Annotated in this window: 424 protein-coding genes, 12 tRNA genes, 1 other RNA gene, 6 pseudogenes and 2 riboswitches (2 of these 445 only partly in view); of the genes and pseudogenes, 159 read left to right on the forward strand and 284 right to left on the reverse strand. The window is 70.3% G+C overall.

What is annotated here, in order from left to right; all coding sequences use genetic code 11:
* The 5 genes from holA to AC3ENQ_RS00800 form a co-directional block, all read right to left on the reverse strand.
* A protein-coding gene (gene holA / locus AC3ENQ_RS00780) for a DNA polymerase III subunit delta (protein ID WP_431800765.1) crosses the window boundary here: on the reverse strand, positions 1-127 show its 5' end (the start). 929 nt of this gene lie to the left of the window's left edge; 127 of the gene's 1,056 nt are visible here — the first part of the coding sequence; it begins with the start codon at positions 125-127; its stop codon lies beyond the left edge, outside the window.
* Positions 128-137: 10 nt separating this feature from the next.
* Positions 138-2,522 (reverse strand): ComEC/Rec2 family competence protein, encoded by a 2,385-nt coding sequence (locus AC3ENQ_RS00785; RefSeq protein ID WP_431800767.1) that lies wholly within the window; start codon positions 2,520-2,522, stop codon positions 138-140.
* A gap of 1 nt (position 2,523) precedes the next feature.
* Positions 2,524-3,111 (reverse strand): ComEA family DNA-binding protein, encoded by a 588-nt coding sequence (locus tag AC3ENQ_RS00790; protein ID WP_431801712.1) that lies wholly within the window; start codon positions 3,109-3,111, stop codon positions 2,524-2,526.
* Positions 3,112-3,323: 212 nt separating this feature from the next.
* On the reverse strand, positions 3,324-5,909 hold the full coding sequence (gene leuS, locus AC3ENQ_RS00795; protein WP_431800769.1) for a leucine--tRNA ligase: 2,586 nt from the start codon (positions 5,907-5,909) through the stop codon (positions 3,324-3,326).
* A gap of 74 nt (positions 5,910-5,983) precedes the next feature.
* Entirely contained in the window at positions 5,984-7,330 is a 1,347-nt protein-coding gene (locus tag AC3ENQ_RS00800) for an anthranilate synthase component I family protein (protein ID WP_431800771.1), read from the reverse strand.
* 35 nt (positions 7,331-7,365) lie between these two features.
* On the opposite strand from AC3ENQ_RS00800, the gene AC3ENQ_RS00805 reads away from it, so the two are divergent.
* Genes AC3ENQ_RS00805 through AC3ENQ_RS00815 form a run of 3 tightly spaced genes read left to right on the forward strand, consistent with a single transcriptional unit; the run spans position 7,366 to position 9,849 of the window.
* Positions 7,366-8,040, forward strand: coding sequence for a DedA family protein (locus tag AC3ENQ_RS00805; protein ID WP_431800773.1), 675 nt, complete (start codon positions 7,366-7,368; stop codon positions 8,038-8,040).
* A gap of 4 nt (positions 8,041-8,044) precedes the next feature.
* The gene (locus AC3ENQ_RS00810) at positions 8,045-9,079 is read left to right on the forward strand and encodes an App1 family protein phosphatidate phosphatase (RefSeq protein WP_431800775.1); all 1,035 of its coding nucleotides are present in this window, start codon (positions 8,045-8,047) and stop codon (positions 9,077-9,079) included.
* A gap of 41 nt (positions 9,080-9,120) precedes the next feature.
* Positions 9,121-9,849: an SOS response-associated peptidase gene (locus AC3ENQ_RS00815; RefSeq protein WP_431800777.1), complete on the forward strand. Its 729-nt coding sequence runs from the start codon at positions 9,121-9,123 to the stop codon at positions 9,847-9,849.
* A gap of 119 nt (positions 9,850-9,968) precedes the next feature.
* Here AC3ENQ_RS00815 and nagE read toward each other — a convergent pair whose 3' ends face one another.
* Both nagE and AC3ENQ_RS00825 read right to left on the reverse strand, forming a co-directional pair.
* The gene (nagE, locus tag AC3ENQ_RS00820) at positions 9,969-12,005 is read right to left on the reverse strand and encodes an N-acetylglucosamine-specific PTS transporter subunit IIBC (RefSeq protein WP_431800779.1); all 2,037 of its coding nucleotides are present in this window, start codon (positions 12,003-12,005) and stop codon (positions 9,969-9,971) included.
* A 141-nt stretch (positions 12,006-12,146) separates the two neighbouring features.
* The gene (locus AC3ENQ_RS00825) at positions 12,147-12,956 is read right to left on the reverse strand and encodes an ABC transporter permease (protein ID WP_431800781.1); all 810 of its coding nucleotides are present in this window, start codon (positions 12,954-12,956) and stop codon (positions 12,147-12,149) included.
* Between the two features lie 150 nt (positions 12,957-13,106).
* Between AC3ENQ_RS00825 and AC3ENQ_RS00830 the strand changes: the two genes are divergently transcribed.
* Together AC3ENQ_RS00830 and AC3ENQ_RS00835 are read left to right on the forward strand one after the other, a co-directional pair.
* The gene (locus tag AC3ENQ_RS00830) at positions 13,107-13,418 is read left to right on the forward strand and encodes a hypothetical protein (RefSeq protein WP_431801714.1); all 312 of its coding nucleotides are present in this window, start codon (positions 13,107-13,109) and stop codon (positions 13,416-13,418) included.
* Complete coding sequence (locus AC3ENQ_RS00835; RefSeq protein WP_431800783.1) at positions 13,366-13,734, forward strand: ATP-binding protein; 369 nt, start codon at positions 13,366-13,368, stop codon at positions 13,732-13,734. Before AC3ENQ_RS00830 ends, AC3ENQ_RS00835 begins: the two co-directional genes overlap by 53 nt.
* Positions 13,735-14,076: 342 nt before the next feature.
* Here the strand turns inward: AC3ENQ_RS00835 and AC3ENQ_RS00840 are convergent, their stop codons facing one another.
* The 13 genes and pseudogenes from AC3ENQ_RS00840 to rplU all read right to left on the reverse strand — a co-directional run bounded on the left by AC3ENQ_RS00840 (position 14,077) and on the right by rplU (position 23,038).
* Positions 14,077-14,511: an arsenate reductase ArsC gene (locus AC3ENQ_RS00840; RefSeq protein WP_431800785.1), complete on the reverse strand. Its 435-nt coding sequence runs from the start codon at positions 14,509-14,511 to the stop codon at positions 14,077-14,079.
* Between the two features lie 16 nt (positions 14,512-14,527).
* Positions 14,528-14,722 (reverse strand): hypothetical protein, encoded by a 195-nt coding sequence (locus AC3ENQ_RS00845; RefSeq protein ID WP_431800787.1) that lies wholly within the window; start codon positions 14,720-14,722, stop codon positions 14,528-14,530.
* A gap of 70 nt (positions 14,723-14,792) precedes the next feature.
* Positions 14,793-15,755 (reverse strand): annotated as a pseudogene (gene chrA / locus AC3ENQ_RS00850) (chromate efflux transporter); the annotation flags it as partial.
* Positions 15,756-16,070: 315 nt separating this feature from the next.
* A tRNA-Ala gene (locus AC3ENQ_RS00855) sits at positions 16,071-16,143 on the reverse strand.
* A gap of 75 nt (positions 16,144-16,218) precedes the next feature.
* On the reverse strand, positions 16,219-16,593 hold the full coding sequence (gene rsfS, locus AC3ENQ_RS00860) for a ribosome silencing factor (protein ID WP_431800789.1): 375 nt from the start codon (positions 16,591-16,593) through the stop codon (positions 16,219-16,221).
* A complete protein-coding gene (locus AC3ENQ_RS00865; RefSeq protein ID WP_431800791.1) occupies positions 16,590-17,756 on the reverse strand; it encodes a hypothetical protein in 1,167 nt (388 codons plus the stop codon). Before AC3ENQ_RS00865 ends, rsfS begins: the two co-directional genes overlap by 4 nt.
* Positions 17,753-18,349: a nicotinate-nucleotide adenylyltransferase gene (gene nadD / locus AC3ENQ_RS00870; protein ID WP_431800793.1), complete on the reverse strand. Its 597-nt coding sequence runs from the start codon at positions 18,347-18,349 to the stop codon at positions 17,753-17,755. The genes AC3ENQ_RS00865 and nadD overlap by 4 nt, the downstream gene beginning before the upstream one ends.
* Positions 18,350-18,359: 10 nt before the next feature.
* Positions 18,360-18,587: a hypothetical protein gene (locus AC3ENQ_RS00875; RefSeq protein WP_431800795.1), complete on the reverse strand. Its 228-nt coding sequence runs from the start codon at positions 18,585-18,587 to the stop codon at positions 18,360-18,362.
* Positions 18,588-18,627: 40 nt separating this feature from the next.
* Positions 18,628-19,887, reverse strand: coding sequence for a glutamate-5-semialdehyde dehydrogenase (locus AC3ENQ_RS00880; protein WP_431800797.1), 1,260 nt, complete (start codon positions 19,885-19,887; stop codon positions 18,628-18,630).
* A gap of 46 nt (positions 19,888-19,933) precedes the next feature.
* Positions 19,934-20,770 carry a glutamate 5-kinase gene (gene proB / locus AC3ENQ_RS00885; RefSeq protein ID WP_431800799.1) on the reverse strand — a complete coding sequence of 279 codons (837 nt, stop codon included), beginning with the start codon at positions 20,768-20,770 and terminating at the stop codon, positions 19,934-19,936.
* Entirely contained in the window at positions 20,767-22,290 is a 1,524-nt protein-coding gene (obgE, locus tag AC3ENQ_RS00890) for a GTPase ObgE (RefSeq protein ID WP_431800801.1), read from the reverse strand. The genes proB and obgE overlap by 4 nt, the downstream gene beginning before the upstream one ends.
* Positions 22,291-22,456: 166 nt before the next feature.
* The gene (rpmA, locus tag AC3ENQ_RS00895; RefSeq protein ID WP_431800803.1) at positions 22,457-22,711 is read right to left on the reverse strand and encodes a 50S ribosomal protein L27; all 255 of its coding nucleotides are present in this window, start codon (positions 22,709-22,711) and stop codon (positions 22,457-22,459) included.
* An 18-nt stretch (positions 22,712-22,729) separates the two neighbouring features.
* Positions 22,730-23,038, reverse strand: coding sequence for a 50S ribosomal protein L21 (gene rplU, locus AC3ENQ_RS00900; protein WP_431800805.1), 309 nt, complete (start codon positions 23,036-23,038; stop codon positions 22,730-22,732).
* Positions 23,039-23,217: 179 nt separating this feature from the next.
* Between rplU and AC3ENQ_RS00905 the strand changes: the two genes are divergently transcribed.
* Complete coding sequence (locus AC3ENQ_RS00905) at positions 23,218-23,496, forward strand: DUF4031 domain-containing protein (protein ID WP_431800807.1); 279 nt, start codon at positions 23,218-23,220, stop codon at positions 23,494-23,496.
* 57 nt (positions 23,497-23,553) lie between these two features.
* Here AC3ENQ_RS00905 and AC3ENQ_RS00910 read toward each other — a convergent pair whose 3' ends face one another.
* Positions 23,554-25,995: an Rne/Rng family ribonuclease gene (locus tag AC3ENQ_RS00910; RefSeq protein ID WP_431800809.1), complete on the reverse strand. Its 2,442-nt coding sequence runs from the start codon at positions 25,993-25,995 to the stop codon at positions 23,554-23,556.
* 283 nt (positions 25,996-26,278) lie between these two features.
* Here AC3ENQ_RS00910 and AC3ENQ_RS00915 point away from each other — a divergent pair, with 283 nt between their 5' ends.
* The gene (locus AC3ENQ_RS00915) at positions 26,279-26,896 is read left to right on the forward strand and encodes a vitamin K epoxide reductase family protein (RefSeq protein WP_431800811.1); all 618 of its coding nucleotides are present in this window, start codon (positions 26,279-26,281) and stop codon (positions 26,894-26,896) included.
* A gap of 141 nt (positions 26,897-27,037) precedes the next feature.
* On the opposite strand, the gene ndk is transcribed toward AC3ENQ_RS00915, so the two are convergent.
* Genes ndk through ileS form a run of 4 tightly spaced genes read right to left on the reverse strand, consistent with a single transcriptional unit; the run spans position 27,038 to position 32,642 of the window.
* The gene (ndk, locus tag AC3ENQ_RS00920; RefSeq protein WP_431800813.1) at positions 27,038-27,451 is read right to left on the reverse strand and encodes a nucleoside-diphosphate kinase; all 414 of its coding nucleotides are present in this window, start codon (positions 27,449-27,451) and stop codon (positions 27,038-27,040) included.
* Between the two features lie 3 nt (positions 27,452-27,454).
* A complete protein-coding gene (locus tag AC3ENQ_RS00925; protein WP_431800814.1) occupies positions 27,455-27,895 on the reverse strand; it encodes a DUF4233 domain-containing protein in 441 nt (146 codons plus the stop codon).
* A complete protein-coding gene (locus AC3ENQ_RS00930) occupies positions 27,892-29,250 on the reverse strand; it encodes a bifunctional folylpolyglutamate synthase/dihydrofolate synthase (protein ID WP_431800816.1) in 1,359 nt (452 codons plus the stop codon). The genes AC3ENQ_RS00925 and AC3ENQ_RS00930 overlap by 4 nt, the downstream gene beginning before the upstream one ends.
* The gene (gene ileS / locus AC3ENQ_RS00935) at positions 29,247-32,642 is read right to left on the reverse strand and encodes an isoleucine--tRNA ligase (RefSeq protein ID WP_431800818.1); all 3,396 of its coding nucleotides are present in this window, start codon (positions 32,640-32,642) and stop codon (positions 29,247-29,249) included. Before ileS ends, AC3ENQ_RS00930 begins: the two co-directional genes overlap by 4 nt.
* A gap of 252 nt (positions 32,643-32,894) precedes the next feature.
* On the opposite strand from ileS, the gene AC3ENQ_RS00940 reads away from it, so the two are divergent.
* Together AC3ENQ_RS00940 and AC3ENQ_RS00945 are read left to right on the forward strand one after the other, a co-directional pair.
* Positions 32,895-33,575, forward strand: a complete 681-nt coding sequence (locus AC3ENQ_RS00940; protein ID WP_431800820.1) for a pentapeptide repeat-containing protein — start codon at positions 32,895-32,897, stop codon at positions 33,573-33,575.
* Positions 33,572-34,108, forward strand: coding sequence for a GNAT family N-acetyltransferase (locus tag AC3ENQ_RS00945; protein ID WP_431800822.1), 537 nt, complete (start codon positions 33,572-33,574; stop codon positions 34,106-34,108). Before AC3ENQ_RS00940 ends, AC3ENQ_RS00945 begins: the two co-directional genes overlap by 4 nt.
* Here AC3ENQ_RS00945 and AC3ENQ_RS00950 read toward each other — a convergent pair.
* Both AC3ENQ_RS00950 and AC3ENQ_RS00955 read right to left on the reverse strand, forming a co-directional pair.
* Positions 34,095-34,802, reverse strand: coding sequence for a hypothetical protein (locus tag AC3ENQ_RS00950; RefSeq protein ID WP_431800824.1), 708 nt, complete (start codon positions 34,800-34,802; stop codon positions 34,095-34,097). The two genes, AC3ENQ_RS00945 and AC3ENQ_RS00950, sit on opposite strands and share 14 nt — an antisense overlap.
* Positions 34,799-34,960, reverse strand: a complete 162-nt coding sequence (locus AC3ENQ_RS00955; protein WP_431800826.1) for a ribbon-helix-helix domain-containing protein — start codon at positions 34,958-34,960, stop codon at positions 34,799-34,801. The genes AC3ENQ_RS00950 and AC3ENQ_RS00955 overlap by 4 nt, the downstream gene beginning before the upstream one ends.
* 393 nt (positions 34,961-35,353) lie before the next feature.
* On the opposite strand from AC3ENQ_RS00955, the gene valS reads away from it, so the two are divergent.
* Positions 35,354-37,945, forward strand: a complete 2,592-nt coding sequence (gene valS / locus AC3ENQ_RS00960; RefSeq protein WP_431801715.1) for a valine--tRNA ligase — start codon at positions 35,354-35,356, stop codon at positions 37,943-37,945.
* A gap of 1 nt (position 37,946) precedes the next feature.
* Complete coding sequence (locus AC3ENQ_RS00965) at positions 37,947-38,195, forward strand: hypothetical protein (protein ID WP_431800828.1); 249 nt, start codon at positions 37,947-37,949, stop codon at positions 38,193-38,195.
* A gap of 25 nt (positions 38,196-38,220) precedes the next feature.
* On the opposite strand, the gene AC3ENQ_RS00970 is transcribed toward AC3ENQ_RS00965, so the two are convergent.
* Both AC3ENQ_RS00970 and AC3ENQ_RS00975 read right to left on the reverse strand, forming a co-directional pair.
* Positions 38,221-39,519: an MFS transporter gene (locus tag AC3ENQ_RS00970; protein ID WP_431800830.1), complete on the reverse strand. Its 1,299-nt coding sequence runs from the start codon at positions 39,517-39,519 to the stop codon at positions 38,221-38,223.
* A gap of 136 nt (positions 39,520-39,655) precedes the next feature.
* A complete protein-coding gene (locus tag AC3ENQ_RS00975; protein ID WP_431800832.1) occupies positions 39,656-40,288 on the reverse strand; it encodes a helix-turn-helix domain-containing protein in 633 nt (210 codons plus the stop codon).
* 111 nt (positions 40,289-40,399) lie between these two features.
* Here AC3ENQ_RS00975 and AC3ENQ_RS00980 point away from each other — a divergent pair, with 111 nt between their 5' ends.
* Positions 40,400-42,472, forward strand: coding sequence for a M3 family metallopeptidase (locus AC3ENQ_RS00980; protein WP_431800834.1), 2,073 nt, complete (start codon positions 40,400-40,402; stop codon positions 42,470-42,472).
* On the opposite strand, the gene AC3ENQ_RS00985 is transcribed toward AC3ENQ_RS00980, so the two are convergent.
* From AC3ENQ_RS00985 to AC3ENQ_RS01025, 9 genes and pseudogenes are all read right to left on the reverse strand, one after another.
* On the reverse strand, positions 42,447-43,328 hold the full coding sequence (locus AC3ENQ_RS00985) for an alpha/beta hydrolase (RefSeq protein WP_431801717.1): 882 nt from the start codon (positions 43,326-43,328) through the stop codon (positions 42,447-42,449). The genes AC3ENQ_RS00980 and AC3ENQ_RS00985 overlap by 26 nt on opposite strands.
* A 36-nt stretch (positions 43,329-43,364) precedes the next feature.
* Positions 43,365-43,611: pseudogene (locus AC3ENQ_RS00990) on the reverse strand (epoxide hydrolase N-terminal domain-containing protein); the annotation flags it as partial.
* 9 nt (positions 43,612-43,620) lie between these two features.
* Positions 43,621-44,217 carry a dihydrofolate reductase family protein gene (locus AC3ENQ_RS00995; protein ID WP_431800836.1) on the reverse strand — a complete coding sequence of 199 codons (597 nt, stop codon included), beginning with the start codon at positions 44,215-44,217 and terminating at the stop codon, positions 43,621-43,623.
* Between the two features lie 145 nt (positions 44,218-44,362).
* The gene (locus AC3ENQ_RS01000; RefSeq protein WP_431800837.1) at positions 44,363-44,878 is read right to left on the reverse strand and encodes a GrpB family protein; all 516 of its coding nucleotides are present in this window, start codon (positions 44,876-44,878) and stop codon (positions 44,363-44,365) included.
* Between the two features lie 3 nt (positions 44,879-44,881).
* Entirely contained in the window at positions 44,882-46,150 is a 1,269-nt protein-coding gene (gene clpX, locus AC3ENQ_RS01005; RefSeq protein ID WP_431800839.1) for an ATP-dependent Clp protease ATP-binding subunit ClpX, read from the reverse strand.
* Between the two features lie 150 nt (positions 46,151-46,300).
* On the reverse strand, positions 46,301-46,990 hold the full coding sequence (locus AC3ENQ_RS01010) for an ATP-dependent Clp protease proteolytic subunit (protein ID WP_431800841.1): 690 nt from the start codon (positions 46,988-46,990) through the stop codon (positions 46,301-46,303).
* Positions 46,991-47,015: 25 nt separating this feature from the next.
* Positions 47,016-47,609, reverse strand: a complete 594-nt coding sequence (locus AC3ENQ_RS01015) for an ATP-dependent Clp protease proteolytic subunit (RefSeq protein WP_431800843.1) — start codon at positions 47,607-47,609, stop codon at positions 47,016-47,018.
* Between the two features lie 198 nt (positions 47,610-47,807).
* Positions 47,808-49,304, reverse strand: coding sequence for a trigger factor (gene tig, locus AC3ENQ_RS01020; RefSeq protein ID WP_431800845.1), 1,497 nt, complete (start codon positions 49,302-49,304; stop codon positions 47,808-47,810).
* Positions 49,305-49,377: 73 nt separating this feature from the next.
* A tRNA-Pro gene (locus AC3ENQ_RS01025) sits at positions 49,378-49,454 on the reverse strand.
* 94 nt (positions 49,455-49,548) lie between these two features.
* Between AC3ENQ_RS01025 and AC3ENQ_RS01030 the strand changes: the two genes are divergently transcribed.
* A tRNA-Gly gene (locus AC3ENQ_RS01030) sits at positions 49,549-49,619 on the forward strand.
* A gap of 204 nt (positions 49,620-49,823) precedes the next feature.
* Here the strand turns inward: AC3ENQ_RS01030 and AC3ENQ_RS01035 are convergent.
* A complete protein-coding gene (locus AC3ENQ_RS01035) occupies positions 49,824-50,363 on the reverse strand; it encodes a gamma carbonic anhydrase family protein (protein ID WP_431800846.1) in 540 nt (179 codons plus the stop codon).
* 145 nt (positions 50,364-50,508) lie between these two features.
* Between AC3ENQ_RS01035 and AC3ENQ_RS01040 the strand changes: the two genes are divergently transcribed.
* Complete coding sequence (locus AC3ENQ_RS01040; protein WP_431800848.1) at positions 50,509-50,994, forward strand: Dps family protein; 486 nt, start codon at positions 50,509-50,511, stop codon at positions 50,992-50,994.
* 92 nt (positions 50,995-51,086) lie between these two features.
* Here AC3ENQ_RS01040 and AC3ENQ_RS01045 read toward each other — a convergent pair whose 3' ends face one another.
* From AC3ENQ_RS01045 to AC3ENQ_RS01060, 4 genes and pseudogenes are all read right to left on the reverse strand, one after another.
* Positions 51,087-52,595 carry an amidohydrolase gene (locus tag AC3ENQ_RS01045; protein WP_431800850.1) on the reverse strand — a complete coding sequence of 503 codons (1,509 nt, stop codon included), beginning with the start codon at positions 52,593-52,595 and terminating at the stop codon, positions 51,087-51,089.
* 140 nt (positions 52,596-52,735) lie between these two features.
* A pseudogene (locus AC3ENQ_RS01050) lies at positions 52,736-53,374 on the reverse strand (FMN-binding negative transcriptional regulator); the annotation flags it as partial.
* Between the two features lie 37 nt (positions 53,375-53,411).
* The gene (locus tag AC3ENQ_RS01055; RefSeq protein ID WP_431800852.1) at positions 53,412-54,449 is read right to left on the reverse strand and encodes an Fpg/Nei family DNA glycosylase; all 1,038 of its coding nucleotides are present in this window, start codon (positions 54,447-54,449) and stop codon (positions 53,412-53,414) included.
* A gap of 30 nt (positions 54,450-54,479) precedes the next feature.
* The gene (locus AC3ENQ_RS01060; protein WP_431800854.1) at positions 54,480-55,025 is read right to left on the reverse strand and encodes a ribose-5-phosphate isomerase; all 546 of its coding nucleotides are present in this window, start codon (positions 55,023-55,025) and stop codon (positions 54,480-54,482) included.
* Between the two features lie 77 nt (positions 55,026-55,102).
* Between AC3ENQ_RS01060 and AC3ENQ_RS01065 the strand changes: the two genes are divergently transcribed.
* The 6 genes and pseudogenes from AC3ENQ_RS01065 to AC3ENQ_RS01090 all read left to right on the forward strand — a co-directional run bounded on the left by AC3ENQ_RS01065 (position 55,103) and on the right by AC3ENQ_RS01090 (position 63,202).
* Entirely contained in the window at positions 55,103-55,477 is a 375-nt protein-coding gene (locus AC3ENQ_RS01065; RefSeq protein WP_431800856.1) for an ArsR/SmtB family transcription factor, read from the forward strand.
* Positions 55,474-57,123, forward strand: a complete 1,650-nt coding sequence (locus AC3ENQ_RS01070; RefSeq protein ID WP_431800858.1) for a SulP family inorganic anion transporter — start codon at positions 55,474-55,476, stop codon at positions 57,121-57,123. The genes AC3ENQ_RS01065 and AC3ENQ_RS01070 overlap by 4 nt, the downstream gene beginning before the upstream one ends.
* 83 nt (positions 57,124-57,206) lie before the next feature.
* Positions 57,207-59,801, forward strand: coding sequence for an aminopeptidase N (gene pepN, locus AC3ENQ_RS01075; protein WP_431800860.1), 2,595 nt, complete (start codon positions 57,207-57,209; stop codon positions 59,799-59,801).
* Between the two features lie 57 nt (positions 59,802-59,858).
* Positions 59,859-61,073 (forward strand): mechanosensitive ion channel family protein, encoded by a 1,215-nt coding sequence (locus AC3ENQ_RS01080; RefSeq protein WP_431800862.1) that lies wholly within the window; start codon positions 59,859-59,861, stop codon positions 61,071-61,073.
* Positions 61,070-61,474 carry a globin gene (locus AC3ENQ_RS01085; protein WP_431800864.1) on the forward strand — a complete coding sequence of 135 codons (405 nt, stop codon included), beginning with the start codon at positions 61,070-61,072 and terminating at the stop codon, positions 61,472-61,474. The genes AC3ENQ_RS01080 and AC3ENQ_RS01085 overlap by 4 nt, the downstream gene beginning before the upstream one ends.
* A gap of 48 nt (positions 61,475-61,522) precedes the next feature.
* Positions 61,523-63,202 (forward strand): annotated as a pseudogene (locus AC3ENQ_RS01090) (FAD-binding dehydrogenase).
* A gap of 19 nt (positions 63,203-63,221) precedes the next feature.
* Here AC3ENQ_RS01090 and AC3ENQ_RS01095 read toward each other — a convergent pair.
* Entirely contained in the window at positions 63,222-63,890 is a 669-nt protein-coding gene (locus tag AC3ENQ_RS01095; RefSeq protein ID WP_431800866.1) for a DUF8185 domain-containing protein, read from the reverse strand.
* A 124-nt stretch (positions 63,891-64,014) separates the two neighbouring features.
* Between AC3ENQ_RS01095 and AC3ENQ_RS01100 the strand changes: the two genes are divergently transcribed.
* Positions 64,015-64,860, forward strand: coding sequence for an acyl-CoA thioesterase (locus tag AC3ENQ_RS01100; RefSeq protein WP_431801719.1), 846 nt, complete (start codon positions 64,015-64,017; stop codon positions 64,858-64,860).
* 51 nt (positions 64,861-64,911) lie between these two features.
* Here the strand turns inward: AC3ENQ_RS01100 and AC3ENQ_RS01105 are convergent, their stop codons facing one another.
* The 4 genes from AC3ENQ_RS01105 to ssb all read right to left on the reverse strand — a co-directional run bounded on the left by AC3ENQ_RS01105 (position 64,912) and on the right by ssb (position 68,276).
* Positions 64,912-65,373 carry an acyl-CoA thioesterase gene (locus tag AC3ENQ_RS01105; RefSeq protein WP_431801720.1) on the reverse strand — a complete coding sequence of 154 codons (462 nt, stop codon included), beginning with the start codon at positions 65,371-65,373 and terminating at the stop codon, positions 64,912-64,914.
* Positions 65,374-65,422: 49 nt separating this feature from the next.
* The gene (ettA, locus tag AC3ENQ_RS01110; RefSeq protein WP_431800868.1) at positions 65,423-67,102 is read right to left on the reverse strand and encodes an energy-dependent translational throttle protein EttA; all 1,680 of its coding nucleotides are present in this window, start codon (positions 67,100-67,102) and stop codon (positions 65,423-65,425) included.
* Between the two features lie 30 nt (positions 67,103-67,132).
* Positions 67,133-67,627 carry a DUF6993 domain-containing protein gene (locus AC3ENQ_RS01115; RefSeq protein ID WP_431800870.1) on the reverse strand — a complete coding sequence of 165 codons (495 nt, stop codon included), beginning with the start codon at positions 67,625-67,627 and terminating at the stop codon, positions 67,133-67,135.
* 73 nt (positions 67,628-67,700) lie between these two features.
* Entirely contained in the window at positions 67,701-68,276 is a 576-nt protein-coding gene (gene ssb / locus AC3ENQ_RS01120; RefSeq protein WP_431800872.1) for a single-stranded DNA-binding protein, read from the reverse strand.
* A 258-nt stretch (positions 68,277-68,534) separates the two neighbouring features.
* Here ssb and AC3ENQ_RS01125 point away from each other — a divergent pair, with 258 nt between their 5' ends.
* A complete protein-coding gene (locus AC3ENQ_RS01125) occupies positions 68,535-68,777 on the forward strand; it encodes a DNA mismatch repair protein (protein ID WP_431800874.1) in 243 nt (80 codons plus the stop codon).
* Between the two features lie 42 nt (positions 68,778-68,819).
* On the opposite strand, the gene yczR is transcribed toward AC3ENQ_RS01125, so the two are convergent.
* Entirely contained in the window at positions 68,820-70,250 is a 1,431-nt protein-coding gene (gene yczR, locus AC3ENQ_RS01130) for a MocR-like transcription factor YczR (protein WP_431800875.1), read from the reverse strand.
* 62 nt (positions 70,251-70,312) lie between these two features.
* Here yczR and yczE point away from each other — a divergent pair, with 62 nt between their 5' ends.
* Positions 70,313-70,933, forward strand: coding sequence for a membrane protein YczE (yczE, locus tag AC3ENQ_RS01135; RefSeq protein ID WP_431800877.1), 621 nt, complete (start codon positions 70,313-70,315; stop codon positions 70,931-70,933).
* Here the strand turns inward: yczE and AC3ENQ_RS01140 are convergent.
* Together AC3ENQ_RS01140 and AC3ENQ_RS01145 are read right to left on the reverse strand one after the other, a co-directional pair.
* Positions 70,920-71,129, reverse strand: a complete 210-nt coding sequence (locus AC3ENQ_RS01140) for a methyltransferase (protein WP_431800879.1) — start codon at positions 71,127-71,129, stop codon at positions 70,920-70,922. The two genes, yczE and AC3ENQ_RS01140, sit on opposite strands and share 14 nt — an antisense overlap.
* 107 nt (positions 71,130-71,236) lie before the next feature.
* Positions 71,237-71,308 (reverse strand) — tRNA-Arg (locus AC3ENQ_RS01145).
* Between the two features lie 59 nt (positions 71,309-71,367).
* Here AC3ENQ_RS01145 and orn point away from each other — a divergent pair.
* The 5 genes from orn to AC3ENQ_RS01170 all read left to right on the forward strand — a co-directional run bounded on the left by orn (position 71,368) and on the right by AC3ENQ_RS01170 (position 73,264).
* A complete protein-coding gene (orn, locus tag AC3ENQ_RS01150; RefSeq protein WP_431800881.1) occupies positions 71,368-71,991 on the forward strand; it encodes an oligoribonuclease in 624 nt (207 codons plus the stop codon).
* Between the two features lie 34 nt (positions 71,992-72,025).
* Positions 72,026-72,101, forward strand: a tRNA-His gene (locus AC3ENQ_RS01155).
* A gap of 25 nt (positions 72,102-72,126) precedes the next feature.
* Entirely contained in the window at positions 72,127-72,477 is a 351-nt protein-coding gene (locus AC3ENQ_RS01160; RefSeq protein WP_431800882.1) for a metallopeptidase family protein, read from the forward strand.
* Positions 72,477-72,776, forward strand: a complete 300-nt coding sequence (gene clpS, locus AC3ENQ_RS01165) for an ATP-dependent Clp protease adapter ClpS (protein WP_488185845.1) — start codon at positions 72,477-72,479, stop codon at positions 72,774-72,776. Before AC3ENQ_RS01160 ends, clpS begins: the two co-directional genes overlap by 1 nt.
* Positions 72,773-73,264 carry a DUF2017 family protein gene (locus tag AC3ENQ_RS01170; RefSeq protein ID WP_431800886.1) on the forward strand — a complete coding sequence of 164 codons (492 nt, stop codon included), beginning with the start codon at positions 72,773-72,775 and terminating at the stop codon, positions 73,262-73,264. Before clpS ends, AC3ENQ_RS01170 begins: the two co-directional genes overlap by 4 nt.
* A 38-nt stretch (positions 73,265-73,302) precedes the next feature.
* Here the strand turns inward: AC3ENQ_RS01170 and AC3ENQ_RS01175 are convergent, their stop codons facing one another.
* The 6 genes from AC3ENQ_RS01175 to gatC all read right to left on the reverse strand — a co-directional run bounded on the left by AC3ENQ_RS01175 (position 73,303) and on the right by gatC (position 79,016).
* On the reverse strand, positions 73,303-73,881 hold the full coding sequence (locus AC3ENQ_RS01175) for a zeta toxin family protein (RefSeq protein WP_431800888.1): 579 nt from the start codon (positions 73,879-73,881) through the stop codon (positions 73,303-73,305).
* Complete coding sequence (locus tag AC3ENQ_RS01180) at positions 73,865-74,182, reverse strand: hypothetical protein (protein ID WP_431800890.1); 318 nt, start codon at positions 74,180-74,182, stop codon at positions 73,865-73,867. The genes AC3ENQ_RS01175 and AC3ENQ_RS01180 overlap by 17 nt, the downstream gene beginning before the upstream one ends.
* A gap of 22 nt (positions 74,183-74,204) precedes the next feature.
* Positions 74,205-75,464: a DNA polymerase IV gene (locus AC3ENQ_RS01185; RefSeq protein ID WP_431800892.1), complete on the reverse strand. Its 1,260-nt coding sequence runs from the start codon at positions 75,462-75,464 to the stop codon at positions 74,205-74,207.
* A gap of 185 nt (positions 75,465-75,649) precedes the next feature.
* Positions 75,650-77,164 carry an Asp-tRNA(Asn)/Glu-tRNA(Gln) amidotransferase subunit GatB gene (gene gatB / locus AC3ENQ_RS01190; protein WP_431800894.1) on the reverse strand — a complete coding sequence of 505 codons (1,515 nt, stop codon included), beginning with the start codon at positions 77,162-77,164 and terminating at the stop codon, positions 75,650-75,652.
* The gene (gene gatA, locus AC3ENQ_RS01195) at positions 77,164-78,720 is read right to left on the reverse strand and encodes an Asp-tRNA(Asn)/Glu-tRNA(Gln) amidotransferase subunit GatA (RefSeq protein ID WP_431800896.1); all 1,557 of its coding nucleotides are present in this window, start codon (positions 78,718-78,720) and stop codon (positions 77,164-77,166) included. Before gatA ends, gatB begins: the two co-directional genes overlap by 1 nt.
* Positions 78,717-79,016 carry an Asp-tRNA(Asn)/Glu-tRNA(Gln) amidotransferase subunit GatC gene (gatC, locus tag AC3ENQ_RS01200; protein WP_431800898.1) on the reverse strand — a complete coding sequence of 100 codons (300 nt, stop codon included), beginning with the start codon at positions 79,014-79,016 and terminating at the stop codon, positions 78,717-78,719. Before gatC ends, gatA begins: the two co-directional genes overlap by 4 nt.
* A 91-nt stretch (positions 79,017-79,107) precedes the next feature.
* Between gatC and AC3ENQ_RS01205 the strand changes: the two genes are divergently transcribed.
* Entirely contained in the window at positions 79,108-80,811 is a 1,704-nt protein-coding gene (locus AC3ENQ_RS01205) for a long-chain-fatty-acid--CoA ligase (protein ID WP_431800900.1), read from the forward strand.
* 15 nt (positions 80,812-80,826) lie between these two features.
* On the opposite strand, the gene ligA is transcribed toward AC3ENQ_RS01205, so the two are convergent.
* From ligA to AC3ENQ_RS01220, 3 genes are read right to left on the reverse strand one after another with little or no spacing between them, the layout of a single operon-like run.
* On the reverse strand, positions 80,827-83,151 hold the full coding sequence (gene ligA, locus AC3ENQ_RS01210) for an NAD-dependent DNA ligase LigA (protein ID WP_431800901.1): 2,325 nt from the start codon (positions 83,149-83,151) through the stop codon (positions 80,827-80,829).
* Between the two features lie 51 nt (positions 83,152-83,202).
* The gene (gene mnmA, locus AC3ENQ_RS01215) at positions 83,203-84,300 is read right to left on the reverse strand and encodes a tRNA 2-thiouridine(34) synthase MnmA (protein ID WP_431800903.1); all 1,098 of its coding nucleotides are present in this window, start codon (positions 84,298-84,300) and stop codon (positions 83,203-83,205) included.
* A gap of 9 nt (positions 84,301-84,309) precedes the next feature.
* Complete coding sequence (locus tag AC3ENQ_RS01220; protein WP_431800905.1) at positions 84,310-85,509, reverse strand: cysteine desulfurase family protein; 1,200 nt, start codon at positions 85,507-85,509, stop codon at positions 84,310-84,312.
* Between the two features lie 76 nt (positions 85,510-85,585).
* Between AC3ENQ_RS01220 and glgX the strand changes: the two genes are divergently transcribed.
* The 3 genes from glgX to glgB are packed head-to-tail and all read left to right on the forward strand — an operon-like array spanning position 85,586 to position 91,926.
* A complete protein-coding gene (gene glgX, locus AC3ENQ_RS01225) occupies positions 85,586-87,676 on the forward strand; it encodes a glycogen debranching protein GlgX (RefSeq protein ID WP_431800907.1) in 2,091 nt (696 codons plus the stop codon).
* Between the two features lie 9 nt (positions 87,677-87,685).
* The gene (locus AC3ENQ_RS01230; RefSeq protein WP_431800908.1) at positions 87,686-89,791 is read left to right on the forward strand and encodes a maltotransferase domain-containing protein; all 2,106 of its coding nucleotides are present in this window, start codon (positions 87,686-87,688) and stop codon (positions 89,789-89,791) included.
* The gene (gene glgB, locus AC3ENQ_RS01235) at positions 89,788-91,926 is read left to right on the forward strand and encodes a 1,4-alpha-glucan branching protein GlgB (RefSeq protein ID WP_431800910.1); all 2,139 of its coding nucleotides are present in this window, start codon (positions 89,788-89,790) and stop codon (positions 91,924-91,926) included. Before AC3ENQ_RS01230 ends, glgB begins: the two co-directional genes overlap by 4 nt.
* Before the next feature lie 67 nt (positions 91,927-91,993).
* Here the strand turns inward: glgB and AC3ENQ_RS01240 are convergent, their stop codons facing one another.
* Together AC3ENQ_RS01240 and AC3ENQ_RS01245 are read right to left on the reverse strand one after the other, a co-directional pair.
* Positions 91,994-92,938 carry a tetratricopeptide repeat protein gene (locus tag AC3ENQ_RS01240; RefSeq protein ID WP_431800911.1) on the reverse strand — a complete coding sequence of 315 codons (945 nt, stop codon included), beginning with the start codon at positions 92,936-92,938 and terminating at the stop codon, positions 91,994-91,996.
* Positions 92,938-94,713 carry a DUF8094 domain-containing protein gene (locus AC3ENQ_RS01245; RefSeq protein WP_431800913.1) on the reverse strand — a complete coding sequence of 592 codons (1,776 nt, stop codon included), beginning with the start codon at positions 94,711-94,713 and terminating at the stop codon, positions 92,938-92,940. The genes AC3ENQ_RS01240 and AC3ENQ_RS01245 overlap by 1 nt, the downstream gene beginning before the upstream one ends.
* A 190-nt stretch (positions 94,714-94,903) precedes the next feature.
* Here AC3ENQ_RS01245 and AC3ENQ_RS01250 point away from each other — a divergent pair, with 190 nt between their 5' ends.
* Positions 94,904-95,983, forward strand: coding sequence for an AI-2E family transporter (locus tag AC3ENQ_RS01250; RefSeq protein ID WP_431800915.1), 1,080 nt, complete (start codon positions 94,904-94,906; stop codon positions 95,981-95,983).
* Here AC3ENQ_RS01250 and AC3ENQ_RS01255 read toward each other — a convergent pair.
* The 9 genes from AC3ENQ_RS01255 to rpsB all read right to left on the reverse strand — a co-directional run bounded on the left by AC3ENQ_RS01255 (position 95,968) and on the right by rpsB (position 102,673).
* Positions 95,968-96,732, reverse strand: a complete 765-nt coding sequence (locus tag AC3ENQ_RS01255) for an alpha/beta hydrolase (protein ID WP_431800917.1) — start codon at positions 96,730-96,732, stop codon at positions 95,968-95,970. The genes AC3ENQ_RS01250 and AC3ENQ_RS01255 overlap by 16 nt on opposite strands.
* Position 96,733: 1 nt before the next feature.
* A complete protein-coding gene (locus AC3ENQ_RS01260; protein ID WP_431800918.1) occupies positions 96,734-97,015 on the reverse strand; it encodes a hypothetical protein in 282 nt (93 codons plus the stop codon).
* A gap of 4 nt (positions 97,016-97,019) precedes the next feature.
* Entirely contained in the window at positions 97,020-97,748 is a 729-nt protein-coding gene (locus AC3ENQ_RS01265; RefSeq protein ID WP_431800920.1) for an aggregation-promoting factor C-terminal-like domain-containing protein, read from the reverse strand.
* 30 nt (positions 97,749-97,778) lie between these two features.
* The gene (locus AC3ENQ_RS01270) at positions 97,779-98,348 is read right to left on the reverse strand and encodes a DivIVA domain-containing protein (RefSeq protein WP_431800922.1); all 570 of its coding nucleotides are present in this window, start codon (positions 98,346-98,348) and stop codon (positions 97,779-97,781) included.
* A gap of 12 nt (positions 98,349-98,360) precedes the next feature.
* The gene (locus tag AC3ENQ_RS01275; protein WP_431800924.1) at positions 98,361-99,377 is read right to left on the reverse strand and encodes a phosphatidate cytidylyltransferase; all 1,017 of its coding nucleotides are present in this window, start codon (positions 99,375-99,377) and stop codon (positions 98,361-98,363) included.
* Between the two features lie 3 nt (positions 99,378-99,380).
* The gene (gene frr, locus AC3ENQ_RS01280) at positions 99,381-99,935 is read right to left on the reverse strand and encodes a ribosome recycling factor (protein WP_431800926.1); all 555 of its coding nucleotides are present in this window, start codon (positions 99,933-99,935) and stop codon (positions 99,381-99,383) included.
* A gap of 94 nt (positions 99,936-100,029) precedes the next feature.
* Complete coding sequence (gene pyrH, locus AC3ENQ_RS01285; RefSeq protein WP_431800928.1) at positions 100,030-100,749, reverse strand: UMP kinase; 720 nt, start codon at positions 100,747-100,749, stop codon at positions 100,030-100,032.
* 90 nt (positions 100,750-100,839) lie between these two features.
* Positions 100,840-101,667: a translation elongation factor Ts gene (gene tsf / locus AC3ENQ_RS01290; protein WP_431800930.1), complete on the reverse strand. Its 828-nt coding sequence runs from the start codon at positions 101,665-101,667 to the stop codon at positions 100,840-100,842.
* A gap of 124 nt (positions 101,668-101,791) precedes the next feature.
* On the reverse strand, positions 101,792-102,673 hold the full coding sequence (gene rpsB / locus AC3ENQ_RS01295; protein WP_431800932.1) for a 30S ribosomal protein S2: 882 nt from the start codon (positions 102,671-102,673) through the stop codon (positions 101,792-101,794).
* 318 nt (positions 102,674-102,991) lie between these two features.
* Here rpsB and AC3ENQ_RS01300 point away from each other — a divergent pair, with 318 nt between their 5' ends.
* Positions 102,992-103,552, forward strand: coding sequence for a murein hydrolase activator EnvC family protein (locus AC3ENQ_RS01300; protein WP_431800934.1), 561 nt, complete (start codon positions 102,992-102,994; stop codon positions 103,550-103,552).
* Positions 103,553-103,572: 20 nt separating this feature from the next.
* On the opposite strand, the gene AC3ENQ_RS01305 is transcribed toward AC3ENQ_RS01300, so the two are convergent.
* The 10 genes from AC3ENQ_RS01305 to AC3ENQ_RS01350 all read right to left on the reverse strand — a co-directional run bounded on the left by AC3ENQ_RS01305 (position 103,573) and on the right by AC3ENQ_RS01350 (position 111,351).
* Positions 103,573-103,989, reverse strand: a complete 417-nt coding sequence (locus AC3ENQ_RS01305) for a DUF3060 domain-containing protein (RefSeq protein WP_431800936.1) — start codon at positions 103,987-103,989, stop codon at positions 103,573-103,575.
* 173 nt (positions 103,990-104,162) lie between these two features.
* The gene (locus tag AC3ENQ_RS01310) at positions 104,163-105,062 is read right to left on the reverse strand and encodes a tyrosine-type recombinase/integrase (protein WP_431800938.1); all 900 of its coding nucleotides are present in this window, start codon (positions 105,060-105,062) and stop codon (positions 104,163-104,165) included.
* Between the two features lie 40 nt (positions 105,063-105,102).
* On the reverse strand, positions 105,103-106,359 hold the full coding sequence (gene dprA / locus AC3ENQ_RS01315; protein WP_431800940.1) for a DNA-processing protein DprA: 1,257 nt from the start codon (positions 106,357-106,359) through the stop codon (positions 105,103-105,105).
* Positions 106,356-107,900: a YifB family Mg chelatase-like AAA ATPase gene (locus AC3ENQ_RS01320; RefSeq protein WP_431800942.1), complete on the reverse strand. Its 1,545-nt coding sequence runs from the start codon at positions 107,898-107,900 to the stop codon at positions 106,356-106,358. Before AC3ENQ_RS01320 ends, dprA begins: the two co-directional genes overlap by 4 nt.
* Positions 107,897-108,259, reverse strand: coding sequence for a YraN family protein (locus AC3ENQ_RS01325; RefSeq protein WP_431800944.1), 363 nt, complete (start codon positions 108,257-108,259; stop codon positions 107,897-107,899). Before AC3ENQ_RS01325 ends, AC3ENQ_RS01320 begins: the two co-directional genes overlap by 4 nt.
* Positions 108,260-108,374: 115 nt before the next feature.
* Positions 108,375-108,698, reverse strand: coding sequence for a DUF2469 family protein (locus AC3ENQ_RS01330; RefSeq protein ID WP_431800946.1), 324 nt, complete (start codon positions 108,696-108,698; stop codon positions 108,375-108,377).
* A gap of 42 nt (positions 108,699-108,740) precedes the next feature.
* Complete coding sequence (gene rnhB / locus AC3ENQ_RS01335) at positions 108,741-109,400, reverse strand: ribonuclease HII (RefSeq protein WP_431800948.1); 660 nt, start codon at positions 109,398-109,400, stop codon at positions 108,741-108,743.
* Positions 109,397-110,161 carry a signal peptidase I gene (gene lepB, locus AC3ENQ_RS01340; RefSeq protein WP_431800950.1) on the reverse strand — a complete coding sequence of 255 codons (765 nt, stop codon included), beginning with the start codon at positions 110,159-110,161 and terminating at the stop codon, positions 109,397-109,399. Before lepB ends, rnhB begins: the two co-directional genes overlap by 4 nt.
* A gap of 159 nt (positions 110,162-110,320) precedes the next feature.
* Positions 110,321-110,668, reverse strand: coding sequence for a 50S ribosomal protein L19 (rplS, locus tag AC3ENQ_RS01345; protein WP_431800952.1), 348 nt, complete (start codon positions 110,666-110,668; stop codon positions 110,321-110,323).
* A 185-nt stretch (positions 110,669-110,853) separates the two neighbouring features.
* The gene (locus AC3ENQ_RS01350) at positions 110,854-111,351 is read right to left on the reverse strand and encodes an MFS transporter permease (protein WP_431800954.1); all 498 of its coding nucleotides are present in this window, start codon (positions 111,349-111,351) and stop codon (positions 110,854-110,856) included.
* Positions 111,352-111,403: 52 nt separating this feature from the next.
* Between AC3ENQ_RS01350 and map the strand changes: the two genes are divergently transcribed.
* Positions 111,404-112,186: a type I methionyl aminopeptidase gene (map, locus tag AC3ENQ_RS01355; protein ID WP_431800956.1), complete on the forward strand. Its 783-nt coding sequence runs from the start codon at positions 111,404-111,406 to the stop codon at positions 112,184-112,186.
* A 32-nt stretch (positions 112,187-112,218) separates the two neighbouring features.
* Here map and trmD read toward each other — a convergent pair whose 3' ends face one another.
* From trmD to rpsP, 4 genes are read right to left on the reverse strand one after another with little or no spacing between them, the layout of a single operon-like run.
* Positions 112,219-112,914 carry a tRNA (guanosine(37)-N1)-methyltransferase TrmD gene (gene trmD, locus AC3ENQ_RS01360; protein WP_431800958.1) on the reverse strand — a complete coding sequence of 232 codons (696 nt, stop codon included), beginning with the start codon at positions 112,912-112,914 and terminating at the stop codon, positions 112,219-112,221.
* A gap of 1 nt (position 112,915) precedes the next feature.
* Positions 112,916-113,557: a ribosome maturation factor RimM gene (rimM, locus tag AC3ENQ_RS01365; protein ID WP_431800960.1), complete on the reverse strand. Its 642-nt coding sequence runs from the start codon at positions 113,555-113,557 to the stop codon at positions 112,916-112,918.
* Position 113,558: 1 nt separating this feature from the next.
* Positions 113,559-113,789 carry an RNA-binding protein gene (locus AC3ENQ_RS01370; RefSeq protein ID WP_431800962.1) on the reverse strand — a complete coding sequence of 77 codons (231 nt, stop codon included), beginning with the start codon at positions 113,787-113,789 and terminating at the stop codon, positions 113,559-113,561.
* A 5-nt stretch (positions 113,790-113,794) separates the two neighbouring features.
* Positions 113,795-114,226, reverse strand: coding sequence for a 30S ribosomal protein S16 (gene rpsP, locus AC3ENQ_RS01375; protein WP_431800963.1), 432 nt, complete (start codon positions 114,224-114,226; stop codon positions 113,795-113,797).
* 208 nt (positions 114,227-114,434) lie between these two features.
* Here rpsP and AC3ENQ_RS01380 point away from each other — a divergent pair, with 208 nt between their 5' ends.
* Positions 114,435-115,595: a glutamate--cysteine ligase gene (locus tag AC3ENQ_RS01380; RefSeq protein ID WP_431800965.1), complete on the forward strand. Its 1,161-nt coding sequence runs from the start codon at positions 114,435-114,437 to the stop codon at positions 115,593-115,595.
* 80 nt (positions 115,596-115,675) lie between these two features.
* Here AC3ENQ_RS01380 and ffh read toward each other — a convergent pair whose 3' ends face one another.
* Together ffh and AC3ENQ_RS01390 are read right to left on the reverse strand one after the other, a co-directional pair.
* A complete protein-coding gene (ffh, locus tag AC3ENQ_RS01385; protein ID WP_431800967.1) occupies positions 115,676-117,241 on the reverse strand; it encodes a signal recognition particle protein in 1,566 nt (521 codons plus the stop codon).
* Between the two features lie 130 nt (positions 117,242-117,371).
* Positions 117,372-117,923, reverse strand: a complete 552-nt coding sequence (locus AC3ENQ_RS01390; protein WP_431800969.1) for a TetR/AcrR family transcriptional regulator — start codon at positions 117,921-117,923, stop codon at positions 117,372-117,374.
* A gap of 76 nt (positions 117,924-117,999) precedes the next feature.
* Between AC3ENQ_RS01390 and lipB the strand changes: the two genes are divergently transcribed.
* Together lipB and lipA are read left to right on the forward strand one after the other, a co-directional pair.
* Positions 118,000-118,665 (forward strand): lipoyl(octanoyl) transferase LipB, encoded by a 666-nt coding sequence (gene lipB / locus AC3ENQ_RS01395; protein WP_431800971.1) that lies wholly within the window; start codon positions 118,000-118,002, stop codon positions 118,663-118,665.
* A complete protein-coding gene (lipA, locus tag AC3ENQ_RS01400; RefSeq protein ID WP_431800972.1) occupies positions 118,662-119,684 on the forward strand; it encodes a lipoyl synthase in 1,023 nt (340 codons plus the stop codon). Before lipB ends, lipA begins: the two co-directional genes overlap by 4 nt.
* Before the next feature lie 38 nt (positions 119,685-119,722).
* Here lipA and AC3ENQ_RS01405 read toward each other — a convergent pair whose 3' ends face one another.
* The 3 genes from AC3ENQ_RS01405 to smc are packed head-to-tail and all read right to left on the reverse strand — an operon-like array spanning position 119,723 to position 124,715.
* Positions 119,723-120,223 (reverse strand): DUF2004 domain-containing protein, encoded by a 501-nt coding sequence (locus tag AC3ENQ_RS01405; RefSeq protein WP_431800974.1) that lies wholly within the window; start codon positions 120,221-120,223, stop codon positions 119,723-119,725.
* Positions 120,224-120,273: 50 nt separating this feature from the next.
* Positions 120,274-121,146 (reverse strand): signal recognition particle-docking protein FtsY, encoded by an 873-nt coding sequence (ftsY, locus tag AC3ENQ_RS01410; RefSeq protein WP_431800976.1) that lies wholly within the window; start codon positions 121,144-121,146, stop codon positions 120,274-120,276.
* A gap of 56 nt (positions 121,147-121,202) precedes the next feature.
* On the reverse strand, positions 121,203-124,715 hold the full coding sequence (smc, locus tag AC3ENQ_RS01415) for a chromosome segregation protein SMC (RefSeq protein ID WP_431800978.1): 3,513 nt from the start codon (positions 124,713-124,715) through the stop codon (positions 121,203-121,205).
* Between the two features lie 484 nt (positions 124,716-125,199).
* Between smc and AC3ENQ_RS01420 the strand changes: the two genes are divergently transcribed.
* The 3 genes from AC3ENQ_RS01420 (at position 125,200) to AC3ENQ_RS01430 (ending at position 127,664) form a co-directional block, all read left to right on the forward strand.
* Positions 125,200-125,334, forward strand: coding sequence for a hypothetical protein (locus AC3ENQ_RS01420; RefSeq protein WP_431800980.1), 135 nt, complete (start codon positions 125,200-125,202; stop codon positions 125,332-125,334).
* 99 nt (positions 125,335-125,433) lie between these two features.
* A complete protein-coding gene (locus tag AC3ENQ_RS01425) occupies positions 125,434-126,537 on the forward strand; it encodes a GNAT family N-acetyltransferase (RefSeq protein WP_431800982.1) in 1,104 nt (367 codons plus the stop codon).
* Entirely contained in the window at positions 126,534-127,664 is a 1,131-nt protein-coding gene (locus tag AC3ENQ_RS01430; RefSeq protein ID WP_431800984.1) for a GNAT family N-acetyltransferase, read from the forward strand. The genes AC3ENQ_RS01425 and AC3ENQ_RS01430 overlap by 4 nt, the downstream gene beginning before the upstream one ends.
* On the opposite strand, the gene AC3ENQ_RS01435 is transcribed toward AC3ENQ_RS01430, so the two are convergent.
* From AC3ENQ_RS01435 to AC3ENQ_RS01470, 8 genes are all read right to left on the reverse strand, one after another.
* Positions 127,611-127,952: a hypothetical protein gene (locus AC3ENQ_RS01435; RefSeq protein ID WP_431800986.1), complete on the reverse strand. Its 342-nt coding sequence runs from the start codon at positions 127,950-127,952 to the stop codon at positions 127,611-127,613. The two genes, AC3ENQ_RS01430 and AC3ENQ_RS01435, sit on opposite strands and share 54 nt — an antisense overlap.
* A 9-nt stretch (positions 127,953-127,961) precedes the next feature.
* On the reverse strand, positions 127,962-128,573 hold the full coding sequence (locus AC3ENQ_RS01440) for a hypothetical protein (protein WP_431800988.1): 612 nt from the start codon (positions 128,571-128,573) through the stop codon (positions 127,962-127,964).
* A gap of 36 nt (positions 128,574-128,609) precedes the next feature.
* Positions 128,610-129,572, reverse strand: a complete 963-nt coding sequence (mutM, locus tag AC3ENQ_RS01445; RefSeq protein WP_431800990.1) for a bifunctional DNA-formamidopyrimidine glycosylase/DNA-(apurinic or apyrimidinic site) lyase — start codon at positions 129,570-129,572, stop codon at positions 128,610-128,612.
* A gap of 6 nt (positions 129,573-129,578) precedes the next feature.
* On the reverse strand, positions 129,579-130,292 hold the full coding sequence (gene rnc / locus AC3ENQ_RS01450; protein ID WP_431801721.1) for a ribonuclease III: 714 nt from the start codon (positions 130,290-130,292) through the stop codon (positions 129,579-129,581).
* Between the two features lie 49 nt (positions 130,293-130,341).
* Positions 130,342-130,551, reverse strand: coding sequence for a 50S ribosomal protein L32 (gene rpmF / locus AC3ENQ_RS01455; RefSeq protein WP_040165203.1), 210 nt, complete (start codon positions 130,549-130,551; stop codon positions 130,342-130,344).
* A 2-nt stretch (positions 130,552-130,553) separates the two neighbouring features.
* Positions 130,554-131,114, reverse strand: coding sequence for a YceD family protein (locus tag AC3ENQ_RS01460; RefSeq protein WP_431801723.1), 561 nt, complete (start codon positions 131,112-131,114; stop codon positions 130,554-130,556).
* Between the two features lie 83 nt (positions 131,115-131,197).
* Complete coding sequence (gene coaD / locus AC3ENQ_RS01465) at positions 131,198-131,704, reverse strand: pantetheine-phosphate adenylyltransferase (protein WP_431800993.1); 507 nt, start codon at positions 131,702-131,704, stop codon at positions 131,198-131,200.
* Between the two features lie 28 nt (positions 131,705-131,732).
* Entirely contained in the window at positions 131,733-133,895 is a 2,163-nt protein-coding gene (locus AC3ENQ_RS01470; RefSeq protein ID WP_431800995.1) for an ATP-dependent DNA helicase RecG, read from the reverse strand.
* Positions 133,896-133,996: 101 nt separating this feature from the next.
* Between AC3ENQ_RS01470 and AC3ENQ_RS01475 the strand changes: the two genes are divergently transcribed.
* Together AC3ENQ_RS01475 and rsmD are read left to right on the forward strand one after the other, a co-directional pair.
* The gene (locus AC3ENQ_RS01475; protein ID WP_431800997.1) at positions 133,997-134,575 is read left to right on the forward strand and encodes a 1-acyl-sn-glycerol-3-phosphate acyltransferase; all 579 of its coding nucleotides are present in this window, start codon (positions 133,997-133,999) and stop codon (positions 134,573-134,575) included.
* A gap of 74 nt (positions 134,576-134,649) precedes the next feature.
* Entirely contained in the window at positions 134,650-135,213 is a 564-nt protein-coding gene (rsmD, locus tag AC3ENQ_RS01480) for a 16S rRNA (guanine(966)-N(2))-methyltransferase RsmD (protein WP_431800999.1), read from the forward strand.
* Between the two features lie 12 nt (positions 135,214-135,225).
* On the opposite strand, the gene thiL is transcribed toward rsmD, so the two are convergent.
* Entirely contained in the window at positions 135,226-136,209 is a 984-nt protein-coding gene (gene thiL, locus AC3ENQ_RS01485; protein ID WP_431801001.1) for a thiamine-phosphate kinase, read from the reverse strand.
* A gap of 22 nt (positions 136,210-136,231) precedes the next feature.
* Here thiL and AC3ENQ_RS01490 point away from each other — a divergent pair, with 22 nt between their 5' ends.
* Complete coding sequence (locus AC3ENQ_RS01490) at positions 136,232-136,714, forward strand: DUF3515 family protein (RefSeq protein ID WP_431801003.1); 483 nt, start codon at positions 136,232-136,234, stop codon at positions 136,712-136,714.
* A 25-nt stretch (positions 136,715-136,739) separates the two neighbouring features.
* On the opposite strand, the gene AC3ENQ_RS01495 is transcribed toward AC3ENQ_RS01490, so the two are convergent.
* The 7 genes from AC3ENQ_RS01495 to AC3ENQ_RS01525 all read right to left on the reverse strand — a co-directional run bounded on the left by AC3ENQ_RS01495 (position 136,740) and on the right by AC3ENQ_RS01525 (position 144,495).
* The gene (locus tag AC3ENQ_RS01495) at positions 136,740-137,828 is read right to left on the reverse strand and encodes a D-alanine--D-alanine ligase family protein (RefSeq protein WP_431801005.1); all 1,089 of its coding nucleotides are present in this window, start codon (positions 137,826-137,828) and stop codon (positions 136,740-136,742) included.
* Positions 137,734-138,840, reverse strand: coding sequence for an NAD(P)H-dependent glycerol-3-phosphate dehydrogenase (locus AC3ENQ_RS01500; protein ID WP_431801007.1), 1,107 nt, complete (start codon positions 138,838-138,840; stop codon positions 137,734-137,736). Before AC3ENQ_RS01500 ends, AC3ENQ_RS01495 begins: the two co-directional genes overlap by 95 nt.
* A gap of 13 nt (positions 138,841-138,853) precedes the next feature.
* Positions 138,854-139,657 (reverse strand): lysophospholipid acyltransferase family protein, encoded by an 804-nt coding sequence (locus tag AC3ENQ_RS01505; protein WP_431801009.1) that lies wholly within the window; start codon positions 139,655-139,657, stop codon positions 138,854-138,856.
* Entirely contained in the window at positions 139,644-141,014 is a 1,371-nt protein-coding gene (gene murA / locus AC3ENQ_RS01510) for a UDP-N-acetylglucosamine 1-carboxyvinyltransferase (RefSeq protein WP_431801011.1), read from the reverse strand. Before murA ends, AC3ENQ_RS01505 begins: the two co-directional genes overlap by 14 nt.
* Before the next feature lie 71 nt (positions 141,015-141,085).
* Positions 141,086-141,682 carry a 3-isopropylmalate dehydratase small subunit gene (gene leuD, locus AC3ENQ_RS01515; protein ID WP_431801013.1) on the reverse strand — a complete coding sequence of 199 codons (597 nt, stop codon included), beginning with the start codon at positions 141,680-141,682 and terminating at the stop codon, positions 141,086-141,088.
* A gap of 1 nt (position 141,683) precedes the next feature.
* Positions 141,684-143,147, reverse strand: coding sequence for a 3-isopropylmalate dehydratase large subunit (gene leuC, locus AC3ENQ_RS01520; RefSeq protein ID WP_431801015.1), 1,464 nt, complete (start codon positions 143,145-143,147; stop codon positions 141,684-141,686).
* Between the two features lie 277 nt (positions 143,148-143,424).
* Entirely contained in the window at positions 143,425-144,495 is a 1,071-nt protein-coding gene (locus AC3ENQ_RS01525; protein WP_431801017.1) for a TerC family protein, read from the reverse strand.
* Between the two features lie 264 nt (positions 144,496-144,759).
* Between AC3ENQ_RS01525 and AC3ENQ_RS01530 the strand changes: the two genes are divergently transcribed.
* Complete coding sequence (locus AC3ENQ_RS01530; RefSeq protein ID WP_431801019.1) at positions 144,760-145,320, forward strand: RNA polymerase sigma factor; 561 nt, start codon at positions 144,760-144,762, stop codon at positions 145,318-145,320.
* Complete coding sequence (locus AC3ENQ_RS01535; RefSeq protein ID WP_431801021.1) at positions 145,317-146,447, forward strand: DUF4349 domain-containing protein; 1,131 nt, start codon at positions 145,317-145,319, stop codon at positions 146,445-146,447. Before AC3ENQ_RS01530 ends, AC3ENQ_RS01535 begins: the two co-directional genes overlap by 4 nt.
* A 41-nt stretch (positions 146,448-146,488) precedes the next feature.
* Here the strand turns inward: AC3ENQ_RS01535 and AC3ENQ_RS01540 are convergent.
* Positions 146,489-146,564 (reverse strand) — tRNA-Glu (locus AC3ENQ_RS01540).
* A 123-nt stretch (positions 146,565-146,687) separates the two neighbouring features.
* Between AC3ENQ_RS01540 and AC3ENQ_RS01545 the strand changes: the two genes are divergently transcribed.
* Positions 146,688-147,320, forward strand: coding sequence for an MBL fold metallo-hydrolase (locus AC3ENQ_RS01545; RefSeq protein ID WP_431801023.1), 633 nt, complete (start codon positions 146,688-146,690; stop codon positions 147,318-147,320).
* A gap of 86 nt (positions 147,321-147,406) precedes the next feature.
* On the opposite strand, the gene AC3ENQ_RS01550 is transcribed toward AC3ENQ_RS01545, so the two are convergent.
* The 4 genes from AC3ENQ_RS01550 to AC3ENQ_RS01565 all read right to left on the reverse strand — a co-directional run bounded on the left by AC3ENQ_RS01550 (position 147,407) and on the right by AC3ENQ_RS01565 (position 151,583).
* Positions 147,407-147,679: an HPr family phosphocarrier protein gene (locus tag AC3ENQ_RS01550; protein WP_431801025.1), complete on the reverse strand. Its 273-nt coding sequence runs from the start codon at positions 147,677-147,679 to the stop codon at positions 147,407-147,409.
* A gap of 61 nt (positions 147,680-147,740) precedes the next feature.
* Positions 147,741-149,807, reverse strand: a complete 2,067-nt coding sequence (locus AC3ENQ_RS01555; RefSeq protein ID WP_431801027.1) for a PTS fructose transporter subunit IIABC — start codon at positions 149,805-149,807, stop codon at positions 147,741-147,743.
* 34 nt (positions 149,808-149,841) lie between these two features.
* A complete protein-coding gene (locus AC3ENQ_RS01560) occupies positions 149,842-150,804 on the reverse strand; it encodes a 1-phosphofructokinase family hexose kinase (protein ID WP_431801725.1) in 963 nt (320 codons plus the stop codon).
* Positions 150,801-151,583 carry a DeoR/GlpR family DNA-binding transcription regulator gene (locus tag AC3ENQ_RS01565; RefSeq protein ID WP_431801029.1) on the reverse strand — a complete coding sequence of 261 codons (783 nt, stop codon included), beginning with the start codon at positions 151,581-151,583 and terminating at the stop codon, positions 150,801-150,803. The genes AC3ENQ_RS01560 and AC3ENQ_RS01565 overlap by 4 nt, the downstream gene beginning before the upstream one ends.
* Positions 151,584-151,940: 357 nt before the next feature.
* On the opposite strand from AC3ENQ_RS01565, the gene AC3ENQ_RS01570 reads away from it, so the two are divergent.
* Complete coding sequence (locus AC3ENQ_RS01570) at positions 151,941-153,491, forward strand: hypothetical protein (protein ID WP_431801031.1); 1,551 nt, start codon at positions 151,941-151,943, stop codon at positions 153,489-153,491.
* A gap of 95 nt (positions 153,492-153,586) precedes the next feature.
* Here AC3ENQ_RS01570 and AC3ENQ_RS01575 read toward each other — a convergent pair whose 3' ends face one another.
* Positions 153,587-154,360 carry a hypothetical protein gene (locus tag AC3ENQ_RS01575; protein WP_431801033.1) on the reverse strand — a complete coding sequence of 258 codons (774 nt, stop codon included), beginning with the start codon at positions 154,358-154,360 and terminating at the stop codon, positions 153,587-153,589.
* A 123-nt stretch (positions 154,361-154,483) separates the two neighbouring features.
* Between AC3ENQ_RS01575 and AC3ENQ_RS01580 the strand changes: the two genes are divergently transcribed.
* Together AC3ENQ_RS01580 and AC3ENQ_RS01585 are read left to right on the forward strand one after the other, a co-directional pair.
* A complete protein-coding gene (locus AC3ENQ_RS01580) occupies positions 154,484-156,517 on the forward strand; it encodes a DUF262 domain-containing protein (RefSeq protein ID WP_431801035.1) in 2,034 nt (677 codons plus the stop codon).
* 50 nt (positions 156,518-156,567) lie between these two features.
* Positions 156,568-158,115, forward strand: coding sequence for a bifunctional phosphatase PAP2/diacylglycerol kinase family protein (locus AC3ENQ_RS01585; RefSeq protein WP_431801037.1), 1,548 nt, complete (start codon positions 156,568-156,570; stop codon positions 158,113-158,115).
* On the opposite strand, the gene AC3ENQ_RS01590 is transcribed toward AC3ENQ_RS01585, so the two are convergent.
* A complete protein-coding gene (locus tag AC3ENQ_RS01590; RefSeq protein WP_431801039.1) occupies positions 158,087-158,785 on the reverse strand; it encodes a phosphatase PAP2 family protein in 699 nt (232 codons plus the stop codon). The two genes, AC3ENQ_RS01585 and AC3ENQ_RS01590, sit on opposite strands and share 29 nt — an antisense overlap.
* A 210-nt stretch (positions 158,786-158,995) precedes the next feature.
* On the opposite strand from AC3ENQ_RS01590, the pseudogene AC3ENQ_RS01595 reads away from it, so the two are divergent.
* Positions 158,996-160,180: pseudogene (locus tag AC3ENQ_RS01595) on the forward strand (acyl-CoA dehydrogenase family protein); the annotation flags it as partial.
* Positions 160,181-160,298: 118 nt separating this feature from the next.
* The gene (locus tag AC3ENQ_RS01600) at positions 160,299-160,652 is read left to right on the forward strand and encodes an acyl-CoA dehydrogenase C-terminal domain-containing protein (protein ID WP_431801727.1); all 354 of its coding nucleotides are present in this window, start codon (positions 160,299-160,301) and stop codon (positions 160,650-160,652) included.
* 49 nt (positions 160,653-160,701) lie between these two features.
* Here the strand turns inward: AC3ENQ_RS01600 and AC3ENQ_RS01605 are convergent.
* A tRNA-Gln gene (locus tag AC3ENQ_RS01605) sits at positions 160,702-160,773 on the reverse strand.
* A 160-nt stretch (positions 160,774-160,933) separates the two neighbouring features.
* Between AC3ENQ_RS01605 and AC3ENQ_RS01610 the strand changes: the two genes are divergently transcribed.
* Entirely contained in the window at positions 160,934-161,473 is a 540-nt protein-coding gene (locus AC3ENQ_RS01610; protein ID WP_431801041.1) for a hypothetical protein, read from the forward strand.
* 49 nt (positions 161,474-161,522) lie between these two features.
* Here AC3ENQ_RS01610 and gltX read toward each other — a convergent pair whose 3' ends face one another.
* The 4 genes from gltX to AC3ENQ_RS01630 form a co-directional block, all read right to left on the reverse strand.
* Positions 161,523-163,037, reverse strand: a complete 1,515-nt coding sequence (gene gltX / locus AC3ENQ_RS01615) for a glutamate--tRNA ligase (protein ID WP_431801043.1) — start codon at positions 163,035-163,037, stop codon at positions 161,523-161,525.
* 63 nt (positions 163,038-163,100) lie between these two features.
* Positions 163,101-163,739: a class I SAM-dependent methyltransferase gene (locus AC3ENQ_RS01620; RefSeq protein WP_431801045.1), complete on the reverse strand. Its 639-nt coding sequence runs from the start codon at positions 163,737-163,739 to the stop codon at positions 163,101-163,103.
* Positions 163,733-163,879: a hypothetical protein gene (locus AC3ENQ_RS01625; protein ID WP_431801047.1), complete on the reverse strand. Its 147-nt coding sequence runs from the start codon at positions 163,877-163,879 to the stop codon at positions 163,733-163,735. Before AC3ENQ_RS01625 ends, AC3ENQ_RS01620 begins: the two co-directional genes overlap by 7 nt.
* A gap of 35 nt (positions 163,880-163,914) precedes the next feature.
* Positions 163,915-164,847, reverse strand: coding sequence for a LysR family transcriptional regulator (locus tag AC3ENQ_RS01630; protein WP_431801049.1), 933 nt, complete (start codon positions 164,845-164,847; stop codon positions 163,915-163,917).
* A 79-nt stretch (positions 164,848-164,926) separates the two neighbouring features.
* Between AC3ENQ_RS01630 and AC3ENQ_RS01635 the strand changes: the two genes are divergently transcribed.
* From AC3ENQ_RS01635 to AC3ENQ_RS01660, 6 genes and pseudogenes are all read left to right on the forward strand, one after another.
* Positions 164,927-165,982 (forward strand): aminotransferase class V-fold PLP-dependent enzyme, encoded by a 1,056-nt coding sequence (locus AC3ENQ_RS01635; RefSeq protein ID WP_431801050.1) that lies wholly within the window; start codon positions 164,927-164,929, stop codon positions 165,980-165,982.
* Positions 165,983-166,033: 51 nt separating this feature from the next.
* Entirely contained in the window at positions 166,034-167,311 is a 1,278-nt protein-coding gene (locus tag AC3ENQ_RS01640) for an HNH endonuclease signature motif containing protein (RefSeq protein ID WP_431801052.1), read from the forward strand.
* Positions 167,312-167,326: 15 nt separating this feature from the next.
* A pseudogene (locus AC3ENQ_RS01645) lies at positions 167,327-167,476 on the forward strand (SDR family oxidoreductase); the annotation flags it as partial.
* Positions 167,477-167,611: 135 nt separating this feature from the next.
* A complete protein-coding gene (locus AC3ENQ_RS01650) occupies positions 167,612-169,186 on the forward strand; it encodes an N-acyl-D-amino-acid deacylase family protein (RefSeq protein WP_431801054.1) in 1,575 nt (524 codons plus the stop codon).
* 23 nt (positions 169,187-169,209) lie between these two features.
* Positions 169,210-169,620, forward strand: coding sequence for a RidA family protein (locus tag AC3ENQ_RS01655; protein ID WP_431801056.1), 411 nt, complete (start codon positions 169,210-169,212; stop codon positions 169,618-169,620).
* A gap of 2 nt (positions 169,621-169,622) precedes the next feature.
* Positions 169,623-170,897, forward strand: a complete 1,275-nt coding sequence (locus AC3ENQ_RS01660; protein ID WP_431801058.1) for a type III PLP-dependent enzyme domain-containing protein — start codon at positions 169,623-169,625, stop codon at positions 170,895-170,897.
* 23 nt (positions 170,898-170,920) lie between these two features.
* Here the strand turns inward: AC3ENQ_RS01660 and AC3ENQ_RS01665 are convergent, their stop codons facing one another.
* Genes AC3ENQ_RS01665 through AC3ENQ_RS01685 form a run of 5 tightly spaced genes read right to left on the reverse strand, consistent with a single transcriptional unit; the run spans position 170,921 to position 176,675 of the window.
* Positions 170,921-172,159 (reverse strand): MFS transporter, encoded by a 1,239-nt coding sequence (locus AC3ENQ_RS01665; RefSeq protein WP_431801060.1) that lies wholly within the window; start codon positions 172,157-172,159, stop codon positions 170,921-170,923.
* A complete protein-coding gene (locus AC3ENQ_RS01670; protein WP_431801062.1) occupies positions 172,156-172,923 on the reverse strand; it encodes a fumarylacetoacetate hydrolase family protein in 768 nt (255 codons plus the stop codon). Before AC3ENQ_RS01670 ends, AC3ENQ_RS01665 begins: the two co-directional genes overlap by 4 nt.
* Before the next feature lies 1 nt (position 172,924).
* On the reverse strand, positions 172,925-174,028 hold the full coding sequence (locus AC3ENQ_RS01675) for a branched-chain amino acid aminotransferase (protein ID WP_431801064.1): 1,104 nt from the start codon (positions 174,026-174,028) through the stop codon (positions 172,925-172,927).
* A 33-nt stretch (positions 174,029-174,061) separates the two neighbouring features.
* On the reverse strand, positions 174,062-175,114 hold the full coding sequence (locus tag AC3ENQ_RS01680; RefSeq protein WP_431801065.1) for a 3-isopropylmalate dehydrogenase: 1,053 nt from the start codon (positions 175,112-175,114) through the stop codon (positions 174,062-174,064).
* On the reverse strand, positions 175,077-176,675 hold the full coding sequence (locus AC3ENQ_RS01685; protein WP_431801067.1) for an MFS transporter: 1,599 nt from the start codon (positions 176,673-176,675) through the stop codon (positions 175,077-175,079). Before AC3ENQ_RS01685 ends, AC3ENQ_RS01680 begins: the two co-directional genes overlap by 38 nt.
* Positions 176,676-176,770: 95 nt before the next feature.
* Between AC3ENQ_RS01685 and AC3ENQ_RS01690 the strand changes: the two genes are divergently transcribed.
* Positions 176,771-177,322, forward strand: a complete 552-nt coding sequence (locus tag AC3ENQ_RS01690) for a TetR/AcrR family transcriptional regulator (RefSeq protein WP_431801069.1) — start codon at positions 176,771-176,773, stop codon at positions 177,320-177,322.
* On the opposite strand, the gene serA is transcribed toward AC3ENQ_RS01690, so the two are convergent.
* The 10 genes from serA to AC3ENQ_RS01740 form a co-directional block, all read right to left on the reverse strand.
* Entirely contained in the window at positions 177,309-178,937 is a 1,629-nt protein-coding gene (serA, locus tag AC3ENQ_RS01695; protein ID WP_431801071.1) for a phosphoglycerate dehydrogenase, read from the reverse strand. The two genes, AC3ENQ_RS01690 and serA, sit on opposite strands and share 14 nt — an antisense overlap.
* Before the next feature lie 124 nt (positions 178,938-179,061).
* Positions 179,062-179,412, reverse strand: coding sequence for a bacitracin resistance protein (locus tag AC3ENQ_RS01700; protein ID WP_431801073.1), 351 nt, complete (start codon positions 179,410-179,412; stop codon positions 179,062-179,064).
* 41 nt (positions 179,413-179,453) lie between these two features.
* Complete coding sequence (locus AC3ENQ_RS01705) at positions 179,454-179,969, reverse strand: DNA polymerase III subunit gamma/tau (RefSeq protein ID WP_431801075.1); 516 nt, start codon at positions 179,967-179,969, stop codon at positions 179,454-179,456.
* On the reverse strand, positions 179,966-180,703 hold the full coding sequence (locus AC3ENQ_RS01710) for a copper homeostasis protein CutC (protein ID WP_431801077.1): 738 nt from the start codon (positions 180,701-180,703) through the stop codon (positions 179,966-179,968). Before AC3ENQ_RS01710 ends, AC3ENQ_RS01705 begins: the two co-directional genes overlap by 4 nt.
* Before the next feature lie 107 nt (positions 180,704-180,810).
* Positions 180,811-181,836, reverse strand: coding sequence for a ketol-acid reductoisomerase (gene ilvC, locus AC3ENQ_RS01715; protein ID WP_431801079.1), 1,026 nt, complete (start codon positions 181,834-181,836; stop codon positions 180,811-180,813).
* A gap of 30 nt (positions 181,837-181,866) precedes the next feature.
* A complete protein-coding gene (ilvN, locus tag AC3ENQ_RS01720) occupies positions 181,867-182,376 on the reverse strand; it encodes an acetolactate synthase small subunit (protein WP_431801081.1) in 510 nt (169 codons plus the stop codon).
* Position 182,377: 1 nt separating this feature from the next.
* Complete coding sequence (locus AC3ENQ_RS01725; RefSeq protein ID WP_431801083.1) at positions 182,378-184,180, reverse strand: acetolactate synthase large subunit; 1,803 nt, start codon at positions 184,178-184,180, stop codon at positions 182,378-182,380.
* 46 nt (positions 184,181-184,226) lie between these two features.
* Positions 184,227-185,945 carry a dihydroxy-acid dehydratase gene (gene ilvD, locus AC3ENQ_RS01730; RefSeq protein ID WP_431801085.1) on the reverse strand — a complete coding sequence of 573 codons (1,719 nt, stop codon included), beginning with the start codon at positions 185,943-185,945 and terminating at the stop codon, positions 184,227-184,229.
* 9 nt (positions 185,946-185,954) lie between these two features.
* Positions 185,955-186,743 (reverse strand): trehalose-phosphatase, encoded by a 789-nt coding sequence (gene otsB, locus AC3ENQ_RS01735; protein ID WP_431801087.1) that lies wholly within the window; start codon positions 186,741-186,743, stop codon positions 185,955-185,957.
* Positions 186,740-188,155: an alpha,alpha-trehalose-phosphate synthase (UDP-forming) gene (locus AC3ENQ_RS01740; RefSeq protein ID WP_431801089.1), complete on the reverse strand. Its 1,416-nt coding sequence runs from the start codon at positions 188,153-188,155 to the stop codon at positions 186,740-186,742. Before AC3ENQ_RS01740 ends, otsB begins: the two co-directional genes overlap by 4 nt.
* A gap of 24 nt (positions 188,156-188,179) precedes the next feature.
* Here AC3ENQ_RS01740 and AC3ENQ_RS01745 point away from each other — a divergent pair, with 24 nt between their 5' ends.
* Positions 188,180-188,431, forward strand: a complete 252-nt coding sequence (locus AC3ENQ_RS01745) for a hypothetical protein (protein WP_431801091.1) — start codon at positions 188,180-188,182, stop codon at positions 188,429-188,431.
* A gap of 36 nt (positions 188,432-188,467) precedes the next feature.
* Here AC3ENQ_RS01745 and AC3ENQ_RS01750 read toward each other — a convergent pair whose 3' ends face one another.
* The 4 genes from AC3ENQ_RS01750 to AC3ENQ_RS01765 are packed head-to-tail and all read right to left on the reverse strand — an operon-like array spanning position 188,468 to position 191,595.
* The gene (locus tag AC3ENQ_RS01750) at positions 188,468-188,908 is read right to left on the reverse strand and encodes a GNAT family N-acetyltransferase (RefSeq protein ID WP_431801093.1); all 441 of its coding nucleotides are present in this window, start codon (positions 188,906-188,908) and stop codon (positions 188,468-188,470) included.
* Between the two features lie 49 nt (positions 188,909-188,957).
* Positions 188,958-190,142 (reverse strand): acetyl-CoA C-acetyltransferase, encoded by a 1,185-nt coding sequence (locus AC3ENQ_RS01755; RefSeq protein WP_431801095.1) that lies wholly within the window; start codon positions 190,140-190,142, stop codon positions 188,958-188,960.
* Positions 190,139-190,792 (reverse strand): 3-oxoacid CoA-transferase subunit B, encoded by a 654-nt coding sequence (locus tag AC3ENQ_RS01760; protein WP_431801097.1) that lies wholly within the window; start codon positions 190,790-190,792, stop codon positions 190,139-190,141. Before AC3ENQ_RS01760 ends, AC3ENQ_RS01755 begins: the two co-directional genes overlap by 4 nt.
* 2 nt (positions 190,793-190,794) lie before the next feature.
* On the reverse strand, positions 190,795-191,595 hold the full coding sequence (locus AC3ENQ_RS01765) for a CoA transferase subunit A (RefSeq protein ID WP_431801099.1): 801 nt from the start codon (positions 191,593-191,595) through the stop codon (positions 190,795-190,797).
* Positions 191,596-191,699: 104 nt separating this feature from the next.
* On the opposite strand from AC3ENQ_RS01765, the gene AC3ENQ_RS01770 reads away from it, so the two are divergent.
* The gene (locus AC3ENQ_RS01770; RefSeq protein ID WP_431801101.1) at positions 191,700-192,491 is read left to right on the forward strand and encodes an IclR family transcriptional regulator; all 792 of its coding nucleotides are present in this window, start codon (positions 191,700-191,702) and stop codon (positions 192,489-192,491) included.
* A 37-nt stretch (positions 192,492-192,528) separates the two neighbouring features.
* Here the strand turns inward: AC3ENQ_RS01770 and AC3ENQ_RS01775 are convergent, their stop codons facing one another.
* From AC3ENQ_RS01775 to AC3ENQ_RS01815, 9 genes are read right to left on the reverse strand one after another with little or no spacing between them, the layout of a single operon-like run.
* Positions 192,529-193,452, reverse strand: a complete 924-nt coding sequence (locus AC3ENQ_RS01775) for an alpha/beta hydrolase (RefSeq protein ID WP_431801103.1) — start codon at positions 193,450-193,452, stop codon at positions 192,529-192,531.
* Entirely contained in the window at positions 193,449-194,201 is a 753-nt protein-coding gene (locus AC3ENQ_RS01780) for a 3-hydroxybutyrate dehydrogenase (protein WP_431801105.1), read from the reverse strand. The genes AC3ENQ_RS01775 and AC3ENQ_RS01780 overlap by 4 nt, the downstream gene beginning before the upstream one ends.
* Complete coding sequence (locus AC3ENQ_RS01785; protein WP_431801107.1) at positions 194,194-194,886, reverse strand: TetR/AcrR family transcriptional regulator; 693 nt, start codon at positions 194,884-194,886, stop codon at positions 194,194-194,196. The genes AC3ENQ_RS01780 and AC3ENQ_RS01785 overlap by 8 nt, the downstream gene beginning before the upstream one ends.
* Entirely contained in the window at positions 194,873-196,462 is a 1,590-nt protein-coding gene (locus AC3ENQ_RS01790) for a class I adenylate-forming enzyme family protein (RefSeq protein WP_431801109.1), read from the reverse strand. The genes AC3ENQ_RS01785 and AC3ENQ_RS01790 overlap by 14 nt, the downstream gene beginning before the upstream one ends.
* The gene (locus AC3ENQ_RS01795; protein ID WP_431801111.1) at positions 196,459-197,601 is read right to left on the reverse strand and encodes a branched-chain amino acid ABC transporter permease; all 1,143 of its coding nucleotides are present in this window, start codon (positions 197,599-197,601) and stop codon (positions 196,459-196,461) included. The genes AC3ENQ_RS01790 and AC3ENQ_RS01795 overlap by 4 nt, the downstream gene beginning before the upstream one ends.
* Positions 197,598-198,476, reverse strand: a complete 879-nt coding sequence (locus AC3ENQ_RS01800) for a branched-chain amino acid ABC transporter permease (protein ID WP_431801113.1) — start codon at positions 198,474-198,476, stop codon at positions 197,598-197,600. Before AC3ENQ_RS01800 ends, AC3ENQ_RS01795 begins: the two co-directional genes overlap by 4 nt.
* On the reverse strand, positions 198,473-199,201 hold the full coding sequence (locus tag AC3ENQ_RS01805; protein WP_431801115.1) for an ABC transporter ATP-binding protein: 729 nt from the start codon (positions 199,199-199,201) through the stop codon (positions 198,473-198,475). Before AC3ENQ_RS01805 ends, AC3ENQ_RS01800 begins: the two co-directional genes overlap by 4 nt.
* Complete coding sequence (locus AC3ENQ_RS01810; protein WP_431801117.1) at positions 199,198-199,962, reverse strand: ABC transporter ATP-binding protein; 765 nt, start codon at positions 199,960-199,962, stop codon at positions 199,198-199,200. The genes AC3ENQ_RS01805 and AC3ENQ_RS01810 overlap by 4 nt, the downstream gene beginning before the upstream one ends.
* 26 nt (positions 199,963-199,988) lie before the next feature.
* On the reverse strand, positions 199,989-201,191 hold the full coding sequence (locus tag AC3ENQ_RS01815; protein WP_431801119.1) for a substrate-binding domain-containing protein: 1,203 nt from the start codon (positions 201,189-201,191) through the stop codon (positions 199,989-199,991).
* A gap of 155 nt (positions 201,192-201,346) precedes the next feature.
* On the opposite strand from AC3ENQ_RS01815, the gene AC3ENQ_RS01820 reads away from it, so the two are divergent.
* Entirely contained in the window at positions 201,347-201,778 is a 432-nt protein-coding gene (locus AC3ENQ_RS01820) for a MarR family winged helix-turn-helix transcriptional regulator (protein WP_431801121.1), read from the forward strand.
* Positions 201,775-203,010, forward strand: coding sequence for an MFS transporter (locus AC3ENQ_RS01825; protein ID WP_431801123.1), 1,236 nt, complete (start codon positions 201,775-201,777; stop codon positions 203,008-203,010). The genes AC3ENQ_RS01820 and AC3ENQ_RS01825 overlap by 4 nt, the downstream gene beginning before the upstream one ends.
* A gap of 272 nt (positions 203,011-203,282) precedes the next feature.
* On the opposite strand, the gene AC3ENQ_RS01830 is transcribed toward AC3ENQ_RS01825, so the two are convergent.
* Positions 203,283-203,358: transfer RNA gene (locus AC3ENQ_RS01830), tRNA-Lys, on the reverse strand.
* 116 nt (positions 203,359-203,474) lie between these two features.
* Here AC3ENQ_RS01830 and AC3ENQ_RS01835 point away from each other — a divergent pair.
* Positions 203,475-204,305 carry an inositol monophosphatase family protein gene (locus AC3ENQ_RS01835; protein WP_431801125.1) on the forward strand — a complete coding sequence of 277 codons (831 nt, stop codon included), beginning with the start codon at positions 203,475-203,477 and terminating at the stop codon, positions 204,303-204,305.
* A gap of 13 nt (positions 204,306-204,318) precedes the next feature.
* The gene (locus tag AC3ENQ_RS01840; protein WP_431801127.1) at positions 204,319-204,900 is read left to right on the forward strand and encodes a nitrate ABC transporter substrate-binding protein; all 582 of its coding nucleotides are present in this window, start codon (positions 204,319-204,321) and stop codon (positions 204,898-204,900) included.
* A gap of 131 nt (positions 204,901-205,031) precedes the next feature.
* On the opposite strand, the gene ssrA is transcribed toward AC3ENQ_RS01840, so the two are convergent.
* Positions 205,032-205,400, reverse strand: a transfer-messenger RNA (tmRNA) gene (ssrA, locus tag AC3ENQ_RS01845).
* Between the two features lie 95 nt (positions 205,401-205,495).
* On the opposite strand from ssrA, the gene AC3ENQ_RS01850 reads away from it, so the two are divergent.
* A complete protein-coding gene (locus AC3ENQ_RS01850) occupies positions 205,496-206,158 on the forward strand; it encodes an SIMPL domain-containing protein (protein WP_431801129.1) in 663 nt (220 codons plus the stop codon).
* A gap of 26 nt (positions 206,159-206,184) precedes the next feature.
* On the opposite strand, the gene smpB is transcribed toward AC3ENQ_RS01850, so the two are convergent.
* The 4 genes from smpB to prfB form a co-directional block, all read right to left on the reverse strand.
* Complete coding sequence (gene smpB, locus AC3ENQ_RS01855) at positions 206,185-206,661, reverse strand: SsrA-binding protein SmpB (protein WP_431801131.1); 477 nt, start codon at positions 206,659-206,661, stop codon at positions 206,185-206,187.
* Positions 206,662-206,739: 78 nt separating this feature from the next.
* Positions 206,740-207,654 (reverse strand): permease-like cell division protein FtsX, encoded by a 915-nt coding sequence (ftsX, locus tag AC3ENQ_RS01860; protein ID WP_431801133.1) that lies wholly within the window; start codon positions 207,652-207,654, stop codon positions 206,740-206,742.
* A complete protein-coding gene (gene ftsE / locus AC3ENQ_RS01865) occupies positions 207,651-208,736 on the reverse strand; it encodes a cell division ATP-binding protein FtsE (RefSeq protein WP_431801135.1) in 1,086 nt (361 codons plus the stop codon). Before ftsE ends, ftsX begins: the two co-directional genes overlap by 4 nt.
* A gap of 59 nt (positions 208,737-208,795) precedes the next feature.
* Positions 208,796-209,908 (reverse strand): peptide chain release factor 2, encoded by a 1,113-nt coding sequence (gene prfB / locus AC3ENQ_RS01870; protein ID WP_431801137.1) that lies wholly within the window; start codon positions 209,906-209,908, stop codon positions 208,796-208,798.
* Positions 209,909-209,933: 25 nt separating this feature from the next.
* Here prfB and AC3ENQ_RS01875 point away from each other — a divergent pair, with 25 nt between their 5' ends.
* Positions 209,934-211,247, forward strand: a complete 1,314-nt coding sequence (locus AC3ENQ_RS01875) for an MFS transporter (RefSeq protein WP_431801729.1) — start codon at positions 209,934-209,936, stop codon at positions 211,245-211,247.
* A 35-nt stretch (positions 211,248-211,282) separates the two neighbouring features.
* On the opposite strand, the gene AC3ENQ_RS01880 is transcribed toward AC3ENQ_RS01875, so the two are convergent.
* The 8 genes from AC3ENQ_RS01880 to AC3ENQ_RS01915 form a co-directional block, all read right to left on the reverse strand.
* A complete protein-coding gene (locus AC3ENQ_RS01880; protein ID WP_431801139.1) occupies positions 211,283-211,708 on the reverse strand; it encodes a pilus assembly protein TadG-related protein in 426 nt (141 codons plus the stop codon).
* Positions 211,708-212,181, reverse strand: coding sequence for a TadE family protein (locus tag AC3ENQ_RS01885; protein ID WP_431801141.1), 474 nt, complete (start codon positions 212,179-212,181; stop codon positions 211,708-211,710). Before AC3ENQ_RS01885 ends, AC3ENQ_RS01880 begins: the two co-directional genes overlap by 1 nt.
* Positions 212,156-212,545, reverse strand: coding sequence for a TadE/TadG family type IV pilus assembly protein (locus tag AC3ENQ_RS01890; protein ID WP_431801143.1), 390 nt, complete (start codon positions 212,543-212,545; stop codon positions 212,156-212,158). The genes AC3ENQ_RS01885 and AC3ENQ_RS01890 overlap by 26 nt, the downstream gene beginning before the upstream one ends.
* Before the next feature lie 4 nt (positions 212,546-212,549).
* On the reverse strand, positions 212,550-212,777 hold the full coding sequence (locus tag AC3ENQ_RS01895) for a hypothetical protein (RefSeq protein ID WP_431801145.1): 228 nt from the start codon (positions 212,775-212,777) through the stop codon (positions 212,550-212,552).
* 26 nt (positions 212,778-212,803) lie between these two features.
* Positions 212,804-213,721, reverse strand: coding sequence for a type II secretion system F family protein (locus AC3ENQ_RS01900; RefSeq protein ID WP_431801147.1), 918 nt, complete (start codon positions 213,719-213,721; stop codon positions 212,804-212,806).
* Positions 213,718-214,830, reverse strand: coding sequence for a type II secretion system F family protein (locus AC3ENQ_RS01905; protein ID WP_431801149.1), 1,113 nt, complete (start codon positions 214,828-214,830; stop codon positions 213,718-213,720). Before AC3ENQ_RS01905 ends, AC3ENQ_RS01900 begins: the two co-directional genes overlap by 4 nt.
* A gap of 155 nt (positions 214,831-214,985) precedes the next feature.
* Positions 214,986-215,786 (reverse strand): nucleotidyltransferase domain-containing protein, encoded by an 801-nt coding sequence (locus AC3ENQ_RS01910; RefSeq protein ID WP_431801151.1) that lies wholly within the window; start codon positions 215,784-215,786, stop codon positions 214,986-214,988.
* Between the two features lie 101 nt (positions 215,787-215,887).
* The gene (locus tag AC3ENQ_RS01915) at positions 215,888-216,790 is read right to left on the reverse strand and encodes a ketopantoate reductase family protein (RefSeq protein WP_286958785.1); all 903 of its coding nucleotides are present in this window, start codon (positions 216,788-216,790) and stop codon (positions 215,888-215,890) included.
* Between the two features lie 115 nt (positions 216,791-216,905).
* Here AC3ENQ_RS01915 and AC3ENQ_RS01920 point away from each other — a divergent pair, with 115 nt between their 5' ends.
* Positions 216,906-217,376: a GNAT family N-acetyltransferase gene (locus tag AC3ENQ_RS01920; RefSeq protein ID WP_431801153.1), complete on the forward strand. Its 471-nt coding sequence runs from the start codon at positions 216,906-216,908 to the stop codon at positions 217,374-217,376.
* Here the strand turns inward: AC3ENQ_RS01920 and AC3ENQ_RS01925 are convergent.
* Positions 217,373-217,873: a LysE family translocator gene (locus AC3ENQ_RS01925; RefSeq protein WP_431801155.1), complete on the reverse strand. Its 501-nt coding sequence runs from the start codon at positions 217,871-217,873 to the stop codon at positions 217,373-217,375. The genes AC3ENQ_RS01920 and AC3ENQ_RS01925 overlap by 4 nt on opposite strands.
* 342 nt (positions 217,874-218,215) lie before the next feature.
* On the opposite strand from AC3ENQ_RS01925, the gene AC3ENQ_RS01930 reads away from it, so the two are divergent.
* Positions 218,216-218,740 (forward strand): PadR family transcriptional regulator, encoded by a 525-nt coding sequence (locus tag AC3ENQ_RS01930; protein ID WP_431801157.1) that lies wholly within the window; start codon positions 218,216-218,218, stop codon positions 218,738-218,740.
* Positions 218,733-219,806 (forward strand): BtrH N-terminal domain-containing protein, encoded by a 1,074-nt coding sequence (locus AC3ENQ_RS01935; RefSeq protein WP_431801159.1) that lies wholly within the window; start codon positions 218,733-218,735, stop codon positions 219,804-219,806. Before AC3ENQ_RS01930 ends, AC3ENQ_RS01935 begins: the two co-directional genes overlap by 8 nt.
* Before the next feature lie 368 nt (positions 219,807-220,174).
* Here AC3ENQ_RS01935 and AC3ENQ_RS01940 read toward each other — a convergent pair whose 3' ends face one another.
* Entirely contained in the window at positions 220,175-220,417 is a 243-nt protein-coding gene (locus tag AC3ENQ_RS01940; RefSeq protein ID WP_431801161.1) for a hypothetical protein, read from the reverse strand.
* Positions 220,414-220,914 (reverse strand): recombinase family protein, encoded by a 501-nt coding sequence (locus AC3ENQ_RS01945; protein WP_431801163.1) that lies wholly within the window; start codon positions 220,912-220,914, stop codon positions 220,414-220,416. The genes AC3ENQ_RS01940 and AC3ENQ_RS01945 overlap by 4 nt, the downstream gene beginning before the upstream one ends.
* Before the next feature lie 211 nt (positions 220,915-221,125).
* Between AC3ENQ_RS01945 and AC3ENQ_RS01950 the strand changes: the two genes are divergently transcribed.
* Genes AC3ENQ_RS01950 through AC3ENQ_RS01960 form a run of 3 tightly spaced genes read left to right on the forward strand, consistent with a single transcriptional unit; the run spans position 221,126 to position 224,453 of the window.
* Positions 221,126-222,154: a tyrosine-type recombinase/integrase gene (locus AC3ENQ_RS01950; protein WP_431801165.1), complete on the forward strand. Its 1,029-nt coding sequence runs from the start codon at positions 221,126-221,128 to the stop codon at positions 222,152-222,154.
* A 5-nt stretch (positions 222,155-222,159) separates the two neighbouring features.
* Positions 222,160-222,489, forward strand: a complete 330-nt coding sequence (locus AC3ENQ_RS01955; RefSeq protein WP_431801167.1) for a helix-turn-helix domain-containing protein — start codon at positions 222,160-222,162, stop codon at positions 222,487-222,489.
* Entirely contained in the window at positions 222,486-224,453 is a 1,968-nt protein-coding gene (locus tag AC3ENQ_RS01960) for a hypothetical protein (protein ID WP_431801169.1), read from the forward strand. The genes AC3ENQ_RS01955 and AC3ENQ_RS01960 overlap by 4 nt, the downstream gene beginning before the upstream one ends.
* 67 nt (positions 224,454-224,520) lie before the next feature.
* Here the strand turns inward: AC3ENQ_RS01960 and AC3ENQ_RS01965 are convergent, their stop codons facing one another.
* From AC3ENQ_RS01965 to AC3ENQ_RS01975, 3 genes are all read right to left on the reverse strand, one after another.
* Positions 224,521-225,438 carry a hypothetical protein gene (locus AC3ENQ_RS01965; protein WP_431801171.1) on the reverse strand — a complete coding sequence of 306 codons (918 nt, stop codon included), beginning with the start codon at positions 225,436-225,438 and terminating at the stop codon, positions 224,521-224,523.
* A complete protein-coding gene (locus AC3ENQ_RS01970; protein WP_431801173.1) occupies positions 225,435-227,006 on the reverse strand; it encodes an HsdM family class I SAM-dependent methyltransferase in 1,572 nt (523 codons plus the stop codon). The genes AC3ENQ_RS01965 and AC3ENQ_RS01970 overlap by 4 nt, the downstream gene beginning before the upstream one ends.
* 452 nt (positions 227,007-227,458) lie before the next feature.
* Positions 227,459-228,130, reverse strand: coding sequence for a winged helix-turn-helix transcriptional regulator (locus tag AC3ENQ_RS01975; protein ID WP_431801175.1), 672 nt, complete (start codon positions 228,128-228,130; stop codon positions 227,459-227,461).
* A gap of 69 nt (positions 228,131-228,199) precedes the next feature.
* Here AC3ENQ_RS01975 and AC3ENQ_RS01980 point away from each other — a divergent pair, with 69 nt between their 5' ends.
* Positions 228,200-228,586: a hypothetical protein gene (locus AC3ENQ_RS01980; protein WP_048544915.1), complete on the forward strand. Its 387-nt coding sequence runs from the start codon at positions 228,200-228,202 to the stop codon at positions 228,584-228,586.
* A complete protein-coding gene (locus AC3ENQ_RS01985) occupies positions 228,583-228,915 on the forward strand; it encodes a TfoX/Sxy family protein (RefSeq protein WP_147051082.1) in 333 nt (110 codons plus the stop codon). Before AC3ENQ_RS01980 ends, AC3ENQ_RS01985 begins: the two co-directional genes overlap by 4 nt.
* Positions 228,916-229,147: 232 nt before the next feature.
* Here the strand turns inward: AC3ENQ_RS01985 and AC3ENQ_RS01990 are convergent, their stop codons facing one another.
* Positions 229,148-229,807, reverse strand: coding sequence for a hypothetical protein (locus AC3ENQ_RS01990; RefSeq protein ID WP_431801177.1), 660 nt, complete (start codon positions 229,805-229,807; stop codon positions 229,148-229,150).
* A 962-nt stretch (positions 229,808-230,769) separates the two neighbouring features.
* Here AC3ENQ_RS01990 and AC3ENQ_RS01995 point away from each other — a divergent pair.
* Positions 230,770-231,045 (forward strand): helix-turn-helix domain-containing protein, encoded by a 276-nt coding sequence (locus AC3ENQ_RS01995; RefSeq protein ID WP_431801179.1) that lies wholly within the window; start codon positions 230,770-230,772, stop codon positions 231,043-231,045.
* On the opposite strand, the gene AC3ENQ_RS02000 is transcribed toward AC3ENQ_RS01995, so the two are convergent.
* Together AC3ENQ_RS02000 and AC3ENQ_RS02005 are read right to left on the reverse strand one after the other, a co-directional pair.
* Positions 231,011-231,628, reverse strand: coding sequence for a recombinase family protein (locus AC3ENQ_RS02000; RefSeq protein WP_431801181.1), 618 nt, complete (start codon positions 231,626-231,628; stop codon positions 231,011-231,013). The two genes, AC3ENQ_RS01995 and AC3ENQ_RS02000, sit on opposite strands and share 35 nt — an antisense overlap.
* On the reverse strand, positions 231,585-232,181 hold the full coding sequence (locus AC3ENQ_RS02005) for an ATPase, T2SS/T4P/T4SS family (RefSeq protein WP_431801183.1): 597 nt from the start codon (positions 232,179-232,181) through the stop codon (positions 231,585-231,587). The genes AC3ENQ_RS02000 and AC3ENQ_RS02005 overlap by 44 nt, the downstream gene beginning before the upstream one ends.
* 106 nt (positions 232,182-232,287) lie before the next feature.
* Here AC3ENQ_RS02005 and AC3ENQ_RS02010 point away from each other — a divergent pair, with 106 nt between their 5' ends.
* From AC3ENQ_RS02010 to AC3ENQ_RS02020, 3 genes are all read left to right on the forward strand, one after another.
* Positions 232,288-233,142, forward strand: coding sequence for a formate/nitrite transporter family protein (locus AC3ENQ_RS02010; protein ID WP_431801185.1), 855 nt, complete (start codon positions 232,288-232,290; stop codon positions 233,140-233,142).
* Positions 233,143-233,151: 9 nt separating this feature from the next.
* Positions 233,152-233,233: transfer RNA gene (locus AC3ENQ_RS02015), tRNA-Leu, on the forward strand.
* A 125-nt stretch (positions 233,234-233,358) separates the two neighbouring features.
* Positions 233,359-234,189 carry a DedA family protein gene (locus tag AC3ENQ_RS02020; RefSeq protein WP_431801187.1) on the forward strand — a complete coding sequence of 277 codons (831 nt, stop codon included), beginning with the start codon at positions 233,359-233,361 and terminating at the stop codon, positions 234,187-234,189.
* Here the strand turns inward: AC3ENQ_RS02020 and ku are convergent, their stop codons facing one another.
* Complete coding sequence (ku, locus tag AC3ENQ_RS02025) at positions 234,190-235,002, reverse strand: non-homologous end joining protein Ku (protein ID WP_431801189.1); 813 nt, start codon at positions 235,000-235,002, stop codon at positions 234,190-234,192.
* A gap of 59 nt (positions 235,003-235,061) precedes the next feature.
* On the opposite strand from ku, the gene AC3ENQ_RS02030 reads away from it, so the two are divergent.
* Positions 235,062-237,554, forward strand: coding sequence for an ATP-dependent DNA ligase (locus tag AC3ENQ_RS02030; RefSeq protein WP_431801191.1), 2,493 nt, complete (start codon positions 235,062-235,064; stop codon positions 237,552-237,554).
* Here the strand turns inward: AC3ENQ_RS02030 and AC3ENQ_RS02035 are convergent.
* The 5 genes from AC3ENQ_RS02035 to murI form a co-directional block, all read right to left on the reverse strand.
* The gene (locus tag AC3ENQ_RS02035) at positions 237,517-238,350 is read right to left on the reverse strand and encodes a spermidine/putrescine ABC transporter permease (RefSeq protein WP_431801193.1); all 834 of its coding nucleotides are present in this window, start codon (positions 238,348-238,350) and stop codon (positions 237,517-237,519) included. The genes AC3ENQ_RS02030 and AC3ENQ_RS02035 overlap by 38 nt on opposite strands.
* Before the next feature lie 36 nt (positions 238,351-238,386).
* Complete coding sequence (locus AC3ENQ_RS02040; RefSeq protein WP_431801195.1) at positions 238,387-239,310, reverse strand: cation diffusion facilitator family transporter; 924 nt, start codon at positions 239,308-239,310, stop codon at positions 238,387-238,389.
* Positions 239,311-239,426: 116 nt separating this feature from the next.
* A complete protein-coding gene (gene rdgB / locus AC3ENQ_RS02045; RefSeq protein ID WP_431801197.1) occupies positions 239,427-240,041 on the reverse strand; it encodes an RdgB/HAM1 family non-canonical purine NTP pyrophosphatase in 615 nt (204 codons plus the stop codon).
* 24 nt (positions 240,042-240,065) lie between these two features.
* On the reverse strand, positions 240,066-240,848 hold the full coding sequence (gene rph / locus AC3ENQ_RS02050; protein WP_431801199.1) for a ribonuclease PH: 783 nt from the start codon (positions 240,846-240,848) through the stop codon (positions 240,066-240,068).
* Positions 240,845-241,672, reverse strand: coding sequence for a glutamate racemase (murI, locus tag AC3ENQ_RS02055; protein ID WP_431801201.1), 828 nt, complete (start codon positions 241,670-241,672; stop codon positions 240,845-240,847). The genes rph and murI overlap by 4 nt, the downstream gene beginning before the upstream one ends.
* 38 nt (positions 241,673-241,710) lie before the next feature.
* Between murI and AC3ENQ_RS02060 the strand changes: the two genes are divergently transcribed.
* Positions 241,711-243,033: a nicotinate phosphoribosyltransferase gene (locus AC3ENQ_RS02060; protein WP_431801202.1), complete on the forward strand. Its 1,323-nt coding sequence runs from the start codon at positions 241,711-241,713 to the stop codon at positions 243,031-243,033.
* Positions 243,034-243,040: 7 nt separating this feature from the next.
* On the opposite strand, the gene AC3ENQ_RS02065 is transcribed toward AC3ENQ_RS02060, so the two are convergent.
* From AC3ENQ_RS02065 to AC3ENQ_RS02075, 3 genes are read right to left on the reverse strand one after another with little or no spacing between them, the layout of a single operon-like run.
* Complete coding sequence (locus tag AC3ENQ_RS02065; protein WP_431801204.1) at positions 243,041-243,307, reverse strand: DUF3039 domain-containing protein; 267 nt, start codon at positions 243,305-243,307, stop codon at positions 243,041-243,043.
* 40 nt (positions 243,308-243,347) lie between these two features.
* The gene (locus tag AC3ENQ_RS02070) at positions 243,348-244,871 is read right to left on the reverse strand and encodes a hypothetical protein (RefSeq protein ID WP_431801206.1); all 1,524 of its coding nucleotides are present in this window, start codon (positions 244,869-244,871) and stop codon (positions 243,348-243,350) included.
* An 11-nt stretch (positions 244,872-244,882) separates the two neighbouring features.
* Positions 244,883-246,076, reverse strand: a complete 1,194-nt coding sequence (locus tag AC3ENQ_RS02075) for an ABC transporter ATP-binding protein (protein ID WP_431801208.1) — start codon at positions 246,074-246,076, stop codon at positions 244,883-244,885.
* Between the two features lie 197 nt (positions 246,077-246,273).
* Between AC3ENQ_RS02075 and AC3ENQ_RS02080 the strand changes: the two genes are divergently transcribed.
* The 5 genes from AC3ENQ_RS02080 (at position 246,274) to AC3ENQ_RS02100 (ending at position 249,870) form a co-directional block, all read left to right on the forward strand.
* A complete protein-coding gene (locus AC3ENQ_RS02080; RefSeq protein ID WP_431801209.1) occupies positions 246,274-246,981 on the forward strand; it encodes a phosphocholine cytidylyltransferase family protein in 708 nt (235 codons plus the stop codon).
* A gap of 68 nt (positions 246,982-247,049) precedes the next feature.
* Positions 247,050-248,033, forward strand: coding sequence for a hypothetical protein (locus AC3ENQ_RS02085; RefSeq protein ID WP_431801211.1), 984 nt, complete (start codon positions 247,050-247,052; stop codon positions 248,031-248,033).
* A 4-nt stretch (positions 248,034-248,037) separates the two neighbouring features.
* Positions 248,038-248,283, forward strand: coding sequence for a hypothetical protein (locus AC3ENQ_RS02090; RefSeq protein WP_431801213.1), 246 nt, complete (start codon positions 248,038-248,040; stop codon positions 248,281-248,283).
* 25 nt (positions 248,284-248,308) lie between these two features.
* Complete coding sequence (locus tag AC3ENQ_RS02095; protein WP_431801215.1) at positions 248,309-248,530, forward strand: SCO4848 family membrane protein; 222 nt, start codon at positions 248,309-248,311, stop codon at positions 248,528-248,530.
* Between the two features lie 50 nt (positions 248,531-248,580).
* On the forward strand, positions 248,581-249,870 hold the full coding sequence (locus tag AC3ENQ_RS02100; protein WP_431801217.1) for a maltokinase N-terminal cap-like domain-containing protein: 1,290 nt from the start codon (positions 248,581-248,583) through the stop codon (positions 249,868-249,870).
* 37 nt (positions 249,871-249,907) lie between these two features.
* Here the strand turns inward: AC3ENQ_RS02100 and AC3ENQ_RS02105 are convergent, their stop codons facing one another.
* Positions 249,908-251,185 (reverse strand): CDP-glycerol glycerophosphotransferase family protein, encoded by a 1,278-nt coding sequence (locus tag AC3ENQ_RS02105; RefSeq protein ID WP_431801219.1) that lies wholly within the window; start codon positions 251,183-251,185, stop codon positions 249,908-249,910.
* Positions 251,186-251,254: 69 nt separating this feature from the next.
* Here AC3ENQ_RS02105 and AC3ENQ_RS02110 point away from each other — a divergent pair, with 69 nt between their 5' ends.
* Positions 251,255-252,346 (forward strand): glycosyltransferase family 2 protein, encoded by a 1,092-nt coding sequence (locus AC3ENQ_RS02110; RefSeq protein WP_431801221.1) that lies wholly within the window; start codon positions 251,255-251,257, stop codon positions 252,344-252,346.
* Positions 252,347-252,364: 18 nt separating this feature from the next.
* Here the strand turns inward: AC3ENQ_RS02110 and AC3ENQ_RS02115 are convergent, their stop codons facing one another.
* The 3 genes from AC3ENQ_RS02115 to AC3ENQ_RS02125 all read right to left on the reverse strand — a co-directional run bounded on the left by AC3ENQ_RS02115 (position 252,365) and on the right by AC3ENQ_RS02125 (position 256,760).
* Positions 252,365-253,864: a CDP-glycerol glycerophosphotransferase family protein gene (locus AC3ENQ_RS02115; protein WP_431801223.1), complete on the reverse strand. Its 1,500-nt coding sequence runs from the start codon at positions 253,862-253,864 to the stop codon at positions 252,365-252,367.
* Positions 253,861-255,126, reverse strand: a complete 1,266-nt coding sequence (locus tag AC3ENQ_RS02120) for a CDP-glycerol glycerophosphotransferase family protein (RefSeq protein ID WP_431801225.1) — start codon at positions 255,124-255,126, stop codon at positions 253,861-253,863. Before AC3ENQ_RS02120 ends, AC3ENQ_RS02115 begins: the two co-directional genes overlap by 4 nt.
* A gap of 98 nt (positions 255,127-255,224) precedes the next feature.
* On the reverse strand, positions 255,225-256,760 hold the full coding sequence (locus AC3ENQ_RS02125; RefSeq protein ID WP_431801227.1) for a S1C family serine protease: 1,536 nt from the start codon (positions 256,758-256,760) through the stop codon (positions 255,225-255,227).
* Between the two features lie 124 nt (positions 256,761-256,884).
* On the opposite strand from AC3ENQ_RS02125, the gene AC3ENQ_RS02130 reads away from it, so the two are divergent.
* On the forward strand, positions 256,885-258,090 hold the full coding sequence (locus AC3ENQ_RS02130) for an aminotransferase class I/II-fold pyridoxal phosphate-dependent enzyme (protein WP_431801229.1): 1,206 nt from the start codon (positions 256,885-256,887) through the stop codon (positions 258,088-258,090).
* 139 nt (positions 258,091-258,229) lie between these two features.
* On the opposite strand, the gene AC3ENQ_RS02135 is transcribed toward AC3ENQ_RS02130, so the two are convergent.
* Both AC3ENQ_RS02135 and AC3ENQ_RS02140 read right to left on the reverse strand, forming a co-directional pair.
* Positions 258,230-259,060 carry a carbon-nitrogen hydrolase family protein gene (locus tag AC3ENQ_RS02135; RefSeq protein ID WP_431801231.1) on the reverse strand — a complete coding sequence of 277 codons (831 nt, stop codon included), beginning with the start codon at positions 259,058-259,060 and terminating at the stop codon, positions 258,230-258,232.
* Positions 259,057-259,590, reverse strand: a complete 534-nt coding sequence (locus AC3ENQ_RS02140; protein ID WP_431801233.1) for a DUF6328 family protein — start codon at positions 259,588-259,590, stop codon at positions 259,057-259,059. The genes AC3ENQ_RS02135 and AC3ENQ_RS02140 overlap by 4 nt, the downstream gene beginning before the upstream one ends.
* A 109-nt stretch (positions 259,591-259,699) precedes the next feature.
* Between AC3ENQ_RS02140 and AC3ENQ_RS02145 the strand changes: the two genes are divergently transcribed.
* A tRNA-Met gene (locus AC3ENQ_RS02145) sits at positions 259,700-259,773 on the forward strand.
* A gap of 76 nt (positions 259,774-259,849) precedes the next feature.
* On the opposite strand, the gene AC3ENQ_RS02150 is transcribed toward AC3ENQ_RS02145, so the two are convergent.
* On the reverse strand, positions 259,850-260,269 hold the full coding sequence (locus AC3ENQ_RS02150) for a MarR family winged helix-turn-helix transcriptional regulator (RefSeq protein WP_431801235.1): 420 nt from the start codon (positions 260,267-260,269) through the stop codon (positions 259,850-259,852).
* A 118-nt stretch (positions 260,270-260,387) separates the two neighbouring features.
* Here AC3ENQ_RS02150 and idi point away from each other — a divergent pair, with 118 nt between their 5' ends.
* The 7 genes from idi (at position 260,388) to AC3ENQ_RS02185 (ending at position 266,194) form a co-directional block, all read left to right on the forward strand.
* Entirely contained in the window at positions 260,388-260,951 is a 564-nt protein-coding gene (gene idi, locus AC3ENQ_RS02155) for an isopentenyl-diphosphate Delta-isomerase (protein WP_431801237.1), read from the forward strand.
* Positions 260,951-262,042, forward strand: a complete 1,092-nt coding sequence (locus AC3ENQ_RS02160) for a polyprenyl synthetase family protein (protein ID WP_431801239.1) — start codon at positions 260,951-260,953, stop codon at positions 262,040-262,042. Before idi ends, AC3ENQ_RS02160 begins: the two co-directional genes overlap by 1 nt.
* Positions 262,039-262,890 carry a phytoene/squalene synthase family protein gene (locus tag AC3ENQ_RS02165; RefSeq protein WP_431801241.1) on the forward strand — a complete coding sequence of 284 codons (852 nt, stop codon included), beginning with the start codon at positions 262,039-262,041 and terminating at the stop codon, positions 262,888-262,890. The genes AC3ENQ_RS02160 and AC3ENQ_RS02165 overlap by 4 nt, the downstream gene beginning before the upstream one ends.
* A complete protein-coding gene (crtI, locus tag AC3ENQ_RS02170) occupies positions 262,887-264,545 on the forward strand; it encodes a phytoene desaturase family protein (RefSeq protein WP_431801243.1) in 1,659 nt (552 codons plus the stop codon). Before AC3ENQ_RS02165 ends, crtI begins: the two co-directional genes overlap by 4 nt.
* A gap of 1 nt (position 264,546) precedes the next feature.
* The gene (locus tag AC3ENQ_RS02175; protein WP_431801245.1) at positions 264,547-264,921 is read left to right on the forward strand and encodes a lycopene cyclase domain-containing protein; all 375 of its coding nucleotides are present in this window, start codon (positions 264,547-264,549) and stop codon (positions 264,919-264,921) included.
* Positions 264,918-265,247 carry a lycopene cyclase domain-containing protein gene (locus AC3ENQ_RS02180; protein WP_431801730.1) on the forward strand — a complete coding sequence of 110 codons (330 nt, stop codon included), beginning with the start codon at positions 264,918-264,920 and terminating at the stop codon, positions 265,245-265,247. Before AC3ENQ_RS02175 ends, AC3ENQ_RS02180 begins: the two co-directional genes overlap by 4 nt.
* 98 nt (positions 265,248-265,345) lie before the next feature.
* Positions 265,346-266,194 (forward strand): prenyltransferase, encoded by an 849-nt coding sequence (locus tag AC3ENQ_RS02185; RefSeq protein WP_431801734.1) that lies wholly within the window; start codon positions 265,346-265,348, stop codon positions 266,192-266,194.
* 113 nt (positions 266,195-266,307) lie between these two features.
* Here the strand turns inward: AC3ENQ_RS02185 and AC3ENQ_RS02190 are convergent, their stop codons facing one another.
* Complete coding sequence (locus tag AC3ENQ_RS02190) at positions 266,308-269,211, reverse strand: UPF0182 family membrane protein (RefSeq protein WP_431801247.1); 2,904 nt, start codon at positions 269,209-269,211, stop codon at positions 266,308-266,310.
* A 52-nt stretch (positions 269,212-269,263) separates the two neighbouring features.
* Entirely contained in the window at positions 269,264-270,382 is a 1,119-nt protein-coding gene (locus tag AC3ENQ_RS02195; RefSeq protein WP_431801249.1) for a YlbL family protein, read from the reverse strand.
* 135 nt (positions 270,383-270,517) lie between these two features.
* Between AC3ENQ_RS02195 and AC3ENQ_RS02200 the strand changes: the two genes are divergently transcribed.
* On the forward strand, positions 270,518-271,990 hold the full coding sequence (locus AC3ENQ_RS02200) for a zinc-dependent metalloprotease (RefSeq protein ID WP_431801251.1): 1,473 nt from the start codon (positions 270,518-270,520) through the stop codon (positions 271,988-271,990).
* Between the two features lie 769 nt (positions 271,991-272,759).
* On the opposite strand, the gene AC3ENQ_RS02205 is transcribed toward AC3ENQ_RS02200, so the two are convergent.
* Together AC3ENQ_RS02205 and nudC are read right to left on the reverse strand one after the other, a co-directional pair.
* The gene (locus AC3ENQ_RS02205) at positions 272,760-274,499 is read right to left on the reverse strand and encodes an ATP-dependent helicase (RefSeq protein ID WP_431801253.1); all 1,740 of its coding nucleotides are present in this window, start codon (positions 274,497-274,499) and stop codon (positions 272,760-272,762) included.
* Positions 274,496-275,419, reverse strand: a complete 924-nt coding sequence (gene nudC, locus AC3ENQ_RS02210) for an NAD(+) diphosphatase (RefSeq protein ID WP_431801255.1) — start codon at positions 275,417-275,419, stop codon at positions 274,496-274,498. Before nudC ends, AC3ENQ_RS02205 begins: the two co-directional genes overlap by 4 nt.
* Before the next feature lie 65 nt (positions 275,420-275,484).
* On the opposite strand from nudC, the gene AC3ENQ_RS02215 reads away from it, so the two are divergent.
* The gene (locus AC3ENQ_RS02215) at positions 275,485-276,783 is read left to right on the forward strand and encodes a protein kinase family protein (RefSeq protein WP_431801257.1); all 1,299 of its coding nucleotides are present in this window, start codon (positions 275,485-275,487) and stop codon (positions 276,781-276,783) included.
* Positions 276,784-276,841: 58 nt separating this feature from the next.
* Here the strand turns inward: AC3ENQ_RS02215 and AC3ENQ_RS02220 are convergent, their stop codons facing one another.
* Both AC3ENQ_RS02220 and AC3ENQ_RS02225 read right to left on the reverse strand, forming a co-directional pair.
* On the reverse strand, positions 276,842-280,231 hold the full coding sequence (locus AC3ENQ_RS02220; RefSeq protein WP_431801259.1) for an ATP-dependent helicase: 3,390 nt from the start codon (positions 280,229-280,231) through the stop codon (positions 276,842-276,844).
* Entirely contained in the window at positions 280,228-283,389 is a 3,162-nt protein-coding gene (locus AC3ENQ_RS02225) for an ATP-dependent helicase (RefSeq protein ID WP_431801261.1), read from the reverse strand. The genes AC3ENQ_RS02220 and AC3ENQ_RS02225 overlap by 4 nt, the downstream gene beginning before the upstream one ends.
* A 172-nt stretch (positions 283,390-283,561) precedes the next feature.
* On the opposite strand from AC3ENQ_RS02225, the gene AC3ENQ_RS02230 reads away from it, so the two are divergent.
* Together AC3ENQ_RS02230 and AC3ENQ_RS02235 are read left to right on the forward strand one after the other, a co-directional pair.
* The gene (locus AC3ENQ_RS02230; RefSeq protein WP_431801263.1) at positions 283,562-283,786 is read left to right on the forward strand and encodes a DUF3107 domain-containing protein; all 225 of its coding nucleotides are present in this window, start codon (positions 283,562-283,564) and stop codon (positions 283,784-283,786) included.
* A 22-nt stretch (positions 283,787-283,808) separates the two neighbouring features.
* Entirely contained in the window at positions 283,809-284,099 is a 291-nt protein-coding gene (locus AC3ENQ_RS02235; RefSeq protein WP_431801265.1) for a GlsB/YeaQ/YmgE family stress response membrane protein, read from the forward strand.
* A 52-nt stretch (positions 284,100-284,151) separates the two neighbouring features.
* Here the strand turns inward: AC3ENQ_RS02235 and AC3ENQ_RS02240 are convergent, their stop codons facing one another.
* On the reverse strand, positions 284,152-284,865 hold the full coding sequence (locus AC3ENQ_RS02240) for a ferritin-like fold-containing protein (protein WP_431801267.1): 714 nt from the start codon (positions 284,863-284,865) through the stop codon (positions 284,152-284,154).
* 210 nt (positions 284,866-285,075) lie between these two features.
* Here AC3ENQ_RS02240 and AC3ENQ_RS02245 point away from each other — a divergent pair, with 210 nt between their 5' ends.
* Positions 285,076-286,590, forward strand: a complete 1,515-nt coding sequence (locus tag AC3ENQ_RS02245) for a DEAD/DEAH box helicase (RefSeq protein ID WP_431801268.1) — start codon at positions 285,076-285,078, stop codon at positions 286,588-286,590.
* 103 nt (positions 286,591-286,693) lie between these two features.
* Entirely contained in the window at positions 286,694-287,110 is a 417-nt protein-coding gene (locus AC3ENQ_RS02250; RefSeq protein WP_431801735.1) for an SHOCT domain-containing protein, read from the forward strand.
* 23 nt (positions 287,111-287,133) lie between these two features.
* Here AC3ENQ_RS02250 and AC3ENQ_RS02255 read toward each other — a convergent pair whose 3' ends face one another.
* Positions 287,134-288,000: a PHP domain-containing protein gene (locus AC3ENQ_RS02255; RefSeq protein ID WP_431801270.1), complete on the reverse strand. Its 867-nt coding sequence runs from the start codon at positions 287,998-288,000 to the stop codon at positions 287,134-287,136.
* 74 nt (positions 288,001-288,074) lie between these two features.
* Between AC3ENQ_RS02255 and AC3ENQ_RS02260 the strand changes: the two genes are divergently transcribed.
* Positions 288,075-289,109, forward strand: a complete 1,035-nt coding sequence (locus AC3ENQ_RS02260; protein ID WP_431801272.1) for an endonuclease/exonuclease/phosphatase family protein — start codon at positions 288,075-288,077, stop codon at positions 289,107-289,109.
* Positions 289,110-289,319: 210 nt separating this feature from the next.
* Positions 289,320-290,768 (forward strand): aminopeptidase P family protein, encoded by a 1,449-nt coding sequence (locus AC3ENQ_RS02265; RefSeq protein ID WP_431801274.1) that lies wholly within the window; start codon positions 289,320-289,322, stop codon positions 290,766-290,768.
* Between the two features lie 25 nt (positions 290,769-290,793).
* On the opposite strand, the gene AC3ENQ_RS02270 is transcribed toward AC3ENQ_RS02265, so the two are convergent.
* Entirely contained in the window at positions 290,794-291,456 is a 663-nt protein-coding gene (locus AC3ENQ_RS02270) for an alpha/beta hydrolase family protein (protein ID WP_431801737.1), read from the reverse strand.
* Between the two features lie 5 nt (positions 291,457-291,461).
* Positions 291,462-292,103: a YflT domain-containing protein gene (locus tag AC3ENQ_RS02275; RefSeq protein WP_431801276.1), complete on the reverse strand. Its 642-nt coding sequence runs from the start codon at positions 292,101-292,103 to the stop codon at positions 291,462-291,464.
* A 36-nt stretch (positions 292,104-292,139) separates the two neighbouring features.
* Here AC3ENQ_RS02275 and AC3ENQ_RS02280 point away from each other — a divergent pair, with 36 nt between their 5' ends.
* Genes AC3ENQ_RS02280 through AC3ENQ_RS02290 form a run of 3 tightly spaced genes read left to right on the forward strand, consistent with a single transcriptional unit; the run spans position 292,140 to position 295,149 of the window.
* Positions 292,140-293,420 carry a magnesium transporter MgtE N-terminal domain-containing protein gene (locus AC3ENQ_RS02280; protein ID WP_431801278.1) on the forward strand — a complete coding sequence of 427 codons (1,281 nt, stop codon included), beginning with the start codon at positions 292,140-292,142 and terminating at the stop codon, positions 293,418-293,420.
* On the forward strand, positions 293,420-293,971 hold the full coding sequence (locus AC3ENQ_RS02285) for a DUF1003 domain-containing protein (RefSeq protein ID WP_431801280.1): 552 nt from the start codon (positions 293,420-293,422) through the stop codon (positions 293,969-293,971). The genes AC3ENQ_RS02280 and AC3ENQ_RS02285 overlap by 1 nt, the downstream gene beginning before the upstream one ends.
* Entirely contained in the window at positions 293,968-295,149 is a 1,182-nt protein-coding gene (locus tag AC3ENQ_RS02290; protein ID WP_431801282.1) for an Mrp/NBP35 family ATP-binding protein, read from the forward strand. The genes AC3ENQ_RS02285 and AC3ENQ_RS02290 overlap by 4 nt, the downstream gene beginning before the upstream one ends.
* Before the next feature lie 125 nt (positions 295,150-295,274).
* Here AC3ENQ_RS02290 and AC3ENQ_RS02295 read toward each other — a convergent pair whose 3' ends face one another.
* The gene (locus AC3ENQ_RS02295) at positions 295,275-295,667 is read right to left on the reverse strand and encodes a twin-arginine translocase TatA/TatE family subunit (protein WP_431801284.1); all 393 of its coding nucleotides are present in this window, start codon (positions 295,665-295,667) and stop codon (positions 295,275-295,277) included.
* A gap of 72 nt (positions 295,668-295,739) precedes the next feature.
* Between AC3ENQ_RS02295 and AC3ENQ_RS02300 the strand changes: the two genes are divergently transcribed.
* Positions 295,740-296,378 carry an O-methyltransferase gene (locus AC3ENQ_RS02300; RefSeq protein ID WP_431801286.1) on the forward strand — a complete coding sequence of 213 codons (639 nt, stop codon included), beginning with the start codon at positions 295,740-295,742 and terminating at the stop codon, positions 296,376-296,378.
* 81 nt (positions 296,379-296,459) lie between these two features.
* Here the strand turns inward: AC3ENQ_RS02300 and AC3ENQ_RS02305 are convergent, their stop codons facing one another.
* The 3 genes from AC3ENQ_RS02305 to dapE form a co-directional block, all read right to left on the reverse strand.
* Positions 296,460-296,633 (reverse strand): DUF3117 domain-containing protein, encoded by a 174-nt coding sequence (locus AC3ENQ_RS02305; protein ID WP_431801288.1) that lies wholly within the window; start codon positions 296,631-296,633, stop codon positions 296,460-296,462.
* A 103-nt stretch (positions 296,634-296,736) separates the two neighbouring features.
* Positions 296,737-297,996: a hypothetical protein gene (locus tag AC3ENQ_RS02310; protein ID WP_431801290.1), complete on the reverse strand. Its 1,260-nt coding sequence runs from the start codon at positions 297,994-297,996 to the stop codon at positions 296,737-296,739.
* The gene (gene dapE, locus AC3ENQ_RS02315) at positions 297,978-299,054 is read right to left on the reverse strand and encodes a succinyl-diaminopimelate desuccinylase (protein ID WP_431801292.1); all 1,077 of its coding nucleotides are present in this window, start codon (positions 299,052-299,054) and stop codon (positions 297,978-297,980) included. Before dapE ends, AC3ENQ_RS02310 begins: the two co-directional genes overlap by 19 nt.
* Positions 299,055-299,113: 59 nt before the next feature.
* Between dapE and dapD the strand changes: the two genes are divergently transcribed.
* Entirely contained in the window at positions 299,114-300,058 is a 945-nt protein-coding gene (gene dapD / locus AC3ENQ_RS02320) for a 2,3,4,5-tetrahydropyridine-2,6-dicarboxylate N-succinyltransferase (protein WP_431801294.1), read from the forward strand.
* A 29-nt stretch (positions 300,059-300,087) separates the two neighbouring features.
* On the opposite strand, the gene AC3ENQ_RS02325 is transcribed toward dapD, so the two are convergent.
* Entirely contained in the window at positions 300,088-301,182 is a 1,095-nt protein-coding gene (locus AC3ENQ_RS02325; protein WP_431801295.1) for a hypothetical protein, read from the reverse strand.
* A 52-nt stretch (positions 301,183-301,234) separates the two neighbouring features.
* On the opposite strand from AC3ENQ_RS02325, the gene ppk2 reads away from it, so the two are divergent.
* Positions 301,235-302,020, forward strand: coding sequence for a polyphosphate kinase 2 (gene ppk2, locus AC3ENQ_RS02330; protein WP_431801739.1), 786 nt, complete (start codon positions 301,235-301,237; stop codon positions 302,018-302,020).
* Positions 302,021-302,026: 6 nt separating this feature from the next.
* Here ppk2 and AC3ENQ_RS02335 read toward each other — a convergent pair whose 3' ends face one another.
* From AC3ENQ_RS02335 to AC3ENQ_RS02355, 5 genes are all read right to left on the reverse strand, one after another.
* Positions 302,027-303,631 (reverse strand): L-lactate permease, encoded by a 1,605-nt coding sequence (locus AC3ENQ_RS02335; RefSeq protein ID WP_431801297.1) that lies wholly within the window; start codon positions 303,629-303,631, stop codon positions 302,027-302,029.
* Positions 303,632-303,737: 106 nt separating this feature from the next.
* On the reverse strand, positions 303,738-305,030 hold the full coding sequence (locus AC3ENQ_RS02340; RefSeq protein WP_431801299.1) for a citrate synthase: 1,293 nt from the start codon (positions 305,028-305,030) through the stop codon (positions 303,738-303,740).
* Positions 305,031-305,130: 100 nt separating this feature from the next.
* Positions 305,131-306,243: a succinyldiaminopimelate transaminase gene (gene dapC, locus AC3ENQ_RS02345; protein WP_431801301.1), complete on the reverse strand. Its 1,113-nt coding sequence runs from the start codon at positions 306,241-306,243 to the stop codon at positions 305,131-305,133.
* On the reverse strand, positions 306,243-306,563 hold the full coding sequence (fdxA, locus tag AC3ENQ_RS02350) for a ferredoxin (RefSeq protein WP_431801303.1): 321 nt from the start codon (positions 306,561-306,563) through the stop codon (positions 306,243-306,245). The genes dapC and fdxA overlap by 1 nt, the downstream gene beginning before the upstream one ends.
* 9 nt (positions 306,564-306,572) lie before the next feature.
* Entirely contained in the window at positions 306,573-306,989 is a 417-nt protein-coding gene (locus AC3ENQ_RS02355) for a histidinol dehydrogenase (RefSeq protein ID WP_431801305.1), read from the reverse strand.
* A gap of 165 nt (positions 306,990-307,154) precedes the next feature.
* Here AC3ENQ_RS02355 and AC3ENQ_RS02360 point away from each other — a divergent pair, with 165 nt between their 5' ends.
* The 6 genes from AC3ENQ_RS02360 to AC3ENQ_RS02385 all read left to right on the forward strand — a co-directional run bounded on the left by AC3ENQ_RS02360 (position 307,155) and on the right by AC3ENQ_RS02385 (position 314,285).
* Complete coding sequence (locus tag AC3ENQ_RS02360; RefSeq protein WP_431801307.1) at positions 307,155-307,940, forward strand: ABC transporter ATP-binding protein; 786 nt, start codon at positions 307,155-307,157, stop codon at positions 307,938-307,940.
* Entirely contained in the window at positions 307,937-308,857 is a 921-nt protein-coding gene (locus tag AC3ENQ_RS02365) for an ABC transporter ATP-binding protein (RefSeq protein WP_431801309.1), read from the forward strand. The genes AC3ENQ_RS02360 and AC3ENQ_RS02365 overlap by 4 nt, the downstream gene beginning before the upstream one ends.
* Positions 308,850-310,721, forward strand: a complete 1,872-nt coding sequence (locus AC3ENQ_RS02370) for an AMP-dependent synthetase/ligase (protein ID WP_431801311.1) — start codon at positions 308,850-308,852, stop codon at positions 310,719-310,721. Before AC3ENQ_RS02365 ends, AC3ENQ_RS02370 begins: the two co-directional genes overlap by 8 nt.
* Positions 310,718-311,656: a branched-chain amino acid ABC transporter permease gene (locus tag AC3ENQ_RS02375; RefSeq protein WP_431801313.1), complete on the forward strand. Its 939-nt coding sequence runs from the start codon at positions 310,718-310,720 to the stop codon at positions 311,654-311,656. Before AC3ENQ_RS02370 ends, AC3ENQ_RS02375 begins: the two co-directional genes overlap by 4 nt.
* Complete coding sequence (locus tag AC3ENQ_RS02380) at positions 311,653-312,873, forward strand: branched-chain amino acid ABC transporter permease (protein ID WP_431801315.1); 1,221 nt, start codon at positions 311,653-311,655, stop codon at positions 312,871-312,873. The genes AC3ENQ_RS02375 and AC3ENQ_RS02380 overlap by 4 nt, the downstream gene beginning before the upstream one ends.
* Positions 312,874-312,947: 74 nt before the next feature.
* Entirely contained in the window at positions 312,948-314,285 is a 1,338-nt protein-coding gene (locus tag AC3ENQ_RS02385; RefSeq protein WP_431801317.1) for an ABC transporter substrate-binding protein, read from the forward strand.
* 94 nt (positions 314,286-314,379) lie between these two features.
* Here the strand turns inward: AC3ENQ_RS02385 and AC3ENQ_RS02390 are convergent, their stop codons facing one another.
* Together AC3ENQ_RS02390 and AC3ENQ_RS02395 are read right to left on the reverse strand one after the other, a co-directional pair.
* Positions 314,380-314,694: an AzlD domain-containing protein gene (locus AC3ENQ_RS02390; protein ID WP_431801318.1), complete on the reverse strand. Its 315-nt coding sequence runs from the start codon at positions 314,692-314,694 to the stop codon at positions 314,380-314,382.
* Entirely contained in the window at positions 314,691-315,515 is an 825-nt protein-coding gene (locus AC3ENQ_RS02395; protein ID WP_431801320.1) for an AzlC family ABC transporter permease, read from the reverse strand. The genes AC3ENQ_RS02390 and AC3ENQ_RS02395 overlap by 4 nt, the downstream gene beginning before the upstream one ends.
* On the opposite strand from AC3ENQ_RS02395, the gene AC3ENQ_RS02400 reads away from it, so the two are divergent.
* Positions 315,514-315,855 (forward strand): DUF2200 domain-containing protein, encoded by a 342-nt coding sequence (locus AC3ENQ_RS02400; protein WP_431801322.1) that lies wholly within the window; start codon positions 315,514-315,516, stop codon positions 315,853-315,855. The genes AC3ENQ_RS02395 and AC3ENQ_RS02400 overlap by 2 nt on opposite strands.
* Positions 315,856-315,879: 24 nt before the next feature.
* Here the strand turns inward: AC3ENQ_RS02400 and typA are convergent, their stop codons facing one another.
* Together typA and AC3ENQ_RS02410 are read right to left on the reverse strand one after the other, a co-directional pair.
* Positions 315,880-317,793, reverse strand: a complete 1,914-nt coding sequence (gene typA / locus AC3ENQ_RS02405) for a translational GTPase TypA (protein ID WP_431801324.1) — start codon at positions 317,791-317,793, stop codon at positions 315,880-315,882.
* A 91-nt stretch (positions 317,794-317,884) separates the two neighbouring features.
* A complete protein-coding gene (locus AC3ENQ_RS02410) occupies positions 317,885-319,660 on the reverse strand; it encodes an ABC transporter ATP-binding protein (protein ID WP_431801326.1) in 1,776 nt (591 codons plus the stop codon).
* 38 nt (positions 319,661-319,698) lie between these two features.
* On the opposite strand from AC3ENQ_RS02410, the gene AC3ENQ_RS02415 reads away from it, so the two are divergent.
* Positions 319,699-320,298, forward strand: coding sequence for a PH domain-containing protein (locus tag AC3ENQ_RS02415; RefSeq protein WP_431801328.1), 600 nt, complete (start codon positions 319,699-319,701; stop codon positions 320,296-320,298).
* 38 nt (positions 320,299-320,336) lie between these two features.
* Here AC3ENQ_RS02415 and AC3ENQ_RS02420 read toward each other — a convergent pair whose 3' ends face one another.
* From AC3ENQ_RS02420 to AC3ENQ_RS02430, 3 genes are all read right to left on the reverse strand, one after another.
* The gene (locus AC3ENQ_RS02420) at positions 320,337-321,380 is read right to left on the reverse strand and encodes an ABC transporter permease (protein ID WP_431801741.1); all 1,044 of its coding nucleotides are present in this window, start codon (positions 321,378-321,380) and stop codon (positions 320,337-320,339) included.
* A 65-nt stretch (positions 321,381-321,445) separates the two neighbouring features.
* Positions 321,446-322,951, reverse strand: a complete 1,506-nt coding sequence (locus AC3ENQ_RS02425) for an ABC transporter permease (protein WP_431801330.1) — start codon at positions 322,949-322,951, stop codon at positions 321,446-321,448.
* Positions 322,952-323,141: 190 nt separating this feature from the next.
* Positions 323,142-324,908: an ABC transporter family substrate-binding protein gene (locus AC3ENQ_RS02430; RefSeq protein ID WP_431801743.1), complete on the reverse strand. Its 1,767-nt coding sequence runs from the start codon at positions 324,906-324,908 to the stop codon at positions 323,142-323,144.
* Positions 324,909-325,071: 163 nt separating this feature from the next.
* Here AC3ENQ_RS02430 and AC3ENQ_RS02435 point away from each other — a divergent pair, with 163 nt between their 5' ends.
* Both AC3ENQ_RS02435 and AC3ENQ_RS02440 read left to right on the forward strand, forming a co-directional pair.
* The gene (locus AC3ENQ_RS02435) at positions 325,072-325,878 is read left to right on the forward strand and encodes a CPBP family intramembrane glutamic endopeptidase (protein WP_431801332.1); all 807 of its coding nucleotides are present in this window, start codon (positions 325,072-325,074) and stop codon (positions 325,876-325,878) included.
* 214 nt (positions 325,879-326,092) lie between these two features.
* Positions 326,093-327,118: a type IV toxin-antitoxin system AbiEi family antitoxin gene (locus AC3ENQ_RS02440; protein WP_431801334.1), complete on the forward strand. Its 1,026-nt coding sequence runs from the start codon at positions 326,093-326,095 to the stop codon at positions 327,116-327,118.
* A 62-nt stretch (positions 327,119-327,180) separates the two neighbouring features.
* On the opposite strand, the gene gcvP is transcribed toward AC3ENQ_RS02440, so the two are convergent.
* The 9 genes from gcvP to AC3ENQ_RS02485 form a co-directional block, all read right to left on the reverse strand.
* Positions 327,181-329,991 (reverse strand): aminomethyl-transferring glycine dehydrogenase, encoded by a 2,811-nt coding sequence (gcvP, locus tag AC3ENQ_RS02445; protein WP_431801745.1) that lies wholly within the window; start codon positions 329,989-329,991, stop codon positions 327,181-327,183.
* A gap of 56 nt (positions 329,992-330,047) precedes the next feature.
* Entirely contained in the window at positions 330,048-330,428 is a 381-nt protein-coding gene (gene gcvH / locus AC3ENQ_RS02450; RefSeq protein ID WP_431801336.1) for a glycine cleavage system protein GcvH, read from the reverse strand.
* The gene (locus AC3ENQ_RS02455; RefSeq protein ID WP_431801338.1) at positions 330,425-331,612 is read right to left on the reverse strand and encodes a glycine cleavage system aminomethyltransferase GcvT; all 1,188 of its coding nucleotides are present in this window, start codon (positions 331,610-331,612) and stop codon (positions 330,425-330,427) included. The genes gcvH and AC3ENQ_RS02455 overlap by 4 nt, the downstream gene beginning before the upstream one ends.
* 50 nt (positions 331,613-331,662) lie before the next feature.
* A riboswitch (glycine riboswitch) is annotated at positions 331,663-331,778 on the reverse strand.
* Position 331,779: 1 nt separating this feature from the next.
* Positions 331,780-331,898: riboswitch (glycine riboswitch) on the reverse strand.
* A 113-nt stretch (positions 331,899-332,011) separates the two neighbouring features.
* Entirely contained in the window at positions 332,012-332,848 is an 837-nt protein-coding gene (locus tag AC3ENQ_RS02460) for an ABC transporter ATP-binding protein (RefSeq protein WP_431801340.1), read from the reverse strand.
* Positions 332,845-333,696 (reverse strand): ABC transporter ATP-binding protein, encoded by an 852-nt coding sequence (locus AC3ENQ_RS02465; RefSeq protein WP_431801342.1) that lies wholly within the window; start codon positions 333,694-333,696, stop codon positions 332,845-332,847. The genes AC3ENQ_RS02460 and AC3ENQ_RS02465 overlap by 4 nt, the downstream gene beginning before the upstream one ends.
* A complete protein-coding gene (locus AC3ENQ_RS02470; protein ID WP_431801344.1) occupies positions 333,693-334,820 on the reverse strand; it encodes an ABC transporter permease in 1,128 nt (375 codons plus the stop codon). Before AC3ENQ_RS02470 ends, AC3ENQ_RS02465 begins: the two co-directional genes overlap by 4 nt.
* Positions 334,813-335,808, reverse strand: coding sequence for an ABC transporter permease (locus AC3ENQ_RS02475; protein ID WP_431801346.1), 996 nt, complete (start codon positions 335,806-335,808; stop codon positions 334,813-334,815). The genes AC3ENQ_RS02470 and AC3ENQ_RS02475 overlap by 8 nt, the downstream gene beginning before the upstream one ends.
* Positions 335,809-335,856: 48 nt before the next feature.
* Positions 335,857-336,651, reverse strand: a complete 795-nt coding sequence (locus AC3ENQ_RS02480; RefSeq protein ID WP_431801348.1) for an ABC transporter substrate-binding protein — start codon at positions 336,649-336,651, stop codon at positions 335,857-335,859.
* Positions 336,585-337,532, reverse strand: coding sequence for an ABC transporter substrate-binding protein (locus tag AC3ENQ_RS02485; protein WP_431801350.1), 948 nt, complete (start codon positions 337,530-337,532; stop codon positions 336,585-336,587). Before AC3ENQ_RS02485 ends, AC3ENQ_RS02480 begins: the two co-directional genes overlap by 67 nt.
* 198 nt (positions 337,533-337,730) lie before the next feature.
* Here AC3ENQ_RS02485 and AC3ENQ_RS02490 point away from each other — a divergent pair, with 198 nt between their 5' ends.
* The 7 genes from AC3ENQ_RS02490 to AC3ENQ_RS02520 are packed head-to-tail and all read left to right on the forward strand — an operon-like array spanning position 337,731 to position 344,865.
* Positions 337,731-338,477 carry an NUDIX hydrolase gene (locus tag AC3ENQ_RS02490; RefSeq protein WP_431801352.1) on the forward strand — a complete coding sequence of 249 codons (747 nt, stop codon included), beginning with the start codon at positions 337,731-337,733 and terminating at the stop codon, positions 338,475-338,477.
* Positions 338,478-338,505: 28 nt separating this feature from the next.
* Positions 338,506-339,813, forward strand: coding sequence for a quinolinate synthase NadA (gene nadA / locus AC3ENQ_RS02495; RefSeq protein WP_431801354.1), 1,308 nt, complete (start codon positions 338,506-338,508; stop codon positions 339,811-339,813).
* Complete coding sequence (nadB, locus tag AC3ENQ_RS02500) at positions 339,810-341,552, forward strand: L-aspartate oxidase (RefSeq protein WP_431801356.1); 1,743 nt, start codon at positions 339,810-339,812, stop codon at positions 341,550-341,552. The genes nadA and nadB overlap by 4 nt, the downstream gene beginning before the upstream one ends.
* Entirely contained in the window at positions 341,552-342,430 is an 879-nt protein-coding gene (gene nadC, locus AC3ENQ_RS02505) for a carboxylating nicotinate-nucleotide diphosphorylase (protein ID WP_431801357.1), read from the forward strand. The genes nadB and nadC overlap by 1 nt, the downstream gene beginning before the upstream one ends.
* 7 nt (positions 342,431-342,437) lie before the next feature.
* A complete protein-coding gene (locus AC3ENQ_RS02510; protein WP_431801358.1) occupies positions 342,438-343,610 on the forward strand; it encodes a cysteine desulfurase family protein in 1,173 nt (390 codons plus the stop codon).
* On the forward strand, positions 343,607-344,587 hold the full coding sequence (locus AC3ENQ_RS02515; RefSeq protein WP_431801360.1) for a glycosyltransferase family 2 protein: 981 nt from the start codon (positions 343,607-343,609) through the stop codon (positions 344,585-344,587). The genes AC3ENQ_RS02510 and AC3ENQ_RS02515 overlap by 4 nt, the downstream gene beginning before the upstream one ends.
* Positions 344,588-344,628: 41 nt before the next feature.
* Positions 344,629-344,865, forward strand: a complete 237-nt coding sequence (locus tag AC3ENQ_RS02520; RefSeq protein ID WP_431801362.1) for a hypothetical protein — start codon at positions 344,629-344,631, stop codon at positions 344,863-344,865.
* 107 nt (positions 344,866-344,972) lie between these two features.
* On the opposite strand, the gene AC3ENQ_RS02525 is transcribed toward AC3ENQ_RS02520, so the two are convergent.
* Both AC3ENQ_RS02525 and AC3ENQ_RS02530 read right to left on the reverse strand, forming a co-directional pair.
* On the reverse strand, positions 344,973-347,033 hold the full coding sequence (locus AC3ENQ_RS02525; RefSeq protein ID WP_431801747.1) for an ABC transporter ATP-binding protein: 2,061 nt from the start codon (positions 347,031-347,033) through the stop codon (positions 344,973-344,975).
* 63 nt (positions 347,034-347,096) lie between these two features.
* A complete protein-coding gene (locus AC3ENQ_RS02530) occupies positions 347,097-347,744 on the reverse strand; it encodes a DUF1345 domain-containing protein (protein WP_431801364.1) in 648 nt (215 codons plus the stop codon).
* An 87-nt stretch (positions 347,745-347,831) separates the two neighbouring features.
* On the opposite strand from AC3ENQ_RS02530, the gene AC3ENQ_RS02535 reads away from it, so the two are divergent.
* Positions 347,832-349,403 carry a DHA2 family efflux MFS transporter permease subunit gene (locus AC3ENQ_RS02535; RefSeq protein WP_431801366.1) on the forward strand — a complete coding sequence of 524 codons (1,572 nt, stop codon included), beginning with the start codon at positions 347,832-347,834 and terminating at the stop codon, positions 349,401-349,403.
* A gap of 36 nt (positions 349,404-349,439) precedes the next feature.
* Here AC3ENQ_RS02535 and AC3ENQ_RS02540 read toward each other — a convergent pair whose 3' ends face one another.
* The 4 genes from AC3ENQ_RS02540 to AC3ENQ_RS02555 form a co-directional block, all read right to left on the reverse strand.
* The gene (locus AC3ENQ_RS02540; protein ID WP_431801368.1) at positions 349,440-349,901 is read right to left on the reverse strand and encodes a hypothetical protein; all 462 of its coding nucleotides are present in this window, start codon (positions 349,899-349,901) and stop codon (positions 349,440-349,442) included.
* Between the two features lie 107 nt (positions 349,902-350,008).
* The gene (locus tag AC3ENQ_RS02545) at positions 350,009-350,140 is read right to left on the reverse strand and encodes a hypothetical protein (protein ID WP_431801370.1); all 132 of its coding nucleotides are present in this window, start codon (positions 350,138-350,140) and stop codon (positions 350,009-350,011) included.
* 143 nt (positions 350,141-350,283) lie between these two features.
* Complete coding sequence (locus tag AC3ENQ_RS02550; protein WP_431801372.1) at positions 350,284-350,493, reverse strand: hypothetical protein; 210 nt, start codon at positions 350,491-350,493, stop codon at positions 350,284-350,286.
* A gap of 138 nt (positions 350,494-350,631) precedes the next feature.
* Entirely contained in the window at positions 350,632-351,642 is a 1,011-nt protein-coding gene (locus AC3ENQ_RS02555; RefSeq protein ID WP_431801374.1) for a GNAT family N-acetyltransferase, read from the reverse strand.
* A 49-nt stretch (positions 351,643-351,691) separates the two neighbouring features.
* On the opposite strand from AC3ENQ_RS02555, the gene AC3ENQ_RS02560 reads away from it, so the two are divergent.
* On the forward strand, positions 351,692-353,788 hold the full coding sequence (locus AC3ENQ_RS02560; RefSeq protein ID WP_431801376.1) for a prolyl oligopeptidase family serine peptidase: 2,097 nt from the start codon (positions 351,692-351,694) through the stop codon (positions 353,786-353,788).
* Between the two features lie 34 nt (positions 353,789-353,822).
* On the opposite strand, the gene AC3ENQ_RS02565 is transcribed toward AC3ENQ_RS02560, so the two are convergent.
* Together AC3ENQ_RS02565 and AC3ENQ_RS02570 are read right to left on the reverse strand one after the other, a co-directional pair.
* Positions 353,823-354,701 carry a hypothetical protein gene (locus AC3ENQ_RS02565; protein WP_431801378.1) on the reverse strand — a complete coding sequence of 293 codons (879 nt, stop codon included), beginning with the start codon at positions 354,699-354,701 and terminating at the stop codon, positions 353,823-353,825.
* A gap of 82 nt (positions 354,702-354,783) precedes the next feature.
* On the reverse strand, positions 354,784-355,056 hold the full coding sequence (locus AC3ENQ_RS02570; RefSeq protein ID WP_431801380.1) for a hypothetical protein: 273 nt from the start codon (positions 355,054-355,056) through the stop codon (positions 354,784-354,786).
* Positions 355,057-355,421: 365 nt separating this feature from the next.
* Here AC3ENQ_RS02570 and AC3ENQ_RS02575 point away from each other — a divergent pair, with 365 nt between their 5' ends.
* Together AC3ENQ_RS02575 and AC3ENQ_RS02580 are read left to right on the forward strand one after the other, a co-directional pair.
* Positions 355,422-355,817, forward strand: coding sequence for a hypothetical protein (locus tag AC3ENQ_RS02575; protein ID WP_431801382.1), 396 nt, complete (start codon positions 355,422-355,424; stop codon positions 355,815-355,817).
* Positions 355,818-356,068: 251 nt separating this feature from the next.
* The gene (locus tag AC3ENQ_RS02580) at positions 356,069-356,488 is read left to right on the forward strand and encodes a GNAT family N-acetyltransferase (protein WP_431801384.1); all 420 of its coding nucleotides are present in this window, start codon (positions 356,069-356,071) and stop codon (positions 356,486-356,488) included.
* Positions 356,489-356,509: 21 nt separating this feature from the next.
* Here AC3ENQ_RS02580 and ychF read toward each other — a convergent pair whose 3' ends face one another.
* Together ychF and AC3ENQ_RS02590 are read right to left on the reverse strand one after the other, a co-directional pair.
* Complete coding sequence (gene ychF / locus AC3ENQ_RS02585) at positions 356,510-357,583, reverse strand: redox-regulated ATPase YchF (RefSeq protein ID WP_431801386.1); 1,074 nt, start codon at positions 357,581-357,583, stop codon at positions 356,510-356,512.
* Between the two features lie 32 nt (positions 357,584-357,615).
* The gene (locus tag AC3ENQ_RS02590) at positions 357,616-358,359 is read right to left on the reverse strand and encodes a class I SAM-dependent methyltransferase (RefSeq protein WP_431801388.1); all 744 of its coding nucleotides are present in this window, start codon (positions 358,357-358,359) and stop codon (positions 357,616-357,618) included.
* A gap of 137 nt (positions 358,360-358,496) precedes the next feature.
* Between AC3ENQ_RS02590 and adhP the strand changes: the two genes are divergently transcribed.
* The 3 genes from adhP (at position 358,497) to AC3ENQ_RS02605 (ending at position 361,648) form a co-directional block, all read left to right on the forward strand.
* Positions 358,497-359,570 carry an alcohol dehydrogenase AdhP gene (gene adhP / locus AC3ENQ_RS02595; protein WP_431801390.1) on the forward strand — a complete coding sequence of 358 codons (1,074 nt, stop codon included), beginning with the start codon at positions 358,497-358,499 and terminating at the stop codon, positions 359,568-359,570.
* A 179-nt stretch (positions 359,571-359,749) separates the two neighbouring features.
* On the forward strand, positions 359,750-360,343 hold the full coding sequence (locus tag AC3ENQ_RS02600) for an exonuclease domain-containing protein (protein WP_431801392.1): 594 nt from the start codon (positions 359,750-359,752) through the stop codon (positions 360,341-360,343).
* Positions 360,344-360,388: 45 nt separating this feature from the next.
* A complete protein-coding gene (locus tag AC3ENQ_RS02605; protein ID WP_431801394.1) occupies positions 360,389-361,648 on the forward strand; it encodes a DNA recombination protein RmuC in 1,260 nt (419 codons plus the stop codon).
* 39 nt (positions 361,649-361,687) lie between these two features.
* Here the strand turns inward: AC3ENQ_RS02605 and AC3ENQ_RS02610 are convergent, their stop codons facing one another.
* Both AC3ENQ_RS02610 and glpX read right to left on the reverse strand, forming a co-directional pair.
* On the reverse strand, positions 361,688-361,909 hold the full coding sequence (locus AC3ENQ_RS02610; protein WP_431801396.1) for a UDP-N-acetylmuramyl pentapeptide phosphotransferase: 222 nt from the start codon (positions 361,907-361,909) through the stop codon (positions 361,688-361,690).
* A gap of 174 nt (positions 361,910-362,083) precedes the next feature.
* The gene (glpX, locus tag AC3ENQ_RS02615; RefSeq protein WP_431801398.1) at positions 362,084-363,076 is read right to left on the reverse strand and encodes a class II fructose-bisphosphatase; all 993 of its coding nucleotides are present in this window, start codon (positions 363,074-363,076) and stop codon (positions 362,084-362,086) included.
* A 188-nt stretch (positions 363,077-363,264) separates the two neighbouring features.
* Between glpX and fbaA the strand changes: the two genes are divergently transcribed.
* Positions 363,265-364,296, forward strand: a complete 1,032-nt coding sequence (gene fbaA, locus AC3ENQ_RS02620) for a class II fructose-bisphosphate aldolase (RefSeq protein ID WP_431801400.1) — start codon at positions 363,265-363,267, stop codon at positions 364,294-364,296.
* Between the two features lie 76 nt (positions 364,297-364,372).
* Here the strand turns inward: fbaA and AC3ENQ_RS02625 are convergent, their stop codons facing one another.
* The 3 genes from AC3ENQ_RS02625 to AC3ENQ_RS02635 form a co-directional block, all read right to left on the reverse strand.
* Positions 364,373-364,891, reverse strand: coding sequence for an MOSC domain-containing protein (locus tag AC3ENQ_RS02625; RefSeq protein WP_431801402.1), 519 nt, complete (start codon positions 364,889-364,891; stop codon positions 364,373-364,375).
* Between the two features lie 81 nt (positions 364,892-364,972).
* Complete coding sequence (locus tag AC3ENQ_RS02630) at positions 364,973-365,575, reverse strand: DUF6264 family protein (RefSeq protein WP_431801404.1); 603 nt, start codon at positions 365,573-365,575, stop codon at positions 364,973-364,975.
* The gene (locus tag AC3ENQ_RS02635; RefSeq protein WP_431801406.1) at positions 365,572-366,561 is read right to left on the reverse strand and encodes a 4-hydroxy-3-methylbut-2-enyl diphosphate reductase; all 990 of its coding nucleotides are present in this window, start codon (positions 366,559-366,561) and stop codon (positions 365,572-365,574) included. The genes AC3ENQ_RS02630 and AC3ENQ_RS02635 overlap by 4 nt, the downstream gene beginning before the upstream one ends.
* Before the next feature lie 155 nt (positions 366,562-366,716).
* Between AC3ENQ_RS02635 and xseA the strand changes: the two genes are divergently transcribed.
* The 7 genes from xseA (at position 366,717) to AC3ENQ_RS02670 (ending at position 372,755) form a co-directional block, all read left to right on the forward strand.
* On the forward strand, positions 366,717-367,991 hold the full coding sequence (gene xseA / locus AC3ENQ_RS02640) for an exodeoxyribonuclease VII large subunit (RefSeq protein WP_431801408.1): 1,275 nt from the start codon (positions 366,717-366,719) through the stop codon (positions 367,989-367,991).
* A 23-nt stretch (positions 367,992-368,014) separates the two neighbouring features.
* Entirely contained in the window at positions 368,015-368,245 is a 231-nt protein-coding gene (locus AC3ENQ_RS02645) for an exodeoxyribonuclease VII small subunit (RefSeq protein ID WP_431801410.1), read from the forward strand.
* Entirely contained in the window at positions 368,242-368,868 is a 627-nt protein-coding gene (locus tag AC3ENQ_RS02650; RefSeq protein WP_431801412.1) for a DUF4245 family protein, read from the forward strand. Before AC3ENQ_RS02645 ends, AC3ENQ_RS02650 begins: the two co-directional genes overlap by 4 nt.
* Positions 368,865-369,533: a carbonic anhydrase gene (locus AC3ENQ_RS02655; protein ID WP_431801414.1), complete on the forward strand. Its 669-nt coding sequence runs from the start codon at positions 368,865-368,867 to the stop codon at positions 369,531-369,533. Before AC3ENQ_RS02650 ends, AC3ENQ_RS02655 begins: the two co-directional genes overlap by 4 nt.
* Positions 369,534-369,652: 119 nt before the next feature.
* Positions 369,653-371,050 (forward strand): class II fumarate hydratase, encoded by a 1,398-nt coding sequence (locus tag AC3ENQ_RS02660; protein WP_431801749.1) that lies wholly within the window; start codon positions 369,653-369,655, stop codon positions 371,048-371,050.
* Positions 371,051-371,100: 50 nt separating this feature from the next.
* Complete coding sequence (locus tag AC3ENQ_RS02665) at positions 371,101-372,102, forward strand: sensor histidine kinase (RefSeq protein WP_431801416.1); 1,002 nt, start codon at positions 371,101-371,103, stop codon at positions 372,100-372,102.
* Complete coding sequence (locus tag AC3ENQ_RS02670) at positions 372,099-372,755, forward strand: response regulator transcription factor (protein ID WP_431801418.1); 657 nt, start codon at positions 372,099-372,101, stop codon at positions 372,753-372,755. Before AC3ENQ_RS02665 ends, AC3ENQ_RS02670 begins: the two co-directional genes overlap by 4 nt.
* Before the next feature lie 98 nt (positions 372,756-372,853).
* On the opposite strand, the gene phoH2 is transcribed toward AC3ENQ_RS02670, so the two are convergent.
* From phoH2 to AC3ENQ_RS02685, 3 genes are all read right to left on the reverse strand, one after another.
* Entirely contained in the window at positions 372,854-374,203 is a 1,350-nt protein-coding gene (phoH2, locus tag AC3ENQ_RS02675; RefSeq protein ID WP_431801420.1) for an RNA 5'-3' helicase PhoH2, read from the reverse strand.
* A 165-nt stretch (positions 374,204-374,368) separates the two neighbouring features.
* Positions 374,369-375,724, reverse strand: a complete 1,356-nt coding sequence (locus tag AC3ENQ_RS02680) for an aminotransferase class V-fold PLP-dependent enzyme (protein ID WP_431801422.1) — start codon at positions 375,722-375,724, stop codon at positions 374,369-374,371.
* Positions 375,725-375,765: 41 nt separating this feature from the next.
* The gene (locus tag AC3ENQ_RS02685) at positions 375,766-376,551 is read right to left on the reverse strand and encodes an isoprenyl transferase (protein WP_431801424.1); all 786 of its coding nucleotides are present in this window, start codon (positions 376,549-376,551) and stop codon (positions 375,766-375,768) included.
* Between the two features lie 132 nt (positions 376,552-376,683).
* Between AC3ENQ_RS02685 and trhA the strand changes: the two genes are divergently transcribed.
* Positions 376,684-377,385: a PAQR family membrane homeostasis protein TrhA gene (trhA, locus tag AC3ENQ_RS02690; RefSeq protein WP_431801751.1), complete on the forward strand. Its 702-nt coding sequence runs from the start codon at positions 376,684-376,686 to the stop codon at positions 377,383-377,385.
* 46 nt (positions 377,386-377,431) lie between these two features.
* On the opposite strand, the gene AC3ENQ_RS02695 is transcribed toward trhA, so the two are convergent.
* On the reverse strand, positions 377,432-377,770 hold the full coding sequence (locus tag AC3ENQ_RS02695; protein WP_431801426.1) for a hypothetical protein: 339 nt from the start codon (positions 377,768-377,770) through the stop codon (positions 377,432-377,434).
* 132 nt (positions 377,771-377,902) lie between these two features.
* Here AC3ENQ_RS02695 and AC3ENQ_RS02700 point away from each other — a divergent pair, with 132 nt between their 5' ends.
* Together AC3ENQ_RS02700 and greA are read left to right on the forward strand one after the other, a co-directional pair.
* A complete protein-coding gene (locus AC3ENQ_RS02700; RefSeq protein ID WP_431801428.1) occupies positions 377,903-378,340 on the forward strand; it encodes a DUF4307 domain-containing protein in 438 nt (145 codons plus the stop codon).
* A 100-nt stretch (positions 378,341-378,440) separates the two neighbouring features.
* A complete protein-coding gene (gene greA, locus AC3ENQ_RS02705) occupies positions 378,441-378,929 on the forward strand; it encodes a transcription elongation factor GreA (RefSeq protein ID WP_431801429.1) in 489 nt (162 codons plus the stop codon).
* Positions 378,930-379,073: 144 nt separating this feature from the next.
* Here greA and AC3ENQ_RS02710 read toward each other — a convergent pair whose 3' ends face one another.
* The 16 genes from AC3ENQ_RS02710 to AC3ENQ_RS02785 all read right to left on the reverse strand — a co-directional run bounded on the left by AC3ENQ_RS02710 (position 379,074) and on the right by AC3ENQ_RS02785 (position 395,503).
* Positions 379,074-381,098 carry a TPM domain-containing protein gene (locus AC3ENQ_RS02710; RefSeq protein WP_431801431.1) on the reverse strand — a complete coding sequence of 675 codons (2,025 nt, stop codon included), beginning with the start codon at positions 381,096-381,098 and terminating at the stop codon, positions 379,074-379,076.
* Between the two features lie 5 nt (positions 381,099-381,103).
* Positions 381,104-382,339: a threonine ammonia-lyase gene (gene ilvA / locus AC3ENQ_RS02715; protein ID WP_431801753.1), complete on the reverse strand. Its 1,236-nt coding sequence runs from the start codon at positions 382,337-382,339 to the stop codon at positions 381,104-381,106.
* A 2-nt stretch (positions 382,340-382,341) separates the two neighbouring features.
* Entirely contained in the window at positions 382,342-383,541 is a 1,200-nt protein-coding gene (locus tag AC3ENQ_RS02720; RefSeq protein ID WP_431801432.1) for an AI-2E family transporter, read from the reverse strand.
* Positions 383,542-383,597: 56 nt separating this feature from the next.
* On the reverse strand, positions 383,598-384,164 hold the full coding sequence (locus tag AC3ENQ_RS02725; RefSeq protein WP_431801434.1) for a LemA family protein: 567 nt from the start codon (positions 384,162-384,164) through the stop codon (positions 383,598-383,600).
* Positions 384,165-384,284: 120 nt separating this feature from the next.
* Positions 384,285-385,601 (reverse strand): D-arabinono-1,4-lactone oxidase, encoded by a 1,317-nt coding sequence (locus AC3ENQ_RS02730; protein WP_431801436.1) that lies wholly within the window; start codon positions 385,599-385,601, stop codon positions 384,285-384,287.
* Entirely contained in the window at positions 385,601-386,836 is a 1,236-nt protein-coding gene (locus AC3ENQ_RS02735; RefSeq protein ID WP_431801438.1) for an alanine racemase, read from the reverse strand. The genes AC3ENQ_RS02730 and AC3ENQ_RS02735 overlap by 1 nt, the downstream gene beginning before the upstream one ends.
* Before the next feature lie 445 nt (positions 386,837-387,281).
* Positions 387,282-387,689 (reverse strand): GNAT family N-acetyltransferase, encoded by a 408-nt coding sequence (locus AC3ENQ_RS02740; protein ID WP_431801440.1) that lies wholly within the window; start codon positions 387,687-387,689, stop codon positions 387,282-387,284.
* 92 nt (positions 387,690-387,781) lie between these two features.
* Positions 387,782-387,854: transfer RNA gene (locus AC3ENQ_RS02745), tRNA-Leu, on the reverse strand.
* An 84-nt stretch (positions 387,855-387,938) separates the two neighbouring features.
* Positions 387,939-389,426 (reverse strand): NAD(P)/FAD-dependent oxidoreductase, encoded by a 1,488-nt coding sequence (locus tag AC3ENQ_RS02750; protein WP_431801755.1) that lies wholly within the window; start codon positions 389,424-389,426, stop codon positions 387,939-387,941.
* A gap of 92 nt (positions 389,427-389,518) precedes the next feature.
* Positions 389,519-390,850: a S8 family serine peptidase gene (locus AC3ENQ_RS02755; protein ID WP_431801441.1), complete on the reverse strand. Its 1,332-nt coding sequence runs from the start codon at positions 390,848-390,850 to the stop codon at positions 389,519-389,521.
* Entirely contained in the window at positions 390,847-391,317 is a 471-nt protein-coding gene (locus AC3ENQ_RS02760) for a DUF501 domain-containing protein (RefSeq protein WP_431801757.1), read from the reverse strand. Before AC3ENQ_RS02760 ends, AC3ENQ_RS02755 begins: the two co-directional genes overlap by 4 nt.
* 136 nt (positions 391,318-391,453) lie before the next feature.
* On the reverse strand, positions 391,454-391,885 hold the full coding sequence (locus AC3ENQ_RS02765; protein WP_431801443.1) for an FtsB family cell division protein: 432 nt from the start codon (positions 391,883-391,885) through the stop codon (positions 391,454-391,456).
* Between the two features lie 108 nt (positions 391,886-391,993).
* Complete coding sequence (eno, locus tag AC3ENQ_RS02770; protein WP_431801445.1) at positions 391,994-393,274, reverse strand: phosphopyruvate hydratase; 1,281 nt, start codon at positions 393,272-393,274, stop codon at positions 391,994-391,996.
* A 98-nt stretch (positions 393,275-393,372) separates the two neighbouring features.
* On the reverse strand, positions 393,373-394,068 hold the full coding sequence (locus tag AC3ENQ_RS02775) for an O-methyltransferase (protein WP_431801447.1): 696 nt from the start codon (positions 394,066-394,068) through the stop codon (positions 393,373-393,375).
* Positions 394,069-394,107: 39 nt separating this feature from the next.
* Positions 394,108-395,106, reverse strand: coding sequence for a DUF1648 domain-containing protein (locus tag AC3ENQ_RS02780; protein ID WP_431801449.1), 999 nt, complete (start codon positions 395,104-395,106; stop codon positions 394,108-394,110).
* The gene (locus AC3ENQ_RS02785; protein WP_431801451.1) at positions 395,099-395,503 is read right to left on the reverse strand and encodes a GntR family transcriptional regulator; all 405 of its coding nucleotides are present in this window, start codon (positions 395,501-395,503) and stop codon (positions 395,099-395,101) included. Before AC3ENQ_RS02785 ends, AC3ENQ_RS02780 begins: the two co-directional genes overlap by 8 nt.
* An 85-nt stretch (positions 395,504-395,588) precedes the next feature.
* Between AC3ENQ_RS02785 and AC3ENQ_RS02790 the strand changes: the two genes are divergently transcribed.
* The 4 genes from AC3ENQ_RS02790 to AC3ENQ_RS02805 all read left to right on the forward strand — a co-directional run bounded on the left by AC3ENQ_RS02790 (position 395,589) and on the right by AC3ENQ_RS02805 (position 399,972).
* A complete protein-coding gene (locus AC3ENQ_RS02790; protein WP_431801453.1) occupies positions 395,589-396,071 on the forward strand; it encodes a DUF4442 domain-containing protein in 483 nt (160 codons plus the stop codon).
* A 52-nt stretch (positions 396,072-396,123) separates the two neighbouring features.
* Positions 396,124-397,266, forward strand: coding sequence for a sugar diacid recognition domain-containing protein (locus AC3ENQ_RS02795; RefSeq protein ID WP_431801455.1), 1,143 nt, complete (start codon positions 396,124-396,126; stop codon positions 397,264-397,266).
* A gap of 107 nt (positions 397,267-397,373) precedes the next feature.
* Complete coding sequence (locus tag AC3ENQ_RS02800) at positions 397,374-398,567, forward strand: glycerate kinase (protein WP_431801457.1); 1,194 nt, start codon at positions 397,374-397,376, stop codon at positions 398,565-398,567.
* A 43-nt stretch (positions 398,568-398,610) separates the two neighbouring features.
* A complete protein-coding gene (locus AC3ENQ_RS02805) occupies positions 398,611-399,972 on the forward strand; it encodes a GntP family permease (RefSeq protein ID WP_431801459.1) in 1,362 nt (453 codons plus the stop codon).
* A gap of 15 nt (positions 399,973-399,987) precedes the next feature.
* Here the strand turns inward: AC3ENQ_RS02805 and AC3ENQ_RS02810 are convergent, their stop codons facing one another.
* The 4 genes from AC3ENQ_RS02810 to nhaA form a co-directional block, all read right to left on the reverse strand.
* Entirely contained in the window at positions 399,988-400,422 is a 435-nt protein-coding gene (locus tag AC3ENQ_RS02810) for a YdeI/OmpD-associated family protein (protein ID WP_431801461.1), read from the reverse strand.
* Between the two features lie 63 nt (positions 400,423-400,485).
* Positions 400,486-401,784: a histidine--tRNA ligase gene (hisS, locus tag AC3ENQ_RS02815; RefSeq protein WP_431801759.1), complete on the reverse strand. Its 1,299-nt coding sequence runs from the start codon at positions 401,782-401,784 to the stop codon at positions 400,486-400,488.
* Positions 401,785-401,815: 31 nt separating this feature from the next.
* Positions 401,816-402,463, reverse strand: a complete 648-nt coding sequence (locus AC3ENQ_RS02820; RefSeq protein WP_431801761.1) for a nucleoside triphosphate pyrophosphohydrolase — start codon at positions 402,461-402,463, stop codon at positions 401,816-401,818.
* Between the two features lie 103 nt (positions 402,464-402,566).
* A complete protein-coding gene (nhaA, locus tag AC3ENQ_RS02825; RefSeq protein ID WP_431801463.1) occupies positions 402,567-403,742 on the reverse strand; it encodes a Na+/H+ antiporter NhaA in 1,176 nt (391 codons plus the stop codon).
* 116 nt (positions 403,743-403,858) lie between these two features.
* On the opposite strand from nhaA, the gene AC3ENQ_RS02830 reads away from it, so the two are divergent.
* Positions 403,859-406,549, forward strand: a complete 2,691-nt coding sequence (locus tag AC3ENQ_RS02830; RefSeq protein WP_431801465.1) for a phosphoenolpyruvate carboxylase — start codon at positions 403,859-403,861, stop codon at positions 406,547-406,549.
* Between the two features lie 153 nt (positions 406,550-406,702).
* On the opposite strand, the gene AC3ENQ_RS02835 is transcribed toward AC3ENQ_RS02830, so the two are convergent.
* Positions 406,703-407,299, reverse strand: coding sequence for a gamma carbonic anhydrase family protein (locus AC3ENQ_RS02835; RefSeq protein ID WP_431801467.1), 597 nt, complete (start codon positions 407,297-407,299; stop codon positions 406,703-406,705).
* A gap of 77 nt (positions 407,300-407,376) precedes the next feature.
* Between AC3ENQ_RS02835 and AC3ENQ_RS02840 the strand changes: the two genes are divergently transcribed.
* Positions 407,377-407,844: an amino acid permease gene (locus tag AC3ENQ_RS02840; protein ID WP_431801469.1), complete on the forward strand. Its 468-nt coding sequence runs from the start codon at positions 407,377-407,379 to the stop codon at positions 407,842-407,844.
* Between the two features lie 191 nt (positions 407,845-408,035).
* Positions 408,036-408,752: an amino acid permease gene (locus AC3ENQ_RS02845; RefSeq protein ID WP_431801471.1), complete on the forward strand. Its 717-nt coding sequence runs from the start codon at positions 408,036-408,038 to the stop codon at positions 408,750-408,752.
* A 302-nt stretch (positions 408,753-409,054) separates the two neighbouring features.
* Here AC3ENQ_RS02845 and mfd read toward each other — a convergent pair whose 3' ends face one another.
* Positions 409,055-412,681, reverse strand: a complete 3,627-nt coding sequence (mfd, locus tag AC3ENQ_RS02850) for a transcription-repair coupling factor (RefSeq protein ID WP_431801473.1) — start codon at positions 412,679-412,681, stop codon at positions 409,055-409,057.
* A gap of 101 nt (positions 412,682-412,782) precedes the next feature.
* On the opposite strand from mfd, the gene AC3ENQ_RS02855 reads away from it, so the two are divergent.
* Complete coding sequence (locus tag AC3ENQ_RS02855) at positions 412,783-413,469, forward strand: hypothetical protein (protein ID WP_431801474.1); 687 nt, start codon at positions 412,783-412,785, stop codon at positions 413,467-413,469.
* A gap of 148 nt (positions 413,470-413,617) precedes the next feature.
* Here the strand turns inward: AC3ENQ_RS02855 and pth are convergent, their stop codons facing one another.
* The 3 genes from pth to AC3ENQ_RS02870 all read right to left on the reverse strand — a co-directional run bounded on the left by pth (position 413,618) and on the right by AC3ENQ_RS02870 (position 415,848).
* Positions 413,618-414,202, reverse strand: a complete 585-nt coding sequence (gene pth / locus AC3ENQ_RS02860; protein WP_431801476.1) for an aminoacyl-tRNA hydrolase — start codon at positions 414,200-414,202, stop codon at positions 413,618-413,620.
* Between the two features lie 108 nt (positions 414,203-414,310).
* A complete protein-coding gene (locus AC3ENQ_RS02865) occupies positions 414,311-414,946 on the reverse strand; it encodes a 50S ribosomal protein L25/general stress protein Ctc (protein WP_431801478.1) in 636 nt (211 codons plus the stop codon).
* A 395-nt stretch (positions 414,947-415,341) separates the two neighbouring features.
* The gene (locus tag AC3ENQ_RS02870; protein WP_431801480.1) at positions 415,342-415,848 is read right to left on the reverse strand and encodes a gluconokinase; all 507 of its coding nucleotides are present in this window, start codon (positions 415,846-415,848) and stop codon (positions 415,342-415,344) included.
* 157 nt (positions 415,849-416,005) lie between these two features.
* Here AC3ENQ_RS02870 and gndA point away from each other — a divergent pair, with 157 nt between their 5' ends.
* The gene (gene gndA / locus AC3ENQ_RS02875; RefSeq protein WP_431801763.1) at positions 416,006-417,430 is read left to right on the forward strand and encodes an NADP-dependent phosphogluconate dehydrogenase; all 1,425 of its coding nucleotides are present in this window, start codon (positions 416,006-416,008) and stop codon (positions 417,428-417,430) included.
* A gap of 7 nt (positions 417,431-417,437) precedes the next feature.
* Here gndA and AC3ENQ_RS02880 read toward each other — a convergent pair whose 3' ends face one another.
* The 3 genes from AC3ENQ_RS02880 to AC3ENQ_RS02890 form a co-directional block, all read right to left on the reverse strand.
* A complete protein-coding gene (locus AC3ENQ_RS02880) occupies positions 417,438-418,481 on the reverse strand; it encodes a magnesium and cobalt transport protein CorA (RefSeq protein WP_431801482.1) in 1,044 nt (347 codons plus the stop codon).
* Positions 418,482-418,576: 95 nt separating this feature from the next.
* Positions 418,577-419,302, reverse strand: a complete 726-nt coding sequence (locus tag AC3ENQ_RS02885; protein WP_431801764.1) for an ABC transporter ATP-binding protein — start codon at positions 419,300-419,302, stop codon at positions 418,577-418,579.
* A 58-nt stretch (positions 419,303-419,360) separates the two neighbouring features.
* Complete coding sequence (locus AC3ENQ_RS02890; RefSeq protein ID WP_431801484.1) at positions 419,361-420,914, reverse strand: ABC transporter permease; 1,554 nt, start codon at positions 420,912-420,914, stop codon at positions 419,361-419,363.
* Between the two features lie 273 nt (positions 420,915-421,187).
* Here AC3ENQ_RS02890 and AC3ENQ_RS02895 point away from each other — a divergent pair, with 273 nt between their 5' ends.
* Positions 421,188-421,922, forward strand: a complete 735-nt coding sequence (locus AC3ENQ_RS02895) for a response regulator transcription factor (RefSeq protein WP_431801486.1) — start codon at positions 421,188-421,190, stop codon at positions 421,920-421,922.
* The gene (locus AC3ENQ_RS02900) at positions 421,919-423,433 is read left to right on the forward strand and encodes a sensor histidine kinase (protein ID WP_431801488.1); all 1,515 of its coding nucleotides are present in this window, start codon (positions 421,919-421,921) and stop codon (positions 423,431-423,433) included. The genes AC3ENQ_RS02895 and AC3ENQ_RS02900 overlap by 4 nt, the downstream gene beginning before the upstream one ends.
* Before the next feature lie 125 nt (positions 423,434-423,558).
* Here AC3ENQ_RS02900 and AC3ENQ_RS02905 read toward each other — a convergent pair whose 3' ends face one another.
* The 8 genes from AC3ENQ_RS02905 to AC3ENQ_RS02940 form a co-directional block, all read right to left on the reverse strand.
* Positions 423,559-425,112, reverse strand: a complete 1,554-nt coding sequence (locus AC3ENQ_RS02905; RefSeq protein ID WP_431801489.1) for an FAD-dependent oxidoreductase — start codon at positions 425,110-425,112, stop codon at positions 423,559-423,561.
* The gene (locus AC3ENQ_RS02910; protein WP_431801491.1) at positions 425,109-426,053 is read right to left on the reverse strand and encodes an FAD:protein FMN transferase; all 945 of its coding nucleotides are present in this window, start codon (positions 426,051-426,053) and stop codon (positions 425,109-425,111) included. The genes AC3ENQ_RS02905 and AC3ENQ_RS02910 overlap by 4 nt, the downstream gene beginning before the upstream one ends.
* Positions 426,053-426,568: a hypothetical protein gene (locus AC3ENQ_RS02915; RefSeq protein ID WP_431801493.1), complete on the reverse strand. Its 516-nt coding sequence runs from the start codon at positions 426,566-426,568 to the stop codon at positions 426,053-426,055. The genes AC3ENQ_RS02910 and AC3ENQ_RS02915 overlap by 1 nt, the downstream gene beginning before the upstream one ends.
* An 87-nt stretch (positions 426,569-426,655) precedes the next feature.
* On the reverse strand, positions 426,656-429,376 hold the full coding sequence (locus tag AC3ENQ_RS02920; protein ID WP_431801495.1) for a cation-translocating P-type ATPase: 2,721 nt from the start codon (positions 429,374-429,376) through the stop codon (positions 426,656-426,658).
* A 136-nt stretch (positions 429,377-429,512) separates the two neighbouring features.
* Positions 429,513-430,538: a ribose-phosphate diphosphokinase gene (locus tag AC3ENQ_RS02925; RefSeq protein ID WP_431801497.1), complete on the reverse strand. Its 1,026-nt coding sequence runs from the start codon at positions 430,536-430,538 to the stop codon at positions 429,513-429,515.
* On the reverse strand, positions 430,519-432,024 hold the full coding sequence (gene glmU, locus AC3ENQ_RS02930) for a bifunctional UDP-N-acetylglucosamine diphosphorylase/glucosamine-1-phosphate N-acetyltransferase GlmU (protein ID WP_431801499.1): 1,506 nt from the start codon (positions 432,022-432,024) through the stop codon (positions 430,519-430,521). The genes AC3ENQ_RS02925 and glmU overlap by 20 nt, the downstream gene beginning before the upstream one ends.
* A gap of 1 nt (position 432,025) precedes the next feature.
* Positions 432,026-432,097, reverse strand: a tRNA-Gln gene (locus AC3ENQ_RS02935).
* 86 nt (positions 432,098-432,183) lie between these two features.
* Positions 432,184-433,959 (reverse strand): oleate hydratase, encoded by a 1,776-nt coding sequence (locus AC3ENQ_RS02940; RefSeq protein ID WP_431801501.1) that lies wholly within the window; start codon positions 433,957-433,959, stop codon positions 432,184-432,186.
* Between the two features lie 192 nt (positions 433,960-434,151).
* Here AC3ENQ_RS02940 and AC3ENQ_RS02945 point away from each other — a divergent pair, with 192 nt between their 5' ends.
* Positions 434,152-434,649, forward strand: a complete 498-nt coding sequence (locus tag AC3ENQ_RS02945; RefSeq protein ID WP_431801503.1) for a MarR family winged helix-turn-helix transcriptional regulator — start codon at positions 434,152-434,154, stop codon at positions 434,647-434,649.
* A gap of 27 nt (positions 434,650-434,676) precedes the next feature.
* Here AC3ENQ_RS02945 and AC3ENQ_RS02950 read toward each other — a convergent pair whose 3' ends face one another.
* From AC3ENQ_RS02950 to AC3ENQ_RS02965, 4 genes are all read right to left on the reverse strand, one after another.
* The gene (locus tag AC3ENQ_RS02950) at positions 434,677-436,509 is read right to left on the reverse strand and encodes an ABC-F family ATP-binding cassette domain-containing protein (protein WP_431801505.1); all 1,833 of its coding nucleotides are present in this window, start codon (positions 436,507-436,509) and stop codon (positions 434,677-434,679) included.
* 181 nt (positions 436,510-436,690) lie between these two features.
* Complete coding sequence (locus AC3ENQ_RS02955; protein ID WP_431801507.1) at positions 436,691-438,040, reverse strand: GNAT family N-acetyltransferase; 1,350 nt, start codon at positions 438,038-438,040, stop codon at positions 436,691-436,693.
* Between the two features lie 41 nt (positions 438,041-438,081).
* Positions 438,082-439,026 (reverse strand): 4-(cytidine 5'-diphospho)-2-C-methyl-D-erythritol kinase, encoded by a 945-nt coding sequence (locus AC3ENQ_RS02960; RefSeq protein WP_431801509.1) that lies wholly within the window; start codon positions 439,024-439,026, stop codon positions 438,082-438,084.
* A complete protein-coding gene (locus AC3ENQ_RS02965) occupies positions 439,023-440,096 on the reverse strand; it encodes an aldo/keto reductase (RefSeq protein WP_431801511.1) in 1,074 nt (357 codons plus the stop codon). Before AC3ENQ_RS02965 ends, AC3ENQ_RS02960 begins: the two co-directional genes overlap by 4 nt.
* A gap of 141 nt (positions 440,097-440,237) precedes the next feature.
* Here AC3ENQ_RS02965 and AC3ENQ_RS02970 point away from each other — a divergent pair, with 141 nt between their 5' ends.
* Positions 440,238-441,881 carry a stealth family protein gene (locus AC3ENQ_RS02970; protein ID WP_431801513.1) on the forward strand — a complete coding sequence of 548 codons (1,644 nt, stop codon included), beginning with the start codon at positions 440,238-440,240 and terminating at the stop codon, positions 441,879-441,881.
* Here AC3ENQ_RS02970 and AC3ENQ_RS02975 read toward each other — a convergent pair.
* From AC3ENQ_RS02975 to hemB, 4 genes are all read right to left on the reverse strand, one after another.
* Entirely contained in the window at positions 441,838-442,746 is a 909-nt protein-coding gene (locus AC3ENQ_RS02975) for a phosphodiesterase (protein WP_431801515.1), read from the reverse strand. The genes AC3ENQ_RS02970 and AC3ENQ_RS02975 overlap by 44 nt on opposite strands.
* An 84-nt stretch (positions 442,747-442,830) precedes the next feature.
* Positions 442,831-443,688, reverse strand: a complete 858-nt coding sequence (gene rsmA / locus AC3ENQ_RS02980; protein WP_431801517.1) for a 16S rRNA (adenine(1518)-N(6)/adenine(1519)-N(6))-dimethyltransferase RsmA — start codon at positions 443,686-443,688, stop codon at positions 442,831-442,833.
* A 28-nt stretch (positions 443,689-443,716) separates the two neighbouring features.
* Positions 443,717-445,018 carry a glutamate-1-semialdehyde 2,1-aminomutase gene (hemL, locus tag AC3ENQ_RS02985; protein WP_431801519.1) on the reverse strand — a complete coding sequence of 434 codons (1,302 nt, stop codon included), beginning with the start codon at positions 445,016-445,018 and terminating at the stop codon, positions 443,717-443,719.
* A protein-coding gene (hemB, locus tag AC3ENQ_RS02990) for a porphobilinogen synthase (RefSeq protein ID WP_431801521.1) crosses the window boundary here: on the reverse strand, positions 445,015-445,367 show its end. It continues 643 nt past the right edge of the window; 353 of the gene's 996 nt are visible here — the last part of the coding sequence; its start codon lies beyond the right edge, outside the window; it ends in the stop codon at positions 445,015-445,017. Before hemB ends, hemL begins: the two co-directional genes overlap by 4 nt.

Here is a 445,367-nt window from a genome sequence, read left to right on the forward strand (position 1 = left end):
CCGGACCCGACACGAGCACGATCGGGGCGGGCTGCGGCGCCCGCCAGGAGATCTGCGGGATGACCGACGCGGTCCGCGACGACCCTGAAGACCCTCTGGAGGCTCCTCGGCGCGGCGCGGGTGTCATGGCATCCAGCCTATCCGTCGGGACCGACATCGCCCCCGGTCGGCGGGCCTTCGGGAACACCGCCGGCGGCCGGCGCGCGCTGCCGCCAGAGGCGCAGTCCGTCGTCGTCCCGCCAGACGAGGATCGCGCCGTCCTGGTCGGTGCGCTCGACACGGGCGCCGACCGCGACCAGCGTCGCGATGATCTCCGCCCGCGGGTGGCCGTAGTCGTTCTCGCCCACGGTGATGAGCCCGACCGCGGGTCGGAGTCGCTGGTACAGGGCGGAGTCCTGGTCGGCGCTGCCATGATGGGCCACCTTCACGACGTCGTAGCCGCTGCGCAGCACGCTCGAGGCACGGAGCGACTGCTGGGCGGTGGCCGACAGGTCGCCGAGGTAGAGCGAGGTCGGCACTCCCCCGCCGGTGACCTCGACCACGACGCTCGCGTCGTTGCCGGGCGGTGCGCCCGCCCGAGGCCACAGTGCGCGCCACCGCGCATCGCCGAGGTCGCCGCTCACTCCACTCGTCACCTCCTGGAGCTGCGCGCCCTCCGTCGCGAGCCGGTCAAGCAGAGCGACGTCGTCCGCCGTGCCGGCCGGGCCGTGCAGCACGGTTCCGACGCGCCCGACGACCGCGTCGACACCCCCGCGGTGATCGAGGTCGAAGTGGGTCAGGACGAGCAGGTCGATCTGCGGGATGCCGAGGAGGTCGAGACACCTCGTCAGCAGTGCAGGGTCGGGCCCCGTGTCGATGAGCGCCACCCCTCCGGCCGACTGGACGAGCACCGCATCTCCCTGACCCACGTCGCACGCCGCGATCGCCCAGCCGGTCGGCATCCTCGACCGATCCGTCACGTCGGCGACGGGGCCGAGGGCGAGGGCGACACCGAGCGCTCCCGCAAGGACCCAGGCTCCCGCGACCCGCACGCTCGCGCGGGCGGGGACGAGCCACGCCGCGAGGGCAGCGCCGACCACCGCGAGGGCGACGAACCCGCCGAGACCCTCCGGCCACGGCACGACGCTGCCCGGGAGGTCGGCGAAGGTCGACGCGGTGCCCGCGATCCACGCGGCGGGGAGCCAGGCGAGGGCGGCGAGTCCCGCGCCGAGGTACGGAATGCCGGCGCCCAGGCACGCGGCGAGCCCGATGATCGTCCCGAGCGGCGCCGCGGGAGCCGCCAGCATGTTCGCCACGACCCCGTAGACCGACAGTTGCGGCGAGATGAGGACGATGAGCGGCCCGCACGCGAGCTGTGCGGCGAGCGGCACGGAGACGGCGAGGGCGAGCGGCTGCGGCATCCATCTCGCCAGCCCGTCCGCGAGCGGCCCCGCGCCGACGAGCAACGCGCCCGTCGCGGCGACCGACAGCGCGAAGCCGAGCGAGAGCGCGAGCCACGGGTCGGCGACGAGGAGGACGACCACCGCCGTCGTGAGGAGCGACAGCCCCGCTCCCGGCCGGCCGAGGAGGATGCCGAGCATTGCGATCGCGGCCATGGTCGCCGCCCGCACGACGCTCGGCTCGGGTGAGACGAGCAGGACGAACGCCGCGAGGGCGCCGATCCCGCACGCGACCCGCACGCCGCGTCGCGCGCGGCACAGCGCGGCGAGGCCGAACGCGCCCGCCACCACGAGCGCGCAGTTCGCCCCCGACACCGCCGTGAGGTGCGAGAGCGACGAGGCCTTCATCGCGGCATCCAACTCGGGTGAGACGCCCGCCGTGTCGCCGACCGCGAGTCCCGCCACCAGGCCCGCACCGGGCGCCGGAAGCCCCGCGGTGACGTCGTGCAGACCGTGCCGGAGCGCGGATGCCGCCGCGAGTGGCCCCGCTGCCGGCGCGAGGACCTGGGCGTCGCCCACCGCGTCGACGACGAGCACGGCGCGCTGACCGGACTCCGTCCGCCACGCGGTGCCCGTCACGCGCACCCGCGCACCGAGATCGAGGCCCGCGGGCACGTCGGCCAGGCGCAGGACTACCGGCACGCCGCCTCCGGGGAACGCGGTGGCGCCGGCGCGGTCGTGGCCGCGCTGCACCCGCTCCACGAGCGCGTCGACGCGCCACCCCGTCGCGCTCGGCTCGATCTTGCCGACGGCTGTCGCCTCGACCGTCAGCGAGCGACCTCCGTCGATCTCGAGGGCGGCCGCGGCGGCGCGCGCCGGGTGCGCGAGCGCGACGTGCGTGACCGCGCCCGCGGCGACGGCGAGGGCCACGGCGAGGAGCGCGACGACGGTGCGGCCTGGGTCGCGCACGCGCACCGCTACGACGAGCGCGACGACGGTAGACGCCCAGAGCGCCGTGGCGGCGACACCGGCGCCCTCGGGGTGGAGGATCGCGAGGCTCGCGGCGACCCATGCCGCTGCGGCGACCGGCACGAGCCGTGCGTCGCGGCGGCGGAGACGTCGCAGGCTGGGCCGGGCCGGCACGTCACACCGTCACGAGATCGCGGAGGGAGGCGAGCATCTTCTCGCCGATCCCCGGGACCGACAGGAGGTCGTCGACGCTCGTGAACCGACCGTTCTCCTCGCGCCACTGGATGATGCGTTCGGCGATCGCCGGTCCCACGCGCGGCAGGGTGTCGAGGTCCGCGACGTCGGCGGTGTTGAGGTTCACACGCCCGTCCGACGCGATCGCGCCTCCCGCTCCCGCAGAGCCATCCGCGGGCGCCGCGCCGACGACCGGCACCTGCAGCTGCTCGCCGTCGGTCACCCGCCGTGCGAGGTTGATCGCGGTCTCGTCGGCATCGTCGGTCAGGCCGCCGGCCGCCGCGACGACGTCGATGACGCGGGCGCCGTCCTCGAGTCGGTAGAGACCGGGTTCGGCGACGGCCCCGAACACGTGGACGTAGATCGCCGGAAGCTCGGCGGAGCCGGTCGCCACGACGACGCTGCCGCCGTCGGCATCCGGCGCCTCGCCCGCCCGCACGATGCCGATGACCACCGAGACCACCGCCGCCGCGAGGACGAGGACGATCGCGGCTCCCACACCAAGGCGCCGTCGCGCGGGCCGATCCAGCGCGGCGGCGTCCTGAACGGTTCTGTCCGGCGCAGCCGTGTGCTGAGCAGCGGAGTCGGAGGGTGCGGATGCCACCCGCCCACCCTCACAGCACACCGCTTCCCGCGGTCGACGATTGGTCCGATCGGTGGACGGATGCCGAAATCAGCCGCCTGTGGAGGAGCCGATGACGCCCTCCGCGCCGGACCCGGTCGGGCCCGGCGCCGCGCGTCTCACGCGGTGGTGAAGCTCACGACCTTCGGTGCCCGGACGACCGCGCGCGCGATCTCGCGCCCGGCGAGCGAGCGGACGACCTTCTCGTCGGTGCGGGCGAGCGCTTCGAGCTCCTCCGGCGAGATCCGCGCGGGCACGGTGAGCGTGCCGCGCACCTTGCCGTCGATCTGGACGACCGCGGTCACCGAATCCTCCACGAGGAGGGTCGGGTCGGGCTGACGCCACGTCACCAGGCCGACGAACGGCTCGTAGCCGAGGCGTTCCCACATCTCCTCGGCGGTGTGCGGCGCGAACAGATCGAGGATCATCGCGAGCGCCTCGGCCGCCTCGCGGACGGCGGGGTCGCCCGCTCCGGGGCCGGAGTCGATGGTCTTCCGGATCGCGTTCACGAGCTCCATGAGGCGGGCGATGACGACGTTGAACTTCGTCTGCTCGATGAGGCCGGGAACGTCCGCCCACAGGCGGTGCGTGACACGGCGCAGCGCCGTGTCGCCCTCGGCCCAGACCACGTCGGGCGACGAGGAGACCTCGCTCGCGATGCGGAGGGCACGCGCGAGGAACTTCTGGGCGCCGGTCGTCGAGACGTCCTCCCAGTTGATGTCGTCTTCCACGGGGCCGGCGAAGACGATCGCGACGCGGCTCGCGTCGGCGCCGGGGTCGACCATGCTCGAGGCGAACTCGACGAGGTTGCCCTTGCTCTTGGACATCTTCGATCCGCCGAGCAGGACCATGCCCTGGTTGATGAGCGACGAGAACGGCTCGGTGAAGTCGATCATCCCGATGTCGAAGAGGAACTTCGTGATGAACCGCGCGTAGAGCAGGTGCAGGATCGCGTGCTCGACGCCCCCGATGTACGAATCGACGGGCGCCCACCGCGCCGCCTCGCGCTGCGAGAACGGCTCGCTCGCGTCGTTCGGCGAGAGGAAGCGCAGGAAGTACCACGAGCTGTCGACGAACGTGTCCATCGTGTCGGGGTCGCGGAGCGCGGGCTCGCCCGTCTCGGGGTCGACCGTCTGCATCCACTCGGTCGCCCCGCCGAGCGGCGAGGTGCCCTTGGGCTTCAGGTCGAGGCCGCGCGCGTCGGGCAGAACGAGCGGGAGCTGGTCGTCGGGCACCGGGACGATTCGTCCGTCCTCGGTGTGGATCATCGGGATCGGCGTACCCCAGAACCGCTGGCGCGAGATCAGCCAGTCGCGCAGGCGGTAGGTCTTCGCGGCGCGGCCGTTTCCGGATGCCTCGAGCTCCTCGACGGCCCGGGTGATGGCGTTGCGCTTGCTCAGGCCGTCGAGCGAACCCGAGTTGATCATGCGGCCGTCGCCCGTGAGCGCGATGCCCGTGCGCGCGGGGTCGACGTCGTCGAGCTGCGGACCCGGATCGATCGGCACGCCCTCGTCGTCGAGCTCGATGACGGGGATCGCGCCGGTGACGGGCGCCGTCGTGTCGACGACGATCCTGACGGGCAGGTCGAACGCGCGCGCGAAGTCGAGGTCGCGCTGGTCGTGGGCGGGGACGGCCATGACGGCGCCGTGGCCGTAGTCGGCGAGGACGTAGTCGGCGGCCCAGATCGGCAGGCGCTCCCCATTGATCGGATTGATCGCGAACCGGTCGAGGAAGACGCCGGTCTTGGGACGGTCGGTGGTCTGCCGTTCGATCTCGCTCGTCTTCTGCACGGTGTCGAGGTAGTCCTGGAAGCGCATCCGCACGTCGGCCGATGCTCCGGCCGCGAGCTCCGCCGCGAGGTCGGAGTCGGGCGCGACGACCATGAAGGTCGCGCCGTGCAGGGTGTCGGGGCGCGTCGAGAAGACGGTGACCTTCTCGCCGCGGCCCTCGATCTCGAAATCGATGTCGGCGCCGACCGAACGCCCGATCCAGTTGCGCTGCATCTGCAGCACCTTGTGCGGCCAGAAGCCCTCGAGCTGGTTCAGATCGTCGAGCAGGCGGTCCGCGTAGTCGGTGATCTTGAAGTACCACTGGGTGAGCTTCTTCTTCACGACGACCGCGCCACTGCGCTCCGACGTGCCGTCGGGCAGGACCTGCTCGTTGGCGAGGACGGTCTGGTCGACCGGATCCCAGTTCACGACGCCGTCCTTGCGGTACGCGAGGCCCTTCTCGTAGAGCTTCTGGAACAGCCACTGGTTCCACCGGTAGTACTCCGGGTCGCTCGTGTGGAGCACGCGGCTCCAGTCGTACGACGAGCCGAACTCGCGGAAGCTCTTCTTGTGCCGGTCGATGTTCGCGTACGTCCACTCGCGCGGGTCCGACCCGGCCCCACTCTTGATGGCGGCGTTCTCGGCGGGAAGGCCGAAGCTGTCCCACCCGATGGGGTTCAGCACGTTGTACCCGCGGTGCCGCCAGAAGCGCGCCACGACGTCGACGTAGGCGTAGTTCTCGGCGTGGCCCATGTGGAGGTCGCCGGACGGGTACGGGAACATCCCGAGCACGTACTTGCGGGGGCGGGTGTCGTCGTCGCCGCCCGCGCGGAACGGGTCCTGTTCGGCCCAGAGGCGCTGCCACTTCTCCTGAATGGCGTGCGTGTCCGGCGCGCCGCTGTCAGCGGCGGGGGCGGTGTCGACGGTGCTGCTCATGCGAAGGGAAAGCCAATCGTGCGGGTTCGGGAAGACGCGAGAACGCGTCTATCAATGCTACCGGAACGGCCGTTTCACCCGCCGTCGACGCCGAGCCAGGCGGCGGGGAGCCGTGCGCCGAGGGAGGCGAGCGGGCCGCGCGCCTTGAGCGCGACCTCGGCGACCTCGTCGTCGGCATCCGAGAGCCACGTGATGCCACCGCCGGCGCCGACATACGCGCCGGCGGGGTGCACGACGATCGAGCGGATCGTCATCGCGAGATCGAGCGCGCCGTGTGCGCCCACCCAGCCGAAGCACCCGGCGTACACGCCGCGGGGCCCGCCCTCGAGGCGGTGGAGGATCGTCATCGCGGAGAGCTTGGGCGCCCCCGTCATGCTGCCGGCGGGAAAGGCGGCGTCGAAGAGGTCGGCGAGACGGATGCCCGGCAGCAGCCGCCCCGCGACGGTGCTGACGAGCTGGTGCACGGCGGGATACGACTCGACCTCGAGCAGCCGCTCCGCCGCGACGGAGCCCGGCGCGCAGACCCGTTGCAGATCGTTGCGCATGAGGTCGACGATCATGACGTTCTCGGCGCGCTCCTTCTCGGATGCGGCGAGGTCGCGCGCCAGCGCGGCATCCGTCTCCGGGTCCGCGCCGCGCGGCCGGGTGCCCTTGATCGGGCGGGTGCGGACGATCCCACCCGTGACCTGCAGGAACTGCTCCGGGCTCGCGCTGAGCAGGGAGTGTGAGCCGATGCGGAGGATGCCGCCGTGGTGGGCGGGCAGCGCCGCCCGCAGGCGCAGGTAGGTGTCGACGGCGTCGAACGGCTCGTCGGATGCCGCGACGTCGAACCGCGTCGTGAGACACAGCTGGTAGGCATCCCCCGCACGGATCGCCGCCCGGCACTGCGCGATGAGAGCCGCGTACTGCCCCGGGTCGTGTCGGGCGTGCGCGTCACGCCGCCGGGCGGCCGGCGCCGGGTGCGGGCCGGCGGCCCGTGACGCGTGCGAGGCGGCGGCCTCGCTCCAGCGCCGGAGGTCCGCCGCGGCATCCGTCATCTCCGACTCCGGGGCGATCAGCCACGCCTCGCGCGCGCCGTGATCGAAAGCGATGAGCCGCGAGACGGCGAGAGCGGCGCTGTCCGGTGCCGTCGGGTCGTCATCTGCGGGTGCACCCGCCCGCCGCGCGCCGCCGTCGTAGCCCGCCCAGCCCACCCATCCGCCGCCGAACCCGCCGGGGACGCGGGTGTGCGGGTCGTCGTCGAGGAGGACGTCTCCCGGCCACCCGGCGACGCGATCACCGACACCCATCCAGCTCCACCCCGTCGTGGCGGCGGGCCCGGCGTCGAGCCAGAAAGCGTGCTCTTCGCGCGCCGGCCCGGCGAGGAACAGCGCCTCGGGATCGACCCACGCGACGCGCTCGAAGATGGGCGGGACAGTCACAGGTTCAGGCTAGGGGGTGGCAATAGTCTGGACGCGTGAACGACGTTCTGACATGGCTGTTGGATGCCGTGCAGTCGGTCGATCCCGTGCTTCGCACGATCCTCGCAGGCGTCGCGATCATGTTGGAGACGAGCGTGCTGGTGGGGCTCATCGTGCCCGGCGACACGGTCGTGATCGTCGCGGCCACCGCCGTCGACACGTTCGCCGAGGGTGCGTGGCTCGTCCTGGCCGTGATCGTGGGCGCCCTCATCGGCGAGAGCATCGGCTTCTGGCTGGGACGGTGGCTAGGCCCCCGGATCCGGTTCTCGAAGCTCGGCGCGAAGATCGGCGAACACAACTGGGCGCGCTCGGAGATGTACCTGCGCCGACGCGGCGGCCCGGCGATCTTCCTCTCGCGTTTCCTGCCTGTTCTTCACTCCCTCGTGCCGTTGACCGTCGGGATGAGTGGCTTCGCCTACCGCCGGTTCCTCGCGTGGACGGCGCCCGCCTGCGTCCTCTGGGCGGCCGCCTACGTGGGTGTGGGAGCCGCGGCCGCGGGAACCTACCGCGAACTTTCCGACCGGCTGCACTCCGCCGGATACATCTTCGTCGCGATCATCGCGGTCTTCCTCGGTCTCGCGCTGCTTGCGAAGAAGCTCATCGGCCGCAGCGAGGCCCGTCACATGCACGGCGCCGACGACGCCGCCGCGGCTGACGACGTGAAAGACTGAGGCGATGTCTGCTGAGCCCGAGCCGCGCACGAATGTGCTCTGGCTCGCCCGACTGGAATACCGCTTCCACGCGTGGCGCGAGCGTCGCGCCCGCGCGCGGGGCAACCGCCCCACCGTCGCCGCGTACCCCGGCTACGGGAGCGAGGAATGGGTGCGCGTCCTCGGCCGCGCCCTCATCGTCCCGCCGGTGCCCACGCGCAATCGCGGCGAATACGCGAGCGTCCGCGGGTGGCGGGCCTTCGCGTCGGTCCCGGTCGGCTACGCACAGGTCACCGTCACGATCGACGGCGTCAGCCACGAGGTCGTCGCCGATCGCGGCGGCGTCATCGACACGGTGCTGCCGGCGCGGCTCGCCCCCGGCTGGCAGCCGGTCACGATGTCGGTCGAGGGATCGGAGCCGACGGAGACGCGGGTGTTCGTCGTCGGCAAGGAGGTCCGGTTCGGCATCGTCTCCGACGTCGACGACACCGTGATGGTGACGGCCCTCCCGCGGCCGCTCGTCGCCGCCTGGAACTCGTTCGTCCTCGACGAGCACGCCCGCCAGCCGGTTCCGGGCATGGCCGTGCTCCTCGAGCGCCTCGTCCGCGACCACCCCGGATCCCCCGTGATCTACCTGTCGACGGGGGCGTGGAACGTCGCGCCGACGCTGCAGCGGTTCCTGCGCCGGCACCTCTTCCCGCCCGGGGCGCTGCTCCTCACCGATTGGGGGCCCACGCACGATCGCTGGTTCCGCAGCGGCAAGGAGCACAAGGAGCTGAACCTGCGGCGCCTGCAGCGGGAGTTCCCCGACATCCAGTGGATGCTGCTCGGCGACGACGGCCAGCACGACGACGACCTGTACACGGCGTTCACCAGCGAGTTCCCGGGCAGCGTGCGCGCCGTAGCCATCCGCCGGCTCTCCCCCGCCGAGGCCGTGCTCGCGGGGGGCCGCACCGCGGTCAACGACCACTCGGCGGCGGGTGTGCCGTGGGTGTCGGATGAGAACGGCGCCGGCATCCTCGAGCAGCTCGCCGACGCCGGGGTCATCGAGTCCGACTGAGGCGCGGGCTTCGTGTCGGAGGCCCCGCGTAGGCTGGCGCCATGTGCGGAAGATTCGTCGTGGCAGCCAGCGGCTCGGAGCTCGTCGGCGTCCTGAGGGTGGACGTCGAAGGCGATGACCTCCCCGCGCCGTCGTACAACATCGCGCCGACCGCGCGGGTGGCGATCGTCCTCGATTCCGCGAAGACCGAGCCTCCGACGCGGCGGCTCGAGGCGGCGCGCTGGGGGCTCGTCCCGGCGTGGGCGAAAGACCCGTCGATCGGGGCGAAGGCCTTCAACGCGCGTGCGGAGGAGGTCGAGGACAAGCCGATGTTCCGCCAGGCGCTCATCAAGCGCCGAGCGGTGGTCCCGGCATCCGGCTACTACGAATGGCACACCGAGGGCGGGGTGAAGACGCCGTACTACATTCACCCGGCGGACGACGCTCCGCTCTACTTCGCGGGGCTCTACGAGTGGTGGAAAGATGCCGACAAGCCCGACGACGACCCCAGTCGCTGGCTCCTGAGCTTCACGATCATGACCCGTGAGGCGACCGGAGCGCTCGGCTCGATCCACCACCGGATGCCGCTGTTCATCGACGCCGACTACGCCGACGTGTGGCTCGATCCCACGACCGACAACGTCGGCGACCTCCTCGACGCGACGATCGACGCCGCGCCCGACATCGTCGACTCGCTCTCGATGCGCGAGGTCGGGCGCGACGTCGGCAACGTACGGAACGACTCCCCCGCGCTCATCGAGCCGGTGGGCGGAGACTCATCGAGGGACTGAGACTCATCGAGGGACTGAGACTCATCGAGGGACTGAGGCTCATCGAGGAACTGAGGCTCATCGAGGAACTGATCGAGCCGGTGGGCCGGCGCCGAGCGCCCACCCACCGGCTCGACAGCTCATTCGAAGGTGACCGTCGCGTCTTCGTTGTTGAGGACGATCACCGGCGTCACAGCCGACAGACCTGCGGCACGGATCTTCTCCGGATCGAACCGGATCAGCGGCGTGCCCGCCGTGACCTTCTGACCGGCCTCGACCAGGGTCTCGAAACCGTCTCCCTTGAGGCCCACCGTGTCGATGCCGACGTGGATGAGCAGTTCCGTCCCGTCATCGAGCACGAGCCCGATGGCGTGGCCGGTCGGGAACACCGACGCGACGGTCGCATCCGCCGGCGCGACGATCGTGTCGCCGGTCGGGTCGACCGCGATGCCGGGGCCCATCGTTCCCGCCGCGAACATCGGGTCGGGAACGTCGGCGAGGGGCACGACCGCCCCCTCCACGGGTTGGCGAAGCGTGACAGTCGACGAGGGGGCCGCCGCCGCGCGTGCTTCGCGACGTGTCGTCGCCCGCTCCTTCTCCTCGGCGGCGGCACCGGCGGCGATCCCCGCTGAGGCCACGCTCGGAACGCCGATCATGGTCGCCGCGCCGGCGAGAGCGCCGGTCTGCGACGCCGTCGCGCCTTCGAGGGCCTCGATGCGGTCCGTACGTCCCGACATCAGGTCCTCCATGGCATCCTTCACGAACTGCACGTTGAGCCCGTAGACCACCTGCACCGAGTGACCGCCCGGCTTGATCGTCCCGGCAGCGCCCGCGCGCTTGAGCGCTTGCTCGTCGACCTTCGAGGTGTCGGCGATCTCCATGCGCAAACGCGTCGCGCAGTTGTCGAGGTCGGTGATGTTCTCCTTGCCGCCGAGGGCCGCGATGAACTGATCGGCCGTCAGGTGATAGCCCGTGAGGTCCGACGCGCGCTCGGCGGCGACCTCGAGATCGTTGTCGTCCTCGCGACCCGGTGTCTTCAGGTTGAAGCGCTTGATCACGAAGTAGAACGTGAAGAAGTAGATGAAGAACCACGCGACGCCCATGAGGAGGAGGATCCACGGGTTTTGTGCGAGCGGGTTCGTCCATTGCAGCACCATGTCGATGAAGCCGCCCGAGAAGCCGAAGCCCAATCGCGTCGGCAGCCATGCCGCGAGTCCGACCGAGATCCCGGTGAAGACGGCGTGGATCAGGTAGAGCCACGGCGCGAGGAACATGAACGAGAACTCGAGCGGCTCGGTGACGCCGACGAAGAACGACGCGACGGCAGCGGAGAGCATGATGCCGTAAGTGACCTTCTTGCGGGTCGTCTTCGCGGTCATGTACATCGCGAGTGCCGCGCCGGGCAGACCGAACATCATCACCGGGAAGAACCCGGCCATGTACTGGCCGGTGACGCCGTACACGCCGTCGCCCTTATCGCCGGCGAGGAAGTTCACGAGGTCGTTGATGCCGGCCACGTCGAACCAGAACACCGAGTTCAGCGCGTGGTGGAGGCCGGTCGGGATGAGCAGGCGGTTGAAGAAGCCGTACAGGCCGGCACCGAACGGGCCGAGGGTCGAGATCCACTCACCGAACGTGACGAGACCCGTGTAGACGAGCGGCCAGATGAACATCAGCACAACGGCGACGACGAGCGAGAGACCGGCGGTCACGATCGCGACCGAACGCTTGCCGGAGAAGAACGACAGCGCGTCGGGGAGCTTGGTGTGTTTGAACTTGTTGTAGCACCACGCCCCGATCAGACCCGCGATGATGCCGACGAAGACGTTCTGGACCTTACTGAACGCCGCATTCACGTCCTCGATGTTCTCGATGCCCATGAGCTTCTGGATGGTCGTCGGCGACAGCAGGGTCGTGATCGTCAGCCACGAGACGAGGCCCGCGAGCGCGGATGTGCCGTCGGTCTTGTTCGCCATGCCGATCGCGACGCCGACGGCGAACAGCAGCGGCATGTTGTCGAGCAGCGCGCCGCCGGCGGCGCCGAGGAAGGCCGAGACGACGTTGTCTCCGCCCGTCGCGCTCGAGATCCAGTACGAGATGCCCGAGAGGATCGCCGCGACCGGCAGCACCGCCACCGGGAGCATGAGCGATCGGCCCAGGCGTTGGAAGAACTTCATACCGACTCCACTCGTCGAACGGACGGGTGCGGTCCACCCGTCATCGATATGACGGTAGCGATGCGCGGGCAAAACGTACAGCAATCACTCAGGAAAGCCTGCGAGTCGGGGCGGTTCTCGAGACGCCGGCCCCAGGAGGGCTCAGCTGCTCAGCGCCGCCGTCGGCGGCGTACGGGCGGCGCGGACGGCGGGGTAGAGCCCCGCGATCGCGCCGATCACGAGAGTGGCGAGCACCCCGACACCCACGACGACGGGCGAGACCGCGAGCGGCCAGCCGTTGATCGCGGCGAACGTCGCCGTCACGCCGATTCCGATCGCCGCTCCGAGCACGCCACCGAGGCCCGACAGCAACAGAGCTTCCGCGAGGAACTGCCGTCGGATGTGCGCTCGGGTTGCCCCGAGCGAGCGTCGCAGACCGATTTCACGGCGCCTCTCCAGCACCGAGATGATCATCGTGTTCGCAACGCCGATGCCGCCCACGAGGAGCGCGACGGAACCGAGGCCGACGAGAAGTCCCGTGAATGCCTGATCGGCGGCATACTTCGCCGCCAGCGCGTCCGACGGCCGTGACACCTTCACATTCTGCGGGGCCTCGGGGCTGACGGTGCCGGGGAGGAGTTCGCGCACCTGTGCGATCGTCTGCTCCGTCGATCGTTCGTACACGGTCGTCGGGCTGCCGTCGAAGCCGAACAGATCCTTCGCGGCGGGGATGCCGACGAACGCGCCCATGTCGAGTTCCGGCGCGAGCGCCGACGGCTCCATGATGCCGATCACCGTGACGTACTGTCCGCCCAGCCACACCTGGGTGCCGGTCGTGACGACACCGAGGATCTTCGCGGCATCCGCCCCGAGCACCACCGTGGGGTACGTGTCGGTCGCGTCGTTGAACCACGTGCCGACGGCGAGATCGGTCGCGGTGACCTTCAGCAGGTCGAGGTCGGCGGCGCTCACCGTGCGCCGGTCGCGGCGGGGTCGGTGAGGGCCGAGCGGTAGACGTTGACGCCCTTGAGCAGGCCGGTGGATCGGTCCTTCTCAGCCTCGCAGCGTTTCGCCGCGAATGCGTCCCACGAACTGCAGACGCCGCTGGCGGCGACGCAGACGATGCTCGAGGTCGCTCTCGCCGACCCCGACGCGGATGCCGTGCAGCTGCGCGCCGTGGCGTCGCGCGTTCTCGAGACGAATCGGCGTAGCATCGAGACGGTTGCGGCCCTCCTCGATCTCGCAGAGCTCGACGAACGCGCTATCGGGCATCATCCGGTCGACGCCGTTCCGCTCGTCCGGTCCGCCCTGAGCGAGGAGCAGTCGGGGATCGAGGCGAGGAGCCTCACGGTCCTCGACGACCTGCCCCCCCTCGCTGCAGATGTCGGCGGACGCGGTCCTTCTGCGCCAGGCGGTGTCGAACTTGGTCCGTAACGCCGTGCGTCACAATCTCGACGGCGGCGAGCTACGGCTGCGGGCAATCGAGGCCGGAGATGTTCGCGTCCTGATCATCGAGAACACCGGCGTCGTCCTCACACGGGACCTGGTCGATTCGCTCGCCGAGCCGTTCGTCCGCGGTGTGGGCCGGATCGCCGGCGATCGAGGTCACGGCCTCGGTCTCGCAATCGTCAAGAGCGTTGCACGCGCCCTCGGCGGCGAGCTGCGTCTGACACCGCGCGAGGGCGGCGGCCTTGTGGTCGAGCTGGAGATGCCATCCGCACCTGAGAGCGCGACGCGCCTTCACCCATGATCCGCGCGATGTGACAGAAGGCCAGCGGCAGGAAGGCATCTCGCTGAGGCCGGCCTTGTGACGACTCGCCGAATGACCGCAGGAGACATCGTCGCGCAAACGGCCTACGAGCACGGCGAATGAGCAACCAGTATCGGCCGACGTCTTGGCTTCTCGACCCACACTGGTCTGAAGGCGATCAAGCACATGGCGAGCGAGACGTGAGTCGCGAACGCGGAGCCGCATCCACGCCCTCTGTTCGCCGGAAGTGGACAAGCTTCTCCTCCGACTCAGGAGCGATCGCGTTCAACCATCGCAGCCCGACTGGTCGCCAGCCAGATGAGGGACAGGAGCGTCGAGCAGTCAGTAGACGTCGCCGGATGCGTTCGGCTCGTCCGACGCCGGGGAGAGCTCTCGGATGAGGCGTTCCACGTGTTCCCGGATGTCGTTGCGGATGCGTCGCACGATGTCGAGCGGTTGTCCGGCGGGGTCGTCCAGGGCCCAGTCCTCGTAGCGTTTGCCGGGCACGATCGGACAGGCATCGCCGCATCCCATGGTGATGACAACGTCGGCTTGTCGCACGTCGTCGACGGTGAGTAGCGCGGGCGCGCCGGTGGTGATGTCGATGCCCTCTTCGCGCATCGCCTCGATGGCGACCGGATTGAGCTGGTCGGCGGGATCGGATCCCGCGGATCGAACATCGATGCGATCGCCGGCGAGCCCCGCGAGGTAACCGGCAGCCATCTGGGATCGACCGGCGTTGTGGATGCAGACGAACAGGACGGTGGGGCGTGACATGGTGACTCCGGAGCGTTCAGGCGGGCGAAGCGGCCGGGAGGAGCGCGACGACCGGCCCTCCGAGCGCCCCGACGAGCACGACGGCCCAGGGCGGCAGATGCCAAGCCGTCAGGAGGACGAAGCATATCAGCGCGAGGCAGAACGGGCCCGGGCCGGTGATCGCGGTCGTAAACACCGGCGTGTAGAGCGCGGCCGCCAGGATGCCGACCACCGCGGCACCTGCCCCCCCGCATCGCCGCCTGCATCCCGCGGCGTGCACGCAAGGCGTTCCAGAACGGGAGAATGCCGACGAGCAGGAGGAATCCGGGCAGGAAGCTGGCGACCAGCGCGATGACCGCTCCCCACGCGCCGCCCGGGCCGATGTCGGAGACAGCGCCGAGATAGGCGGCGAAAGTGAAGAGCGGTCCGGGCACCGCTTGCGCGGCACCATACCCCGCCAGGAACCCCTGCGGCGTCACCCATCCGGGGTCGACCACTCCGGCCTGCAGCAGCGGCAGCACGACGTGGCCTCCGCCGAACACCAGGGCGCCGGCCCGGTAGAAGGCGTCGAAGAGGCGGACGCCGCCGACCTCGGTCGCACCGGCGGCGAGCGGAGTGGTGACAAGTAGGGCGCTCCACAGCACGAGACACGCGATCGCGACCCCGCGCCGGACGGGGAATCGAAGCGATCCGAGAGGCGTGACGTCCGCGCGGCACAGGATCAGCCCCGCGATTGTGCCGAGGGCAATCGAGGCGACCTGGCCGATGGCGCCGGGGGCGGCCAGCGCGATCACCGCAGCGACGGCGGCGAGGGAGGCCCGGGTGCGGTCGGGAGTCAGGGTCCGCGACATCCCCCACACGGCTTGCGCGACGATCGCTACCGCGACGATCTGCAACCCCGCCAAAACGCCTCGCAGGGTCGGATCATCGAAGAACGATGCTCCGTAGGCGAAGGCGAACATGAGCAGCGCCGAGGGTGCGGTGAAGCCCAAGAATGCCGCGAGGGCGCCTCGGCCGCCGGCGCGATGCAGCCCGATCCCGAAGCCGACCTGGCTGGATGCGGGACCCGGCAGGAACTGGCACAAGGCGACCAGATCGCCGTAGTCGGCATCCTCCAGCCACCCTCGTCGTTCGACGAGCTCGGATCGGAAGTAGCCCAAGTGGGCGATCGGGCCGCCAAAGCACGTCAGCCCGAGCTTCAGGAACACGAGGAACACCTCGAGCGCAGAGCCGCGGGGCGCAGCGGGCGCGGGCGTCTCCGTCATCCGCGCCTCTCCCGCTCGACTGTCGTCACGGCCGGGGAGACTATCAGGTGCCGGAGAACACCGGGCGAGGGAAGCCTTTCCAGCGGGTGGGCAGCAGACATCTCACGGACTCGTTCCGAGACGATCATCGCCTCAACTCCGGTGTCCGAAAAAGCGGGTCAGGCTCCCATTGCCTGGTCAGCAGGTGAGAAGGCGCGGTCCGCAGTTCTCGCGGCGCGCCCACGGAAGCGGACGGGTGCGATCGAACCTGGTGCCGACAACCAAAGCAAACGCCCGAGCAGACACTCTCGCGTGTCTGATCGGGCGTTCGATCGGTGGACCTGAGGGGACTCGAACCCCTGACCCCCTGCATGCCATGCAGGTGCGCTACCAGCTGCGCCACAGGCCCATTCTCTGGGCGTTCACCGCTCTCGCGGCAACCCTTCGATGCTACTACATCTCGTGAGCGGCGACGAACCGGCGCTCACCCGGGCGCGTCGGCGACGACGCCCGTCTCGATGAGCGGCGTGTCTTTCCAGAGCCTCTCCAGCCCGTAGAACACGCGCTCCTGCTCGTGGAAGACGTGGACGACGAGATCGCCGAAGTCGATGAGGATCCACCGCGCTTCGCTCTTCCCCTCCCGCCGCAGTCGCTTGACGCCTTCCTCGAGCATCGCCTCTTCGACCGCGTCGGCGATCGCGGCGACGTTCCGCTCGCTGTTTCCGGTCGCGAGGAGGAAGGCATCCACCAGCGGCAGCGGATCGGAGACGTCGAAGGCGACGAGATCCTCCGCACCCTTGTCGTCGGCGGCCTTCGCCGCGATGCGGACCAGTTCGCGCGTACGTTCGTTCGCCGTCATCCGAGGGCTCCTGTCACGAGGCCGACGATCAGCACGCCGATCAGCGCGATGGCGAGGGCGCCCGCGGTGATGCCGAGGACGACCATCAGCCGACTGCCCTTCTCGGGCGCGGGCGGTTTGATGATGTCTTCGGCGCTCTTGATCGTGCTGATCGCCGAGCTCGCCGCGATCGGTGTGGGCGAGGATGCCGGGGGCAGCTCGCCGTCGACGAGGATCGCGTCGATCTCTTTGCCGTCGGAGGACCCGCGCGATGTTCCTGTCGAGCCGAACGAATCCGGCAGCTTGTACGTCCCGGTGATGAGGACCTCGCCGGTCGCAGCGATCGGCGAGGTGAACGCGCCGGTGTCGGGCGTCTGCGACAGGATGAGCGCGTTCGAGGCGCCTACCGAACCCGTCGTCGCACTTCCACGCGTCAGGAGCTGGTCGAAGGATGCCGGCAGTTCGATCTCGACGCCCTCACCCTTGAGCACTCCCGCGCCGAACGTCGGCGCGACGACGGGGCGCTCGGCGGACTCCTCGTCAGCGGACGCCTCCTCGGCAGGCGCTTCTTCAGCGGGCACGTCCTCGGCGGAGATCTCCTCCGGTTCTGCCTCGTCGGAGGCGTCGGAGGTGCCGTTGGTGACCTCGTCGAGTGTGGTCTCGACGTCGGGCGCCTCGCTTTGCGCGTCTGCGAGCTCCTTCGCGGCCTGCTCGGCCTCGACCTGGGCCTCGGCCTCGGCCTCGGCGTCTGCCTCAGCCTCGACTTCCGTCTCGGTCTCGGTCTCGGCCTCCGACCCCGGAAGCCCGGCGACGAGAGCTGGCGCACCGGCATCCTCACCCTGCGCCGCCTCGTCGGCGTCCGCACTCGCGGGGACGTCGCCCTCCGCGCCGTCCCCTGACGGAACGGCCTCGATCACCGGAACGGATGCCGTGCGCAGCCGCTCCTGCTGGCGCGCTTCACGACGCGTCAGGGCCGGCGCATCGAGGTCGACGGCGGCGGCAGCGGGAGCCTCTTCGACGACGACGGGCTCGGCGGCACGCGGAAGCGGCGCGACGACGGGCGCCGCCGTAGCTGCGGCCTCGGCTTCCTCAGGGGTGATGATGGGATTCGACGCGGTGTTGCGCAGTTCGCGCAGCTGACGCCGGGTCAGCTGCGGAGTCTCGGGCTGATCGGGTGTGCTCATGCCTCGCTCCGGTAGAGGTGGTGCTTCGCAATGTATTGGACGACACCGTCGGGGACGAGGTACCACACCGGGTTTCCCGCACGAACGCGCGCGCGGCAGTCGGTCGACGAGATCGCGAGGGCCGGGATCTCGAGGAGGCTCACGTCCTCGGTCGGCAACCCCTCGGTGCTGAGAACGTGCCCGGGGCGTGAGACAGCGACGAAGTGCGCGAGGTCCCAGAGCTCGTCATGGTTGCGCCAACTGAGGATCTGCGCGATCGCGTCGGCGCCGGTGATGAAGAAGAGCTCCGCGTCGGGACGTGCCGTTCTGAGATCGCGCAGGGTGTCGATGGTGTAGGTCGGTCCCTCGCGGTCGATGTCGACGCGGCTGACGGTGAACTGCGGATTGGATGCCGTGGCGATCACCGTCATGAGGTAGCGGTGCTCCCCCTCGGTGACCTTCTCCTTCTGCCACGGGCGACCGGTAGGCACGAAGACGACCTCATCGAGATCGAACGACTGCGCGACTTCGCTCGCGGCCACGAGGTGACCGTGATGGATCGGGTCGAACGTACCGCCCATGACCCCGATACGCGGGGCGCGAGTGGACTCCATGGGGCAGGCCTCAGTGGTGGCCGTGGCCCACCTGCGCCTGGTCGACGGGGTGCGCCTTGGCGTACGCCTCGGCCTTGGGAGAGTGACGGTTGGCGACGTTGCGGTACGAGAAGGTTACGGCACCGAGCACGAGGAAGACGACGAACGCGATGACGCCGAAGATGAACGTCTCCGCCTGGACGTTGCCGTGGTGCTCGGTCGTCTCTGCGGCGAGGGCGACGATCGTGGCGAGGGTCATGCGGGCTCCGTTCGGTTCGGGTGAGTCAAGTTTATGCGGTTCAGCCGCGGATCTGCCCGGTGCCGCGCGCAAGCCACTTGGTACTCGTCAGTTCCGGCAGTCCCATCGGACCGCGCGCGTGCAGTTTCTGCGTGGAGATGCCGACCTCGGCGCCGAAGCCGAACTCGCCGCCGTCGGTGAACCGCGTCGAGGCGTTCGCCATGACGACGGCGGAGTCGACCTCGGCGAGGAATCGCTCGGCGTTCGCATCATCGGCGGTGATGATCGATTCGGTGTGGTGCGTCGAGAAGCGACGGATGTGGGCGAGCGCCTCGTCGAGATCGTCGACGACCTTCATCGAGAGGTCGAGGCTCATGTGTTCGGTGGCCCAGTCGTCATCGTTCGCCGGGACGGCGGCGGCGACGAGGGCACGGACGGCGTCGTCGCCGTGGATCGTGACCCCGGCATCCGTCAGGGCGGCCGCCACGGGAGGGATCAGTCGCTCGGCGGCGTCCCGCACCACGAGCACGGTCTCGACGGCGTTGCAGACACTGGGACGCTGCGTCTTGGCGTTCACGACGATGTCTTCTGCCCACTCGAGGGGGGCGGACGCGTCGAGCACGATGTGGACGACGCCGGCCCCCGTCTCGATCACGGGGACGGACGACTGCGTGACCACCGTCTCGATCAGCTCGGCGCTCCCCCGCGGCACGAGCACGTCGACCAGCCCGCGCGCCTGCATGAGCGCGTTCGCACCCTCACGGCCGAAGTCGTCGACCGTCTGGATGGCCTCGGGGTCGATCCCCTCATCGGAGAGCGCTCCGCGCATCGCGTCGACGAGCGCGCGATTGCTCGACTGTGCGGCGGTGCCGCCGCGGAGGACCACCGCATTCCCGGACCGCAGCGCCAGCGCGGCGATGTCGACCGTCACGTTCGGGCGGGCTTCGTAGATCGATCCGACGACGCCGAACGGGACGGAGACCTTCTGCAGGTGGACGCCGCTCGGCAGCGTGCGCTCGTCGAGGACGCGACCGACGGGGTCGGGGAGCTCGGCGACGTCCCGCACCGCGCGCGCGAGTGCCGCGACGCGCGTCTCGTCGAGACGGAGGCGGTCGAGCAGACCCGCGGAGAGACCGTTCTCCGTACCGCGGGCGAGGTCGTCGGCATTGGCGGCGATGATGTCGGCGGAGGATGCCTCTAGTGCGGCGGCGATCGCGCGCAGAGCCCGAGCCTTGTCGGCGTCGCTCAGCAGGGCGACCGAACGGGCGGCATCCTTCGCGCGCTCCATGCGTTCGCGCGCGGTGGTCGCGGTGACAGTCATCCCGTCAGTGTATCGAGGGCCTGGAGCGTCTCGGGGCCCGGGTCGCTCAGCCGCGCGCCGGCGCCACGGGGATGGAGCCGGTACCGGAGGCGGGCACCGCGTGCGGGTCGGGGGCGAACCAGGTGCCGATCGGTGCACCTTCGAGCGCTTCGACGACGAGGTCGGCGCTCGTCACGAGCACGCCGACGCCCTCCGCCGCGGCGAGCTTCGCTGCCGACACCTTCGTCGCCGCTCCCCCGGTGCCGACGCTGTTGACGACGACGGAGCCGAACTCGAACCCGGCGAGGTCGTCGCCGAAGGCGACCGTGTCGATGGGGCGGGCGCCCGGCTCGCTCGGCGGCCTCGTGTACAGGCATTCGATGTCGCTGAGGAGCACGAGCGCATCGGCACCGATGAGCGCCGCGACCAGCGCGGCGAGACGGTCGTTGTCGCCGAACCGGATCTCGTGGGTTGCGACGGTGTCGTTCTCGTTGACGATCGGGAGGATGCGCAGGCCGAGGAGCCGCTCCATGGCGCGACGCGCGTTGGAGCGGTGCGTCGGGTTCTCGAGGTCCCCGGCGGTGAGGAGTACCTGGCCCGCGACGATCGCGAAGGGGCGGAGGGCGTCCTGGTAGCGGTAGATGAGGACGTTCTGCCCGACGGCGGCCGCCGCCTGCTGGGTGGCGAGGTCGACGGGTCGCTCATCGAGTGCGAGGTACGGCATACCGGTCGCGATGGCGCCGGACGAGACGAGGACGACCTCGGTGCCGCGCGCGTGCGCGGCCGCGAGCGCTTCGACGATCGGCTGGATCTTGCCGGCGTTCTCGCCGCTGATCGACGATGAGCCGACCTTCACCACGACGCGGCGCGCCCCGGCGATGCCCGCACGATCCGAGATGCTCACGACTCGTCGCTCTCCACCCACTCGTCGTCCCAGTCCGCCGTCGTGGCGAGTCGTTCGCTCTCGAGCTCGGCCCGGGCCTCCGCCTTGGCATCCATGCGCTCGTGATAGCGCTCACGGCGCTGCGAGGTCGTGCGGCGGGGGTTGAGGTCGAGGCGCGGATCGGTACCGCGCGGGGCCGTCATGAGCTCGGCGGCGGACGACAGCGAGGGATGCCAGTCGAACACGACCGCGTCGCCTTCGCCGATGACGACCGTCGACCCGGCGACGGCGCCGACGCGATAGAGCTCGTCTTCGACGCCGAGCTTCTCGAGCCGGTCGGCGAGGAAGCCGACGGCTTCTTCGTTCTGGAAGTCGGTCTGCTGCACCCAGCGCACGGGCTTCGCGCCGAGGATGCGGTAGACGTTGCCGTACGTTCCGCCCTCGACGCGGATCTCGAACTCGCGCTCGGAGCCCTGCGGGCGGATGATGACGCGCTCGGGGGCGGGCGCGGACTCCTGCTCGATGCGGTGCCGCGCGACGATGTCGGCGAGGGCGAAGGTCAGCGGGCGCAGGCCCTCGTGACTCACGGTCGAGATCTCGAAGACGCGGTAGCCGCGCTCTTCGAGCTCGGGACGGACCAGATCGGCGAGATCCTTCGCCTCCGGAACGTCGACCTTGTTCAGCGCAACGAGCTGGGGGCGCTCGAGCAGCGGGATCTGCCCTTCCGGCACGGGGTAGTTGCCGAGCTCTTCGAGGATGACGTCGAGGTCGCTCAGCGGGTCGCGACCCGGCTCGAGGGTCGCGCAGTCGAGGACGTGGACGAGCGCGGTGCAACGCTCGACGTGGCGGAGGAACTCAAGGCCCAGACCCTTGCCCTCGCTCGCGCCCTCGATGAGGCCGGGCACATCGGCGACGGTGTAGCGCACGTCGCCGGCCTGCACCACGCCGAGGTTCGGGTGCAGCGTCGTGAAGGGGTAGTCGGCGATCTTGGGCCGCGCGGCGGAGATCGCGGCGATGAGGCTGGACTTGCCCGCCGACGGGTAGCCGACGAGCGCAACATCGGCGACCGTCTTCAGCTCGAGGACGACATCGCCCTCCCAGCCGGGCGTGCCGAGCAGCGCGAAGCCCGGGGCCTTGCGCTTCGGGTTCGCGAGGGCCGCGTTGCCGAGGCCGCCCTGCCCGCCGGGCGCCGCGACGAACCGCATGCCGGGGACGATCAGATCGGCGAAGGTCTCGCCGTCGGCATCCTTCACCACGGTGCCGACGGGAACGGCGAGCTCGAGGCTCTCTCCCATCGCACCGGAGCGGTTGTCGCCCATGCCGAAGCCACCGTTGCCGGCGGAGCGGTGCGGCGAGTGGTGGTACGAGAGAAGGGTCGTCACCTGCGGGTCGGCGACCAGCACGACGTCACCGCCGTGTCCCCCGTTTCCGCCGTCGGGGCCGGCGAGGGGCTTGAACTTCTCGCGGCGCACCGAGACGCAGCCGTTGCCGCCCTTGCCGGCACGCAGGTGCAGCGTCACTCGATCGACGAACGTGACCATGAGCTCTCCTTCGCGGTCGGGGCGGTTCTGGCCGTCGGGTCTCCCCCACGGTCCGCCTATGAAAAAGTGACGGGACGGGTCATCGGAGGATCTCCGATGGGGCCCGCCCCGTCACGAATGCTGTGTGTGCGTGAGCGCAGTGACTACCGTGTGCGCGTACGCGGGGTCACTCGGCGGTGACGATGTTGACGATCTTGCGGCCGCCCTTCGCGCCGAACTCGACCGCACCGGCGGCGAGGGCGAACAGCGTGTCGTCGCCACCGCGGCCGACGTTCGCGCCGGGGTGGAAGTGCGTGCCGCGCTGACGGACGAGGATCTCGCCGGCGAGGACCTGCTGGCCGCCGAAGCGCTTCACGCCCAGTCGCTGGGCGTTGGAGTCACGACCGTTACGGGTGGAGCTTGCGCCCTTTTTGTGTGCCATCTCTGCGCCTTTCGAGACTTACTTGATGCCGGTGATCTTGACGCGCGTGAGGTCCTGACGGTGGCCCTGGCGCTTCTTGTAACCGGTCTTGTTCTTGAACTTCTGGATCACGATCTTCGGGCCGCGCTCCTCGCCGAGGACCTCGGCGGTGACGGTCATCTTCGCGAGCTTGTCCGCGTCGGTCGTGACGGTGTCGCCGTCGACGAACAGCACGGCGGGCAGCTCGAGCTTCTCGCCGACCTTGGCCTTCTGACGATCGAGAACGACGATCGTGCCGACCTCGACCTTCTCCTGCCGGCCGCCGGCGCGCACAACTGCGTAAACCACTTCACACCTGTTTCTTCTGTGGAGCGCACGGCTCCGGTTGTCCTGCGGAACGGAAAGTCCCTGACGAGTCTGCGAGCGCGGAGGCAGAACCTCGACGCACCAAGCGACTACTCTACCGGATGCCGGGGCAAGGGGCAAAAGCGCGCCCCGGGCGTGTCGCGGGTTCGTACGATGGAGGGATGGCGATCCTTGTCGATGACGCGCGCTGGCCCGCGCACGGCCGGCTGTGGGCACACCTGGTCACCGACACCGATCTGGATGAGTTGCACGCCTTCGCTGCGGCGAACGGCATTCCTCGACGCGCGTTCGACCTCGATCACTACGACGTGCCGGGCGATGCTCTCCCCCGCCTCGTCGCCGCCGGCGCTGAGCATGTCAGCGGTCACGAGCTCGTCCGCCGCCTCATCGCGTCGGGGCTGCGGGTGACGGCCCGCGAGCGTCGCGCACCCCGCCGCTGATCGAGTGCGCCGGCGGGGTCGCGCATCCCCTGGCTGATCGAGATCGCCGCGGCGGGACTACGCCTCCGACGGGCCCGACTCGCCGGGCGTCGCGGCGACCGGCGTGCCGCTGAGCGCCGCCGTCGTCACGCGGCGACGGCCGCGACCCTGACCGGGCGCCTTGGGCTCGGGCAGCGCGCTGAGGACGGAGTCGAGCAGCAGGTCCTTCTCCGTCTTCGGAGCGGATGCCGAGGCATCCGCCTTCTCTCCGCGTGCGCCGCCTTGGCGGCCCTCGCCGCGCTTGCGACGCGGCTTCTTGACGGGCTCGGCGGGCGTCTCGGCCACCTCGACGACGCCGGCGTTCACGGCGTCGACCTCATCGGCGGGGGTGTGGATCGTGGAGGCCGCGATCGCCGCGAGGGCCGACTTCGCGCCCTCGGTGATGACGTGCGTGCCGCCGTTACCCGAGCCGTTCGACCCGGAGGGCGACGAACCCTGCCGGGAGCGGCGACCGTTACCCGAGCCGTTCGACTGCGCGGGGCCGCGGTGCTTCACGACCGGGTCGTGGTGGACGATGACACCGCGACCGGCGCACACTTCGCACGGCTCGCTGAAGGTCTCGAGGAGCCCGAGACCCAGCTTCTTGCGGGTCATCTGGACGAGCCCGAGCGAGGTGACCTCGGCGACCTGGTGCTTCGTCCGGTCGCGGCTCAGGCACTCGATGAGGCGGCGTAGCACGAGATCGCGGTTCGACTCGAGGACCATGTCGATGAAGTCGACGACGATGATACCGCCGATGTCGCGCAGCCGCAGCTGGCGGACGATCTCCTCGGCCGCCTCGAGGTTGTTCTTCGTGACGGTCTCTTCGAGGTTGCCGCCCGAGCCGACGAACTTGCCCGTGTTGACGTCGACGACCGTCATCGCCTCGGTGCGGTCGATGACGAGCGAGCCGCCGGAGGGCAGCCAGACCTTGCGGTCGAGCGCCTTCTCGATCTGCTCCGTCACGCGGAAGCGGTCGAAGGGATCCTGCTCGTCCTCGTACTTCTCCACGCGCTCGAGGAGGTCGGGGGCGACGGCGGCGAGGTAGGACGTGATGGTCTGGTAGGCATCCTCGCCCTGGATGAGCATCTTCGAGAAGTCCTCGTTGAAGACGTCGCGGACGATCTTGACGAGCAGATCCGGCTCGGAGTGGAGGAGCGCCGGCGCCTGGATCGACTCGACCTGGCTGGAGATGTTCTCCCACTGCGCGGTGAGGCGCTGCACGTCACGCGTCAGCTGCTCTTCGGTCGCGCCCTCGGCCGCGGTGCGGACGATCACGCCGCTCGACTCGGGGAGCACCTCCTTGAGGATGCGCTTGAGGCGCGCGCGCTCGGTGTCGGGAAGCTTCCGCGAGATGCCGTTCATCGCTCCGCCGGGCACGTACACGAGGTAGCGGCCCGGAAGCGAGATCTGGCTCGTGAGGCGGGCGCCCTTATGCCCGACCGGGTCTTTGGTGACCTGGACGAGGACGCGGTCGCCGGACTTCAGCGCGAGCTCGATGCGACGGGGTTGGTTGCCGGTCTCGACGGCATCCCAATCGACCTCGCCGGAGTAAAGGACGGCGTTGCGCCCCCGGCCGATGTCGACGAACGCGGCCTCCATCGAGGGGAGCACGTTCTGAACGCGGCCGAGGTACACGTTGCCGATGAGCGAGGACTCCTGGCTGCGCGCAACGTAGTGCTCGACGAGCACGTTGTCCTCGAGCACGGCGATCTGGATGCGCCCGTTCTTCGAGCGCACGATCATGTCGCGGTCGACCGCCTCGCGGCGCGCGAGGAACTCCGCCTCGGTGACGACCGTGCGGCGCCGGCCCGCCTCACGGCCGTCGCGGCGACGCTGCTTCTTCGCCTCGAGACGGGTCGAGCCCTTGATGCGCTGCGGCTCGGTGATGAGCTCCACCGCGCGCTGACGCGGCTGACGACCCCCGCGGGCCTCGCCGGACTCATCACCGTCGGATGCCTGTCCCCCGCCGCCACGGCGACGGTTGCGGCGACGGGCGCTCGACCCGGACTCACCGCCCTGCTCGTCGCGTGCGTCGTCGCCCTGACCCGGGCGGGCGGGGAGGGCCACGACTTCGGGCGCGTAGAACATGAGCTGGGTCGACACCTGCGAGACGAACTCGGCAGGGAGCAGGCCGAGCGAGACCGCCGTGAGCGGTTCCGGCTCGGCGGGAGACTCGGGCTCGGCGGGACGCTCGGGCTCGGCGGCCTCCGCATCCCGAGTCTCGGGCTCGGCGGCCTCCGCAGTCGCGTCGGCGACGCCCGCGGGAACCTCGGTCAGGGCGTCGAGCGCCTCGTCGACGAGGGCGTCGGGCGCGATCTCCACGTCGACCACGGACTCGTCGATGATCTCCTCGCCGGCGACCAGCGCGTCGGCATCCGCCTGCGCGTCGTCCGCACCGGAGGCGGGCACGCCGTCGGTCAGCTCAGCGGAGCCGTCGAGGTGTGCGGGATCCGTGTGTTCATTGTGCTCATCGGCCATCTCTGGCTTACTCCTAGCGGGCGGCTCCGCGGGCCTGCCCGGGCAAATCTGGCGGTGACGCTCCGGTCCGGAGGTACCGCGAACTCATACGGTCTGCAGCCTCACCCGCACCGTGGCGGGGGTCGTGCTGCCAAGGGCGTTCATCGCCCGAAGTCTTCTGTGATGCCGGCTCTGCGGAGCGGCCGCGAGGAGCATCGGCCCTCATTATTCCACTATCGCGCCTGAAATGCGCAGATCACGACCGCTCGGCGGCGGCATAGGGAGCGGATGCCATAATCGCGGCATGCCTCCCCGCACCATCGACGCGCGCCCCCGCGGCCTCGCCGTCTGGCTCGTCATCGCCGGCGTCATCGGCTGGATCGCGGCCTTCGCGCTGACCGTCGAGAAGTTCCACGCCCTCGCCGACCCGAACGCGGGGCCGGCATCCTGCGATTTCAGCATCATCGTGCAGTGCACCGCGAACCTCGACTCGTGGCAGGGCAGCGTCTTCGGATTCCCGAACCCGATTCTCGGTCTCACCGGGTGGGTCGCGCCGATCGTCGTCGGAATGGCGGTGCTCGCCGGTGCGCGCTTCGCGCGCTGGTTCTGGTGGCTGTTCGCGGCCGGCATCACGTTCGCGTTCGGGTTCGTGCTGTGGCTCATCAGCCAGTCGATCTACGTGCTCGGGACCCTTTGCCCCTGGTGCATGGTGACGTGGCTCGTGACGATTCCGACGTTCTACGCCGTGTGGGTCTTCATGTTCCGCGCCGGCGTCGTGTCCGACGCGCCCAAGACGAGGGCCGCCGGGCGCGCGATGACGCCGTGGGTGCCGCTCATGGCGCTCGTGTCCTACGCGATCGTGCTGCTCCTCGCGCAGTTCCGCCTGGACGCCATTCCCCAGCTCATCGACGTCATCTTCTGACCCGTCGACGTCTGAGTCGGCGGCGCAGATCGCGCTGTGCGCGGGAAGGGTCGGCGCACATCGTCGGCATCCACCGTGGTGACGACGATCTGCGCCGACGAGACCCTGTCGGCGCCTCTCGGCACAAGGCGCCGACGGGTGTCAGAACCAGATGGCCAGCTCGCGCGCCGCCGACTCCGGGCTGTCGCTGCCGTGCACGAGGTTCTGCTGGACCTTCAGGCCCCAGTCGCGGCCGAAGTCGCCGCGGATCGTCCCGGGGGCGGCGGTCGTCGGGTCGGTCGTGCCCGCGAGGGAGCGGAAGCCCTCGATGACGCGGTTCCCCGCGAGGCGGATGGCGACCGACGGACCGGACATCATGAATTCGACGAGCGGCTCGTAGAACGGCTTGCCGGCGTGCTCCTCGTAGTGCTGCTCGAGGAGTTCCCGGTCGGGCTCGACGAGCTTGATGTCGACGAGCGCGTAGCCCTTCGCCTCGATGCGGGCGAGGATCGCGCCGGTGAGGCCGCGTGCGACGCCGTCAGGCTTGACGAGGACGAGAGTCTCTTCGGTGGGCATGTGTCAGTCTCCGTTCGTTGCGGCGCGCGCCGCGTTGCGGCGGTCGAGCGCTCCGCCTTTGATCGTCGCATACGCGTACATGGCGCCGAAAATGAGGCCCACGAGCCCGAGCGCGGGCACCCAGATGGCGCCGAGCACGACGACGAGCTGCCAGAACCACCCGAGCGCGATGCCCCACCGATACCGGAGGACGCCCGTCGTGGCGATCATGAGGACGGCCAGGACGCTCCCCAGCACGATTCCCCACCAGGCGGGGATGCCGGCGGGCAGCGCGTCGAGCCCGTAGAGCGCGAGGCCGCCGAGAAAGACGACGATCGCCTCGAAACCGAGGACGACCGAAGCGAGAGACTCCGCGGCGCCGCGGGCGCGACGCGAGCGCCGGACGGGTCGCCCGGCGGCTGCGGCAGGCCCGGATGCCTGGGGCGCGTCGGATGCGTCGCTCACGCCTGCCACCCGTCCTTCCAGTCCTCGTCCGCCGCAAGCTGCATCGCTTGACCGGCAAGAACGACGCTGCCCGCGATCACGACGGCCCGACGATCGGACGACGCTGCCCACTCGCGCGCGGCGTCGGCGGCGTCGGCGAGGTCGCGGTGGACCGTGACTTGCGCGCCCGCTGCCTCGGCGAGGTCGGCGATCGCATCGGGCTCGGCGGCGCGCTCGGACTCCGGCGCGGTGGCGAAGAGGTGCGTCGCGACGGGCGCGACGGTCTGCACGATGCCCGCGAGGTCCTTGTCGGTGAACGCGCCGAGGACGATGCCCCACTCGTCGAAGTCGAACGAGTCGGCGAGGGCCGCGACCAGTGATCGTGCGCCGTGCGGGTTGTGGGCGCTGTCGACGAGCACGGTGGGTGCGACGCCGACGAGCTGGAGGCGGCCGGGCGAGGTGACCTCGGCGAGGCCTTCGGCCACGGCATCCGGAGCCAGTCCCTGCTCCGCCCCGCCGATGAGCGACTCGACCGCGACGATCGCGAGCGCCGCGTTGTGCCCCTGGTGAGCGCCGTAGAGCGGCAGGTACAGGTCGTCGTACCGACCGGCGAGCCCGCGCACGGAGATCTGCTGACCGCCGACCGCGAGGCGCTGATCGGTGAGCTCGAACCCCTGCCGCGGGCCCTCGAACGCGACGGAGGCGTCGACCTCCTGCGCGCGGGCGAGGATCGCGCGGGCGGCATCCGGGTGCTGCACGGCGGAGACGACGGCGGCACCGGGCTTGATGATCCCCGCCTTGACCGACGCGATCTCGCCGATCGTGTCGCCGAGCCGGTCGGCGTGGTCCAGGTCGATCGGAGCGAACACGGCGACGTCGCCGTCGGCGGTGTTCGTCGAGTCCCACGACCCGCCCATCCCCACTTCGATCACCGCGACGTCGATGGGTGCGTCCGCGAACGCGACGAAGGCGAGCACGGTCAGCAGCTCGAAGAACGTCAGGGGCGCGTCGCCGGATGCCTCGAGCTCCGCATCGACCAGGCCGACGAACGGCTCGATCTCCTCCCACGCCGCGGCGACGAGCGCGTCGTCGATGGGCTCGCCATCGATCACGATCCGCTCTGTGAAGCGCTCGAGGTGCGGGCTCGTGAACAGGCCCGTCCGCAGGCCGTGCGCGCGCACGATCGATTCGATCATGCGCGCCGTCGAGGTCTTGCCGTTGGTGCCCGTGATGTGGACGACGCGGTAGGTCTTCTGCGGGTCGTCGAGCAGTTCGAGGACGCGCTGCGTGCGCTCGACGCGGGGCTGCACCCACTGCTCCCCCTGCCGCAGGAGGAGCGCCTCGTAGACGGCGTCGGCGCGGGAGCGATCGCTCATGCGGTGTCTCCGATCCGGGTGACGGCGACGGAGAATCCGCCGGCATTGGCGTAGGTTCGTGCGGCGACGGATGCCGTGTACTCCGCATCGACGGTCTCGGCCGCGGCGAGGAGCGAGCCCTCGCCGACGAGCGCCTCGCCGCCGGGGGCGACGACCGCGTAGTCGAGGGCGAGCGTCTCACCCGCGACGTCGGCCGCGTCGAACGCCGAGGCGACGGCGCGGGCGTCGTCGTCGTCGTCGAAGAGCAGCTGCAGGCGGATACGGTCGCTGACGTCGAAGTCGGCGGCGCGGCGCGTCTCTTGCACGGCGCGGATCACGTCGCGCGCGAGACCCTCGGCCTCGAGCTCGGGCGTCGTCGTCGTGTCGAGGAGCACGAAGCCGCCGTCCGCGAGAAGTGCGATGGCTGTTCCCTCGGCGATGTCGCCGGCCTCGAGGGTCAGATCGTACTCGCCTTCCTCCAGCGCGACGCCGTCGACGACGACCACGCCGTCCTCGACGCTCCAGACACCCGAGCGGGCACCCGCGATGACGTGCTGGACCTGCTTGCCGAGGCGCGGGCCGGCCGCCCGCGCGTTGACCGAGAGGCGCTGGCTGATGCCGTACTGCTCGGCGAGACCGTCGGTGAGCTCAACGAGGCGCACTTCCTTGACGTTGAGCTCGTCGCGCACGATGTCCTCGAACGGCGCGAGGGCATCGGCGTCGTGCACGGCGACCGTGAGCTGCGGCAGCGGCAGCCGCACGCGCTTGCCCTCCTTCTTGCGGAGGGCGTTCGCGACGCTCGACACCTCACGGACGGCATCCATCGCGGTACGGATCTCGGGCGAGGCGGGGAACGCTGAGGCATCCGGCCAGTCGGTCAGGTGGACGCTGCGGCCGCCTGTCAGTCCCTGCCAGATGCGCTCGGAGACGAGCGGAATGAGGGGGGCTGCGACGCGGGTCAGCGTCTCGAGCACCGTGTAGAGCGTGTCGAAGGCCTCGGCGCTCGCGGGGTCGTCGGTCACCCCCACCCAGAACCGGTCGCGGGAGCGGCGGATGTACCAGTTCGTCAGCGCTTCGGCGAAGTCGCGCAGGCGCGCGGCCGCCGTCGTCGAGTCGAGCGCGTCGAGGTCGGCGGCGACATCGCGGACGAGGTCGCCGAGGAGCGCCAGGATGTATCGGTCGAGGACGTCCGTCGAGTCGGTGCGCCACTGCGCTTCGTAGCCCGAACCGTCCGAACCGCCGGCGGCGTTGGCGTACGTAGCGAAGAAGTACCACGCGTTCCACACCGGCAGGAGGAACTCCCGTACGCCCGCGCGGATGCCCTCCTCCGTCACGATCAGGTTGCCGCCGCGGAGGACCGACGAGGCCATCAGGAACCAGCGCATCGCGTCGGAGCCGTCGCGGTCGAAGACCTCGCTCACATCGGGGTAGTTCCGGAGCGACTTCGACATCTTGAGCCCGTCGCTGCCGAGCACGATGCCGTGGCAGGCGACGCCCGAGAACGCGGGGCGCCCGAACAGCGCGCCGGAGAGCACGTGCATGACGTAGAACCAGCCCCGCGTCTGCCCGATGTACTCGACGATGAAGTCGGCGGGCGAATGCGTGTCGAACCACTCGCGGTTCTCGAACGGGTAGTGCACCTGCGCGTACGGCATGGAGCCCGAGTCGAACCACACGTCGAAGACGTCCTCGATGCGGCGCATCGTGGACTGGCCGGTCGGATCGTCGGGGTTCGGCCGGGTCAGCTCGTCGATGAACGGACGGTGCAGGTCGACCTCGCCCGCCTCGTTCGTCGGCAGGCGGCCGAAGTCGCGCTCGAGGTCGGCAAGGGAGCCGTACACGTCGACGCGCGGGTGCTCGGGGTCGTCGCTCTTCCACACCGGGATGGGCGAGCCCCAGAAGCGGTTGCGGCTGATCGACCAGTCGCGCGCGCCCTCGAGCCACTTGCCGAACTGCCCGTGCTTGACGTTCTCGGGCGCCCAGGTGATCTGCTCGTTGTAGGCGAGCAGGTCGTCCTTGATCTCCGTGACGCGCACGAACCAACTCGACACGGCCTTGTAGATAAGGGGGTTCCGGCAGCGCCAGCAGTGCGGGTAGGAGTGCTCGTAGGATGCCTCGCGGAGCAGGCGCCCTTCGGCCTTCAGCAGTCGGATGAGCGGGCGGTTGGCATCCATCCACAGCTCGCCGGCGACGTCGGTGACCTGCGGCAGGAAGCGTCCGCCGTCGTCGAGACTCATGATGAGCGGGATGCCGGCGGCGCCCGTCACCCGCTGGTCGTCCTCACCGTAGGCGGGAGCCTGGTGGACGATGCCCGTGCCGTCGGTCGTCGTGACGTAGTCATCGACGAGAATGCGCCACGCGGTGCCGGTGCCCCAGACGTCCTCGTCCGCGTAGTAGTCGAAGAGCCGGTCGTAGTGGACGTCGGCGAGCTCGGTTCCGAGGAGCGTGCGCTCGACGGCATCCGCCGCCTCGGCCGCGCTCTCGTAGCCGAGCTCCTTCGCGTGGCCCGCGAGGAGCTCGGCGGCGAGCAGGTAGCGGTGCGCGGCGGCGGACTCGGTGTCGTCGCCCGCGGGGACGTCTGCCGCGCCGAGCGGGCCGGCGGGCACGACGACGTACGAGATGTCGGGGCCGACGGCGAGGGCGAGGTTCGTCGGGAGGGTCCAGGGCGTCGTGGTCCACGCGAGCGCGCGGACGCCGGTGAGGCCGAGCGCCTCGGCCTTCTGCCCGACGAGGGGGAAGGTGACGGTGACGGACGGGTCCTGACGCATCTTGTAGACGTCGTCGTCCATGCGCAGTTCGTGGTTCGACAGCGGGGTCTCGTCACGCCAGCAGTAGGGCAGCACGCGGTAGCCCTCGTAGGCCAGGTTCTTGTCCCACAGGGTCTTGAACGCCCAGAGCACCGACTCCATGTAGGTCACATCGAGCGTCTTGTAGCCGCGCTCGAAGTCGACCCAGCGCGCCTGGCGGGTGACGTAGTCCTCCCACTGCTCGGTGTACTCGAGCACCGACTCCTTCGCCTTCTCGTTGAACGCGGCGATGCCCATCTCGACGATCTCGTCCTTCTCGGTGAGCCCGAGCTGCTTCATCGCCTCGAGCTCGGCGGGAAGCCCGTGCGTGTCCCACCCGAAGACGCGATCGACCTTCTTGCCGCGCATCGTCTGGAACCGCGGGAAGAGATCCTTGGCATACCCGGTGAGCAGGTGTCCGTAGTGCGGCAGGCCGTTCGCGAACGGCGGGCCGTCGTAGAAGACCCACTCCTCGGCGCCCTCGCGCTGCGAGATCGACGCGCGGAACGTGTCGTCCGCCGCCCAGAAGGCGAGCACCTCGCGCTCGATCTCGGGAAAGCGCGGGCTCGGCGAGACGCTGTCGGCGGCGGGACCGAAAGCGGAAGTCGAAGGGCGAGGGTAGGTCATGTCACTCCAGCAGGTGCATTGCGTGCGTTCCTGCGAGGACGATCCGTGCTTTCGCGCCGACCGCGGTACCACCCCGCTTGGCGGATGTCGAGGCATCCACCCGCTCTCCTGCGGCTGTCACGGGCCTGCCCCGCGCGGTTCTAGTGACCCGGTCGTCGTGACCCGGACGTTCTTCCGCGAGCTCCCCGGTGATGGCCGGATCGCAGCTGATCCGCCCATCATACCGGTGGCGCATGCGCGTAGGGTCGGAGGATGCCTCGACGCAGTGACTCTCCCGCGGGCTCCCCCGCACCGCCGCGCGCCGTGACCCCGGACCTCCCGGACGACCTCGACGATCTCGACGATCTCGAGGGACTCGCGGCCCGTGCGGATCTCATCGGCGTCCGCGTCACCGCACTCGCGGGCGGCGTGTCGGCCGCCCACTCCCGCATCGCCGAATCGCGCATCGATTCCCCCGCCGTCGACCGTCTGGACCTCACGGGCTCCACCTTCTCCGACGTCGTCCTCGCCGAGGCGCGCGCTGCGGAGCTCATCGTGCGGGACGCGACGTGGCGGAATGTCGAGCTGACCGGCGGGCGGATCGGCACGTTCGACGCCCTGCGCGCCGCATGGGACGGTGTCGTGCTCCGCGGCATCCGCATCGACTATCTGACGCTTCCCTCGGCCGATCTCGTCGACGTGCTCTTCGCGGACTGCACGATCGGCGCGCTCGATCTGCCCGAAGCGACGCTCACGCGCGTGCGCTTCGTCGACTGTCGCGCCGATGAGGTCGACACGCGCGGGCTGCGCGCCGCCGACCTCGATCTTCGCGGCCTCGAGGCGCTCTCCTACACCGACCCGCGCGGACTCTCCGGGGCGACGCTCGAGGCGCGGCAGGCCGAGGTGCACGCCGTCTCGTTGGCGCACGCGCTCGGCATCCGGGTCGCGCCGTGATCGTTCAGACTGCGCGCCTCGAGCTGCGCGAGATGACGGATGCCGACCTGCCCGCTCTGCGCAAGGTCCTTCACGACCCCGTCGCGATGACCGCATACGAGGGCGCCTTCACCGACGCCGAGTCGGCGGACTGGCTGCGCCGCCAGCAGGAGCGCTACCGCGACGACGGATTCGGCCTGTGGGCGGTCGTGCTCAGGGAGAGCGGCGAGATGATCGGGCAGTGCGGCATCACGCGGCAGCGCATTGACGATGACGAGGTGATCGAGGTCGGCTACCTGTTCCAGCGTGCGCACTGGCATCGCGGGTATGCGGTGGAGGCGGCATCCGCCTGCCGCGACTGGGCGTTCGAGACTCTCCCGATCGACGAGCTCTACGCGAAGGTACGCTCGACGAACGTCGCATCGATGAACGTCGCGATCCGCCTCGGGATGACGGTGCGCCGCACCTTCACGACCCACTACCGCGGTGTCGACATGCCCCGCCTCGCGTTCGCGGTGGCGCGCCGCGAGTGGGAGGCGCTCACGCGTCGGTGACGCGGCGGTAGCCGTACATGTCCTCGTAGGCGCCGTTGATCCAGAGCCGCCAGCCCTCGGGTGTCGTCACGAGCGCGGTGCGGTTGTAGGCCTCATCGTGGACGTCGGCGTCAAACCCCACCGTCGCCAGCCGCTCCGTGAGTGCATCGAGGTCGCCGGTCGACGACATGCCCAGGACGACGCCCGCCGTGTCGCCCCGATGGAACGCAATCGATCCGCCGCCCGGGGCGCGGAACTCGATCCACGCGCCCGAATCGGCCGCGATCGTCTCCACGAGACCGAACGCCGTGAGCACGGGGCGCACGGTCGCGACGTCGGTGTCGTACCAGATCGGCTGGACCACGGTGCCGTCTGCTGCCCGCCGCAAAGGCTGCGTCGCCGACACGCGTACTCCCGAGGCGGAGGTCGCCGTGAGGAGCGGACCGATGTCGTCGAGCACGGTCCGCTCGTTCGGTATGCCGGCTGCGCCGAGAGCCCGCTCGACGGCGTCGAGGTCATCGACGAGGAGATGGAGCTCCGTGGTGTCGGCCGCGGCATCCCCCGTCTCCACAGCATGGACAGCGAGGATGCCGTCGCCGTCGAACTCGCTCCACATGTGCTGCGGCACGCCGTGCGGCGCGAGTCCGATCGCCTCTGCGAGAGCGTGCCAGCGCTCGGGCTGGGTCGTGTAGTGGATGGCTTGGACGGTGTTCACGATGCCTCCTCCAGGTAGCTCGTCAGGGCTCGCTCGACCAGCGCCGACAGTGATACGCCGTCGTCGATCGCGCGATGTTTGACCTCTCGGATGAGAGTCGGCGGCAGGTACACGTTGAATTGCGCCTTCGCCGCGGCGCCGCCTGACTCTGCTTGCATGCTAGCAAGATAGCATACAGAAGCCTGTTGTGGGGAAGAGCCGGTGTACACGACTCCGGAGATGCGAGGTGCGCCGAGGCGCGGGCCGCGCCATCGCGCGAGGTCCTGCCGCCGCGAGCACCGAATCTCCGGAGTTGTGAGCCGGGGGCGACGGAGCTTACGACGACCGGCGGCGGCGGCGACGACGGCCGTCCGAACACAACTCAGGCAGATCTGCACGCCACGCGCCCCCGAACGGCCGGAGCGCGGATTCTGCCTGAGTTGTGAACCGGGATCGCGCGCACCGGGCAGCGCCCGCCGCCACCGCGTGCGGGGCGGCCCGGTAGACTGGGCGCACAACCCACACTCAGGCACGCTCACACAGTGCCGCACATATCGCTCGAGGAGACCCATATGTCGAACGCGCAGATTCCCGACAAGCCCGCCCTGGAAGGCCTCGAGCAGAAGTGGGATGCCGCGTGGACCGCGGACGGCACCTATCTCTTCGACCGCGATGCGGCCAAGGGCACCGGGCGCGGTGGCGTCTACTCGGTCGACACTCCGCCGCCGACTGCGTCGGGATCGCTCCACATCGGCCACGTGTTCAGCTACACGCACACCGATGTGAAGGTGCGGTATGAGCGCATGCGCGGCAAGACCGTGTTCTACCCGATGGGCTGGGACGACAACGGCCTGCCGACCGAGCGTCGCGTGCAGAACTACTACGGCGTGCGCTGCGACACCTCGCTCCCCTACGACGCCGACTTCGAGCCGCCGTTCCACGGCGACGCGAAGAGCCTGAAGCCGGCCGATCAGGTGCCGATCAGCCGCCGCAACTTCATCGAGCTGTGCGAAGAGCTCACGCTCGAGGACGAGAAGCAGTTCGAGGCGCTGTTCCGCCAGCTCGGCCTCTCGGTCGACTGGACGCAGACCTACCGGACGATCTCGAACGACACGATCCGCACGAGCCAGCTGGCGTTCCTCCGGAACCTCGAGCGCGGTGAGGCCTACCAGTCGCTCGCGCCGACCCTGTGGGACATCGACTTCCGCTCGGCGATCGCGCAGGCCGAGCTCGAAGACCGCGAGCAGCAGGCGAACTACCACCGCATCGCGTTCCACAAGAGCGACGGCTCGGGCGACATCCACATCGAGACGACGCGACCCGAGCTCCTCGCCGCGTGCGTCGCTCTCGTCGCGAACCCCGGCGACGAGCGCTACCAGCCGTACTTCGGTACGACCGTCCGTACGCCGATCTTCGATGTCGAGGTGCCGGTGCTCCCCCACCCGCTCGCCCAGCAGGACAAGGGCTCGGGCATCGCGATGGTCTGCACGTTCGGCGACGTGACCGACATCGTGTGGTGGCGTGAGCTCGACCTGCCGAACCGCACGATCCTCGGCAAGGACGGGCGCGTTCTCCCCGACGCGCCCGATGCGTTGACGACGGATGCCGCGAAGGCCGCGTACGCGGAGATCGCGGGTCTCACGGTGTTCAGCGCGAAGAAGAAGATGGTCGAGCTGCTGGAGGCATCCGGCGAACTGCTCGAGATCTCGAAGCCGTTCAGCCACCCGGTGAAGTTCTATGAGAAGGGAGACCGGGCGCTCGAGATCGTCTCGACGCGCCAGTGGTACCTCCGCAACGGGGCGCGCGACGAGGCGTTCCGCGAGAAGCTCATCGCCCTCGGTCGCGAGATGTCCTGGCATCCCGACTTCATGCGCGTGCGCTACGAGAACTGGACGAACGGGCTCACCGGCGACTGGCTGGTGTCGCGCCAGCGCTTCTTCGGCGTCCCGATCCCCGTGTGGTACCCGCTCGATGAGAACGGCGACCGCGTGGAGGCCGGCGTGATCGTGCCCGACGCCGCCGATCTGCCCATCGACCCCACGATCGACGTTCCGGACGGCTTCGACGAGTCGCAGCGCGGTGTGCCGGGCGGATTCGAGGGAGAGCGCGACATCTTCGACACGTGGGCGACGTCGTCGCTCACCCCGCAGCTCGCCGGCGGCTGGAAGCGCGACGAGGAGCTCTGGAACCTCGTCGCGCCCTTCGACCTGCGCCCGCAAGGCCAGGAGATCATTCGCACGTGGCTGTTCTCCACGATGGTGCGCTCCGCTCTCGAGGACGACCGCGCTCCGTGGACGGATGCCGCGATCTCGGGCTACATCCTCGACCCCGACCGCAAGAAGATGTCGAAGTCGAAGGGCAACGTCGTCACGCCCGCCGACATCCTCGACCGGCACGGCACCGACGCGGTGCGCTACTGGTCGGCTTCCAGCCGGTTCGGCTCGGACGCGGCCTTCGACATCCAGAACCCGACCCAGGTGAAGATCGGTCGACGCCTCGCGATCAAGGTGCTGAACGCGGCGAAGTTCGTGCTGTCGTTCCCCGTCCCCGAGGGTGCGGAGGTGACCCACGCGCTGGATGCCGCGATGCTCGCGACCCTCGACCAGGTGGTCCGCGACGCGACCGCCGCGTTCGAGGCGTACGACCACGCGCGGGCGCTGGAGATCACCGAGGCGTTCTTCTGGACGTTCTGCGACGACTATCTCGAGCTCGTCAAGGAGCGCGCGTACAACCAGAACGACGTCGGGCAGGCATCCGCCGCGCTCGCGCTCCGTCTCGCCCTTTCGACGCTTCTGCGCCTCCTCGCCCCCGTGCTCGCGTTCGCGACCGAGGAGGCGTGGTCGTGGTTCGAGGACGGCTCGATCCACACCGCTCCCTGGCCCGAGCCGCGGGGCATCGAGGGCGACCCGGCGGTCCTCACGGCCGCGAGCACCGCGCTCGTCGGCATCCGCCGCGCGAAGACCGAGGCCAAGGCGTCGCAGAAGACGCCCGTCGCGCGAATCGTGCTGCGGGCGCCGGATGCCGTGGTCGCGGCACTCTCCCTCGCAGAGGGCGACCTCAAGGCCGTCGGTCGCATCGAGACGCTCGAGCTCCTCACCGGAGGCGACGGCCTGACCGTCGAGAGCGTCGAACTGGCCCCTCAGCCCGAACAGAGCGGAGTCTGACATGCAGCTCGGAACGCGTTGGACGAGCGGCGACGAACCGCCCGCGGCCGTACCCGCCTCTCTCCGTCCGCAGATCGCCGCGGTCGACCGGGCGCTCCCCGACGATGACCTGGGTCAACCCCGGCACCGCTGGACGCTGACCTTCCTGGAGGGTCGCCCCATCGCCGAACTCGATGACGGGACGATCGTCGAAATGACGGCGTCGGGCGGTGTCGTCGTGCGTCACGACCAGGACGACGAGTTCGCCTGAGCGCTCTGGTGGCGTCACCAGCGCGTCACCTCGCGGTCTCGCCGCCGGCCTCCGCGTGCTCCGTCTCGCTCGCCGCCACCGCTTCGCGCGTGCCGCGCACGATGAGGCGCGCAGCGACGAGCGTCGTGACCACGATGATCGCGCCCCCGATGAGGAAGGGGACGCGCAGGTCGATGCGGGCGACCCACCCGCCGAGGAGCGCCGCGACCGGGAAGAGACCCCAGGTCAGGGTGCGACTGACACCGAGCACCCGTCCGAAGATCGGCGCCGGCACGATCTGCTGTCGCAGACTCCCCCACGGCACGTTCCAGATCGAGACGGCTCCCGCCGAGACGGCGAACGCCGCGACCGCGGTCCAGACGTTCGGGGCGAGACCCGTCAGGGCGATCATGACGCCGCTGACGAGGATCGCGACGAACATGACCTCGCCGCGTCCGAAGCGGTCGACGAGGCGCGACGCGACGAGCGATCCCGCGAGGGCCATTGCACCGATACCGGCCGTGACGAAGCCGATCGCCGCGACCGGAACACCGAGCGGTCCGAGGAGATAGAGCACCGTCGCCGCCTGGGCGAACGACAGTGAGCAGCCGATCAGCGCGGTGAACAGGACCATCGACCGCAGGTATCGGTGCCCTACCAGGTAGCGGAGAGCCTCTCGCGTGCTCACCGGGCGCGGACGTGATCCGGCATCCGTCGCCTTCGCCATGCCGCGCGCGGCGCTGAGCGGCAGGAGAAGCGCGAGGATGACGGGAACGAGGTAGCCGGCGGATCCGGTCCACAGCGGAAGGGCCAGCGAGACGGCGAACAGGACGCCGCCGATCGGGGTCGCGATGAAGTTGTCGATGGTGACCTGCGCCGCCTGCAGCCACCCGTTCGCGCGATCGAGCTGATCGCGGCGGACGACGCTCGGGATGATCGCGTTCGTGGCGTTGTCGAAGAGCGTCTCGCCGAATCCGAAGAGGAGCGTCGCGACGAACAGCGCCCACAGCGTCAGCGATCCGGTCGTCCCGAGCACCGCGAGCCACACGGCGGCGCCGCCGCGGAGGATGTTCGCGGTCGCCATGATGTAGCGCCGGTCGACGCGATCCACGATCATGCCGGCGGGGAGGCCGAAGACGAGCCACGGCACGAACGCGAGCGCGCCGATCACGGAGATCGCCAGCGGGTCCTGCGTCAGGGTGACGGCCACGAGCGGCACCGCCGTGCGTCCGATGCCGTCGGCGAGATTGCTGAACGCGGCGGCCGTCCAGAGCTTGCCGAAGTCGCGCCCCAGCGGCCGCCGCGGAGCGGAAGCCGTCGCCGCGCTCGTCTTCACGGTGCTCACGGTCGTCACGGTGCTCACGGTCAGCGCGGCAGGAGGGGCAGCGCGTGCACGGCGGAGTGATCGCGACGAGCGTCGTCGAACTGCGCCCATGCGGCCGCGTGCGCAGGAATCACTCGGGTGGAGGGGGTGGTGCGCTTCATGATGATGCTCCTTGCTCGGGGAGGGGGAAGATGTCGGCGCGGATGCTGATCGGCCGCAGTCCCTCGGTATCCGGATCCTGGTCGCGGTACGCGCGGGCGAACTCGTCGATCACGTGCTGCATGCGCGAGATGAGGTCGATCGTCTGCGGGAGGGTGAGCCGGAGGTTCGCCGTTGTGATCATCGCCTCTTGGGGGTCGACGACGCCCGAGGGGACGAGGGACGAGTTGACGTATTGCATGAGCTGCTGGTGGCGCCGCGTGAGGAACTCGCTCATCACGACTTGGGTGGCGGCGCGGCCGGACGGCGTCTTCATCGCGTCCGGGTTCGTGAAGCTGATTCCGCCGCGCGGACGCTCCCACCAACGCTCCCGGCCCGTTCCGCGGTCGGCGACCTCACGGATCAGATCGTGTTTGGCGAGCGCGCGCAGGTGGTAGCTGGTCGAGCCGGAGGACTCCCCCGTCATCGCGGCGAGGGTGCTCGCGGTCTGCGGACCGTACTGGCTCAGGATGTCGTAGATCTCGACGCGCAGCGGGTGTGCGAGAGCGCGCAACGCTCCGGCATCCAGCATCCGCTCCGCGTGCGGCATCTGCGCTGCGGACATCTCGTCGGGTCCCTCGATCTCGGTCATGCTGCAAAGATACCTTTGCAGATAGTAGGTTGCAAGCTCTTGTTTGCAACCTGCTCTTTGCAGGACGGCGGGTGCTCCAGAGGATGCGTTCGGGGGACGTACGCTGAAGACATGACGGATGCCTCGGCCAACCCCCTCCTCGCTCCTTCGACGCTCCCGTACGGGCTCCCCGACTACCGAGAGATCGCTCCGCAGCACTACCTCCCCGCGTTCGAGGAAGCGTTCGCACAGCACCGCGCCGAGATCGCCGCCATCACGGCGCAGACGGAACCTGCGTCCTTCGAGAACACGATGATTCCGCTCGAGCGCAGCGGCGACCTGCTCGGCTCTGTCGCCCGGACGTTCTACACGGTGAGCTCCGCCGACGCGACACCGGAGATCCAAGAGATCGACGAGACGCTCGCTCCGCTCATGTCCGCACACCGCGACGCGATCACGCTCGACGCAGCGCTCTACGCCCGCATCGCCGACCTGCACGCGCAGCTCGACGATCTCGACCTCGATGCGGAATCGCGCTACCTCGTCGAACGCCACTACCGCGAGATGACGCACGCCGGTGCGGCCCTCGACGACGACGCGAAGTCTCGTCTCACCGATCTCAACGGGCGCCTCGCGACGCTCAGCAACACCTTCGAGAAGCACCTGCTCGCCGACACGAACGACCTCGCCGTCGTCTTCGACACCGCGGAGGAGCTCGACGGCCTCGATGAGGGCGCGCTCTCCGCCGCCACGCAGGCCGCGGCTGACCGGGGACTCGAAGGGAAGTACGCCGTCACGCTGACGCTGTTCACCGGGCATCCCTACCTCGCGCGTCTCACCGACCGGGCGAGCCGCGCGCGCCTGTTGGAGGCGTCGCGCTCGCGGGGCGTCCGGGGTGGCGCGAACGACAATCGCGTGATCGTGCGCGAGATCGTGCGGTTGCGGGCCGAGCGTGCCGCGCTTCTCGGATACGATTCGCACGCGGCTTACATCACCTCAGACGAGACCACCGGTACGCCCGAGGCCGTCCACGCCATGCTGCGTCAGCTCGCCGCGCCGGCGGCCGCCAACGCGCGGCGGGAGCAGGCCGCGCTGCAGCAGATCATCGACGAGACCGCGGCCGACACCGGGACGGAGCCGTTCACGCTCGAAGCGCGCGACTGGGCGTACTACACCGAAAAGGTCCGCACTGCGACCTACGACATCGACACGGCGGCGCTCCGCCCGTGGTTCGAGGCCGAGCGCGTGCTCCAGGACGGTGTGTTCTGGGCTGCGACCCAGCTCTACGGCGTCACCTTCACCGAGCGGCCCGATCTTCCCGCCTACCACCCCGACGCCCGCGTGTTCGAGGTGAAGGATGCCGACGGCTCGCCCCTCGGCCTCTTCATCCTCGACCTCTACACCCGCGACACGAAGCGGGGTGGCGCGTGGATGAACTCGATCGTGCTGCAGTCGCGCCTGCGCGGCACCTCGCCCGTCGTCGTCAACAACCTGAACGTGCCGAAGCCTGCCGCCGGCAAGCCGACACTCCTGACACTCGACGAGGTCACGACGCTCTTCCACGAGTTCGGACATGCGCTGCACGGGCTGTTCGCCGTCACGACCTACCCGCACTTCTCCGGGACCGCCGTCTTCCGCGACTTCGTGGAGTTCCCGAGCCAGGTCAACGAGATGTGGATCATGTGGCCCGAGGTCCTCGCGCACTACGCGCGGCATGTCGAGACCGGTGAGCCGCTCCCCCAGGACGTCGTCGACCGCCTGCACGCCTCGGAGACTTTCAACCAGGGCTTCGCAACGAGCGAGTACCTCGCCGCGGCCTGGCTCGACCAGGCCTGGCATTCGTTGGATGCCTCAGCTGCGGCGGCGGTCGATGATGTCGCCGCCTTCGAGGCGTCCGCCCTCGCCGACATCGGCCTCGACAACCCGGTCGTCCCGACGCGGTACTCGTCGACGTACTTCGCGCACGTGTTCTCGGGCGGCTACAGCGCGGGCTATTACTCGTACATCTGGAGCGAGGTGCTCGACGCCGACACCGTCGAGTGGTTCACCGAGAACGGCGGCCTGACGCGTGCGAACGGCGACCGCTTCCGCGAGCGACTTCTCGGCGTCGGAGGCTCGAAGGATCCGCTCGAGGCCTACCGCGACTTCCGCGGGCGCGACGCCGAGATCGCCCCGCTTCTCAAGCGCCGCGGCCTCGAGGGATAGGCGCACCTCCGCGTTCAGGCGAGCGCACGGATCTCGCGTGCAGAGGGATCTCGCGTGCGAAGGCGCGCGTCCGCTCTGCGATCGCCGCGGGGACCTCAGCCACCGCGAAATGCCCGCCTTCTTCGAGCCGCTCGAACACGCGGAGATCACGATAGAAGCTGCGCGCGACCGATTCGGGGTTGTCGTGTTCGTGCCGCTGAATGAAGACCGCAGCAGGAACCTCGACCGGAGGCACGTCCCCGCCGCCGCCGTCGAAGTAGGGCCGGAACGACGTCCCGATCGACTGTGTCACCCAGTAGAGCGTCGCCTCCGTGAGGATCCGGTCGCGCGAGATGCGTCGTCCGACAGCGCTCGGGTCGCCGACCGGAGTGTCGCTCCATTCGACGAGTTTCTCGGCGATCCAGGCGAGGATCCGGGCGGGCGAGTCGTGGAGCGCTGCGGCGAGCGTGTCGGGTCGGGTGTGCTGCAGGTGCGCGTATCCGCTCATCGCGTATGCCTCGGCGTCCACGCGGTCGTAGAACGCGCGCGCATCGGCATCGGTCGTCGCTTCGCGCTCGGCCGCGCCCAGGAAGTGGGCGTGTGTCACGACGATCCCCGCGACGGTGTCGGGATGGGAGGCCGCGATGAGGTCGCTGACGTTCGCCGTCAGGTCCTCGCCGTAGGTGAGGAAGCGCTCGTAGCCGAGGACCTCGGTCATCAGGCGGTGCATGAGGTCGGCGAACCGCGCCTCGGTGATCGGCTCGTCGAGCGGCGGTGAGAAGGCGAACCCCGGGAGGCTCACCACCACGACGTCGAAGTCGGGGAGCAGGTCTGCGAAGTCGAGCTGCAGTGCGAACGTGTGGGGCCATCCGTGCATCACGAGGAGGGCGGGCGCGCCAGTTCGCTCCGAACGCAGATGGGCGAAGTGCAGAGTTGCGCCGTCCACGTCCGCAAAGAACTGCGGATGCCTGTTCAGCCAGGCTTCCCGCGCGCCAGTCGAACGCCCGCCAGGAATCGACCAGTGTGCGCAGGTAGTCCGCCGTCATCCCCGAGTGCATGCGGCGCGGGGAGTCGTCGAGGAAGCGCGTCCGCGCGAGCCGGCCGCTGAGGTCGTCGACCACGACGTCCGGAATGTCGATGGTGAAGGGTTGGATGGACATTTCGGCACGCTACTGCGGGCCTCGGACATCTCGTCCGGCCGCGTCCGCTGGCGCGGCTTCGATCGCGAAGATCAACCGCGCGAACGCGCCGACGGCCTTCGCCGACACCAGCCGCAGCCGATCGGACTCGAGCCGTCGCGGCAGAAGCGGCGCCCCGCCGGTCAGCAGCACGGGGGCGATGGAGACGGCGATCTCATCGAGAAGACCGGCGTCGAGGAACTGGCCGGCGAGGTCGCCTCCTCCGACGATCCAGATGTCCTTCTCCCCCGCTGCCGCACGGAGCGCGGGCACCGCATCGGACACGTCGCCGGAGACGAAGGTGATGTCGGCGCCTTCCGGGGCCGGAAGATCGCGCGTGGTGAAGACGAAGGTCGGGGTGTCGCCGTGGAACTCCCGCCACTTCTCCGGGTGGGCGAGAATGTCCGACTCCTGCAGCACCCACTCATACGTGGTCGACCCCTCCACCATCGCGCCGACGTTCTGGGGTAGTACTTCGTCGTCGGGGGTCGTCTCGCCGTCGACAGCGAAGAGCCAGGCGAGCGAGTTGTCCTCATCCGCGATCCAGCCGTTGAGCGAGGTCGCCGTGTCGAAGATGATCCGTGTCATGCCTGGCAGGCTACGCGGAGCCTCGGACACGGTCGGGTCGGCAGTCTTGTCGGCGCGAAACGTCCCCATTCCGACAGATGAGCGCGGAGTGCGCCGACAATCGCGTTCGAGGCCGCGTGCTGCGCCGAAGATGACGCGCCGGCGCCTACCCCGAGCGTCGGGAGCCGAGTAGCCGCACCACCGTGGCATGCTTCGCCCGGGTGTACGCTCGCCAGTCGGCGTTGTCCGACGCCGCGGCGCGCTTGGCGGCGAGGTAGTCGGCTCGCGCGCGTGCGTCGCGGCGCAGGATATCTCGGAAGGCGAGCCGTGCGACCCACATCTCTCCGCCGTGCGGGACGACGTGCACGACCGCGCCGCCCGAGGCATCCTCGCTGCGCAGATCGACCTCGGCCCACATCCATGCATGACCGGGACGGATGCCGTCGAGCTGCAACCCCGCGCGTTGCAGAGCGCTCACGGCCTCCTCAACCGCACCCGCGACGCCGACGAGCACGTCGACGGCATCCTTCGCCGGGAAGTCCGGCACCGCAGTGGATCCGATGTGCTCCACATGAGCGTCGCGGAGTGTTGCGCCCACCAGCGCCGACACCGCCGCGAATCGCTCTGCCCACGCGGCGCCACGCGGTTCGACGAGCCGCACGGGCCCGAGATCGCGGGGCACCGGTCAAGCGCTCTTGCGCTTGCGCTCCAGAACCAGGGTCGGCTCGGCCCCCTCGGTGACGGCGGCGCGGGTCACGATGACCTTCGCGACGTCGTCGATCGAGGGGATCTCGAACATGATCGGGCCGAGGACGTCCTCGAGGATCGCTCGCAGGCCCCGCGCGCCCGTCTTCCGGGCGACGGCGAGGTCGGCGATCGCCCGCAGCGCGTCGTCTTCGAACTCGAGCTCGGCGCCGTCGAGTTCGAACATGCGCTGGTACTGCTTGACGAACGCGTTCTTCGGGCCGGTCAGGATCTCGATGAGCGCCTTCTGGTCGAGCGGCGCGACCGACGTGACGACCGGGAGCCGCCCGATGAACTCGGGGATCAGACCGAACTTGTGCAGGTCTTCGGGCTCGACCTCGCTGAACAGGTCGAGCTCCTTGCCCTTCTCCTGCAGCGGGGCACCGAAGCCGACGCCGTGCTTGCCGACGCGTGAGGAGATGATGTCCTCGAGGCCTGCGAAGGCGCCCGCGACGATGAACAGGACGTTCGTCGTGTCGATCTGGATGAACTCCTGGTGCGGATGCTTGCGCCCGCCCTGGGGCGGCACGGAGGCGACGGTACCCTCGAGGATCTTCAGCAGCGCCTGCTGGACGCCCTCCCCCGACACATCGCGGGTGATCGAGGGGTTCTCGGCCTTGCGGGCGATCTTGTCGACCTCGTCGATGTAGATGATGCCGGTCTCGGCGCGCTTGACGTCGAAGTCGGCGGCCTGCAGGAGCTTCAGCAGGATGTTCTCGACGTCCTCGCCGACGTATCCCGCCTCGGTGAGGGCCGTCGCGTCGGCGACGGCGAACGGGACGTTGAGACGCTTGGCGAGCGTCTGCGCCAGGTACGTCTTGCCGCAGCCGGTGGGGCCGAGGAGCAGAATGTTGCTCTTTGCGATCTCCACCTCTTCGGCGCGCTGCTCGGCGGGCTGGATGGTGCCGTGTGCACGCACGCGCTTGTAGTGGTTGTAGACGGCGACCGAGAGCGCCTTCTTCGCGGCATCCTGCCCCACCACGTACTCCTCGAGGAACGAGAAGATCTCCCGTGGCTTGGGAAGGTCGAAGTCGGCGACGACCCCGTCGCCGGACTCGGCCATACGCTCTTCGATGATCTCGTTGCAGAGTTCGACGCACTCGTCGCAGATGTATACGCCGGGGCCCGCGATGAGCTGCTGGACCTGCTTCTGGCTCTTGCCGCAGAAGGAACACTTGAACAGGTCGGCGCTCTCACCGATGCGAGCCATGGTGCCCCTCCTCAGGAGAACTCTCGAGAATCCGCTTCGAGCCTAACCTCTGATCCCGACATCGCGGCGGATTGCGACGCGCGGGGAACACAGAAACGCCCCGCCGACCGCGGAGATCCGGGTGGGCGGGGCGTTTCAGGGCCTCGTATGTCAGGACGTGATCGCAGCGGGCGTGCGCTTGCGCGAGGTCAGCACCTGGTCGACGATCCCGTATTCCATCGCCTCGTGCGCGGAGAGGATCTTGTCACGGTCGATGTCCTTGTTGACCTCTTCCTGCGTCTTCTTTGTGTGGCGCGCCATCGTCTCTTCGAGCCAGGTGCGCATGCGGAGAATCTCCGCCGCCTGGATCTCGATGTCGGAGGCTTGTCCGTGCCCGGCCTCGCCGACGGCGGGCTGGTGGATGAGGATCCGCGCGTTCGGGAGCGCAAGGCGTTTGCCCGGTGCGCCGGCGGCGAGCAGAACGGATGCCGCGGATGCCGCCTGACCGAGGACGACCGTCTGGATCTCGGGCGAGACGTACTGCATCGTGTCGTAGATCGCCGTCATGGCCGTGAACGAACCGCCGGGCGAGTTGATGTACATGATGATGTCGCGGTCGGGGTCCTGCGACTCGAGCACGAGCAGCTGGGCCATGACGTCGTCGGCGGACGCGTCGTCGACCTGCACGCCGAGGAAGATCACGCGGTCTTCGAACAGCTTGTTGTAGGGGTCCTGGCGCTTGTAGCCGTAGGCGGTGCGCTCCTCGAACTGCGGCAGGATGTAGCGGCTCGAGGGCATCTGGAGGCCGCCGGCCGAGTGCATGGGCGTCTGCATCGGGGCGCCGAAGGCGGGGGTGTTCATTCTGTGTGCTCCTTCAGTTCCCGGGTCAGTTCGAGGTGGTGTCGGTGCCGCCGCCGCCGACGACGTCCGTCGCCGACTCGCGGATGTGGTCGACGAAGCCGTACTCGAGGGCCTCTTCGGCGGTGAACCAGCGGTCGCGGTCGCCGTCGGCGTTGACTTGCTCGACCGACTTGCCGGTCTGGGCGGCCGTGATCTCGGCGAGGCGACGCTTCATGTCGAGGATGAGCTGCGCCTGCGTCTGGATGTCGCTCGAGGTTCCGCCGAACCCGCCGTGGGGCTGGTGCAGCAGGACGCGCGCGTTCGGGGTGATGTAGCGCTTGCCCTTGGTGCCGGCGGTCAGCAGCAGCTGGCCCATGGATGCCGCCATGCCGATGCCGACGGTGACGATGTCGTTCGGCACGAACTGCATCGTGTCGTAGATCGCCATGCCGGCCGTGATCGAGCCGCCGGGCGAGTTGATGTAGAGGTAGATGTCCTTCTCGGAATCTTCGGCGGCGAGGAGGAGGATCTTGGCGCAGATCTCGTTCGCGTTCTCATCGCGCACCTCCGACCCGAGCCAGATGATGCGGTCCTTCAACAGCCTGTCGAAGACGCTCGTCGCCATCAGTGGTTCAGCCATGGATACTCCTGCTTCCGGGTTTCGGTATGCCTCGAATCTACCGATGCCCCGAGGCACCCCCGCCCGTGTTCGCCGTCGGCGGAGCGCGTGTCACCGCGGGGCGCCCGAAGATGCGGCAAGGGCCGGATGCCGAGGCATCCGACCCTTGCCGATCTCGATGGTCGAGCGCCCGCACCGGAGGTGCGGGGTGATCGCGGCTTACTCCGCGGCATCCTTCTTCGCGGCCGGCTTCTTGGCCGCCGGCTTCTTGGCCGCCGGCTTCTTGGCCGCCGGCTTCTTGGCGGGCGCCTTCTTCTCAGTGGCCTTCTTCTCAGTGGCCTTCTTCGCGGGCTTGTCGGCCTCGGCCTCTGCGTCGGCGGCCTCGTCGGCGATCTCCTGAGCCTCCTCGACGACCTCCTCCTCGAGGGCGGCCTCGTCCTCGGGGGCGATGAAGCCGGTGAGGTCGACGGGCTTGCCGTTCGCATCGACCACGGTGACCTTGCCGAGGGCGATCGCGAGCGCCTTGTTGCGGGCGACCTCACCGACCATGAGCGGCAGCTGGTTGCCCTGCTGCAGCGCGTCGACGAACTCCTGCGGCGCCATGCCGTACTGCGCGGCGGACTGGATGAGGTACTGGGTGAGCTCGTCCTGCGAGACCTGCACATCGAACGCCTCGGCCAGCTTGTCGAGGATCATCTGCGTGCGGAACTGCTTCTCGCTCGCCTCGGTGACTTCGGCGCGGTGCTCGTCGTCCTCGAGACGACCCTCGCCCTCGAGGTGCGCGTGCACCTCGTCCTCGACGAGCTGGGCGGGAACGGGGATCTCGGCCTTCTCGATGAGTGCCTCGACGAGCTTGTCGCGGGCGGCGGCACCCTGGACGAACACCGACTGCTCCGAGACGCGCTCAGCAAGGCTGTCGCGGAGCTCGGCGAGGGTGTCGAACTCGGAAGCCATCTGCGCGAAGTCGTCGTCGGCGTCGGGGAGCTCGCGCTCCTTGACGGCCATCACGGAGACAGAGACCTCGGCCTCTTCGCCGGCACGGTCGCCGCCGACGAGGGTCGAGCGGAACGTGGTGTCCTCGCCCGCGGTGAGGGAGTCGATGGCCTCATCGATGCCCTCGAGCAGCTCGCCGGAGCCGACCTCGTACGAGACGCCCTCGGCGCGGTCGATCTCGACGCCGTCGATCGTGGCGACGAGGTTCAGTTCGACGAAGTCTCCGGTCGCCGCGGGGCGGTCGACCGTCACGAGCGTGCCGAAGCGGCCGCGGAGGCGGTCGAGTTCGGCGTCGACGGCGGCATCATCGGTCTCGACCGTGTCGATCTCGACGGTCACGTCGGAGAGCTCGGGAAGGTCGAACTCGGGGCGGACGTCCACCTCGACCTCGACCTTGAGGTCGCCGGAGTAGTCCTTCTCGTTCGGCCACTCGATGACCTCGGCCGCGGGCCGGCCGACGGTGCGCAGCTCGTTGGCGAGGACCGCTTCGCGGTAGAAGCCGTCGAGCCCTTCGCTGACCGCGTGCTCGATGACGGCGGCACGGCCGACGCGCTGATCGATGATCGGCGCGGGGACCTTGCCCTTGCGGAAGCCCGGGATCTGGATGTCCTGCGCGATGTGCTCGTACGCGTGCGTGATCGACGGCTTGAGCTCGTCGGGAGTGACCGAGATGTGGAGCTTCACCCGGGTAGGGCTGAGCGTCTCGACGGTGCTGGTGACCATGCCTGTTCGTTCTCCTCGTGTTCGGCCGCGCGGGAGCGAGGCCGGGGTCTGGGTCGGATGTCGGTGGGGCCGGTGGTCGGGGCGACAGGATTTGAACCTGCGGCCTCCCGCTCCCAAAGCGGGCGCTCTACCAAGCTGAGCTACGCCCCGGGCGCGCACGCGAGCGAGCGCCGATTCACGGCCGTGGGCAAGTCTAGCCGACGAGACCTTGTAGACTCTTCCGAGTGCCGTGATGAGCGGCCTCGGGGATGTAGCTCAATGGTAGAGCTTCAGTCTTCCAAACTGACGGCGCGGGTTCGATTCCCGTCATCCCCTCCGAGAACGAGAAACCCCCGACCCGGCCGGGGGTTTCTTCGCGTTCGACGCGCGTGCCCCCGGTGTCCGAGGGTGCGCTGGTTCTTCGGAGATCGCGCGTTCTGCGGACGCATCGGGGAGGATCTCTCCGAAGAACGGCGGATCTCCGAAGAGCGGCGGATGCCGGGCCCGCACCAACCCCAGGACAGCCCCGAGGAGGGCGCGTCAGCGCGCGTCGCGCGCGTCCTCGTGGTTCGCGGTGTGTGCGCGGTAGATCTGCGCATTGTGCAGGATGCCGGCGCGCTCCTCGTCGGTGAGCTCGCGCCGAACCTTCGCCGGAACGCCCGCGACGAGCGACCCGTCGGGCACGACCGTGTCGGAGAGGACCAACGCTCCCCCGGCCACGAGGCATCCGCTGCCGATGACCGCGCCGGAGAGCACCACGCTCCCCATGCCGATGAGCGAGCCGTCGCCGATCGTGCAGCCGTGGACGACGGCGTTGTGCCCGACGGACACGTTCTCGCCGATGATGACGGGCGACCCGGCATCCACGTGCACCGACACGTTGTCCTGCAGATTGCTGCCGGGTCCGAGGGTGATCGACGCGCTGTCGCCGCGGACGACGGCGTTGTACCAGACGCTCGCGCCCTCGGCCAGCGTGACGTCGCCGACGATGCGCGCGCCGGAGGCGACGAACGCGCTCTCGTGGAGCTGCGGCGTGAGGCCGGAGACGGACAGGATCGAGGCATCGTCGGCGATGGTCATGCCCCGACGATATCGCGCCCGCCGGCACGCCTTCAGGCACGTGTAAGCCGAGCCTTGTCTTGCTTGCGGAATGCCGGGGCGTGAGTAGCGTTTAACCAGATGTGAGGCCACGGCGCCTCCACGCTCACCAGGAGGAGAAGAGACCATGGGCAAGACGCAGACGATCTCGATGACGGCGACCGGCCCCGAGGCATCCGCCAGCACGGCTCAGTTCCTGACTCCCGTCGTGCTGGGGCTGCAGGCGTTGGCGACCAACGGCAAGCAGGCGCACTGGAACGTGCGCGGAGCGAACTTCATCTCGGTGCACGAGCTGCTCGACTCGGTCGTCGCGAACGCCCAGGCCTTGGCCGACCTCGCCGCCGAGCGCATCGTGGCCCTCGGCCTGCCGATCGACGCCCGCACGACGGCTATCGCCGAGAAGATCGCCCCGACCGTCGTGCCGGCAGGCTTCGCCCAGTGGCAGGACGAGATCGTCGCGATCGTCACCGACATGGATGCGATCATCGCCGACGTGCAGGCCGCGATCGACGGCCTCGACGAGACAGATCTCAGCAGCCAGGATGTCGCAATCGAGATCAAGCGGGGGCTCGAGAAGGACCGTTGGTTCCTCTCGGCCCACCTCGCCGAGTAAGGCGCACGCGACAGACGCCGGATGCCCCGGGCCAGCACTGACTGGCTCGGGGCATCCGTCGTTCGCCCGGCGTCGCCGCGCCGGTCGCGCCCTCACGCGACGTGCGTGAGTCGCCCCTCCAGGAGCGTCGCAAGCGCGCGCGTCGCCCGCAGCGAGGGCTCGTCCGCGGTCAGCGGATCGCGGTCCACCACCGCGAGATCGGCGACATCTCCCGGGGCGAGGGTCGCGCGGGCGAGCGAGCCCTCCCCCGTCGATGCCGCGAGCGCCGTCGCGGCATCCAGCGCCTGCTCGGGTCGCCAGGCGGGACGTCCGTCGCGCGTGCGGTGGACGGCGGCGGCCATGGCGGCCCACGGGTCGAGCGGGGAGACGGGGGCGTCCGACCCGAAGAGGAGGTTCGCCGCGGCGTCCGCCAACGCGCGCAGCGGATAGGCGATCGCGGTCTGACCCGCCCAGATCGTGTCGGTCATGTCGCGATCGTCGACGGCATGCTCGGGCTGCACGCTCGCACCGACCCCCAGGCGCGCGAACCGTGGGACGTCGGCTGCGGCCACGAGCTGGGCGTGCTCGATCGTGCCGGTCGCCCCCGTGACTGTGAAGGCGTCGAGCGCGAACGAGTTCGCGACGTCTCCGATCGCGTGCACGGCGCACGAGAGCCCCGCACCCGTCGCGCGTGTCATGAGCGCGACCAGATCCTGCGGCGGCACGGTGAGGACGCCGTGGTTGTGCGGGTCGCCGGGGTAGCTGTGCGAACACGCCGCCGTACGCGTTCCGAGGGATCCGTCGCTGATCACCTTGAGCGAGCCGACGCGCGCGAGCCCCGCGGGGTCCACGGCGTCGCCGGTCTCGAGTCCCTCGGCGATCGCGCGCTCGAGCTGTGCCGGGTAGATGCCGAACCGCACCCGCACGGCGTCGAAACCCGCCGCGGTGCGGCGCGCCCAGGCATCCGCGTTCCAGGCCATGTCGAGATCGACGATGCCGACGATCCCGCGCGCGGCGGCCTTTTCGAGCGCTCGGGCGACGAGAACGTCGCCCACGACCGGGTCGGCGGCGTTGAGTCGGCGCGAGATCTCGAACGCCGGCTCCTCGCGGAGCATGCCGTCGAGGCTCGGCGCGAACTGCTCGCGCCGGAAGGCGGCGGAGTTCAGCCAGACGCTGTGCACGTCGGCGTTGATGAGGTACGTCGGGACGTTGCCGGTCGCCGCGTCGAGGAGCGCGAGCGACGGCGCGTCGGCCCACAGCGCGTCGCGAAATCCGGTGCCGATCCGTCGCCCGTCGTCGAGAACGGGCGCGCGGCCCATGTGTGCGGCGGCCTCGGCGGCGGATGCCGCGCCGCCGAGCGCCTCGCGCTGCGCGACGAGCGCCCACTGCACGGTGTGGACGTGGTGGTCCCAGAGGCCCGGGATCACCCAGCCGCCGTCGGCGTCGATGACGGGGCCGCGGTGCGCGAGGGTCCCGGCGGGCGCGATGTCCGCGATCACGCCGCCGTGGAGATGCAGGTCGACGAGGTCGTCGCCGAAGGGGTCGAGGCGGCCGGCGCCGGTCAGGCGGGCGTTCGCGATGACACGAGGCCGCTCGCCGCGCTGCGCAGAACTCCGGATCATCGGTCGCCCTCCCCCGCACGCAGGGCCGATTCAGGCCCAGCGGCCGGGGCTGATTGAGGCCCTGTGGCCAAGGCCGATTCAGGCCCTGCGGCCGGGGCTGATTCAGGCCCTGCGGCGCCGGATCTCGGGAGAACCGTACCCCGCGCAACGCGCAGCGCCTCGTGCGCCCGGCGCATCTCGCCCGGCAGGCGCGGGTCGGCGTAGGGGCTCGCGCCCTCCTCGAGCTCCGCGATGATCGTGTCGACGACCTCGTCGCTGCGGTTCTGGCTCAGCTTGCGCTTGGCGACCACCGTCGTCGGCGTGAGCCGGAAACCCACGGTCCCCCGCTCGAGGCGTCGCACGTACTCCTCGTCGTTCGGCGCCTGCCACATCATCCGCGGGGCGGGAAGGGATGCCTCGAACCGCGCGACGAGACGGTCGAGCACCCTTAGGTTCTCGTCGGGGCTCAGGATCTCGGGCACGCCGCTCAGGTGCACGGAGACGAAGTTCCAGGTCGGCACCGCCGGCACGTCGCCGTACCATCCGGGTGAGATGTAACCGTGCGGCCCCTGCACGATGACGAGGAGCTCCCGGTCACCGAGCCCGAGGATCGCGTCGTCGGGTTTTCCGACGTGGCCGACGATCGTGAGGTCGTCGCGATCCTCATCGAGCAGGACGGCGTAGTGCGACGCGACGAGCCCGTTCTCGCCCTCGGCGACGAGCGTCACCCAGGGGTTCTGGTCGATCACGCGCCGCAGCTCCGCGGCATCCGTCATCGTGAAACTCGGGTTCTGCCTCACGCGCGATTCCCTTTCGACGCCCTCACGACTGCCGCCCTCACTTCTGACAGGACGGGCACCAGTACAGCTTCCGGCTCGCCATCTCCTCGAGGACGATCTCGGTGCCGCATACGCGGCACGGCAGTCCCGCGCGGTGATAGACCCAGTGGCGGTCGTCGCGGCTCGCCATCGCCCGGCGGTACGCCTCGGGGTCGAGGTCGTCCATCGTCATCATCTGTCCCGTCTCGACGCCGATCACGAGCAGCCGCGACCAGTCGCGCCAGATATCGCGGACGACCTCCTCCGGAACGAGCTTGCCGGGCGTGTGCGGATCGAGGAGAGCCCGGTAGAGGAGTTCCGCACGGTAGACGTTTCCGATGCCGCTGACGACCGACTGGTCCATGAGGAGGAGCCCGATCGCGGTGGGCTTGCGGCGGACGACCTCGGTGAAGCGCTCCTCACCCTCCTCGGGGTCGTCGACGAGGGGGTCGGGGCCGAGCTTCGCGATCGTCGCGGCGACCTCGTCGGGCGTCTGCAGCTCGCACGCGGTGGGCCCCCGGAGGTCAGCGCACGTGACATCGGTGAGGAGGCGCAGCCGCACCTGCCCGACGACGGGCGGCGGCCATTCCTCGTCGCCCTCGTCGTCGAGACCGCGCGTCTGCTCGCTCATCCGCACCCGGCCGCGGGCGCGCCGCGGCGCCCCGATGGAACTGAGCGAGTTCTCCCCCGCGGCGTCGAAGATCGCCGCGGCGCCGGTGGCCGCAGCGTCGGTCTCCGTGACGTCGTGGAGATCGGTACCGCGCTGGTTCGTCTGTCCCATGCGCCCGTTCGCCGAGGCGATCGTCGGGTCGACGAGGATCTCGCCGGCGAAGTCCCACGCGCCGTACATGCCGAGGTGCACGCGCAACCAGAGGTCGCCCTCGAACTCGAGGAACATCTGCTTCCCGACGGCCCGAACGCTCACGACCTCGCGCCCGTCGAGCACGGCCGCGCCCTCTGCGAAGCGGCCTTGTGGGCTGGATGCCGCGACGCGCTTGCCGACGACGTTGCGATCGAACTGCCGGGCGATCCGGTGGACGGAGTGACCCTCAGGCATGAGCGGAGAGGGCCTGCGTGGAGAGCGGCATCAGCCGGCTTCGGGGTCGAACGCGTCGGAGGACTCGCCGCCGTGCGGCTGCGGTGCCACGCCGGCGCGGGGGTCGGGAAGGAGCGTCCCGTCGCGCTCGAAGTCGGCGATCTGGGCGATCCGCCGCACGTGCCGCTCCTCACCGCTGAACGGCGTCGCGATGAAGCGGTCGATGAAGGCCGCCGCTTCGTCGAACGTGTGCTGGCGCGCGCCGATGGCGATGACGTTCGCGTCGTTGTGCTCGCGGGCGAGCTCCGCGGTCGCGAGGCTCCAGACGAGGGCGGCGCGGATGCCGCGGACCTTGTTCGCCGCGATCTGCTCGCCGTTGCCCGAACCGCCGAACACGACGCCGAGCGTGTCGATGCCCGCCTCCTGGTCGCGGACGACCGCCTGCGCGGCGCGGATGCAGAACGCCGGGTAGTCGTCGAGCGCGTCGTACTCGATCGGCCCGTGGTCGACGACGTCGTGGCCCTGGGCGGCGAGGTGGTGCTGCAATTGGGTGGAGAACTCGAGGCCGGCGTGGTCGGTCGCGATGTGGATGCGCATGCGTCCATCCTAGGGATGCCGCACCGCTCCGGATCCCGAGCAGCGCTGCGCACGACGCGCGGTATGATGATTCCATCATGTCACTAGATGATCGTCAGCGACCCCTCTATGAGGTCAAGGCGGGGCTCTTCAAGGGCCTCGCGCATCCGTTGCGGATCCGCATCCTCGAGCTCCTCGTCCAACACCCCGATCGGAGCGTCGCAGACCTCCAGACGGAGACCGGACTCGAGGCATCCCACCTGTCGCAGCATCTCGCGGTGCTCCGCCGCCACCGCCTCGTCGTCTCCGACCGCCGCGGCAGCCACGTCTTCTACGCGCTCGCCGATCCGGCTGTCGCGCGCTTGCTCACCGCGGCGCGCGAGCTGCTCCTCGGCATCCTGGAGGGCGACGGCGAGCTGCTGCAGGATGCGCGCGAGCTCCCGGCCCTCGCGGCGGTGCCGGCCGGGTCATGAACGTCCGCGCGCTCCTCCCCTCGCGTCGGGACTACCGGCAGCTCCCACGCACCTGGCGTGGGGACCTGCTCGCCGGCGTCACGGTCGGCATCGTCGCGCTGCCCCTCGCGCTCGGCTTCGGCGTCAGCTCGGGGTTGAGCGCCGAGGCGGGGCTCGTCACCGCCGTCGTCGCCGGTCTGGTCGCGGCGGTCTTCGGCGGATCGAACGTGCAGGTGTCGGGTCCGACGGGCGCGATGGTCGTCGTGCTCGTCCCGATCGTCGCGGCGCACGGGGCGGGCGGAGTGGCCGTCGTCACGATCCTCGCGGGTGCGATCCTCGTCGTCGCCGGCGCCCTGCGTCTCGGACGCGCCGTGTCCTTCATCCCCTGGCCCGTGATCGAGGGGTTCACGGTCGGCATCGCCGTCATCATCTTCGCGCAGCAGATCCCGGCACTGGTCTCGGCGCACACCGCCCCGGCATCCGAGCACTCCTCCAACGCGATCGCCGCGGCGGTGCAGTCGTTCGCGGACTTCGACGGCGCCTACTTCGTCTGGGCGCTCGGGGCGGTCGCGGTCGTCGCCGCCTGCATGCTGGGCGCGCCGCGCCTGCACCGCGCGATCCCCGGCTCGCTCGTCGGGATCGTGGTCGTCACGGTGGCGACCCTCCTCCTGTCGACGCCGCTCGCCCGGATCGGCGCCCTCCCGTCGTCGCTCCCCGCGCCCGCCGTTCCGGCGATCGACCCCGCGGTGCTCGGATCGCTCATCCTTCCCGCGGCCACCGTCGCGGCGCTCGCGGCGATCGAGTCGCTGCTGTCCGCGCGCGTCGCCGCGTCCCTCGCGCCCACGGGCCCGGTCGATGCCGACCGCGAGCTCGTCGGCCAGGGCCTCGCCTCGCTCGCCTCGTCGCTGTTCGGCGGCATGCCCGCGACCGGCGCGATCGCGCGCACCGCGGTGAACGTGCGCTCGGGTGGTCGCAGTCGCCTCGCCGCGATCATCCACGCGCTCGTGCTGCTGCTCGTCGTCGTGGCGGTCGCCGGCCCCGTCGGGGAGATCCCGCTGGCGGCGCTTGCGGGCGTGCTCATGGTGACGGCCGTCCGCATGGTCGATGTGCGCACAGTGCGCTCGGTGCTCCGCTCCACGCGGGCCGATGCCGTGGCCTTCGTCACGACGGCGATCGTCACCGTCTCGGTGGACCTCATCGTCGCCGTCCTGATCGGCGTCGTCCTCGCGGGCGTGTTCGCGCTGCGCGCACTCTCCCGCGCGTCGGCCGTGCGACGCGAGGACATCGCCGGCGAACCGGAGCCGGGCGACGACCACATCGCGGTGCTCCGCTTCGACGGGCCGCTGATCTTCGCCGGCGGCGACCGGATCCTTGACGAGATCGCCGCGATGGAGGACGTCTCGGTCGTCGTCCTGCGCCTCAGCAAGATCGATCACGTCGACGCGACCGGAGCGCGCCTACTCGGCGACATCGTCCAGTCGCTCGAACGGCGCGGGGTGACCGTGCTGGTCAAGGGGATGCAGACCCAGCACGAAGACCTCTTCCGGGCGGTCGGCGTGCTCGATGCGCTCGGAGGCGGCGACGAGGAGGCACGGGTCTTCGACGCGCTGCCCGACGCGATCGCCCAAGCGCGCCGGCTCGTGCGCGGCGAAACGGCGACGGCGTAGGCTGGTGAGGTTGCCGCCGCCGCCAGCAGCGCCGCGCGTCATCCACCCCACGCCTTCACACCCTCACCCTCGGGAGTACGCCAGTGCCTGGACAGAACCTCACCCGCATCGAGGCGCAGGAGCGCCGCGCGATCGTCTCCACCGAGAGCTACGACGTCGCCCTCGACCTGACGCACGCGACCGACGAGGGTGCGGAGGTGTTCGGCTCGCGCACCGTCGTCCGCTTCCGGGCGACCGAGGGCGCATCGACGTTCATCGACCTGATCGCGCGCGACGTCCGCGAGATCACCCTGAACGGCATCTCGATCGACCCCGCATCCGCCTTCGCCGACTCGCGCATCGCCCTCGAGAACCTCGCCGCCGAGAACGAGCTGATCGTCGACGCCGACTGCCTCTACACGAACACCGGGGAGGGGCTGCACCGCTTCGTCGACCCCGTCGACGGCGAGGTGTACCTGTACTCGCAGTTCGAGGTGCCCGACTCGCGCCGCGTGTTCGCGGTCTTCGAGCAGCCCGACCTGAAGGCGACGTTCCGCTTCACCGTGACGGCGCCGGATGCCTGGAAGGTCGTCTCCAACTCCCCCACGCCCGACCCGGTTCCCGCGGCCCCCGGCACCGCCACCTGGGCGTTCGAGCCGACGCCGGTGATCTCCTCGTACATCACCGCGATCGTCGCCGGCCCCTACGAATCGGTGTTCTCCGAGCTGACGAGCGCGTCCGGTCGGGTCATCCCGCTCGGCGTCTACGGCCGCAAGAGCCTCTGGCAGCACCTCGACGCCGACTACATCTTCGACAAGACGCGTCAGGGCTTCGCGTACTACGAGGAGAAGTTCGGCTACCCCTACCCCTTCGCGAAGTACGACCAGCTCTTCGTCCCCGAGTTCAACGCGGGCGCGATGGAGAACGCGGGCGCGGTCACCTTCACCGAGACGTACGTGTTCCGCTCGAAGGTCACCGACGCCGTCAAGGAGCGTCGCGTCGTCACGATCCTGCACGAGCTCGCTCACATGTGGTTCGGCGACCTCGTCACGATGAAGTGGTGGAACGACCTGTGGCTCAACGAGTCGTTCGCGGAGTGGGCGTCGACGATCGCCACCGCCGAGGCCACCGAGTGGACCGAGGCGTGGACGACCTTCAACGCGATGGAGAAGACCTGGGCGTACCGCCAGGACCAGCTCCCCTCGACCCACCCCGTCGTCGCCGAGATCAACGATCTGCACGACGTCGAGGTCAACTTCGACGGCATCACCTACGCCAAGGGCGGCTCGGTCCTCAAGCAACTCACGTCGTGGGTCGGAATCGACGCCTTCTTCGCCGGCGTCGCGGCGTATTTCCAGAAGCACGCGTTCTCCAACACCGAGCTCGCCGACCTCCTCATCGAGCTCGAGGCCACGAGCGGCCGCGAACTCACCTCGTGGTCCAAGAAGTGGCTCGAGACGGCGGGCGTGAACACGCTGGCGCCCGAGCTGAAGACGGATGCCGACGGCACCATCACCCGATTCGCGATCGTCCAGACCGCCCCCGCCGACTACCCGACGATCCGCCCGCACCGCCTTGGCGTCGGCTTCTACTCGCTGGAGAACGAGGGCCACGGCGCCGCACTCGTGCGCACGCACGACATCGAGCTCGACGTCGACGGCGACCTCACCGAGGTGCCGGAGCTGGTCGGCCTCGCCCAGCCCGATCTCGTCCTGCTGAACGATCAGGACCTCGCGTACGCTAAGATCCGGCTCGACGAGCGCTCCCTGCGGACCGCGATCGCCCACCTCGGCGACATCAGGGACCCGCTCGCCCGCTCGCTCGTCTGGGGAGCGTCATGGGACCAGACGCGCGACGCGGAGGCCGCGGCATCCGACTACGTCGATCTCGTGCTCCGCAACATCGGTGCCGAGACCGAGTCGACGACCGTGCGCACGACCCTCGGGCAGCTGCAGCTCGCCGCGAACAGCTATGTCGTACCGGGCAAGCGCGCCGCGACCCGCGAGAAGGTCGCCGACGGGCTCTGGGCGCTCGCCCAGGCCGCGGAGGCCGGCAGCGACAGCCAGCTGCAGTTCGTCACCGGGTTCGCGAGTGCGGCGGCGACGCCCGCTCAGTGGGCGCAGGTGCGGGCGCTCCGCGACGGTGAGACGGTGCTCGACGGGCTCGAGATCGACGCCGACCTGTCGTGGGCGCTGCTCGTCTCTCTCGCGGCCGGCGGCCTCGTCACGGCATCCGACATCGATGCGGCCCTCGCCGCCGACAACACGGCGAAGGGCGGAGAGTTCGCCGCGCAGGCGAAGGCAGCCCTTCCGGGCGTCGAGGCGAAGAGGACCGCGTGGGCGTCGCTCGTCGAGTCGTCAGACCTGCCGAACACCGTGGTGCGCTCCTCGACGCTGGGCTTCACACATCCGGCGACCGTCGACGACCTTGGAGCGTTCGTCGGGCCCTACTTCGACATGCTCCTGCCCGTGTGGAGCAGCCGCACCTACCACATCGCGGAATACCTCATCACCGGCCTCTACCCGGCACCGCTGGCGAACGTCGATCTGCGCGACGCGACGCGCGCCTGGCTGGACTCGCACCACGACGCCCCGGCGGCACTGCGACGCCTCGTGCGCGAGAACCTCGCGGGCGTCGAGCGGGCGCTCACCGTCCAGGAACGGGACGCGCAGACGGACGCGGAGCACGACGAGCGGTAGCGCGACCGGCACCGGCGCACAGACACGACCGAGGAGAGGGCGCATAAGATCGGCTCGATGTCGAACGTTCCTGTCGTGACCGAGACCCCCGCCGCCGACGCAGATCCGACGATCTGGTCGCAGATCATGGCGGGGCTCTTGGCGCTGGGGTGGAATCTGCTGGCGATCGTGGCGATCCTCGTCGGCGCCATCCTCGTCTCCTGGATCCTGCGCCGAGTCATCGATCGCGTCGTCAAGCGCATCGTCGAGGGCGCCAAGATCAAGGCGAACGTCGATGACACGCAGGCGCTCGAACGGTCGCCGCTGGCGAGCGTCCGCGTGGTGCAACGGACGCGGACGCTCGGATCGATCCTGCAGAACATCGTCAACGTGACGATCGTCATCATCGCGCTCATGCTGATCGTCTCCGTCATCAACCCCGACGCGCTCGGCTCGCTGACGCTCCTGACCGCCGCGATCGGCGCGGGTCTAGGTTTCGGCGCCCAGAACATCGTCAAAGACGTCCTCAACGGCATCTTCATCGTCGCCGAGGACCAGATCGGCATCGGGGACGTCGTCGACCTCGGACTCGCGACCGGGATCGTCGAGTACGTCGCGATCCGAGTGACGCACGTCCGCGATGTCAACGGCACGCTGTGGTACGTCCGCAACGGCGAGATCACCCGTATCGGCAACATGTCGCAGGGCTGGTCGCGCGTCATCATCGACCTCGCCGTGGCCACGGATGCCGACATCGACGACGTCGAGCAGGCGATGCTCGACGCGGCGAAGTCGCTCGCGAAAGACCCCAAGTGGCGTTCGCGCATCATCGAGCAGCCCGAGGTGTGGGGTCTCGAATCGATCAGCGGCGATTCCCTCGTCATCCGCCTCGTGATGAAGACGCGCGCGAACGCGAAGGACGATGTCGCACGCGAGCTGCGCATGCGGTTGAAGCGCACGATCGACGAGCTCGGCGTCACGCTCCCGCACCTCAACACGGTCATGCTGACGGGATTGGAAGGCGCCCAGCGTGTGCGCGGCGCTAACCCGCCGCGCACCAAGCCGACACCGGTGACTGCGCAGGGCGCTCCGCAGACGAAGACGAAGAAGGGCGCGACGAAAGCCCCCGCGAGAGGCGCGAGGCCAGACGCGCGTCCCCTGTGGCGCCCCAAACGAACGGATGCGGCGCCCCCGTCCGCGCCGAGCACTTCGCCCCCGAGCACTCCGCCGCCGACGACTCCTCCGCCGGTCGCGCCGCCCGAGTCCGAGACCCCGCCGGAGGAGACCTCATGACGGATGCCCAGCCGCTGAGCTTCTACGACGAAGTGGGCGGTCACGACACGTTCGTCCGCCTCGTCGACGCGTTCTACCGCGGGGTCGCCACCGACCCCGTGCTGAAGCCGATGTACCCCGAAGAGGATCTCGCGGCCGCCGCCGAGCGGCTGACGCTGTTCCTCGAGCAGTACTGGGGCGGACCGACGACGTACAGCGAGACCCGCGGCCACCCGCGCCTGCGCATGCGGCACCTCCCGTTCCACGTGAATCCCGACGCCCGCGACAGGTGGCTCCTGCACATGCGCGCCGCCGTCGACGAGCTCGAACTGCCACCCCTCCACGAGGCGACGCTGTGGGACTACCTGCAGCGGGCCGCGTACGCGATGGTGAACACGTTCGAACCCACCCCGAAAACCTGACCCGCCCCGATCGCCCGCACTGATCACCGTATCGACGAAGGAGTCGCCGTGACCGCCATACCTCCGCACCCGAACATCCACCATGCCGATGTGCTCGTCATCGGATGGGGGCTCGCGGGGCTCGTCGCGGCCGCGGAGGCATCCGCCGCCGGCCGGAGCGTCGTGATCGTCGACCAGGAGCCGCGCACGAACCTCGGCGGGCAGGCGTTCTGGTCGTTCGGCGGCCTCTTCTTCATCGACTCCCCCGAGCAGCGACGGATGGGCATCTCCGACTCGCTCGAGCTCGCCCGGCAGGACTGGTTCTCGACGGCCGGCTTCGACCGCGACGATGACCACTGGCCGCGCCGGTGGGCGGAGGCGTACCTCGACTTCGCCCACGGCGAGAAGCGCGCGTGGCTGCGCGAGAAGGGCGTGGGGTTCTTCCCCGTCGTCGGCTGGGCCGAACGGGGCGGCTACACGGCCCTCGGGCCGGGCAACTCCGTCCCCCGGTTCCACATCACCTGAGGCACGGGCCCCGGGCTCGTCGCGCCCTTCCAGGCTGCCGTGGAGCAGGGTGAAGCGGAAGGACGCGTCACGATCCTTCCGCGCCACCGCGTGACGACGCTCACGACGGCGGACGGCACCGTGACGGGCGCGACGGGCGACATCCTCGCGCCGTCGGGGGCGGATCGCGGCGTCGCGACCTCCCGTGAGGTGGTCGGCGGGTTCGAGGTCGTCGCCGGGGCGACGATCGTCTCGTCCGGCGGGATCGGCGGCAACCACGACCTCGTCCGTGCGCAATGGCCCGAGCGACTCGGCGCCCCGCCCCAGAGCATGATCACCGGGGTCCCCGCGTACGTGGACGGCTCGATGCAGCCGGTGTTGGCCGCAGCGGGGGCGCGCCTCATCAACGGCGACCGGATGTGGCACTACGTCGAAGGCATCCAGAACTGGGACCCGATCTGGCCGCAGCACGGCATCCGCATCCTGCCGGGCCCGTCCTCGCTGTGGCTCGACGCCACGGGCGAGCGCCTCCCCGTGCCGCTCTTTCCGGGGTTCGACACGCTCGGCACGCTCGCTCACCTGCGGAAGACCGGCCACGACCACTCGTGGTTCGTGCTGTCGCAGAAGATCGTCGAGAAGGAGTTCACCCTCTCCGGCAGCGAGCAGAACCCCGATCTGACGGGCAAGGACGTTCCGCTCCTCGTGAAGTCGCGCCTCGGCAAGGGCGCGGCGAGCCCGGTACAGGCCTTCCTCGACCACGGCGCCGACTTCGTCGTCCGGCGTACGCTCGACGAGCTCATCGCGGGCATGCAGGCGCTTCCCGGCGGCGAGGCGCTGGATGCCGACCGCGTGCGACGCGAAGTGGAGGCGCGCGACCGCGAGCTGGACAACGACTTCACGAAGGACGCGCAGGTCGCGATGCTCCGCTCCGCGCGGGCGTATCGGGGCGACAAACTCATCCGTACCGCCGCACCGCACAAGATCCTGGACCCGGCGAACGGTCCGCTCATCGCGGTGAAGCTCCACATCCTCACCCGGAAGTCGCTCGGCGGCATCGAGACGGATCTGTCCTCGCGTGCGCTGGGCGCCGATGGAGCGCCGATCCCCGGGCTCTACGCGGCGGGCGAGGCGGCCGGGTTCGGAGGGGGTGGCGTGCACGGATACCGCGCGCTCGAGGGGACGTTCGTGGGCGGATGCCTGTTCTCCGGCCGTATCGCCGGCCGCGCGGCCGCCGCGGGCGTCTGAGGCGGGTTCCCCGCCGCGATCAGACCGCGCCGGTCGTGCGAACGGCGGTGAGACCCGACCGCACGGTCTGACGCACGAGCACGTGCCCGCGTGCGAGGCTGAGCCGCGTCCACGGCCCGGCCCGGCGGATCACGGCATCCTCCTCGCCGGCGATGAAACCGAGCGCGAACGCGGCGAATGCGGCTCCACGCGGCAGCCCCGTGAGCTCGTCGTCCGCCTCACCCCAGACCGCCGACCGCACGGCGTGGACGGCGTCGTCACCGGCATCCTTCGGCACCGCCTCGGCGACGGCCGCGATGCCCCACTGCGCACGCGCAGCGAGGGTGGCGGCGGGGAGCGCACCCACCTCGCTCCAGCCCGCACGCGGCGGTGAGACGCCCGCCCACGGCGCCGTGACGGCGACATCTGGAAGCGTGATCGCGAGCGGATCGTCGGATGCCTGCAACGTCGACGCGTCGACGACGAGATCGCACACGAGCTCCGGATCGGTCCGGACGACGCGCATGCCGACGACCGTCGGGGTCGACTCGAGGAGCGTCCGCGGCGCGAGAGGCGCCGAGGTGAGCGCCATCGCCCCGTCGCGGGCCTGCAGGCGCACGGATCCGTCGCCGAGTGAGACGGCCCGCCCCGCGAAGACGAGAACGTCGGAGACGGTGGCGGGATCGGGGAAGAGGAGGCGCTGCGACATCCGCCCTAAACTACCAAGCGAGCCCGCGCACGCGGAGCGCGCCGCAGACAGGAGCACCGTGACCGACGCCGACCCGCACCGCGACGAGACCGATGTCGCGGCTCCGCTGGACACCGTCGGTCTCATGCTCGACGTCCTCGACCTCGACGCGAGCGCGGCACGGACCACCGAGGACATCTTCACCGGCGCGTCCTACCCCATGCCGACGGGGCGCGTGTTCGGCGGCCAGGTGCTCGCCCAGGCGATCGCCGCCGCCGATCGCACGACGGGTGACGACCGCGTGCCCCACTCGATGCACGGATACTTCCTGCGCCCCGGCGACGCCACCCAGGGGGTGACGCTGTCGGTCGACCGCATCCACGACGGCCGATCGTTCTCCACGCGACGCACGCAGGCCTACCAGAACGGCGTGCCCATCTTCTCGATGATCGCCTCCTTCGAGCGCGAGGACCCGGGCCTCGAGCACCAGTCGACGCCACCCGAGGGCGTCGCATCTCCCGAAGAGGCGCTGCGCCGCTCCAGCGGAAGGATGCTCCACCCGCTGTCGCAGCGCCTGCTCGACGACAGCGCGATCGAGGTCGTCCACGCCGAGGGGCCGATCTACGAACGGGTCGAGGGACCGCACGTCGCGTCGCAGAACGTGTGGATGCGTACGCGCCGCCCGATCGGCGACGATCCGGTCGTGCACCGCACGGTCCTCGCGTACATGAGCGACCTGACCATCCAAGAGCCCGTGCTCCGGGCGCACGGCATCGCGTGGGCGCACCCGGGGCTCAAGGTCGCGAGCCTCGACCACGCGATGTGGTGGCACCGCTCCGCGCGGGTGGACGAGTGGCTGCTCTACGCGCAGGAGTCCCCCAGCGCACTCGGCGGACGCGGGCTCGCGAGCGGCCGCATCTTCACGCGCGAGGGCGAGCTGGTCGCGACCGTCGCGCAGGAGATCATGATCCGGGTGCCCGAGACGGCCTGAGCGGTCCGCGGGATCTGTGCGTGAGTCCGTGCCCCTGCGTGTAGGTCCGGGTCAGCGGCGTCGGAACGTGACGGGCTCGCCGACGTAGGGGGCCCAGGCCTCCCGCATCGCGTCGCTGAGGCGCGACGGACGGAACGTCTGAGCGTCGACGAGCACCACGGTGGAGGATGCCTTCGCGTACAGCGTCTGCGGGTCATCACCCGCCGGGCTGTAGACCTCGTAGTACACCTCGACGCTCGATCCGCCGAACCTGCCGAACCACAGCTGGACGTCGAGGGGCTCGCGACGGTAGGGCACCGGCGCGAGGTACTCGATCTCCTGGTGTGCGATGAGGGTGAGAACCGCGGCATCCGTGCCGACGTCGATCACCGCGGTCTCGGGGGCCTCGTCGCCGACGACGGGCGTCCAGAAGACGCGCACGCGTGCCTCCTCGAGGAGTTTCAGCATCGTCGCGTTGTTGACGTGGTTGAACGCGTCGAGGTCGCCCCATCGGAGGTGGATGGGGACGTGCATGCGGCGCCCGGCGGGTTCGTTGCCGCCGGGCGCCTCGTGCTGCGTTCGGTCAGTCACGCGTCAGCTTGCGGTGCGTCGAGCGATGCGGGTTCGCCGCGTCGGGACCGAGGCGCTCGATCTTGTTCGCCTCGTACGCCTCGAAGTTGCCCTCGAACCAATACCACTTGTCGGGGTCTTCGTCGGTGCCCTCGTACGCGAGGATGTGCGTCGCGATGCGGTCGAGGAACCACCGGTCGTGGGTGATGACGACGGCGCAGCCGGGGAATTCCAGCAGCGCGTTCTCGAGCGAGCTCAGCGTCTCGACGTCGAGGTCGTTCGTGGGCTCGTCGAGAAGCAGCAGGTTGCCGCCCTCTTTGAGCGTGAGCGCGAGGTTCAGACGGTTGCGCTCACCGCCGGAGAGGACGCCGGCCTTCTTCTGCTGGTCGGGTCCCTTGAACCCGAACTTCGACACGTACGCGCGCGAGGGGATCTCGGTCTTGCCGACCGTGATGATGTCGAGACCGTCCGACACGACTTCCCACAGGGTCTTCTGCGGGTCGATGTTGGCGCGGCTCTGGTCGACGTAGCTGATCTTCACCGTCTCGCCGACCTTGAGGTCGCCGCCGTCGAGCGGCTCGAGGCCGACGATCGTCTTGAAGAGGGTCGTCTTGCCGACGCCGTTCGGACCGATGACGCCCACGATGCCGTTCGGCGGAAGGCTGAAGCTCAGTCCGTCGATGAGCGAGCGGTCGCCGAAGCCCTTCTGCAGCTTCTTGGCCTCGATGACGACGTTGCCCAGGCGCGGACCGGCGGGGATCTGGATCTCCTCGAAGTCGAGCTTGCGCGTGCGCTCGGCCTCGGCGGCCATCTCCTCGTACCGCTGCAGGCGCGCCTTCGACTTCGTCTGGCGACCCTTCGCGCTCGAGCGCACCCACTCGAGCTCGTCCTTCAGGCGCTTGGCGAGCTTGGCATCCTTCTTGCCCTGGATGTCGAGACGCTCGGCCTTCTTCTCGAGATACGTCGAGTAGTTGCCCTCATAGCCGATGAGCCGGCCGCGGTCGACCTCGGCGATCCATTCGGCGACATTGTCGAGGAAGTACCGGTCGTGGGTGATCGCGATGACCGCGCCCTTGTACGACTGGAGGTGCTGCTCGAGCCACAGGACGCTCTCGGCGTCGAGGTGGTTGGTCGGCTCGTCGAGGAGCAGGAGGTCGGGCTTCTGCAGCAGCAGCTTCGCGAGTGCGACGCGGCGACGCTCACCACCTGAGAGCTTCGTGACAGGCTCGTCGCCCGGCGGCGTGCGCAGGGCGTCCATCGCCTGCTCGAGCTGCGAGTCGAGGTCCCACCCGTCGGCGGCGTCGATCTCCTCCTGGAGGACGCCCATCTCGGCGAGGAGGGCATCGAAGTCGGCGTCGGGGTCGGCCATGAGCGCAGAGATCTCGTTGAACCGGTCGAGCTTCGCCTTGATGGCGACCCCGTCCTGGATGTTCTCGAGGACGGTCTTGGTCTCGTCGAGCTCGGGCTCCTGCATGAGGATGCCGACGGTGTAGCCCGGCGTCAGCTTGGCCTCGCCGTTCGACGGCGTGTCGAGCCCGGCCATGATCTTGAGGATCGTGGACTTACCGGCGCCGTTCGGACCGACCATGCCGATCTTCGCGCCCGGCAGGAACGACATCGTGACGTCGTCGAGGATCAGCTTCTCGCCCACTGCCTTGCGGGCGCGGACCATGGAGTAGATGTATTCGGCCATAACGAGCCAAGTCTACGCGGGCGGCCGGGCTCACCAGTCGATCGGGCGCGTCTGTCCCACCAGGCACGTGCCGCTCGGCGTCAGCGGCAGCACGAGCGCCGTCGGCACCGGCGTCGAGGGGCCCACCTGACCGACCAGGCACTCCTCCCCCCACTTCACGGAGAACTGGATGGAGTCGGCGGGGTTCCCGACCGTCGTCTGATCGTTCGTGACCTCCATGGCGGCTTTGTCGAAGCCGGCGGCGACGAGTGCGTCGACGTACGCGCGGCCCTGCGCACGGGCGTCGGTGGCAGCAACCTGGTCCATGACCGCGGTGAACAGCGGGAGGTTGTCGGCCGCCGACCCGTCGGGTACGAGCACCGGTCCGGTCGGGGTCGGGGTGGCGGAGGGGGCCGGCGCGGCCGTCGACGCCGATGTCGACGGCGACGGCTCGGGCGTCGGGGTGCAGCCCGCGAAGAGGAGGATGCCGGCGACGACCGCGACTGCCGTCATGCTGCGGAGCGGGCGGGAGGCGGAAGGACGCACCCGTCGAGTCTAGGTCAGCACCCGAGCGCGTCCGGCCGCCCCGCGCGGCCGCCGGGGCAACGCTCATCCTCGCTCAGAACGGCGTCGTGTCGCTGCCATCCGGAGCGTCCCAGCCTCCCTCTCCGACACCCGCCGCGGCTCCGACGAGCGCGCCGGCGCCGTCCCGAACGCCGGTGCCGTCGCCCGCGGGGTCGCCGCTGGTGCCTGCGGTCGGGGCCGGCGACGATCCGGGCGCGGCCCACCCGGTGCTCTCGGAGTGCGACGGGTGGACGCCACCGCTCTGCGCCGCGCCGCTCATCTCGGCATCCTTCTCGAACGTGGTCGTGCCGAACAGCAGGTCGGGACCGACGGCGGTGGCATCGAGGTCGGCGCTCACTCCCGAGCGGCCGTTGGCCTCCCATTCCTTGAGGCGAAGCCGCCCGGCGACGATCACGCGCTGACCCTTCGTGAGCGAGGCGAGCGCATGCTCGGCGAGCTTGCGGTGCGTCGAGACGCGGTAGAAGTTCGTGTGCACGTCGATCCATCTGCCGCCGTCGAGTCGCCGTTCGGTGCTCGCGACGGTGAACGTGGTCATCGCGGCGCCACTCGAGGTGGTTCGCGGTTCGGGGGCGGCCGTCAGGTTTCCGGTGACGACGATGACGTCTTGCATGGTGGTGATCCTTTCGATGGCGGGCCGCGGAATGGCGGTGACGCGGTGGGCGTCTGCTCCGGCGCCCGCGTGCCCGTTCGGACGCCGGAGCACTGCTCATCCTGTCGTCGCGTGGACCGGACATGGCCGGAGAGGGGCCGATCTGTGGATGGATCCCGAAATCGGTCACCTGGGGAGGAGGCGATGAGATCGTCCGCCGCACGCGATGTCGGAGGTCGCACCTATGTTCGAGGCCGGAACGATTCAGGAGGTGATCGGATGACCATCGGAACGGTGCCCGCGCCGACGGTACGCGGCGTGGTGCTGCGGGCCGTCTCGGCGCATCGGTGGCGTGTCCTCGACCGGATGGGACGCGTCATCGGCCATCTGCGCGCGGAATCGGAGCGACGCGGCGTGCGCTTCTACGCGGAGCGGTTCGATCTCGCCGGTGCGCGCATGCGCGAGCTCGGCGCGTTCTGGAGCGCCGACGAAGCCGTCGACTGTCTGCGGTACCTGCGGTGAGGCGTGGGGAACCGGCGCGCGACCCGGCGATCGGACGGGGGCTCAGACGAGCGCGTCGAACACCTCGCCCCCGATCGTCGGCGCGGCCGCGAGGACGTCGGGCCACAGCTCCGCGAGCACCGCGACGCCGCGGGCGAGGTCGGCGGTCGGGGCGGTGAAGGGAATGCGGAGATGACGGTCGTGCGCGCCGTCGACGGCGAATCGAGAGCCGGCGGACAGGTACACGCCACGGGAGCGGGCCGCGATCACGAGACCGGAGCCGAGCGGCGCATCGAGTTCGACCCACATCGCGACGCCGCCGGCCACGTCGGGTACCCGCCATGACGGCAGCGACGCCTGGAGCGCTGCCATCAGCGCGTCACGCCCCGCGCGCAGGACCGACGCGCGCTGCTCCAGGACGTCGGGCATGCGCTCCATCACCCGCACCGCCACCGCCTGCTCGAACTCGGGCGTTCCGAGGTCCCTCGGCGGTCGGGCCGCGATGAGGCGTGCGATCAGCTCGGCATCCGCTCTCACCCACCCGATCCGGAGGCCTCCCCACGCCGTCTTGCCGAGAGACCCGACGCGCACGACCCCCGCCCCGGCACCCATTCCCGGCGCGGCCACGCGCGCGGTGTCGATGTCGTCGATGGCGAGGTCGGCGGTCGTCTCGTCGAGCACGAGGATCGTGCCGGCGCGCGCTGCCGCGTCCGCGATGACGCGCTCGTCGTCGGGCGTCATCGTGCGTCCGGTCGGGTTCTGGAAGCGCGGCATCAGGTACGCGAGCCGCGGACGGGTGTGGGCGAACGCCTGCACCGCGCGATCGAGGTCCCACCCGCCCGACGTCGAGACGGGCACGCCCACGAGGCGTGCACCCGCTGCGCGCAGCGCCTCGGCGGCGTGCGGATAGGTGGGCGTCTCGATGAGCGCGCGATCGCCGCGACCGAGCAGGGTCTCGGCGAGCAGGTGGAGTGCGGACTGCGCACCCGTGGTCACCAGGATCTCGTCGGCCTCGGTCGGCAGTCCGGTGGCGCTGTAGCGCGCCGCGATCGCCGTGCGGAGTGCGAGGGAGCCCCGCCCGTCGTACCCCGACCGCGCGACGAGGGTCGCGGCATCCGCGGCGACCTCGCTCATCACGCCCGCGAGTCCCGGCCAGGCCGCGGGGCTCGCCTGCTGCAGGTCGATCGCTCCCTCGACGGCATCCACACGCCCGGGTTCACGCACCGGGCGGGGCAGCGTCACACTCCCCGAGCCGCGGAGACTCTCGATGTGCCCGGTGTCGCGGAGGCTGCGATAGGCCGCCGCCACCGTCGTGCGGCTGAGCTGGAGTACCGCGGCGAGCTCCCGCTCGGCGGGAAGCGCCGTGCGCGCGGCGATGCGGTTGTCGAGGCACAGCAGGCGGATGCCGTCGGCCAGCGCCTCGTAGGCCGGTTCGCGCGTGCGCCAGCCGCCGAGCGCATGGGCGAGCGAGCGCGCGGAGATACGGGAGTCCATCGGGCCACGATAGCCGAATTGGACTGTTCAGCAAGGTCCAATTCCTCACAAGTGTTCCGGACATGACCCTCCGCATCCTCCGGCTCCTCGTCGGCCTCATCGCGTTCGGCGCCGGGTGCGCCGTGATGGTCCGCGCGGGCATCGGCCTCGACCCGTGGACGGTGTTCGCGCAGGGCATCGCGCTGCAGACGGGCATCGGAATCGGATGGGTGACGAACATCCTCGGATTTCTCGTGCTGCTCGTTTGGATTCCACTGCGTCAGCGCCCCGGCGTCGGCACCGTCGCGAACATCCTGCTCGTCGGCACGAGCATGCAGGCGACACTCGCGGTGGTGCCCGCTGTCGAGGGCTTCGCGCTGCAGCTCCTGACCTTCATCGGCGGCATGCTCGTCGTCGCGGTCGCCTCCGGGCTGTACATCGGCGCGGACTTCGGTCCCGGCCCTCGCGACGGCCTCATGACCGGCATCCACGCGCGCTTCGGCACGCCCATCTGGGCGGCGCGGTTCGGGGTCGAGGCGACGGTCCTCCTCGCCGGATGGCTGTTGGGCGGCACCGTGGGGATCGGCACGGTCCTGTTCGCGGTCGGCATCGGACCGCTCGTCGACCGCACGCTGCCGCTGCTGGATCACCGTCGCGGTCTGCGTGGACGCGCGGCCATCGCCGCCGTCGTCAATGCTCGGTGAAGCGCGGCCAGTCGGACCCCGCCGGCAGATGCCCGTGCAGCGCGCTCTTCGCGATCTCCATCGTCGGATACGTGCCGAGGCTGCTGTCGGCGTCGGCGATGGTGGCCGTGTAGCCGTCGTCGCCGCGGCGGATCGTTCCGACGACGCTTCCCTCCGAGCCGTAGGCGACCCACAGACCCGATGTCGATGTGCTCATGGTGACTCCTTCGTCGATTCGACGGTACGCCGCCGAGCGCACTCGCGCCAGGGACGCACCGGCGCGGCGAGATGTGGCGACGCACGGCGTCGAGAACGAAGAGAGTGTGCCCCCGGCAGGATTCGAACCTGCGACCAACGGATTAGAAGGCCGTCGCTCTTCCACTGAGCTACGGAGGCGCCCCTCCAGCGTACTGTCACCACCCGCCGTGTCGGAGCCGCTCGTTAGGATGATGATCATGGTGAACGCCGCGGAGAACGACCGACTCGTCTGGATCGACTGCGAGATGACGGGCCTCGACCTCGAGGTGGACGAACTCGTCGAGATCGCGATCATCGTGACCGACTTCGAGCTCAACCCGCTCGATGAGGGGTACCAGATCGTCATCAAGCCCGACGACTCCGCGCTCGAGCACATGAACGACTTCGTCACCGAGATGCACCGATCGTCGGGTCTTCTCGACGAGATCCCGGGCGGCGTCAGCGTCGCCGAGGCGGAGTTCGAGGCGCTCGAGTACATCCAGCGCTTCGTCGTCGAGGGCAAGGCCCCGCTCGCCGGCAACACGATCGGCACCGACCGCATGTTCCTCGCGAAGTACATGCCACGCCTCGACCGCTGGCTGCACTACCGCAACGTCGACGTCTCGAGCGTCAAGGAGCTCGCCCGCCGCTGGTACCCGCGCGCCTACTTCAACGCGCCCACCAAAGACGGCGGACACCGCGCTCTCGCCGACATCCGCGAATCGATCCGCGAACTCGCCTACTACCGCCAGGCGGTCTTCGTGCCCGAGCCCGGCCCCACGAGCGACCAGGCGCGCGCGGCAGCCGAAGCGGCCGTGTCGTCATACGCCTCCGGCGTGTAATAGAATCGTCTGGTTGCCCGGAAACGGGAGCATGGTGGCTATAGCTCAGTTGGTAGAGCACCGCGTTGTGGTCGCGGGGGTCGCGGGTTCAAGCCCCGTTAGCCACCCCACTCACTTCCCCGTCGGGAGGTTCGCATGATCGAGATGGATGCCGAGGCGTTCGACGCCCTCGTCACGGACGAACTTGATCTGCTCCCCGACGAGATGATCGACGGACTCGACAACGTCGTGTTCGTCGTCGAAGATCGCCCCGAAGACGGGTCGCTCGACCTGCTCGGACTCTACGACGGGCTGGCGCTCACCGAACGCGACCGCTACGGCATCGGCGAGCTCCCCGATCGCATCATCGTCTACCGCGAACCGCACCTGCACGTCTGCGACGACGTCGCAGAGCTCCGCGACGAGGTGCACACCACCCTCGTCCACGAGATCGCGCACTTCTACGGCATCGACGATGCGCGTCTGCACGAGCTCGGGTGGGCATGATGGATGCCGTGGCCGCGACCCTCCCCCTCGAAGACCTCGACCTGGACTCGGCATCCGCCACGTCCGGCCCCTGGCAGACCGTCGTCTGGAACGACCCGGTCAATCTCATGAGCTACGTCGCGCACGTCTTCCGTACGTACTTCGGCTTCTCCCGGGAGCGGGCGCAGGCGCTCATGCTCGCCGTGCACAACGATGGTCACGCCGTGGTCGCGGAGGGCGCGCGAGAGCAGATGGAGCTGCACGTCCAGGCGATGCACGACTACGGGCTGTGGGCGACGGTCCGCGAGGCCGGCGCATGAGCGCAGTGGTGCTGGAGCTGTCGGTCATCGAGGCGGCGCACCTCTCCGACCTCGTCGCGCAGTTCCAGACGCTCCTCGACGAACCGATCGACGACGAGCGGATGGATGACTCCGCTCTGGCTCGCCTGGTGCCCGATGCCTATCGCGACGATGTCGATGCCGCGAGCGAGTTCCGCCGCCTCACCCAAGACGATCTCCTGGACCGCCGCCGGGACGATGCCGCCACGGTCGCCGCGACGCTCCTGTGCGACGGCGAGATCCTCCGGCCCGACGCCGTCACCGAAGAGAACGCGACGGACGAGTTCGAGATCACCCTCGATGATGCCGCGGTCTCCGCGTGGCTGCGCACCCTCACCGCCCTCCGCCTGGTCCTCGCGACGCTCCTCGGCATCGCAGACGACACCGACCGCCTCGATCATCCCCGGTTCGGCATCTACAACTGGCTCGCCTACCGCCTCGAGGGGCTGCTCGAGGCGATCGACGACTGAGCGTCCGCGCGGGCAGGCGTCATCGTGGCGCGCTCAGTTCACGGCACGTCGACGACGATGTGGGCATGTGCGAGCGGGTCGTCGTCGGCGAGGTGGCGCGTCTCCTGCGCCGCCCAGCGGTCCCAATGCGGGCGATACGCGTCGCCGTCGCGTCCCAGCGCTCTCGCCCGGCGCTGCGGCTCGGGCGATTCGAGCCACACCGTCACGGAGGCGAGGGGCGCCGATTCGGCCGTCAGCACACCCGCTCCCTCGACGATCAGCGTCCGGTCGGCGGGCGTGACGACCTCGTCGCCGGGAGCAGAACGCGCCCAGTCCCACCGACGCCACCGCGCCGCGCGGCCCGCACGGATCGGGGCGATCACCTCGGATCGTGCACGGCCGGCACCGTCGGCCAGACCGTCCCACCCGGGATAGATGTCGTCGAGCGCGACGACTTCCGCCCCGCCCGGGAGCCGCTCGGCGAGCATCGCCGCGAGGGTCGTCTTGCCCGACCCGGAGCGACCATCGATCAGGATGATCGCGGGGCGCGCGGAAGCATCGAGCGCGGCCACGGCATCCTGCACCCCCGCGGCCGCCCGCTCTAACGCGGCACCGACCTCGTCAGCGCTTGAGTGCACGGATGACGCGACTGAGAGCGCGTCCGGCGACCCAGATGAACGGGATCCCGACGGCGAGAAGCGAGATGATGTTCGGCTCGAAGCGCAGATCGTCGCCCTTCCGGATGTACGCGCCGATCGGGGCGGCGTAGCCGCCGCCCCCGCCGCCACTCCCCTCGGGGCTCTCACCGGCCCCGAAGCCGCTCCACGAGATCGCGACGGGCACGAGGCGCACCCCGTCGACGTCCTGCTGTTCGCCGTAGACGCTGTTCACGCCGAGCGATGCGGTCTGCTTGCCGAGTTCCAGTGCGAGGTTGGGCATGCCCCCACCGTAGCCGCTGCGGTCAGCTCTCGCGAGGGAGTCGGGGGTTCGTCGGCAGCGCCCCGACGTCGCGGCGCGGTCCGAGCACGCTCGCCCGGGTGACCGCGCCGCCGCCGAAGCGCTCGCGGGCGTCGTCGAGCGCCGCGTCGACGCGGCGCCAGTCCTCATCGTCGTCCCACAGGGCGAGCGCCGCGCCCCCGCCGGGACGCAGCTTCTCGGCCCGCACGCCGATGAGCCGCACCGGCTGCGAGAGCTCCACGGCGTCGAAGAGCCCGATCGCGACGTCGCCGATGCGCTGGCCGACGTCCGTCGGCTCCGGGAGCGTGCTCGCGCGCGAGATGGTCGTGAAATCGGCGTACCGGAGCTTCAGCGAGATCGTGCCGGCTTCCCACCCGCCGCGGCGCAGGCGCCCGGCGACCCGGTCGGCGAGCCGGCGCAGCTCGCTGCGCAGCATCGCGGCATCCGCCACGTCTTCGAGGAACGTCTCCTCGTGACCGATGCTCTTCTCGGTGCGCTCGGTCTCGACCTCACGGGGATCGTTCCCCTGCGCGAGCTGCCAGACACGCGCTCCGCCGGCGCGTCCGAGCGCGCGCTCGATCACGGGGCGGGGCGCGGCGAGGATGTCGGACACGTACCGGATGCCGCGGCCCTCGAGCGACTCGGCGGCCTTCGGTCCCACGCCCCACAGGGCGCGCACGGGGAGACCCGCGAGGAAGGTCTGCGTCTCGGGGGCGCTGACGATGAGCAGTCCGTCGGGCTTCGACAGCGTCGACGCGATCTTCGCGACGTGTTTGGTCGCGGCGACGCCGACGCTCGCGACGAGCCCCGTCTCCTCGCGGATGCGTGTGCGGAGCCCCCGCGCGATCTCGCCGGGACTCCCCCATAGTCGCCGAGCTCCGGACACGTCGAGGAACGCTTCGTCGATCGAGAGCGGCTCGACGAGCGGTGTGATGTCGTGGAAGATCCCCATCACCTGGCGCGAGAGCGCGGCGTAGCGCTCGAAGTGCGGCGGAACGACGATCGCCGTCGGGCACAGGCGCAGCGCCTGGGCGACGTTCATCGCGGAGCGGACCCCGTACCGGCGGGCCTCGTACGTCGCACTCGAGACGACGCCGCGGCCCTCCATGCCGCCCACGATGACCGGCTTTCCGGCGAGCGTCGGGTCGTCGAGCACCTCGACCGACGCGTAGAACGCGTCCATGTCGACGTGGAGGATGCGGGTGCCGGTGTCGTCGGCATCCGGCGCCGACACGCGCCTGCCCGATCCGTCGCCACGACCCACACCCCCATTGTCCCCCACCCCACCGACACCGCTCCCTTCCCGCGCGCACACTCCCGCGAGACCGCCTGTTCTCGACGAGACCCGCGCTTCTTGCGGCGGGTCTCGTCGAGAACAGCGGGTCTCGGGGAGTGGAGGAGCGAACTCGGTGTCCGGGCGCTGCGCGAGCGCGGCAGCGCAAGGCTGCGTCAGCCGGCGGCGCGCTCCAGGATCAGTTCGCGGACGCGCGCGGCATCCGCCTGACCCTTCATGGCCTTCATGACCGCGCCGATGACCGCACCGGCGGCCTGCACCTTGCCGTCGCGGATTTTCGCGAGGACGTCCGGCTGCGCCGCGAGGGCCTCGTCGATCGCCGCGATGAGCGCACCGTCGTCGGAGACCACGGCGAGTCCACGGGCGTCGACGACCTCCTGCGGCGTGCCCTCGCCGGCGATGACGCCCTCGAGCACCTGGCGGGCGAGCTTGTCGGTGAGGGTCCCCGCGTCGACGAGCTGCTGCAGGGCGGCGACGGATGCCGGCGAGACGAGCGACGAGGCCTCGACGCCCTGCGCGTTCGCGACGCGCGAGATCTCGCTCATCCACCACTTGCGCGCGGCCGCCGGTGAGGCTCCCGCCGCGACCGTCGCCTCGACCTCGTTCAGCAGACCCGCGTTGACGACGCCCTGGAAATCGATGTCCGCGAAGTCCCAGTCGTTCTTCAGCCGCTTGCGGCGCACCGCCGGAGGCTCGGGGAGCGCAGCGCGGAGGCTCTCGATGAGCTCCACGGGAGGCGCGACCGGAAGAAGGTCGGGCTCGGGGAAGTACCGGTAGTCGTCGGCATCCGACTTCGGGCGCCCGGGCGAGGTCGTACCGGTGTCCTCGTGCCAGTGCCGGGTTTCCTGCGTGATCGCACCGCCGGCGGCGAGGATCGCCGCCTGACGCTGGATCTCGTAGCGGACGGCCCGCTCGACCGAGCGCATCGAGTTGACGTTCTTCGTCTCGGTGCGCGTGCCGAGCTTCTCCTGCCCGCGGGGACGGAGCGACACGTTCGCGTCGCAGCGGAGGTTCCCGCGTTCCATGCGCGCCTCGGAGATGCCGAGCCCGATCACGATGTCGCGGATCGCCCGGACGTAGGCGGCGGCGAGCTCGGGGGCGCGGTGCTCGGCGCCGAAGATCGGCTTCGTGACGATCTCGACGAGCGGGACGCCGGCACGGTTGTAGTCGACGAGCGAGTACTCCGCGCCCTGGATGCGGCCCGTGGAGCCTCCGACGTGCGTGAGCTTGCCGGCGTCCTCTTCCATGTGCGCACGCTCGATCGGGATGTCGAACGTGGTGCCGTCGGAAAGCTCCACCTCGATGCGTCCTTCGAACGCGATCGGCTCGTCGTACTGCGAGATCTGGTAGTTCTTGCCGAGGTCGGGGTAGAAGTAGTTCTTCCGCGCGAACCGGCTCGAGGGCGCGATCTCGCACCCGAGCGCGAGACCGAGGCTGATCGAGTAGCGGACCGCCGTCTCGTTGACCACGGGGAGCGCACCGGGAAGACCCATGTCGACCGGGGCGACGAGGGTGTTCGGGCCCGCGCCGTGGTTCTTCTCGTTCGCAGGATTCGGGGCGGCCGAGAACATCTTGGTCTCGGTGTTGAGCTCGACGTGCACCTCGAAGCCGAGGACGGGCTCGAAACGTTCGAGCGCCTCGTCGAAGTCCATCAGGGCATCCTTCGCCATCAGCGGTCCCCTCCCTGCGTGTTCCCCTGCGATCTCCCCGAGCTCGACGCGGCACCCAGCTCGGGCGCCCGGTCGAGGAGCGGTCCCCCCCACTGGTCGACGAGGAGCGCCTCCAGCGCCGCCCCGACGCGGTAGAGCCGGGCATCCTCGCGCGCGGGCGCGACGAACTGGATGCCGACGGGCAGCCCGTCCTCCTCCGCGAGCCCGGACGGAATCGAGATGCCGGGGACGCCCGCGAGGTTCACCGGGATCGTGGTCACGTCGTTGAGGTACATCTGGATCGGGTCGTCGACCTTCTCGCCCAGACGGAACGCGGTCGTCGGGGCGGACGGCGTCGCGATGACGTCGACCTGGGCGAACGCGTCGGCGAAGTCGCGCTGGATGAGGGTGCGCACCTTCTGGGCGCTGCCGTAGTAGGCGTCGTAGTAGCCAGCCGACAGCGCGTACGTGCCGAGGATGATGCGGCGCTTGACCTCGTCGCCGAAGCCGACGTCGCGCGAGCGCGCCATCACGTCTTCGACGGTGCCACCCGGAACGTCGACGCGGAGCCCGAAGCGGACCGAGTCGTACTTCGCGAGGTTGCTGGATGCCTCGGCGGGGAGGATCAGGTAGTACGCCGCGACCCCGTACTCGAAGTGCGGGGCGCTGATCTCGACGATCTCCGCGCCGTGCGCTTCGAGGAGCGCGAGCGACGCGCGGAAGGACTCCGCGACGCCCGGCTGGAAGCCCGTGTCGGGGAGTTCGCGGATGACGCCCACCTTGAGCCCGGCGAGGACCCCGCCCGTCGCGCCCTCGCGCGCGGCGGCGGCGAAGGAGGGCCAGGCATCCTCGAGGGAGGTCGCATCGTGCCGATCCCACCCACCGATGACGTCGTGGAGGAGAGCCGCGTCGAGGACCGTGCGCGCGACGGGCCCGACCTGATCGAGGGAGGATGCCAGGGCGATCGCGCCGTAGCGGCTCACCCCGCCGTACGTGGGCTTGATGCCGACGGTGCCGGTCACGTGGGCGGGCTGGCGGATCGAGCCGCCGGTGTCCGAGCCGAGGGCGATCGGCGCCTCGAACGCGGCGACGGCGGCGGCCGATCCACCGCCCGAGCCTCCCGGGATGCGGTCGAGATCCCACGGGTTGCGTGTCGGCCCGTACGCCGAGTACTCGGTCGAGGAGCCCATCGCGAACTCGTCCATGTTCGTCTTGCCGAGAGGCACGAGACCGGCCGCACGCGAGCGGGCGACGACCGTGGCGTCGTACGGCGACATGAAGCCCTCGAGGATCTTCGATCCGCTCGTGGAGGGCATGTCGGTCGTGACGAGGACGTCCTTGATCGCGAGGGGCACGCCGGCGAGTTCGCCGAGGTCTTCTCCGTCGGCGCGACGACGGTCGATCGACGCCGCGACGTCGAGGGCGTGGTCGCTGACGTGGAGGAAGGCGTGCACGTCGCCGTCGACGGCGGCGATCCGGTCGAGGTGCGCCCGGATCGCCTCGACGCTCGACACCTCACCGGAGGACAGCTTCGCGGCGAGGTCGGCCGCGGACAGGCGGGTCAGGTCGTCGCTCACTGCTCTTCTCCGAGGATCGCGGTGACCTTGAAGCGGTCGTCGGTCGCGTCAGGGGCGTTCTGCAGCACCTGTGCGACGGTGAGGGTCTCTCCCACCACGTCGGGACGGAAGACGTTCTCGAGGGCGATCGGGTGGCTCGTCGCGGGGACGTCGGGGGTGGCGACCTCGGACACCTTTGCGATGTTGTCGACGATCACGGAGAGCTGGCCGGTGAGCCGCTCCACCTCGTGGTCGTCGAGCTCGATCCGGGCCAGCACGCCGAGATGGCGGACGAGATCAGGGGTGATTTCAGACACCCCGATACTCTACCGGCGCACCCGCGGACCCCTCGAACGCCCCTGCCCGGGGCGCACGGTGGCGCGTGATCACGGGGTTAGGCTGACCTCCGTGACTTCGTACGACCCACCCCGCCCTTGGACCCGCAGCTACGCCGCTGGAGTCCCCGAAGACCTGACACCGGTGACAGGCTCCCTTCTCGACATCGTCGAGGCATCGGCCCGCGACTACCCGGATGCCCCGGCGCTGCAGTTCTTCGGACGCACCACCTCGTATCGCGAGCTCCTCGCGGCGATCGAGCGCGCGGCATCCGCCCTGAAGGACCTGGGTGTCGGGAAGGGCGACACCGTCGCGATCGTCCTCCCCAACTGCCCGCAGCACATCATCGCGTTCTACGCGATCCTGCGCCTGGGCGCCGTCGCGATCGAGCACAACCCGCTCTACACGCCGAGGGAGCTGCGCAAGCAGTTCGAGGACCACGGCGCGAAGACCGCGATCGTGTGGAGCAAGGTCGTCTCGACCGTGCAGGAGTTCCCCGCCGACCTCGCCGTCACCAACGTCGTCAGCGTCGACATCACGAAGGCCATGCCCGCATCGCTGCGGTTCGCCCTGCACCTTCCGGTCGCGAAGGCGCGTGACTCGCGCGCGCAGTTGACCGAGCGCACGACGGGCGCGATCGCGTGGGAGAAGCTCGTTCAGGCGAGACCGTTGCCGTCGTCCTACCCGAAGCCGACGACCGACGACCTCGCGATCATCCAGTACACGAGCGGAACGACCGGGTCGCCCAAGGGTGCGATGCTCACGCACCGGAACCTCCTCGCCAACGCCCGCCAGGCGCTGGCCTGGACCCCGTCGATCACGCGCGGCAAGGGGTGCGTCGTGTACGCCGTGCTGCCGATGTTCCACGCGTACGGCCTGACGCTCTGCCTCACGTTCGCGATGTCGATGGGCGCCCGGCTCGTCCTCTTCCCGCGCTTCGAGCCGGCGATGGTGCTCGAAGTGACCAAGAAGCACCCGGCGACCTTCCTCCCCCTGGTCCCGCCGATCGCCGATCGGCTGCTGCGCGCGGCGCAGGCCGAGGGCGTCTCGCTCGCCGGCACGGAGATCGCGATCTCCGGCGCGATGCCGCTGCCGCACGAGCTCGTCGTGCCGTGGGAGAAGGCGACCGGCGGTTACCTGGTCGAAGGCTACGGCCTGTCGGAGTGCTCCCCGGTGCTCATGGCCAACCCTGTCGCCGACAACCGCAAGCCCGGCACCGTCGGACTGCCGCTCCCCGGTACGGAGTGCCGCGTCGTCGATCCCGATGAGCCCACGCAGGACGTGCCGGCGGGCGAGCGCGGCGAACTCGTCGTGCGCGGGCCCCAGGTCTTCCAGGGCTACTACGGCAAGCCCGAGGAGACCGAGCGCGTGTTCGTGAACGGCTGGTTCCGCACCGGCGACGTCGTGCAGATCGACGACGACGGCTTCGTCAAGATCGTCGATCGCATCAAGGAGCTCATCATCACGGGCGGCTTCAACGTCGCACCCACGGAGGTCGAGAACGCGCTGCGTCAGCACCCGCGGGTCGTCGACGCCGCCGTTGTGGGGCTTCCGAGCGACCACTCGGGCGAAGAGGTCGTGGCGGCGGTCGTCGTGGACGGCGACGGCGCGGTGGATGTCGAGGAGATGCGCGACTTCACCCGCGGCATCCTCACCCCCTACAAGGTGCCCCGCCGGATTTTCGTCGTCGACGAGCTGCCGACCTCGCTCATCGGCAAGGTCCTGCGCCGTCAGGTGCGCGACTCTCTCATGAGCGTGACCCAGCCCGAGAGCTGACCCCCGCGCACGATCTCAGCCCGCGTCGGGGTCGAGGGCGTCGAGCGCCGCGGGGCCCTGCTCGACGAGGATGCGGAACTGATCGGCGTCGATGATGCGGATGCCGAGCTCCTCCGCCTTGGTGAGCTTCGATCCCGCCCCCGGGCCGGCCGCGACGAAGTCGGTCTTCTTGGAGACGCTCGAGGCCGCCTTGCCGCCCGCGGCCATGATCGCCTCCTGCGCTCCCTCGCGCGTGTATCCCTCGAGCGAGCCCGTGGCGACGACCGTCACGCCGTCGAGCACCCCGCCCGCGGCCACCGCGGCGCCCGGGCCGGGGTGGCCGGGGATCTCGAGGCGCGCACCGGCGGCCTGCCAGCGCGCGACGATCTCCTGATGCCAGTCCACCTCGAACCACTCGATGAGAGAGTCGGCGATGATGCCGCCGACGCCCTCGACCGCGGCGAGCTCGTCTCTCGTCGCGGCACGGATCGCGTCGATCGAGCCGAACCACTGCGCGAGCGCACGCGCAGCCACGGGGCCCACGTGGCGGATGCTGAGAGCGACCAGGAACCGCCAGAGATCCTTCGTCTTCGCCTTCTCCAACTCCTCGAGGAGCGTACGCGCCTGCGCCGAGGGCTGCGGGCCGGTGAGGCCGTCCTTCTTCTCGGCGGCGGTCGGGTTCCGGCGGAACGGGGCACGCCGCACCGGCTCCCCGGTCTTCTCGTCGATCTTCTCCTCGCCGGTCTCGGCGTCACGGACGATCACTTCGATCGGGACGAGCTCGTCGAGCGTCAGCTCGAACAGCCCGGCCTCGGTCTCGAGCGGCGGTTCGGCAGGCACCGAGGGCTGCGTGAGGGCGGCGGCCGTCACCTCGCCGAGGGCCTCGATGTCGAGCGCGCCGCGTGACCCGATGTGCTCGACGCGTCCGCGCACCTGCGCGGGGCACGACCGCGTGTTCGGGCAGCGCAGGTCGATGTCGCCCTCCTTCGCGGGTGCGAGGGTCGCGCCGCACGAGGGGCATGCCGTCGGCATGACGAAGGCGCGCTCTGTACCGTCGCGGAGCTCGACGACCGGACCGAGGACCTCGGGGATCACGTCGCCCGCCTTGCGGAGCACGACGGTGTCGCCGATGAGGACGCCCTTCGCCTTCACGACCTGCTGGTTGTGCAGCGTCGCCTGACGGACGACCGAACCTGCGACCCGCGCGGGCTCCATGACGGCGAACGGTGTCGCCCGGCCGGTGCGCCCGACCGAGACGACGATGTCGAGGAGCTTCGTGTTGACCTGCTCGGGCGGGTACTTGTAGGCGATCGCCCAGCGCGGGGCGCGACTGGTCGCGCCCAACTCGTCGTGCAGCGCGAGCTCGTCGACCTTCACGACGACGCCGTCGATCTCGTGTTCGACGTCGTGGCGGTGCTCGCCGTAGTAGGCGACGAAATCCTGCACGCCCGCCGCGTCGTCGGAGGTCCGGAAGTACGGGCTGGTCGGCAGACCCCACTGGGAGAGGAGGCCGTACACCTCGCTCTGCGACGACACGGGAGGGTCGGGCCACGCGCCGATGCCGTGCACGAGCAGCCGCAGCGCGTCGAGCCGCGCCTGGCCGGCATCCCGCTCCAGACCGGACTTCTTGTCGAGCTGCTGGCGCAGTCCGCCGCTCGCCGCGTTGCGGGGATTGGCGAACGCGGGAAACCGCCGCGCGGCGCTGCGTTCGGCGCGCTCCTCATCGACCCCGCGCCCCCGCATCTCGGAGACGACGGTGTCGCGCATCTCGGCCTGCAGCTCATTGAGCCGGTCGAATGCCGCAACCGGAATATACACTTCGCCCCGGACCTCGACGAGCGCCGGGTGACCGGAACCCGCGAGGCGCGTCGGGATGCCGGCGACCCGCACCGCGTTCATGGTCACGTCCTCGCCGACGCGCCCGTCTCCGCGCGTGGCGGCAGAGGTCAGCACGCCGTTCTCGTAGCGGAGGCTGAGCGCGAGCCCGTCGATCTTGAGCTCGAGGAGCCAGCGCACCGCGCGCCCCGCCGCGGCCTGCGTCTTCGCACACCACTCGTCGAGCTCCTCGGGCGAGAAGACGTTGTCGAGACTGAGCATGCGCTCGGCGTGCTCGACCGGCGCGAACATCGAGGACTCGGCAGCCCCGACGCTGAGCGTCGGCGAATCCTGACCCTGCACTTCGGGGAACGCCCGCTCGAGCGCCTCGAGGCCGCGCATCCAGCCGTCGTACGTCGCGTCGTCGACGAGCTCGGCGTCACGACCGTAGTAGGCGTCGCGGGCGTCGAGGATGAGGCCGGTGAGCCGGTCGGCCTCCGCACGCGCCTGGGCGAGAGTGAGGTCCGTCGGGAGTGTCTCTGTCACCGGTTCAGTCTACGAACCGCCTCCGACATCCGCCGAGGTCTGCGCGGCGCTTCAGGCCGGGACGGGCACGGCCGATACCGTCCGCGCGATCGTGAACTGCCCGATGACGCGGGTGCCGTCGTACAGGACGGCGGTCTGCCCGGGCGCAACGCCGTCGAACGGCACCTCGGGGGTGACGGTGACCTCCCCGTCCGCGAACACGGCGGTCGCCGGAACAGGCTCCGCGTGCGCCCGGATCTGCACGTGGCAGTCGAAGGACCCGTGCGCGGGAGCGCGTCCCGCCCAGCTGTACCGGGACCCGGCGATCTCGGCGGTGGCGAGCGCCTCCTTCGGCCCCACGACGACCGTGTTCGAGACCGGTCGCACCTCGAGGACGAAGCGCGGCTTGCCGTCCGGTGCGGGCACGCCGAGCGACAGTCCACGGCGCTGTCCCACGGTGTACGCGTGCGCGCCCTCGTGCTGCCCGACGACCGCGCCGGAACGGTCGATGATCTCGCCCGGTTGGGTGCCGACCTTCTCGGCGAGCCAGCCGCGCGTGTCGCCGTCGGGGATGAAGCAGATGTCGTGACTGTCGGGCTTCTGCGCGACCGTCAGCCCGCGCGCCGCGGCCTCGGCGCGGACGAGCGCCTTCGACGGCGTGTCGCCGAGGGGAAAGTACGTGTGCGCGAGCTGCTCCGCGGTGAGGACGCCGAGCACGTACGACTGGTCCTTCGCCTCGTCGCTCGCACGGTGGAGCTCTCGCCCCTCCGGGCCCTCCACGAGGGTCGCGTAATGGCCGGTGCAGACGGCGTCGAAGCCGAGCTCGAGCGCACGCTCGAGGAGAGCGGCGAACTTGATCTTCTCGTTGCAGCGCATGCACGGGTTCGGCGTCCGGCCCGCCTGGTACTCCGAGACGAAGTCGGCGATGACGTCCTCACGGAAGCGCTCGGAGAAGTCCCACACGTAGAACGGGATGCCGAGGAGGTCGGCAGCGCGCCGGGCATCCATCGCGTCCTCGATCGTGCAGCACCCGCGGCTGCCCGTGCGGAGAGTCCCGCCCGCGCGGGAGAGCGCCAAGTGCACACCGACGACGTCGTGCCCCGCCTCGACGGCACGAGCGGCCGCCACGGCGGAGTCGACGCCGCCGCTCATCGCCGCCAGGATCCGCATCGGTCCAGTCTACGAGCGTGCGGCTGTGCGAGCCCCGGATGCCCGCGCGTAGGCGTCGGGGAGCGCGCGGAGCACGGCATCCACGTCGTCGCCCGTCGAGCTGCGACCGAGGGTGAAGCGCAGCACCGAGCGGGCGTCGCGCTCGGACCGCCCGAGCGCCATGACGACGTGCGACGGCTCGGCGACCCCCGCCTGGCACGCGGACCCCGTCGACGCGGAGATACCCGCGCGGTCCAGGAGGAAGAGGAGCGACTCCCCCGCGGCGCCGGGAAAGAGCGCGTGCACGTTGCCGGGAACCCGATCGACCGGGTCGCCGAGGATCTCCGCGGCCGGCACGGCGGCACGGATGCCGTCGGCAAGACGTGCGCCGAGGGAACGCAGGCGCTCCTGCTCCCCCGCGAGTTCGTCGGATGCCTCGCCGAGCGCGGCCGCGAGGGCGGCGGCGCCCGCAACATCAGGGGTGCCGGAGCGGAGACCCCGCTGCTGCCCGCCGCCGTGGAGGACCGGAGTGAGCGTCGCGTGCCGCGACACGACGAGGGCGCCGGTGCCCACGGGCGCCCCGAACTTGTGCCCCGACAGGCTCAGCACCACAAGTCCCACCGGGCCCGAGGCGGCACCACGCCACCCCGCGAACGAGACGGGGAGGTGTCCGACGGCGCCCACGGCGTCGAGATGGAGGGGCACCTCGGCATCCGCCGCCGCGGCGGCGAGCCCCGCGGCATCCTGGACCGTGCCGACCTCGTTGTTGACGACGAGCGCCGTCGCGAGCGCCGCGCCCGCCGCATCCACTGCGGCATCCGCGCCGCGGAGCGCGTCGCCGAATGCCGGCACCGGAATCCGGCCGAGGGGATCGAGGGCGACGGGACGCACCTCGGCGCCCTGCGTCCGCAGCCACTCGACCGTGTCGAGCGTCGCGTGGTGCTCGCCGTCGGGCAGGACGATGGCTGCACGGCCCGCCGGACGCGACCACCAGAGTCCCTTCAGAGCGAGGTTGATCGACTCCGTACCGCCGCCCGTGAAGACGACCTCGATGGGCTCGCAGTCGAGCAGCGCGGCGACGCGCTCACGGGATTCTTCGAGCACGCGACGCGCGGCCTGGCCCGCGCCGTGCACCGACGAAGCGTTTCCTGCGGGCGCGGACGCGGCGAGCCATGCGTCGCGGGCCACGGTGCGCAGCGGCGTCGACGCGGCGTGGTCGAGGTAGATCATGGCGTCCGATCCCCTCCACAGCTCGCGGCACGCAGGCGTGCGCCGATCACTTCGCCGCATTACTACTGTAGATCGCATGGCACGCCCGAAGCCGTCCTCACCCGCCGCTCCCTTTCTCGGCGCCGCCTACGACCGGATGGGAGTGACCCTCGGCCCCGGCGGCGGCACGCTTCGCGTCTGGAGCGAAGCGGCGACGAGCGTCGAACTCGTCCTGGTCGATCCGACCGACCTCGACTGGATCATCGCCGCGCACCCGCTCACACCTGTCGGCGCAGACGTGTGGGAGGTCACGACGCCCGACCTCGAGGCGGGCTCGTGCTACGCCCTGCGGATCGACGGCCCTCCGGGTCCGCAGAACACCTTCAACGCCGAGACGCTCCTCATCGACCCCTACGCGCGCGGTCTCGTGCCGGTGCGGCTCGGCGAGTGGCGCTCGGTCGTCGTCGACGACGCGTACGACTGGGGCGAGGCGGAGAAGCCCGCGACGCCACTCGATCACACGGTGATCTACGAGGCGCACCTGAAGGGACTGAGCAAACGGCATCCCGACGTGCCGCCGGCCCTCCACGGCACGTATGCCGGGCTCGGCCACCCCGCGATGATCGAGTACCTGGCCGATCTCGGCATCACCGCCGTCGAACTCCTCCCGATCCACGCGTTCGAGACCGAACCCCGGCTTCTGAACCACGGCCTGACGAACTACTGGGGCTACAACACGCTGAACTTCTTCACGCCGCACGGCGCCTACGCGACCGCCGAATCTCTCGCCGCAGGCCCCGACGCGGTGCTCCGCGAGGTCAAGGACATGGTGAAGGCGCTCCACGCCGCGGGTATCGAAGTGCTGCTCGACGTCGTCTACAACCACACCTCCGAGCTGGAGATCGGCGGACCCCGGTCGAGTTTTCGCGGCATCGACAACGCCGCCTACTACCGGCAGACGAAGGACGGCGTCTACATCGATGTCACCGGCTGCGGCAACTCCGTGAACACGGCGACGGATGCCGCGTCCCGCCTCATCCTCGATTCCCTCCGCTATTGGGCGAACGAGGTCCGCGTCGACGGGTTCCGCTTCGACCTCGCCCCTACCCTCGGGCGGAACGCTCGCCACGAGTTCGACCCCGACCACCCGCTGCTGCGCGCGATCGCCGAAGACCCCGCGCTCGCGGGCGTCAAGATGATCGCCGAGCCGTGGGACGTCGGGATGGGCGGGTGGCAGACGGGCAGCTTCGGGGCCGGGTGGAGCGAGTGGAACGACCGCTACCGCGACCGCGTGCGGAACTTCTGGCTCAGCGACGTCGACTACGCCCGCCGCGCATCGACGCCACCCGCCGGCGTCGGCGGGTTCGCGACGCGCCTCGCGGGCTCGTCCAACACGTTCACCCCCGAGCGCGGACCGCTCGCCTCGATCAACTTCGTCACGGCTCACGACGGCTTCACGCTGCGCGATCTCGTGTCGTACGACGTGAAGCACAACCTGGGCAACGGCGAGCAGAACCGCGACGGTGCGGACACGAACCGCTCGTTCAACCACGGCGCGGAGGGCCCGACCGACGACCTGCGGATCCTCGCGACCCGGCGGAAGGCCATGCGGAACCTCCTCGGCACGCTCCTGTTGTCGGCGGGCGTTCCCATGATCACCGCGGGCGACGAGTTCGGCCGCACCCAGCGCGGCAACAACAACCCCTACTGTCATGACTCGCCGCTCACGTGGCTCGACTGGCAGCACGCGGAGTGGCAGGAGGATCTCCTCGCCCACGTGCGCCGCCTCATCCGGCTGCGTCACGAGAACCCTGCCCTGCGGCCGATCCGCTTCGCCCACGCCGAGATGTCGGTGCCGAGCGCATCGGTGATCGACTGGTACGACGCCGGCGGACACACGATGGCGCACGACCGGTGGAACGACCCGTCCCACCGCACGCTGCAGTACGACGCGCAGTCCACGCCCGAGCACGAAGCACCGAACCGGATCCTCCTGGTCGTACACGGCAATGAGGCGCCTGCGGACGTGACCCTCCCGCAGATCGAGGGCATCGAGCGGTACGTCTCCCTGTGGTCGAGCGTCCCCGAGCGCCCGGACGAGGACGAACCCGTCTTCGCTCCCGGAGCGACGGTCACCCTCCCCGGCACGGCACTGCATCTGTTCCGCATGGAGGGAGCGCGGCGGTAGGTTCGAGACGTGGCTTCGACAACGCGCCCCGCATCCCCGCCGGACTCCGCCCCGCACGCGCCGACGCTCCGCAGCACGTCGGAGATCCCGGTTCGGGCCGCGTCGCCGTGGCAGACCGCGCCCGACACACGCACGGGCCGGATCCCGCTGTCGCAGCCCCACCCGCGGGCCACCGATCCGGGTTTCCGCCCGTCGGCGTTCTCCGGCGAGGCCGTGCCGTTCTCGGTCACCGCGTTCCGCGAAGGTCACGATCTCATCGGGGTGCACGTGCGGCTCACCTCCCCGTCGGGCGCCGTGTCGCTCCACCGCCTGACCGCCGTGAACGACGGCTACGACCACTGGCGCACGCTCGTCGCCCCGCTCGAGGAAGGTGTCTGGACGTTCCGCTTCGAGGCCTTCGCCGACGACTACGCGACGTGGGAGCACGCGGCCGAGCTGAAGATCGCCGCCGGGGTCGACGCGCCACTGATGCGCGAGGAGGGTGCGCTGCTGTTCGAGTGCGCCGCCGCGGAAGGCGATCGGGATGCCGCGGAGGTGCGCGCTCTGACCGTTGCCGCCGCAGGCCTGCGCGATGGCGCCACGACCGACGAGGCGGCGCTCGTCATCGTCCGCGACCCCGAGCTCGCCCGGTACCTCGCCGATCGCCCGGTGCGTTCGCTCGTCACCCTCGGCCCCGATCTCGAGCTGCTCGTCGAGCGGGAACGCGCGGGCGTCGGCGCCTGGTACGAGTTCTTCCCGCGCTCCGAAGGCGCCCGCCGGCTGAAGGACGGGACGGTCAAGAGCGGAACCTTCCGCACCGCGATGAAGCGCCTGCCCGCCGTCGCCGCGATGGGCTTCAACGTCCTCTACGTGCCCCCGATCCACCCGATCGGCGAGGTGAACCGCAAGGGCCCGAACAACACCCTCGTCGCCGGTCCCGGCGATCCTGGATCGCCCTGGGCGATCGGGTCGTCCGCGGGCGGTCACGACGCCGTGCACCCCGACCTCGGCACCCTCGCCGACTTCCGGGCGTTCGTCCGCGCGGTGCGCGCCGAGGGGCTCGAGCTCGCGCTCGATCTCGCCCTCCAGGCGGCCCCCGACCACCCGTGGGTGACCGAGCACCCGGAGTGGTTCACGACCCTCGCCGACGGATCGATCGCGTACGCCGAGAACCCGCCGAAGAAGTACCAGGACATCTACCCGATCAACTTCGACAACGACCCCGACGGCATCCGCGCCGAGGTCCTCCGGATCGTCCGGCACTGGATCGCCCAGGGCGTGAAGATCTTCCGCGTCGACAATCCGCACACGAAGCCCTTGCAATTCTGGGAGTGGCTGATCGCGACAGTGAACGCCGAGCATCCCGACGTCGTCTTCCTGGCCGAGGCCTTCACCCGCCCGTCGCCGCTGCTCGCGCTCGCACAAGCGGGATTCCAGCAGAGTTATTCCTACTTCACCTGGCGCAACACCAAAGCCGAGCTCGAAGAGTTCTTCACCTGGATCTCGGGCGAGACCGCCGACATCATGCGTCCGAACCTCTTCGTCAACACGCCCGACATCCTCACCGAGTATCTGCAGTACGGCGGCCGCCCGGCGTACAAGATCCGGGCCGCCCTGGCCGCGACCGCCGGCGCCTCCTACGGCGTGTACGCCGGGTACGAGCTCATCGAGAACGTCGCCCGTCCGGGGTCGGAAGAGAACATCGACAACGAGAAGTACGAGTACAAGTTCCGCGATTGGGCGAAGGCGGATGCCGACGGCACCACGATCGCCCCGTACCTCACGCGCCTGAACGAGATCCGCCGCGCGCACCCGGCGCTGCGCCAGCTGCGCGGGCTCGACGTGCACTGGAGCGACGACGACGCGATCCTCGTCTACACGAAGCACATCGACGGTGCTCTCACCGCCGACGGCCGCCCCGACACGATCATCGTCGTCGCGAACCTCGACCCGCATTCGGCGCGGCAGACGACCGTGCACGTCGACACGACGGTGTGGGGCCTTGCGCGCGGCACGGAGTACGAGGTCGAGGACCTCATCACGGGGGCGCACTGGACCTGGAACCAGGACGCTTTCGTCCGCCTGGACGCGTTCGTCGAACCCGTCCACATCCTGCATGTCAAGGAGAACCGATGAGCACCGTGTCCGACGACATCCTCGACGCGGTCGCCGCCGGTGCCTACCACGCGCCGCACGACGTCCTCGGGGTGCATGAGCAGCCGGACGGAACTTGGGTCATCCGCACCCGCAGGCCCCTCGCGAAGACCGTGACCGCCGTCACCGACATCGGCGACGAGATTCCGCTCGCGCACGTTCGCGGCGGCATCTGGGAGGGCGCGACCGCGTCACCGCCGCTCGCATACGAGATCGTCGCGACGTATGACGACGGGTCCGCCTACCGCAGCGACGACCCGTACCGGCACCTGCCGACGCTGGGCGAGGTCGATCAGTACCTCATCGGCGAAGGGCGTCACGAGCAGCTGTGGCGTGTGCTCGGCGCCCACGTGCACCACTACAACGGCGTCACCGGCGTGTCCTTCGCGGTGTGGGCGCCCGACGCGCGCGCGGTGCGCGCCGTCGGCGACTTCAACGGCTGGGACGGCGCGTCTCACGCGATGCGCACGCTCGGCTCGAGCGGCGTGTGGGAGATCTTCGTCCCCGGCCTCGGAGCCGGCACCGTCTACAAGTACGAGATCCTCACGCCCGACGGGGAGTGGATCCTCAAGGCCGACCCGATGGCGAACTACGCCGAGGTGCCGCCGGCGACGGCATCCATCGTCACCGAGTCGTCGTATACCTGGGGCGACAGCGCCTGGATGGACGCGCGCGCACGCCGCTCCCCCACCGACCAGCCGATGTCGACGTACGAGCTGCACTTCGGGTCGTGGCGCGAGGGGCTCTCGTACCGTGACGCCGTCGACCCGCTCATCGCCTACCTCACCGAGGTCGGCTACACGCACGTGGAGTTCCTGCCGCTCGCCGAGCACCCCTTCGGCGGGTCGTGGGGGTACCAGGTCACGGGGTACTACGCCCCGACGAGCCGGTACGGCACGCCCGACGACCTCCGCTATCTCATCGATCGGCTCCACCAGGCCGGCTTCGGCGTGATCATGGACTGGGTGCCGGGGCACTTCCCGAAGGATGCCTTCGCCCTCGCCCGCTTCGACGGGCGCCCCCTTTACGAGCACCCTGACCCGCGCCGCGGCGAGCACAAGGACTGGGGCACGCTGATCTTCGACTACGGGCGCAACGAGGTGCGGAACTTCCTCGTCGCGAACGCGCTGTACTGGTTCGAGGAGTTCCACGTCGATGGTCTGCGCGTCGACGCCGTCGCCTCGATGCTCTACCTGGACTACTCGCGCAAGGACGGCGAGTGGGAGCCGAACATCTACGGCGGCCGCGAGAACCTCGAGGCGATCCGCTTCCTGCAGGAGGTCAACGGCACCGCCTACAAGCGCTACCCGGGCATCGCGATGATCGCCGAGGAGTCGACGAGCTACCCCGGCGTCACGGCGCCGACCTCCGCGGGCGGACTCGGATTCGGCTTCAAGTGGAACATGGGCTGGATGAACGACACGCTCGTCTACTTCCAGCGCGATCCGATGTACCGCGCGCACCACGAGGGCGAGCTGTCGTTCTCGTTCGTGTACGCGTTCAGCGAGCGGTTCGTCCTGCCGATCAGCCACGATGAGGTCGTGCACGGCAAGGGCACCCTCTTCTCCCGCATGCCGGGCGACCACTGGCAGAAGCTCGCCAACATGCGCGCGTTCCTCGCGTACATGTGGGGACACCCCGGCAAGCAGCTGCTGTTCATGGGACAGGACTTCGGGCAGATCGGCGAATGGTCCGAGAGCCGCAGCCTCGACTGGTGGATCCTCGACCAGCCGCCCCACCGTCAGCTCCTCGATTTCGTCGGGGCGCTCAACCGCGTGTATCGCGAGCACGCCCCGCTGTGGTCACGGGATGCCGACGAGAGCGCGTTTCGGCGCCTCGGGGCTCCGAACTGGAACCCCAACGTCATCGCGTTCTCACGCGACGACCACCACGGCAACACGGTCGCGGTCGTCTGCAACTTCTCCGGCGAGCCGATCCACGACTATCCCCTGGATCTGCCCGCCGGCGGCGAGTGGACGGAGCTGCTGAACTCGGATGCCGAGGCCTACGGCGGCTCCGGCGTCGGGAATCTCGGGTCGGTCCACGCCGATGCGAACGGCCGTGCGACGATGGTGCTGCCGCCCCTCGGTGTCCTCTGGCTCAGCCGCTCCTCCTGACCCTCGCTGATCGAGTGCCGCGGCGCAGCCGCGGTGTAGCACCGCAACCAGCTTTTCACCTCACGGGTCAGAACAGGAGGCTCGCGAGGCGTCCGCGCGCGCGGATCACGCGTGCGTCGGTGTCACCGACGAGGCCGAACAGCTCGAGAAGGCGCTCGCGCACGACCTGACGCTCGTCATCGGGCAGCGCGGCGAAGAGGTCGAGCAACCGGCCGAACGCGTCGTCGACGTGCCCGCCGGCGAGGTCCAGGTCGGCGACCGCGAACTGGGCCTCCGGGTCGAGCGGAGCCGCCGCCGCGGCATCCCGCGCCTGCTGCAGGTCGAGGTGCCGCACGCGGTCGAGGAGTTTCACCTGGCCGAGTCCGGCGCGTGCCTCATCATCCCGCGGGTTCTCGGCGAGGGCCGCCTCGTACGCGGTGACGGCGCGAGCGTAGTCACCCGCCTCGATCGCGTCGTACGCCTCCTGGTGCAGCGGCGGAAGGGCGGGCTCCTCGGGCTCGGGAGCCTCGCCGTCGGCACCGCCGGTGGGCACGGTCCCCGTGACCCCCTGCTGGGCGGCGAGCTGCAGAAGCTGCCCGAACACCTCGCGCACCTGCTGCTCGGGCACCGCACCGGTGAACAGCGGCACCGGCTGGCCGGCGACGAGCGCGACGACCATCGGGATCGACTGGGCACGGAAGCCCTGCGCCAGCTGCGGATTGGCGTCGACGTCGACCTTCGCGAGCACGAGGCGCCCCTGCAGCTCGACGATGACCTTCTCGAGGACGGGGCTCAGCGTCTTGCACGGTCCGCACCAATCGGCCCACAGGTCGACGACGACCGGGACCGTCTTCGACAGCTCCAAGACCTGGCCGAAGTTGGCGTCGGTGGCATCGAAGACGAGCGAGGGCGCAGCTCCCGAGCCTTCGGCCGCGGCAGTCGACCCAGAGGCGACGGGCGCGGACGCGCGCTGACGGAGGGCGGACAGGTCGACGGCGCCGCGGAGGACAGCACCCGGACGGGGATCGCTCATCAGCCGACCACCTTTGCGTTGAGAATGTCGGACGAGAACCCGAGCAGGCGGATGCGCTCCTTGGAGCTCTTGCTCGGCACGAAGAAGTACAGCTGGTTGTCGTAGGTCGTCTCGAAGCCGGATGCCGACTGCGTGACCCCCGCCAGCGTCTGGACGACCGGGTTGCCGTCGACCTTGATCACCGCATCGGTGTTGGTGGGCGTGACCGTGTCGAGGTCCTCGACCGCGACCGCGACGATCGCGCCGGAGTCCAGCGTCGCGAGCGCGATGGGCTCGGGGGAACCCGGTCGAGCGGAGAAGGCGAGCGAGCCCGTCTGGGCTCCCGTCTCGTTGAAGGATGCCAGACGGCTCGCCCGGTTGTCGGCGAGAGAGGTCTGGAACGCGTCGTCGTCGGCGTCGAACAGGCTCGCGAACTCGCTGTCCGCACCCTTGTCCAGGACGTCGGCGTACGCCGCTGCCAGGTTCTCCGGGGCGATCGCGAGGAAGGGCGAGTCGGTCGGGATCGAGATCGCACCGACGTAGGTCGGAGCGAGCTTCAGGTCGATGTCCGACGTCACGGCGGCATAGTAGGTCAGCTTGTAGGGCGCCCAGGCATCCTGCTGCGTCATGCTCATGACGACCGACCCGCCCCCGTCGCCTTCCGCCGGCGCGACGGCGAAGAAGGTGCGCGGCCACTCGTCGTTCGCTTCGGGCAGCGTCACCTCGAGGGATCCGGTCGGCACGGCGGGCAGCGCCTTCTGCTCCGGGATCGCGGCGCGCAGGCGGTAGTTCGTCTCCCGCACGGCGAGGGCGGCACCGTCCAGCCGGTTGGCCGCCGCCGCGGCATCCTTCGCTTCGTCCGCCGCTGCGACGTCGTCGGCGATGCGCGAGACGATCCGCGCCGCCTGCGTCTCGGTGACGACCGGGGTCTCCTGATCGTCGGGGGCGACGACCGTGGTCGAGGCGGTCGGACTCGGAGTCCCGGCGAGATCGGGCCACGCGTCGGCGGTGCATCCCGTGAACAGCAGTGCAGACACCCCGAGGGCCGGCACGGCGAGCAGCGCCTTCTTGCCGCCGCCGAGGCGTCGACGGGGCGGTGAGGCCGTGATCACGCCCTTCTCATCGTCCCGCTCGGAGATGTCGATCGGCTCGGTGACCGGAACCGGGACGCCTTTGCGACGCGGTCCTCGCGAGCGCCGCGCGTGCCGCACGCCGAGGGCGTAGAGCACGATACCGACGAGGAGCAGAAGCGCACCCGCCACGATGAGCGGCCCCGCCCACGGCGTCGTGCTGTGCACGGGCCAGGTGATCGTGAGCGCGCCCGGTGCCGGCTGGATTCCGTCGGACGCGATCAGCACGCTCATGTCCGCGGGGAGCTGGAGCGGCCGGATCAGGACGTCCTCGCTCGTGAACTGATCGAGCCACAAGTCGGACGTCTGCGGTGTGATCGCGCTCTCGCCGTCGGCGAGGGGCACGGATGCCGCGATCGACTGCGACGAGACGGCGTCACCGTCCATGCTCACCGCCGTGTAGTCGGCCTTCGTCAACCAGGCCTTCAGATCGGCCGTCCGCCCGTAGGCGGCGAAGATGTCGCCGTCGCTCTGCACACGGAGCGTCTGCGCGCCGTCGTGGCTCGCGAGGACGCCGCCGTCGAGGAGGACGTACGGCGCATCGCCAGCCACATCGATGGCCTGGCTCTGCGACGTCGGCCCCTCGAAGACCGTCCGCTGCGCGATTCCGGCGCCGATCAGGAGTGCGGCCAACACGAACGCGGCCACGGCCCAGACGAAACGCACGATTCCCCTCCCTGCGCGCCGGGGCGATCTCCCGTACGCATACGACGTTCCAGACTAGCGACAACGACCTGTGCGTGGCGTGGGAGGCGCCACTTCCCGCGCGTCCCCCCGCAGGATGCCTGCACATGCGTATCCTGACAACCACGGTCCCGTCGCTGCTCGACAGCGCTCGTCACTTCCGGAGGCAGGCGTGAAGCTGCAGCATCCTTTCCGCACGGCGCTCATCGCGACGCTCGGCGTCGGCGTCGGCATCCTCATCATCTCGAGTGTTCAGTCGCTGTCGACGATCCTCCTGTACGTCGGGACGGCGCTCTTCCTGGCGCTCGGCCTCGACCCGGCGGTGTCGTGGCTCGAGCGGCGCGGGCTGCCGCGTTGGGCCGCCCTCCTGATCACGTTCGCGGTCGTCCTCGCCGTCTTCGCCGCCATCATCCTCATCGTGATCCCCGTGCTCGTGCAGCAGATCGCGCAGCTGGTCACCGAGATCCAGAAGCTCGTCCAGTCCGCCGTCGCCGGCGACTGGAATCCCGTCCAAGCCGCCGGCGATTGGCTCCACGGTCTGTTCCCGGCCCTCGACGTCGACGCGGTGTTCACCTACATCGAGAACTGGTACAAGTCGCTCGACCTCGGCGAGATCGGCGGCGCGGCGACGGCTGCGATCATCAACCTCGGCGCCGGGATCGTGGCAGGCTTCACCGGCGCGATCATCGTGCTGATCCTCACGATCTACTTCACGGCGTCGACCCCGAACCTGAAGCTCGCCGTCGCGCAGCTCGTACCGGCATCCAAGCGGGCCCGCTTCGTCGACCTCGCCGACCAGATCACCGCGTCCGTCGGCTACTACGTCATGGGGCAGGTGACGCTCGGCGTCATCAACGGTGTGCTGAGCGCGATCTTCCTGACGATCATCAAAGCCCCGTTCCCCGCCGTCCTCGCCGTGATCGCGTTCTTCTTCTCGCTGATCCCGCTGGTCGGTACCCTGACGGGTTCGACGATCATCGTGCTCGTCTGTCTCATCCCGGGACTCGGCTCGTCGGCGACGGCGCTTGCGGCGCTCATCTACTACGCGATCTACATGCAGGTCGAGGCGTACATCGTCTCGCCGCGCATCATGAACCGCGCCGTGTCGGTGCCCGGCGCTGTCGTCGTGATCGCCGCCCTCGCCGGCGGCTCGCTGCTCGGTCTTCTCGGCGCGCTCGTCGCGATCCCCGTCGCGGCGAGCATCCTGATCATCTACCGCCAGGTGATCGTGCCCCGTCAGAACGAACGCTGACCGGGCCCGCCACGGTTGGGCGGCAGGTCACTCGCGGGCTCCTCGTCCCAGTCGGTCGGAAGCGGCAGCGCGTCGGGGTTCACCACCGCGACGATCTCGGTCAGCACCCGCCGGGTCTGGGTCTCCCCCACCCATAGGTGCTTGCCTCCGTCGACGGCGATGATCGTGGCATCGGGCACCGCCGCGAACCGTGCGCGGGCCTCGTCGGGGCGCAGGTAGTCGTCGAACTCGGGTACGACGACGACCATGCGCCGAGGGTCACCGGCCCAGGCGGCCAGCTCGCCGGGCGTCGTCCGGTGAAGCGGCGGCGAGAGCAGGATCACGCCCTCGAAGTCGTGGTCGCGGCCGTACTTGAGGGCGAGCTCGGTGCCGAAGGACCAGCCCACGAGCCAGGGCCTCGGAAGCCCGCGCTCCCGCACGAGGTCCATCGCCGCGGCGACGTCGAACGCCTCGGCGGCGCCGCCGTCGAACGCGCCCTCACTGGTTCCACGCGGCGACGAGGTGCCGCGCGTGTTGAAGCGGAGCACCGCGAGATCGGCGAGGGCGGGAAGTCGGCCGGCGGCCTTGCGGAGGATGTGGGAGTCCATGAACCCACCGGCCGTCGGCAACGGGTGAAGCGTCACGAGGGTGGCGACGGGGTCGACGGATTCGGGAAGCGCGAGCTCGCCCACGAGGGTGAGTCCGTCCAGGGTGTGCAGCTCGATGTCCTCGCGCCGTGCGGGGAGCAGAACCGCTCCGCGGATCTCCATGTCAGCTGATCCTCCAGCAGCTCGTGTGCCAATGCCGGCGCGCGGCCAGATCGGCCTCGTCACCCAGAACGCCGTCTGCGCGCCAGGCCACCAGATGCGCGACGCCGGGGTCGACTGCGCGCCCGCACCCGGGACAGGTGTAGGTCTTCTGCGCCTGCGCGCCGCTGACCGGCTGCACGGTCCAGGTCACACCGCGCCGCACCTCGGTGCGCTTCCACCCGGCGAGGAGGCGATCGAACGAGGTGTCGTCGGGGTCCGGACGACGCCTCCCACGGCGTGGCATGCGGTCAGTACCAGCCCTTGGCCTGCGAGTGCCCCCACGCGCCGCACGGGGTGCCGTAGCGGCCGCTGATGTACCCCAGGCCCCACGCGATCTGAGTAGCCGGGTTCGTCTCCCAGTCGGCGCCCGCAGAGGCCATCTTGTTACCGGGAAGCGCCTGAGGGATGCCGTAGGCACCGCTGCCGGCGTTGTACGCGTTCACGCGCCAGCCGGACTCCTTGCTCCACAGCGCCACGAGGCACGCGAACTCATCGTCGCCCCAGCCGTTGGCCTGCACCATCGAGTAGGCGACCGACTGCGCCGACCCGGGATCGGGATTCACGAACGGCGGCGCCCAGGAGACGCGTTCGCTCGAAGCGCTCTCCCCCGCGACGGTCTCGGTGGGCGTCGGGGTCGGCGTGGGCTTCGGCGCGACGTACACGGTGTAGACCATGCCACCCCGGTCGAGCGCGGCGTCGCCGCCCGTCTCGGCCGAGAAAGCCTGGGCATCGGGCCGCGTGTGCGCGTACAGCGACACGGAGATGGGCTGCGCGGCCTCGGCCTGGGGAGTGACGGCGCTGAGCGGCCCGACATAGGCGGCGCCGAATCCGGCGACCGCGAAGATGGCGAACACGCTCATCACGCCACGGCGCCGCGACCACCGTGCGGGCGGCGCGGCCGCCGGGCGCGCGACGGCGACGGAACGCGGCGAGATCTCGCGTTCGGCCGTCGGATGCAGCTCAGCGTCTGATGTCACAGTTCTGCGAGTCTATCGGGCCGCGGCGGCTCAGACCACCGCGAGCATGACCTTCACGACGGCGTCGAGTACGGCATCCACCTGCGTCTCGCTGTAGCCGCGCCGCTGCATGCGGAAGGCGACGCTGCGCACCTGCTCGACGGTGACGGGCTCCCCCTCCTCGAGGAACCGGGCGATCTTGTCCGCGACGAGGTCGACCTCGTCGATCCGGTAGCCGAAGCGGAGCATCCCCACTCTCCGGAATCGCTTGCCCTCGGGCCGGGTGAGGCGGTCCAGCACCTCCTGCGCGAGCTTGCGCGACTGACCCACCCACGAGCGCGCCCCCGCGCGAGAGAGCGCGTACTCGCGCTCGCGCGCGGCGAACGCGTCCTCGATGCGCCCGAGGGCAGCATCGACCGCCGCGATCTGGTAGCCGCGGCGGACGAGCGGGAACGCCACGGTGCGGACGGCCTCGGCGTCGAGCTCTTCGTCACCCGGCGACGCCTCGAACGCTGCGCGCGCCCGTGCGAGGAAGTCGTCGACGTCCTCCGGGCGGTACCCCTTGCGGCGGCCCGAGGTCCGGGGGAACGGCGTCGCCTCGGTCGTGGTCTCGTCAGTCATGCATCATCCGGATCAGGAGACGGTCAGGGGGAAGAACAGCAGGTACAGCGCGAGCGCGCCCGCGGCGGAGGGCAGCAGCGAATCGAGCCGATCGAGCACGCCGCCGTGCCCGGGGAGCCACGAACTCATGTCCTTGATGCCCAGGTCGCGCTTGATCATCGACTCGCCGAGGTCGCCGACGGTGGCGCACCCCAGGAAGACGAGGCCGCTGATCGCCCCCGCCCACCACGGCAGGTGCAGCACGAACATGCCGTAGAGGATGCCGACGAGAAGCGCGGCGAGGGCGCCTCCGGCAAACCCCTCCCACGTCTTCTTCGGGCTGATGCGCGGGGCCATCGGGTGCGAGCCGAACGCGAGTCCGCTCGCGTAGGCGCCCGTGTCGACCGCCACGACGGCGATGATCATGCCGAGCACCCACAGCTGGCCCTGCTCGCGGCTCAGCACGACGAGAGCGAGCGACGCGAGGAAGGGCACGTAGATCGGCACGAAGCCCGACACGAGCACGTCGGAGAGCACGTCGTCGGCGCGCCGACCGTCGGAAGCGACCATCTGCGCCAGAAGACGCCAGATCAGGATGAACGCGACACCCGCGAACACCAGCACCCAGAGGGTCCACCCGTCGAGGAAGGATGCGGCGAGCATGATGACCGCACCGGCGCCCAGCTGCGGGGCGATGTCGATGCGCCGACCGGACGTCTGCAGGGCGCGCGCGAACTCGAACACGCCGAGCAGACACACCGCGATCGCGAAGATCATGAAGCCCCACGGCAGGAACAGGAGCATCGCCAGGACGCCGCCGCCGACCACGAGACCGATCGCGATCGCCATCAGCAGGTTGCGACCGGTGCGCTCGTTGATCCGGTCGTTCACCTGCTCGAAGTCGGCGCGCGCGCGATCGATCTGGTGCTCGAACTCGCTGCGCGCGGCCCGCACGTGGTCGTGGAAGGCCGACGCGTTCTCCGCCGCCCGCCGCGCTGCCGCGCGCGAGTGCGGCGCATCCGTGGGTGGTTCGCCGGAGGGGTCGGTCATCGCTCAGACCTCGAGGAGCTCTGCCTCTTTGCGTTTGAGCGCCTCGTCGATCTCGTCGACGTGCGAGCGCGTGATCGCGTCGAGCTCCTTCTCCGCACGCACGAGCTCGTCTTCGCCGACCTCGCTCTTGAGCGCATCGAGCTCGTCCTTCGCCTTGCGACGGATGCCGCGCAGGTGCACCTTCGCGTCTTCGCCCTTGCTGCGCACGAGCTTGACGTACTCCTTGCGGCGCTCCGCCGTGAGCTCGGGCATGGTCACGCGCACGATGTTGCCGTCGTTCGTGGGGTTCACGCCGAGGTTCGGGATGTCGCGGATCGCCTGCTCGATCGCCTTCAGCGCCGACTTGTCGTACGGCGTGACGACGAGGCTGCGCGCTTCGGGAGTGTTGAGCGAGGCGAGCTGCGCGAGCGGCGTCGGGGTGCCGTAGTAGTCCACCAGGACCTTCTGGAAGAGCGCGGGGTTCGCGCGCCCCGTGCGCACGGTGGCGAAGTCGTCCTTCGCGGCTTCGACGGCGCGGTCCATGCGCCCGGACGTGTCTGCCAGAGTCTCGGCGATCACGGTCACTCCATTCGTTGTTGCGTCAGTTCACGATTCTAGTGCGGGCCGCTCGCCGCGCCGGGGAGGCGGGGGGCAGCGGCACCGCGGCGGCCTCTCAGACGGAGACCAGCGTCCCGATCGGCTCGCCCAGCAGTGCGCGCGTGACGTTCCCCTCGGGTTCCATGCCGAACACGCGCATGTCGATGCCGTTGTCCATGCAGAGGCTGAACGCCGTCGAGTCGACGACCTTGAGGCCGCGCTGCAAGGCATCCTGATAAGTGATGGTGTCGATCTTGGTGGCCGAGGCATCCTTCTTCGGGTCGGCCGTGTAGACCCCGTCGACGCCGTTCTTCGCGACGAGCACCTCGTCGGCGCCGATCTCGAGCGCGCGCTGCGCGGCGACAGTGTCGGTCGAGAAGTACGGGAGCCCGGCACCGGCGCCGAAGATCACGACGCGGCCCTTCTCCATGTGCCGCTCCGCACGGCGTGGGATGTAAGGTTCGGCCACCTGGGTCATCGAGATCGCCGACTGCACGCGGGTCGCCGCCCCCGCCTGCTCGAGGAAGTCCTGCAGGGCGAGCGCGTTCATGACGGTTCCGAGCATGCCCATGTAGTCGGCTCGTCCCCGGTCCATACCGCGCTGGCTGAGCTCCGCTCCGCGGAAGAAGTTGCCGCCGCCGACGACGATCGCCACTTCCACGCGGTCGACCGCGGCCGCGATCTCGCGGGCGATCTGGCCGACCACATCCGGGTTCACGCCGAGTTGACCACCCCCGAACGCTTCGCCGGACAGCTTCAGCAGGACGCGGCGGCGTCCGGTGTTCTCATCGATCACGGAGGGTCCTCTCGTCGGGATGCAGACTATCGAAAAGCAGGCACGGAAAAGGGGTCCGCATCCGGTGAGAATGCGGACCCCCTCGCGCTGTTACGCGCCGACCTTGAAACGGGCGAAGTCCTCGAGCGTGATGCCCGCGTCGCTCGCGACCTTGGCGACGGACACCTTGTTGTCCTTCGCGTAGTCCTGGTCGAGCAGGGCGACCTGCTTGAAGAACGCGTTGACACGGCCCTCGACGATCTTCGGCAGGGCGGCCTCGGGCTTGCCCTCGTTGCGCGAGATCTCGGTGACGATCTGACGCTCCTTCTCGACCTCGTCCTCAGGGACCTCTTCGCGGGCGAGGTAGGTCGGGTTCGCGAACGAGATGTGCTGCGCGATCGAGCGCGCGGTCTCGGCGTCGTCACCGACGTAGGCGAGCACCACGCCGACCTGCGGGGGCAGGTCCTTGCTGGTCTTGTGCAGGTACACCTCGAACTTGTCGCCCGAGAGCGTGCGCACACGACGGAGCTCGACCTTCTCGCCGATGATCGCGGCCTCGTCAGAGATGAGCTCGGCGACCGTCTGCGAGCCGGCGGGGGCCGCGAGGGCCTCCTCGACCGAGTTCGCGTCGACGGCCGAGGCGGCCTCGAGGACCTTGTCGGCCAGCGCGATGAAACGCTCGTTCTTCGCGACGAAGTCGGTCTCGGTGTTGAGCTCGATGATGGTGACCTTGTCACCGTGCTCGGCGGCGGCGACGAGGCCCTCGCTGGTCGAGCGGTCGGCGCGCTTGGCGTTGCCCTTGGCGCCCTTCAGGCGCAGGATCTCGACGGCCTTCTCGAGGTCGCCGTCGGCCTCCTCGAGGGCCTTCTTGGTGTCGACCATGCCCGTGCCGAGCTGCTCGCGCAGCGCCTTGATGTCGGCGATCGTGAAGTTTGCCATGAGTGGCGACTCCTCCTGTTGTGGACCCTCGGTCGGATCCGGATGTCGTACGGGGGGTGTGCCGCGGCGGAGCCGGTGCGCGGACGCACGGCTCCGCCGCGGCGACAGGGTGTTGCTCGGTGCCTTACTCGGCGGTGGCGTCCGCCGCGACGGCGGCGGCGTCGCCCTCGGCCTTCGCCTCGGCGCCGGCCTCATCGGCGGCCGACTCGGTCGCGATGGTCTCGACCTCGGCGACGTCGGTGACGACGGGCGCCTCGAGGAGCTCGCGCTCCCAGTCGGCGAGGGGCTCGGCGTCGGCCGACTCGTCGGTCGGCTGGTGGCGCTGGATGAGGCCCTCGGCGGCGGCGTCGGCGATGATGCGGGTGAGCAGGCCCACCGAGCGGATCGCGTCGTCGTTGCCGGGGATCGGGTACTGGAACTCGTCGGGGTCGGCGTTCGTGTCGAGGATGCCGATCACGGGGATGCCCAGCTTCTTGGCCTCGTCGATCGCGAGGTGCTCGCGCTTGGCGTCGACGACCCACAGCGCCGACGGCGTCTTCTGGAGGTTGCGGATGCCGCCGAGCGACTTGTGCAGCTTGTCGAGCTCGCGCTTCTTGAGGAGGAGCTCCTTCTTGGTGAAGCCCGAGTCGGCGGGGTTGTCGAAGTCGAGCTCCTCGAGCTCCTTCATGCGCGCGAGGCGCTTGGAGACGGTCGAGAAGTTCGTGAGGAGACCGCCGAGCCAGCGCTGGTTGACGTAGGGCTGGCCGACGCGGGTGGCCTGCTCGGCGATGACTTCCTGCGCCTGCTTCTTGGTGCCGACGAAGAGGATCGTGCCGCCATGGGCGACCGTCTCGCGGACGTACTCGTACGCCTTGTCGATGTACCCGAGCGACTGCTGCAGGTCGATGATGTGGATGCCGGAGCGCTCCGTGAGGATGAAGCGCTTCACCTTCGGGTTCCACCGGCGGGTCTGGTGCCCGAAGTGGACGCCGCTGTCGAGCAGCTGGCGGATCGTGACGACGGCCATGGCCGTTCTCCTTTGTTCTGGGTTGTTCGCTCGGCCGGTCGGCCGATGCTCCTGGCGCCCGGCGCACACCCGCCCGCCGCCGGAGCGGGGAGACCTCTGGGTGTGGATGCCACGCGGTCGAGTGGAACTCGACCTGCGCTCTGGGCACGCGTAGTCACCTCGACGTGCGAGGTGCTCATCCAGTGTATCAGCACGCGTCCGCCCGAGCGGTCCGGCGGCGGGCTCATCGACTCCTCCCCCGCGTGCTGTTTTCCGGCATCATCCACAGATCGCACGGTGGGCGCCCCGCGGGCGGATCCTGGCCGCGAGAGTGGACGGATGCCCCACACTCACGCCCTCTCCCGCGGCCGGCTCGCAGCCGCCTCTGCGGCGCTTCTCCTCGCGGCATCCCTCGTCGGCGCGCCGAGCGCCGCAGCGACGGCCGCCACCGCCGGCGCGCCTGCCGCCGATCCCCCGGCGCCGCACGTGACACTCGACGACTGGGTGTGGCCGGTCTCGCCGGCGGAGGTGACGGCGGGATTCGCCGCGCCCGCCCACGAGTACAGTCCCGGACACCGTGGCATCGACCTGCGGGCGGCACTCGGGACGGAGATCGCGAGCCCGGCCGCGGGCGTCGTGGCCTTCGCGGGGTCGGTCGCCGGGCGCCCGCTCGTGACGATCGACCACGGCGCGGGTCTGGTCACGACGCTCGAGCCGGTCCGTGCGCTCGTGCCGGTCGGGGCGGCCGTGACGGCGGCTCAGACCGTCGGGACGGTGGATGCCGGCGGGCACACGCCGCCGGGCTCGGCGCACTTCGGCGTGCGCGAGCACGGCGCGTACATCAACCCCATGCTCCTGTTCGGCGAGGTCCCGCGCGCCGTGCTCCTCCCCTGCTGCTGAGGCGCCGCGCGCGCACCGGGTCAGCGCGTCTCGAACCGGTTCCGGTCGCCCGCGTCGTCGATCGCGCCGAGCACCGCGGCCTCGACCTCGTTGTCGTTCCCGGCGACGGCGATGGCGCCGACGGTGCCGTCGAAGTCGAGCTCGTTGCGGTCGCCGCTGATCGCGAGCGATCCGGCACCCTGACCGTCCCACTCGTTCTCGGTGCCCTCGATCGACAGGGCCGAGACCGACACGGCTTCGACGTCGTTCCGGTCGCCCCGGACGACCACCTCGTCGTACGTGGCGGCGCGGAGGGTAACGTCGAGGTCGGTGCCGCTGATCTCGACGCGCGGGCAGGTTCCGGCGAGGGTGAGGTCGAGGTCCGACCCGGTGAGGCGCGCGACACCGCCGACGCACGCGGGGTCGACGTCGGCGGCGTCGCCCGTGACGGTCGGCACGGGGACGGGCGTCGCCGGAGCGGTCGCGGGCGGCTGCGCCGTGAACGCCGGTTCCGCCGCGCCCGTGCAGCCCGCGAGAAGGACCGCGAGAGCACAGGTCCCGATGAAGACATGGGCGATGCGGGGACGGGTGTGACGGGTCGTCCGCCCAGGCTACCGGTGACCGTCGCAGCTCACGCCCGAGGGTGCGCGAGCCGGTAGGCGGCGGTGAGCTTCTCCGCGGAGACGTGGGTGTAGATCTGGGTGGTACCGAGGCTCGCGTGTCCCAGGAGCTCTTGGACACTCCGCAGGTCGGCGCCGCCGTCGAGGAGGTGGGTGGCCGCGGAATGGCGGAGGGCGTGGGGACCCACGGTCTCCGCGCCGATCGCGGGCGCGACCGCGCGCGAGACGATGTCGTAGGCGGCGCGCGTGCCGAGCCTGCCGCCGCGGACGCCGAGGAAGAGGGCGGCGCTCCCCTCCCCACGCGCGACGAGTGCGGGGCGCCCGCGCACGAGGTACGCGTCGAGCGCCGCCGCCGCGGGTGCTCCGTAGGGCACCACGCGCTCTTTCGAACCCTTGCCCACGACGCGGATGGTGTGTCGATTCCGATCGAGGTCGTCGACGTCGGCGCCGCAGAGCTCCGCGACGCGGAGCGCCGCGGCGTAGAGCAGTTCGAGCACGGCGGCGTCGCGGAGCGCGACGGGGTCGCCTTCGCCGGCACGATCGGCAGCGGCCGCGAGCACGCCGTCGAGTGCGGCAGGGGTCGCGACAGCGGGCAGGGAGCGTCCGCGCTTGGGGGCGACAAGGCGCAGGCTCGGGTCGACGGCGAGCACGCCCTCGTCGACGAGCCACGCGAAGAAGCCCCGCGTCGAGGCCGCGCGCCGCGCGATCGTCGCCCGCGCGTCGCCTCGCTCGGTCGCGCGCCACAGCCAGTCACGGAGCATGTCGAGGTCGATGTCGACAACGGGCGGGTCGGCCGTCGCCGCCGCGAGATCGCGCAGATCCGCCCCGTAGGCGCGGACGGTCGCCGGCGACAGGCGCCGCACCCGGGTGAGGTGCTCGCCGTACGCCTCGGCGGCAGCGGCCAGTCTCATCCGTCCAGCATGGCGCGCTCCGAACCGAGGTGGGGCGAGGTCACCAGAGTGTCGCCGCGCCCGGCTTCGCCTGCACCCACCCGGTCGGGCGCCGCTGCGCGCTCCCCTCGAGCGCAAGGAGTCCGAGAATCCCCGCCGCCTCATCGACCGCGAGGCCGGCGCGTCGTGCGATGTCGTCGACGACACGCGCCGAGCGGCTGCTGAGCGCATCGAGCACGCGTGTGCGATCGTCGGTGCGCTCGGATGCCGCAGCCCCGGCGCCGGCGGCGGCGTTCGTTCCCGCGCCGCCGACCCCTCCCGCACCGCCGACACCGCCGACACCGCCGACACCGAGGTAGTCGCGCACATCCGCGATGCCGGTGATGCAGATCGCATCACCTTCTTGAAGGAGCCTGTGGCACCCCATCGAGGCGGCGCTCGTCACGGGGCCTGGAACCACCCCGACGGGGCGACCGATCGCCTGAGCGTGGTGGGCGGTGTTCTGCGAACCGCTGCGCCACCCCGCCTCGACGACCACCGTCGCGTCCCCGAGGGCTGCGATGACGCGGTTGCGCGAGAGGAATCGGTGCTTGGTGGGTGCCGTCCCGCATGGAGTCTCGGAGATGATCGCCCCGCGGTCGACGATCGCGTCCAGAAGCTCGATGTGCCCGACGGGGTACGCCCGGTCGACGCCGCCCGCCATGATCGCGACCGTCGCTCCGTCCGCGGACAGGGCGGCGCGATGGGCCGCGCCGTCGATCCCGTACGCCGCGCCGGAGACCACCGTGATGCCTGCAACGGCGCACTCGGCACCGAGTTCCGCGGCGACGGTCTCGCCGTACGCGGTCGATGCGCGCGCCCCGACGATCGAGAGGGACGGGGCGCCCGCGAGGTGCCGTGGCTCCCCACGAACCCACAGGCAGAGCGGCGCATACGGACCCAGATCGTTCACCGGCGTCGGCCAGTCCGCGTCTTCCGGCGTGATGAGGCGCGACCCGGCGCGTCGGCCGCGCGCGAGCGCATCGTCGATGTCGCCCCGACGCGGCCGCCACCGTGCGCATCCCTTCGCGAGTTCCCCGGGGGCGAGGCCGGCGACGGATTCGTCGCCGCTTCTTCCGTCGCCGGACAGCGCGATCTCCAGCGCGCGCACGGGTCCGAATGCCTCGACGAGCGCTCCCGCCACGCGGTCGCCCGGTTCGACGAGCGCGCTCCATGCGGCGCGGGCGTACGCGATCACGAGATCGTCGTCGTCCGCGGCATCCACGAGCGCCGCGAGCTCGCCACGGGCCCGCTCGGGGCGCAGGTCCAGTCCGCTCATGCGCGGGTCCCCCTCTTCAGGTAGAGCGCACGGCCGATGTCCTCGACCGTGAGGCGATCGCGTCCGGCGAGGTCGGCGGTCGTCCACGCGACTCGCAGCACCCTGTCATAGCCGCGCAACGTCAGCGCGCCCCGCTGCAGAGCGTCGTCGAGCGGTCGTCGGATCTCGGGCGCGGGAGCGAGCGGGCCGTCGCGCAGCCACGTGCCCGCGACTTCGGCGTTCGTACGCCAGGGAGTGTCTGCGAGGCGGTGCACGGCGCGCGCACGGGCAGCGACCACCAACCCGCGCGCCTCGGCGCTCGAGACCCGCGACTCGTCCCCCGCCCGCATCCGCGCGACGGCCACGCGCTGCAGCGACAGTTCGATGTCGATGCGATCCAGCAGCGGTCCGGAGAGCTTGCCCAGGTAGCGCCGGATCGCAAGCGACGGACACCGGCACTCCGCCCGCGGCACACCGTAGTTTCCGCACGGGCACGGGTTCGTCGCCAGCACCAGCTGGAACCGCGCGGGGAACACCGCGCGGAACCCGGCGCGATGGATCTCGATGCTGCCGGACTCGAGCGGCTGCCGGAGGGCGTCGAGCGCGGAGCCGGCGAATTCACCGGCTTCATCGAGGAAGAGGACGCCGCCGCTCGCGCGCGCGATCGCCCCCGGCCGCACGGTGCGGCTTCCACCCCCGATCAGAGACGCCACGGACGCCGAATGATGCGGCGCTTCGAACGGCGGCGTGCGCTCCAGCGTGTGCACCGGCAGTCCCGCCAGTGAGCGAAGCGACGCCGTCTGCACCGCGTCGTCGTCACCGAGATCCGGGAGGATGCCGGGAAGGCGCCGCGCCAGCATCGTCTTGCCGGCCCCCGGCGGCCCGCTCATGAGCACATGGTGTCCGCCCGCCGCCGCGAGGACGAGCGCGTCGACGGCATCCCGCTGTCCGATCACGTCGTGCAGGTCGGGGATCGACGCGTCCGCGACGGGCTCGGCGGCAGCCAGCGGAACCGGCGCGACGTCGATGGCGTCGAGGTCGATCCCGTGGCGGCGCACCGCGTCGCGCAACGTGACGGCGCCGACGACCTCGACGCCGGGGACGAGGGCTGCCTCGTCGGCGTTCGCGTGCGGGACGATGACGCGACGGATGCCGGCGCGCACGGCTGCCGCGACGGCCGGAAGGACGCCCGGCACCGGTCGCACGCGGCCGTCGAGCCCGAGTTCGCCCAGATGCGCCGTCGCCAGCAGAGAGGCGGGATCCATCGGCGCCTCGGTCGCGAGGGCTGCGACCGCGATCGCGAGATCGAGCCCCGAACCGTGCTTGGGGAGGCTGGCCGGCGAGAGGTTCACCGTGAGCTTCCGTCGCGACAGTGGGAGCTCGCTGTTGGCGCACGCATTGAACACGCGCTGATGGGCCTCGCCGATCGCCTTGTCGGCGAGACCGATGATCGAGAACCCCGGAGTCTGATGAGAGAGATCGGCCTCCACCTCGACGAGATCGCCCTGGAGGCCGGTGAGGACGACGCCCCACGTGCGGGCCACGGTTCCCGTCGCGCTCATCGGAGGTCCTCGAGGTGCTCGAGAACGGCCGTCCGAGGGTCCTCACCGATGATGCCGATCACGTCGATGCGCAGACGTCGATGCCGGGCGGCCTCCGGGTGCGCCGCCGCCCACGCGCACGTCAAGCGCCACAGCCGGTCGCGTTTGCGGGCGTCGATCGCCTCGAAGGGATGCCCGAAACCGTCGCTGCGCCGGGTTTTCACCTCGACGACGACGAGGTCTCGCCCGCGAGCCGCCACGATGTCGAGTTCCCCCTGGCGGCACCGCCAGTTGCGGTCGAGCACCTCGTAGCCCGCGTCGCGCAGGTGCCGCGCCGCCCGTTCTTCGCCCGCGCGCCCGCGGATGTCCTTTTCAGCCATGCGCGCAAGCGTGCCCGGCCGCGCGCGAGCGTGGAGGACAGATCAGCGCATCGGTGGAGAGATCCGGAAAGAGGCCGGTTGTGGAGAGGTCGATGAACTCACCGCGCGGCGCGCGTCAGGAGTCGAGCGAGAGCTCTTCGGGAAGCTGGAAGTCGCGGCGCGGTAGCTCTTCGACGTTGACGTCCTTGAACGTGAGGACGCGGACCGACTTCACGAAGCGGTCGGCGCGGTAGATGTCCCACACCCAGACGTCCGTCATCGAGATCTCGAAGTAGAAGTCGTGCTCGGTGTCGCGCCGCACGACGTTGACGTCGTTGGCGAGGTAGAACCGCCGCTCGGTCTCGATGACATAGGCGAACTGCGACACGACGTCGCGGTACTCCTTGTACAGAGCCAGCTCGAGCTCGCGATCGTAATCCTCGAAGACTTCGTCATCCATGGTGCGTCCAGTCTAGGCGCGTCCTCGTGGGCGGGATGCCCGTCAGAAGAGCGTCGGGGCGTCGGCGATCGCCCACGACGCACGATGGTGTGTACTGAGCCCGACCGAGCGGATCGCGGCGCGGTGCTCGGCGCTGGCGTAGCCCTTGTTACGCGCCCACTGGTAGACCGGTTCCTCGTCGTGGAGGGACACCATGACCGCGTCGCGCGCCACCTTGGCGAGGACCGAGGCGGCGGCTGCCGATGCGCAATCGCGATCGGCCTTGACGATCGGCTGGACCCGGAGATCTGTGCCGCCCGCGGGCGTGATGTAGTCGTGGTTGCCGTCGAGGATCACGATCGCCTCTTCCGGGACGACGCCCGCGGCGCGGAGGTCCGCGATCGCCCGCAGTGCCGCCAGTCCGAGTGCTCGGATGATGCCGACCTGGTCGATCTCGGCGGCACTCGACCATCCGATCGCCGAGGCGCCGACCCACGCGGCGGCGCGCTCCGCGACGGCGGGGCGACGATGCTCGGCGACGAGCTTGGAGTCGCGCAGGCCGTCGGGGACGCGGCGGCGGGCGCCCGCGGCATCCATCGCCACCGCGCCGACCGCGACGGGTCCCGCCAGCGCGCCGCGCCCGACCTCGTCGCAGGCGATGACGACGGCGTGCTCGCGCAGCAGCCGTCTTTCGACGGTCAGACGCGGAGCGACGACGGTCACGGCGCCGTCCCCTCCGGCACGCCGGCGAAGACGTCGTGGTGGAAGTCGATCGGACCGAAGCGGTTCAGCGGCCACGTGATCAGGAAGGCGCGTCCCACGACGTTCTCCAGGGGTACGAAGCCCTGCGAGGGCTGCTCCGTGTGATAGCGGGAGTCCTGCGAGCGGTCGCGATTGTCACCCAGGACCCACAGCGACCCCTCGGGCACCGTCACGTCGTAGGGCACCGGCTCGGGCGCGCTCCGGCCGTCCGGCAGGTTGAGGTAGGCCGTCTCGTCGATGGGGGTGCCGTTGACCGTCACCTGGCCGAGCGCGTTGCAGCACACGACGTGGTCCCCGCCCACCCCGATGATCCGCTTGATGAGGTGCTCGTCGCTGTCGGGCGAGGTGAGCCCCACGAGCGACAGCAGCCAGTCGAACGCCTCGGCGACCGGCGCGCGATCGACCTTCGGGCTGACCGGCAGCCAGCCGCCCGGGTCGCGGAAGACGACCACATCGCCGCGCTCGTATCCCGAGAAGCGCGGCGTGATCTCGTCGACGAGGATGCGATCCTTCACGAGGAGGGTCTGCTCCATCGACCCGGAGGGGATGTAGAAGGAGCGCACGAAGAACGTCTTGATCACGAACGAGACGAGCACGGCCACGACGATGATCACGAGGACGTCCCGCACGAGCGGCCAGAATCCCCGCCGCCGACGCGGCCGAGGGCGCAGGCCCGTGTCGGGCACCCCCGCCGACGGGGAGGCCAGGTTCTCCGAGCTCATGCACGTCCTTCTCGCCGGCGCGCCGCGAGTCGTCACGCGCCCCCTCAAGAATCCCACACTCGCGCCGCAGTTCCGCACGACGCCGCGCCGCCGAGCGCGCCCGGGAACGACGAAGGCCCCGGGCGGAGCGAACCGTCCCGGGGCCTTCGGATGAGCGCGTCAGTTGTCGCGCTTCTCCTTGATCTTGGCCTTCTTGCCGCGGAGCTCGCGGAGGTAGTACAGCTTCGCGCGGCGCACGTCACCGCGAGTGACGACCTCGATGTGGTCGATCACCGGGGAGTGCACCGGGAAGGTGCGCTCGACGCCGACCTGGAAGCTGATCTTGCGGACCGTAAAGGTCTCGCGGACGCCATCGCCCGAACGGCCGATGACGACACCCTGGAACACCTGGACGCGCGAACGGCTTCCTTCGGTGATGTTCACGTGCACCTTGACGGTGTCACCGGGGCCGAAGGAGGGGATGTCGCTGCGGAGCGATGCCGCGTCGACGGAGTCGAGGATCTGCATGATCGTCACTTCCTGCGACCGCCACAGGTCGATCGCGAGATGAGTTGGGAAAAGTGGTGTGTGCCCGAGGTGTCGGATGCCGGCACCGTACTCCCCTGAGGCAGAGCCTGGTCAGGGCACGATCAACCATTCTGCCATGCCGGGGGCACTCCGACCAAAACGTGCGCCCGACGCGCGGCGGCCCGTCAGGATGCCGGAGGATCGCTCTTCTCGCGGACGACGATGACCTCGGCATCCTGGGGCGTGGCGCCCTGCCGCGGGGTCGCCTGCGCGGGAATGTATCCGACACCGTTCGAGGCGCGGAGGACGCTGCGCGACCCCGCCTCCTGCCAGAGCTGCCAGAGCACGCTCCACAGAGCCCCGAGCCCGACCGCGATCGTCAGGGCGAACAGGCCCCACCACCACGGGTTCGAGAAGAAGCCGAGGGTGACGATGAGCACGTTCCAGCCGCCGATCAGCCATACGTCCTGCCACGAGGCGGCCTGCTCGGCGCGCGCGGTGCCGCGGGCGCGGACGAGGAGTGACAGCACGAGCTGGCCGACGAAGACGATCGGCGCCGAGATCAACACCCACAGCAGCGACAGCGCGCTCGCCCCCGACACGATCCAGCCGATGAACAGCCACAGCGGCAGCACGAACGCACCGGGGATCATCCATCGATAGAACGCTCTGCGCAGGCCCATGTCCTCGATGGTACGCCGACGCACCAGAATGGAACCTGAGGAAAGGATCACGATGATCGAACTGCGCACCCCGGCCGAGATCGAAGCGATGCGGCCCGCGGGCCGATTCGTGGCGGAGGTGCTCGCAACGCTCCGCGACGACACGAAGGTCGGGACGAATCTCCTCACGATCGACAAGCGCGCGCACGACATGATCCGCGCGGCCGGCGCCGAGTCCTGCTACATCGACTACCACCCCTCGTTCGGCGCGAGCCCGTTCGGCAAGGTCATCTGCACGTCGATCAACGATGCGGTCCTGCACGGTCTCCCCCACGACTACGCCCTCCGCGACGGCGACCTCGTCTCGCTCGACTTCGCGGTGTCGGTCGACGGCTGGGTCGCCGATTCGGCGGTCTCGTTCGTCGTCGGCACGCCGCGCGACGAGGACCTCGCGCTCATCGACACGACCGAACGTGCACTGGATGCCGCGATCGCCGCGGCCGTGGCGGGGAACCGCATCGGGGACATCTCGCACGCGATCGCAACCGTCGCCCACGCCGACGGCTATTCGATCAACACCGACTTCGGCGGGCACGGCGTCGGGCGTGTGATGCACGGCGACCCGCACGTGCCCAACGACGGCAAGCCGGGCCGCGGGTACCCGTTGCGCCCCGGCCTCGTCGTTGCGCTCGAGCCGTGGTTCCTGCAGACCACCGATGAGCTCGTGACCGACCCCGATGGGTGGACGCTCCGGAGCGTCGACGGCTCGCGCGGCGCGCACGCCGAGCACACCGTCGCGATCACCGCCGACGGCCCGATCATCCTCACCGACCGCTCGTTCCTCGGCGTCCGCTGAACCTGCGTGCCGTGTCGGCGAGAGGGCGGCGGTCAGCGCAGGAGGTCGGGGCGACGCTCGCGCGTGCGGGCGACCTGCTGGTCGTGGCGCCACTGCGCCACCTTGCCGTGGTGGCCGCTGAGGAGGACGTCCGGCACGTCGTACCCTCGCCAGGATGCCGGCTTGGTGTACGACGGGTATTCCAGGAGCCCGTCCTCGTGCGACTCCTCGACGAGGCTCTCGGGGTTTCCGACGACACCCGGCACGAGGCGTCCGATCGCCTCGATCATCGCCATCGCCGCGACCTCTCCCCCGTTGAGGACGTAATCGCCGAGACTCACGAGGCGTACCTCGCCGAGCGTCCGCGCGTAGTCGAACACCCGCTCGTCGATGCCCTCGTAGCGCCCGCAGCCGAACACCAGGTGCGGCGTCTCGGACAGCTCCCGCGCCGTCGCCTGTGTGAAGACCTCGCCGGCAGGAGAGGGGAAGACGAACACGGGGCGGATGCCGTCCGCCGCGGCGGCGGAGGCGATCTCGTCGAGCACCTCGCCCCACGGCTCGGGCTTCATGACCATTCCGGCGCCGCCGCCGTACGGTGTGTCGTCGACCGTGTGGTGCCGGTCGTGGGTGTGATCGCGGAGGTCGTGCACGCGCACGTCGAGAAGTCCTGCGCCGCGCGCCTTGCCGAGGAGGGACACCTCGAGGACGTCGAAGAAGGTCGGGAAGATCGTGACGACGTCGATGCGCACGTCAGTCCTCGGACGGTTCCGCTGGGGCGCCCTCGACGTCGCGGTCGTCGCCGGCATCCGGCTCGACGGTCGCCGAAGCGTCCGTCTCGTCCTCTGCCAGCTCCTCGAACAGGCCCGCGGGCGGGGTGACGACGACGCGTCCGTGCTCGACGTCGACCTCGGGGACGATCGCCGCGACGAACGGGACGAGGATCTCGCCGTCGCCGCCGAACGGGCGGACGATCAACAGGTCCTGTGCGGGGAAGTGATCGACGCGGATGACGCGGCCGACGCTCTTCCCGTCGCGCACGACGTCGAGGCCGACGAGCTGGTGATCGAACCAGGCATCCTCTTCGGCCGGAGCGTCGTCGTCTTGGTCGATCCAGAGGATCGCGCGGACCAGTGACTCCGCGCCGTCACGGTCGTCGACGTCGTCGAAGAAGACGACGGGGTGGGAGTTCATCCAGCGGAACTCGCGCACCGTGACGGTCTTGCCGTGCCACGGCGACGACGCCGGCACCTGCAGGGTGAAGACGGCACCGGGGACGAAACGCCCGTCCGGGTCGTCGGTGTACAGCTCGAGCTTGAGGGCGCCCTTGAGCCCGTGCGCCTTGACGAGGCGCCCGACGCGCAACTGGGTGCGGGCGGGTTCGGCGGCGGCCACGTCAGTCGTCCGCGACGTCGACGCGCACGCGCGTGCCGTCGGCGAGGGCGGTCACAACGGTGCGCAGCGCCTTCGCGGTGCGCCCGCCGCGCCCGATCACCCGTCCCCGGTCGTCGGGGTGCACACGCACCTCGAGCACCTCGCCGCGGGGCGAGGTGGACGAGCGGATGACGACGTCGTCCGGGTGATCGACGATCCCCTTGACGACGTGTTCGAGCGCGGCGGCCAGCACCGGGATTACTCGGACTCGGTCTCGGCGTCGGCCGCGGGGGCCTCGGCCTCGTCGGCGGTCTCGGCGACCGGCTCTTCGACCTTCTTCTCCGCCTTCGGCTTGATGACCGACTTCTTGGCGGAGTCGGCGACGAACTCTTCCTTCTCGCCCGCGACCTTGACGGTCGAGACGGCGTTCTTGTCGCCCTTGAACTTGCCCCAGTCGCCCGTGAGCTTCAGCAGCGCGGTGACCTGCTCGGTCGGCTGAGCGCCGACGGAGAGCCAGTACTGCGCGCGGTCGGAGTCGACCTTGATGACCGAAGGCTCCTCGGTGGGGTGGTACTGGCCGATCTCCTCGATCACGCGACCGTCGCGCTTGGTGCGCGAGTCGGCGACGACGATGCGGTAGTAGGGCGCGCGGATCTTGCCGAGGCGCTTGAGACGGATCTTGACAGCCACAATTCTCCTGAATGGTGTGAGTGAGGTGATGAACGTCGCCTGGAGCGTGGGGTGCACACCCGGCGGAAGCTCTGCGGTGGACCGGCTTCGCCGGATAGAGGGTCGAGCGACGCGGTCCAACCGTCCATTTTGCCAGATTGTGACGGATGCCGCGAACCCGGCGGCCTCTCGGCGCGGCGCAGCGCCGCGCGCGTGTCAAACTGACGCCATGACGGTGCCCTTCGCGACCTCCGCCCGCTCCTCCGTGGGGATCGAGTGGGAGCTCATGCTCGCCGACCGCGACAGCGGCGACCTCGTCGGCCGCGCCCCGGACATCCTCCCCGACCTCGAGGAGAGAACGGAGCACGAGCGCTACACGGTCACCGGCGAACTCCTCACCAACACGATCGAGGTCACGAGCGGCGTGGGCGACACGGTCGCCGCCGCCGTCGACGACATCGCCGACGCGATCGGGCAGGTGCGCGAGCTCACGAACCCGAGCGGCATCGAGCTCCTGTGCGCCGGCAGTCATCCCTTCGCGCAGTGGTTCGACCAGGAGGTCACCGACAAGACCCGCTACCACACGCTCATCGAGCGGACGCAGTGGTGGGGGCGGAACATGATGATCTGGGGCATCCACGTGCATGTCGGTGTCGAGGACGTGAACAAGGTGCTCCCCATCATCGGCGCACTCTCGACGTACCTCCCGCACCTGCAGGCCCTGTCGGCGTCCAGCCCGTTCTGGGCGGGCGAACGCACGGGCTACGCGTCGAACAGGGCTCTCGTGTTCCAGCAGCTCCCGACGGCGGGGCTCCCCTGGCCGCTCGAGGACTGGGCGCAGTACGAGGCGTTCCTCGACGACATGGTGCGCACCGGCGTCATGGCCGATCCGACGGAGGTGCGCTGGGACATCCGCCCCGCTCCGCACTGGGGAACGATCGAGGTGCGCGCGTGCGACGGCATGTCGACGCTTCCCGAGCTCGCGGCGGTGGCCTCACTCGTGCAGGTGCTCGTCGAGCACTTCTCCCGTGTGCTCGACGAGGGCGGCTCGCTCGAACGCCTGCAGCCGTGGTTCGTGCGCGAGAACAAGTGGCGCGCGGCGCGCTACGGCCTCGACGCCCGGGCGATCGTCGACCGCGACGGCACCGAGCGCGCCGTCGTCGACCATCTCGAGGAGACGATCGAGACGCTCCGACCGGTCGCCGAGGAGCTCCACTGCGCGCGCGAGTTCGCCGGTCTCGAGACGATCCTCGCGCGAGGTGCGAGCTATCAGCGTCAGCTCGCCGTCGCCGATGCGTCGGACGGAGACCTCCGCGCCGTCGTCCAACACCTCATGCGCGAGTTCCGCGAGGGTCCGAGCCTGCGCGAGCACCTCGCGGTACCCGCGTAAGAGGCATCCGCGCATCCGGGGACATTCGCTCATCCGGGGATCGGATGCCTGCCGCACGTCGGCGACCGGATGCCTGCCGCTCAGCCCTTGCCGAAGAGCTTCTGGATCTCGGCGAGGTCGGCCTCGCTCGGCTGCGCGCCGGCACCGCCGGCACCGAGCCCGAAGCCCGATCCGGCGGGAGCGGTCGTCGTGGCGGCCGCGGCGAGGCCGGCGTTCTCTGCCGCGCGCTTCGCGGGGTTCCCCGACCGCGATCCTCCCGACGACTTTTTCTTGGCGCCGCGCTTGCTGGACGCGCCGGGCTTGCCGCCGAGCGAGCCCATGCCGGGCACCGAGGGCACCCCGCCGCGCGCGACGGTCTTCATCATCTTCGCGGCCTGCTCGAATCGCTGCACGAGCTGGTTGACGTCGGTGACCGTCATGCCCGAGCCGCGCGCGATGCGCAGACGCCGCGAGCCGTTGAGGACCTTGGGGTTCCGGCGCTCCCCCGGCGTCATCGAGCGGATGATCGCCTCGGTGCGGTCGATCTCCTTCTCGTCGAAGTTCTCGAGCTGCTGCTTCATCTGACCCATGCCCGGAAGCATCCCGAGCATCTTCTTCATCGACCCCATCTTCTTCATCTGCTGAAGCTGGTCGAGGAAGTCCTCGAGGGTGAACTGCTCGTTGGCGAGCTTGTCGGCGACCTTCCGCGCCTCCTCCTCATCGAACGCCTGCTGGGCCTGCTCGATGAGGGTGAGGATGTCACCGAGGTCGAGGATGCGGCTCGCCATGCGGTCCGGGTGGAAGGCTTCGAGGTCGTCGAGGTTCTCGCCGGTCGACGCGAAGATGATCGGCCGGCCCGTGACGGACGCGACCGACAGCGCCGCACCGCCGCGGGAGTCGCCGTCGAGCTTCGACAGCACGACGCCCGTGAAGTCGACGCCCTCCTGGAAGGCCTTGGCCGTGTTCACGGCATCCTGTCCGCTCATCGCGTCGATGACGAACAGCACCTCGTCGGGGTCGGTGGCCTTGCGGATGTCGGAGGCCTGCTTCATGAGCTCCGCGTCGACACCGAGGCGGCCGGCGGTGTCGATGATCACGACGTCGTGCTGCTGGCGGCGCGCCGTCTCGACGCCGTCGCGGGCGACCTGCACGGGGTTTCCGACCCCGTTCCCCGGCTCCGGGGCGTAGATCGCGGCGCCCGCCTGCTGGGCGACGACCTGGAGCTGGTTGACGGCATTCGGACGCTGCAGGTCGGCGGCGACGAGGAGCGGGGTGTGCCCGTCCTTCTCGAGCTGCTTCGCGAGCTTGCCGGCGAACGTCGTCTTACCCGAACCCTGCAGGCCCGCGAGCATGATGACGGTCGGCGCGGTCTTCGCGAACTGCAGCCGACGCTGCTCGCCGCCGAGGATCGCGACGAGCTCCTCGTTGACGATCTGCACGACCTGCTGCGCGGGGTTGAGCGCCTTGTTGACCTCATCACCCAGGGCGCGCTCGCGCACCTTCGCGGTGAAGTCCTTGACCACGATCAGCGCGACGTCGGCATCCAACAGCGCCCGCCGAATCTCACGGACGGTGCCGTCCACGTCCGCGGGCGTGAGCTTGCCCTTGGTGCGGAGGTTCTTGAAGGTCTCTGTGAGCCGGTCGGAGAGGGTGCCGAAAGTCGCCATGATGCGACGATTCTACGGGAGCACCTCGACCTTCATCGCGCCGACCGCGGCCGCACCGGCTCCGAACCCGTTCCTCCCGAGCGGAGGGCTGCGCCGGTCGGCGGACCTGCACGACGCGTCCGGGTGCGGGTCAGGGCAGGGTGGATGCCGCGGCGTCCAGCGCCTCGTCGAGCAGCGGGCCGAGAGGGGCCTGTCCGGCGCCGGCGCGCGCCCACGCCTCGATGGCGGCGAGCACCGCACCGGCGTGGGCTGCGCCGGCGACCTCGGCGGAGATCGCCGCGGCGCCGTCCAGCCGCAGCCGCGCGGCGACGGCGGACGCGATCCGCGAGCGGCGGACCCCAGCCTCGCGCACGAGCTCGTCGCCGAGTCCCATCGCCTCGGCGTGCACGAGCGCCAGTGCGAGGCTGTCAGGTGCGAAGGCATCCCCCAGCACCTGCAGCGACTCGCTGACGGAGGCGCCGCCGGACAGCCGGTCGGTGAGCGTCTCGATGCGTGCGTCGAGCCCCGCCCAGAGGACGTCCGCCTTCGAGGAGAAGTAGTTGAAGAAGCTCGAACGGCTGACACCGGCGCGCTGCGTGATGTCGGCGACGGTCGTCTGGGCGTAGCCCTGCTCGAGGAACAGCTCGCTCGCCGCCTCGGCGATCGTGTCGCGCGACGTCGCGCGAGGCCGGCCGGTGCTCATGCCTTCACTGTAGCGAGGGCGTATTGTTGGACGCGGTACAGTAACTCTCACCCCGACTCGACACCGAAGGAGCGTCATGCTCGACGTGCGCACGGTGGGCCTGGCGCCCGACTACGTCCCCTATACGGATGCCTGGGCGCTCCAGCGCGAGGTGCACGCCGGCGTCGTCCAGGGCGAGCGACCCGACACCCTGCTGCTCCTCGAGCACGAGCCGGTCTTCACCGCCGGCGCCCGCACCACGCCCGACGAGCGCCCCACCGACGGCACCCCCGTCGTCGACGTCGACCGCGGAGGCAAGATCACCTGGCACGGGCCCGGCCAGCTCGTCGGGTACCCGATCGTGCGGCTCACAGAGCCGGTCGATGTCGTCGCCCATGTGCGGCGGATCGAAGGCATCCTGATCGATCTGCTGCGCGAAGTCGGCGTCGACGGATACCGCGTCGAGGGTCGGAGCGGCGTGTGGGTGCGGCGGATGCTGTCGGAGGACAAGATCGCGGCGATCGGCGTGCGCGTCCAGCGCGGCGTGACCATGCACGGATTCGCGCTCAACTGCGACAACTCCCTCCTCGCCTTCTCGCAGATCATCCCCTGCGGCATTGCGGATGCCGGGGTCACGACAATCAGCGAGGTGCTCGGCCGAGACGTCTCTCCCGCCGACCTCGCCGATGCCGTCGCGGAGGCGTTCCGCGACTCGTTCGCGACCTCGGCCGTGCCCGCCGGCGCTGCGGCGGTCGCCGTATGAGCGCCTGCGGCACGGGCGGCGCGTCGTCGGCATCCTCTTCCGTCGATACCGGAGGCCGGAAGCTTCTGCGCCTCGAGGTGCGGAACGCGCAGACCCCCATCGAGCGGAAGCCCGAGTGGATCCGCACGAAAGCGAAGATGGGGCCGGAGTACCAGGCGCTGCAGTCGCTCGTGAAGGGCGAGGAGCTCCACACCGTCTGCCAGGAGGCGGGCTGCCCCAACATCTACGAGTGCTGGGAAGACCGCGAGGCGACGTTCCTCATCGGCGGATCGCAGTGCACGCGGCGGTGCGACTTCTGCCAGATCGACACCGGCAAGCCCGCGGCGTACGACACGGACGAGCCGCGCCGCGTCGCCGACAGCGTCCGGCGCATGCAGCTGCGGTACGCGACCGTCACGTGCGTCGCACGCGATGACCTCCCCGACGGCGGCGCGTGGCTGAACGCAGAGACGATCCGCCAGATCCATGCCATGAACCCCGGGACCGGCGTCGAGCTTCTCGCCACCGATTTCAACGGAGACCCGGCCCTTCTCGGCGAGGTCTTCGCGGCGCGACCCGAGGTGTTCGCCCACAACGTCGAGACGGTTCCCCGGATCTTCAAGCGCATCCGCCCCGGGTTCCGCTATGAGCGCTCGCTCGACGTGCTGACACAGGCGCGAGCTGCGGGGCTCATCACGAAGTCCAACCTGATCCTCGGCATGGGCGAGGAGGCCGAAGAGGTCGTCCAGGCGCTGCAGGACCTGCACGATGCGGGCACCGACATCGTGACGATCACGCAGTATCTGCGGCCGACACCACGCCACCTGCCGGTCGCGCGCTGGGTGAAGCCGCAGGAGTTCGTCGAGTTCAAAGAGCAGGCCGAGCGCATCGGGTTCCTCGGCGTCCTCGCGGGGCCCCTCGTGCGCTCGTCGTACCGGGCCGGGCGCCTGTGGGCGCAGTCGATGCTCTCGAAGGGCCGGGAGATCCCCGCACACCTGACGCACCTCGCGCGAGACGCCGAGTTCGCCCAGGCGGTGTGACTCCCCCGCTCCCGGCAGGGGTGGGGTGTGGGGTGCGGCTACTCGGCGCTCGTCACCGACTGGACGCTGCCGTCGCTCGTGAGGTTCACGAGGAGGACGTCGTCGGCGGCATCCGCGTCGAGGGCGTACTCGAGCACGGCGAACGGATCGGATCCGCCGTGTTCGTCGGCGAGGATCGTCATCGACACGAGTTGCAGCGACCGGATGATGTCGATGTGCACGTCGCCGGAGATGTCGACGAGAAGGTCGGCGATCTCCTCGCCGAACTGCTCCTGCTGCTGCAGCAGGTACTCGGTCACCTCGCTCGTGCGGTCGTCGAGCTCCGAGACCATCGCGTTGCGCGCCGTGAGGTCGATCTGTTCGAGCGAGGAGATCATCGCGGCGGCCACGTCGAGCGCATCTTGCGACACGTCGTCCTGGTCGGGCGCGGTGAGGTCGACGGTCACCCGTTGGTCCGCGAAGTCGACGGACTCCGACCAGAAGATCGATCCGTCGGGTCCCGACTCCAGCAGTCCGAAGTAGTCGTGCTCGATCGCCATGGATCTATGCAACCACCCCGGCGTGTTCGCGTCCACCGACGCGGCCCGACTCAGCCGACGAGCGCCTCGACGAACACGTGCGGAGTGAAGCCGGTGAGGTCGCCGATGCCCTCGCCCTGGCCGAGGAGCTTGACCGGGATGCCGGTGCGTTCCTGCACGGCGAGGACGAATCCGCCCTTGGCCGACCCGTCGAGCTTCGTGATGACGAGGCCGGTGACACCCGCGTGCTCGAGGAACGCCTCGGCCTGCATGACGCCGTTCTGGCCGGTCGTCGCGTCGAGGACGAGCAGCACCTCGCTGATCGGCGCCTGCTTCTCGATGACGCGGCGGATCTTGGTGAGTTCGTCCATGAGTCCGCCCTTGGTGTGCAGGCGCCCGGCGGTGTCGACGAGCACGATCTCGGTGCCCGACTGCTTCGCGTAGTCGATGGTCTGATAGGCGACGGATGCCGGATCCTGACCCGCCTGCTGGGGACGCACGATCGTCGCTCCCCCGCGCTCGGCCCACGTCGCGAGCTGGTCGACGGCCGCCGCGCGGAAGGTGTCTGCGGCGCCGACGACGACCGAGCGGCCATAGCGCTGGAGGAACTTCGCGAACTTGCCGATCGTCGTCGTCTTGCCCACGCCGTTGACTCCGACGACGAGGACGACCGCGGGCCGCTCCGTGAGGCGGAGGGTCGTGTCGAACTTCGCGAAGTGCTCTTCGAGCGTCTCCTTCAGCATGCGCTGCAGGTCGCGTGGGTCGGTCGTGCGGTAGCGGTCGACCTTCTCGTGCAGTTCGTCGATGATCCGCTCGGTGATGTCGGGGCCGAAATCGGCGGTCAGAAGCGCCGTCTCGAGGTCTTCCCACGTCGTCTCGTCGATCGTCGGTTTCACGAACATGCCGCGCAGCGCGCGGCCGAGCGACCAGGAGTTCTCAGCCATAGCCCCAGCCTAGTCAGCGCGACGCGGCCCGACCGGCGCGCGAGCGCCGAGAGGCCTCACGCGCTCTCGCGCTCGCGGACCCGCTGTCCGACGACGGCGGAGACGCCGTCCTGTCGCATCGAGACGCCGTAGAGGGCGTCGGCGATCTCCATCGTGCGCTTCTGGTGGGTGATGACGATGAGCTGACTGGACTGCCGCAGCTGCTCGAACACGCCGAGCAGGCGCCCGAGGTTCGCATCGTCAAGCGCGGCCTCGACCTCGTCGAGGATGTAGAAGGGGCTCGGGCGCGCCTTGAAGATGGCGGTGAGGAGTGCGACGGCCGCGAGCGAGCGCTCTCCGCCGGACAGGAGCGACAGCCGCTCGATCTTCTTGCCGACCGGACGTACGGCGACCTCGATACCGGTCGTGAGCGGGTTGTCGGGGTCGGTGAGCGAGATGCTCCCGGAGCCACCCGGGAACAGGATCGGGAAGACCTCGCCGAAGGCGGTCTTGGTGTCGTCGAAGGCCGCGAGGAAGATCGTCTGCATGCGCTCGTCGAGTTCGGCGATGATCGTCTCGAGGTCCTTGCGGGTCTGCACGAGGTCGGCGAGCTGCTCGGTGAGGAACGCGTGCCGCTGCTCGAGCGCGGAGTACTCCTCGAGGGCGAGCGGGTTGACGCGTCCGAGCTGCGCGAGCTTGCGCTCGGCGTCCTGCAGCCTGCGGCGCTCGACGGTCCGATCGAAGGTGCGCGGCTCCGCGTCGTCGGACTCCCCGGGCACCGGCTGATCGGGACCATATTCCGCTACGAGAATATTCTCGTCGATGCTGAGCTCCGAGGAGACGCGTTCGAGCAGACTCGTCACGTGCAGGCGCTTCTCGTGCATCTGCAGCTCGATGCCGTGCACGGATTCGGTGAGCGCCGCAAGACGCTCGCGAACGGCGGCATCCTGCGTCCGGAGCTCGGCGAGCTCCGCGCTCAGCGCCGTCCGCGCCTGCTCGGCGAGGTGGAGCTCGACACGTGCCTGGGTGACCGAGCGGTCGACCGACTCGAGCACCGGGGGCAAAGTGTCGGCGACCTCCGCGGCCAGCTCTCGCTGGGCGCGGCGGATGACGGCGCGGCGGGCGGCTTCGGCCGCGGCGGCCTTCTCGCGCTCGCGCTGGCGAACCAGCTGGTCGACCCGCGCTTCACCGGCCCGTACGCGCTCCTTGAGCGTCTCGACGTCGAGTCGGGCGCGCATCTCGGCGTCTCGCGTCTCCTCGAGAGCGGCGAGGAGTCCGTCGCGCGCCGACGCGTCGAGGATCGGACGCGGCGCCTCCTGCGCCGCCGTCAGCGCTTCTTCCGCGGCGCGCGCCGCCTTCTCCGCTTCGGCGACCGCGCCCTGCGCCGGCGCGAGCGCGGCCTCGAGCCGCTCGCATTCCGCCACCGCCGCCTCATGACGGACGGTCGCCCGGTTCACCTGCTCGGTGTGCGCGGCGAGGGCGGCGTCGTGCTCGCGCAGGCGCTGCAGGGTGTCGCGGGTGTGCGCCCGCGCCGCATCCCACGCGCGTTGCGCATCCGCGAGGCCGTCACGCAGCGAGTCCGCCACGACGGTGATCTCGGCCAAGCGATCGGCCGCGCCGTCGCGCTCGGCGGAGAGCTCCAGCCGCGAGCGGCCGCCTCCCGACCCCGCGCGGACGGTGTGCTCGGTGACCACTTCGCCCGCTCGCGTCACGATCGTGACGGGGCCTCCGACCTCCCGCTCCGCAAGCGCGCGCCCGGCGGCGTGGGCGGCCGCGAGATCGTCGACGATCGCGGTGTAGGCGAGGACGCCCTGGATGCCGGACGGCGCCGACGCGACCTCTACGGCCGGGACCACTCCCGGAATGCCGGCGAGCGTCGGGGTCATCGTCGGCGCGCCGGCGATCGCGATGTCCACGCGCCCGAGGTCGGCCTCGGCCGCCGTGCGCGCGAGTGCGAGCGCGGCGTCGACGTCGTCGACGAGCACGCCCTCCGCGAGGGCACCGAGCGCCGCGGCGATGGCGGCCTCGTAGCCGGGGGTCACCTTCACCGCGTCGCCGACCAGACCGCGGATGCCGTGCCCGCCCCGTTCGATGAGCGCGGCGGCGGCGTTCCGCACGTCGAGGGCACGACTGAGGGCGGCCACCTGTGCGGTGAGCGATTCGATCTCCCGTTCCGTGGCGTGCAGACGCTCGCGGATGCCGGAGACCTCGCCCTCGGCCGCCGTCGCGTCCCGCTGGGCGCGCTCGTACGCGGCCGCATGCTCCGCCGACGACGCCTCGGGGGCGAGCTCCGTGTCGATGCCCGCCAGCTGCTCTTCCGCCTCGGCCCGGCGCTGCAGGGCGGCGTCGAGCGCGCGCTGCTGGCGTTCGACGCCGGCGCGCACGGCGTCGAGGCGCGACGCGGCGGCCTCCGCAGTGCCGCGGAGCTTCGTCAGCCGCATGTCGTGCTGGGAGACGAGCGCGCTCTGCTCGGCGATGTCGACATCGAGAGCGTCGAGCTCCGCCCGGGCACGGATGACTTCTCGACCGGCGTTCGCGGCGGCATCCTGCGCATCACCGAGCCCTGCCGCGATCTCGTCGATCTCGGCGCGCGCCTCGTCGATCGCCGCCTGGCTCACCGTGGCGACCTCGATCGCGAGCGTCCCGTCGTCGTCGAGGAGCGCGAGGCGCTGCCCGGCGAGGGAGGCGAGGCTCCGCAGACGCTCCTGCACCCGTTCGAGCGCGAACGCCACGGCGCGTGCGCCGTCGACGGCCTCCGATCGCTGCTCGGCCTCGAGCGCGTCGATCCGGAGCTTCACCTGCTCGGCCTGATCCTGCAGGACGACCCTTTCGGCATGGCGCTCCTGCTCGCCACGTGCGTGGTCGGCGAGCTGCGTGCGCAGCGTCACGAGCTCGTCGGCGTAGAGGCGCGCCTTCGCATCGCGGACGACGGCGGCGATCGTTGCCGCCTCGCGCGCGATCTCGGCTTGCTTGCCGAGCGGCTTCAACTGCCGTCGGAGTTCGCCCGCCAGGTCGCTCAGGCGCGTGAGGTTCGCCTCCATCGCCTCGAGCTTGCGAAGCGTCTTCTCCTTGCGGCGCCGGTGCTTGAGGATGCCGGCGGCCTCTTCGATGAAGCCGCGGCGGTCCTCCGGCGAGGCCTGCAGGACACTGTCCAGCCGCCCCTGGCCGACGATCACGTGCATCTCGCGGCCGAGTCCGGAGTCGCTCAGCAGCTCCTGCACGTCGAGCAGACGGCAGCTCTCCCCGTTGATCGCGTACTCGCTCGTCCCGTTGCGGAAGAGCGTGCGACTGATCGTCACCTCGCTGTACTCGATGGGCAGCGCCCCGTCGGAGTTGTCGATCGTGAGCTGCACCTCGGCCCGGCCGAGCGGCCCCCGCGTCGAGGTGCCGGCGAAGATGACATCCTCCATCTTGCCGCCGCGGAGGGTCTTGGCGCCCTGCTCCCCCATGACCCACGCGAGGGCGTCGACGACGTTCGACTTGCCCGATCCGTTCGGCCCGACGATGCACGTGACGCCCGGCTCGAGAGCGAAGGTCGTGGGCTGCGCGAACGACTTGAAGCCCTTCAGCGTCAGGCTCTTCAGGTGCATGCATCGTCCTTCGCGGGCAGGGTGTCCCGTCCACGCTAGCGGAATGCGCATCGAGAACCCGCTTGACGCGCGAGGTCGGACGGCGCTAGTGTCACTCATCGCGTCAGAAGTACGAAAGGAGGTCCCCGAAATGATGATGCAGCTGAACACCGTCGGAGCGAACACTCAGGCTCCGGTGCGCGCACGCGCGGGGATCGTCCGCGTCGGCGCGTTCCCGGCAGCCCGCTGAGCCGCACACAGGAGAACTCCGCCCGTCCCTGGGCTCTGAGTCCCTGGGCTCTGAGTCCCTGGGCTCTGAGTCCCTGGGCTCTGAGTCCCTGGGCTCTGAGTCCCTGGGTTCTGAGTCCCTGGGCTCTGAGTTCCTGGGCCTGAGTGTCTCTTCCGCCTCCCGCCGCTCGCGCTCTCTGCGCACTCGGCCACGCCGCAGCCCGGCCACCTCCGTTTCGGGGACCATCGTGTCCCCTGGCACTCGAAAGACAACACCATGTCCGGCTACTTCGCCACCCGCCATCCGCATGCTCCCGATCCCGATCGCCGCCGCATCCGCCTCTCCCAGCGCGAACGCGACGCACGCGAACAGGACTGGCAGCTCCGCCGGATGATCCTGCCCCTTTTCTGAACCCGAGTCCGCGTCGCGGACTCACCACTGACGCGCGGCGGAGCGGCCCGGCCCCGGAACAACACGGCGGCCGGCCGCTTCTCCCGAAAGGACACCTCCATGTCGAACACTCTCACCGAGGTTGAGTTCCGGCCTCTCACCATCCCCGCATCCATGGATGCCGCTGACGCGGACGAGTTCCGCGAGTTCACCCGCGTACGCAACGCGATTTACCGCGAGATCACCGGCAACGACGACGACGCGATGACGCCCGAGGCACTTCTCCCCCATTACCACGACGACCCCGACGAGATCAGGTACGCCTGGGTGATCGTCAAGGACGGGGAGATCATCGGACGCGTCGGCGTCGATCTTCCGCAGGAGGACGGCTCGCTGAACGCCTTCTGGCTCGTCGAACTGCTCGGCGCCCACCACGGGCTCGGCATCGGCTCGGCCGCCTATCCGCTCGTCGAGAAGACGGCCCGGGAGCACGGCCGGACCGTCCTGCAGTCGTGGGCGCAGCACGTCGAACCCGAAGAACCGGGCGAGCGGCTCGACCCGCCGACGGGCTTCGGCACGATCCCGCTCGACCGCGCCGCGCGCTTCTTCCTGCGGCACGGCTACACCCTCGAGCAGGTGGAGCGGCAGAGCAACCTCGACCTCGCGGCATCCGCCGAGCACGTCCGTGAACTGCTCGCCGAGGCTGAGGACGCGTCGGCGGGCTACGAGGTCGTGCAGTGGTTGCTGCCGACTCCGCCCGAGCTCGCCGACGACTACGCCTGGGTGAAGTCGCGCATGTCGACCGATGTTCCCGCCGCAGCCCTCGTCTTCGACGAGGAGGTGTGGGATGCCGACCGCATCGCCCGTCACGATCAGCGCTACGTCGACGGAGGGACGACCGCTCTCGTGACCGCCGCCCGCGAAAGAGCGTCCGGACGGCTCGTCGCCTTCAACGAATTGACGATCGACGACCACGGCGGCGCCGACCCCGCGGAGCCGAGCCACCAGGAGGACACGCTCGTGCTGAAGGAGCACCGCGGCCACCGGCTCGGCCAGCTCGTCAAGTGCGCGGGCCTGAAGCGCTGGCACGAGGAGATCGCTCCCCTCTCGCCGAAGGTCATCACCTACAACGCCGAGGAGAATCGCCCCATGCTCGACATCAACGAGCGCATCGGGTTCTTCCCGGTCGGATACGAAGGCGCGTGGAAGAAGGTGCTTTCGTGAGCGAGACGCTCACCCTTCGGCCGCTGCGCCGGGCGGACGGACCGGACGGTCCCTCCGACCTCGATGCGGTGCGCGAACTCCGGAACGCCGACATGCGCGTCGTCCACGGTTCGCACGACTACGACTCGTCGGCGGAGGAGATCCGTATCGCCTGGACCGACGATGAGGACGCGCGCCAGCGCGGCGTCATCGCGGAGGACGGCGGCCGCGTGCTCGGTTTCGCGGCCGTCGTCGTCCCGCTCGACGCCGGCGCCGCGTCGGTCTCGCTCAACGTCCGTGTGCGCGCGGACGCGCGTCGCCGCGGCATCGGCGGGTTGCTGCTCGCGGCCGCCGAGCAGATCGCCGCGGACGAGGGCCGCTCCGTCCTGCAGTGCTGGACGGAGCATCCGCCCGCCGACCTCGCCCGCGAGCCGGCGATCAGCGGGTGGGGTTCGGTCCCCCGCGACGCGACCACGATGTTCGCGCGCGATCAGGGCTACGCGCTCGAACAGGTCTACCGCAAGAGCCGATTCACGATCGACGCGCAGAGCCTTGCCGAGGTCGAACGCCTCGCGGGGCCGGCGCGCGCGGCGGCAGGTGACGCGTACGTCTACGAATGGTGGGAGACCCCGACCCCGCCCGAGAATGCGGACGACATCGCCGAGCTGCACGCACGCATGTCGACGGATGCCCCGTCGGCCGGCGTCGAGGAGGACGCGTCCGACTGGGATGCCGCACGTGTCGCGCGATGGGAGGAGATGTCGCGGACGAGCGGTTATCGCAAGATCATCGGCGCTGCGCGCCATGTCGCGTCGGGCCGGCTGGTCGCGTTCAACGAACTGTCGGTGCGGGGCGAGGAGACGACGGCGCATCAGAATGACACGCTCGTCCTCCGCGAGCACCGCGGGCACCGCCTCGGCATGCTCGTGAAGTGCGAGACGCTCCTGCGCCTGCACGATCTCTTCCCCGCTGTCACGCGCATCGAGACCTACAACGCGGAGGAGAACCGCCCCATGCTCGATATCAACGAGGAGATGGGGTTCGCACCCCTGCAGTACTCGGGGATGTGGCAGAAGAGGGTCGCGTCAGACGGCTCAGAGTTCGTAAGCACGCGCGTAGGCAGCGAGGTAGTCGGACCCGAGGCGTAGCCGCACGTAGTCGTCGATCGTCGCGAGGGCTGCCGTCACTTCCTCCCGTGTCCCGCAGAGCGTCAGCTTCCTGCCGAGCACCCGGGACACGGACACGTCCCCTCCCAAAGCGATGCTGAAACCCCAGCTGCCGCGCCCGTAGTCGTCGAACGCGCCCTGGACGGCGAACGCGTCGTACAGCACGAAACCCAGCTCGACATCCGAGCGCTTGCGCGCCTGCGTCGCGGCGGGCAGGTGAGCGTCGATGAGGTCGAGGACGTCATCCGCTGTCAGATCATCGTGTGGCATTCTCGCTCCTTAGCGCGATCGCAGAATCGCCTGCATCTTCGTGGCGTCGAATCGGTATCCGTGGCTCTCCAGGAAGTCGAGCTCATCCGCCAGCGCGCTTCCCGGGTAGTCCAGTGGATTGTGAGAGAAGGTGATCGGCTTGCCTTCGGCGATGACCCGCTCGAGGAACGGCACGTTGAAGGAGTCGAACATGTCGCGGTCCGTCAGCTGGTGCGCGTCGGCGATCGTTTCCCAGTCGTCACCGAGGCTGAAGTACGTGGCCGGCGGCACCTTGCCCTCAGCCACGTCGATGTAGCTGGCGGTTCCGGGAACCCGGAATTTGCCCAGGATCGCCTCGAGGCCGTCCGGGTTGTGCACGCTCGCCTGGAGGATGTCGACGTACTCCTGGTCGTCCATCCCCGGCGGCTTGCGCGTCGCATTCGGCACGTACGGCCGAGACGATGACCCCGGCCCCGGCACGCCGTGGCCGTGGAAGACGTCTTGCGCTCTGACCCGCCGGATGAGGTCTTCGAGGTGATCTGCGAGGTTGTCGGCGACCTGGTGGAGCTTCTCCTTGGAGTGGGCCATACCGTCGAGGGTGGCTTGCCGCAGTTCACGCAGGACGACTTTGATCGAACTCATCGGCTTCATCCTTCCATGGAGGGGAGGATGCCGACGTCATCGGCGGCGTGCGACCCGCACGTCGCCCATCGCCGAACCCGGCCGCAGCCGCTGACAGTGCGGGCAGTAGTGGCTCGAGCGATTCATGAACGACGCGCGGACGAGGGGCCGCCCGCAGCGAGGGCAGGGCTGCCCGTCACGTCCGTAGGCGTTGAGGGAGTGGGAAAAGTAGCCCGCCTGCCCGTTGACGTTGACGTACTGCGCGTCGAAGCTCGTGCCGCCCTCGGCGAGGGCCTTCTCGAGCACGGCGCGGATCTCCGCGAGCAGCCGCGTCACGGCGCGGGAAGACAGCGCCTCCCCCGCGGTCTCGGGATGGATCCGCGCCGCCCACAGCGACTCGTCGGCGTAGATGTTGCCGACTCCACTGATCACGGTCTGGTCGAGGAGGATGCGTTTGATCGCGGAGCGCTTCGCACGGACGATAGCCGAGAACCGGCGGTCGGAGAAGGCGGGGTCGAGCGGATCGCGGGCGATGTGGGCGACCTGGGAAGGCACTTCCGCGGCATCCGCTCCCCATCCGGCGGCTGCACCGTCGGGCGTCGGCACGAGGTGGTCGAGGGCGAGGGAGCCGAAGGTCCGCTGGTCGGCGAAGACGACGGCGATATCGCCGTGATCGGGGTGGGCGATGTCGAGCCGGATGCGTTCGTGGCGCTCGGGCGGCGCACCGGAGGGCCGAAGCAGCAGTTGCCCGCTCATGCCGAGGTGCCCGACGACGGCATCTCCGCCCGCCGCCACGGCATCCGCCTGGGGGCGCGGGCGGAGCGGCAGCCACAGAAATTTCCCGCGGCGCGCCGCGGCCGCGATCGTCCGTCCCGTCAGGGCTGTTTCGAAGGATGCCGCGTCGCCCGGATGCCGGGTGAGGGCACGGTCGTCCACGACCGTGACGGCCGCGATGCGAGCGCCGACGACGGCGGGCTCGAGGCCCGCGCGGACGACCTCGACCTCGGGAAGCTCCGGCATGCGCGCTCAGCCGCGCTCGGAGAGCGCGTTCCACACGGCGAGGGCGCCGGCCATCTCGGCCTGCTTCTTACTCGAGCCGGTGCCGGTGCGCGACACGTCGCCGACGGTCACCGATGCCGTGAACACGCGGTGGTGGTCCGGGCCTTCGGACGAGACCGTGTACGTCGGCGGCGCGAGCGAGAGGCGCGCCGCGAGCTCCTGCAGGCTCGTCTTCGGGTCCATCGCTGCGCCGTACCGCTCGGGGTCGGCCATGAGCGGCGCGACCAGGCGCAGGACGAGCGCGGTGGATGCCTCGGGTCCCGCCGACAGGAAGGCCGCGCCGATGACCGCCTCCATCGTGTCGGCGAGGATCGAGTCCTTGTCGCGGCCGCCGGTCTGGTCTTCACCGCGACCGAGCCGGATGTGCTCGCCGAGACCGATGCCGCGGGCCACCTCGGCGAGTGCGACCGTCGAGACGACGCTGGCGCGGCGCTTCGCGAGCGCACCCTCTTCGAGCTCGGGGTGCGTCGTGAACAGGTGGACCGTCACGGCCTGGCCGAGGATCGAGTCGCCGAGGAACTCGAGGCGCTCGTTGTGCGGCGATCCGCCGTCCTCGTAGGCGAACGAGCGGTGGGTCAGCGCCAGCGACAGAAGCTCGGGGTCGATATGGACCCCGAGCTTCTCGGTGAGGCTGGGCTTGCCGGTGAGGCTGGGCTTGCCGACGACAGAGCGAGACGCCATCGGCGTCTCGCTCTCGATCTGTGCGTCCGTCACGAAGAGGCCGCGTCGATCAGATGTCGGCGACCTTGCGGCCCTTGTACTCGAGGAAAAGCTCGGTGCCCTGCGAGTCGGTGACGACCTTCGCCTGGTGCGGGCGGCTGTAGACGACCTTACCGTTCTCGACGGTCTTGACGAGAGCGGGAGCCTCCGCCTTCCACTGGGCGCGACGCGAACGCGTGTTGGAGCGGGAGACCTTCCGCTTCGGGGGGTTACCTGCCATGATCAGCTCTTCTCTGTGTGGGAGACGTCGGGGCGCGCGCCCTCGTCGTCGTGGTCTGGTGGGGTGATGGTGTTCAGTGCGGCCAGCGCACTCCATCGCTCGTCGATCGGGGTTTCCCGCACGGTTCCTGCTGCCAGCTTCTCGCCCGTCACCGGATCGAGGCCGGGGCAATCCGGCTGGCACACCGGCTGGAAGGGAAGCGACAGGACGATCGAATCCCTGACCAGATTTTCAAGATCCACGTGGTCGTCTTGAACCTCGAAGTCGATCGCTTCCCCCTCAGAATACCCGAAGAGCTCCTGAAACTCGACTTCGACGCTCTGGGCGATGTCGGTGAGGCACCGTCCGCAGACGCCGGTGTAGCGGGAGCGGACGTCCGCCGTGACGAGGATGCCTTCATGCACCGCCTCGAGGCGCACGTCCAGATCGACGGGTTCGCCCTCCGCGACCGCGACGAGACCCTCGCCCCACTTCTCCGGCGCCGGCGCGACGACTTCGAACTCGCGCATCTCGCCCGCGCGGTGCGCGATGTCGCGCACAGGGAAAGCGAACGGACCGCTCACATGCTTTCTGACCACGTTTCCATGGTACCGGCGGACTGAGCGGCATCGGCGCGCGCGGTGACACGGGCACACCCGCGCGGACGTCAGCCGCGCGGTGCGCTTCCCGCGCCGGTGTCGAGGAAGCGTGCGACGGGACCCGGGACGAACGGCGAGACGTCGCCACCGAGCGCGGCGACCTGACGCACGAGCGAGCTCGACACGAGGGCGTGGGCGGGGTCGGGCAGGAGGAACACGGTCTCGATCTCGGCGAGGTGGCGGTTGACGATCGCCATCGGCGTCTCGTAGGCGACGTCGACCTGCGAGCGGATGCCCTTGACGAGCACGCCGGCGTTCACGTCCTGCGCGTAGTCGACGAGGAGACCGACGCTCCACGACGCCACGATCACGTTCCCCACGACGCCCTCTTCGGCGATGGACTGCTCGAGCAGCGTCAGACGCTGCGCGATCGGCAGCATGGCCTCTTTGCCGGGGTTGTGGACGACCAGGACGTGGAGCTCGTCGTAGAGCGCCGCCGCCCGGCGGATGACGTCGATGTGACCCAGCGTCGGCGGGTCGAACGAACCCGGGACGACCGCGATGCGGTTGTTCATGGCATCCAGCCTATCGGTCGGTTCCGGGTCAGTTCTTCGCGAGCGCGGCCCGCTCCTGCTGGCCGAGGCGTCGTCGCAGAGCGTCGGACAGACCCGGATGCCGCGAGAGGGCGGGGTCGTCGGCGAGGAGCCGTTCGGCGCCTTCGCGGGCCGTCTGGATGAGGTCGGCGTCGGCGACGACCCGCAGGAGGCGGAGCGATGAGCGGGCGCCCGATTGGGCGTCGCCGAGCACATCTCCCTCGCCGCGCAGCTCGACGTCGACCTCGGCGAGGGCGAAGCCGTCGGTGGTGGACGCGACCGCCTCCACGCGCGAGCGCGCGGGCGTGCCAGCAGGCGCCTCCGTCACCAGCAGACACAGGCCCGGCACCGCGCCGCGACCGACGCGTCCGCGCAGCTGGTGCAGCTGCGAGACGCCGAACCGATCGGCCTCGAGGATCACCATCGCCGAGGCGTTGGGCACGTCGACGCCGACCTCGACCACGGTGGTGGCCACCAGGACGTCGACCTCGCCCCGCGCGAACGCCTGCATGACGGCATCCTTCTGCTCGCCCGGCATCTTGCCGTGGAGGATCTCGACCCGGATGTCGGCGAAGGCGGGGTGGGATGCCAGAAGCTCGCGCACCTGGACGACGCCCCACCGTGTGCGCGGCTGTTCGCCCTCGAGCACGGGCGCGTCGTCGGGGGCGTCGACGTCCTTCTTCGTCGCCTCGGCGTCGATGGCGGCGCACACGACGAAGACCTGATGGCTCTGCGCGACCTCTTCGGCGACGCGTTCCCAGACCCGACCGAACCATCCGGGCTTCTCGGCCAGTGGAGCGACGAACGTCGTGATGCCCGCGCGCCCCGCCGGGAGTGTCCGGATGGTGGACACGTCGAGGTCGCCGAACACGGTCATCGCGACCGTGCGCGGGATCGGGGTCGCAGTGAGGACGAGCACGTGGGGCGAGGTGCCCTTCGCGCGGAGGGTCTCGCGCTGCTCGACCCCGAAACGATGTTGCTCGTCGACGACGACGAGGCCCAGATCGGCGAACGTGGTCGTTGCGCTGAGGAGCGCGTGCGTACCGACGACGATGCGCGCCTGCCCCGACGCGGCACGGAGCGCGGCCTTCCGCCGTTCGGCGGCGGGGAGCTGACCGGTGAGGAGCGTCGGCATGAGTTCGGGCGCGAGCTCGGGGCCGAGCATCCGCGCGATCGAACGCACGTGCTGAGCGGCGAGCACCTCGGTCGGCGCGATGAGAGCGGACTGTCCGCCCGACTGCGCGACCTGCAGCATGGCGCGGAGGGCCACCAGGGTCTTCCCCGACCCGACCTCGCCCTGGACCAGCCGATTCATCGGCCACGCGCCCTCGAGATCGCGGGAGATGACATCGCCGACGGCGACCTGGTCGTCGGTGCGGGTGAACGGGAGCCGCGCGTCGAAGCGCGCCAGGAGGTCGCCCGCCGGGCGGGAGGTCGCCGACATCGCACGCACGAACTGCCGTTGCTGCAGCAGCGCGGTCTGGAGGACGAACGCCTCCTGCGCGCGGAGGGTGTCGCGCGCCGGCTCCACGTCGCCGAAGTCGTGCGGCGCATGCACGAGGCGGAGGGCCGCATTCGCATCGAGCAGCGCGTGCTCACGGCGGAAGCCCTCCGGGAGCGGATCGGCGACCGGCGCGAGGCGAGCGAGCACATCGCCCACGGCCTTCTGCACCTGCCAGCTCGCGACGGTGCTGGTGGCGGGGTAGATCGGGATGGGCGTGTGCTGGCGCTCGGAGGCGTTCAGGCGTGCGGCATCCTCATCGTCGAAGAGCTCGTAATCGGGGTGCGCGAGCTGCTGCACCCCCTTGAACTGCCCGACCTTGCCGGAGAAGATCCCCTGCCGGCCCACGGTCAGCTGGGTCGCCCGCCACTTCTGGTTGAAGAAGGTGAGCGTCAACGCCCCGACGCCGTCGCTGATCACGACCTCGACGATCGAACCCTTGCGTTGACGCATGGGACGCTCGGCGACCGAGCGCACCTCGGCGACGATCGTCACCTGCTCGCCCAGCGGGAGCGACGCGATCGGCGTCAGCTCGCCGCGACGCGCGTAGCGGCGCGGATAGTGGGTGAGGAGATCGTTCACGCTCTCCATGCCGAACGCCCGGTGGAAGACGCCGGCCGTCTTCGTGCCGAGCGCGTCGTCGAGCGACGTGTCGAGCGTGAGCGAGGGCATGCGACGAGTCTAGGCACCGCCTCGGACAGCGGTGCCGGTGCGCGCGTGCATACGCCCGGCATACGCCCGGCGCGGCATATGCGCCCGGATACATTGTCAGCGTGATCCGCCGCCTCGTCGCCCGCATCTTCTGGTTCTTCAGCCGGTGGGAGCTGCGCACGGAACCCGCACCGACGCGCCCCACCGTGCTCATCGGCGCCCCGCACACGTCCAACTGGGACTTCGTCCTCATGCTCGGGATCGCGTGGCGTCTCGGCATCCCCGTGCGGTGGCTCGGCAAGGCGAGCCTGTTCTCCGGATGGCGCGGCCCGATCATGCGGGCGCTCGGCGGCATCCCGGTGCAGCGCGATGATGCCAGCCGCGTCGTCGACGAGGTCGTGGCGCGCGTCCACTCCGGCGAGGTGTTCGGCCTCGTCGTGACCCCCGACGGCACGCGCGGCGGGAACACGCACTGGAAGAGCGGCTTCTACCGCATCGCCCGCGAGACGGGCATGCCCGTCACCCTCGGCTACGTCGACCGCACGACGATGACGACCGGCCTCGGCCCGACGATCGAGCTCACCGGCGACGTCTCGGCCGACATGGACCGCATCCGCGCGTTCTACGCCGACAAGGCGGGGCTGCGCCCCGAGCGGCGCACCGAGCCGCGCCTGGCGAACGAGAGCGACGCGACCGTCTGAGGGCGCCTGATCGCCGGCCGCACGAATCGCCGCGCCAACGAATCGCCGGGCAAACGAATCGGTAGGGTGACCGTGTGACGCGCATCATCGCCGGGGCCGCGGGCTCGTTGACCCTGACCGTGCCGGATGCCGGCACCCGCCCGACGAGCGACCGCGTCCGCGAGTCGCTGTTCGGAGCCCTCGACTCCGCCGATCGCCTGCGCGCCGCGGCGGTTCTCGACCTCTACGCCGGCTCGGGGGCGCTCGGGCTCGAGGCCGCGAGCCGCGGCGCCGCGTCGGCCGATCTCGTCGAGAAGTCCCCGCGCGCGGCATCCGTCGTCGAACGGAACGCACGGGCCGTCGCGCGCGCCGTCCCGAGCGCGGTGATCCGCGTGCACCGTGCGGCGGTGGATGCCTACCTGCGCACCGCCAGCGCGACCTACGACCTCGTGTTCGTCGACCCGCCGTACGACCTCGACGATGCCGCCCTCGGCACGGCGCTCGAGCTGCTCGCTGCGCGCCTGCGCCCCGACGCGCTCGTGATCGTCGAGCGCGCCACCCGCTCAGGGCCGCCGACGCTGCCGCCCGGGCTCGAGCCGGTGCGCGACAAGCGGTACGGCGACACGACGCTCTGGTGGATCGCCCCGTCCGAGGAGTGAGCGCGGGCGGACTCAGCCGCGCCCCGCATCCCAGTCGCGGTGCGGGTCCCACCCGAGATGGCCGGTGACCGGTGCCCCCGCGATCGTGACGGGCGCCTCCCCGCGAGCGCGAGTGAGCCCGATCGCGCGGAAGCCCGGCGGTAGCTCCGTGCCCGCCGGGAACGCCGCGAGGAGCGCGTGGTCCTCTCCCCCGCGCAACGCGTCGTCGTCGAGGCCGGGGTCCAGGTCGAGGGTGACGCCGGAGGCGTCGGCGAGCCGCGTCGCGTCGAGGAGCAGACCGTCGGAGACGTCCATCATCGCCGTCGCGCCCGCGCGCGCGGCCATGACGCCGAGGTCGATGGGCGGCGACGGGCGCAGCTGCGCCGCCAGGTCCGCGCGCTCAGCGGCACCCAGAACCGCGTCGTCGACCGCGACGGGGGTTCCGGATGCGTCTCGGAAGCGGTCGAACAAGATCCGCAGCCCGCGCGCTGCCGCCCCGAGCGTCCCTGCGACCGCCAGAGCGTCACCGGGCCGGGCGCCCGAACGGAGGACGGGCGGATCGTCTCCGAGGACACCGAGCGCAGTCACGGCGATCGTGAGGGTGTCGGATGCCGTGAGGTCGCCGCCCTCGACGGCGCACCCGGGAGCCAGCGCGTCGCACGCGTCGCGGAGCCCGCGGGCGAGGTCGTCGACGACGTCGGCGCGGGTGTCGTCGGGCAGGGCGAGCGCGACGAACAGCGCCGTCGGCGCCGCTCCCATCGCGGCGATGTCGGCGAGGTTGACGGCCGCGGCCTTCCAGCCGAGGTCGTAGCCTCGGGACCAGGCGAGGCGGAAGTCCGGCCCGTGCACGAGGGTGTCGGTCGAGACGACCACGCGACCGCCCGGTACGGCGAGCACCGCGGCATCGTCGCCCGGACCGACGTCGGCGCGCGAGCTTCCCTCGAGGGCGGTGAAGATCCTCGCGAGAAGAGCTCTCTCCCCGAGGTCTCCCACGGTCGTCGCGCGTTCGGCATCCATCCCTCCACGGTAGCCTGGAGAGGTGATCCGCCCGCGTCTCGCCGCTCTCCTCGTCCTCGGCGCAGCCGCCCTGTCTCTCACATCCTGCAGCAGCACGGTGTCCCTCACGCCGGCGAAGGACGCCAACGATCCGGCGTGCGCCGAGGTCATGACCGCCGCAGGCTTTCCCGGTTCGATCGACGGCAACGAGCGCCGCTGGACCGACGCGCAGGCGACGGCCGCGTGGGTCGACGACGCGGGCCGCGTGACGGTCGTCATGAGCTGCGGCGTCGAGGTCCCGGGGCCGTCGACGCTCCCCTGCCAGACGGCCGGCGGCGTCGACTGGCTGATCGACGACAGCGAGGCGCCGAACTACCGCTTCACGACCTTCGGTCGCGAGCCGGCCGTCGAGGTCTACCTCGACTCCGACGTCGTGAGCGGACGCGCCGCCCTCGACGCGCTGGGTTCTGCGGTGCAGCAGCTGCCGCCGACCGGCGCGGTCTGCACGGAGCGGTCCGCGTCCTGACGGCGACCCGGATCCTGACGACGCGTCAGCCTCGGCGTTCGATCGCGAGGTCGATGAGTTCGCTGATGAGGTCCGGGTACGACAGGCCCGACGCGATCCAGCACGACGGGAACATCGAGATCGGCGTGAAGCCGGGCATCGTGTTGACCTCGTTGACGAAGAAGTCGGTGCCGGTGAAGAAGAAGTCGACGCGGGAGAGCCCCTCGCCGCCGACCGCGTCGAAGGCGCGCGCCGCGATGCGCTGCATCTCGGCGAGTTCTCCCTCGCGGAGCTCCGCCGGGCACACCAGCTCCACCCCGGCGGCGCCGAGGTACTTCGCCTCGAAGTCGTAGAAATCGCGGCCGGAGACGACGATCTCACCGGCCACACTCACCCGCGGCGGCGCGCCGTCGCGGCCCTGCAGGACACCGCACTCGACTTCGCGGCCGACGACGGCCTGCTCGACGAGCACGGTCTCATCCTCCGCGAAAGCGACATCGAGGGCACCGTCGAGCTCGCTCCACTCCGACACCTTCGAGACGCCGACGCTCGACCCCGCGCGTGCGGGCTTGACGAACACAGGCAGTCCGAGCGAGCGGACGCGGCGCTCCCACAGGGCACGGTCGTGCTCGAGCGCCCGCCGCGTGAGGGTTACCCACGGCACGACCGGAACGCCCGCCGAGGTGAGGATGCTCTTGGTGGTGTGCTTGTCCATGCCGATCGCAGACATGAGCAGACCGGCGCCGACGTACGGCAGGTCGAGGAGCTCGAGGAATCCCTGGATCGTCCCGTCCTCGCCGAACCGGCCGTGCAGGATGGGGAAGACGACGTCGACGTCGCCGAGCGAGCGGATGCCGTCGGCATCCGCGACCTTCAGTTCTCGGGTGAGGACCGAATCGGGCCAGATGATGCGCGTGCCGTTGTCGACGACTTCGGGCAGGCGCGCGGGGTCGAGGGCGAACTTGTCGGGGTCGTCTTCCTCGAGGATGAACGCACCGTCGCGGGTGATCCCGACCGGGATGACGTCGAAGCGCTCGCGGTCAATCGCCCGCAGGACGCCTCCCGCCGTGGCGGAGCTTATCGAGTGCTCGCTGGAGCGACCGCCGAAGAGCACCGCCACCACCGTTCTGTCCATCCTGGGTCCTCTCACCGGTGGGCTTGTCGTCGTCGGTCGTCAGGTGCGGCGCGATCTCGCGCGGGTTCATCGTGCCGTCGAGAACCATCTTCACCTGCTCGACGATCGGCATCTTGACCCCCGCGGCGTGGGCGAGGTTCAGAACCGGCGCGACGGAGGCGAGACCCTCGGCGGTCTGGTTCATCTGCTTGACGACGTCTTGGAAGCTGTAGCCCTGCCCGAGGAGGCGCCCCGCGGTGTTGTTGCGGCTGAGGGGCGACTGGCAGGTGGCGATGAGGTCGCCGAGGCCGGCGAGCCCCTGGAGCGTCTCGGACTGGGCACCGTAGGCGACGGCGAAGTCGGTCATCTCGACGAGGCCGCGGGTGATGATCGACGCTTTGGTGTTCTCGCCGTAGCCGACGCCGTCGACGATCCCGATCGCGACGGCGATGAGGTTCTTCAGGACGCCGCCGAACTCGGTGCCGATGACGTCGGTGTTCACGAACGTGCGGAAGTAGGCGTTCCGTGCGCGCCGCGCGACGGCCTCGGCGGTCTCGCGGCTCGTCGACGAGATGACGGCGGCGGTGGGCTGCTCGCGCGCGATCTCGAGGGCGAGGTTGGGGCCGGATGCCACGGCGATACGGGCCGGGTCGCAGTGCAGCTCCTGTTCGAGCACCTGACTCATGCGCAGTCCCGTACGCTTCTCGACGCCCTTCATCAGCGAGACGATGGGGGCATCGGTGGCCGAGATGAGCGGGCGGACGGCTTTGAGGTTCTGTCGCAGCGCCTGACTGGAGATCGCGAAGTAGACCTGCGAGGCGCCGTCGAGCGCTTCGGCGAGGTGACTGGTCGCCGACATGTTGCGGGGCAGGTTCACGCCCGGGAGGTACTCGCTGTTGCGGTGCCCCTCCTGGATCTCCTGCGCGAGCTCGGCGCGGCGCGCCCACATGACCACGTGCGCGCCGCCGTCGGCGAGGACCTTGCCGAAGGTGGTCCCCCAGCTTCCCGAGCCGATCACGGCGACGCGAGGCATCCCGGGTTCGTGCTTACGACTCAAGGCGCCCCGTCTCGCTCTGGCCGTGGACGGCCGGGTCCCAGCGCTCGGCGGGCGGCTGCTCCTGGCGCAGGTCGCCGAGAAGCCCCGAGATCGCCGCCATCACGATGTCGGTGGAGGCGGTGAGGTTGGCGTTCCCGTGAGGTAGGGCGCGGTAGGCGTCGAGATCGACTGCGGGCCCGACCTTCACCCGCACGCGCTTGCGCGGCGGCCAGAGGCTCAGCTTGCCGTAGCGCGGCAGGATCTGCTGCACCCCCCACGTCGCCATGGGGATCACCGGGATGCCGCCGGCCAGCGCCAGGCGGACGGCCCCGGTCTTGCCGCACATGGGCCAGAGGTCGGGGTCGCGCGTGAGCGTGCCCTCGGGGTAGACGATGACGCCGCGGCCGTGTGCGACGAGGTCGGCCGACTGGGTGATGGTCTGCTTGGCGGAGGAGGCCGACGCGGAGCGCGCCACCGGCACCATCCCGGTCGCGCGCAACGCGGCGCCCAGCACCGGCACGCGGAACAGGCTCTCCTTCGCCATGAACCGCGGCGCGCGCCCCATCCGCCACGTCGCGACGGCGACGATGATCGGGTCGAACTCGCTGTAGTGGTTCGGGGCGAGGACGTAGGGGCCTTCGATCGGGAGGTTCTCTGCGCCCTCGATCTCGATCTTCGTGATGAATCCCGCCAGCGGGACGACGATGGCCGCGAGGGGCCAGAAGACGCTGGGGCGGCGCTTCTCCGCCGACGCGCGACGGCGCGGACGCGGCGCCACCGTGGTGCTCTCGTCCACCGGGTCAGCCGACGACATCGAAGTCGGCGCCGAGGGCGGTGAGTTTGTCCAGGAACTTCTCGTAGCCGCGGCGGATGATCTCGACGTTGCGAACGGTCGACTCCCCCTCGGCGGTGAGGGCGGCGATGACGTAGCTGTACCCGCCGCGGAGGTCGGGCACCACGACATCGGCGCCGTGCAGCGGCGTGGGGCCGTTGATGACGGCGGCCTGCTCGAGCGCGCGGCGGGCGACGCGACGCTCGGGGCTCGCGATGCCCTCGGGGTGCACGACGATGTCGGCGCCCATCTTGTTAAGCGCCTGTGTGAAGCCGAGACGGTTCTCGTACACCGTCTCATGGACGGTGGACGTGCCATGCGCCTGCGTCAGCGCGACGATCAGCGGCTGCTGCCAGTCGGTCATGAATCCGGGGTGGACGTCCGTCTCGACGACGACGGGCTTCAGCTCGCCGCCCCGGCGGAAGCGGATACCGTCCTCTTCGATGTCGAAGTCTCCCCCGACCTTCCGGAAGACGTTGAGGAAGGTGAGCATCTCCTGCTGCTTCGCGCCGCCGACGAAGATGTCGCCGTCGGTCGCGAGCGCGGCGCACGCCCATGACGCGGCCTCGTTGCGGTCGAAGATGCTGCGGTGGTCGTACCCGCGGAGGGAGTCGACGCCCTCGATGAAGATGACGCGGTTGGGCTCGTACGAGATGATCGCGCCCATTTTCTGGAGCACCGCGATGAGGTCCATGATCTCGGGCTCGATCGCCGCTCCGCGCAGCTCCGTCGTTCCCTTCGCGCGCACGGCCGTGAGCAGCACCTGCTCGGTCGCCCCGACGCTCGGGTAGGGAAGGCTGATGTCCGCTCCGTGCAGGCCCTCGGGCGGCGCCGACAGCCGGATGCCGCTCGGCAGCTTGTCGACGGTCGCGCCGAAGGCGCGCAGCGCGTCGAGGTGGAAGTCGATGGGTCGGTCGCCGATCCGGCATCCGCCGAGGTCCGGGATGAACGCCTGCCCCAGCAGGTGCAGCAACGGCCCGCAGAAGAGGATCGGGATGCGCGAGGCGCCCGCGTGGGCGTCGATCTCCTCCATGTGCGCCGAGACGGCGCCGCGCGGGTCGAGCCGCAGCACGCCGTCGCCGTCGTCCTGGATCGCGACGCCGTGGACTTCCAGCAGCGAACGCACGACCTTCACATCGCTGATGTCGGGCACGTCGCGCAACACACTCTCGGTCTCACCGAGAAGAGACGCGACCATCGCCTTGGTGGCGAGGTTCTTCGCCCCCTTCACCTCCACACGCCCGACGAGCGGCCGCCCCCCACGGATCACGAGCAGCTGTCCCGCGTCGTCCTTATCGCCGGGCTGAGACGCTGCCGAAGCGCTGAGGAGGGTGTTCATTCGATGGGACCTCACATTGTGTATCGAGGGCGGGCCTGCTCTTCCCCGGGTGCGGGGCTGCCGGGCTCGGGCTAGCGAACGGGGAGCGTTCGCGGCCGCCACGCCTCTCGGCGCGCCTCGAACTGCGCGATCTTGTCTTCGCTGCGCAGCGTGAGCCCGATGTCATCGAGCCCTTCGAGGAGCCGCCATCTAGTGTAATCGTCGATGTCGAACGGGACGCGGAGGTCACCCAGCGCGGCGGTGCGCTCGACGAGGTCGACCGTCATCTCCACGCCCGGGTCGGCCGCGATCGCCGCCCACAGCGCCTCGACGTCGCTCTCGGAGACGACACCCGTGACGAGCCCCTGCTTGCCGGCGTTGCCGCGGAAGATGTCGGCGAACTTGGGGCTGAGCACCACCCGGAAACCGTAGTCGCGAAGCGCCCAGACGGCGTGCTCGCGACTCGAGCCGGTGCCGAAGTCGGGGCCGGCGACGAGGATGGATGCCGAGGAGTACGCCGGCTGGTTGAGGACGAACTCCGGGTCCTGTCGCCAGTTGGCGAACAGGGCGTCCTCGAAGCCCGTCTTCGTCACGCGCTTGAGGTAGACGGCGGGGATGATCTGGTCGGTGTCGACCGCCGAACGGGTCAGCGGGGCGGCAATACCGGTGTGCGTCGTGAACTTCTCCATGTCAGGCCTCCACCGTCTCGCGGGCGGGCAGATCGGCGGGGCTCGCGAGCCGGCCCATGACGGCGGTCGCGGCGGCCACGAGCGGCGACACGAGGTGCGTCCGTCCGCCCTTCCCCTGGCGACCTTCGAAGTTCCGGTTGCTCGTCGACGCGCAACGCTCGCCGGGAGCGAGCTGGTCGGGGTTCATGCCGAGGCACATCGAGCACCCGGCGAATCGCCACTCGGCGCCGAAGTCGGTGAAGACCTTGTCGAGTCCCTCGGCCTCCGCCTCGAGGCGCACGCGCGCGGAACCCGGCACCACCATGACGCGAACACCATCGGCCTTCGTCCGCCCCTCGATCACCGACGCGAACGCGCGGAGGTCCTCGATGCGACTGTTGGTGCAGGAGCCCATGAAGACGGCATCCACCGGCACGTCCTTCAGCTTCGTACCCGGGGCGAGGTCCATGTACTCGAGCGCGCGCTCAGCGGCGGCGCGCTCGTTCGCGTCGTCGAAGGATGCCGGGTCGGGCACGACGTCGCTCAGCGACGCACCCTGCCCGGGGTTCGTGCCCCACGTGACGAAGGGTTCGAGCTCGTTCGCGTCGAGGAACACCTCGGCGTCGTAGACGGCGCCCTCGTCGGAGGGGAGCGTGCGCCAGTAGGCGACGGCGTCGTCCCAGTCCTGACCGGTCGGCGCGTGCGGGCGACCCTTCACGTAGGCGAACGTGGTCTCGTCGGGGGCGACCATGCCGGCGCGGGCGCCCGCCTCGATCGACATGTTGCACATCGTCATCCGGCCCTCCATGGAAAGGGAGCGGATCGCGCTGCCGCGGAACTCGAGCACGTACCCCTGGCCGCCGTTGGCGCCGATCTTCGCGATGATCGCGAGGATGATGTCCTTCGCCGTCAGGCCCGGGCGGAGCTCTCCCTCGACGGTGATCGCCATCGTCTTGAAGGGCTTGAGCGGCAGGGTCTGCGTCGCGAGGACGTGCTCGACCTCGCTCGTGCCGATGCCGAACGCCATCGCCCCGAACGCGCCGTGGGTCGAGGTGTGACTGTCGCCGCAGACGACGGTGATGCCGGGCATCGTGAGCCCGAGCTGGGGGCCGACGACGTGGACGATGCCCTGCTCCTTGTCGCCGAGGGAGTGCAGGCGCACGCCGAACTCCTCGGCGTTGCGGCGCAGGGTCTCGATCTGCGTGCGGCTCGTGAGGTCGGCGATCGGCTTGTCGATGTCGAGCGTCGGGGTGTTGTGGTCCTCGGTCGCGATCGTGAGGTCGAGGCGGCGCACGGGGCGTCCTTCGGCCCGGAGGCCGTCGAACGCCTGCGGGCTCGTGACCTCGTGCACGAGGTGCAGGTCGATGTAGACGAGGTCGGGCTCGCCGTTCTCGCCTTTGACCACGAGGTGGTCGTCCCAGACCTTCTCGGCGAGGGTGCGCGGGCGATCGGGAAGCTCGTGCGGGCGATCAGAAGTGGAAGTCATGTCGGTCTCGTTCTCCAGGAGTGGGGATCAGCCCAGCGCGAACTCCGCGACGAGAGAGGGCTCAGAACGAGATCTCGCCGCGGCCGCTAAGAAGGAGGCGAGCGATCCGCATGGCAGTCACCTTACCACCGGTCCCGGGGGGCTCCTTCCCCCGCACGCCCTCGCACCCTCCCCCACACGCGAGATCACGCGAAGGGTCGCGACACGCGGCGCGCACGCTCGGCTCGGCCGCGTGTCGCGACCCCTCGCGGTGCGTAGGTGAGGTGTGAGGGGATCGTCAGGGGCCGTCGACGGTGGGCGGCGTGCCCTTCTCGTCGGCGACGGCTTCGGCGGCCTCGACGGGAGTCGAGGGCACCTGCCCGGCAGGCGCGGCGCGGCGCTCGCGGCGCGCGGCGATGAGGCTCGCGACGGTCGCGACGATCATCGAGAGGATGATGACGCCGAGCGACATCCAGGTCGAGATCTCCGGCGCCCATTCGATGTGCTCGCCGCCGTTGATGAACGCGAGCTCGTTGACGTGCATCGCGTGGAAGAAGAGCTTCACGCCGATGAAGGCGAGGATGAACGCGATGCCGTAGTGCAGGTACTTGAGTCGGTCGAGCAGGTCGCCGAGGAGGAAGTACAGCTGGCGGAGGCCCATGAGCGCGAACAGGTTCGCGGTGAACACGATGAAGGGGTTCTGCGTGATGCCGAAGATCGCCGGGATCGAGTCGATCGCGAAGAGGAGGTCGGTCATGCCGATCGCGACGAAGACGATGAGCATGGGCGTGAACATCTTCTTGCCGCCCACGACGGTGCGGATCTTCGAGCCGTCGTAGCCGTCGCTGATGTCGATCGTGCGGCGCAGCTGCCGGACGATGAAGGACTCCTTCTTCACTTCGTCGTCGTGATCGTCTCCGGGGAACGCCTGACGCCACGCGGTCCAGATGAGGAAGGCGCCGAAGATGTAGAACACCCAGCTGAACTGCTCGATGATCGCGGCACCCAGGAGGATGAAGATGCCGCGGAGCACGAGGGCGATGATGATGCCCACCATCAGGACTTCCTGCTGGTAGCGGCGGGGCACCGCGAACTGGTTCATGATGAGCACGAACACGAAGAGGTTGTCGATCGAGAGGCTGTACTCGGTGAGCCATCCGGCGATGAACTGCCCGGCGAATTCGTGGCCGGCGAACACCCACAGGAGCCCCGCGAAGATCAGGGCCAACGCGACGTAGAACACGACCCAGAGGGTCGACTCCTTGGTCGAGGGGATGTGCGGGCGCTTGAGGATCAGCAGCAGGTCGGCGGCGAGGATGAGCACCAGCACGATGAGCGATCCGACTTCGAACCAGACAGGGAGCTCCATGCGGGCCTTTCGGAGGGGACGGGTCAGGTCGAAAGTCTCTCCCCCGCTCGACGATGGCCGACGCGGCGCGCACCCGGGGCTGCGACGACGGAGCCCGTCCTGACGGATGCGCGATACGGGATACTCCCTCTCGCTCGACAAGAGTACTCCCCGGACAGGACGCCGACACGCCCTCGGCCCTCGCTCCCCCGCACCCGCCCCGCACGCACCTGAGACGATGCCGGGGAGCGGGACACTGACAGGGTGGGAACAGACGAGGAGAGCATGACGGAGACGACCGCGCCCAGCGACGCCGAACTCGTCGCCGCCGCAGCCGGCGGCAGCGACGACGCGTTCCGTGCGCTCTACCGCGCGTACGCGCGCCCCGTGTACTGGCTCGCGCACTCGCTCGTGGGAACGGCGGCGGATGCCGAGGACGTGCTGCAGGAGACCTTCTTCGCCGCCTGGCGGAAGCTTCCCGGGCTCGAACTCGCCGGGGAGTCGCTCCTCCCCTGGCTCGTGACGATCTGCCGCTTCCAGAGCGCCAACCGCATCCGCAGGCAGCACCGCGACCGCACCCGCACGGCGGCCGCGGTGGACGAGACGATCCCCGCGACCGTCGACGTCGAGAAGCAGGTCGTCGACGCCGCTCTCGTCGAGCGCGTGATCGCCGAGGTCGGCACGCTGAGTCCACTCGACCAGCAGATCTTCCGCCTGTGCGCGGCGGAGGGGTATGCCTACCAGGCTGCCGCCGATGAGCTCGGCGTCTCGCACGCCGTCGTCCGCAATCGTCTGTCCCGCATCCGCACCCGTCTGCGCACCACCATCGAACCGGAGTCGACATGACCGGAGGAGACATGAACATCGACGACATCACCCTGCCCGAACTGACGGACCTGCGTCTCGACGAGATCGAGACGGAGCTGTTCGCCCGTATCGCCGACGAGCGCCGTGACGCGCGCGCCGAGCAGGAGGCGGCGCGCCGCGTCGCAGATGCCGAGAGGGCGCGGGCGCGTGCCGCCCGCCGGGGCCGCATCTGGATGGGCGCCGCCGCTGCGGCGGCCGTCGTCGCCGTCGCGGCGATCATCGCCCCCCAACTGGGCGGCGGGTCCGTCGTGGGCACCGCCTCGGAGCCGCTCGTCCTCAACGGCGCGCGCGGCGACGCGTACTCGGTACCCGAGGTGGGGAGCGAGGACGCGCCGCTCGTGGCGACCGGCGCGGCCGCGACCGCCGCCGGCGCGAAACGTGAGATCGTCGCGACCGCGAGCGCGAGTCTCACGGTGGACGACACGAAGGATGCCGCCGACGCGATCACCGATGAGGCGACGACCGCGGGCGGCTACGTCGAGGCGCTCAGCCTCGGCGGCGGCCAGGCGGTGACACCCGAGGGCGCCCTCGTCGACACGTCGAGCTACCCGGCGCCCACCGGCGCTTGGATCTCGGTCCGGATCCCGGCCGACCGCCTCACCGATGTCCTGTCGGGGCTGTCGAAGCTCGGCGAGGTGACCGCCTCGCAGGTCGACCGGCGGGACGTCACGACCGAGGCCGTCGATCTGCGTGCGCGGGTCGATGCGCTCCAGGCATCCGTCACCCGTCTCACCGAGCTCGTCGCGCAGGCGTCGTCGACCTCCGATGTGATCGCGGCGGAGTCGGCGCTGTCGGAGCGGCAGGCCGAGCTCGACTCTCTGCGTCAGCAGCTCACCCTGCTCGACGACCAGGTGGCCATGTCGACGCTCACGGTCTCGCTCACCGAGCCACAGCCTGCCGCCACCGCCGATCCGGCCGGGTTCGGCGACGGGGTCGCCGCCGGGTGGCACGGTCTCGTCGCGACGCTCAACGGCCTCGTGATCGCGCTCGGCTTCCTGCTCCCCTGGCTCGCGGTGATCGCCGTGCTGGGCGCTGTGGTGTGGGGCATCCGCCGCGCCCTGCGGCGCCGCCGCGCGCGGAGCGTCGAGGTCTCCGAAGAGGCCTGACGAACGAAGAAGCCCGGTCCGAGTGGACCGGGCTTCTTCCGTGGTGACCCCAGCGGGATTCGAACCCGCGTTACCGCCGTGAGAGGGCGGCGTACTAGGCCGCTATACGATGGGGCCGTACTTTTTCGCTGCGTAAGCAACCGTTCGATTATGCCATGGCGTGCATGCCCGCGCCAAATCGAGGCGGCGGCGCACCGCGCGGGGCTTGCGAGGGCGGCCCCCCGCGCGTTGACTGTCGCCATGCGCATCACGAAGCACGAGCACGCCTGCCTGCGACTGGAGCTCGAGGACCGCGTCGTCGTGATCGATCCGGGCTCGTTCACCCTCCCCCTCGAAGACATCCACGGCCTCGTCGCGGTGGTCATCACCCACGAGCATCCCGACCACTGGACGCCCGAACACCTCGCGCGCATCCGCAAGCGCTACCCCGAGGTGCCCGTCTACGGCACCGCGGGGACGGCAGCGGCGGGCGACGACATCATCACCGTCGCCCCTGGAGACACGGTGACCGCCGGGCCTTTCACGATGACCTTCCACGGCGGCACGCACAACGTCATCCACGAGTCGATCCCGACGATCGCGAACGTGGGCGTGCTCGTCAACGACGACTTCTACTACCCGGGCGATTCGTACGCCGTGCCGAAGGACGCCGACATCCGCATGCTGGCCGCGCCGATCGGCGCGCCGTGGCTGAAGATCGGCGAGGCGATGGACTTCGTCCTCGCTGCGAAGCCCCACCGCGCGTTCGGGACGCACGACATGACCCTCTCGCGCATCGGCCTCGACATGCACCGCGCGCGGCTGAAGTGGGCGACCGAGCAGCACGGCGGCGAGTTCGTCGTGCTCGAACCGGGCCAGTCGGTCGAGGTCTGAGCCCCGCGCCCGTTCCCGGGCCGGAACAACGGATGCCGCGGCGCCCGGTGTCGGGCGGCCGCGGCATCCGTGTGTCGCGAGAGGACTCAGGCCTCGGCGTCGTGATCCGTCTCGAGGAACTGCACGAGCGTGTCGAGGGCCTCGTCGGCACCGTCGCCCTCGGCCTTGAGGGTCACGACAGTGCCCTGCGTGGCGCCGAGACCCATGAGCGTGAGGATGCTGCCCGCGTTGAGGTCGGGGCCGCCCTCGACGGCGATGGTGACCGGCACGCCGGTCTGCTGGACCGCCTGGACGAAGAGCTTCGCAGGGCGGGCGTGCAGTCCGGAGCTGCTGGCGACGGTGGCCTGGCGTTCTGCCATGGGATCATCCTCCATTGATGAGAGACGAGTGTTTCGTGGGACGAGGGTCGTCGGTTCGAGACTATGCCGTCGCGACCGCAGGCGATAGCGATTCGGCGCCGGAGGTAACGGCATCCGGCGTGCGGCGCCGCGCGAACCGCTTGAGGGCGACGACGGTGAAGGCCGAGACCACGGTGCCGGCGGCGATCGCGACGAGCCAGAGCCAGAAATTGTCGATCGCGAAGAAGACGAACACGCCTCCGTGCGGCGCCTTGCTCGTCACGGCGAAGGCCATCGACAGCGCACCGGTCACCGCTCCCCCGACCATCATCGCGGGGATGACGCGGAAGACGTCGGCGGCGGCGAACGGGATCGCGCCCTCGGAGATGAACGCGGCGCCCAGCAGCCACGCCGCCTTGCCGTTCTCCCGCTCGGGCTCGGTGAAGATCTTCCGGTCGATGACCGTCGAGGCGAGCGCCATAGCGAGCGGCGGGACCATGCCGGCCGCCATGACCGCGGCCATGATCTGCAGATAGCGCTCGTCGCCCGCGATGCCGGCGGCGAGGTTGGCGGTCGCGAAGCCGTACGCCACCTTGTTGACCGGCCCGCCGAGGTCGAAGCACATCATGAGGCCGAGGACGATGCCGAGGATGACGACGCCGACGCCGGTGAGGCTCGAGAGCCAATCGTTGAGGACGCCCATGAGCCACGCGATCGGTCCGCCGAGGACGAGCAGCATGAGTCCCGCGGCGAAGATCGAGGCGAGGAGCGGGATGATCACGACCGGCATGAGGCCGCGCAGCCAGCGCGGCACGTCGAGGCTGTTGAGCCACCATGCGGCAAGACCCGCGAGCAGACCGCCGACGATGCCGCCGAGGAAGCCCGCACCCATGAACGCGGCCACCGCACCCGCCGCGAAGCCCGGTGCGATGCCGGGGCGATCGGCGAGACCGTACGCGATGTATCCGGCGAGGGCGGGGACGAGGAAGCCGAACGACAGTCCACCGATCTGGAACGCGGCGGCGCCGAGGTAGTAGCCGAGGCCCTCGGGCGGCAGGTTCCACAGCGTGTAGTTCTGCAGGGTGGCGACCGCGTTGGAGACTCCGTCGGCGTTGCTGAGCGCGATGCCGTAGCCGGCGAGCAGGAACCCGAGGGCGATCAGCAGACCGCCACCCGCGACGAACGGGATCATGTAGCTCACGCCGGTCAGGAGCGACCGCTTGATCGCGCCTCCGACCGACGACGAACCACCCTCGGAGCGTGCGGCAGCGGCGGTGTCGGCGTTGCCGCTGACGTGGGCGGCCAGCGGATCGTCGACCGCGGCGACCGCCTCTTCGATGAGCCGCAGCGGCTCCTCGATACCCTTCTTGACCGGCACGCACACCACGGGCTTCCCCGCGAACCGCTGCTGGTCGCGCACGTCGACGTCGACCGCGAAGATCACGGCATCCGCGTCGTCGATGACCGCCTGCGGGAGTGCCTTGTACCCCGACGAGCCCTGCGGCTCGACGACGAGATCGACACCCGCCTTCTGGCCGGCTGCCGTCAGCGCGTCGGCGGCCATGAAGGTGTGCGCGATGCCCGTCGCACACGCGGTGACCGCGACGATGCGGGCGGGGCGCCCGTGGACGGAGAGGCCGGCGTCGGCGGATGCCGCGGCTGCAGCGGCCGCGGCCGGTGCGGCCGACGGTGCGGGAGCGTCGGTGACGGCGGCCTGCACGAGGGCCACGACCTCCTCCGGCGTCGCTGCGGCCCGAAGGCCCGCGGTGAAGTCGTCACGCATGAAGGCGCGGGCGAGGCGGGAGAGGACGGCCAGGTGCTCCTCCGCGGCGGTGTCGGGCGCCGCGATCAGGAACACGAGGTCAGCGGGGCCGTCGGGGGCGCCGAAGTCGACGCCCGGCTTCAGGCGCGCGAAGGCGAGGGTCGCCTCGCGGACCGCCGGGCTCTTGGCGTGCGGGATCGCGATGCCGCCGGGCAGTCCCGTCTCGTCGGTCTCCTCGCGCTTCCACGCATCGGCGGCGAGGGCGACGGCGTCGGTCGCGCGTCCGGTCGCGGCCACGCGGGCTGCGAGGGCGTCGATGACCGCTCTCTTGTCGGTGCCGAGCGGCTCGTCGAGACGGACGAGCTCCGGCGTGATGATGTCGGACACGGTGACCTCCAGTGGTCGTTCTCGGTGGTTCTCGCTACTGCGGGAGAAGGGAGCGCACGGGCACCTCGCCGGTGGGAAGTTGGGCGCGAGTGGGAGCCTGCGTCCCCGGGAGTGCCGCGGCGGCGGAGCCGTAGCGGATGCCGGAGCGCAGGCATTCCTCGGGGCCTGCGCCGCGACTCTCGGCGAGCAGGAACCCGGCGAGGGCGCTGTCGCCCGCGCCGACGGTGCTGCGGACGCGGGTGGGCGGGGCTTCGCCGAACCAGGCCCCGGCGGCGGTGACGAGCACGGCACCGGCCCCACCGAGCGTCACGAAGGCCGCGCCGACCCGGCTCGGGACGAGATCCGCCGCGATCGACGCGACGGCGCCTGCGAGCGGCACGGCGGGATCGAGGCGTCGTCCGCTGAGCTCGGCCAGTTCGTCGTCGTTGGGCTTGATGAGGTCGGGGGTACCCTGCGCGACGACGGCGTCGAGCGCGGCACCCGACGTGTCCACGGCGATCCGCGGTGCGACCTCACCCGCTCGCGCGCTCGCGGCGCGGACCGCCGAGATGACGTCGACATAGAAGCCGTCGGGCAGCCCGGGCGGGAGGGACCCGGCGAGGACGAGCCACCGCGCCCCTGCCGCCGCGGCGACGACCGCGTCGATGAGCGCGGCGCCGTCGGATGCGTCGCGAGGGACGCCGGGGAGATTGATCTTCGTGGTGACCCCAGCCGGGTCGGCGATCGTGAGGTTCGCGCGGGCCGCGCCGCGCAGAGGCACCGGTGCGAACGGGATCGCGCTCGCGCGCAGCACGAGGGCGAAGGGGTCGTCCTCGGCGAGGGGCAGGACGGCGAGGCTCTCCTCGCCAGCGGCGCGGATCACGCGGGTCACGTTGATGCCCTTGCCACCGGCATCCTCGCGTGCGGACGCCGCGGGCTGCACCTCTCCCGCCCGGAGCGACGCCTCGAGGGTCACGGTGCGATCGAGCGAGGGGTTGGCGGTGAGCGTGACGATCATGCGAGCCACACCTCCGCATCGGCGAGGCGGAGCGCGTCGTCGAGGTCGCTGCCGGGCGCGGCGTCGGAGACGAGCACGTCGATCTCGTCGACGGCGCCGAACGAGACGAGCAGTTCCGCATCGAGCTTCTCGGCGTCGGCGAGCACGATCGTGCGGCGGGATGCCGCGATGATCGCCCTCTTGACCGCTGCCTCGTCGGGGTCGGGGGTGCTGAGCCCGAAGGATGCCGACAGGCCGTTCGTGCCGATGAAGGCGATGTCGGGGCGCAGGCGAGAGATCGCATCGACGGTCTGCGCGCCGACCGCCGCGGCGGTGAGTCCGCGCACACGCCCGCCGATCGCGGTCAGGGACAGGCCGGGAGCGCCGGCGAGAAGGTGCGCGACGGTCATGGAGTGCGTGACGACCTCGAGCACGCCCGCGCCCTGCGACCTGCGACCGAGGAGCGTCGCGAGGGCGGCGGTCGTCGTACCGGCGTCGAGGTACACCGAGCCCTCGAATCCCGCCGGCAGGGCGTCGAGTGCGCGGGAGGCGATGGCGAGCTTCGCTTCGCTCCGCCGAGTGCCGCGCTCAGCGAGGGAAGTCTCGGCGGTGCTCGTGCGGGTGCGGGCGACGGCACCTCCGTGCACGCGGCGGATCGCTCCGGTCTGCTCGAGCTGGTCGAGGTCGCGCCGGACCGTCTCGGTGGTCACTCCGAAGCGGCGCGCCAGGTCGACGACCACCACGCGACCCTCGGCCGCGATGAGGCTCTCGATGAGTTGCTGTCGCTCCGTCGCGTACATGACGCCCTCCTTCAGACATCCACACATTACAACACAGTTCAACATCTGCACAAGCATTCGCAGATGGCCGGCAGTAGCCTCTGTGTCCAGACCCTGAGCGACTGTGTTGTGGGATGCCTACAAGACACCCAGACTCATCGCGGATGACACTTGGTGTCAGCCGGAAGATCCTGACGCGTTCCCGGAGGATCACGCGCGGTGCTGTTACCGTCATGACGCTCTCCCGACGCATCTGGGACGCGGACCATCCGACCGCGGCGCCAGAGAGGACTTCACCAGGTCCGCCGTCGCCCGGCGCCCGCCGGAACACACACAGCACGCCTGCACTGTCGCAGGCGCGAGACAACGGAGTTCTCAATGACGAGTACCGGCACACACACCCACGGCGTGGGTATGCGCGTCGCGGTGATCGTGCTCAGCCTGCTGCTGGCCGCGATGACCGCACTGTTCCTGATCACCGCGGCGAAGCTCGACGACGGCGCGACGCGTCTCAACGACGGCGCCGCCAAGGCCGCCGACGGGTCGAAGTCGCTCGCCGTCGGGGCCGAGACCCTCGCCGGAGGCACCGACGACCTCGCGGCCGGGGCCGACAAACTCGAAGCCGGCGCGGCCGCAGCGTCGACGGGTGCGACGACCCTGTCGACCGGCGCCGACAGCGCCGCGACGGGTGCGCAGACCCTCGCGACGGGCGCGGGCACACTCGCGACCGGAGCCGAGACGGCCGCCACCGGCGCCGCCAAGGTGCGCGACGGCGCAGCATCCGCTGCCGCCGGCGCCTCAAAGCTCTCGGCAGGCGCGCAGAGCGCCGCGACGGGTGCGAGCGACCTCGCCACGGGCGCGAGCAAGGCGGCCGAGGGCGGCAGCCAGCTGTCGACCGGCGCGGGCAACCTCGCCGCCGGTGTGGTGGGTGCCGACACGTACACGCGTGGCGTACTCGAGAAGGTCAAGGGCTTCCAAGCGAAGGCCGAGGGTGCCGAGGCGCTGTTGAGGAGCAAGTTCCCCGCCGAAGCCGCACCGCTCGCGACCGAGGCGGGGGCATCCGCAGTGACAGCGAATGCGAATGCGGCCACGGCCGGTGCCGCAACCCTCCTGGCAGACCTCACCGCGGCGTCGACCAGCACGACGGTCGACTGGGCAACCCTTCAGCGGCAGGCAACTGTCCTGCAGGCTCAGGTGAACGCCATGTCGAGTCATGCGAAGGCCGCTCCGGGTCTCGCAGCGGGCCTCCAGCAGGCCATCGGCGGTTCCGAGCAGCTCGCGGACGGCGCGGCGCTGGTGACCGGCGGAGTGTCGAACATCATCAACGGTGACGCCGCCTTCGGGTGGCCGGGGACCGTGGCTCTCGCCGACAAGGAGAAGGGTGCGCCTTATCTCGCCGCGAAGGCTTCGGAGCTCTCGCAGGGCCTGAACACCCTTAGCGCCGGAGCATCCAAGCTCGCGGGCGGCACGAGCGAGCTCGCCGCAGGTGCGGGCAGCCTCGCGACGGGCACGCAGACCCTCTCGACCGGCGCGCTGTCGCTCAGCTCGGGGACGCAGAACCTCGCCACCGGCGCGGGCAACCTCTCGGCCGGCGCGACCTCGCTCGCCGAGGGCACGCAGAAGCTCGCCGAGGGCGCCGGCTCCCTGAAGACGGGTCTCACCGACCTGTCGACCGGGTCGACCGACCTCTCCGACGGCGCGACGCTCCTGGCCGACGGTTCGGACAAGCTCTTCGCGGGCGCCCAGACCCTGTCGTCGGGCAACTCCGAGATCGCCGCGGGTACGACCGAGCTGAAGTCGGGCACGTCCGGCCTCACGCCGATGGTCCTTCCCTGGATCTTCGGGACGCTCATCGTCGCGCTGATCGCCGGGGCCGCCTGGGCCGCGCACCGCGTGTCGAGCCGCAACCGCGCGTACGCGACCGCGTAAGCGAGGCGCCTCGCACAAGAGAAAAGAAGAAGAGGGTCCCCGCCGATCGGCCGGGACCCTCTTCCTCGTCGTGCTTTCGTCGCGACGGTGAGGCGTCAGGCCTCGCTCATGACGTTGACCTCGCGCTGACCGCGCGCCGCGAGAGCGGCGGCGCGGGCGGCGATGCGACGCTCCTGCTCGACCTGGCCGGCGTCGAGGACCTCCTGGTCGACGGGGAACGACTCGACACGGTTCACACCGTGGTACTTCTCGATGTAGGCATCCAGCTCCGGGCCCGACTCCCACGAGGTGATCAGGCAGTAGCGGGGCTCGTCGCCCGGATGGGTGGCGGCGTGCCACAGACGCTGCGTGTCGACGATCAGCTGGGCGCCGGCCGGCAGCGCGATGCGCGTCTCCTCGCTCGGGTCGGTGCGGTTCTCGCGCAGCACGAAGTAGCTCGTCTTGTCGTCGGTGAGGTTGAAGAAGCCGCGCACGACCCAGCCGGTGCCGTCGGGGTTCAGACGGTTGTTGTCGTCCTGGTGCAGGTTGTAGAGGCAGTCGGCGTACGTGTTCGGCTGCAGCTCGATGATGCGGCAGCGGCCGACGTTCGCACCCGGCTCGAGCGCGCGCTCGGTGAGGGTCGGGGCGATGGCGGTCTGCGAGTCGATCCAGACGCCGTCCTTGTCGGTGCGCGGCGGTTTGTGGTTCCAGAAGCCGTTGCACTCGATCTCGCCCTTGGCGGACGCGAGCGGAGCGAAACGCGTGTCGCCGGAGGACTTCCAGTCGACGTACTCGACGTCGAGCCACTCCTTCGGATCGATCGGCTTGTTGTACATGTCGAGGACGACGTAACCCGTCTCCTCCAGAGCGGCGCTCTTGATGTAGCCCATGGGGGTTGACCTTTCCGTCGGGCGAGCGAAGTTTTTACAGGCCCGACTTAGGCCAGCCTACCTAGGCGTTCTCGTGGCGCCGATAGACTCGTGCGGGGTTTTCGAGGAGTGATTCCAACGAGTATGAGCAACGCCACGAACGTCGACGCGACCGCAGTGGGCACGATCGGGTGGCTCTCGGCATCCGACACGACGATCGTCGTCCCCGTCTACCAGCGCCAGTACCGATGGGACATCGGGGCCTGCGAACAGCTTCTCAAGGACGTGCGCGCGGTCTCGTCGGCCGAGCCCGGCGACACGCACTTCCTCGGCTCGATCCTGTCCACGGCATCCGCCGACGACAGCGACGACGCGCAGCTCGTCCTCATCGACGGCCAGCAGCGCATCACGACTCTGATGCTGCTCGTCGCCGCCCTCCACCACACGCTCCGCATCGACGATCCGGCGCTCGCGAGAGAGCTCCAGCGCGTGCTGGTGCGCGCCGACGACCCGACGCGCACGAAGCTGCGCCCGCACGAGGCGTGGGCGGAGGTCTTCGAGGACGTCGTCCTCGACCGGCGCCCGGCCGACGGGGGTCCTCGCGAGTCGCGCTTCGACGACAACTACGCGTTTTTCCGCAGTCAGATCCGCCCCGACGAGGCCGCACTCATCTGGCAGGGCCTCCAACGCCTCGAGCACGTCTCCATCACTCTCGGGCGCGGCGCGAACGCCCAGCAGACCTTCGAGAGCCTGAACTCCACCGGGGCGCCGCTGCGAGATCATGAACTCATCCACAACTACGTGCTGATGGGCCTCACGCACGCGCAGCAGACGGCGATCGAACACGACTACTGGATGCCGATCGAGCGCGCGACGGGCGAGCAGATCGGCTCGTTCTGGCGGCACTACCTCGTGATGCTGACCGGTCGCGAAGTCACGATCCCCGGTGCCCGCGGCGTGTACGACGCGTTCCGCGAGCAGTTCCCGCGCCTCGGCTTCGACACGCTGCAGACGCAGGCGGCGCAGTGGCGCGAGTACGCCGAGATCTACGGGGCGCTCCTAGACCCGACGACGGTGGAGGATGCCGGCATCGCCCGCGCCTTCGCCCAGCTCGGCACTTTCGGCCGCGGAATGTACCCCCTCGTCATGCGCCTGTACCGCGACCAGCGGCACGGCGTCCTCGACCGCGCCGAACTGCTGACCTCGCTCGACCACCTGCAGTCGCTGCTGCTGCGCCGGACGGTGCTGGGGCTGTCGACCGAGCGCCTCGTGGCGCGCCTGTGCCGCGCGGCCGATGGAGGCCGCGACGACCTCGTGCGCGCGATCGCCCGCATCACCCCGTCGGATGAGCGCACGCGCGTGGGGCTCAAGTACGGAGCACTCCCCCACACGGCGTACGTGCTCGGACGCCTGGCGGACGTCGCACCCGACGCACCGACCGGTGCCGATCTCGTCGTCGAGCACGTCGTTCCCCTCGCGCCCTCGGACGACTGGTCGCCCGGCGGCGGCGAACGCTGGGCCGACCTCTCCGACGATGAGCAGAACAGCTTCCGCGCCCTCGCAGCGACCCTCGGCAACCTCACGCTGCTCGACGAGCCCACCGCCGACCGCGTGTTCGAGGCGTCGTATCCCGCCAAGCGGGCCGCGTACGCGCAGAGCCCGCTCGCGATGACGCGGGAGATCGCGGATGCCGACCGGTGGAGCACCGCCGCGATCGCCGCGCGCACCGCCGAGCTCACGACCTTGTTCCTGTCGGTCTGGCCGCGGCCGGCGGTCGTCAGCATCGACGACGACAACCTCACCCCGATCCTCGACGCGCGCGTGCGCCGCGGGTGGCCGCGCGGCTGGGAGCGCGAGTTCGACTACGTCGAGTTCCGCGGCGAGCACTGGGAGGTGAAGGACATCCGGTACCTCTTCCACCGCATCTTCCAGCGGCTGTGGGCGGAATCGGAGGCATCCCGTCAGGCCGTCGTCGACTTCAGCGCGCGCCGCGGCGGACCGGTCTACCCGGAGATGGCGTGGAACGGTCATTGGGACGAGATCGCACCCGGTCGGTACCTCTACCTCGGCTGGGATTCGCGCTACATGCTCTCGGCCGTGCAGGGCGTGCTCCGCGAAGCGGGCTGGGATTCCGAGGTCTTCCTCAAGTACAGCTACATCGGCGACGCGATGGCGTAACGGTGCGGCGCGCTTGCCCGGTACCGCCGCACGCGGATAGAACGGAGCACATGGCCCGCGCATCGGCGAAACGCTCCGTCTCCACCCTGTCACCCGAAGACGCGCGACGCTGGCGAGGGGTTCGGCGCCAGGTGAATGCCCTCGACACGGCGATCTACGATGCCGTGGCGAACACGAAGAGCCCCCTCCTCGACGCGACGATGCCGGTGCTGACGCGTGCGGCGGACAAGTCGAAGCTGTGGATCGTGATCGCCGGCATCCTCGCCCTCACCGGTCGTCCACGCGCGCAGCGCGGCGCCGTCCGCGGGCTCATCTCGATCGCGATCACGAGCCTCGTCGCGAACCAGGTCTCCAAGCGCATCCACCGTCGCCCCCGGCCACCGATCACGCAGGTCCCGGTCCAGCGACTCGCGCACCGCATCCCGACGTCCACCTCGTTCCCGAGCGGTCACTCCGCGAGCGCGATGGCGTTCGCGGCGGGCGCGTCGGCGGAGTGGCCGGTGCTGTCGGTGCCGCTGCGGGTGCTCGCGAGTCTCGTCGGCTTCTCCCGCGTCGCCACGGGAGCGCACTATCCCTCCGACGTCCTCGCGGGCTTCGCGCTCGGCGAGACCATCGCGTGGCTCACGACGAAGGTCGTCCCCGTCGAGCACGTCGACGCCACCCTCGACGACCTCACCGTCCGCGCCGGAAAGCCCACCGCCGACGGCGAGGGCATCACGCTCGTCATCAACCCGCAGTCCGGCTCCGGCCGGGCGGGGAAGATCCTTCCCGAGGTCCGCAAGGCGTTCCCGAAGATGCGCATCGTCGAACTCGGCGGCGAAGGCTCGGGCCGCGACTACGGCGAGACGATCGACGAGGCGGCGACGACCTGCGACGTGCTCGCCGTCGCGGGCGGCGACGGCACGGTGCAGCGCGCCGCGTCGGCCGCGATGAGCCAAGGCATCCCGCTCGCGGTCTTCCCCGCGGGAACCTTCAACCACTTCGCGAAGGACCTCGGGATGTACCCGCTCAAGACGGCCATCGAGGCGATCCACGCGGGAACGGTCGCCAAGGTCGACCTCGGCGAGGTCAACGGCAAGATCTTCGTCAATACGGCGTCCGTCGGGGCATATACCGACTTCGTCGCGATCCGCGAGAAGTACGAGCACCGCATCGGCAAGCCGCTCGCCGCCGTCTACGCCGCCATGAAGACCCTCGGCCGGGCGAAGGCCGTGCACGTGCGCGTCAAGGACCTCGACGGTCAGCCGGTCGACGCGCGCTTCAGCCTCATGTTCATCGGCAACGGGCGCTACGAGCCGCGCGGCTTCGCGCCGGTGCACCGCGCGACCCTCGACGACAGCCGTCTCGACCTCCGCGTACTGGGCGTGACTCGGTTGGCGTCCCGCGCCCGGGTGATCCTCGACATGTTCACGGGACGCGTCGCCCGCAACAAGCGCTACCAGCAGTTCTCGGATGCCGAGTACGAGATGGAACTGCCCGACGGGCCGTACCGGATCGCGCGCGACGGAGAGCTCGGCGAGGAGATCGATCATCTGAGCGCGAAGGTCCTCCCCCGCGCCCTCACCGTCATCACGCCGGCGCGTCGGAAGAAGCGCTGACCCGGCGCCAGAGGCTCCATACGACCGTCACCCACACGACGCCGAGACTCGCGCCGGCGGCGACGTCGCTCAGATAGTGCACCGCGAGCGCGACACGCGCCGTGCAGACGAGGACGACCGCGGCGACGGCCACGACGGCGACGACCCCTCGCACGCGCTCCGACCCGGCGGCGGCGAGGGCGATCGCGAAGCCTGCGGCCGCCGTGACGGCGAACGCGTGCGACGACGGGAACGACGACTGCAGCGCATCGACGAGAGCCCCGGTAGGGCGGGGCCGATCGACGATGGCCTTGACGGCGACGGGCACGAGCCCGCCGACGAGGACAGCTGCCGCGGCGACGACGAGGTCGGCGGATGGCCGGGAGGGGGCGAGCGTCGCGGTGCGCCGCGCCCGGGACCTCACCGCCCAGGAAATCGTCGCCCACAGCAGCACGCCCAGCGCCACGATGCGGAAGGCTCCCGGTCCGAGGACGAGCGAGATCGTCACCCACAGCGGCGTCCACCACGGGTACGCGAGGCCCCGCTCGGCACCCCAGACCGACACCGTGAGGTCGACCGAGCGCAGCGGCGTCCAGTCGGTCACGACCGCGACGAGGATCACGGTGAACAGCGCTGCGGCCACCGCGCCGACCACCACGGCGCGACGCGGCGGTGCGGCGGCATTCGGCATCCTCCACGTCTACCAGAAGACACGCCCGAAGACGCGCCTGCACGAGCCGCGCGGCGCGGAGGGGATGCCTGACACCATGAGGCAGTGGGCACCATCCTCTCCCGCGATGACCTCGACTTCCTCCTGTTCGACTGGCTCGATGTCACGTCGTTGACGTCCCGTCCGCGCTTCGCCGAGCACTCGCGGGAGACCTTCGACGAGTTCCTCACGGTGTCGGAGCAGCTCGCGGAGCGCGAGTTCGCGCCGCACAACGCGCTCAGCGACCGCAACGAGCCGACGTTCGACGGCGAGCGGGTGACGATCATCCCCGAGGTCAAGCGCGCGCTGGACGCGTACGCGGACGCGGGTCTCATCGGCGCGGCGCTCGACGAGCGCGTCGGCGGGCTGCAGCTGCCGAAGACGGTCGAGCGCGCCTGCCAGATGTGGTTCCAGGCGGCCAACACCGCAACGGCCGCCTACCCGCTGCTGACGGTCGGCGCGGCGAACCTGCTCGTGGCGCACGCGTCGCCGGAACTCGTCGACCGGTATGTCCCGGCGCTCGCCGAGGGACGTTTCTTCGGCGTCATGTGTCTGTCGGAGCCGGATGTCGGCTCGTCGCTCGGCGACGTGACGACACGCGCCGTGCCCCAGGGCGACGGCACCCACCGCGTCTTCGGCACGAAGATGTGGATCTCGGGCGGCGAGCACGACATGGCCGAGAACATCGTTTCGCTCGTCCTCGCCCGCTACGACGGCGGCCCCCGCGGGGTGCGCGGACTTTCGCTGTACGTCGTGCCGAAGTATCTGCTGGATGCCGGCGGCGACCCGTCCGAGCGGAACGCCATCGAGCTTGTGGGCGTCAACCACAAGATGGGCTACCGCGGCACCGTCAACACGGTGCTGCAGTTCGGCGGCGACGTCCACCGTCCCGGCGGCGCGCCGGGCGCCGTCGGTTACCTGATCGGCGAGGAGGGCAAGGGGCTCGCCTACATGTTCCACATGATGAACGAGGCGCGCGTCGGCGTCGGCGCGGGTGCGGCCGCTCTCGGGATGACGAGCCACCTGCACGCGGTCGCGTACGCTCGCGAACGCACGCAGGGTCGGCTGGCCGGCCAGGACCCCGCGAGCGCGATGGTGCCGCTCATCCGCCATGCCGACGTGCGGCGCATGCTGCTCGCGTCGAAGGCGTACGCCGAAGGTGCGGTCGCCCTGGTGATGTACGGAGCGCGCCTGCTCGATGACGAGCTGACCGCCGAAACGTCGGAGGAGCGCGCCGCCGCGGCGCTGCTGCTCGACGCCCTCACCCCGATCATCAAGAGCTGGCCCTCGCAGTGGTGCCTCGTCGCCAACGACCTCGCGATCCAGGTGCACGGCGGCTACGGATACACCAGGGAGTTCCCCGTCGAGCAGTTCTACCGCGACAACCGGCTGAACCCCATCCACGAGGGCACGTTCGGCATCCAGGCCCGCGACCTGCTGGGCCGCAAGGTCGCGCAGGGCGGCGGGGCGGGCCTCCGGGGCGATCACGTCCGCGATCCGGGCCACCCTCTCCCGCGCCGCGCGCGAGCATGCCGCCGACGCGGCGCGGCTCGAGGAGCTCGTCGCGCGCGCCGAGGTCGTGACGGCGGAGGTGCTCGCGGTCGACGACCCGGAGGCGAGGCTCGCCGACTCCGCGGCTTACCTCGAGGCGATGGGGCACCTCGTCGTCGCCTGGCTGTGGCTCGACCTCATCACGACCCTGGACGGCCGAGAGGATGCCTTCGCCGAGGGCAAACGCGCGGCGTGCTCCTACTTCTTCGCCTACGAGGTGCCGAAGATCGCTCCGCTGTTCGATGTCGTCGCGGCGCGCTCGCGGCTGCTGGTCGACCTCGACGACAGCGTGCTCTGAGCGCTTCCGGGAACGAGAAAACCCCCGCTCAGGCGGGGGTTTCATCTCGCTGGGGTACCTGGACTCGAACCAAGAACAACTGAACCAGAATCAGCCGTGTTGCCAATTACACCATACCCCAAGGGGGTCAGACCGAAGTCGTACCGAGGGTCAAGCTTAGCCCACCCGTCAGAGGTCGCCAAACCGGCCCGGTCCGGGCGCGTCGGCATCCATGCCCCTGCCGGTACCGGCATGCGGCGGACGCCTTGCGCCCCCGCACGCGGCTCGACCACACTGAACGGGTGACCGTCGCCCGTTCTCTCGCCATCGCCGCCGTCGTCGTCGCGGCGACGCTGAGCCTGAGCGCGTGCGACGGAACGTCCGCGCCCGTCGATGCGTCGCCGAGCGAGACGCCCGCCGCTCCCGCGACCGAGTCGACGCCCACCGGAGAGGATGGCGACGCCGCCGCCGACTCCGGCTGCACCGACGCGATGCTGTCGTTCATGGACCAGAACGGGTACGCCGACCCGACACCGGCCGACGTCGCCGACTTCTCCCTGCCCGAGGCGGGTCCGACATCCGTCGAGCCGGCCTGCTACGTCGCCGACGACATCGGCGGCGCCGTGCGTAAGGGCGCGATCTACACCGGCGACACCGACGCGGCGATGGCCTCGATCCGCGAGACCCTCGACGCCGCGGGATACGCGCAGTCCGACGCGTACGGCGCCTACGTCTGGTGGCTCGGCGGCGACGGCCCGACCACTGCCACCTACGCGGTGGGCGCCGGGCCCACCGATATCGGCGGCGAGCCCGTCGTCTGGATGACCTGGGCAACCCAGTAAGGCGCGACGCCGACCCCCGGCAAGCGAGAGGTGCGGCACCGCACCGAGATCAGCCGATCTTCTGGACGAGCGCGCCGACCCGCCGGATCGACTCCTCCTTGCCGAGCAGTTCCATCGACTCGAACAGCGGCGGCGAGACGCGCCGACCGCTGATGGCGACCCGGAGCGGCCCGTACGCGACCCGCGGCTTGAGCTTCAGATCGTCGATGAGCGCCTTCTGCAGCTCAGCTTGGATCGCGGCGGCCGTGAAGTCCTGCGCGGGTACCAGCTCCAGCGCGCCGGCGGAGGCGACGAGGATCGGTCCTGCGTTCTCCGGCAGGCTCGCGAGGGCATCCTCCTCGTAGACGACCTCGTCGCGGAAGAGGAACCCGAGGAGCCCGACCGACTCCCCCAGCAGCTGCATGCGCTCCTGAACGAGAGGGGCTGCGGCATCCAGCGTCTTCTGCTGATCGGGCGTCGGCGGCGTCTCGACGAGGGCCGCGGCGGCGAGATAGGGAACGAGGCGTGAGGCGAAGTCGGATGCCTCGAGCATGCGGATGTGGTCGCCGTTGATCGACTCGGCCTTCTTCTGGTCGAAGCGGGCCGGGTTGGGGTTCACGTCGGCGATGTCGAACGCCGCGATGAACTCCTCGAGGGTGAACACGTCACGGTCGGGCGCGATCGACCAGCCGAGGAGGGCCAGGTAGTTGAGGAGCCCCTCGTGGATGAAGCCCTTCTCGCGCTGCAGGAAGAGGTCAGCCTTCGGGTCGCGCTTGGAGAGCTTCTTGGTCCCCGTCTCGCCCAGCACGAGGGGCATGTGCCCGAAGCGCGGCAGGAAGTCGGTGACGCCCGCGTCGATGAGCGCCGTATACAGCGCGAGCTGACGCGCGGTGGAGGGCATGAGGTCCTCGCCGCGGATCACATGCGTGATGCCCATGAGCGCGTCATCGACCGGGTTCGTGAACGTGTAGAGCGGCTGCCCGCCCGCGCGCACGACGACGAAGTCGGGGAACGATCCCGCGGGGAAGGTCACCTCGCCGCGGATGAGGTCGACGTAGGTGAGGTCGTGATCGGGCACGCGCAGGCGCCACGCGGGCTCACGCCCCTCCGCGCGGAAGGCGGCTTCCTGCTCGTCGGTGAGGTCGCGGTCGTAGTTGTCGTAGCCGAGCTGGCGGGCGCGGCCGGCCGCGTCGTTGCGCGCGTCGATCTCTTCGCCCGTTGAGTACGACTCGTAGACCGCACCCGAGGCGATGAGCTTCTCGAGCACCTCGGCGTAGATGGGGCCGCGCTGCGACTGCCGGTACGGCTCGTGCGGCCCGCCCTTTTCGACGCCCTCGTCCCAGTCGATCTCGAGCCAGGTGAGCGCGTCGACGAGCTGGCGGTAGCTCTCCTCGCTGTCACGGGCGGCGTCGGTGTCTTCGACGCGGAAGATCAGCTTGCCGCCGGTGTGCCGCGCGTACCCCCAGTTGTAGAGGGCGGTGCGCACCATCCCGACGTGCGGCAGCCCCGTCGGCGAGGGGCAGAAGCGCACGCGGACGTCGCTGCCGGAGGCGGTGGTGGTTCGGGGATCGATCGCTGCAGACATCCTCACCAGTCTAGTTCTCGGGCCGCCGCCGCACGGGGCGCGGCGATGTCGATGCGCGCGTGTTCACCGTGTGCCGATCGCGAGGATCGCGTCGTGCGGAAGGGCGAGAAGGCCGGATGCCTCGACGCGCGCGTCGGTCTCGCGCTCGAACGCGGCGCGCATGCGCTCCTGCGCGGCGGGGTCGACGCGCCGGTAGAGGTTGCCGATCGTCGCGATGCCGCCCTCGACCGCGTGCCACAGGACGCCGGGCGCGACCTCCCACATCCACGCGGGCCTGGTCGTCTGCACGTCTGTGAGCGATGCCGCGGCGAGGAGCGCCGCGAGGCCCTCCTCCGTCCGCGGGAAGTCGTGCTCGGGAGGCAGCGCGTTCGCGAAGGGCGGCGCGCCCGCGGCACCCGCCATCGCCTCCCAGACGGGACGGAGGGGGCTCGCGCCGGTCGGCCAGATCGTGACCGCGACCACACCGCCCGCCCGCGTCACGCGGGCGAGTTCCCGCACCGAGGCGCGCGGGTCGGCGACGTGGTTCACGACGAAGTTCGCCGCGACGACGTCGAACGAGCCGTCGTCGTATGGGAGGTGCGGTACCGATGCCGCCGCGACCTCGAGGTCGGGATGGGCGGCGCGCAGGACCGCGCGCATGGATGCCTCGGGCTCCGTGGCCCGCACGTCGTAGCCGCGGGCACGCGCCGCGTCGGTCAGCACGCCGGATCCGGCGCCGACATCGAGGAACGCTCCCCCGGCGACGCGCGCGCGACGGCATCCAGAAGCGGCGCGACCGCGCCCGCCGTCAGCTGCGCGAACGACACGGCGTACGCCTGGCCCGTCCCATCCCATTCCGACACGGGCTGAGACTATCGGGAGGGACTATCGGGGCGGACTATCGGGATGCCGCGAGCACCGCCCCGAGCGCGTCGAGCGCCGCGCCCAGCGACGGCACGCGCTCCGCGCCCTGCGCCGTGACGACGTGGAGGCGTCGGGCCTCGGCGGCGGGGAGCGGTGCGGTGACGATGCCGGGCAGCAGCGGGAACGACTCCACCGCCATGCGCGGCAGCGTCGCGACGCCGATGCCCTGAGCGACGAGACCCTCGACGGCGGCGACGTTGTCGGTCTCGAAGCCGATGCGCGGGGCGAATCCCGCGCGTTCGCAGAGCTCTAGGAGGTGTCCGCGGCAGCGCGGGCAGCCGGCGATCCAGGTTTCGTCCGCCAGCTCGGCGAGATCGCCCACCGCCCCGTGCCCGCTCGGGAGGACGAGCATGAGGTCGTCGCGACCGGCACTGCGCACCGAGAGACCGCGTGCGCTCGACCGGTGCGGGTCGTCGCGGTCACCGGGGTAGCTGAAGGTCAGGGCGATGTCTGCGCGGTCCTCGCGGATCGCCTCGACGGCCTCGGGCGGCTCGGCCTCGACGAAGGTCAGCGTCAGCCCAGGATGAGAGGCCGCGAGGGCGGCGATCAGGCGCGGCACGATCACGGGAGACGCGGACGGGAACGCGACGAGGCGCACGACGCCCGTCCGCAGGCCCCGCAGCTGCGCGAGCTCCTCCGCCGCCGCGTCGACCGCGAGCGCGACGGTCGGAGCGTGCTTCGCGAGCACGCGCCCCGCTTCGGTCAAGCGCACGCCGCGCCCGACGCGCTCGACGACGGCCACACCGAGACGCTGCTCGAGCCGCCGCACGTGCTGACTGATCGCGGGCTGGCTGTAGCCGAGGCTGTCGGCAGCGCCCGTGATGGACCCCGTGTCGGCGATCGCGCGGACGATGCGGAGGCTCTGCAGGTCGAGATCGAGAGGGAGGTCGTGCGAGGCATCCGGCATCCATTCATCATCGCACCGCATGTGTTTCATGCGATACCTGCCGTAGACGTATGAGTGTCCATCAGCGACCGTGGATGCCGTGATCACCACCCTCGCCCCCGATCCCCTGCTCGACCTCCGCGCCGAGTTCGCGGACGCGGCCGGCTACCTCGCCGCCTGCACGGTCGGTCTGCCGATGGCTGGCACGCGCGCCGCGGTCGCCGCGGACCTGGCCGGTCGCCCGGACGTCACGGCGTACTCGCGCGCCGTCGAGGCGTCGCGCGCGTCCTTCGCGTCGCTCGTCGGCGTCGACGCCGCGCGTGTCGCGATCGGGTCGCAGACCTCCGTGCAGGTCGGTCTGCTCGCGGCGGCGCTTCCCGACGGCTCCGAAGTGCTCGTGCCCGAGGACGAGTTCTCGTCGCTCGTGCTGCCGTTCGTGCACGCGGGACGCGGCATCCGGGTGCGGACCGCTCCCCTCGCTTCGCTCGCAGCAGCCGTGACCCCCGACACCGCACTCGTGGCGTTCTCGCTCGTACAGTCGGGGTCGGGAGAGGTCGCCCACCTGGGCGCGATCTGCGCGGCGGCCGCCCGCGTCGGGGCGCGCACGGTGTGCGATGCGACGCAGGCCGTCGGTTGGATGCCGGTGGATGCCACGCGCGTCGACGCGCTGCTCTGCCACGCGTACAAGTGGCTGTGCTGCCCGCGCGGGGTCGCGTTCCTGACCCTCCGCGAGGACTACGCCCGATCGCTCCGCCCCGTGCAGGCCGGCTGGTACGCGGGCGATGACCCCTGGTCGTCGTGCTACGGCGGCGACGCCGACCTCGCGGGGTGCGCGCGCCGCTTCGACGTGTCACCGGCCTGGCAGGCGTTCGTCGGGGCGCGGCCGGCGCTCGCGGCGTTCGCCGCCGCCGACCTCCACACGGTGCACGCGCACGTGACGGAGCTCGCGGCATCCTTCCGCGCCCGCCTGGGCCTTCCCGTCCCCGCGCTGCCGAGCGCGATCGTGACCTGGCCGGATGCCTCGGGCTGCGACCTCGCGCGCCTCACCGCGGCGGGAATCGTCGCGTCGGGGCGCAACGGGCGCGCACGGGTGGCGTTCCACGTCTTCAACGACGCGGACGACGTCGACCGGGCGGCGCGAGCGCTCGGCAGTTAGGTTCCGGAGTCGCGGAAGGCGATGTCGGACCCCCCGAGTAGCGTCGGGGGTATGGATCAGGTCGAGACGGTCACCGCCGAAGAGGCGATGGGGTACGTTCTCGATGCGCTCACGCCGAGCCGCATGACCGAGAACCAGGCGGCCGCTCGCCTGGCGTCGGGCATCGCGGGCGCGCTCGATTTCGCGACGCGCAATCCGCACATCTACACGACGGACGACGGCGACGACGGAGAGCGCGCGGCCGAGCGCGCGGCGTTGCTCGAGATCACGCTGCGCCTGCGCATCGCCGAGGGCCGACTCCGCGATCTCGCGCACGTCGCTCGCACGGCCGACGCGTCGCTTCCGCTGCTGTGGCAGCGGGCACGTGACGGGTTCGCCCCGTTCGCGCTGGTCGAGGCGACGACCGACGCCCTGCTGCGGTTGCGTCCGCGATACGGCGCCGACGAGGCGGAACTCACGGCCTCGCGCGCGGCGATCGCGCTCGTCGATCAGCAGACGTCCGACTGGGTACTCTCGCTCACGGCAGGGGCGTTCCGACGGAGGCTCCGGACGCTCGTCGACCGCCTCGACCCGCACACGATGACGGAACGGCATGCCGATGCCCGCGTGAGTCGTCGGGTGATCGTCGACGACCCCGAGGACGGGATGGCGTGGGTGCACGTGCTCGTCCCCGCGATCGAGGCGATCGCGATCAAGCGGCGCCTCAGGAGCACGGCGAAGAACGTGCAGAAGGATGGGCGCGACGGGCGCTCGCGCGATCAGATCCGCGCCGACCTCGCCTCGGCGTGGCTGCGCGGCGAAGGAACGCCGGCAGCGACGAAGGTGAAGGTGTTCGTGACGGTGCCCGTGGGACTGCTCGGCGGGAGAAGGGGCGACGCGCACGGGCACTGCGCGCTGTGCGGCGGATCGGGACTCGCAGAGCACGCGCGCATCGTCGGCGGACCCGACCTCGACCCGTTCACGGCGGCACAGCTCTTCCTCGACGCCGACGCGTACCACCGGCTCATCGTCGACCCCGTACGGAGCGTGCCCGTCGACCTCGACCGTCGCAGCTATCGGCCGAGCCGCGCACAGCGCGATCTCCTGGTGCTGCGGCACGGCACGTGCGCGCGCGACGGCTGCGACCGACTCGCCGCGGACTGCGACGTCGACCACATCATCGAATGGGCGCGGGGCGGTCCGACCGACCTCCGACAGCTCCGGCCGCTCTGCCCGCCCGAACACAGCTTGCGACACGGCACGCGGATCTGGTTCCGATCGAGACCCGACGGATCGGTCGAGGTACGCACACCGACAGGCTTCGTCAGCGAGTCGCCACCTCCGTTCTGACGCGCTGTCCGCACGCGCGACGCCCTCACGGTCGCGCAGCCGCTCGGACGCCTCGGCAGGCCCGACGACATCGCTGCACTCGTGTCGTTCCTCATCTCCCCCGGAGGTCGTTGGGTGTCGGGGCAGCTGATCCACGCCGACGGCGGGTTCTCGGCCCGCTACTGAGCGCGTCCTCCGGCCCGACGGCGCGCGCCGCTCGCTAGGATCGAGGGGATCGCACGGGCGTCCCGCGTGCGATGTCCGCATCGCGGGCGAGGTGCAGCGGGACCACGCCCCGCGAAACCCTTCGAAAGCGCCGCCGTGACCTCCTCCCCCCGCCTCGTCGTCCGCGGCGGCGTGCTCGTGGACGGCACCGGCGCCGACCCGCGACCCGCCGATCTCGCGATCGAGGGCGGCCGCATCGTCGAGGCGGGGCACGTCAGCGCCGCATCCGGCGACGACATCCTCGATGCCACGGGACGGCTCGTCTTCCCGGGGCTCATCGACGCGCACTCCCACGCCGACGGAGCCGTCTTCCGGCCCGACGTGCAGCTCGCGCTCCTCCGACAGGGCGTCACGACCGTCATCGCCGGCCAAGACGGCGTGTCGTACGCTCCCGGCGACGGCGTCTGGGCATCCCGCTATTTCGCCGCGATCAACGGACCGCACCCGACCTTCCGCGGCGGGTCCGTCGCCGACCTCCTCGCGACGTACGACGATGCCACGCCCCTCGACGTCGGCTACCTCGTGCCCGCCGGCACCGTCCGGCACGCCGTCATGGGGATGGATGCCGGACGGCCGAACCGCGAACAGCTCGCCGCGATGGTCGACCTCGTCGAGGCGGGTCTGCGCGAGGGGGCGCTGGGTCTGTCGACAGGCCTCGACTACGTTCCCGGCCTCTTCGCCGACGCGACCGAGCTCGCCGCCCTGTGCGAGCCGGTCGCGGCGGCAGGCGGACTCCACGTCACGCACATGCGCGGCGGCTACGAGACGAACACCGCCGCCGGCCTCGCGGAGATCGCCGAGATCTGCCGCCGCAGCGGCGTCCGGGCGCACGTATCGCACTACCACGTAGAAGCCGCGGCCGGACGGCGGCTGCTCGACGACCTCGCCGCGACGGGCGCCGACATCAGCTTCGACATGTACCCGTACACGCGCGGGTGCACCCTCGTCGCGATGGCGCTCCTCCCGCCGGAGTACAGCGCCCACTCGGTCGATGAGGCGACCACGCTCCTCGCCGACCCCCTCGAACGTCGGCGCCTGCGCACCGGCTGGTTTCCCCTCGTCGCGCTGAAGCCGAGCCTCGGCCCGGAGTGGCCGACGATGGTCACGGTCGCCCACGCGCCCGCGACCCCCGACGCCCCGGGGCTCACGCTCGCCGCGCTCGCCGAGCGCCGCGGCGTCGACGTCGAAGACGCGACCCTCGATCTCCTGATCGAGACCCGTCTCGAGGTGAGCGCGGTGATGGCGGTGCGCGACGAGCGCCCCGTCGAGAACCTCGCGCACCTGTTCGCGCACCCCGCGCACACGGGCGGCTCGGACGGCATCTTCATCGGTGACGTTCCGCACCCACGCGCGTGGGGCACGTTCGCGCGGCTTCTCGGGACCTTCGTGCGTGAGACACGAGCCTTCTCGTGGGCCGGTGCGGCGCAGCACCTCGCCGCGCGTCCCGCCGCGCGGTTCGGACTGCACGATCGCGGCATCCTGGTCCCGGGCCGCCGCGCCGACGTCGTGCTCGTCGACCCCGACACCGTCGCCGACACCGCCACCTACGCCGAGCCGACCTCCCTCGCCGTCGGCATCGACGACGTGCTCGTCGCGGGCTTCCCCGTGCTCGCCGGCGGCGCCCTCACCGACGCCTCCCCCGGCCGGGCGGCCCGCCCCGCCCCGCTCTGACCACCCACCGAAAGGAACATCCCATGCCCCGCACCGCCGTCACCATCCCGAACGCCCCCGTCCCGGCGGGTCCCTACAGCCACGGCGTCGTCGCCGGCGGCTTCCTGTTCACCGCCGGTTTCGGTCCGCAGGACCCGGCGACCGGCCAGGTCGTTCCCGGCGGCGTCTACGAGCAGACGCAGCAGGTGCTCCGGAACATCCAGAACGTCCTCGCCACGAGCGGCGCGACGATGGACGATGTCGTCAAGGTGACGGCGCACCTCGAGCACCTCGACCGCGACTTCGCGGAGTACAACCGCGCCTACGCCGAGTTCTTCACGGCGCCCTACCCGGTGCGGACGACGGTCGGCTCGCGCCTCGCGGACATCCTTGTCGAGATCGACGTCGTCGCGAAGCTCCCCGAGCAGTCCGGCGAGACGACCACCGGCGCCTGAGCATGACCTGGCAGCGCACGCCCACCGGCCGCATCCTCCGCGCCGAGGACAAGGCGCTGCCCGCGTGGGCTGCGGGCACGGCGGCCGAGGACTTCCTCGCCCGCCGCCCGCGCCTGTCCGATCTCTGGACCCCCGCACTCGTCCTCGACGAATCGGCTCTGGCCGGGAACGTCGCGTTCCTCGCCGACTGGATCGCCGGGCGCGGCCTCGAACTCATGCCGCACGGCAAGACGACGATGGCGCCGCAGCTGTGGCGCTGGCAGCTAGATGCCGGAGCCACCGCGATCACCCTCGCGACACCTTGGCAGGTGCGGACCGCGCGCGCCGCCGGCATCCACGACATCATGCTCGCGAACCAGCTCATCGACGAGGCCGCGGCAACCGCCCTGGCCCACGACCTGCAGGAGAACGGCGGGCGCCTCTGGACGTGGGTCGACGACCCGGCCGCCGTCGACCTGCTCGCCGATGTCGCCGCGCAGCCCGAGCTCGGCGGCTACACGACGTTCGACGTGCTCGTCGAGCTCGGACGGCCCGGCGGGCGCACCGGAGCGCGGAGCGTCGACGCCGCCCTCGCCCTCGCGGCGCGCGTGCTCAACACCCCCTGCGTCCGCCTCGCCGGCGTCGCCGGGTACGAGGGCGCGATCGCCCACGGACGGTCGGACGACGCGCTGACGGATGCCGGAGAGTTCGTCCGCGACCTCGTCGCGCTGCACGAATCGCTCCTGCCCGCCTACGACGATGCCGACGACGCGATCGTGACCGCCGGGGGCAGCGCCTTCCCCGACGTCGTCGCCGACGTGCTCGCGGAGGCCGCCGCGCGGCTCCCCGGCCGGTTCGTCATCCGCTCGGGCGCATCCCTCATCCACGACGAGGGCTACTACCGGTCGGTGTCGCCCTTCGAGGGCGCCGGGCTCCGCCCCGCCGCGCGCGCCGTCGCCCGCGTGGTGTCGGCGCCCGAGCCGGGCCTCGCCCTCCTCGACGCCGGAAAGCGCGACGTGCCGTACGACCTCGATCTGCCCGTCCCGCTCGCGCTCAGCCGCTCCGGAGGCCCCTGGCAACCCCTCGAGGGCGAGATCGACGCCGTCAACGACCAGCACGCGTTCCTCCGCACGACGGACCCCGGCGCGGCCGGCCCCGCCGTCGCCGTCGGCGACCGGGTGCTTCTCGGACTCTCGCACCCGTGCACGATGTTCGACAAGTGGCGCCTCATCCCCGTGGTCGATGACCTGTCCGCAGCAGACCCCGTGGTCGTCGGGCTCGTCGAGACGCGGTTCTGACCGCCCGCTCCGCCTCGCGCGGCCTACGCCTCGCGCACGGCCAGCACCCGTGCGTACGGCGCGAGCACCGACACCGCGACGACGACGAGGAGCGCGACGAGGGCGAGTCCCCCGTAGCCGATCCACGCGAGGACGACGCCCGCGAGCACTGACCCGACGGCGGCGCTGAAGGTCATGATCGTGTCGCTGAGGCCCTGCCGTTTCGGGCGGAGCGCGGTCAGCGTGCTCTCGGTGAGAAGAGCCGCTCCCGACACCGTAGCCGCACTCCAGCCCGCTCCCAGCAGGAACAGCGCGACGAGCACCGTCCACTGCGAGTCGGGGGCGACCGCCGCGAGGACGAGGGCCGCGGCGAGCAGAGCCTGCCCGAGCAGGATCGTCGCGATGCGCCCCCACCGGTCGGCGAGCATGCCGAACAGCGGTGAGAGGCCGTACATACCGAAGACGTGCAGGGCGATCGTCGTCCCGACGACGAGTGTCACGTGGTCGGGCGCGAGATGCGCGAGGTGCACGGGCGTCATCGCCATGACGGATGCCATCACAACGTGCGACCCGGCGACGGCGAAGATCGCGTAGCGCGCCGTCAACGGGCGGTCGGTTTCGACGATGTGCTCCCGGCGCGCTTCGCCGCCCCGCGCGAGGCGCTGCGCCACGAGCAGCGGGTCGGGCCGGAGCGCGATGACGTAGAGCACGAACGCAGCGACCTGCGCCACGATCGAGTAGGCGTAGGCGCCGGTGAGCGGCGGCATGCCGATCGCCTGCCCGAGCGCCTCGCCGGGCGTCAGCAGGAGCGGCCCCAGCACACCGCCGACCGTCGTGGCCCAGACGACGACGCCGAGGTCGCGGGCGCGGCGGTTCGAGACCGCGAGGTCGGTCGCGGCGAAGCGCGACTGCAGGTTGCCCGCGTTCCCCGCCCCGATGAGGATGACGCCGACGAGGAGCAGCGGGAAGACACGCAGCGCCGCCGCCGTGATGACGACAGCGATGCCGACGAGCGCGAAGAGGTTCCCCAGCGTGAGCGCCACCCGCCGTCCGCGGCGCGCGGCGAGGCGGGCGAGCGGAATGGCGCAGAACGACGCGCCGAGCGTGACGGATGCCGTCGCGAGGCCCGACAGCGCGTCCTGCCCCGACAGGTCGGCCGCGAGCAACGCCCCGAGCGACACGGTGGCCCCGAACGCGATCCCGCCGAGCACCTGACCGGCCGCGAGCACCCCGACGGTGCGGCGTTGGAGGGCGGCGACCTCGTCGGCGGTGGTGACGCTCACGCGTCGCGGACGGTGTTGCGGAGGATGCCGAGGCCCGTGATCTCCACCTCAACCACGTCGCCGGCGACGAACGGCCCGACGCCCGCGGGCGTACCGGCGAGGATCACGTCACCTGGGAGGAGCGTGAACGCGTGCGACGCGTACGAGATGAACGACGCCACGTCGTGCACCATCTCGCCGAGCGTGCCGTCCTGGCGCACCTCATCGTTCACCCGCGTGACGATCCGTACCTCGGGTGCGGGGTCGAACTCGGTCTCGATCGCGGGTCCCAGCGGGCAGAACGTGTCGAAGCCCTTCGCGCGCGCCCACTGACCGTCGGTCTTCTGAAGATCGCGCGCCGTCACGTCGTTGCCGATGGTGTAGCCGAAGACGTAGTCCAAGGCATCCTCGGCCGAAACGTTCTTCGCGACGCGGCCGATGACGGCGGCGAGCTCGCCCTCGTAATCAGTGCGCTCCGACTCGCTGGGTCGCACGATGGCGTCACCCGGGCCGATGACCGACGTGTTGGGCTTCAGGAACATCATCGGCGCCTCGGGCACGGCGTTGCCGAGCTCGGCGGCGTGATCGCGATAGTTCCGGGCGATGCCGATGATCTTCGAGCGCGGGATGACGGGTGCGAGCAACGCGATCTCGCCGAGCGGGATGCGCTCCCCCGTCGTCTCGAATCCCGCGAACATCGGGTCGCCGGCGAGAACGACGATCTCGCCCTCGTCGACGATGCCGTAGCGGATGGCGTCCTGGTGGCTGAAGCGCGCGATCCGCATCTCACGCGTCCAGACGCACGAGCCAGCTGTGCACGTCCTCGCGGCGCCCGTACTGGATGTCGGTGAGCTCCTGGCGCAGCGACAGCGCGAGCTCTCCGAGGGGCTGCTCGTCGATGAAGTCGCGCCCCTTGAGCACGCCGATCGGCGCGACGACGGCCGCCGTACCGCAGGCGAACACCTCGACGATGTCGCCGGACGCAACGCCCAGGCGCCACTCGTCGATCGAGACGGCGCGTCCCTCGACCCGGTGCCCGCGGTCGGCCGCGAGCTGCAGGATCGAGTCGCGCGTGATGCCCTCGAGGATCGAGTCGGACTGCGGGGTCACGATCGTGCCGTCCTTGTAGACGAACACGACATTCATGCCGCCCAGTTCCTCGACGTTGCGCTCCTGGTCGAGGAAGACGACCTGATCGCACCCCTGTTCGTAGGCTTCTGCCTGCGGCAGCAGGCTGGCCGCGTAGTTGCCGCCGGTCTTCGCTGCGCCCGTGCCGCCCTTGCCTGCGCGCGCGTAGTCCTCGCTGAGCCAGATCGAGACCGGCTTCGCGCCGCCCTTGAAGTAGGCGCCGACGGGAGAGGCGATGACGTAGTAGCCGACCTTGTTCGCGGGACGGACGCCGAGGAACGCCTCCTTGGCGATCATGAACGGGCGGAGGTACAGACTCTGGTCGTCGCCGGCAGGCACCCAGGCGCCGTCGACGGCGATGAGCGCCTTCAGCGATTCGATGAAGTACTCGACGGGCAGCTCGGGCAGCGCCAGGCGGCGTGCGCTGCGCTGCAGCCGCTTGCCGTTCTCGGCGGGGCGGAACGTGTGGATCGAGCCGTCGGCGTGCCGGTAGGCCTTGATGCCCTCGAAGATCTCCTGACCGTAGTGCAGCACAGCGGCCGCCGGGTCGAGTGAGAGCGGTCCGTACGGCTGCACGCGGGGGCGATGCCAGCCTCCGCGCACCGACCAGCAGATGTCGACCATGTGGTCGGTGAACGTCGTGCCGAAGGCCGGATCGGCGAGCAGCTCGGAGCGTTCGGCATCCGTCTTCGCGGCGAGGTTCTTCGAAACGGCGAACTCCAGCGGGGCGAGTCCGGCGTCGGGGTCGTAGGTGAGGCTCATGCGTTCTCTTCTTTCGTGCGTCGCGGTGCCAGCCTATGCCTGCATGGCACGAGCGATGGCGTCGCCGACCTCGGCGGTGCTGCGGGGCGCGCTCCCCCGACCCGCGATGTCCGCTTCGACCGCGCGGGTGACGCGTCGCGCCTCGTCCTCGAGCCCGAGGTGGTCGAGCATGAGGGCGACGGAGAGGATCGCGGCCGTGGGATCGGCCTTCTGCTGCCCCGCGATATCGGGCGCCGAACCGTGCACGGGCTCGAACATCGAGGGGAACGCGCCGTCGGGATTGATGTTCCCCGAGGCGGCGAGGCCGATGCCTCCGGTGACGGCGCCGGCCAGGTCGGTGAGGATGTCGCCGAAGAGGTTGTCGGTGACGATCACATCGAAGCGGCTGGGGCTCGTGACCAGGTGGATCGTGGCCGCGTCGACGTGCATGTAGTCTACGGCGACCTCGGGGTGCTCCGATGCCACGGCGTTCACGATCCGCTGCCACATCCCGCCCGCGTGGACGAGCACGTTGGTCTTGTGCACGAGGGTCAGCTTCTTCCGCCGCCGCTCGGCCTGCGCGAAGGCGTAGCGGACGACGCGCTCGATGCCGTAGGCGGTGTTGACGCTCGTCTCGTTGGCGACCTCGTGCGGCGTGCCGGTGCGGATCGACCCGCCGTTACCGACGTAGGGGCCCTCGGTGCCTTCGCGGACGACCACGAAGTCGATCTCGCCCGGCTCCGCGAGGGGACCGGCCGCGCCCGGGTACAGCGTCGCGGGGCGGAGGTTGGCGTAGTGGTCGAGCGCGAAGCGGAGCTTCAGCAGCAGCCCTCGCTCGATGTTGGCATCCTTCAGGCGCGGGTCGCCGGGCACGCCGCCGACCGCGCCGAGGAGGATCGCATCGTGCGAGGCGATCGCCGCGAGGTCCTCGTCAGGCAGAGTGTCACCCGTGTCGAGGTAGCGCGCCGCACCGAGCGAGAAGCGCGTCTTCTCGAAGACCGTGTCGGAACCGGAAGTGACGGCATCCAGCACCTTCTCCGCCTCGGCGACGACCTCGGGGCCGATCCCGTCACCGGGTATGACTGCCAATCTGACCACGCGCGACATCGCTCTCCTTACGGTGGGGTGTGGTCTTCAGCGTAGTGGCCGCGATGACGGCGGCCACGACGACCAGACCCGCCCCGACGAGCGAGGTCACGACGACGCCCGAGTCGAACGCGTGGGCCGCCGCGAGGCGCAGTTGCGCGCCCACCTCGCCGCCGATCCGGTCGGCGATCGTCATCGCGCCGGCGAGCGTCTCGCGCGCGGCGCCGGCGAGCGTCGCGTCGAGGCCCGCCGGGAGGACGATCCCGGTGCGGAAGAGCGAGGTGAGGATGCCGCCGAGGACGGCAGTGCCGAGCACGGCGCCCAGCTCGTACGCGGTCTCGGAGACCGCGCTCGCCGCGCCCGCCTTCTCCGGCGGGGCGCTCGAGAGGATGAGGTCGTTCGACACGGTCTCGGCCGCTCCGATCCCGAGCCCGAGGAGCGCGAAGGCCGCGATGAGGAGGCCGAGGTCGGCGTCGGTGGCCGATAGCGCCACCATGATGTAGCCCGCGACGGAGAACGCGAGGGCTACCGGCACGATGATGCGTGCGTCGACGCGCGAGGCGATCGGCACGATGCCGAGACCTGCGACGATCATCGCGGCCATGCCGGGGACGAGCGCGAAGCCCGCCTCCATCGGCGACAGTCCGACGATGAGCTGCAGGTGCTGCGCGACGAAGAAGAGGAAGCCGACCAGGGCGATCACGCTCAGGAGGTTCACGAGGAGCGCTCCGGTGAACGTGCCGCGCGCGAACAGGCGCATGTCGAGCATGGGCTCGCGCAGCCGCAGCTGACGGCGCACGAACAGCGCGCCGAACGCGAGGCCGATCACGACGAGCGCCGGAACCTGCAGGCTCCAGCCGTAGACCGCGAACTCCTTGATCGCGAAGACGATCGGCACCATCGTGAGCACCGACAGCACGATGCTCTTCGGGTCGATGCGGCCCGGGTTCGGGTCGCGGCTCTCGGGCACGAGGATCGGCGCGAGGACGAGCAACGGCACGAGGACCGGCACGGCCATGAGGAAGACCGATCCCCACGAGAAGTGCTCGAGCAGGAATCCGCCGACGATGGGGCCGAGCGCGGCGCCCGCGGAGAACATCGCAGCCCAGACGGCGATGGCGATGCGGCGCTGCTCGCGGTCGGTGAAGATCGAGCGCAGGAGCGACAGCGTCGAGGGCATGAGCATGGCGCCGAAGACGCCCATCGCGGCGCGGCCGGCGATGAGCCAGCCCGCGGCCGGCGCGAATGCGGCCAGGGCCGAGACGACCGCGACCCCCGTGGCGCCGATGAGCAGCATGCGGCGGCGGCCGAACCGGTCACCGAGGGTTCCCATGGTCACCAGGAGCGCCGCGAGCACGAGCGGATACGAGTCGATGATCCAGAGCTGCTGCGCGCTCGTCGGGCCGAGGTCCGCGGCGATCTCGGGCAGCGCGAAGCTCAGCACGGTGTTGTCGACCGAGACGAGCAGCACGGGCAGCATCAGCACGACGAGCGCGGCCCAGCCGCGCCAGCCGACGCGCACGCCGTTGCCGTCGGCGATCCGGATCTGTTCCGTGAGGGTGAGTGTGTTCTGAGAAGTCATTTGTTTACCGTCTAGCCGGTATAGTATCAGAAGACGGCGTATGCCGGAAGCTGCCCGCGCCCGGATGCCTCGCGCTCAAATGGAAGGATCGGACCATGAGCAGACCCCCGCGCGCCCGCGACCTCGTCCTCGACGCGTTCGAGGCGCTCCTCATCGACGAGGGCGAACGCGCGGCGACGATGGATGCCGCAGCCCGCGCGGCGGGAGTGTCCAAGGGCGGTCTTCTGTACCACTTCGCCTCGAAGGAGGCGCTCGAACTCGCCCTCATCGAACGCCTGGTGGTGCTCGCCGATGACGACCTCGACGAGATGATCGCCTCCCCCGATGGCGCCGTCGCCTTCTTCCTGCGCACGTCCGTCATGGACGACGACCCGCTCGACCGCGCCCTCATCGCCGTCGCGCGACTCGCGCAGGGCGGCAGCGCCGCGGCATCCGATGCCCTCCGCGCCGTGCGCCAGCGCTGGGCTGACGCCCTGCGTGGGCACGTGCGCGACGAGACCGCGCTCGATCTCGTGCTGCTCGTCAGCGACGGACTCTATTACAACAACGCGCTCGGCGAAGCCGCCGGGGCTTCCGGCCCCGTGCCCCGCGGTGAGGCGCTCGACGCGCTCGTGGCCCTCGTGGAGCGCAGCGTCAGTCCTCGGTGATGTCGATCTCGCGGAAGAGGTCGGCGCCGACGGCGTCGCGCATGTCGTCGAGGATCTCCTCGGGCACCGGCTGATCGACCGTCAGCACCGACAGCGCACGGCCCGATGCGTCGGGCTGGGCGACGAACAAGCCGGCGATGTTGATGCCCGCCTCGCCGAGCTTCTGCCCGTAGATCGCGACGATGCCGGGGCGGTCGGCGTAGCGCATGACGACGTGGTGCTGCTCGATCGGCACCTCGATCTCGTAGCCGTTGATGCCGACGATCTTCGGCACCATGCGGGTACCCGCGAGCGTCCCCGCGACCGTCAGCACGGTGCCGTCGGCGAGGGCGCCGCGGAGGATCGTGATATTGCGGTAGAGCGGGCTCTCGGCCTCGACGATCAGGCGCGTCTCGATGCCGCGCTGCTCGGCGAACAGGGGCGCGTTGACGTACGAGACGTTCTCGCTCACGATCTTCGTGAAGATGCCCTTGAGCGCCGCGAGGCGGTAGACGCTCACGTCGTACGCCGCGAGCTCGCCGCGCACCTCGATGTCGAGGCTCGTGAGCGCGCTCGTCGCGAGGCCGGAGAACACCTGGCCGAGCTGCTCGACGAGGGCGATGCCGGGGCGGACGAACGGGTCGATGACCCCGCCCGCGACGTTCACCGCGTCGGGGACGAGATCGCCCTCGAGGGCGAGCTTCACCGAGCGGGCGACCGAGATGCCCGCCTTCTCCTGCGCTTCGTCGGTCGAGGCACCCAGGTGCGGCGTGACGACGACGTTCGGGAGCGACAGCAGCGGAAAGGCGGTGCCGTCCTCCTTGGGGGGCTCGGAGGTGAAGACGTCGAGGCCCGCACCGGCGATCTCGCCGGTCGTGAGCGCCGTGTAGAGCGCCTCCTCGTCGATGAGACCGCCGCGGGCGACGTTCACGATGTAGGCGGTCGGCTTCATGAGCGCGAACTGCGCAGTGCCGATCATGCCGGTCGTCTCGGGCGTCTTTGGCATGTGGATCGTCACGAAGTCGCTCTGCGCGAGCAGATCGTCGAGCGACAGGAGGGTCACGCCGAGCTGCTGGGCGCGGGCGGGGGTGACGTACGGGTCGTAGGCGACGACCGAGACGCCGAAGCCCTGGAGGCGCGCCGCGATGAGCGCGCCGATGCGCCCGAGGCCGATGATGCCGACGGTCTTCTCGAAGAGCTCGGTGCCGGTGAACGAGCTGCGCTTCCACGCGCCGCCCGCGAGCGACGCGTGCGCGGCGGGGATGTGGCGCGCGAGGCTCAGAATGTGGCCGACGGTGAGCTCGGCGGCGGAGATGATGTTCGAGGTCGGGGCGTTCACGACCATGACGCCGGCGGCCGTCGCCGCCTTGATGTCGACGTTGTCGAGCCCGACGCCCGCGCGTGCGACGACCTTGAGCTTGGGAGCTGCGGCGATCGCCTCGGCATCCACCTTCGTCGCCGAGCGGACGAGGATCGCGTCCGCGTCGGCGATCGCGGCGAGCAGCGCCGGCCGGTCGGTGCCGTCGACGTTCCGGACGTCGAAGTCGGGACCGAGTGCGTCGATCGTGGCGGGAGAGAGTTCTTCGGCGAGGAGGACGACAGGCTTGGACGCTGACTGGGACACTGACTGGGACACAGGGCAGACCTTCGGTGTTCGCGCGGACGACGCGTTCGGGTGGGATCGACCGCCAGCCTACTCGCCGCGCGGAGGCGTCGATGACCGTGTGACGACTCGTCGCCGCCGGGCGGACGGCGCGCTGTCAGCCGAGCATCGACGAGCCCGACGTCGCGCTGTACGCGATGACGTCGAGCCAGAAGACCGCGGTGACGGCGAGACCGGTCAGGAGGACGAGCGAGAACTCCCACCACGTGCGGCGCCAGCCGATCGCGAACGCCGTGCCGAACGCGATCAGCGGGAAGACGACGGCGAACAGCAGCACGAACCAGCCGTATGCGTTGAGGGGCACCGTGCCGCTCGCCTGCGCGATGAGGAACTCGACCGCGTTCCAGACGAAGTAGGCGTAGAAAAGCCCGAAGAACACCGAGAGCGTGACGATGAGCCACGTCGGCATGATGCGCGGCTTGGCGGTCTTCTCGGGCGTCGGGGACACGGACACAGTCTCCGCCCGGCCCTTGTGCTCCTTGCGCGCGTTCACTGACCCACCGCCCCCACCATCACGAACGGCCACGGGATGAGGACGACCAGTCCCGCGATGAGCCACACGATCCGCACCCAGCTCTTCGACGCCCGCGTGAGCAGGTAGGTCGTCAGGAACCACAGCGCCGGAGCGGCCACGGCCAGCCAGAACGACACCTGGTAGCCCACGGGGCTCACGAGGAACTGGGCCGTACCCTGCAGGCGGATGCCGCCGATGATCCAGCCGATCGTGAAGAGAAGATAGGCGCCCGCGAGGATGCCGAGGGTCACGAGCGTTCCGTTCGACATCGGCTGCGCGTCCCCGGGCATCGTGACGGTGCCGTCCGACTCGATGTGCCCGACCTTCTCGCTCCCCTTGCCGACCGCCTGGTACCCGTCGGGCAGGGCCAGGGGTTCCGACGTGTCGGCGGCGCCGCGCTCGGGGTCCGCCTCCGGCAGGGAGCCGACGTCGAGCGTCGGATCGTCGTCGCCGTCCCAACGGAGGGCGTCGTCGTCGCGTCCTGTGCTCACGCGCTCAGCGTAGCGTCATCGGTGTGGCACGCGGCCTCCGCCGCTCGCACGACGGTGATGTCGGTGACATCGTGCCCGGCGGTCCCCCCGCCCGGCCCCGAGGGCTCGTCCTCGCCGGCGAGAGCCCGCGCTGAGAGGTGCACCGCGCCGACGCCGGTCGCGACGATGGCGGGGATGTCCTCGACGCGCACACCGCCGCCCGCCATGATCTCCGCGCCGCCCTCGGCGATCTCGACGAGGCGGGCGAGCGTCTCGAGCCCGTCGATCGCCCGCGTCGCCCCGCCGGAGGTGAGCACGCGGTCGACGCCCGCGCCGCGCAGCTGCTCGAGCACCGCGACGGGGTCGGCCGCGGCGTCGATCGCGCGATGGAAGACGAGGGTCGCCTGTCCTGCGGCATCCCGCCACCGACGCACCGTCGGGACGTCGGCGCGGCCGTCGGAGGTGAGCGCACCGATCACCACTCCCCCGACGCCGGCGCGGACGGCCGCCGAGATGTCGGCGGAGACGAGGGCGATCTCGCTCCGGTCGTAGACGAAACCGCCCGCACGCGGCCGGACCAGCACATTGACGCGCGCACCGCCGACGGCGGCGACGGTCGCCTCGATGAGGCCGATCGAAGGGGTGACCCCACCGACGCCCAGGGCCTGGCAGAGCTCCAGCCGGTCGGCGCCGGCGGCGATCGCGTCGCGCGCTCCGGCAGGGTCTTGGACGGCGATCTCGAGGGCTGCGGTCATGCGTTCACTCTAGTGAACGAGAAGGGCCCGGCCCCCTGGTGTGGGGGCCGGGCCCGGTGGCTTGGATCAAGCCGTACCCGGCGGGTGGCCGGGAATCTCAGCGAGGATCAGCGCGCGGCCGAACCCTCGACGTAACCCTCGTCCTGCTGCTTCCACGCGAACAGGGCGCGCAGGTCCTTGCCGACGGCCTCGATCGGGTGCTCGGCGGCCGCGGCGCGCAGCGCCTGGAACTCGGGCGCCCCGGCATCCTGATCGCCGATGAACCGCTCGGCGAAGGCGCCGGACTGGATGTCGGCGAGGACGCCCTGCATGTTCTCCTTGACACGCGGGTCGATGACGCGCGGGCCCGACACGTAGTCGCCGTATTCCGCCGTGTCGGAGACCGACCAGCGCTGCTTGGCGATGCCGCCCTCCCACATGAGGTCGACGATGAGCTTCAGCTCGTGCAGCACCTCGAAGTAGGCGATCTGCGGCTGGTAGCCCGCCTCGGTGAGCGTCTCGAAGCCGTACTGCACGAGCTGCGACACACCGCCGCAGAGGACGGCCTGCTCGCCGAAGAGGTCGGTCTCGGTCTCTTCGGTGAAGGTCGTCTTGATCACGCCGGCACGGGTGCCGCCGATCGCCTTCGCGTACGCGAGGGCGGTACCCCAGGCGTTGCCGGAGGCATCCTTCTCGACCGCGATGATGTCGGGGATGCCGCGGCCGGCCACGAACTCGCGGCGCACCGTGTGGCCGGGGGCCTTGGGGGCGACGAGGATGACGTCGACGCCCTCGGGCGCGTCGATGTAGCCGAAACGGATGTTGAAGCCGTGCGCGAAGGCGAGGGTCTTGCCGGGCGTCAGGTTCGGCAGGATCTCGTCGGTGAAGATGCCGCGCTGGTGCTGGTCGGGCGCGAGGATCATGATGATGTCGGCCCACGCGGTCGCGTCGGCGACCGACATGACGGTGAAGCCGTCCTCCTCGGCCTTCGCCTTGGACTTCGAGCCCTCCTTGAGCGCGATGACGACCTCGACGCCGGAGTCGCGGAGGTTCTGCGCGTGGGCGTGGCCCTGCGAGCCGTAGCCGACGATCGCGACCTTCTTGCCCTGGATGAGCGACAGGTCGGCGTCGGAGTCGTAGAAGATCTCGGCCATGGTGTTGTGTTTCTCCTTGTATCGGGTGGTCTAGCCGCGCAGGACGCGTTCGGTGATGGACTTTCCGCCGCGGCCGATGGCGACCATGCCGGACTGGGCGAGCTCCTTCACGCCGAAGGGCTCGAGGGCGCGCAGGAACGCGTCGACCTTGCCGCGGTCGCCGGTCACCTCGACGACCAGCGCGTCGGTCGCATAGTCGACGATCGACGCGCGGAAGAGGTTCACGACCTCGATGACGTTCGAGCGCGTCTGGTTGTCGGCGCGGACCTTGATGAGCATGTGCTCGCGCTGGACGGATGCCGCCGGCTCGAGCTCGACGATCTTGATGACGTTGACGAGCTTGTTGAGCTGCTTGGTCACCTGCTCGAGCGGGAGGCCCTCGACGTCGACGACGACCGTGATGCGGGACAGGCCCGGCACCTCGGTGACGCCCACGGCGAGCGACTCGATGTTGAAGCCCCGGCGGGCGAACAGGCCCGCGACGCGGGTGAGCAGGCCCGGCTTGTCCTCGACGAGCAGGCTCAGGACGTGACGGCTCATCTCACACCTCCTGATCGAAGCTCGGCGCGTGGTCGCGGGCGTACTGGATGTAGCTGTTGCTGACGCCCTGTGGGACCATCGGCCACACCATCGCGTCGGCGGAGACGACGAAGTCGATCACCACGGGGCGGTCGTTCGTCGCGAGCGCGGTCTGGATCGCGGCATCCACGTCCTCCTCCTTCTCGACGCGCAGCGCCAGGCACCCATAGGCTTCGGCGAGCTTGATGAAGTCGGGGATGCGGATGGTGTCGTGCCCGGTGTTGAGGTCGGTGTGCGAGTAGCGGCCGTTGTAGAACAGCGTCTGCCACTGGCGCACCATGCCGAGCGAGGAGTTGTTGATGATCGCGACCTTGATCGGGATGTTGTTGATGACGCAGGTGGCGAGCTCCTGGTTCGTCATCTGGAAGCAGCCGTCGCCGTCGATCGCCCACACGGTGCGCTCGGGCTCGGCGACCTTCGCGCCCATCGCGGCGGGGACCGAGTAGCCCATCGTGCCGGCGCCGCCGGAGTTCAGCCAGGAGTTCGGGCGCTCGTAGCCGATGAACTGCGCCGCCCACATCTGGTGCTGGCCGACGCCCGCGGCGTAGATGCCCTCGGGGCCGGTGAGCGCGCCGATGCGGCTGATGACGTACTGCGGTGACATGAGACCGTCGGTGGGCGCCGTGTAACCGAGCGGGAATTCGCTCCGCAGCCCGTCGAGGTACGACCACCACTCCTCGGTGTCGGGCTCCCGGCCCTCCGCGACGCCGCGATAGGCAGCGTCGAGGTCGATGAGCACCTCGCGCACGTCACCGACGATCGGAACGTCGGCGGTGCGGATCTTCGAAATCTCGGCCGGGTCGATGTCGACGTGGACGACCTGCGCGTTCGGGGCAAACAGCGCCGCCTTGCCCGTCACACGGTCGTCGAACCGCGCGCCGAGGGCGACGATGAGATCGGCCTCCTGGAGGGCGAGCACAGCGGGCACCGTGCCGTGCATGCCGGGCATGCCGAGGTGCTGCGGGTGCGAGTCGGGGAACGCGCCGCGAGCCATGAGGGTCGTGACGACGGGGGCACCGGTCGTCTCGGCGAGGCTCAGGAGCTCCTTCGACGCGCCGGCGCGGATGACGCCGCCGCCGACGTACAGGACCGGCTTCTGCGCGTTCGCGAGGAGCGTCGCGGCGGCCTGGATCTGCTTGCCGTGGGCCTTCGTCACGGGGCGGTAGCCGGGAAGGTCGTAGCGCGGCGGCCAGACGAAGGGCGCCTCGGCCTGCTGCGCGTCCTTCGTGATGTCGACGAGGACGGGACCGGGGCGGCCGGTCGAGGCGATCTCGTACGCGGCGGCGATGGCACCGGGGATCTCTGAGGCATCCTTCACGAGGAACGAGTGCTTCGTGACGGGCATCGTGATGCCCACGATGTCGGCCTCCTGGAAGGCATCGGTGCCCATGAGCGTCGAGAAGACCTGGCCGGTGATCGCGAGCATCGGGACGGAGTCCATGTATGCGTCGGCGATCGCGGTGACGAGGTTCGTCGCGCCCGGGCCGCTCGTCGCGATCGCGACGCCGACCTTGCCGGATGCCGCGGCGTAGCCTTCGGCAGCGTGCCCCGCGCCCTGCTCGTGACGGACGAGGATGTGGCGGAGCGCCGTCGAGTCCATGAGCGGGTCGTAGACGGGCAGGATCGCCCCGCCGGGAAGACCGAACACGTCGGTCACTCCCAGGAGTTCGAGCGAGCGGACGACGGCTTCCGCGCCGGTCAGGATCGGAGCGGAGGCGCTGCGTGCGGGCGGCCGAGGAACGGCCGCAGCGGTGTCGAGTGACATGAGGGACCTATCGAGCAGGGTGTCTGATGTGCGTGGAAAGCGGGGCCTAGCCCGTCGTCGCGCCCTCCGCGGCGGAGCGCACGAGCTTCGAGTACTTGGCCAGAACGCCACGGGTATAGCGCGGGGGAAGGGGCTCCCAGCCCTCGCGGCGGGAGCTCAGCTCGGCCTCGTCGACGAGTAGATCGAGAGTGCGAGCCGCGATATCGACCCGTATCAGATCACCATCGCGCACGAAGGCGATGGGACCTGAGTCCACCGCTTCGGGTGCTATGTGGCCGATGCACAGGCCGGTTGTGCCGCCTGAGAATCTGCCGTCCGTCAAGAGTAGTACATCTTTTCCGAGGCCCGCGCCCTTGATGGCCGCGGTGATGGCGAGCATCTCGCGCATGCCGGGGCCGCCCTTGGGGCCCTCGTAACGGATGACGACGACATCGCCCGCGGAGATCTCCCCCGCCTCGAGGGCGTCCATCGCGGCGCGTTCGCGCTCGAAGACGCGCGCGGGGCCCTCGAAGACGGCGGCGTCGAACCCGGCGGTCTTCACGACCGCGCCCTCGGGGGCGAGCGAGCCGTGCAGGATCGTGATGCCGCCGGTCGCGTGGATCGGGTCGTCGAAGGTGTGGATGACGGTGCCGTCGACGGGGTCGGGGGCGAGGTCGGCGAGGTTCTCGGCGAGCGTCTTGCCGGTCACCGTGAGCGCGTCGCCGTGGAGGAGCCCTTCGTCGAGCATCGCCTTCATAATGACCGGGATGCCGCCGTGACGGTCGACATCGTTCATGACGTACTTGCCGAACGGCTTCATGTCGGCGATGTGCGGCACCTTGTCGCCGATGCGGTTGAAGTCGGCGAGGGTCAGGTCGACCTCGGCCTCGCGCGCGATGGCGAGCAGGTGCAGCACGACGTTCGTCGAGCCGCCCAGGGCCATCGCGAGGGCGATCGCGTTCTCGAACGCCTCGGGGGTCAGGATGTCACGCGTCGTGATGCCCTGGCGCAGCAGGTTCACGACAGCCTCACCGGAGCGGTGCGCGAAGTAGTCGCGGCGACGGTCGGCCGACGGCGGCGCCGCCGAACCCGGCAGCGAGAGTCCGAGGGCTTCGGCGACCGAGGCCATCGTGTTCGCGGTGTACATGCCGCCGCACGCGCCCTCACCCGGCGCGAACGCGCACTCGATGCGCTTCAGGTCGGCCTCGGTCATCTTGCCCGCCAGGCACGCGCCGACGCCCTCGAAGGAGTCGATGATGGTGATGTCCTTCTCGGTCCCGTCCGAGAGCTTCACCCAGCCGGGAGCGATGGAGCCCGCGTACAGGAAGACGCTCGAGAGGTCGAGACGCGCGGAGGCCATGAGCATGCCGGGGATCGACTTGTCGCAGCCGGCCAGGAGCACCGTGCCGTCGAGTCGCTCGGCCATGACGACCGTCTCGACCGAGTCGGCGATGACCTCTCGGCTCACGAGCGAGAAGTGCATGCCCTCGTGCCCCATCGAGATCCCGTCGGAGACCGAGATCGTGCCGAACTGCAGCGGGTATCCCCCGCCCGAGTGCACACCCTCCTTCGCCCCCTGCGCGAGCCGGTCGAGACTGAGGTTGCAGGGGGTGATCTCGTTCCAGCTGGACGCGATGCCGATCTGGGGCTTGTCCCAGTCCTCGTCACCCATGCCGACGGCGCGGAGCATGCCGCGGGAGGTCGTCGCCTCGATGCCGTCGGTGACGGCGCGGCTACGGGGTTTGATGTCGATCGACGGTGAAACGGTGTCCTCGGGCTCAGGCATTCTCGAAGTCTATTCCCGCGCGGCGCCCCGCTCGTGCGCGAGGCGGGCGAGGAGCGCCGCAAGCTCGGCGATGTCCGCGACGCGGACGGATGCCGCGGTCTCCCCCGCCCCGACACGCACGCCCACGTCTCCCGGGCGGAGGCTCCGGAGCGCGTCCTCGTCGGTCACGTCATCACCCGCGAAGAGCACCGCGGTGGCCCCTGTCTCGGCGCGGAGCCGCTCCACCGCGGCATCCTTCCCCTCCTGACGGAAGGCGAACTCGAGGATGTCGCGCCCGGCGCGGCGGCGCCAGGCGGGCGCCCGGTCGGCGACGAGCGCGTCCACGGCATCCTGCACGTCCGGCGCACCGTCGCCCGCGAGGCGCGTGTGCAGCGCGAAGCCGAACTCCTTCGGCTCGATCCACGCGCCCTCGGCGCGGCCTGCGATCTCCTCCGCCCGGGCGCGCAGCTCATCGCGGAGCGCCCGGTCGGCGGCGTCGTCCGGCGACGCCTCGACGGGCGGCCACTGCTCGGCGCCGTGCGATCCGGCGAGCAGGACGGGCGAGTCGTCGTCGTGCTCGGCGATGATGCGGAGGTCGTGCAGCGTGCGACCCGACACGAAGGCGACCGCCGTGTCGGGTGCGTCGAGGAGGGCGTCCACGGCGTCGGCTGCGTCGGGCGTCATGCGCGCGTTCATGGGCTCATCGACGAGCGGGGCGAGCGTGCCGTCGAAGTCGAGCGCCACGAGCAGCCGCGGGGTGCGCGCCAGTGCGGAGATCGCGGCGATCGCCGACGGATCCTCGGGTCCGACCGCGCTCACGAGCGGCGCTCCCGGATCGATGCGAGGTCGGCGAGAAAGGTGCGCGACCAGTCCGCGACGTCGTGGTCGCGCACGCGGCGGCGGAGCGCCCGCATGCGCTTGCGCTGTTCGTCCACGGGCATGTCGATAGCCGTCTCGATCGCGTCCTTCAGTCCGTCGATGTCGTGGGGATTGACCCGGATCGCCTGAGTGAGCTCGTCGGCCGCGCCGGTGAACTCACTGAGAACGAGGACCCCGCGCCCGTCGACGCGGCTCGCGACGTACTCCTTCGCGACGAGGTTCATGCCGTCGCGGAGCGCCGTGACGAGCATGACGTCGGCGGCAAGGTAGAGGGCGACCATCTCCTCCCGCGGATAGGAGTGATGGAGGTAGCGGATCGCGGAGTGCCCCACCGTGTCATGGTCGCCGTTGATCCGCCCCACCGTCAGCTCGATCTCGTCGCGCAGCTGCATGTACGCCGCCACGCGCTCGCGGCTCGGGCTCGCGACCTGCACGAGGGTCACGTCCTCGACGTCGAGCCGGTGATCGGCCAGGAGTTCGCCGAACGCCTTGAGCCGATGCCCGATGCCCTTCGTGTAGTCGAGGCGGTCGACGCCGAAGAGCACGGTCTTCGGGTTGCCGAGACTCTCGCGGATCTCGCGCGCACGTGCCTGGACGTCGGGCCGGCGCGCCAGCTCGTCGTAGACGGCGGCGTCGATCGAGATGGGGTAGGCCTTCGCGATCGCGGTGCGGACGGTGCCGTCCTTGTCGGGGACGCGGATCGACCCGGCCTTCGTCTCGAACCCGAGCTGCCGACGCACGGCGCGTGCGAAGTTCCCGGCATCCGCCACGCGCTGGAAGCCGATCACGTCGGCCCCGACGAGGCCCTCGAGCACCTGCTTGCGCCACGGCAGCTGCGCATAGATCCCGTATGCGGGGAACGGAATGTGATGGAAATAGCCGATCACGAGGTCGGGGCGGAGTTCCCGCAGCATGCGCGGGACGAGCTGGAGCTGGTAGTCGTGGACCCAGACTGTCGCGTCCGGCGCGGCGACGGATGCCGCAGCCCGCGCGAACCTCTCATTGACGCGGACGTACGCCTCCCACCAGAGACGGTGATACGCGGGCGGGGAGATGACGTCGTGGTAGAGCGGCCAGATCGTGTCGTTGGAGAAGCCCTCGTAGAACAGCTCCACGTCCTCCGCGGACAGCACGACGGGCACGAGGCTCATGCCGTCGAACTCGAACGGATCGATTTCGAGGCCGGGCTGCCCCGGCCACCCCACCCACGCGCCGCCCGTGGACTGCAGGACGGGCTCGAGCGCGGCGACGAGGCCACCGGGTGAGCGGCGCCACTCGTCGTCGTCGGCAGAGCGGTCGACGGGTAAGCGGTTGGAGACGACGACGAAGTCGGCCGCGGGGGTGGTGTCCATGATGCTCCAGGCTAACGTGGACGCATGCGCATGCTCCTCGGCTCCGGACTCCTCTCCTCGCTGACCACCGGTCTCACGCTTCTGCGCGGCGCGCGCGGCGACGTCCCCTTCACGTGGCGTCAGGCGCTCGCGTGGATCAGCTGGGGCATCACCCTCGCCCTCGCGATCGGCACGATCGTCGACACGCGGCGCGCGTCGCAGGGGAAGCTCGTCGCGACCGACTCGCCCGTGCACGGCAAGGAGCAGAAGCTCCTCGCCCGGCGCCTCAAGGACTGACGCGCGCTCCGGCCGCGAGCGGGCCGGGAGTCCCGGTCAGAGCTCGATCTCGTAGTGGATGAATCCCGTGCGCGTCGCGACGCGGTCGTAGAGGCGCCGCGCCGTCTCGTTCGACTCCTCGGTGAGCCAGTAGACCTTCTCGGCGCCTGCGGCCTCAGCCGCATCCCGAACGTGCGCGATGAGCGCGCCGCCGACCCCGCCGCCGCGGACGTCGGGGGCGACGAAGAGGTCTTCGAGGTAGCAGGAGGACGACGTGGTCCACGTCGAGGGGTGGAAGAGCCAGTGCACGAACCCGACGGCGCGCCCCGTCTCGTCGCGGGCGATCGCGCCGTGCAGACCGTCCTCAGAGGTCAGGCGCGCGAAGACGTCGTCGGTGACCTCGGGGGCGAGCTCGCGGCGGTAGAAGACGAGGTAATCGGCCCAGAGGGCGTCCCATTCGGAGCGATCGGAGACGGCGAGGGGCGAGATCGTGGTCACGATCCCGAGCCTAGCTGCCTGCCGACCCCATTCCGAGGTGCGCGGCCCCTCAGCGCGTGAGGATGAGGGCCTCGCCCTGACCGCCGCCGCCGCAGAGTCCGACGGCCGCCGTGCCCGAGCCTCGGCGGACGAGCTCGTGCACCGCGTGGACGACGAGACGCCCGCCGGAGGCGCCGATGGGGTGGCCGAGGGCGATGCCGCCGCCGTGAATGTTCACGACGTCCTCGCCGAGGCCGAGTTCCTCCTCCGAACGCACGACAACAGCGCCGAAGGCCTCGTTGATCTCGACGAAGTCGAGATCGGACACCTCCAGGCCCTGACGCTCGAGCGCCTGCGCGATGGCGCGCGCCGGCTGGGCGTGAAGAGAGTTGTCAGGTCCTGCGACCTGACCGGCCGCCCCGACGACGGCGAGCACCGGCCAACCTTTCTCGTCGGCGTGCGCGCGGGTCGTGAGGACGACCGCCGAGGCACCGTCCGAGATCTGCGACGCGTTGCCTGCGGTGATCGTGCCGTCCTTCGCGAAAGCCGGACGGAGCTTCGCCAGGGTCTCCTCGGTCGTCTCCGGACGGATGCCCTCGTCGGCCGTGACGCGCACGGGGTCGCCCTTGCGCTGCGGCACCTCGACCGTGACGATCTCCGCGTCGAACAGGCCGTCCTGCTGCGCCGCGGCGGCCCGCTGGTGCGACAGCGCCGCGACCCGGTCCTGCGCTTCGCGCGTGATGTGGAACGTCGGGTTGAGCCGCTCGGTCGACGCTCCCATCGACTCCTTGTCGTAGGCATCCGTCAGCCCGTCGTACGCCATGTGGTCGAGCACCTCGACCGAGCCGTACGACCAGCCCTCGCGCGAGCCCATGAGCAGGTGCGGGGCGCGGGTCATCGATTCCATACCGCCCGCGACGACGACGGTCGCGTCTCCCGCGGCGATCATGCGCTTCGCGTCGATGATCGCGGTGAGACCCGACAGGCACACCTTGTTGACGGCGGATGCCGGGACGTCCCATCCGAGACCGGCCGCGAGCGCAGCCTGGCGCGCCGGGTTCTGGCCGGAGCCGGCCGGGAGCACCTGACCGAGGATGACCGCGTCGACCTCCTCCGCCGGGATCTGCGCCTTCTCGAGCGCGCCGGCGATGGCGAAGCCGCCCAACTGCGGCGCGGTGAACGAGCCGAGCTGGCCCTTCAGCCGCCCCTGCGGAGTGCGGGCGGCGGCCACGATCACGATGTCGTCGGTGCTCATACGTGTTCCTTCAGATCGTCGGAGATGGTGAGTGCCGGTTCGGTCGCGGCGACCACCTCGTCGACGGTGACGCCGGGGGCGAGCTCGACCAGCACCAGTCCATCATCGGTCACATCGATGACCGCGAGGTCCGTGATGATCCGATCAACCACGCCTCGGCCGGTGAGTGGCAGCGAGCAGGCGTCGACGATCTTCGCCGAGCCGTCGCGGGCGACGTGCTCCATGAGAACGATGACGCGCGCCGCGCCGTGGACGAGGTCCATCGCACCGCCCGGGCCCTTCACCATCTTGCCGGGGATCATCCAGTTGGCGAGGTCACCGGTCGCCGACACCTGCATGGCGCCGAGGATCGCCGCGTCGATCTTGCCGCCGCGGATCATGCCGAAGCTCGTCGCCGAGTCGAAGAACGAGGCTCCGGGCAGGACCGTCACGGTCTCCTTGCCGGCGTTGATGAGGTCGGGGTCGACGTTCTCCTCGGTGGGGTACGGGCCGACGCCCAGGATGCCGTTCTCCGACTGCAGGACGACCGTGACGCCTTCGGGGACGTAGTTCGGCACGAGCGTCGGCAGGCCGATGCCGAGGTTGACGTACGAGCCGTCGGCGAGTTCGGCGGCCGCGCGCGCGGCCATCTCGTTGCGGGTGAGTGCCATGATCAGGCTCCTTCAGGGACGGGACGGCGGAGGGCTTCGTCGACGGACACGGTGCGACGCTCGATGCGCTTCTCGATGCCCGTGCCGACCTCGACGACACGGTGGACGTAGATGCCCGGGAGGTGGATGCTGTCAGGCTCGAGGTCGCCGGCGGGGACGAGCTCCTCGACCTGCGCGATGCACACCTTGCCGGCCATCGCCGCGAGCGGGTTGAAGTTCCGCGCCGCCTTGTTGAAGACGAGGTTGCCGTGCGTGTCGCCCTTCAGGGCGTGCACGAGCGCATAGTCGGTCACGATCGCCTCTTCGAGGACGTACTCCCCCTCCGTCCCACCCGGGGCGAAGGTGCGGACATCCTTCTGGGGCGAGGCGACGGCGATGCCGCCCTGCCCGTCGTACTTCCGCGGCAGGCCCCCCTCAGCGACCTGCGTTCCGACGCCGGTCTGCGTGAAGAACGCGGCGATGCCCGATCCCCCGGCGCGGAGCTTCTCGGCGAGCGTCCCCTGCGGGGTCAGTTCGAGCTCGAGCTCGCCGGAGAGGAACTGCCGCTCGAACTCCTTGTTCTCCCCCACGTAGGACGAGGTCATCTTGCGGATGCGCTTCGCGTTCAGGAGGACGCCCAGGCCCCAGTCGTCGACGCCGCAGTTGTTGGAGACGATGGACAGGTCGCTCGTGCCCTGGGCGAGGATCGCCTCGATGAGGGCGATGGGGTTGCCCGAGAGTCCGAAGCCGCCGACGGCGAGCGAGGCCCCGTCGGGGATGTCGGCGACGGCCTCCGCAGCCGTCGCGTAGGTCTTGTCGATCACGTGTACTCCTTCGTGTTCCGTGCACGACCATCGTGCGCCCCGCCGCGCGGCTCACGCACGCGGCTGTTTGCCATGTGAACGATCGGCGCAGTAGTGTCCACATCATGGACAGCGTGGTCGGAACCAGCGTTCCCGGAGCCCAAGCGATCGCGCGGGCCGCCGCACTCCTCCGACTCGTCACCGGCGCCGGCGACGCGGGCGTCACGATCGCGGACCTCGCCCGGCGCGCCGACCTCACGCGACCCACGACCCACCGACTCCTCGCGGCCCTGCGCCAAGAGGGCCTCGTCGATCACGACGAGACGACGCATCGCTGGATGCCGGGACCCGAGCTCTACCTCATGGGGACCGTCGCCGCCTCGCGCTATGACATCACTGCGATCGCGCGCGACATCGTACGGTCGCTCGCCGTCCGCACCGAGGAGAGCGCGTTCCTCTCGGTGCGGCGCGGCGACGAGACGGTCTGCCTCATCCGCGAGGACGGCAGCTTCCCGATCCGCTCGTTCGTCCTCTCCGAGGGGACGCGCTTCCCCCTCGGCGTCGCCTCCGCGGGCCTCGCGATCCTGGCCTTTCTGCCGCCCCACGATGTGGACGCCTATTTCGAACGGCATCCGGAGCTCGGCGATCGTCACGGCAGCGCACACGCGGAATCGCGCCTGCGCACACGCCTGCGTGAGACGCAGGAGCGCGGATTCGCGCTCAACCCCGGGCTCATCGTCGAGGGCAGCTACGGACTCGGCGCCGCGGTCTTCACGCGATCCGGGCACCCGCAGTGGGCACTCAGCCTCACGGGAGTCGAGTTCCGCTTCACGCCCGAGCGCATCCCCGAGCTCGGGCGCACGCTCCTCGCGCACGCCCACCAGCTCTCGACACGCGTCGCCGCGGCCGCGCGCTGACCGCGCCGCGTCTGCGCCGGGTGCGGACGTTGCGCACTCAGGCGACGGGCGTCGCCGCCGCGAGCGCGAGCTGCGCCGTCACGAGGCCCGCGAGCCGCTCCGCGCCCGCGCGGCTGAGGACGACGGTGTAGTGGTTGAACTCCGGCCACCGTTCGTGCTCGATCGTCGGCGTGCCGGCGAGCAGACGGGGCAGGTGCGCCTCCGCGTAGAGTCCCGGCTCCTCGTCCTGCAGGCCCCGGGGCACCGTGATGAGCACCGTCGGATGCGTCAGCGCGGCGAGGGCGTCGGAGATCGTCGACGTGGTGTTCATGTCGATCGTGTCCTCGACCGTCGTCGCATACGACGTCGCCGGGCGGAGCCGGTCCCCGTCCGGGACGAGGTCGTACGACAGGTAGCGCTCGAGCTGGGGCGTCCAGTCCGCCGCGAAGGCGGGGTGATCGCGCCAGAAGTCGAGATAGTCGGCCGGGCTGTCGAAACGCAGGTTCAGCCGTGCGGCCGTCGGCCCGAGGATCGCGGCGACGAGCTCATCCGGCGTGAGCCCCGCGGGCGCGTCGAGCGGAAGGCCTCCGTCGACGAAGACGAGACGGGAGACGAGCGCGGGATGCCGGACGGCGAACACTCCCGCAACGAACGCACCCATCGAGTGGGCGACGACGACGACGGGGCCGAGGCCCAGCGCCTCCGACACGGCGGCGAGGTCGTCGGCGTGGTTCGCCATGCCCGCGGGACCCTCGAGCGTGTTGCTGCGGCCGCGGCCGCGGAGATCGGGCGCGACGATGCGGACGCCGGGGAGGGCCTCGGCGAGGAACTCCCAGGCGAGGTGCGACGACGTGACCCCGTGGATCGCGAGGATCGTCGGGGCGTCGGAGCTCGCGGCATCCCACACGCCGACGTGCAGGTCTCCCCCCGCGACGGGGATCTCGACGGCGCGGACCGGCCGCGCGCTCGGCACGTCGGTCATCGCGCCGTCCACCCGCCGTCGATCGTGTAGCTGGCGCCGGTGACCATACCGGCGCGGTCCGAGGCGAGCCAGCCGGCCAGCGAGGCGACCTCGTCGGCCTCGACGAGACGCTTCACGACGCTCTCGGTCAGCATGATCTTCTCGACGACCTCGCTCTCGGGGATGCCGTGGACCTTCGCCTGGTCGGCGATCTGCTTCTCGACCAGTGGGGTGCGCACGTACGCGGGGTTGATGCAGTTGCTCGTCACGCCGTGCGGTCCGCCCTCGAGGGCCGTCACCTTCGACAGACCCTCCAGCGCGTGCTTTGCGGCGACGTAGGCAGACTTGAAGGCGCTCGCGCGCAGGCCGTGCGCGCTCGAGATGTTGATGACCCGGCCCCAGCCCCGCTCGTACATGTACGGCAGCGACGCGCGGATGAGAAGGAAGGGCGACTCCACCATGAGGCGGTGCATGAAGCGCCAGCGCTCCGGGTCGAACTCCTGGATGGGCGACACCGTCTGGATGCCGGCGTTGTTGACGAGGATGTCCGCCTCGAGGGTGAGGTCGATCTGCGCGTCGGTGTCGGAGAGATCGACGACCCAGGCCTCGCCGCCGACCCGCTCGGCGACCTCCTGTGCTGCGTCGCCGTTGAAATCGGCGACGATCACGTGCGCTCCGCGGGAGGCGAACTCCTCCACGCACGCCAGACCGATCCCGCTCGCGCCGCCCGTGACGAGCGCGCGCCTTCCCGCGAGGTCCTGTTCAGGCATCCGTGCCCCCTTCGTTCTGCGGCGACGCGCTGCGCGCCGCCAGCGCGTTGCGGATGAACCGCATCATGTGGTCGATGATCTCCGTGGGCATCGCCGCCGGCGCGGCGCCCTCGTCGTCCTGCTCCCAGAGCAGGTAGCGCATGCCGATGAGCTCGCCCGCGCCCATCAGCGCCCACGCGGTGACCTCGGGATCGAGGGCCTCGTCGACGTCACCGTCCTGCTGCGCGGCGCGCAGGCCCGCCTCGTAGCCGTCGACGATGCGCGTGTAGTGCAGGCGCAGCATGTCGGGCGAGACGAACTCCGCCTCGCGCACGACCCGGTACAGCGCCGGATGCGCGGCGGTGAAGCGGAAGAACCCCTCGAAGCCGGCGCGCTCGGCGTCGATGCGGCTCGTGGTGCCCGCCATCGCCTCGCTCATCGAGTGCCGCACGCGGCGGTTGAGGTCGATGACGAGCTCTTCGAAGATCTGCTGCTTGCTGTCGAAGTACAGATAGAACGTGCCGAGACCGATGCCGGCGCGCTCGGTGATCTTCACGATGGATGCCTCGTGGTAGCCGAGGTCGGCGAACACCTGCTCCGCGGCCTCGAGGAGCTTCCGGCGGGTGGCCTCACCACGCTTGGTGAGGGGCTTTCCGGTCGCGGAGAGGACCGCCTCGGTGGGAGCGTACGGATCAGCGGTGGTCATGGGTCCCCTCCTCCACGAGTGCGACGGCGCGGTCGCGCAGCCGCGCGCGGGCGAGCTTCTCGATCGTCGAACGCGGGAGCGTGTCGACGAACGCGATGCGCACCGGCACCTTGAATCCGGCGAGCTCGGCGCGGGCGTGCATGAGCAGCTCGTCCTCGCCGAGGGTCGCGCCCTCGGCGCGGACGACGAACGCCACGCCGCGCTCCCCCCAGACCGGGTCGGGGACGCCGACGACGGCGGCCTCGGCGACAGCCGGGTGCAGGCACAGTGCGCGTTCGACCTCGGCGGGCGCGACGTTCTCACCGCCGGAGATGAAGATGTCCTTCAGCCGGTCGACGATCCGGAAGACCCCCGACGCGTCGCGGTGGGCGATGTCGCCCGATCGCAGCCACTCCCCCGCCATCGCGCGCGCCGTCGCGGCCTCGTCGTGCAGGTAGCCCGCGAAGACGCTCGGCCCGCGCACCCACAGCTCGCCGGTGGCTTCGCCGTCGAGCACGAGCCCCGTCGCGGGGTCGGCGATGCAGACGTCGACGTAGCGGTAGGGGCGCCCGACCGCGCCGGGGTACCGTGCGGTGTCTCCCGCGGGAAGGCACAGGACGTTCGGGGATGCCTCGGTCAGCCCGTATCCCTGGGTGAGCGGGACACCGGCATCCGCCCACCGCCGCGCGAGGTCGACGGGAACGGTCGCGCCGCCCACGAGCGCCCGGCGGAGGGGCCCCGCGATCACCTCGGAGAAGTCCGGGTCGTCGGCGAGCAGGCGGTACTGCGTCGGCACGCCCATCATCGTCGTGACGCCCCGCTCCGCGAGCAGGTGCAGGATGCGGCGGGGTTGGAACGAGCGCTCGAGCACGACCGTCGCGCCCACCCACCAGGCGAGCAGCGGCTGGCAGTTCCACGCCGCGATGTGGAACTGCGGGAGGACCGCGAGCACCACGTCGTCGGCCGTGATCGAAAGGGCGCCGGCGAGGGCGAGGTTGTTCCAGAAGCAGTTGGCGTGCGTGAGGACGACGCCCTTAGGCGCCGCCTCGCTGCCGGATGTGTGGATGACCAGGAGCGCGTCGTCATCGCGGACGGCGCGTGCAGGGGCCGGTTCTCCGCGGCGCGCGGGGACCGACGCCTCGATCCCGGTGGTACCGAGCGCGCTCACCGGCGGCGCGTCGGCGACGGCGCGGAGGGCGTCGGCGGCGAGCCCCACGTACTCGTCCTCGATGAGCAGCAGCGCGGGCGCCGACGTGCCGACGACCTCGGCCAGTTCGCGCGGGGCGAGGCGCCACGACAGCGGCATGAACGCGATGCCCGCCTTCGCACAGGCGAAGAACGCGACGACGTGCTCGATCGAGTTGCCCGACACCGTCCCGATCCGGTCGCCCGGGCCGTAGCCGGCGGCGCGCAGCGACGCCGCGAGGCCGAACGCCCGCGCCTCGAGGTCCGCGTACCCGATCCGCACCCCCCGGTCGTCGATCGCGGTGCGATCGGGTGAGGACGCGGCGCGGTCGGTCAGCCAGCGACCGATCGTGTGTGCTCCGTCGGTCGTGGGCTCGGCATCCGCCGTCCACGCCGCGCCGCGGCCCGTCATACCTTCACCTCCACCGTGTCATCGACCTGCTGGACCTCGTCGTCCAGCTGGCGCAGCTGCGAACGGGTCCGCTCGCCGCGACGACGCCGCACCCACGCATCGAGGGTGCCGGCGATGCCGCCGGGCAGGAACATGACGACGAGGATGAACAGCACGCCGAGGATGAACAGCGGCTCGGACAGCGGGATGTCCAGCCACGCGGGCAGCTCGTCGATCCACGCGGATCGGGCGAGTACCGTGAGGCGCTGGTCGAGCATCGTGTAGAGCACGCCTCCCACGATCGCACCCCAGCGGAACCCGACGCCACCGAGGACCACCATGACGAGCACGGTGATGGTGAGGTCGGCGCCGACCGCGCTCGGCTGCGTGCCGGATTGCAGGAGCATGTAGGCGACGCCGGCGAGGGCGGCGCAGACTCCCGCGACGACGAACACGATGAGCTTCGCGACGTAGGGGCGAAGGCCGAGCACCTGCACGCGCAGCTCGTTCTCGCGCGTCGCCTGGGCGAGGTGCCCGAGACGCGATCGGTCGACCCACAGGACGATCAGGTAGACGATGACGAGGACCGCGAGGGTCACCCAGTAGAGGTTCCGGGTGTTGACCACGCCGACGAGCCAGTCGGGGACGAACTCGACGGGAAGGCGCAGTCCCTCCTCGCCGCCGGTCACTTGCTGGTTGCGTCGGACGAGCACGGAGCCGGCCTGAGCGAAGGCGAGGGTCACCATCGCGAACGGGATGCCGGAGACGCGCATCGCGATCGATCCGGTAAAGGCGGCGAGCAGGAGTCCGCCGAGGAGGGCGAGCGGGATGCCGACGATGAGCGGAACCTGCAGGAGCTTCAGGACGAGGCCGAGTCCGTACGCCCCGGCTCCGAAGTAGAGCGCGTGGCCGAACGAGAGCATGCCGGATGTGCCCAGCAGCAGGTTGTACGACAGCGCGAGCGCCGCGAACACCATGCACAGCGACAGCAGGGCGAGGCTTCCCGGGGTGTAGGTGGGGCCGGGGAGGATGCCGGGGAGGGAGACGTTCAGCAGCGGCAGGATCGCCATCACGACGACGAGCACCGCGCCCACGATGAAGGGAGCGTACTGGCCCTTGCGTCCCGCGACCAGCGTCGGGACTCCGGTGGTGACGGTCATGCGGCTTTCCTCCCCATGAGGCCGGTGGGACGCACCAGCAGGACGACGGCGAGGAGGGCGACGACGATGAAGTCTCCCGTGCCGTTGAGATAGACGTTCGCGAACTGCTGCAGCACGGCGACGAGCACCGAGGCGATCGCCGCTCCCGTGAGCGAGCCGAGCCCGCCGATGACGGTGACGATGAACGCGAAGATCAGGAGCGTCGCGCCCATGTGCGCCGACACGTACGTGTACCAGTGCATCGCGAGCACGCCGCCGATACCGGCCGCCGCTCCACCGATCGCGAACACGAGGGTGAAGCTCTTGCGCACGTCGATGCCGAGCGCGGTGACCATCGAGCGGTTCTCGACGCCCGCGCGGATGATCATGCCGTAGCGGGTCTTGCGGAGGAAGAGCACGAGACCGGCGAGCACGAGGGCGGCGGCGATCATGAGCACCCAATAGGTGTTCGGGATGCGGGCGCCGAGCACCTCGGTCGTGCCCTTCAGCCACGGCGGCCCCGCGATGTTGATCGCGTCGGTGCCCCAGATGCCCTCGAAGAGGGCCACGGCGGCGAAGGAGAGACCGACCGTCACGAGCACCTGTTCGATGTGACGCTCGTAGAGGGGCCGGATGAGGAAGAGTTCCGTGAGCGTCGCGAAGATCGCGCCGACGATCGCACCGACCAGGATCGAGACGAGGAACGACCCCCACGAGGCGGTGCCGAGGCTCTGCGCGACCCACCAGCCGATGAAGGCGCTGAGGGTGAGGAACGCGCCGTGCGCGAAGTTCAGCACGTGCATGAGGCCGTAGATGAGGCTGAGGCCCGAGGCGACGAGGAAGTACAGGGCCCCGAGGCCGATGCCGGTCAGGAGGATGAGGACGATGCTGCTCATGCGTGGGCCTCCGCGCTGACGCCCAGAAGGCGGGTGGTGAGGGCGACGTCGTCGAGGATCTCGCGCGCCGTGCCGGTGTGGACGACCCGTCCGCTCGCGATGACGATCGCGTCGTCGGCGAGGCGACGGACGACCTCGAGGTTCTGCTCGACGAGGAGGATGGGGACGATCTTCGAGGCCTCCTCCAAGGCATCCGCCACTTCGGCGACGATCTTCGGCGCGAGCCCCTTCGTGGGCTCGTCGACGAGGAGGATCCGGTTCTCGTTGAGGAGGGCGCGCGCGACCGAGACCATCTGCTGCTGGCCGCCCGAGAGTGTGCCGGCGAGCTGCCCGCGACGCTTGACGAGGTCGGGGAAGAGCTCGGCGACGAATTCACGGCGCGGGTTCTTGTCGCGCTCGGCGAGGGAGAGGTTCTCGGCGACGGTGAGACCCGCGAACACCTCGCGGTCCTCGGGGACGTACCCCACGCCGCGCTGGACGATCTGGTGGGTCTGGAGGCCGTCGATCCGCTCGCCGGCCAGGACGATGTCGCCGCGGCGGCTGATGAGGCCCAGGATGCCGCGGATCGTCGACGTCTTGCCGACGCCGTTGCGTCCGAGGACGGCGGTGATGCCGGTGGGAGGCACCTGGAAGGTGACGTCTTCGACGACCTGTTGCCCGGCGATGGATGCCGACAGGTGCGTGACGGTGAGGATGGGGTCGGGGAGCGTGGCCGGCGTGCTCATGCCGCAGTCCCGAGGTAGGCGCTCTGCACGAGCGGGTTCTCCATGATCTTCTGGGGCGTGTCGAACGCGATGATCGAGCCGGAGTACATCACGGCGACGTGGTCGACGAGGCCCATGAGGACGTCGATGTGGTGTTCGACCATGAGGACGGTGCACTGCTTGTCGCGCTGCATCTCGCGGATGTTCTCGACGAGCCCGGGCACATCGCCCGAGGCGACGCCGGCCATCGGCTCGTCGAGGAGGACGAGCTTCGCGTCGGTCGCCAGCAGCACCGCGATCTCGAGCTTGCGCTTGTCGCCGTGCGAGATGTCGCCGGCCGCCGTGTCGAGCTTGTGGGTGAGACCGAGCTTGATCAGCTGCTCGAGGGCGATCTGGGTGGCGGCATCCGAGGCCCGCGGGAAGCGCAGCAGGGAGTAGTTGCCGCCGAGACCGACCTGAGCGGCGATCCGGACGTTCTCCAGGACGCTGAGTCTCGGGAAGAGACTCGACGTCTGGAAGGTGCGACCCAGCCCCGCCCGCGCCCGCAGGGGCACGGAGGTACGGGTGATGTCCTCTCCGTCCATCAGGATGCGACCTGCGGTGGGCCGGGAGATGCCGGAGATCACGTTGAAGAGCGTGGTCTTCCCGGCGCCGTTGGGCCCGATCACACCGACGAGGCTGCCGGGTGCGATCTCGAGGTTCACGTCCTGGAGGATGGTCGCTCCACCGATCTGCAGGCCGAGGCCTTCGACCGAGAGCGCGGGCGCGATTGGGGTCGTCATGATGTGTGTTCCTCAGCCGTTCGGCGTCACTGCTTCTCGGCGGGGGCGACCTCGTCCGCGGGGACGGTGTCGACGAGCTCGGGCGTGAAGGCGCCGCCGTCGGAGACGAGCTTCACCTGGTACATCTCCTGGATGAGCGCGTGGTCGCTGGCGCGGACCGTGAGCTTCCCCTTGGGGCCGTCGAACTCGAAGCCTTCGAGCGCTGCGACCATCGCGTCGACGTCGCCCTTGCCCTCCTTGATGGCCTGAACGAGCATGATCGCCGCGTTGAAGCCGTCGGGGGTGAACAGGTCGGGGGTGCCGCCGGCCTTCTCGACCGCCTCGATCATGGTGTCGTTGACCTCATTGTCGGGAGCGCCCGGAAAGTAGTGGTTCAGGAAGCTGATCTTCTCGGATGCCTCGCCGTATGCGCCGAAGGTCGCCGAGTCGCCGAGACCGGTGACGACCGGCACCGCGTCAAAGACGCCCTGCTGGCTCATCGCCTGCCACATGGCGCCCGAGGTCGCACCGGCCCACGCCACGAAGACTAGGTCGGGGCTGCCGGCGAGCACCTGCTGCGCGAACGGCGTGAACTCGGTCACGTCCTCTGCGACCAGCACGCTGTTCACCGTCGCACCCTTGCCGCCGAGGATCGCCTTGACGGCGGCCTCGTTGCCCTGACCGAACGCGTTGTTCTGCGCGAAGACCGTGACGGTCTTGCCCTCGAGGTCTCCGAGGAACGTTCCGGCGGTCGCGACGTCCTGCGCGGACTGTCGGCCCGTGCGGAACGTGTAGTCGTTGATGCCGGTAATCGCGTCGGCGGCCGCGGGGCCGGAGAGGAAGAGGACCTTGTTCTGGCCCGCCTGTTCGGCGAGGGCCGCGGCGACGCCCGACGAGGCGCTGCCGGCGAGGATGTTGACGCCGTCGCCGATGAGCTCCTTCGCGACGCCGACCGCGGTGTCGGGGTCACCGGCGTCGTCGCGGTACTCGACCGTGATCTTCGTCCCATTGACCTCATCGGTGCCGTCGGTCGCCCACTCGAGCCCGGCCTTGAAGCCGTCGAGGTACTGCTTGCCGTAGCTGGCGAGTGGTCCGGTCTCGCTCGTGATGACGCCGACCGTGATCTCAGCGGGGCCGGCCTCGCCGGACTCCGTCGGGCTGGTCGTGCCCGTGGACGGCGCGCAGGCCGCCAGGGTGAGGGCGGCCGTAGCGATCACGGTCCCCAGGAGCAACTTCTTTGTAACCCGCATGTGCGTGCCTTTCACCATTGGAAGGGGTACCTGAAACATGATTCAGGTACTGAGAGTCTGTTCAGGTTCGCGGTCGCTGTCAAATTCGGCGGGACGCGTCGCGATCACGATCCGGTAACCATGCCGATTACATACCTTCGATATATACTGTTGGTATGCAAATGGGTGATGACATCCTCCGTCTCGTCACCGGCGCCCACGCCCTCACGCGCGTCGCGTCTCTCGAGACCCGAAACGAAGCGCCCGCCGCCCAGTGGCGCACGCTCTCCTTGCTTCGCGACCACGGCCCCCAACGCGTGGGCGACCTCGCCGCCCTGAGCCGCGTGACGCAGCCGGGAATGACGCGCCTGGTCGCGCAGATGGCCGACGCCGGGCTGCTGGAGCGGCACCCCGACGAACACGACTCTCGGGCGACCGTGGTCACGATCACCCCCGCCGGGCGCGCGGCGTTCGCCGAGTGGATGCAGGCGCTCAGCGACGCGCTCGCTCCGCGCTTCGCCGACCTCGACGAGGATGACTGGGCGGCCGTTCGCCGCGCCGCCGACATCGTCGAGCAGCGCACGCGCGTCGCGGAGGTGAGCCGATGAGCGCCCACGCTCCCGCCGAGAAGGTCAACATCTGGCGCCAGCCTGCGCAGGTCTGGGCCGTCGCCTTCGCCTGCGTCATCGCCTTCATGGGCATCGGACTCGTCGATCCCATCCTCCCCGCGATCGCCGAATCGCTCGAGGCGACGCCGGTGGAGACCGAGCTGCTCTTCACGAGCTACCTCGTCGTCACCGGACTCGCGATGCTCATCACCAGCTGGATCTCTTCGCGTATCGGCACGAAGGCGACTCTCCTCATCGGGCTCGGCCTGATCGTCGTCTTCGCGCTCCTGTGCGCGCTGTCGAACAGCGTCGATGCGATCATCGGCTTCCGTGCCGGCTGGGGCCTCGGCAACGCCCTGTTCATCTCCACCGCGCTCGCCACGATCGTCGGCGCCGCGTCGGGAGGCTCGGCCGCGGCGATCATCCTGTACGAGGCGGCACTCGGCCTCGGCATCGCGATCGGGCCGCTCGTCGGAGGCATCCTGGGCGAAGTCAGCTGGCGAGGACCCTTCTTCGGGGTGGTCGCGCTCATGGTGATCGGATTCGTCGCGGTCCTCGTGCTGCTGCGCAGCGGCGACGAGAAGCGCACCAAGATCCCGCTGTCGGCACCGTTCCGCGCGCTGCGTCAGCCGGCCCTCATGGTGCTCGCCATCGCGGCGTTCTTCTACAACATCGGGTTCTTCGTTCTCCTGGCCTTCTCCCCCTTCCCTCTCGGGTTCGGCGCGATGGGCATCGGGCTGACGTTCTTCGGATGGGGTGTCGCGCTCGCGATCACGAGCGTGTGGGTCGCCCCGATCATGCTGCGCCGCCTCCGCCGGTCGACGGCGATGATCATCGTGCTGCCGTTGCTCGCGATCGACCTGATCGTCGCCGCGATCTTCGTGGAGACCCCCGCGGCCCTCGTCGCATGCATCATCGTCGGCGGCCTGCTGCTCGGTCTCATGAACACGATCCTCACCGAGTCGGTCATGGAGGCCACCGACATGCCGCGCTCGGTCGCCTCGTCGGCGTACTCGTCGGTCCGCTTCCTCGGGGGCGCCATCGCCCCGCCGGTGGCCGCAGCCCTGTGGCACGCCACCAACGCCTCGGTGCCGTTCCTCTTCGCCGCCGTGGCGATCCTCATCTCGACCGCGAAGATCCTGTTCGGGCGGAGGGCGCTGGCACGCATCGACGCACATGAGGCGGATGCCGCGGAGGAGGCGGTCGCCGTCCTCGTCGGCGACGCCGCCTGAGCCTCACGGAGGAGCGCCCGGGCCGGACCTTATGGTCCGGCCCGGGCGCTTCTCCATCCGTCGGGCGAGGTCAGTACCCGGCGTCGCCGCCCTCTGCCGGCTGCGCCGCAGGGCGAGGAGATAGAGGCCGATCATGCCGATCCAGATCTTCTCCTGGGGGGACAGCTGAGACGAAGAATCCACGCGCCCACTATGCCCGACAGACGGTGGGGAAACGTTCGACGACGAAGAAGACCCCGGTGCACTCGCGTGCGAACCGGGGCCTTTTCTTGTGGTGCACCCCCTGGGACTCGAACCCAGAACCCACTGATTAAGAGTCAGTTGCTCTGCCGATTGAGCTAGAGGTGCGTTCCGTGATCCGCCCGACATCGCTCTGTGAGAAGCGGGGCGAACCGAGGGTCAACGTTACCATCCCGATGCCGTTCATCGCGAATCGAGCATGTGCCGGCCGCTATCGTTGAGGGGTGACCTCCCCCGCCGACTCCGTCTCGTGGAGCGCGCCTTTCGACGGCGACCTGGGTGACGATCTGGCCCTCGCCCTGCGGCTGGCGGACGCGGCGGATGCCGTTTCGATGGCTCGCTTCGATGCAGCCGACCTCGAAGTGAGCCTCAAAGCCGACGCGTCGCACGTCACGGAGGCGGACCTCGCGACCGAGCGGGCGATTCGCGGCATCCTCGCGGCCGAACGGCCGAGCGACGGCATCCTGGGGGAAGAGTTCGGAACGTCGGGCGACGTGACGAGGCAGTGGATCGTCGACCCGATCGATGGGACGGCGAACTACCTCAAGGGCATCCCGATGTGGACCACGCTGATCGCGCTCGCGATCGACGGCGTGCCGCGCGTCGGCGTCGCGAGCCAGCCCGCGCTGGGACGTCGCTGGTGGGCGGCGACGGGCCTCGGCGCGTGGACGAACGTCCCCGGCGCCGAGGCGCGCCGCCTCCAGGTCTCCGGCGTCGACCGCATCGAAGACGCGAGTGTCAGCTTCCAGTCCATCGAGCAGTGGGACGAGGTCGGTCGCTCCGACGATCTTCTCCGCCTCTCCCGCGCGGTGTGGCGCGACCGCGGCTACGGCGACACCTGGCCGTACATGCTGCTCGCCGAGGGCCGGCTCGAGTTCGTCGCCGAGTTCGGCGTCAAGGAGTACGACATCGCCGCGCTCGTTCCGATCATCACCGAGGCGGGCGGCCGGTTCACCGACATCGACGGGGCCGACTCGATCGCCTCACGCTCGTCACTCGCGACCAACGGCATCCTGCACACGCCCTTCCTGTCCCTGCTCACCTCCGCCACCTGACGTGAATCGACCGATGCCCGCACACCGCCGCTCCCTGCTCACTCTGTCCGCGCTCGGGCTCGCGCTCGCGATGCTGTCCGGATGCGCCTCTTCGCCCGAGCCCACCCCGACGGCCACCGTCGGCACCGACGCCCCGTCGGCCGATCCGTCAGCACCGGCGCCCGAGCCCACCGCTCGCCCCACCGCGACAGACGCCGCTGCGACGTGCGAGACGCTCATCGTCGGCGACCTCCTCGACGAACTCACGGCGCAGGGATGGACCGCGAAAGAGACCCCGTTCGCCGCCGGCGGCGTCACCGTCGACGGTGGACTTCAGTGCACGTGGGCGGACTACGACGTGCCGTCGGGGAACCTCATGCTCTTCGGTTGGGCTCCGATCACCGCCGACCAGGCGACGCGCATGCAGAAGGGCCTCGAGGCCGAAGGCTGGCTGCGCGAAGAGGGCTCCGAGACGTTGTACATCACCGAAGACCCCATGCAGGCCCCCACGATCGACGAGAACGGCTACGGCATGACGTACGAGTTCGGCGACGGGTGGGTCACCGTCTCCGACACGAAGCAGAACCTCCTGCTCATCTCGCGCCCCGCGAGCTGACGGCGGCGCCCGGCGCCCCCAGCACCTCCCCACGAACGACGAAGGCCGGAACCCCGATCTCGAGACGGATCTCGACGATCGATGGTTCCAGCCTTCGCACATCTCCGTGCACGACCTGCGTGACAGCGGCGTCGTGGAGCTGGGGGGAATCGAACCCCCGTCCAACGCTGAGATACTGCGTCTTCTCCGGGCGCAGTCTGTAGAGGCGTTCTGCTCGGCTCCGACCTTTGTCACAGACACCTAGGTCGACGAGCCCAGCCTCAGAAGAGTCCCGCGTGACGTCGAGGCCCCGTCACACGGCAAGATCCCTAGATGACGCCAGGGTCCGTAGCGGGATCGCCTACGGTCTGACGGACTTCAGGCTCGCTTAGGCAGCGAGGGCGAAGTCGTTGCGCTTTGCATCGGCAACTATTGGTTCGCAGAGATCGTTTACGAGATAACCCTGCATCCTCGGCCCGCTTCCCGCAGCTTCGCAGGCGCTGTCGAAACCGATCAGCCCCGTGAGCCACGTGGCCAGAGAGCCACTGTCACGCTGTGGAGTTGTGAAGGAGTGCTGCTCGGGTGCCGTTGGCATCCGAGCATTACAGTTTACCCCATGAGCGAGGTCATCATCACCGTCCGGGGGCGCAGCGAGGCGCGCGTCCTTCCCGAGCGCGCCGTCGCGCACATCGTCGCCGCCGCCGACGGTCCCGAACGCGGACCCGTCGTTGAGCGCATCGCCGCGCTCGCCGAACCGGTCCGCGCCGACCTCGACGCACGCAAAGCCGCCGGCACGATCGCCGACTGGTCGAGCCAGCGGGTCTCGGTGTGGTCCGATCGCCCCTGCAACAACGAGGGCCGTCAGCTCGACCCCATCCACCACGCCTCGGTCGAGCTCACGGCGACCTTCACCGACGTCCTCGCCCTGTCGGACTGGTTGAACGGCGTCGCGGCGACCGAGGGCCTGCAGGCCGGGAACGTCGAGTGGCAGCTGACCCCCGAGACCCGCGCACGCGTCGAGCGCGAGGTCGCGACCGAGGCGGTCGGGGTCGCGGTGGAGCGGGCGACGGCGTATGCGGCCGCCATCGGTCGCACCACCGTCACACCCGTGCAGATCGCCGATCTCGGGCTCCTCGACGGCAGCTCGCCCGAGGGCCAGCCGCGCATGTTCGCACGCGCCGCCATGGCGATGGATGCCGCACCGCCCGCGACGGTCGACTTCCGCCCCGATGAGATCGTCGTCTCCGCGGCCGTCGAGGCGCGCTTCAGCGCCACCTGATCGGCGGCGCGGCGCCGGACGCTCGCTCAGTCGCCGAGGCGGTTGCGGCTGCGCATGGCGCGCTCCGCCTCGCGCTTGTCCTCGCGCTCGCGGATCGTCTGACGCTTCTCGTACTCGCGCATACCCTTCGCGACCGCGATCTCGACCTTCGCGCGGCCGTCCGAGAAGTACAGCTTCAACGGGATGAGCGTGTAGCCGCCCGCGCTGATCGCGTGCGAGAGCTTGATGATCTCCGCCTTGTGCAGCAGGAGCTTGCGCGTCCGCTTCGAGGCATGGTTCGTCCAATGCCCCTGCGAGTACTCGGGGATGTGCACGGCGTCGAGGTACGCCTCTCCCCCGTCGATGTAGGCGTAGCCGTCGCTGAGGTTCGCGCGCCCCTCACGGAGCGACTTCACCTCGGTGCCGGTGAGCACGATGCCCGCCTCGTACGTCTTCTCGATCGCGTACTCGTGGCGCGCGCGACGGTTGGTCGCGACGACCTTCTCCCCGCGTTCCCTGGGCATGATGACTCTCCTGACGACGACCGCGACCTGCGGCCAGCCTGACAGCCTACCGCAGCCGCGCCCCGGCCGCCGAACGCGTCAGGTGCGCAGCCATCGCCGGATGGCGAAGCCCGCCGACAGCGCCGCGAGCACGAGACCGATCACGATGATCACGGGGATGACGATCGCGGCATCCTTCATGTCCACCCAGTCGGTGATGAACGTCACCCGTTCGCGCAGGTACGCGCCCACGCCGAAGTGGATGCCGGCGATGATCGCGCCTCCGGCGAGGAGCGATCCGATGAACGCCGCGAAGACGCCCTCGAGGATGAACGGGGTCTGGATGAACCGGTTCGAGGCACCGACCAGGCGCATGATGCCGACCTCGCGTCTTCGCGCATACGCGGAGAGCCGGATGGTCGTGGCGATGAGGAGGACGGCCGCGATCAGCATCAGCACGGCGATGCCGACCGCGATGTAGGTCGCGACGGTGAGGGCGGAGAAGAGCGGTTCGAGGTATTGCATCTGGTTCTTCACCGCCTCGACGCCGTTCATCCCCCCGAATGCCTCTGCGATGACATCGGAGGTCGAGGGATCGACGAGGCCGACCCAGTAGGTGTTGCCGAGCTGCGCGGGCGTCACGTACGCCTTGTACTCGTCGCCGTAGAGCGCGATGAGGTTCGCGTACGCCTCGTCCTGCGACTCGAAACGCACGTCGCGGACGAGGTCTTTGAGCGCGGGACTCTCGAGCCGCTCGGCGACCTCGGCCAGCTGGTCGTCGTTCGCGGCACCGTCGACGCAGGTCGTGACGGTGGAATCCTCGCGGCACATCACGATCGACACCTGCGCACGGTCGACCCAGTAGTCGCGCATCTCGCCGATCTGCATCTGCATGAGCATCGCGGCGCCGACGAACGTGAGAGAGACGAAGGTGACGAGGATGACCGAAACGACCATCGACGCGTTCCGACGAAGACCCGTGAGTGCTTCGCCGAGGATCAGACCGGCCCTCACGAGGTCGGCCCCACTTCGTCCTCGTCGGATGCCAGACCGAGCCGCTCCGCGACACCCAGGTCGTCGAGATCGAGGCCGTCGAGCTGGACGACGGGCGCATCGATGTGGATCGGGCGCGTGGCGGGCCGCGCGTCGTGGGCCTCGGCGCCGATGCCCCGGTCCGTGCCCGCCGCGGTCTCGACGGGCGCCGTCGTGTCGGAGGCGAGCGCCGGAGTAGCGGCGACGGCGGCGGCCACGGCGGAGGCGGCGACGGCATCCGCCGCCGCCTCGCTCACGACGGGCGGCACCGGCTCCGTGCGCGACGTGGCGATCTCGCGCTGCAGTTCGAGGACGGCGGTGAGCGCCGCCGTCGCCGCGGCCCCGCGCTCCTGCGGCGGGGCGAGCCTCGGGATCGCCGAGGTGTCGCCGTAGCCGCCATGCCGGTCGTCGCGCACCATCACACCGTTCTGCAGCTCGATCACGCGGCGCTTCATCTGATCGACGAAGCCGGCCTCGTGCGTGGCCATGACGACGGTCGTGCCGCCCTCGTTGATGCGAGCGAGCAGCTGCATGATGTCGACGGAGGTCGCCGGGTCGAGATTTCCGGTGGGCTCGTCGGCGAGGAGGATCTGCGGGCGGTTGACGAGAGCGCGGGCGATCGCCACGCGCTGCTGCTCACCGCCGGAGAGTTCGTGAGGCAGGCGCTTCTGCTTGCCGTCGAGACCGACGAGGTGAAGCACCTCGGGTACGGCCTGCTGGATGAACGCGCGCGAGGACCCGATCACCTGGAGGGTGAAGGCGACGTTCTGGAACACCGTCTTGTTCGGCAGCAGGCGGAAGTCCTGGAATACCGATCCGATGTGACGCCGGAAGTAGGGCACCTTGCTCGTGGACAGGGTGCGCAGGTCGCGTCCGAGCACGACCACGCGACCCTCCGTCGGGGTGTCCTCCCGCAGGATGAGCCGCAGGCACGAGGACTTTCCCGACCCCGATGCGCCCACGAGGAAGACGAACTCCCCGCGCTGCACGTCGAAGTCGACGTCGCTCAGCGCCGGTCTGCTCGTCCCGCGGTACTTCTTGGTGACGTGTTCGAACCGGATCATGACCCGACGAGCCTAAGCGCGCCACGGATGGATGCCGGTCGCGACACCCCGCGCGGGGATCAGTCGTCGTCGTCCTTGCGCTTACGCCAGCGGATGCCGGCGGCGATGAGGCCGTCGAGGTCGCCGTCGAAGACGACCGCCGGGTTTCCGACTTCGTAACCGGTGCGAAGGTCCTTGACGAGCTGCTGCCCGTAGAGGAAGTACGAGCGCATCTGGTCGCCCCAGCTCGCCGTGATCGTGCCGGCGAGCTCCTTCTTCTTCGCCGCCTCTTCCTCGCGCTTGAGCAGGAGCAGGCGCGTCTGGAGCACCCGCATCGCCGCGGCGCGGTTCTGGATCTGGCTCTTCTCGTTCTGCATCGAGACGACGAGGCCGGTGGGAAGGTGCGTGATGCGGACGGCGGAGTCGGTCGTGTTGACCGACTGCCCGCCGGGGCCGGACGAGCGGAACACGTCGACGCGGATGTCGCCCTCGGGGACGTCGACCTCGACGGCCTCCTCCATGACGGGGATGACTTCGACCGCCGCGAACGAGGTCTGCCGCTTGTCGGCGCCCCCGAACGGGCTGATGCGCGCGAGACGGTGGGTCCCGGCCTCGACCGACAGGGTGCCGTAGGCGTACGGGGCATCCACTTCGAACGTCGCCGACTTGATGCCCGCCCCCTCCGCGTAGGACGTGTCCATCACCTTCACGGGGTACTTGTGGCGCTCGGCCCAGCGAAGGTACATGCGCAGGAGCATCTCGGCGAAGTCGGTCGCGTCGTCGCCGCCAGCACCTGAGCGGATCGTGACGACGGCGGAGCGGTCGTCGTACTCGCCGTCGAGGAGGGTCTGAACCTCGAGCTGGCCGATGACGTCCTGGAGGTCGGAGATCTCGCGGCGGGCCTCGGCGGCCGTGTCTTCGTCGTCCATCTCCTGGGCGAGCTCGACGAGCACGTCGAGGTCGTCGAGGCGACGCTCGACGTCGGTCACGCGCTTGAGCTCGGACTGGCGGTGGCTGAGCGCGCTCGTCACCTTCTGCGCCTTCTCCACGTCGTCCCAGAGATCGGGGGCGCCGGCCTCTTCGGAGAGTCGGTCGATCTCGGCACGGAGCGCCTCGACGTCGACCACCGCCGCGATGTCGGAGAAGGTGGCGCGCAGGGCCTGGATGTCGGCAGAGGGATCGAATTCAAGCATGACACTCCAGACTAACGTGGATGGGATGACGGATGCCTCTTCCCCGGGCCCGCCCGGAGGCATCCGGGCGTTCCTGTGGCGCCTCGCCCCCGTCATCTACGGTCCTACGCTCCTGTTCGCCCTCGGCGAGGGCGCCGTCATCCCGCTCCTGCCGATCTTTGCTGCCCGCCTCGGCGCCGACCTTCCGACCGCAGCGCTCGTCGCCTCGGCGCTCGTCGTCGGGCAGCTGTGCGGGAATCTCCCCGCTGGCGCGGCCGTCGCGCGCCTGGGCGAACGCGTCACGATGGCGCTCGGCGGCGGGTTCGCCCTGCTCGGCGTGGTCGGGCTCGCCCTCTCCCCGAACCTGGGCGTGCTCACGGCATCCGTCTTCGTCATCGGGCTGAGTGCGGCGGCGTTCGGGCTCGCGCGGCACGCGTTCATGACGACGCGCGTGCCGCTCGCGTTCCGCGCCCGCGCCCTGTCGCTGCTCGGCGGCACGTTCCGCCTGGGGCTGTTCGTCGGACCGTTCATCGCCGCGGCGCTGTTGGCGCTGACCGGCGACGAGCACGCGGCGGTGTGGTTCTTCGCCGTGTGCCTCGTGGCGGCGATCGTCCTGGTCCTCGTCGGACCCGACCCCGAGACCGAGGCGGCGGCGAGCTTCGACGCGCGCGCCGTCGAAGACACCGCCTTCGAAGACACCGCCTTCGAAGACTCCGGCGAGGCGGTCACGGGCGCGATCCCGTTGATCGAGCGCGTGGGCGTCTTCCGCACGATGTGGCGCCACCGCGGCGTGCTCGCGCGGCTCGGCGTCGCCGCCGCGGCGCTGTCGGCGGTGCGCTCGGCGCGCCAGGTGATCCTGCCGCTGTGGGGCGTGTCCCTCGGCCTCGACGCGCAGACCATCGCGATCGTCGTCGGCATCTCCGGAGCGATCGACTTCGCCCTGTTCTACGCCTCGGGCCAGGTCATGGACCGCTTCGGGCGGCTGTGGGCCGCGCTCCCGGCGATAGTCATCATGGGGCTCGGGTTCGTCGTCCTGTCGTTCACCCACGACCTGCCCGAGGCGACCGGGTGGTTCGTCGCGTGCGCCGCGATCCTCGGGGTCGGCAACGGGCTGTCGAGCGGCATCCTTCTGACCCTGGGCGCCGACGTCGCCCCGGCCGCCGACCCCGCCCCGTTCCTCGGCTCGTGGCGGACGCTCACCGACCTGGGCGGCGCCGTCGCGCCCCTCGTCGTATCCGGCCTCACCGCCGCGTTCTCACTGTCGGTCGCGACGGGAGCCATCGGGCTTGTGGGGCTCGCCGGCGCGGCGGCGTTCGCCCGCTGGGTGCCGCGGTTCGTGCCTCGGCGCGCTCGCGAGTAGAGGTCGCGGCGCGCAACGAGCAGTCGGTGCTCGACTCAGCGCAGCGCCGTGCGGCTGGTCGCGGTGGATGAGATCGTGAACCCGTCGGGGACGAAGAGCGTCAGGACCGGCGGATGCCACACCGTCTCGACGCTCACGCGCGCCGAGACCCCATCCGGCGTGGATGCCTCGACGAGTGTCGCCGTGCCGAGCGCCGACAGGAGCTCCTCGGCCTGGTCGTAGACGCCGTCGTCGGTGAGGGTCGGGGTCGGCGTGCCGCCGTCGACGGTGAGCGCGAACCCGTCGGCGCCGGCGAGGGCGGCCGCGTCGGCGGCGGCATCCGCGCGCTTCTGCGTGAGGTAGAGGCTCGTCGCGTCGACGCACACGAGCACCAGGACGAGCGCGAGCACCGCGTAGCCGAGCGTCAGGAGAAGGACAGACCCCTCCTCGTCGGACTGTTCCTGCGGGCGCCGCGGGCGCATTACCGCTCCCCCGTCCAGTACCGCGACACCTTCTGCACCGACGCCGCCTCGACCGGCACGCGGGCGAACTCGTCGAGCCCGAAGATCGCCGGGATCAGCGGGAGCGGAACCGAGGTCCTCACGGTCACGGTGAGTAGAGAGCCTGCTTCCGGGCACGATCCGGGGGATGCCGACGCGCACGCGACGGAGATATCGACGGCTTCGGCATCCATCCCGTACTCCGTGACGATCGCGTCGAGCACCCGGTCGGCACGTGCGTCGGCGGTCGCCGCGTCGGGCGACTCCGCGATCGTGCGGGCGAGCTGGCGCGCTCCCGTCTCGACCCCGAGGGCCTGCCCCTGGATCGCGCCGAGCGCGATCACGAGGTACACGATCGGGACGAGGAGGATGAGGCCGACGAGGATGAACTCGAGCGCGGCCGAGCCGTCGTCGTCCGCCCGGTCCCGATCAGTCGAAGCTCTCACGCGGGGCATGCGCGGTCACCTCCAGGGCGGCGGGGATGCCGATGAGCCCCACGAGGGGCATCGTCGCCGTCACGGTCACCTCGACCTGCGGGCCCGCCGCGCCGTCGGTCGCCGACGCGCGCGCCTCGGCATCCAGTCCGTCGCCAACGGCCGTGCGGATGAGCCGTTCCGTGCGGGCTGCGCCCTCGGCGGGAGAGGTGTCGGCCAGCGCGCCGTGATAGGCGCCTTCGACCGCCGCGTCGTGGAGGACGTTCCTCACGTACACGACGAGCGCGAGCTGGACGACGGCGAGAGTCAGGACCGTGAGGAGCGTGCCGACGAGCACGAACTCGACCGGGGCCGACCCGGCCTCGTCGTCTCGCAGGCGCCGCACGGCGTCAGATCCCCGACACGCGCTCGAGTGCCTGCTGGAACAGGTCCGCGAGCGCGGGCCCCGCGAGCGTCCAGATCGCGACCACCAGTCCGGCGGTCATCAGCGTGACGAGGACCCATCCGGGAACGTCGCCGCGTTCGTCGTCGATCGTGTCCTGCACCGTGTTCTGCACTGTGTTCTGCACTGTGTTCTGCAGCGAGGAGCGCAGTCGCCCCCATACCGAGCGGATCATGTCCGCCTCCTTCCGACCGTGACCGGTCATCCGATTCCGAGCTTCAACATGACGATCCCGGGGAACACGGCGAACAGCACCGAGAGGGGCAGGATCAGGAAAACGAGCGGAAGGAGCATCCAAATCTCCTTGCGCCCGGCCGATTCGATGAGTGCGCGCTTGGCCTCCTCACGCGCGTCCACGGCCTGCTCCTGCAGCACGTGGGCGAGCGGAGCGCCCCGGTCCATCGCGGCGACGAGGTGCTCGACGGCACGCGAGAGCGCCGGCACCTCCGAGGTCCGGGCGACCGCGAGGAGCGCGTCGGAGAGGCTCGACCCGGTGCCGCTCGCCAGCACGGCGGCGCGGAGCTCTGCCGTGAGGACGCCCGAACCGACCTCCCCCACGCGGCGGAGGGCGTCGCGCAGGCCTTCACCGGCGGCGAGGCACAGCGCGAGGAACTCGAGCACCGTGGGGAGCTCCTCCTCGATCCGCGCGACGCGGCGACGGGCCGCCTGCGCGAGACGCTGCTCGCACAGGATCGCGCCGACCGCCGCGAGGATGAGCGGCAGAAGGGCTGTGAGGATGCCGCCGCGTCCGGCGAGGGTCGCGAGCACCGCGAGGACGCCGCCGACGGCGAGCCCGCCGACCGTCCAACCGAGCTGGGTCGCGCGGAACGCGATCACGTCGACGGGCGCGCCGGCCTGCCGCAGCCGCTGTGCGAGGGCCTCTCCCCCGCCCCAGCTCGCGGCGAGACGATCGCGGACGGCGCGCCAGCCCAGCCCGAGCCCGGTCGGCTCGAGAGGCGTGATGCCGGCCGGATCGGCGATGTCACGCAGGTACGGCGCCACGCGGCGACTGAGAGTGGGGGCGGCCCAGCGCGGCGCGCGCTGCGCCACCAGCAGGATGCCGGAAGCCAGCGCCGCCCCGAGGACGACGGCGCTCGCGAGAGCGGTGACGGCGCTCATCCGAACCACCTCTGTGATTCGGGTAGGCGACCGAGGCGGATCGTGAGGCGGTAGGCGAGCACAGAGACCGCCGCCCCGACGAGGACGACCACGACCCCCGCCCCACTCGAGTACGCTGCGGCGCCCTCGGGTCGCAGGGCGAGAAGACCCAGCACGATCCAGGGTGCGACGACGCCGACGACCGCGGCTCCGCGCACCCACGACTGCCGGGCTTCGACCTCGGCGCGCAGCGTCGCGTCCGCACGCACCGACGCCGACAGCGCGCGCAGCACGCTCGTGAGTTCGGTGCCGCCGACCTGACGCGCCATCCGGAGCGTCTCGAGGATCCGGTCGGCGACCGGGTCGGCGAGCCCCGCCTTCAGCCGCAGCGCGCTCGAGTCGAAGTGCCCCGACGCGGCCATGTCGTCGGCGAACCGCGCGAACGCAGGACGCAGGGCGGGCGGACCGCTCACCGCGAGGGCGGCCAGCGCGTCAGGGAGCGACATGCCCGCGCGCACCGCGGACACGAGCAGATCGCAGACATCCGACCACAGGGCGCGCCGCGACTTGCGAAGTCGCCGCCCCCGGGCGCGCAGCCACGAGAACGGCGCCGCCGCTCCGGCGATGCCACGCGACTCGAGCAGCGGGTCGATCTGTCGGTAGCGCTTCGCGAGGGCGGGGTGGGCCGCGGTGATCTCCGTGGCCGCGTCGCGCGCGTCGACCGCTTCCGCGAGCTGTGGATGCAGCGACTCGATGAGTTGCAGGGCGCCTCCCTTGGGAGCTCGCAGGCTGCGGCAGAAGTTGTCGACGATGAACGTGGAGCCCTGGTCGGGTTCGCGCCGGTTGTCGCGCTTCTGACGGATGCGGAAGATCGTCGTGTCATCGTCAGACAGGTAGCTGCGCTGCTGCGGGGTTTGCCTATGCGTTGCAGCCATGACGGCGACCATCACGAGCGCCCACACGATGATCGCGGGGGGCAGGAGCCACCACACCGGCTTCCCGAGCACGATCGTGGCCTCGCCTACAAGCGCGATCGGGACAGCGAGCCAGGAGAACAGTGCGATGGCCATTCCGCCCACCGAGGGATTCTTGAGCGCGACGAGCATCCAGAGAGACCCCCATGCGCCCATCCGTACACGGTCGCGCAGCCGAGGAGCGTGCGTGCCAGCGAGGTCGGGCAGGCTCACGACGCGCGAAGCTGGCTATGTCAACCCCACTTGGCCCCTGGCTGACGGCCAGAAGTGGACCCACCTTGCGCGAGCCCAGCGGCATGAGCGAGCGTCGCTTACGGTTCGCGCCGGAGAGCGGCGCGAGTGTCCTCCACGACAGATGCAGTCTTGGTGACGACTTCACTGAGTCCCATGTGCCCGGACGACTGCAAGACGGTGTTGGCTCTGGTCGCGAAATCGTGGGTGTCCAGGTCGAGTCGCGCCACGTCGACGATGATGCCCTTCTCGTTGGTCACCCACGACCCGGCATTGGCATGCCAGGCGTGGGCGCAGAGCATGAGCGCGGTCGAGCAGCACAGCATCACGTACGCGCTGTCGTCCTTGGGCAGGCCCTTGCGGGCGGCATCTACCAAGAAACCGGCCTGCCACAGGTTGTCGATGAACGCGACGCGCAGGGCATCGGGATACGGGTTGAGATCGGCTGCCAGCCCGGCGACGGCGCCGTCGGGGTCGGCGAGGGGACGGCACGTGGCGACCTCGCCGGCGTAGCTGACGTCGAGGAAGCCCAGGGGGTGACCGGGTTGGGGGTGGAAGGCGAACTCGCCGCGGCGGGCGCGGTCGGCCTGTTCGTGCACGCGGTCGAGGTCGCGCAGGATCCAGTCGACGGGGGTGCCGTTGACGGTTAGCCAGCCACCTCCGTTCACCCAGGGCCCCCAGCCGCCGGGCCCGACGATCTCGACCTGCCCGGTGTCACTGAAAGCGCGTGACGCACGGGCCAGGGCGTCGAGGTCGAGTCCTTCGGCGCGGTAGTACAGGCCGAGGTCGACGTCCGAGGCCTCGTGGTGGGTGCGGCGAGCTCGGCTGCCTCCCAGGACGATGGCCACGATGCCGGGAACTGATGCGAGAGCATCGGCCATCTGCTGGAGTCGCTCGTCGGTGATCACACACCAGAGTTTTGCCTAGCCCGCGTGGACCTGCCATGCCATTCGCGGCAAAGTAGTGCGTTCCGAGCACCCGCTCAGGTGCCGGCCAAAGGAGCGAGCAGCTGGCGGTAGAGGCCGGGGCCGTGGCCCGCGAGGTCCAGGGCGTGAGCGGCCACGGCCCGCTGTTCGGTGGTTCGGGTCGCGGTGGCATGGGGGAGCATGGACACCTGCACGACGGGTCGTGACAGCTGCGCAGCCCAGTACAGGGCGGCGATCGGCAGGGGCACCCGGCCGAAGATCATCCGCAGGTTGCGCGGTGTGATGCGAGCCCCCTGCGCTTCGAGGGAGTCGAAGGCCTGTCGCATGGCCCGAACCAGCAGGACAGCGCCGCGCACTCGCTGTGATCGCGTCTCCAAGGGCTGCTCCAGGACCAGGGCGGCCATGGCGGCCACGAACACCGTGTGGGTGTCCAACCAGGCGTGCATGTCCGGCTCGGTCCGCAGGTGGGGGTCGATCGCGCCGAGCAGCTGCGACGCGAACTTGGAGCCGGCTGCCCCGCCCTCGACCACGGTGGGCTGCTGCCCCACCCGGTGGGCGGTCACCTGCCCGTCCTTCACGCCGCCGCCCACACCGGAGAAGCACCAGACCAGCCGGTCGCGGCCCAGGCGATCCTCCACGTCACTGCGCAGCTCGAGGGGGTTGGTGAACATCCAGACCCACCCAGCCGGGCTGGCTGCGATGTCGTCCAGGGCCGCAGCCAACTGGTCACCGCGAACGGCGACCAGCAGGACGTCGCAGTCTGTCACTTCCGGTGACTTCGTCACGGCCACGTCGGGCGCAAGGATCCGGCCGTCGAGGCCCACGAGCAGTCCATGGCGGCGCAGGTCGACGAGTCTCGATCCTCGTGCGGTCAAGGTGACCTCGTGACCGGCGTCGGCCAGCAGCGCCGCGTAGACCGATCCAACGACACCTGCCCCGAGCACCCTCACACGCGCCATAGTGCGAGCCTATGCGCCAGGAGGTGTCAACGGCGGGTTGAAGTGAACCCTCTTGCGACGACTTAAGACGGACCCCCCGTGTGCCTCGCCTGTCGGGTCTGGTTGACTGTTTGAGGTGATCGAGATTGCTGAGGCTGACTTCGATGATCCGGGTCTGACGGTGTTCTTGCAGGAGCACTTGGATGACATTGCCCCGACGGGCCCGCAGGAGAGCCAGCACGCCCTGGATGTCGGTGCGCTACGAGGCCCCGGGGTGCGGCTGTGGGTAGCCCGTGACGGCGACGTGACGGTCGGCACGGTCGCACTGGCTGCCTTGGCTGAAGGACATGAGGAACTGAAAAGCATGCGCACCGCGCCAGCCCGCCGTGGTGCAGGGATCGCGTCCCGGATGCTGAACCATGTGCTGCAGGACGCCCAAGGTCGTGGGGTGAACCGGGTGTCGCTGGAAACCGGGAGCATGGACTTCTTCGCCCCCGCGCGTGCGTTCTACCGCAAGGCTGGCTTCACCGATTGCCCACCGTTCGGCAGTTACGGTGCCGATCCGAACAGCGTGTTCATGACGCTGGCACTGCGGCCTTCGGTTTAGAGCTTGGCGCCGGTGGCGACCGTGTAGGTGCCGAGCCCGATCTGAATGGCTCCACCGGCTGTGCGGAGCCGTCCGATGCGCCGAGGGCTTTGAGTGAACCAGGCTCGGGCGGTACCTGCTGCTATGACCCACGCGCTGTCACCCGCGACCGCTACCGCCGCGAAAATCGTTCCAAGCAGCAGCATTTGGGGGACGGTGGATGCTCCGGATGGAACGAACGCAGGTAGCAGCGCGTACAGGAAGATCAGCGTTTTGGGGTTGGTCAGCCCGACCGTGACACCGGTGCGGAAGTCGGTCAGCAGGAACTGCTGTGGGGTATCGGCAGCCTCCATGGTGACGTGACGGTGGCGGATCGCCTCGATGCCCAACCAGATCAGGTAGCAGCCGCCGGTGACCTTGATGGCGATGAACGCCCAGGTGACCGAAGCGAGTACGGTGCCGAGCCCGACGGCGATCACGACATCTTGGGCGAACACACCGACGCCGTTGCCGAGCACGGTCGCCAATGCGCTGCGCGCCCTGCGCTGAGGGCTCGGCCGACGGTGAACACAACGCTAGGCCCGGGAACGGCGACGATCAGCAAGCTCACCGGCACGAACGCCAGCAATGCCGAGAAAGAAATATAGCCGCTGCCATGCGGGCAGGATAGTTGTGATTCTGTCGGTCTCATCGGACACCGATTGTCGGCGGCCGTGAGCACCATTTGGCACCGCCGTCGGGTCGAGTGTCGACGAGATCTGACACCACCGTCCCGGGGGCCTCAGCTGGGGGCGAATGCGCCCGGCCCGGTCTCCAGGTGGGTCTCCGATGGCCAACTATTCTAGTGCTAGAATAGTTGGGTGGAATTGACTCCTGCCGAACTGACCGTGCTGGGCCTGATCGTTGAGCACCCCCGGCACGGCTACGACCTGGAACAGGTGATCGAGCGGCGCGGCATCCGACAGTGGACGGACATCGGCTTCTCATCGATCTACTACGTGCTCGCCAAGCTGGAGAAGCGCGGCCTCATCGAGGCCGCCGAGGGCCGTTCTGGCGTGAAGTCTCGGCGGGTGTTCCAGGCCACTGCGGAGGGGTGGCAGATCGCCGCAGATGAAGCCGTTGCGTTCATCGCCGATCTTCGGGCGGTCCCACATCCGGTCCTCGTCGGACTGGCCAACTTGCCGCTGGTCTCGGAGCGCGCCTACGACGAGGCGCTGCGCAGCAGGCTGATTCAGCTCGAGGCCAGGATCGCATCAGTCATGGAAGCCGAGCGGTCGCAAGCTCCCCTCCCACGCCCCGCACGGGAGGTCTTCTCCTACTCCCTCAGCCTCCTGGAGGCGGAAAGGTCGTGGCTCGCCGAACGAGTCCAGGTATCCGATGAGTGACAAGGCCGAGCTCAAACCGCCCGACAGGACGATCATCGACGGAGTCTCCACGGCCGGCGGCTCGCACTGCGAGACGACGGCGCTCGGCGTGCTCCTGCGACATGCCGGACTCGACCTCTCCGAACCGATGCTCTTTGGGTTGGGGAGCGGGCTGTCCTTCATCTACTGGGACTCGAAGCAACAGGAGCTGCCCTTCCTGGGCGGCAGGGTGAAGCCCTTCGTGCTCGCCCAGAACCTGACCCAACGGCTGGGGCTCGAGCTGCGCGTGCAGGAGACCACCTCCGCACGTAAGGCGTGGGACCAGGTCCGCTCCTCGATCGACGATGGGATCCCCGTAGGGCTACAGCTCGACAGCCATGACCTGGAGTACTTCGGATCCCGCGTGCACTTCGCCGGTCACGTCGTCGCCGTGTACGGCTACGACGCCGAGCGGGCCTATTTGGTCGACACCGCGCAGCAGGGCGGAGCCGTGTCCACGAGCCTGGAGAGCCTGGCCAGAGCGCGAGCCGCACGCGGGCCGATGTCGGCCCGCCACCGGTCCTTCACCGTGAAGGTGGCGGTGCCGAACATGGATGGCGGGCACCTCATCCCAGCGATCATCTCCGCGATCACCGCGTGCGCTGAGGACTTCCTGACGCCGGCGATCGCCAACCTCGGCAACCGAGGAATCCGCACAGCAGCCAAGCGCGTGCACTCGTGGTTCGATCGAGTCGAGGACCCCGGCCGCAACCTCACAGTCATCGCCACCCTGATGGAACGCGCGGGCACCGGAGGCGCACTGTTTCGCAACCTGTACCGAGACTTCCTGACCGAGTGCCACGGACTACTCGAAGGCAGGCCGGGCGCGGACCTCGTAGAGCAGGGAAGGGATCTCTTCGCCGAATCCGCGCTGCTCTGGACGAGCGTTGCCGAACTCATCGAGAAGGCAGGTGCCTCGGGTAGCCCGGACCATCTCGCCAAGGCGAGTCAACTGCTCGATGACATCGCGACGATCGAGACCTCCGCGATGACTGCACTCGGCTCCCTGACGAAGTCCGGGCCAGACCACTCCCCACGGCGCTCCTAGACGCTATGAGTGGTTGAGCCTGAGGCCTCCGCTCGCGTAGACCGTGGGTTGCGAGCCGGTCTTCCGGCTTCGCCTATCCACATACGTGAGGGAGGCCCCAGTTGATATCTGAGCGTACGAGTGTCGGGCTGGATGTGCACGCGCGGAGCGTGGTCGCGGCCGCCGGGTCGTGTTGGTGAGGACGACGGGCACCTCCCACAGCTGTTCCAGCACGCGATCCTCCACCACCAGCGGTGCGGTCACCTCCAGCCGGATGCCGGCAACATCAGCGGGCAGAGAAGGTGAGTTCTGGGCGCGCAGTAGAAGCCATGCCGCGAGGACGAGAGCAATCGCGGCAATCAAGAGCGCCGGCCACGAGTTGCCGGGCATCACTCCTCCGGTCTCTGCAGCAGCTCAAGCCAGCGGCGGAAGGCATCCTCCGCCGTGGCCTTGTCGAAGTGTTCTCCCAGCCGCACCCGCTGCAGCGGTATCCCTTCCATCTTCAACTCTGCCTCGACAACGATGCCCGTCGCGCCGCCCTTGTACACCGGCATCACGCTCACCAGGTGGGTCACATTCACCCACAGCTGCGGCACTCCATTGGCGTCCGGGACGGGAATCAGATGAATCACTGCTCAACCTTTGCTCGGTGCCTGGCGGCTGCTCGGTAGACCCCGCTGCGCGAGATCCGGAAAACACGGGCGAGATCCGCGGCGCTCTGCGCACCCTCATCGAGTGCCTTCGCGATCGCCGCATCCGTCTCGGCAGGGATCGACGGCTGCCGGCCCTTGAGCTTCTTCCGCACGCTCGGCCGCGCCATCCCCTCCTGTGTACGCAGACTGATCCACCCGCCCTCAGCCTCAGCGATCGCCGCGAGGAAGGTGAGGAACAGTTTCGACCACGGGTCGTGCGGGTCGTACACGGTTTGCCCCATCTGGAAGATCACGCCCCGCTCGGTGAGCTCACGCACGATCTGCAGGGTGTCCTCAACGTTGCGGGCCAGCCGGTCCATCTTCGGCACCACGAGGGTGTCACCCTCACGCACCGCCGCAAGCGCCTGGCGTAGCCCCTCCCGCTGCGCGTTCTTGCCCGTGAAGCCGACGTCGCTGTAAACCGTAGCCAGTTGCATCTGACGCATCCGTTCGAGGTACCAGAGGGCCTGCAGTGAGTCCCAATTCGGTGGCCCGTTCCCGAGCTCCAGGCTTGCATTCTGGACCGCTCAACGCAATGATGCATCTAACCAGACAATGATGCAAGGAAGGACACCGGTGCGCGGACCCGTCAACAGCGTTCAAGGAGCGCTTCCGCGCATTAATCCCGAGCATGTAGCGTGGACGGAGATGGTGCGCGGCTGGGAGCTCCAGCAGCGATCGCGCGGGTTGAGATCAGAGACGATTCGGCAGCGGGTCCAGAGCATTAGGCGCTTTCAGGAGTGGTCGGGTGAGTACCCCTGGACTTGGCGCCCACAGGACGTCGAGGAGTACACCGCACATCGCGCCTCTCGCAAGAACCTGCGCCGTACGACTCTGCGTCACGATCACGAGACGATCCGCATGTTCTGTGGGTATCTGATCGACCCTCACTACGAGTGGGTGTCCCGCTGCATCGCCGAGTTCGGGAGCGCGCCTACGCAGATTTGCTACAGCTGGAATACCACCAGGCATCTGTCCGAGTTCGAGTCCGGCGGCGAGCGACGTCCCTTCTCCGTTCCGGAACTTCAGCGCCTATTCGACTGCGCAGATGAGCGCGTCAGCGCCCTGATCCGCGACCAGCGCAAGGGCGCTCTCGGCGCGCTACGCGATGCACAGTTGCTCAAGACCACGTATGCGTTCGGGCTGAGGCGGCGGGAGGTCGTCGGGCTCGATCTAGTGGATCTGCATCCGAACCACCTCATGCCCAGCTGGGGGCCGTACGGTTCGGTGAGTGTCCGATGGGGAAAGGCATCGGCGGGCGGCGGCCCGAAGCGACGCACGGTCTTGCTCATCCCAGAGTTCGACTGGATCATTTCTGGGATGCGACAGTGGGTCGAGGAGGCACGTCCCCGGTTCGCACCCGGGGATCTGTCCGCGTTGTGGGTAACTGAGAGAAAGACGCGCATCTCGGCGCATTACCTCGATAGACGGTTCGCCACCATCCGTGATCAAGCCGGGCTACCGGAAGAGCTCACCCTTCACAGTCTCCGACACTCGTTCGTCACCCATTGCATCGAGTTTGGCTATGCAGAGCGGTTCGTGCAGGAGCAGGTGGGGCACGCCTACGCCTCCACGACGGCGATCTACACGTCGGTGAGCAACGACTTTAAGAACCGGGTGTTCCAGAGCGCCATGGCAAGGGTGCTCCCGGCAACGCCCGACGGGGAGGGAAGCTAGAAGCGATGCGCACAATCGAGACCACCTGGCACCTTCGTGAGTTGATGTCACAGCAACGCATGTTTCAGACGACAGCGCTGCAGCCGCTGCTCGCGGAGCGTGGAGTACGGCTCTCACGTGAACAGGTGTACCGGCTCGTCGCCCACACTCCGCAGCGTCTCAACATCGAAGTGCTCGGCGCGCTATGCGACATCCTCAACTGCTCCCCCGCAGATCTCATCAGCGTCCGGGCGAAGGAAGCGCTCGTCGCTGTAAATGACGGCGAGCAGACACGAACTCCGATCGGCAGCCTCCGGCCCCCACGAGCGGAGCTGCGCGATCCCGGCGCCTCATGACGGATCCCAACCCACCGTGGCGGGCGCTGATACTCGAATGCGTCTCGCTACTCGAACCGGTGGTCACGGACGTGACCGAGCAACAGCTGTTCCACGCATGCCTCGAAGTCACTAGCACCAGTCTCTACAGCGCGCAGAAGCTCAAGAAGTCCCTCACCGCGCTGCCTCCCAATCGCATCTTCGACAACGTCGAGGCCGAGCCCTGCGTTCAACGCCTTGCGATCGCGATCTGCAAGTACGGGCACTCAACGATGGCGCTCCTGCCACGATGCCCCGGCTGTGGGGACCGCGGGCTAGTCTCAGGGGTTCGCGGAAGCGAAGCGAGACTCTGCGTCGCGTGCAAGCGCGGGAGGGCTCCAGAAACCTGCTTCGCCTGCGGCGATCGTCGGCGCGTGCACGCCCGGCTCGGCCGGATCCCCTACTGCGAGGACTGCTGGACTCGCGCAGCGTTCACGAAGCTGTCGCAGCGTATCCCGCGACCGTGCCGCAAGTGCGGAGCAACCACGCGCTCCGGCGAACTCTGCCCGGCCTGCAACAAGCGACCCAGCGGCTACTGCGAGATGTGCAACATGGAGAAGAAGCACATCCGGCTGCTCCCGACCCGGACGGTGTGCGAGTCCTGCGTGCAAATGGCGATCCGCTACCCAAAGAAGTGCGATCGATGCAACCGCCCCGCCGTGTGCTTGTTCGGCCGATTCCCTGAGTGGCTGTGCGCGTCGTGCGTCGGATTCGGCAAGCCGTTCGCCTGCGCAGGCTGCGGACACGAAGACGCCGGGAGGCAAGGCAAGCGCTGCTTCAAGTGTAAGAAGCCCGCAGCGATCGACCGAATCCTCGGGCCAGACCTCGAGCGATTCGAGCCGCTCCGGCGACTCATCGATCGCCCCGGAATCCACGCGAGAGCCGTCGTCGAATGGTGCGAGGCAAGCCAAGCCGCCGACATCCTCCGACGCATGACCCACGGCGAGATCCCCGCGACACTCGAAGCACTCGACGCTATGCGCGCATCACGTGCAACCCGCCAAATCCGCGCGCTCCTCATCGAATCCGGACTGGACGAAGACGACAACCCGGACCTCGGCCAGTACCGCCGATGGTCACAGATCCACCTGCAGGAAATCGCGAGCACGAGCGATCGTCTACTACTGCAGACCTTTTCTCGATGGCATCTGGAGCGAAGACTCGAGGAATACGCACCCCGGACGCGCGGCGCCGACAACGGTCGCTACCGCCGCGCCCGCGACGAACTCATCCGCGCAACAGAGGCGGTTGGAACTCTCAGGAACGCCGGGAAGTCCCTCCAGCAGGCGACTCAACACGACGTCGACGAGCTCCTCGCCGGCCGGCCCTACCCGCGTCGGCTACTTGTCGGGTTCCTCCGGTGGGCACACGAGAACACTCCCGTGACCTACGAGAAACCGTCATTCCCGCGCCGCAATGCGCCGCACGCGAACATGAGCGCCAGCGAGCGGTCGAGGCATATTGCACGCCTTCTGAACGACCAGGCGATTCCGCTCGCGACCCGAGTCGGCGGACTATTCGTCATCGCGCTGGGCCAAACGCTCGCGCGCACCGTGGCCCTGCGGACCACCGCTCTCGCGCGCACGGACGGCAACTGGAAGGTCACATTTGGCCGCGAGCAGCTGACCATCCCCGCCGGAATGAGTGCCCTGCTGGCAACCCAAATCCGACGAGCGCACGAAACGCGCGTGGGCACGGAGCCATGGCTCTTCGTCGGGTACGCACCGGGCCAACACTTGACCTCGGGAGCACTCGGCTCGGCGCTCAATCGCGTCGGCATCAACGCTACTCAAGCCCGAAATGCCGCACTCCGAGACTTCGCTCAAGAGGTCCCCGCGCGCGTCATTGCGGACCTACTTGGTCTCTCCCCGGGCTCAGCAGAGCGGTGGGCGCAGGTCTCCGGACGCACATGGAGCAGCTACCCCGCCATGCGAGCTGCCACCTAGAGGATCAGTCGTCCAGAGTTGTCATTTGGAGTACTGAGGGTGAGGAACCAACGATGACGTTGGCTAACTAGTCGTCGTCGACAACGCCGAGATATACATGATGGATTCCGTCGCGCGCGAGTTCACGGGTGAACTCGGTCCGCAGCTTTTCGATGCCCTGGTAGTAGTCACGGAATGCCTTCGACACCCGGCCTGCCGCCTTTGAGTCTGTAGGCCAGGGAATATTGATCTCCAGATAGCGCCGCCCGACGTCCTCGCGGTTGGTCTGCATGAACACCACCCGGTCCCACTGTGACCGAACTGAGTTCAGAGAGAGCGCCCACATCAGGAAGAAGTTGTCCGCCGGCGCGAGATCTGCGGCCCGGAGGATCAGGACCTCCTTTGTCACGACGATGTCCTGCTGGCCGGGCATCAGCATGGCGAAGTCACCGATGTTCTTACTCGCGCGAACCGGGGTGATCAGATCGAACGGACGCAAGCCCGAACTCTCGCCTCGCCAGAATCGCTCCGCGACGACTAGAGGAACCATGTTGGTCGGGTTGATGTTCACCTGGCCGGCGCGAATATCCGAGACTTTGATGTATGGGAAGGTTCCGTCGCGTACATCTGCTGAGGGTGATCCGTGACCGGGGCGCGCGAGAATGAGCTTGTCCTCGATCAAGCTGCCAAGCGAGCGCACTTCGAAGCCGTCATAGCCGGGCTTACGAAGCAGATCACTTAGCTCTGCTGTGTGCCGATCGTTGTAGTAGCTGGGAACAGCGAGCGAGAAGTCGTCGTTCGGGATCCACCGTGAAGTAGCCCCGGTACGTTCACCCAGCAAAGCCTCCACGTCTGCAGCGACCTTGTCGTCGACAGTCGCAGTGCGCTTGCCAGTGGTGGAGTCGATCGCGAACAACGTGTTGCCATCCTTGTTGATACCGACAGTGTCGGCGAAGGATACGAAGACTTCTCCATCTCGGAACCAGCTTGGCTTGTGAACCATCATGCGACCTTTTCCATCACGTAGAGGTTGGTCTTGGCGCGGCAGAAACCTTGGAACGCCTCCATCGGAATGTTAACCACCCCTCGCAGGGCGAATCGGGCGTTGATCCAGTCGCGGAGGTAGGCGTAGCTGGATGAGAAGAAGTACGTCTCAGGGAGAATGATGCCGAGGCGCCCCCCGTGACGAAGCAGGCGATACGAACGCTCGAGAAACACGAGCCCCAGCTCGAGGTCCTTGTACTTATCGCCTCCGGCGGCCTTTGAGAGGGTGTACTTGTTGACTTCGCAGTCCTTGGCCGCAATCTTGAGGTTCTCGCCGAACGGGGGGTTGGTTAGCACGACCGTAAATGCCCCATCGCGCATTGCGGTGCGGAGGTGGGGATAGTCGGTCGCCCATCGATCCTCCCGCAGAGAGTCACCGATGTGGATATTGACCGAGCCGTCGCCGAGGACCATCATCATTGCGCGGGTGAGCTTGATGTTGATGCTGTCCTTGTCCACGCCATACACCTGTCGGTGCGCCCACGTTCGCACGTCAGCATCTGAGCCGATTCGGGTCGAGACGTCCCGGAATGCCTCGATCAGAAAGCCGCCTGTGCCGCAAGCAGGGTCAATGATCTGATCATCCGGCTGGATGTCCAAGATTCGGACGGCCGCTCGAACAACCCTGTCGGGAGTGAAGTACTGGCCCTCGCCGGCCTTCAGGTTCGCCCGACGGAAGACTTGAAATGCCGAGCTGACGGCTTCGGCTCCGACCTCGAGCATGTTCCAGCCTGACCACGCGTACACGATTTCCTTGATCGTGTGGTCGTCGAGGAGCAGTTGCGGCGCCTGCTCCTCGCGGAACACCTCCTGGCGACGTTCGACAAGCTGATCAAACTCGTCCCGGATGTGCGAAGCGGTTTCTGCTTCGGTAGCACGAAGCTGAAACATCAGCGGCTTGCTCCTGACGAGCTTTCCGTTGGTGTCCGACTCGAGCTTGAGAAGCAGAAGGTTGCACAGCTGGTCGAGTTGCATCTCAGACCGAGTAACGACGGAGTCGCGCGCGACAACCAGGTCAAGAAGTGCCTTGAACGAGACCCTCAGGTCGGACTCTGTAGGTACGGTGAGGTCGCGCCATGTCAGAGCGCGACCACTTGCCTGTTCGAAGTCATCTCCCGGCGTCGGGAGTCGAAGTTCGTCGTGCTTCGTGGTCTTGAACTTGCCATCGGGCAGCTTCCAAACGGTTGCCGACTTCGTGCCGTTCGTCCATACGCCGAATCTCGCACGCGGTTCACGGGCGAGATAGATCTCGAGCTGTGAGACACCTTCGGAGAGAGTCGGCTTCTTGAATTCGAACAGGCCCAGCACGTTCTGCCAGTCGGTCGGCGCCTCTGTGTCCTCGAAGAGCACGAGATCGACGGGCCAGCCCGAGAAGCCATGCCCGCCTTCCCTTCGCGCCGCGTCGCTAGGGCTTTGGGGGACGCGCCACTCCGGCTGCCACTGAATCTGCCGCTCGTCCCAGCCGAGTACGCGCAGCGCCTCCGCTACGGGCAAGCGCACCTGCAGATGCTCGGGGCCTGTGAGCGCCATGAATCTCCCTTATCGAAGGCAGGCGTGCCGATCGCGCGCCTTTCCGCAAAGCTCTACGTTACTGGCGCCAACAGACATTGCTGCCTCAATTGGCGTTCCCCCATTGCGACGGTGGCCGTTGCGGGGAGCGCTCGCGACGCGTCGCGGATCCAACCGTCTCGCAAACCCGTCTCAACAGATATCCGGATGAGGGAGCGGCAAGTGAGACAGCGCCTACGGCAGACGGCGTCGACCCGTCATGTGACAACGCCCTTCCGTGGTTGGCCTTTGGCCGCAGGAAGTTCTCGAGCGTGAAGCCTTCACCAACAGTTGGCGACCCAGTGCGCAGGTCAGCAAGCGGAGCGATCGCGCGAGGAGCTTCCATCCCGCAAGAGAACCGCGCCTGAGCGTTTTCGTCGCACCGGCCGGAGGTTCAGATCAACACTTGAGCCGTGGTCAGGCGCCGACCTGGTCTAGATGTACTGACCGGAGACATTAGTTGACGCGGGCGGGGGCGGTGGGAGCACTCGCGTCAAGGTTGCGGCATCACCAGCGACATGCACACCTTGGGCGATAGCAATGGGTAGGGGCATTGCGCCTTGCAGGAGGGCAACCAGGATCGGCCCCGGCCCTGTTATCGCCGCCAGGGGGCTGGCGTCGCGCCGACAGGGGGCCACCGTGATGGTGCCTCCGGCTGCGGTGAGGTCGAAGCCGTCGTCGAAGGTGCCGAACCGGATGACGACCGCGGGATCATCCGGTCGGTGATCCTTGAGGAGGAAGCGAGCTGGCTGGCTGAGCCAATGCATTTGGAAGATCGCGTCGCTCGGCGCATCCGGAACTGTCGGGGCACCCCACCTCAAAAGCTCACGCAGCACTCCGTCCAAGGCCCGGCCGCGGTCGGTGAGCTGGTATGTCGGCGTGCCCGAGGTGCCTGATGAGGGCTCGCGAATCACGACACCGTTCGTCTCGAGGTCCCGCAGGCGTTGGGTGAGCAGGTTCGTCGCAATGCCAGGCAGGCCGCGCTGCACTTCACCAAAGCGCAGTTCACCCCCGATCAGGAGCTCCCTCACGATCAGGAGAGTCCACCGGTCGCCGACGACATCCAGCGCGCGGGCGATCGAGCAGAGCTGACCGTAGGACTTCACGTGACCCCCTTGACTTTCTCAAGTATCTGCTTGAAAGTATCAAGCACCATTGTCACACCAAGGAGAGTCATGCCTGCCACGCTGTCTTCCGAAGCGCCACAGGTCCTCAAGGACTACTACCGGATCCTCGAGTCCGGCACCGATGACTACCAGGACGGGGCCACCCTGCGGCCCCTGCTTGGCGACCACCTCGACTTCACCGGCTCCCTCGCTGGACATCTCCCCGATGCGACCGAGGGCTTCCTGATCGGCGTAGCCGGCTTCATCGGGACGGTCCAGGAGATCGAGATCATCCATGACGTGCACAGTCCTCACGGATCGGCCGTGCTCTACACCGCAACCATGCCCGGCGGCCCGATGACCTTCGCGGAGTTCTTCACCTTCGACGGCGGGCGCATCACGTCCTTGAACCTGCACTACAGCGGACCCGAGTACATCGAAAAGGGCGGGCGATGACGGCCCAGAAGGACCTTGTCGAGCGGGTACGTGAAGCGCTAAGTGACCGCGACCCTCGCGAGGTGCCGATGTTCGGCGGCGTGTCCTTCATGGTCGAGGGACGCATGGTCGTCGCCGCGCGCCGGGATGGAGCGCTCCTGCTACGCATTGATCCCACGGCCGCGAAGGATCTGCTCGCGCGCCCCGGCTGCCACCCCGCGCTGATGGGGACAGACCGCCCCATGGGCGACGGCTGGATCAGCGTTGAGCAGGCTGCCCTCCAGGGGGCCGGGCTCGATGCCTGGCTCGAGCCGGCACTCTCCTTCCACGAAGCGCAAGACGCCAAGTAGAGCACCCTCCCCACCCCCATTCATCGGTGGCCGGCCGCAAACGCGGCCGGCCACCGATCTATTTCAGGAGACACCTTGAGCCATCGCAATGCCGCACTGACCCCACGCCATCGGAAGGTCTTCGAAGACAGACAGCCGATTCGCGTACTCGTACTGATTCCCGACTGGGAGATCGTCGGGTCGTGGCAGTGCCCGAACCAACGTGGGGTCGGGCCGCGTCCGCTTACGCGAGTCAGGCGACACTGTGGGAGCTGCCAAGCTCGTCATCAGGCTCGACAATGCGCTTCTGAAGCTCCAGCCACTGGCGCAGGTCGATGATCGGGTTCGACTCCGGCACGATGCTCAACTGCCAGTCGTCGAGCCGTACCGAGTTGGCGTCGGCGAGTCGTTTGGTGAAGTCCACAGCCAAGTCCACCAGTGCGGCGGACTGCTCGACCGAGAACTCGACTCTTATGCCGCCCTCAACGGAGTCATCCTTGATAGCGTCCAGGGCTGCAATTAGGCGGTCAAGGACGGCCGCGGTCAAGGTGCCCTCCTGGATCGCTCCAAGGTAAGCAGCTAGCGCCTCGTTGTACTCCACGACAGAGGCCGGCACCTCGGGCTCAGCTGGCTTCTTGCTCTTTGCGACAGCCCATATCGCAACAGAGCCAACGGCAATCACCGTGGCGGTTCCGAGTCCGATGAGCACCTTCGGGTTCTTGAGCGCCGCCCCGATGGCGAGCGTGGCGCCGCCCTCTGGACCAAGCTCCTTGATAGGAGGTGCGACCTCCTTGAGGTGCATGATGATTTTCGTTCCATCTCGCACCACGCTTCCAAAGCGCATGTACTCGCCCGATAGGAGCCCCGCGAGGATGTCGTCTGGAATCTCATAGGCGACAGGAACGACCGTCATCTTCTCCCCGTTTCCCAATCAGCAGATGGCGCTGAGTGTAGCGGCCTTGACACAAGCAAGTACTGAAGAAACTCGCGACCAACGCTGGTGGGCCAGTTGCTCTTTCTGAGGCCCGACCCGGCGAAAACGAGCGGCTTTTCGCCCGATCCAGCCACGTGCTACGGCGCTCTGGGGAACCCTCGCCGCACCACGCCGTGGCCGTCCTTCGACGCGTCGACGCCGTGGACCCGACCGACCGAACTGCGACGGCCGCGCTCGACCTGGAGCCTCGCGAAGCTCACGTGGCACTCCCCGATGCATGACACAACCGGACGACTGAAGCGCGCACAGGTCGCACGGCCACGCGCGTTGAGCCCGGATGCTTCGTGCGGCCTAGCTTTCACACGCTCCATGCTGACGGCGGTCTACGCACTCCGCGCCCTCCGGCAAGGATGACACCTACCGTTGCCTGCACATCCCTTGAGCTGGCCAGGGCAAGCACCAGCGCGCGCATGACATCGGTTCGCGGCACCCGCGCAACGCCAACTTGGTTGGCAACCTCGTCGGCGTACCGCGCCAAGTAGTCGTACAGCGGCTGAGCGACATCGAACACCACTCGTGCTGTCACCGGCGGATCCGCTGCGCACGAGCCGACGTCGGTATCGTCTCGCACCGATCCCTGCGTCCGCCGGTTTGGGCGTCTAGCGCGCGGGGGCGGCTGCGGCATTGGATTCAACTGACGCTCGCCTGCGCCCGAGGGCGGTGGGGCTACGCCCGCGACACTCGCGCAAAGCTCGACCAGCACCTTGTCACCTAGGCAGATACGCACCGCGCCGGCTTGGTCAGCGGCGACCGTGATCACTGCTGGGCTCGATCCGTTCTCTTGCGTCATCGGACGCATCAGCCTCACTCTCCGACGCAAGAATTCACGATGCATAACTAGTAGGGCTGACTTTAGTGCACTATTGCATGGGAATGGTCTGGTGCCGGTCCCCGCCTCTCAAACGACTCCTGAGCAGCGCTCCGCGTGGAAGGAGGCGCGAACTCTGGTCGGTCACGCAGTGCGCACCGCGCGGCTGAGTGCAGGACTCACGCAGGAGGCACTCGCGCTGGAATCCGGCGTGACAAGAAACATGCTGATTCACCTTGAGCACGGTGACCGCGGGATCAGCTTCGAGCGTCTATACGATCTCGCGAACGCGCTCGGGATCGAACCCGCCCACCTCATGCCCGCTCCCGAGCGGAATCCCGATCAGTGACGCCCTCCGTCGTCCTCGCCCGCTCGAGCTCGCGATAGACCGTCGCACGCGAGATGCCGAACAGCTCGCAGATCTCCTGCACTGAGTGAGTTTGCTTCGCGTGTAAGTCCACCAGCAAGGCTCGCTGACTTCGCGTTAGTTTCGGCGCTCGACCACGTAAGCGCCCCTTCGCCCGAGCAACCGCCATGCCTTCGCGCGTCCGTGCCCGGATCAGGTCGGATTCGAACTCAGCCACCATCGCGAGGACGTTGAACAACAGACGACCGATCGGATCGTGCGGGTTGTGCACACTGGTTCCTATCTGAAGCACGACGCCTCGAACCGTCAGATCCTCAACGATCTCCGAGGCGTCCCGAACCGATCGGGCAAGACGATCAAGTTTCGTCACAACTAGGACGTCCCCGTCACGAACGGCAGCAAGCGCCTCCCTTAGTCCTGGGCGGTCACGCGTCGCCCCCGATAGGCCGTGATCGACATAGATCCGATCAGGATCCACGCCAAGGGTGGCAAGCTCGCGACGCTGAACTTCAAGGTCTTGCTCAGCCGTCGAACAACGCGCGTAGCCCACCCGCAAGGCGCTCACGATGAACGCTCCAGGACGGGGACGGCCACGAACTGTGCCCGATCGAATATGGAACTCTGCCAGTATCGGGGATCGCGACGTGAAGACGGGACCCGTCCGGCAGCGACGCGTCGACGAACGGCTGGCTCAAGTCGATGCGCCGTCCGGTGGCGTGGAGCATCCGCTCGACGAGGTCGCGCACCGTGTCCTCGGTCAATCGCAGGGCGACGCGCTCGCTGCGTCCCGCCCGGGCGACGAAGACGGTCGCGGGATCGTTGATCCAGATCTCCTCGACCTCGGGGTCGTCGAGGAGCGCCTGGAGCGGTCCGTACCCGGACACGCGGGCGAGGACGTCGCGTACGCATCCCGACTCGTCATCGATGACCTCGAGACCCCGCGCGAGGGCGAAGTCGTTGTGGCGGCGCACCTCGGCGAGCGCGATCTGGCGGGCCCGTTCGGGCGTGCGCAGCGGGTCGGCCTCTTCGCCGCGCAGACGCTCGCGCACGCGCTCGGCGACGGCCTGGACGGCGGATGCCGCGGCGGCAGATGCGGGCGGGGGGACGGTGAGGCTCACCCCGGCATCCTGACAATGTCGCCGCCCGCCGCGCCGGAGTTATCCACAGCCTGGACGCCCGGCGGCCCTTGACGCTGTGGTCTGACCACAGGTAGACTGACGGATCGTGCTGACGATACCCGAGACCCTCGACGTGCAGGCGGATGCCGCCGTGCACAAGGCCGACGCGCTGCGCTCGCCGGGGCGCTTCCTGCTGTCGGGCATGCTCGCCGGAGCCTACATCGGCGTCGGCGTGATCCTCATGGTCTCCACCGCAGGCCCCCTGATCGCTGCGGGCGACGGTCTCGCAAAACTCGTGAGCGGTCTCGTCTTCGGCGTCGCGCTGACTCTCGTGGTGTTCGCGGGCGCCGACCTCGTCACCTCGGCGATGATGACGCTCCCCCAGGGCGCGCTCATGCGCGCCGTCACGCCGTGGCGCGCGGCGGGGACGATCGCCGCGACCTTCGTCGCGAACCTCCTCGGCGCCCTCGTCTTCGCCGGACTCATCGTCGCGTCGGGCGTGCTGCACTCCAACGCCCCCGCCGGGAAGATGCTCTCCGACATGCTCGCCGCAAAGGCGCAGGAGGGCCCCGTCGAGCTGTTCGTCCGCGGCATCCTCTGCAACCTGCTCGTTTGCCTCGCCATCTGGATGTGCGCGCGCGTGCGTTCCGACGTCGCGAAGATCCTCCTCATCTTCGCCGCGATCCTCGCGTTCATCTCGTCGGGCTTCGAGCACGTCGTCGCCAATATGACGACCTACGGAGTCGGGCTCTTCTCCGGCGACCCGAATGCCACGTGGGCACTGTTCGGCACCAACCTCCTCTGGGTCGGACTCGGAAACCTCGTGGGCGGAGCCGTCTTCGTGGGCCTCGGATACTGGATCATCGGCGGATCGCCGCGCCGCGCCCGCGCCGCCGCGGCGACGAGCACGACCGCGAGCACGACCGCGACCGAGATGCGCGACAGCGCCCCGGTAGACTGAGCACTCCTCGCGGGAGTGGTGAAATCGGCAGACACGCAGGATTTAGGTTCCTGTGCCTTCGGGCGTGTGGGTTCAAGTCCCACCTTCCGCACGGCGTGACCCCTGTGAATATCACGGACGGTCACGGCGCTCGCACAGGGATGAATCGGGGCCGCTCAGGCTACGCTCGAAGCGTCTGCGTCGCAGACCCTACCCCTGCAGACCGATGGGACCCTCGTGCACTCTCTGGCCCTCATCCCGTGGCTCGATCCCGAGAACATCATTAGCGCCGCCGGTCCCTGGGCGCTCGCCGTGGTGTGTTTCATCATCTTCGCCGAGACGGGCCTGCTCGTCGGGTTCCTCCTCCCGGGCGACACGCTCCTCATCATCTCGGGCCTGCTCACCCACACGAACGACATCTTCGGCGTCAACATCTGGGTCGTGTGCACGCTCATCGCCCTCGCCGCGTTCGCGGGAGGCGAGGTCGGCTACCTCATCGGGCACAAGGGCGGGCCGGCGGTGTTCGAACGCAAGGAATCGGGTCTGTTCAGCCGCAAGAACGTCGAGCGCACGAACGCGTTCTTCGAGCGTTACGGAGGCCTGACGGTCATCCTCGCCCGCTTCGTCCCGATCGTCCGAACGTTCGCGCCGGTCGCCGCGGGCGTCGGGCACATGCCGTGGCGCCGCTACTCGCTCTACAACCTCATCGGCGCATTCCTGTGGGGCTTCGGGCTCACCATGATCGGCTACCTCATCGCCTACATCCCGTGGGTTGCCGACCTCGTGACGAAGTACATCGACCTGATCCTCCTCGCCGCCGTCGGCGGCACCGCGCTCATCACGCTCTGGCACTACCTCTCCGAGCGCCGCAAGGTGAAGAACGAGGTCGCGGAAGGCGAAGCGATCGCGGACGACGCCGAGGCCGTCGCCGCGCTCGCGCTCGACCCCGAAGCATTCGAGGCAGCGCCGGAGGTCCACCGCGTCGCTCCCGAGGTCTTCACGGAACAGGACATGTTCGCCGAACAAGATGACGCCCCACGACCGGCCCCGCAGGGCGACGACCGCTGATCAGGACGCCGCGCCCTCCCGCGCCGCGCGACTGCGCTCGACGCTCGCCTTGAGCGCCGCCATGAGGTCGATGACCTCTTCCCCGGCATCCTTCTTCTCCGCCTGGTCACCGAACGTCTCGGACGTGTCGAGCGCGTCGCCCTTGTCGAGCTTCGCGTCGATGAGGGTCCTGAGCTCCTGCTGGTACTCGTCGACGAACTCGTCCGGATCGAAATCGCTCGAGAAGCTCTCCACGAGGGATGCCGACAGCTCCAGCTCCTTGGCGGAGATCTTCACCGGTTCGTCGAGCGAGGGGAAGGATGCCTCACGCACCTCGTCGGCCCACAGGAGCGTCTGGAGCACGAGGACGTCGCCGCGCACGCGGAGGGCGGCGAGGCGCGTCTTCTGGCGGAGCGAGAACCGCACGATCGCCGTGCGGTCGGTCTGCTCGAGCGTCTTCCGCAGGAGGACGTATGCCTTCGGCGACGTCGAATCGGGCTCGAGGTAGTACGCCTTGTCGAGCGTGAGCAGATCGATCTGGTCGCTCGGGACGAACTCGACCACCTCGATCTCGCGACTCTTCTCTGCGGGCAGCGAAGCGATGTCCTCGGCGGTGAGCACGACGGTGCGCTCACCGTCGTCGTACGCCTTGTCGATCTCGGCGTAGGGCACGACCTCACCGTCGAGCTCGCAGATGCGCTGGTAGCGGATGCGCCCGCCGTCGGCTGCGTGCACCTGATGCAGCGGAACATCGTGGTCTTCAGTTGCCGAGTACACCTTCACCGGCACGTTGACGAGTCCGAACGTGAGCGCACCCTTCCAGATCGTTCTCATGCTCCCAGTGAACACCGGCTGCGCGGGCCGGCGCCAGGGGTTGCGGCTAGCCTGGCCGCATGCCAGACCGCGGACAGCTCGTCGAGATCGACGGGCGACGGCTGCGCCTGACGAACCTCGACAAGGTGCTCTACCCCACCTCGGGCACCACGAAGGGCGAGGTGATCGACTACTACGCCCGGGTCGCGCACGTCATGCTGCCGCACCTGCGCGGGCGGCCGGTGACCCGCATCCGCTGGCCGGACGGCACCGGTGGCGACCGGTTCTTCGCGAAGGACCTCGAGGCGGGCGCCCCCGACTGGCTGCGCCGCGCGCCGATCGATCACTCCGGCGGCGCGAAGGATTACCCGCTCGTCGACGACACCGCCGGGCTCGTCTACCTCGCGCAGGTCGCGAGCCTCGAGCTCCATACGCCGCAGTGGCGCTTCGACGGCGCGGGCGACGAGACCGGAGGGCGCGGGATGCCCGATCGCCTCGTCCTCGACCTCGACCCGGGCGACGGCGTCGGGCTCGCCGAGTGCGCCGCGGTCGCCCGGTGGGCGCGGGAGATCCTGGACGGCGTCGGAATGGTGCCGCGGCCGGTGACGAGCGGGTCGAAAGGCATCCACCTGTACGCGCCCCTCGACGGCACCCGCTCGAGCGAGGACATCTCCGCGTTCGCTCGCGAACTCGCCCGCGCGCTCGAAGCCGATCACCCCGACCTCGTCGTCAGCGCCATGGCGAAGGCGATCCGCCCGGGGCGGGTCTTCGTCGACTGGAGCCAGAACAATGCGGCGAAGACGACGATCGCCCCGTACTCGCTGCGAGGACGCGATCGGCCCTGGGTCGCGGCACCGCGCACGTGGGAAGAGCTCGACGATCCCGCCCTCCGCCACCTCCTGGCGGACGAGGTGCTCGCGCGCGTCGAGCAGGACGGCGACCTCCTCGCCCCGCTGGCGAGCGACGCCGCGCTCGCGCTCCGCGCCTACGTCGACAAGCGCACCGAGGGGAAGACGCCCGAGCCCTTCCCGTCCGGGACGACGGAAAGCGCGCCCGGTCGCGGGGCGCCGCCCGGCGCCCCGCGGTTCGTCGTCCAGGAGCACCATGCCCGCCGGCTCCACTACGACCTCCGACTCGAAAGAGACGGCGTGCTCGTGAGCTGGGCGGTGCCCCGCGGCATCCCCGCCGACGGCGAACGGAACCACCTCGCCGTCATGACCGAGCCCCATCCGCTCGCCTACCTCGACTTCGCCGGCACCATCCCCGCGGGCCAGTACGGCGCCGGCACGATGACCGTCTGGGACACAGGCACCTACACGGCGGAGAAGTGGCGCGACGACGAGGTGATCTTCACCGCGCACGGGCGCGCGGGCGGCCCGCTCGGGACGGGGCGCTTCGCCCTCATCCGCACCTCCCGCGCCGGCGAGGACCCGGCGGGAGAGAAGTCGCAGTGGCTTCTGCACCGGATGGCGCTCGCCGACGACCCGCGGTCAGGAGCGGCGTCCGCTCCGCCCGCTCTTCGCCCTCGCCCGGCGCAGGACCGATCGCGCGGCGACGCGCCGATGCTCGCGGTGCCCGCCACGCCCGGTGTCGCGGCCGCTGCCGCGGCGCGCTGGGGCGACGCGGGCGACCACGGTGTCTCGGTCAACCCCTGCGCCCCATGGGTGGAGTTCAAATGGGACGGCATCCGCGCGATCGCGACGTGGGACGGTCGTCGCCTCAGCCTGCGCGCACGCAGCGGCACCGACATCACGGCGCGCTACCCCGAACTCACCTCCGTCGATGCCGGACTCGGCGAGGAACCCGCCGTCGTCGACGGCGAGATCGTGGCGATGGATGCCGCGGGACGCCCGAGCTTCTCGCGCCTTCAGGCGCGCATGCACCTGACGAAGCCCCGTGAGATCGAGCGGGAGAGCGCGCGCACCCCCGTCTCCCTGCTGCTGTTCGACGCGCTGCGCATCGGCCGCGACGACATCGCCGCACTGTCGCTCCGAGATCGTCGCGCGCGCCTGGAGACTCTCGCCGCGGGAGCGATCCCCGCGATCGTGGTCCCCCCGGTCGCCGACGACGTCGACGCCGCCCTCGCCGCGGCGCGGGAGCTCCACCTCGAGGGTGTCGTCGTGAAGGACCCGCGATCGCCGTACCGGCGCGGAACGCGGTCGGAGGAGTGGCTCAAGGTCAAACTCACCGACACACAGGATGTCGTCATCGGCGGCATCCGCCCGGGCAAGGGTGGGCGCGCGGGGTCGATCGGGTCGCTTCTCGTCGGCATCCCCTCACCGGAGGGGATCCGGTACGTCGGACGCGTCGGCTCGGGGTTCACCGAACGCGAGCTCGCGCGTCTCGACGCGCTGCTCACGCCGCTTCGGAGCGACGAGAATCCGTTCGTCGGGGTTCCCGCGGCCGATGCTTCGGACGCGCTGTGGCTGCGGCCCGAGGTCGTCGGCGAGGTCGAGTTCGCGGAGTTCACGCCCGGTGGGACGCTCCGTCACGCACGGTGGCGCGGAGTGCGGGGTGACATGTCCCCGCACGAGGTCACGGCGCCAGGGGACGGATCGTCGGCGTCGGCGTGACCGCGGGCCGGTCGTCGTGGAAGACGCCCACCGCGTCGCCACGGAGCACGAAGCTCAGCGCCGTGCCCTCCCCGAACCGTTCGCGCAGCTCCTCGGGCATCTCCCGATCGATCACGAACTCGACCGTCGCGGGAAATGAGCCGGCCGAGCAGCCTGAGTAGATCGGCCCCGAGATGGACTGGTCGGCGGAGCTGTAGGCATCCACCGGGACGACGGTGAGGCAGTCCGAGCCCGTCCCGAACATGCCGATCGGCGTCCGCACGACCGCGAGGCCGTCGTAGATCCACCCGCGGACGCTGTCATCGGTGCCGTACCACCGCTTGATCCACTCCATCCCGTCGAGAGTCGCCTCGTTCGGCGTGAGGGTGTCGACCTGCGCGGCGCCGCTCGATGGATCCACGGGGCGGATCGACGCGAGACCGAACACGACGGCCCCGACGGTGACGGCGACGACGAGGATCGAGGCCGCCCAGGCGATCATCCAGCCGCGCGCGATCGGGCGCGGAGGCGGTGGCGCGTCCGAGGCGAAACCATCGGACCCGGCATCGCGATCGGTGGCGTCCTCCCGCTCCGCGTCGGACGCGTCGGCGCCCGCGTCCGGGGCGGGTGCGGCCGAACCGACGGCAGCGGGCGCCGGCACCGTCTGCGGGGCGTCGTCGGTCACGGTGCGTCCGCGCCTCTGCATCGCCTCCAGCTCGCGCAGCCGCGCCAGCGCCGCCGGATCGTCGTCGATGTCGGCGCGCGGCCCGTAGGCGCGCGAACGGAGCGCCGCGAGCTCGTCTGCCGGGGTACTCATCCCCTGCATCGTGCCACAGGAGGCAGCATGACGCAGTCAGTGGGCGTCGTGCTCGCGATGCCCGACAGGCTCGAGCTGGAACGTCGAGTGCTCGACGTCGAAGTGCTCGGCGAGGCAGGTCTGCAGCCGCGAGAGGAGCGCGGGGGCGCGCCCCTCGGCGAGCACCTGCGGTTCCACCACGACGTGCGCGGTGAACACCGGCGCGCCGCGCGTGAGCTGCCAGACGTGGATGTCGTGCACGTCCGCGACGCCCTCGGTGCCCAGGATGTGCTCGCGGATCGTGCCGACATCGGTTCCCTCTGGTGCCCGCTCGGCGAGCACCGCGAACACCTCGCGCAGGAGCGACACGGCGCGCGGCACGATCATGACGGAGATGAGGAGGGATGCCAGGGCATCCGCCGGCATCCAGCCGGTGAGCGTGATGACGATCGCCGCGATGATCACGACGGCCGAGCCGATGAGGTCGCCGAGGACCTCGAGGTACGCGCCGCGCACGTTGATCGACGTGCGCTGCGCGGCGGAGAGGAGCCACATCGAGATCGCGTTCGCAACGAGACCCACGACCGCCACCGCGATCATGAGGGGGCCGGCGATCTCGATGCCGCTCGGGTTCAGGAGCCGCTCGATCGCCTCGACGGCGATCCAGACGCACAGGACGATGAGGATGACCGCGTTGATGAGCGCCCCGAACACCTCGGCACGCTGATAGCCGTAGGTGTTCCTCTCGTCGGCGGGCCGCCGCGCGACGAGGCTCGCAACCAGGGCGATGACGAGCGCCGAGGCATCCGCGAACATGTGCGCCGCGTCGGCGAGCAGCGCGAGCGATCCGGTCAGGACGGCGCCGACGACCTGGACGATCATGACGGTCGCGGTCAGGGACAGCGAGATCGCGAGGAGGCGGTGGTTCGCCTGCCCGCGCACCCCCGAGACCGCCGCAGCGCCGTGCGCGTGATCGTGCATACCTCGAGGCTAGAGCGGATGAACGTCCGCGCGCCGCGTTCGTGCCGTGTTCGCCGCCAGTCGGGAATGAGTCCGATTCTCAGTCGCGCCGCGTGCGGTCGCGGGAGCGTGCCGCCTCACAGCTCGGACAGGAGAGGCGCGAGCGCGCCGAACGCGCGAGCGCGGTGCGACGCCGCGTTCTTCTCCTCCGCAGTGAACTCGCCCGCAGTCCGCGCGGCACCGTCCGGCTGATCATCGGGGATGAAGATCGGGTCGTAGCCGAACCCGCCCGCGCCCGCGCGCACGGTCGCGACCCTCCCCGGCCACACGCCCTCGACGACGTGCTCACGCGGCTCCGCCGCCTCGCCGCTCGGCACGACGAGCGCGATGCTCGACACGAACTGCGCCGCGCGGCGCGGGTCGGCGATGTCCCAGAGCTGGTCGAGGAGGAGGTCGACGTTCGCGGCGGCATCCTTCCGGTGGCCCGCCCAGTACGCCGAGAACACGCCCGGCGAGCCGCCGAGCACGTCGACGCAGATGCCGGAGTCGTCCGCGAGCGCGGGGAGCCCGGTGTGCGCCGCGGCGGCGCGCGCCTTGATCAGCGCGTTCTCGGCGAAGGTCACCCCGTCTTCGACGGGTTCAGGGCCGTCATAGCCGACGACCTCGATGTCGGGGCGGGTCGCCGCGACGATCGCCGCGAACTCCTCGACCTTGTGCGGGTTGTGCGTCGCGAGGACGATCTGCCGTGCCATCAGTACCTCCGGTCGCCGACGAGCCTACCCGTTCGGTACTCCCTCACCGACAGGTGCCTTCTCGCCGAGCGCGCCCGCCTGGATGTCGCGGAGCTCCGCGCACCCGGCGAGGCCGAGCTCGAGCAGCGCGTCGAGCTCGCGCTTGTCGAACGGCGCCCCCTCGGCCGTCCCCTGGACCTCGACGAACAGGCCTCGGCCGGTGACGACGACGTTCATGTCGGACTCGGCGCGGACGTCTTCGACGTAGGCGAGGTCGAGCATCGGCTCGCCGTCGATGATCCCGACCGAGACGGCGGCGACGGAGTCGAGGAGCGGCTTCGCGTTCTTGCCGACGAGCCCCTTCGCCCGGCCCCACTCGATCGCGTCGGCGAGGGCGATGTAGGCCCCCGTGATCGCGGCGGTGCGGGTGCCTCCGTCGGCCTGTAGCACGTCGCAGTCGATGACGATGGTGTTCTCGCCGAGCGCCTTCGTGTCGACGACGGCGCGGAGGGCGCGGCCGATCAGGCGCGAGATCTCGTGCGTGCGGCCGCCGACCTTGCCCTTGATCGACTCGCGGTCGTTGCGGCTGTTCGTGGCGCGCGGGAGCATGGCGTACTCGGCGGTGACCCAGCCCTTGCCCTTGCCGGTGAGCCAGCGCGGGACGCCGCCGGTGAAGGATGCCGTGCAGAGCACCTTCGTGCCGCCGAAGGAGATCAGCGCCGACCCTTCGGCGTGCGCGCTCCACCCGCGCTCGACGGTGACGGGGCGCAGCTCGTCGACGGCGCGACCGTCGGCGCGGACGGTGACTGCGGAGGTGGAATCGGTCATGGGGTTCCCTTCGGAAGGTCGATCGCGCCGGTCTGGACGAGGCGGACGGCGGAGACACCGCGCCCCATCAGCCGGTCGGCGAGGCGGAGGAAGTCGTCGGCGGAGTCGCCGGTGGCTTCGTAGTCGTGCGTGACCACCGCATCCGGCCCGGCGAGAAGATCACGCGACACCAACTGGCGGTACACGTCCTTGGCGGTCTCGGTATCGCTCGAGACGAGCGAGACACCCTCGCCCATGACGTAGCTGATCGCCCCCTCGAGGAACGGGTAGTGCGTGCAGCCGAGGACGAGTGTGTCGACGCCGGCGTGGCGGAGCGGCGCGAGGTACTCCTCCGCGACGGCGAGGACCTCGGGCGAGTCGGTGACGCCCGCCTCGACGAACTCCACGAAGCGCGGGCACGCCTGGGCGAAGACGGAGAGGTTCGCGTTGACGCCGAGCATGTCCTGGTAGACACCCGACCCGATCGTGCCGGCGGTGCCGATGACGCCGATCCGGCCGTTCCGTGTTGTCGAGATCGCGGTGCGGACCGCGGGCCCGATGACCTCGACCACCGGGACGTCGTAGCGCTCACGCGCGTCGCGGAGCATGGCGGCGGATGCCGTGTTGCACGCGATCACGAGCATCTTCACGCCGTCGTCGACGAGCGTGTCGAGGACTTCCAGGCTGTAGCGGCGGACGTCGGCGATGGGCTTCGGCCCGTACGGGGAATGCGCGGTGTCGCCGATGTAGAGGGTCGACTCCCGTGGGAGAAGCTGCGAGATCGCGCGGGCGACGGTGAGCCCGCCGACCCCGGAGTCGAAGATCCCGATCGGCGCATCCGTCACGATCCCCCAGCCTACCGGGCCGTCGATAGAGTGACGTCATGACGCGATCCACGGCGCTGCTGACCGACCGCTACGAGCTCACGATGATCGACGGGGCCCTCCGCGACGGAACCGGATCGCGACGCTCGGTGTTCGAACTGTTCGGTCGGCGCCTGCCCGGTGCGCGCCGCTTCGGGGTCGTCGCGGGCACCGGACGGCTTCTCGCGGCCCTGCGCGACTTCCGGTTCGATGACGACGAGCTGCGCTACCTCCGCGACGAGAAGGTCGTGAGCCCCGAGACCGTCGCGTTCCTCGAGGGCTACCGGTTCACCGGGACGATCCGCGGCTATCGCGAGGGCGAGCTCTACTTCCCGGGCTCGCCCATCCTCACGGTCGAGGGGACCTTCGCCGAGGCCGTCGTCCTCGAGACGCTCGCCCTGTCGATCCTCAACCACGACTCCGCCGTCGCGAACGCCGCCGCGCGCATGAGCATCGCCGCCGGCGACCGGCCGCTCTCCGAAATGGGATCGCGCCGCGCTGCGGAGTACTCGGCGGTCGCCGCCGCGCGGGCCGCCTACATCACCGGGTTCGGCGCGACGAGCAACCTCGAAGCGGGGCGCACCTGGGGCATCCCGACGATGGGCACCGCCGCCCACGCCTGGACACTCCTGCACGACACCGAGGAAGAGGCGTTCCGAAGCCAGATCGAGGCGCTCGGGGTGAAGACCACGCTCCTCATCGACACGTACGACATCCGCGAGGGCGTCGCGACCGCCGTCCGTGTGGCGGGGACCGAGCTCGGCGGGGTGCGCATCGACTCGGGCGACCTCCCGACGGTCGCCGCCGAGGTGCGCGCACAGCTCGACGCGCTCGGCGCGACCGGCACGAAGATCACCGTCACGAGCGATCTCGACGAGTTCGCGATCGCGGCCCTCGCCGCCTCCCCCGTCGACGCGTACGGCGTGGGCACGTCCGTCGTCACGGGGTCGGGAGCTCCCACCGCGGGGATGGTCTACAAGCTCGTCGCGCGGCAGGATGCCGCAGGAGGTTGGGTCGCGGTGGCGAAGGCATCCACCGACAAAGCGTCGAAGGGCGGGCGCAAGGCCGCCTTCCGCACTCTCGATGAGGGCACGGCGACGAGCGAGCTGATCGCCGTCTCCGACGGGTTCGAGGCCGTCCAGACCGCCTCCGACCACCCCGACGCCCGCGCGCTGCAGGTGACCCTCGTCGAGAACGGTGAGATCGACACCGCATACGAAGGGCCCGACGGAGTGCAGGCGGCACGCGCGCACCACGCCCGCGTGCGGGAGGAGCTGCCCGTGAAGGCGCTCGCCCTCAGCCGCTCCGACCCGGCGCTGCCGACGGTCTACATCGACGCCTGAAGCGCCCTCAGCCCATCAGGGATTCGTAGATCTCCTTGCACGTGGGGCAGACGGGGAACTTCTCCGGGTCGCGGCCCGGGGTCCACTTCTTGCCGCACAGCGCGCGCACCGGCTTTCCGGTGATCGCCGACTCGAGGATCTTGTCCTTCTTGACATAGTGCGAGAACCGCTCGTGATCGCCCGGCTCGATGTTCTCTTCGCGCAGGAGCTCTTCGAGCTCGCGGTCGAGGGTCAGCGTGCCGCCCTCGTCAGGGCGATCGAGGGGTGTGCTCATGGCACTCGAGTCTACCGGCGGGCACCGACGCGCGGGCCGGTCACGTCGACTCGGCGAACTCCATCAGCCGCCCGCCGCTGCGGTCGAAGACGGCACCGCCGGCGAGGATGCCGATGAGCAGCACGACGAGGCCGACCCCGAGTCCCATCCAAAGGGTTGTGAGGGCGGCATCCGTATCGCCCGCGAGCGCCCGCCAGCCGTACCAGAGCGCGGGGAGGCTGAGGCCGAGCGCGCCGACGAGCACGACGCCCTGGGCGAGGCCCCCGCCGGTGCGCTGGGGCTGCTCGAACGGGCTGTCGCCCGGACGCGAGACGGGGTACGGCGCGATGACCGACGACAGCGATGACAGGCCGAGCGCGCACAGGAACAGGCTCGCGCACACACCCGCGAGCGCGGGCAGCATCGCGACGTCGCCGTGGAGAGATCCCGTCACCGGCACGGCGACGGCGAGGGCAGCGGCACCGACCAGGAAGACGGGCACGAGTCGGCCGAGGCGGTCGGCGGCTCCCCGGACCGCAGAGGCGACGTGCATCCACACCGCCGTCGAGTCGTAGGCGAGGTCGTTGTGCGGCAGCCAGCCGAAGAGCAACGCCATGAGCGGCGCGGGGACGAGCGCGATGTACGCGATCGGCACGCCGACGAGAAGGAGCGGCAGCACGACGACGATCGCGGCGATCGGCACGACGAGGAGGTTCACGAGGTGGCGCGGGTCGCGGAACCAGTACAGGAGGCTGCGCGCGGCCACGCCCCCGACGGGGGTGCCCGGGGTGAGGGCGAACCATCCGAGCCCGGCGCGCTCGCGTCCGGCGTCGGGGCGGGTCGTGGTCGTCAGGATCCTCCGCACGAGAAGTGCCCACACTCCGGCGAGCACGACGACGGTGCCCGCCGCGACGACGAGCGAACCGGTCGCCGATCCGAGGACCGACGCTCCCGGCACCGCCCACGCCGCGCCGAGAGGCGAGACGGCCAGGACGCGGACGGCCTCGGCGAGTTCGGCCGGGACCTCGCCGCGGCGCCAGTTGAGCGAGACGAGGAAGACCGCGAGCGGGACGGCGATCACGATCACGCCGACGAGCAGCAGCCCGGTCAGTTCTCGCGTGCGTCGCGCGGGGAGGATCAGGCCGGCCAGTGCGTGCCCGGTCTTCGCGGCGAGGATGACGGTGACGATGCCCAGTATCACCGCGACGGCGGTGAGCGGCGCCGCGGCGCCCTGCGCGGTCCAGAGGAGGAAGACCGCCACGCCGATGGCGATGAGCGCGAGGACGGGGACGCTGAGGAGACTCGCGAGGAGGATCACCGCCGCCGTGCGCCCGGGGCTCACCCCGAAGACGGCGAAACGCCGCGGGTCGAGCTGGTCGTCGGTGCTGCCGATGAGCGCCGCGACGAAAGCGCCGAGGACGAGCGCCGAGCCCGCGATGACCGTGACCGCCTGCGCCGCCTCGGCATCCACCGCACTCAGCCTCCGGGCGGCGACGAAGACCGCGACGACGGCGGCGATCACCGCGAGCGCACCGATCAGACGGCGGACGACGGCACGGCGATCCCCGCGGAGCGCGCCGATCAAGAGGTCGAGTCTCAGTCGGAGAACGTGTGCAACCACTCCAGGCCCTCCGCGTCGTTCGGACCGCCGGAGAGCTCGATGAATCGCTCGGTCAAGGTCCGGCCCGACCGGACCTCGTCGACCGTGCCCGCGGCGAGCACGCGCCCCGCCACGATGACGGCGACGCCGCTGCAGACGCGCTCGACGAGCTCCATGCCGTGACTGGAGAGGATGACCGTGCCGCCGTGCGCGACGTAGGCGGAGAGGATGTCGAGGATCACCGCGGACGAGACCGGGTCGACCGACTCGAAGGGCTCGTCCAGCACGAGGACGCGCGGCGAGTGGATCATGGCGCCCGCGAGCATGATCTTCTTCGTCATACCCGTGGAGAAGTCGGAGACCTGACGCCCGAGCGCGTCGGTGAGATCGAACGCGCGCGCGAGGTCGGCGGTCCGCGACTCCACGACGGCGGAGCGGAGGCCCCGGAGGACGCCGTAGTAGTACAGCAGCTGCCGTCCCGTGAGCCGGTCGAACGTGCGGAGCCGGTCGGGCAGGATGCCCATCTGGCGCTTCGCGCGCGCCGTGTCCGCGCCGAGGTCGACACCCGCGACCTCGATCGAGCCCGCGTCGGGCCGGAGGAGGCCCGCGATCATCGACAGGGCGGTCGTCTTGCCGGCGCCGTTGGGGCCGACGATCCCGTAGAACGTGCCGGCGGGGATCGTGAGGTCGAGACCGTCGACGGCGCGATTCTGACCGAAGGATTTCGTGACGCCCCGCACACGCAGCGCGGGGACCGCCTCATCGACGTCGATCTCAAGTGACGCGAGGTCATCGACGGCCGGCGCGGGATCGTCGAGGGCCGGGGCGGGGTCGTCGAGGGGCGGGACGGAGTCTTCGGCGGCCGGGGTCTCGGAATCGACCTCGGTCTCTGCCTCGGGCTCCGGCAGGGGCGGGCGCGGGGGCACGACGAGGTCGGGCGCGACGACGATGTCGTCGAGGGACGCCTGGGAGGCGCGCGCCTCGCGTTCGGCGGCCGCTTCTGCAGCCGAGAGCGCCGGGGGCGGGGGGACGACCTGGGCGACGGGAGGCGTCGCTCCCCGCGGCGCGCGGATCGCACGGGGGCGGGACGCCTGCCGGGATGCCTTCTTCGCCGGCGCCGAGGAATCCGGACGGACGTCGCCCCCGGCATCGTTCCCGAGGTCCTCGGGCAGCGGCAGTGAGGCGGTCACCCGTCCAACCTAGCAAGGGCTTCCCATCCTCGCCCGGGTGGTTCCGGCGCGTGACGATCCTTACCGCGAATGTCACGAAAAGGCAACGGACCGGGCACTTCCTGCGCCCTCCCAGGCGCCTTCGCTACCATTGCGGATGGCACGAAGGAGTGTCCGACTGTCGAACGGACAGTGAACAGAACCTCCAGGAGTACCCCGTGACGCACAAAAGCGCGACCCTTCAGACCGTGATCCTCGCCGCCGGCATGGGCTCACGCCTTGGCCGCAGCCTGCCCAAGCCGCTCACCGAGCTGAGCGACGGCCGCACGATCATGCGTCAGCAGCACGACAACATCGCTGCAGCGTTCGGGTCGAGCGCGCGGATCACCACCGTCGTCGGCTACCGCGCCGAGACGATCATCGACGCCTTCCCCCACGTCGACTACGTGCACAACGAGCGCTACGACCAGACCAACACCTCGAAGAGCCTGCTGCGCGCACTGAAGGCCACCGGTAAGGGCGGCGTGCTCTGGATGAACGGCGACGTCGTGTTCGACCCGCGGGTCCTCGGCCGCGCGATCGCCCTCATCGAGCGCGACCAGTCGTTCGTGACGGTCAACACCGCCAAGGTGAGCGACGAAGAGGTCAAGTACACGGTCGACGCCGAGGGCTTCATCAAGGAGCTGTCGAAGACCGTCAAGGGCGGCATCGGCGAGGCCGTGGGCATCAACTACATCTCGAGCACCGACAAGCGCGCGCTCATCGCGCAGCTGGGCCGGGTCGACGACCAGGACTACTTCGAGCGCGGACTGGAGCTCGCGATCGTCGAGAACGGTCTGCTGCTCGCGCCGCTCGACATCTCCGACCTCTACGCCGTCGAGGTCGACTTCGCGGAAGACCTCGAGCGCGCCAACCAGTTCGTCTGATCCGCTCTCGGCAGCGCTCGTGAACGTCCAGCGCGCGCTCAGGGGTCATCCATAGGATCGAGCGCGACATGGCAAAGGTCCCCCGCATCCACTCGATGTCCGACGATTCTTCGTGGGACGGGGGCCTTCCGCCGCCCGGATCGTCCGAACACCCACGCACGATCCGAGCGCTCGACGGCGTGCTGCGTGTGCAGCGCCCCGCGGTCGTCGCGCATCTGCGGAGCATCCGTCTGCGCCACCCTCACGCGACGAACGCGGAGATCGTCCGCATGCTGGAGCGCCGCTACCTCGCCGCGGTGACGACGACGGGTGCGACGGTCGGCGCCACTGCCGTCATCCCGGGCATCGGCACCGGCATGACCCTCGCACTGTCGGGCGTCGAGACGCTCGGATTCCTCGACGCGACGGCCCTGTTCGCGCAGTCGCTGGCGGAGTTGCACGGCATCCCCGTGGAGAACCCCGACCGTGCACGGGCGCTCGTGCTCACCCTCATGCTCGGCAAGGAGGGGGTGGACCTCGTCGCGCAGTTCGGCAAGCAGATGTCCGGGAAGGGCGCCCCCCGATCGGCGTACTGGGGCGAGATGATCACGAAATCGCTGCCCCGTGCCGCGATGGGTCCGCTCGTCGACCGGTTGAAGTCGGCGTTCATCCATCAGTTCGCCGCGAAGGGCGGCGCCTCCGTCGTCGGTAAGGCCCTGCCGTTCGGCATCGGCGCTGCGATCGGCGGTGCGGGCAACCACCTCCTCGGCCGTCGCGTGCTGGCCGGCTCCCGTCGCGCGTTCGGCCCCGCCCCGCTCGCCTACCCGGCCGAACTCGAACCCCGCCCGGGGGCGAGCCGCCTCGAGGCGACGGCGTTCGGCACCGTGCGCCGCGCGGGCTCCGCGATCGGTGCCGGAACGCGGCGCGCGGCCGGCGCCGTCGGTTCGGCGGTGGGCACGGCGGTGCAGACGGCGAAGCCGTCCCGGCGCAAGAAGTCGGCGTCCGCCGCCGAAGACCCGGACGCCGAGGCGCCCGACGACGACACCGCCGACGACGCCGCCGGAGCACAATAGGCGTATGGGTATCTTCCAGAGTCGCCCCGAGGAACCGAGCGAATGGGCGGGCCTGCCGGCCGAGCCGTGGGAGCCGCGTGTGCCCGGCGAAGTCCTGCCGCCGGATGCCGGTGACCTCGGCATCCTCTCTCCGGCGGGCATCTCGCTGAGCGTGCCGACGGAGTACACCACCATCGAGATCGACGTCGAGGCCCCGATCCCCGACGACCTGACCGAGCCCGACGACCAGGCCGAGCCCGACAGGGATTGACGCTCGCGCCACGTAGGCTCGAGACGTGACCGCGCTCCTCATCACCCTCCTCCTCGTCAACGCGGCGTTCAACGCGCTCGTCTGGCCGCGCTTCTACGGACGTGTGGCGAAGGACCCGCGGGCACGGGATGCCGAGGGCAAGCCGACGCGCTTCCTGATCGTGCACGCCGTGCTCATCGGTGTGGCGCTGCTTCTCGCCGCCGTCTCGGCGATCACCGCGATCGTCGCGCTGGCCACGGGCGCCTGAGCCCCCGCACCGACACGGCACGCGGACCGGGACCGGGCTAGCCTCGACGTATGGACACCGCACTGACGCTCCTGGCCGAGTGGCTGCCGCGTCAGCGCTGGTACACGCGATCGGCGCGTCCGCCTCGCCTGCGTCTCCTCGCCGACGACGCGCGCCCCGCCCTCGACCCGACCGCGCGCATCCGGGTCCTCGTTGTCTCGGACGACGCCGCACCGTCCCCCGTCGTGCTGCAGATTCCGATCGTCGTCCGCCGCGAGCAGGAGGCCGACGCCTCCCCCGGCGCGATCGGGACGACGGCAGACGGCGAGGTCCTCCTCGACGGGCCGCACGACCCGGCCTTCCAGGCCGCGCTCCTCGCCCGGATCGCCCCCGCGTCCGCACCGGCCGACGCCCAGGTCCTCGCCGGCGAGCAGTCGAACACGTCTATCGTGTATCGACCGGCCGCCGGTCACCCGATCATCGCGAAGGTGTACCGGCAGCTGAGTGCCGGCCTCAACCCCGACATCGAGCTGCTGACGCGGCTCTCCGCCGTCGGCTCGCAGCGCGTGCCCTCCGTCGTCGGCGTCATCGAGGGCGCGTGGGCGGACCCCCGCGATCAGGGCACGACCGCGACGGGCTCGCTCGTGTTCGCACAGGAGTTCTTCCCCGACGCTCCGGATGCCTGGCCGGTCGCGCTCTCTGCGGCCGCCGCGGGCGAGGACTTCGCCGGCCCGGCCGCCGACCTCGGAGTCACCACCGCGCACGTGCACCTCGACCTCGCACGGCTCTTCCCGACGCCCGACGCCGACGCGGCCGCGCGCCGCGCAATCACCGAGGCGTGGGAGCGGCGGCTGTCGATCGCGCTGACCGAGGTGCCGCAGCTCGCGACGCACCAGGACGCCATCCGCGCCGTGTACCGGGCGGCCGCCGCCGAGCCGTGGCCCGCACTGCAGCGCATCCACGGCGATTACCACCTCGGTCAGGTGCTGCGCGTGCCCGAACGCGGTTGGGTGATCATCGACTTCGAGGGCGAGCCGATGCGCCCCATGCACGAGCGCCGCGAACCCGACCTCGCCCTCCGCGACATCGCGGGAATGCTCCGCTCCTTCGATTACGTCGCCGGCTCGCTCGCGCAGGACGGCGACGTCGACCGGGCGCGTCGCGCGGGCGCGTGGGCGGCGGAGGCACGCGCCGCGTTCCTCGCGGGCTACGCGGGCGCCTCGGGCACCGAGCCGGCAGGGCCGGTCCTCGACGCGCTCGAGCTCGACAAGGCCGTTTACGAGGCCATCTACGAAGCCCGACACCGCCCGGGGTGGCTCACGATCCCCCTCGCCGCTATCGAACGGCTCGTCACTGCCTGAGACGCCGTCGGCGCGCACGGCGGTGCGGGCGCGGGTCTCACTCGTCGTCGAGCTCGGCCTCGTCGTCGAGAGCCTCGTCGCCGTCCACCGTCGCGGAGCGGGCATGCCAGGCATCCCACCGTTCCATGAGCGTCTCCACCGCGGCCTCGAAGCGCGCGGTCGCCGCTCCCGGCGCCGTGTCTCCGAAGTAGTGGCGCACCCAGCCGTCGAGTTTGCCGACCGCGCCGGGGTCGGAGAGGACCCGCGTGGCCTCGTCGAGGAAGGTGACGGATGCCTCGGCGCTCAGCCACTCGGCATCCGACAGGTAACCGTGCGTGTCGACGATCGCCTCGGGGTCGACGGGGCGCGTCACCATGAGGGGTTTGTCGGCCGCGAGTCGGTCGTAGACCATCGCGGAGATGTCGACGACCGCGACGTCGGCCGCCGCGAGTTGCCATCCGAGCTCCGCGCCCGTGTCGTGGACGTGCTGCGCGGTGGGATCGGCCGCGTTGGCCGCGGCGATCGCGGCGACGATCCGGTCGTTGGCGGCGCCGTACTCCTCGTCGACGACGCCCGACCGCGGGTGCGGACGGTAGATCAGGCGGTGGGAAGGCGATGCGAGCACCGCCGCGGTCAGCGCCTCGCCGTGGGTTCGGATCGACCCGTAGTGCGCCGACGGCCGGTCGCCCTCCCACGTCGGGGCGTAGAGCACGACGGTGCGCTCGTCGGGCGTGTACGGCAGTGTGCCCGAGTAGTAGTCGGCCTGCGGACGGCCGATCTCGATCGTTCGGGCGTCGAGGTCGTAATCCCACAGCACCCGCGAGAGCCGATCGCGCGCCGCGTCGCCCGCGATCAAGGCGTAGTCGTACGCCTTGAACTGGTTCGTCGTCATGTACATCTTGTCGGACTCGCCGTGGTTGATGAACACGTGCCAGCGGCGCCCGTAGCGGAACATCTGGAAGTTCCGGGTGTTCTGGTTGACGTACAGCACAACGCGGATGTCCTGCTCGGCGATCGCGTCCTCGAGGTCGCGGATGGTCGGGACGAACGCGATCGGCAGCTCGCCGTCGGCCAGAAGCGCCCGAGCACCGGTCGCCGCGCGCGCAAGCACGAGAACCGGCCACCGGGCGGCGAGATGGGCGAGCGGCTTGTACCACTGGCGGATCTGGTACATGTTGACGTCGCCGTCGGCGAAGTACACCGCCACGCGGAACCGCCCGGCGGGAAGAGCTCCCTGCTCCGCGACGCCGCGGCGCACCTCGCGGACCGCCGTGCGCGTGCGCAGCGCCTTCCGCAGGAGCGCGACCGCTTTGCGTGCGTCAGAGATCACCGGCATCCCTCCAGCCTAACGAGCCGGCCGCCGGCCGCCTGCGTCGGGAGGGCGCCGGCGTGACATGATCGACGGATGCACGAGGTCGCCCCCGGACAGCGCGACGCCCCCGTCCCGCCGCCGGGATCAGGGGTGAGCTTCGTCATGCCCGTCCTCAACGAGGAGCGCTACCTCGAGGCGGCGGTGGCGAGCGTCCTCGCCCAAGAGGTGGCCGAGCCCACCGAGCTGATCCTCGCGCTCGGGCCGTCGACGGACGAAACCGACGCGATCGCGCAGCGCCTCGCCGACGCCGATCCGCGGATCCGTCTCATCGCGAACCCCGCCGCCGACATCCCCGTCGGCCTCAACGCCGCGATCCGCGCCGCCGCCCACCCGACGATCGTGCGGGTCGACGCGCATTCCGCTCTCGAACCCGGCTACACCGCGGAGGCGATGGCGACACTCGCGCGTACCCGCGCCGCGAACGTCGGCGGAGTCATGCGCGCCCAAGGCCGCACCCCCTTCCAGCGCGCCGTCGCGCGGGCGTACAACTCCCCCATCGGCCTCGGCGGAGGTGCGTACCACTCCGGCGGCGCCGACGGACCGGCCGAGTCGGCGTACCTGGGTGTGCTCCGCCGTGCGGTGCTCGACGAGGTGGGCCTCTTCGACGAGTCGATCCGGCGCGGCGAGGATTGGGAGCTGAACCTCCGCATCCGCCGCGCGGGGTATCGCGTGTGGTTCGACCCGCAGCTCGCCGTCGCCTACTGGCCGCGGGAGCGCTGGACGCGGCTCGTCCGCCAGTTCCGCTCGACGGGGACGTGGCGCGGCGAGCTCGTCCGCCGTTACGGACGCCGCAACTCCGTGCGCTTCTTCGCCCCGCCCGCGCTCGTCGTCCTGGTCGCGCTCGCGCTCGTCGTGGCCGTGCTCCAGGCGACCGGCGTCCTGTGGGGGGGCTGGGCGCTCGCGGCATCCATCGTCAATCTCCCGCTCATCGCCTACCTCGCGCTCGTCGCCGCATACGCGCTCGGCCGGCACGCCGGTCCCGGGTGGCGGGAGCGACTGTGGGCCCTCGTCGTGATCCCCTCGATGCACCTCGCGTGGGGCGTCGGCTTTCTCATCGGCGTGGCCCGCGGGGCGCGCGAGAACGTCGACACGTCGCGCCTGCGGCGCAACACGCCGCTCCCCTGACGAGAGCGCCCGCAGCGCTCAGGCGCGGTCGACGAATCGCTGGTCGAGGATGCGCGCGACGACCCGCTCGGCGGCATGGCCGTCGTCGCGGGCGTTGAACATGTCCTGCCACTGCGCGTAGCGGTCGACGAACGCCGGGAGGACACCCTCCTCGAGCGCCGCCGTCAGCGCCGCCGTCAGGTCGGCCTGCGAGGTCGTCATCGGTCCGGGCGCGTGCGCGCCGAGGTCGAAGTAGAACCCGCGGAGCCGCTCGCGGTAGTCGGCGAGGTCGGGAGTGAAGAAGAGGATCGGCTTCCCGGTCGCGGTGTAGTCGAACATCACCGACGAGTAGTCGGTGACGAGGGCGTCGGCGGCGACGAGGAGGTCGGACACGTCGGGGTACGCGGTGACGTCGACGATGCGCGCGCCGTGGGCGTCGGACCCCGCCGGGATCGTGCGCGAATGACCGCGGACGAGCACGACGGCGCCGGTGTCCCCGGCCAGACGCTCGAGATCGAGGAAGTCGACGATCTCGTCGCGATCGTCGCGCCACGTCGGGGCGTAGAGGACGACCCGCTCGTCCTCGCCGATGCCGAGCGCACGGCGGGTGCGGTCGCCGCCCCCGCCGCGGCGGAGCGCGTCGTTGCGCGGGTAGCCCTCGACCCACACGGGGCGGCGGAGGAACGCGTACGCCTTCCGCATGACACGCTCCCCGTACGGGTTCTGCGCGAGCAGCACGTTCCAGCGGAGGCTCTCGCGCACGACCGCGAGCGCACGGCGCGGGTCGAAGCCCGGGCGGTGCAGCGCGAGGCGCTTGAGCGGCGTGCCGTGCCAGGTCTGGAGCACCACTTGGCCCGGGCGCCTTTCGTACCGGCGGCGCAGCCAGTCGTTGACGACGAGCAGACGCGCCGACCCGCGCGCCCGCCACCACGCGGGGCTCCCCTCGACGACGGGGATGCCGCCGTCGGGGACGGCGACCGAGAGGTCCACGACGCTCCAGTAGCGCGTGACGCCCGGGGCGACGCGCGCGAGCTCGCGGTCGATGGCGCGCGGGTTGCAGCTCGCGTTGCGCCCATAGAAGCTCTCGAAGAAGACGGCGTTCTCGAGCCCCGCCCGCCCGCTTTTCGGCCGCGTCGCGTAGCGGCGTTCCAGCGCCGCCTGACCCTCGGCGCTCTCGTACGCCGGATCGATCGGCGGACGGACCTCGAGGGTCGCGCCCGACAGCGACACGCGCATCGTGGGGGTCATCGTCGCCGGGACGTCGTCGGCGAGTTCCGCACCGAGATCGATCGGCGCGCCGTCAGCCCCGGTGATCTCGACCGCGTACGCGCCGGTCGGCAGCGGCAGCGCACCACCGCCCCACCGTGCGGCATGGAGCGGCACCCGCGCCGTCCACGAGACGCCCCGACCGGTGAGTCGTCCTTCGCTCGAGGCCCGACGCCCCGAGACGGTCACCGCGCGCGGGCGGGTTCCGGACCCGGTGAGAACGAGTGCGGGCGCGGCGGCGGCATCCGTGTCGATGCGGGCGGTGATCGTCATGGCATCCTCCTGGAGGGCCGTCCCGGGGTCGCCGGGATCCGTGCGCGAATCGCACGGTACACCCGCGCGGTGTTGCGTCCGTCCGCGAAGCGGTGCACGCGGGCGCTGAGGGCGCCTGCCCGTGCGACGCGGGCGGCGCGCTCGGCGGGGTCGGTCAGCACGGCGCGCAGCTGCGCGAGGAGCGCGGGCCACGTCGTCGCAGGGTCGTCGCCCGCCACCTCGGCGTAGGTGCCGTAGAAGCCACGCGAGCGCGCGTACCCGTCGAGGTCGGGAGCGAAGAAGACCGTGGCCAGTCGCGCGAGGGCGGCGTCGTAGGCGAGCGAGGAGTAGTCGGTGACGAGCGTGTCGACGCCCGGGAGAAGCGGTGTCACATCGGCGACGACGTCGCTGCCGAGGAGGCGCACCGAGCCCCCCGCGAGCGCGGCGTAGTCGCCGGCGCCGAGGTGGTGGGCGCGGACGAGGAAGACCGCGCCCGTGTCGGCCAGCACGGCGCGCAGCGCGGCCAGATCAGCGGATGCCGGAAGCCCGGGGTCCGCCGCCCCGTCGCGCCACGTCGGCGCGTACAGGACGACGGGCGTCTGCGCGTCGATGGGTCCGATGAGCGCGGCGAGCCGCGCGCGTGCGGCGGCGCGCCGGCCCGCAGCGGTTCCGGTCGAGAGGACGTCGTCGCGCGGGTCGCCCGTGACGGGCACGTGCGCGCTCGGCAGTCCGAACGCCGACTCGAGGCGGCCCCGCACGAGGTCGGACGCGGCCGGCAGGACGCGGATGCGTGCCTGTGTGCGCCGGTACAGCGCCGCGAGCGCGCGGCGGAGGAGCGGCGCGGCGAACGGCAGCGGACTCGCGGTCGTCACCGGCGCATCGAGGCCGATGCGCTTGAGCGGGATGCCGTGCCACAGCTGCACGATCACACCGCCCGTCGCCGCATACCGGTTGACGTCGCCGAAACCGTGCGTGATCACCGTGACCGCCGCGCGCGCAGTCAGCCAGAAGCCGCGGAGCGACGTCTTCGGCGCGTGCAGGATGCCGCGGGCTGCGGCATCCTGCGCCTCATCGGCGGTCCCTGTGAGCCACACCGCGCGCTCCCCCGCGGCCGACGCGTGCTGCCAGAGGGCCCAGGCCCCATCGGCGAGACCGACCGCCGAGCCGAACACCCACAGCTCGCGCGACCGTGGCACGACGGCGGTCACCGCCCGGCCGGCGACGTACAGCGGGATGCGCAGAAGCTTCCCGGCGTTGCCGGCGCCGAACGAGAAGGACGCCACCCCGCGAGCCTATCGCGGGGTGGCGTCCGTGCCGCGCCGGTGGGGCGCGACGTGGGTTCAGAAGCGTGGCTTCAGAAGCGTGGGTTCAGAAGCGTGGGTCAGTCGTCGAGCGTGCCGAGCGTGACGTCCACCGAGACGCTCTTGCCGTCGCGCTGGTAGACGAGGGGCGCGCTCGAGCCGCCTGCGAGAGCGCGCACCTGCGCCGTGAGGTCGGTCGCATCGGTGATCGGGAACCCGTTGAAGGACGTGACCACGTCACCCTTCTTCAGTCCCGCGGCCGATGCCGCGCCTCCGCCGGTGACCTCGGCGATGTACGCCCCGGCGACCGTCGCGCCCTGCTGGCTGGCCGCATCCCGCACGCCCGCGCCGAGGAGACCGTGGGTCGCCTCGCCGTTCTGGATGAGCTCGTCGGTGATGCGCTTGACGATGTTCGAGGGGATGGAGAAGCCCACGCCGATGGAGCCCGCCTGGCTCGACGCGTTCGTCGAGCCGGTGGAGGCGATCGCGACGTTGACGCCGATGAGCTTGCCCTCACCGTCGACCAGCGCGCCGCCGGAGTTGCCGGGGTTGATCGCGGCATCGGTCTGGATGACCGCGATCGAGATCGAGCTGGTCGCCGACTGCTGCTGACCCTGGCCAAAGTCGAACTGGAAGGGCGACTCGCCCTGACCGGGCGTGTCCTCCTGGGTGTCGCCGCCCTCGGGGGCGGCCGACGAGGCGATCTGGATCGAACGGTTGAGCGCGCTGACGATGCCCGTCGTGACGGTGTTCGACAGACCGAGGGGCGCTCCCACGGCGACGGTCGGGTCGCCCACGTTCAGCTTCGTCGAGTCGGCGAAGTCGATTGGCGTGAGCCCCGAGGCATCCGTCAGCTTGATGACCGCGAGGTCGTACGTCGGGTCGGTGCCGACGATCGTGGCCGCGTAGACCTTGCCGTCGGAGGTCGTGACGCTGAGCTGAGCGTCGCCGGTTTCGCCGTCGAGGGTCACGACGTGGGTGTTGGTGACGACGTAGCCGTCCTCGGTCAGGATGACGCCCGAACCCGTGCCTCCGCTCGATCCCGCCGAGGCGGAGATCGTCACGACGCTCGGGACGACCTTGTCGGCGATCGCGGTGGTCTGGTTGACCGACTCGGTGTTGTTGACGGTGACGGTCTGGGGTGAGGTCGTCACGACCGTCTGCGACTGCGGGAACAGCGACGCACCTGCCGCCGCGCCGCCGATGCCCGCGGCGCCCCCGACGAGAGCGGCGGCCACCATGATGCCGACGATCTTGCCGGCCCCGACCTTGCCGGTGGATGCCTCGTGCTCGGGCGTCGCGGACTCATCCGCGGGCGCGGAAGGCGCGGCACCGTCCGGCGCGGTCGACTGCGGAGCCGTCGACTGGGGCGCGGTCGCGTAGGCGGAGGCCCCATAGGCGGCCGTCGCCTCGGCATACGTCGGGACGCGGGGCGGCGAATACGGGGCCTGCGCCGCGTAGGGGTTCACCGGCGCCGCGGAGGTGGGGTACGCGCCCGGAGAGGTCTGGGGGTTCGCGGCGGCGTCGGCGGCCGGCTGCGCGGGAAGCGGCGGTCGCTGCGCGTTCGCGGCATCCGGCTGCTGCGGGTCGTTCGCGGAGGGGGCGTTCTCGCTCATCGGTACATCCTTCTTCCCAGGTCCGCACTCTCACGGACTCGTCCAGCATGACCCGCATTTCTGTGCGTTGCATATGGCACCGCCGGGGCGAGCCTATGCGACGCTATGTGTGTAGCGTGAGCGGGTGCGAGACATTCCCGGAGCGTGGCGACGCACGGCGCAGGGCGCCGGACTTCTCGATGCGGGCGGCGCGCCGGCCCCGACGATCTTCGCCGAGATGACCGCTCTCGCCGTGCGCACGGGCGCGATCAACCTCGGGCAGGGGTTCACCGACGAGGACGGACCGGAAGAGGTCTTGCGGGCCGCGCGGGCCGCGATCGCGGGTGGGGCGAACCAGTACGCGCCGGGGCGCGGGGTGCCGGCGCTGCTCGACGCGATCGCGGCGCACCAGCAGCGCTTCTACGGACTGACCCTCGATCCCGCCCGCGAGGTGCTCGTGACGGCGGGCGCCACCGAGGCGCTCGCGGCGACGATCCTCGCCCTGATCGACGGTCCGGACGACGAGATCGTCGTGTTCGAGCCGTACTACGACGCGTACGCCGCCAGCGCGGCGCTCGCGGGCGCGCGCCTCGTGCCGGTACCGCTGCGCTTCCCCGATTTCCAGCCCGACCTGGATCGTCTCGCCACCGCCGTCACGGACCGTACACGCCTCATCCTCGTCAACGACCCGCACAATCCCACCGGCGCCGTCTTCTCCGCCGAGGTCCGTGCCGAGATCGTGCGCCTCGCCGATCAGCACGACGCGATCATCGTGACCGACGAGGTGTACGAGCACCTCGTGTTCGACGAGCCGCACGTGCCGATCGCGACGCTTCCGGGAGCGACCGAACGCACACTCACGATCTCCTCGGCCGGCAAGACGTTCTCGACGACCGGCTGGAAGATCGGCTGGGTCTCCGGCCCGGCCGACCTCGTCGACGCCGTGCTCGCGGTGAAGCAGTTCCTCACCTACACGAACGGCACCCCGTTCCAGCCGGCGATCGCGGCGGGGCTGGCGCTGCCGGCCGCCTTCTTCACCGGCATCGCGGCGGCGCTCCGCGACAAGCGCGACCTCCTCGGCGACGGGCTCAGCGCCGCCGGATTCGAGGTGTCGGTCGCCGCGGGCTCGTACTTCACGGTCGCGGATGCGGCGCCGTTCCTGCAGGGCGCAGAGGATGCCGCGGATTTCTGCCGCACGCTCCCCGCGCGCGCCGGGGTCGTCGCGATCCCCCTGACGGCGTTCGTCTCGGAGCCGCACCGCGAGCAGTACCGGAGCCTCGTCCGCTTCGCGGCGTGCAAGCGCCTCGAGGTCATCGCCGAGGCATCCGCGCGCCTGCGCACCCTCGCCTGACGTCGCCTCCTCGCACACGCCCCCCGCTCGCGAATCACCGCCCCTTTCGCGAATCACCGCCGATTGCGCGCGAAAGCGGCGGTGACTCGGGAATCGCCCGGTGATTCGCGAGCCCGCACGTACGTCAGCGGGGCGCGGGTCAGCGCGGGACGACGCGGAAGCGGCGGAGGGCGAGAGCGGGGTTCACGCGGCGCACTCGCTCGACGACGGCGGCGTCGACGAACGCGACGGCGACGTCGGTCGCGGTGCCGACGCCCGCGATCTCGACACCCTGCGGGTCGACGACGACCGAAGCCCCGACGCCGAGGGGCGGCGGGTGGTCGGCGCCCGCGACGTACAGCGTGTTCTCGATCGCCCGCGCGTGCAGGAGCGTCCGCCAGTGGAACTCCTTGAGCGGCCCGCGCACCCACTCGGCCGCGACGAGCACCGCGTGCGCCCCCGCGTCGGCGAGCACGCGCGCGACCTCCGGGAACCGCAGGTCGTAGCAGGTCATGAGCGCGAAGCGGATGCCGCGGACCTCGAACGTCTCGGGCGCGAATGCCTCCTCGCCGATCCCACCGGGCTCGACCCAGTCCGACTCCCGCTGACCGAAGGCGTCGTAGAGATGGAGCTTCCGGTAGACGGCGCGGATGCCGGAGGCATCCACCGCGATGACGGTGTTGCGGACGCGCTCTGCCGTGCCGCGCTCGAGGAGCCCGGCGACGAGGGTCACGTCGTGCCGCGCCGCGATCTCGCGCAGCGCCGCGGCGAAGGCGCCGTCGACCTCCTGCGCGTGCGCGACGAGCGAGTCGTCGAACGGGTCGACGAAGTAGCTCGCGTACTCGGGGAAGAGCACGACATCCGCGCCGCGACCGGCGGCGCGCGCCGCGAGTTCCTCGATGGCGGCGAGGTTCGCCGTCTCGTCGGCGGTCGGCGCGAACTGCGCGACGGCGACGCCGACGCCGTCGTCGATGCGGGTGGCGGTCGTCATCCGTTCTGTCCTCTTGCTCTCAGCACCAGCGGAATCACGATCCAGAGGACGAGGACCGCCACGGCGGCGGCGAGCGCGGCCGCCCACACGGCGGGCACGCCCGCCACCACATCGAAGACGAACGTCACCACGCCGACCAGCAGGAGCGACACCGTCGCCAGCGACGTCACGAGGGCCGCGTGCCCATACGCGACGACGGTCCTCTTCTCACGCCGGCCGAAGACCATCCGGTGCAGCGCGACCGGAGCGAGGGCGACGACCGCACTGAGGGTCGCGAGCAGCACGAGCCCGAGATAGAACACCCGCTGCCGGGCGTCGAGATCAGCGAACGCCGGCTGGAAGGCGAGAGCGAGAAGGAAGCCTGTGAGGATCTGTGTGCCGGTCTGCATCACCCGGAGCTCCTGCAGCACCTCCGACCAGTTTCGGTCGGCGCGCTCGTTCGGCGTCTCGTCACGGCCATCGACCCGATCGTCGCCCTCGCCCGGGCGAGCGTCGCGAGCGGCGGCGTGCTCGACGGATTCGGACTCCATGCGACTCATCCTCCCCCGACCGTCTCGCGGGTCGCAAGGTTCGGCCGGGCCCGCGTGGCACCTCCGGTTCGCGGATGCTCCAGGACCGTGCTAGGCTATCTTCTTGCGCCGCGGGGTGGAGCAGTTCGGTAGCTCGCTGGGCTCATAACCCAGAGGTCGCAGGTTCAAATCCTGTCCCCGCAACGAAAACGAAGAAGGCGCCTGCCGATCCGAACAGATCGGCAGGCGCTTTCTTCGCGTCGGGAGGGCGGTCGGCCGTTCACTCCAGGGCCGCACTCGTCTTCTGCAGGAAGCGCACGATCGCGTCGAGCTCGTCGTCGCTGAACTCGTCCATCGCGTCGCGCATACGCCGCATCCGGACGCCGAAGTGCCGGTAGAACTCCGCGCGGGCGTGGTCGGTAATGACCACGACACGCGCCCGCTTGTCGGCGGGATGCGGCCGGCGCTCGAGGTGCCCGCTCTCGGTCAGACGATCCAGCAGCTTGGTGGTCGACGCGGTCGAGATGGACAGGTGGCTCGCGATCTCATGAGGCGAGACCCACTCCCCCCGCTGCTCGCGCACGATGAGCATCCGGAGCGCTGCGAGGTCGGTCGCGTTCATCTCCATCTCACCGCGGATGCCGCCGTGCATGCGGTCCATCGTGTCGCCGAGCGCGCGGACCGACTCGAGCGCGGACATGAGAAGCCTGTCGCGCGCTGTACGCGGCACCCATCGTTCTGTCAATGTGGACACCTCCCGGTCCCACAGGTAGTATTGCTGAAAATCGCTAGCTAAACTAGCGTTAGGAGAGATTCGCGTGACCGCCGACCCATCGACATCCGCTGCCGACCTCGTCGTCCTGCTCGACGAAGACGGGAGCGAGATCGGGGTCGCGCCCAAGGCGAGCGTCCACGGTACCGATACCGCCCTGCACCTCGCATTCTCCTGTCATGTCTACAACACCGACGGTCAGACGCTGCTCACGCGTCGCGCTCTGGAGAAGAAGACGTGGCCGGGCGTGTGGACGAACTCCTTCTGCGGCCACCCCCGACCCGCAGAACCCGTCATCGCCGCCGTGCACCGGCACGCCGAGCACGAACTCGGCCTGCGTCTGCGCGACGTCGAACTGGTCCTCCCCCTCTTCCGCTATCGGGCCGTCGATGCGAGCGGCATCGTCGAGCACGAGATCTGCCCCGTCTACACGGCGATCGTCGACGACGAGCCGCGCCCCAACCCGCGCGAGGTCGTCGAGACGCGGTGGGTTGACCCTGCGGACCTCGCCGTCTCGCTCCGGGCCGCGCCGTGGGCGTTCAGCCCGTGGCTCGTCCTCCAGTCGGAGCAGATGCACATCTTCGACGCGCCCGTCGTCGGCGCTGCCTGATGATCGCGCTGTCCGAGCAGGATCGAGCGGGCGTCGACGCCGCGATCGCCGCGTCGCTCGAACGACTGCAGGAACGCAGCGGTCCCCTCGGGGAGGGTGCCGTCGCACTCGCCGAGGCCGCCGCCGCCGCGGGCGAGAAGGGCAAACGTCTGCGCCCGGCGCTCGTCGTCGCCGCCTACCGCGCCTTCGCGCCCGTCGACGGCGAGGAACCCAACGCCGCCGCCCCGAGCGCCGCCGACGAGGCGCTGTGGCAGGTCGGGGCCGCCTTCGAGCTCTTGCACACCGGCTTCGTCGTGCACGACGATCTCATCGACCGCGACGTGGAGCGCCGCGGCGCCCCGAACGTCGCCGGCCGGTTCCGCGCCCGGGCGGCGGCGTACGGCGCGAGCCCCGACGAGATCGTCATCGTGGGGGATGCCGCCGCCGTGCTCGCCGGAGACCTGCTGCTGTTCGAGGCGACCCGCCTCATCGCCACGGCGGATGCGTCGGCGAGCGTCCGCGCGACGCTGTTCGAGATCCTCGACGACGCCATCCTCGTCTCGGCCGCCGGCGAGCTGGCCGATGTCGAGAACGCGGCACGCGCCGACGTCCCCGACACCGACGCCCTCCTGGTCGCCGCCCACGACAAGACAGCCGCGTACTCGTTCGAGGCGCCGCTCGTGGCCGGGGCGGCGCTCGCCGGCGCGTCCGTGGGCACGAGGGATGCCTTGGCGGCCGCCGCCGCCGACCTCGGCCTCGCCTTCCAGCTCGTCGACGACCTCATCGGCACGTTCGGAAGCCGGAGCCAGGCCGGACGCGAACCCGGCGCCGACCTTCGTGAATCGAAGCGGACGCCACTCATCGGCCTGGCCCGGCGGACGGGTGCGTGGCCGCGGGTCAGTTCGGCGATCGCGCTGGCGTACACGGGTCCCGTCGCCGTCCGCCGTGCGCAGGAGGAGCTCGAGGCGAGCGGTGCGCGGGAGGACCTCGTGGCGCTCGTGCGCTCGTCGCTCGAGAATGCCCGCGCGCAGGCGGCTTCGCCCGATCTGTCTCCCGCCGCCGCGGCGCTGATCGGCGACATAGCCGCCGCGATCGAGGGCCGCGTCCCGTGACCACCTCCGCCCTCTACGACCGCAGCGCACAGGATGCCGCCGCCTCGGTGATCGCGAACTACTCCACGTCGTTCTCCCTCGCGACGCGGCTGCTCGGCACGCGCGTGCGCGGGCACGTGCGGAACGTCTACGCGCTCGTGCGGCTGGCCGACGAGATCGTCGACGGCGAGGCGGAGCGCGCGGGACTTCCCGCCGACGCGCAGCGGCGTCTGCTCGACGAGTTCGAGGACGAGACGTTCCGCGCGATCGACCGCGGGTTCAGTACGAACCTGATCGTCCACGCGTTCGCCTTGGCGGCGCGCGAGTGCGGCATCGGCGAAGACCTGATCCGACCGTTCTTCGCCTCGATGCGCACCGACCTCACCGAGACGTCGCACGATGCGGCATCCCACGACACCTACGTGTACGGCTCCGCCGAGGTCGTGGGACTCATGTGCCTGCAGGTCTTCGTCAACGCGGGGCGGCCCGCGCCTGTCTCCCCCGACGCCGAGCTCGTCGAGGGGGCGCGCAGGCTCGGCGCCGCGTTCCAGGATGTCAACTTCCTCCGCGACCTCGCCGACGATCGGGGGCGCCTCGGCCGCGACTACCTCGGCATCGGTGACGGCGCGACCCGCGCCGAGGTGCTCGCGCGCATCGATCATGACCTCGACGTCGCGGCCCTCGCCATCCCGCGGCTGCCTTCCGACTGCCGCCGGGCGGTCACGACCGCGCACGGGCTGTTCGCCGAGCTCGCCCGTCGCCTGCACGACGACGACGGGGCGCAGCGCGTCTCGGTGCCCACCCCCGTCAAGGCCACGATCGCCGTCAAGGCGATGGCGGGCTTCCCCCCGCGAAGGACCGACGCATGACCGCCGCAGACGACCACCGCCCGACCCCCGCCGACCACCGCTCTCCCGCCGACGGCCGCAGGCCCACCGCCGCGATCGTCGGCGGCGGCATCTCCGGGCTCGCGACGGCGGCCCTCCTCGCAGAAGACGGGTGGGACGTGTCGCTCTTCGAGGCGCGCGACCAGCTCGGCGGGCGCGCCGGATCGTGGGAGAAGGACGGGTTCCGATTCGACACGGGGCCGAGCTGGTACCTCATGCCGGAGGTCTTCGACCACTTCTTCCGCCTGCTCGGCACCACCGCCGAGGCGGAGCTCGACCTGGTGCCCCTCACCCCCGCCTACCGCGTGTACCCGGAGCCGGATCGCGGCTCGGCGGGCCCCACCGAGCCGGTCGACGTCGTCTCGGGTCGCGACGAGGCGCGCGCCCTCTTCGAGGGCCGCGAGCCCGGAGCCGGCGCGGCACTGGATGCCTACCTCGACTCCGCGTCCGAGGCCTACGACCTCGCGGTCTCGAAGTTCCTGTACGACCCGTACGCGTCGCTCGCGGGCCTGCGCGACCGGGACCTCGTGCGCCAGCTCCCCCGCCTCGCCCCGCTTCTCACGCGCTCGCTCCACCGCCACGTGTCGGCGCGGTTCGACGACCCGGTGCTCCGGCAGATCCTCGCCTACCCCGCCGTCTTCCTCGGCACCTCTCCCTACGCCGCGCCGAGCCTCTACCACTTGATGAGCTCGCTCGACCTCGACGACGGCGTGCTCTACCCCCGGGGCGGGTTCACCGCCGTCATCGAGGCGATCGCCCGGCTCGCGCGCGAGCGCGACGCGACGCTGCAGACGGATGCCGCCGTCGCCCGCATCCTCGTGGAGGGCGGCCGGGCCCGAGGCATCCGCCTCGCGGACGGCACCGAGCACCGCGCCGACCTCGTCATCTCCTCCGCCGACCTCCACCACACGGAGCAGAACCTCCTCGGTCCCGGTGAGCGGACCTATTCCGAGCGGTGGTGGCGCAGGCGCGACCCCGGCCTCGGCGCACTGCTCGTGCTCCTCGGCGTCGACGGCGAGCTTCCCGAGCTCGCCCACCACACGCTGCTGTTCAGCCGCGACTGGGAGCAGAACTTCTCCGACGTCTTCGGGGCGGACGGCAAGATCCCCGACCCCGCGTCGCTGTACGTCTGCCGCCCGTCGGCGACCGACGACACCGTCGCGCCGGCGGGGGCGGAGAACCTCTTCGTGCTCGTCCCGATCCCCGCCGACCCCTCGCTCGGTCACGGCGGCGAAGACGGCGCGGGCGACGCGGCGATCGAGGCCGCCGCCGACCGCGCCATCGCGCAGATCGCCGACTGGGCCGGCATCCCCGACCTCGCTTCCCGCATCCGGGTGCGCCGGACGATCGCGCCGGCCGATTTCGAACGCGACCTCGGCGCCTGGCGCGGCAGCGCCCTGGGCCTCGCGCACACGCTCGGGCAGAGCGCCCTGTTCCGCGCGCGGAACGCGTCGCGCATCGACGGCCTCACCTACGTCGGCACGAACGTCCTCCCCGGCATCGGGCTGCCGATGTGCCTCATCTCCGCCGAGCTCGCCGTGAAGACGGTACGGGGCGACACGAGCGCGGCGCGCCTGCCCGAGCCGGACGCCTCCCGCGCCCCCGAGCCCGCCCCCGAGCCGTCCGGCCCCCGCTGACATGGCCGGTCTCTACCTGGCGTTCCTGCTGGTATCGTTCGCCGGCATGCTCGTGCTCGACTGGCGCTACCGCCTGGCGCTGTGGGCGGCGCCCGTGCCGTCGGGGCTCGCGCTGGTTCTCGGCACCCTGTTCTTCGTCGTGTGGGATGCCGTCGGCATCGCGACCGGCGTCTTCGTGCGCGGCGACAGCCCGCTGCTGCTCGGCATCGACCTCGCCCCGCACCTGCCGCTCGAGGAGCCGGTCTTCCTCGCGTTCCTCTGCCACCTCGCCCTCGTCACGCACGCGGCGGCGATGCGGCTCGGGGCCCGCAGGCGCCGCCGCCTCGACCGTCTCGCGGCGGATCGGCGTGCGGCGCCCGCGGAGGATGCCGGCTGATGTACGGTCTCATCGTCATCCCGTTTCTCATCGTGGCCGCGATCGTGACGCTCGCGACCGCGACGCGGCCGCGGTTCGCGCAGCGGATGGGGGTGTCGGCGATCGCCGCCGTCGTGCTCGTCGTCCTCACCGCGATCTTCGACAACCTCATGATCGCAGCCGACCTCTTCACCTACCCGGAGGACCTCATCAGCGGCATCCGCATCGGGCTCGCCCCCATCGAGGACTTCTCCTACCCGGTGGCCGCGGCGTTCCTCGTCCCGGCGATCCGGTGCCTCCTGACACCGCGCAGTACGCGTGAGGATGCCGCGGAGGGCGCAGCGTGAGCGCCGAGGCGTCCGGCGCCGAGGGCTCGGGCGGCGGCGCTTCCGGCGGCGGCTCGGGTGCCGCGGGGGCGCGCACCCCGGGCGGGACGCTCCGGCAGCTGTTCGTGGCGTCGCGCCCGGTGAGCTGGATCAACACCGCGTACCCGTTCGCGGCGGCGTACCTGCTGACGACGCGGCAGATCGACGTCACACTCGTCGTCGGGACGATCTTCTTCCTCGTGCCGTACAACCTGGCGATGTACGGCATCAACGATGTCTTCGACTACGAGTCCGACCTCCGCAATCCCCGCAAGGGCGGTGCGCACGGTGCCGTCCTCGACCGGAGCTTCCATCGGACGACGCTGTGGGCGGCGGCGCTGTCGTGCCTGCCGTTCCTCGTCTATCTCGTGATCGTCGGATCCCCGGCATCCTGGCTCGTGCTCGCCCTGTCGATGTTCTTCGTGGTCTTCTACTCCGCGCCGCCGCTGCGGCTGAAGGAGCGCCCGGTCGCCGATTCGATCACGAGCAGCATCCACTTCTTCTCCCCCGCCGTGTACGGACTCGTCCTCGCGGGCGCCGTCTGGACCTGGCCGCTCGTCGCCCTCATCATCGGGTTCGCGCTCTGGGGCGTCGCGTCGCACGCGTTCGGTGCCGTGCAGGACGTCGTCGCCGACCGCGCGGCCGGGATCTCATCGATCGCGACGGCGTTCGGAGCACGGCGGACCGTCTGGTTCGCCCTCGCCTGCTACGCGCTCGCGGGCGTCGCGATGCTCTTCGTGTCGTGGCCCGGACCTCTCGCCGCGCTTCTCGCACTCCCCTACCTCGCGACCGTGTGGCCGTACCGGAACATCACCGACGAGACCGCGGCGACCGCGACGCGCGGCTGGGACCGGTTCCTCTGGCTGAACCAGTTCACCGGGTTCGCGGTGACGCTGCTCCTCATCTGGTGGGCGCTCCTCACCGCCTGACCCCGCGTGCCCCTCACCCGCAGCGAGACATCGTTCTCGCTCCGAGACGCCGGCTCCGCGCCCGCGTCTCGGGGCAGAACCGGTGTCTCGCGGCCGACGGAACCGGCGCGGGGTCAGTCGCCGCTCAGGGAGAGGAGCTTCTGCACCGCGGCGGTGAGGCGGGCGTCGGCCTCGGCGAACTTCGTCAGGTCGCCGGCCTTGAGCGCCGCGTCGCGGTCGAGCATCGCCTGCCGCGCTTCCTGGAGAGCGGCCTGGAACTGCACATCGGTGCCGGTGCCGCCGGTCGAGCCCTCGTCGCCCCCGGTGTCGCCCGGTTCGGTCGGCTCCGGCGAGGGCGTCACGTCGTTGTCGCCGGTGTCGGCGCCGGAGGTGCCCTTGAAGAGCGAGTCCAAGGCATCCTGCAACGTGTCCTCGAACGCGATCTCGTCGCCGAAGGCGACCAGGATCTTCTGCAGCGTCGGCAGCTGCGTGCCGCCGGACGACTGCACGAACACCGGCTGCACGTAGAGCAGACCGCCACCGACCGGGAGGGTCAGCAGGTTTCCGGGGAGCACCTCGGACTGACCCTGCTTCAGGATGTTGATGAAGGACGAGACGCTCGGGGCCGCATTGAAGGTGTTCTGCACCTGTCCGGGTCCGGGCACCGGGGTGTCCGCGTTGATCTCCAGCATGCGGAGCTTGCCGTAGCCCTCGGATTTCGTCCCGTCCGTCGCGCCGGCGTCGGAATCGACGGCGAGGTAGCCCATCAGCACGTTCCGGGCGTTGTCGCCCTCGGCGGCGGGGATGAACGACGTGAACATCGAGAACGCGGGGTTGTCCTGACCGGGCATCTTCATCGTCAGGTAGTACGGCGGCTGGAGGTAGGTCTTGTTGACCGGGTCATCCGGCGTGCGCCACGCGTTGTCGCGTGAGTAGAACGACGCAGCGTCGTCGACGTGGTAGGTGCCCAGCATGGCGCGCTGCACCTTGAAGAGGTCCGTGGGGTAACGGACGTGGCTCATGAGGTCGCCGCTCATCTCGGAGATGGGCTTGAGGGTCGACGGGTAGACCTTCTGCCAGGCCTGCAGCAACGGGTCGGTCTCGTCCCACGCGTACAGCGTCACCTTGCCGTCGTAGGCGTCGACGGTCGCCTTCACGGAGTTGCGGACGTAGTTGACGTCGTCGAGAGCGACCCGCGGGTTGCTGTTGGTGGTGTCGCTGATCGCGTCGCGCAGGCTCACGATCGACGAGTACGGGTACTGGTTGCTCAACGTGTAGCCGTCGATGATCCAGACGATCCGCCCGTCCACGACGGAGGGGTAGGGGTCGTTGTCGAGCTCGAGGTAAGGCGCCACCTTCTCGACGCGCGTGGCCGGGTCGCGATCGTAGAGGATCTGCGACTTCTCGTTGATCGCGTCGGAGAGGAGAATGTCGGTCGACTGGAACTTCAGCGCGTAGATCAGGCGGCTGAAGAGGTTCCCGACGCCCGGTCCGCCGTCGCCGGTGAACGTCGTGCGGGTACGGTCCGAGCCGTCCGCGCCGCGGGGGTAGTCGAGCTCGATGTCATTGGTGCCCTCGGGGGCTCCGACGATCGAGTACGCCGGCGACGACTCGCCGAAGTAGATGCGGGGCTCGTACTTCTCGCCGTCGGTCAGGGCACCCGACACGGGGATGCCGCGCTCGACGAACACCGGGTTGCCGTCGGAGGTGCGGTCGTTGCCCTTCGCCGCCACCATGCCGTAGCCGTGCGTGTAGACGAGCGTCGTGTTGTACCACGAGGCCGCCGCGCCCAGCTGATCGAGGTTGAGCTCGCGCACCGAGACGACGGTGTCCTGCGACTTGCCGTCGATCTGGTAGCGATCGACGTCGAGCGGGTCGGAGAACTTGTAGTACGGGCGGTACTGCTCGAGCTGACGCACGGTGGGCGGGATGATGGCCGGGTCCATGATGCGAATGGATGCCGTCGTGTCGGCATCCTCGCGCAGCTGCCCCGGCTCGGCGTCGGTGACGGCTTTGAAGTCGATCTTCTCGAGGCCGTCGATGCCGTACGCCGCCTTCGTCGCGTCGATGTTGCGCTGGTAGTACGGGGACTCGAGCGTCTCCTGGTTGGGGACGACCTGGAACTGGTTGACGAGCGCCGGATAGGCGATGCCGACGATGAGCGACGTCACGATCAGCAGGGCGGTGCCGATGAGCGGGAAACGCCAACGTCCGATGACGGCGGTCACGAAGAAGAGCAGCGCCACGATGACGGCGGCGATCGAGAGGATCGTCAGGCCCGGGATGACCGCATGCACGTCGACGTAGCTCGCGCCGGTGATGCGATCGCTCTGCGAGGTGAGCGTCTTGAAGCGGTCGAGGTAGAGGCTCGCCGCCTGGACGAGGAGGTAGAGACCGGCGATGACGGCGAGCTGGATGCGCGCGGCCTTCGAGATGCGGAGCTCGCGCTGACCCACCCGCACCGAACCGTACAAGTAGGCGACGACGACGGTCACCGCCAGGGAGACGAGCAGCACCGCCGACGAGAAGCCGAGGAGCGCGCTGAAGAACGGCAGCGAGAAGAGGTAGAACCCGGTGTCCATCCCGAACTGGGGGTCGGTGACGCCCGTCGAGACACGGTTGAACCACAGCCAGACGGTCTCCCACTGCGCCGACGCGGCGAACCCGGCGAAGAACCCGAAGAAGACGGGGATGCCCCACATCGCCAGCCGGCGCAGCGGCTCGACGACCTCCTGGTAGTGGTCGAGCTGCGAGCTCAACCGCGCGTAGACGGGGCGGAGCCGGTACGCGAGCTGGATCGCGACGAACACGGGAATCGCCATCGAGAAGAACCCGACGGCGAACATCGTGACGCGGCCGACCCACTGCGTCCACAGCACGCTCGAGAAGCCGAGCTGATCGAACCACAGCCAGTCCGCGTAGAGGCTCGCGAAGACGAAGAATCCCACCACGACCACCGCGATCACGGCGAGGGTGATGCCGATCGCGCGGCGGAGCGGATTGGGCGTGGCCTGGTTCGGCGCTGAGGTCGTGGTCACCCCTCCATCCTAGGCGGCCCCGATCTGAGGAGAGCCTGGTTGCCCGGAACCGTCAGGAACAGGTAGGCAGCGCACCGAGGTCGCCGCCGGAACGGATGGCGTCGAGCACCGCGAGCGCGTCGTCGAGCTTCGCGACCGAGAAGACGCGCAGCCCGTCCGGGATGTGCCCGACGACCTCGTCGCAGTTGTCGGCCGGCGCGAGGAACCAGTCGGCGCCCTCGCCGACCGCTCCGTACATCTTCTGGCGGATGCCGCCGATCGGCCCCACAGTCCCCGCCGCGTCGATCGTTCCCGTGCCGGCGACGATCTCTCCGCCGTTGAGCTCGCCGGGAGTGAGCGTGTCGATGATGCCGAGCGCGAACATCATGCCGGCGCTCGGCCCGCCGACGTTGTCGAGCTGGATCGTCACGTCGATCGGGAAGTCGTAGTCGTGGGTCGTCGAGACGCCGATGAGCCAGGTGCTCTCGCCGCCCGAGGTCACCCGCTTGGGGGTGACCGACTCCGTGAGGGTCTCCCCGCCGCGCTCGACCGTGAGCTCGACCGGAGCACCGTCGGCGGCATTGATGATCGCCCGGAGCTCGTCGGTCTGGGTGATCGGCTCCCCGTCGGCGGCGCGGATGATGTCGTCCTTCTGCAGGATGCCTTGTGCGGCGGAGTCGTCCGTGAGCGAGTACACCCGCACCATCGGCTTCACGTCGTAGCCGAGGTGCGTGAGCGCGGCCGCGGTCGCCTCCTTCTGCGAGTCGACCATCATGACGGCGCTCTCCTGATTGCGCTCCTCGGTGGTCTTGCCCGCCGGAAAGACCTGGTCGATGGGGAGCACGGCCCGCGACGGATCGAACCATGCGGCGGCCAGCTCGAACCACGAGGGGGTGCGCTCGCGCGAGCCGACGACCTGCACGGTCAGCAGGTCGAGCGCTCCCGCGGTCTCATAGGTCTGGGCACCCGAGACCGAGATGAGGGGCACCTCGTCGCCGTCGGCGTTCTTCGCGGTGCCGAGCGTGTTGAAGACGGGCCCCGGCTGCTGGATGACGAACGAGGTCGGCAGCACCGTGAGGGCGAGCAGGCACACGAGGGCGATCGTGAGCGCCCAGATGCCGAGGGTCGTGCCCCGCGAGAACCGTCGGCGCGGGGTGGGCACGATCGTCGTCCCCTCGTCGAACAGTGCCACGGCCACCCTTCCCGGCCGGTCGTTCGCGATCGGCGTACAGACGACGCCCTCACCGCACCTGCGAAACGCGCCGCGGCGGAAGTCGTGCGACTAGCGTAGAGCGAGACGAGAACCCTCTGCTGAAAGGCGCCTGACATGGCTGACGACGACGAGGCTTCCCGCTTCGAGCCCGACGACTTCCCCGCCGACTTCCAGGAGCTGCTGCGGAACCTCCTCGGCGGCGGTGGCGGCGCGTCGATCGATCCCGCGCAGCTCGAAGGGCTCTCGCGCATGGGCGTCGACCCGGCGATGCTGCAGCAGATCATGGCGCAGATGCAGGCGGCGTTCACGCGGGGCAGCGACGACGGCATCGACTGGAGCGCGGCGAAGACCCAGGCCCTCCACCTGTCGAACAAGGACGGCCTGAGCATCAGCTCGGGCGACCGCGCGGAGTTCGAGCAGGCGTTCGCGCTGGCGACCCTGTGGCTGAGTGAGACGACCACGATCTCGGAACTGGCCGCCCCGCCCGTCGCGATCACGCGCGGTCAGTGGGTCGAGGAGACCCTCCCGGTGTGGCAAGAGCTCGCCGAACCGGTCGCCGATTCGATCGCGGGCGCCCTCACCTCGGTGATCGACGAACAGACGCCCGAGGAGATGAAGCAGCTCGTCGCCGGAGCGGGCGCGTTCATGCGCCGCATCGGAGGGTCGCTGTTCGCCTCGCAGCTGGGCGGTGTCATCGGTCGTCTCTCGCTCGAGGTGGTCTCGGGCGGCGACGTCGGCATCCCCGTCATGCCCGACGGCGTGGCCGCGATCCTCCCGCAGAACTTCGACGACTTCGGGCGGGATCTCGAGGTCACCGACGACCAGCTCGCGCTGTACCTCGCGACCCGCGAGCTCGCCCACGCGCGCCTCTTCCGGCACGCGAAGTGGTTGCGCCTGCATGTCATCTCGCAGGTGACGGAGTTCGCCCGCGGCATCCACGTCGACACGAGCGCGCTCGAAGACCTCGCCTCGCGCTTCAACCCGTCGGCGCCCGAGGAGCTGCGCGCGGCGCTCGAGTCCGGCGCGCTCCTCCCCCAGCGCACACCCGCGCAGGATGCCGCTCTCACGCGCCTCGAGAACCTCCTCGCGACGATCGAGGGCTGGGTCGAGGTCGTGACCGAGGACGCCACGGCGCGTCTGCCCGAGGCGGCACGCATCGCCGAAGCCGTGCGGCGGCGGCGCGCCGTGGGCGGCCCCGCCGAGCAGGCGATGGCCTCGCTCGTGGGCCTCGAACTTCGACCGCGACGATTGCGCGAGGCATCCGCGATGTGGCGCGCCGTCACCGACGCGGTGGGGGTCGCCGAGCGCGACAGCCTGTGGGACTATCCCGACCTCATGCCCGACGCGTCGGACATCGACGACCCGCAGGCCCTCATCGCGCGCCTGCAGGCGCGCGCGGCCGGCGAGGAGCCGCCGCGCGACGCGATGGACGAGGCGCTCGAAGAGCTCCTCGCCGAAGCCGCCGCGGGAGACGCGGCGGCGGACGAAACGGGCTCGAGGAGCAGCGACGCCGCGGCCGGCGACGACCCCGCGACGGACGACCCCGGGACGGACGACCCCGGGACGGACGACCCGCGGCCTGTGTGACCGCCCCTGTGGACAACCTCGGCGGTGCGTGGGCGTTCTCGGCAGGATCGCCTCATGCTGCGACTCGCCCCCTCCCACCCGCCGCTGTGGCGCACCCCCTCGTCGATGCAGCTCGGCTCGGACGGCGCGGTCCGTCTCGATGAGGTCACCCCGTGGCAGGAGCGGCTCCTCGACGCGCTGCGCGACGGCATCCCGGATGCGATGCTCCTCCCCCTCGCGCGGAGCCTGGGCGCCTCGGCGACGGACGCGGAGCGCTTCGTCGCCGAGATCAGCGGCGCGCTGACGACGGTTTCGGCCGAGCCGGTGCGCGTGCAGGCCGAGCTGCCGAGCGAGATCGGCTTCGCCGAGGCGGATGCCTTCGATCACGGCTGGCGTGCCGCCGGCCTCGATCCGGCATCGGTCACACGGTGGCCCGCGACGGACCCCGAGCCGGACGTCCCGATGATCCTCGTCGCGGATCTGCTGGTCGATCCGCGGCGCGCGTCGACGCTCATGGCAGCGGACGTGACCCATCTTCCCGTGGCGCTGTGCGGTGACCGCGTCGTCGTGGGACCGATCGTCGTGCCCGGGGCCACCGCGTGCCTGACGTGTCTGCACGCGCACCGTACCGACGACGACGCCGGATGGCCGCTGGTCGCTGCGCAGCTGATCGGGCGGGAGCGCACACCGACCGACACGGGGCTCATCCTCGAGGCCGCGGTGCTCGCGGCACGGATGTTGCGCGCGGCGCCGGAGTCGGCCACAGGCGAGAGCTCGGTCTCGGTGACCCTCAGCCGCGCGGACGTGCGGCGGGTCTGGCACTCCCACCGCCCGCACGCACGGTGCCTCTGCCGGTCTCCTGAAGCGCCGGCCCGATCTCCCGAAGGAATCGCGACGCCGCACGCGGACGCGCGTTCACGTTCCCCCCACGCTCCGACCACGACAGTGACAGGCTACGCGCGGCCCGCGTGATGCCGACGTAGGTCAGCCGGCGCTCCTCGTCGATCTGCTCGAACGTCGTCGCGTAGGAGATCGGCAGCAACCCCTCCGCGAGGCCGACCAGGTGCACGTGGTCCCATTCGAGACCCTTCGCCGCGTGCAGCGTCGCGAGGGTGATGGTGCGCAGCGCCGGCTCGTGCTGATCGCGACCGCGTGCGATGAGCGTGTCGGTGAACGCGCGCAGCGTGGTGCCGTCCGGCGCCTCTTCGGCGAGGCGGAGGACGGCCGCCCTCGCCTCCCACGCGTCGCGGAGCGCTCCGCCCGCCGGCGGCGGATCATCGGTGAGGCCCAGCGAGCGCAGCACGTCGCGGACGGCGGCGAGGAAGGTCGTCTCGACCGGCGCGACCGATGCGCCGCGGAGCGCGAGGACCGCCTGACGCACCTCGGGGAGGTCGAAGAAGCGCTTCCCGCCGAGCACCGTCGCCGGGATGCCACGCGCGGCGAGGGCGCCCAGGATCGGTGCCGACTGCGCGTTGGCGCGGTACAGGATCGCGATGTCGTCGGGCAGGATGCCGGAGGCCAGCTGCGCCGCGACGGCGGCCGCGACCCCCTCGGCCTCGGCCGCATCCTCGGGGTAGCCGGTGACCGTGGGGAGCGGGCCGGCCGGCCGTGTCGACGCCAGGGCGAGCGCCCCGGGCCGGCCGCGCATGAGCCCGTTCGCCGCACCCAGGATCGACGGATCGGAGCGGTAGTTGTGCTCGAGGCGCACGACCTGGGCATCCGGGTAACGTCCCGCGAACTCCAGAAGGTAGCGCGGGTCGGCGCCGGCGAACGAGTAGATGGTCTGGCTCGCGTCGCCGACGACGCACAGATCCCGGCGGTCGCCGAGCCAGAGCTCCAGAAGACGGTTCTGCACGGGCGAGACGTCCTGGTACTCGTCGACCGTGAGGTGGCGGTACTGCTCATGCACGGCCGCGGCGACGCGGGGCTCCGACTCGAGCATGCCGGCGCAGGCGAGCAGGACGTCTTCGAAGTCGAGTTGGCGTCGCTCGTCCTTGACCTTCTCGTACATGCGCATGAGGTCGGCGAGGGCTTCGGCATCCATCGCGCCGAGCCCCGAAGGATGCGCGGCCGCGTCCTCGTCGATCGTCCGCATCGCGACCTTCCGCCACTCGATGCGGCTCGCCACGTCGCGGAGGGTGGCCGCGTCGAGGCGGAGGCGGAGCGCGTCGGCGGCCTGCCCGAGAATGCGCACCTTCTTGTCGATGATCGAGGGCGCGACGTCGCCGACGAGCTGCGGCCAGAAGAAGTTCAGCTGGGCGAGCGCCGTCGCGTGGAACGTCCGGGCCGCGACGCCGTCGACGCCGAGCGCGCGCAGGCGTCCGCGCATCTCGCCCGCCGCCTTCGCCGTGAACGTCACGGCCATGACCCGGCCCGGCGAGTAGGCGCCGGTGTCCACGCCGTGCGCGATGCGGTGCGTGATGACGCGCGTCTTGCCGGTGCCGGCGCCGGCGAGCACGCACACCGGGCCGCGGAGGGCCGATGCCGCGACGCGCTGCTGCTCGTCGAGCCCGGCGAGGGCATCGCTCATGGGGTGCGCTCCACCCAGTCGACGATGAGACGGCGCGCGATGGAGGCGGAGCCGGGGAGAGCGACCTCACCGTGCCCCGCGAGCGCCGCGACGAGCTCGTCGCGCGTGAACCACCGTACGTCGACGATCTCCACGCCGTCGGGCGCGGGCGCCGCATCCGCCGCGACGCGGGCGTGGAATCCGAGCATGAGCGAGCGCGGGTACGGCCACGACTGCGACGCGCGATAGCGGCTCTCGACCACCGTCACCGCCGCTTCCTCGCGGATCTCGCGGACGATCGCGCCCTCGAGCGACTCCCCCGCCTCGACGAACCCGGCGAACGTCGAGTACACGTTGCGGCTGCGCCACAGCGCGTTCTGCCCGAGGAGCAGTCGTTCGCCGTCGTGCGAGTGGACGGCGACGATCACCGCGGGATCGGTGCGCGGGAAGTGGGTGCGGCCGCAGTGCGGGCACAGCCGCGACCAGCCGGCTTCGCGGACGCCGGTGCGTGTTCCGCAGGCGGAGCAGAACGGCGCCTCGACGAGCCACCGCCCGAGGGCCACCGCTTCGACGAGCGTGCCCGCATCGACCGCGTCGAGGTCGCCCCCGACGACGCGCAGCGGCGTCCACACCGCTCCCCCCATCGCCTGGACCGGCGCCGGCGCGTCGGCCGCCGTGGCAGCCAGGAGCACCGCGGCGCCGCCGTGCGCCCGTCCGAGGAAGGCCCACTCGGCATCGCCCGCGATGTCGCCCACCGCCACGGTGTGCACTCTCGTGCCCTCCGCCACGACGAGCCCCCGGTCGCCGTGCACGGGCACGACCCGGGACGAGGCATCGGCGCGAAGACGATCCAGCAGGTCCGGCTCGGCGCGTTCGTCGGCGGAGCGATCGATGCCCGCGCGCGCCAGAGCGGGCGGCGGCGGGGCGTCGGATCCAGTCATGCGGGACCTTCCTTGCCGGGCGTGGCGCGCACTCTGACGGGGCACCGCAGACCTACCCTGGGGGCATGGCACGCTCTCCTCTCACTCTAGCCGCGTCGGTGACCTCGGCCCTGCCCCACGCGCAGGTGGTCGGTGTGGGACCGCTGAGCGAAGGAACATCGGGACGGTACGACAGCGCGATCGCGGACCTCGACGACGGACGGCGCGTCGTCGTCCGCGTGCCCGTCGACGATGCGGCCGACGCCGACCTCGTCGCCGAGGCCCGCGCGCTGACCGCGCTGACCGCGGGCGTGCGCCGCGTGCTCCCCTTCGGCGCCCCCGACGTGCTCGGTCAGACCCGCGTCGACGGGCGGCACACCCTCGTGCAGACGCTCCTGCCCGGGTACCGTGTCGACGCCGGCCACGTGCCCGCCGGCCGCGGCATCGCGACCGCGCTGGGCGCGGCGACGGCACAGGTGCACGATCTTCCCGTCACGGTCGTCCGCGACGCGGGCCTTCCCGTCCTGACGACGGCGCAGGTGCGTCAGGAGGCCGAGAACCTCCTCGATGCCGCCGAGGCGACCGGGCTGCTCCCCTTCGGCCTGCTCCGCCGGTGGAGCACGGCGCTCGCCGCCGACGCCCTGTGGCGGTTCGAGACGACCGTCATCCTCGGCGGCGTCGACCCGGCATCCTTCGTCTTCGAGGACGACGCCGACGGCGTCCCGGTCGTGACGGGCCTGCTCGCCTGGGGCGCGCTGGGTGTCGGCGACCCGGCCGTCGACCTGCGTTGGACGGCGTCGGCGCCCTCCGCCCGCGACGACGTGCTGGATGCCTACGCCCACGCGTCGCACCGCGCTCCGGACCCGCAGCTCGCCGAGCGCGCCCGGCTGCACGCCGAACTGGAGTTCGCGCGCTGGCTCGTCCACGGGCACGCGAGCGGCGCGGGCGACGTCGTCGCCGACGCGGTCGCCCTGCTCGAGGCTCTCGACGAGAACGTGCGCGACCAGCCCGCCGTCATCCACGGTGCGGTCACCGCCGACGACGCGATCGCCGCGAGCGCGCGGGTGCCCGCCGGGGTCGCCGGGCCCGTCGACACGTCGATGCACACCGACACCTACGACGCCGACACTCTCGCCGGGTTCCTCGAGGACGAAGCCGCGCGCGCCGCGACGGAGGTCGACCCCGACGCGACTGCGCCCGTCGAGCTCTCCGCGTGGGCGGGTCTGCGCGAGGACGACGTCTTCGGAACCGGGGGTGTGCCCGCCACGGACGCCCGCGTTCCGACGAACGCCGCGGCCGAGCCCCGCGATGACGAGGATGCCGACGACGACGATCCGGGCGCGGCTGCGCGGAACGCGATGCGTCGCTGGACCGGCACCGACTGAGCGCCCCGTCGCGTCGGTCACGTCGGTCAGGTCTGTCACCTCGGCCGCCTCAGTCGCCTCAGTCGCGGATCACGAGGTCGTCCGCCACGTAGTACAGCGCGACGTCGATCGCGCTCTCGGGGATGCCCGTGCGCGCGTGGTAGGCGCGACGATACAGCCGCAGCTGCAGCAGCCGTTCCTCGCGCTCGCGGGTCGTCCGCGGCGGGGCGCCCGTCTTCCAGTCGACGATCTCGATCCTCTCCCCGCGACGGTAGACGGCGTCGAGCTTGCAGATCGCGATGTGGGGGCGGCCGTCGGGGAGGAGGTCGTCGAGGGCGACGTCGATCTCGACCTCGACCTCGACGGGCTGCAGGTCCGCCCACTCGGAGGCGAGGAAGCGCGCGATGAGGTCATCGAGCGCGCGGGCGTCGGCGGGTGAGACCCCGCTGTCCTCGTCGCTCTCCCACAGCGTTTCATCGAGCGAGGTGCCGGAGCCGGTGAGACCCGAGCGCTGCTCGACCCAGGCGTGGAAGAGGGTGCCGAGCCGCGTCTGTCGGTAGGGGCGCTCGGGCATCGGGAGCGCAAGGGACGCGACGGTGCCGGCGTAGTCGGAGACGAAGTCCTTGTAGCGCGACGCGGGCACGCGCGTCGGAGCGCTCCCCGCCGTCCGCGTCGAACGTTCCGCACGTTCAGCGAGAAGGAGTGCGAGGTCGCGCGACGGCGTCGCCGGCGGCGCCGTCTGCGCGGCGCGCACCTGCGCGGCGGCGCGCTCGACGGTGCCCCGTCGGGCGCCGAGCGCGTCGATCGGCCACGACAGCAGTCGCTCCTGATCGAGGTACGGGTTCTCTCCGGCATCCTCGGGCACGTCCAGCGGCAGCGCCAGGCTCGCGGCGATCTCGCCGAGGAAGCGGCTCGGCGGGCGGGGCGACGCCGTGCCCGACCACGCCGATCCCGTCAGCAGCAGCCGATCACGGGCGCGCGTGACCGCGACATACGCCAGGCGGCGCTCCTCGTCGAGGTGGCGGTCCTTCAGCGCCGCCTTGAAGCGCTCGAGCGCACCGCGGAGATCCTGCTGCGTCGGTGCGTCGTCGATGCTCCAGGCGAGCTGGGGCAGCCAGTGCCGGTCACCGCGGAACGGGTAGGGCAGAACGCCGAACCGCAGCCAGCCGAGCCCGTCGCGGGGCTTCGCCGGAAGCTCGTCCTCCACGAGGCGCACGACGGCGACGGCATCCCACTCCAGCCCCTTCGACCCGTGCACCGTGAGCAGCTGGACGACATCGTCCTCGGGTGGCTCGGTGCGCGGCGCGAACTCGTCCGCGCGCTCGGCGCGGTCGAGCCACGCCAGGAGCGCCGTCAGCGAACCGCTGTCGTCGGTCGCGAGGAAGCCGTGCAGTTCATCGACGAACGCCCGCAGCTGCTCCCCCGCGATGCGCGCGGGACCGCGGGCCTCGTTCGCGGCCAGCTCGACGTCCAGGCGCAGCTCGACCTCGATGAGGCGGACGAGCTCGGGGACGGGCAGCCCGGCGGCGCGCCGGAGGCCCCCGAACACCGCGGCCGCCTCCCGCAGGCGCCCCCGTGCAGCGGGGGTGAACGCCGCCAGCCAGCCGTGGTCGTCCGGCACACGACCGACGAAGTCGAGCGCGTCGATGAGCGATGCCCCTTCGTCGCCGGAGCGGCGCAGCCGGGCGAGCGTGTCGGCGTCGAGCGCCTGGAGTCCGGCGTCGTGGCGGCCGAGGCGCCGCGCCAGCGCCGCGAGGGCGCGGAGATCGGGGAGACCGATCGACCAGCGCGGTCCCGCCAGGAGGCGGAGCAGCGCCGACCCCGCCCGCGGATCGCTGATCACGCGGATCGTTGCGACGACATCGACCACCTCGGGGGTCGACAGCAGTCCACCGAGGCCGAGGATGCGATGCGGGATGCCGCGGCGCGCGAGCGCGTCAGCGAAACGGATCATGTGCTTCTTCGCCCGGAAGAGGATGGCGCCGGTCGTCTCGAGGCCCTCCCGCCGGCGCTCCGCGCGGACGTCGCCGAACCACGCGGCGACACGCTCCGCCTCCGCGTCCGCATCGTTCTCGTAGGCGATGTCCACAAGGCCGCCGGGCGCGCCGGGACGCGCAGTCAGCTCGCCGACGGGGACGGGCGTGCGGTCCGCGAGCGGGGCGAGCACGGCGTTCGCTGCGTCCAGCACCCGCGCCGAGTTCCGCCAGCTCGTGAGGAGCGAGTAGGTGCGCACCGGTCGCGCCGCACCGTCGTCGGCCGTCCCGCCGAACGCCGCGGCGAACCCGCCGAGGTTCCCGGCGCTCGCGCCGCGCCACCCATAGATCGACTGGTGCGGATCACCCACGGCCATGACCGCGGTGCCCCGGAACAGCGTTGCCAGCAGGTCGCTCTGCACGACCGACGTGTCCTGGTACTCGTCGAGGAGCACGACGCGGTATCGCGCGCGCATCTCTGCGGCGACAGCCGGGTGCGCCTCGACGATCTGCAGCGCCCCCGCGACCTGGTCGGCGAAGTCGATGAGTCCGCGGCGGCGCTTCTGGGTGTCATAGTCCCGGGCGAGCGCGGTGAGCTGCGGTAGCCACGCGACGGGCGCGACGGCGTCGCGCACGGGGGCGAGCGGACCCGATCCGCGCTGGGACGGCCGATCCAGCACCTCGGTGAGCTCTCCGGCGAAGCGCGCGATCTCGTCGAGGTCGGCGCGATTGTCGACGGCGTCGCGGGCGAACTGCAGGGCGGCGTCGATGATCGTCGACGGGCGTCGCTCGATCTGCTCGAGGCCCGGGTCGTCGGAGGCGTGCACGACGCTGCGCATGAGCAGCCACGCCGCCGACTCGCTGAGCACCGCGGACTCGGGGTCATGGCCGATCCGCACAGCGTTCTCGCGGACGAGCTGGTCGGCGAAGCTGTTGTACGTCGCGACGACCGGGCGGTGCAGGAGGGTGTCGTCGGCATCCGTCGGCGGCGCGTCCGCCGTCTCGGAGGCAAGGGCGACGTCGGCGGCGAGGGCGTCGAGAGCCGCGCGCCGCCTGGCCTCGGCCGTGCGCGCGTCGCCCCCTCGCTCGATCTGACCTCGCTCGATGGACCCGAAGACCTCGAGCGCACCGCGCCGGTGCAGATCCTCGAGGTGCGGGAGGAGTCCGCGCCGCTCGAACTCGCCCAGCCGGGCGAGGCGCCGTTGGATGCGCTCGGCGAGCTCGCCCGCGGCCTTCCGCGTGAAGGTGAGTCCCAGCACCTCGTCGCGGCGGACGAGGCCGTTCGCGACGAGCCACACCACCCGTCCCGCCATCGTCTCGGTCTTGCCGCTGCCGGCGCCGGCGACCACGAGCGCGGGCTCGAGCGGGGCGGCGATGACGGCAGCCTGCTCGGGCGTCGGCGGGAACTGGCCGAGCGCCGCGGCGATCGCCTGCGGAGACAGCGTCGCCGGCGCGGCGAACGTGCCCGGCGACGACGGCGTCGAGATCACGCTCATTCGCTCACCGGCCCGATCGTGTGGATGCGGCAGAGCCCATGCGTGTGGTCGTCGCGGCAGTGCGCCTCGTACGGCGCGAGGAACTCGCGCCCGCCCATCACCTCGACCGCCGCGCCGATGCGCCCGGTGAACGCGGCGCGCGTCTCATCGTCGAACGGGGGCTGCGCGGGCGTCGCGTAGGGCGCTCCGCGGGTGGGCTTGAGGACGAGGAGCTTGGCGCCCCCGGAGGGATGGCCGCCCGCCGCCGGGATCGCACCGTTCTCGAAGGCGAGCTGGTAGGCGCTCAGCTGCGGGTTGTCGACCGCCGCCCCGGGGCCGGTCGCCTGCGCGCGCCCCGTCTTCAGGTCGACGATGACGACGGTCCCCTCCGCGGTGAGTTCGACGCGGTCGATCGTGCCGCTGATGAGGGCCGGCTGCGCGGCGCCGGGAACGGGGAGTTCGAGCTCGAAGTGCGGCTCGGCCCCGAGGAGCGTCGTGCCGGCGGCGTGCACGTCACGGAGGTAGCGGCCGAGCCGGGCGACGAGGTCTCGGGCACGGGCCCGTTCGGTGCGTTCGATCCAGGCGGCCTCGAACTCCAGCTCGCCCCAGCGACGCTCGACCTCCGCCCAGAGGTCGTCCGCGGTCGGCGCATCGCCGTCGCCCTCTGCGTGCTCGAGCGCCGCGTGGATGAGCGTGCCGAGGCCCGCGCCCACGCTCCCGGCGTCACCGCCGAGGTCGCCGATGACCCAGTTGAGCTGGCACTCGTCGATCGCCTCGAGTTTCGACGGCGACACCCGCACCTGTTCGGTCTCGAGGTCGTAGAGCGGCCCCGTGCTCGTCGGCGCGGCCACCCCGTACCACTCGGCGGGGTCGGCGCCCGCGACGCCCGCCGCGGCGAGGAGCGCGAGCTGACCGGATGCCTCGGCGCGCGCGGCGGAACCGGATCGCCCGTCGGTCAGCGTGCGGCGGTAGCGGGCGACGAGACCGCGCAGCGACAGCGGGTGCTCCGCGTTCGCCGGTGCCGGCTCGGCGGGCGGGAGGAACTCGTACAGCACACTCGGCCCCGTGTCGTCGTCGTCGACGGCCGTGACGATGAGGCGCGTCCGCGCCCGCGTGAGCGCGCGCACGAAGAGACGCAGCTCATCGTGCAGCACCCCGCGACGCAGGTCGAGCGCATCGGGGGCACGGCCCTCGCCGATCGTCGCGAGTCGCCACGTGTCGAAGAGGCCCCCGCGGGTGCGGAGGTTCGGCCAGACACCGTCCTGGACACCCGCGATGACGACGGTGTCGAACTCGGTCCCGAGGGCCGCGGCGGGGGTCAGCACACGGACGACGCCCGTGGGCGACGGCGCTGCGAGCCGGTCCTCGGCGACGTCGGAGAGCAGCACCGACCGGATGAACGCCAGGGGCGACGTGCCGTCGGCGCGCTCGCCGTGACGTTTCGCGGCCTGGAACAGCGCGACGACGGCGTCGAGGTCGCGCCGCGCCTGATCGGCGAGGGGTCCGTGACCGCTCGCGGCTTCCCGCCACGACTTCTCCCATCCCGATCTCTCCCACGCGGTCCACAGCAGTTCGTGCGCGGTCGCCCCCTCCTCCACCTGCGCGCGCAGCTGCGCGAGGGTGTGCGAGATCCGCGCGGCGCGGCGACCCTCGCGCGTGTCGAGCAGCTCGAACTCGAGGGGATGCCGAAGCCCCGACGCGACCAGCTCCCGCCCACTCGGAACTGTCGCCGCGGCTTCTCCGTCCGTCTCCTCCGCCGCCGCCGACGCGGCGCGGACCGCTTCGTGACGAAGCGTCGTACGCAGGCGCCGCACCTCCACGGCATCCAGCCCGCCCGCGCGCAGGGCGCTCTCCGCATCGTCGCGCTCCCAGTCGTCGCGCGCGGCGAGGTCGACCAGCAGCAGGAGGTCGCGCACGGCCCGCGTCTCGCCGAGGGTGCGGCCCTGACCGCTCGCGGTCGGCACGTCGCGCGCGGCGAGCTCCGCTTCGAGGGCGGCGACCTGTCGACTGTCGTGCGCGATGACGCCGCACTGGTCCCACGGGATGCCGTCGTGCACGTGCCTCTCGCGGAGGAGCCGCGCGATCGTGTCGTACTCCTCGCCGGCCGAGCGGAGGGCGAACGCGCGCACCGAGCGGGTGGACGGGTCGGCGCTCTCCTGATCGGGTAAGTCATCGGGCAGGGCATGTGCACCCCGCGACTGCGGCGGACGCCGGTGCGCGACGACTCCCGCCGCGCCGATGCGCGCCGTGACCTCGGCGGCGAGGTCACGCAGGGCGTCCGATCCGCGATGCGCGCCGTCGAGCACGTGCAGCTGCCCTCCCGCGGCCAGGCGGGCGAAGTTCTCCGGCCGCGCGCCGCGGAACGCTCCCGACGCGACGTCCGGGTCGCCGAACGCGAGCACCGCGACGCCGCTCGCGCGGTACGCCTCCATCAGCTCGACGCCGCCGAGGGTGAGTTCCTGCGCATCGTCGACGAGAAGCGCACGCACCCGCCCGGTTCCGCCGCGCGCAGGCGAGTCGAGGGGCAGGGTCCGCGCCAGGCCGATCGCTTCCCGCACGAGGCCCGCCGCGTCGCGGTGCGCTCCGCGCATGCGCGCGCGCACCGCGAGGTAGTCGTCGGCGAACGACGCGAGCGCCGCCCACGCCTCCGGCCCGTCGTGGTACGCGAGCTCCGCGAGGCTCGGCGGGTCGATGCCGAGGTCGGTGCACTCGGCGAGGAAGGCGCGCAGCTCTGCCCGGAATCCCCGGGTCGCCCGGATCTCGGCGCCCAGCCACGACGGCCAGCGCCGGATGCCGGACACCTCGTCCTCCGCGTCGCCGTCGAGCAGCTCTTGCACGATGCGGTCCTCATCGGGGCCGGTGAGCAGCTGCGGCGGCTCGAGCCCGGAGTGCACCGCGTGCGCCCGGACGAGCTGGTAGGCGAACGCCGCCACCGACCGCGCGAGGGGCCCGGGCGTCGCGATCCGCACGGCGAGGGCGAGGCGATCCCGCAGCTCCGTCGCGCCCTGCCGCGTCGGCGTGAGCACGAGCACCTCGTCGGCGTCGAGACCCGCGGTGAGCAGCGCAGCCACACGCTCCACGATCGCGGTCGTCTTGCCCGACCCGGGTGCACCCACCACGACCCCCGAGGCATCCGCCGGGAGATCGACGACGGCGCGCTGAGCGGGATCGAGGGGCATGCCCTCCACGCTAATCGCCACCGCCGACACCGCCGCGGGCGTTCCGGTGTTCCGGCGTTCGCGCAGAGCGAGCGGCGAGCCGCCCGCGGCGGGGTCCCGACCCGCCTGCCGTGTCGTAGAGTCGAGATGCGCCCGCCGGGGCGCGACGACTTCGGAAAGGCCAGGCATCATCGTGGAGATCCGCATCGGCATCGCGAACACTGCTCGTGAGCTCAACTTCGAGTCCGCCCAGTCGGCGGATGCCGTCGCCCAGGCCGTCACGACGGCGCTCGAGTCCGGCCAGAGCGCCGTCAGCTTCGTCGACGTCAAGGGGAACACCTACATCGTCCCGACGGCGGGCATCGCCTTCATCGAGGTGGGCACCGAAGAGTCCCGCCGCGTCGGCTTCGTCGCCTAGGTCTCCCTCCGATCGGACCCTCGTGCAGATCCTCCTCGCGCTGATCTTCGGCGCCACCCTCGGCGCCGTCCTGCACTACCTCATGCCGGGACGGACGACCCGCGGCGCACTCCTCGCGCCGATGCTCGGCGCCGTCGTGGGCGGTCTCGTCTACCTGGTGCTCACCTGGGCGGGTGTGACCGCCGACAACCCGTGGCTCTGGGTCGCCGCGCTCGGCGCCCCCATCGTCGTCGTCCCGCTGACGCTCCTGGCCCTCACCCGTGCGCGCAACACGCACGACGCGGAGGAACAGCTGCGCCTCCGCATCTCCTGACGGACGGCCGCGCCCGGTCCCGCTCAGGACTCAGCGAGGACTCAGGAGTGACTCAGGGGTTGAGGCCCATCTCCGCCATCCGCCGGGAATGCCCGGCCAGCAGGTCGGTGAACACCGGCTCGACCCTCTTCTCCTCCGCGGCATCCAGCGTCTGCGGCCGTAGCGCCCCGCGAGCGATGAGCAGCGTGTCGCCGACCAGGCGCCGACCCCAGAGGCTCAGCAGGTCGCGCCACTCCTCGTCGCTCGCGATCGCCTCAGTGACGATGTCGACGAGGGCACGACGGTCCCCGCCGTGCAGGATCTGCGCCACCCGGTTGCCGGTCATCCCGTAGCTCGCCGACAGCGCCAGGTAGAAGTCGTCGAGCATGCCCGCCGTGACGTGCACGGACAGCATCGTCTCGAGCGGGCGCGCTCCATGGGTCTCGCGGCGGAAGGCATCCAGCGGCTCGCGGAACGGAAGCATGAGGTCGAGCGGATCATCCCCGCGCTCGCGGATCAGCGTCACGAGGTCGCGATGCTTGACGAGCGCCGACCCGGCGGCGAGCGACAGCGCCTCCTTGTGGGAGAGCTCGGGCGTCGGCGCGATGAGTTCACTGAGCGTCTCGAAATAGCCGAGCTGGAGGTACGCCGCCTGGCCCAGGTAGGTGTCGATGTCGGGAGCGAGCTCCTCGAAGTCGACGCGCCGGACGTCGCCGAAGTCGCCGCGCGAGCGGATCTTGAGTGTGCGGGTGGCGGGGCGACGACGCTGCCAGGGCCAAGTGACCATGACGACAGCCTAGAGGCCGGATGCCGCGACGCCCGCGGCCGCCTCCCCGACTGCGCCGTCGGGCTCTGCCGTCGCCTGCGGCGTCCTGTCGCACGTCTCCGGTAGGCTTTCCCTGTCCCGGCGATGGATCGGGACCGCCGCGCCTGTGGCTGAGTGAAGGGCGTGGACTCCCTCACCCGGCGGCTTCTCACCGCCAGACAGGCACGTATCGTGACGACATTCGCAGACATGGGCGTGGACGCCGACATCGTCGAGGCGCTCGCGGCGAAGGGCATCGAAGACGCCTTCCCGATCCAGGAGCAGACCATCCCGCTCGGGCTTCCCGGTCAGGACATCATCGGCCAGGCCAAGACCGGCACCGGCAAGACGTTCGGCTTCGGCATCCCCGTGGTGCAGCGCCTCGGTCTCGACCCCGCGCCCGGGGTCAAGGCGCTCATCGTGGTTCCCACGCGCGAGCTCGCCGTCCAGGTCTACGAGGACATGGACATGCTCACCTCGAACCGCTCGACGAGCGTCGTGGCGATCTATGGCGGAAAGGCCTATGAGGGCCAGATCGACCAGCTGAAGGCCGGCGCGCAGATCGTCGTCGGCACGCCCGGCCGCCTCATCGACCTCAGCAACCAGCGCCTGCTCGACCTGTCGAACGCGACCGAGGTCGTCCTCGACGAGGCCGACAAGATGCTCGATCTCGGTTTCCTCCCCGACATCGAGAAGATCTTCCAGAAGGTCTCCCCCGTTCGCCACACGATGCTCTATTCGGCCACCATGCCGGGGCCGATCGTCGCGCTCGCCCGCCGGTTCATGTCGAACCCCATCCACATCCGCGCCAACGACCCCGACGAAGGGCTCACGCAGGCCAACATCAAGCACCTCGTCTACCGGGCGCACTCGCTCGACAAGGACGAGGTCATCGCCCGCATCCTGCAGGCCGAGGGCCGCGGTAAGACGGTCGTGTTCACGCGCACCAAGCGCGCCGCCCAGCGCCTCGTCGACGAGCTCAACGACCGCGGCTTCAACGCGGGCGCCGTCCACGGCGACATGAGCCAGGAAGCGCGCGAGCGCTCGATGGCTGCGTTCAAGGCCGGCAAGAAGGACATCCTCATCGCGACCGACGTCGCCGCCCGCGGCATCGACGTCGACGACGTGACCCACGTCATCAACCACACGATCCCCGACGACGAGAAGACCTACCTCCACCGCGCCGGGCGCACCGGCCGCGCCGGTAAGACCGGAATCGCGGTGACCTTCGTCGATTGGGAAGACCTGCACAAGTGGGCCCTCATCAACCGGGCGCTGGAATTCGGCCAGCCCGAGCCGCAGGAGACCTACTCGTCGAGTCCGCACCTGTATGAGGACCTCGACATCCCCGCCGGCACCAAGGGACGCATCGCGAAGGCGCCGAAGACGGGAACGGTCCGCACGCAGCAGCCGGCCCGCGCGGCGGATGCCGCCGCAGAGGGCACCGGAGAGGGCGGCACCCGCCGCCGTCGTCGCCGCCGTTCAGGTGGGGCCCAGGTCGGCGCGACGTTCGCCGAGGGAACGCAGAGCGGTGCGGATGCCGCGGCATCCGCGACGGCCACCGCGGAGCGGGGCGCCGAGGGCGCGGGCACGCACGACGGTGCGGGCAAGGAGCACCGCGACGGCAACGCCGCGCCCGCACGCCGCCGCCGTCGCCGTCGCGGCGGCTCCGGCAGCGGAGCCCCGCAGGCACCCGCCGGCGCGTGAGGCGTATGACGCGCGCGTAACGTTTCCGGCCCACAGGGCCGGCACGTCACTACAGTGAGCATCAGGCGGCACCCCCCCCGCCTCTCACAGTGGGGAGCACATGATGCGTGTCATCGCGGAAGCCGTCGAATACCAGGGGTTCTGGGCATCGTTCTGGGACATCATCTGGTGGTTCCTGGCGGTCTTCATCTGCGTCGCCTACCTGTTCGCGCTGTTCGCCATCATCCTCGACATCTTCCGCGACCCGAAGCTCAGCGGCTGGGCCAAGGCGATCTGGCTGATCTTCCTGATCTTCTTCCCGCTGATCACCGCGCTTGTCTACCTGATCGCGCGTGGACGCGGCATGGGAGACCGTCAAGCCGCGCAGGCCGTCGCCTACAAGAACGCGCAGGATGACTACATCCGCTCCGTGGCGGGGTCCAGTCCCACCGACCAGATCGCGCCGGCGAAGGCCCTGCTCGACTCGGGAGCCATCACGCCCGCGGAGTACGAGAAGCTGAAGGCCAAGGCGCTCGCCTGACGATCGGAGCGTGCGCCCGGCTGTCAGGACGGGAAGACGGGCGCACCGCCGGTTGCGCCAGAGATGATGCGCGCGACCATCTCGTCGGTCGTCGTGAACTCCCCCGGCTGGTTGGGCTTTCCGGCGCCGTGGTAGTCGCTCGACCCCGTCACGATGAGGTCGCGCTGCGCGCAGAGCTGTCGGAGGCGCGACAGGGCGGGTTCCACGTTCTCGCGGTGGCCGAGCTCGAAGCCGGCGAGTCCGACATCCAGCATCTCGTCGATGACGCGCGACGGGAGCAGCCCCGCCCGGCCTGCGGGGTGCGCGATGATCGGCACGCCCCCGGCATCCGCCACCGCGGCCACCGCCGTGACGGGGTCGGGGGCGTACAGATCGACGTAGTAGTCGCTTCCCGGGTGGAGGATTCCCGCGAACGCCTCGCCGCGATCACGGACGTGCCCCTTCGCGACGAGCGCGTCGGCCAGATGCGGACGCCCGACCGTCGCGCCGACGGCGGTCTGGGAGAGGATGTCGTCCCACGTCAGGTCGTAGTCGCGGCCGATGCGGTCCGCCATCTCTCGCGCCCGGGTCAGGCGCGACGACCGGATGCGGTCGGTGAGGACGCGCAGCGCGGCGTCGTCGGCGTCGAAGAGGTAGGCGAGCACGTGCACGCTCCGCCACTCGTAGCGCGCAGAGAGCTCCATGCCGGGGAGGAACGTCATGCCGAGCGACACCGCCGCCTCGGCGGCCTCGGCCCATCCCGACGTCGTGTCGTGGTCGGTGAGCGCCGCGGTGCCGAGCCCGGCTCGGTGCGCGGCGGCCATGACGCGCGCCGGCGACTCGGTGCCGTCGGAGTGGTCGGAGTGGAGGTGCAGGTCGCTCGGACCGCGGAAGACCCCCTGATGCACCATGCTCCGAGCGTATCGGCTGGCCGGAGCCCCGGCCCTACGAGGATTCTCAGACTCGCCCCCGTAGAGTCGGGGGCGTGCTGCGACTGCTCGGACTCCTCCTGACGGTGTTGGCCGCGATCGGGGCCGCGATCGTCACCTGGCCGCAGTTCTTCCGCCTCGAGCGCACGTACCCGTTCGCGCAGATCGTGTCGTTGCGCGGCGCGATGGTGCTCGTCTGCGCGGCCGTGCTGGTGGTCGCCCTGATCCTGTGCCTCGCCCGCCCGTTGCGCGGGTTCGCGGCATCCCTCGCGATCATCGCACTGCTGGCCGGCGCGGCGAACGTCGGCATCCTCGCCATGCGCGGCGCGTCGAGCGATGCGCTCCCCACGAAGGATGCCGGGGCCCTCCGCGTCATGACGTGGAACACCGCCGGGGCCGCGACCGACGCGCACCTCATCGCGCAGACCGCCGTCGCGATGCAGGCCGACATCGTGGCGCTTCCCGAGACGACGATCGAGACGGGCGAGGCGGTCGCGATCGTGATGCGCGAGATGGGCTCGCCGATGTGGGCGCACCACGAGAACTTCGGTGAGCGCGAGGACTTCCCCGACTGGGCGTCGAACTCGACGACCCTCCTCATCTCCCCCGACCTGGGCGACTACGCCGTGATCGAGTCGACCGCAGACGGGACGAGCAACACGTCGCAGGTGCCGACCGTCGTCGCCATGCCCGTCGACGGCACCGGTCCGACGATCATCGCCGTCCACGCCGTGGCGCCCCGCAGCGACGTGATGGAGCACTGGCGCACCGACCTGACGTGGCTCAGCGATCAGTGCGCGAGCGAGAGCGTCATCATGGCCGGCGACTTCAACGCGACCGTCGACCACATGGACCGCCTCGGTGTCGATGGCGCCGACCTCGGCCGATGCCACGACGCGGCGGTCGCCACCGGCACGGGCGCGCGCGGCACGTGGTCGACCGCGTGGCCGCAGCTGCTCGGCACGCCGATCGACCACATCCTCGCGACGGATGCCTGGACCGTCACCGGCACCGTCGTCCTCGGCTCACTCGACGACAGCGGCAGCGACCACCGCCCCCTCGTCGCGCAGCTCGAGCCCGCCGCGCCCTGACCGGGGCCCCTCGCGCCCGGCATCCCGCTCGCCCCGCTTCAGCCCCCGAGACCGCGTGTTCTCGACGAGACCCTGGTCACGAACGCGTGGTCTCGTCGAGAACACAGGGTCTCGCGGAGTGGGGAACCGACCGGAGGCGGAGGGGAGGGGGCGTCGGACGGTGAGGGCGGGGGCGGGGACGCGGCGGCGGGGAAGTGCGAGACTGGACAGATGAGCACGAACGAGACCGACACGATCGCCGAGGGCGTCGCGAGCACCGAGACCGCGCAGCCGCCGGTGGAGACCCCTCCCGCAGAGAACCAGAACCGCAAGCAGCCCTTCCCTCGCGGCTTCCTCGACACGATCTCGACCGGCTGGGCCGACCGCCCCGAGCAGCTCCCGCCCGCGCGCGCGCAGGCCCCGTACGCCGCCGCCCGCCGCGATGCGGTGTCGGCGGCTTTCCCCGGCAAGCGCCTCGTGCTTCCGGCCGGCACCTACAAGCAGCGCTCGAACGACACCGACTACCCGTTCCGCGCGCACTCCGCGTTCTCGCACCTGACCGGATGGGCGAGCGACTCCGTGCCCGACTCGGTGCTCGTCTTCGAGCCGACGGGCGACCAGGGGCACGACGTCACGCTGTACCTCCGCGAGCGCGCCGACCGGACGACGGCGGAGTTCTACGACGACGCGACAATCGGCGAGTTCTGGATCGGCCCGCGCCCGGCGCTGGCCGGCGTGGCATCCGATCTGGGTCTGCAGACGGCGCACATCGACGACTTCGACGCGCGCGAGGGCGACGTGATCCTCGAGAAGGATGCCGACCTCACCCGATTCGTCTCCGAGCTCCGTCTCGTCAAGGACGACTACGAGATCGCGCAGCTGCGCCTGGCCGTCGAGGTGACCGGTCGCGGCTTCGACGACATCGTCTCCGACCTCGACCGCATCGTCGAGACGCCGCGCGGCGAGCGGGCGGTCGAGGGCATCTTCCACCACCGCGCACGCGTCGAGGGGAACGGCGAGGGGTACGACACCATCGCGGCATCCGGCCCGCACGCCTGCTACCTGCACTGGACCCGCAACGACGGCGCGGTCGTTCCCGGTGACCTCGTGCTGGTGGATGCCGGGGTGGAGGTCGACAGCCTCTACACCGCCGACATCACGCGCACCCTGCCCGTCTCAGGAACCTTCACCGACGTGCAGCGCAAGGTCTACGAGACGGTCCGCGAAGCCGCCGACGCGGCCTTCGCCGTCGCGAAGCCGGGGGTGAAGTTCCGCGCCGTGCACGAAGCGGCGATGGCTGTGATCGCGCAGCGCACCGCGGAGTGGGGCCTGCTACCGGTCTCGGCGGAGGAGGCGCTCGACGCCGACCGCGGTGGCCAGCACCGGCGGTACATGGTCCACGGCACGTCCCACCACCTGGGACTCGACGTGCACGACTGCGCGCAGGCGCGCCGCGAGATGTACTACGACGGCATCCTCGAGCCGGGCATGGTCTTCACGATCGAGCCGGGGCTGTACTTCCAGATCGACGACCTCACCGTGCCGGAGGAGTACCGCGGCATCGGGGTGCGCATCGAGGACGACGTCCTCGTGACGGAGGACGGGGTCGAGAACCTCTCCGCCGCGATCCCGCGCACCGCCGACGAGGTCGAGGCCTGGATCGCCCGCCTCCGCTCCTGACCGCCCGCGTGCCCGCTCGCGCGCGTCAGCGCAGGCGGGCGCGGAGCCAGGCGAGAACGGGCGGTGCGAGAGAGGCGCCGATCTCGTGCGGGTCGCGTTTCGCGCCCCTCACCTCGAAGGAGTGTCCGCCGCCTTCCACCCAGAAGATGTCCGCGGCGGGGCTCGTCGCGACGGATGCCTCGAAATCCGCGACGGGCTGGATGAACGGATCGCTCGTCCCCTCGACGAACAGCTGCGGCGCGGCGACCCGAGCCAGATGCGCGCCGCGGGTCGCCTCGGGCTTGCCCGGCGGGTGGAACGGGTACCCGAGGTAGACGAGCGCCGCCGGCGCGATGAGGCCGTCCGCGGCCGCCATCGATGCCATCCTCCCGCCGTACGACTTGCCCGCGGCGACCCGTGGAACACCCGGCAGGGCGCCCGCCAACTCGGTCATGACCGCCAACCAGGTGGCGAGAGCGTGGACCGCGGGCCCCGGCATCCGTCTGCCCGCCTCGCGGTACGGGAAGTCGAAGCGGAGCGTTGCGACGCCCCCAGCGCGCAATGCCGCAGCGAACCCCACGAGGAACGGGTGATCCATGCCGGCACCGGCGCCGTGGGCGAGGGCGAGCGCGGCCCACGCGTCGCCGCTGTCCGGTCGTTCGAGCCGCGCCGACACCGTCACCTCTCCCGCCGGGAGGGCGACCGTCACGCGCGTCACGGCGCGGGCGTCCCCGAGCCGGCCGGTCCCGAGTTCGGCGGCGTCGGCGCGTCCGTCGGCGGTGCGTCGGGCCCCGGCGCCGGGGGTGCCGCGGGCTGCGGTGCCGGGTCGATCCGCTCCCCGTACTGCGGCGGGGTCGTGAGGTCGACCGCCGGCGCGGCGGCCGGCGCCGCTGGCGCGACGTGGTGGCCGAGCACCTCGCGGGCGCGGTGGATGCTCGAGGGGAGCACCGTGATCTCGTACCGGTCGGCGATCACCTGCGTGACCGAGGTGTAGTCCTTGCGGCGACGCAGGATCGCGTAGGAGATGAGGCTCAGCAGCATACCGATCGCGATGCCGACGAACATCACGCCGACGAACAGCTGGATCGCGGCGTTCGGGGTTCCGAGCACGAAGATCGCCGAGAAGAGGAGCCCCAGCAGGATGCCGTTGATCGCCCCCGACCGGGCGGCCGCGGCATACCCCAGGCGGCCCGTGACCGTCTCGACCGACCGCAGCCCGTGCCCGACGATCGCGATCTCACGCGCGGGGATGTCGGCCTGGATGAGCTGCGACACTGCCTGCTGCGCGGCCTGGTAGGTGGCGTAGTCGGCGATCTTCTCGCCGTGCTGCTGCGGCGCTCCACCCATCATGCTCATCGGTCCATCTTGGCATGCGCACACTACGCTGGACTGGTGAGTACGCAGAGGGTTTTCGTGGCACGCCTCGTGGGCTGCGCCGTCTTCGACCCCGCGGGCGACCGGCTCGGAAAGGTCCGGGACGTCGTCGTCATCTACCGAAAAGACGACCCGCCGCGCGTCGTCGGCCTCGTGGTCGAGATCCCCGGCCGGCGGAACGTCTTCCTCTCGATCGGCCGGGTCACCTCGATCCAGTCCGGGCAGGTCATCACCACCGGGCTCATCAACGTGCGCCGCTTCCAGCAGCGCGGCGGCGAGGTCCGCGTCATGACCGAGATCCTGGGACGGAAGGTCTACTTCACCGACGGGTCGGGCGAGGCGATCATCGAGGATGCCGCGATCGAGCGCAACCGACTCGGCGACTGGGACCTCGGTCAGCTCTTCCTCCGGAAGCCGAAGACCTCGGCATCCCCCTTCGCCAAGGGCCCCACCACGTTCGCGGAATGGAAGGACGTGCGCGAGCAGGCCGTGCCGGGCGAAGCGCAGTCGGCCGAGCAGCTCGTCGCGACCTACTCCGAGCTGAAGCCCGCCGACCTCGCGAACACCCTCCTCGACCTCCCCGACGAACGCCTCCTCGAGGTCGCCGAGGAGCTCAGCGACGACCGTCTCGCCGATGCGCTCGAGGAGATGCCCGAAGACGACCAGGTGCACATCCTCGAGGCCCTCGGCGATGAGCGCGCCGCCGACATCCTCGACCAGATGGAGCCCGACGACGCCGCCGACGTCCTCGCCCAGCTGCCCGAGGAGCAGCGCGAGGAGCTGCTCGAGCTGATGGAGCCCGAAGAAGCCGAGGACGTCCGCGCGCTGCTGAAGTACGGCCCCGACACGGCGGGCGGTCTCATGACGCCCGAGCCCATCGTGCTCTCCGCCGATGCGACCGTGGCCGAGGCGCTCGCCCTCATCCGCCGGCACGAGCTGCACCCCGCCCTCGCAGCCGCGGTCTTCGTGACCCTCCCCCCGTACGAGACGCCCACCGGGCGCCTGCTCGGCACCGTGCACTTCCAGCGGATGCTCCGCTATCCCCCGCACGAGCGTCTCGGCGCGATCGTCGACGACGCGGCGGATGCCGTGCCCGCGACGGCGTCGGCGGCGGAGGTCGCCCGCATGCTCGCGAGCTACAACCTCGTCTCCCTGCCCGTCGTCGATCAGGCGCACCGCCTCGTCGGTGCGGTCAGCGTCGACGACGTCCTCGACTACCTGCTGCCCGAGGACTGGCGCTCGCACGACGGCGATGACGAGACGGTCGCCGCCGGTACCCCGAACGGGGCGGCCCGGTGATGGCGCGCGCCGCGAAGGAGGCCAAGGTCAGCCTCGAAGATCCGCGCGGCCGCCGCTCGGGCGTGCTGACCCGCACGCCCCGCCCGTCCCGCGACCGGTTCGGACGCTTCACCGAGTGGATCGCCCGCGCGATGGGGACCCCGACGTTCCTCCTGATGCTGACGCTCTTCTGCGTTGTGTGGATGAGCTACACCGTCATCGCGGAGCAGAACGGCTGGTGGCGTTTCGACTCGGCCGCCCTCGGCTTCACGGCGCTGACCCTCATCCTGTCGCTCCAGGCGTCGTATGCTGCGCCGCTGATCCTGTTGGCGCAGAACCGTCAAGACGACCGCGACCGCGTGCAGATCGAGCAGGACCGTCAGCGCGCCGAACGGAACCTCGCCGACACCGAGTACCTCGCCCGCGAGGTCGTGGCTCTGCGCATGGCGCTCACCGACGTGTCCGACCAGGTCGTGACCCGCGACGTGCTGCGTCAGGAGCTGAAGGCCCTGCTCGAGCAGCTCGACGAGCAGTACGGCGCGCGCCAGGCCCGGGCGGACGAACCGGCGTGAGTGCCGCCACGGACGCATCGGGGCGCGCGGGCGCGGGTGCGGATGCCGTCCGCGCCGCCGTCGGGGCGGTCACCGACCCCGAGCTGCGCCGCCCGCTCGCCGACCTGGACATGGTGCGGGAGGTCAGCGTCGACGGCGCGACGGCGCACGTCGCCATCGCCCTGACGATCGTCGGGTGCCCCGCCGCCGACCGCATCGAGCGGGACGTCCGCGCGGCCGCGGCATCCGTGCCGGGGATCGGCCTGGTCGAGCTCGAGATCGGCGTGATGACGCCTGCCGAGCGCGCGGCGCTCACCGAACGCCTCCGGGGTGGTCGGGCGGCCCGGACGATGCCGTTCGGCCCCGATTCCCTGACCCGCGTCATCGCCGTCACGAGCGGCAAGGGCGGCGTCGGCAAGTCGACGCTCACCGCGAACCTCGCCGTCGCCCTCGCCGAGCGTGGGCTGCGCGTCGGACTCATCGACGCCGACGTGCACGGCTTCTCGATCCCCGCGCTCCTCGGTCTCGTCGAGGACGACGGGCTGCCCCCGCAGCCGACCCGCATCGACGACCTCATGCTGCCGCCGGTCGCGTACGGCGTGAAGACCATCTCGATCGGGATGTTCCTCCCCCGCGACCAGCCCGCGTCGGCGGTCGCCTGGCGCGGGCCCATGCTCCACCGCACCGTGCAGCAGTTCCTCACCGACGTGTTCTTCGGCGACCTCGACGTGCTGCTCCTCGACATGCCGCCCGGCACGGGTGATGTCGCGATCTCGGTGGGACAGCTCCTGCCGCACGCCGACGTGCTCGTCGTCACGACGCCGCAGACCGCGGCATCCGACGTCGCCGTCCGGAGCGGCCTGGTCGCCGAGCAGACCGGTCAGCGCGTCATCGGGGTCGTGGAGAACATGGCGGCGATGACCCTTCCCGACGGGTCGACGCTCGACGTCTTCGGGTCGGGTGGGGGCGCGTCGGTCGCCGCGGCGCTGTCGGCGCAGCATCCGGATGCCCCGCCGGTGCCGCTCCTCGGGTCGGTGCCGCTGAGTGTCGCCCTCCGCCGTGGCGGAGACGACGGCGTTCCCGTGGTGGTCGGCGCGCCGGAGGATGCCGCCGCGCGCGCGATCTCGGACATCGCGGGCGCTCTCGCCCACGCCCCGCGCGGCCTCGCCGGCCGGACGCTCCCCTTCACGCCGCGCTGACGCGCGACCCCCGCCGCCCGCGCCCCCCGCCCGCGCGACGCGCCCGCCTGCGAGACCGCGCATATGCACGCTTCCCGCGCGGGGATCGTGACAATTGCGCGGTCTCGCGGCGGAGAAGGGCGCCGTCAGGTCGCTTCGTCGTCGTACGGGATGCCGGTGCCCGTCGTGAACGCCGCGCTGTCGAAGACCGCGGTCTCCGTCGCCGGGGACGTCGCCGCGGCGGCGGCTCCGATCGCGGCCGCCTGCACCGTCGGGACGGGCGCGTCCTCGAGCAGCGCGTCGCGGATGATCCGCCGCGGGTCGTACTGGCGGGGGTCGAGCTTGCGCCATTCGACGTCGTCGAAGTCCTCGCCCATCTCCTCCTTGACGCGGGTGCGCGCGTCGCCGAGCCACGAGCGGGCGCGCCGCGTGAGGCGGGCGAGACCCTCAGCGTACGTGGGCAGCCGTTCGGGTCCGATCAGCAGAGCGGCCACGACGAGGAGCAGGAGGAACTTCTCCATGTCGTAGCCGAAGAACATGGCTCCAGGTTACCCGTGCGCCTGCGGCGTCTCGGCCAGCGCGCACCGTACGCTGTCACAGAAGGAGTTCTCATGGCCGAATCAGACGCGATCCGCAGGTACGCCGCCGAAATCACGGTCGAACCCGAGTCGATCGAGCGTGCGCGCGCTCGCGCCGTCGAGCTCGGCGCCGACCCGATCAGCGCCGCCGTCGGCGCGCAGATCGCCGTGGTCACAGCCGCCACCGCCGCTCTGAACATCGTCGAGATCGGCACCGGCGCGGGCGTTTCCGGCCTCTGGCTCCTGCGCGGCTCGCCCCGCGCCACGCTCACCACGATCGACATCGAGCCCGAGCACCTCGCCGCGGCGCGCACCGCGTTCGCCGAGGCGAAGGTGCCGCCCGCGCGCGCACGCTTCATCACGGGACGCGCGGCCGATGTCCTCCCCCGCATGAACGAGGCCTCGTACGACATCGTGCTGGTGGATGCCGACGCGGAAGAGGTCATCGAATATGTGGAGCACGGCCTGCGCCTCGTCCGCGCGGGGGGTACGGTGCTCGTTCCGCGCGTCCTCGCGGGCGGCGCCGTGGCCGACCCGGTGCGACGCGACCCCGTGACGAGCGCCTACCGGTCGCTCATCCAGGAGACGCAGTCCTCGCCTGCCGTCCTCGGTGCCCTTTCGATCGTCGGCGAGGGCCTGCTCCAGTTGACGACGGTCGCCGCCGACCGCTGACCACGCCGCGCGGCCGGATACGCGAAACGACCGGTCCGAAGACCGGCCGTTTCTGCGTCGTACGTCAGGCTGCGTGGTGCGTCAGGCTGCGCCGACGACCTCAGCCAGCACGTCGTGGAGTTCCTTGGCCTCGTCGTCATTGACGGAGACGACCAACCGGCCACCACCCTCGAGGGGAACGCGCACGATGATCAGGCGTCCCTCCTTGACGGCCTCCATAGGTCCGTCTCCGGTACGCGGCTTCATGGCTGCCATGGCAGGCTCCCTTTCCTCATCGGACAACAGAACAAGTTTATCGGTACGCGCGCCCGCCCGCGCTCACTGTGGACATCGTCCGGCAGAGGTTGTCACACGGTGTTCACGGAATCTGCCAGAACGTCGTCCCCTGGACGAGCATCTGGTCGATCCACCACCACTGCCCGAGAAGGCCCACGGCGAGCACCCCGATGCGCCAGGCGCGGCTGCGGGGCAGGGCGAGCGCCCCGTACAGCGGCGACAGCGGCATGAGGAGGCGGAAGATGCTCGACTGCGGGAAGAACACGAGGAGCAGATAGATGAGGTAGATCGCCGACCAGAGCCGGATCTCGACGCCGAGGCGCCGCACGTGCGGCTCGAAGACGAGGAGCGCGATGAGGGCGACCACCAGGATGCCGAGTGCGACATATCCCCACGCCTCCGGCATCCCCCACACGCGGAACCAGATGGCGGATGCCTGGATGAATCCCTCGAACGGGACGAACCCGCCGTGATCACCCGTCCACCCGCGCCGCCAGGAGAGTTCCGTCTCCATGTAGGCGGAGGGATCGCCGGTGACGACGCCGGCGATCAGCGGCCACGAGAATCCGACCGCGGCCGCGAGCAGGCCGAGGAGCACGATGTGGACGATCTGAACCGCGGGGAGCGGGTCGACGCGGCGGCGGAACCAGCGACAGATGCCGTAGAGGGCCAGCAAGAGCGCGAAGGCGAGGATGCCGGGACGCGTGTATCCCATCAAGGGAATGAGGAGGTAGAGCCACCCGAAGCGGCGGCGGACGAGCACCAGGAGCGCGAGGTGGAGCCACAACAAGAAGAGCGACTCGGCGTACCCCATCTGGAAGAGCGCGGCGAGGGGGCCTGCCGCGAAGAACGCGACGGCCCACAGCGCCGCGCTCCGGTCGATGCGTTCGCGGAGCAGGTGGTAGAGCGCGAGGCTCGCACCGTAGCCGGCGACGACCGCGACCGCGATCGCGGCGATCGGGTACTGACCGGCGAAGAGGAACGAGACCGCGCGCGTGATCGCGGGGTAGACGGGGAGGAACGCCCAGGCGTTCTGGGTGACATTCCCCGCGGCATCCAGCGGCAGCTCGCTCGGATACCCTTCCACGCCGACGACCCAGTACCACTGTCCGTCCCAGCGCATGAGGAGGGAGCCGATGGTCTCGGCGCCACCGGTGCGCGAGTTCGAGATCGCAGCGCCCACGGCGACGAAGACCGTCGTGACGAGGCGCGCCGCGATGTAGATCGCCGCGACGGCGATCGCGGGGCGCGCCCAGAGGCGGCGGGCTGCGTCGCCGCGCGACGCGTGCGCGGCCGAGGCGCCCCCGACCTCGCCGCGATCGGTCACGGGGCGCTCAGCCACGCCCGCAGGCCCCGCTCCACGTCCTCGATCTGCGCGAACGAGACGCGCTCCTGGTCGTGGTGGGCGATGCTCGGGTCGCCGGGGCCGTAGTTGACCGCGGGGACGCCCATCGCCGAGAAACGCGCGACGTCGGTCCAGCCGTACTTGGGGCGCGGCTCGGCACCGACCGCCGCGACGAACTCCTGCGCGAGCGGGGCGTCCATGCCGGGGCGGGCACCGGCCGCGCGATCGGTGATCTCGACCTCGAACCCTTCGAACACGTCGCGAACGTGCGCCTCTGCCTCCTCGACCGAGCGGCTCGGCGCGAAGCGGTAGTTCACCTCGACCTCGCACAGGTCGGGGATGACGTTGCCGGCGATGCCCCCGGAGATGCCGACGGCGTTGAGGCCCTCGCGGTAGACGAGGCCGTCGACGTCGATGCTCGCGGGGCGGTAGTCGGCGAGGCGGCCCAGGACGGGAGCCGCCGCGTGGATCGCGTTCTCACCCATCCACGCCCGCGCGCTGTGCGATCGGATGCCGTGGGTGCGCACGACCGCGCGGAGCGTGCCGTTGCACCCCCCTTCGACCTGGCCGTTCGAGGGCTCTCCGAGGATGGCGAAGTCGCCCGCGAATAGGTCGGAGCGGGTGCGGGCGAGGCGCGTGAGTCCGTTGCGCTCGGAATCGACCTCTTCGTGGTCGTACCACATCCACGTGATGTCGAGGCGGGGGTCGGTGAGCTCGGCGGCGAGCTTGAGCTGCACCGCGGTGCCGCCCTTCATATCCACCGTGCCGCGGCCCCAGAGGTAGGGCTCGCCGTTCTCCTCGATGTCACGCGTGGGCACGTTCTCGTTGATCGGGACCGTGTCGATGTGTCCGGCGATCACGACGCGCTGCGGGCGGCCGAGCTGCGTGCGTGCGACGATCGTGTCGCCGTCGCGGTACACCTCGAGGTGTTCGAGCGGCTCGATCGCGGCGAAGATCGCGTCGGCGAGCGTGGTCTCGTCGCCCGAGACGCTGGGGATGTCGCAGATCGCGCGTGTGAGGTCGACGGACGATGCACGGAGGTCGAGGCGCGGCATGGGGTCGAGTCTATCCAGCGCCGCACGGTGCGCTCTTCCCGCACCGATAGCCTGGAGGGATGAGTGAACAGCGGTGGGCATGGGGTGCAGGACTCGCGACGATCGCCGGTGACGGCACCGTCCTCGACACGTGGTTCCCCTCCCCTGCGCTCGGCCAGGCCCCGGAGAGCGTCGACGCCAGCGATCTCGATGCCGCGGCCGGCCCCGACGTGCGGCGCGACGTGACCGTCGAGGTCGTCGTCGTCGAGATCGATCTCGACGCTCCGCCGCAGGCGACGAGCGACGCGTACCTTCGCCTCCACGCGCTGTCGCACCTGCTCGTCGCGCCCAACGAGGTGAACCTCACGGGCATCTTCGGGCACCTCCCGAACGTCGCGTGGACGAACGCCGGGCCCGTCCACCCCGACGCGTTCGCGCGCCTGCGGCCGGGCCTCCAGCGCGCCGGCATCCAACTGCAGGGTCTCGACAAGTTCCCGCGGCTCACCGATTACGTCATCCCGGCCGGAGTCCGGATCGCGGATGCCTCCCGCGTGCGTCTCGGGGCCCACCTCGCCCCCGGCACCACCGTCATGCACGAGGGCTTCGTCAACTTCAACGCCGGCACGCTGGGCGCCTCGATGGTCGAGGGGCGTATCTCGCAGGGCGTCACCGTCGGCGACGGCTCCGATATCGGCGGCGGCGCGTCGATCATGGGGACGCTCTCGGGCGGCGGCACGCACCGCGTGTCGATCGGCGCGCGCACGCTCCTCGGCGCGAACGCCGGCATCGGCATCTCGCTCGGCGACGACTGCATCGTCGAGGCAGGCCTCTACGTCACGGCGGGCTCGAAGATCGTCCTCCCGAACGAGACGCCGCTCCACGACGGCTCGCGCCCGATCGTCAAGGGCGCACAGCTGTCGGGCCAGAACGGCATCCTGTTCCGCCGCAATTCCCTCACCGGCGCGATCGAGGCCGTCCGCCGCGAAGGCGTCGGGGTGACCCTCAACGAGGCACTGCACGCCTGACGCCGGCTCCGACGCGCAGAGGCGCAGCGTCACTCTGCCCGGCGCCAGGGCCCCTCAGGCGCGTCGGCGACCCAGTGCACGCGCGGGCCTTCGACTTCGCGGACGAAGCCGGTGAGCCAATAGGTCTCGTCGGGGCCCCAGCCTCCTAGGACGCTCGAGAAGTCATCATCGATCACGATCTCGCGCGTCGCCGCGGTGAGGTACGCCCAGCCGGTGAGGTGTACGGCATCCCACTCCTCCGCGACGCTCGACCAGTCGGGCAGCAACCAGCGGCGATCACGCCCCGTTGTGCGATACCAGTCGTGACGTCGAGACGCGGTGACCTCGAGCGGATGCCGGCGGCACAGCTCCGCCCAGTCGTCCGCATCTCGGATCTCGAATGTGCGTCCGCCGCCGCGCACGGGAACGGCCCGCGCACGCGTCCACCCGAATCCGTCCTCGACGTACGGGATGCCGACAGGAAGCCCCGGTGGCAGTTCGCCCGTCGTGTGCGGCGCACCCGACGGGAACGACCACCACGACCCGCTCCAGTTCGCCTGCGGATCGGAGGGTCTGTCGCGACGCGCCCGCTCCTGCTCGTCGAGGGTCCCCTGCAACCACGCGTCGGCCGCGCCGGGAGCGGGGTCGAACGGCGCGCCGTCGCCGGAGGGATCGAACTTGATCGCCCACTGCTCGATCGCTCGGTCGCGACGCCACCACGCGGTGTCCGCGCGCTCGGTCAGGCCCACCGAGACCGCGGCGAGGGCCGCGCGCACCTCGGGCAGCGCCGCAATGATGTCCTCGCCGTCCGGCGCCTGCCAGTACCGCGCCGAGTCGACGGCGCGGAGCATCGCGGCATCCAGGGTCGTGGCGTCGGGATCGAGGGCGCCGACGCCGCGGATGCGCGCCGCGAGGTCGGAGACCGTCGCCTCCGTCCCGACGCGCCCGCGCGTCTCGAACGCGTTGCCCTCGTCGTCCCACCCGAATGCCACGATCGACGCCCCCGCGTCGACGTTCGCGTTGTATGCGAGCGGCCAGAGCACCTCGCCCACCCTCGGATCGGCGGCCTTCGCGATCTCGAGGACGACCCTCCGCCCGCGCGGCCCGACGGTGAGTCCCGAGGTCGGCGACATGTCGGCATCCATCCGTCGATCATGCCCGATCGCCCCGCAGTACGCTCATGACATGACCAAGCGCATGCCGAAGGCCGCCTACGAAGCCGAGCTCGCCCGCCTGCAGGCGCAGCTCGTCGACATGCAGGCGTGGGTGCAGGAGACCGGCGCGCGCATCGTCGTGATCTTCGAGGGGCGGGATGCCGCGGGCAAGGGCTCGACGATCAAGCGCGTCTCGGAGTACCTCAACCCGCGCGTCACGCGGATCGTCGCGCTACCGACGCCGACCGAGCGCGAGAAGACCCAATGGTACTTCCAGCGCTACATCACGCACCTGCCCGCCGCCGGCGAGATCGTCCTCATGGACCGCTCGTGGTACAACCGCGCGGGCGTCGAGCACGTCATGGGCTACTGCACGAACGCGCAGTATCACCGCTTCCTGCACCAGGCGCCGATCTTCGAGCGGATGCTGGTCGAAGACGGCATCCTGCTGCTGAAGTACTGGTTCAGCGTGTCGGATGTCGAGCAGGAGAAGCGCTTCCGCTCCCGCAACGACGACCCGTTGCGGCGGTGGAAGCTCTCCCCCAACGACGTCTTGTCGATCACGAAGTGGGAGGACTACTCGCGCGCGAAAGACACGATGTTCGTCCACACCGACATCCCCGAGGCGCGCTGGTACGAGGTCGACAACGAGGACAAGCGGCGCGGGCGGATCAACATGATCCACCACCTGCTCTCGCAGATTCCGTACGAGGTCGTCGAGCGTCAGCCGATCGAGATCCCCGCGCGCCCGGCATCCGGCGGCTACGAGCGCCCGCCTCGCGAGCTGCAGAACTACGTGCCCGACTACGCCGCCACCGTCACGGGCTGAGCGCCGTCACACCAGCAGCGACAGCACGAAGCTCCACACGCACACGAACGCGAGCATGCCGAGGCTGTAGAGGATGGATGCCCGGAGGATCTCGCTCTCCCGTCCGGACAGCCCCACGGCGCCCGCCGCGATGGCGATCGACTGGGGCGAGATGACCTTCGCCGTGTTGCCGCCGGCCGTGTTCGCCGCGACGAACAGCTCCGGATTCACCGAGAGCTTCTCCGCGGTCGCGACCTGCAGCGGGGCGAACAGCGTGTTGTTGTTGACGACCGACCCGGTGAGGAAGACGCCGATCCACCCGATGATCGGCGCGAGCAGCGGGAACACCGGCCCCGCCGCGGCGAGAGCGTAACCCATGGCGGTGGAGGCGCCGGCGTAGTTCGCGATGTTCGCGAGCATGAGGATCAGGGCGATCAGCACGAGGGCGCGCCAGAGCTCCCGGATGGTGTTGCGCAGCTCCCGCCAGAGGTCCGAGGCACGCAGGGCCGGCGTCGTGAAGAACGTCACGAGCACGGCGAGGAGGATCGCGGTGCCGGTCGCATTCAGCGGCGTGAAGCTCCAGGTCGCCGTCACGACGGCGCCCGAGGAGGTCGTGACCTCGCCCGTCAACCCGGGGATCGGCACGGACAGCACGGTTCCCTCGAGCGCACTCCCGGCGGCGAAGAGGTCCTTGAACGCGGGCAGGCTCCAGACCAGGATGAACGCGGTCAGGATGTAGAACGGGCTCCACGCCGCCGCGATCTCGCGCAGCGAGTGCCGTTCGGGCTCGGGCGCCACGCCTCCGTCCTCGCGGTAGATCCGCTTCGGCTGCCAGACGCGCCCGAACAGGAAGATCGCGACCATCGCCGCGAGTCCCGCGCCGAGGTCGGCCAGCTCGGGGCCGAGGAACCAGAGGACGGATGCCTGCACCCCGCTGAAGACCAGGGTGACCACGAGCGCCATCGGCCACGTCTCGCGCAGGCCCCGCCGCCCGTCGAGGATCATGACGAGGACGAACGGGATGACGAGGGTCAGCGGCTGCAGCATGAGCACCATGGCGCGCGACAGCTCGAGGACGTCGAGTCCGCTGACCTGGGCCCCGACGATGACCGGGATGCCGATGGCGCCGTAGGCCCCGGCGCCGGCGTTGGCGACGAGCGAGATCATGGCGGCCTTCACCGGCCGGAACCCGAGCTGCACGAGGAGCGCCGCGCAGATCGCGATCGGCACGCCGAAGCCGGCGGCGCCCTCGAGGAATCCCCCGAACGCGAAGCTGATGAGGAGCACCTGGACGCGCTGATCGGGTGAGACACCGCCGATGGAGGCGCGGATGACATCGAAGCGTCCGCTCGCGTCGGCGAGCTTGTACAGCCACACCGCCATGACGATGATGTACGCGATCGGCCAGACCGCGGTCAGGAAGCCGAGGAGTCCCGCTCCCGCGACCGCCGTCGCCGGCATATGGAACGGGATCATCGCGACCAGGATCTGGGTCGCCAGAGCGATGATCGCCGCGGTGATGCCGCTCAGCTTGAAGACGACGAGGCCGGCGAGGAAGACGAAGATCGGTATCGCCGCGACGAGCGCCGACAGCCAGAGGGACCCGAACGGATCGACGGTCTGCGTCCACATGGCGACCACCCCTCACCCGTGCCTCGAACCTGCGCCGCCATGATCGGCGGTGTGAGGTCAGACTAGGGCACGCGCGCGGCGCAGCGGCGAACCGGCAGAGCGCGCGTCAGACTCCCGGGTAGTCACGCTCGGCCGAGCCGACGTACAGCTGCTGCGGACGGCCGATCTTCGTCTGCGGGTCGTTCTGCATCTCGGTCCAGTGCGCGAGCCAGCCCGGCAGACGACCGATCGCGAACAGGGGCGTGAACATGCGGGTCGGGAAACCCATCGCCTTGTAGATCACGCCGGTGTAGAAGTCGACGTTCGGGTAGAGGCGACGCTCCTTGAAGTAGTCGTCGCTGAGCGCGATCTCTTCGAGCTCCTTCGCGAGGTCGAGAAGCGGGTCGTGCACGCCGAGTTCGGCGAGCACCTCGTCGGCCGACTCCTTGACGAGCTTGGCGCGCGGGTCGTAGTTCTTATAGACGCGGTGCCCGAAGCCCATGAGCTTCACGCCGTCTTCCTTGTTCTTGACGCGCTCGACGAAGCGGTCGACGCTCTCGCCGGAGTCGCGGATGCGCGCCAGCATGTCGAGGACGGCCTCGTTCGCGCCGCCGTGGAGCGGACCGTAGAGGGCGTTGATGCCGGCCGACACCGACGAGAACTGGTTCGCACCGGTCGAGCCGACGAGGCGGACCGTCGAGGTCGACGCGTTCTGCTCGTGGTCTTCGTGCAGGATCAGCAGGCGCTCGAGCGCACGCGAAGTGACGGGGTTCACCTGGTACACCTCGGCGAGGTTCCCGAAGTTCAGCTTCAGGAAGTTGTCGACGAAGCTCAGCGAGTTGTCGGGGTACAGGAACGCCTGACCGATCGACTTCTTGTGCGCGTACGCGGCGATCACGGGCAGCTTTGCGAGCAGGCGGATGGTGTTGAGTTCGACGTGCTCGGGGTTGTCGGGGTCGGACTGCCCCTCGTAGTAGGTCGAGAGCGCCGCCGTCGCGGCGGACAACACGGACATGGGGTGCGCCGTGTGCGGCAGCGACGAGAAGAAGCGCTTGAGGTCTTCGTGCAGGAGCGTGTGGTGACGGATATCGTCGTCCCACGTCGCGAGCTCGTCAGCCGTGGGCAGCTCGCCACGCAGGAGCAGCCACGCCACCTCGAGGTAGGTGCTGTTCTTCGCAAGCTGCTCGATCGGGTAGCCGCGATAGCGGAGGATGCCCTGATCGCCGTCGATGTAGGTGATCGCCGACTTCGTCGCCGCCGTGTTCACGAAGCCGTAGTCGAGCGCCGTGTGCCCGGTCTGCTTCGTGAATGTCGAGAAGTCGACGCTCGGAACGCCCTCGGTGCCCGTCAGAAGCGGGAGCTGTGCGGTCTTGTCACCGATGGTGACCGTCGCGTTCTGGGGGGTGCCCGTGTCGCTCACGAAGCCTCCTTGCACTCGATCGGGGGTGTTCTACAGCCTACTGGCCGCCGGAGCCTACTCCGATCGCCGCCAAAGGAATCAGCGATCGATGTGAGGAAATCTACGAAGAAGCCGCGTTCAGTCGCTCCGCCGCGGCGGCGATGCGCTCGTCCGTCGCCGTGAGGGAGAACCGCACGTGCTGCGGGTACCCGTCGCCGTAGAAGTGGCCGGGGCCGGCGAGGATGCCGAGAGAGGCCAGGCGGTCCATCGTGTCCCAGGCATCCTGCCCCTGCGTGGCCCACAGATACAGCCCGGCCTCGGAGCGGTCGATGCGGAACCCCGCGGCCTCGAGCGCGGGCTTGAGTACCGCGCGGCGTGCGGCGTAGCGCTCTCGCTGGGCGGCGACGTGCGCGTCGTCGCCGAGAGCGACCGTCATCGCGGCCTGGACGGGTGCCGGAAGCATCAGTCCGAGGTGCTTGCGCGCCGTGAGCAGGCGCGCGATGAGGTCGCTGTCGCCGGCGAGGAACGCGGCGCGGTATCCCGCGAGGTTCGACTGCTTCGAGAGCGAGTAGACCGAGAGGATGCCGCGGCGGTCGTCGCCGGTGACGCGCGGGTCGAGGACGCTCGGCACGGGGGCGGTCGCCCACTCCCCCTCCCAGCCGAGTTCGGCGTAGCACTCGTCGGACGCGAGAACGGCGCCGAGCTCCCGGGCGCGGGCGACGGCGGCGCGCAGCTCCGCGACGCCGAGCACGCGGCCGTCGGGGTTGCCGGGAGAGTTGAGCCAAACGAGCGCGGTCCCCTCCGGCCACTCGGACGGGTCATCGGATGCGACGGCCTTCGCCCCCACCAGCTTCGCCCCGACGGCATACGTCGGATACGCGGCGGTCGGGTGGACGACGACCTCGCCCGCGCCGACGTCGAGAAGAAGCGGCAGGAGGGCGACGAGCTCCTTCGAGCCGACGGTCGGGAGCACCTCGTCGACGCTCAACCCCCGCACGCCGCGGCGGCGCGCGTACCAATCCGCGATCGCCTCTCGCAGGCGCGGCGTGCCCGCCGTCTGCGGATAGGCGTGGGCGTCGGTGGCGGCGCGGAGCGCCTCGGCGACGATCTCGGGCGTGGGGTCGACGGGCGAACCGATCGAGAGGTCGACGAGACCTCCGGGATGTTCGGCCGCGCGCCGCGCGTAGGGCGCGACGGCATCCCACGGGTAGTCGTCGAGGTCGCGGACGCCCATCAGTGCGACTGCGGCGGGAGGGCGGCGATGATCGGGTGGTCCTTCTCGATCACGCCGACCTTGGCGGCGCCGCCGGGTGAGCCGATGTCGTCGAAGAACTCGACGTTCGCGGTGTAGTAGTCCTGCCACTCGGCGGGCAGGTCATCTTCGTAGTAGATCGCCTCGACGGGGCACACGGGCTCGCAGGCGCCGCAGTCGACGCACTCGTCGGGGTGGATGTAGAGCGATCGCTCACCCTCGTAGATGCAGTCGACGGGGCATTCGTCGATGCAGGCACGGTCTTTGACATCCACGCACGGAAGAGCGATCACATACGTCACGTGATGAGTCTAGTTCGTCGCGTCGGCACTCGCCCGATCGCCGGGGCGCGCGAAGCCGGGGCGCGCGAAACTGGGCCATCCGACGATGACGGCTGTGACGATGGGCACCGCGATGGTCCAGATGATGCCGGTCGACAGCTCGCCGTCCGCGGGCGCAGGAACGACGACCGAGCCGCCCGGTCCCTTGCCGGAGAACACCATCGTCGCGAGCATGGCCCCGATGCCGCAGGCGAGCGCCGACCAGCGATCGCCCGTCAGCATGCGGACCGCGAGCATGAGCGCGCCGACGCCGACGACCGCGACGATGAGGCCGACGGGCACAGGTCCCCACGTCGCCGCCTGCCCGATCGTGCCCGCGACGCCGTAGACGAGGCCGATGACGAGCGCGATCGCCCACGTACCGACGCGTGACCAGGAGAAACCCACGCGTCGAGTCTACGGCGCCCGCCCACCGGTCCCGCCGCGCCTGCGACCGTGAGACCGGGATTCACGAGCGATGAGTCTCGGTTTCATAACGGTGCGGGAAAATCCATGCGTTCGCTCTGTACTGTCTTGGAAACCAGTCACAGCGCCGTGACCGAAGGGGAAGCCATGACGCTGACCGTGCACAACGTCGAAGTCGTGTATGAGGATGTGATGCTCGTCGTCAAAGGCGCGAGCATCCGGATACCGCGAGAGGGGATCGTCGCGCTCCTGGGCGCCAATGGCGCCGGGAAGACGTCGCTCCTCCGCGCGATGTCGGGGCTGCTCGACGTCCACCGCGGCAAGATCACCCGCGGACACATCTCCATCGACGACGTCCCACTGAACACCAAGCGCGCCTCCGACGTCGTCCGTGCGGGCGTCTCGCAGGTGATGGAGGGCCGACGGGTGTTCGTCGAGTTCACCGTGGACGAGAACCTCCGGATCGGCGCCTACACGCGATCTCGGACCGGTCAGGCCGAGAAGCTCGACCGCATCTACGAGATGTTCCCGGTGCTCGGCCAGCGCCGCGCGCAGCGCGCAGGCTACCTGTCCGGCGGCGAGCAGCAGATGCTCGCGATCGGGCGCGCGCTCATGGCGGAGCCGGGCTACATCCTCCTCGACGAGCCGAGCCTCGGTCTTGCGCCGCAGATCGTCGACCAGATCCGCGACCTCATCGTCGCGATCAGCCGCTCGGGCACGGGGGTCCTCCTCGTGGAGCAGAACGCGGCGATGGCCCTGTCGATCGCCGACCACGGCTACGTCATGGAGAACGGGAAGATCGTGATGGATGCCCCGGCCCGCGCGCTGCGCGACGACGACGACATCCGCGAGTTCTACCTCGGCACCGGCGCGGGCGCCGGGAGCCTGCGCGACGTCAAACATTACAAGCGACGGAAGAGGTGGCTGTCGTGACGGCGCCCGCGCACACGCCGCTCCTCGCAGCGAGCGGGCTCACCCTGCGCTTCGGCGGCGCGACGACCCTCGACGGGGTCTCGTTCGACGTGCGCCACGGCGAGCTGTTCGCGATCATCGGACCGAACGGCGCGGGCAAGACCTCGACGTTCAACTGCATCTCGGGCGTCTACCGCCCCCAGGAGGGGTCGCTCGACTTCGAGGGCGAGTCGCTCCTCGGCCTCGCCCCGGACGTCATCGCCGGGAAGGGCATCGCCCGCACCTTCCAGAACGTCGAGCTCTTCGACAATCTCTCGGTGCTCGACAACCTCCTCCTCGGTCGCCACCAGAAGACGTCGTACACATGGCCGGAGGCGATGGTGTGGTTCGGTCGCTCGCGGAGGCAGGAGCTCGCCGCGCGGCGCCGCGTCGAAGACCTGATCGAGTTCCTCGACCTCGCGTCTGTCCGGTCGCTGCCCGTCGGCATCCTTCCCTACGGCATCAAGAAGCGCGTCGAGCTCGGCCGCGCCCTCGCGATGGAGCCGCGCCTGCTCCTCCTGGACGAACCGGTCGCCGGCATGAACTCCGAGGAGACCGAGGACATGGCGCGCTTCATCCTCGACATCCGCAGCGAACTGGGCACCGCGATGATCATGGTCGAGCACGACATGCGCCTCGTCATGGATCTGGCCGACCGGGTCATGGTGATCGACTTCGGCAAGCGCATCGCGCTCGGAACCCCCGACGAGGTCCAGCGCGACCCCGCCGTCATCGCGGCGTACCTCGGCGGCGCGACGCCGACCGTCCAGAACGAGGTCATCGAGACGATCGTCGAGGCAGAGACGATCGCCGAGGCAGAGACGATCGCCGAGGCAGAGGCGATCGCCGACGCAGAGGCCATCGCCGAGGCAGAGGAGGGAGTGTCGTCCCATGAGTGAACAGACCGACTACCTCTCCCGCGCGCTGCGCCGGAACGCCGACGCGTACGGTGACCGCACGGCCCTGCGCGTCAAGCAGTCGGGCATCTGGCAGGACATCACGTGGCGCGGCTACGCCGACGCGGTCGAGGAGATCGCCTTCGGACTCGCCGCGCTCGGCGTCGGCGCGGGCGACCGCGTCGCGATCCAGTCCGAGAACCGGCCCGAGTGGCTCTACGCCGACCTCGCCGCCGCGACGCTTCGTGCGGCGATCGTCGGCTTCTACCCGACCAACCCGGTCGCGGAGATCACCTACCTCCTGCAGGACTCGGGAGCACGCGTCCTGATCTCCGAAGACCAGGAGCAGGTCGATAAGGCCCTCGAGGCCGAACCCGCCGCTCCGGCACTGGAGTGGATCGTGTACCTCAACGGGCGCGGGCTCGCCGTCTACGACCACCCGAAGCTCATCTCGATCGACGAGCTCATCGAGCGGGGCGCCGACTTCCGCGCCGCCCACCCCGGGCTTCTCGACACCGTCGACGGCGAGCGCTCCCCCGACGACGTCGCAACCCTCATCTACACGTCGGGGACCACGGGCCCGCCGAAGGGCGTCATGCTGAGCGCGCGGAACGTGTCGTTCGCCTCGTCGGTGCTCGCCGCCGAAGACGGCCTGCTGGGGCGAAAGGTCGGCCCAGACGACGTGCTCCTGTCCTACCTTCCGCTCTCGCACGTCGTCGAGCGGGGCATCTCGATTTGGGCGAACGTGCCGACGCGCACCGTCGTCCATTTCGCGGAGTCGATCGATACGGTCACGAGCGACCTCGCCGAGGTGCAGCCCTCGATCCTCTTCGCCGTCCCGCGCATCTGGGAGAAGATCCAGGCGACCGTCACCATCAAGATGGCGAGCGCCAGCCGCCTGAAGCAGGCGGTGTTCCGCCGCGGCATGCGGATGAGCGAGACGATCGCGGCGGAGCGGATGAACAACGGGGGCGAGTTCACCCCGCGCGCCCGCGTCCTCTACGCGCTCGGCTACCTCCCCCTCTACCGCCCGCTGCGCAAGCGCCTCGGTCTCTCCCGCGTGCGGCACGCGATCTCGGGCGCGGCTCCCATCTCGCCCGAGGTCCTCTCCTTCTTCCTCGGGATCGGGATGCCGCTGTATGAGGCGTACGGCATGACCGAGAACGCCGCGATCGCGACGACGAACCGGCGGGGACGAATGATCGTCGGCACCGTCGGCGAAGCCCAGGACCAGGCCGAGGTGCGCCTCGCCGACGGCACGAACGAAGTCCTCACGCGGCATCCGGGCACCTTCGTCGGATACTGGGGCCGCCCCGATGCGACCGCCGACACACTCGACCCCGACGGGTGGCTGCACACGGGCGACGTCGGCGAGTGGGTGGAGGGCACGCACCTGCGGATCGTCGACCGCATCAAAGACATCATCATCACGGCGGGCGGCAAGAACATCTCCCCCAGCGAGATCGAGAACGCGCTGAAGGCCTCGCCGTACGTGAAGGAGGCCGTCGTCATCGGCGACAAGCGACCGTACCTCACGGCGCTCATCGGCATCGAGTTCGACACCGTGGCCGACTGGGCATCGCGGCAGCGGATCGAGTTCACGACGTACCGCGACCTCTCCTCCAAGCCCGAGGTCGTCGCCCTCATCCGCGACGTCGTGCAGCAGGTGAACCGCTCGTTCGCGCGCGTCGAGGCGATCCGCAAGTTCCGGATGCTCACGAAGGAGCTCGACCACGAAGACGGCGAGCTCACCGCGACGCAGAAGCTCAAGCGGCAGGCGTTCGCGAAGACGGTGCCCCATCTCATCGACGACATGTACGCCGGTTCGGATGCCTATGTCGGCGCCGACCTCGGGAGGAACGGATGAACGCGCTCATCACCTCGCTGTCGGCGGGTCTCGGCCAGGGCGCCGTCTACGCGCTCATCGCCGTGAGCTTCGTCATCATCTACCGGGCGACGGGCGTGCTGAACTTCGCCCAGCCGGCCCTCCTCATCCTCGGCGCCTTCGCGACGAGCGTGTTCGCGACCGACCTGGGCCTCCCCTTCTGGCTCGCCGTGCTCCTCGCGATGGCGACGATGGCGGCGCTGTCGGTGCTCATCGAACGCATCGCGATCCGCCCGATGGTCGGCAAACCCGCGTTCTCGGCGGCGATCGTGACGGTCGGGCTCTTCATCATCCTGCTCGTCATCGCCTTCCGGCTCTTCGACTCGAAGCCGCGCACCGTCGGCGACCCGTGGCAGCTGAAGGCGCTGTGCCTGGGCGGCGAGGCGACGGAGTCGTTCGGCGTCGCGGGCTGCTCGGGAGGCATCCAGATCTACGAGAACGCGATCGCCCGGTTCGTGATCGCCCTCGCGGTCATCGGGCTGCTCGGGTGGTGGCTCGTGCGCTCCCGCCTCGGGCTCGCGATGCGCGCGACCTCCCTCGACCAGGAGACCGCACTCGCGCAGGGCATCGACGTCGGCCGGATGTTCTCCTTCTCGTGGGGGATCAGCGGGGCGCTCGCCGCTCTCGCCGGGGCGCTGCTGGCCGCCAACGGGTCGGTCGTGCAGGCGACCGACGCGCTGTTCGCCCTCGTCGCGCTCCCCGCGATCATCGTCGGCGGTCTCGACTCGCTGAAGGGCGCCGTGGTGGGCGGCCTCGTCGTCGGTGTCGCGATGGCCCTCACCAAGACCTATCAGCCGAGCCTCGCGCCCTGGCTCGGCACGAACTTCGAGAACGTCGTCCCCTACCTGATCATGCTGCTGGTGCTGCTGATCCGGCCCTACGGCCTGTACGGCACGAAGGAGGTGCAGCGCGTATGACGCTGCTCGAGCACGAGACCACGTCGGCCGAGGCGGGCCGCGCCCTCACGGGATCGTCCCGGCACCTCGACGTCGAGGGCGTACACGGGAAGGTGTCGCGCGAGGCGAGGCGGGGGCGTCCGAAGCTCTATACGTCGTACGCGTCCGAGCAGGCGCTCCTGAACTCCCCCGCCAAGCGCTGGTGGATGCTGGGCTTCCTCGCCCTCGTGATCGCGGCGCCCTTCGCCGTCGCCGCGGACATCACCTATCTCCTCACGATGGCGGCGGTCTACGCCATCGGCGGCATCGGCCTGAACCTCCTCACGGGATACGCCGGACAGGTGTCCCTCGGTCACGCGTTCTTCGTCGGTGTGGGCGCGTACACGGCATCCGTGCTGGGAGGAAAGCCCGGCGCGACGACGTGGGGGCTCGGCCTCGACCTTGCGATCGCGATCCCCGCCGCCGCGATCGTGCCGGGGGTCATCGGCCTCATCGTCGCACCGCTGGCGACGCGGGTGCGCGGGCTCTACCTCGCCGTCCTGACCCTCGGCCTCCTCATCGTCGGCGAACACCTGTTCAAGATCCTCGTTCCGATCACCGGCGGTCAGGGCGTCGGGCGCGGCGTTCCCGAGCGTGTGCTGTTCGGCCTCGACCTCACCCGCACCTACGCGATCGGGCCGCTGCGCATCCCGCCGCACGTGTCGCTCTTCCTCATCGCGCTCGTGATCCTGGTCATCCTCGGCGTCGCGGCGCGGAACCTCGTGCGCGGCCGCTACGGGCGCGCGTTCGCCGCCGTCCGCGACCGCGACATCGCCGCCGAGGTCATGGGCGTGAACCTCCTCCGCACGAAGACCCTCGCCTTCGCCCTGTCGTCGGCGTTCGCGGGCGTCGCGGGGGCGCTCCTCGCAATCCTCGTCGGACGCATCGCGCCGGAGTCGTGGAACCTCTTCATGTCGATCGACTTCCTCGCCGTCGTCGTCATCGGCGGCGTCGCGACGATCTCGGGCTCGATCATCGGCGCCTGCTTTGTCGTGCTGCTGCCGCGCCTGCTCGAAGAACTCACCCACGTGATCCCCTGGATCACGGTGTCGGCCGGGGGGTTCATCAACGTCTTCCAGCTGCAGACGATCATCTTCGGCATCCTCATCATCGCCTTCATCACCCTCGAGCCGCGCGGCCTCTACGGCCTCTGGCTGCGGGTGAAGAACTACTTCTCGGCGTGGCCGTTCTCCTACTGACCGGCCCGCGACCACGCACAACTGAACACCCGACCCGCACCACCGAACCTGCACCACCAACGAAGGAGAACAGCATGTCCCTGCGTCAACGTAGCCGCGCGGCCCTGGTCCTCAGCGCGGCGGCCCTGCTCGCCCTCACCGCGTGTACCGCGGTCGACGAGACGAGCCCCACCTCGACCGGCGACGCCGGCGACGGAAGCATCAAGACCGGTCAGGGGGTCTCCGCCGACCCGTGCCCCGACGCCGTCAACGCCGACAACGGCTGCATCTACCTGGGCGTCCTCTCCGACCTCACCGAGGGCCCCTTCGCCGCCCTCGCCGTGCCGATCACCGACGCGCAGCGCGCCTTCTGGAAGAGGGTCAACGAAGACGGCGGCATCGGCGGCTACGACATCGACATCGACACCTACACGCGTGACACGAAATACCAGGCCGCTGAGCACGCAGCGCAGTACCAGCAGATCTCGAGCAACATCGCGGGCATCGCGCAGACCCTCGGCACCGTCAACACCGAGTCGGTGCTCCCCGACATGATCGAGCGGAGCCTCGTCGCGGTGCCCGCCTCGTGGTGGTCGGGCTACGCGTTCGACGACAACGACGGCGGAATCATCCTCGAGACCGGCTACTCGTACTGCACCGAGGCGATCGTCGGTCTCGACTGGTTCGCCGAGAAGCAGGCGCAGCCCGAGAAGGTCCAGGCGGTCGGTTACCCCGGCGACTACGGCGGCGACTCGGCAGAGGGCGTGAAGCGCTGGGCGGAGGAGAACGGCGCACAGGCCCTCACCGCCGTCGCGACCGGCCCGAACCAGGTGGTCGGCAACCAGGATGCCGTCGTCGCGGCCGTCCTCCAGGGCGGAGCCGACGTCGTCGTCCTCGCCGTCGGCCCCGCCGAGACGGCGGAGATCGTCGGCAAGCTCGCCGCGAGCGGGTTCGGCGGACGCTTCCTCGGGTCGCTCCCGACGTGGAACCCGGCACTCCTGCAGTCGGCCGCGGCCCCCGCGCTCACCGGGCTCTACCACCACCTCTCCCCCTACGAGGGCTGGGACGGCGAGTCCGACGCGCTGACCGCGATCAAGGAATCGCTGGGCGGCGAGTTGCCCACGAACCAGGGCTACATCATCGGCTGGGCGCTGAACTACCCGATGAAGGCGGCGCTCGAGGCTGCGGCCGAGGCCGGCGATCTCACCCCTGAGGGCATCGCGGCGGTGATCGACGGTCTCACGGTCGACTTCGAGGGCATGACCCAGGAGCACGTCTACGGCGGCGACCCGCAGGAGAACGCCGCGCAGGCGGTGCTCGTGTCGGTTCCCGACGAGAGCGTCGACCTGGGCCTGCGCACCGTCGAGCGGTTCTTCGAGGGCCCGACCTTCGACAAGACCGACTACTCGGCGGCCTGCGTCGCGAGCAGCTGACCGGCGTCATTCGGTTCACGCCACGAGGGGCGTTCCGCTACGGCGGGGCGCCCCTCGTCGGCGCGTGCCGTGCGCGCGGCCGAGGCGCTCACCGTTAGGCGGCGAGGCCCCACAACCGCAGCAGCGCGGCGACGAGCGCTGCCGCGACGACCACCACCAGGAACGGGGCGCGGAGCATGAGGAGGCCGGCCGCGACGAGGACGGCCGGGACCCGGGCATCCACCGTGATCTGCTGCCCGACGCCGAGAGTCTGCACCGCCACCAGCGCAGCGAGGAGGGCCACCGTCAGGAGATCGATGATCCGCGACGGCGTCGGCGCCTCGAACCACGCGGGCGGCAGCAGGTAACCGACCGCCTTCAGGGCGAGGCAGATGACGGATGCCAGGAGCACCGCGGTCCAGAGGGTCACGGCAGTCCCTCCAGGTCGCCCCCGGGCCCTTGCGGGTCGCGCACGCGCGCGTCCCGCGCCGGCAGCGTATCCGGTGGAGCCTGCGTGTCCGGTACAGTGCGGGCGCGTCCGAGCCAGTTCGTCCACCCGACCACGATCGCGACGAGGGCGGCGATGAGCACCGGCATCCCCGGCATGAGCACGGGGGTGAGCAGCGCCCCGACTACGGCCGCTGCGATGCCGACCGCGATCGGCTGCCGCTCGCGCAGCCGCGGCCACAGGAGCGCCAGGAACGCCGCCGCGGCGGCCGCGTCGAGGCCGTACGCGCGGGGGTCGCCGAGCACGTCGCCGACGAGGGCGCCGAGGAGGGTCGTGAGGTTCCAGCCGAGGTAGATCCCGATGCCCGTGACCCAGAATCCGACGGTCTTCGCCCGCGGCTCGGTCTGAGCGAGCGAGACTGCCGTCGACTCGTCGATCGTGAACGGCGCTGCGAGCGCCCGGCGCCAGGGGCTCGTCCCGACGACGGGCGCCATGCGCAGGCCGTACGCGACGTTCCGCACGCCGAGCAGGCCCGCCGACGCGATCGCCGCGGTGCCGGCGGCCACGCCCCCGGCACCGATGACGCCGATGAACGCGAACTGCGATCCGCCGGTGAACATCAGGAGGCTGAGGACGCACGTCTGCCAGACATCGAGGCCGGATGCCACCGCGAGAGCGCCGAACGAGATGCCGTAGGCGCTCGTGGCGAGCGCGACACCGACGCCGTCGCGCCACGCGCGGCGGGCCCCGGTGTCGGTGATCACCCGCCTGAGCCTACTGGCGCGCAGTAGCGTGGACGGCATGGAACGGATCTACGGCATGCCCTTCGCGAAGGTGTACCCGCTCTACGTCGCGAAGGCCGAGCGCAAGGGTCGCACCCAGGCCGAGGTCGACGAGATCATCCGCTGGTTGACCGGGTTCTCGCAGAGCGAGATCGACGCGCACGTGGCGTCGCAGGCGACGTTCCAGGAGTTCTTCGCGGATGCCTCGCTGAACCCCGCCGCGCCGTCGATCACCGGCGTCGTCTGCGGTGTACGCGTCGAAGAGATCGACGATCCCCTCATGCAGAGGATCCGCTACCTCGACAAACTCGTCGACGAGCTCGCCCGCGGGAAGGCGATGGCGAAGATCCTCCGCGCCTGAGCGCGCGGCGCCGGGGCGCGCCGGTCAGGCGTTCGCGTCCTGGCGCTTCGCGCGGGAGGCGGCACGGCCGCGCTCGGTCGCGTCGAGCACGACCTTGCGGATGCGCACCTTCTCGGGCGTGACCTCGACGCATTCGTCGTCGCGGGCGAACTCGAGCGACTCCTCGAGGGTCAGCAGGCGCGGCGGCGTCATCGACTCGAAGGAGTCGGAGGTCGACGAACGCATGTTCGTGAGCTTCTTCTCCTTCGTGATGTTGACGTCCATGTCGTCGGCGCGCGAGTTCTCGCCGATCACCATGCCCTCGTAGACCTCTTCCGTGGGCTGCACGAAGAAGCTCATGCGCTCCTGCAGCGCGATCATCGCGAACGGCGTCACGACGCCCTGACGGTCGGCGACGATCGAGCCGTTCTGGCGCGTCGTGATGGTGCCCGCCCAGTCGTCGTAGCCGTGCGAGATCGCATTGGCGATGCCGGTGCCGCGCGTGATCGTGAGGAACTCGCTGCGGAAGCCGATGAGGCCGCGCGAGGGGACGACGAACTCCATCCGCACCCACCCGGTGCCGTGGTTGGTCATCGTGTCCATGCGGCCCTTGCGCGCCGCCATGAGCTGCGTGATCGCGCCGAGATACTCCTCGGGAGCGTCGATCGTGAGGTGCTCGTAGGGCTCCTTGACCTTGCCGTCCTCCCCCTTCTTGGTGACGACCTGGGGCTTGCCGACGGTGAGCTCGAAGCCCTCACGGCGCATGTTCTCGACGAGGATCGCGAGCGCGAGTTCGCCGCGGCCCTGCACCTCCCAGGCATCCGGGCGGCCGATGTCGACGACCTTGAGCGAGACGTTGCCGATGAGCTCGCGGTCGAGGCGGTCCTTCACCATGCGGGCGGTGAGCTTGTGGCCCTTCACCTTGCCCATGAGGGGCGAGGTGTTCGTGCCGATGGTCATCGAGATCGCCGGGTCGTCGACCGTGATGGCCGGCAGCGGGCGGACGTCTTCGGGGTCGGCGATCGTCTCGCCGATCGTGATCTCCTCGATGCCTGCGATCGCGACGATGTCGCCCGGGCCGGCGGACTCGGCGGGGAACCGCTCGAGCGCCTTCGTCTTCAGAAGCTCCGTGATGCGGGCGTTCGAGTGCGAACCGTCGTGGCGCACCCACGCGACGGTCTGCCCCTTCTTCAGCGTGCCGTTGAAGACGCGCAGCAGAGCGAGACGCCCGAGGAAGGGCGACGAGTCGAGGTTCGTGACCCACGCCTGCAGCGGCGCCTCGTCGTCGTACTCCGGAGCGGGGACGTGCTCGAGAATCGCCTCGAACAGCGGCTCGAGGTCCTCGTTGTCGGGGAGCGTGCCGTTCTCGGGGCGCGTGCGCGAGGCCGCGCCCGCACGCCCCGAGGCATACACGACGGGAACGTCGAGCAGCGCGTCGACGTCGAGGTCGGGCACATCGTCGACGAGGTCGCCGGCGAGGCCCAGCAGCAGGTCGTGGGCCTCCTCCTCGACCTCCGCGATGCGCGCGTCGGGGCGGTCGGTCTTGTTGACGAGCAGGATGACCGGAAGCTTCGCCTCGAGGGCCTTGCGCAGCACGAAGCGGGTCTGCGGGAGCGGGCCCTCCGAGGCATCCACCAGCAGGACGACGCCGTCGACCATCGACAGGCCTCGCTCGACCTCGCCGCCGAAGTCGGCGTGACCGGGCGTGTCGATCACGTTGATCGTGACGGGCTCGTCGGTGTGGATGCCGTTGTAGGTGATCGCCGTGTTCTTGGCGAGGATCGTGATGCCCTTCTCACGCTCGAGGTCGTTCGAGTCCATCGCGCGCTCTTCGACGTGCGCGTGCTCGCCGAACGAGCCGGTCTGGCGGAGCATCGCGTCCACCAGCGTCGTCTTGCCGTGGTCGACGTGTGCCACGATCGCGACGTTGCGGAGGTCCGGACGGAGGGCGTGCGCCATGAAAGAGTCCTTGCGAAGGGAAGAAGAATGGGATGCGCTCGAGACGGAGCGCATCCCATTCTAGCCGTGGATGCCGGTGGTGACGGCCTGCTTACTGCTCCTGCGCGGCGAGGAGCGCGGCCCGCGCCTCGCGGCGCACCTTCTGCTCGTCGGGGTCGGGGACCGGAACGGCGGCGATGAGGCGCTGGGTGTAGGGGTCCTGGGGGTTGCGGAGGATCTCCCCCGTCGCGCCCTGCTCGACGATCCGACCGTGGTTCATCACGATCAGACGGTCCGACAGCGTGTCGACGACGGCGAGGTCATGGCTGATGAACAGACACGCGAAACCGAGGTCGCGCTGGAGGGACTGGAGGAGCTTCAGCACCGTCGCCTGCACCGAGACATCGAGCGCCGACGTGGGCTCGTCGGCGATGAGGAGCTTCGGCTCGAGGGCGAGCGCGCGGGCGATGCCGATGCGCTGCTTCTGACCGCCGGAGAGCTCGTGCGGATAGCGCGAGCGATAGCTGCGGGGCAGCTCCACGGCATCCAGCAGCTCCTGGACACGGACATCGAGGTCGCGCCCCTTCGCCACCTTCGCGAGAAGGAGCGGCTCGCCGATCGACTGCCCGACCGGCAGGCGCGGGTTCAGCGACGACGACGGGTCCTGGAAGACGATGCCGACGTCCTTGTGCACCTTGTGCAGCAGGCGGCGATCGGCGTGGCTGATGTCGTAGCCGACGACCTTGGCGTCACCCTCGGCGATCGGGAGAAGCCCGATGGCGGCGCGACCGATCGTCGTCTTGCCCGAGCCCGACTCGCCGACCAGACCCGTGACCTCACCGGGGTAGATCGAGAAGCTCGCGTGCTCGACGGCGCGGAAGGCGGGCACGCGGCCCTTCTTCGGATAGTCGATCGCCACGTCGGTGAACTCCAGCACCGGCGCGCCGAGCTTCGAGCGCCGCTCGGCATCCTGCTGCGCAGCCACCTCGGCGAGGCGGATCGTCGACGTGTCACCCGCGAGTGCGGCTGTCGTGTCGATCTCCTCGCCGCCCGTGTCACCGATGCGCGGCACCGCCGCGAGCAGCTGACGCGTGTAGGGATGCTGCGGGTTGTCGAAGACCGAATGCACGTCGCCGCGCTCGACGATCTCGCCGTTCTTCATGACGATGATGTCGTCGGCGATGTCCGCGACCACGCCCATGTCGTGCGTGATCAGCAGGATCGCCGAATCGAGGCGGTGGCGGAGGTCACGCATGAGGTCGAGGATCTCCGCCTGCACCGTGACATCGAGCGCCGTCGTGGGCTCGTCGGCGATGAGGAGCTTCGGGTCGCACGAGATCGACTGCGCGATCATGGCGCGCTGGCGCTGCCCGCCCGACAGCTGGTGCGGGTACGAGTTGTACGCCTTCAGCGGGTCGGGGAGGTCCACGAGGTCGAGCAGCTCGAGCGCGCGCGTCTTGGCCTGGCTCGGCGTCATGCCGAAGTGGGTGCGGAGCGTCTCGACGATCTGGAACCCGACGGTGAACACGGGGTTCAGCGCCGTCATCGGCTCCTGGAAGATCACGGCGATCTCGCGCCCCCGCACTTCGCGCAGCGCGTCGGGCTTGAGCCCCAAGATCTCGCGGCCCTGCAGGCGCACGCTCCCCCGCACCCGTGCGGTCGAGGGCAGCAGGCCCAGGATCGACATCGAGCTCGCGCTCTTACCCGACCCCGACTCGCCGACGAGGGCGAGGGCCTTGCCTGCCTCGATCGAGTAACTCATGTCCTTCGCTGCCGGCACCCAGAAGTTGTCGACGGCGAAGTCGACGCTCAGTCCGTCGACCTCCAGAAGCGGCGAGGAGGAGAGCGGCGCGGACACGGCACGCCCGTTCGCGGTGTTCTGGCTCATCGGATGGTCTCCACATCAGTCATGGGGAGAATGGAGGCGTGCATCACACGACCCTCCACTCTCGTTTCAATCGCATCATGGCGCTCGTCGTGGCGGCCATCGCGATCCTGCTCGTCGCGACGGCGGCCTCGAACGGCGCCGGTTCGGCCTGGATGTACCCGGCCGCGGGTCTTGCCCTGCTGTGGGCGTGGACGGCGCTGTGGCGCCCCGGCATCCGCATCGACGACGACGGGGTCGACATCGTCAACGTGACGCACACCGCGCACGTGCCGTGGGAAGCGCTCATCGGTGTGACCACCAAGTACGCACTCACGCTCGTGACGCCGCGCGGCCGCGTGGCCGCGTGGTCCGCGCCTGCGCCGGGCGCCCTGCGCGCCGCCGTAGCGGGCCGTCGGCCCGACAACCGCGAACTGCGCGCGACGGGCGGAGCACCGCGCCCCGGCGACCTCGCCGGCACCGAGTCGGGCGATGCGGCGCTGCTCATCCGCGAGGAGTGGGAGCGACGCAGCGAGGCCGGTCTCATCGAGCTGGGTGTCGCCGACGAGACCGCCGTCACCCGCCGCCCTCACGTGCTCGAGCTGTCCGGCATGGTCCTGCTGGCCATCCTCGCGGTGGTCGCACTCATCGCGGGATGGTGACGAGACGGACGTGGCCGCACCGGCTGTCGCCGTGACGGTCACGCGTCCCTCCCGTCGGCGGCGTTCGCACGCGTGCCGGCGGCAGAGCCCGCCGCATCCAGCCCGCCCATGTCGGCCGACGTCGAGCTCGTGACGACGACGGCACTCTCCGGCAACTCCTTGACCCGGGAACGGCGCACGCGCTTCTGACGCGGATCGAACGCATCGCGCAGTCCGTCTCCGACGAAGTTGACGAGAAGGGAGAGGATGACGATGAACGCGGCGGGCCACCAGAACAGCCACGGACGCGTCTGGAACGCGGCCTGGTTGCCGCTGATGAGCAGACCCAGCGACACCTCCGGCGACTTGACTCCGTAGCCGAGGAACGACAGCGAGGTCTCGAGGATGATCGCCGCGGCGATCATGAGGGTCGTCGAGACGATCACGACGCCCATCGCGTTGGGGAGGATGTGCTTGAAGATGATGCGGAGGTCGCTCGCACCGGCGACGCGGGCCGCCTCGACGAACTCGCGTTCGCGCAGCGAGAGGAACTCAGCCCGGACCAGGCGTGCGATGCCGGTCCACGCGACGAACCCGAGGAACACCGCGAGCAGCAGCGGACCGAGGTTTCCGACCGCCGTACCGACCACCGCGCCGATCACGATGAGCGGGATGATGATGACGACGTCGGTGAAGCGCATCAGCACGGCATCCACCCAGCCGCGGTAGTACCCCGCGATCGCGCCGATCGTCACGCCGATCGCCGCCGCGATGAGGCCGATGATGAACATGATGTAGGACGAGTTGACGATGCCGCGCATCGTCATGGCGAAGTAGTCCTTGCCGGGGGTGTCCTGACCGAAGGGGTGATTGCCCAGGTCGAACGGGAACAGACTCAGCGTCGGCTTTCCGGCGTTCTCGATGGCCGGCAGGTCGGCGTAGTTCCACTTCCACCAGCCGGGGATGCCGAAGGCGCCCGTCACCGAAACGGCGAAGCCGACGATGAGCACGAAGAGGATCATGCTGATCAGAGCGGGCTTGTGCGAGAGGAAACGGCGCAGGACGAGGCGACCCTGGCTGACGCCGCGGTCCTCCTTGGACATCACGTGCTGCGGACCGGCGGAGGGCTGTACCGCGATCTCGGGGACGGGGGCGGAGGGATTGGCCATCACTTGGCCCTCACTCTCGGGTCGAGCGCCGAGTATGTCAGGTCGGCGAGGAAGTTGAACGTGATCGCGAAGATCGCGACGACCAGGAAGTACGCCATGACCGGGTTCGGGTCACCGGCGCTCAGTCCCTTGTTGAACAGCGCCCCCATTCCCGAGAAGCCGAAGATCGACTCGGTGATGATCGCGCCGCCGATGATGCCGCCGACGTCGGCCGCGACGATCGTCGTGATCGGGATGAGCGAGTTGCGGAACGCATGACGGACGACGACCGTGCGCTCCGGCAGACCCTTCGCGCGCGCCGTGCGGATGTAGTCCTGGTTGAGCACCTCGAGCATGCCGCCGCGCGCGTAGCGCGTGTAGCCGGCGAACGAGATCAGCATCAGGCTGATCGTGGGAAGCAGCAGGTGCGTGAACGAGTCGATGCCGCTGATCCAGAAGTCGCCGTTTAGGTTCGGCGTCGACGAACCGACGGTGGCGATCGGGCGGCCGCCGACCTTGGGGTTGCGCACGTAGTCGTTCCAGTGGCGCAGGAACTGATCGAGGACGATCACCCCCGCGCCGAGGAAGCCCGAGAACGCGCCGATGCGCATCGCCTGGCTCTTGTCGTGTTCGCCGAAGAGCCAGCCCATCAGCATGCCGATCATGACCGCGCCGGCGAAGACGGCGATCACGCCCCAGACGTCGAACGAGGACATCACGGGCATGAGCACGAAGTAGGCGATGATCACGACGATCGCCGTCGCGCCCGCGGTGCGCCACGCGAAGCGTGCCTTCGGTCCCCCGATCAGCAGCGCCATTCCCGCCGCGAACAGCGCGATCAGCAGCGGTGCGATCACGGGCCCCAGCGACGGGTCGAGGAACCACGACGTCACCGACATGACGTAGAGGATCACGCCGGTCACGAGAGCGGACCCCGCGAAGACGATGAGGCGTCGTTGCCTGTTGCCGCCGACCATCGCCTGCCAGAAGAGGCCGAGCGCCAGGGACAGGATGATGATCACCGCCCAGGACAGAACCGGGTCGCGCAGCCAGTTGTTGAACCCGATCGCGAGGAAGACCTTCAGGAGGACACCCATGACGAACGAGGGCAGCGAGTAGAGGAAGAAGCTGAGGAACGTGAAGCCGTAGTCGACGGCGCTGTACTGACGCAGTGCCGAGATGATTCCGACCGTGATGCCGAGGATGATCGCGAAGATCGTCGCGCCCGTGACGAGCTGCAGCGTTGCACCCATCGCACGGCCGAGAAGCGTCGCCACCGGCTGGTTCTGAATCGTCACGCCGAGGTCGCAGGTGCCCAGCGGCACGATGCACTTGGCCGCGCCGACGAACCAGTTGAACCAGCGCACGGGCAGCGGGTCGTTCAAGTGCAGCCACTCGATGCGCTGTTGGATGAGCGCATCACGGTTCGGGCTGTTCGAGGCGTACAGATCCTGCAGAGGATCGCGCGCCCACGCGACCAGGATGTACATCAGGAAGGACGCGGCGACGAGGATCAGGATCGACACGCCGACGCGTCGGAGGATATAGGCGAACAAACGTCACCCCTTCTGGGATCTGGGGGTATCAGGCTCCGGGGTCGCGACGCGCGCGGTGGCGCGCGGGTGGCCCTACAGCGGTTCGGGTTGTTGCGCAGGAAGGCGACGGGCCGATCGGGCCCGTCGCCCCCCTGCGGGTCAGGGATTCAATCTCTGCAGATTACTCCGCGACCGTCCACTCCCAGAAATTCCAGATCGGACCGGTCTGGTTGCCCATGTAGGTGATGCCCTCGATGCGGTCGGTGTGGGCCTCGAGTCCGGCGCTCTGGAAGAGCGGCAGACCGTATCCGTCACCGAACAGCTGGGTGTCAGCCTCGATGGTCAGCTCGTCGATCTTGTCGGTGTCCAGCGTGACCGGGATCTCCTTGGCGATCTCGTCGACCTTGGCGTTGGCGTACTGGTTGAAGTTGCTGCCGCCGAAGCTCGCGAAGATCTGCGGGATGGTGCCGTTGCCGACGCCCGGGCTGGTCCAACCGAAGATGACGGCGTCGTAGATGTCCGAGCCGAGCTGCGAGGACCAGTCCTCGCGACCCACGTCCTCAACCGTGATGCCGGCCTGAGCCGCCGAGGCCTGGATGGCCTGGAACGACGCGACGCGGTTCGGGTTGTTGATGTTGTACATGACGCGGACCGTCGGGGTGGCACCGGCGAGGAGCTCCTTGGCACCCTCGATGTCGACCTCGTCGTACGCGTCCGAGCCGTTCGCGGCGACAGCGGCCTCGTAGGAGGACTGAGCCGGGATGAACAGCTGCGAGTCGAGGACCTTCGCCTCGGGGTTGACCGGCTTCATGAGCGAGTCGACGAGCTGCTGACGCGGGATCGTCTTGAGGAAGGCCTCACGGACGTTCTTCTCGGCGAACACACCCGCGAAGGTGAGGTCGATGTGGTCGTACGCGAGCTGGTCGCCCTGGAGGACCTTGACGCCGTCGAGACCCTCAAGGGCCGTCAGCGTGTCGGCCGAGGCCTGCGGGACGATGAGGTCGACCTCGCCGTTCTGCAGAGCCGAGACCTGCGCCTGCGGGTCGCCGATGAAGCGGATGACGACCGTCGAGAAGCTGGGCTTGAGGTCGCCCGTGTACTTGTCGTTCAGCTCGAGCGTGATCGACTGCGTGGGTTCCCACGAGGCGATCTTGAAGGGGCCGCTCGACAGGTACAGCGACTCGTCGTCGGGCAGCGACGTCATGTCGAAGCCGGTGTTCCAGAAGTCGGCGGCGGCCTTCAGCGTCTCGTTCGTCGCAGCGGGCGCGTCGACGTCGCCGCGCGGCGAGTCGAGGATCGTCTGGATGAGCTCCTCCTGGTCGACGCCGGCCTTGTCGGCGACGACGTGGACGGGCTGGTCGATCAGGCCGTTGAGGTTCCAGTCGACGAAGGGCTGGTCGTACTCGACGGTCAGCGAGAGCTTGTCGTCGGAGACCTCGGTGATCTTCGAGGTCTTCAGGCCCTCGGTCGAGCCCGCGTACTCGAAGTACTGGGTGCCCGCGGTGACGTTGCCCTCGTCGTCGAACGTGGCGTCGTCGAAGATGCCGGAAGAGACGGCCCAGCCGAAGACGAGGTCGTCGGTGTTGATAGCCTCGCCGTCGGACCAGGTGAGTCCGTCCTGCAGCGTGTACTTGACCTGCAGCGGGTCGTCGGAGACCTTCTCCATCTTTCCGAACGACTCGTCCGGCACGACGTTGTACTCGTCGTCGATGTAGTAGAAGCCGGCACGCGTGAAATACGCGACCTTGCTGTTGATGTCGAGGTTTCCGGTCGCCGAGATCGAGTTCGTGCTGGTGAACTCGTTGGTCTCCGCGATCGTGACCTGCGTGTCGGTGACGGCCTTGTCGGTCTCGTCACTGTTGCCGCCGGCCGTCGAGCACGCGGTGAGAGCGAGGGCGGCGACGCCGATTCCCGCTCCAGCCGCGAGCGCGCGCTTGCGCCACGTCATTGCTGACACTATTCCTCCTGGTGAAAGGGTGATGCGCCCGGCGATGGGGGGCCTGGGCACGGATGAATCGACCATAAGCACGCTCGGAAGGCCCGCCAAACCACCCGCACAAACCGTTACAGATCCTTTACTGAAGTACATCTGCCTGTGACAATCTGACAACGTGACCGACACAAAACCTGGCGATCCGCTTAGCCCAGACGCCATCGTCCGACACGCCCGCACGAGGCTCTGGTGGGAGATCGCGATCGTCCTCGCACTGTCGGTGGGGCGCTCCGCGGTGTATTCCGTCCTCTCGCTCGTGCAAGCGCTCACCCGGGAAGAATCCTTGGGCGACCAGTCGACGTCGCTGAATCCCGGGGCGAACGCCGAGCAGTTCTGGGACGTGCTGTACCAGTTCCTCGGTCAGTTCTTCGCGCTCGCCCCCGTCGCCCTCGCGATCTACCTGCTCTGGGAGCCGGGAGTCTCCGCCTTTCGACGCATCGGGCTCGACTTCCGCATGTTCGCGAAGGACGTCGGCGCAGGCATCCTGCTCGTCCTGGTCATCGGCGTGCCGGGCCTCGGTCTGTATGCGGCGGGACGCGCGCTGGGGATCACGGTGCAGGTGGATGCCTCGCCGCTCGGCGCCTCGTGGTGGACGATCCCGCTGCTGCTGCTCGCGGCACTGCGCGCGGGCCTCACCGAAGAGGTCATCTTCATCGGGTACCTGTTCGACCGGCTGCGGCGACTGGGGTGGGGCCCGTGGGCGATCATCCTGTCGACCGCGGCGTTGCGCGGGCTGTACCACGCCTATCAGGGCTTCGGCCCGCTCGCGGGGAACGTCGCGATGGGCATCGTGTTCGGGTGGGTGTATCAGCGGTGGGGCCGCGTGATGCCCCTCGTGATCGCGCATACCCTGATCGACGTGATCGCCTTCATCGGCTACCCCCTCGCCGCCGCCTGGTGGCCCGCCCTCTTCGCCCCCGCCTGACCCCTCCCTCCCTCCCCTCCGCTCCTGACCGCGAGACTGCATCTGTGGGTCGAGACATCGGCCAGTGACCAAGGTTTCGCCTCGCAGATGCAGTCTCGCGGTCAGGACGGGGTGGGTGGGCGGGCGTTGTCCACAGGTGGCGCGGTGTGCGAGTTGTCCACGGATCGTGGGGGCGGGGCGCACGCGGTGGGGCGGGGCCAGGCACCCTGGGGGCATGCGCCTCCTCCGTCCAGACATCGCCCCCGCTCCGATCCCGCTGGTGCGCGGCGCCGACGTCGCGCACGCGAGCCGGGAGATCGAGCGCGGAACGCTCGTACGCGTTCGCCCGGGCGTGTTCGCGGATGCCTCGGAGTGGTCGGCGCTGGCGCCGTGGAATCGGTATCTCGCCCGCGTCCACGCCGTCGCGCTCACCCGGCCGGACACCGTCTTCGCCTTCGAGTCCGCGGCCGCGCTGCTCGGGCTGCCCATCTTCAACGATCCCGGAACCGTGCACGAGTTGGCGCTCGCGGGAGGCACAGCACGGATGAGTGCCGGCATCCGCATTCACACCGGTCGCAACGATCGCTCCGTCATCATCCGCCACGGCCTGCTCCTGACCGACGTCGCCGACACCTGCGTGGATCTCGCGCGCCACCGGCATCCGGCGATCGGACTGGCCACCGCGGATGCCGCGCTCCGCCTCGCCCCTTCGCTCAGTCGCGACGTTCTGCGCGCCATCAACGAGCAACGCGCGAGCTCGCGCGGACGCGCCCGCGCACGATGGGCGCTGGAGCGTGCGAGCGCGGTCACCGAGAGCGTGCTCGAGTCGGTCAGCGTCGCGGTGTTCGAATGGCTCGGGATGCCGGAGCCCGATCTTCAGGTCTCGTTCCGATCCGAGGACGGCAGCACCGACCGCCCGGACTTCACGTGGCGACTGCCCGGTGGCCGCCGTGTGGGTGCGGACGCCGACGGCGACCTGAAGTACGACGGGCGCTATGGGACGGCACGTGACGTGATGCACCGTCAGACGCAACGCGACGCGCGGCTGCGCCGGCACCTCGATGCCATCGGCCACTTCGGGTGGAACGACGTCCTCGCTGTCGATCCGCTGCGCGGCATCCTGCGCGAAATCGGTCTGCGTCCGGCAGCCCCCGAACACGCCGCCCCGCTCCTGACCCTCCGCCGCGCACTCTCCCCGTCCACCCGCTCCACCGGCTCACCCCGCGAGACTGCGTCTGTGGGTCGAGACATCGGTCTCTAGCCGCAGTCTCGCCTGGCAGATGCAGTCTCGCGGTCAGGCGCAGGGCGGCCAGGCGCAGGGCGCTACGCGAAGGCCTCGACGGGCGGGCAGGCGCAGACGAGGTTGCGGTCGCCGTAGGCGTTGTCGATCCGGCGGACGGGGGGCCAGTACTTCGTGCGCACCAGGGTGTGCACGGGGTACACGGCATCCTCCCGCGAGTAGGGGTGCTCCCACCCGGACGCGATCGCCGACTCGGCGGTGTGCGGGGCGTTCACGAGGGGGTTGTCGGATGCCGGCCACTCCCCCGCCTGCACCCGGTCCGCCTCGGCTCGGATCGCGATCATCGCCTCGATGAACCGCTCGATCTCGCCGAGATCCTCCGACTCGGTCGGCTCGACCATCAGCGTCCCCGCGACCGGGAATGACATCGTGGGTGCGTGGAAGCCATAGTCGATGAGGCGCTTGGCCACGTCATCCACGGTGATCCCGGTCGCGTCCTTCAGCGGCCGCAAGTCGAGGATGCACTCGTGCGCGACGAGCCCTCCCTCGCCGCTGTACAGCACCGGGTAGTGGTCGCGCAGCCGCACGGCGATGTAGTTCGCCGACACGACCGCCGCGCCCGTCGCCTGCCGGAGCCCGTCGGCGCCCATCATCCGGATGTACGCCCACGAGATCGGCAGGATGGATGCCGAACCGTACGGCGCCGCCGAGACCGGTCCGCCGTCGAACACGAAGCCGTCGGCGTGCTCCGCGCGCTGGGCGAGCGGGTGCGACGGGAGAAAGGGCGCCAGGTGCGCCTTCGCCGCGACCGGGCCGACGCCCGGACCGCCCCCACCGTGTGGGACCGCGAACGTCTTGTGCAGGTTCAGGTGCGACACGTCACCGCCGAGGTCGCCGAAGCGGGCGAACCCGACGAGCGCGTTCATGTTCGCGCCGTCGACGTAGACCTGGCCGCCCGCCTCGTGGACGGCGGCGCAGAGCTCCACGACATCCTGCTCGTACACGCCGTGCGTCGACGGGTAGGTGATCATGAGCGCCGCGAGCGTCTCGGCGTGCGCCGCGATCTTCGCGCGGAGATCGGCGAGGTCGACGTTGCCCGCGTCGTCGCACGCCACGACGACGACGCGCATGCCGGCGAGCACCGCCGAGGCCGCGTTCGTGCCGTGGGCGGAGGACGGGATGAGGCACACGTCGCGCTGCACATCACCGCGCGAGTGGTGGTAGCCGCGGATCGCGAGGAGCCCCGCGAGTTCGCCCTGCGAACCGGCGTTCGGCTGCAGAGACACCGCGTCGTACCCCGTGATCTCGGCGAGCCACGACTCGAGCTGGTCGATGAGCACGAGGTACCCCGCGACGTCCTCGGCGGGCGCGAACGGGTGCACCCGGGAAAACTCCGGCCACGACACCGCCGCCATCTCGGTCGCCGCGTTGAGCTTCATCGTGCACGATCCGAGCGGGATCATGCCGCGGTCGAGCGCGTAGTCGCGGTCGGCGAGCTGCTTGAGGTAGCGCATCATCGCCGTCTCGGAGTGGTGCGCGTGGAAGACGGGATGCGTCAGGAAGTCGTCATCACGGCGCAGGGATGCCGGGAGGTGCGACAACCCGAAGACGGCGTGCAGGCCGACCTTCGACTGCGGCGTCGCACCGAAGACCCCGGCGATCGCCTCGAGCTCGGCGGGCGTCGTCGTCTCATCGATCGAGATGCCGACCGAGTCGCTGTCGCGGAACCACAGCTGGAAGCCTCGCTCCCGCGCGGCGGCGACGATCTCGCCGGCACGGCCAGGCACCGCCACGACGAGCGTGTCGAAGAAGTCGTCGTGGAGCACCTCGGCGCCCGCCTCGGTCAGCGTGCGGTGGAGCGCGGATGCCTTCGACGCGACGTCCGCCGCGATGCTCTTCAGCCCCTCGGGGCCGTGGTACACGGCGTACATCGAGGCCATGACGGCGAGGAGCACCTGCGCGGTGCAGATGTTCGACGTCGCCTTCTCGCGGCGGATGTGCTGCTCGCGGGTCTGGAGGGAGAGGCGGTAGGCGGGCTTGCCCTCGGCATCCTGCGAGACGCCGACGAGGCGGCCCGGGAGCTGTCGCTCGAGCCCGGCGCGCACCGCCATGTACCCGGCGTGCGGGCCGCCGAAGCCCATCGGCACGCCGAAGCGCTGCGTCGTGCCGACGGCGATGTCGGCGCCGAGCGACCCGGGCGAGCGGAGGAGCGTCAGCGCGAGGAGGCCGGCAGCGACGACGGCGCGTCCGCCCTGCGCCTGGACGGCGGCGATGACCTCGGACGGGTCCCACACGCGGCCGGAGGCGCCGGGGTATTGGATGAACGCGCCGAACACGTCCATGTCCGCGGGAGGCGGCGACAGATCGTAGGGGGTCTCGTGGAGTTCGATCCCCACGGCCGCGGCACGGTGCGCGAGCAGCGCCTTCGTCTGCGGCAGTGCGTCGGCATCGACGAGGAAGATGTTCGAGGAGGAGGTCGACGCGCGCCGGGCGAGGAGCATCCCCTCGACGACGGCCGTCGCCTCGTCGAGCATCGACGCGTTCGCCGTCGCGAGACCGGTGAGGTCGGTGACCATCGTCTGAAAGTTGATGAGGGCCTCGAGCCGGCCCTGCGAGATCTCCGGCTGGTAAGGCGTGTACGCCGTGTACCAGGACGGGTTCTCGAACACGTTCCGCGCGATCACCGACGGCGTGAACGTGTCGTAGTAGCCGAGCCCGATCATCGACCGGGCGGGTCGGTTCATCGCCGCGAGGGCGCGCAGCTCCGCCAGCGCCTCGGCCTCGGAGGCCGCCGGTGGGATGGCGCTGTCCGGCACGGGGGCGGCGTGGATGGATGCCGGGACGGCACGCTCGACGAGGGCGTCGACCGCGTCGTAGCCGAGCGCGTTCAGCATGATCGCCTGTGCGTCGGCATCCGTTCCGATGTGACGACTGCGGAAGGGGGCGGAGCTCACGCGGCGCCGCCGGTGAACTCGAGGTACGCCGCGTGGTCGAGGAGCGTCTCGATGTCGGAGGGGGTGACGCGGATCTTCAGCAGCCACGCGCCGAACGCGTCGCCGTTGACCGAGGACGGGTCATCGACGACCTCGGCGTTGATCTCCACGACCTCGCCCGTCAGCGGGGCGTAGAGCTCGCCGACCGACTTCGTCGACTCGATCTCGCCGCAGACCGCGCCCGCGGTCACCGCCGAGCCTGCCGAGGGAAGGTCGACGTATACGATGTCGCCGAGCTTGTCGGCGGCGTAATCGGTGATGCCGACGGTCGCGATGTCGCCGTCGAGGGCGACCCATTCGTGCTCTTCGGTGTACTTGAGAGCGGTCTGATCGGTCATGAGTTCCTCCGGTAGAAAGGCAGTGCGGTCACGGTCGCGGGGATGCGGGTTCCCCGCACGTCGATGAAGAGTTCGGTGCCGGGTGCGGCGAGGTCGCTCGGCACGAACGCCATGGCGATGGGGTGGCCGAGCGTCGGGCTGAGCGCCCCGCTCGTAATCTCACCGACGGGCTCACCGCCCTCGGCGTCAGCGAAGACGGCGTACCCGGCGCGCCCCGCGCGGCGGCCCTCCGACACGAGCCCGACGAGCACGGGCAGATCGGCGGATGCCGCGGCGAGCGCGCCCTGGCCGACGAAATCGTCCTTGTCCATCGCGACGGCCCGGCCGAGCCCCGCCTGCGCGGGCAGGATCTGATCGCTCAGCTCGTGGCCGTGCAGCGGCATCCCCGCTTCGAGGCGGAGGGTGTCGCGGGAGGCGAGGCCCGCGGGAACGACGCCGAGCGGGGTTCCCGCGGCGAGCAGCGCGTCCCACAGCGCGGGGGCGGCATCATTCGGGACGAGCAGTTCGAAGCCATCTTCACCGGTGTAGCCGGTGCGGGCGACGAAGAGCGAGGCGCCCTGGAACGTTCCGGCGGACCAGGCGTAGTAGCCGAGATCGGCGAGCGCGGGGTTCAACCCGTCGATCCCGTCGGTCGCGGTGAGGACCTCGCGGGCGCGCGGGCCCTGGACCGCGATGAGCGCGACCTGATCGGAGATGTCCTCGATGCGGGCAGCGTCAGCACCGACGACCGTGCCGAAGAACTCGGGGACGTCGGGACTCCCCGCCACGAACGCGGCGGAGATCGGCGCCCGCGCCGCGCGCTCCGAGAACGCCTCCGCGACGAGGGCGCGGTTTCCGGCGTTCGAGATGACGACGAAGTAGTCCTCGCCGGTGCGATAGACGATGACGTCGTCGATCACTCCTCCGGCATCCGACAGCAGCAGGGAGTACTTCGCCTTGCCGACCTTCATCGCCCCGATGCGACCAGCGAGGGCGTAGTCGAGGAAGGCGGCTGCTCCCGCGCCGGTCACGAGGAACTCGGCCATGTGCGAGATGTCGAACAGGCCCGCCGTCTGCCGCACGGCGTGATGCTCGGCGAGGTCCGACGTGTGGCGGACCGGCATCGACCAGCCGCCGAAGTCGGTGAACGAGGCGCCGAGCGCGACGTGGCGGTCATGGAGCGGGGTGGTGCGAAGGTCTGACATGAGTTCTCCCGGTCTCGGGCGGGCGCATGCCGGAGTCGGCATACGTGAACTCCCCCTCTGTCATGGGCCTGAGAGTTTCGCCCCGATACGGTCCACGACCGATCAGGGGGCTTTCACCGTCGGCGGACGTCGAACGCGCGGGGCTCGAAATCGCTTTCCAGAGCGGCCGGACGCGGGCGGTACGCGGACCTGAGAGATTGGCGGGGAGGCTTGCTCCTTCGGTGCTCGGCGCCCGTCGTCCTCCGGAGAGGTCGAGGGGATGCCGGGGCTCTCCCGCGCGCGTCATGCGGCCTGTCTTCAGTTGTGGGGCCAGCATAGCCGGTACGGACGCGTGCAGCCGACGTACCGGAGGATATCTCCGCCCGCGCGGGAGAGGCAGTCACCGCACGGGCGGAAGTCTCAGCCTTCGCGGGCGAGTTCTCGGCGCACCTCATCACGCAGCCGGCCGAGGTTCTCGGGCTCGGGCGCCGCGCCCAGCAGCGTCTTGGTGTACTCGTGCTTCGGGTGCAGGATCACCTCGTCGGCGCCTCCGCGCTCGACGATGTCGCCCTTGTACATGACGAGGATCTCGTCGCTGAAGTGGCGGGCCGTGGCGAGATCGTGCGTGATGTAGAGCACACCCAGGTTGTCCTCGCGCTGGAGCTCGGCGAGGAGGTTCAGCACCCCGAGGCGGATCGAGACGTCGAGCATCGACACCGGCTCGTCGGCGATGATGAACCGCGCCCCGGGCGCGAGGGCACGGGCGATGGCGACGCGCTGACGCTGACCGCCGGAGAGCTCGTGCGGGCGGCGCTCGGCGATCTTGTCGGCGGGCGTGAGACGCACGCGCTCGAGCAGTTCGAGCATGCGCGCCCGCACCTGCTCGTTCGAGAGCTCCGGGTGGTGGATGCGCAGCGGCCGCTCGATGTGGTGCGCGATCGAGTGGAACGGGTTGAGCGAGGCGAACGGGTCCTGGAAGACCATCTGCACATCGGAGCGGTACTGGGCGAGTGCCCGCCCGTGCGATCCGGACGGGTGCCCGTCGATGAGGATCTTGCCCGAGGTCGGCGTCTCGAGCTTCGCGATCATGCGGGCGATCGTCGACTTGCCGCTGCCCGACTCTCCGACGAGCGCGACCGGGCGCCCCGGCTCGAGCGTGAACGAGGCATCCTTCACGGCATGCAGCGTCCGTACCGAGAAGCCGCTGCGCAGCCGGAAGTCCTTGACGAGGTTGCGTGCCTCCAACGCCTGGCTCATGCCGCGTCCTCCTTACCGCCGGTGCGGACGAAATCGCCGCGCTCGCCACGCAGACTCGGGAAGCTCGAGAGGAGCTTCTGCGTGTAGGCGTGCCGCGGCTCGCGATAGATCTGCTCTGCCGTGCCCTGTTCGACGATCTCGCCTTGGAGCATCACGGCGATCCGGTCGGAGATCTCGATGAGCATCGGGAGGTCGTGCGTGATGAAGATCACGGCGAACCCGAGCTTCTCGCGCAACCGCATGATCTCGCGGATGATGCCGCGCTGCACGACGACGTCGAGTGCTGTCGTCGGCTCGTCCATGATCATCACCTGCGGGTCGAGCGCGAGCGCCATGGCGATCATGACGCGCTGGCGCATGCCGCCGGAGAGCTCGTGGGGGAAGCTCGACAGACGCTTCGGGTCGACGCCGACGAGGGTGAGAAGCTCTTCGGACCGCGCCTGCTTGGCCTTCTTGCTCATGCCGGGACGGTGCGTATCGAACACGTCGAACAGTTGCGCCTTTATGGAGATCACGGGGTTGAGGGAGTTCATCGCCCCCTGGAAGACCATCGAGATCTTGTCCCATCGGAACGCGCGTAGCTCTTCGTCGGCGAGAGCGACCACGTCGATGTCGTAGCCCTCGCGATCGTGGAAGACGACCTCGCCGCTCGTCATGAGCGCCGGCGGCTTGAGCAGACGGTTCATGCCGTAGGCGAGCGTGGTCTTTCCGCAGCCGGACTCCCCTGCGAGGCCGAGGATCTCACCGCGATGCAGATCCAGCGACACGTTGCGAACCGCCTTGACGGGCGGGTCCACCTCGTATCCGATCGAGACGTCACGGGCGGACAGCACGACCTCGGCGGTCATCGGGTGGCTCCTTCGGTGACGGCTGCGGTGCCTGCGACGCCCTTACCGGCCTTCTCGGCGCGGCGGACGCGGCGAGCGGCATCGGGTGCCACGCGCAGCTTCGGGTTGATGATCTCGTCGATGGAGAAGTTGACCAGCGACAGCCCTGCGCCCAGGAGGGCGATCAGCAGGCCCGGCGGCACGAACCACCACCACGCGCCGGTTCCGAGGGCCTGTCCCGTCTGGGCGTCATTGAGGACGGTGCCCCACGTGATCGAGTCGCTCGCGCCGAGGCCGAGATACGACAGGCCCGCCTCGCCGAGGATCGCGAAGATGATCGCGAAGAGGAACTGCGCGGCCAGAAGCGGCAGCAGGTTCGGAAGGATCTCGACGAAGATGACGCGGGTGGACTTCTCGCCGGCCACCCGCGCGGCGGAGACGTAGTCGCGGGATCGGAGCGACCGCGCCTGCACGCGGAGAACGACCGCGGAGCCCGCCCAGCTGGTGATGCCGAGGACGATCGCGACGAGGAACCAGCTGCGCGTCGGCGAGTAGGTCGCGATCACCATGACCAGCGGAAGCCCCGGAATGACCAGCATGATGTTCGTGATGAGCGAGAGCACCTCATCGCCCCAGCCGCCGAGGTAGCCGGCGAGCACACCGAACACGACAGAGAAGGTCAGCGCGATGAGCGCCGCGATGATGCCGACCAGGAGCGAACCCTGGGTCCCCCAGGCGATCTGGGCGAAGACGTCGTAGCCGAGCTTCGTCGTGCCGAGCAGGTGATCAGCGGACGGCGGCTGCAGCGCCGGGTTGCCGCTGAAGCGCGGATTCTGCACGAAGAACGGCGCGATGACGCCGAAGGCGACGATCACGATGACGATCGAGAGGCCGATGACGAGCTTCGCGGACCGACGCGGCATGAGCTGACGGATGCCGCGACGCGCGGCGGCCGCGTACTCCTTCTGCGCATCGACGTCGAGCGTCGTGGAGAGGGCGCCGGGGGCGACGACCTCACGGTCGACCGCGACCCCGAGCAGGTCGCTGGATGCCGGGGCGGTGTCCACCGCAGCGGCGACGTCGGGCTCGAGGGTGGGGGTATCCGAGGTCTCGGGAGCCTCGGACAGGCTGCGCGGATCAGACATTGTGGCGTGCTCTCGGGTCGATGAACCCGTAGACCAGGTCCATGATGAAGTTGGCGGCGAGGACGGCGAGGGTGATCACGAGGAAGACCCCCTGCATCAGCGCATAGTCGTTGTTCTGCACCGCCGTGAACATCAGCTTGCCGATGCCTGGGTAGGTGAACACCTGCTCCATGACGATCGACCCGGCGACGATGAAGCCGAGCGAGATGGCGAAGCCGGCGATCGAGGGGATCGCCGCGTTGCGCGTCGCGTACGCGGTGAGGATGCGGCGGGGCTTCAGGCCCTTCGCCTTGGCCGTGACGATGTAGTCCTCGGCGAGGGTGGAGACCATCATGTTGCGCATGCCGAGCAACCACCCGCCCACCGAGCCGAGCACGATCGTGATGGCCGGCAGGATGCCGTGGTACAGCGCCGACCCCGCGAATGCCCAGCTGAGCTCCGGACCGTCGGGGAACTCGAACACGTCGTACCCGCCGATGATCGGGAAGATGCCGAGGCCGACGGAGAAGACGGCGATGAGCACGAGCGCGAGCCAGAAGTAGGGCACCGACTGCAGGATCGTCGTGGCGGGGACGAGGTTGTCGACCCAGGTCCCGCGCTTCCAGCCGACCCACGCGCCCACGCCGACGCCGATGACGAAGGAGATGATCGTCGCGAGGCCCACGAGGACGATTGTCCAGGGAAGGGCCGCCCCGATGAGTTCGGTGACGGGAGCGGGGAACTTGCTGAAGGAGATGCCGAGGTCACCCGAGAGCAGACGCCCCCAGTAGCCCCAGTACTGATCCCACAGCGACAGATCCTTGTCACCGCCGAGCATCAGCTGGATGTTGTTGATCGTCGACAGGGGCACCTCGCCGCGCTGCTGGAGCTTGGCGATGAGGACGTCGGCGGGGTTCCCCGGCATGAGCCGGGGAAGCAGGAAGTTGAGGGAGATCGCGACCCACAGCGTGATGGCGTAGAACGCGAGCCTTCGTGCGTAGAACTTCATGACACGTCTTCCGTCTCTCCTGCTTCCCCGGTCTTCATGCGGTGCGGATTACTTCTGCTTCAGGTGCTGGAGGATGAAGCCTGCCGAGCCCGAGCCCCAGGAGGGCGGGAAGGCGTACAGGTCGTCCTCGGTCGGCCAGCCCGTGAAGTCCTTCGTGTTGAAGAAGGTCTGGGTGGCGTTGATGACGAGCGGGATGTACGGGAGGTCCCGGACGATCTCGGTCTGGATGGTCGCGTACGCTTCCTTCTTCGTGGCCTCGTCGTTGGTCGCAGCGGCCTTGAGCACGGCCTCGTCGACGACGGGGTTGGAGTAGCGGCTGAAGTTCCACGCGCCCGGTGCGAGCTGCTCGCCGACCTTGGTCGTCGAGGTGCCGGCGAACCAGTCCTTGTAGATCTGGAACGGGTCGGCGACCGAGGTGCCGATGACACCGCCCATGATCAGCTCGTACCTGCCCGTCTGGCGCGCGTCGGAGAACTCCTGCCACTGCACGGTCGAGGCGGTCACCTTGATGCCGGCCTCCGCAGCCTGCTCGGCGATCAGCTTGGCGGCGTCGTTGTAGTCGGTCCACCCCTCGACCGAGATGAGCGACAGGTCGATCGGCGTGCCGTCCTTGCCGTAGAACCCGTCGGAGCCCTTGGTGTAGCCGGCTGCCTCGAGGATGGCGTCCGCCTCCGAGACGTTCGGACTCTGCGGGCTCTCGGCGTTCGCCGGGTCGGCCAGCCACTTCTCGTCACGAGGCATGAGCGTGAAAGCGGGCGAGATGGTGCTCGTGAGGTTCACGAACGCCTTCTCCTTGATGGTGCTGCGGTCGATAGCGAGGTTGAGCGCCTGTCGGACGGCCACGTCGGTCTGCTCGCCCTCGCAGCCGAGGTCGACGTTCGCGCAGGTGTAGAGCACCGTCGGATCTTGCGGGGTGTTGAGCATGAGATCGTGCCGCCGGAGGTGACGTCGTCGGGGTTCGGCACGAACATGCCGGTCCAGTCGAGCTTGCCGGCCTTGAGCAGGTCCTGCGCGGACTGGTTGGCGTCGATCGCGATGTACTGGACCTTCTTGACGGCGGGCACGCCCTCGTCGCGGAAGTTCTCGTTCGCCACCAGCGTGTACGAGGAATCGCTCGTGCTCTGGACCTTGTAGGGACCGGTGCCGACCGGCTCCTCGTCGGTGAAGGTCGTGAAATCGTCGACCTCGCTCCAGACGTGCTCGGGGAGCATCCACGTGGCGCCGAGGATCTGGAACTCACGCGTGAACTGCGGCGTGTCGTAGGTGAGGACGACCGTCGCGTCGTCGGGCGCCTCCGCCTTGGTGGGCGCGTTGGCCTTGTTGCCCTCGTACTCGAAGGTGAACACGACGTCCTTGGCGGTGAACGGCTTGCCGTCGTTCCACTTCACGCCGTCCTTGAGCTTGATCGTGATCTGCGTGCCGTCTTCGTTGAACTCGTAGCTCTCGGCGAGGAGGCCGGTGGGCTCGGTGTCGGCGGTCTTGTTGTAGGCGAACAGGGTCTCGTAGACGGGACCGAGCGCGCCGTGCAGAACCGTCGGGGCGAAGGGGTTGTAGTTGGCCACGATGGGCGTCTGGCTGCCGGCCCAGACGCGCAGCGTCTTGCCGCCGTCGTCGCCACCGGCGTCGTTGGAACCACCGGCGGAACAGCCGGCGAGACCGAGAACGAGGACCGACGCCCCGATCACGGCAGCGACCGCGCCGGAGCGCTTCGCGTTGCGGATCATCTATGAACTCCTCTGGTGTGCTTCCTTGCAACAAACCCCGGGACGAGGTTTGTTAGGAAAGTAACCTAACAAACCGTCGATTTCCGGCCGGGGGCGGTTTTGTGACCATGCTGTTACGAAATCGCTCTCAACCCCGACACCCTCGGTTGCCTTCGCGTCACGATGACCCTAAGATCGGTGCAGATAGTTAGGGTCATCATGACAACAACCCGTGGACCGGTGCACGCCGCGCAGCCCGACGCGCGCGAAGACGGCATCCGTGTCGCCGTGTCGACCGTCATCTTCAGCCTGCGCCGCGACACCGGAGCCGACCGCGCGCGCGTCGTCCTCCCCCTCGTCCGCCGCACGCGCGAGCCGTATGAGAGCGCGTGGGCACTGCCCGGAGGGTGGCTGCGCCCCGACGAGAATCTGGATGCCGCGGCATCCCGCACCCTCGCCGAGACCACGGGCCTCGCCCCGAGCTTCCTCGAGCAGCTCTACGCCTTCGGCGACGTCGACCGCTCCCCCAGCCGCGTCGTCTCGATCGTCTACTGGGCGCTCGTGCGCGAGGAGGTCTCGTCGATCTCGGCATCCACCGCTGCCGCGCACGACGACAACCACGACGACGAGAACGTCGCGTGGTTCGACGCGATCACCCACCCGCCGCTCGCGTTCGACCACGACCAGATCGTCGAGTACGCGCTGTGGCGCCTGCGCAACAAGGTCGGCTACAGCCGCATCGCGCACGGGCTTCTCCCCGACCTCTTCACCCTCGCCGACCTCCGCGAGGTGTACGAGGCGATCCTCGGCCGGCGCCTGGACCCCGCCAACTTCCGCCGCCAGGTGGAGAACTCCGACACCCTCATCCCGACCGACGACTACCGCACCGGCAGTCACCGCCCCGCCCGCCTCTACCGCTACGACGAGGCTTTCGAGCTCGCCGAACGCGGGCCGCTGCCCCACTGATCGCCGTCTTTCACGAAAGGCATCCCTCATGACCTTCCTCACCATCCAGCGCCAACCGATCGATGCGAGCGTCGACCACGAGATCCAGGCGATCGTCGCGGGCGCCTCGACCGCCGAGACGTGCAACACCGACCTCGCCGCGGGGCCGTGGGACTTCGACACCCGCCCGGGCTACGGGCCCGGCTCGTCGATGGGCGATGTGATCCCCACGGGGTCGCCCCGCCAGGGCGCGCTCCCGGAGGAGTACCGCGCGGCATCCGAAGACGAGCTCCATGCCCGCATCACGGCGGCGAAGACCGCTCTCGGTGAGCGTGTGGTCATCCTCGGCCACTTCTACCAGCGCGAAGAGGTCGTGCGGCACGCCGACTACGTCGGTGATTCGTTCCAGCTCGCGAACGCGGCGCTCGAGCACCCGGATGCCGAGGCCATCGTCTTCTGCGGCGTGCACTTCATGGCCGAGACCGCCGACCTCCTCTCCCGTCCCGAGCAGGCCGTGATCCTGCCCAATCTCGCGGCGGGGTGCTCGATGGCCGACATGGCCTCGATCGACGAAGTGGAGGACTGCTGGGAGCAGCTGGAGGAGGTCTACGGACCGCTCGACAAGCCGGATGCCGATGGACTCGTCCCGGTCGTCCCCGTCACCTACATGAACTCGTCCGCCGCCATCAAGGGCTTCGTCGGACGCCACGGCGGCATCGTCTGCACGTCGTCGAACGCGCGCACGGTGCTCGAGTGGGCCTTCGCGCGCGGGCGCCGCGTGCTCTTCTTCCCCGACCAGCACCTCGGCCGCAACACCGCGAAGGCGATGGGGGTGCCGCTCGAGGAGATGCCGATGTGGAACCCGCGAAAGCCCCTCGGCGGGTCGAGCGAGACCGAGCTCGAGAGCGCCCGCGTCATCATGTGGCACGGCTTCTGCTCGGTGCACCGCCGCTTCACCGTCGACCAGATCTCCGCCGCCCGCGCCGCGCACCCCGGCGTCCGCGTGATCGTGCACCCCGAGTGCCCGATGGCGGTGGTGGATGCCGCCGACGAAGCCGGATCGACCGACTACATCCGGAAGGCCATTGCCGCCGCGACCGAGCCGACGACGTTCGCGATCGGAACGGAGATCAACCTCGTGCAGCGCCTCGCGGCGCAGTACCCGCAGCATGAGATCTTCTGCCTCGACCCGGTCGTCTGCCCGTGCTCGACGATGTACCGCATCCACCCCGGGTACCTCGCCTGGGTTCTGGAGGAACTCGTCGCGGGCGTCGTTGTCAACCGCATCACGGTGCCGTCGGACGTCGCCGACCCCGCGCGACTCGCGCTCGAGCGGATGCTGGCGGCCAAGCCGTGAACGCGGCCACCGTCGTCGTCGTGGGGTCGGGCATCGCCGGCCTCACCGTCGCGCGGCACGCCGCCGCGCGCGGATGCCGCGTCACCCTCGTCACCAAGGACGTCCTCGAGCACGCCAACACCCGCTACGCGCAGGGCGGGATCGCCGGGGTCATGTTCGACGACGACAGCTCCGCGGCGCACGTGCACGACACGCTCGTCGCGGGTGCCGGGCTCAGCGATTCGGCCGCGGTCGAGGTGCTCGTAGCCGAAGGACCGGCGCGGATCCGCGAGCTCATCGACCTCGGCGTCGCCTTCGACCGCGCCGCCGATGGAGAGTACATCAAGGGACTCGAGGCCGCGCACTCCTACCCGCGCATCCTGCACGCCGGGGGCGACGCGACCGGCACGGCGATCGAGAAGGCGCTCGTGGCAGGTCTCGCCGCGACGGGCGTCGAGGTGATCGAGCACGCGTTCCTGCTCGACCTGGTGCTCGCGCCGTCGGATGCGCACGGCGTCCCGCGCGTCGTCGGCGTCGATCTGCTCGTCGGCGACGGCCGCCGCGAGCGTCTCCTGGCCGATGCGGTCGTCCTCGCGACCGGCGGCGCCGGTCAGCTCTACGTCCACACGACCAACCCGCCGGTCGCGACCGGCGACGGCATCGCCGCCGCCCTCCGCGCGGGCGCGGCGGTCGTCGACCTGGAGTTCTTCCAGTTCCACCCGACCGTCCTCCCCGCGGCGGGCGGCGCGGAGCCTTTCCTCGTCTCCGAAGCGGTCCGCGGCGAGGGGGCGGTGCTCCGCGACGAGCAGGGACGCCGGTTCATGCTCGACGTGCATCCGGATGCCGAGCTCGCGCCGCGCGACGTCGTCGCCCGGGCGATCGCCGACGTCATGGCCGCGCAGCACGGTCGCCCGGTGCTGCTCGACGCGACCGCACTGCGAGATCGAGAAGCCCGCGGAGGGGACGGTCGCGGCGCGAGCGCGAAGCGCACGGCATCCTTCTTGGCGCGCCGTTTTCCGACGATCGACCGTGCCGTGCGCGATCACGGCTGGGACTGGGCGCGCGAACCGATTCCCGTGACTCCCGCCGCGCATTACCTGATGGGCGGCGTGACGACCGACCTCGACGGCCGGACGAGCCTGCCGGGTCTCTACGCCGCCGGCGAGGTCGCGCGCACCGGCGTGCACGGCGCGAACCGCCTCGCCTCCAACTCGCTCCTCGAAGGCGCGGTCTTCGGGGCGCGCGCCGGCGACGCGATCGCGGACGACGCCGTCTCGGGGTCCTGGCCGCCCGCGTCGGCCTTCGCGCACGGGGCGCTCCCGGCGACGACGGCCGACGCTTCGACATCGGCATCCGTTCCCGCCGCGCCGCCGTTCTCGCGCGCCGCGCTGCAGAACCTCCTGTGGGAGGACGCCGGCCTCGTTCGGGACGCGGCGGGGCTCGCGCACGCCGCCACCGTTCTCGCGGGCTGGCGCGCGGCGCCCCGCACGCCGTCGACCGAGGCGGAGTACGAGGACGAGAACCTCCTCGACGTCGCGGCCGCCCTCGTCGCCGCCGCGCAGGCGCGACGCAGCTCCGTCGGCGCGCACGCGCGCTCCGACGACCCCGCTGCCGGCGAGTCGACGTTCGTCTCGCAGGACATTTCGGCCCCCGGCCACGCGCTCGGGCCGCTTTCCGCCCTTCCTGGCGAAGATCTCCTGCGAACCGAACGGCCCCGAGCGACGACCGCGCACGCGAGCGCCCTCGAGGAGGTCCGCTGATGCTCGATCAGGCCCACATCGACCGGGTCGTGAGCGCCGCGCTCGACGAAGACGCGCCGTGGGGCGACGTCACGAGCGGGACGCTGATCCCCGAGGTCGCAAGGGCGACCGCCGAGCTCCGCGCCCGCGAGCCCGGCGTCTTCAGCGGCGGAGCGGTGTTCGCCGCGGCCTTCGCCCTCACCGATCCGCGCATCGCCGTCGACCTGCGCCTCGCCGACGGCGACCGGTTCGCCGCAGGCGACACCCTCGGCGTCGTGACGGGCCCCGCCCGCGGCATCCTCACCGCCGAGCGGATCGGGCTGAACTTCGTGCAGCGGATGTCGGGGATCGCGACCCTCACCGCCGCCTACGTCGCCGCGGCGGCAGGCTCGGGCGCGCGCATCGCCGACACCCGCAAGACGACCCCGGGCCTGCGCCGCTTCGAGCGTCACGCCGTGCGGTCGGGCGGGGGCCACAACCACCGTTTCAGCCTCTCCGACGCCGTCATGGCGAAGGACAACCACCTCGCCGTCCTCGTCGCGCGTCACGGCTCGCTGACCGCCGCTCTCGGGGCCACCCTCGACGCGCTCCCCCACACGACCCACGTCGAGGTCGAGATCGACCGCCTCGACCAGCTCGACGCGGTGTTGGCCGTGACACCGGGGCCGGGTCGCGCCCGCGGCGTCGGAACGATCATGCTCGACAACTTCTCGCTCGACGATCTGCGCACGGGCGTCGCGCGCATCGCCGGCCGAGCCACGGTCGAGGCTTCGGGCGGAGTGAATCTCGACACCGTCGCCGCGATCGCGGCAACCGGCGTCGATGTCATCTCGGTCGGCGCGCTCACCCACTCCGCGCGCGCCCTCGACCTGGGGCTCGACGTGCGCGTCGAGGAGTGACGAGGCGGTGCTGTACCTCGACCACGCCGCGACGACCCCGGTACGCCCCGAGGTCCTCACGGCGATGCTCCCCTACCTCACCGACCGGTTCGGGAACCCTTCGAGCCACCACACCGTCGGCGAAGCGGCGGCCTCGGCCCTCGCCGAGGCCCGCGCGCGGGTCGCCGCAGTCCTCGGCTTCCGCCCGAACGACATCGTCTTCACGTCTGGCGGCACCGAGGCCGACAACCTCGCGGTGAAAGGGCTCGCGATCGGCGCGGCCCTCCGACGAGGATTCAGCGGGGCCCCCGTCCACGTCGTCACGACGCCGATCGAGCACGAGGCGGTGCTCTCCTCGTGCAGCTACCTCGAGCGCGTGCACGGCTTCGCGGTCACGCACCTTCCGGTCGACGCGACCGGCACCGTCGATCCCGCAGACCTCGCCGCGGCGATCCGCACATCGTCCCTGCCGACCGCCATGGTGTCCATCGGGTACGCGAACAACGAGATCGGCACGGTGCAGGATGTCGCGTCTGTCGCGGCAGTGACGAAGGATGCCGGAGTCCCCCTCCACCTCGACGCCGTACAGGCCGCCGGGTGGCTGCCGCTCGCCGATACCGGCGCCGACGCCCTCTCGATCGCCGGACACAAGCTCGGCGCGCCGCCCGGTATCGGTGCGCTCGCGGTGCGCTCTCGCCTGCCTCTCGAGCCGCTCCTGCACGGCGGCGGCCAGGAGCGCGACCGCCGGAGCGGCACGGAGAACCTCGCCGGCGCCGTCGCTCTCGCCACCGCCCTCGAGCTGGCAGAGGCGGAGCGTGAGGCATCCGCTGCCCGTGTGGGAGCGGCGACGCGCGTGTTCATCGACCGCATCCTCGCGCTCGTGCCGCAGGCGGCGCTCACCGGGCACCCGACCCGGCGCCTTCCCGGCACGGCGAGCTTCACCTTCGCCGGGACGAGCGGCGAGGCGGTGCTGCTGGGGCTCGAGCGGCGCGGCGTCATCACCTCGAGCGGATCGGCGTGCGCCGCGGGCAGCGACGAACCCTCGCACGTGCTCCTGGCATGCGGCATCGCCCCCGAGGTCGCACAGACGGCGGTGCGGTTCACCTTCGGGCATCCGGCCCCAGGTGTAGCCGCGCCCGACCCGTCGGTACTCGCGCAGGCCGTCGCGGACGCCGTGGCGGCGGTACGATCAGGCGCGTGAGCACTCCCGCAACCCCGGTCAGCGCCCTCGTCACCGTCATCGTGCCGGGACGCGACGTCGCGGCGTTCGCCGCCGAGGCCCTCGCGTCGCTGCGCGCGCAGACGCTCACCGCGTGGCGCGCGATCCTCATCGACGACGGCTCGGTCGACGCGACGAGCGACCTGTTCGCGCAGGCGGCGGCATCCGACGCCCGCTTCACCCTCGTGCGGAACGACGCACCGCGCGGTCTCGGGGCCGCGCGGAACGCCGGACTCACCCTCGTCGACACGCCGTACCTCGGCTTCCTCGACGCCGACGACGTCATGACCCCGACCGCGCTGGAGCGCCTCGTCGAGACCCTCACCGCGAGCGGCAGCGATGTCGTCGTCGGCTCATACGTGCGCCTTCGTCCCGACGGACGCGGCGGCTACGCGGCCGGTGAGGTGCAGCCGTGGGTGCGCGCCGCGACCACTCCCGCGCGCCGTGGCGCGACCCTTGCCGCCCACCCGGAGGTCTCGGGCAACGTCGTCGCGTGGTCCAAGCTCAGCCGCGTCGAGCTGTGGCGCCGCGGCGGGCTGCGGTTTCCGGAGAACACCCACTACGAGGACCAGATCGTCGCCCAGCGCCTGTACACGCTCGCGCGGGCCATCGATGTCATCCCCGACGTCGTCGTGCAGTGGCGCGAGCGCGCCGACGGAACGTCGATCACACAGACGAAGGACACCGTCGCGGTGCTCGGCGACTACCTCGCCGCCCTCCGCGCGGGCATCGCCGTGCTGGATGCCGCCGGCCAGCGCGCCGCCGCGCGCGCCCGCGTGCGCCTCATCCTCGAGATGGACGTGCCGCCCCTTATCCGCATCGCGCAGGGGCACCCGGATGCCGCCTACCGCCGCGCCGTCGGAGCCTTCGTGCGCGACCTCACCGCGCGCGCCGACCTCGACGCGATCCTGCTCGACCCGGAGCACGCCGATCTCCGCAGCGCCGCTGCGCTGTGGTGACCCGCCTGGTGAGTGCGACGTCGCGCGGTTAGGGTGAGGCCATGAGCGACTCTCCCGAAACGACGCCGTCCGGCGGCACCCCCTCCGACGCCCCCGAGCACGACGGCACCGACCTGCATCTGCTCCGCGAAGCGATCGATCACCTTCAGGAGGTGCCCGCGCAGGAGATGGTGAGCCCCACTCCCGAGACGCTTCTCGCGGACGAGCCCGCCCCGCACCCCACCGACGCGATCGGCTCCGAGGACTGGGGCAAGGACGAGCCTGACCACAAGAGCTGAGGCGCCCCGCAAGAGCTGAGCCGCCCCGCAAGAGCTGAGCCGCCGCTCAGACGGTACCCCGCACACCTCAGTGCGACCGAGGCGACACCCCAGAGGTGGCGCGCACCCTAGCCGAGGTAGGGCCAGGCTTGCTCGTTGCTCGGAGCGTCGTCGTCCATCGCGGCGATCGCCCCCTCGGCGCCCGCCGCGCCGGCGACGAGCGCCGCGGCATCCTGACCCGCACTCCCCGCCGGCGCCCGATCGGCCCGGCGCTCGGGGAGAGACGGCGGGGCGACGGCGTCGACCGCGTCCTCGACGCCCTCGATCTTCGCGGCGGCCATCTGCTCGACCGCCAGGTCGGCGTACAGCCCGCCGAGGGCGAGGAGCTCGGCGTGGGTGCCGGACTCGACGATCCTCCCCGCTTCGATCACGTGAATGACGTCGGCACCGATCACCGTCGAGAGCCGGTGCGCGATCGACAGCGTCGTTCGTCCGGATGCCGCGTTGTCGAGCGCCTCCTGCACGACGCGCTCCGAGACGGTGTCGAGCGCCGAGGTCGCCTCGTCGAGCAGGAGCACGGGCGGGTCTTTCAGCAGCACGCGCGCGATCGCGATGCGCTGCTTCTCTCCGCCCGACAGTCGGTAGCCGCGTTCGCCGACGACGGTGTCGTAGCCGTGCTCGAACCCCTCGATGATGTGGTGGATGTTGGCCGCGGTGCACGCGGCGACGAGCTCCGCATTGGTCGCATCGGGTTTCGCGTAGCGGAGGTTCTCGCGGATCGTCGCGTGGAAGAGGTAGGTCTCCTGCGAAACGATCCCGATGTGGTCGATGATCGACTCCTGCGTGAGGTCGCGCACGTCGGCGCCGGAGAAGAGCACCCGCCCGCCCGACACCTCGTACAGGCGGGGCGCGAGGTAGAGGATCGTGGTCTTCCCCGCGCCCGACGGGCCGACGAACGCGACGTGCTGGCCGTGCTCGGCGACGAAGGAGACGCCGCCGAGGGTCGGGCGCGCATCGGGTGCGGCGTCGGGGTAGCGGAAGACGACGTCCTCGAAGGCGATCTGTCCGAGCGGACCGGGCGCCTCGGCGACGGTGATCGCGTCGACTCGGTCGGTGATCGCGGGCGTCATATCGAGGTACTCGAAGATGCGCGCGAACAGGGCTTTCGACGTCTGCAGGTCGAGGGCGACGCGCATGAGCCCCATGAGGGGCTGCAGCAGACGCGCCTGCACGGTCGTGAAGGCGACGACCGTGCCGGCGGTGATCGTGTCGACGCCGCCGGTGAGGAGATACCCCGAGACCAGGTAGATCACGGCGGGAACGGACGCCATGAGCACCTGGACGACGGCGAAGAACCCCTGACCGCTCATCGCCCGCTGCACCTGCAGACGGACCTGATTGGCGTTCTCGACGCGGTAGCGCGCCGACTCGGTGCGCTGCCGGTTGAACGCTTTCGAGAGCAGGATGCCCGAGACCGACAGCGTCTCCTGCGTGATCGCGGTCAGCTCCGACAGCGACTCCTGCGTCTGGCCCGCGATCCGCGCGCGCACCTGACCGACGCGGCGCTGCACGAAGATGAGGATCGGCATCATGAACACCGCGATCAGCGTCAGTCGCCAATCGATGAGGATCATCGCGACGAGAGCCGAGATGACCGTGACGACGTTGCCGAGGATGCTCGTCACGGTGTTCGTCAGGACGCCGGAGACGCCGCCGACGTCGTTCTGCAGGCGTGACTGGATGACGCCCGTCTTCGTCCGCGTGAAGAAGCTCAGCTCCATCGACTGCAGATGGTCGAACAGGCGTACCCGCAGGTCGCCGGTGACCTCGTTGCCGACCGTGGAGGTGAGCCAGGTCTGGGCGACGCCGAACGCCGCGCCGAGCAGGAACAGTCCGATCATCCCGAGCACGAGGCGCCAGAGCAGGCCGAGATCGACGCCCGACCCGTCCGTCGGGAAGAGCGCCTGGTCGAAGATCTGCTGCACGAGCAGCGGCGGGATCACGCCGATCGCCGCACCGGCGATGACCAGAAGACCCGTGAGGAGGATGCGTCCGCGGTAGGGGCGGAACATCTCGACGATGCGTGCCCCGAGGTGCGGGATCTCGGGCGCCTCGGCGTTGAGCTTTCGCTGTGCGGCCTCGTCGACGCCGCGGAAACCGCCGCCGCGGCCACCCACGCCTCCCCCCATGCCGCCGCTCATGCTCATGGCGTCACTCTAGTCACGCCTCCCGACACGGGGTCGGAGCCGGCGTCAGCCGATGCCCGCGACGAGGTTGATGACGCTTGCGAGGATGACGGCGCCGAAGAGATACGCGAGCATCGTCTGCGCGATGACGAGGCGGCGGAACTCGTTGGTCGTGACGTTCGTGTCGGCGACCTGGTAGGTCATCCCGAGGCCGACGGAGAAGTACCCGAAGTCGGAGTACATCGGGTCCTCGTCCTGATTGAAGTCGACGCCGCGGCGCGCACCCGCGGCGGTGCTCGAGTAGTAGCGGTGCGCGTACCGCAGCATGTAGTCGACCTGGATGAGGGCCCATGACGCCGTCACCGCGAGGATCGCGAGCGCCGCGGTGAGGAATGCGGTGAAGGGATCGTCGTGGCTGCGCACGAGGATCGCGACAACCGCGGCGAGGCTGGCAAGGCTCCCGGTGAGGGCGATCACCCGCGCGGCGGAGCGACCCGGGTCCTCGGTCGTCGCGTGGGCGCGCGTCTCCGCGGCATCCATGGGCCACAGCGCGACCAGCAGCCACACGACGTTCACGAGCGCGATCGTGGCCCACCCGGCGAGCAGGCCCGCGACGGGATCGAGGAGCGGAATCGCCACGGCGGCGACGACGATGCCTGCGACAAGAGAGATCGGACCACGCACGGCGAAGCGGGAGTGACGATGGGATGCCATGACGCGATGGTCTCACTGCGAACCGGATCGGGAAGGGATTCCGGCGGGAACGGAATAGCGTGTCCGAGACTCGGGTTACGCTCCGTTATGCCCTCCGTCGACACTGGTACCGTGACCACTTCTTCGCGCCGCGGCGCCGCGGCGCCGGGCACCCCGGCCCGAAACGCTTCCGCGGCATCCGATGTCGCCGCATCCGATCCCGTCGGAGCGAAGGAGAACCGCGTCATCTGGCTGCTCCTCGCGGCCGCGTTCGTCGCGATCCTCAACGAGACCACGATGGGGGTCGCGATCCCGCACCTCATCGGCGATCTCGGCATCACGGCGGTGCAGGCGCAGTGGCTGACGACGGCGTTCATGCTGACGATGGCCGTCGTCATCCCGACGACCGGGTTCCTGCTGCAGCGCTTCACGACGCGCGCGATGTTCGCGGCGGCGATGGGGCTCTTCTCCCTCGGCACGCTGATCGCGCTCGTCGCGCCCGGCTTCGAGGTGCTCCTCGTCGGTCGCGTCGTCCAGGCATCCGGCACCGCGATCATGATGCCGCTCCTCATGACCACCCTCATGACGGTCGTCCCCCCGCACGCGCGCGGCCGCATGATGGGGCGTGTCTCGATCGTGATGTCGCTCGCCCCGGCGATCGGACCGACTATGGCCGGCGTCATCCTCGACACCCTGACGTGGCGCTGGATCTTCGCGATCGTCCTGCCGATCGCCCTCCTCGCGCTCGTGATCGGCGTGCGGTGGATCCACAACCTCGGCGAGCAGACGCACGCGCCGATCGACCTCCTCTCCGTCGTCCTGTCGGCCCTCGGCTTCGGCGGACTCGTGTTCGGCCTCAGCCAGATCGGCGGCGGCGGTCACGGCGGATCGGATGCCGCGGCGCAGGCGGCGGCGGACACCGCGACCGTGACGCTGATCGTCTCGCTCGCGATCGGTGTCGTCGCCCTCGGGCTGTTCGTGTGGCGCCAGCTCGTGCTGCAGCGCCGCGACGACGCGCTCCTCGACCTCCGAATCTTCCGCTCGCGGAACTTCACCCTGTCGGTCGCGCACTTCGCGGTGATGTCACTCGCGTTCTTCGGCACGATCACGGCGCTCCCCCTGTTCCTGCAGGGGCCTCTCGAACTCACGACGACCCAGTCGGGCCTGGTGGTCCTTCCCGGTGCCGTCGCGATGGGTCTGCTCGGTCCGGTGATCGGGCGCATCTACGACCGTTGGGGCACGCGCATCCTCCTCGTTCCCGGCACGATCATCGTCATCGCGATCCTGTGGTCGTTCACGCTGCTGACCGAGACGACGCCCATCTGGCTCATCTTCGCCTCACAGACCGTGCTCTCCGTCGGGCTGGCGATGTCGTTCACCCCGCTGTTCACGGCATCCCTCGGTTCGCTCCAGCCGCAGTTCTATTCGTACGGCAGCGCGACGGTCTCGACCGTCCAGCAGGTCGCGGGCGCTGCCGGGGTCGCGCTTCTCATCTCGGTGATGTCGTCGCGGAGCGCGACGGCTCTCGCCGCAGGCGCAACGGAGGCGGCGGCAGGTGCGGCGGGCGCACGCTCGGCGTTCCTCCTCGCAGCGATCATGGCGATGCCGCTGCTGATCAGCGCGTTCCTGATCAAGAAGCCCGTGGATCATCCGGCAGGGGCGCACGCGCCCGCGCACTGATCCCTCACACGCGGGGATGCCTTCCCCGCACCGCTCTCAGCCGTGGATGAGCACCTTGAGCGCCATCACCACGACGCCGAATGCAGCGGTGACGAGCGCGCTCCCGATCCGCGCCCAGACGTTGGTGTTCCACCGCGCGACGACGATCCAGCCGAGCACGCCCAGGAGCACGACGTCGACGACGAGCGCGGTCCAGATCGATGTCTCATCGTCGATGAGGCCGACGACCCCGAGGGTGAGGACCGCGAGCGGGAGCAGCGCGACGAGCAGGAGCCCCTGCGAGTGGAGCGCTGCCGCACGGACGCTCGAGCGCAGGTCGCCTCGCCCGTCGGTGGCCGCGAGCCGGGCGAGCGTGCCGGCGTAGACGTGAGCGAGGAAGAAGACGACGACCGTGACGAGCACGGTCGTGAGGGCGTTGGCCGAGGTCCCGACGAGGCTGTTGGAGACGACAATCATCCCGGAGACGAGGATGAGACCGTAGATCGACTCCTCCGTCATGAGGACAGTGGCCACACGCTGTGAGACCCGCGTGGGCGGGAGGAGTCCCGGCATCTGCGTCAGTCGGTGCTGCGGTCAGGTGATGCTGCGGTGAGGTGGTGCTGCGGTCAGTTCGTGCTGCAGCAACCGCCGCCGCAGCACGAGGCGCCCTCGTCGACGACGGTGAGCAGGTTCTGCTCGCCGTCCGCGAGGTCGGTGACGGGCTGGAGCGCCGGGGTGGGGAGGTTCGAAGTCGCCATTCCTCGATCATACGACGGCACAACCACCGCGGCGCTGAGATCCGGCTCAGAGGTTTCGCCAGGCACGGCCCAGAGTGCGGAGCGGCCCAGGGCGCGGACCGGCGCGGGGCGCGGAGACGACCCCCGCGCCCCGCGGAACCCGGTCAGACGCCGAGCTTCTTGGCGGCCTTCTTCGCGGCCTTGTCGACGACCTTCCGCGAGCGGTTGCGCGCCTTCTTGAGCGACGGGTCGTCCCAGAGGTGCTTCGCGGCCTTGCTGATCTCCTTGTAGCGCGAGCGGCCCGCGCGGGCGCCGAGGATGTACGCGCCGACGCCGACCACCGCGACGGTCAACCAGAACTTGAATCCGGACATGGGTGGAGTCCTCCCCTGTTGATGACGTGTCTCTCCACGGTAGGTGGGGGCGCGCCGCCGCGACGAGGGGTTGACAGCGGTGGGGCGGGACGGCAAGGGCGCATGGCTACGCTGCTCTGCTGCGACCCGGCTTCGCGGTCAGGCGAGCGTCGTCGTCGTGTCGGCGGCGCCGATGAGGCGTTCGTCGTCCGCGACGAGTTCGATCTTGAACCGCTCGTCGTTCTCGAGGAACGCCGCGTAGACGTCGGCGCCGCCCGCGAACGGATGCCGGTCGGCATACAGGTGCCGCCAGCCGTGCGCGAGCGCCGTCGCCCACAGCCGATCGACATCTGCGCGCGAGCCGGCATGGAAAGCGAGGTGGCTGAGCCCGGCATCCCGGCGGTCGTGGTCGCCGTCTCGCGGGGCGCGCTCGAGAACAAGGTAGGTGTCGCCGCGCATCCAGCTGCGCCCGTCCGGCCAGTCCTGAAAGGGCTCGTAGCCGAGCTCGCCGAGGATCCAGCCCCAGGAAGTCATCGCCGCGGAGAGGTCGATGGTGCGGAGCTCCACGTGGTGCAGGGTGCCGGGTGGGACGGTGTGCGACAAGGCGGCCGAACTCTCCACCGGAGGCTCGCCCTCCACGCTGAACGGGACGGGCGCGAGACCCGGATCGGGGTCGGATGCCAGGCGAGCGTGCGTCTCGACGTCGAACCGCTCGTCGCCGTACCGGAGCTTCTCCCGCTCGATCCCCTCGGCGCGGAACCCCGCACGCCGCGCGACCGCGCACGACGCGGGGTTCTCGACCCGGTGGCCGAGTTCGAGGCGGTGCAGGCCCTCCCCGAACGCCCACGCGGCAACGGCGGCGAGCGCCCGCGCGGCGTGGCCATTCCCGCGGGCGGGCGCGCTCAGCCAATAGTGCGCCCACGCGGCGCCGTGCCGTGTCTCGATCGCCGACAGACCGACGTTACCGACCGGCGTGCCGTCCACGACGATCGCCCAGTTGCGGTTCACGTCGTCGAACGGGAGCGCCGTCGCGATGAGGCGTCCGGCGGCGGCGAGGTCGATAGGAAGTGCGCCGCCGAACTGCCGGTCGAGGTCAGGGCTCATCGTGGCCGCAGCGAGGAGCGGGGCAGCGTCGGCGGACGTCCAGGGGCGGAGCGTGAGATCAGGCATCCCGTCGATTCTGCCGTGCCGTGTCGGATGCGGCGGGCAGGATGGAGTCATGTCCCCCTCCCCTGCCGCCCGTCGCGACGATGTCACCGAGACGCTGCACGGTGTCGACGTTTCCGACCCGTACCGCTGGCTCGAAGACGCCGATTCCGCCGAGACGGCCGCGTTCGTCGCCGCGCAGAACGCCATCGCCGAGCCGTATCTCGCCGGCCTCGCCGGCCGTGAGGCGTACCATGCCGAGGTCACCGATCTCCTCGCCGCATCCACGCGCGGCACGCCGTTCGAACGCGGCGGCCGCGTCTTCGCGTGGCAGAACGACGGTCAGAACCAGGACCTCCTCGTCACGGCGCGCGACATCGACGGCCTTGAGAACGATCCGCAGGTGCTGCTGGATGCCAACACCCTCAGCGACGACGGCACGCGCGCCGTCACGACCTTCTCCCTCAATCAGGACGGCTCGCTCCTCGCGTACGGCGTCGCCGACGGCGGATCGGACTGGCGCACCCTCCGGGTTCGCGATGTGGCGACCGGCGAGGACCTTCTCGACGAGATCCCGTGGACGAAGTGGAACCCGCCCGTGTGGCTCCCCGGCGGGCGTGCCTTCACCTACTGGGCGTACGACGCACCGACCGGCAACGAACTCACCGACGAGGCGGGCGTCGGGCGCCTGATGGCCCACGAGGTCGGGAGCGATCCGGCATCCGATCGGGTCCTGTTCCACCGTCCCGACGAGCCACGTCTGTTCGCGCGGGTGTGGCCCTCGGACGAGGAGTGGTTCGTGCTGCACACCGACAACGGCAGCTCCTCCGGCAACGACCTCGCCGTGCGCCGGCACGGTGAAGAGTCCCTTCGCATGCTCGTCGACACCCGTGACGACGAGTGGCACGCGGTCGGCATCCGCGACGGGTCTCTCTTCGTCGTCACCGACGCGGAGGCGCCGCGTTATCGTCTCGTCGCGATCGACCTCACCACCGGTACGCGGCGCGACATCCTCGGCGAGCACGACGAGGACGTGCTCCTCGACGCCGCTCTGACGGCATCCGGCATCGTCGCGACCTACTCCCACGACGCCGCGCACCGGGCGCAGCTGTTCACCTTCGCGGGTGAACCGGGCGACGCCCTGCCACTCGGCGAGGGCGTCAGCATCGTCGACGTGAAGACCCGTGACGACTCCGACCGCGTCTTCCTCGGGACGACGGGATTCGTCGATCGCGGCACGCGCCACGTCGTCGACGTCGCAGGCGCCCGGGTCGTCGCACATCGGGCGATTCCCTCCCCCGGCCCCGCGATCGCGCGCGTAACCACGACGCGCATCCGTGCCGTCAGCACCGACGGCACGTCGGTGCCCGCGTTCGTGGTCCGTGCGGACGAGCCGTCCGAGGCCGCAAGCGCACCGCGACCCACGCTTATCTGGGGATACGGCGGGTTCAACATCGCCATGAACCCGGAGTTCCGGCCGATGCTCGCCGCCTGGGTGCTCTCCGGCGGCACGCTGGTCGTCCCGAACCTCCGCGGAGGCGGCGAGTTCGGCTCCGACTGGCACCGCGCCGGCACGAAGGAGCGCAAGCAGCAGGTCTTCGACGACCTCTATGCGATCGCCGAGCATCTCATCGCCACCGGCGTCACCACGCCCGCGCAGCTCGCCCTGCACGGCCGTTCCAACGGGGGTCTCCTCGCCGGCGCGGCACTCACCCAGCGTCCCGATCTCTGGGCCGCCGTCCTCCCTGCCGTCGGCGTGCTCGACATGCTGCGCTACCACCGGTTCACGATCGGGTGGGCGTGGGCCTCCGATTACGGCGACCCCGACGACGCCGACGCGTTCGCGTATCTGCGCGCGTACTCGCCGCTACACAATGTCCGGCCGGATGCCGATTACCCGCCGACCCTCATCACCACCGGCGACCACGACGACCGCGTCGTCCCCGCGCACTCGTTCAAGTTCGCGGCCGCGCTCCAGCATGCGGTGGGCTCGCACACCGCCGGGCCGACGGGCGCTGGGCCGACGGGCGCTGGGCCGACGAACGCCGGGCCGATCCTGCTCTCGGTCGATACGCGCGCCGGCCACGGGATGGGGAAGCCGCGCGACGCGCGGGCGCGGGAGTTCGCCGACCAGCTCGCGTTCGCGGCGCACCACACGGGGCTCCGGTAGGCCGCGTCGCCACGGGCCTCGCAGGCTGCGCTGGTCAGCGTCGCCGCTCGCTCCAGCGGGTCGGGGGCGGGTCGTCGAGGACGAATCGCTCGTCGAGGTCGGTGATCGTGCGCGCAAGGCGAAGCCGGGCGAGCACCTCGACGCGCACGCGCCGGATGCGTGCGGCGTCGGCGCGGAGCGCGGCAGGCCCGGCGCTCTGCCACCAGGCATCCAGCGCCGCGAACACCTCCCCGGCGTCGCGCTGATCGACGAGGTCTCCCGTCACGCGGGCGATGCCCGACTGACGGCCCGCGAGATCGGCCGCCCGCGCGCGGCGCCACAGCACGAGGGCCGCGACGCCGGCGAGGGTGAGAAGCGCGAGGCCGGTCGTCACGGGGAGCGCGTGATTCGCATCGATCTCGCCCCAGCGCACGAGGAGGGCCACGGATGCCGCGAGCAGCCACAGCGCCCCGCAGACGAGATGCAGCACCGACGGCACACGCGACCCCCAGAGCGAGCCGTTCGCCCGGCGCGGCTCGAGCCACCACAGCATCGCCGCCGAGAGCGTCGCCGCAGCGCCGGCGGGGAGCAGGGAGTCCTGGAGCGTGAGCTTGCCGGTGAGGGTCAGGACGAGGCCCGCGGCCACGGCGGCGAGCACCATCGCGACGGCGAGCGCGACACGGTGGCGGGCCGAGGCATCGTACACGCGGGCGGCGCTCGGGTCACGACGCGCATTCACGGTGCGGACGGCCTCGGCGCGGGTGCGGTCATGCCCGTCGCGCAGGCGCGGGTCGGAGGCGAGGACCGCGATGTTCCAGGCATCCTGCAGCGCCGTGTCGACGTCGGGATAATCGGCGTCGAACAGCAGCAGGTCGATGCGCCCGAGCGATCGATCGTCGAGCCCCGTGACGGAGCTGTGCCCGTAACCGGCCATGCGTGATCCCCTCTCGGTGCTGCGCGGTGCGGCGATGCCGACCAGAGTACGCCGCGCCCGGCGGTCGCGGGAGGGGCAGGCGTCAGTCGTTCGCGGGGTACCGGTTCAACCGGGCGATGCCGTACGCCATGAGCGCGGAGCCGGCGATCAGCTGCACGATGCTGATGACCAGGATCAGCACGGCGCGCCATTGCCCCTCTGCGGCGAAAGAACCCCACTGCCCGATGAGAAAGGTCCCGAGCGTGAGGCTCGCCGCCGAGAAGACGCCGCCGACCTGCGCGAGCGCCTGGTAGTACTGCACGATGCGCCAGCGGTACGGCGGCTTCGCGTGCGATGTGCCCGGGTTGTGGCTCATGCGTCGATGCTAACGCGCCGAGCGCCGGCGACTTGGGGCCGGCGACTCCGTGTGCGTCTCGCAGGAGATTCGAGCTGCGAACGCGCCCCGAATCGTTGCGATCGGGCGTCGCGCACAGGACTTCCTGCGAGGCGAACGGGCCCGCGTCAGGACGGGTCCGGCCGCGTGAGACTCGATGGCCGCGCTCAGGGCACGCAGAGGGTCAGGGCACGCAAAGAGAAAGCCCCGACCGTTACCACACAGCCGGGGCGAGACGAATGAGAAGTTCGCCTATCCCTTCCACCATAGCGCACGGCACCTGAACGGTGGTCCGACCGCCCCGCGGCTCGGCTCATGCCCCCCCCGGGGCGAGTACATTTCCCCTCATGACCCCACGACTCCTCGGGACATTGCCGATGGTCGCGACCGTGCTGCTGTTGTCCGCGTGCGCACCTCCGGCCGAGTTCGCGCGGGAGCAGACCGCGGCCGATCGACCGGATTCTGTCGTGGACGGGTCCGTCGGCAAGGTCGACGTCGCGACTCTTCGCCACGTCGGAAATGCAGACGCCTACGACGTCTATCTCGCTCGCGCATCGAACGACAGCGAGACGCTGTGCCTCACGCTCGTCCTCGACGGGGTGTGGCAACGCACGGACTGCGGACCCGGCGACTTCGTCTCCGTTCGGATCAGCGACACTGCCAGTGTCGCCGCGGAGATCAACCACCGCGGCGGCGAGGGTCGGGAGATGATCTCCGAGAACGTCTGGATCAGCCGGAAGTAGTGGGACGGCTCACGGCGCAGCTCCGTCTCCAGGAGATCACTCGACACGAGTGCGGCACCCGCCTGATCGAGCCAGTCCACCAAGGCCTCCGACGAGTGCTACGACGCTCACACCCGATCCCCTCGAAGGTCGTCGATGATACGAGACATCGGGCGATCACGCTGTGACGGCTCGGGCTTGAGCAACTCCCAACCACCGACGCGCTGGTGGGCCGAGCGATCGGCCCTGGTCGATGCGTCAGACTTGACGTCGTGAGCACGGTCACCTTCCAAGCGGGCGCGATTCCGACGCGAGAGGAACTCATCGCGCTCTACGACTCCGTCGGATGGGCCGCCTATACCGAGCACCCGGTTCGGCTCATGGCAGCAGTCGCCGCGTCGCTTTCGATCATCACCGCACGCCAGAATGGTGAGTTGGTCGGTCTCGCGCGCCTCGTCGGCGACGGGCTGACCATCGCATACCTGCAGGACATCCTGGTTCGCCCCTCCGAGCAACGCCGGGGAATCGGTCGCGAACTCTTCCAACGGGCATTCGCGCCGTTCGAGGAAGTGCGCCAGAAGGTGCTCATCACCGATGATGAACCTGCACAGCGTGCCTTCTACGAGTCGATGGGGTTCACCGAGGCCGCGAGCCTTCAGCGCCCCATCCGGACGTTTGTTCAGCTGGGTTGAGCGCACCACCGTGCGCGTCGATTACACGTTGAAGCGGAACTCCACCACGTCGCCGTCCTGCATGACGTAGTCCTTGCCCTCGAGGCGTGCCTTCCCCGCGGCGCGGGCGGCGGCGACGGAGCCGGTCTCGACGAGGTCGTCGAACGAGATGACCTCGGCCTTGATGAAGCCCTTCTCGAAGTCGGTGTGGATGACCCCGGCCGCCTGCGGCGCCTTCCAGCCCTTGCCGATCGTCCAGGCGCGCGCTTCCTTGGGCCCGGCCGTGAGGTACGTCTGGAGCCCCAGCGTGTCGAACCCGATGCGGGCGAGCTGATCCAGACCCGACTCGTCCTGGCCGGTGGATGCCAGGAGCTCCGCGGCGTCCTCGGGGTCGAGGTCGATGAGCTCCGACTCGATCTTCGCGTCGAGGAAGACGGCCTGCGCGGGGGCGACGAGCTCGGCGAGCGCGGCCTTGCGGTCGGCATCCGTCAACACCGCCTCATCGACATTGAAGACGAAGATGAACGGCTTCGCGGTGAGCAGACCCAGCTCCTTGATCGGAGCGAGGTCGAGACCGGATGCCGACAGCAGCTCGCCGCGCTGCAGGGCGTCGCGAGCGGCCTCGGCGGCGGCGAGCACCGACGGGTCGAGCTTCTTGCCGCGCACTTCCTTCTCGTACCGCGCGATGGCCTTCTCAAGCGTCTCGAGGTCGGCGAGCTGGAGCTCGGCGTTGATCGTCTCCATGTCGGAGGCGGGGTCGACCTTGCCGTCGACGTGCACGACGTCGCCGTCGGCGAAGCCACGGACGACCTGCGCGATGGCGTCGGCCTCGCGGATGTTGGCGAGGAACTTGTTGCCGAGCCCCTCCCCCTCGCTCGCGCCGCGCACGATGCCGGCGATGTCCACGAACGACACCGCGGCGGGGAGGATCCGCTCGGAGTGGAACACCTCGGCGAGCTTCGCGAGCCGCGGGTCGGGCAGGTTCACGACGCCGACGTTGGGCTCGATCGTCGCGAACGGGTAGTTCGCCGCGAGCACCTGATTCTTGGTCAGAGCGTTGAAGAGGGTCGACTTGCCGACGTTGGGGAGACCGACGATTCCGATGGTAAGAGCCACGGGAGACCAGTCTACGCGGGCGCCTCAGCCCGTCACGGCGTCTTGACCGCCCGGTAGGCGCGGGTGACGTACGGCAGCTCGATCGTCGCGTCTCCGACGGCGCCGATCTCATCGAACAGGGCGGCCGTCTCTTCCCCGATGCGGGCGCGTTCGGCATCCGCCGCTGTGATCACGTAGCTGCGCGAGAACACCATCGCGTGCAGCGCGGCGCGGGTCATCGGGCGCGTCCACGTCCATTCGCGATCCTCCAGCTCGCTGTACGGTGCGTGCACGACCGGGCCGTCGCCGGCCAGCAGCTGCTCGGCGGCACTGCCCTTCATGATGGCGGTGAGGCGCGCGACCCACGGCACGGATTCGTCGCGGATGTTCCAGATGAGACCCAGGATGCCGCCAGGCTTCGTGATCCTGCCGAGCTCGCCCGACCCTGCCTGCGGCTCGACCCAATGCCACGCCTGGCCGAGGAGGACTGCGTCGACGCTCTCGTCGGGGAGATTGACGCGCTCGGCCGTGCCGATGAGGGTCTCCACCCCCGGGACGGCGCCCCGGAGGGCGTCGAGCATCTCGGCATCCGGCTCCACAGCGATCACCTCGGCGCCGAGGCTCTTCACGACACGCGTGAGCTTGCCGGTTCCGGCCCCCACATCCGCCACGCGGGGGCGAGGACCCACCGGCTCGAGCAGCCACGCCACCGCCTCTCGCGGATACTCGGGCCGCCCCGTCTCGTACGACTCCGCGGCCGCCCCGAAGCTTCGCGCCATCTCATCCCGCGTCGCCATGGATCCGACCATACGCCCGTGCACAGACATCGAGCACGGACATCGGCACGCGCAACCGAATGCAACCTGCGCGCACGTACCGTTCCAGACACGGCGACCCTCCCGCCGCACCGGTCACACACGAGGAAGTGATGTCGATGACGACTCTGACCCCCACCCCCACAACAACCGCGTCGCACGCCGACGCCCCGCCCACGACGATGCGCGCCGCCGTCGTCGTCACCTCCGGCGAACCGCTCGTCGTCGAGGACGTGCAGGTTCCGACGCCCGGCCCCGGGCAGGCGCTCGTCCGCGTCATCGCGAGCGGTGTCTGCCACACCGATCTGCACGCGGCTCGCGGCGACTGGCCGGTCGCCCCGAAGGAGCACCTCATCCCCGGCCACGAGGGCTACGGCGAGGTCGTCGCGCTCGGCGAGGGCGTCACGACGCTGGAGGTCGGCCAGAAGGTCGGCAACGCCTGGCTCTGGTCGGCGTGCGGCATCTGCCAGTACTGCCGCACCGGCTGGGAGACGCTGTGCGAGCAGCAGCAGAACGGCGGGTACTCGGTCGACGGCAGCTTCGGCGAGTACATGCTCGTCGACGAGCGGTTCGCCGCCCGCATCCCCGAGGGCGCCGACCCGGTGGAGGTCGCCCCGATCCTCTGCGCGGGCGTCACCGTCTACAAGGGCCTCAAGATGACGGGAGTCCGCCCCGGCGAATGGGTGACGATCTCGGGCATCGGCGGCCTCGGCCACATCGCCGTCCAGTACGCCCGCGCGATGGGCATGCGGGTCGCGGCGGTCGACGTCGACGACGCGAAGCTGGAGCTCGCCCGCACGCACGGCGCGGAGGTCACCGTCAACGCGGCGACCGACGACCCGGGCGAAGCCGTGCAGGCGGCCACCGGCGGGACGCACGGCGTGCTCGTCACAGCGGTGCACCCGAAGGCGTTCGACCAGGCCCTCGCGGTCGTCCGCCGCGGCGCGACGATCGTCTTCAACGGCCTTCCGCCGGGGACCTTCGACGCCGACATCTTCGACATCGTGCTGCGCGCCATCACGATCCGCGGATCGATCGTCGGCACCCGTCAGGACATGATCGAGGCGCTCGATTTCTACGCGCGCGGCGAGATCCACCCGACCGTCAGCGTCGAGTCGCTCGACGACATCAACGACATCTTCGAGCGGATGGAACGCGGAAAGATCGACGGCCGCATCGTGATGACGTACTGACGCATGACCTCCTGATACGACGAGAGACCAGGGAGGGGCGGCCGCAGCGGGTCCGCCCCTCCCTTTTTCGTGCGCGCACCCCTCTCGTGCGCGCGGCCGTCGCGCGCCGAGCACGTTTCCGGCGGCGGGGCGCGGCGCGCCTGGACCGCGATGTCCGAGACCGGGGAGAGAGTGATCTCGTGCCCCTGGATTTCACCGCGATCGACTTCGAGACGGCGAACTCCTCCAGCGCCTCCGCCTGCGCCGTGGGCCTCGCCCGCGTCCGCGACGGGCGCGTCGTTGACACCGCCGGGTGGCTCATCCAGCCGCCGCCCGGGCACGACCGGTTCTTCGAGCTGAACATCGGCATCCACGGCATCCGTCCGTCCGATGTGCGTGACGCGCCGACGTGGACGCAGCAGCTGCCCGACCTCACCGCGTTCGCGGGTGACGACGTGCTCGTCGCGCACAACGCCGGCTTCGACATGGGCGTTCTCCGGCGCGCGTGCGAGGCGACGGATGCCGCATGCCCGCCCGCCAGGTACCTGTGCAGCCTCCAGGTGGCACGGAAGACGTACGACCTGGCGTCCTACCGCCTTCCGCTCGTCGCGGCGGCGGCCGGATTCCTCGACTTCGCGCACCACGACGCCGCCGCCGACGCGCTGGCGTGCGCGCACATCGTGATCGACGCCGCCGCACGCGCCGGAGCCACCGACGTCATCGAACTCGCGATGCTCCTCGGCGTGCGCGTGCCGCAGATCCCCACCCCGGCGACCGCCTCCGCCCCGCGCTGAGCGCGCCGGACCGCCGATGTCCGACCCCTCCGTCACCATGGGGTCATGGATGCCTTCATCGTCACCGCGATCGCGGTCGTCACCCTCCTCGCCGGGTTCCTCGCGGGCTGGTTCGGCGCCTCGGCGCGTGCCGCGGAGCGCGCGAGCGACGAGCGCGCGGCCCTGTCAGCGCGGGCGGTGGCCGCCGAGGCGGCGCACCGCTCCCTCTCTGACCAGCTCGAGCAGCAGCGGGCCCTGACGCGCGAGCTCGGTGCGCAGTCCCGCGCCGATCAGGTCACCCAGCAGGAGCGCGAACGCCGCGAGCAGGTCGTGCTGCGCGCGCTCGCGCCGGTGCAGGAGACGCTGCAGTCGATGCAGCGTAAGGTCGACGAGCTCGAGCGTGAGCGCGGCGCGCAGTACGGGTCGCTCACCGAGCAACTGCGCCGCGCGCACGAGGCAGATGAGGCGCTTCGGGCGACCACGGAATCGCTCGCCGGCGCTCTGCGCTCCAACGCAACGCGCGGGGTGTGGGGCGAGACGCAGCTCCGCCGCGTCGTCGAGGCGGCGGGACTCACCCGCTACGTCGACTTCGACGTCCAGGCCTCACTCACGTCCGACGCGGGCGATGGACGGCCCGACATGGTCGTGCGCCTGCCCGGCGACAAGGCTCTCGCGGTCGACGCGAAGGTGCCGCTCGACGCGTATTTGGAGGCATCCGCGATCCCCGTCACGGCGCAGGGCGATCAGGCCGCGCAGCGTACCCGGCTCCTCCAGAAGCACGTGAAGGCCGTGCGGGCCCACATCGACGCGCTCGCGGGCAAGCAGTACTGGGCGGGGTTGTCGTCGAGTCCCGAGTTCGTCGTGTGCTTCCTTCCGAGCGAGTCGCTCCTCGCCGCCGCGCTCGACGAAGACCCGAGCCTGCTCGATTACGCGTTCTCGCGCCGCGTCGCCCTCGCCTCCCCGGTGAACCTCTGGGCCGTGCTCAAGACCGTCGCGTACACCTGGACCCAACAGGACGTCTCCACCGAGGCGCGGCGGCTGTTCGACCTCGGCAATGAGCTCTACCAGCGCCTGGGCGGCCTCGCGACGCACACCGACGACCTGCGCCGAGCGATCGAGCGCACCGTCGACAGCTACAACCGCTTCGCGGGGTCGCTCGAGTCACGGGTTCTCGTGAGCGCGCGGCGCTTCCCCGGGATCGACGACACGAAGCTGGATGCCGTCGCCACGCCCGCGAGCATCGAGAAGACGCCCCGCAAGCTTGCTGCCCCCGAACTGACCGAGCACCTCAGCGCCGACGTCGGCGAACTCCGCGAGCGACTGTGACGATCTGTCGGCGAGCGGCGGGAGGACGAAGGGAGGTGGTCAGTATCCGCCCGGGAAGAAGTTGAGAAGACCCACGACGGCGAGGGAGACGCCGACGAACGCGCCGATCATCCACCAGGCGTTGACTTGATGACCTTCGGGCGTACGGCGTCGCAGGAGCACGTCGGGACGGCGTGAGCTGTCGACGACGGGAACGGCGATCTGGCCCGTTCTGGGCAGGGAGATCTGACCCGTTCTCGGATGGCTGGCTGCTGCGGACATGTGAACCCCCGGTGATGACGTAGGACGTGCGGGTCTCCGGTGACCGTCATCCATTGTGCCAGACAGCGCTCGGGAGTCTGCGATTTCACGCGCCGGAACAATGACCCTTGCCCCGGCGGACGTGGCGCGGTATAGGGGGATCACCGCACCCGGAGCTTCACGGCACCCGCGGGCTCACAGCCACTTCGAGGCGAGGTGCTCCGAGGTGATCCGGCGGAGCGTTCCCGACGCGCCGCGCAGCACGATGCTCTCCGTGATGACGTAGTCGGGCCCCGAGCGGCGCACACCGCCGACGAGCTCGCCGTTGGTGACGCCCGTCGCGACGAAGATCGTGTTCTTGCCCGTGACGAGTTCGTCGGCCTCGTAGACGTAGTCGTCGAGCTTCAGGCCCGCGTCGATACCCTTCTGCTTCTCGTCGTCGTCGCGCGGCCACAGCCGGCCCTGGATGTGTCCGCCGAGCGCCTTGATCGCGCACGTGGTCGCGACGCCCTCCGGCGAGCCGCCGATGCCGATGCACATGTCGGTGCGGGCGTTGTAACGGGCGGCGTTGATGCCGCCGGCGACGTCGCCGTCGCTCATCAGACGGGTGCCGGCGCCCGCGTCGCGGATCTGCTCGATCAGCTTCGCGTGGCGCGGCCGGTTGAGCACCGACACGACGAGCTCGTCGATGGGCTTTCCGAGGGCCTTCGCGAGCAGGCGGATGTTCTCGGCGACGGGAAGGCGGATGTCGACGACCCCGACGCCCGCCGGCCCGGTGACGATCTTGTCCATGTAGAAGACGCTCGAGGCATCCAGCATCGTTCCGCGGTCGGAGACGGCGAGCACCGAGAGCGCGTTGTTGCGCCCCTCGGCCGTGAGGGACGTGCCGTCGATCGGGTCGACGGCGATGTCGCACTGCGGCCCGCGGCCCGTGCCGACGTGCTCGCCGTTGTAGAGCATCGGGGCGTTGTCCTTCTCGCCCTCGCCGATCACGATGACGCCGTCGAAGTTGACGGTCGACAGGAAGGCGCGCATCGCATCGACCGCGGCGCCGTCGGCGAGCTCCTTCTGTCCGCGCCCGATGAAGGGAACCGAGCGGATCGCCGCCGCCTCGGTCGCGCGTACCAACTCCAGCGCGAGGTTCCGGTCGGGGTGGAGGGGGCTCATATCCGCGGTCAAACTCACCATGTTTGCACCCTACGGGGATTGCGACGCCTTCGCGGGTCTTTTCGCTGCGCGGCAGCAGAAGAATTCATGATTCTTTTCCACCCGGCAAGCCGCCGGACAGCGACTTTTGCCCGGCGTCATCCCCACCGCGCACCACGCCGCTTCGCTAGAGTGACCAGTGGAGACATCCGCAGACCTGAGGAGTGGAAATGCCCGTCGCAACCCCCGAGCAGTACGCCGAGATGCTGGATCGCGCGAAGGCCGGCGGCTACGCCTACCCCGCGATCAACGCGTCGAGCTCGCAGTCGATCAACGCGATCCTCCAGGGCCTCACGGAGGCCGGCTCCGACGGCATCATCCAGGTCACGACCGGCGGTGCCGACTACTTCGCCGGCCACACCGTCAAGGGCCGCGCGACCGGCGCGATCGCCTTCGCGAAGTTCGCCAGCGAGGTCGCCAAGAACTACCCGATCACCGTCGCCCTCCACACCGACCACTGCCCCAAGCCCGCCCTCGAGGACTTCGTCCTGCCCCTCATCGCGGCATCCGAAGAAGAGGTCAAGGCCGGGCGCAACCCGATCTTCCAGTCGCACATGTGGGACGGCTCGGCCGTGCCGCTCGACGAGAACATCGAAATCGCCAAGGAGCTCCTCCCCCGCCTGAAGGCCATCAACGCGATCCTCGAGGTCGAGATCGGCGTCGTCGGCGGCGAAGAGGACGGCGTCAAGCACGAGGGCTCGAACGAGGCGCTCTACACGACGACCGCGGACGTCGCGAAGGCCGTCGAGGCGCTCGGCCTCGGCGAGAACGGCCGCTGGATCGCCGCCCTGACCTTCGGCAACGTCCACGGCGTCTACAAGCCGGGCAACGTGAAGCTGCGCCCCGAGCTCCTCGGTGAGATCCAGGCCGGCATCGCCGAGCAGTTCCACACCGGCCCGAAGCCGCTCGACCTCGTCTTCCACGGTGGCAGCGGCTCGACCCCCGAAGAGATCGCGACCGCCGTCTCCAACGGCGTCATCAAGATGAACATCGACACCGACACCCAGTACGCGTTCACGCGGTCGGTCGCCGGATTCATGTTCCAGAACTACGATGGTGTGCTGAAGGTCGACGGCGAGGTCGGCAACAAGAAGGCCTACGACCCCCGCGCGTGGGGCAAGGTCGCCGAGAACGGCATGGCCGCCCGCGTCGTCGAGGCGACGCAGCAGCTCGGCTCGACGGGTCACTCCATCAGCATCTGATCACGCTCGACACCGAACGTCCCGGCATCCCTCGACGGATGCCGGGACGTTCGCCGTCCGGCGACGCGGACCGCGCTCAGGGCGCGCGATAGATGTCGAGGATGGTCGGCGCACCCTCGGGCACCGACTCGACGACGATCTCGTCGCCGGCGCGCACTCGGCCCGACTTCCGCACTTTCAGGTACGGTCCGAGGCGCCGGGCGTCGGAGAATCGGCGCACCCAGCCGCGCTCGTCGGCGCCCATGCGCCGGGCGAAGGTCTGGCAGGGAGTCCGCGGCATCGTGACCTCGACACGCACCGTGTCGCCGATCCGCCAGACCTCGCCGACACGGGCGGAGTTCACGTCGATGCCCTCGGTGCGGAGGTTCTCGCCGAAGAAGCCCGGCGGCACGTCGCGCGCGAGCTCCGACTCCCAGTACGTGGCATCCTCCTGCGCGTACGCGTACAGCGCCTTGTCGAGGCCGCCGTGGTGCTTGCGGTCGGCCTGCACGTCGGCGTACACGCCGTAGGGTCCGATCTTCACGGCACCGTCGACCGGCCGCTTGTCGATCGCGGTGACGCCGATGGTCCCGGGGTCGGGCAGGAGCGCGTGCACGGTGCACGGCGAGGAGTGTGGCCATGCCGTCAGCGTACGCGGTGCCCCCGCAGCCCCGGGGAACGGCGGGCGGCGCGGTGCTCAGCCGGAGATGTAGGTCGCGACGGCCGGATCGCCGAGCAGGGGCACCGTCAGACAGACGCTCACGAGGATGCTGGTCACGATCGCGCCCACGAGGGGGATCCACCAGCTGATCCGTCGGCGGGTGAGCGAGTTCCACGCGAGGAGCGCCGTGCCCAGCCACCCCGCGACGAACACGAGCGAGGCGACTTTGCCCCAGATCTCACCCTGCGCGACGTTCGTGAACTCGCCCTCGATGCCTGCGAGCTGCATCCACGTCTGCGCGAACTCGCTGAAGTCCCACAGCTGCGGCAGCACGCTGAAGACGGTGATCAGTCCGTAGACGAGCAGGGCGAGGGTGAGGATCCGGTCCCACATCCGCACGGGGCGCGGGGTCTCCCCCGGCCGCGGCGACTGCGCACCGACCTGCGCCGATGCGGCGTGCGTGCCGTAACCTGTCGGCACGACGGGGGCGGATGCCGGAATGCGCGCGGGCTCGCGGATCGCCGCGCGCTGCTCCTCGGGGGTCGCGTACTCGCCGTACTGCGGCCGAGGGCGCGGATCTCCGCCCGGCAGGGCCGGAGTCGCCCCGGCCGGATCGGATGACGGCGCTTCGCCGCTCACGCCCGCGACCGCCCTCCGAGGGCACGGCCGTCGCGGTTGCCCGCGGCATCCTGCCGGAGTTCCTTCGGCAACGAGAAGATGAGGTCCTCCTCGGCGGTGCGGACCTCTTCGACGTCGCGGTAGCCCGCGCCGGAGAGTTCGTCGAGCACTTCGCGCACGAGCACCTCGGGCACCGACGCGCCACTGGTGACGCCGACCGTTTCGACGCCGTCGAGCCAGGCCTGGTCGATCTCGTGCGCGTAGTCGACGCGGTACGCCGCCTTCGCGCCGTACTCGAGCGCCACCTCGACGAGCCGGACGGAGTTCGAGGAGTTCGACGAGCCCACGACGATCACGAGGTCGGCATCCTTCGCGACCTTCTTGATCGCGACCTGACGGTTCTGCGTCGCGTAGCAGATGTCATCCGACGGCGGGTCCTGGAGCTCGGGGAACCGCTCCCGCAGGCGCCGCACGGTCTCCATCGTCTCGTCGACCGACAGCGTCGTCTGCGATAGCCACACGACCTTCGAGGGGTCCTTCACCACGACGGTGTCGGCGTCGGCGGGCGAGTTCACGACGGTGATGTGCTCGGGCGCCTCGCCTGCGGTGCCCTCGACCTCTTCGTGCCCGTCGTGGCCGATGAGAAGGATCTCGAAGTCGTCGCGTGCGAAGCGCACGGCCTCGCGGTGCACCTTGGTCACGAGCGGGCACGTCGCGTCGATCGCGTGGAGGCCGCGGTCCGACGCCGCGTTCACGACGGCCGGCGACACCCCGTGCGCACTGAAGACGACGTGCGATCCCTCGGGGACCTCATCGACCTCCTCGACGAAGATCGCGCCCTTCGCCTCGAGTTCGGTGACGACGTGGATGTTGTGCACGATCTGCTTGCGAACGTACACGGGCGCGCCGTAGCGGTCGAGCGCCTTCTCGACGGCGATGACGGCACGGTCGACGCCGGCGCAGTATCCGCGCGGCGACGCGAGGAGAACCTTCTTGGAACCCGGCACCGGGTTATCCTGAAGCCGTCCACGCGGCCCCGGGACGTGGGGGACGGGAAGACGGACGGCTGTGCTGCTCACCCTCCGATTCTAGGGAGCGCACGCTGTGTGCGGGCCGCACACACCCGGCATCCCCGCGGGAGAGAACGGAAGGAACGCCGCCGATGACCTCGTTCGCCCCGGCCGCCGGGCAGGCGCCGCCCCCCGACGCCGTGCACCCGCGGGAGTCCTCGCCCGACACGCCGACCTCGATCTCGCGCCTGAACGAGACGATCCGCGGGTTCGTCGCCAACTGGGGATCGGTGTGGGTCGAGGGCGAGATCACCGCGTGGAACGTCCGCGGCGGGCACGTCTTCGGCCGCATGAAGGATGCCGCGGCCGACGCGATGATCTCCTTCCGACTGTGGTCGTCGACCCTCCAGCGCCTGCCGGACGACCTGAAAGTCGGCGACCTCGTCGTCGCGTGCGTCAAGAGCGACTACTTCGTGAAGTCGGGCGACTTCACGTTCACGGTCTCGGCGATGCGGCACACCGGCCTCGGCGACCAGCTCGAGAAGCTCGAGCGCCTGCGCGCACAGCTGCGCTCCGAAGGGCTGTTCGACCCCGCCCGCAAAAAGCGCCTGCCGTTCCTGCCGCATGTCGTCGGACTCATCACCGGCCAGCGCAGCGACGCCGAGAAGGACGTGCACCGCAACGCCGAGCTGCGGTGGCCGGGCGTACGGTTCCGCACGATCCACGCGGCGGTGCAGGGCGACCGGTGCGTCCCCGAAACTCTCGCGGCGCTGAAGACGCTCGACGCCGACCCCGAGGTCGACGTCATCGTCATCGCGCGCGGCGGCGGCGACCCCCAGACGCTGCTGGGCTTCAGCGACGAGCGTCTGCTGCGGGCGGTGGCTGCGGCATCCACCCCGATCGTGTCGGCGATCGGCCACGAGAACGACCACCCCCTGCTCGACGACGTGGCGGACCTCCGCGCGTCGACGCCGACGGATGCCGCGAAGAAGGTCGTCCCCGACGTCGCCGAGCAGCGGGCGCTCGTGCAGCAGCTCCGCGCCCGCGCGCGGACGCGCCTCACGCAGCGGATATCCCACGACGTCGCCCAGCTCGGGCAGCTGCGTTCGCGTCCCGTGCTGCGCGACCCGTCCTCGATGCTCACCTCCCGCGCACAGGAGCTCTGGATCCTCACCTCGCGCGGCCGCGATGTCGTCACCCGGCGCGTCCACGACGGCGAGCGGACGACCGCGCAGCTGCGCGCGTCGCTGCGTGCCCTCTCCCCCGGCGCGACGCTCGCCCGCGGCTACGCGATCGCGCATCTCGAGGGCGGCGTCATCGTGCGGGATGCCGCGCAGGCGCCCGCCGGGGCGGAGGTGACGGTGACGGTCGCCGAGGGCTCGTTCGCCGCTCGCTCCGAGGGCCCCGTCGCGGAGTCGGAGGACTGAGCCCCGCACCGGCGCGACCTAAGATGGAGACCATGACCGCCGACGCCGCAGCCGATGTCGCGAGCCTGTCGTTCGAGCAGGCGCGCGACGAGCTCGTGCGGGTCGTCGCCGAGCTCGAGCAGGGCGCTCCGACCCTCGAGCACTCGCTGAACCTCTGGACGCGCGGCGAAGCTCTCGCCGCCCGCTGCGAGGAGTGGCTGCTGGGCGCCAAGCGTCTCCTCGACGAAGCGCGTCCGACAGAGTCGGAGGCATGATGGCGTCGGGCCCCCGCATCGTCGCCGAACTCGGTCGCCCCGAGACGCCGCAGGAGACCGCGGACCGCAAGGCCTCGGCATCGGCCACGTACCGCTCGAGCAAGACGTTCCGGAACCTCATCGCCGCGCTCCTCATCACGGTCGCCGTCGTGGCCGTCGTGTACCTCGGCGTGCCGCGCGGGTCGCTGCGGGAGCCGGAGCCGGTCGACGTCGCCGCCGTCGCCGAGCGCGTGTCGGCCTCGACCGACCACACCCTCGTCGTACCGGCCGTGCCCGATGCCTGGCGCGCGAACGTCGCCCGCCTCGAGGGCCAGACCTGGCTCATCGTCTACGCCCCCGCCGACGGATTCGTCAACGTCGCGCAGGGCATCGGCGTCGACGACACCTGGGCGCCTCGCCGCCTCGGCAACGTCGCCCCGAGCGGCACCGTCACGATCGACGGCGTCGAATGGGACGAGTACACAATGTCGGACGGGCGCACCGACGCGCTCACCTACGCGCTGTCGACGGATGCCGGCTCGGACACCGTCCTCGTCTACGGCAAGACCGACCCGGGCACCGCGAAGATCGCCGCGGAGGGCCTCACCGAGCAGATCCGCGACCTCCGGGAGGAGACGCCATGACGGGTACCGCGACCGATCCGACCCGCAACGACGGCCACGCCGCACCCGCCGAGGTGTGGGAGGAGATGCGCGAGGGCAACGCCCGCTTCGTCGCCGGCGAACCCCGCCACCCCCGTCAAGACGCCGACCGCCGACACGAGCTCGCCGCCGCGCAGACGCCCCGCGCCGCCCTCTTCGGCTGCGCCGACTCGCGTCTCGCCGCGGAGATCATCTTCGACCAGGGTCTCGGCGACCTGTTCGTCGTCCGCAACGCCGGCCAGGTCGCCTCCGACTCGGCGATCGCGAGCCTCGAGTACGCCGTCTACGCCCTCGACGTCTCGCTCATCATCGTCCTCGCCCACGACGCCTGCGGGGCCGTCCGCGCCGCGATCGACTCGACCGCCCTCGCGAGCCCCGAGCTCCCTCCGCACATCTGGCGCCTGATCGCGAAGATCGTCCCCGCCGCGCGCACCGTGCTGCGCGAGACCGACGCGATCGACCCGCGGGAGCTGGATGCCGAAGAGGTCGGCATCGCGCACCTGCGGAACACGATCGACGACCTGCTCGCCTCGTCACGTCTCATCGCCGACGCCGTCGCCGAGGGGCGCCTCGGCATCGTCGGTGCGAACTACCGTCTCGGCGAGGGCACCGCGATCCCGCACGTCGCCGTCGGCGTCGACGCCTGACCGCTGCGGATCCCACAGATCCCTCATCCACGCAGACCCTTCATCCACACAGACCCCCCCCTGCACACCCACTCACGCGCCGAGGCGCACACACACCGGAGAACAAGGACGTGACCGACATGACCGACACCGCCGAGTACCGCATCGAGCACGACACGATGGGCGAGGTGCGCGTTCCGAAGGACGCGCTGTACGCCGCCCAGACGCAGCGCGCGGTCGAGAACTTCCCGATCTCGGGTACCGGCCTCGAGTCCGCGCAGATCGCCGCGCTCGCCCGCATCAAGAAGGCCGCTGCCCTGGCCAACAAGGATCTCGGCACGCTCGACGCAGGCGTCGCCGACGCGATCGCCGCCGCCGCCGACGACGTGATCACGGGCCGCTACGACGACCAGTTCCCCGTCGACACCTACCAGACCGGGTCGGGCACGTCGTCGAACATGAACATGAACGAGGTTCTCGCGACCCTCGCGACGCAGAAGCTCGGCGCGACCGTGCACCCGAACGATCACGTCAACGCGTCGCAGTCGTCGAACGACGTCTTCCCCACCTCCGTGCACATCGCCGTCACGCAGGCGCTGATCGAGGACCTCATCCCCGCGCTCGACCACCTCGCCACCGCACTCGAGGCGAAGGCCGTCGCGTGGAAGGATGCCGTGAAGTCCGGCCGCACCCACCTCATGGACGCGACCCCTGTCACCCTCGGCCAGGAGTTCGGCGGCTACGCGCGCCAGATCCGCCTCGGCATCGAACGTGTGAAGGCCGTCCTCCCCCACGTCGGCGAGGTCCCCCTCGGCGGCACCGCAGTCGGCACGGGCATCAACACGCCGCTCGGGTTCCCGCAGAAGGTCATCGAGCTCCTCGCCGCCGAGACGGGCCTTCCGATCACCGAGGCCGAGGATCACTTCGAGGCGCAGGCGAACCGCGACGGGCTGGTCGAGGCATCCGGCGCCCTGCGGACGATCGCGGTCTCGCTCACCAAGATCAACAACGACATCCGCTGGATGGGCTCGGGACCGAACACGGGTCTCGGCGAGCTGCACATCCCCGACCTGCAGCCGGGATCGTCGATCATGCCGGGCAAGGTCAACCCGGTCGTCCCCGAGGCGACCCTGATGGTCTGCGCCCGCGTCATCGGCAACGACGCGACCGTGGCGTGGGCCGGGGCATCCGGTTCGTTCGAGCTCAACGTCGCGATCCCCGTCATGGGCACCGCGCTCCTCGAATCGATCCGCCTCCTCTCGAACGCGATGCGCGTCCTCGCCGACAAGACGATCGACGGGCTCGAGCCGAACATGGAGCGTGCCGCCGCGTTCGCGGGCATGTCGCCCTCGATCGTCACGCCGCTGAACAAGCTCATCGGCTACGAGGCCGCGGCCAAGATCGCCAAGCACGCCGTCGCGAAGGGCATCACGGTGCGTGAGGCCGTCATCGACCTCGGCTACATCGAGCGCGGCGAACTCACCGAGGAGCAGCTCGACGACAAGCTCGACCTGCTCTCGATGACCCACCCGGGTTGAGCGGGTCCCGCGTCGCAGGCTCACGGCAGCCGATCCCCCATAATCAGAATGTGAATCGCTCTGTCGGCGCCGCCCGGGTCCATCCCGGGCGGTCGCACGCCGCGCGACGCGGGCGCACCCTCGCGCTCCTGCTGACCACCGTCGGCGCGGGCTTCGCCTGCACGGCGCTGATCGTGCTCACGACGCTCGTCGCGACGCGCGCCGAGGTGTCGTGGCCGGCGGTGTGCGTGTTCACCGGCGGGATGATCGCGACCCTCGCGATCACGGCGGTCGTCGCGTGGACGCTCCTCGACGACACGCACGCGCCCGCCGTCGCCGACAGCGCGGAGGCATCCTTCGACTCGCACCGCCGGCTCCTCGACGACGTGCGCCACGAGCTGAAGACCCCCATCACGATCGTGCGGGGGCACCTCGAGCTGATGGATCCGAACGATCCCGCGGATGCCGCGGCGATCCGCGAACTCGGCATCGCCGAGCTCGATCGCATGACCCGACTGATCGGCGACATCGACCTGCTCGCCGCGGTCGAGGCCGACAGCTTCTCGATGGGCGAGGTCGACCTCGCCGAGCTCACGTCACGCGTGTCGGAGCTCGTCGGCGTCATCCCCGCGCACAGCTGGAGCGTCGAACAGAGCGCCGACGCGCTGATCCGGGGAGACCGCGACCGTCTGCTCCAGGCGTGGCTGCAGCTCGCCGACAACGCCGCGAAGTACACCCCCGAGGGCAGCCCGATCGAGATCGGAAGCGCCGTGCACCCCTCGGGGGCGCAGCTGTGGGTGCGCGACCACGGCCCCGGCATCCCGCCCGCCATGCGCCACCGCGTGTTCCGCCGCTTCGACCGCGGCGTCGGCAAGCGCTCGGTCGGCGGGTCGGGGCTCGGGCTCGCGATCGTCGACGCGATCGCGAAGGCGCACGGCGGACGGTGCCTCGTCACGGACACTCCCGGCGGCGGCGCGACCTTGACGGTCGAGATCCCGCTGGGCACGCGCGCGACCCTTCCCACGCCGGTGCGCGCCGGCGATGTCGTACTCCAGCGAGAGGCCTCCGGATGACACGCATCCTCATCGTCGACGACGAACCGCACATCGTCGCCCTCGTCGCCCGCGCCCTGCACGCGGACGGCTACGAGACCGTCACGGCGGACGACGGCCAGGCGGCCCTCGACCGCGCGCTCGAAGGCGACGTCGACCTCGTCATCCTCGATGTCGGCCTGCCCTCGATGGACGGCTTCGACGTGTTGCGGGCACTCCGCGCGCAGGGCGTCCAGATCCCCGTCATCATGCTCACGGCCCGCTCGGCCACGAGCGACGCGATCGACGGTCTGGATGCCGGAGCGAGCGACTACGTTCCGAAGCCGTTCTCGGTCGCCGAGCTCATGGCGCGCGTGCGATCCCGTCTGCGCGAACGGGTGACGCCGACGGCGACCACCATCACCCAGGGCGATGTCACGATCGACATCCTGACGCGACGGACGACCGTGGCGGGGCGCGACATCGACCTGTCGGCGCGCGAGTTCGCCCTCGCCGAGCAGTTCCTGCGCAACCCCGGCACCGTCCTGACGCGCGAGGTGCTGCTCAGTCGCATCTGGGGCATGGACTTCGACCCCGGCTCGAACGTCGTCGACGTGTACGTCCGCTACCTGCGTTCGAAGCTCGGCTCCGACCACATCGTCACGGTGCGCGGCGAGGGCTATCGCTGGGAGTAGAGGCGTCTCGACACGCTGCGCTCGCTCGACGACCGGGAGGGTGTCCGTGAGGGGGTCCCCCGGTCGTCGAGCGAGGCGCAGGGCCGAGTCGAGACGGCTCAGCTGAGCTCGCCGGCCTCTAGGAGGTCGGTGACGAGCGCCGCGATCGCGGAGCGCTCCGAGCGGGTGAGCGTGACGTGCCCGAAGAGGCTGTGCCCCTTGAGGGTCTCGATGACCGACGCGATGCCGTCGTGGCGTCCGACGCGCAGGTTGTCGCGCTGCCCGACGTCGTGCGTGAGGACGACGCGCGAGTTCTGCCCCATGCGGCTGAGCACCGTGAGGAGCACGTTCCGCTCGAGCGACTGCGCCTCATCGACGATCACGAACGCGTCGTGGAGCGAGCGTCCGCGGATGTGCGTGAGGGGCATGACCTCGAGCATCCCGCGTGCGACGACCTCTTCGAGGACGTTCCCTGAGACAACCGATCCGAGCGTGTCGAACACGGCCTGGCCCCACGGGTTCATCTTCTCGGCTTGGTCGCCCGGCAGGTATCCGAGCTCCTGACCGCCGACGGCGAACAGCGGCCGGAAGACGATGATCTTCTTCTGCTGCTGACGTTCGAGGACGGCGTCGAGACCAGCGCACAGGGCGAGTGCCGACTTGCCCGTGCCGGCGCGGCCTCCGAGCGACACGATCCCGACCTCCGGGTCGAGCAGCAGGTCGATCGCGATCCGCTGCTCCGCCGAGCGTCCGTGCAGCCCGAAGACGTCGCGGTCGCCGCGCACGAGCTTGTATCCGCCGTCGCCGGTGACCCTCCCCAGGGCCGATCCGCGCTCGGAGTGAATGATCAGGCCCGTGTTGATCGGCAGGCCGCGCACGTCGTCGCCCGAGGCGACCTCGGTCTCATAGAGGTCGCTGATGTCGTCGCCCGACACGTTGATGTCGGCGATGCCCGTCCACCCGCTGTCGACGGCCTGCTCGGCGAGGTACTCCTCCGCATGGATGCCGAGGGACGCGGCCTTCACTCGCATCGGCAGGTCTTTCGACACCACCGTGACCTCCTGGCCGTCGTGCGCGAGGTGCATCGCGACGGCGAGGATGCGCGTGTCGTTGTCGCTCAGACGCATGCCCGCCGGAAGCACCGAGGCATCCGTGTTCGCGAGTTCCACGCGGAGCGTGCCGCCCGCGCCGACCGGCACGGGGAAGTCGAGACGCCCGTGCTCGACACGAAGTTCGTCGAGGTGGCGCAGCGCCTGGCGCGCGAAGTAGCCGAGTTCGGGATCGTGGCGCTTCGCTTCGAGTTCCGTGATCACGACGACCGGGACGACCACCGAATGCTCCGCGAAACGGAAGAACGCCCTCGGATCACTCAGCAGCACCGAGGTGTCGAGGACGTACGTGCGGAGGTCCTGTTCCACCCCCTCAGCCTGCTCGATGTGCTGCTGCTGGTCTGGAACTCGTGTGGTCACAACCCGCTCCCGCCCCGGGTGGGATCACCCGGCAGTTTCGAGTCGACCTGGGCCACGAGTCGTGGTGAGGCCGACTCGACCGGGCGCCTTGCCCGATGTGATGAACGTACGACCGCACCGCGAAGCTGCGCGAGTGCGACACGCCGCGCTCAGATTGCGGGCGGGTTAATTCTCCGCGGAACGCTCGGGCGACGTCTCCGTCGCCTCGGCGTGAGTCTCGACGCCGGCGGTGTCCGTGTCGACCACGGCGAGGACGATCTCGTCGGTGTCGGCAGCCGGTGCGGCATCGGCGAAGGATGCCGGGAGGTCGTCGGCGTCGTGCGCGTCGGGGTCGATCGTGATGATCTCCGGCATGTCGGGTTCGGCGCCGAGCTCGTCGCGGGCGAACTCCACAGCGACGACGCGACCGGCGGCCTGCGCGTCGGCGAGGGCGTCGCCGAGGAGGCGGAGGGTGTCGGCGCCGGTGCCGGCGTGGGCGGACACGCGAATCGACGTGCCGCGGGCGGTCACCGTGACACCGTGGTTCGCGAGCGCCGCGGCGAGCACGGGCGGGTCCGACGGCGCGAGGGCGACGATCCCCGCGTGGGCGCTCCGCGGGGTGAGGATCGGCACCTCGTAGCGGTCGGCGAGAGCGATGACGTCGTCGGCGCGTGCGCGCACCTCCGCCGCGACATCGGCGACACCGGCATCCACGATCTCGCGCAGCGACGCCGCGAGACGCGAGGCGGCCAGAGGGTCGGAGGGCGCGATCGAGTAAGCCCCGGCGCCGCTCAGCGGCGCGGGTGCGCCCAGGCTCATCGCGTCACCGGACATGCCGGAGATGCCCGACAGCACGGGAGCGATGCGCTCGCGGGCGTGCGGCGAGAAGCGCGCGAACCCGGTGCCGCGCCCGGCGCGCAGCCACTTGTAGCCGTTGCCGGTGATGACGTCGGCGACGCTCCAGTCGATGTCGACCACACCGAACGCCTGGATCGCGTCGACGATCAGCAGGCGGTCGCCGATGACCTCACGGATGCCGGCGAGGTCGGCGAGGGCGCCGGTGCGGAAATCGACCAGGCTGAGGGCGACCGCGGTGACGTCGTCGTTGAGGGCGTCGGCCACGGCATCCACCGTGACGATGCCTCCCTCCGGATCGATCTCGCGCACGGCGAGGCCGCCACCGGTCGCATCGCTGCGGAGCGCGGCGGCGCGGTGCGCCGTCACGCGGACGGCGGGAAAGTCCTGCGCGGGGACGATCACGGTGCCCTCGAGCCCGAACATCGCGTGGGCGAGGCCGTGAGTGGTGGAAGGCTGCAGGACGATCTCGTCGGTCGGGCAGTCGAGGAGGCGTGCGACGAGGTCTCGCGCCTCGCCGACGCGCGAGGCGACGAGATCGATGCCCGACGCGCGGCCGGTGCCGAGAAGCTCGGCGTCGGCGTGCATCTCGGCACGCACAGACGGCGAGAGGGGTCCGAATCTCGCCCAGTCGAGGTATCCGGCAGGGATGTCGAACGAGTCGACGAACGGCTCCAGTGCGGTCACGTACTTCATTCTCGCACGCGTACTCAGGGCGCCGGGCAGGGTCAGCCGCCGAAGCGACGGTCGCGCGTCGCGTAGTCGCGGATCGCGCGCAGGAAGTCGACCTCGCGCAGGTCGGGGCCCAGCGCCTCCACGAAGTAGAACTCCGAGTGGGCCGACTGCCACAGCAGGAAGTCGCTCAGGCGTTGCTCCCCCGACGTGCGGATGACGAGGTCGGGGTCGGCCTGCCCGCCGGTGTACAGGTGCTCGCCGATCTGCTCGGGGGTGAGGCTCGCCGCGAGCTCTTCGAGCGACCCGCCGCTCTCGTCGTGCTTGGCGATGATGCTCCGCACCGCGTCGACGATCTCGCCCCGCCCGCCGTAGCCGACGGCGAGGTTGACGTGGAGGCCGGTGTTCCCGGCGGTCCGCTCCTCCGCCGTCGCGAGCACGCGCGCGAGGTCGGGCGGCAGCTCCTCCGAGCGTCCGACGTGCTGCACGCGCCACCCCGGCTCGCGCGAGAGCTCGTCCGCGAGCTCGGCGATGATCTCGATGAGGTCGGAGAGCTCCTGCGAGTCGCGCTTGCGCAGGTTGTCGTTGGAGAGCAGATAGAGGGAGACGACGCGGATGCCGAGGTCATCGCACCACCGCAGGAACTCGTGCATCTTCGCGGCGCCGGCCCGGTGCCCGTGGGCGACCGTGGAGTAGCCGGCCTGACGCGCCCAGCGCCTGTTGCCGTCGATCATCATCGCCACGTGGTGCGGCACGGTCTCGGGGGTGAGTCGGCGCTTGAGTCGCGAACTGTAGAGGCGGTAGAGCGGCCCCCGTCCTTCGCGCGGCACCGACGTGTTCACGCCTCTACGCTACCGCTCCGGACGCGAAGCGGAACGGAGGGATTTTGCACGGCCACCCGTATGTACGCTCCGGCATACGCTCGCGCGTAGGCTCGCCTCGTGCCCGAAGACACGACAGATGAGGGCGTCGAGATGCCCCAGCTCCCGCTGCTCGAAGCAGCGGAGGTCAGCGCGCAGGAAGAGCTGAAGCCCTCGTGGCGCGGCTGGATCCACGCAGCGACGTTCCCGCTCGCCATCGCGGGCGGCATCATCCTCATCGTCCTGGCCGACGGTGCCGTGGCCAAGTGGGCGTGCGCCGTCTTCATGGCATCCTCGGTGCTGCTGTTCGGCAACTCCGCGCTCTACCACCGCTTCAACTGGGGCCCGCGCACCAAGGCTGTCCTCAAGCGCATCGACCACGCGAACATCATGCTGCTGATCGCCGGCACCTACACGCCGCTCGCGACGCTCGCCCTGCCGCCCGAAAAGGGTGCGGTGCTGCTCATCGTCGTGTGGTCGGGGGCGCTTCTCGGCATCCTGTTCCGCGTCTTCTGGATCAACGCGCCCCGCTGGCTGTACGTCGCGCTGTACCTGCTGCTCGGCTGGGCGGCGATCATGTACATCGTCGACCTGTTCCAGGCGAACGCCGCGATGATGATCCTCGTCGTGATCGGCGGGCTGCTCTACACGGGCGGCGCGATCTGCTACGCGCTCAAGAAGCCGAACCCCTGGCCGGGGCACTTCGGCTTCCACGAGATCTTCCACGTGTGCACGGTGCTCGCGTTCCTCTGCCACTGGACCGCGTGCCTGCTGATCGTGCTCGACCCGGTCGTCCCCTCGCTCGGCGCACGCTGATCATGCGCCGCGTCGCCGAGCGGCGCGCGCAGGGGAGGTGTGCGGTTCAGCCGCGCGGCCGGCCGGTCTCCGGGTCGTCCGCCGGGTCGATGTCCTGGTCGTCGACGTCCGAGGCGTACTCGGCGCGACGCGCCTGCTCCTCGGCGAGCTTCTCGGCCTTCGCTTCTTCCTCGGCATCCAGCTTCTCGTTCACATCAGCACGATAGCCCGCACGGCGGATGCGGCGCAGCATGTCGACGATGAGGAAAACCACGATGATCGCGATCAGCGCCATGACCGAGAACCCGATGAACCCGGGCGTGACCGTGTCGGGGTCGACCGTCATGGTCGGGGTGGGGGTCGGGAGGCCCGCGTGCCACGGGAGGGCGGTGAGAAGAGTGTGCATCGGTCCTCGTGTTCGGGGCTGGTCGCCAGATCCAGGGGGGTGGGCGGTTCCCGGGCGGTGCGCGGAGCGCGTAGCCTGGAACTCCAGCCTAGAACGCCCTCCCCGGCTTCGGATCCCGATGGACCCCACACCATGACCGCTCCCGCACCTGTCGACGCGACCTCCCCCGAGGCGATCGCGCTGCAGGCCGAACTCGCCGACCGCTACGGGCGACGCACGAGCCGCCGTCGGCGCCGGCGCGAGTGGATCGCGGTCGGCGTCGTCGCGGCGGCCGCGATCGGCTACCTCGGGTGGACGACGGTCGCGCAGGCGATGGGATCGGTCGACATCGACACGACCGGGTTCCGCTTCATCGACGAGCACGCGATCTCGATCGACTTCCAGATCACGCACCCGCGCGGTGCCGCCGTCACGTGCGCACTCGAAGCGCAGGACACCGAGCACGGCGTCGTCGGCTGGCGGATCGTCGAGTATCCCGCCGACGACACGCACAGCCGACGGTTCGAGGAGACGATCCCCACGGTCGCGGAAGCGACGACGGGTTTGGTCACCTCCTGCTGGATCCCGTAGTCTGTCGTGACACACGCGCCCCGGCTGCCTGCCGGGGCGTTCGGTTTACCCCCCGGTACCCGGCGTCAGAGCCCCGGTACCACGAGAGAAGGAGATACGCGTGGCTGAGAACACCGAGACCTTCCTGACGCAGGATGCCTACGACCGCCTCGCCGCCGAGCTCGAGCACCTGTCGACCACCGGCCGCACCGAGATCGCCGCGCGCATCGAAGCCGCTCGCGAGGAGGGCGACCTGAAGGAGAACGGCGGCTACCACGCTGCGAAGGACGAGCAGGGCAAGCAGGAGGCGCGCATCCGCACGCTCCAGCAGCTGCTGAAGGATGCCGTCGTGGGCGAGGCCCCCGAGTCGGACGGCACCGTGAAGAGCGGCACCGTCGTCACGGCGATCGTCGCCGGCGGCGAAGAGGTCTTCCTCCTCGGCAGCCGCGAGATCGGTGCGGGCTCCGAGCTCGACGTCTACAGCGAGGCATCCCCTCTCGGAGCTGCGATCCTCGGTCTCGCCGAGGGCGAGAAGACCTCCTACACGGCCCCGAACGGCCGCGACATCGCCGTCGAGATCGTCAAGGTCGACACCTACACCGGGCAGTAAGCCGCGGTCTCGAGGCACGCGTTCTTCGGAGATCGAGCGTTCTTCGGAGGCTTTCGCGCCGATCTGTCCGAAGAACGCGCGATCTCCGAGGTTGCGGCGACCCCGACCCTCGAGGCCGGGCCGGGATGCCGGGTGTCCGCACGCCTAGAAGCGGCGACCGCCCGAGCGGCCCGACGACCGGCTGCTGCCGGAGGAGCTGCTGCGGGAGGAGCTGCTGCGGCTCGATGAGCGCGAGGATGTGCTGCGCGAGGATCGCCACGACGACCCGCTCGATGATCCACCACCCCATCCCGACGATCCGCCGCCGCCCTCTCCGGACGTGCTGAAGGCGCCGACCAGCAGACCGATCAAGGCACCGGTCGCGGCGGCGACTGCGGCGAGCTGCGGATCGTCGTCGGCACCGAGGCCCACGCTGAACCCCGCGACGCCGCCGATCAGCCCGCCCGAGAGGGCACCGCCGACGCGCGCGCCCGCATCGCCGGAATCACCGGACCGTACCGACCGCGGCGACGCGCTCTCGGACGATTCGTCGTCGTACATCACGGCGGTGCGCGACCGTACCGGGCGGACGAACCGCGTCGACCGTCCCCCTGAGCCCGCCGCGCCGCTCGCACCGCCCCCCGCCGCGCCGCTCGCGGCCGCACCCCCGATGAGGCCCTGGACCTGGTCGGCGAGGGCGAGGGCTTCCGTGGCCGCCTTCTCCGTCTCGTCGACGGTGGGCGCCGCCGCGGCGTCGTCGAGTCGGCGCCGGGCCAGCTGCAGCCGCGCCAGTGCGAATGCGCTGACCTCGCCGGGGCGTGCCCGCGCCGACGCCTCGGCGGCGGTCACGACGGCGGTCGCCCGATCGAGCGCCGATCCCGTGGCCGCCGTGAGCTGACCGGCATCCGGCGCCCCGGCCGGCGATTCCGAGGCGCGCGCGGCCAGAGCGGCGCTCTGCGCCTCGACGGCGTCACGAAGAGCTTTCGCCTCGGCGAGCTGCCGCTCGATCTCGTGCACGCTCCGCTCGACCTGTGTCGGCTTTCCCGTCTCCACGGCCCGCTCGAGCGCGTCGAGTTCGGTGTCGGCGGCCTGCAAGCGGCGGGCTATCTCGGCGGGGTTCCGCGCGACCGCGACGAGGTCGGCGGCGGGGTAGGTCGCCGACAGGGCCGAGAGGGCGCGCTCCGCGTCGGTCGCGTAGCACTCGGCATCCGCGCGTGCCGCGCGCAGCCGCGTCACCGTCTCGGGTCCCGCGGCGGCAAGCGACCGCAGCGCCGCCAGCGCACGGGTGCGCCCGTCGAGCGCGCGGTCGACCTCGTCGCACAGACCGAGGATCCGCTCGGTCCACGCGCGCGTCTCCTCGAGCGTGTCCTTCTCCGAGTCCTCCAACCGCGTGAGGAGCGCGAACGCCTCCTGCAGGCGGACGCGGCACTCGTCGAGGGTCTTCTGGAAGTCGGCGGTCGCCTCGTCGCCGAACTCCGCGGTGACGAAACCGAGCTCCTGTGCGCTCGTCGTCACCGCCTCGTCCGTGCGGACGAGCCGCTGCGCGGCGCGCTTCTTCTGCCCCTCGAGGGTGCGCATCTCCGCCGCGCGCTCGGCTCTGCGGCGGAGGAACCGCACGAGGGTGATCGCGACGTAGATGAGGAGCGCGAGGCCCGCGACCCCCAGCGCCCAGACCCACCACGGCGTCGGCACCTCGGAGAACTCATCGGCGACGAACGCGATGCCGCCGGCCCAATCGTCGTTCGAGAGGTAGCGCGAGCCGAGCGCTTCTTCGATCTCGAGCACGCGCGACTCGGAGAGGGGTCCTGCCGCCGTGCCATCGCCCCCGTACTCCGCGGAGATCGCGAGGGTCCGCCCCTCGGTCGCGATGGCGAGGAGGTACTGATCGGATGCCAGGTTGTTGCGGAGGGCGGTCTGGTCTGCCCACGGGAGGGCATTCGACGGTTCGCTGAAGTCGGGGACGAGCACGACGAACAGCTCCGGCAGATCCTCGCTCTGGGCGACGGCGCTCAGGCGCTCCTCGAGGCGCGCTTCGTCGGACGCGCTGAGCACGCCCGATTCGTCCGTGATGTACCCCGCGTCGAGGTCCATCGGGGCCGCGGCGGAGGCGACTGCCGCCGGGAAGAAGAGCATCGCCGCGGCCAGCACCGCAGCCGCCCACGCTGACCGCACGCGTCGATGTGCCAGCATGCGCCTCAGTCCTCGACGACGCGGGGAGAGAAGCCCGCACCCTCGAGCACCGAGATCACGTGGGCGCGATGCTCCGCCCCACGGGTCTCGACGCTCAGCTGCAGGATGACCTCGCTGATCTGCAGACCCTGGCCGTGGCGCGTGTGCAGCACCTCGATGACGTTCGCCCCCGCGACCGACAGCAGTTCCGACACGCGCGCGAGCTGCCCGGGGCGATCGGGCAACGGGATCTGGAGCGTCATGTATCGACCGGATGCCGCGAGCCCGTGCGCCACGACGCGCTGCAGCAGCAGCGGATCGATGTTGCCGCCCGAGAGGATGACGGCAGTGGGTCCGGTCGCCTCCACCTTGCCGGCGAGGATCGCGGCCACCCCGACCGCACCGGCGGGTTCGACGACCTGCTTCGCGCGCTCGAGGAGGATGAGGAGGGCACGCGCGATGTCGTCGTCGGTGACGGTGACCACCTCATCGACGAGTTCGCTGATGATCTCGAACGGCAGGTCGCCCGGGCGCGCGACCGCGATGCCGTCGGCGATCGTGGGCGTCGTGTCCACCGTCAGGGGCTCCCCCACCGAGAGCGAGGCCGGGTAGGCGGCGGAGTTCTCGGCCTGGACGCCGATGACCCGCACCGTCCGACCCTCGGCGGCCGCGCGCGCTTTGACGGCCGCGGCGACACCCGCGATGAGTCCGCCCCCGCCGATGCCGACGATCACGGTGTCGAGGTCCTCCACGGCATCCCACAGCTCGAGCCCGAGCGTCCCCTGCCCGACGATGATGTCGCGGTGGTCGAACGGGTGGATGAGGACGGCACCGGTGCGCTCGGCGAACTCGGCCGCGAGCCGCAGCGGTGTCTCCACGGTCGCGCCCTCGAGGATCACCTCGGCGCCGTAGCCGCGCGTGGCGAGGAGCTTCGGGACGGGGACGCCGAGGGGCATGAAGATCGTCGCCGGGATGCCGAGCTTCTGCGCCGCAAGAGCGACGCCCTGCGCGTGGTTGCCCGCCGATGCCGCGACGACCCCGCGCGCCCGCTCCTCTTCGGTCAGGCGGGAGAGCCGGTAGGTCGCGCCGCGGATCTTGAACGATCCGGTGCGCTGCAGGTTCTCGAGCTTCAGGTGCACCGGCTGGCCGAGGACGTCGGAGAGGTGCTCGGAGACGTCGAACGGCGTCGGGACGACGACGTCGCGGAGGGTTGCCGCGGCATCCTCGAACTCGGCCAGCGTTGGAATCGACGAGGTGGTCATGGTCACGCGGGTTTCCTCCTCGTGCGGGGAACGGTGCTCCAGATGAGATCGGGCGATTCGGGCGCGTTCTCGGGATGGTGTCGCCGCGAGAGGTAGACCGCGACGACGTTGACGAAGGCGGCGAGCGGCACGGCGAACAGGGCACCGGGGATGCCGGCGATCATGGCACCACCGGCGACCACCAGAACGACCGCGAGGGGATGAACCTTGACGGCCGAGCCCATGAGCAGCGGTTGCAGGATGTGGCCCTCGATCTGCTGCACGCCGAGGACGACCACCGCCATCCACAGGGCGATCCACGGGCCGTTGTAGACGAGGGCGAGGAAGACCGCGAGCGTCCCCGTGACGATCGCGCCGACGAACGGGACGAACGCGCCGATGAACACCAGGACGGCGATCGGGATGGCGAGCGGCACCTGCAGCAGGAACGCGCCGAGACCGATGCCGATCGCGTCGATCGTCGCGACGAGAAGCTGCGTGCGCGCGTAGGTCACGACGGTCGCCCAGCCGGCACGACCGGCGCCGTCGACGTCGGCGCGCGCCTTGCGGGGGAAGAGGCGCACCACCCAGCGCCAGATGCCGGCGCCGTCGGCCAGGATGCACAGCAGGATGAAGAGCGCGAGCACCGCGCCCGTGACGACGTGGCCGACCGTCGAGCCGACGGCGAGCGCGCCGGAGAGGAGCAGGTCGATCTGCTGCTGCAGGAAGGTCGCCGCCTGGCGCAGTCCGTCGTCGATCTGCTCCGGGGTGAGGTGGAGTGGCCCGTCGATGAGGTACTGGCGGAGCTGCTCCACCGCCTCGACGGTGCGGGAGCGGACGCTCGGCCACTGCAGCGACACCTGCCAGATGACGAGCCAGAACAGTCCCGCGACGATCGCGAGCGTGCCCACGACGGAGATGACGATCGCGAGCCAGCGGGGGACGCGGTGGCGCAGCAGCCAGCTGAATCCCGGCCACAGGAGCGCGGCGATGAGGATCGCGACGAGAAGCGGCACGACGAGCAGCTTCAGCTGGATGATGAGCCAGATGATGATGCCCGCCGCGATCGCGATCACGACGAACCGCCAGGCGTAGGCGGTCGTGACGCGAAGTCCGTGCGGCAGGCTGTCGCCGATCTCGGTGCGGACGGTCTTCGTGCGGATCGCGTCCATCAGGGAGGCGCGCGACTTCTCGTTCTCGCGCGTCGGGTCCGTGCCGCTCATCCCGTCAGTCTAGGACGCGGCGTATGCCCCCGATCGGACATGTCGCGCGGCGCGAGTCAGAACTGGATGCGGGGCGGTTCGGCGATCGCCGCTCCGCCGGCGACCTCGAAGAACTCGCGCTCGTGGAAGCCGAGGTTGCGCGCGAACAGGTTGTTCGGGAACACCTTGATCTTCGTGTTGAGCTCGCGGACGCCGCCGTTGTAGAAGCGGCGGGATGCCTGGATCTTGTCCTCGGTGTCGACGATGGACTGCTGCAGCTTCAGGAAGTTCTGGCTCGCCTGCAGCTGCGGGTAGGCCTCTGCCACGGCGAAGAGCGACTTGAGCGCCTGCTGCATATGCCCTTCCGCCACCCCGGCCTCGGCGGGCGAGTCGGCGCCGAGGGTCTCGGCACGCGCGCGGGTGACGTTCTCGAACACCGCCTTCTCGTGCGCGGCGTATCCCTTCACCGTCTCGATGAGGTTCGGAAGCAAGTCCGCCCGACGCTTCAGCTGCACCGTGATGTCACTCCACGCTTCGTCGACGCGGACGTTGAGCGCGACGAGCGAGTTGTAGGTGGACCACAGGTAGATCCCGATGATCACCACCAGTGCGACGATGATCAGGACTGGGATCAACCACGCCATCTCCATGAGACTCCCCTCGATGCTCTGATCATCCTATCCGCGCGCTGTTCGCCTACCCCACCCGGATCGCACTTCCCAGGCAGATCGCAGTTCTCCGGCACGAGCGCGGGCCGTCGGGCACTATTCGCCGAGGACGCGCGTGAGGTACGGGTTCCGGAAGAGCCGGTCGGGGTCGAGGCGGTCACGCAGCGCGACGAAGTCGTCGAAGTGCGGGTACAGGGGCCGGAGGGCTACGGCATCCATCGTGTGCATCTTGCCCCAGTGCGGCCGCCCGCCGTGCGCACGCAGGACCTCCTCGACGGCGGCGAAGTAGTCGGTCGGGTCGTGCTTCACGTAGCGGTGCACGGCGATGTAGCCGCTCGTGCGCCCCGTCGCGGTCGACATCCACAGGTCGTCGGCCGCGGCGACGCGCACCTCGATCGGGAACTCGATGCGCCACTCGTGCTCGGCGATGACCTGCTGGATGACGCGGAAGGCGGCTCCGAGTTCCTCGATCGGCACCGCGTACTCCATCTCGCGGAAGCGGACGCCCCGGCTCGTCGCGAACACCCGGTCGGAGGAGTCGGAGAAGGTGCGGTCGCCCCACACCCGCGCCGACAGGGTGTTGATGCGCGGGACGAGGGCGGGCACGGCGCGCCCGACGCTGCAGACGGCCTGGTGCACGACGTTGCCGACGAGCACGTCGTCGACGACCTTCGCGGTGCGCGAGAGCGGAACAGTCTCGGCATCCGCGGGGAGTCGCGTGTTCGTCTTGGTGAGCGCCGTGTCGGTGTGCGGGAACCAGTAGAACTCGAAGTGGTCGACGGCGTCGGCGCGGGCGCTGAGGTCGTCGACCACGCTGTCGAGCGGCTCGGGGCGCTCGACGGCTTCGAGCGCGAACGCCGGCACGCACTGCAGCGTGACGTCGACGAGGATGCCGAGGGCGCCGAGCCCGAGGGCGACGGCGGGGAGGAGTTCGGGGTTCTCGTCCTCGGAGACGGTGAGGAGCTCCCCGTCGGCGGTGACGAGGGTCGCCGCGACCACCTGGGTCGCGATGCCGCCGAATCGGATGCCGGTGCCGTGCGTGCCGGTCGAGATCGCGCCGGAGATCGACTGCCGATCGATGTCGCCGAGGTTCTCCATCGCGAGCCCGTAGGGTGCGAGGAGCGCGGGGATGCGGTGCAGGCGCGTCCCGGCGAGCAGCCGCGCGCGGCCGCGATCGCGGTCGACGGAGACGAGGCCGGAGAGCTCGGTGAGTTCGAGGAGGGTGCCCGGGGCGACGGCGATGCCGGAGAAGCTGTGGCCCGCGCCCACCGCCTTGATCGGGCGCCCGCGGGCAGCGGCGGAGCGCACGGAGCGGCGCACGGCCTCGATCGTGCTCGGATACTCGACGAGCTGCGGGCGGACCTTCTCGGTGCGCCCCCAGTTCTCCCACGTGCCGCCGGGTCTGGTCGCCATCAGAGGAAGCTCTTCCCTTCTCCGCGGTAGGTCGCGGCCTCGCCGACGACGCGGTCTCCGGTCGTGAGGACGTAGCGGTCGACGCGCTCGGCGAGCTCGCCGCTCTTCGCGTGCCGGAACCAGACGCGGTTGCCGATCGCCAGGCCGCCCGCGGCTGCTCCCTGGAGTGGTGTCTGCACCTCTCCCGCGCCTTCGCGCGCGAGGGTGCGAAGGCCCTCGGGCCACACCGGGAGGGGTTGGCGCGACGCGACCGGCGGACCCGACGCGATCCAGCCTCCGCCGAGGACCGTCGCGATGTCGGCCGTGGGGCGCCGGACGACGTCTAGCGCGAACGCCGCCGCCGGAGCGGGTGTGAAAGCGCGATAGAGGTCGAAGAGGTGCCCGGCGAGCAGGCCGCTGCCGGCGGTCGTCTCGGTGACGGCGAGATCGGATGCCGTGGACTCGAGCGACCCGGTCCCTCCCCCGTTGACGAACTCGAGCGTCGCGATCTCGCGGAGTGCAGCGACGATCGCACCACGCCGGTCGAGGAGCTCCTGCCCGGACCGGCGCTGCATCCAGCGGATGACGCCGTCGCCGCGGCCGGTGTCGTCGGGCTGTCCCGCGATCTGCGCCTCGTACATCATGAGGCCGACGAGGGCGAAGCCCTCGCGGGAGGCGATGTGCCGGGCGAGGCGGGTCACGTCGCCCGGCTCGTGCAGGGGCGAGCGCCGGACGCCGATGTGCCCGAGCACAGGGGCGCGCCACGAGGCATCCGCGTCGATCGCGACCCGGATCTCACAGCGCGTGCCGGGCGGTGCGACGGCGTCGACGAGGTCGAGCTGGGCGACTTCGTCGACCATGAGGGTGATGCGCGCCGCCTTCGCGCCGTCGGCGGCGAGCGCGGCGAGCGCCGCGCGGTCGGCGGTCGGGTAGCCGAGGACGATGTCGTCGTGGTCCTCCGCGAGCCAGAGGGCTTCGGCGAGGGTGAACGCGAGGATGCCGCGGTACCCCGGCATCCTCAAGGTCGCATCCAGCACCTCGCGGACGCGGATCGACTTGCTCGCGACGCGGATCGGGACCCCGCTCGAGCGGACGACGAGGTCGAGGGCATTGTGGCGGAGGGCCTCGACGTCGATGCTCGCGACCGGGGCCGAGAGGTCGGCAACCGCGGCGGAGCGTGCGGGCCAGTAGGTCGCCGGGTCATGCCAGGCCTCCGCCGGTGTCGGCGCCGAGGCGGCGAGGAGGTCGAGGCTCATGCAGGCGGGCTCCTTCAACGGTGGGGCGGGGTGGCTTCAGCCTACGGCGGGATGGGGAACACCCGATGCACGCCGTGGCCGAGCCGGTGGCATCCTTCGAACGGAATAGAGACGCCCTCGCCCGCGACGATCGTGTGGGCGTGTCACCCGCCGAACTCGGCGGAGATGACGAGCGGGGTCTGATTCGCGTTGCATGCCTGACTGATCCTCGCGGTCACGTCGGACGCGACGGGAGGGAGGCTCTGGCCGAGGGTGCGTGCGGGGTTCGCGGTGATCTTCGCGAGGTCCGCGAACGCGTCGCGAAGGTCGGACCGCGATGAACGGCTCGGATCGGGGCATGCCGCCGACGGCCGTCCCGATCGACACTGCCAGGCGGACAGGCGACGGCGGTGCGGCGCGCCGGTCGGGGTGGGATCTCTTCAGTTGGTTGAAGACAAGCGCGTCGTCATCGCGCCGGCCGGACCATCGCGTTCGCATCCGGCGCGGCGAAGCCGAACTGTTCGTAGAGTCCGTGCGCATCGCGTGTGAACAGCACCCAGCGGAAATTCCGCCCCGGCCCCTCGTCGACCATCCGACTGATCAGTCGTTTTCCCAGATCGTGCCCCCGGTGCTCCTCGCGCACGAAGACATCGGCGAGGTAGGCGAAGCTCACGCCGTCGGACACCGCACGTGCGAACCCGACGAGAGCGCCCGTGTCGGCGCAGTACGCCCCCACCACGCGCCAGGCGCCCGCGATCTGGGCATCTACGTCGGAGCGACTGCGCTGGCGCCCCCAGTACGCTTCCGTCGACAGCCACTCCCAGATGGCGTCGGGCTGAAGCCGCCCGGGGTCGTCGTCGAGTTCGTAGTTCACGGGATCATTCTGGCCCACGGGCGCCATGTCCGAGGTCGCCGCTAGCGTGTGTGCGAGTGACCTCGCCCGCCCGGGACCACCGGCCGGGGTCGTGCCCCCGCTGGGACTCGAACCCAGACTGAAGCGATTTTAAGTCGCCTGCCTCTGCCATTGGGCTACGGGGGCCCGAGGCCAGGGTATCGGGCAGCACAGGGCCTTTCGGCTCGCTGGCGCTCACGGGGCGCCCGACGACCGCCGGCCGACCGCGTGTCAGCTCGAGGCGGCGGCCTTCTTCTTCGCGGGAGCCTTCTTCGCGGCAGGCGCCGGCTTCTCGGCATCCTTCGGCCCGGCGGCCGCAGCCCCGGAGACCGCAGGAGCCGCTCCCGTCTTCTCCGCCTTGACCGACTTCGGGTCGATCGCCGGCGCGGCGGACTTCTCGGGTGCTGCCGGACGCGGACGCGCGGCGAACTCCTCGAAGACATAGCGCGGGTGCTGTACGGCCTGCAGCGACACGTTGTCGCGGTTCAGCCAGAAGTTGTGCCACCAGTCACCGATGACGCGCCACTTGCGCTCCCACGACGGCATCGCGAGGCCGTGATAGCCGCGGTGCGCGCACCAGGCGATGAAGCCCTTCAGCGCGATCTTGCCCGACTGGAAGACACCGTTGTAGAGTCCGAGACCCGCGACGGCGCCGAGGTTCTTATGGTAGTACTCGCGGGGCACCTCGTCGCGGAGGACGGCGATGACATTGCGGGCGAGCAGCTTCGCCTGACGCACGGCGTGCTGAGCGTTCGGCACGCAGTACCCGCCGACGCCCCCACCGGTGAGATCCGGCACGGCAGCGACGTCACCGGCGGCCCAGGCTCCCTCGACGATCTCGTCGGGCGAGCCCACGCGCAGGTCGGCGCGGGTGCGGATACGACCGCGCTCCTCGACGGGCAGATCGCTGCCGCGCACGACGGTGGGGTTCGCCATGACGCCGGCGGTCCAGATGATGAGGTCGGTGGGGATGGTCTCCCCCGTCGAGAGCTCGACGTTGCCGTCGACGGCGCCGGTGACCTGCGTGTCGAGGTGCACCGACGCCCCCCGCTTGGCGAGGTCCTTCAGCACCCACTCGCTCGTCTTGAGCGACACCTCGGGCATGATGCGCCCCATCGCCTCGACGAGGTGGAAGTGCGTGTCGTCAAACGTGAGCATCGGATAGTCCTTGAGGAGCGAGGACGCAAGTGCGCGCGTTTCGGCGAACACCTCGATGCCGGCGAAGCCACCGCCGACGACGACGACGGTGAGCAGACGGTCGCGCTCCGGCCCGGCGGGCAGGTTCGCGGCGCGGTCGAAGTTCGACAGGATGCGGTCGCGGATGGCGACGGCCTCTTCGATCGTCTTCAGACCAATGGCGTTGTCGGCGATGCCCGGGATCGGGAAGGTGCGCGAGACGGCTCCGGCGGTGACGACGATCTGGTCGTAGGACTCCTGCCAGGGCTCGCCGGTCTCGGGCGTCAGCGTCGCCGTACGGTTCGCGTGGTCGATGCCGGTGACCTTCGCCGTGATGACGCGCGTCTTCTTGAGGTGTCGACGGAGCCCGACGATCGCGTGCCGCGCCTCGATCTCGCCGGCCGCCACCTCGGGGAGGAACGGCTGGTACGTCATGTAGGGCAGCGGGTCGACGATCGTGACCTCCGCCTCACCCTTGCGCAGGTGCTTCTCGAGCTTCCATGCGGTGTAGAAACCGGCGTAGCCACCGCCGACGACGAGGATCTTGGGAACGGTGCCGTTTTCAGCGGTGTGGTTCGCGGAAGGAACAGCCGTAGTGGACGCTGTGTCAGTCACAGGTGGAAGAACTCCTTGGATCAACGGCTCGGAGGACGTGCGCGCTCCGATCTGATGCGCCGGGCAGCAGCGGTGACACCGAGCGCCACCAGTATAGCGGCCAGGGTGAGGGTCGCGAGCGGCACCGTGCCGTATCGGAGGGTGTCGAAGGTCGGGAGAAGCGGCGAGCGCTGCGCCACGGAGTCCGCTGCGGGAAGCTGGGGCAGCGTCACGGGAGTGCTCGTCGGCACGGGCGCCGGCTCCGCTTCGGCCCGTCGGTACAGGCGCACCCACTCCTTGAGGCTTCCCATCGGGTTCGCCGAGACCGACGGCACCTGTGCCGACACTGCGGCGGCGGCATCCACCAGCCCGTACCCGTAACGCGCGTCGGGCACACGCGTCGCACCCGCGGCGGGCCGCGCGGTGCGGATGATCCGGTTGATGACGTTGTTCGCGTCGAGGTCGGGGTGGGCCGAGCGCACGAGCGCGGCGATGCCCGCGACGATGGGCGCGGCCCCGCTCGTCCCGTCCCACTGCACGACCGTCCCGTCGGCGGACACGCCGAGGAGTTGCTCACTGGGCGCGGAGATCCCGATCGTGATGCCCTGCGTGGATGCCTGCTCGCTCGCGACCCCGTCGCGCGTGACGCCGCCGACGGTGAGGACGCCGGGGATCGTCGCCGGCGCGCCGACCTCCTCCGTGCCGTTCCCCTTGTTGCCGGCGGCCACGATCACCACGACGTCGTTGTCGAAGGCGTACTGGAACGCCCCGTCCCACGACCGGTCCCACGTGAGGGTGTTCGTCGTGAACGACAGGTTGATGATGTCGGCGCCGTTGTCGACCGACCAGCGGATCGCGTCCGCGACCTGGTCGACGAACGGCACCGACGAGGTCGCGCCGAAACCGATGGAAATCGACAGCAGACTCGCTTCGGGGGCGACGCCGATCATGCCGGTGTCGGGCCCGGTGCCCCGCGCGGCGGCGAGCGAGGCGACCCAGCTGCCGTGGTTCGCGTCGACCGCCCCGACGGGTTTGCGGCCGTCCGACGCCCCGACGCCCGAGAAATCGGCTCCGCCGACGACCGCGCCGGAGAACTCCGTCGGCGAGCGCCCGATACCGGTGTCGATGATCGCGATCGTCGCGCCTTTGCCCTTCGTGGTCTCCCACGCGTTCCGGATGCCGTACTCGTCGAGCCAGTACTCCGCGGCGCGCGCGGGGTCCTCCTCAGCCTCGGGCGTCGCGGGCGGAGCGGTGGACTCCGGCGCGATGGATGCCGGGAACTCCGACGCCGACGCGGGCAGCGCTCCCCCGAGGGCGAGCGCGAGCACGAGCACGAGCGCGGCCAGCCAGGGTCGCGCGCCGCGCGCACTCACGTGCGCTCCCTCGGGTTCGCGCACGTGCAGCGCTCGGGCGACCAGTCGCCGCGCGCGAGCGCGAGGTCGCCGATGGGGTTCACCCCGGGGCCGGCGGCGAGCGCGTGCCCGGCGAGGGCGTGCAGGCACTTCACGCGGGTCGGCATCCCCCCGGCGGAGATGCCCTCGATCTCCGTCACCTCCCCGTAGACCGCGCGGTCGGAGAGGTACGCCTCGTGCGCGGCACGGTAGGCCTCGGCGATGTCCTCGTCGGTCTCCAACAGCGCGGCGAACTCGCGCATGACCTGCCCGGCTTCGAGCGCCGACATCGCGGCCGTCGCGCCGGGGTGGGTCAGGTAGTAGAAGGTCGGGAACGGCGTGCCGTCGGGAAGGCGCGGCTCGGTCGCGACGACGGTCGGATTGCCGCACACGCACCGAGCGGCGATGCCCACGACGCCGCGCATGGGACGACCGAGCTGCTCGCGCATGACCTCGAGGTCGGCATCGGTCGCGGGGCTGAGCGTGGGGTGCGGCACCGGTCCAGGGTACCGGGGGCGCCTGACGGAGTGCTGGACCGCGACGCGTCGGAGACCGGTGCGTCCAGATGGCGACGCGTCGGCCCTGTCAGCCCGGAGCGTCTGTCGCGGTCTGCGCCGTGCCGGAGGCGGTGACCGAGCGCAGCAGCTGCGCCATCCAGTCCGAGCGCGTCTCGGTGACCTCGTCGCTCACGGGAGCCTGCTCGGGCGGGATCGACGAGGCGGGAAGGTCGTCGTCGACGAGGTAGACGACCTCACCGGGGCGCACGTAGTACAACCGCGCGCGCGCCTGCGATGTGACGTAGGCGGGATCGGCCCAGCGCTTCTTCTGCTCTTCCAGAGCCGCGACCTCATCGGTCGTCAGCTGCACCGAGTGCTCGAGCGCGGCGACCTGCTGGCGCTGCGCGAGGTAGGTGCCCGCCGTCGGCACGAGGACGAAGACGGCGAGGACGACGAGACCCAGCATGATGCCGGTGAAGGCGGAGAAGCGGATGCCTCCCGCCCAGTCGCGGACGTCCACCCGACCCCTCGTCCGAGCATCGGGGTGCCGTGGCGAACGAGAAGGGGGAGCCGTCGTGTCGCTCACGGCTCCCCCCTCTCGTCATGTCGGCTGATCCGAGATCAGTCCTCAGCCCTTGTAGCGCGGGAAGGCGGCCCGGCCGATGAACGTACCCGCGTCCGCCAGCTCCTCCTCGATGCGCAGAAGCTGATTATACTTCGCGACGCGCTCCGACCGAGCGGGCGCGCCGCTCTTGATCTGGCCCGAGTTCACCGCGACGACGAGGTCGGCGATGGTCGTGTCCTCGGTCTCACCCGAACGGTGCGAGAACATCGTCGTGTACCCGGAGCGGTGGGCGAGGTCCACGGCATCCAGCGTCTCGGTGAGCGAACCGATCTGGTTCACCTTCACGAGCAGCGAGTTCGCGACGCCGAGGTCGATGCCCTTCGCGAGGCGCACCGGGTTGGTCACGAACAGGTCGTCGCCGACGAGCTGGACCTTCGAGCCCAGGCGTTCGGTGAGCTTCTGCCAGTTCTCCCAGTCCTCTTCGTCGAGGGCGTCCTCGATGGTGACGACGGGGAATGAGTCGACGAGGTCGGCGTAGTAGTCGATGAGCTCGTCGGCCGACCAGTCCTTGCCGTCCATGTGGTAGACGCCGTCGTTGTAGAACTCGCTCGCCGCGACGTCGAGACCGACGCCGACGTCCTTGCCGGGGGTGAAGCCGGCCTTGCCGATCGCGTCGATGAGGAACTCCAGGCCCGCGCGGTTGCTCGGCAGGTCGGGAGCGAAGCCGCCCTCGTCGCCCAGGCCCGTGGCGTAGCCGGCGCTCTTGAGGTCGGACTTCAGCACGTGGTAGATCTCCGTGCCCCAGCGCAGCGCCTCCGAGAAGCTCGGTGCGCCGTAGGGCGCGAGGAAGAACTCCTGGAAGTCGATGCCGTTGTCGGCGTGCTCGCCGCCGTTGATGACGTTGAACAGCGGCACGGGGAGCACGTGCGCGTTGGGGCCGCCGATGTAGCGGAACAGGGGCAGGTCGGCCGAGTCGGCCGCCGCCTTCGCGACCGCGAGGCTCACGCCCAGGATGGCGTTCGCGCCGCACCGCGACTTGTTCTCGGTGCCGTCGGTCGCAATCAGGATCTCGTCGACGACGCGCTGCTCGCTCGCCTCGACGCCTTCGATCGCGGGGCCGAGCTCGTCGATGACGGCGGCGACCGCCTTGAGCACGCCCTTGCCGCCGTACCGGCTCTTGTCACCGTCACGCAGCTCGTACGCCTCGAAGGCGCCCGTCGATGCGCCCGAGGGGACGGCCGCGCGCTGGACGATGCCGTCGTCGAGCAGCACCTCCACCTCGACGGTCGGGTTGCCACGCGAGTCCAGAATCTCGCGTGCGCCTACAGCCTCGATCAGTGCCACAGGGAACTCCTTGCTTGTGGAGGATGGAACGCGGAGCGTCGTCGGTCCAGTTCCGAGCATAGTGATGCGGATGCCGTGCCCACAGGGGCACTGCCGGATCAAACGACGATCGCGACCGCGATGCCGTCCCAGCCCTTCGCATCGAGCGTCTGGAGCGCCGTCGCGTCGAACCGCGAGTCGTCCCGCAGCATCTCGAGCCCCGCGCGCACGCCCGCAATCTGGGGGCTTTCATCGCTCGGGTCGGCGACGCGCCCGGAGCGCACCACGTTGTCGACGACGACGAGGGCGCCGGGGCGCCCGAGCCGGGCGGCGTAGTCGAGGTAGACGGTGTTCGACTCCTTGTCGGCGTCGATGAAGACGAGGTCGAACCCGGGCGCGGCATCCTGTGTCTGCGCCTCGCTCTCGCGGGCGAGGGCGGCGAGGACGTCGGCGGCGCGGCCCACGTGGATGTCGACCTTGTCCCCCACCCCCGCCCGGTCGACGCTCGCGCGGGCCACGCCTGCGTGCGCCGGCTGCGCCTCGATCGTCACGACAGTGCCGCCGTCGGGGATGCCGCGCGCGAGCCAGATCGTCGAGTAGCCCCCGAGCGTGCCGATCTCGAGGACACGCCGGGCACCGGTCGCGCGGGCGAGGAGGTGGAGGAGCTTGCCGTTCGTAGGCGCGACCTCGATGTCCGGCATCCCGGCGGTGTTCTGGTCGGCGACGGCGGCGTCGAGGGCCGGATCGCCGCCGACGAGCGTGTCGACGAGGTAGCGGTCGACGGCGCGGGCGTTCTCGGGGGTCAGCTCTGACATGACGTCAGCCAACCGGGGTGCGCACGGCGCGTCAACCGGTCACCCCACGCGCGTCGCGAGGGCCTGGAGAAGGGCGGCTCCGGTCTCTGCGTCGTCGACGGTGACCGTGAACGTTTTGCCGTTCGTGCGGGTGACGCGGATGCCGGGGCCGCGGCGCAGCACGACGCCGAATCCGCCGCCCGGCGCCCAGCGCAGACCCCATCCGCCGAACTCCCCCATCGGATTCACCTCGACGGCTTCGGCGCGGGCGATCTCGTCGAGCGGAATGTGCACACGCGGGAACCCGGTGACCGACGTGACCCGGAGCCCGTCGTCGTCGACGCGGACGTGGAAGGCGAGCGTCGTAGCAAAGGTCGCCGCCATGACGAGCATCACGCCGACGAGCAGCCACGCGATGAACGGTTCGGGCGACGCCGACAGCGCGACGACCGACACGACGAAGATCAGCACGAACGCCGCACCGAGGACGATCACCCCCGACCGCGCGAGAGACACGCGCTGCAGCCAGACGGCCTTCTCGGTGCCGGAGAGCGTCAGCGGGTCCCCTGCGGGGAGCGTCATGGCGCGGAACGGCTCGTGCGGTTGCAGGAACCAACCGAGCACGCCGGCCGCGCCGGCCAGGACGAACGCGCCGAGCGTCACGAGCCCGATGCCGGGGGCGTTCGCGGCATCCGTCAGCCCAGCCTGGAGCGCCAGGGCACCCGTGCCGATCACGGCCATCAGCACGGACATCGCGAGCGCCGTCGCACCCAGCAGGCGGTACGTTCCGCCGTGGTCGCCCCGGCGGAGTCCGCCGAGCCCCGACGCCGCGATGACCAGCGGGATGCCGAGGCCCACGACGACGGTCAGGACGAGGTTCACCCACGCGGGCCCGAAGCCGTCAGGCCGGCCGTCGAGGCCCCAGTGGGTCGCGACGGGGTCGGGAAGAGTGGGGAGGAGGAACGCCTGCGCGACGAGGGCGACGACGCTGATCGCGATGGGCAGCACGACGGCGACGAGGGCGAACCGGCGCAGCGCGAGGGGCGAGCGGTCAGGCATGAGGGGCCTCCTTCGGGGCGGGGATCACGGGCAGGGCGGCCACGGTGTCGGCGGGGGCCGCACGGACGACCGCGGCGAGCGCGTCGGGGGAGAGTCCTGCGGTGCGCGCTCGCGCGACGAGGGCGAGGATGTCGTCGTGCAGTGCGGCGAGGCGGCCGGCTGCGAGGGTCACGACGGCGCCTCTGCCCCGGTGCATCTGCACGAGCCCTTCGTCTCGGAGCACCTGGTAGGCGTGCAGCACGGTGTGCAGGTTCACGTCCAGCGAGGCGGCAACCTCGCGCGCCGACGGAAGCCGGTCGCCGGGACGGGCGCGGCCCGCGACGATCTCCGTTCGCACGGCATCCGCCAGCTGGGTGAACAATGGCGTGGACCGTTGCGGGTCGACGCGAAGAAGCATCTATCCATTATAGGACAACTAGAACAGTTGCAGACGGCCGACAATCGATTGGTCCGTGGCGGCCGACGTCCGTCACACTGGCGCGATGCGTATGACTCCCCGGCGCCTCGCCACGGGTATGAGCCTGTGGATCCCGAACCTCTTCAGCGGCATCCGCGTGCGCCGCTTCTCCGAGGATTGGACAGAGGCGGTCGTCGAACTCCACGTCAACGTCGTCACCCGCAACTACGTGGGGACGGCGTTCGGCGGCTCGATGTCGGCGATGACCGACCCGTACTTCTTCATGCTGGTCATGCACCAGCTCGGCCGCGATTACGTCGTCTGGGACACGAGGGGCGAGATCGAGTTCGTCAAACCCGGTCGCGGGGTCCTCACCGCACGCTTCGAGGTGCCCCGCGAGAAAGCAGAGGAGCTCCGCGAGCGCGCCCGCGGCGGCGCGAAGGTGCTCGAATGGTTCGAGACAGACATCACGGATGCCGCGGGAGAGGTCGTCGCACGGGTGCGCCGCGAGGTCTACGTGCGCGAGAAGAAACGCGTCACCGACGCGGCGGCCGCGTCAGCGCGCTGACGGGCGCGCGCCGGGCCGCCGCCGCGCACCTGCGTCCGTCACACTTATGGGCATGCGCACACCTGCACGCTCCACCGCTCCGACGAGGACCGGCACCGTCGGCGACCACAGTACGGCGACGTCGACGGACGCGGACGACGAGGGCGCGGCGCTCCTCCTCACCTCCGCGCTGGCGATGGACGTCGTCGCCGCCCTCGCGCCGCGCGTCGGCCGCAACGTGAACCTGATGGACCGTCGCGGCGTCATCATCGCCGCCCTCGACCCCGCACGCATCGGGACCCGCCACGACGGCGCGCTCCGCGCCGCACGCCAGGGACGGACCGTCGTCATCGACGCGCAGATGCCGGGCTCCGGCGACCTGCCGGGCGTCAACGAACCGCTCTATGTCGATGGCACGCTGTGCGGTGTCGTCGGTGTCACCGGGGCGCCGCGCGAGGTGGCGGAGCTCGCCCGCGTGGTCGCCCTCAGCGTCGGACTGCTCGTCCGGCAGCAGCGCGCGCAGGACGGCGCGCTGCTGCGGGACGCGGCCACCCGGGACCTCCTGGCGGGGCTGAGCTCCGGCGTCGACGTCGAGGCCGCCGACGCGCTCCTGCGCGACGCCGCGATTCCCGCGCCGTGGCGCCTCGACGTGCTCGATCTTGCCGCCGACGCACTCGCGCCCGCGATCGCGCGTCTCAACGCCGGACCTGCAGCCGCCGCGGCGCTCGACGGCGCAGTATGGGTGCTCCGTCACGCGCACGCGCCCGTCGACCTGCCCGAAGCGGCAGGGTTCGGGGCGGACGCTCCCGACGCGGTGTCGCTGCTCGCCCGGGCCGAGGACGCCCGACTGATCGCACGGCATCCCGCACTCTGGCCGGAACCGGACGAGGTGTGGTCGTGGGAGCACGCCGCGGCCGCCGCCGCGCTGCCCCCGATCTCACGGCGGCGTGCAGCCGCCTCCATCGCGACGCTCGCTCCCGCGCACCTGGACACGATCACCGCGATCGCCGGCGCCCGATCCCTCGCCGATGCCGCCGCGACGCTGCACATCCACCGGAACACCCTGCTGCAGCGCATCGAGCGGATCTCCGAACTGGTCGGCGCGGATGTGCGTGAGCCGCTCGCCCTCTCAACCATGCTCCTCGCCGTGTACGCCGCGCGCGCCGAGAGACCCGGCCGTGAGGCACCCGGCAGGTTCCGTCCGCGCCGCGGCTGAGCCTCGCCGGGGGTGTGCATACCGCACATGCCGGACCCTGACGACAGCCGCTAAGTCCGGGCGTCGGTCCATGGTCGTCGGGCGCGATCGGCGCCTACGCTGAGCCGGTGATCGAAGATGACCACCCTCCGCAGCCCCTCGCCTCCACCGCGCTGCGCGTCGTCATCGCCCCCGACTCATTCAAGGGATCGGCAGATGCGGGCGACGTTGCCGCGGCGATCGAGCGGGGCGTGCGCGCGGCTTTCGCGACGACCTCGACCCCCGTGGAGATCGACCTCCTCCCCCTCGCCGACGGAGGCGAGGGGACACTCGATGCGATCGTGGCCGCGTGGGACGCTCAACTCCACTTCGTCGACACGGTCGACGCCATCGGCAGACCGGTCACCGCCCGGTACGGAATCTCCCCCGACGGCAGGACGGCCGTCATCGAGGCCGCCGACGCGAACGGCCTGCCCGCCGTCAGCGATGTCCCGCTCCAGCCGCTCGCTGCCTCGAGCCTGGGCGTCGGCCGCGTGCTGCGCTCCGTCCTCGCCCGCGGCGTCGACGAGGTGCGCCTGTTCATCGGCGGCTCGGCGACGACCGACGGCGGAGCGGGGCTGCTCACGGCGCTGGGGGCCACCCTCCTCCGCCGTGATGGCACTCCCGTGCCGCTCGGCGGCGGCGCGCTCGGCGACGTCGCCCGGATCGACCTGTCGGGCCTCGATCCCTCAGCGCGGCGCGTCCGCTGGCGGATCGCGTGTGACGTGACCAATCCGCTCGTCGGCCCGGAGGGCGCCGCAGCGGTGTTCGGGCCGCAGAAGGGCGCGGATCCCGACGACGTCGCCGTGCTGGACGCCGCCCTCGCTCGCTGGGCCGACGTCCTCGAAGCCGAGGCCGGCACGCCCCTGCGCGCACTGCCCGGCGCAGGCGCCGCAGGCGGCCTCGCTGTCCCGCTGGTGGCGCTGCTCGGCGGAGAGCTTGAGCCAGGATGGCGCGTCGTCGCCGATGCCGTCGGCGCGGCATCCGCCCTCGCACGAGCAGACGCGGTGATCACGGGGGAAGGCCGCCTCGACGCCCAGTCGCTCGGCGGCAAAGTCGTCAGCGGGGTGCGCGAGCTGACCCCGGCATCGGTCCCGGTCATCGTGCTCGCCGGCGAGGTCGCGCTCGCGCCGGATGCCGTCCGCGCGGCGCGTCTGATCGCGTTCTCGATCGCCCCCGGACCGCGCTCGCTCGACGAGCTGCGCGCAGAGACCCTCGACGCGCTCGAGCGCGTCGCGTCATCAGTGGGCTCGTTGCTCGCCGCGCCCTCCCTCCATTCCTGATCACCCGAACAGTCACCTCCGTACCGGCAAAGGAGCCACCCGTATGATCGACCTCCTCGTCCTCGTCCTCCTCGTCGTCGGGATCGTGCTCGCGACGGCGAAGCTCAAGATCAGTCCGTTCCTCGCCCTGATCGCGGCGGCTCTGATCGGCGCGTTCGCCTTCCGTCTGCCGCTGGCCGACATCGTTCCGACGATCAGCACGGCGTTCGGATCGAGCCTCGGCAACATCGGTCTCGTCATCCTCTTCGGCACGATGATCGGCGTCATTCTGGAACGCTCAGGAGGGGCGATCTCGATGGCCGACGCGCTCATCCGATGGCTGGGGACGCGCTTTCCCACCCTCACGATGTCGATCATCGGATACGTCGTATCGATCCCTGTGTTCTGCGATTCGGGATACGTCATCCTCAACTCGCTGCGCAAGGCCATCGCCGTCCGCACCGGCGTCTCGGCGCTCGCCATGTCGATCGCCCTCATGACCGGCTTGTACGCCACCCATACCCTCGTGCCCCCGACCCCCGGTCCCCTCGCCGCCGCGGAGAACATCGGCGCGGGCGACTACCTCGGCCTCATCATCGCGATCGGCCTACCCGTCGCCGCCGTCGCAGCGTTCGCCGGGCTGCTGTTCGCCCAAACCTTCGCGAAGAAGCCATTCGCCCCCGCCCCCGACCCGGAAGGCGCGCAAGAGGTCACCCAGAGTTGGGACGAACTGCGCGCATCGTACGGAAAGCTCCCCTCGGCGTGGCTCGCCTTCCTGCCGATCCTCCTCCCCCTCGTGCTCATCTGCGCCGCCTCCATCGCGAAGCTGCCCAACCGTCCGCTCGGCGAGTCGACGCTGTACGACATCGTCACCTTCATCGGCACGCCCACCATCGCTCTGCTCATCGGCCTCGTGGCCGCCACCCTCCTCCTGAGCGGCCACGGCAAGCTCGCGACGTTCAACGCCAACATCGCCGAAGCGATCCGCGTCGCCGCCCCGATCCTGTTCATCACCGCGGCCGGCGCGGCGTTCGGCGCCGTGCTCGCAAAGTCGACGATCACCACCTTCCTGTCCGAGAACCTCGCCGGTCTCGGAATCGGACTCGCGGTGCCGTTCCTCGTCTCCGCCGCGCTGAAGTCCGCGCAGGGGTCGTCGACCGTGGCGATGGTGACGACATCAGCGCTGATCGCGCCCCTTCTCGGGTCCCTCGGCCTGTCGAGCCCCATCGGCATGGCTCTGACCGTCCTCGCGATCGGCGCGGGCGCGATGGTGGTGTCGCACGCCAACGACTCGTACTTCTGGGTCGTGTCCCAGATGAGCCGGATCCCCGTCGCCACCGCCTACCGCACCCTCACGATCGCATCGGGCATCGAGGGCATCGCGGCGTTCGCCGCCGTCTGGGTGATCAGCCTGTTCGTCCTGTGACGGACGCCGCGGCCGTCACATCAGCGCGCTGACGGCCGCGGCGATCCGCCGTTCCCGCGTGGCTGTCTGCTTGGCCTCCGTGACTCCGCGGACGATCTCCTTACGGCGCGATGGCGTGAGCGCGTCGTAGGCGGCGCGCACGCCCGCGGCGTCGAGCGCAGCGGCGAGATCATCGGGGGTCTCGGTCACGCGGTCGTCGGCATCCAGCGCGATCTGCGCATCGACCTCGTCGCCGATGTCGACGCCGAGCTCGGCGCGGGCGGCCTTCGAGAGTCCGACGAGGTTCTTGCCACCCATGACCCCGAGTCGGAGGCGCGCCTCGCGGTCACCGATGCGCACCCGCACCGCAGCGCGCTTGCCGCCGCCGAGCTCGTCGACCTGGGCATCGGTGAGCTCGATCGCCGTCGCCGGGCCGGTCGCGACGAGGGTGGTGTGGATGTGCAGGGTCATGGGAGCATCCTGCCGCGCGCCCGGCGCGGCGACCAGAGGGCCTATGGATTCGGGCCCGTGGATTCAGTCGAGCGGCTTGATCTCGAGCGCGTCGCGCGTCGCGCCCGCGGGCACCGTCGCAAACGAGTTGTACCCGTCGGCGCTCGCGCGCTCAAGGAGCGCCTTGAGGTTCTTCGTCCGCTGCTCGAGCCGCACGCGCGACCCCTCGGCGACGAACGCCGCCTTCAGCGCCGCGAGCTCGGCGACCGGAACGTCGCGATCGTGGACGAGGACGATCGCGGGGGCTCCGGCATCCGACTCGCCCTCCAGCAGGTCGACGATGCGCTCGAAGCCGATCGAGAACCCCACGGCGGGGACGTCCTGCCCCAGGAACCGCCCGATCATCCCGTCGTAGCGGCCTCCGCCGCCCAGCGAGTAGTCGACGCTCGGGTGCGCGAGCTCGAAAATCGTGCCCGTGTAGTAGCCCATGCCGCGGACGAGGAACGGGTCGAACGCGATCGGCAGCGTGAAGTACGGCTGCGGGATGCCGCGCGCCACCCCCACCGCGTCGCCGAGTGCGACGAGGTGGTCGACGATCTCGTCGGGGGCCCCGTCCGGGAGTGCCGTGCGGATCGAGCCCTCGCCGAAGGCGCGGAGCTCGAGCGTCTGCGGGCGGCGGAGGAATGCCTCGAGCGCGTCGACGGCAGCAGAGGTCGCACCTCGGTCGCGGAGTTCGGCGAGCACCCCGTCGACGCCAATCTTGTCGAGCTTGTCGATCGTAATGAGCACCCCCGGACGCTCGGCCTCGGCGAAGCCGAAGTGGTCGAGCATCCAGTCGAGGGCGCGGCGGTCGTTGATGCGGACGGTGGCGCCCTCGAGGCCGAGCGCATCGACGGCGTCGAGCGTCGCCACGATGAGCTCCGCCTCAGCGCGCGCGGACGCGTCGCCGATGATATCGATGTCGCACTGGACGAACTGGCGGTAGCGGCCCTTCTGCGGGCGCTCGGCGCGCCACACCGGCGCGATCTGGATCGCCCGGAAGACCGTCGGAAGCTCCGCCCGGTGGCTCGCGTAGAACCGCGCGAGCGGCACCGTCAGGTCGTACCGGAGCCCGAGGTCGCTGAGAGCTGCCACGTCGAGGGCGGTATCGGGTGTCGCGTCGTCCGAACCCGCGGCGGCGCGCAGCGCGTCGGCATCCAGACCCCGCTTCAGCACGTTGAACGCGAGCTTCTCGTTGTCGCCGCCGATACCCGCGTGAAGACGCGCGTAGTCCTCGACGACGGGGGTCTCGATCTCGTCGAAGCCGTGCGCACGGTAACGCTCGCGGATCGTGGCGAGCACGCGCTCGCGACGGGCCTTGTCTGCGGGGAGGAAGTCGCGCATGCCGCGCGGCGGGTTCACGGATGCCACGGGGCTATTCTTCCAGGTCGCGCGCGACGTCCCCGGCGGCGGCCTCCGCCGCGCGGACCTCGGCCTCGAGCCGGCGGATCGCTCCGCGGAGCGCGCGCTCAGCATCCCAGCCCCGCTCGCGCGCGAGAGCGACGAGTCCGAGCAGTTGCTCGCCGAGCTCTTCTTCGCTCGCGGCACGCACGCCGAGGGCGCGTGGCTCGGGAGCCGGACGGAGGGGTGCGGGGAGCACCGGCGCGGCACGGTCGAGGAGCTTCTGCGCGTGGGCCAGCGCGGGCATGTGCGCGGAGACGCCGTCGAGCACGGAACGACGCTCCCGCTTCTCGGCGGCCTTGGCGGCGTTCCAGTGCACGAGGACCTCGTCGGGGGTCGCGGCGACGACGCCCGCGAACACGTGCGGATGCCGACGGACCATCTTCTCCGTCACCGTGCGGGCCACGTCGTCGATGTCGAACGGGTCGTCCGGGTGCTGGGCGGCGACCGCCGCGTGGAAGAGCACCTGCCACAGGAGGTCGCCGAGCTCTTCGCGGAGGTCGGTGCGGGTGCCGGCCTCGACGGCGTCGATGAGCTCCGCCGACTCCTCGACGAGATACGGCACGAGATCGTCGTGCGTGATGCGCTGTGACCAGACGCACCGCTCACGCACCGCCCGCATCGTCTCCGCCGCCTCGCGCAGCGCGTCGGGCGCGGGGGCCGCCGCACGCGACGGCGAGGGCGTGTGCTCGGGTCTTTCGGCAGGCGTGCTCACGCCACCGAACCTACCCCTGGAGCTCTCCCTGCGGCTCGCCCGCGGCGGCCCGGCGCCGGTAGTGCCGCGCTCGCCACGAGACGAGCACGGCTGCGAGCGCGAGCGAGATGAGCGAGCCGGTCAGCACACCGAGGATCGCCTCGTCGCGCAGCAGTCGCTCCCCCGCGAACGCCAGCTCGGCCAGCAGCAGCGACACGGTGAAACCGATTCCCCCGAGCGCGCCGGCCGCGACCAGGTCGGCGAAGGGCAGCGTCGGCGGCAGGGAACGGTCGCGTCCGATCTGGAGCGAGATCCAGCCGAACAGCGAGATGCCGATGATCTTGCCGACCGGCAGCGCGATCACGATGCCCCAGAATGCCGGCTGCAGCTGCGAGGGTGCGACAGCGGGGATGACGACGAGCGCCGAAGAGAACGCGAACAGCGGCAGAATCAGCCCGTTGACCCACGGCTCGAGCGCGTGCCGTGCGCGCATCGCGGGGTGCTGGGCCATCGCGAGCCCGAGCGCGACGCCCGCAATCGTCGCGTGCACGCCCGAGAGGTAGACAAAGGCCCACGTGAGGATCGCGACGACGACGAGCGCGACCGCGATCGGCGCGCGCGCACGCGTGTCGAGGTGCCGGCTCAGGATGCCGAAGAGCACGACGCCGACCGCGGCGGCCAGGAGCATCCCGGCATCCACCCCGCTCGTGAACAGCACGGCGATGAAGACGATCCCGACGATGTCGTCGAGGATTGCGAGCGCGAGGAGGAAGATGCGCAGCGCGGGCGGCAGACCGCGCCCGAAGACGGCGAGCACACCGAGCGCGAAGGCGATGTCGGTCGCCGTCGGCACGGGCCACCCGGTGATGCTGTCGGTGCCCCAGGCGAGCGCGACGAAGATCACGATCGGCACGAGCACCCCGCCGGCGGCGGCGATCGCGGGCTGCACGGCTCTGCGCGCGGAGTTGAGCTCGCCGCTGGTCAGCTCGAACTGCAGCTCGACGGCGACGACGAAGAAGAAGACCGCGAGCAGCCCGTCTTTGATCCAATACTCCACCGAGAGCTCGAACACGCCCGGGATGCCGACGTACGTGTGCATGAGGTCGTCGACGGCGGGCCCGGCGGGGCTGTTCGCGACGATGAGTCCCACCGCGGCGGCGGCGAGCAGGACGATCGCGGGGAAGCGGGCGGAACGGAGCAGACTCATACGCGTGGCGGCGCCTTTCGGGGTCGGGAGACTCGACGCCGACCAGGCTTCCCGGCACACCAGCTTCCATCGTAACGCGTGACAATCCGGTAACACCGGCGCATTACCGTGGAGGGATGCGTGAACTCACCCGCACCGAGGCCATCGATCTCGTCGGCCGCGGCGAAGCAGAACAGGAACTGCCCGAGCGCATGCGCGCCGACGTGCGACTGCTCGGCTCGCTGCTCGGCCGCGTCCTGCGCGAAAGCGGCTCGCCGGGCCTCTACGAGGACGTCGAGAGGCTCCGTCAGGCCACCATCGCCGCGTACACCGACGAGTCGCCCGAAGCCTTCGAGCGTGCGGCGGCGATCGCCGAATCCTTCTCGATCGCGCGCGCCGACGAGGTCGCACGCGCATTCACCGTCTACTTCCACCTCGTGAACCTCGCCGAGGAGCACCAGCGCGTGCGCGTGCTGCGCGAGCGCGACGGCCGGCCCGAGAAGGAGGATGCCGCAGACTCCGTCGCCGCAGCATTCGTCCGCCTCGCCGCCGAGGTCGGCGACGACACGGCGCTCCGGCGCCTGCAGGGGCTGCGCTTCCACCCCGTGTTCACGGCGCACCCCACCGAGGCGCGGCGGCGTGCGGTGTCGACGAGCATCCGCCGCCTCGTCGCACTGCTGAACGAGTACGACGCGTCGCTGCGCGGCGGCGCCGACGAGCGACGCGCCGAGCGGCGCATGCTCGAGGAGATCGACACACTCTGGCGGACCGCTCCCCTGCGCGCCGAGAAGCCGACGCCGGTCGATGAGGTGCGCGCGATCATGGCCGTCTTCGATGAGACGCTCTACACCGCCGTTCCGCACGTCTATCGCCGCGTCGACGACGCTCTGCAGGGCCCCGCGGCCGGCGCGCGCACCCCCGTGGTCCGCCCCTTCGTGCGGCTCGGCACCTGGGTCGGCGGCGACCGCGACGGCAACCCGTTCGTGACCGCCGCCATCACGAAGAAGGCCGCGGGTATCGCCTCGGAGCACGTGCTCCTCGGCCTGGAGAGCACGGCGGGCCGCATCGCCAAGACCCTGACCGTCGCGGCCGAGACGACGCCGCCGAGTCCCGAGCTCGTCGCTTTGCTGCAGCGGCTCGCCGACGCTGACGAGGAGGGCGCGGCCGACGCCGCCAAGCGTGCGGCGGGCGAGCCGCACAAGCGCGCGATGCTCCTCATCACACGTCGCATCTCCGCGACGCGTCGCCGCGACGCCGATCTCGCCTATCGCGAGCCGGGGCAGCTGCTCGCCGACCTGAGCGTGGTCCAGGCATCCCTCGCCGCCGCCGGCGCGCCCCGTCAGGCCTACGGTCATCTCCAGCAGCTGCTCTGGCAGGTCGAGACGTTCGGCTTCCACCTCGCCGAGCTCGAAGTGCGCCAGCACTCGGCGGTGCACCGGAAGGTCCTCGAGGAGTGCGAGGCCCGGGCTGCGCAGGAATCGTCGGGCGCCCTCAGCACGCAGGCCGAAGAGGTACTGGAGGTCTTCCGCACGATCGCGCAGATCCAGCACCGCTACGGCCCGGGCGCCGCGGGGCGCTACATCGTGTCGTTCACGCAGTCGGCCGAAGACCTCGCGAACGTCCACACGCTCGCGCGCTACGCGGTCGGCCCGGGCGGCACGCCGCCCGTCCTCGACGTCATCCCCCTGTTCGAGACGTTCGCGGACCTCCAGGCCGCTCCCGGGATCATGGCCGAGATCGTCGAGCACCCGGCCTTCGCCGCGCGCCTGGACGCCACCGACCGGCGCCTCGAGGTCATGCTCGGCTACTCCGATTCGTCGAAGGACGTCGGCCCCGTCGCCGCGAATCTCGCGCTCTACGAAGCGCAGGCGAAGATCGCCGCATGGGCGCAGGATGCCGGAATCGAACTGACCCTCTTCCACGGACGCGGCGGGGCGCTGGGCCGCGGTGGAGGCCCCGCGAACTCCGCGATCCTCGCGCAGCCGCCGCACTCGGTCGACGGCCGCTTCAAGCTCACCGAGCAGGGCGAGGTCATCTTTGCCCGCTACGGCGACCCGAACATCGCGATGCGGCACATCGACCAGGTCGCCGCGGCGGTCCTGCTGGCATCCGCCCCCTCGATCGAAGCGCGCAACCGCGCCGCCGCCGAGCGCTACGCCGACATCGCCGCGACGATGGACGCCGCGTCGCGCGAACGGTTCTTCGCGCTCGTGAAGGCCGACGGATTCGCCCCGTGGTTCGCGACCGTCACCCCGATGGAGGAGATCGGGCTGCTGGCCCTCGGGTCGCGGCCCGCGCGCCGCGGACTGTCGGTGGAGTCCCTCGAAGACCTCCGCGCGATCCCATGGGTGTTCGCGTGGTCGCAGGCGCGCATCAACCTCGCCGGCTGGTTCGGACTCGGCACGGCGCTCGAGGCCGTGGGTGACCTCGACGCGCTCCGCGAGGCGTACGACGAGTGGCCGCTCTTCCGCACCGTCATCGACAACGTCGGCATGAGCCTCGCGAAGGCCGACGAGCGCATCGCGCGCCGGTACCTCGACCTCGGCGACCGCACCGACCTCGCCGATCTCGTCGCCGACGAGATGGCCCTCACCCGCCGCTGGGTGATCGACATCGCGGGGGGCGACGACCTCCTCGCGAACAAGCCGGTGCTCCAGCGCGCGGTCAAGATGCGGAGCCCGTACGTCGACGCCCTGTCGCTGCTGCAGCTACGCGCGCTCCGCACGCTGCGCGCCGGCGATGTGTCCGACGCCGACCTCCCGCAGTGGCAGCGCCTGCTGCTGCTGTCGGTGTCGGGGGTGTCGGCAGGGCTCCAGAACACGGGGTGAGGCGCGGGCCGGCGCGCCGGCCGCGGCATCCTCCCGGATGTCACATCACGAACACCGGACATCTCACCCACACAGGACCGGATGCCTGCCGGTCGGCCTGTCTCGGTGAGATCTCCTGCCTCGGTGAGATCTCCTGCCTCGGTGACGGCCGGTTCAGACCTGCCGGTCGGACCCGTGGCGGGCGAGCGCCGCGCCGTAACGCTCGGTGAGCTGAACCATGTAGTCGGGCGCGGAGCGCTCGAGACCGAAGACGAATCCCGGGAAGTCGAGCTCCTCGCGAGCGGCCGAGATCGCCTCGGCCTCGGCGGCGGGAAGGATCTGCACGGGGTCGCCGATCGCGACCCAGCCGAGCGGGACGACGGTGCCGGGCGGGAGGGTCGTCTTGACGTGGACGACGGCGCCCATCCGCACGAGGCTCCCGGTGCCGACGTGCGCGCCGTTCACGATGCGACTGCCCGTGGCGAGATACACCTCGTCCTCGATCGTCGCGCCGGAGACCGACGCCATCGGTCCGACGAGCACGTGGTCGCCGATGTGGACGGAGTGGACCGCGCTCGCGCGGATGAGCGCGTTCTCCATCACGATCGTGTTGTCACCGATCGTGATGGGCGAGCCCTCACTCGTGATGACGGCGCCGTGGAGCACCTGGCATCCGGCTCCGATCGCGACGTCTCCCGAGACGACGGCGGTCGGCGCGACGACGGCCTCGGGGTGGATGCGGGGCGTGGCCCCGAGGTGCTCGAACTGCATACGGCCTCCTGCCGGTCTGACGCCAGCGTACGACCCGTGATACCGGCGGCGTAAGTGCGACGTGGGTATGGTGAAGAGTGACCTCCCCCACACCGACCCGGACAACGGTGTCGATGCTGACGCTGTCGACCTTCGTCGTGGGGTCGATGATCGGCGCGGGCGTCTTCTCGCTCCCGGGCACCTTCGCGGCGGAGACGGGCGTCTCGGGGTCGCTGATCGCGTGGGCCGTCGCCGGAGCGGGCATGTTCCTGCTCGCGCTCGTCTTCCAGCGCCTCGCCGCGAGCCGACCCGACCTCGACGCGGGCGTCTACTCCTACGCCCGCTCCGGATTCGGCCGCTACCTGGGGTTCCTCTCCGCCTTCGGCTATTGGGCGAGCGCGTGCGCCGGCAACGTCTTCTACTGGGTCTTCATCATGTCGACCCTCGGAGTGGTGGTCCCGGCCTTCGCGCCCGCACTCGGGGCGGGCGACACGCCGCTTGCAGTCGCCGTCTCGTCAGCGGGCCTCTGGACGTTCTTCGTCCTCGTCCGGCGCGGCACCCGCTAAGCGGCGGCCGTCAACCGGATCGTCAGCATCGCCAAGGTCCTGCCGATCGTCGCGTTCGTCTTCCTGTGCCTGTTCGCCTTCGACCCGGCGGTGTTCGCCGCGAATCTGTCGGGGGATGCCTCGATCCGCCTCTTCGACCAGGTGCGCGGAACCCTCCTCGTCACCGGGCGACTGTGCTCGGGTTCCTGAGCGTGCTGGCGATCTTCGTGTCGGTGACGATCGTGGCCTTCGGCATCCTGCCGCGCGAGGACATCGCGGCCCTCGCCCAGCCGTCGATGGCGGGAGTCCTCGCCGCGGTGGTCGGCCCGTGGGGCGCGGCGTTCGTCGGTGTGTCACTCATCGTGGCGGTACTCGGCGCGTACCTCTCCTGGACGCTCATGGCGGCCGAGGTGCTGCTCGTCGCCGCGCGCGACGGCGACCTCCCGGCGGTGTTCGCGCGGACGAATGCCAAGGATGTCCCGGTCGGCGCCCTGCTCATGTCGACGCTGCTCGTACAGGTGCTGCTGGTCGTCGTCCTCTTCGCGAACAACGCGTTCGACGTCGCCCTGAACCTCACGAGCGCGCTCGCGCTCATCCCGTACTTCCTCACCGCGGGGTTCGGACTCCGGGTCGCGTTCGCCGACCGCCGCAGCGCGGGTACGGGCGCCGGGCGGGGGCGGGCGATCGGGATGGTGGTCGTGGCGGCGCTCGCAACCGCGTACACCGCGTTCCTGCTCTATGCCGCGGGCGGCGAGTACCTCCTGCTCGCGATGCTCATCCTCGTTCCCGGGACAGCCCTGTTCGCGCTCGCCCGCCGCGCCGCCGGGCGACGCGTGTTCGCGTCGTGGGAGTGGGCAGTGTTCGCGCTCGCCCTGACCGGCGCGATCGCCGCCGTCATCCTCCTCGCGACCGGAGCGATCTCGGTCTGACGCCCCCGGCATCCCCCGAGACCGCGTGTTCCCGGTCTGACTCCCCGGCATCCCCCGAGACCGTGTGTTCTCGACGAAACCCGCGTCATCGAACGGCGATCTCGTCGAGAACGCGCGGTCTCGCGGAGGTGGCGAGGTGCAGAGGTGGCGAGGTGCACGGGCGGCTGGGCGGCGCGGGCGGACGCGGGCGGGGCGCGCGGGGGCGCCGGGCGGCGCGGGCGGACGCGCTGGGCGGCGCGAGCGGTCGCGGGCGCGGGCGCGGCGGCCGGACGCGCTGGGCGGCGCGGGCGGGGCGGGCAGGCTCAGGCCTCGGCGGCGGGCTCGGGCAGCGGGAAGAGCTGGTCGAGCAGCTGCGCGACCCAGGCGATCAGGTCGGCGTCGGCGACGGGTTCGCCGCCGGAGGTCGGCAACGGCACGATCATCGCTTCGCCGCCGGCGAGCACCTTCGACTTCGGATACAGCCGCTGCAGACGTACGCGCAGCGAATCGGATGCCGGAGCGGGCGCGACGCGGAGGTTCGGCCCCATCGCGACGACGTCGGTGAGCTGCGACTGCGCGGCACGGCGGCGCAGTCGTGCCACGGCGAAAAGACCCAGGACCTCGGGCGGCGCCTGGCCGTACCGGTCTTCGAGCTCCTCGCGGACGAGGTCGATCGCGTCTTCGGCATCCCCGCCCTCCGCACGGCCCTGCCGCGCGAGGGAGGCGACGGATGCCGCCGCGGACAGCTTCTGGTAGGCCTCGAGCCGCAGGCGCTCGCTGTCGATGTAGCTCTCGGGGATCCGCGCGTCGACGGGGAGCTCGAGGCGCAGCTCGGCGGGGCCGTCGACCTCGTCGCCGCGGAAGGTCGCGACGGCCTCGCCGATCATGCGGAGGTAGAGGTCGAAGCCGACGCCGGCGATGTGTCCGGCCTGCTCGGCGCCGAGGAGGTTGCCTGCACCGCGGATCTCGAGGTCCTTCAGCGCCACCTGCATGCCGCTGCCGAGGTCGTTGTTGACGGCGATCGTCTCGAGCCGGTCGGCGGCTGTCTCACTCAGAGGCTTCAGTTCGTCGTACAGGAAGTAGGCGTACGCCCGCTCACGCCCGCGGCCGACGCGCCCGCGCAGCTGATGGAGCTGCGAGAGCCCGTACTTGTCGGCGCGGTCGATGATGATCGTGTTCGCATTCGAGATGTCGAGGCCGGTCTCGATGATCGTCGTCGAGACGAGCACGTCGAAGCGGCGCTCCCAGAACCCGTCGACGACCTCTTCGAGCGCGTGCTCCCCCATCTGCCCGTGTGCGACGGCGATGCGCGCCTCGGGCACGAGCTCCGCGAGCTGGGCGGCGACCCGCTGGATCGACTGCACCCGGTTGTGCACGTAGAACACCTGGCCCTCGCGCAGGAGCTCGCGGCGGATCGCGGCCGCGATCTGCTTGTCGCTGCGGGGGCCCACGTAGGAGAGGATCGGATGCCGGTCTTCGGGCGGCGTGGCGAGGGTCGACATCTCCCGGATGCCGGTGACCGCCATCTCGAGCGTCCGCGGGATCGGGGTCGCGCTCATCGCGAGGATGTCGACGTTCGTCTTGAGCTTCTTCAAGGCATCCTTGTGCTCGACGCCGAAGCGCTGCTCCTCGTCGATGATCATGAGCCCCAGGTCCTTGAAGATGACCTTCTCGGTGAGGATGCGGTGCGTGCCGATGACCATGTCGACGGTGCCGTCGGTGAGGCCGTTCAGCGTGTCGCGCGCCTCTTTGTCGGTCTGGAACCGCGAGAGCGGCCGAACCTTCACGGGGAAGCCGGCGAAGCGCTCCTGGAACGTCTCGAGGTGCTGCTTGACGAGGAGCGTCGTCGGCACGAGCATCGCGACCTGCTTGCCGTCCTGGATCGCCTTGAACGCGGCGCGGACGGCGACTTCGGTCTTGCCGAAACCGACGTCACCCGACAGCAGCCGGTCCATCGGGATGGGCCGCTCCATGTCGGCCTTGATCTCGTCGATCGTCTGCAGCTGGTCGGGGGTCTCGGCGAACGGGAACGCCTCTTCGAGCTCGCGCTGCCACGGGGTGTCGGGCCCGAACGCGTAGCCCTTCGCCGCCATGCGCGCCGAATAGAGCTTGACGAGCTCGACGGCGATGTCGCGGACGGCCTTGCGCGCCTTGCCCTTCGCCGCCGCCCAGTCGGAGCCGCCCATCTTCGAGAGAGCGGGGGCGTCGCCGCCGACGTACCGGCTGAGGAGATCGAGCTGGTCGGTGGGGACGAACAGCTTGTCGCCGGGGTGTCCGCGCTTGGAGGGCGCGTATTCGAGCACGAGGTACTCGCGCGTCGTCTTGACCGCGTTCCGCCCGCCTGACGACACCTCGCGCTGGACGAGCTCGACGAACTTGCCGATGCCGTGCGTCGAGTGCACGACGATGTCGCCCGCCTTCAGCTGCAGCGGGTCGACGACGTTCCGCCGGCGCGAGGCGAGCTTTTTGACGACTCGCCCGTCGGCGCCGATCGTCCGGCCGTAGAACTCGGCCTCGGTGAGCACCGCGAGCCGCGCATCGGGCAGTTCGAACCCGCTCTCCAGCGAGCCGACGACGGCGGTCGCAACGCCCGCGTCGGGCACCTCGTCGAGGGTCTCGGCGGTGCGCGCCGCGATGCCGCGCTCGGCGAGCACGTCCCGCGTGCGATCAACGAGTCCCGCGCCCGATGCAACGACGACCACGCGCCATCCCTCGCCGACGAGGTCGCCCACGTGCGCCGTCGCACCCTCGACGTTGCCCTGGAACGACGGCACCGACCGCGCCGCGACGCGCACGACTTCGCCCGCCGTTCCGGCGTCGATGAGGCCTTCGGCCGCGGCATCCGCCTCACCCGAATCGAACCCGCTGAACGACCACCACACGCCGCCCCGTTCGTGCGTCGCCGCCTGCAGGTCGGGCAGGGCGAGGAAATCGCCCGAATCGAGGTCGACCGGGGTGTCGGCGCCCGCGGTCGCGGCGTTCCACGCGGCCTCGAGGAACTCGCGGTTCGTCTCGCCGAGGGTCATCGCGCGCGTCACGGACCGCTCCGGGTCGATGAGGGCGACCGCGGTGCCGCGCGGTAGGTAGTCGACGAGCGGCACGATCGCATCGGCGACGGCGGGAAGAAGCGACTCCATGCCCTCGACGGGGATGCCTTCGCTCATCTTCTCGAGCATCGCGCGCAGTCCGGGGAACCGGTCGTGCAGGGCGGCAGCGCGTTCGCGGACGCCCGGAGTGAGGAGGAGCTCGCGGCTGGGCAGGAGCGTCACCTCACGCACATCCCCCGGCAGCGAGCGCTGATCGGCGACCGAGAAGGCGCGGATCTGGTCGACCTCGTCGCCGAAGAACTCCACGCGGTACGGGTGGTCGGCGACCGACGGGAAGACGTCGAGGATGCCGCCGCGCACCGCGAACTCGCCGCGCCGCGACACCATGTCGACGCGCACGTACGCGAGGTCGACGAGGCGGCGGGCGACCGATTCGAGGTCGTAGCCGCGCGCGCCCTGCGAGAGTTCGAGCACACCGGCATCCGTGAGCCCCGCGGCGATCGGCTGCAGCGCGCCGCGCACCGACGCCGTCACGATGAGCGGCGCCTCGCCTTTCCATTCCGCCGCAGAGCGCAGGAGTTCGAGACGTCGGCCCACGGTCTCCGTCGACGGGCTCAGACGCTCGTGCGGCAGGGTCTCCCACGCCGGGAAGTGCGCGACCCGGGCGTCGGAGACGAGGCTCTCGAGCGCGGCGCCGATGCTCTCCGCGCGGCGCCCGGTAGGCGTGATCACGAGAAGGGATGCCGGGGCTCCCGCCGCCTGCCGCGCCTCGAGAAGTGCCGCCAGCACCGGCGCGTCGAGGCCCGCGACCATCGAGAAGTCGGTGTCGTGGCGCGCCGAATCCACCGCGTCCCGAACGGACGGAGCCTGCGTGAGGGCGCGCGGAATCCCGGAAACTGTCACCGCACGAGTCTACGGCGGCCTGGGGACACGGGCCCGAGGCGGGCTGGGGACACGGGCCCGAGCTGCCCCTGCCCGCGGCGCCCCGTCCCTAGGATGAGCACGTGAGCGAGAACCTCCCGCCCCAGCACACGCCCGCGTCGCCGCCGCCGGTGCCGAGCCCGCCGGTGCCGAACCCGCCGGTGCCGAACCCGTACGCGCAGGCACCCTACGCGCAGGGTGCTTACGCGCAGAGTCCTTACGTCGGGCAACAGACCGCCCAGGTCCCGCAGGTTTCGCAGGCCCCGCAGGTTTCGCAGGCCCCGCAGGCGACCGGGTCATACGCGCAGGCCCCACAGGCGGCCCTGGGCCCGTACGGCAGCCCCTGGCCGGCCACGCCCCACCCTGCACCCGCCGCGCCGGCGACGAGCGCGCCGCGGACGAAGAGCCTCGGCCTGATCGCCCTGCTCATCGCGGCGGGCGGCATCGGTCTCGCGGTCATCCTCGCAGGGATCGCGGGCGCGCGCATCGGCGAGCCATTCCTCATGGCCGCCGAGAATTCCGGCCCCGACGGCGCCCTCGACCTCGCCTACTTCTCCGGCGTGCGCGGGTGGGTGCTGCTCGGCGAGGTCGCGTTCTGGCTCGGAACCATCACGGGCATCTGGGCGCTCGTGCAGGGGATCATCGCGCTCGTGCAGGGTCGCGGGCGCGGCGCCGCCATCGGCGCGGTGATCATCGCGATCCTCGGCCCCGCGCTCTTCTTCGTCGTCCTCGTGCTCGCGATGGCTCTGGGCTACGCCGCGACGGCCTGAGTCCCCGGCATCCCACACAGGAATCCGCGCACGAAAGGCGCGAATCGTCGGCGCGAATCGTCGCTTCCGCGCCTCAGAAGCGCGATTTGCGCCGACGAAACCTGCGGCGACGACGATCTGCGCCGACGAAACCGCGGGGCGCGGCGCGCTACGCGCGGGGCGCGTGGTGCCGCTGCTGCGCGGCGAGCAGGCCCTCGTCGATGAGCTGCTCGACGGCATCCGCCGCGTCTCCCACGACGAGGGGCAGCTGCGTGCGCTCCGCCGACGAGAACGGATCGAGCACCCAGTCGGCCGGGTCCTGACGACCGGGCGGACGGCCGATCCCGACGCGCACGCGCGGGAAGTCGGGTGTGCCGAGCGCCTTCGCCACGTCACGGATGCCGTTGTGTCCGCCGTGTCCGCCGCCGGTCTTGAGCTTCAGGGTGTCGAACGGGATGTCGAGCTCGTCGTGCACGAGGACGATCCGCTCCGGCGGCACATCGTAGAAGCGCGCGAGCTGCGACACCGGCCCGCCGGAGACGTTCATGAAGGAGTTCGGGGTCGCGAGGACGACCTTGGCCGCGCCGGGGCGCAGCCACGTCTCGGCGACCCGCGCGTTCGCCTTGTGAGCGCGCAGGGTCTCACCGCGGCGCGCCGCGAGCTCGGCGATCACCATCTGACCGACGTTGTGCCGCGTGTTCTCGTATCGCGTGCCCGGGTTCCCGAGCCCCACGACCAGCCACGTCTCAGCCATCAGCTTCCTCTCGATGTCCTCTCACGCGCAGACGATCGCAGCCCGCCTCCCCCGAGATCTGCGGAAACAGAGTATCGGCGGGGACGGGCTGCGGATGCTGCGCGTCGATTACTCGGCGGCCTCTTCGGAGGACTCCTCGGCCTGCTCCTCGGCCACGGCTTCGTCGGCGGCCTCGATCTCGTCGGCCTCGGCGATCGTGGCGGCGGGCACCGAGATCGCGACGATGAGGGTCTCGGGCTCGGTGACCAGCGCGGCGCCCTTCGGGAGCTTCAGCTCGGCGGCCGTGATGTGCGTGCCGTCCTCGAGGCCCTCGACGTCGACCTCGACGTTCTGCGGGATGTGGGTCGCCTCGACCTCGAGCGCGACGGTCGCGCTGTCGAGGTTCGCGATCGTGCCGGAGAAGGGCTCACCCACGACGACGACGGGGACGTCGACCTGGATCTTCTCGCCCTTCTTCACGACGAGCAGGTCGATGTGCTCGATGATCTGGTGCACCGGGTCCTTCTGCACGTCCTTGACGAGCGCGAGCTGCTCGGCGCCGTCGACGGAGAGCTCGAGCACCGCGTTGGCGCGGCGGATGAGCAGCGACACCTGGTGGCCGGGCAGGGACACGTGGACGGGCTCGGTGCCGTGGCCGTAGATGACGGCGGGGATGTTGCCCGCGGCGCGCAGGCGGCGCGCGTAGCCCTTGCCGAAGTTCTCGCGACGCTCGGCGACGACCTTGGTGTCGGTCTCGGTGCTCATGTTCTTCTCCTTGCGGGCGATGACGCCCTGATGTGTGCGGTCTGGACGACCGGGGTTCTGGGTCTCGACTCGAACGCACGCGCGTGAGGAAACGCCCCGCAAGGCATCACCGCGTCGATCACGGATGCCGGAAAACAGGCATCCCTCGCCGAAGTACGGACCTCAGTCTACCAGGGGCCCCGCTACGATGAAGACGCCGCCCGCGGCGCCCGATCCCACTCCCCGACCCACACCTGGAGGAACCATGGACTACGGCTGGATGTCGCATGCACTGATGTGGCTCGTCGGTCTGCTCACCGTCGGAGCGGGCGTCGGATGCCTCGCCGCACTGTGGTCGATGGGCCGTTCGGGCTACCGCAAGGACTGAGCGCCGACGCCGCCCGTCGGCGGAGGCTTCAGCCCGCGCGACGGATCAGCTCCGCGATACGGGTGACGACCGAGCCGAGGTCGGAGTCGTTCGCGACGCGCACGCCCGGCTCGTCGGAGGCAAGAGGCTCGAGGGTCTCGAGCTGCGAGTCCAGCAGCGACGCCGGCATGAAGTGGTCGCGGCGCGACACCCGCGTGCGGAGCCTCGCCTCGGGCACGACGAGTTCGACGAAGAACGCGCCCGGCGTCTGCGCGCGGATCCGGTCTCGATAGCTTCGGCGCAGCGCCGAGCACGCCACCACGATCCGCGGGCGACGGAGGGTCGCGGCCACGGCATCGAGCCACGGCATCCGGTCGGCGTCGTCGAGCGGATGCCCCGTCGCCATCTTCTGGACATTCGCACGCGGGTGCAGATCGTCGCCGTCGACGAACTCAGCCTTGAGCGCCGCCGCGACCGAGGCTCCCACGAGCGACTTCCCCGAGCCGCTCGGGCCCATCACGACGATCCGCATACCGGCATCCTTCCACCCGCTCATGTGTCACATCGGGCGACGCGCCCCGCACACCGGACTACGCTGGAAGAGACCCCGCAGCCCGCTTTCCGAGGAGTGTTCCGTGTCCGAAACCGCACCGGCATCCACCACCGTTCCGGCCTCTCCCACCGCCAACATCGGGGTCGTCGGCCTCGCGGTGATGGGGTCGAACCTCGCCCGGAACCTCGCCTCGCGCGAGGGCAACACGGTCGCCGTGTACAACCGGTCGCGGTCGAAGACCGACGATCTCGTCGCCGAGCACCCCGAGGCGGGCTTCGTGCCGGCCTACTCGTACGAGGAGTTCGCCGCGTCGCTGCAGCGGCCGCGCACGGCGCTCATCATGGTGAAGGCGGGCGGCCCGACCGACGCCGTCATCGACGCGCTGATGGAGGTCTTCGAGCCCGGAGACATCATCATCGACGGCGGCAACTCGCTGTTCACCGACACGATCCGCCGCGAGAAGCTCGTACGCGAGCGGGGCTTCAACTTCGTCGGCATGGGCGTCTCGGGCGGCGAGGAGGGCGCGCTGCACGGCCCGTCCCTCATGCCCGGCGGTCCCGACGAGGCGTGGGTCACGCTCGGCCCGATCCTCCGCTCGATCGCCGCCGTGGCCCCCGACGGCGAGCCGTGCGTCACGCACATCGGCCACGACGGCGCCGGTCACTTCGTCAAGATGGTGCACAACGGCATCGAGTACGCCGACATGCAGCTCATCGCCGAGGCGTACGACCTGATCCGCCGCGGCACCGGCAAGAGCCCCGCCGAGATCGCCGACGTCTTCGCCGCGTGGAACACCGGCGAGCTGGAGAGCTACCTCATCGAGATCACGGCGGAGGTGCTCCGCCAGGTGGATGCCGCGACGGGCCGTCCCCTCGTCGACGTCATCGTCGATGAGGCCGGGGCGAAGGGCACGGGCGCCTGGACGGTGCAGACCGCGCTCGACCTCGGCGTCCCCGTCTCCGGCATCGCCGAGGCGACCTTCGCGCGGTCGCTGTCGAGCCACCGCGAGCAGCGCGACGTCTCGCACGAGCTCCCCGGCTGGGACGACCCCAGCCGGGTCGTGTTCGACCAGCCCGGCGAAGAGCAGGACCGGTTCATCGAGGACGTCCGCCTGGCTTTGTTCGCCTCGAAGATCGTCGCCTACTCGCAGGGCTTCGACGAGATCCGCGCCGGCGCCGCGCAGTACGGCTGGGACATCGACCTCGCCGCTGTCGCCCGCATCTGGCGCGCGGGCTGCATCATCCGCGCACAGTTCCTGAACCGCATCTCCGACGCGTACGAGATCGCCCCCGACCTGCCGGTGCTCCTCACAGCGCCGTACTTCGTCGAGGCGCTCGAGCGCGCGCAGGGCGCGTGGCGCCGCACGGTGGTGCACGCCGCACTCTCCGGCATCCCCGCCCCCGCGTTCTCGTCGTCGCTCGCGTACTACGACGGCCTGCGTGCCGACCGGCTGCCCGCCGCCCTCATCCAGGGGCAGCGCGACTTCTTCGGCGCGCACACCTACAAGCGCATCGACAAGCCCGGAACCTTCCACACGCTGTGGTCGGGCGACCGCACCGAGGTCGAGGCCGAAGACACCCACTGAGGCGGGGCTAGAGCCAGTCCTTCTTCTTGAACGCGACGTAAAGCGCCGCGCTCACGGCGACCATGAGCGCAAGCGCGAACGGGTAACCCCACGTCTGCTCGAGTTCGGGCATGTAGCGGAAGTTCATGCCGTAGATGCCGGCGACGAGCGTCGGCGCGAAGCCGATCGCGGCCCAGGAGGAGATCTTCTTCACCTGGTCGTTCTGCTCGATACTCTGCTCGGTCATGCGCTGCATCGCGTCGTTGCGGCGCCCGTCGAGGATCGTCGCGTGCACCGTGAGCGCATTGTCGAGCGTCGAGCGGAACGCCGACACGCGCGCGTCGATGTAGCGCGCGCGATCGGCGATCTCGGCGAAAGCGGGCGGCGACGGGGCGTCGGTGCGGTCGTCGACGAGGCGCTGCAGCCGGTCGAGCATGTCCTCGAGGGGCGCGGTCGCGTGGCCCAGGTCGATCACCTCGCGCTGCAGCGCGAAGATGCGACGCGAGACGTCTTCGTCATCGCCGAAGAGCTGTTCTTCGATCTCGTCGATGTCGTGCTCCACGCCGTCGAGCACGCCGCGGTAGCCGCGCGTCACGAACTCGAAGGCGCCCCAGAGCACGCCGTAGGGGCCGCGATCGAGGTTGTCCGGATGCTCCTCGACCTTCGCCCGCAGCGCCTCGATGTCGACAGCACCGTCCGAGGAGCTCGCGACGAAGACATCATCACCGACGATGACGTCGACTTCGTGGCACTCGACGGTCTCGGCGGCGTCGTCGTACTGCGCGGGCTGCAGCACGACGTAGAGGTGGTCGCCGAACCGGTCGAGCTTCGAACGCTGGTTGGTGCGCAGCGTCGAGGCGACGCCGAGCGGCGCGAGCTCGAGCGCGGCCGCGAGATCGTGCACCTGCGCGTCGGAGGGGCTCGTCATCGACACCCACAGCATGCCGCCCAGGCGCCGGGCGACGGCGAGCGCCGCCGCGGGGTCGTGGAGTGTCGCGGGGTCGTCGGGCAAGGCGATGTGGCCGTCGTAGACGACGCAGTGCGGCTGTGTTCCAGACGAGGTCAGGGGCATGTGGCCACCCTATTCCCGGCACTCCCGTCCCGCCCGGTCCCACTCCCGTGCTCCGGCCCGGATCCCCGAGACGGCGGGCGCAGTGGGGGCGGGGGTCAGCGGGTGATGTCGCGCACGACGCCCTTCTCGAGGCGCAGGCGGCGGCGGGCGCGCCGCGCGACGGCCGAGTCGTGCGTCACGACGACGAGCGTGAGTCCCTCGGCGTTCAGCCCCTCGAGCACCGCCAGGATCTCGTCGCGCATCTGCTCGTCGAGGTTGCCGGTCGGCTCGTCGGCGAGGAGCACGCGCGGACGCTTCGCGATCGCGCGGGCGATGGCGACGCGCTGCTGCTGGCCGCCCGAGAGCTCCCCGGGGCGGTGGTCGGCCCGCTCGGTCAGGTCGACTCGCGCGAGGGCATCGGCGACGCGTCGGCGCCGCTCCTCCCGGTCGAGCCCAAGGGGTTCGAGCCCCATGTCGACGTTCTCCGCGGCGGTGAGGGTCGGGATGAGGTTGAACGCCTGGAACACGAACCCCACGTCGTGCGCGCGCACCCGCTCGAGGGTTCCGGCCGACGCGTCGGCGAGGTCGGTCCCGTCGATGAGGACGTGGCCCGTCGTCGGCACGTCGAGCGCGCCGAGCAGTTGCAGGAGCGTGGACTTCCCGCCGCCCGTCGGGCCTTGAATGGTCACGAAGTCGCCGGCGTCGATCTCGAGATCGACGTTCTCGAGCGCACGCACCTCCCGTCCCTTCTGCCGGTAGGTCCTCCCGACCCCGCGCAGGCGGTACGCGGGCTGGGCCGCGTGCGCTGCGGCATCCGTCGTGTTCTCGTCGATGATCGTCATATCGTCCTCCTCGGGTGTGGGAATCGGCGTGTTGGGGTGGATGCCGGTGCGCGCGCGGTCACGCGACGGCACGGAGCGCCTCGGCGGGGCTGAGTCTCGCCGCGCGCCAGGCGCCGAACGCACCCGCGACGAGGCCTCCGGCGACGGCGAGAAGGAGGGCCGCGACGACGATCCAGAGCGACAGCGGCGCGTGCAGCACGACGTCCGACGCCGTGGAGGCGAGGTCGCCGAACCCGCCGCCCGGCATCCCGCCCGGGCCACCCTGACCCATCCCCGCGCCGCCTCGGCCGGGCCCGGACGGTGTCGCGGTCGATGCGGAGATCGTCGGCGAGACGAGGTTGATGATCGCGACACCGATGAGGCCGAGCAGGATGCCGGCGATACCACCGATCAGCGCCTGCACGACCGACTCGCCCGCGATCTGGCCGACGACGCGGCGGTTCGACCAGCCGATCGCCTTCAGCGTGCCGAGTTCGCGGGTACGCCGCGTGACCCCCGAGATCGTGAGCAGGACGGCGAGTGCGACGGCGACGACGAGGACGATGACCGACAGCCACGTGCCGAGGTTCGTGATGAGGGCACTCGCGCTGGAGAGCGACCCCGACACGGTCGCGGCGAGCTCTGACTGCGAGCTGACCGTCGCATCCGGGAGCGCGTCCTGGAGGCTCGCCTGCACGGCGGCGATGTCGCCGCTCGAGGACGCCTGCACGTATATCGTCGATACGACGTCCCCCGCGCCCGACAGCGTCTGCGCCACGTCGAGCGGGATGTAGACGTTCGCGGCGGTGTCGGCGTCGGACGAGGCGGACGCGACGATCCCGACGACCTCGAAGCTCGTGCCGCCGACATCGATCGTGTCGCCCACTGCGAGTCCCGCGCTCGTCGCGTAGGTCGCGTCGAGGACGGCGACGTCCGTTCCCTCGTCGTCGGCGGTGAGCGCGCGCCCGCCGCTCAGCGACACCGAGGACATCGGCCCGACGGAGGACGCGCCGGGGTCGATCCCGAGCACCGTGAATGAGTCGACGTCGAACGACCCGCCGCCGAAACCGCCGCCGGGAGCTGCGCCCTGACCGTCCTGGCCCGTCTGGCCCTGATCCGTCTGACCCTGACCCGGCGCCGTGCCGGCGTCGGCTCCGGCATCCGTTCCGGCATCGGTGCGGGCGTCCGGGCGCTGCGGCAGCTCTCCGGAGAAGGTCATGTTCGTGAGGCTGAGGGCGCCCGTCGCCGCCGCGACCCCGTCGACCGATGACACCTGCGAGACGACGCCGGCATCGAGGGTGCCGCGCCGGAAGTCGGTCGTCAGTCGCGATTGGTTGAGCGTGGTCGTGCCGTCCGCAGAGGTCTCTCCGCCGTCCTCGCCGAAGTCGAAGCGGCCGCCCGGTCCCCCGCCCTCGCCGGAGCGTTGGCCCGGCTGCTGCTCCGCGCCGGTGACCGTGAGGTCCGTGCCCACTCCGTAGACGGACGACAGCGCCTGGCTCTGCGCGTCGCGCACGCCCGCCGAAAGCGCGTTCACGATGATCACGAGAGCGATCGCGATCGCGAGCCCGATCGCGACGATCGCCGTCTGCTTCTTCCGGCCCGACAGCTCACGCCTCAGATACGTCCCGTACATGGGTCCCCCCTCCAGGCGCATCCGGCGCCGACGAGACGACGGTACGAATCGCTCCGATGCGCGCGCCCAGGCATCCCTCAGCGCCCCCTATGTATCCCTGGCCACCTGTATCCCGGCCCACCGCGAAACGGCATGCAGCGCGCCGGACGGGCGCCCGCGTCGCGCGCTGCATGCCGTATCGGGAGAAGAGAGGTCGGGTGGGAGCGGCGGGTTCACAGGATGCGCATAGCTCGCGCCATAGAGACCTCACAGTCGGCGCATCACAATGAGTGCATGAGCACTCCCGCCGCCGCCCCCTCGCTCCGCCGTCCCGACGGATCGGCGCTCCGCGTCCTCGTCGTCGACGACGAGCAGATGCTCACCGACCTGCTGTCGATGGCGCTGCGGATGGAGGGTTGGGAGGTGCGCGCCGCAGGCTCGGGCTTCGACGCCCTCAACGTCGCGCGCGAGTTCGACCCCGACGCCATGGTCCTCGACGTCATGATGCCCGACCTCGACGGCGTGGCCGTGCTGCAGCGTCTGCGCCGGTCGGGCAACGACGTGCCCGTGCTCTTCCTCACGGCGAAGGATGCCGTCGCCGACCGCGTCGCGGGACTCACCGCCGGCGGCGACGACTACGTCACGAAGCCGTTCAGCCTCGAAGAGGTCGTCGCGCGTCTGCGGGGCCTCATGCGCCGCGCCGGCACCGCGACCGCGGGCGGGTCGGACCCGGTCCTGCGCGTCGGCGACCTGTCGCTCAACGAGGACTCCCACGAAGTCGAACGCGACGGCACCGAGATCGAGCTGACGGCGACGGAGTTCGAACTCCTCCGCTACCTCATGCGCAACCAGCGCCGCGTGGTGTCGAAGGCGCAGATCCTCGACCGCGTATGGAACTACGACTTCGGCGGCCGCTCGTCGGTCGTCGAGCTCTACATCTCGTACCTCCGCAAGAAGATCGACGCCGGGCGCGAGCCCCTCATCCACACGGTGCGCGGCGTCGGCTACATGATCAAAGCGCCCCAGTGACCGCTCCGGCGCACCCCGTGCGGCGCTGGAGTCTGCAGACCCGCCTCATCGTGACCGTCGTCTCGTCGGTCGCGGTTATCCTGCTGACGGTGGGCCTCGCGACCGGGGCGATCCTCGGGACGATCCTCTCCGCCCAGCTCGACACGAACGTCCGCGAGGCGACGAGCCTCGCCGGGTCGCAGCTCATGCGTCAGCCCGGGGGGATCGCCGGCGCTGCGACCGCGACCCAGACCCTGACCGAGGGCAAGGTTCCACCCGGGCTCGTGCTCGTGGTGCAGTCGACGAGCGGCATCGACGGGGCCTATCTCGCGGACGGCAACACCCGCGTCGTGCAGCTCACGGATGAGGAGATCACGCGCGTGGCCAACGCATTCGACGGTGATCGATACGCGGACGTGACCTTCGATGACATCGGCACCTATCGGATGTACACGAGCCAGGTCGGCGGTCTCTACCTCGTCGCGGCAGGCCTCCCCGTCTCCACCGTCAACGCCACCATCGCGCAGATCGTCGTGACGGTCGGCCTCGTGACGACGGGCGGCCTCCTCATCCTCGCGGCGATCATCGCGCTCGTCATCCGCCGTTCGCTGAGGCCCCTGCACTCCGTCGCCGACACCGCCGCGCGCGTCGCAGCGCAGCCGCTCGACGCGGGCGACGTGCAGATCACCGAGCGCGTCCCGGCATCCGACGCCGACCCGTCCGATGAGATCGGCGCGGTGGGCGCGGCGCTGAACTCCCTCCTCGACCACGTCGACACCTCGCTCGCGGCGCGCCAGCGCAACGAGGAGCGCATGCGCGCCTTCGTCGCCGACGCGAGCCACGAGCTGCGCACGCCGCTCGCCGCAATCCGCGGGTACTCGGAGCTCTCGCTCCGGGCGTTGGCCCAGGCGCAGGATGCCGGAGCCTCCCCCGCCGTGCTCGTCGCGAGCGCCGAGCAGTCCGGCCAGGGACTCGAGCGGATCCACGCGGCATCCCTGCGGATGACGACGCTCGTCGAAGACCTGCTGCTGCTCGCACGACTCGACGAGGGCAAGGAGCTCGTCTACGGGGCCGTCGACCTCACGCGCGTCGTCGTCGACGCCGTCGCCGACGCGCAGGCGGCCGGTCCCGACCACGAGTGGATCATCGACGTCCCCGAAGAACCCGTCGTCGTCGCGGGCGACGCGACGCGCCTGCACCAGGTGATCGCGAATCTGCTCACGAACGCGCGCGTGCACACACCGACGGGGGTCGCTGTGACGGCGAGCGTGGCGCAGACCGGCGATCAGGCGGTCGTCCGGGTCGTCGACGACGGCCCGGGGATCGACCCCGCGATCGCCGACGAGCTGTTCGAGCGGTTCTCGCGCGCCGATCTCTCGCGCGCGCGGCAGACGGGAGGGACGGGACTCGGCCTCTCGATCGCGAAGGCGATCGTCACGGCGCACCGCGGCACGATCTCGGTGCGCAGCCGTCCGGGTGAGACGGCGTTCGAGGTGCGCCTGCCCGCCAAACCCGCCGACCCGGGCGCCTGAGGGCAGGTCGATCTGAGGGGATATCGTCGGCGCAAATCGTGGTCACGCGGGGTTTCGTCGGCGCGAATCGTCGTCACAACGCCCGATGAGGACGATCTGCGCCGACGAAGACACCCGGCACCTGGTCAGTACCCCGAGAAGGCGTCCGTCGTGATCGAGCGGGCCTTCTCGAGCGCGGGAGCAAGATCGGCGATGAGCCCGGGAGGGCCCGAGATGTACGCGTGCCGGCTGCCGATGTCGGGCACGACCTCGAGGAGTCCGTCGGCGTCGAGCCGCACGCCACGCGCCCAGCGCCAGTGCGGCGGAAGGTCCGCCGGCTCGGTGCGCGTGAAGACGATGACCGGGATGCCGGCGGCTTCGAGATCCTCGCGGAACGCGAGCTCCTCGGCATCCGAGGCGACGTACACGAACACCACGTCGCGGTCCTCGTCGGTGAGGCGCATCTGTCGCAGCTGCGAGACGAACGGTGTCACGCCGATGCCCGCCGCGACCATGAGGACGGGCGCGGACGGCCGCGCGGGCAGCACGAAGTCGCCCCACACGCCGGTGACGGCGAGGCGCTCCCCCGGCTCGATCAGGGCGAGCGCCTTCTTGTAGCTCGACTGCGAGCCTTCACGCAGGGCGATGCGCACCTCGGGCAGCTCCGCCGGCGCGGAGACGATCGAGAACTCGCGGCGCGTGCCGCGCGCGTCGGGGTGCGGGTGCGGCACCTCGAGCTCGAGGTATTGGCCCGCCGCGAAACGGAAGCGCCCCTCGGCGCGGAAGACGAGCTCGCGCACGGTCGGCGTCAGGATCTCACGGCGCAGGAACGTCAGGCGCACCGCCGTCCGCACGGTGAACGCGAAGGCGACGAGATTGCCGATGAGCAGCGCGCGTTCCTGCCCGAGAGTGATCGGACCGAGGTCGATCGGCCACCCGGCGAGGACGCCCACGACCGCGGCGACCGTGAACTGCTGCCAGCGGCGCGGCGGCAGGGTGAGCGGCTCCGACAGCATGAACGCGCCGAGGAAGAGGAAGGGCGACGCCCACAGCAGCGCCCAGAAGACCGTCCCGGCGTCGAAGGTGAGGCCGGCCTGGTCGTATTGCACCGAGGTGCGGACGAACGCGACCGCCACCGCGATCACGAAGAAGACGGCGATCACGCGCACCTTCTCGGTGCGGACGAGAACGACGAGGCCGAGGAGCAGCACCGGCACCGCGAGGAAGGGCGTGCCGACCCACCACGACGAGGCGCCGAGCGCGGGAAGCCAGATGCTGAGGATCGTGAGGAACGCCGCACCGACCGCGGCCGGGTTGAAGATGTGCCGACCCTGCCATGCGAGGAGGTATTTGGATGCCGACGCCACGACGCCCGCGATCACGAGCCCGACGAGGGCGAGAGGTTCGAGCGTCGGCCGCAGGATGAACAGCAGGATGAGGGTCGTGATGAGCGAGGACTCCCAGCGCCAGCCCTTCGCGAGGATGCGGTGCGCGACGGCATCCGTCGCGGCGCACGCGGCGGCCAGCACGGCCGCCGACACGATCAGCTCGATCGGCGTCGGGGCGAGCACCCCGAAGAACGACAGGACGAACGCGACGAGGCCGAGGGCGCCGAGCGCGAGGACGACGAGGCGGTACATCGACACACGGCCAACGACGGCGAACGCGCGATTCCAGAGGGCGGTCAGGGAGGAGTTCACGTGAACAACTCTGCCCCACATCCGGGCGACCACTCGACGCGGCCCGAGGTCGCCATGCGCACCCACTCCACACCGTGCGCCGCGGCAAAGCGCTCTCCGCCGGCGAAGAACAGCGCCGTGGCGGCCGCGTCCGCGGTCATGGTGTCGGGGGCCGTCGCCCAGGTCGCCGCGATCGTCCGTACGGGCTCGCCCGTGCGCGCGTCGAGGACGTGGTGCAGCCCGCCGCCGTCGGCGCCGGGCCAGGCGCGCCGGCCGACCGCCGACGCGCAGAGCGCTCCCTCCGCGAGGGTCCAGACCCCGATCGCGCGCGACGGGTCGAACGGGTGCTCGAGCGCGATGCGCTCCCCCGGATCGACCGCACCGCCCGCACCGCCGCCACGGAGGAGCAGGTCGCCGCTCGCGTCGACCGTGAAGCGCGAGAGGGATGCCTCGGCGAGCACCGCGCCGACGAGGTCGACGAGACGCCCCTTGCCGAGCGCGCCGACGTCGATCGTCGCGGGCTCGGCGAGCCGCAGTCGGTCGCCGTCCCACCCGAGAAGCTCCCGCCAGCGGGCGGGTGCGGGCTCCGCACCGCAATCGACGAGCGAGGAGGCCGGGTCGTACCCGCGGCGGGCGAGCGCGTCGCCGACGAGCGGGTTCACGGCGCCGGTCGTCGCCTCGGACAGCGCGGCGTAGAGGTCGAGCATCGCCGCGGCATCCCGGGGCGCGGGAACCGTCGCCGGCGCTATCGCCGCCCGGTCGGCGAGGTCCGAGACCACCGAATCGACCCGGAATCGCGACCACTCCCGATCGAACCGCTCGACGACGTCGTCGATGCGCGCGACGATCGCCTCGTCGAGCGGGCGCTCGGTGTCGATCCGCCAGCGTGTCCCGATCGCGTCGAAGGCGTGCGTGGCGACCGCCGGCGACGCGGCGGCCGGGGCAGGGCGGGCGCCCGCCATCACGCCGCCGCTTCGGCCTTGATCGTCTCGATCGCGTCGTTGAAGCCGCCGCTCGTGAGCGAGGACCCGGCGACGCGCGAGACGGAGATCTCGTCGATGTCCTTTCCGACGACGACGTCACTGATGCCGCCGATGAAGCGGCCCTGGTACTCCTCCGACTCGCGCTTCTGCGGGTCGCCGGTGACCTCGACGTCGGTGATCACGTCGCCCTCGAGGGTGACGGTGACGCTGATGGTCTCGACCGACTCGGGCGTCGCGTACGAGCCGTCGGCCGTGTAGGTGCCGTCGACGTAGGTGCTTCCGCTGCTCGCGGAGCCGGTCGCCGACGCGGTCGCCGACGCACTGGGCGCGACGGAGGGCGTGGTGGCGGCGGACTCTTCGGGCGTGGCCGCGGCGTCGCTGTCGCCGGCAGCGCAACCGGCGAGCGCGGCGATGCCGACGACGGATGCCGCGGCGACGCCGACCCGGACGGGACGGGTGCCGCGCGGGCGGGGGGCGACGGTGGTGCGGATCATGACGGTCCTCCTTCTGTCGTGCCGTCCGCGGGGGCGGGGGCGTGCTTCCACGCTAACGGCGCGGCGCGGGCGGAGGATCAGTCGCGCCTATGCGTTTGCATAGAGCCGCGCGTTCGCGTGCTCATCGCCGCGCCGCCGGAACGCCTTCAGCACCTCGACCGCCAGGAAGATCCCGACCGACATCGCGAGGGGAATCAACCACTCGCGAACCCCCAGCGGCTCCGAGCCGAACAGCACGTTCATGAACGGCACGTAGGTGTAGATCACCTGCAGGACGACGAGCGCGCCCGCGGACCACCAGATCGCGGGGTTGCCCCGGAAGACGTCGAGCGTCAGGCTGGACCGCATCAGGAACCGGCAGTTGAACAGATACGCGAGCTGCCCGAGCGCGAGCATCAGCACCGCCTCGGTGCGTGCCACGCCGAGGTCGGTGCCGTTCGCGAGCGAGATCCCGAAGACCGCAAGGGTCGCCCCGCCGATCAGCAGAGACACGAGGAGCACGAAGACGAGTTCGCGCCCGGAGATGATCGACCCGCCCGCACCTCGCGGCGGACGCGACATGATGCCCTTCTCGGCCGGTTCGTACGCGAGGGCGAGCGAGAGGGTGACCGCCGTCACCATGTTGACCCACAGCACCTGGACGGGCGTGAGCGGCAGCGTCAGCCCGAAGACGACGGCGATGAGGATCACGAGCGACTGCGCGCCGTTGGTCGGAAGGAGGAACACGACCGACTTCCGCAGGTTGTCGTAGATGCGCCGCCCCTCACGGATGGCGCTGCGGATCGTCGCGAAGTTGTCGTCGGCGAGGACGATCTCGGCGGCCTCCTTCGTCGCTTCGGTGCCCTTGATGCCCATCGCGATGCCGACGTCGGCCCGCGTGAGTGCGGGCGCGTCGTTGACGCCGTCGCCGGTCATGGCGACGACCTCGTCGTGCGACTGCAGCGCGCGGACGATGCGGATCTTGTGCTCGGGGCTCGTGCGCGCGTAGACGTCGACGTCCTGCACGACCTTCGCGAGCTCATCTTGGCTGAGTGCTTCGAGTTCGGCGCCGGTGAGCACCGCGGCGTGCTCGGGATCGTCGATGATCCCCATCTCCTGGCTGATCGCGACGGCGGTCCCGGCGTGATCCCCCGTGATCATCTTCACGCGGATGCCGGCGGCGTGGCAGTCGGCGATCGCCTCGATCGCCTCGGGGCGGGGCGGGTCGAGGATGCCCCAGAGCCCGAGGAACTCGAGGTCCTCGAGGTCGTCCATCTGGACGTCGTCCGCCTTCGTGGGCTTCCGCGCCGCGGCGAGGACGCGGAGCCCCTGCGCGCTGAGGTCGTCGATCGCGGCCTCCCAAAATGGGATGTCGAGGGGTTCCGAGCCGCCCTCGCCGCGCTGCGTGAGCGAGCGCTCGAGCAGACGGTCGGGAGCGCCCTTCACGAGGATCGCGCGGGATCCGTCAGGCGCCTCGTTGAGGGTCGCCATGAACTTGTTGGCCGAGTCGAACGGCACGACGCCGAGGCGCTTCGTGTCGGCATCCGACGCTCCGCCCTTCATCGCGACGACCTTCAGCGCCCCCTCCGTGGGCTCACCGACCAGCGCCCAGCCCACGCCGCCGTCGGGCCCGGTGACCCGATCGAGCTGCGCGTCGTTGCACAGGTCGGCGACAGCGAGGAGCGCTGTGAGATCGCGCCCTCCCGCGGGAGTGATCTCACCCTCGGGGTCGTACCCGAGCCCGGAGACCTCGTACCGAGCCAGGGGGGTGACCATGGAGCGCACGGTCATCTCGTTCTTGGTGAGCGTTCCCGTCTTGTCGGAGCAGACCGTCGTGACCGAGCCGAGAGCCTCGACGGCAGGGAGCTTGCGGGTGATGGCCTTGCGCTTGGCCATCTGCTGCACGCCGATCGCGAGGGTGATCGTCACGAGCGCGGGAAGCCCCTCGGGAATCGCCGCGACGGCGAAACCGATCGTGGCCGAGATGAGCTCGGCGAACGGCATGTCGTGGAGGTACCGCCCGATGAGCATCATGATGCCGGCCATCCCGAGGATGACGAGGGTCAGCACCTTGCCGAACGCGTCGAGCTGCTTCGTCAGCGGCGTCGCGAGGCTTCCCGCCTCGCCCACGAGCGCCTGGATCTTGCCGATCTCCGTGTGTGCACCGGTGCCGGTGACGACCCCGCGCCCCTGTCCCGCCGACACGATGGTCCCCGAGAACGCCATCGAGGCGCGGTCGCCGACCCCGGCATCCTCCGGCACGGCGTTCGTCTGCTTCGACGCCGGAACCGACTCCCCGGTGAGGGCGGCCTCGTCGATCCGCAGCTGCACCGCGGCGGTGAGCCGGAGGTCGGCGGGGACCTTGTCGCCGGGCATGAGGCGCACGATGTCGCCGGGGACGAGATCGCGCGCCGCGATCGTCGTCCACGATCCGTCGCGGCGCACGGTCGCGTCGGCGGAGAGCATGCCGCGGATGCCGGCGAGCGCCTTCTCGGCACGACCCTCCTGCACGTAGCCGATGACGGCATTGATGATCGCGACGGCCATGATGACCCAGAAGTCGAGCCAGTCGCCCATGACCGCCTTGATGACGGCGGCGGCCAGCAGGATGTAGATCAGCGTGTCGTTGAAGTGGCTGAGGAAGCGGACGATCGCGGGGCTGCGCTTCGGCTCCGGCAGCAGGTTCGGTCCCGCGATCTCGAGCCGCTCGGCGGCCTCGGTGCGGCTCAGACCGTTCTCTCCCGTGCGAAGCCCTCGTTCGACCTCCTCGGACTCGAGCGCGTACGGGCGCGCGACGGTCAGCTCGGCGTCGACGAGAGATGCGGCCATGCCGCGATCCTAAGCCCGCGCGCATCGCCGTTTCGACTCGGCGCTGCGCGGCGCGCGCAACGCTCGGAGAAGTCGCACCTCACGGTCGTCGAACGAGCGGAGCGCGTCGACACACCGCAACCGCTTCGGACGCGCCTCAGGCTTCGCCGTTGAACATGCTCGTGACCGAGCCGTCCTCGAAGACTTCCTTGATCGCGCGGGCGAGGAGCGGCGCGATCGGGAGGATCGTCAGGCCCGGGAACCGCTTCTCGGGCGAAAGCGGCAGCGTGTCGGTGACGACGACCTCGTCGATCGAGCCGTCCTGGAGACGCTCGACGGCGGGGTCGCTGAAGACCGCGTGCGTCGCCGCGACGATGACCCGTTCGGCACCGTGAGCCTTGAGCGCCTGCGCCGCCTTCACGATCGTGCCGCCGGTGTCGATCATGTCGTCGACCAGCAGGCAGACGCGCCCCTCGACGTTGCCGACGATGTCGTTGACGGTGACCTGATTGGCCACGTTCGGGTCACGGCGCTTGTGGATGATCGCGAGCGGGGCGCTCAGCGAGTCGGACCACTGGTCGGCGACGCGCACGCGCCCCGTGTCGGGCGAGACGACCGTGAGCTTCGCGCGGTCTTCGGCGCTCAGGGTCTCCTGGAAGTACTCCAGCAGCACGGGCTTGGCGAAGAGGTGGTCGACGGGGCCGTCGAAGAAGCCCTGGATCTGGGCGGCGTGGAGGTCGACGCTCATGATGCGGTCGGCGCCGGCGGTCTTGAACAGGTCGGCGACCAGGCGTGCGCTGATCGGCTCGCGGCCTCGGCCCTTCTTGTCCTGACGCGAGTACGGGTAGTACGGCGCGACGACGGTGATGCGCTTGGCCGATGCGCGCTTGGCGGCATCCAGCATGATGAGCAGCTCCATCATCCACTCGTTCACCGGCGGCCCGAACGACTGGATCAGGAAGATATCGCAACCGCGCACCGACACCTCGAACCGGGTGAGGATCTCACCGGACGCGAACGTGCGGTGCTCGGTCGGGACGAGCGCCGTGTCGAGCTGCTCGGCGACGGCCTGGGCGAGTTCGGGGTGCGAACTCCCCGCTGCGACGACGAGCCGCTTCTTGGTCTTGACGACGAGCCCGGGGGCGATGTCGTCACGCTGGGGCTCAGGCTTCTTCTTGCCCATCGACCGCTTCCTGTGCGGACCGGGCGCGTGCCGCGGCATCCGCCGCCGCCGTTCCCGGTCGATGATTCTCCACCCAGCCCTCGACGTTGCGCTGGGGGGCGACGCTCAGAGCGAGCGCACCGGCGGGCACGTCCTTGCGGATGACCGCGCCGGCGCCCGTTTTGGCGCCGTCTCCGATCCTAACGGGCGCGACGAACACGTTGTGCGAGCCGGAGTGCACCTCGTCGCCGATCTCGGTGCGGTGCTTGGCGATGTCGTCGTAGTTCGCGGTGATCGCGCCGGCGCCGAGGTTGACGCCCCGACCGATCGTCGTGTCGCCGATGTAGGAGAGGTGCGGCACCTTGCTGCCCTCGCCGATCGTGGAGTTCTTCGTCTCCACGAACGTGCCGATCTTGCCCTTCGCGGCGAGGACCGTGCCGGGCCGGAGGTACGCGAACGGCCCCACGTTCGCACCGGCCCCGATGACGGCGAGGGTCGCGTCGGTGCGACGGACGGTCGCCCCCTCCCCCACCTCGCAGTCCTCGAGGGTCGTGTCGGGGCCGATGATCGCGCCGGAGCCGACGACCGTCGCGCGCAGGATGTGCGAGTTGGGGAGGACGGTGACGTCGGGCGCGAGCTCGGCGGTCACATCGATCCACGTCGTCGCGGGGTCTTGGATCGTCGCCCCCGCGAGCTGCCAGCGGCGCACGGTGCGGGCGTTCAGGAGCCGCCCCGCCTCCGCGAGCTGCGCGCGGTCGTTGACCCCGAGGGTGAGCGACACGTCGGTGACGACGGATGCCGCGACCGGCAGCCCCTCGCTCCGCGCAAGACCGACGACGTCGGTGAGGTACTTCTCGCCCTGCGCGTTGTCGGTGCCGACGCGCGCGAGGTAGGCGCGCAGCGGCGCGCCCTGGAAGACGTAGACCCCGGCGTTGATCTCGGTGACGGCGGCCTCGGCCGCCGAGGCATCCTTCTGCTCGACGATGCGCTCGACCGCGCCGTCGACGCCGCGGATGACGCGCCCGTAGCCGCTCGGATCGTCGACGATCGCGCTCAGTAGAGTAATCGCCGCGTGCGAGGCGCGATGGTCGCGGACGAGCGAGATGAGCGTGTCGGCGTCGAGGAGCGGCACGTCGCCCGAGAGCACGAGGACGTCGCCGTCGAAGCCGCGCCCGTCGGAGCCGGGGAGCGCCGCCAGAGCCACCTCGACGGCGCGACCGGTCCCCGGCACCTCGTCCTGGTCGACGACGACGACGCGGTCGGAGATGCCGGTGACCGCCTCCGCGACCTGGTCGCGCTCGTGGCGCACCACCACGACGACGTGGCCGGGCGCGAGATCGCGCGCGGTGTCGAGGACATGCCCGACGAGCGGGCGGCCGCCGATGCGGTGCAGCACCTTCGGCAGCGCCGAGCGCATACGGGTGCCCTGACCGGCCGCGAGGATCACGATGGCCAGCGATTCGTCGAGTCGGTCTGCGATCGGCTCTGATGCGGTGGTGTTCGTCATGCTCCGCCGCCAGGATTCGAACCTAGTCCTCACAGCTCCAAAGGCTGTCGTGCTGCCGTTACACCACGGCGGAACGCCCGCACGCGGGCTCTCCCAGTCTGCCATCGACCGGGCCGAGCCCGCGCACGGGCGTGCGTGTTCGTGTCGCGGGACGGAGCCTCAGACGAGGTTCGCGGCCTGCAGGATCTCCTCGAGGTAGGTGTCCTTCACCTTGTGGAGGGCGGCCTTGCCGATCTGGCGTTCCATGAACGGCAGCTTCAGCTCGCTGAGCTTCTTGCGGTCGTTCAGGTAGTACAGCGCGCTGAGGAGCACGCGCACGTCGAACGACGAGGCGAAGACCTCGGGCACGCCGCGGTCGACGTTCGCCAGCTGGTACACCGCCTCCATCGCCGTCCGCACCGAGTACTCGGTCGTGAAGACCGTGTCGACGGGGACTTCCGCAAAGTTCCCGAGGAACGCGAGATTCTTCGACCCCTCGGGGACGACCTCGGGGCGGTCGCCGAGCGCGCGCGGCATGAAGTACGACGTGATGTACGGCATGTTGCAGGGCACCGTCGACGCCGAGTTGTGCGCGAGGTCGTCGATCTCGTCGACCGGGACGCCCAGGTGGTAGAGGAACTCCGCGCACAGCTCCGCGCCCGTGCACTCGCGGATCGTCTTCTTGACGTAGTCGCCCGGCTTGTCGCTGAAGAGGCCGTACAGCCAGACGACGAGCTCCTTCTGCGGGTCCTGCACCTTGAAGTGGGGCTGGCGGCTCATCGAGAAGCCGTAGAGCCACGCCGAGTCGGCGAAGCTGATGGGCCCGCCCGAGACGATCTTGCCGTCGCGCGGGTCGCGCCCCGTGAGCTTCTGGATGTACGGCGCGATCTTGTCGTCGGTGAGGGTCACCGTCGCCGAGATGGTCCAGTTGGCGTCGGGGATGTTCTCGCAGAACTTCTCCGGCTTGCCGAACGCGCTGTCCTGAGCGGCGAGGGCCTTCCAGAGCTTCCACGAGCTGCCGTTGTCCTTCTCGACCGGCGCCGGAGTGTCGTTGTCGCCGTACGTGCTCGACTCGGTGATCGAGCCGTTCGTGGAGAACACCCAGTCGTCCTCGGTCAGCTCGACCGTCTCGTCCTCGCCGTCACGGGTCAGCTCGAGGCGTGTGGCGACCTTCGCGCCGTTCGTCACGTCGACGACGATGTTCTTCACCTCTGCGTTGTAGACGAACGTGACGCCGTGCTTCTTCAAGTTCTCCACGAGCGGGAGGATGAGCGACTCGTACTGGTTGTACTGCGTGAAGCGGAGCGAGGTGAGGTCGGCCAGTGTGGAGATGTGGTGCACGAAGCGCAGGATGTACCGGCGCATCTCCATCGCGCTCGCCCAGGGCTCGAAGGCGAACATCGTCGCCCAGTAGAGCCAGAAGTTCGACTGGAAGAACTCCTCGCCGAAGACCTCGTCGATCCGCTTGTCCTGGAGGTCCACCTCACGCGTGAGTGCGAGATCGATGAGCTCCTTCACGGCCTGCGGGGTGAGGCTGAGGTCCTTCTGGTTCGGGATGCGCTGACCTTGGTGGTCCGTGGCGCGGTTGGGGTTGGAGCTCGGGTTGATCTTGTGGATGTGGTACATGTCGTCGAGCACCGACTGCCCCTCGTTCTCGAGGGAGGGCACCGACCGGAACAGGTCCCACAGCGTCTCGAAGTGGGCCTCCATCTCACGGCCGCCGCGGACGATGAATCCCTTGTGCTCGTCGAGGATGCCGTCCATGCTCCCGCCGGGAAGGGCCAGCTCCTCGTAGATCGTGATGCGGTCACCCGCCATGCCCGCGTCCCGGATGAGGAACGTCGCGCCGGCGAGGCCGGCAAGGCCCGACCCGACGAAGAACGCGCGCTTGTTCTCGAGCCCCTCGGGCTTGAGCGGCGTGGCATACGCCTCGAAATTGCCGTTGCTCCGGTACATCCACTTCTCCTGACTCGTTGAATGGATGCGACGTCGCGAGGCCGCGTGTCCGAACACCCGTCCCGATCCGGGCGCCGCACGTGTCACGTCAGGGACGGCCTCGTGCGGGGTCAATGGGGTCGCCTGTGCCCTTCCGATGCGGTGAATCTGTGCTCGCTCGGTGCTCCGCGCGCCGCCCGCGATAATGGTGCGATGGCCACCGAGCACGACGAAGTCGACCGCATCGTCGATGCGTGGATGTCGCAGCGACCCGATCTCGACTTCTCGCCGCTCGAGGTGCTCTCGCGCGTCGACCGGCTCTCGCGGCACCTCGACCGCGCGCGTCGCGAGGCGTTCCGTCGCAGCGACCTCGAACCCTGGGAGTGGGACGTCCTGTCGGCCCTCCGCCGCGCGGGCGAGCCCTACCAGCTGAGCCCCAAGCAGCTCCTCCAGCAGACGCTCGTCTCGAGCGGCACGATGACCAACCGCATCGACCGGCTCGTCGGGCGCCGACTCGTGCGCCGCGAGTCCGACCCCGCCGACGGGCGGAGCGTGCTGGTGACGCTGACCGAGGACGGCCGCACCCGCGTGGACGCGGCCATCACGCGGCTCGTGGACGCCGAGGCGGAGCTTCTCGGCATCCTCTCGCGCGGTGACCGCGAACGCCTCGCCGCGCTGCTGCGCAAGCTCAGCCTCAGCTTCGACACCTGACCCACGCGTGTCGGCGTGCGAGAGCGCTCAGCCGATCTCCTCGGTGAGGGCGAACCACCGCTCCTCGAGCGTCGCGATCTCGGCATCCAGCTCGCCGATCGCCCGCATCTTGTCACCGAGGCCGACGTAGTCGGACTGGTCGTGCTCGGCGAGCGCGGTGCGCGCGGCATCCGCCTGCGCCGTGAGCTTCTCGATCCGTCGTTCGGCGGCCTGCAGCTCCTTCTGCGCGGCGCGCAGCTCGGCGCCCGAGAGCGTCGGCGTCGCCGCCTCCGCGGCAGCGGGTGCGGCGGATGCCGGAGAAGCGTGCGCACCGGCATCCGCCTGCGCCCGCTGCGCCGCGCGCAGCCGCAGGTACTCGTCGATCCCTCCCGGCAGATGCCGGAGGTGTCCTGCGCCGTCCGCGCCGGCGAGCACGGCGTACTGCTGGTCGGTGACGCGCTCGAGGAAGTACCGGTCGTGGCTCACCACGAGGAGCGTTCCCGCCCACGAGTCGAGCAGGTCCTCGATCGCGGCGAGCATGTCGGTGTCGAGATCGTTGGTCGGCTCGTCGAGGATCAGGACGTTCGGCTGGTCGAGCAGGATGAGGAGCAGCTGCAGGCGCCGCTGCTGACCACCGGAGAGGTCCTTGACGGGCGTCGACAGCTGCGCCGAGCTGAACCCCATGCGCTCGAGGAGTTGCCCCGGGGTGAGCTCGGTCGCCTTCGACCCCGCTCCGATCGTGTAGCTCGTGCGCAGACGCGAGATGACGACGCGCACCGGCTCGTCGAGGTGCTCGTCGAGTTCGTCCATCCGCTGTGTGAGGGTCGCGACCTTCACGGTCTTGCCGCGCTTGACGCGCCCGCTCGTCGGCTCGACGGTGCCGGCGACGAGGCCGAGGAGCGTCGACTTGCCCGCCCCGTTGACGCCCAGGATGCCGGTGCGCTCGCCCGGCGCGACGCGCCATTCCACGTCTCGCAGCACGTCGTGGCCGTCGTACGAGACCCCCGCCTCGAGAAGGTCGACGACGTCCTTGCCGAGCCGGGAGACGGCGAGGGACTGCAGCGAGACCCGGTCGCGGATCTCGGGGACGTCGGCGATCAGCTCGTTCGCCGCATCGATCCGGAACTTCGGCTTCGACGTGCGGGCGGGCGCGCCGCGGCGGAGCCACGCGAGCTCCTTCCGGGCGAGGTTCTGCCGGCGCTGCTCGATCGCGGCGGCCTGCCGGTCGCGCTCGACGCGCTGCAGGATGTACGCGGCGTATCCGCCCTCGAAAGGCTCGACGATGCGGTCGTGGACCTCCCACGTCGTCGTCGAGATCTCGTCGAGGAACCAGCGGTCGTGCGTCACGACGAGCAGGGCGCCGGTGTTGCGCGACCAGCGGGTCTTGAGGTGTTCGGCGAGCCACGCGATGGCTTCGACGTCGAGGTGGTTGGTCGGCTCGTCGAGGGCGAGGACGTCCCAGTCGCCGCTGAGCACGCGCGCGAGGGCGACCCGGCGGCGCTGCCCTCCCGAGAGCGTGCCCAGCGCGGCATCCCACGGCAGGTCGGAGACGAGGCCGGCGATCACCTCTCGCGTCCGCGCGTCGCCCGCCCATTCGTGCTCGGGCGTGTCGCCGACGATCGCGTGCCCGACCGTCTCGTCGTCGGGCAGCGTGTCGGCCTGGTCGAGCACCCCGACCCGGACGCCGCCGCGGACGGTGACCCGCCCGGCATCCGGCTCCAGGCGCCCCGCGAGCATCGCGAGCAGGCTCGACTTGCCGTCGCCGTTGCGCCCCACGATACCGATGCGGTCGCCCTCGTCGACGCCGAGCGAGACGCCGTCGAAGACGACCTTGGTGGGATATTCGAGATGGAGGCTCTCGCCGCCGAGGAGGTGTGCCATGTCCCTCCCAGGCTACGCGAGGCGGCGGGGCGGCATCCCGCGGGAACCGTTCCGAACCCGCGGGAACCATTCCGAGACCCGCGGGAACCGTTCCGAAAGCAGGGCCGACGCGTCTCGGCGGCGCGCGAACGGACGACACAGCGCGATCGGCCCTGCTTTCGGAGCGACCGCGCGGGTGGACTCAGTACCAGAAGCTCAATCGCGGGGCCGCGGTGGTCTGGAACAGGCGCGCGATGCGGTCGGCATCCTCCGTCTCGAGGCGGCCGGCGCGCGCGAGGGTCACGGCCGACACTCCCCCGACCAGCAGCGCGGAGAGATCCGCGACGCCGAGCCGCACGAGCGGGATGCCGAGAGGCGGTTCGTCGACGAGGTCGACGGATGCCTCGCCGCTCTCGTCGACGAGCAGCACGAACGTTCCCGCGGCGAGATCGAGCGGATCGGTCACCTCGAACGCGACACTGTCGGCGACGTCGTAGCGGCGGGCGCCGAGCGCCGCGGGGACGTCGAGGATCCGGAGGTACTGGTGATCGCGCACCGAGATCGACGCGGCGCGCTGATCGGCGATCATCCACCAGAGCGGTTCGTCGACGGCGAGTTCCGACGCGCGCACCGTGCCGATGAGGTCGAGCTGCAGCAGGAACCGCCAGAGCCCGGCGTACGCCTCGTCGGTCGCGGCGAGGAGGTAGGCGAGGTCGAGCGTGGATGCCGCGAAGTCGTGCTCACCCTCTCTGACCCGGTACACCGCAAGCCCGTCGACCTCACCGGATGCCCCGTCGGTCGACACCGAGCGGTACTGCACGACGCGCAGCTCGTCGCTCTTCTTCGCATCGGCGCGCGTGCCGAAGAAGCGGTCCTCGTGGCCCGGCGGGAGCGCGATCTCGCCCGGTGTCGACAGTCGCACGCGGTCGTGGAGCGCGCGGGTCAGGTCGCGGCCCGCCTCGCGGGTAATGAAGTCGACGCGCCCGGGCGCGACCGGCCCCACCCACCCGGCGCGGCGTGTGTCGATCTCCCATCGGGTCGCGTGCGCGGCGGGAGCGAACCCGAAACGCCCGTAGATCGTCGACTCGCTGACCGTCAGCGCGGCGATCGGCACGTCGAACTCGGCCGCGATGCGCAGCTCGCCGGCCATGACCTCGCGCAGGATGCCGCGCCGCCGGTGCGTCGGAGCCACCGTGACCGCCGAGATCGCGCACGCCGGCAGCGTGCCGCCGGGCACGGTGAGCTCCGTGATCCACGACGCGAAGCTCGCGACCGGGGTGTCGGCGAGGACGCCGGCGGCGTCGTAGACGCCGATCTTCCGGCGGTACCCGCCGCCGGTCGCGAGGATCTCGCGCTGCGCGTCGCTCGGCTCGGCGTCGAGGAACCCGCGGGCGACGGCGTCGAGCCAGCGGTCGGTCTGCGTGCGGTCGGCGTCGTCGACGCGGGCGACCGCGAGGCCTCCCGCGGCCAGCGCGTCGTGCATCTCGCCGTCGATCGGCGCATCGTGGTGACGGGCGGCGAGGTCGGCAGTTGTATCGGTCAGATCGGTCATGGAGCTTCCGTTCGTGGGTGTGGGCGTGGGCGGAAAGCCCGTCAGGGCGCGACGATGCGCGCGCCCTGCACGGGGCCGTGCGCCGCGAAAGCGGTGAGTCGCCGGCTCGCGGCCGCATCGGCGAGGCGGCGCGCGTCATCGGCATCCGCCGCCAGCAGCGCGACCGTGGGGCCCGAGCCCGACACGACGCTCGCGAGGGCGCCGACCGCGCGACCCTCGGCGAGCAGGTCGCCGAGGCCGGGACGGAGCGAGAGCGCCGCTCGCTCGAGATCGTTGTGGATGGCGCCGGCGAGCGCCGTGACGTCGCCGCCCCGGAGCGCCTGGAGGACGCCCGGGTCGATGCGCGGCACGCCGTAGTCGGGCGTGATGTCGGGAAGGCTCCGCAGGCGGTCGAGCTCGCCGTACACGGCGGGCGTCGAGAGCCCCTCGTCGCTCGTCACGAGCACCCAGTCGAAGCGGCCGCGCGCGAGAGCGGGCGCGAGTTCGTCGCCGCGCCCCGTGCCGATCGCGGTGCCCCCGAGGACGGCGAAGGGCACGTCGGCGCCGAGCTGGGCGGCGAGCCCCTGCAGTTCGAGCGGGCTCAGGTGCCCCTCGAGCAGTTCGTTGACGGCGACGAGCGCGGCGGCGGCATCCGCCGACCCGCCGCCCATGCCGCCCGCCACCGGCACGCCCTTGCGGACGTCGAGGTGGATGCCGCCGTCCCACCCCAGACGCCCCGCGACGAGCCGCGCCGCACGCACCGCGAGGTTCGATTCGTCCAGCGGCACGCCCGACACATCCACGTCGCCCGTGACGGCGATCGTGTACTCCGCGGACGCCTCGGCCCAGACATCCTCGTAGAGCGACACCGCCTGGTAGACCGAAGCCACCGGGTGGTAGCCGTCGTCGCCGACGCCGCCGACCTCGAAGAAGACGTTGATCTTGCCGGGGGCGCGGGCGTGCACGCGGCGGTGGAGCGCGCCGCCGCCGCGCGGGTCGCCGCTCACGCGGTCGCCGATCCGGCCCAGAGGTCCACGTCGATCGCGTCGGCGACCTGATCGATCTGCTCGAGCTCGTCGATCGTGAACGCCGGGCCTTCGAGCGCCGCGAGATTCTCGTCGAGCTGCTCGGGACGCGACGCACCCACGAGCGCCGAGGCGACGACGGGCTCCCGCAGTACCCACTGGATCGCCATCTGCGCGAGCGACTGGCCCCGCTCTTTTGCGATGACGTCGAGACTCCGGAGGGCAGCGAGGGCGCTGTCGCTGAGTCGTCCGCCGGGAAGCGAGGAGCGCTGCTGCGCACGCTCGGCCGTCCCGTCGCCGAGGTACTTGTCGGTGAGGAGGCCCTGCGCGAGCGGCGTGAACGCGATTGCGCCCATGCCCTCCTCTTCGAGCGCGCCCGTGAGCCCGTCTTCGACCCAGCGGTTGAGGATCGAGTACGCGGGCTGGTGGATGACGAGGGGCGTGCCGAGTGCGCGCGCGATCGCCTTCGCCTCGACCGTGCGCTCGGCCGAGTACGACGAGATGCCGACGTAGAGCGCCTTACCCTGGCGCACGAGCGTGTCGAGCGCGCCGATCGTCTCCTCGAGCGGGGTGACCGGGTCGAAGCGGTGCGAGTAGAAGATGTCGACGTAATCGACGCCCATCCGCTGCAGGGACTGCTCGGCGCTCGCGATCAGATACTTGCGGGAGCCGAACGTGCCGTAGGGGCCGGGCCACATGTCCCAGCCGGCCTTCGACGAGATGATCAGCTCGTCGCGGTACGGCGCGAAGTCCTCGCGCATCATGCGCCCGAAGTTCGTCTCGGCCGAGCCGTACGGCGGTCCGTAATTGTTGGCGAGGTCGAAGTGGGTGACGCCCCGGTCGAACGCGTGCCGCAGGAGCGCACGCTGGTCGTCGAACGGGATGTTGTCGCCGAAGTTCCACCACAGTCCGAGCGAGATCGGCGGCAGATACAGGCCGCTCGTGCCGACCTGTCGGAACTGCGCACCGTCGTAGCGGTCGGCCGCCGCGGTGTACGGGCGGTGGATGTCGCCCCCGCGCGAGGGCGGGAAGCGGTCTTCGGTGTCGGTCACCCGTTCAGGCTATCGAGCGGGCGCCCGGCGCGGGCGGGTGTCGCCCGCGCCGAGCCGGCGCCGCCCCGAAACAGTCCCGAAACGACCGCGGCCTAGCGTGACACCATCCGGCACCCCCGCCGGTGCGAACGGAGGACCGTGATGACCGAGCTGACAGCGCTGCCGGCCGAACGTCACCGCTGGGAGAACCTGCTCTCCCGCCCCGACATCGAAGTGCACGACGGGACGGTGCGCCTGCTCGATCAGGCCACGCCCGCCGAGGCGCAGCGCGCCGACCTGCTGATGATCGCCGAGGCGCTCGAGACCGCCGGCATCCCCGTGCTGCTCATCCGCCACGGGGTGCGCGACCTCGCGCTCGTCGTCGACGCGGCACGACGCGCCGACGCGTACGCGGCCCTGCGCCGCTGCGGCGCCGACGAACCCCTGTACGTCAAACCGCGCGGAGGCACGGCGCACCTGGCTGTCGATCTCGACGACACGCGCACGGATGCCATCCGCACGAATGCCGGAGCCGAGGCGATCCGCGTCTACCGCCCGCGCCGGGCGGGATCGCTCACCTTCGGCGCCGCGCAGGCGGTGCGGCTGGAGTTCTGGCGGACGGAGGACGGCGTCGTCCACGCTCCGCGCGCGAACGCCCTGACCCGGCGGGTCTTCGTCGCCGCCGACGTCGAGCACGTGACGGTGGAGCGGGAAGGCCGGGCGTGGACGACGCTCCGCGGCATGTTCGACCTGCAGCCCGACGAGATCGACTTCCCCATCGACATGGTCTTCTCGTGGGTCGACGGCTCCTCCAGCGAGTTCCAGCGTCAGCGCGCCGCGCAGATGGCAGAGTACGTCGTCGGCGAGGGCGATGACGGACCTGCGCGCTTCCGCCACGTCGACGAGCTGCGCTACGCCCTGCGGAGTGTGCACCTCTACGCCCCGTGGGTGCGGCGGATCTTCATCGCGACCGACTCGCCCGCCCCCGCGTGGCTCCGCGACGACCCGAAGGTGACGATCGTGCGCAGCGAGGAGTTCTTCGCCGACCCGAGCGTCCTCCCGACGCACAACTCGCACGCCGTCGAGGCGCAGCTGCATCGCATCGAGGGTCTCGCCGAGCACTTCCTCTACTCGAACGACGACATGTTCTTCGCCCGCCCCGTGGGCCCGGAGCTCTTCTTCACGGCCGCCGGCGTCTCGAAATTCGTCGAATGCCCGGTCCGCATCGGCACCGGCCCCTCCCTCGCGCACCGCTCCGGTCACGACAACGCGCTGCGGGTCAACCGTGCGCTGCTCGAGGATCGGTTCGGGCGCGTCATCCTCCGCGACCTGGAGCACTGCGCCGCGCCGCTGCGCCGCTCGGTAATGCGCGAGCTCGAAGACGCGTTCCCCGCCGACATCGCGCGCACTGCGGCATCCCGCTTCCGGAGTGCGACCGACGTGTCGGTCACGAACAGCCTGTACCACTATTTCGCGCTCATGACCGGCCGCGCGATCGCGACGACCGTGCCGCGCGTGCGGTACGTGCAGACGACGATGGCCGCATCTCTCGGCGAGATGCAGCGCCTCGAACGGCAGGGCGACGTCGACATGTTCTGCCTCAACGACGGAGGGGCGCAGGAGCTGCCCGAGCAGCTGCGGGTGCAGACGCTCCGCGCGACGCTCGAGCGCATGTTCCCGATCCCCGCCCCGTGGGAGCGGGCGACCGGACGCTCGGCGCACCCGGCTGGGCGGGCCGCGGAGAAGACCGGTGCGGCCGCGGTCAGTGCAGCGCGGGGTGGCGGCGAGGCTCCCGCGCCACGCTGACGCCCTCGATCCCGGCATCGTGCAGGCGTGCCTGCGCGGCGTCCGGGTCGGTGTACTCCATGACGCGGGGCGCGTCGATCGGCACGACCGAATGGACGACGGTGTCATCGAAGACGTGCACGAGGTTGAACGCCTGCGCGCCGTCCTGCGGACGCGTGCCGCCCACGGGCACCGTGAGGTCTTGCGCGTAGCAGGTGGACGAGGCGACCGAGACGGGGATGCCGGCGAACGTCGCGAACGTCGAGTAGTGCAGGTGGCCCGCAATGATCGCGCGCACATCGGTGCCGCGGACGACGCCCTCGAGCAGACGCTGATCGCGCAGCTCCACGGATGCCGCGAGGGCGAGCACACTCGGCACCGGCGGGTGGTGCATCGCGAGGATCGTGCCGAGCGGAGCCGGGGTCGCGAGGACATCCCGCAGCCACGCGCGCTGGGCTTCGGTGACCTCACCGTGATGGGCGCCCGGAACGGAGGTGTCGAGCGTCACGATGCGCAGGCCGTCGAACTCGTCGACGCGATCGATCGGGCGGAGGTCTCCCGACCCGTCGTCCCAGAGCTCGGCGCGGAACGCGGCGCGTTCGTCGTGGTTGCCCATGACCCAGACGACCGGCGCGTCGAGCCGCTCGGCGAAGGGCTCGACCATGCCGCGCAGGCGCGCGTAGGCCTCGGCCTCACCGAGGTCGACGAGGTCGCCCGTGAAGACGATCGCGTCGGGGCGGACGCCGGAGGCCTCGATCGCGGCGAGCGCGGCGGCGAGGTGCTCCTCGCCGGAGACTTCGCCCCAGATGCGGGAATGGGCGCGCAGATGCGTGTCGCTGAGATGCAGGAGCACGCGTTCGGGCGCGGGGTGCTCGGGAGAGCGCATACCGATATGTTACCGGGATGTTTCATGAGCCTGGGAAACGCGGCGTGTCGCGGGGCTGAACAGTCTCGATACACCGCCGCTGAGTCAGCCGGCGGCGCGGGCGATGCGGACGAAGTCCTCGACGCCGAGCTGCTCGCCGCGCGCGGTCGGGTCGACTCCGGCATCCTCGAGCACGGCCGACGCCGACGCCGCCGAGCCGCCGAGCGCCGGCGCGAGGGCCTGGCGCAACATCTTGCGGCGCTGCCCGAACGCGGCGTCGACGAGCGCGAAGGTCCGCCGGCGGAGGTCTTCGTCGCCGCGCGACGCGTCACCCTCCGCGGCATCCCGCTCGAAGGCGACGAGCACGCTGTCGACGTTCGGCACCGGCCAGAACACCTGGCGCGAGACGGTTCCCGCGAGCCGCCACGGTCCGTACCACGCCGCCTTCACGCTCGGCGAGCCGTAGACCTTCGAGCCGGGCGGGGCGGCGAGGCGCTCCCCCACCTCGGCCTGCACCATCACGACGCCGCGCTCGATGTGCGGGAAGGTCTCCATGAAGTGCAGCAGCACCGGGACGCTCACGTTGTACGGCAGGTTCGCGACCAAGACGTTCGGGTCGCCGGGAAGGTCGGTGATGCGCAGGGCGTCGGCATCCACCACCATCAGCGCGCCGTCCGGAACGCCGTGCGCCGCCGCCGTGACGGGAAGGCGCTCAGCGAGGCGATGATCGATCTCGACCGCCGTCACCTGCGCGCCGGTCTCGAGGATCGCGAGGGTGAGCGACCCGAGACCGGGCCCGACCTCCACGACGCGATCGGATGCCGTGACTCCCGCGACCTGCACGATCTTGCGGACGGTGTTCGCGTCGACGACGAAGTTCTGGCCCAGCTTCTTGGTGGGGGTGACGTCGAGGTCGGCGGCGAGGGCGCGGATCTCCGACGCCCCGAGCAGGGTCACGGGCATGGCACCAGCCTACGGCGCGGTGACGAGGTCAACCGGCGGCGCGGGCGGCGGCGGGGAGCGCCTCGACGATGCGCCCGAGCACCTCGTCGTCGTGCGCGGCGGTGACGAACCAGGCCTCGAACGCCGACGGGGGCAAGGAGACGCCGGCATCCAGCATCGCGTGGAAGAAGCGGCCGTAGGCGGCGCTGTCCTGCCGCTGCGCGGTCGCGTAGTCGGGCACGCCCTCGACGACCTCGGCGCCGAAGAAGACGCTGAACAGCGTCCCGGCGTGCTGGACGACGTGCGGGACCCCGGCCTCATCGAGGGCCGTGCCGACGGCATCCGACAGCACGTCCGACGCGTGGGTCAGGCGCGCGTAGACGTCCGCGTCGGCGAGGCGCAGAGTCGCGAGGCCCGCGGCGACGGCGACGGGGTTCCCGCTGAGGGTGCCCGCCTGGTAGACCGGCCCGGTCGGGGCGAGGAGGTCCATGATCTCGGCGCGACCGCCGACAGCGGCGACGGGGAGACCGCCGCCGATGACCTTGCCGAAGGTCACGAGGTCGGGCAGGGCGTCCTCCCCCGCCGCAGCGAGGATCTCGGCGTATCCGCCCGGGGCCGCCCGGAATCCGGTGAGCACTTCGTCGCTGATGAGAAGCGCGCCCTCGCGGCGGGTGAGGTCGCGGACGAAGGCCGTGAAGCCGGATGCCGGAGCCACGACGCCCATGTTCGCGGCGGCGGCTTCGGTGATGACGGCAGCGATGCGGCCCGGGTGGGCGGCGAAGACCGCGGCGAGCGCGTCGGGGTCGTTGTAGGGCACGACGAGGGTCTGCGCGGCGATCGGCTCGGGAACGCCGGCCGACCCCGGGAGCGCGTAGGTCGCGAGCCCCGAGCCTGCCGCGGCGAGGAGCCCGTCGGAGTGCCCGTGGTAGTGCCCGGCGAACTTCACGAGGAGGTCTCGGCCCGTTGCGCCGCGCGCGAGGCGGATCGCGGTCATCGTCGCCTCGGTGCCGGTCGAGACGAGTCGCGCCTTCTCGACGGCGGGCACGCGCCGGACGATCTCCTCGACGAGCTCCGCCTCGGCGGGGGTCGGGGCGCCGAACGAGAGCCCGCGGGCGGCGGCCTCGGTCACGGCGGCGACCACCTCGGGGTGCGCGTGTCCGAGGAGCGCGGGGCCCCAGCTCGCGACGAGGTCGATGTAACGGCGGCCCTCGGCATCCGTCACCTCCGCCCCCGCAGCACTCGTGAGGAACCGGGGCGTGCCGCCGACCGACCCGTAGGCGCGGACGGGCGAGTCGACGCCGCCGGGGATCACGGCCTGGGCGCGGGCGAACAGTGCGTCGTTGGTGGTCATGCGAGCACCTTCCCCTCATCGAGCCAGCCCGCGACCTCGAGTGCCCAGTACGTGAGGATCGCCTCGGCGCCCGCACGGCGGATGCCGACGAGGCTCTCGCCGATCGCGCGCTCGCGGTCGATGAGCCCGGCCGCGGCAGCGTGCTCGATGAGCGCGTACTCCCCCGACACCTGGTACGCCCAGACGGGCACGTCGGAGACGGAGGCGACCTCGGCGAGGACGTCGAGGTAGGGGCCGGCGGGCTTGACCATGACGATGTCGGCACCCTCGTCGATGTCGGCGAGGACCTCCTGCACGCCCTCGCGCCCGTTCGCGGGGTCGAGCTGGTACGTGCGGCGGTCGCCCTGCA

The organism is Microbacterium sp. bgisy203 (genome assembly GCF_057706945.1).

Excerpts from the sequence above, each read along its gene's own strand:
- AC3ENQ_RS00830 (WP_431801714.1), top strand. The coding sequence starts at position 13,107 with ATGCTCGAGGTCGCTCTCGCCGACCCCGACGCGGATGCCGTGCAGCTG.
- AC3ENQ_RS01935 (WP_431801159.1), top strand. The coding sequence starts at position 218,733 with ATGAGTGACAAGGCCGAGCTCAAACCGCCCGACAGGACGATCATCGAC.
- rsfS (WP_431800789.1), bottom strand. The coding sequence starts at position 16,593 with ATGACGGCGAACGAACGTACGCGCGAACTGGTCCGCATCGCGGCGAAG.
- AC3ENQ_RS02550 (WP_431801372.1), bottom strand. The coding sequence starts at position 350,493 with ATGTCCGGATTCAAGTTCTGGTTGACCGTCGCGGTGGTCGGCGTCGGC.
- AC3ENQ_RS01630 (WP_431801049.1), bottom strand. The coding sequence starts at position 164,847 with ATGCCGGATGCCTCGCACGACCTCCCTCTCGATCTCGACCTGCAGAGC.
- ilvA (WP_431801753.1), bottom strand. The coding sequence starts at position 382,339 with ATGACCACCTCGTCGATTCCAACGCTGGCCGAGTTCGAGGATGCCGCG.
- AC3ENQ_RS01085 (WP_431800864.1), top strand. The coding sequence starts at position 61,070 with ATGACGGATGCCCAGCCGCTGAGCTTCTACGACGAAGTGGGCGGTCAC.
- AC3ENQ_RS02820 (WP_431801761.1), bottom strand. The coding sequence starts at position 402,463 with ATGCGGGCGGTGCGTGAGCGGTGCGTCTGGTCACAGCGCATCACGCAC.
- AC3ENQ_RS02225 (WP_431801261.1), bottom strand. The coding sequence starts at position 283,389 with ATGCCCCTCGATCCCGCTCAGCGCGCCGTCGTCGATCTCCCGGCGGAT.
- AC3ENQ_RS02910 (WP_431801491.1), bottom strand. The coding sequence starts at position 426,053 with ATGGCGGGCGCCCGCCCTGCCCCGGCCGCCGCGTCGCCGGCGGTCGCC.
- AC3ENQ_RS00955 (WP_431800826.1), bottom strand. The coding sequence starts at position 34,960 with ATGCAAGCAGAGTCAGGCGGCGCCGCGGCGAAGGCGCAATTCAACGTG.
- AC3ENQ_RS02610 (WP_431801396.1), bottom strand. The coding sequence starts at position 361,909 with ATGTCCGCAGCAGCCAGCCATCCGAGAACGGGTCAGATCTCCCTGCCC.
- AC3ENQ_RS02030 (WP_431801191.1), top strand. The coding sequence starts at position 235,062 with ATGCCAGACCGCGGACAGCTCGTCGAGATCGACGGGCGACGGCTGCGC.
- AC3ENQ_RS01945 (WP_431801163.1), bottom strand. The coding sequence starts at position 220,914 with ATGCAACTGGCTACGGTTTACAGCGACGTCGGCTTCACGGGCAAGAAC.
- rsmA (WP_431801517.1), bottom strand. The coding sequence starts at position 443,688 with ATGCCCGTGACCCTGCTCGGGGCGTCGGAGATCCGCGCCCTCGCCGCC.
- AC3ENQ_RS01685 (WP_431801067.1), bottom strand. The coding sequence starts at position 176,675 with ATGACTTCTCAGAACACACTCACCCTCACGGAACAGATCCGGATCGCC.
- AC3ENQ_RS01810 (WP_431801117.1), bottom strand. The coding sequence starts at position 199,962 with ATGACGACCCCAATCGCGCCCGCGCTCTCGGTCGAAGGCCTCGGCCTG.
- AC3ENQ_RS01880 (WP_431801139.1), bottom strand. The coding sequence starts at position 211,708 with ATGCGCCCGCGGCGCCCGCAGGAACAGTCCGACGAGGAGGGGTCTGTC.
- AC3ENQ_RS01960 (WP_431801169.1), top strand. The coding sequence starts at position 222,486 with ATGACGGATCCCAACCCACCGTGGCGGGCGCTGATACTCGAATGCGTC.
- yczE (WP_431800877.1), top strand. The coding sequence starts at position 70,313 with ATGACCCTCCGCATCCTCCGGCTCCTCGTCGGCCTCATCGCGTTCGGC.
- AC3ENQ_RS01530 (WP_431801019.1), top strand. The coding sequence starts at position 144,760 with ATGACGGAGACGACCGCGCCCAGCGACGCCGAACTCGTCGCCGCCGCA.
- AC3ENQ_RS02970 (WP_431801513.1), top strand. The coding sequence starts at position 440,238 with ATGACCGAGCTGACAGCGCTGCCGGCCGAACGTCACCGCTGGGAGAAC.
- AC3ENQ_RS01575 (WP_431801033.1), bottom strand. The coding sequence starts at position 154,360 with ATGGGCTACATCAAGAGCGCCGCTCTGGAGGAGACGGGTTACGTCGTC.
- AC3ENQ_RS01775 (WP_431801103.1), bottom strand. The coding sequence starts at position 193,452 with ATGACCGACGTGCCGAGCGCGCGGCCGGTCCGCGCCGTCGAGATCCCC.
- AC3ENQ_RS02040 (WP_431801195.1), bottom strand. The coding sequence starts at position 239,310 with ATGCACGATCACGCGCACGGCGCTGCGGCGGTCTCGGGGGTGCGCGGG.
- dapD (WP_431801294.1), top strand. The coding sequence starts at position 299,114 with ATGAGTGAACAGCGGTGGGCATGGGGTGCAGGACTCGCGACGATCGCC.
- AC3ENQ_RS01015 (WP_431800843.1), bottom strand. The coding sequence starts at position 47,609 with ATGGCTGAACCACTGATGGCGACGAGCGTCTTCGACAGGCTGTTGAAG.
- AC3ENQ_RS02065 (WP_431801204.1), bottom strand. The coding sequence starts at position 243,307 with ATGAGCACACCCCTCGATCGCCCTGACGAGGGCGGCACGCTGACCCTC.
- AC3ENQ_RS02525 (WP_431801747.1), bottom strand. The coding sequence starts at position 347,033 with ATGGGGGGAGGCGTGGGTGGCCGCGGCGGCGGTTTCCGCGGCGTCGAC.
- tig (WP_431800845.1), bottom strand. The coding sequence starts at position 49,304 with ATGGTCACCAGCACCGTCGAGACGCTCAGCCCTACCCGGGTGAAGCTC.
- AC3ENQ_RS00815 (WP_431800777.1), top strand. The coding sequence starts at position 9,121 with ATGTGCGGAAGATTCGTCGTGGCAGCCAGCGGCTCGGAGCTCGTCGGC.
- AC3ENQ_RS02115 (WP_431801223.1), bottom strand. The coding sequence starts at position 253,864 with ATGACGATCACCGCCCGCATCGACACGGATGCCGCCGCCGCGCCCGCA.
- AC3ENQ_RS01500 (WP_431801007.1), bottom strand. The coding sequence starts at position 138,840 with ATGCCTCGCGTCGCCGTGATCGGCTCGGGAAGCTGGGGGACCACCTTC.
- AC3ENQ_RS01875 (WP_431801729.1), top strand. The coding sequence starts at position 209,934 with ATGACGGATGCCTCTTCCCCGGGCCCGCCCGGAGGCATCCGGGCGTTC.
- ku (WP_431801189.1), bottom strand. The coding sequence starts at position 235,002 with ATGAGAACGATCTGGAAGGGTGCGCTCACGTTCGGACTCGTCAACGTG.
- AC3ENQ_RS01910 (WP_431801151.1), bottom strand. The coding sequence starts at position 215,786 with ATGGCCGATGCTCTCGCATCAGTTCCCGGCATCGTGGCCATCGTCCTG.
- AC3ENQ_RS01550 (WP_431801025.1), bottom strand. The coding sequence starts at position 147,679 with ATGGCAGAACGCCAGGCCACCGTCGCCAGCAGCTCCGGACTGCACGCC.
- nudC (WP_431801255.1), bottom strand. The coding sequence starts at position 275,419 with ATGACTGGATCCGACGCCCCGCCGCCGCCCGCTCTGGCGCGCGCGGGC.
- AC3ENQ_RS02370 (WP_431801311.1), top strand. The coding sequence starts at position 308,850 with ATGAGTGAACAGACCGACTACCTCTCCCGCGCGCTGCGCCGGAACGCC.
- hemL (WP_431801519.1), bottom strand. The coding sequence starts at position 445,018 with ATGACCACCAACGACGCACTGTTCGCCCGCGCCCAGGCCGTGATCCCC.
- AC3ENQ_RS01755 (WP_431801095.1), bottom strand. The coding sequence starts at position 190,142 with ATGAGCACCGACGACATCGTGATCGTGGCCGCCGCCCGCACTCCGCAG.
- AC3ENQ_RS02535 (WP_431801366.1), top strand. The coding sequence starts at position 347,832 with ATGCCCTCCGTCGACACTGGTACCGTGACCACTTCTTCGCGCCGCGGC.
- AC3ENQ_RS01570 (WP_431801031.1), top strand. The coding sequence starts at position 151,941 with ATGACGAGTACCGGCACACACACCCACGGCGTGGGTATGCGCGTCGCG.
- AC3ENQ_RS02865 (WP_431801478.1), bottom strand. The coding sequence starts at position 414,946 with ATGAGCACCGAGACCGACACCAAGGTCGTCGCCGAGCGTCGCGAGAAC.
- AC3ENQ_RS00980 (WP_431800834.1), top strand. The coding sequence starts at position 40,400 with ATGACGGATGCCTCGGCCAACCCCCTCCTCGCTCCTTCGACGCTCCCG.
- nhaA (WP_431801463.1), bottom strand. The coding sequence starts at position 403,742 with ATGAGTCTGCTCCGTTCCGCCCGCTTCCCCGCGATCGTCCTGCTCGCC.
- AC3ENQ_RS02950 (WP_431801505.1), bottom strand. The coding sequence starts at position 436,509 with ATGGCACACCTCCTCGGCGGCGAGAGCCTCCATCTCGAATATCCCACC.
- ppk2 (WP_431801739.1), top strand. The coding sequence starts at position 301,235 with ATGCCGAAGGCCGCCTACGAAGCCGAGCTCGCCCGCCTGCAGGCGCAG.
- AC3ENQ_RS02455 (WP_431801338.1), bottom strand. The coding sequence starts at position 331,612 with ATGTCAGACCTTCGCACCACCCCGCTCCATGACCGCCACGTCGCGCTC.
- typA (WP_431801324.1), bottom strand. The coding sequence starts at position 317,793 with ATGGCGCACGCCCTCCGTCCGGACCTCCGCAACGTCGCGATCGTGGCA.
- AC3ENQ_RS00910 (WP_431800809.1), bottom strand. The coding sequence starts at position 25,995 with ATGGCCGATGAGCACAATGAACACACGGATCCCGCACACCTCGACGGC.
- AC3ENQ_RS01350 (WP_431800954.1), bottom strand. The coding sequence starts at position 111,351 with ATGGGCCTGCGCAGAGCGTTCTATCGATGGATGATCCCCGGTGCGTTC.
- AC3ENQ_RS02215 (WP_431801257.1), top strand. The coding sequence starts at position 275,485 with ATGGCACGCTCTCCTCTCACTCTAGCCGCGTCGGTGACCTCGGCCCTG.
- AC3ENQ_RS01580 (WP_431801035.1), top strand. The coding sequence starts at position 154,484 with ATGAGCAACGCCACGAACGTCGACGCGACCGCAGTGGGCACGATCGGG.
- AC3ENQ_RS02485 (WP_431801350.1), bottom strand. The coding sequence starts at position 337,532 with ATGATCCGCAACGCGAAGCGCTCCGGCGCGGTCGCTGCCGTGATCGGG.
- AC3ENQ_RS02975 (WP_431801515.1), bottom strand. The coding sequence starts at position 442,746 with ATGCGCTCTCCCGAGCACCCCGCGCCCGAACGCGTGCTCCTGCATCTC.
- thiL (WP_431801001.1), bottom strand. The coding sequence starts at position 136,209 with ATGGATGCCGAACGCGCGACGACCGTGGGAGACCTCGGGGAGAGAGCT.
- clpX (WP_431800839.1), bottom strand. The coding sequence starts at position 46,150 with ATGGCTCGCATCGGTGAGAGCGCCGACCTGTTCAAGTGTTCCTTCTGC.
- AC3ENQ_RS01825 (WP_431801123.1), top strand. The coding sequence starts at position 201,775 with ATGAGCGCCCACGCTCCCGCCGAGAAGGTCAACATCTGGCGCCAGCCT.
- nadD (WP_431800793.1), bottom strand. The coding sequence starts at position 18,349 with ATGGAGTCCACTCGCGCCCCGCGTATCGGGGTCATGGGCGGTACGTTC.
- AC3ENQ_RS02810 (WP_431801461.1), bottom strand. The coding sequence starts at position 400,422 with ATGACCCTGCACATCCACACCACCCTCGTCGCGACCGGCCCGGCGACG.
- AC3ENQ_RS02060 (WP_431801202.1), top strand. The coding sequence starts at position 241,711 with ATGACGCGATCCACGGCGCTGCTGACCGACCGCTACGAGCTCACGATG.
- AC3ENQ_RS01690 (WP_431801069.1), top strand. The coding sequence starts at position 176,771 with ATGAGCAGACCCCCGCGCGCCCGCGACCTCGTCCTCGACGCGTTCGAG.
- AC3ENQ_RS01330 (WP_431800946.1), bottom strand. The coding sequence starts at position 108,698 with ATGGATGACGAAGTCTTCGAGGATTACGATCGCGAGCTCGAGCTGGCT.
- AC3ENQ_RS01780 (WP_431801105.1), bottom strand. The coding sequence starts at position 194,201 with ATGCCTGAACAGGACCTCGCGGGAAGGCGCGCGCTCGTCACGGGCGGC.
- AC3ENQ_RS01040 (WP_431800848.1), top strand. The coding sequence starts at position 50,509 with ATGGGCAAGACGCAGACGATCTCGATGACGGCGACCGGCCCCGAGGCA.
- smpB (WP_431801131.1), bottom strand. The coding sequence starts at position 206,661 with ATGCCCAGGGAACGCGGGGAGAAGGTCGTCGCGACCAACCGTCGCGCG.
- AC3ENQ_RS02890 (WP_431801484.1), bottom strand. The coding sequence starts at position 420,914 with ATGTACGGGACGTATCTGAGGCGTGAGCTGTCGGGCCGGAAGAAGCAG.
- dprA (WP_431800940.1), bottom strand. The coding sequence starts at position 106,359 with ATGAGCGGACTGGACCTGCGCCCCGAGCGGGCCCGTGGCGAGCTCGCG.
- AC3ENQ_RS01850 (WP_431801129.1), top strand. The coding sequence starts at position 205,496 with ATGAGCGAGGTCATCATCACCGTCCGGGGGCGCAGCGAGGCGCGCGTC.
- AC3ENQ_RS02695 (WP_431801426.1), bottom strand. The coding sequence starts at position 377,770 with ATGCACACTCTTCTCACCGCCCTCCCGTGGCACGCGGGCCTCCCGACC.
- AC3ENQ_RS02100 (WP_431801217.1), top strand. The coding sequence starts at position 248,581 with ATGGACACCGCACTGACGCTCCTGGCCGAGTGGCTGCCGCGTCAGCGC.
- AC3ENQ_RS01660 (WP_431801058.1), top strand. The coding sequence starts at position 169,623 with ATGACCTGGCAGCGCACGCCCACCGGCCGCATCCTCCGCGCCGAGGAC.
- AC3ENQ_RS02520 (WP_431801362.1), top strand. The coding sequence starts at position 344,629 with ATGAGCGACTCTCCCGAAACGACGCCGTCCGGCGGCACCCCCTCCGAC.
- AC3ENQ_RS01815 (WP_431801119.1), bottom strand. The coding sequence starts at position 201,191 with ATGCGGGTTACAAAGAAGTTGCTCCTGGGGACCGTGATCGCTACGGCC.
- AC3ENQ_RS01805 (WP_431801115.1), bottom strand. The coding sequence starts at position 199,201 with ATGAGCACGCCGGCCACGCTCCCCGACCCCATCCTCACCGTCACGCAC.
- obgE (WP_431800801.1), bottom strand. The coding sequence starts at position 22,290 with ATGGTCACGTTCGTCGATCGAGTGACGCTGCACCTGCGTGCCGGCAAG.
- AC3ENQ_RS01670 (WP_431801062.1), bottom strand. The coding sequence starts at position 172,923 with ATGCGGATCGCGCGCTTCAGCCACCAGGACGCCATCCGCTACGGCATC.
- rpmA (WP_431800803.1), bottom strand. The coding sequence starts at position 22,711 with ATGGCACACAAAAAGGGCGCAAGCTCCACCCGTAACGGTCGTGACTCC.
- map (WP_431800956.1), top strand. The coding sequence starts at position 111,404 with ATGATCGAACTGCGCACCCCGGCCGAGATCGAAGCGATGCGGCCCGCG.
- mnmA (WP_431800903.1), bottom strand. The coding sequence starts at position 84,300 with ATGCGGATCCTGGCGGCGATGAGCGGCGGCGTCGACTCCGCCGTGGCG.
- AC3ENQ_RS01585 (WP_431801037.1), top strand. The coding sequence starts at position 156,568 with ATGGCCCGCGCATCGGCGAAACGCTCCGTCTCCACCCTGTCACCCGAA.
- AC3ENQ_RS02035 (WP_431801193.1), bottom strand. The coding sequence starts at position 238,350 with ATGAGTACCCCGGCAGACGAGCTCGCGGCGCTCCGTTCGCGCGCCTAC.
- AC3ENQ_RS00865 (WP_431800791.1), bottom strand. The coding sequence starts at position 17,756 with ATGAGCACACCCGATCAGCCCGAGACTCCGCAGCTGACCCGGCGTCAG.
- AC3ENQ_RS02335 (WP_431801297.1), bottom strand. The coding sequence starts at position 303,631 with ATGTGGACGCAGACCGTCGATCCGTTCGGGTCCCTCTGGCTGTCGGCG.
- gltX (WP_431801043.1), bottom strand. The coding sequence starts at position 163,037 with ATGTCTGCAGCGATCGATCCCCGAACCACCACCGCCTCCGGCAGCGAC.
- AC3ENQ_RS02570 (WP_431801380.1), bottom strand. The coding sequence starts at position 355,056 with ATGAGCCACAACCCGGGCACATCGCACGCGAAGCCGCCGTACCGCTGG.
- AC3ENQ_RS02375 (WP_431801313.1), top strand. The coding sequence starts at position 310,718 with ATGAACGCGCTCATCACCTCGCTGTCGGCGGGTCTCGGCCAGGGCGCC.
- valS (WP_431801715.1), top strand. The coding sequence starts at position 35,354 with ATGTCGAACGCGCAGATTCCCGACAAGCCCGCCCTGGAAGGCCTCGAG.
- glmU (WP_431801499.1), bottom strand. The coding sequence starts at position 432,024 with ATGACGAACACCACCGCATCAGAGCCGATCGCAGACCGACTCGACGAA.
- AC3ENQ_RS02780 (WP_431801449.1), bottom strand. The coding sequence starts at position 395,106 with ATGCCTGACCGCTCGCCCCTCGCGCTGCGCCGGTTCGCCCTCGTCGCC.
- AC3ENQ_RS01760 (WP_431801097.1), bottom strand. The coding sequence starts at position 190,792 with ATGGCACTCACCCGCAACGAGATGGCCGCGCGCGCGGCCGCCGAACTC.
- ssb (WP_431800872.1), bottom strand. The coding sequence starts at position 68,276 with ATGCAAGACGTCATCGTCGTCACCGGAAACCTGACGGCCGCCCCCGAA.
- tsf (WP_431800930.1), bottom strand. The coding sequence starts at position 101,667 with ATGGCAAACTTCACGATCGCCGACATCAAGGCGCTGCGCGAGCAGCTC.
- AC3ENQ_RS01965 (WP_431801171.1), bottom strand. The coding sequence starts at position 225,438 with ATGATGGTTCACAAGCCAAGCTGGTTCCGAGATGGAGAAGTCTTCGTA.
- AC3ENQ_RS02110 (WP_431801221.1), top strand. The coding sequence starts at position 251,255 with ATGCACGAGGTCGCCCCCGGACAGCGCGACGCCCCCGTCCCGCCGCCG.
- gcvP (WP_431801745.1), bottom strand. The coding sequence starts at position 329,991 with ATGCTGAACGCGCTCGGCTACGACGCGGTCGACGCCCTCGTCGAGCGT.
- AC3ENQ_RS02150 (WP_431801235.1), bottom strand. The coding sequence starts at position 260,269 with ATGTCCGCGCTCGAGTCGGTCCGCGCGCTCGGCGACACGATGGACCGC.
- AC3ENQ_RS02590 (WP_431801388.1), bottom strand. The coding sequence starts at position 358,359 with ATGGCGACGCGGGATGAGATGGCGCGAAGCTTCGGGGCGGCCGCGGAG.
- glgX (WP_431800907.1), top strand. The coding sequence starts at position 85,586 with ATGGCACGCCCGAAGCCGTCCTCACCCGCCGCTCCCTTTCTCGGCGCC.
- AC3ENQ_RS01990 (WP_431801177.1), bottom strand. The coding sequence starts at position 229,807 with ATGACGGTCGTTCCTGTCGCCTATGAGATTCCAGACGACATCCTCGCG.
- AC3ENQ_RS01140 (WP_431800879.1), bottom strand. The coding sequence starts at position 71,129 with ATGAGCACATCGACATCGGGTCTGTGGGTCGCCTACGGCTCGGAGGGA.
- AC3ENQ_RS01800 (WP_431801113.1), bottom strand. The coding sequence starts at position 198,476 with ATGAGCAGCATCGTCCTCATCCTCCTGACCGGCATCGGCCTCGGGGCC.
- AC3ENQ_RS02830 (WP_431801465.1), top strand. The coding sequence starts at position 403,859 with ATGCGTGAACTCACCCGCACCGAGGCCATCGATCTCGTCGGCCGCGGC.
- AC3ENQ_RS02420 (WP_431801741.1), bottom strand. The coding sequence starts at position 321,380 with ATGTCCAAGGAGGACCGCGGCGTCAGCCAGGGTCGCCTCGTCCTGCGC.
- AC3ENQ_RS01525 (WP_431801017.1), bottom strand. The coding sequence starts at position 144,495 with ATGGAGCTCCCTGTCTGGTTCGAAGTCGGATCGCTCATCGTGCTGGTG.
- crtI (WP_431801243.1), top strand. The coding sequence starts at position 262,887 with ATGACCGCCGCAGACGACCACCGCCCGACCCCCGCCGACCACCGCTCT.
- leuC (WP_431801015.1), bottom strand. The coding sequence starts at position 143,147 with ATGACTTCCACTTCTGATCGCCCGCACGAGCTTCCCGATCGCCCGCGC.
- AC3ENQ_RS02555 (WP_431801374.1), bottom strand. The coding sequence starts at position 351,642 with ATGCCTGATCTCACGCTCCGCCCCTGGACGTCCGCCGACGCTGCCCCG.
- gcvH (WP_431801336.1), bottom strand. The coding sequence starts at position 330,428 with ATGACCGATCAGACCGCTCTCAAGTACACCGAAGAGCACGAATGGGTC.
- AC3ENQ_RS02710 (WP_431801431.1), bottom strand. The coding sequence starts at position 381,098 with ATGCTGGCACATCGACGCGTGCGGTCAGCGTGGGCGGCTGCGGTGCTG.
- AC3ENQ_RS00965 (WP_431800828.1), top strand. The coding sequence starts at position 37,947 with ATGCAGCTCGGAACGCGTTGGACGAGCGGCGACGAACCGCCCGCGGCC.
- AC3ENQ_RS02360 (WP_431801307.1), top strand. The coding sequence starts at position 307,155 with ATGACGCTGACCGTGCACAACGTCGAAGTCGTGTATGAGGATGTGATG.
- ilvD (WP_431801085.1), bottom strand. The coding sequence starts at position 185,945 with ATGCCTGAGCCCGAGGACACCGTTTCACCGTCGATCGACATCAAACCC.
- AC3ENQ_RS01985 (WP_147051082.1), top strand. The coding sequence starts at position 228,583 with ATGACGGCCCAGAAGGACCTTGTCGAGCGGGTACGTGAAGCGCTAAGT.
- glpX (WP_431801398.1), bottom strand. The coding sequence starts at position 363,076 with ATGGTGAGTTTGACCGCGGATATGAGCCCCCTCCACCCCGACCGGAAC.
- AC3ENQ_RS02430 (WP_431801743.1), bottom strand. The coding sequence starts at position 324,908 with ATGACGTGGCGCAAGCGCGCGCTCGCGGCTGGAGCGGGAATCGGCGTC.
- AC3ENQ_RS00975 (WP_431800832.1), bottom strand. The coding sequence starts at position 40,288 with ATGACCGAGATCGAGGGACCCGACGAGATGTCCGCAGCGCAGATGCCG.
- AC3ENQ_RS02760 (WP_431801757.1), bottom strand. The coding sequence starts at position 391,317 with ATGCGCGAGCAGCTCGGTCGTCCCATGCGCGGCGTCGTGGGCATCGCC.
- dapE (WP_431801292.1), bottom strand. The coding sequence starts at position 299,054 with ATGCCGCGCCTCGACCTCCGTGCATCGTCCGTCGACCTCACACGCGCG.
- AC3ENQ_RS01790 (WP_431801109.1), bottom strand. The coding sequence starts at position 196,462 with ATGACGGGCCGCGGCGCGGCGTGGACGGCGGATGCCGAGCCCACGACC.
- AC3ENQ_RS01535 (WP_431801021.1), top strand. The coding sequence starts at position 145,317 with ATGACCGGAGGAGACATGAACATCGACGACATCACCCTGCCCGAACTG.
- AC3ENQ_RS01010 (WP_431800841.1), bottom strand. The coding sequence starts at position 46,990 with ATGAACACCCCCGCCTTCGGCGCCCCGATGCAGACGCCCATGCACTCG.
- ilvN (WP_431801081.1), bottom strand. The coding sequence starts at position 182,376 with ATGAGCCGTCACGTCCTGAGCCTGCTCGTCGAGGACAAGCCGGGCCTG.
- AC3ENQ_RS01170 (WP_431800886.1), top strand. The coding sequence starts at position 72,773 with ATGAGCGCAGTGGTGCTGGAGCTGTCGGTCATCGAGGCGGCGCACCTC.
- AC3ENQ_RS02880 (WP_431801482.1), bottom strand. The coding sequence starts at position 418,481 with ATGCCCCTGACCTCGTCTGGAACACAGCCGCACTGCGTCGTCTACGAC.
- AC3ENQ_RS01055 (WP_431800852.1), bottom strand. The coding sequence starts at position 54,449 with ATGCCTGAGGGTCACTCCGTCCACCGGATCGCCCGGCAGTTCGATCGC.
- AC3ENQ_RS01420 (WP_431800980.1), top strand. The coding sequence starts at position 125,200 with ATGTCCGGCTACTTCGCCACCCGCCATCCGCATGCTCCCGATCCCGAT.
- AC3ENQ_RS02540 (WP_431801368.1), bottom strand. The coding sequence starts at position 349,901 with ATGACGGAGGAGTCGATCTACGGTCTCATCCTCGTCTCCGGGATGATT.
- AC3ENQ_RS02720 (WP_431801432.1), bottom strand. The coding sequence starts at position 383,541 with ATGAGCGGCACGGACCCGACGCGCGAGAACGAGAAGTCGCGCGCCTCC.
- AC3ENQ_RS01325 (WP_431800944.1), bottom strand. The coding sequence starts at position 108,259 with ATGGCTGAAAAGGACATCCGCGGGCGCGCGGGCGAAGAACGGGCGGCG.
- AC3ENQ_RS02915 (WP_431801493.1), bottom strand. The coding sequence starts at position 426,568 with ATGATCCGCACCACCGTCGCCCCCCGCCCGCGCGGCACCCGTCCCGTC.
- nadA (WP_431801354.1), top strand. The coding sequence starts at position 338,506 with ATGACCTTCCTCACCATCCAGCGCCAACCGATCGATGCGAGCGTCGAC.
- nadC (WP_431801357.1), top strand. The coding sequence starts at position 341,552 with ATGCTCGATCAGGCCCACATCGACCGGGTCGTGAGCGCCGCGCTCGAC.
- AC3ENQ_RS02440 (WP_431801334.1), top strand. The coding sequence starts at position 326,093 with ATGCGCCTCCTCCGTCCAGACATCGCCCCCGCTCCGATCCCGCTGGTG.
- AC3ENQ_RS01435 (WP_431800986.1), bottom strand. The coding sequence starts at position 127,952 with ATGCCACACGATGATCTGACAGCGGATGACGTCCTCGACCTCATCGAC.
- AC3ENQ_RS01255 (WP_431800917.1), bottom strand. The coding sequence starts at position 96,732 with ATGGAGATCCGCGGAGCGGTTCTGCTCCCCGCACGGCGCGAGGACATC.
- AC3ENQ_RS02135 (WP_431801231.1), bottom strand. The coding sequence starts at position 259,060 with ATGACGACCGCCACCCGCATCGACGACGGCGTCGGCGTCGCCGTCGCG.
- yczR (WP_431800875.1), bottom strand. The coding sequence starts at position 70,250 with ATGGACTCCCGTATCTCCGCGCGCTCGCTCGCCCATGCGCTCGGCGGC.
- AC3ENQ_RS01470 (WP_431800995.1), bottom strand. The coding sequence starts at position 133,895 with ATGCCCTCGCTCACGCTCGACACGTCGCTCGACGACGCGCTCGGCACG.
- AC3ENQ_RS02785 (WP_431801451.1), bottom strand. The coding sequence starts at position 395,503 with ATGCTTCTTCGCGTCGACCCGCAACGGTCCACGCCATTGTTCACCCAG.
- AC3ENQ_RS02255 (WP_431801270.1), bottom strand. The coding sequence starts at position 288,000 with ATGGTGCATCAGGGGGTCTTCCGCGGTCCGAGCGACCTGCACCTCCAC.
- AC3ENQ_RS01740 (WP_431801089.1), bottom strand. The coding sequence starts at position 188,155 with ATGGACACCACCCCCGCGGCCGACTTCGTCGTCGTCTCCAACCGCTTA.
- ettA (WP_431800868.1), bottom strand. The coding sequence starts at position 67,102 with ATGGCCGAATACATCTACTCCATGGTCCGCGCCCGCAAGGCAGTGGGC.
- AC3ENQ_RS02205 (WP_431801253.1), bottom strand. The coding sequence starts at position 274,499 with ATGAGCGATGCCCTCGCCGGGCTCGACGAGCAGCAGCGCGTCGCGGCA.
- AC3ENQ_RS02805 (WP_431801459.1), top strand. The coding sequence starts at position 398,611 with ATGATCGACCTCCTCGTCCTCGTCCTCCTCGTCGTCGGGATCGTGCTC.
- AC3ENQ_RS01495 (WP_431801005.1), bottom strand. The coding sequence starts at position 137,828 with ATGGACAGAACGGTGGTGGCGGTGCTCTTCGGCGGTCGCTCCAGCGAG.
- AC3ENQ_RS02730 (WP_431801436.1), bottom strand. The coding sequence starts at position 385,601 with ATGGCGACCAGACCCGGCGGCACGTGGGAGAACTGGGGGCGCACCGAG.
- AC3ENQ_RS01405 (WP_431800974.1), bottom strand. The coding sequence starts at position 120,223 with ATGGCGATCGAGCACGACTACTTCGGACTGCTGGAGTCGGGACCCGAC.
- AC3ENQ_RS01180 (WP_431800890.1), bottom strand. The coding sequence starts at position 74,182 with ATGCCCAACCTCGCACTGGAACTCGGCAAGCAGACCGCATCGCTCGGC.
- AC3ENQ_RS02885 (WP_431801764.1), bottom strand. The coding sequence starts at position 419,302 with ATGACGATCATCGACGAGAACACGACGGATGCCGCAGCGCACGCGGCC.
- AC3ENQ_RS01125 (WP_431800874.1), top strand. The coding sequence starts at position 68,535 with ATGACCATCGGAACGGTGCCCGCGCCGACGGTACGCGGCGTGGTGCTG.
- AC3ENQ_RS02545 (WP_431801370.1), bottom strand. The coding sequence starts at position 350,140 with ATGGCGACTTCGAACCTCCCCACCCCGGCGCTCCAGCCCGTCACCGAC.
- AC3ENQ_RS00985 (WP_431801717.1), bottom strand. The coding sequence starts at position 43,328 with ATGCACGGATGGCCCCACACGTTCGCACTGCAGCTCGACTTCGCAGAC.
- lipA (WP_431800972.1), top strand. The coding sequence starts at position 118,662 with ATGAGCGCCTGCGGCACGGGCGGCGCGTCGTCGGCATCCTCTTCCGTC.
- AC3ENQ_RS00930 (WP_431800816.1), bottom strand. The coding sequence starts at position 29,250 with ATGAGCGATCGCTCCCGCGCCGACGCCGTCTACGAGGCGCTCCTCCTG.
- AC3ENQ_RS01745 (WP_431801091.1), top strand. The coding sequence starts at position 188,180 with ATGCGCATGCTCCTCGGCTCCGGACTCCTCTCCTCGCTGACCACCGGT.
- AC3ENQ_RS01270 (WP_431800922.1), bottom strand. The coding sequence starts at position 98,348 with ATGACTGACGAGACCACGACCGAGGCGACGCCGTTCCCCCGGACCTCG.
- AC3ENQ_RS02410 (WP_431801326.1), bottom strand. The coding sequence starts at position 319,660 with ATGAGCCAGAACACCGCGAACGGGCGTGCCGTGTCCGCGCCGCTCTCC.
- AC3ENQ_RS02285 (WP_431801280.1), top strand. The coding sequence starts at position 293,420 with ATGGCGCGCGCCGCGAAGGAGGCCAAGGTCAGCCTCGAAGATCCGCGC.
- fbaA (WP_431801400.1), top strand. The coding sequence starts at position 363,265 with ATGCCCGTCGCAACCCCCGAGCAGTACGCCGAGATGCTGGATCGCGCG.
- AC3ENQ_RS01795 (WP_431801111.1), bottom strand. The coding sequence starts at position 197,601 with ATGACCGTCACCACCGGAGTCCCGACGCTGGTCGCGGGACGCAAGGGC.
- AC3ENQ_RS01590 (WP_431801039.1), bottom strand. The coding sequence starts at position 158,785 with ATGCCGAATGCCGCCGCACCGCCGCGTCGCGCCGTGGTGGTCGGCGCG.
- AC3ENQ_RS02460 (WP_431801340.1), bottom strand. The coding sequence starts at position 332,848 with ATGAGCCAGGCGTTGGAGGCACGCAACCTCGTCAAGGACTTCCGGCTG.
- AC3ENQ_RS02920 (WP_431801495.1), bottom strand. The coding sequence starts at position 429,376 with ATGGCCGCATCTCTCGTCGACGCCGAGCTGACCGTCGCGCGCCCGTAC.
- AC3ENQ_RS02465 (WP_431801342.1), bottom strand. The coding sequence starts at position 333,696 with ATGACCGCCGAGGTCGTGCTGTCCGCCCGTGACGTCTCGATCGGATAC.
- AC3ENQ_RS02140 (WP_431801233.1), bottom strand. The coding sequence starts at position 259,590 with ATGGAGTCCGAATCCGTCGAGCACGCCGCCGCTCGCGACGCTCGCCCG.
- clpS (WP_488185845.1), top strand. The coding sequence starts at position 72,477 with ATGGATGCCGTGGCCGCGACCCTCCCCCTCGAAGACCTCGACCTGGAC.
- AC3ENQ_RS01565 (WP_431801029.1), bottom strand. The coding sequence starts at position 151,583 with ATGTACGCGACGGAGCGACAGCAACTCATCGAGAGCCTCATCGCGGCC.
- lepB (WP_431800950.1), bottom strand. The coding sequence starts at position 110,161 with ATGAGCTCGGAGAACCTGGCCTCCCCGTCGGCGGGGGTGCCCGACACG.
- AC3ENQ_RS00880 (WP_431800797.1), bottom strand. The coding sequence starts at position 19,887 with ATGACTGTCACCGCGACCACCGCGCGCGAACGCATGGAGCGCGCGAAG.
- AC3ENQ_RS01675 (WP_431801064.1), bottom strand. The coding sequence starts at position 174,028 with ATGAGCCTCACCTACGACCCCGACGCCGGACTCGCCCCGCTGGAGTTC.
- AC3ENQ_RS02400 (WP_431801322.1), top strand. The coding sequence starts at position 315,514 with ATGGAACGGATCTACGGCATGCCCTTCGCGAAGGTGTACCCGCTCTAC.
- smc (WP_431800978.1), bottom strand. The coding sequence starts at position 124,715 with ATGCACCTGAAGAGCCTGACGCTGAAGGGCTTCAAGTCGTTCGCGCAG.
- rnc (WP_431801721.1), bottom strand. The coding sequence starts at position 130,292 with ATGGCGTCTCGCTCTGTCGTCGGCAAGCCCAGCCTCACCGGCAAGCCC.
- AC3ENQ_RS01980 (WP_048544915.1), top strand. The coding sequence starts at position 228,200 with ATGCCTGCCACGCTGTCTTCCGAAGCGCCACAGGTCCTCAAGGACTAC.
- AC3ENQ_RS01300 (WP_431800934.1), top strand. The coding sequence starts at position 102,992 with ATGCCCCACACTCACGCCCTCTCCCGCGGCCGGCTCGCAGCCGCCTCT.
- AC3ENQ_RS01065 (WP_431800856.1), top strand. The coding sequence starts at position 55,103 with ATGTCACTAGATGATCGTCAGCGACCCCTCTATGAGGTCAAGGCGGGG.
- AC3ENQ_RS02250 (WP_431801735.1), top strand. The coding sequence starts at position 286,694 with ATGCGTGTCATCGCGGAAGCCGTCGAATACCAGGGGTTCTGGGCATCG.
- AC3ENQ_RS01380 (WP_431800965.1), top strand. The coding sequence starts at position 114,435 with ATGACGGTGCCCTTCGCGACCTCCGCCCGCTCCTCCGTGGGGATCGAG.
- hisS (WP_431801759.1), bottom strand. The coding sequence starts at position 401,784 with ATGCGCGACTTCCTCCCCGCAGACAAGGCCCGTCGCGAGCGCGTGCTC.
- AC3ENQ_RS02220 (WP_431801259.1), bottom strand. The coding sequence starts at position 280,231 with ATGAGCGTGATCTCGACGCCGTCGTCGCCGGGCACGTTCGCCGCGCCG.
- AC3ENQ_RS01680 (WP_431801065.1), bottom strand. The coding sequence starts at position 175,114 with ATGTCGCGCGTGGTCAGATTGGCAGTCATACCCGGTGACGGGATCGGC.
- AC3ENQ_RS02240 (WP_431801267.1), bottom strand. The coding sequence starts at position 284,865 with ATGGTCACTTGGCCCTGGCAGCGTCGTCGCCCCGCCACCCGCACACTC.
- AC3ENQ_RS01955 (WP_431801167.1), top strand. The coding sequence starts at position 222,160 with ATGCGCACAATCGAGACCACCTGGCACCTTCGTGAGTTGATGTCACAG.
- AC3ENQ_RS02265 (WP_431801274.1), top strand. The coding sequence starts at position 289,320 with ATGAGCACGAACGAGACCGACACGATCGCCGAGGGCGTCGCGAGCACC.
- AC3ENQ_RS00995 (WP_431800836.1), bottom strand. The coding sequence starts at position 44,217 with ATGACACGGATCATCTTCGACACGGCGACCTCGCTCAACGGCTGGATC.
- leuD (WP_431801013.1), bottom strand. The coding sequence starts at position 141,682 with ATGGAGAAGTTCACGACGCACACCGGTATTGCCGCCCCGCTGACCCGT.
- AC3ENQ_RS01260 (WP_431800918.1), bottom strand. The coding sequence starts at position 97,015 with ATGCCACGCCGTGGGAGGCGTCGTCCGGACCCCGACGACACCTCGTTC.
- AC3ENQ_RS02295 (WP_431801284.1), bottom strand. The coding sequence starts at position 295,667 with ATGTTCTTCGGCTACGACATGGAGAAGTTCCTCCTGCTCCTCGTCGTG.
- AC3ENQ_RS00905 (WP_431800807.1), top strand. The coding sequence starts at position 23,218 with ATGGCGATCCTTGTCGATGACGCGCGCTGGCCCGCGCACGGCCGGCTG.
- leuS (WP_431800769.1), bottom strand. The coding sequence starts at position 5,909 with ATGAGCAGCACCGTCGACACCGCCCCCGCCGCTGACAGCGGCGCGCCG.
- rpmF (WP_040165203.1), bottom strand. The coding sequence starts at position 130,551 with ATGGCAGGTAACCCCCCGAAGCGGAAGGTCTCCCGCTCCAACACGCGT.
- AC3ENQ_RS01915 (WP_286958785.1), bottom strand. The coding sequence starts at position 216,790 with ATGGCGCGTGTGAGGGTGCTCGGGGCAGGTGTCGTTGGATCGGTCTAC.
- AC3ENQ_RS01070 (WP_431800858.1), top strand. The coding sequence starts at position 55,474 with ATGAACGTCCGCGCGCTCCTCCCCTCGCGTCGGGACTACCGGCAGCTC.
- AC3ENQ_RS01725 (WP_431801083.1), bottom strand. The coding sequence starts at position 184,180 with ATGTCACTCGACACCGCTGCGGCCGTTCCTCGGCCGCCCGCACGCAGC.
- AC3ENQ_RS01100 (WP_431801719.1), top strand. The coding sequence starts at position 64,015 with ATGCTCGACGTCCTCGACCTCGACGCGAGCGCGGCACGGACCACCGAG.
- gatB (WP_431800894.1), bottom strand. The coding sequence starts at position 77,164 with ATGGCGAAGGATGCCCTGATGGACTTCGACGAGGCGCTCGAACGTTTC.
- AC3ENQ_RS01390 (WP_431800969.1), bottom strand. The coding sequence starts at position 117,923 with ATGAGCACCGGCCGGCCTCGCGCGACGTCGCGCGACACGATCGCCGAG.
- AC3ENQ_RS01080 (WP_431800862.1), top strand. The coding sequence starts at position 59,859 with ATGTCGAACGTTCCTGTCGTGACCGAGACCCCCGCCGCCGACGCAGAT.
- AC3ENQ_RS01820 (WP_431801121.1), top strand. The coding sequence starts at position 201,347 with ATGCAAATGGGTGATGACATCCTCCGTCTCGTCACCGGCGCCCACGCC.
- ffh (WP_431800967.1), bottom strand. The coding sequence starts at position 117,241 with ATGGCGACTTTCGGCACCCTCTCCGACCGGCTCACAGAGACCTTCAAG.
- AC3ENQ_RS02660 (WP_431801749.1), top strand. The coding sequence starts at position 369,653 with ATGACCGACACCGCCGAGTACCGCATCGAGCACGACACGATGGGCGAG.
- AC3ENQ_RS01710 (WP_431801077.1), bottom strand. The coding sequence starts at position 180,703 with ATGACCGCAGCCCTCGAGATCGCCGTCCAAGACCCTGCCGGAGCGCGC.
- gndA (WP_431801763.1), top strand. The coding sequence starts at position 416,006 with ATGGGGTCGAACCTCGCCCGGAACCTCGCCTCGCGCGAGGGCAACACG.
- AC3ENQ_RS02645 (WP_431801410.1), top strand. The coding sequence starts at position 368,015 with ATGGAGACCATGACCGCCGACGCCGCAGCCGATGTCGCGAGCCTGTCG.
- ilvC (WP_431801079.1), bottom strand. The coding sequence starts at position 181,836 with ATGGCCGAGATCTTCTACGACTCCGACGCCGACCTGTCGCTCATCCAG.
- AC3ENQ_RS01785 (WP_431801107.1), bottom strand. The coding sequence starts at position 194,886 with ATGACCACCGCTGATCCGTACGCTCCCACCGAGGCGGTCCTCTCCGCG.
- AC3ENQ_RS01900 (WP_431801147.1), bottom strand. The coding sequence starts at position 213,721 with ATGAGCGCCGTCACCGCTCTCGCGAGCGCCGTCGTCCTCGGGGCGGCG.
- AC3ENQ_RS00875 (WP_431800795.1), bottom strand. The coding sequence starts at position 18,587 with ATGACCCTCGCCACGATCGTCGCCCTCGCCGCAGAGACGACCGAGCAC.
- AC3ENQ_RS01950 (WP_431801165.1), top strand. The coding sequence starts at position 221,126 with ATGGTGCGCGGCTGGGAGCTCCAGCAGCGATCGCGCGGGTTGAGATCA.
- AC3ENQ_RS02395 (WP_431801320.1), bottom strand. The coding sequence starts at position 315,515 with ATGCCGTCCACGCTACTGCGCGCCAGTAGGCTCAGGCGGGTGATCACC.
- AC3ENQ_RS02085 (WP_431801211.1), top strand. The coding sequence starts at position 247,050 with ATGGCAAAGGTCCCCCGCATCCACTCGATGTCCGACGATTCTTCGTGG.
- AC3ENQ_RS01885 (WP_431801141.1), bottom strand. The coding sequence starts at position 212,181 with ATGCCCCGCGTGAGAGCTTCGACTGATCGGGACCGGGCGGACGACGAC.
- AC3ENQ_RS00940 (WP_431800820.1), top strand. The coding sequence starts at position 32,895 with ATGCCTCGACGCAGTGACTCTCCCGCGGGCTCCCCCGCACCGCCGCGC.
- AC3ENQ_RS00840 (WP_431800785.1), bottom strand. The coding sequence starts at position 14,511 with ATGTCACGCCCCACCGTCCTGTTCGTCTGCATCCACAACGCCGGTCGA.
- AC3ENQ_RS02325 (WP_431801295.1), bottom strand. The coding sequence starts at position 301,182 with ATGGATGCCGACATGTCGCCGACCTCGGGACTCACCGTCGGGCCGCGC.
- AC3ENQ_RS01095 (WP_431800866.1), bottom strand. The coding sequence starts at position 63,890 with ATGTCGCAGCGCCTCCTCTTCCCCGATCCCGCCACCGTCTCCGACGTT.
- AC3ENQ_RS02160 (WP_431801239.1), top strand. The coding sequence starts at position 260,951 with ATGATCGCGCTGTCCGAGCAGGATCGAGCGGGCGTCGACGCCGCGATC.
- AC3ENQ_RS02380 (WP_431801315.1), top strand. The coding sequence starts at position 311,653 with ATGACGCTGCTCGAGCACGAGACCACGTCGGCCGAGGCGGGCCGCGCC.
- AC3ENQ_RS01440 (WP_431800988.1), bottom strand. The coding sequence starts at position 128,573 with ATGAGTTCGATCAAAGTCGTCCTGCGTGAACTGCGGCAAGCCACCCTC.
- AC3ENQ_RS01840 (WP_431801127.1), top strand. The coding sequence starts at position 204,319 with ATGCCCGCACACCGCCGCTCCCTGCTCACTCTGTCCGCGCTCGGGCTC.
- AC3ENQ_RS01970 (WP_431801173.1), bottom strand. The coding sequence starts at position 227,006 with ATGGCGCTCACAGGCCCCGAGCATCTGCAGGTGCGCTTGCCCGTAGCG.
- AC3ENQ_RS01770 (WP_431801101.1), top strand. The coding sequence starts at position 191,700 with ATGGACAGCGTGGTCGGAACCAGCGTTCCCGGAGCCCAAGCGATCGCG.
- AC3ENQ_RS02175 (WP_431801245.1), top strand. The coding sequence starts at position 264,547 with ATGGCCGGTCTCTACCTGGCGTTCCTGCTGGTATCGTTCGCCGGCATG.
- AC3ENQ_RS02870 (WP_431801480.1), bottom strand. The coding sequence starts at position 415,848 with ATGAGCGGGTGGAAGGATGCCGGTATGCGGATCGTCGTGATGGGCCCG.
- AC3ENQ_RS02955 (WP_431801507.1), bottom strand. The coding sequence starts at position 438,040 with ATGACCGATCTGACCGATACAACTGCCGACCTCGCCGCCCGTCACCAC.
- AC3ENQ_RS02475 (WP_431801346.1), bottom strand. The coding sequence starts at position 335,808 with ATGAAGTTCTACGCACGAAGGCTCGCGTTCTACGCCATCACGCTGTGG.
- AC3ENQ_RS02565 (WP_431801378.1), bottom strand. The coding sequence starts at position 354,701 with ATGGCCGGTTACGGGCACAGCTCCGTCACGGGGCTCGACGATCGATCG.
- AC3ENQ_RS02605 (WP_431801394.1), top strand. The coding sequence starts at position 360,389 with ATGGATGCCTTCATCGTCACCGCGATCGCGGTCGTCACCCTCCTCGCC.
- AC3ENQ_RS00835 (WP_431800783.1), top strand. The coding sequence starts at position 13,366 with ATGTCGGCGGACGCGGTCCTTCTGCGCCAGGCGGTGTCGAACTTGGTC.
- AC3ENQ_RS02470 (WP_431801344.1), bottom strand. The coding sequence starts at position 334,820 with ATGTCTGATCCGCGCAGCCTGTCCGAGGCTCCCGAGACCTCGGATACC.
- AC3ENQ_RS02560 (WP_431801376.1), top strand. The coding sequence starts at position 351,692 with ATGTCCCCCTCCCCTGCCGCCCGTCGCGACGATGTCACCGAGACGCTG.
- AC3ENQ_RS01425 (WP_431800982.1), top strand. The coding sequence starts at position 125,434 with ATGTCGAACACTCTCACCGAGGTTGAGTTCCGGCCTCTCACCATCCCC.
- rdgB (WP_431801197.1), bottom strand. The coding sequence starts at position 240,041 with ATGGCACGGCAGATCGTCCTCGCGACGCACAACCCGCACAAGGTCGAG.
- AC3ENQ_RS01105 (WP_431801720.1), bottom strand. The coding sequence starts at position 65,373 with ATGCACGTCCCCATCCACCTCCGATGGGGCGACCTCGACGCGTTCAAC.
- ftsY (WP_431800976.1), bottom strand. The coding sequence starts at position 121,146 with ATGGCTGAGAACTCCTGGTCGCTCGGCCGCGCGCTGCGCGGCATGTTC.
- AC3ENQ_RS01640 (WP_431801052.1), top strand. The coding sequence starts at position 166,034 with ATGGATCAGGTCGAGACGGTCACCGCCGAAGAGGCGATGGGGTACGTT.
- AC3ENQ_RS02300 (WP_431801286.1), top strand. The coding sequence starts at position 295,740 with ATGGCCGAATCAGACGCGATCCGCAGGTACGCCGCCGAAATCACGGTC.
- AC3ENQ_RS02200 (WP_431801251.1), top strand. The coding sequence starts at position 270,518 with ATGGCTGACGACGACGAGGCTTCCCGCTTCGAGCCCGACGACTTCCCC.
- AC3ENQ_RS02650 (WP_431801412.1), top strand. The coding sequence starts at position 368,242 with ATGATGGCGTCGGGCCCCCGCATCGTCGCCGAACTCGGTCGCCCCGAG.
- rph (WP_431801199.1), bottom strand. The coding sequence starts at position 240,848 with ATGACCGATTCCACCTCCGCAGTCACCGTCCGCGCCGACGGTCGCGCC.
- AC3ENQ_RS02090 (WP_431801213.1), top strand. The coding sequence starts at position 248,038 with ATGGGTATCTTCCAGAGTCGCCCCGAGGAACCGAGCGAATGGGCGGGC.
- glgB (WP_431800910.1), top strand. The coding sequence starts at position 89,788 with ATGAGCACCGTGTCCGACGACATCCTCGACGCGGTCGCCGCCGGTGCC.
- AC3ENQ_RS01035 (WP_431800846.1), bottom strand. The coding sequence starts at position 50,363 with ATGACCATCGCCGACGATGCCTCGATCCTGTCCGTCTCCGGCCTCACG.
- AC3ENQ_RS02895 (WP_431801486.1), top strand. The coding sequence starts at position 421,188 with ATGAGCACTCCCGCCGCCGCCCCCTCGCTCCGCCGTCCCGACGGATCG.
- AC3ENQ_RS02105 (WP_431801219.1), bottom strand. The coding sequence starts at position 251,185 with ATGCCGGTGATCTCTGACGCACGCAAAGCGGTCGCGCTCCTGCGGAAG.
- orn (WP_431800881.1), top strand. The coding sequence starts at position 71,368 with ATGGTGAACGCCGCGGAGAACGACCGACTCGTCTGGATCGACTGCGAG.
- AC3ENQ_RS00915 (WP_431800811.1), top strand. The coding sequence starts at position 26,279 with ATGCCTCCCCGCACCATCGACGCGCGCCCCCGCGGCCTCGCCGTCTGG.
- AC3ENQ_RS02575 (WP_431801382.1), top strand. The coding sequence starts at position 355,422 with ATGACCCCACGACTCCTCGGGACATTGCCGATGGTCGCGACCGTGCTG.
- AC3ENQ_RS02775 (WP_431801447.1), bottom strand. The coding sequence starts at position 394,068 with ATGTCAGAGCTGACCCCCGAGAACGCCCGCGCCGTCGACCGCTACCTC.
- AC3ENQ_RS01505 (WP_431801009.1), bottom strand. The coding sequence starts at position 139,657 with ATGTCGTCGGCTGACCCGGTGGACGAGAGCACCACGGTGGCGCCGCGT.
- AC3ENQ_RS01275 (WP_431800924.1), bottom strand. The coding sequence starts at position 99,377 with ATGACCGACCCCTCCGGCGAACCACCCACGGATGCGCCGCACTCGCGC.
- xseA (WP_431801408.1), top strand. The coding sequence starts at position 366,717 with ATGACCTCGTTCGCCCCGGCCGCCGGGCAGGCGCCGCCCCCCGACGCC.
- AC3ENQ_RS01310 (WP_431800938.1), bottom strand. The coding sequence starts at position 105,062 with ATGAGACTGGCCGCTGCCGCCGAGGCGTACGGCGAGCACCTCACCCGG.
- trhA (WP_431801751.1), top strand. The coding sequence starts at position 376,684 with ATGCCCCAGCTCCCGCTGCTCGAAGCAGCGGAGGTCAGCGCGCAGGAA.
- ileS (WP_431800818.1), bottom strand. The coding sequence starts at position 32,642 with ATGACCTACCCTCGCCCTTCGACTTCCGCTTTCGGTCCCGCCGCCGAC.
- AC3ENQ_RS01045 (WP_431800850.1), bottom strand. The coding sequence starts at position 52,595 with ATGATCCGGAGTTCTGCGCAGCGCGGCGAGCGGCCTCGTGTCATCGCG.
- AC3ENQ_RS02725 (WP_431801434.1), bottom strand. The coding sequence starts at position 384,164 with ATGGCGTGGTTGATCCCAGTCCTGATCATCGTCGCACTGGTGGTGATC.
- AC3ENQ_RS02490 (WP_431801352.1), top strand. The coding sequence starts at position 337,731 with ATGACAACAACCCGTGGACCGGTGCACGCCGCGCAGCCCGACGCGCGC.
- prfB (WP_431801137.1), bottom strand. The coding sequence starts at position 209,908 with ATGCTTGAATTCGATCCCTCTGCCGACATCCAGGCCCTGCGCGCCACC.
- murA (WP_431801011.1), bottom strand. The coding sequence starts at position 141,014 with ATGAACACCCTCCTCAGCGCTTCGGCAGCGTCTCAGCCCGGCGATAAG.
- AC3ENQ_RS02385 (WP_431801317.1), top strand. The coding sequence starts at position 312,948 with ATGTCCCTGCGTCAACGTAGCCGCGCGGCCCTGGTCCTCAGCGCGGCG.
- lipB (WP_431800971.1), top strand. The coding sequence starts at position 118,000 with ATGCTCGACGTGCGCACGGTGGGCCTGGCGCCCGACTACGTCCCCTAT.
- ndk (WP_431800813.1), bottom strand. The coding sequence starts at position 27,451 with ATGCCCACCGAAGAGACTCTCGTCCTCGTCAAGCCTGACGGCGTCGCA.
- coaD (WP_431800993.1), bottom strand. The coding sequence starts at position 131,704 with ATGAACAACCGCATCGCGGTCGTCCCGGGTTCGTTCGACCCGCCGACG.
- AC3ENQ_RS00810 (WP_431800775.1), top strand. The coding sequence starts at position 8,045 with ATGTCTGCTGAGCCCGAGCCGCGCACGAATGTGCTCTGGCTCGCCCGA.
- AC3ENQ_RS02925 (WP_431801497.1), bottom strand. The coding sequence starts at position 430,538 with ATGGGCAAGAAGAAGCCTGAGCCCCAGCGTGACGACATCGCCCCCGGG.
- dapC (WP_431801301.1), bottom strand. The coding sequence starts at position 306,243 with ATGGGCGTCCGCGACCTCGACGACTACCCGTGGGATGCCGTCGCGCCC.
- AC3ENQ_RS02670 (WP_431801418.1), top strand. The coding sequence starts at position 372,099 with ATGACACGCATCCTCATCGTCGACGACGAACCGCACATCGTCGCCCTC.
- AC3ENQ_RS02735 (WP_431801438.1), bottom strand. The coding sequence starts at position 386,836 with ATGAGCCTCGACCTCCTCGCCGCCTCGGCGCCGACACCGGCGGAGGCC.
- AC3ENQ_RS01895 (WP_431801145.1), bottom strand. The coding sequence starts at position 212,777 with ATGATCCGCTCGGTATGGGGGCGACTGCGCTCCTCGCTGCAGAACACA.
- rplS (WP_431800952.1), bottom strand. The coding sequence starts at position 110,668 with ATGCAGATCCTCGACTCCGTCGACGCGGCATCGCTCCGCAGCGACATC.
- AC3ENQ_RS02945 (WP_431801503.1), top strand. The coding sequence starts at position 434,152 with ATGGCCACCGAGCACGACGAAGTCGACCGCATCGTCGATGCGTGGATG.
- AC3ENQ_RS02835 (WP_431801467.1), bottom strand. The coding sequence starts at position 407,299 with ATGCAGTTCGAGCACCTCGGGGCCACGCCCCGCATCCACCCCGAGGCC.
- AC3ENQ_RS01160 (WP_431800882.1), top strand. The coding sequence starts at position 72,127 with ATGATCGAGATGGATGCCGAGGCGTTCGACGCCCTCGTCACGGACGAA.
- AC3ENQ_RS01240 (WP_431800911.1), bottom strand. The coding sequence starts at position 92,938 with ATGAGCGATCCCCGTCCGGGTGCTGTCCTCCGCGGCGCCGTCGACCTG.
- ftsE (WP_431801135.1), bottom strand. The coding sequence starts at position 208,736 with ATGATCCGGTTCGAACACGTCACCAAGAAGTACCGCGGGACGAGCAGA.
- AC3ENQ_RS02305 (WP_431801288.1), bottom strand. The coding sequence starts at position 296,633 with ATGGCAGCCATGAAGCCGCGTACCGGAGACGGACCTATGGAGGCCGTC.
- AC3ENQ_RS01060 (WP_431800854.1), bottom strand. The coding sequence starts at position 55,025 with ATGCGCATCCACATCGCGACCGACCACGCCGGCCTCGAGTTCTCCACC.
- pth (WP_431801476.1), bottom strand. The coding sequence starts at position 414,202 with ATGGCTGAGACGTGGCTGGTCGTGGGGCTCGGGAACCCGGGCACGCGA.
- mutM (WP_431800990.1), bottom strand. The coding sequence starts at position 129,572 with ATGCCGGAGCTTCCCGAGGTCGAGGTCGTCCGCGCGGGCCTCGAGCCC.
- AC3ENQ_RS02125 (WP_431801227.1), bottom strand. The coding sequence starts at position 256,760 with ATGAGCGAGAACGCCCCCTCCGCGAACGACCCGCAGCAGCCGGATGCC.
- AC3ENQ_RS02795 (WP_431801455.1), top strand. The coding sequence starts at position 396,124 with ATGCGCACACCTGCACGCTCCACCGCTCCGACGAGGACCGGCACCGTC.
- adhP (WP_431801390.1), top strand. The coding sequence starts at position 358,497 with ATGACGACTCTGACCCCCACCCCCACAACAACCGCGTCGCACGCCGAC.
- rpsB (WP_431800932.1), bottom strand. The coding sequence starts at position 102,673 with ATGGCCGTCGTCACGATCCGCCAGCTGCTCGACAGCGGCGTCCACTTC.
- AC3ENQ_RS02700 (WP_431801428.1), top strand. The coding sequence starts at position 377,903 with ATGACCGCTCCCGCACCTGTCGACGCGACCTCCCCCGAGGCGATCGCG.
- AC3ENQ_RS01545 (WP_431801023.1), top strand. The coding sequence starts at position 146,688 with ATGCGCATCACGAAGCACGAGCACGCCTGCCTGCGACTGGAGCTCGAG.
- AC3ENQ_RS01320 (WP_431800942.1), bottom strand. The coding sequence starts at position 107,900 with ATGAGCGCGACGGGAACCGTGGCCCGCACGTGGGGCGTCGTCCTCACC.
- AC3ENQ_RS02655 (WP_431801414.1), top strand. The coding sequence starts at position 368,865 with ATGACGGGTACCGCGACCGATCCGACCCGCAACGACGGCCACGCCGCA.
- AC3ENQ_RS02940 (WP_431801501.1), bottom strand. The coding sequence starts at position 433,959 with ATGTACCGGAGCAACGGCAATTTCGAGGCGTATGCCACGCCGCTCAAG.
- AC3ENQ_RS01655 (WP_431801056.1), top strand. The coding sequence starts at position 169,210 with ATGCCCCGCACCGCCGTCACCATCCCGAACGCCCCCGTCCCGGCGGGT.
- AC3ENQ_RS02790 (WP_431801453.1), top strand. The coding sequence starts at position 395,589 with ATGCGTATGACTCCCCGGCGCCTCGCCACGGGTATGAGCCTGTGGATC.
- AC3ENQ_RS02530 (WP_431801364.1), bottom strand. The coding sequence starts at position 347,744 with ATGGCATCCCATCGTCACTCCCGCTTCGCCGTGCGTGGTCCGATCTCT.
- AC3ENQ_RS01905 (WP_431801149.1), bottom strand. The coding sequence starts at position 214,830 with ATGGGCGCATGGGGGTCTCTCTGGATGCTCGTCGCGCTCAAGAATCCC.
- nagE (WP_431800779.1), bottom strand. The coding sequence starts at position 12,005 with ATGAAGTTCTTCCAACGCCTGGGCCGATCGCTCATGCTCCCGGTGGCG.
- AC3ENQ_RS02275 (WP_431801276.1), bottom strand. The coding sequence starts at position 292,103 with ATGAGCATGATGGGTGGAGCGCCGCAGCAGCACGGCGAGAAGATCGCC.
- AC3ENQ_RS01220 (WP_431800905.1), bottom strand. The coding sequence starts at position 85,509 with ATGATCTACCTCGACCACGCCGCGTCGACGCCGCTGCGCACCGTGGCC.
- AC3ENQ_RS01560 (WP_431801725.1), bottom strand. The coding sequence starts at position 150,804 with ATGATCGTCACGCTCACCGCCAACCCCTCGCTCGATCGCACCGTGACC.